This window comes from Spongiactinospora sp. 9N601 (assembly GCF_044326295.1).
Classification (GTDB): Bacteria; Actinomycetota; Actinomycetes; order Streptosporangiales; family Streptosporangiaceae; genus Spongiactinospora; species Spongiactinospora gelatinilytica.
In genome coordinates, this window is sequence record NZ_JBIRBB010000007.1 from 1 (window position 1) to 456,503 (window position 456,503).

A 456,503-nucleotide genomic window follows, 5' to 3' on the forward strand; every position below is an offset into this window, starting at 1 on the left:
CAGGACTGCTCCCGCCCTCCCCGGCGTCTCCCGGTTCGGGCTGTCCTCAGCTTCAGCAGCCAGCTGCGACTGGCCGCAGGTCGGGGTCTTTCACCCCGACCCGGTCTTGCAGCGCCTCGTGGCGCACACACTCATCGATATAGAGGGCTGCGTCGGGGCGGGCGGATGCGGCGAACACCGCTCGGCGGGTGGTGGCATGCCAGGTGTGGGCGAGCAGGATCGAGCCGAACAGCCGGGCGGCGTCATCGCCGAGGATGCCTTTGGGCAGGCGGGCGAGGATGAGACCGCCCTCGTCGAGGAGTTCGCCGATGGGGACGGTGGTGGTTGGGCTGGTGAGGGCGTGCCGGATGAAGGGCCGCAGCAGGACGGCGCGGAGCTTGTTCATGACCGGGCCGATCACGGTGGCCTGGCCGGCTGGGGTGAGGGCTTGGTAGGAGTCCCAGAAGCCGGCCAGGAGTTCGTCGCTCAGCCGGGCGGTGATCCGCGTGCGGTAGGCAGAGTCGGTGAGCAGCTTCGGTACGTCGGCCAGGGTGGCGCGTGGCCCGAGGACTTTGGTGAGGGTCAGGCACGTTGACCGCAGGAGGTCGTCCACGCGTGGTCCCCAGGCTGTGGAAAAGCAGCGGTGGAAGATGGTGACGATGGAATCGACGGCGAAGGCGGGGTTCGGTCCGGCGAGGACGTTGATGACGGGTGGCGGGGCGGCGTCTTGCGGGTCGAAGACGACGGTTGAGCCGATCGCGCGGCTGGGCAGCCGGGCCAGTACGTCGGTGATCAGGTCGCCCTTCGGGTCGATCACCAACGCACCTCGGCCCGCCTCGGCGTCGGCGAGGACCATGTTGGCCAGCAGGGTGGATTTGCCGACGCCGGTGCAGCCGAGTACGTGGACGTGATGGCGGCCGTCCGGGACGGGCATGGCCACGGGCCGTCTGTGGCCGCTGTCGGCGTCGCCCAACACGCGGACGCGCTGGTCGGCCCGGCCGCTCGGTACGGCCGGTGACGGGGCGACAGGGCGCGCCCCGGCGCGGGTGACGCCCGGGGCATCGATGTCCTAGGGCAGGTGGGCGAGCGCGCCCAGTTCGCCGACCGAGAGCAGATATCCGGAGCCGAGCCGCCGCGAGCCCGGCCTGCTGAGGAAGAGCCGGGCGCGGCGCAGGTACTGGTGGCCGGAGGTGTACAAGGCGAAGACGCCGGCCAGGGTGTGCGCCCGGCCGCGCAACCGGGGCACCGCCTCGCCGGTGACCGTGTATCGGACGGCGACTTCGTAGCGGGGCTGGGCGGCCTTGGTGAGGATGGCGCGGACCTGGTCGGCGCGTTCGGGGAACATGCGGGCCAGTTGCCCGGCATGAGTGTGGCCGGACATGGGGGCGAGCTCGTCCAGGGCCTGTCCGAGGAGGCCGGCGGTTCTCGCTCCGCGCAGGGCGGCTGCGGCTCGGTGCGCACGGCGTAGTCGTCTGCCGGTGGTGGGCCGGGCGAGGATCTGCACCAGGGCGTGCTCGCCGGGGCGCAGGCCGGTCATGGCGGCGAGCATCGAACGCACCGGGTCGTTGGGGTGGTCGGTCTTGAGCGGGAAGTGCTCGGGGCGGCCGAGCAGGAGCCGTCCGCTTGACGTGCGTGCTTTGGTGTCCAGCGGGGCGGTCGCTGGGTGGGTGGTGATCGTCGTACCGGGCCAGGCCGCCTGGACGGCCTTCTCCACGGTGCCGGGCGGGACGGTGCCGGGCACCCAGAGCTGGATGCGGACACCTGACTCATCGGCGAGGTACTCCCAGACCAGATGCGGCTGACCAGTGAGCAGCCGTTTCCAGGCCGGGCGCAGGAGTCCCAGGAGGTGGCTCCACAGGACCAGGGCCCCGCTCGGGTCGGTCTGCGGTGGCGGGGCGATCTCGATGAGGCGTGAGCCGGGTTCGAGCCTGCTGTGTCGCACGAGTGCCAGGCCGTGCCGTAGGAGGGCCAGCACGGACAGAACGCAGGTCACGGTCGCGCCGATGTGCCAGCCGTATTGGGCGAGCAGTTCTGGTAGCCGGGAGGGGAGGTCGCTCAGGGCGTCGAGTACTGCTTCGACCTCGCGATCGGTGAGATCGCACAGGAGGCAGGGGGTCACAGCGGATCTGCCTCCTCGTCCTGCTGGGCGGGTTCGAGGTGGGCCAGTTCGGCGGGGTCGCTGGTGATCAGTTCGGTTTCTTCGGGGGATGCGGTGGCGTAGAAGGCGGTACGGCTGGCGGGGCCGGCGATCAGGAGGGCCTCGCCGCGTTCGGCGGTGAGCAGGAACTGCCGTTCGCCTTCGGACAGGTCGAAGGCGTCGCCTACCGCTTTGATGGCTTGTGGCGCTTGGCGCAGGAGGATCTGGCTGGCGGCGTTGGCCACGATGGCCTGCCCGAGTTCGCTGGCCAGCAGGTCGGCGGCGTCCTGGGTGACGACGGCGAGCCCGGCCCAATGTTTCCTGGCCGCTTTGGCCATCCGGAAGAGGAAGCGGGCGCCTTCGGGCTCGCGCATGAGAAGCCACGCTTCATCGACCACGACCAGGCGCTTGCGGCGGTCGCGGGGGTTGGCCACCCGTCGCCAGACGGCGTCCAGGGCCAGCAGTGTGCCGACCGGCTTGATCTCCTCCGGCAGGTCTCGCAGGGAGAAGACGATCAGGTGTCCGGCCGGGCTGGTGGTCGTGGGTCCGTCGAACAGGTGCCGGTAGGAGCCGGACACGTACGGGGCGAGCTGGCGGGCCAGTTCCTCGCCGCCCGGCTGGGCGTGCAGTGCGGTGACCAGGTCGGCGAGCAGCGGGGCGGGACGTGTCCAGGTCGCCGGGTCGGTGCTGATCCCGGCGGCTGCGTAGGTGGCGAGGATGGCTGCGTCCAGTACGGCGCGGTCCTGGGGTGTGATGGATGTGCCGAGCATGGTGGCGATGAGGGTCTGCAGGAAGAGCGCCCGGCGAGCGAGTACGTCATCGGCCGGGCCGTGGCCGGTGGGCAGGTCGAGCGGGTTCCACCGCACGCCGGACGCGCCGAGGCGGAGGTAGGTGCCGCCGACGGCGCGGGCCAGGCGGGCGTACTCGTCTTCGGGGTCGATGACGGCGATCTCGACGCCCTGGTACAGCAGGCGCAGCGTCTCCAGCTTGGTAAAGAAGCTCTTGCCGGCGCCGGAGCGGGCCAGGATGACGGAGTTGTGGTTGTCCTGGGCGAAGCGGTCCCACAGCACGACGCCGGAACCGGAGGCGCTCACGCCGTAGAGGACGGCGGTGTCGCCGACCGGTGTGGCCAGGTCCGGTGAGGTGAAGGGGAAGGCGGCGGCCAGCGCGGTGGTGTCGAAGCTTCGGCGAAGCCGGATGGCGTCGGTGGCCAGCGGCAGGCTGGTGATCCAGCCTTGCAGGGCGCGGAAGGTGGTCGGCTGAGCGTCCAGGAGCAGGGAGGCGGCAAGCGCTTCGACGCGTTCGACCTCGGCCGTCAGCTCCTCGTCGGTGGCGGCGTGGACGGTGAGGTAGAGGCCGGCCTTGAACAGGCGGCCGTGTCCCTGGGCGAGTCCGGCGGCCAGCTCGGTGGCGTCATCGGCGGCGGCCTCGGCGCCGAAGTCTTGCAGGCGGCCGTGTTCGGCGTCGGAGCGGCTGGCCGATTCGAGCCGGGCGAGCTGGCGGCGCAGCCGCATCGCGGCCACGGCCGGTGGGATCGGCTCGATGTGCAGGGACACATCCAGGCGGGCGGGGTAGGTGAGCAGCGGTTCCAGCCAGCCTGCGCCGACATCGCGTGGGTAGCCGACCACGGCGAAGGAGGAGGTGTGGCCGTGGGGGAAGGTGAGGGTGCGCGCTCCGACCTCCACGGCTCCGGCCGCCGGTAGCGTGCTCGGCTCGTGGGCCCGGCCTTTCATGGGTTCTCCCTGGTGGTGACGGGCTCGTGGGGCAGCGCCACGGCGGCGGGATGCCATCCCCCTGGGTCCAGGCACTCTGAGAGCACCTGGTAGGCGGCCTGGGCATCGAGTACGCCGGCGGTGACGCCGAAAGCGGCCAGGTTTCGCGCGATCTCGGTTGCGCGGCGCAGGAGGACCGCCGCCGAGGCGTCGCGCCGCACCGCGCGCCTGCCGGGGGCCTGATGGTCGCGAAGGACGATGAGGACTTGGCGGGCGAGCAGATCCGGGGAGGCGTTGAGCCTGCTGAGGAAGGCCGCGTGCTGGTCGGCGGCGTGGGACAGCGCTGGATGCGGCAGGTCCGCGGCCTTCTCCTCGACGGTGTCGATCAGGCCGCTGAGGTCGATGGGGCGGGTGCGGATGAGGATTTGTATCGGCGCTTCCAAGCTGTTGAGCCAGCGGCCGAACGCGGCGACCAGTCCGGCCTGTTCCGTGGTGGTGCGCAGGTGAAAGGACAGTGTGGAGGTTTCGACCAGTACGGCGACGCCGCCCTCGGCCAGCTCCAAGGCGCCGTCGGTGCGGATGGCGCGTACCGGCAGGCTCAAGGGAGTGGGCAGTCTGCCGCGCAGGCGGCACCAGCTCGGCGGCGGGCTGACGCCTTCCGGTGCGGCTACTAGCCGCTTTGAGGAGTGGGTGAACAGCAGAGCGGCCATGGCGAAGCGGTCCAGGGTGAGTCCGTCTCGGCGGCCGAGGGCGACGGCGAGCCCCACGGCCAGGACGGGTAGCAGTACGGCTGCCAGGACCACGATGGGCAGCAGGTGGTGGAACAGGTAGTAGACGCTGGCGGCGACCGCTCCGGTTGCGGTGATGATGAGGATCTGCCGGAAGGTGAGGCCATAGGCGATCTTGTCGGGGCGGTCGATGTCCGCCGGGATTCGAGCGGTCAAATGCTCTTGATCGCTCATTGGTCGTGCTTCCTCGGGGTGCGGCGGGGCGGTGGGTCGAGGCGGAGCCGGAGCTGGCCGGGGCGGGGCGGTCTTGTTGGCATGCCGGGCAGCCGGTCTTGCACGTAGGGCGGGCGGGGCCGGATCCACGGCCCGGTCGATGGCGGTGGCGTGGGCGGGGCCGGTGGGCGGGGGACCCGGGTGACGGGGAACGGCAACGCCGTCTGACGGCCTTGTCGTGCCTGTGCCGACGGCGTGGGTCGTCGGGCTGCTGGAGGGAGGTCGAGCGGCAGTTGGAGTTGCTGCGGCGCAGCGCCTTGCCGGGGCGGGCCGCCCGAGCGGGTGGGTGGCTTCACTTGGTGTGCTCCTGTGGAGGTGGGCGGCCGCTTTGCTGAAGCCGGTCGTGGGCCTTGGCGTGCGGCACCGCCAGACCGTGGCCCTGCTGCTCTCCTTTGGCGTTTGCCAGGGCCGGGCCGGGTTCTTCTTCTGGCCGCTCTACGGGCCCCGCTGATCGCTCCCAGCGCCTTGTAGACGATCACGGCCTTGATCAGGCGTTTGAGGAGATTGGGCTGGGCCTGCTGCCAGATAGTGCGCGCCACCCAGCCGGGGATTTTGATCAGGACGAAGAGAATGCCGATCAGGATCAGCGCGTCGATGGCCTGGCTGGCGATCGGCTGGGCCAGCAGGGTCTCGGCGGTACCGGCGTCTGGCGGGGGCGGGGTGAAGACGTCGGTGGCCTGGGTCAGGTACACCTTGAAGGCGAGGATCAGCGCCAGCGCCTGCAACACCTGGATCGCCAGGACCCCGGTGAAGCCGCGCCACCACAACCGGGCGATGCCCTCGGTCTGCGGGAGTGCGTGGCACAGCAGCGCGAGCGGGGCCGCGATGATCAGGAACAGCAGCAGCGTGATCCGGACGAACGCGATGAAGGCCAGCACGATCCCCAGCAGTACCGCCACGCCGACCATCAGCACCAAGAACAGCAACGTGCTCTCGGTGTCGGTGATGAGGCCCGCGACCTTGCCCGCGAGCAGATCTCCCGCCCGCCGGCCGTCCACGCCTTGGCCGAGCAACGCTGTCACCAGGTCGTTGGCCAGTTGGACCGCGTACTCGCAGACGGTGAGCGAGAAGTTGACGGCGATGGCGGCGACCACCAGGCGCGGCGCGATCTCCTGGACCGTGGTGGAGGTCTGCACGCTGCCGTAGGACATCACGATCACGCCGCCCGCCAGCACGAACAACCCCAGCAGAGCATTGGCTATCAGCCGGACGTGATCGGACAGCTCCCGCACCCGGGCGAGCATCGACGGCGGAGGCGAGGACAGCAGTACCTGGCCCACCATGACGAACGCCGGATTGATCGTCTCGACGACCAGCCGGGTGAACCAGCCGTTCATCGCCTCCTTGACCTTGCACCCGAAGTCCGTCCACCCGCACCCATCCGGGGCCGCAGGCGCGAGCACATTCCCTTGGGGATCTGGCAGGGGGCTGACCACGGGGCTGGGCGTGGGAGCCGGAGAAGCCGAGGCCGCGGTACCGCCCAAGCCCAGCACCATCACAACGGCCAGAAGAATCCACGCCGCACGGCGCACCACGGCGGCCGTCTGACACCGGGTGGCGGTCACGGCTACGCCCCCACGATCCCCTTGAGGACGCTCACCAGAAGCGGCGCAAGAACGGCCACGCCGTAACCGAGCGCGGCATAACGAAGGGTCTTCTTCGCCGCTTCGACCTCACCGGGGTCGCCTCCCGCCAGGATGTAGCGAACCCCGCCCACGGTGAGGAACAAGGTCGCCAGACCGACCAGCAGACCGACGATGACATTGCGCAGGTTGTCGATCACCTGGCTCAGCGAGGACGGGGCGGCCAGACCCTCGGCAACGATGTATGGACTCGCCCTCGCGACGTGGGCGATACTGATCACGAGGACGAAACCGAGGCCGATCGACGCAGCGGCGATGAGATGGGCCGTGCGCCGACTTCTACGGGAGCGGGCTATCACTGACCACCTTCCCTGAGCATGCGGGGCGTGCCGCGAGCCGAAGCGGGCACGGCGAGCACCTGGGCGATGAGTACTTGGAGAGGCAGCGCGGAGGCGAGACCGGCTGGGGCCGGGTGGGCGTCCTCCTTCGAGCGGCGAAGCGTACGGGCCGGTGGCGACAGGGACCGGTGACCGTGTGCGGCCCCAGCCAAGGCCGGGCCTCCGCGCTACCTCTTCACCTGGGAAAAGACTTGGCCGTCCAGCCGATCTCGGACATCGGCCGGTGCCGAATTTGCTTCCCGCTGACCGGCGAGCAGCTATCGCGCGTGCTCGCCATCGACCGCCTGCTACAGATCGCCGCCGGTCAGGTCACCATCGACGATCGCCTGACGCAGTCGCGCCTCGGCACGCTGACGTCGCTTGAGAACGGTGCAGTACAGCAAACCACGGCGACGGCAGTAGTCGCTGAGCGGAACGTTCTCCAGCCGGGTGACCGCGATGATCTCCGCCGCTTCGGCAGTGATGATTCCTTGTGCGACCGCTTTCGCGAGAAGCAGCTCGGCGTGTCCCGACGGATAGGCGAGCGTGCGCCCTTCGGCCGTCTCTGCGTCGTTGAGCAGGCACGGCCGCTGCAGTACGCCGCTTCGCGCCACGGACCGGCGGGTCAGACGAGACAGCCGCAGCAATGGGTGAGTCCATTGCAGATTGACCTTGGCCAGCGCGTCCATGAAGCCGGTCAGCACCTCGGCCTCGACATCGTCCCGCTCCGCATCCGCCGACCGGCAGATCGATATGGCGAGGCGGCGCAGCATCGGCATGGCCAGCGCCACAGCGGCCACCATCCACGCGCCCCGCCGTACCCGGGCCTGGCCGATCAGATGCCGCCACACCTCATCACGGGTCACCCGCCCGCAGGAGGGGTGAAGCAGGATCGCCCGCAGCTCCCCCAGCGCGATGTCTCTGGCCGGAAGGCCGGCTCCGAGCTGGGCGCCGTCGATGCCGAGCGGCTGCGGCCCCTGCATCAGCAGACGGAACGCGTCTTCGGCTGCATCCAGTGGCCCGCGAGCGTATGGAAAGGATGAGGCGGCACGAGGGGCGTGCGATGTGGGCTGGGACATGACAACTCCCGAATGAAGCGTGGATTCGGACGTTGCTCATGCCGCCATACGTCATGTGCAGGAACCGGGCACTTTCCGGACAGACATTGCTGTGGGTAATGTTTTCGGCAGGCTTAACTCAAAGGTCCCAAGCGCCTTCTGGGATGGTGAAACCTCATTGAGGAGGGTGCCCGGTCGCGTCTTCACCGCCAAGTGGCCCCCGACGTTCGGCGACTGCCCGTAAATGGCTCTCATCTGCAACGATGAGGACCACCATGAGGGGTGAGGTCAAACTTTCCTCAAAGACGATGCCCGCGTGGCCTCGGTCGTGCTTGCTCCGGATTCCGCAATTGGCGGAGAACGCTCCTTTGAGGAAGTAGGAGCGATTCGGCGACGGCTCGTAGCCGACAGTCACCTGTACTGATTTAGGTAATTGGCCACCGCTTCGGCGGCGAGCCGCTGAGCCAGTGCCTGAACATCCGCAGGCGGATCTCGATCATCCACAATGATCACCCGCCCGTCGGGCGCGATATGGGTGACGGTCTTCCAGCCGAGGGCTCGGCCCGCCGCCCGGGCCGCCCGGCGTACCTCGGCCATGTCGCCGATCTCGCCGACTTGTCGATCAGTCAGCACCAACTGGCCGTAGTAGCCACGGTAGGCCGGCCGCAGCGACGCTTCCATCAAAGCCTTGAGGCGATCGACCTTCTTGCCAAACCGGCGCTCGGCGAGCTCGTCATGCCCGGCCACCGCGATCGCCTCCCGAGATCGACCCTTGATCCAACCGAAGAGGTGCCGCTTCTCAGAGTAGAACCACAGACAGCGCAAGGGCGGCCGTTCGCCGATCTCGAAAACGACGGCTGCCGCCGGCCCTGTACGAAGGATGCCCGAAATCGGTACGGCAGCGCCCTGACCTGCATGAACAACGAGCAGCGCATCCGGCCCGGCCGGGAAGAGCGATCACCACGGTTCCACACGGCCGCCGTTCTGCCCGGTTGTCCCATCTCGCATCTCGCGGCAGGTATTTCCGATGGTGACAGGGACCAGGCGGCTCGTGTGATCGGGCCACACCATCATTGAACCCACCCCACCACCACACCCGCGCTCCTCAGCCAAGCAAACCGGACATCGGCGTACAGCGTCATCTGCCGTTGAGCGTCTGGCTCGCCGCCACCGAAACCGAACCCGAACCTGCATGCCGCAATGGCTGCTGCCGGCCGATCAGCGGATTCCTCGCCCGGCACCTGATCACCACCTGCACACGGCTCGGCGGCCTGGTCATCGACATCGACGCAGCCGACCATGCCGTCATCTCCAGCGCCTTGACCACCGGCTGCCGCGCCGTGGCCACCTTCACCGACCCCGCCCGGGCACACCACTCCTGGCAGGCGTTGCAGCGCTTGCATCCCCGCCACGACCTGGAGGTCGCCGACCTGCGCCTCACCCCGACAGACACCACCCACCGGACGCTCACCGATCTGCTCGGCACCGCCGATCTCGTCATCGCCAAACGTCATTGCCGCCAAAGCGAGCAGCCGGAGCTATCTCACCTAGCGGCGCTGGTGAAGCCGGGAGGTCATCTGGTCCTCATCACCGGCCTGCATCGCGCAGGCGGGCACGTCCATGACCCCGCCCCGGACATCATCCACAACGCCCGGCAAGCAGAACTGACCTACCTCCAGCACATCATCGCCCTTCACGTCCCCGTCCGCGGCGGTCGCCTCGAACCACCCCCCGCCTGGCGGGTACCCGCACCAGACCCGGCTACGGCAGGGTGTGCCGGGCTGCCGATCAGCGTCCGGCTGCACACCGATGCCCTGATCTTCCACAAGCCCCGGAGATCACCACAAGCCACCGCTTCCCCAACCGCCGACGCCAGGGAGGAGCCATCGTGATCGAGGTGACCATGTCGGTCTGGGCGACCGGACAGCAGCCCTCCCGGATTCAGAGGCACGGCCGCTACCTGCCCGCCTCGATGAAGCATCCCGCCAAGATGCTCCCCGCGATCGCCGCCCAGGTCATCGCCACCTACACCCGCCCAGGCGATCTCGTCATCGACCCGATGTGCGGCATTGGCACCACACTGGTCGAGGCCGTCCATCAGGATCGGCACGCCGCCGGAGTGGAGCTAGAGGAGCGCTGGGCCCACCTCGCTGTCGCCAACCTCGCCCATGCCCGGCGCAACGGCGCGGGCGGCTTCGGCCGGGTCGTCACCGGAGACGCCCGGCACATCGCGGGGCTCCTACCCGACCTGCACGGCAAGGCGGGCTTGATGCTGACCTCTCCTCCCTATGGTCTGGCCACTCATGGTCATGTCCGTTCCAGCCGTGACAGCGGACAGCCCGGGGTCCGCAAATGGAACCACCACTACACCGACCGGGCCGACCGGGCCAACCTGGCGTACCAGCGGCTCCCGGGACTGCTGGACGGCTTCTCCCGCATCCTCGCGGGCAGTTTCCGGAGCCTGCGCCCCGGCGGCGTGGTCGCGGTCACCGCCCGCCCCTACCGCCACCACGGCGAACTCATCGACCTCCCCGGGCAGATCATCACCCTCGGCCGCCGGGCGGGACTGGAGTTCGCCGACCGGATCGTCTGCCTGCTGTGCGGCCTCGGCGACGGCACGCTGCTCAACCGCGCCTCGTTCTTCCAGCTCCACGAAGCGCGCCGGGGATGGGCCGATGGCCGCCCGATCCACGCCATCGCACACGAAGATCTCCTCGTGTTCCGCAAACCATCAGACGACCCCCCTCCGGCACGACACCCGGCGGATACCACCTACGGCCATCCGGCGCAACGCCGCTCAGCACCGGAAACAGCGACGTCAGCCGATGGACCAGCGGATTTCGCTTGACGGGGCGTACCAAGGTGGGCGTCGATACCGCTCGCCACGGCCCACCCGCCACCACCGAACCCGCCTGTGCACCCACAGCGGGCAACAGCCGGTGCCGGCTGGAAACGGGCCGGGCCAGCGCAACGCACATCATCCCGCCGCCGACGCCCGGACCTTCCCCATGGAGGTGACCCATGACCGCACGACCAACCGGCAGCGAGCCGGACGCCCCCGATGGCGAAGACCGGCATCACATGGCGGAGGCGGAGTATCCCGCCGTGATCAGCGTGGTCGCCGCCGGAAAACTGCTCGGAATGGGCCGCACCAAGGCATACCGGCTGGCCAAAACCGGCCGGTTCCCCTGCCCGGTCCTGCGGATCGGCAGCCGGTACGCGGTGCCGGTACGCGGGGTGCGCGCGCTGCTGGGATACCGCGACACCCACCAGTGCCGCAAGGACCGGAAAGGATGACACCACGGTGGCCAACGGATCCACCTACAAAACCTGCTCCTGCCGCGACGAGACGACCGGCCGCAGACTCGGCAAAACCTGCCCCAAACTCCGCCGAACAGGCGGGGGCGGCCAGCGCTGGAGCAGCACCCACGGGCGCTGGGCCTACCAGCTCGAACTCCCCGCCCACGCCGACGGCCGACGCCGCAACCCACTCCGCCGCAGCGGCTTTCCCACCCTGGAGGACGCCGAAGCCGAACTCGACCACGCCCGCGGACTACTCGCCCTCGATGACGACCCGCACGTGCGGCGGCAGATCACCGAACTCATCCTCACCACCCTCAAAGACACCCGGCACCTGCCACCCATCGAAGAGATACGCCGCAAAGTCCGCACCCGCCAAGACCTCAACCGGCACCTCACCATCGCCGAATGGCTGGAGGAATTCCTCGCCCGTAAGCGCCGCATCGATGCCACCACCCGCCGCGGCTACGCCACCGACATCCGCCTCTACCTCACCCCCTACCTCGGCCACATCCGCCTGGACCGGCTCCGCGTCTCCGACATCGCAGGCATGTTCGACGCCATCGAAGAATTCAACGACACCATCACCCAAGCCCGCGCCAGCGGCGACCCCGAACAACAAGCGAAAGTGCGATACCGCCGCCCCGTCGGTCCCTCCTCCATGCACCGCATCCGCGCCACCCTGCGCCACGCCCTCAACATCGCGATCAAACAAGACCGCCTGCTGGACTTCAACCCCGCCGCCGTGGTCGAACTCCCTGCCGTGACCCGCCCGAAACCCGCCGTGTGGACCGCCGAACGGGTCGCCTGCTGGCAAGCCGACCACACCCGGCGACTGGCCGCCGCCCGGCACCAGCGGCCGATGGGCGGCGTCGATGTGATCGGCGTCTACCTCGCTGGAGATCGGCCCTCCCCCGTCATGGTCTGGACCCCGCAGCAAACCGCGGTCTTCCTCACCCACGCCCGCCGCCACCGGCTGTACGCCCTGTACCGGCTGATCGCCCTACGCGGACTCCGCCGAGGAGAAGCCGCCGGCCTGCGCTGGCGCGAGGTCAACGAGTCGGCCAAGACGATCGGGATCAACTGGCAGATCACCCAACTCGGCTGGCAACCCATCCAAGGCAAACCGAAAACCGACGCCAGCGACCGCACCGTCGCCGTGGACACCCAGACCATGGCCGCCCTCCGCCACCACCACAAGCAGCAGGCCGAAGAACAACTCGCCGCAGGCCAGGACTGGGCCGATAGCGGGTTCGCCTTCACCGACGAACTCGGACGCCCGCTGCACCCCCAACACCTCACCGACCAGTTCTATTGGCTCGCCTACGAGGCGGGACTGCCACCGATCCGCCTTCACGATCTGCGCCACGGAGCCGCATCCATGATGCTCGCCGCCGGAGTCGAACTGAAGATCGTCCAAGAGACCCTCGGCCACGTCTCCTCGACCTTCACCCGCGACACCTACACCAGCGTCTACCCCGACGTCGCAGCCGCAGCCGCCGAGCAAACCGCAGCCCTCATCACCACCCCAGCCCCGCCCATGCAACCGATCCCCGCCGCCCGCACAGGCCGGTTGGAACGGCAGGGCCGTACAGCGCGGCCACGGCGGCTGAAGGTCGCGGGGGACGACACCACAGCCGACATCTGAGCGAGACGGGCCGGAAATGCGCTTGATCAGCAAACGACCGAAGACCCCACGCAGGCATATCGCCCGAAGGGCTCGGCACTCGGCCACCGCCGCCTCAGATACCGGCGCTTAAACGATCATTCATGTGCCCGGTCCGTGCCCGCGAGCAACCGGCGAGCGACCACGGGAGATCAACTGCTGACCGCAAGCCGCCCTCTGGGGAGGAAGCGCTGGTCAGATGGGGTGGGAGTGGTGGGGCGCCAGGGGCTCGAACCCTGAACCTACAGATTAAAAGTCTGCAGCTCTACCATTGAGCTAACGCCCCCTGTGAAGACTACAGAGAGGAACCGTCGTGGGCGACAGGGTTCCTCTGTGAGGATAACTTACCGCACCACCGGCCATAGATCGGGACAGTGGACGGGTTGGGGGGGTTTGGGCTCGCTGGGGGGCCGGGGGCTAGGGGGTGTAGGGCTTGAGGGGGATGGACTCGGCGGTTTTTCTGGCGCCCTTGGCCATGAGGGACTTGCCGGGGAGGTAGGGCATGAGCTTGTAGTTCTGCCGCAGGAACCAGGCCATGGTGCGGCTTTGGGGGACCATGAACTTGCTGACGCCCTGGCCCATCTTCATGCACTTTTCGGCGTATTCGCGCATCTCCTGCTCGTAGGCGCGGAAGGCGGTGCGGTGGTCGCCGCGGGCGGTGGCGAGTTCGCCGGCTAGGACGTAGGCGCCTACGAGGGCGAGGCCGCTGCCCATGCCGGACAGGGGGGACGGGGAGTAGGCGGCGTCGCCGAGGAGGGCGGTGCGGCCGGTGGTCCAGGTGTCCATGTGGACCTGGCCGATGGCGTCGAAGTAGAAGTCCGGGGAATCCCACATGGCCACGAGGAGGGGGTCGCTCTCCCAGCCGTTGCCGCGGAAGGTGTCGGCGAGGATCTGCTTCTGGCGGGCGATGTCGTGGCGGTGGTAGTCGGCGGAGGGGGAGGCGAACCAGAGGACGGCTTTGGCCTCGGTGTTGTGGCGGGAGCTGTAGATGGAGACGAGTTTGCCCGGGGTGCTGTAGGCGAGGGCGGTGTACTGGAGTTTCAGGTGGTTGGGCGTGGTGAAGATCGCGCAGTGCAGGCCCAGGTGCTTGAAGTACCGGGACTCCGGGCCGAAGGCCAGGGAGCGGACCTTGGAGTGGATGCCGTCCGCGCCGATGACCAGGTCGAAGCGGCGGGGCGGGGCGTGTTCGAAGGTGACGTGGACGCCGTCGGCGTCCTCGCGCATGGCGGTGATGGAGTCACCGAAGATGTACTCGGTGTGTTGCGATGTCGCGTCGTACAGGATCCGGGCGAGGTCGCCGCGCAGGATCTCGACGTCGCCGGCGAACAGGTCGGCGGGCAGGCTCGCGAGGCGTTTGCCGGCGCTGTTGACGTACCAGGTCGGGCCCATGCCGGTGCGCGCGGCCTCGACGGCGTCGAGGATGCCCATGCGGCGCAGGACGGTCATGTGGGCCTTGCCGCGGAAGTCGACGGCGTGGCCGCCCTCGCGCAGGGCGGGGGCGCGTTCGACGATGGTCGGGGTGAAGCCGTACCGGTGCAGCCAGTACGCGAGCGCGGGGCCGGCCACGGAGGCGCCGGAGATCAGGACGTTGCGGTTGGTGATCGGTGTCATGTGGATGAGGATGCGCCGGGCCGCTCACCGCGTGCTCACCACATACGCACCACATGCTCACCAACCGCTCACAGGGACTCGCCGAACAATGTGTAGAGCGGGGAGGCCGCGATGACCTGCTCGGATACGCCTGCTTGCAGGAGGGCCCGGGCGCGGCTCATGGCCAGGCCGTGGGCATACGCGTGCTCGTACGGCTGGTCGCCCAGCGCCTGCCGTACGTGTTCGGTGATGGCGGGCGGCTCGGTGGGCGCGGCGCGCAGGGTGACGGCGGCGCCGAGCAGTACGGCGGCGGCGGTCGCGTCGCCCTCGGCGAACGCGACCCCGGCGAGGGCTTCGAGGGGGCGGGCCGTCTCCGGGAACGCGCCCATGCTCACCGCCGTCTCGGCGGCCCGCCGATGGAACTCGCGGGCGGCGGGCAGGTCGCCGCGCAGGTGGGCGATCCGGCCGAGGCCCACGAGGGTACGCGTGTGGTTGCCGACGCTTCGCATGGCGTGCGGGTCGAAGCGGGCGAGGGCGTCGGTGTAGTGGCGTTCGGCCTCGTCGGGGCGGCCTTCGAGCAGCGCGATGTCACCGAGTCCGCGCAGAGCGGCGGCGAGGTAGGTGGCGCTGCCGGCCTGGCGGGCGAGGGCCGCGGCCTGTTCGTAGTCGGCACGCGCGGCGGCGACCCCTTCCACGGCTATGGAGTGGTCGGCTCGGTTGCAGAGGAGGTCGGCGATGTCGTCGGTGGCGCCCAGTTCGCGGGTGAGGAGGAGGGCCTGGTCGGTGAGCTCGATGGCGCGCGGGAGGTGGCCCAGGTTGGCGCAGAGGCCGGCGAGGGCGTCGAGGGCGAGGGAGGTGCCCCATCTGTCGCCTACGGTGCGGAATGCGGTGACTGCGGAGGTGAGCAGGCGTTCGGCGTCCGCGTAGTGGCCGCTGCCGTACTCCGAGTAGCCCCAGATCAGCTCGCCGCCCGCGCGGGCCCAGGGGTCGGTGCTGTGGCGGATGGCGTCGATCAGGGCGAGGGCGGGGCGTGGTTCCATGTCGGCGGCGTAGGTGAGCAGCCACAGGAAGAGCGCGGCCGGGTGTGGGGGGCCCTCGGCGTTGATGAGGACGCGTTCGGCAGCCGCGCGGTGGTCTTCGGCGGTACGTGCTTCGGCGCGCGGCCCGGCGATCAGGACGCAGAGCGCGTACGGGCGGCCCGACTTGGACGCGGCGGCGGGTGAGGTCCGGTCGAGGAGGGCGGTCGCTTCGGGGAGTACGGACGAACGTAGGCCGCGTATCCATAGATATGTGGACATGGCGGCGAGCAGATCGAACGCCACTTCGGCCGCGTCGGCCGCCCTGACCGCGTCAGCCGCCGTGACCGCGTCAGCCGCCGTGACCGCGTCGGCCGCGGTGACCGCGTCGGCCGCCGTGACCGCCCAGCGGAGGGCGGCGCGCAGGTTCTCGTGCTCGGCGGCGAGCGTACGCAGCCAGTCGAGCTGTTCGGCCCGCCGCATCATCGAGTCGGCGGCACGGGCCACGTCCAGCATGTGCAGGGCGTGCGCCTGCCGTACCGCCTCCCCCTCGCCGGCGGCCTCCAGTTGTTCGGCGGCGTATGCCCGGATCGTCTCCAGCATCCGGAACCGACCGCCCGACACCTCCAAAAGCGACTTGTCCGCCAACGACTCCAGGATGGCCTCGGTTTCGGCCGGCGTCCCCGAGCCCGCCACCCGGTGTACCGAATCGGCGGTCGCGCCCCCGGCGAACACGGTGAACCGCCTGGCGATCTCCTGCTCCCGCTCCGGCAGCAGGTCCCAGCTCCACGCCACCACCGTGCGCAGCGTCTGGTGCCGGGCCTCCGCCGTGCGGCTGGCCCACGGCGGCAGCGGGGAGGGCGCGGTCAGGCGGGCGGCGAGCGCGGCGAGGTCGTGGGTGCGCATCCGGGCGGCGGCGAGCTCGATCGCCAGGGGCAGGCCGTCCAGTGCGGCGCAGATCCGGCGTACGACGGGCTCGCCGGCGTCGTCGAGCGCGAAACCCCGCCGTACGGCGGCGGCCCGGTCGGCGAACAGCCGTACGGCGGCGGTGTCGGCGAGCGGACGTACCTGCCACAGGTGCTCGCCCGGAATGCCGAGAGGTTCCCGGCTGGTGGTGATGATCCGCAGCCGGGGGCACGCGGACAGCAGGTGCTCGGCCAGCGCGGCGGCGGCCTCGATGACATGTTCGCAGTTGTCGAGGACGAGCAGCGAGGAGCGATCCGCCAGCGCGGCGACGAGCCGGGCCGCCCCCACCGGAGCCTCGGTGGCCGGTGGGGTCCCCGGCGAGAAGAGGGGGGATTCGCGCAGGCCGTAGGCGGCGGTGATGGCGTGCAGGAGTTCGGTGGCGTCGCGTACCGGGGTGAGGCGGACGAAACACACCTCATCCGGCAATGCGCCGGCCAGTTCGGCGGACAGGCGGGTCTTGCCGACACCGCCCGGCCCGTGCAGCGTGATCAGCCGGGCCGTGCCCGCCAGGGCGCGCAACTCCGCGAGGTCGTCGTCCCTGCCGACGAAACTGGTGAGCGGTGCAGGCGGCCCGACGGCTACAGGGCGATGGCCGTGCAGCAGCCGCTGGTGCAGGGCCGCGAGGTCCGGGGAGGGGTCGGTACCGAGCTCGTCGGCGAGGACGCGCCGGGCGCGCTCGTAGGCGGTCAGCGCCTCGGCGGGCCGCCCGTCGGCTTCGAGGGCGCGCATGAGCAGGCCGTGCAGGCGCTCCCGGAGGGGGTGGCGGCCGGTGAGTTCGCGTAACTCGGCGGTGACCTCGCGGGAGGCGCCGAGCAGCAGGTCGGCCTCGATGCGGTCTTCCAGGGCGGCCAGCCGGTGCTCCTCCAGGCGCTGGGCCGCGGCGGGCTCGGCGTCGGCGGCGTCGGCGAGGGCGGGGCCGCGCCAGAGCTCCAGGGCGGCGCGGAGCAGTGCGGCGGCGTGCCCGGGGTCGCCGTCCAGCAGCGCCCGGCGGCCCTCGGCGGCCAGCCTGCGGAAACGCCCGGCGTCCACGTCGTCGGGGTCGGTGGTGAGGCGGTAGCCGGTGGGGGTCCGCTCGATCGAGGCGCCGGGACCGAGGATCCGGCGCAGCCGGGAGACCTGGGACTGCAACGCGTGCGCCGCCCCGCCCACGCCCGCGTCGTACAGGGCGTCGAGCAGGCGGTCCACCGTGACGGTCTCGCCCGGCGCGGCCAGCAGCAGGGCCAGCAGGGTACGCCGGGCGGGGCCGCCCAGCGGCACCTCGCCGCCGCCGTCCCGCCAGGCCCGTGTCGTCCCCAAGATGCCGTAGCGCACGCACGCCATTCTCCCCTGTCGCGCCGCTGCCGGTAGCGTGTGGCCATGTCCGTGGACATGGGTTTCGAGGACCTGCTGCGCGAGCTGGCGCCGCAGGTGCTCGGTACGCTCATCCGCCGCCACGGGGCCTTCGACGCGTGCGAGGACGCCGTCCAGGAGGCGCTGCTCGCGGCCAGCGTCCAGTGGCCGCAGGAGGGTGTGCCGGACAACGCGCGCGGCTGGCTGATCACCGTCGCGGCGCGGCGGCTCACCGACCAGATCCGCAGCGAGTCGGCGCGCAGGCGGCGGGAGGTCACCGCCGCGACGCAGGTCCCGGCCGACGAGCTGATCGCCCGGCCGCCGGGCGAGGACGACGCGGCGGCCGGCCGGGACGACACCCTGACGCTGCTGTTCATGTGCTGCCACCCGGCGCTGTCGGAGCCGTCGCAGGTGGCGCTGACGCTGCGGGCCGTGGGCGGGCTCACCACCGCGCAGATCGCCCGCGCGTTCATGGTGCCCGAGGCGACCATGGCGCAGCGGATCAGCCGGGCCAAACAGCGGGTCAAGACGGCGGGCGTGCCGTTCGGCATGCCGCCCCCGGGCGAGCTGGACGACCGGCTGCGCGTGGTGCTGCACGTCCTCTACCTGATCTTCAACGAGGGCTACACCGCCTCCTCCGGCCCGGAGTTGCACCGGGCGGAGCTGACCGGGGAGGCGATCCGGCTCACCCGCGCGGTGCGCGGGCTGCTGCCGAAGGCGGGCGAGGTGGCCGGGCTGCTCGCGTTGATGCTGCTCACCGAGGCCCGGCGGCCGGCGCGTACGCTGCCCGACGGCTCACTGGTCCCGCTGGCCGAGCAGGACCGGCGGCTGTGGGACACCGCCCTGATCAAGGAGGGCGTGGAGCTGATCACCGACACGCTGTCCTGGGCGCCGATCGGGAGCTACCAGATCCAGGCGGCCATCGCGGCCGTCCACGACGAGGCCCCGCGCGCCGAGGAGACCGACTGGGGGCAGATCCTGGCGCTGTACCAGTTGCTGGAACGCGTCTCGCCCAATCCGATGGTCACCCTCAACCACGCGGTGACGCTGGCCATGGTCCGCGGTCCCGAGGCCGGGCTCGCCATGCTCGCGGGGCTCGACTCCGACGAGCGGCTGGCGGGCCACCACCGGCTGGCCGCGGTACGCGCACACCTGCTGGAGATGGCGGGCGACGCGGCGGGGGCGCAGGCGGAGTATCAGGAGGCGGCCCGGCGTACGACGAGCCTGCCCGAACGGCGCTACCTGGAGGCCCGCGCCGCCGAACTGAAGACCTGACCGGCTAGAGGTTGTGGCGGGGTGAGACGGGGGCGCGCCAGCCCAGGATGGCCTCGGTCATCCGCACCGCCGCGACCGCCTGCGGCACGTCGTGCACCCGCAGGATGCGCGCGCCCTGGAGCACGCAGACCACGTTGGCCACGATCGTGCCCTCCACCCGCCTGTCCTGGGGGACGTCGAGGGTCTCGCCGATGAAGTCCTTGTTGGAGACGGCGGCCAGGGTCGGGTGGCCGATCGCGGCGATCTCGCTCAGCCGGCGGGTCAGCTCCAGCGAGTGGTAGGTGTTCTTGTTGAGGTCGTGGCCCGGGTCGATGATGATCCGGTCGGGGGCGACCCCGGCGTCGATCGCGTGTCGTACCCGTTCGCGCAGGAAGTGGGCCACCTCGCTCACCACGTCGGTGTACGTCGGGCGGCTGACCTCCGTGCGCGGGCCGCCGATGCTGTGCGTGATCACCACGGCCGCGCCCGCCTCGGCGACGGCCTTGGCCATGGCCGCGTCGCGGATGCCGTTGGTGTCGTTGACCACGTCGGCCCCGGCGGCGAGCGCGGCGCGGGCCACCTCGGCGCGGTGGGTGTCCACCGAGATCACGACGTCGGAGGCGGCGCGCACCACCTCGATGACCGGCGCGACCCGGTCGATCTCCGCCGCGACGCTCAGGTCGTCCTGGTCGGCGCGGAAGGCCAGGCCGCCGATGTCGACCCAGTCCGCGCCGTCGGCGACGGCGCGGCGCGCGGCCTGGACCGCGAGGTCCAGCTCGTACGTACGCCCGCGGTCGTGCATCGAGTTGGGGGTGCGGTTGATGATCGCCATGACGGCGACCTGGCGGGAGAAGTCGAACTCCCTGTGTCCGATCCTCCGCACCGGAGAGATGATCTCCGGCTGGAAGATACTGGTGCCCCCACCGGCCACGGCGCTCGCTTCCCTGGTCTTCTGGCTGACGGTGCTACCGACTGGCAGTGCTGCCGAGGTCGAGCCTAGCGCGCGCGTGGACGGCCACGCCGCCCCTGATCGGACGCGTCCGTGATCGGACGCGGTCAGCGGGCGGCGGCGTCGTTCTCCTGGGTCGCCTCATCGTCGCGCTCATCGTCGTCAGCGCCCGACAGCTCCGCGCGCAGGCGGTCGATGTCCATGCTGTGGGTGCGGTACTTGAGCTGCCGTGCGACCTTCTTCTGCTTTGCCTTGGCTCGGCCTCGTCCCATGGGGCTCCACTCCCTCGCCCTGTCCCGGCATCTCCCTATCAACCTTACTATTTGCGCAAGCAGGAAAGTCACGAGTTAAACAGTGTGACCGAACACTCACCAAGGGCGGGTAGCACCAGGTCAAACGTACCGGAGCGGCCCGGCCCCCTCACAATGCCGAGGTCGGACGGCCCCCGGCCTGGGGTTCGGCGGATTGCGCGGCCCGCGCGGCACGGCGGTCGTCGCGTCTGCGGAGCAGGGCCCACCCGCCGAGCGCGAGCCCGCCGAACGGAATCTCGATGGTGTAGGTCCAAAAGCCGAACAGGATCGCCGCGGCGGCGGCCCCGCCGGCCGGCATCTGGAAGAACAGCAGCGCGGCGGCCACCCCGGCCTCCATGATCCCGGTGCCGCTGGGGGTGATGACGGCCGTCTGGAGCACCCGGGAGAGCGCGAACACCGCGATGGACTCCGCGAGGCCCGGATAGGAGCCGGTGGCGTGCAGGCACTCGACGAGGATCAGCCACTGGAGGACGAGAAAGGCGATCATGCTCAGCGACAGCGCCGGCCAGCGGCCCCGGACCAGGCGGCCGGTGCCCGCGCGGAGCCGTTCGACGGCCGCGGAGATCCCGCCGCGCCCGAGGCGGTGCCGCCACGGCGTCAGCCGGGCCAGGCCGTCGAGCGCGCGGCCGATGATCCGTCCGGCCCGGTCGGAGTACAGGGCGGTGGCGGAGACGGCCACCAGGCCGAGGATGGCGGCGGCCCCGATCCACCCGGCGTTGACGATCGCGGCGTCCAGCCGCTTGCCGGACACCAGCAGCGCCACGATGCCGACGGCGGGCAACGCGAACCGGAACAGCGTGTTCCAGATGCCGCTGACCAGCACCGACACGGTCACCGGGCCGGACGGGAAGCCCCATCCCCTGGTCATCGCGAACGTCACGCCGATGCCCAGCGCCCCGCCGAACGGCAGGACGTTGCTGACCGCGCTCCCGGCCGCGTTGAGCGTCACGCCCTGGAGCAGCGACAGGCCGGGCAGCGACGCGCACAGCACCCCGGCGATGCCGGCCAGGCTGGCCAGCCAGGTGAGCGTCATCAGCGCGATCGCCGGCCACGACACGCCCGCGAACTCCGCGCCGATCTGCGCCCAGGTCAGGCGGGTGCCGGTGAAGGTCTCGACGATCTGCGGCAGGTAGGCGACCAGCGCCGCGGCCAGCCCGAGCGAGGCGAGGGACAGGAAAACCTGGAGCCATCTCCTCTTCATGGCTCTCAGTCTGCCAAGCGCGGGGGTGGGGCGGCCGGTTTGCGGGAATATGCAGGTGCCGTGACGTACGGCGGGGCCAGGTCAAGCGCAGGGGACGTACCGCCGGAGGGAACGCAAAAGTATCCCCGCCGGTCTCATGACGCGGAACCGCCGCGGTGCCTACCATCGGATCCGGGTGATGATCCGCTGGACAAGATCGTGGTTCCCGATTTCCGCGGCATGCAGGCGCTGAACGCCTGGCTCGCCGGGCACGACGCGGGCGTCCTGCTCCAGGGCACCGAGCCCGACGGCCCGGCCCCGCTGACCGACGGAGTGGTGGTCGCACAGCGGCCCGCCCCGGGGAGCGTGGTGCACCGCTGGGACGTGATCACGGTGTGGCTGCGCGACGAGCCCGGCGACGGGGCCGGCGACCGCGAGCCGCGCGAGCCGTCCCCGCCGATCGGAGCGCTCAGCCGGGAGCTTCCGGGGGAGATCCCCGAGTGACCGGCTGCCCGCCCGCCCGGCCGCCTTCCTCATGCCCCGCGCCCTCCTGGTCGGGCACGGGCCCGAGATCCGTCGTGAGGCTCGGTGCGGCGGGGGCGGCGGGCACGTCGGTGACCGTCTCGGCGTCGGTGTGCGGGTGGCGTCGGTTGCGCTTGGTGAACAGGGCGAGGAACTCGTCGAGGCTGTGATCGGCTTCCGCCGGATGGCGGAAGCCCTGGTCTTCGTTGATCGTGTAACGGTTGCGGCGGCCGACCCGGGTGCGTGTGAGGTAGCCCGCGATCACCAGGTCGGAGACGATGGCCTGAGCGGCACGCTCGGTGATCCCGGCGGTGGCGGCCACGTCGCGCAGCCGTACCTCCGGGTCACGGGCGATCTCCACCAGCACGCGGGCATGGTTGGTCAGGAACGTCCAGCGGCCGGCCTTCACACCGTCGTCGGAACCCATGACCATCTCCGCATCATACGATCGTGAACGGCCGGTCAAGCGCACCCCAGCCTAAGGGCGAATCTTTTTTCGTGCATCGGTTGACAGGTGTCCGAGCCGCAGAGCACGCTGAGGGTCTTACCAGACACAGAGGATATGTCCGGCCCGACTGCTGCGAAGGATCGGTGGAATCATGACCAATGCCCTGGTCTCGCAGCCGCGCGCGTCTGGGTGAGCCACATTGCCCGCGCGAGAGGGACCGCCCGTAGGGGGCGGCCCGGTGAGTGCCCGGCGCGTGCTCTTCGACGACGGACGGCTCTGCGTCGTCGCGAACGGCGACGCGGTGAGCGGCGCGCCGGCCCTGGTGCTCAGCGGTGAGATCGATCGGAACAACAGCGATCGGCTCGGCGCGATCCTGGCCGAGGTCCGGGTGACCGCCCGGATGGGGGACGACGTCGTGGTCGTCGATCTCGCCGAGGTGTCGTTCGTGGACCTGTCGGGGCTGCGCGTCCTGGACCTGCTCCCAGGGGTCCGGCAGCAGCGGGCGCTGCGCGTCCTGAACACGCCGCCGTTCGTCCGGCGGCTGCTCGGGCTGCTCGCGCCCGGCGGCTGCGATGAGGGCGGCTGGAGCGGGTAAGCCCATCGTCACCAGGAGGACTACCGGGGGTCGGCCGCGCACGCCCGCAGTTCTTAGACAGTATTGGTACCGGCGCGTCCGTAGTGACCCCCGTGCCATGCCCGAAACATGGTGATATCCCCGACCGACAATAAGGAACGCGACACAAAATGTCCGAGAACGACTTTCCCCTCGTGCAGTTCATGCGCGAGGGCCTGGACCCCGTCGCCGAACTCGCGCGCATCCGTGCCGAGCAGCCGGTCTTCCCGCTCAAGATGCCGGACGGCCAGACCGTCTGGCTGGTGACCCGGTACGAGGACGTGCGCTCCGTGCTCGGTGACACGGCCCGGTTCAGCAACGACTTCGCCAACGTGTCGGGGGCGGTGCAGCAGGAGGACCCGGGCGGCCTGGGCTTTCGCGACCCGCCCGAGCACACCCGGCTGCGCAGGCTGCTCACGCCGGAGTTCACCATGCGGCGGCTGCGCCGGCTGGAGCCGCGCATCGAGGCGATCGTGGCCGAGCACCTGGACGAGATGGAGCGGGAGGGGGGTCCGGTCGACTTCGTGCAGAAGTTCGCGCTGCCGATCCCGTCGCTGGTGGTGGGCGAGCTGCTCGGCGTACCGAAGGCCGACCAGGCCGGATTCGTGAAGCTGGGCGCCGACCGCTTCGACTTCTCCGCCGGGCCCGAGGCGTCGCTGAAGGCGGTCAACGACGCGATGACGTACCTGACCGACCTGGTCGCCAGGGAGCGCTCGAACCCGGGTGACGGGCTGCTCGGCATGCTGCTCCGCGACCACGGCGACGAGCTGGGCGACCGGGAGCTGGCCAGCCTCGCCGACGGCATGCTGACCGGCGGGCACGACACCAGCACCAGCATGTTCGCCCTCGGCACGCTGTGGCTGCTCGGTCACCCCGAGGAGGCCGCCAGGGTGCGCGAGGAGGAGGGCTACATCGTGCAGGTGGTGGAGGAGCTGCTGCGCTACCTCACCGTCGTGCAGGTCGCCTTCCCCAGGTTCGCCAAGGAGGACCTGGTCGTCGGCGGGCAGCCGATCGCCAAGGGCGAGATGGTGCTGTGCTCGCTGGTGGCGGCCAACCGCGACCCGGCGCTGGGCGAGGAGATGGACACGGTACGGCCGGGCCGCGAGGTCGCCTCGCATCTGGCGTTCGGCCACGGCCTGCACCACTGCATCGGCGCGCCGCTCGCCCGGATGGAGATGAAGATCGCCTACCCGGCGCTGCTGCGCCGCTTCCCGGGCCTGCGCCTGGCCGTTCCGGAGTCGGAGATCCCCTACCGCGGGATCTCCATCGTGTACGGCGTGGACGCCCTGCCGGTCATCTGGTGACCTGAACTCAACAGAGGATGATCAGCCGCTGCCGGCGGGGGGCCGCCCCGCCGGAGCGGCCGGTGACGAAGAGCGTCCGCGACGTTCCCTAGAGTCACTCTTTGCCGGGGGTGCCGTCTGCCGTTCCAGGACAGCGGGGAGAAGACCACTATCTCTTCCATCTGTCTGGAGGGCCCAATGAGGGGCTACGGGGTTTGCCGGACAGGGGCCGTGGCGCTCAGCCTGCTGGCCCTCGCCGGGTGCATGTCGGACGCGGACGACGCGGTCAAGGTGGCCGCCGCCAAGAAGGCGGTGAAGGCCGTGTCGCCGCAGGAGGTGCGCAAGGCCCGGCTCGTCGTGGCGGCCAAGGCCAAGGCCAACGAACTGGGGCAGATCCCGGTGCTGATGTACCACCGCGTGGTGGCCAAGCCGGACATCGCCGACGACCGCACCCCCGCGCAGTTCCGCGCGGAGCTGGAGCGGCTGGCCCGGGAGGGCTACGTCCCCATCACCGCCGCCGAGTACGCGACCGGCAAGATCGGCATCCCGGCGGGCAGGCACCCCGTGGTGCTCACCTTCGACGACTCCTCGCCCTCGCAGGTCACCCTGGACGGCATGGGGCAGCCCGCGCCGGACAGCGCGGTGGGCATCCTGCTCGACGTGGCACGCAGGAACCCCGGCTTCCGGCCGGTCGCCACCTTCTACGTGACCCGTGACATGTTCGGCAAGGCCCGGCCCGAGGAGCAGACCCAGATCCTCACCTGGCTGCACGAGCGCGGCTTCGACCTCGGCAACCACACCCGCGACCACCTCAACCTGCGCGGCAAGGCCAAAAAGCAGGTCGAGAAGGAGGTCGCCGCCGGACATCAGGTGATCAGGGGGCGCATCCCGTTCGACCCGGTGACGCTCGCGCTGCCGTACGGGAACCAGCCGAACACCAAGGAGTGGGCGCTGCGCGGCTCGGCCTCGGGCACCCGCTACGAGTACGGCGGGGTGTTCCTGGCCGGGTACACGCCCGCCGCCTCCCCCTTCTCCAAGGACTTCGACCCGCTGGGCATCCCGCGCATCAAGTCGCAGGACAAGAAGGGCGAGTGCCTGCGGTTCTGTTCCACGGCGTGGCTGGACTGGCTCAAGGAGCACCCGGAGGAGCGGTTCACCTCGGACGGCGACATCAGGACCGTCGCCTATCCGAAGTTCAAGGCCGCGTTCGGCGCCAAGAAGTACGCCGCGTACGCGCTGCCCTACTGACCTCTCACGCGCAGTGCCGCCGGCAGGGTGAACCTGATCGTCTCGTGGGTCACCTCGCGTTCGTCGGCGGTGACCCCGCCGAGGCCGTCGAGCGCCGCAACCACCGCGTCCACCAGGTAGGGAGGCGCGGACGCCCCGGCGCTCAGCCCCACCACCCCGGCCCTGGCCAGCCACTCCGGGCGGATGTCGGCCGCGTCGTCGATCAGGTGGCTCGGCGTGTCGTGCCGGCGGGCCAGCTCCACCATCCGCATCGAGTTGGAGGAGTTGGCCGAGCCGACCACCAGGACCACGTCGGACTCCCGCGCGATGGCCGCCACCGCCTGCTGGCGGTTGGTGGTGGCGTAGCAGATGTCGTCGGTGCCCGGCCCGCGCAGCTTGGGGAACCGGTCGCGCAGCACGTCCACCACCTCCTGGGCCTCGTCCACGGCCAGCGTGGTCTGGGTGAGGTAGGAGACCCGGGCGGGATCGGGCACCGACACCCGGGCGGCCTCCGCGGCGTCGGCGACCACGATGGTCTCCCGCGGGGCCTCGCCGTAGGTGCCCTCGACCTCCTCGTGGCCCTCGTGCCCGATCAGCAGCACGGTGTCACCGCGCCCGGCGAACCTGCGGGCCTCCGCGTGGACCTTGGTGACCAGCGGGCAGGTCGCGTCGATCACGTCCAGGCCGCGCCGCGCGGCCTCCTCGCGTACGGCGGGCGACACCCCGTGCGCGGAGAACACTACCGTCGCCCCGTCGGGGACCTCGGCCAGCTCCTCCACGAACACCGCGCCCCGCGCCGCCAGGTCGGCCACCACATGAGCGTTGTGGACGATCTGCTTGCGTACGTAGATCGGGCCGCCCCGGCGGCGCAGCACCTCCGCGACGATCTCGATCGCCCGCTCGACGCCCGCGCAGAACGAGCGCGGCGCGGCCAGCAGCACGATCCGGGGCCGGGCCACCGCCAGGCACGCGCCCAGCGCGTCGCGGGCGGCGGGCCAGCCGGTGAGGTCGCCGCGGGCGGCGGCGACGCCGAGCCCGGCCGGGCCCTTCGAGCCGGACAGCGTGACCGCCAGCGAGTCGAAGCCGGGGTCGCCCTGGTGGCCGAGCGGGCCGCGGACGGTCGGCACGCCGCGGCGGCGCAGCTCACCCTCCACCACGCCGGCCGCCGGGCAGCGGATCGGGGAGCCGCCGGGGACGATCAGCTCGTCGGCTACGAGCACGGTGCCTGGCGCCGGTATGAGGGCCATCGAACCTCCTGGTGCGGTCGGTCAGTGATCTCGTCGGGTGACCAGGCGGGCCAGGCTTTGGAGTTCCGCCGCGGCGCGGGCGGGCGCGCCGGTCTGGGCCCAGTCGAGCTCCCGCATGGCGGTGGCCAGCAGGCCGTCGGCCTCCGCCTGGCTCCACGCCCTGCCCCCGGCCTCGTCCACCAGTTGGGCGGCGCGGGCCAGCTCGGGGTCGGTCAGCGGGTGCGGGGATCGGTACAGGGTGGCCAGCTCCCGGCCCGCGGGCGTGCCCGAGGCCAGCGCGGCCACCACGGGCAGCGACTTCTTGCGGTTGCGCAGGTCGGAGTAGACGGGTTTGCCGGTGACGCCGGGATCGCCCCAGATGCCGAGCAGGTCGTCCACGTGCTGGAAGGCGAGGCCGAGGTGCCTGCCGAACGCGCCGAGGTGCTCGACCCGCTCGTCGGGGGCGCCGCCGTACAGCGCGCCGAGCGCGCACGCGCCGCCGAGCAGCGCGCCGGTCTTGGCGGTGGCCATGGCCTGGCATTCGGACGGCGCGACGTCGTCGCGCCGCTCGAAGGACACGTCGGAGTACTGGCCGTCGATCAGCTCCAGGACGGCGGCGCCGAGGGCCCTGGCCGCCCGGCGCGCGGCCGGGCGGCCCGCCGCGGCCAGGACGTCGAAGGCCAGGGTCATCAGCGCGTCGCCGGCCAGGATCGCCGGGCCGCGGCCGAAGATCGTCCAGGCGGTGGCGCGATGGCGGCGGCTGGTGTCGCCGTCCATCACGTCGTCGTGCAGCAGCGAGAAGTTGTGGGTCAGCTCGACCGCGACCGCCGCGGGCACGGCCTCGGCCGCCTCCCCGCCGACCACCTCGGCGGCCAGCAGGACCAGCGCGGGCCGGATCGCCTTGCCGCCCCCGGCCGCACCGGCCGGACGGCCGCGCTCGTCGAACCAGCCGAAGTGGTAGCCGGCGATGCGCCGGACCGCCTCCGGCAGCGACTCGACGGCCTCGCGCAGGGCCGGGCCGATCAGGGCCCTCCCCCAGGCGAGCACGTCGGCGGCGGGCCGGGGGTGGGTCCTCTCCTCGACTGCGGACATCTCTCGCCTTTCGGTCCTCGCCCGCGGGTCAGCGCGCGATCTCTACGTTCTCCAGTACGCCGAGCGCGTCCGGAACCAGCACCGCCGCCGAGTAGTAGGCGCTCACCAGGTAGGAGGCGACCGCCTGCTCGCCGATCCCCATGAACCGCACGGTGAGCCCCGGCTCGCGCTCGTCGGGCAGCCCCGTCTCGCGTAGGCCGACCACGCCCTCGTCCTTCTCCCCGGTACGCATGACCAGGATGGACGTGGTGCCCTCACGGCTGATCGGGATCTTGTCGGAGGGCAGCACCGGTACGCCGCGCCAGGTGGTGATCCGGGTGCCCTCGAAGTCGATCGACTCGGGGTAGACGCCCACCCGGGTGCATTCCCGGCGGAACGCCGCGATGGCCCGCGGATGGGCCAGGAAGAACCGGGACTTCCTGCGCCGGGCCAGCACCGCGTCCATGTCGGCGGGCGTGGGCGGGCCGGTGCGGGTGTGGACCCGCTGCTTGAGGTCGGCGTTGTGCAGCAGCCCGAACTCGGGATTGTTGATCATCTCGTGCTCTTGGCGCTCGCGCAGCGCCTCGACGGTCAGCCGGAGCTGCTGCTCCAGTTGGTCCATCGGGTCGTTGAACAGGTCGATCACCCGGGTGTGCGCCCGCAGCAGCGTCTGGGCCACGCTGAGCTGGTATTCGCGGGGGGCCAGCTCGTAGTCGACGAACGTGCCGGGCAGCGCCGCCTCGCCGCTGTGCCCGGCCGACAGCGCGATGGCCGCCTCGCCGTGCTTGTCGGTCGGCCGGTCCGGGGCGGCCAGGTGGCGGGCCACGTGGTCGCGCAGCGACTCCGAGCGCTCCTGCTCCGCCGCGAAGGCGGCGCGCGGCAACACCAGCAGGATGCAGCCGGTGACGGCCACGACGCCCTCGTCCCAGGTGGCGTCGGGGCTGGTCAGCGCGGCGTCGCCGAAGTGGTCGCCATCGGCCAGGTGGCCGGTCTCGGCGGGCTCGCCGTACGGCCCGGCCACCGTGCGGCGCAGCTTGCCGTGCGCGACCAGGTACAGGCCCTCCGCGGGCCCCCCGGGCGCGGCGATCTCCGCGCCCGCCGCGTATTCGCGCTGCTCGAACCGGCCGGCCAGCGCGGCCAGCGCGGCGTCGTCGGCCAGCCCGCGCAGCAGCGGCAGCTCGCGCAGCTCGGGCGCGACCACCTGGACGCGCCCGGCGGCCGTGGTGAAGCTGACCCGGCCGTCGCCGACCGTGTAGGTCAGCCGCCGGTTGACCCGGTAGGCGCCGCCCCTGGCCTCGACCCAGGGCAGCATCCGCAACAGCCAGCGCGGAGTGATGCTCTGGGACTGCGGCTCGGTCTTGGTCGTGGTGGCCAGGTTGCGCGCGGCGGCCGTGCCCAGGCTGAGTCGCGCGTCGTCCGGTCGTGCCTCGCGAACCATCAGTGGCCGATCTCGGCGTTGTCCAGGATGCCGAGCGCGTCGGGCACCAGGACGGCCGCCGAGTAGTAAGCGCTGACCAGGTAGGACATGACGGCCTGCTCGTTGATGCCCATGAACCGCACGGACAGGCTCGGCTGGTACTCGTCGGGGATGCCGGTCTGGTGCAGGCCGACGACGCCCTGGTTGTTCTCGCCGGTGCGCATCAGCAGGACCGAGGTGGTGCGGGCCTTGCTGATCGGCAGCTTGTCACAGGGCAGCACCGGCACGCCGCGCCAGGCCGGGACCTTGTGCCCGGCGATGTCGACGCTGTCGGGGTAGACGCCGCGCTTGCTGCACTCGCGGCCGAACGCGGCGATGGCCTGCGGGTGGGCCAGGAAGACCGAGGGCTCCTTCCACACCAGCGCCAGCAGCTCGTCGAAGTCGTCGGGCGTGGGCGGGCCGGTGCGGGTGTGGACCCGCTGCTTGAGGTCGGCGTTGTGCAGCAGGCCGAAGTCGCGGTTGTTGATCATCTCGTGCTCCTGGCGTTCGCGCAGGGCCTCGATGGTCAGCCGGAGCTGCTGCTCGACCTGGTTCATCGGCTGGTTGAACAGGTCGGCGACCCGGGTGTGCACCCGCAGCACGGTCTGCGCCACGCTGAGCTGGTATTCGCGCGGCTCAAGCTCGTAGTCGACGAACGTGCCGGGGAGCACCGGCTCGCCGTCGTGGCCGGACGACAGCTCGATGGCGGACTCGCCGTAGGCGTCCTGGGGCTTGGCGGGGGTGGCCAGGTAGCGCGCGACGTGCTCGCGCAGCCCGTCGGAGGAGTCGATCAGCTCCTGGAGCGCCGATCGCGGCAGCACCAGGACCGTTCCACCGGTGATCGCCTTGATCGAGTAGTCCCAGTCGCCTTCCGGCTCCACGACCTCGCGGTCGCCGAAGTAGTCGCCGTCGGCCAGCACGGCCAGCACGTTGTCCTCGCCGTACTGGCCTTCGCCGATCTTGTTGACCTTGCCGTGCGCGATGATGAACAGCTCCTGGGCGGGGGAGCCGCTGGTCACCAGAGTGTCGCCCACCTCGAAGTTCCGCTGCTCGAACCGGCCGGCGAGGGCGTTGAGCAGCTCGGCGTCGTCGAAGCCGCGCAGCAGGCCCAGCTCGGTCAGCTCGGCCGGGATGACGCGGATGTCGGCGCCGGTGGAGGTGAAGCTGACCCGGCCGTCGCCGACCGCGTAGCTCAGCCGCCGGTTGACCCGGTACGTTCCACCTGACACCTGGACCCATGGGAGCACACGCAGGAGCCACCTTGAGGTGATGCCCTGCATCTGCGGTACGGTCTTGGTCGTGGTCGCCAGGTTACGTGCGGCGGCCGTACTCAGGCTCAACTGCGACGACTCTTCGACGCCTGCGCCGTTCTCCACCGTCTCGGTCACGATGCGCACCACCAATCTCCATCGGGGGGATGGACATAACGGAATTGGTCAGATAGGTTGACCGGACGGAACACTGCAAATAGGGCATATGAGTGCGGCGTCCGCCGCCCGGCCTGTCTGATGTGGGGAAACTCAGGACCACCGGACTACACGCGCATGCGCGCACGGCCCATGGCGAATCTATCGGGTTTTACCATACCGAGGGTGTACAGGGCGAATCCATTGCGGATTCGGCCGGTTTTCGTGGACGCCCACCAGTATGCTTGTGCGCCATTCTGAAGTCAATGAGTCACTAACCGCAACGGGAATTACCGCTTTTCCCGCTTAATTCCGGCTTCATCCGGGGTTGCCATCGAGTCAATATTTGTTGACTCAGAGGGATCAATCGGTCTTTAGCGGCATATGAGGATCTTTGTCGTATTCGCCCATTTTGTCGGCGTTACTGGATGATCCTTCGCGATCGGATGAAGTGGGCGCTTAGCCGGACAGACGGGCACTACCCTGGCCCGCTATGACGTACGGCGCGCCCCACCACCGGCCCCCGCAGCAGAACGCTCCACACCCCCACCACCAGCAGTGGCGTCCGCCCATGGGCCACCCGCCGGTCGTGATCGACGTGGCCGCGGGGGCCAGGCGCAAGGCCGTGATCGGCGGGGCCGTCTCAGGGGTCGTCGGGCTCATCGCGATCGTGTCGGTGTTCACCGGCCAGGTACTCGGCGGGCCGGGGACCTACGTCACGGCCTTCGTCATCGGCCTGGTCTTCCTGCTGATCGGGCTACTGCCCGTGATCGCCTGGGGCAAGCTCACCCGGCCGCGCAAGCTGGTCTTCGACGCGGGCGGCGTGCGCTGGGACGACCCGCGGGGCAAGCCCTGGGCCGTCCCGTGGCACGAACTGTCCGCCGTCGTCATCTCACGGACCAAGCAGCGCAGAGTCCAGACCAGCGACTACATCATGCGCAAGGTCATGGTCCGCCTGGACCTCCATCCCGCCGACCCCGCGTTCCGGGGCCGGCATCCTGAGATGGAGCACCTGTGGGAGTTCCACAGGGTCAAGAACGGCTACCGCCTGCCGCTCGGGTCCGCTCCCGCCTACATCCCGATCATCGAGGGCGCCATGCGGACCTTCGCCCCCGGGCTCTACCAGGGGATCCGCGACGAGGGGTTCGTCATCGGGCTCGTGTGAAGTCGTCGGACTCGTGTGAAGGGTCTGCGGGGCTCACCTGCCGCGGCGGCGCCAGCGGTCCAGCAGGCCGCGGGCCTTCTGCCGGTTGCGCGGGTCGTTGGCCATCCGCTTGGCCTTCTCCACCGTCTCCCGGCCCTTCGGGCTGCTGAAGTATCGGCGGACCTTGTCTACCAGCGATGTCATGGGTCTCCTCCTTGCGTCGCCCTCCCACTACCCTCCGTTCGGCCATCGATGCGCCCGGATGATCTGGTCCAGCTATAGGCCGCGGGTTTGCCCTCTCGTGAGATGGAATCGCCTATACATGAGCAAATAGCCGGATGTCAGGTTTCGGGGGATGAGTGCGGAGAACATGGCTGCCAACGCTCCGCGCGGCGACCGATCCGTTCGTACGCGGATCACGATGACGGTGCTGCCGCGCCTCGGGTTGTTCCTGGTCGTGGCGCTGCCCGCCACCTACCTCGCGGTGCGCGCGGCCCCCTCGCCGCGCGTGGCGCTGCCCGCCGGGCTCGCCGTGCTGGGGGTCGCGGTGCTGGTGGTGGCGGGTTTGGCCGTGTGGCGTGCGGCCGGCCGTACGACCCGGCGGGTGGAGCGGCTCGGTACGGCGCTGCGCGAGGCCACCACCGCCGACCTCGGCCGCAGGATGCCCGTCCCCCCGCGGCCCCGCGACGGTGACGAGGTGGACCGGCTGGCCGCGGCGGTCAACCGGACCCTGGACCGGCTGGAGCGGGCGGTGGAGTACGAGCGGCGGTTCGCCTCGGACGCGTCGCACGAGCTGCGCACGCCGCTGACCGGGCTGCGTACGCGCATCGAGTTCGCGCTGGCCGACCGCGAGGAGAACGACCCCTGGCAGACGCTCAGAGACGTGCTGAAGGACGCCGACCGCATCCAGGCCATCGTGGAGGACCTGCACATGCTGTCCCTCCTGGACTCCGGTCACCGTCCCCGCAGGGATCGCGTGGACCTGTCCGCGCTGACCAGTGCGGTGCTGTCGGCCTCCCCCACGCGGGTGCCGGTGTGCACCGACATCGCGCTCGGCGTGGCCGTCCAGGGCGACCCGTTCCAGCTCAGGGCGCTGGTGACGAACCTGCTGACCAACGCCGAGCGGCACGCGAAAAGCGCGGTGTCGATCACCGTGGCCGCCGGTGAGGACGCGGCCGTGCTGGAAGTGACCGACGACGGCGGCGGCATCGCCCCGGCGGACCGCGAACGGGTCTTCATGCGGTTCACCCGCCTGGACACCGCCCGCAGCCGGGACCAGGGCGGCACCGGGCTGGGCCTGTCCATCGCCAGGGACATCGCCTCGGCCCATGACGGCCAGCTTCGCATCGAGGACCCGGTGAACGGCCAGGGCGCGCGGCTGGTGCTGAGGCTGCCACTGGCGGCGGAGCGCGCGTCCATCACTTCATGAACACTTTAACCGCAAATACCCTCCTTTATCGCCCTCAACAGCGGTAACATGATCACGCTATGTCATCGGGAGACCAGCACGACGCGCTCGGTAGCGGCTACCAACTGCTCGACAAGATCGGCGAAGGGGCCATGGGCGCTGTCTGGCGTGCCGTGGACCGGCGTACCGGTGAGCACGTGGCCGCCAAGCTGCTGCACGGCCGCCTCCTCGACGATCCGGACATCGTCGGGCGTTTCGTCCAGGAACGCAATGTTCTGCTCCGGCTGCGCCACCACGGCATCGTCGCCATCCGCGACTTCGTGATCGAGGGGTCGCGCGTCGCGATCGTGATGGACCTCGTCGAGGGCGCCGACCTCGGCCGCTATCTGCGCGAGCGCGGCACGCTGCCGTCGCCCGAGGCCGTCGGGATCGTCATCGAGCTGGCCGGCGCGCTGGCCGCCGCGCACGCGGCCGGGGTGGTCCACCGGGACGTCAAGCCGGCGAACGTACTGCTCGGCCGCACCGTGATGCTGACCGACTTCGGCGTCGCGCGCATCCTGCAAGGCCCCGCGGCGGCGGCCACCGCCGTGGTGGGCACGCCGATCTACATGGCCCCCGAGGCGATCGAGGGGGCCAGCGCCGCCCCGGCGGCGGATGTGTACGCGCTCGGCATGGTCCTTTACGAGCTGCTGGCCGGACGGGCGCCGTTCGCGGGCGGCAACCACCTGAGCGCGCTGCACAGCGCGTTCAACATGGCCCCCCGGCGGCTGCCGGGGATGGGCGACGAGATCTGGTCGATCATCCAGGACGCCACGGCCAAGGACCCGGCCCGGCGGCCCACGGTGCCCGCGCTGGCCGAGCGGCTGCGCGCGGTGCTGCCGGCCGTACAGGCGACGGGGGCGCTGCCCCGGGTGCATCCGGACGCGCCGCTCGCGATCACGACCGTGCCGGTCGAGCGGGCCGCGCCGGCCGCCCCCGCGCGGCGACGCCGCCGGCGGCGCGTGATCGCCGCGGTGAGCAGCGTCGTGGCGGCCGGGGCGCTGACCCTGGTCGCGGTGCAGTTCGCGAACGCCGGGAGCGGCCCGGCCGATCCGCAGCGCACGCCCGCCGCGGCCGGCCCTACGGCGGCGCCCACCCCGGAACCGTCACTGGCGACCCCCCAGGTGGTGGAGGTCAGCCCGACCGCCAACCCCGAGAAGGCCAGCAAGTCCGGCAAGTCCGGTAGGTTGGCTGAGGAGCACGACCCTTCCTCCGCCCGCCGCCCCGCCACCTCCGACTCCCACGTCACCGCGCCGCCCACCAAGAGCGCCGAGAAGCCCTCCAAGGGCGAGACCTCCCCCAAGCCGACGAAGACCCCCAGCCCGTCACCCGCCAAGCCGTCCTTCATCCACGAGGGCCCGGTGCGCCCCGACGCCATGCGCTGCCGCGAGCCCTGGCTGGTGGTGGCCAAGGCCGGGATCGCGATGCGCCCGTGCATCCGGGTCAAGGACGGCATTCTCGCCGTGATGGGACAGGTGCGCGGTTCCAAGGGCGTCACCGCCGACGCCCACGTCGAGCTGTGGCGGCCGGGCGTCGGCACGATGCTCGGGCCCTACGTCTGCAACGGCCTGCGCTTCACCTACGACGGCCAGATCAAAACCTGCGGCTGGTTCAAGGTGGACCCGCCGGACGGCGCGACCTACCAGGCCAGGCAGCGGTGGCGGCTGTCCGGCAAGGGCGACTTCAGCGGCGGCGCGCAGTCGGCCGGGTTGGCCTGGTAGCGGCTCACGTCACCGCCAGGCGGCGGGTGTAGCGCTCGTCGCGCCACGGTTCGGCGGCGAAGACCTCGGTCAGCGCGGTCGCGGCGTCGTAGACGTCGACGTACCGCAGGTACAGCGGCGCGAACCCGAACCGCAGGATGTCCGGGGCGCGGAAGTCGCCCTGCACGCCGCGTACGGCGAGCGCGCGGATGACCGGGTAGCCGTGCGGATGGCGGAAGGACACCTGGCTGCCGCGCCGCGCGGGCTCGCGCGGGGTGGCCACCCGCAGGTCCGGGTGCGCCTGCTCGGCCAGCTCGATGAACAGCGACGTCAGCGCGAGGCTCTTGGCGCGGACCGCGGCGAGGTCGGCCCGCTCCCAGATCTCCATCGCGGCGTCGAGCGCGGCGAACGACAGGACGTGCGGGGTGCTCACCGCGAATCCTCTGATGCCCTCGGCCGGGCGGAAGGACGGCTCGAAGGCGAACGGCTCGGCGTGGGCGTACCAGCCGGTCAGCGCGTTGCGCGCGGTGCCGTGGTGGCGCGGGTTGACGTACAGGAAGGCGGGGGACCCCGGGCCGCCGTTGAGGTACTTGTAGGTGCAGCCGACCGCGAAGTCCGCGGCCGAGACGTCCACGGGGAACGCGCCGACGCTGTGGCAAACGTCCCACACCATCAGCGCGCCCGCCGCCTGGACCCGCGCGGTCACCTCGGCGACGTCGCGGCGCTCGCCGGTGCTGTAGACCACCTCCGACAGCAGCACCACGGCCACGTCGTCGCCGGCATAGGGCCAGTCGCGTATCTCGTAGCCGTCCAGGAGGGCGGCCAGGCCCTCGGCGATGTAGCGGTCGGTGGGGAACTCCCCGAGGTCGGCGACGACCACCCGGCGGTCCGGGCGCAGCTTGAGCGCGGCGGCGAGCGCCTGGAAGACCGCGATGGAGGTGGTGTTGCCGGCCACCACCTGGCCCGGCCCCACGCCGATCAGCGGCGCGATCCGGTCGCCCATGGCCAGCGGCTGCGCGTACCAGCCGGCGGTGTTCCAGCCGCCGACCAGCTCGCCGCCCCACTCCCGCTCGACCGCCCGCGCGACCCGGGCCGCCGCGCTCTTGGGCGCCGCGCCGAGCGAGTTGCCCGCCAGGTAGATCCGGTCGTCGGGCAGGGTGAACTCGGCGCGGAAACCGGCGAGCGGGTCTGCGGCGTCCAGGGCCTGGCATTCGTCGCGGGACAGGGTCATACGTGTTCCTCCGGTACGCGGGTCACCCGTCAGCCCTTGCCGGGGTGGTAGGCGCCGCAGGCGCCGCAGGTGCGGGCCTTGTCGTCGGCGTAGAACGCCTCGAAGACCGGTGGCAGGTCCACGACGATGTCGCGTACCTGCAACTCCACCTCGTGGACCATGTTCCCGCACTCCTGGCAGTACCACTGGAAGCGCTCCAGCGTGCCCTCCGGCCTGACCTTCTCCACCAGGAAGCCGATCGAACCGGGCTCGGGGCGCTGCGGCGAGTGGGGCAGGCCGCGCGGCAGCAGCCACATCTGACCTTCGCGGATGTGGACGGTGTCGGGGCCCTCCGGTGTGATGACGTTGACGTGCATGTTGCCGCGGACCTGGTAGAACAGCTCCTCGTAGGGGTCCACGTGGTAGTCGGTGCGGGCGTTGGGGCCGCCGACGACCATGACGACCAGGTCGTCCGCGCCCTCGAAGATCACCTTGTTGCCGACCGGCGGTTTGAGCAGGTGGGCGTGCTCGTCGATCCACTTCGTGAAGTCGATGGGCGGGATCATGGGTCCTCCGCTGCGGTATGCCGTAAATCTCGTTTTATCCGGCAAAGTTGGACATATCAACCAGGCCCGGCTCACTCATCGGCGTCCTCCAGCTTCACGGTCACCGTGGAGGGCTCGGAGTAGAAGTCCAGCGAGTGGACGCCGCCCTCCCGGCCGATCCCGGACAGCCGCAGCCCGCCGAACGGCGTGCGCAGGTCACGCAGGAACCAGGTGTTGACCCACACCAGCCCGGCCTGGACGGCGGCGGCCACCCGGTGCGCCCGGGACAGGTCGCGCGTCCACACCGTGGCGGCCAGGCCGTACCGGCTGTCGTTGGCCAGCGCGACCGCCTCGGCCTCGGTGTCGAACGGCGTGATGTGGCACACGGGCCCGAAGATTTCCTCCTGGTTCACCCGCGAACCCTGCGGCAGGCCGGTGAACACGGTGGGCTCGACGTGGTAGCCGCCCTCCGCCCAGGGCGGGACGCCGCCCCCGGCCAGGACCTCCGCGCCCTCGGACGCCGCGAGCCGATAGTAGGACAGCACCTTCTCGCGGTGACCGGCCGAGATCATCGGCATCGGTTCGCGCTCGCGGGACAGCTCCTGGGCGCGCTTGGCCAGCCGCCGGGCGAACTCCTGGAAGATCGGCCGCTCGACGTACAGCCGTTCGGTGCACAGGCAGACCTGGCCGCCGTTGGTGAACACCGAGCGCACCGAGCCCTCGACGGCGGCGTCGAGGCGGGCGTCGGCGAAGATCAGCCCGGCGTTCTTGCCGCCCAGCTCGAAGGAGATCGGCTTGACGCCGCCGGCGACGGTACGCATGATCGCCGATCCGGTACGGCTCTCGCCGGTGAACGTCACGCCGTCCACCCCCGGATGCCCGGCCAGGAACTCCCCCGCCGACCCCGCGCCCAGCCCGTTGACCACGTTGAGCACGCCGGGCGGCAGCCCGGCCTGGGCCGCGATGTCCGCCAGCACGGCGGCCGACCCCGGCGTCAGCTCGGACGGCTTGATCACGACCGTGTTGCCCGCCACCAGCGCCGCCCCGGTCTTCCAGGTGGTCAGCAGGAACGGCAGGTTCCACGGGACGATCACCGCCACCACTCCGAGCGGGCGGCGGATGGTGTAGCTCAGCGTGCCGGGCAGGTGGTAGGCGTTGTCCGGGCGCTGGGCGGCTATGTCGGCGAACACCCGGAAGTTGGCCGCGCCGCGCGGGATGTCCAGTGTGCGGGCCTGTACGGCGTCCTTGCCGGTGTCGGCGACCTCGGCGGCCACCAGGTCGTCGAACCGCGCCTCCATGCCGTCCGCGAGCCGCCGCAGCCACGCCGCGCGCTCGGCCACCGGGAGCGCGGCCCAGCCCGGCTGCGCGCGCCTGGCGGCCGTCACGGCCCGGTCCACGGTCTCCCGGCCGGCCTCGTGGATCCGGCCGATCTCGGCGCCGGTCGCCGGGTCGTGGTTGGCGAAGGTCGTGCCCTCCGCGATCCACTCACCGCCGATGAAATGACCGTTCTGGTATGACATCACCGCCTCCTCGCTCCCTTCGCATCGTCTCTCCCCACGGCCGCGGACGCCAGCGCGTGAACTGTTGGCGATCTACGTGCCGCGTGACATCCTGGGTGATCGTGACGACACGTACGGAACAGGTGACGGTATCCGACGGGGCCTTCGACATGCCGGTGTGGCTGCCGGCGTCCGGACGCGGGCCGGGGATTCTGCTGATCCAGGAGGTCTGGGGGGTCGGTCCCTACATCAGGAAGGTCGGCGAGGACCTCGCCGCGCTCGGCTACGTGGTGGGCGCGCCCGAGTTGTTCTGGCGGCTGCACGAGCACTGGGAGGGCGCCCACGACGACGCGGGCCTGGCGGCCTCGCTCGACCTGGCCTCCCGCTTCGACTTCGAGCGCGGCGTGGACGACAGCGCCGCCGCCCTCGCGCACCTGCGCGGCCTGCCGGAGGTCGCCGGGCGTACCGGGACGTTCGGGATCTGCCTGGGCGGGTCGATCGGCTACATGCTCGGCGCGCGGGGCCTGCCCGACGCCGTGGTGGCGTTCTACGGGTCGGCCATTCCCGACGCCACGGATCTGATGGAATCGGTGCGGGCGCCGCTGCTGTGCGTGTTCGGCGGCTCGGACCCGTACATCCCCAGGGACAAGGTGGCCAGGGTCGAGGAGGCGGCCACCGGGCGGCCCGGAGTCGAAATACGCGTCTACGAGAAGGCCGGGCACGCCTTCCACAACCATCTCGCCCCGCGCTTCCACGACCCGGAGCACGCGCCGCTCGCCTGGGACGCCGCCACGACCTTCCTTTCTCGCCACCTTCCTGTAACCTGACATTTCATTCCCGCAGGTCAGCTCAGGCGCCCGTGGTGTCTCTCTTTACGCGATTGCCACCCGCCGGTGATGGGCACGATCATTACCGGCCAGGACCGTTCCACGGTTACGGACCGAGAAAACCCCCGCAGATCACCACATAGGCACGATTCACTCAAAATCAACTCGGGACCAACCTGCGTATCTGTGCGATCGTGGACAAGACGGGGCAAGTTCTCTGGAGACGCCAAAGCAGTTGGTGACAGAGGGTGATCAAACGTGTCGGAATCCCCGGTGTCCAACGAGCCCCCGATCTATCGGCGCATCGCCGACGGGCTCCGCGCCGCGATCTTGTCCGGTGAACTGCGGGACGGGGACCGGTTGCCGGGCGAGAACGCGCTGATGGCGGAGTACGGCATCGCCCGTGCGACCGCCAGGCAGGCGCTCTCCGTGCTCATCAACGAGGGTCTGGCCGTGCCCAAGCGCGGGTCCGGGGTCTATGTGCGCCGGTTCAAGCCGATCAGGCGGCACGGCTCCCGCCGGCTGGCGCGCGACCAGTGGGGCCGGGGACAGGCCATCTGGGACTCCGACACGCGCGGCCGGCCGTACACGGTCGACGGGCTGCGCGTCGCCAGGGAGCCCGCGCCCGACGACGTGGCCGCGATCCTGGCCGCCTCGGAGGTCTGGGTGCGCAGGCGGCGCTACTCGGTGGACGAGCGGCCGGTACAGCTCGCGACCTCCTACTTCCCCGCCGACCTGGTGGAGGGCACGCCCATCACCCTCCCCGACACCGGCCCCGGCGGCGTCTACGCCAGGCTCGGCGACCTCGGCCAGGCCCCCGCGCACTTCACCGAGGAGGTCCAGGCGCGGATGCCACAGCCGGAGGAGGTGACCGCGCTGGAACTGCCCGCGGGCACGCCGGTGGTGGTCGTCCGCCGCACCGCCTACACGGCGGGAGGGACCGCGGTGGAGGTCAACGTGATGACCTTAGACGCCGCGTCTTATGTACTTCAGTACGACTTCGACGCCTAAGTCAAGGCAAAACGTCAAGCGGCTACGTTGACCTGACCCCTACGATCATTGATTTCTCTAGAGATGTGGCGCACCTTCGTAAGTGCAAGGTCGCAAACCGGGCCCTGGGGAAAGGGTGGACAGATGTCCTTGGACCGGCATCTCGCAGAAATCGCCCGGGAGTACCCCGACTGGACCATCTGGCGCAGCGACGCGGGCCGGTGGTGGGCCACCCGCCACCACCCGCTCTCCCTGCCGGAGCGCGAGGCCGGCCTCGCCATGACCATCGACGCCGACACCCCTGAGGACCTGCGCGAACAGCTCATCGACCAGCGAGAGCGAGCCGACTCCCTGGGGCCGGACCCCTAGCCAGCCCCGTGGAACGCACCGGATCGAGGGGGGCGCTCCACGGGGTCCATGCCGCCCGGTGCCGGAGTCTGCGTCACGCGGCTCCGGCGCCGGGCACCACAAGCGCGGAAGCCTCTGGACCCTATCGGGGGCGGGGGTTTCCGCTCCGGTCCGGCCGCGCCGACGAAGCCGCGGCCCGGACCACGCGGTATCCACGCAGTATCAGCACCATCCGAAAGTGCGCGGCGAGCCCACACCACCCACTGCACCATCGCCCGCGCACCCTGAGCGGGACGACGGCCGCCGGTCAGCCGCGGTCGTGCCGGGAACGGGCGTACGCGTCGTCAGGTATCCCGTCGGCCTCGACGACATCGTGCGCACCGGGCTCCGGCGCTCCGGGGCGGCCGGTCTCCGCGTCGTCGTCCCGCTCCACCTCGCCCGCCGGGCGCAGGGCCTCCTCATCGTCGTCGTCCACGACCACGCGGACGACCTCGGCCTCGAAGCCAGGGGCGGGCTCCAGCGCGTCCTGGGGCTCGGCGAGCTTGCGGACGTCCTGGGTCATGTCGGGGGTGACCTCGGGCGTGACCTCAGACGTGATCTCGGGGACGGCCTCCAGCGCGATCTCAGGCGCGATCTCAGGTGCGGGGAACTGCGGGATCGGCGAAGGCGGGAGTACCTGGGCCTCGTTCACCAGCGGCCCGGCCGCGTTCTCCTGGTGCAGTAGGTCGCCGAGCACCGCGCCGATCTCGGTGAGCCTGCGCACCACCTCGCCGTGGGTGTCGGTCAGGTAGGCGACCCTGCGCCCGGTCTGCTCGTCGAGCGTGGCGGCGCGGTGCTGGGCCGCGGCCAGCGCGGCGTGGGCGTCGGCGCGGGCGGCTTCGAGGGTGGCCTCCGCCTCGGCCCTGGCGGAGTTGAGCGTGCCCTCGGCCTCGGCGCGGGCCGAACCGATGGTCTGCTCCGACTCCTGCCTGGCCGAGGTGAGCAGGCGCTCGGCCTCGGCCTGCGCGGCGCGCACGGTCTGGTCGGCCTCCGCCCTGGCGGTGGACACGGCCTCCTCGGCCTGTGCCTGCGACTGGGCGAGCATCTGCTCGGAGGAGGCGGTGGCCTCGCCGACCCGGCGCTCGGCCTCGGCCTGCGCCGCCGAGAGGATGCTCTCGGACTGCTCGCGCGCGGTGACGACCAGCCGCTCGGACTCGGTGGCGGCCTCCTCGCGCACCCTTGCCGCCTCGGCCTCGGCGTCCTGCTTCTTGGCGGCGGCCTCCTCCTCGCCCAGCTTGAGGATCTGCGCGAGCCGGGGGCTGAGGTCTTCGTAGCTCTGCGGCCCCTCGACCATCCGCCTGCGGGCCTCCGCCAGCTCGATGCGGCCCTGCTCCGCCTGCTCGATCGCCCGCGCCAGCCGCTCCTCCAGATCGCGGATCTGGTTCCGCGTACGGACCATGTAGTCGTGGACCTGGCGGCGGCTGTAGCCGCGCATGACGACCTCGAAGGAGTCGTCCTGCATCAGGTCCGGAATGCTTTCGTGCTGGTTTGTCATGGCATTGCCCTGGGGGTCTACGAGATGAGGAAGGACGACGGCTCAGGCCGATGGTACGGCGGGCTGGACGGCCAGGGCGTCAGGAAACGACTTTCCTGCCTGCGGGCCGAGTCCGCAACCCGAACGCTCCACCTGCTGCGGAAATATCGACTTACTACCATGAATCCATGAATGATCTCCCCTTCATCGCGGCCCTCCCCCCCGACGCGACTCCTGACATCCACCCAGAAGCGTATGTCGCTCCGGGAGCTGTCGTGGTCGGCAGGGTGCGGCTCGGCCGTGCGGCCAACGTCTGGTACGGCTCGGTGCTGCGCGGTGACGACGAGCGAATCGAGGTGGCGGAGGAGTGCAACATCCAGGACCTTTGCTGTCTGCACTCCGATCCTGGGGAGCCCGCCGTGCTGGAGCCGCGGGTGAGCCTCGGGCACCGGGCCATGGTCCACGGGGCGTACGTGGAGACGGGCGCGCTGATCGGGATCGGCGCGATCGTGCTCGGCGGGGCCCGGGTGGGCGCGGGTACGCTGGTCGCGGCCGGGGCGGTGGTCCCGCCGGGCCGTACCGTACCGGCCGGTGTGCTGGTGGCCGGGACACCGGCCAAGGTGATCCGCGAGCTGACCGACGCCGACCGGGCTTCGTTCGCCAAGACGCCCGAGGGGTACATGGCCAAGGCCGAGCTGCACCGCGCCGCGCGGCGCGTATGATCGACGCCCCGCGAGGCGTCTAACATGGCCGCCGTGCGACAGTGGGATGGATTCTCGACCATCGAGGGCGACGTGCGCGCCATGGTCGACGATCCGCGCTGGCCGGGGTTGCCGGCGCAGGCCAAGGCACAGGCCGTCGCCGCGCGCATGCTGGTCACCGCGGACGGCGGGAGATGGCTGTTCGGCACGCACGCGCGGTGGTACCGCCAAGACCCCGTCGATGGGCGCTGGCACCTGTCCGCGCCCCCGCTGGACCAGGCGCTGCGCTCCTCGGCCCACGTGGTGCGGCACACCTCCCCGCTGGCCGCGGACCTGGTGCCGCTCGGGCCCGACTTCTCCTACGAGGAGGGTTCCACTCAGGGCTTCATCGGCCCCGACGTGCCCACCGACATCGTGGAGAAGATCCGTGTGCTGGTCCTGTCCCGCAGGGCCAGGCACGAGGACTTCCCGCTGACCACCGAACCGCTCAGCCGCCTCTTCGCCGGTGACGTCGCCAGCACCGTCGCCGCGGTGTGGGGCACGCTGATGTGGACGGCCTACGCCCCGGCGTTCGACGGCAACGAGGTGCTGCTGTCGATGTTCGGCGAGTTCCTGGGGCGCGCGCTGCCGGGCGATGAGTTCGTCCGGTGGGTGAGCCGGGTCTCCCTGCTCGACCTGGCCGGCCTGTACGCCGAGCGGATCAGGGCCGGGGAGCCCAAGGCAGGGCTGCGCCTCGCGGCGGTGATGGCCAACACCGCCGACGCCGTGCTCGCCGACGACCGCTTCCGGCCGCGCGCCGCGGCGCTGCTCGCCATGCTCCAGCCCGCGCTGCGCCGCCGCGACCTCGACCACGCCGCCGCCCACCAGGGCGACGAGGCCGTACGTCAGGCGTGGCTGGACCGCTGCCCCCCGCTGCTGACCCGCGCGGTGGTCGGCGAGACCTCGCCCGGCGAATACTTCAGGCACTCGATGTACGACCTCGTGCAGGCACTCGGCTACATCGCCAAGCGGCGGCACGATCCGCGGGTCACCGCGGCGGCGCTGCTGGCCGCCGACCTCGCCGCGCTGTCCCCCAAGTCGGCCGCCAAGGTCTACCCGTGGCTGGACCCGGAGATGCGGCACGTCGTCCACACCGTGCTCGCCGACCCCCGGCACACGCTGCGCGAGCAGTGGCCGGACGACGGCGAGCTGCCGCCCTCGCTGCACCCGCCGGACATCGGCAGCGCGGCGGCCCTGCTCGGCACCGCCTACGCCACGGGCCTCGCCTGGTGCGACCTGGCCGGCGTGGAGTCCCCGGCGAGCGGGTTCGCGACGGCCGCGGCGACGGCCCGCCGACTCACGCATCACCTGATCTTCGCCAATGAATCCGGCTTAAACCAATAAGGGGGTAATTTCCGCCTTACCTTCCCTATACCCTCCCAATACCCTCCGGCACGAAGATTCATCGAATTGTGATCTCTGAACCGGAAATGATCCATACCTGGATCGGGACCAGCCGGAAGGAATGGTCCCGATGGGCCATGTCGCCGAAAGGCCCCCAGTCGTAACCTCGTGATGGGTGTGGGCTGCGGAAGGAAGGACGACGCGGTGGGGCACGACGATATGGACCTGCGGGTCCACGACCGTGTCGCGTTGGACGAAATCGCGCTCTACGCCGAGGTGCTCACCGCCGTCGCCATCACGGAGCGACGGCTGACCTTGGAAGAGCTCGACAACGCGCTCGGATTGCGGACTCCGGCGAGCCACTGACGAGTCACTGAGACCATCACATCTGCCTAGTCCCGGCCTTGTCCAGGGCCGGGACTACGTATTTTTCGGGGCGGTGTGCGGACTAGCCTCGTGCCGCAGGGCGGACTAGTCCCGTTTCCCATGATCTGGGCTGTGATGTGAGCTGTTTTCATGACCTGGGCTCACGACTTGACGAGGCGGACCGTCGTTCGCGACTTGACGAGGCGGGCCGTCGCTCACGACTTGACGAGGCGGGCTATCGCCGCGGACGCCTCCTTGACCTTCTGCGACGCCTCAGGGCCGCCGTTGCTGATCGCGTCCGCCACACAGTGGCCGATGTGGTCTTCGAGCAGGCCCAGGGCGACCGCCTGGAGTGCGCGGGTGGCCGCGGAGACCTGGGTGAGCACATCGATGCAGTAGGAGTCTTCCTCGACCATCCGCTGCAGGCCCCGGATCTGCCCCTCGATGCGCCGGAGCCGGGTGAGATACGCCTGCTTGTCCGCGCTGTACCCATGCATGTAACCAAACTACCGGTAAGCGGTATCACCGCAGGGTGGCGAACAGCTCCTCCCACCGCTGCGCCACCACGGGAGCGGCGTACCCGGCGGCGCTCGCCAGCGCGCCCGCGCCGAGCGCCCGGCGGCGCCGTTCGTCGTCGATCAGCGAGAGCAGCGCCGCCGCGTACGCCTCCACGTCGCCCTCGCCCTCCGGCACCAGCAGCCCGTTGCGGCCCGGCGTGACGAACTGCCCCGGCCCACGCGGCCCGTCGAACCCCACCACCGGCACCCCGCACCCCAGCGCCTCGATCACCGTCATGCCGAGCGCCTCGGCCTGCGAGGTGACCGCCACGATGGACGCCTTCGCGAACTCCCCGGTGAGGTCGGGAGTGGTGCCCATGAAGTAGACGTGGTTGTGCAGGCCCAGGGTGGCGACCAGGGCGCGCAGCCGCTTCTCCTCCGAGCCGCCGCCGTACAGGCGCAGCCGCCAGTCGGGGCGCTTGTCGGCCACCACGGCGAACGCGCGCAGCAGCCGGTCATAGCCCTTGACCGGCACCCAGCGCCCGCCCGCGGCCACGATCCGGTTGTCCATCCGCGAACGGGGCCAGGGGGCCGCGGGCAGCGCGTCGGGCACCAGCCGTACGGCGGGGGTGGGGTCCGGGCCTCCGTCGAGTAGCCGCGTCCACTCCTCGGTGGCGGTCTCGGTGGCCGTCACCACGCCGTCCAGCCGCGGATAGAACCGTTTGATCGGAGCCGGGCTCGGCGGCCTGCCCCACTCCCTGGCCAGCTTCAGCACCTCGCGCGGGGCGTGCCTGGCGGCCTGTACGCCGAGCGCCGGCCTGGTGGTGATCAGTACGTCCGCGCGCAGCACACGCAACCTGCGCCACAGCGCGACCTCGGCGCGCATCTCACCGCGCGGGAGCAGGTGGCGCACGCCCGGCCGTACGTCGATCAGCCAGCGCAGCTCCACCCGCGGATCGACCGGGAAGAACGGCCTCTCCCGGTGCCGTTTGACGCTGAGGATCTCCACCTCGTGGCGCTCGGCCAGCTCGGCCGCGAGGTTGACGACGGACCGCACGTCACCGCGCATCCCGTACGCCGAGGGCAGCACCACGCAGATCCTCAAACGCCGACCTCCAGGCGCAGCTCGTCGTCGGCGGTGAAGGCCGGCCGGACGGGCACGCCGTCCACGGTGGCGGCCGGGTAGTGCAGGCGGCGGCGTTTGCCGTCCACGTCGTCGAGCATCGCGCCGAGGCGCAGCGGGCCGGGCACTCCTTCCACCTCTAAGGAGGGCTCCCATTGGCCCGTGGCGGCGCTGGTCGCCTCGACGACGTCGCACAGCGACAGTGCGGCGTGGAACCGGACGCCCTGCACGGTCGCCGCGGCGGTGAGCACCGCATCGGGCGTGCCCTGGTGCAGCGCGAGGCGGGCCTCGTGGCGCGAGTCGTCGTCGGAAAGACCGGTGTAGGCCAGCAGCCCGGTCACCTCGAACCGCCCCTCCCGGAACCACACCGCCCGCACCTCCGCCACCGGCCGCGCCTCGGAGATCTTCAGCGCCAGATTGCCGTTGAGGGTGCGGTAGGCCCGGTAGGCGATGGTCCGCCTGGCCAGCGCGTAGGCGTCGAGATGATCGAGGGAGAAGCCGGGATCGATGCTCTTGAGCCGTACCCGCTGCGCACCCCGCCCGAGGTAGGCGTCCCACCTGCCGGGTTCGAGCCGCAACGCGGCCAGCGACACGGCCAGCGCCGCGTCCCGCACCTCCGGCCCCCACTCCCCCAGCGGCACCCGCCGCTCCTCACCACTGCCCCGGCGGCGTAACACCAGCTCCGCGCCCTGCCCGAGCGGTCGATCCACGGCGAGGCGCAGCGAGAGCACATCGGCCAAGGTGACCTCGGCATCGGTGACCACGACGCGCACCCGCCAGCCCTCCCCCTCGAATTGAGCCACGCGTCTGTGAGGTTACCGTGATTCTTCCGTAATGTGGAGAAGTCGCTTTGTCCAGACTTAACCAGCCTCGCCCAAAGCCTGGCCGGTTAGGGACACAGAACCGGACCCTCCCCCGCGCCGACCGCCGCCGACCGCCGCCGACCGCCGCCGACCGGATCACCGGCCCGCCACGCGCACCACGCGCGCACCACGGCGACCCGATCGGCGCCTCGGGCGAACCGGCCGCCCACGAACGCCACCGCCCGGACGATGGCGACGCACCGCTCCCTGCGCACCCCGCCGGCAGGCACCGCCCGGCCGTCGAGGCATTTCCGTGAATGAGCAGAATATGGATACCGATCGGGCTGTCAGATGGTCATTTAGGCGATGATGATCGAGCTGTTCGGCAAATCGCCGACAGCGCTGCCAAAGCACGGAATGAGAAAGCGGTAACGCAGCTCCCGAGGTATTCAACGAGCTCGTTGAGGAAGCAAATGTTTCGGCTGCCTGAACCCCGGCCTACGGAAAGGTTAATTTCCATGAAGTGAATCGCCGAACAGGCGATCCTGACGACACTGACGTCCGTCGTCGCGGCTGCCGCACTCATCGTCAACGCACCGGCCGCCTTCGCGATCAACCAGGTCAACTGCGGCCGCAGCGACTTCACGGAGATCGAGATCCACTTCGACGGCGGCGGCTATGAGAACAGGTGCTACGCCAATGGCGGTACGGCCGGCCTCCGCGGCGGCGCGTGGTTGCATAAGATCTCGACGGGCAACAACCGCGTCCAGTGGTACGGGGACGGAAGGTGGCAGCCCGATAATCCGATCGGCAAGTGGACGGTATTCCACTTCCCGAACCACCCGAACGGCGTCAGCATAACCGCCATCAGAATCGTCTGACCCACCGGCGATGTCAGGGGCGGCGATCGGGCCCGATCGCCGCCCCGCGCCCTGTTCCCGGTCATTAGTACACCTATAGCGGCAGCGCGCCTGTCCCGTCAGGCCGGTAGCCACCAACTCGGGCCATCCAGGTCCCCGAGCCAGACCCGCTGCCCGGTTCGACCGACCGTCAGCCCGAAGCCCGACTGATGCGGCGAACCCGCGCTCAGCCACACTTCCACAGCCTCTTCAACGGCGTCCCACAGGCGCAACGGTCCGTGCTGACGTACCGTCCAGCCGTTCCCGGCCGGCTCGGTGGTGGCCTGAGAGCCGGTGGCGACATCCAGGAGAAGCACCTCGTCACCGTCGCTGATCAGATCCGCCGACGGCGCGCCGAGCTGCGCCACGAACCTCCCGGTCGAGCCGGTGAGCAGGTTGGGATCGATCCGGCACCTGCGCTCCTCACCCCGGCCGAGATGAAGCACCGTCGGCCTCGGCGGAGGAAGATGCGGACGCGCGGCCATGAACGCGACATCGTGGGAGTCGAAGTGGCCAGAGGCGGTTCCGTCATCGGCGAGGGTGAGGTGCGCCAGTGCCGAGCCTCCCATCCATCCCGACAGGGGCGCGGTGATGGTGCCACCGTCGCGTACCTGCCACATCCACAGAAACGGGATGTACCGCACCGAACAGGTGGCGATCAGCCGGTCGTACTCGGCATTCTTCTCGTACCCCACCAGACCATCACCGATAACGAGGGTGGGGGCATACCCGGCCGTTTCCAACGCCGCGCGGGCGCGAGCCGCCACCTGTGGGTCATATTCGACGCTGGTGATCAGCTCCTCACCCAGCCGCTCACACATGAGCGCGGTGGAGTACCCCGTACCAGTACCGACCTCCAGCACCTTCTCACCGTCGCCGATACCGGCCACTTCGAGCATCTTGACCACCAGACTCGGCATGGTGGAAGACGAGGTAGGCGGCCCGGTCACCCCTCCAGGGGCATCGACGGCGGCGATCCCTGAGACCTGGGTGATCCACGTCTCGTCCTGGTAGACCATCCGCAGCCAGGATTCGCCGGACGTTCTCTGCCTGTGAACCGGGTTCCAGACGGTTCCCCCATCGCCGGTCTCCTTGAGGTAGACGGCATCCCCCACGAACACCTCCCGCGCGACCGCTTCAACAGCGGGCCGCCAGCTCGATCCACGCAGTTCCTCATCGTCAAAGACCCGCGCAGCGAGCTGCCGCCGAAGCACGACAGCGTCCGAAGTCACGTTCTTCCCTTACATCGATGCTGAATGCGATGACGCCATCAAATCTGCGTCCGCCGTACCGGCGCGGGGCTACGGGCGAGGAGGTTCCGGCTGTTCGAGACCCAGCCAGAAGGCCGCTGTAGAGGGCGCGTCCGTACCCAAGGTGGATCCGTCATGTGGTAGCAACTCGGTCGGTGCGAGATATCCATCTCCCTGCTCAAGCCGGATTCGCAGGCAGCGTAGCGGCCGTCCCTCCGCGACATAGCGGCGTACGTCATCGGTGTGCGGCCAGTTCTCGCCTGCGGCCACCCCATACAGCTCCTGGCGTATTTCTTGAATGTCCCGATCGCCGAGGAGTAGGTACCTTGGTCCTGGACCAAGGTTGACGCCCAGCCGACGGCGGGAACGGTGCCGGGTCGCCTGCGGTCGCCGATCGAAGTTGTCCACGTGCAGCCCGATACGCTGATCGATCGAGTGGTCTCTGGTCGTGGTCGTGAGACCTCCACGGCTCAGCACGCACCCGAGGAGTTCGGTCGGCCAGCGGCCGTTGAGCGGGTCGAGCCCCGCCGCCGCGTCCCGCCGGCTGTGCTCGCCTGGGCCGAACAATGGCAACTCGCATCGCACCAGCTCGACAAGGCGGCCGGACTCCGTCGCATCCCGCGCCCGAAACCGATCGGCCTCCTCCCTTGTCAAAGGCTGCCAGTCGTCCACCGGGACTACTGCACCTTCGTCGTAGTCCTCATCCTCATTTCCGCTGGTCTGGCGAACCGTGGCGATCTCACATCGTCCGATCAAGTCGGCGAAGGAATCAGAGATCAAGCGAATGCCCACGCTGTTCCCCCGTTCAATCGAACCGCTAGGCATCCTCGCCGTAGGTGACGTCCAGCTCGGCCGCCAGTGCCTCACCGAGTTGGTGGACCTGCGAGCGCTCGATGGTGACCCCGCTAAGGGAGCTGGTACCGCGGATGGCGGACAGATCCTGGCCACGCAGGTCGCACCCACGCATATGGCCGCCGACGAATTCGGTACGCCGCAGGTCGCAGCCGTCGAACAGGGTGCCGCCGAGGTCCACGCCGGTGAAGGTCGCCTCGTGCAGGGAGCATTCTGTGAAGATCAAACTCCCTGCGGCCCGGCCGCGCTTCGAGGTCGGACGACTGATGAAGGTGGCATAGTCCAGCCGGCATCGTTCGAACAGCACGTCGTCTAGAGTGACATCGTCGAACACGGCTCCGAGGAACTTGCAGTTGGTGAACCTCACCCGAGACAGCTTGCTATCACTCCAGCGCAGCTCGGATAGTTCGCAATCAACGAACTCAATCGAGGCCAACCGCAGGCCGCGAAAAACCACACGCTGTGCCCGGAGGCCGGCAATGCGCCCGGTCGAAAGGGCTACGTCGTTCAGGGAAAGCTGACGCAGGCCGGATCCTGTATAGGCGAACTCGACCAGCTTTCCTTCTTTGCCCACGTCCAGCGAGTTCGTAGGTGTGAGAAATTCCTCCTCTACGGCGGGAAGCAGAACCTGCACACCTCGGATTGTGCTGCATTCCATCGCTTTGTCTCCATTGTAGCTCCAGCGGCCGGTGTCATGGCACCCCACGACGGCACCGGTGACCTGAGCCTACTTCTTGTTCCAGTTATCCCAGCTCGGGCGGTTGTCAAAGGGTCCGGGGCTCTTCTTCCAGTTGTCCCAACTAGGCTGATTGTCGAATCCATCGATCGGAGAAGGACCGCTGGAAGTCAACTCCATCATGACCGGCGCCCGCGAAGCAGCGAGCCGCTCTAGGATCGTCACCCGTTTTCCTCTCGAGTAGCTATGTCGGACAGTGCCGTTACCAGGGCTTGCCGGGAAACACGGCAGTAGTTGGTCTCAGTCCGGTCGAAACGCCCGTGCTCGAAGTACCGGTTGCCTGCCTGGGCACCGCGACACCAGGAGAAGAGGTCGCATGTGGTTTCGCAGCCGTCCAGGCCGTCCAGGAACTCCTGAACATAACGAAGGCGATGGGCATCTTCCAGGATCGCAGGGATGGACTGCCACAGCACGTTGCCGGCCAGGAAGTCGTCGTAAGCCGGGTCGGTGATGCCGGCCAGTTCCGGACTCAGCAGCACCACGTCCCCATTCCAGGCAACTGTGGGGATCGGGTCCAGGAGGTGCTGGTCCCAGTGGGCCTCACGGCCCTCGCGGAGCAGGCGTAGGTAGTGCGCGAGACGCTCGACCTGTCGAATCCGCATCGGATGCCCGTGCTCACGGGACCACATCAGTGTCCGGCACCAGAACTCTTCGGCCTGCCCCCTCGTGACAGACGGCCTCGTCGTGTTGACTCCCTCAAGCTCCTCGATATTGAGCCCCACAGAGCGGGTTCCCAGGGAGGCCAGGAAGTCGAGAACCTCCTCTGGTCTATTGACGGCCTGCGGGCTCACCACCGAGATCACCGAGAAGGGGATGCGGCGCTCCCGAAGAAGGGCGATGCCTCGGGTGATCCGGCCGAAAGCCGACCGCTGCGCGATGTCCACGCGGTCGGAATTCAGCTCTGCGGGACCGTCGATGCTGACGCCTACCTGGATGCCGTAGGCAACGACGAGGTCACACCATTGGGCGTTGATCAAGGTAGCGTTGGTTTGGACACAGTGGCTGACAAGCCCGGCGCGGCGCAGCTCCTCGAACGGCTCCAGCAAGGCCGTGAACTTCCGGGCTCCGAGGGCGAGCGGCTCTCCTCCATGCCAGACGATCTCCAGGGGATGTTCCATATCGGCCATCATTTCCACTGATATGGCGACAGCTCTGGACACCTCCACCGGCATCTCGCTTCTGAGACGGCGATGAGGTAGGTAGCAGTACTGGCAGTCCAGGTTGCACAAAGTGGTCGGCTGAATTATCAAGGCGCGCGGGCGAGATGCGAATCGAAGATCGTAGCGAGCGCGCCCCCCGTGATGTGTCATCGCTTCTCCTGAGGATGCACCACCAGCTAAATGTACCCGGCTGAAAGCCGCCCAACTGGTTAGTGTCCACTACGCCCGATGAGTTCTGTTTCGGAGAAAGCAGGAGGCCCGCCAACCGGGCCCCGCGCCTGAGCGCCTTGCCTGCCATGCCGCCCAGGTGGTCGAAGTCGCGCTCAGGCCGCCAGAACGATCGGTCACATCTGGGCTCGGAATTCGTCGTATGCTCCGCGCCTGGCCTCCAGTACAAAGCGGCTCCAGGAATCTCCTGTGGTGACGATGTGAGAGCGTGGGCCGGCTATCAGGTCACCGATGTGCAGCCTCAGCAGGTCTTCGTACCGCTCCGGTGCGGCAGTGCCGTCCTTTACCGCCGTGAGCCACCTGCTGAACGCTCTGCGCGACATATGAACGCCATGGCTGGTTTCGTCACAGTCGTCCCATATACGCACCCACCCTCCGGTACCGAGCCTGGAGACCTGGACCATCAGCGCCATTAGGCGGCCTCCACCCCTCGGCCCCAGAGAATTGCCCCATTTATCGGTTGTCGCATATCTGTCGACGAGTGTCGTGCAGGCTTCATGATTGTATCCGTCATTCAAAACGTCCAACGAGTGCTGCTAATGTGCCCGAGGTCAGGCGTTCGTGTCCGGCCGAGCCGCGCGACAATTTGGTGATTGTTGGCCGCTCAGCGTGTCACCAGATGTCTGATGCCGTCACCAGCCTGTCGGTCGCCAGGGAAATGGAGCCCCCCATGGCCAAGAAGCCGCACTCCCCTAAGACCCGTTTCGGCGCCGAACTGCGCCGCCGTCGCGAAGAAAAGGGCTGGACCCAGCGGAGCCTCGCGGCCCACTTGGGGTATGGGCATTCGCTAATCGGTCATATCGAGCGAGGTACCCGAAACCCACAGAAGGTGTTCGCCGAGAGGTGCGATGAGGTTTTTGGGCTCGATGGGTATTTTGTTCGACTCTGGCGCCTCATCAACGAGGCCCCGACAGGCCCGCTGTGGTTCGCCAGATGGAAAGACGAGATCGAGCCCGAGGCCGAGGTGCTCCGGACCTGGGATCCCTTGGTGATTCCGGGCCTGCTACAGACAGAGACGTACGCCCGCGCCCTCATTGCGGGCGGTGAGTCACCCGCTCACGAAATCGAAGATCGGGTACGTGCGCGGATGGATCGCAGGGGCGCCTTGGAGCGGGCGAAGCCGCCGGAGCTCTGGGTGTTCCTTGATGAGGGGGTGTTGTACCGCCAGGTCGGCACTCCACAGATCATGATCGAACAACTCGATCACGTACTGGAGGTGATGGCGAGGCCTTGGGTGAGAGTGCAGGTCGTCCCATCAGGCGCGCGCACCTACGCCGGTCTGGCCGGTGGGTTCATCATCGCGGAATCCGATGGTCAGCCTACTGCCGTCTCCATAGAATCGGCCGGACATGGCGAGGTGTCCACAGAGCCAGAGCTGGTGCACCTGATCTGGCGCCGATATGACAGGATACGGACCGAGGCTCTCCGTCCCGATGAGACCGTAGATTTGATCACGAAAGCGCGGGACCAATGGATGCAACAGAACTGAGCAGCGCCGACCTTTCCTCAGCCGTGTGGAAGAAGAGCAACTACTCTGCGGATGGTGGCGGCAACTGCGTCGAGGTCGCCGACAACATCCCCGGAGTCATCGGAGTAAGGGACAGCAAGAATCCCACCGGCCCGGCGCTCCGCTTCACTCCAGACGAATGGCGGACCTTCCTCACAGGCATCAAAAACGGGAAAACCCCCTAGCCAGCACCCTGACAGGCCCCCATCCCCGCGAAGGGTGGGGGCTTCGCTGACCAATGGATGCAGCAGACGTGAGCAGCACCGGCCTTTCCATGGCCGTCTGGAGAAAGAGCCGTAGGTCAAGCGGCGGCGGCGGCAACTGCGTCGAGGTCGCCGACAACATCCCCGGAGTCATCGGAGTAGGGGCAGCAAGGAATCCCACCGACCCGATGCTCTGCCCCACTCCAGACGATTGGCGGGCGTTCATCGCCCACGTCAAGGGGCCCAGGTGCGCTGCTCGTTGATCTCTTCTTTGGCCCACAATGCGTCGTCCAAGTCGATGTGGGCGTGGTTGGCGATGACCGCAAGGGCGTGCAGGACCTCGGCGAGCTCAGCGGCCAGGGCATCGCTCTGCTTGGTTACTTTGCGGGTGCTCACATTGGCACAAACCGCGCCAACGGCGGCGACGAGGTTCACCGCATGTTCGACGAGACCAGAAGCGTCAGCAAGCCGGCCCCTGGACTGACCGGCCGCTTCCTGCAAGGTGGTCAGGGACACGCGCGCGCCGCTCTGCCGATCGGTCACGGCGGCGTCCAGATCGATGCCGGCCCTGTTGGCGATCGCCAGCACGAAAATGAGGGCATCGGCCAGTTCATGACCGAGATCCCGGCTCGTACCGGCCGGGTCGATGAGCAACCCGGCGTGTTTGCGCGCCGCCTTGCACACCTCGCCGGCCTCTTCGCCCAGGTGCAGGCACTGTTCCATCAGGGTGCTGTCATCCAGGTGGCGAGCGCGTTCCATCGCGACGACATATCGCTGAAGTTCCGCCAGTGACGGAGAGTGCCCAGTCGAAAACGGACGCATGGCCGGTCACGCTAGCAGCCACCGTTGGACCGAGGAGCCGGTGCTAGGTACGGCGAGCGGCCCCCGCACACGCGAAACACCGGAAACCAGGACGCAACCGAGCACGGCGAAGCGGTGGTAGGCGGGCCCCGCCGTACAAGAGCCTGGACCAGAACACACAGCACAGCAGAAGCCCCGCTCAGGAGACCGAACGGCGTACCCCGGCTCCCGGGCGGCATGCGCTACGCCGTGGGCAACCGCCAGGCCGGCCCGTCTGGGGCGCCGAGCCAGACGTGCTGGTCGTCGCGGGTGACGGTCATGCCGAACCGCGACCATGGCGGGCTGCCCGCCGCCTGCCAGATCAGGATGGCGTCTTCGACGGCATCCCACAGGCGCAGCGGCCCGCGCTGCGACACCGTCCATCCGCCTGCTGATGCCGGACCGATCCTGGCCTGCGAACCGGTGGCCACATCCAGCAACACGACATGCTCACCGCCGCCGATCAGCTCGGCCGAAGGCGCTGCGAGCTGGGCGACGAACCGCCCGGTCGCGCCCTCCAGCGCACGCGGGTCGATCCGGCTCTCCCGCTCGTCACCGTGGCGCAGGTACAGCGCAGAGGGCCGAAGAGGGGCCTGGTGCTGGCGAGCCGGCATGAAGGCGATGCCGTAAGGGGAGAAATGACCAGATGCCGTCCCGTCGTCGGCCAGGGTGAGGTGCGCCAGCACGGTGCTGTGCATCCAGCCCGCGACGGGCGCGGTGATGGTGCCGCCGTCCTTGACCTGCCACATCCAGTGCATGGGGATGTACCGCACCGCGCAGGTGGCGATCACCCGGTCGTATTCGGCGTTCTTCTCATACCCGAGCAGGCCATCCCCCTGGACGAGGGTGGGAGCGTATCCGGCCTCGGCCAGAGCTGCCGCCGCCCTGGCCGCCACGGCGGGGTCGTACTCGATCGAGGTGACGGCATCTTCGCCGAGCCGGTGGCATATGAGCGCGGTGGAGTAGCCCGTCCCCGTGCCGATCTCCAGAACGGAGTCACCCTCACCGATCCCGGCGATCTCCAGCATCCGCACCACCACGCCGGGCATCGAGGAGGAGCTTGTGGGGCTGCCGGTCATCGGTCCAGGGGCATCGGTGGCGGACACTCCGTCAATCTGCGTCACCCACAACTCGTTGGCATACGCCATCCGAAGCCACTCGTCCGCGCCGACATCGGATCGGCGTACCGGCTCCCACAGGCTGCCCTCGGAGGTGTCCCTGCGGCGGAACACGGCATCTCCGAGAAAGGCGTGCCGCTCGACGCCTTCCACCGCGGCCCGCCATCGAGGGTCGTGCAGGTGGTCCCCGCCGGCCAACGTCTCGGCGAGGCCACGCCGCAACACTGCGGCGAGCGGATCGTTCATCTCGTTCTCTTTTCCAGCAGTCCGGCAATCGAATCGGCCACGGCGGCGGCCTGTTCGGTGATCCAGGCCCACTGCCCATTCGGATTGCAGGAGATCGTGAGCTGACCGTGGTCAGGGCGGCGCGGTAGTTTCGGCTGATGGCGAAGATTTTGGTCACGGGGATGTCGGGCACTGGCAAGTCCACCGCGTTGGAGATGCTGGCAGCCCGGGGCCATCGCGCCGTCGACACGGACAGCGACCGGTGGAGCCACTGGGTGATCCTGCCGGACGGATCCCCTGATTGGGTATGGCGGGAGCCGGCCATCGGCGACCTGCTCGCCAGCCATCGTGAGGGTGCCCTCTTCGTGGCCGGCTGTAAGACCAATCAGGGGCGGTTCTACCCGCAGTTCGACCACATCGTCCTGCTCAGCGCTCCCGCTGAGATCATGCTTGCGCGCATCGCGTCGCGAACGAACAACCCCTTCGGTAAGCGGCCCGAGGAACGTGAGGCCATCCTGTGCGACCTGGCCGACGTGGAGCCGTTGCTCAGGGCCACCTGCACTGTCGAGATCGATGCCGGTGCACCGATCGACAGTGTCGTTGATCAGCTTGAGGAACTGGCGCAAACGACGTTATGACCAGGAGTTGCGTGGAGCGGGCGCTCCAGCCCTGCGCCTTGCCGGTGGTGGTGTGCTTGACGGGCGACGAGCTGGACGCCATCCCAGGCGTTCATGCCGCCCACGGCAGCCACGATTGGGCGATGTGAACCACGCGAGGCCCATGGCACGACTACTGCGCTTGTGATCACAATGATGCCGACAGCGCCATGCTTGGAACAGGATCTGCCCAGAGGAAGTGCGTTCAGGAAAGTTGGACGAATGTGCCTGAGCCCCTGGACGCTGGCGGCACGTCATGCGGCGCCAGTCGGGCTATGGGGACTTGATGGTACTTCGTCACTTGATGCCGTTCATAGATGGAAGCTTTGCCGAGGACCCGTTTGAGCACCGGACCACGCTCCGCATCCTTAGTAAGCAAGGCAACATCGACCGGAACCTCCTGGTCGAAGAGTGCTGCGGCTGTAGCTGTGCGCAGGGCGATCGGAAGTCGAGTCTCGCTCTCAGCAGCGAGCACAATGCAGTCATTGCCATCCCGGAGGTAGCAAACCATCACGATTTCCCCGAGCGGGGCGTCCGGTCCCTTGATGGTGAGACGTGCGCCCGGCATGCCGTGGATCCGATAGAACACCAACCGGCCTCTGGAGACTGTGAACACTACTCGATTGATATAGCCGATGATGGACAGCAGCGCGGTATCGAAAGCGTGACGCACAGCACTCCCTCCGCAGAGCAGCCTGGTCTGTGTTGAGGTCAGTATCTCGGCGAAGTACGCCTACTACACAGGTGGTGGTGAGCATGGGTGGCATACGGCCCGCGTATGGGTCACTCTCATGCACAACGGTAAGGCATGGCCCGGCCTGGATGGCCTGGCCTGGCCTGCCCTGGCCACTTATACAGCCAAAACAACAGACATTCCGCTACGTCTAGCAGTCGGACCGACGGCCAGGATTTGAAGTCCGATATATAGTAGATAGCTAGATGGCCGAGAGGGGAATAACTCCTCTCGGTCTACGGCTTTACATCCGGCCTTTATTTATTCGAGTGGGCGAAGTTGGATCGAGTATATTCGTGATGCAAGGCAGATGATGACTTCCGGGTAGCTGGATCTTGATGCCCATCGCCGCCGCCGGTCGTCCGCGCCCCGCCCTGGGGGGGCACGTCCGGATCCGAGCTCCGGCACCGATGATGGTCAAATAATCGAGGGCCTTGCCAGTCATCCGCACCCCTTAGCAGTGATTGATTCCCGACACGCCCCTTCTGGCCGATGGTGCCATGGTAGGGCCTAAGATCCAAGTCGGGCCGACTAAAAGTCCCTCGAATGCGACGATGGGCGGCCCAGAGGTGCATCAGCCCCGCGAAAAGACCCCACCTGACGTGCTGGGCGGGGTCTTGGCGTGCGTTTTCCGCTGGGGGTGTGTCGCCATCGAATGCGATCAGTCGGTGTCGGCGACGATGGTGTTCTGGCAGGCGGTCAGGCGCCACTGCCCGTCCTCTTTGGCCATGACGAACATTGGCGTGCCCACGTCCTGCGTCCCGTCGAGGTTCCGGTAGACCTGGCGCACTTTCACGGCTGCGACGTCGGGACGGATGAACAGCACGTGTTCGATCTCGAACGTGACCGTCGCGCCCTGCATTCCTCCAGGAAGTACCTGGTGTGTGAAGGTCGAGATCGCATCACGGCCGAAGAGGCGCTTGCCGTGGCCTGTCGTCCAGATCGCGTCAGCCCGGAACAGGGCGATGAATTCGTCTGGGAGTTCGTTGTTCTGGACGTGCTCGACCTTGGCCACCACCTGCTTGATCGCTTCGATTTCGGCCTGGCTCTCCTGGTCTGCAATATTGGCTGTGCTCATAACCATGGACGATAGGATCTCAAGTTAACTTGAGGTCAATAGTTCGATTGTGCTGGGGGATCTTGGTGCGCATTGATGCCCTCAGGCCAGGAGTTCGAGGGCCTCGGGCGCTTCCCGGGCCGTGGGCTGTCGGCCAGGGGCAATTTCTCTGGAACGTCGGCGCACGGCACACAGCAAGCCCTCACGCCGGGCGAAGCCCGGCACTGGGAAAGCGTCCGAGCGTCAGCGAGGGCCAAGCCCTTCGGGCGCGCGGTAGCGCGCAGGCCCGCCGAAGGGGGCGATACCGGAGAGGCGCCACGTACGACGGCGCCGCCAGCTTTGGAAGGCGTCTCGGGTGCGGGGGTACGGCGAGGGCCACGACGCACGCGAAACGCCGGCACAGGGCTCAGGCGAGTACGGCGGGGCGGCGGTAGGAGGGCCTGCCGTACAGGGCCTGGGCAAGGACACACGGCGCGGGAGAAGCACGACGTCGGGCGAAGCCCGACACCAGGAAGGCGTCCGAGCGCAGCGAGGGCCAAGCCCTTCGGGCCTGTGAAGCTCTTACGGGGTGGGGGTGGGTTCGCCCTTGATGGAGCGGATGAGGAGTTGGGCCACGTCCACGACCTCCAGCGACTCCTTGGCCTCGCCCGCGTTCTTCTTCTCGCTGATCGCGTCCCCCAGCATCACCAGGCAGAACGGGCAAGCCGTCGAGACCCGATCCGGATCGGTGGTCAGCGCCTCGTCCACCCGCTCGGTGTTGATGCGCTTGCCGATCCGCTCCTCCATCCACATCCGCGCGCCCCCCGCCCCACAGCAGAACCCCCGGTCCTTGCACCGGTGCATCTCCTGCGTGCGCACCCCCGGCACCTTGGCCATGATGTCGCGCGGCTGGGCGTAGACCTTGTTGTGCCGCCCGAGGAAGCAGGGGTCGTGGTAGGTGATCTTCTCGTCGATCGGGGCGATCGGGGTGAGCTTGCCCTCCTCCACCAGGTGAGCCAGCAACTGGGTGTGGTGGACGACCTCGTACGTGCCGCCGAGCTGCGGGTACTCGTTGGCGAGGGTGTTGAAACAGTGCGGGCAGGTGGCGACGATCTTCTTCACGCCCGCGTCGTTCAGGGTCTCGATGTTCTGCTGGGCGAGCATCGAGAACAGGAACTCCATGCCCAGCCGCCGCGCCGGGTCGCCGGTGCACGCCTCCATCGGCCCCAGCACCGCGAACTTCACCCCCGCGATGTGCAGCAGTTCGGCGACCGCCTTGGTGGTCTTCTTGGCGCGGTCCTCCAGCGCGCCCGCGCAGCCGACCCAGAACAGGTACTCGGCGTCCTCGGGCATCTTGTCCTCGACCAGCGGAACCTCGAAGTCCAGCTCCTCGATCCACTCGGCGCGCTTCATCTCGGACATGCCCCACGGGTTGCCCTTGTTCTCCAGGTTCTTCAGCATCACCCCGGCCTCGGAGGGGAAGCTGGACTCGATCATGACCTGGTAGCGCCGCATGTCCAGGATGTGGTCGATGTGCTCGATGTCCACCGGGCACTGCTCCACGCAGGCCCCGCAGTTGGTGCAGGACCACAGTACGTCGGGGTGGATCACGCCGTCCTCGCCCACCAGCGGCTTGCCCGCCAGCGCGAGTACGTCCTCGGGCAGGTTCTCGCGTTCGGCCTCGCTCGCCATCAGGTAGGGGGCGATCTTGAAGGCGTGGTCGCGCTGGTCGAGGATCAGCATCTTCGGGGAGAGCGGCTTGTCGGTGTTCCAGGCGGGGCACTGGGACTGGCACCGGCCGCACTCGGTGCAGGTGTAGAAGTCCAGGAAGCCCTTCCACGAGGTGTCCTCGATCTTGCCGCGGCCGAACACGTCGGTGTCGGGGTCGGCCTCCTCGAAGTCGAGGAGCTTGCCGCCGCTGCGCATCGGCTGGGCGGCGCCGTTGCCGTCCGGGCGGCGGGAGAACAGCACGTTCAGGGGGGCGGTGAAGATGTGCAGGTGCTTGGAGTTCAGCACGATGACCAGGAAGACCAGCATGACGCCGATGTGCAGCAGCAGGCCGACGTGCTCCAGCGTCTGGTTGGCGCCCGCGCCGAGCGGGCGCAGCAGGGCCGCCGTGGCCTCGGAGACGAACGCGCCGCCCTCGTAGGGGAAGGCGCCGGTGTTGATGGCCGCGCCCCGGTACAGGAACATCGTCCAGATCACGTTGAAGATCATGATCAGCACGAGCCACGCGCCGCCGAGGTGGGAGCCGGAGAAGCGGGAGTCCCGGCCGAGCGTCTTGGGGGAGTTCTTCGCGCGGATGACGGCGAAGGCGGCCAGGCCGAGCAGCGCGGCGGCGGCGATGAAGTCCTGGAGGAAGCCGAGCACCGCCCAGGTGCCGATCAGCGGGATGTGGAAGTCGGGGGTGCCGGTGATCCCGCCCTGGATCAGCGCGCCGTACGCCTCGATGTAGACGGTGAGCAGGATGAAGAACGCCCACATCACGAAGAAGTGCGCGGTGCCGGACGCCGTCCACTTGAGCAGCTTGCGCTGCCCGAAGACCTCCACGAGCTGGGCCTTCAGCTCGGCGCCCGCGTTGTCCCTGGCGTACGCCACCCGCTCGGGCGCCGGTTGGCCGGCCATGGCGAGCCGATAGAGCCACAGTGCGCGACGGGCCGCCAGCGCCACCGCCACGGCGGTCATCACGAGTCCGATGATCGCTACCAGGAGCACCTGGACCTCCCACAACTACCTTGGCTGTCAGCGTAGACCGCCGCACGCCCACAGCGGCGACAGGGCACCAGGCTAGAACAATGCTCGGTGTATTGTGCGGGCGGGGGCACCCCCGTCTGGTCAGTCGCCCGTCAGGTACCGCTGGATGGCAGGTCCGACCAGCTCGGCGACCTCTTCGATACTGGCCGAGGCGAGCGGTTCCAGCCGCACGATGTAGCGCATCATCAGCATCCCGAAGATCTGCGAGAACGCCGCTTCCATCCGCATCGGCGGCACCCCGGCGACCGCCATCACCCGCCCGAGGATGGCCCGGGTGATGAACTCCCTGATCATCGCCAGGGCCTGATCGTTGGTCATCGCGGTGCGCATCAGCGCCAGGATCGGCTCGCGGGCCGCCGGCTCGGCGGTGACCGTCAGGATCTCCTTGACCAGCCGGTACCCCACCTGGTCCCGCGGCCCCTCAAGTACGCGGGTCACCACCTCACCGGGGTCGGCGGGCAGCCGCATCGCCGCGACGAAGACGCCTTCCTTGCTCTCGAAGTAGTGGTGGACGAGAGCCGGGTCCACCGCGGCCTCCCGGGCGATGCCCCGGATGGTGGCCTTGTCGAACCCCTTCTCGGCGAAGATCTTGCTGGCCGCGGCCAGGATCTGGCCGCGGGTGTCGGCGGTGCCCGGCCGCCTGCCGGGACGCCGGCGCGCCGCCGTACCGCTCTCGTGTTCTTGCGCCGTGCCCGCCCGCCCGGCGCCGGACTCGCTCATGCGCCGGCCGTGGACGCCGCGAGGTGCAGGCGGGCGAAGGCCAGCCCCTCGGCGAGGTCGTCCACCCGCTCACTGCGGCTCGCCGCCTTGCGCGTGTTGATCTCCAGCACCACCAGTCCGCCGTAGCCGGTCGTGGCCAGCCGTTCCAGAATCGGCGCGCAGGGCTGGCCGCCCCGGCCGGGCACCAGGTGCTCGTCCTTGTTGGGCGTGCCGACGCCGTCGGCCAGGTGCAGGTGGGCCAGCCGGTCGCCGAGCTTGGCGGCCATCTCCAGGGCGTCGGTCCCGGACACCGCCGTGTGCGACAGGTCGAGCGTCACCTGCGGGAAGTCGTGGTCTACCGGGTTCCAGCTCGGGGCGTAGGGCACGACCTCGTTGCCGCGCGCCCGCAGCGGGAACATGTTCTCCACCGCGAAGGTCACGTCGGTCTCCTCACGCATCCGGGCCAGGCCGGTCTCGAAGTCGCTGGCGTAGTCGCGCTGCCACCGGAACGGCGGGTGTACCACGACGGTGCGCGCACCCAGCCGCTCGGCCGCCTTCTGCGCCCGCACCAGTTTGGCCCATGGGTCGCGGCCCCACACGCGCTGGGTCACCAGAAGACAGGGGGCGTGGACGGCCAGGATCGGAAGCTGGTAGTGATCGACCAGCCGTTCCAGGACGTCGACGTCCTGGCTCACGGGGTCGGCGCCCACCATGATCTCGACGCCGTCGTACCCCAGCCGGGCCGCCAGCTCGAACGCGTCGGGCGTGCGCTCAGGGTAGACCGACGCGGTCGACAGCGCGATCTTGGCACTGGGCACCCGGAGCACGTCACTCACTTCGCGACCTCATTCGGTAGACACCGCATTCGGTTGACACCGCACATAAGCCAGACTAAGCCGGTGCGCCGAACAGTGGCGTCATAGTGTCCGTGGGGCACGTCACTCGGCCGGGAAGCGCGTAAGGTTCGACACCATGGGTCGGATCGCCAAAGGGGCCATTCCCAGCCCTAACATCTGGAACAACCCCCGGACCTACGAGCTGGAGAACCGCGCGGTCGATCCGGAACGCCGGGCCGACGCCGCGTTGGCCGAGATCAGGCCGCTGACCGGCGCGGTCGTGCTCGACATCGGCTGCGGCACCGGGTTTCACCTGCCGTCGTTCGCCGACGTGGCACGCGAGGTGGTGGGGGTCGAGCCGCACGGCGACCTCGCGGCGCTCGCCGTACGGCGCTGCGCGTCGCTGCCCAACGTCAGCGTCCGCGCCGGATCGGCTCAGGCGCTGCCGCTGCCCGACGCGTCGGTGGACGTGGCCGTGGCCCGCTGGGCCTACTTCTTCGGCCCCGGCTGCGAGCCCGGCCTGATCGAGCTGTCCCGCGTCGTACGGCGGGGCGGGGCGGCCTTCGTGATCGACCTGGACGCCACGCGCGGCGCCTTCGGCCGGTGGTTCAGCCGTACCGTGCCGACCTACTCCACCCGCGCCGTGGAGGACTTCTGGACCCGCCAGGGCTGGCAGCGCCGCCCCCTCGACCTGCGGATGGTCTTCGACCGCCGGGCCGACCTGGAGGCGGTGCTGCGGATCGAGTTCACGCCGGAGGTCGCCGACCAGGCCATCGCCGAGACCCCCGGCCTGGAGATCGCCTACCCCAACGTGCTGCGCTGGAAGTGCTACTGAAGTTCGTCGGCCGGTTCGTCGGCCGGTTCGTCGGCCTGTTTGTGGGCCGGATTGTCGGCGCGGCCCGCTAGCCTGCGGTGCATGGCCAAGACTGCGCAAAAGCCCGGCTACCGCTGCGCGGAGTGCGGGTGGCGTGCCACCAAGTGGGTCGGGCGCTGCGGGGAGTGCCAGGCGTGGGGCACCGTCGAGGAGGAGGGCGCCAAGGGCGGGGTCCATGTGGCGACCGCCGGGGCGGTAACCGCGCCCGCCGTGCCGATCGGGCAGGTCAGGGCCGAGATCGCGGCGGCCCGCACCACCGGGGTCGGCGAGCTGGACCGGGTGCTCGGCGGCGGCCTGGTGCCCGGCGCGGTGGTGCTGCTGGCCGGCGAGCCGGGCATCGGCAAGTCCACACTGCTGCTTGAGGCGGCGGCGCGGATCGCCCGCGCCGAGACCGTCCTGTACGTCACCGGCGAGGAGTCCGCGGCCCAGGTCCGGGTGCGCGCCGACCGCATCGGCGCGCTGCAGGACCGCCTCTACCTGGCCGCCGAGACCGACCTGTCGGCGCTGGTCACCCACGTCGAGCAGGTCCGCCCCGACGTGCTGATCGTCGACTCGGTGCAGACCATCGGCTCGGCGCAGTCCACCGGCGTGCCCGGCGGGGTCACCCAGGTGCGCGAGGTGGCGGGCAACCTCGTGCGGCTGGCCAAGGAGCGCGGCATGTCCACCGTGCTCGTCGGCCATGTCACCAAGGACGGCTCCATCGCCGGTCCGCGCGTCCTTGAGCACCTGGTCGACGTGGTGCTGCACTTCGAGGGCGACCGTCACTCCCGGCTCCGGCTGGTCCGCGCGATCAAGAATCGGTTCGGCCCGGTCGATGAGGTCGGCTGCTTCGACCTGCACGAGCGCGGCATCGACGGGCTGACCGACCCGACCGGGCTGTTCGTCTCGCGGCGCGGCGAGCCGGTGCCGGGCACATGTGTCACCGTCACGGTGGAGGGCACCCGCCCGCTGCCCGCCGAGGTCCAGGCGCTGGTGGCGCGTACCGAGGCGCAGCAGCCCAGGCGCACCTCCTCGGGGCTCGACCCGTTCCGGGTCACTATGGTGCTCGCCGTCCTGGAGCGCCGGCTCAACGCCCGGCTGAGCGGCTGCGACGTCTTCACCGCCACGGTCGGCGGCATCCGGCTGGGCGACCCGGCGGTCGATCTGGCGGTGCTGCTCGCGGTCGCCAGCGCGGCCGGTGACAAGCCGCTGCCGGCCGGCATGGTGGTGCTCGGCGAGGTCGGGCTGGCGGGCGAGCTGCGCCCGGTCCGCGACGTGCGCAGGAGGCTGTCGGAGGCGGCCCGGCTGGGATTCTCCCGGGCGCTGGTGCCCGCCGGATCGCTCGACGTCCAGGAGGGCGGCCCGGCGTCGCTGGTGCCGGTGGGCGACCGTACGGCGAGCCTGGCGTCCGGTTTCGACGTCACGGAGGCGGAGCACGTGTGGGACGCGCTCCGGCATGTCACCTGACGTTCCACCGGCCGTGCCACGAGACACGACCGATCTCCTGGCGCGCCGGTAAGCTGGAGTGTGGTAGAGCGCGGCGGGGGTCATGCGTAGGCGGGACCAGCGGGGGTCATGTGGCAACGAACGACAAGGGGATCGACGAGCGGCGAAGAGCCACCCTTGCCGAGGTCGCACCCGGCACCGCGCTGCGCGACGGCCTTGAGCGGGTCCTGCGCGGGCACACCGGGGGCCTGGTGGTGCTCGGCTACGACAGCACGGTCGAGCAGTTGTGCAGCGGCGGCTTCGAGCTGGACATCGACTTCTCCGCCACCCGGCTGCGCGAGCTGGCCAAGATGGACGGCGCGATCGTGCTGCGCGACGACTACAAGATCGTGCGCGCCGCGGTGCACCTGGTGCCCGACCCGTCGATCCCGACCGACGAGGCCGGCACCCGGCACCGCACCGCGCAGCGGGTGGCCAAGCAGACCGGCCGCCCGGTCATCTCGATCAGCAAGTCCATGCGGATCATCGCCCTGTACCTCGACGGCATCCGTTACGTGCTGGAGGAGTCGGCGGTCATCCTGTCCAAGGCCAACCAGGCCCTGGCCACCCTTGAGCGCTACAAGCTCCGGCTCGACGAGGTGTCCGGCACGCTGTCCGCGCTGGAGATCGAGGACCTGGTGACGGTCCGCGACGTCGCGGTGGTCGCGCAGCGGCTGGAGATGGTCCGCAGGATCGCCCGCGAGATCGAGGATTACGTGGTGGAGCTGGGCACCGACGGGCGGCTGCTCACGCTCCAGCTCGACGAGCTGGTGGCCGGGGTCGAGCCCGACCGCGACCTCATCGTCCGCGACTACCTCCCGGCCGGCGGGCGGCGCGTGCGCAAGGTCGCCGACGCGCTGCACGACCTCGACCAGCTCTCCCAGAGCGACCTGCTCGACCTGTCCAAGGTCGCCCAGGTGCTCGGCCACACCGGCGCGGAGGCGCTGGACACCCCGGTCAGCCCGCGCGGCTTCCGGCTGCTGGCCAAGGTGCCGAGGCTGCCGGGCACGGTCGTCGATCGGCTGGTCAACCACTTCGGCGGGCTGCAGAAGCTGCTCGCGGCCAGCATCGACGACCTCCAGTCGGTCGGCGGCGTCGGCGAGGCCAGGGCGCGCAACGTCCGCGAAGGGCTGTCCCGGCTGGCCGAGTCCTCCATTCTGGAACGTTACGTCTGACCTCCGCGTCGATAACCTGCGGTGCGCCGGGTGCCCCGATGGTGAATTGCCGCCATGATCGGCAAATCCATCACCCGGGCCGCCGGTCCTCGGGCACCGTGAGCCTGTGCGACTCATGCGTGATCCCGCGAAACCGGTCCTCACCGCGGCCGGGCTCGTGTTCCTCACCGGGCTGGTGTGGGTGCTCGGGCCCGGCGCGCTGTGGGTGCTGGAGCACATCGACGGCGTCGGAGGGCTGGCCGGCAAGGAACTGGCGGCGGCCATCGACGCCACGCGCGGCCGGGCGCTGACCATGGCCACCGGTACGGCGGCGCTGGTCGCCGTCTACTACACCGCCCGCAACGCCGACACCGCCCGCCGTACGTTCCAGCTCGGCGAGCGCGGCCACGACACCGATCGGTACGGCAAGGCGGCCGAGCAGCTCGGCCACTCCCAGGCCCCGGTGCGGCTGGCCGGCCTGTACGCGCTGGAACGGCTGGCGCAGAACAACCCCGCCCTGCGGCAGACGATCGCGGACGTGATCTGCGCCTACCTCCGGATGCCCTACCACCCGCCCCGGGAGAACGAACGGCTTCGCAGGATCCGCGCCGCGCAGCGCGCCTACCACGCCCGTCTGGCCCGCCGCCCGGCCCCCGCGCAGGGCCGCGACCCGCACGAGGAGCGACAGGTCCGGCTCACCGCCCAGCGCATCCTCGCCGACCACCTGCGCCGTTGCGCATCGCCGCCGCAAGGCCGCCGGGCCCGCGCGGCCACGCCGGCCGACCGCTTCTGGCCCGGCATCCGCCTCGATCTGACCGGGGCCACTCTCATCGACTTCGACTTCCAGGACTGCCGCGCGGCGTCCGCCAGGTTCAGTGACGCGTTGTTCTGGGGCGACGCGGTGTTCCGCGCGGCCCGGTTCGAGCGGGAGGCGGAGTTCGGCGCGGCGGAGTTCACGGGCCGGGCGAGGTTCGGCGGGGCGGAGTTCGGCGGCCGGGCCGGGTTCGGCGACGTGGTGTTCCACGACGACGCGGAGTTCGGCGGGGCCGAGTTCTTGGACAACGCCTGGTTCGGCAAGGCGCGGTTCGGCGGCGACGCGGGGTTCGGCGGGGCCGAGTTCGCCGGGGGCGCGGGGTTCGCCGACGCGGAGTTCGGCGGCCGGGCCGCGTTCGGCGAGGCGAAGTTCGCGGGCCGGGCGGACTTCCAGGACGCGGTGTTCTCGGGGTCGGCCCGGTTCGGCAAGGCCGGGTTCGCGCAGCGCGCGGAGTTCCGCGGGGCGGCGTTCACCGGCCGCACCGACTTCGAGGAGGCGGAGTTCGTGCGCGCGGCGGGGTTCGGGGCGGCGACGTTGCTGAGCGACGCGCGGTTCCAGGTACGGCGGGGCGCGGACCAGGCGGCCACGGACGGCGCGGCGATGACGTACGTCGCCGCGCCCCCGGCGCGGCGCTCGCCGGAGTCCCTGCCGGAGGAGGAGGCCGACCGGGTGTGATTAACCAGGTGGCCAGGTGAGCCGGGAGGGGCAGAATTGATAGTCCGACCTGATTCGCCTGAGGGGAGAGATGGGATGGCATTGGGCAAACCTCTGCATGATCACCATGAGCACGCCGACCACGGCGGGACGATCGACCGTCCGCGCGCCTACGAGATCGTGTCCCGGGCCGGTTTTCTCGGGCGGCGGCGCGAGCTGTTCACCCGGCTGGCGTCCCTGGCCGGGGTCCGTCCCGGGCATCGGGTCCTCGACGTCGGCTGCGGCACCGGCTACCTGAGCCGGATCATCTCGCCGGTCGCCGGGGCCGATGGGCACGTGACCGGCATCGACCCGTCCGTCGCGATGATCGACCACGCCCGCGACCGGGCCCCCGCCAACTGCTCCTACCAGGTGGGCGAGGGCCAGGCGCTCGGCTTCCCGGACGCCTCCTTCGACGTGGTGGTCTCCAGCCTGGCCGTCCACCACATCCCGGCGGACGCCCGCGCCGCCGCCGCGCGGGAGATGTTCCGGGTGCTGCGGCCCGGCGGGCGGGTGCTGATCGCCGAGTCCAGGCCGCCGGCCAATCCGCTGCTGGCCCGGGTCGCCGGGGCGCTGTTCGGCCCGGCCATGCGGCACGACCCGCGCGACCTGCTGGCCGGGCTGCTGCCCGGCGCGGGCTTCACCGTCGAGGACGAAGGCGAGCTGCCGATCATGCTCTACTACGTGCGGGGCGTCCGCCCGGCCTAGCGGAGGTGGAACACCGCCTTGGGCGGGCTTTGCAGGTCATCGGCGTAGACGGCGGCCACGTAGGTGCCGGGGCGCGCCCCCGGTCGGGCCGTACCACAACGGCCGCCCGAGCGGTGCCGGTCCCATTCGACCGGGCGCACGTAGGGGATGCCGCGCTCCAGGCGCTTGATCTCGACGCCGTCGCCGCTGATGCAGTCGGACGTCGACCAGATCCGGTCGGCGCCCGAGGTGATCCTGACCTCCAGGGCGCGCGGCCCGACGTCGGTCTTGCACATGACGTCGCCGGTGTTGACCAGGGTCACCACGAACTTCGGCCGCGTGCCGCCCGGGTATATCTGCTGCTCGCCCTGGAGGTTCAGCACCAGGTCGCTCTTGGCGCACGGGTCGCCGGGGCGGGTGGCGGGGGTGGTCACGGTGTTCGGTGACGGCGTGGGAGCGGGGGTCGGGGAGGTCCGCGGCGTGGGGTCCTTGCGTGCGCCCGGGGTCGCGTACGGCCCCGGGCGCGGGCTGGCCTGGAGCGCCGCCAGCGGGTCCGGGCCGGTGGGCGTGGCCCGCGCGGCCGGCGCGGCCGGCGCGACCGGCGGCCGGTGCGCGTCGGATGTCCTGGAACAGGCCCAGGCCACCACGGCGACGATGATGAGCATGGCGACGAGCAGCGCCATCCTGCGGCGCCAGTAAATCTCGGGATCCACCCCACGGAGATCGTCGCGGAACGCGTCCGGATCCATACACACAGTATGCGGAATCCTTGCCGGTCGGCGACAACCTGGGCGTTGAGCAGGCGTTTCAACGGCAATCCCGCACAACCCGGGCTTCTGGTCCAGGGGGCTGCGCTAGGTTCGACTGGTGGCCGAGTCCAATCCCCTGCGTGAGCCGTTGCTGGACTGGTACGGCACGCACGCCCGCGACCTGCCCTGGCGGCGTGCGGACGCGACCCCCTGGGGCGTCCTGGTCAGCGAGATCATGCTCCAGCAGACGCCGGTGGCCCGCGTGCTGCCGGTCTGGGCGCAGTGGCTGGCCCGCTGGCCCGCCCCGCGCGACCTGGCCGCCGAGCCGCCCGGCGAGGCGGTACGCGCCTGGGGCCGGCTCGGCTACCCGCGCCGCGCCCTCAACCTGCACGCCTGCGCCCGCGCCATCACCGCCGACCACGGCGGCGAGGTGCCCGCCGGCCACGACACGCTGCGCGCGCTGCCCGGCATCGGCGAGTACACCGCCGCCGCCGTGGCCAGCTTCGCCTTCGGCGGCCGGCACCCCGTACTGGACACCAACGTGCGGCGCGTCCTCGCCCGCGCGGTGCGCGGCGAGGAGTACCCGCCGAAGGCCACCACCGCCGCCGAACGCGCCCTCGCCACCCGCCTGCTTCCCACGGTGGACGCCCCCACCTGGGGCGTCGCCGTCATGGAACTGGGCGCGCTGGTCTGCACCGCCCGCGCGCCGCGCTGCGCGGACTGCCCGATCGCCGCGCTGTGCCGGTGGCGGCTCGCCGGCCGCCCGCCGCACGACGGCCCGGCGCGCAAGGGCCAGACCTACGCGGGCACCGACCGCCAGTGCCGGGGCCGGCTGCTCGCCGTACTGCGCGGTTCGCACGACCCGGTGCCCAAGGCCGCCCTGGACGCCGTGTGGTCCGACCCCGTCCAGCGCGAACGCGCCCTCGACGGCCTGGTCCACGACGGCCTGGCCGAGGCCCTCACCGATGGCACCTACCGCCTGCCGCTGGCCGTCATCCCCCAGTGACGAGCGAGCGCTCAGTCCGGCGTGGCGCGGGTGCTCAGGTCGAAGAGCGTCAGCAGTTCGCGGGTGTAGTGGGCGAGGTCGAGGTCCGGCCTGGTCTGGAGCAGGTACGGCAGGCCGTCCAGGCTGCGCTGGATCGTCGCCGCCATGATGAACGGGTCGAAGTCCCGGAACTCGCCGTCGGCCTGCCCCTGGCGGAGAATGCTCTCGACCCGCCCGATCACGACGCGGTCGTCGCCCGGTTCGTAGGAACGCCCGCCGCCCTCCGGCTCGCGGTGGTTCATGAAGATCGTCATCAGCGCCGCCATCTGCGGCCGGTGCTCCGCGACGAACTCGACCACCGCCGCGATGTACGCCCGCAGCCGCGCCCGTGAGTCCGGCAGGCCGGTCATCCGCTCGGCCATGAACCGATCCATCGTGCCGTAGACCTCGGCCACCACGGCGCCCATCAGCTCGGCCTTGCCGGCGAAGTGGTAGGAGATCAGCCGGGTGCTGCTCAGGCCGGCGCGTTCGGCGATGCGCTTGAAGGTGGTCTGGCCGTAGCCCAGCTCGGCGAGCGCGCCGATGGTCGCGGCGACGATCTGCGTCCGCCGTGCCGCCGCGGTGAAGGTGTGCTCGGCCGATGTCATCGCCAGAACGCTAACGGCGGGGCCCTGACCAGCGCAATCCGGGGTCCGCTTGCTTCCAGTTACTCAGCTTAGGTAACTTTTACTCGACTGAGTAACACGGAGGACCTGCCATGCGAGGAGCCCGGCGCGCGGCGCTGACCCTGGTCGTGCTGGCGCCGGTGTGCGCGGAGCTGACCGGCGGCGCGGTGTCGCTGGAGGCGCTGTGGCTGTTGCCGCTGCTGGTGCCGATGTACGGCGCGGGCGTGCTGCTGATCAGGGAGGCGGTCCGCCGCGTCGGCGGCGGCCTGCCGAGCCTGATCCTGCTGGGCCTGGTCTACGAGCTGGCCGAGGACGGCATCGGCCTCCAGGCGCTGTCCAGCCCGAACCTGTACCAGGCGGCCGAGTGGGGGCCACGCGTACTCGGCCTCAACACCGCCTACTGGGAGGCGCAGGCGGGGTACCACGTCGTCTTCAGCGTGCTGATCCCGATCGCCCTGACCGACCTGATCCATCCCGCCAACCGCCACCGCCCCTACCTGCGCCGGGGCGGCCTGATCGGGACGGCGGTCGTCGCCGTGCTCGGCGTGGCGATGGTCCGGGTGCTCATCCCGCCGTACATGGACCCGGGGTACCAGGCCCCGGCGGCGGTCCTGGTCGGGGTCACCGCGCTGGGGTGCGTGCTCGCCGTACTGGCCCTCAAGGTGCTTCCCGGCCGCACGGTCCGCGCCTCGGGGCCGCGGGCGCCACGGCCGTACGTCGCGGGGCTGCTCGCCGCGCTCGCCACCGGAGGGTTCCTGGCCCTGCTGATCCCGTCGGGCACGCCGCCCGCCGTCGGAGAGGGTCTGTGGGTGCTCGTGCCCATGGCGCTGGCCGCCGCGCTGGCCGGTACGGCGGGCGGGCTCGCCGTACGCTGGTCCGCCGCCCGGGACTGGACCGCGACGCACACCATCTGGCTGGCGGGCGGCGCACTGGTGAGTCACACCCTGTTCGGCAGCGTGGTCTTCGCCAGGACCACCCTGGACACTGCGGCCCAGATCGTCTTGGCCGCCGTCACCGTGCTCCTGCTCGGCCTGCTGGCCCGCCGTACGCCCACCCTGCGGCTGGTGCGTTAACCCGCGAGGGAGCCGATGTGCCGGGCGAGGACCCGCCGGGCCCAGGAGGGGTCGGCGGCGTCCCCCTCGTAGATCAGGTGGGCGGCCGGGCCGTCGATGAGCGCGTGCAGGTGGCGCAGCTCCAACTCCGGGCGAGACGGATCCATATCGCCAGAGATATCAGTGCTGTCAACTCTTCATCTTGGACATATCGCCGGTCGTGCTGTGAGGATGCGGTGCCATGACGACAGCACGCTCATTGATCAGCAGTGGCTCGGAGTTCGAGGAGCGGATCGGCTACTCGCGGGCGGTCGTGGTCGATGGATGGGTCCATGTGTCCGGTACGACGGGCTTCGACTACCGCTCGATGACGATCTCCGAGGACGTGGTGGAACAGACGCGGCAGTGCCTGCGCAACATCGAGGAGGCTTTGCGCGAGGCGGGCGGCACGCTCGCCGACACGGTCCGGGTGACGTACATGCTGCCCGAACCCGCCGACTTCGAGCAGTGCTGGCCGACCCTGCGCCGGCACTTCGGCGACATCCGCCCGGCCGCCACCATGATCTCCTGCCGCCTGGCCGACCCCCGGATGCGCATCGAGATCGAGGTCACCGCCCGGCTGGGCAGCGGCGGCGGCCAGCCTACCTGAGGACGATGTCGAGCAGGCCGGGGAAGCGGGCCTCCAGGTCGGCGCGGCGGAGGGTGAGGTAGAGCTTGCGGCCGGCCCGGCGCTGGTGGATCACTCCGCTCTCGCGCAGGGTCCGCCAGTGGTGGGTCATGCTCGACTTGGGCACGTCGGGCCGGATCTCGCCACAGAACCGCTCCTCGCCGGAGGCCAGCGCGCGGGCGACCTCCAGGCGCACCGGGTGCCCCAGGGCGGCGAGCACATCGACCAGTTCGATCTCTTCGGCGGCGGGATGGTGCAGTACGGCCACGGGACAACTGTACGTGATTCTCGTACGACCGGCTTCACGCCTCTTGTCCAACTGTACGAACATCTCGTACTGTCATTCATACGAGATTTCCGTACAGTCGAACGATAGGGGACGCCATGTCCGCGAACGACACCCTCGGCGACGCCGCCCTCGCGCGCTCGCTGCCGGGCACGTTCACCAGCCGGCACGCCGAGGTGAACGGCGTGCGGCTGCACTACGTCGAGGGCGGCGGCGGTGAACCGCTGCTCCTGCTCGGCGGCTGGCCGCAGACGTGGTGGCAGTGGAACAAGGTCATGCCCGCCCTGGCCCGCCGCTACCGGGTGATCGCCGTGGACCTGCGCGGCATGGGCGGCTCCGGCAAGCCCGCCGGCGGCTACGACAAGAAGACGATGGCGGCCGACATCCACGCGCTCGTCCGCCACCTGGGCCTGACGACCGTCAGCATCGCGGGCCACGACATCGGGGCCATGGTCGCCTACGCCTACGCGGCCAACCACCCCGAGGCCACCACCAAGATCGCACTCCTGGACGTCGCCCACCCCGACGAGTCATGGTCCGCCCTGCGCCTGCTCCCCGGGCCCGGCCAGCACGTCGATTCGGTCATCGAGGAGGGCGCGCGTTCCTTCCTGTGGTGGTTCGCCTTCAACCAGGTCCGTGGCCTGCCGGAGAAGCTCCTTGAGGGCCGGCACCGCCTGCTGGGCGACTGGCTGTTCGACCGCCAGGCCGACGACGCGGGCTTCATCGACGAGCGGTCCCGCCAGGTCTACGCGCTCGCGTACTCCACCGCCGACGCCATCCGCGCGGGCAACGGGTGGTACCAGACCTTCAACCGCGACATCGAGGACGAACGGACCTACGGGCGCGTCACCGCCCCGATGCTCGTCCTCGGCGGCGACCGCAGCAACTACGCCAACCTGCGCGACACGATGCCCGCCAAGGGCACCGACGTCCAGGTCATCGAGGTGGCCGACTGCGGCCACTACATCCCCGAGGAACGGCCCCAGGCGGTCATCGACGCCCTGACCGGCTTCCTCGGCTGAACCCAGCGTCTCACAGAGAACAGGAGGCTCGGTAACAACACCCTCCCGTCACGGTAAGTAGTGATGCAATCACACAACGTGCATGATCGGACAGGCAGGTTCCCCCCTACCAAGGAGCGATCATGTACAGAACCATCGTGCGCCGCCTGGCCGTCGGGTTCGTCACCGGCGCCGCGGCCCTGAGCGCGTTCGCGCTGCCCGCCGTCGCCTCGGCGGACCCGTGGGACGAGGGCCCCAGCAGCGACCAGATCGAGCAGGAGGCCCGCACCCGCGGCGAGGGCTGCGTGGACGGCAGTGGCGCCAAGCAGCCCATCGGCGCCACGCGTACCTCGACGCTGAGCCAGGGCTGGCTGGTGAACCAGCGCTGCGGGGCGGGTCTGCTCGGCGGTATCGACTGGATCGACGACCCGTCGAGCGTCCGCCCGGCCTGACCCCCGGGCTGTCCCGTAACGGGCCCTGACCGGCAAGGATCGGGGCCGTAGGCGGGCCAGGAACACTCAAGGGCGGCCGACCGTGGGGGCCGCCCTTGAGTCCTTGGGTCTCGCTCCTGGGTCTCGCTTTTGGGTCTCGCGCCGGGTGGGCGGGTCAGGCGGCGAGCTGGAGGCCCAGCGAGGTGAGGTTGCGGCGGGCCCAGTCGAGCTCCTCGGCGAGGGCGGAAACGAGCGCGCCCGGCCCCTTGGCCCGGACCGGCAGCGTGAGGTCGTGGGTCTCGACCTCGACGTGCGCGGTCCCCGCCACGGTGCCCGACAGCATCGCCCTCAGTGTGTCCTCAAGCACCGAACGGGTGGTCGGCAGCTCGCCCCGCGCCTGCCCAGCGTGGTCGTGGACGTGGTTGAGCTTCACCACCGGGGCTCCCGCCCGGGCCAGCTCGCGCAGCGCCGTACCGGGCTCCTCCGGGCCGCCGGCGAGGTGGCAGGCGTCCAGGCAGACGCCGAGGTGCTTGGAGTCGATGCCGCCGACGCGTTCGAGGGCCTGCTCGGTGGTCTCCAGCACACAGCCCGGCCACGGCTCGAAGCCGACGCGGATGGTCTTGCCGGTCACGCTGTACAGGCCGCGCAGTTCGCGGGAGAGGCGTTCGAGCCGCTGGGAGGCGATGGCGTGCAGGTCGGCCGGCCAGTCACGGCGCCAGCCGATCGGGATGGTGGAGATGCTGCCGAATTCCACGTCGTCCGGCAGCAGGAAGGCGAGGATCTTGGCGAGGGCCATGGTGTAGCGGTAGCGCTCGGGCTTGGCCCAGTCGGGACCGGGCGACTCCTGGTTACGGCCGCCCGTGCCGTTGAGGCTGACGACCTCCAGGCCGCGCTCCTCCAGCGAGCGACGCAGCCGGACCAGCTCGATGCGGTCGGCGATCAGATGGTCGGCCACGCTGGGGGCGAGCCACAGGCCGACGCCCATCCGCTCGACTCCGAGCCGCTTGCGCACGGGCATCGCGTAGCGGGTGAGGTGCGCGATCAGGTTTTCCAGGTCTTCGGCGGGGTGAACACCGGCGTTGTAAGCCAGGTGAACGAGCGTGCCGTCGTCGTGGCGCATGCGCATCCGGTGCCTCCAGCGTGCTACGTGTGTGAAGCGCTTCCCGCCGCCCGTTGTGGGGCCGGGCGGGAATCCCCTCCCTGCCGAATTCGGCTGGTCTGCCCGAGCATGCCCCCCGGAAAGCGGGTTTCGCGTCACCCCTGGAGCCCATTGCGGACTACGCCGCACGGGTGACCCCCGGGGGCCGACGCCACACTATGGGTGGCCACTTGTGAGCCACTGGGAGCAGACTTGGCCGTATTCGCTCTACGCAGTGTAGTACTACATCTGGTGGCGAGATACCGGGGGCCCGGCAAAAGATGCCCCGCAAATGCGAGACCCCGCGTGGCGGATGCCACGCGGGGTCTCGATCGGTCGATCTACCGGCAGCTCAGCGCTGTCCGGCCTCGACGATCGACGCAGCCGAGTCGGGAACCAGCGACGCCGGCGCCTGCTCACCGATGAAGGTGAACTTGGCGTTCTCGCCCTCGCCCTCGATGGCGATCTTGACGATCTGGCCGGGGCGCAGCTCGCCGTACAGGATCTTCTCCGACAGGGTGTCCTCCAGCTCGCGCTGGATGGTCCGCCGCAGCGGCCGGGCGCCCATCACCGGGTCGTAGCCCCGGTCGGCCAGCAACTGCTTGGCCTCCTGGGTCAGCTCCAGACCCATGTCGCGGTCCTTCAGGCGATCGGCGACCTGGTTGAGCATCAGGTCGACGATCTGGATGATCTCCTTCGGGGTGAGCTGGTGGAACACCACCGTGTCATCGACCCGGTTCAGGAACTCCGGCCGGAAGTGCTGCTTCAGCTCCTCCTGCACCTTCGACTTCATCCGGTCGTAGTTGCTCTCCGCGTCGTTGTTACGCGCGAACCCGACCCCGATGCCCTTGGAGATGTCCCGCGTGCCCAGGTTGGTGGTCATGATGATCACCGTGTTCTTGAAGTCGACCACCCGGCCCTGAGCGTCGGTCAGCCGGCCGTCCTCCAGAATCTGCAACAGCGAGTTGAAGATGTCCGGATGCGCCTTCTCGATCTCATCGAACAACACCACCGAGAACGGCTTGCGCCGCACCTTCTCGGTGAGCTGGCCACCCTCCTCATACCCGACATAGCCGGGAGGAGAGCCGAACAGCCGCGAGACCGTGTGCTTCTCCATGAACTCCGACATGTCCAGCATGATCAGCGCGTCCTCATCGCCGAACAGGAACTCCGCCAGCGCCTTGGACAACTCGGTCTTCCCCACACCGGACGGACCGGCGAAGATGAACGACCCACCCGGACGCCGCGGGTCCTTCAACCCGGCGCGCGTCCGCCGGATCGACCGCGACAGGCCCTTGATCGCATCGTCCTGCCCGATGATCCGCTTGTGCAGCTCATCTTCCATCCGCAGCAGCCGCTGGGACTCCTCCTCGGTGAGCTTGAACACCGGGATGCCGGTGGCCGTCGCCAGAACCTCGGCGATCAGCTCCTCGGTGACCTCGGCCACGACGTCCATGTCGCCGGCCTTCCACTCCTTCTCCCGGCGCTCACGCTTGAGCTGGAGCTGCTTTTCCTGGTCGCGCAGCGCGGCGGCCTTCTCGAAGTCCTGCGCGTCGATCGCGGACTCCTTGTCGCGCCGCACATTGGCGATCTTCTCGTCGTACTCCCGCAGGTCGGGCGGCGCGGTCATCCGCCGGATGCGCATCCGCGAACCCGCCTCGTCGATCAGGTCGATCGCCTTGTCCGGCAGGAACCGGTCGCTGATATAGCGGTCGGCGAGCTGGGCGGCGGCCACGAGCGCGCTGTCGGTGATCGACACGCGGTGGTGCGCCTCGTAACGGTCGCGCAGGCCCTTCAGGATCTCGATCGTGTGGCTGAGGCTGGGCTCGGCCACCTGGATCGGCTGGAACCGGCGCTCCAGCGCCGCGTCCTTCTCCAGGTGCTTGCGGTATTCGTCGAGCGTGGTGGCACCGATGGTCTGGAGCTCGCCGCGGGCCAGCATCGGCTTGAGGATGCTGGCGGCGTCGATCGCGCCCTCCGCGGCGCCCGCGCCGACCAGGGTGTGCAGCTCGTCGATGAACAGGATGATGTCACCGCGGGTGCGGATCTCCTTGAGCACCTTCTTCAGGCGCTCCTCGAAGTCACCGCGGTAACGTGACCCGGCCACCAGGGCGCCCAGGTCGAGGGTGTAGAGCTGCTTGTCCTTCAGCGTCTCGGGCACCTCGCCCTTGACGATCTTCTGGGACAGCCCCTCGACCACGGCGGTCTTGCCCACGCCGGGCTCGCCCACCAGGACCGGGTTGTTCTTGGTACGGCGGGACAGCACCTGCATGACCCGCTCGATCTCCTTCTCGCGCCCGATGACCGGGTCGAGCTTGCCCTCGCGGGCGGCCTGGGTCAGGTTGCGGCCGAACTGGTCGAGCACCAACGAGGTCGAGGGCGCGGCCTCCTGCGGGCCGCCGGCCGCGGCCGGCTCCTTGCCCTGGTAGCCGTGCAGCAACTGGATCACCTGCTGGCGCACCCTGTTGAGGTCTGCGCCCAGCTTGACCAGCACCTGCGCGGCGACACCCTCGCCCTCGCGGATCAGCCCGAGCAGGATGTGCTCGGTGCCGATGTAGTTGTGGCCCAGTTGCAAAGCCTCACGGAGCGACAGCTCAAGGACCTTCTTGGCGCGCGGGGTGAACGGAATGTGCCCCGACGGCGCCGACTGGCCCTGGCCGATGATCTCCTCGACCTGCTGGCGCACGCCCTCAAGGCTGATGCCCAGGCTCTCCAGAGCCTTGGCCGCGACGCCCTCACCCTCGTGGATCAGGCCAAGAAGGATGTGCTCAGTGCCGATGTAGTTATGGTTGAGCATCCTGGCCTCTTCTTGGGCCAGCACGACAACCCGCCTCGCGCGGTCGGTGAACCTCTCGAACATCTCGTCGCTCCTCACAGAGCGGTCAGGCGTGCCCGGGAGATCCGGGCTCGTCATCCCGCATGGTAGCCCTGGCTCGGCGAACCTCGCCCTGTTGCCGAAAGAGGTGCCCCAGGGAAGACGTTCCCCAAGAGCAGGGCGTTCACCCTCTATGAAACTACTGACCGGGGGTGAGGTGTTCCCGATACGCCCCAAGCGAACGACTGTTTCGGGCGACTCCGATGATCATGCGCTTATGGCGGTCGCCGGGGTCCTTAGGCGACCGTCATAAGCGCACGCTCCGACAGAGATCCGGCGCGTCCGCGCACGGCGACGCACGTCGCCGTGGCATGCCGTCTCTACTGCAGCTCCGCACCGCCTCTAGTGGGCGGCTTCGTACTGCTCCACCACCGAAGAGGCGATCCGCCCGCGCTCGCTGACCGGAAGACCATGGGCCTTGGCCCAGGCCCGGATCTCCGAGCTCTTCTCACGCGTCATCGCGCGCTGGCTGCCCCGGCCTCCGCGGCGGCGGCCGGTCACCGCAGCCGCCCTGCGCGCACTCTGCACGAAAGGCGACAGCGCGTCCCTCAGCTTCTTGGCGTTCAGGTCGCTGAGGTCAATCTCATACGACGTGCCGTCAATCGCGAAGGCGACCGTCTCATTGGCCTCCCCCCCGTCGAGGTCGTCGATGAGAATCTCCTGGATCTGCTTGGCCATCTAGGGCTTTCCTTTCGCTGGGCATTGTTTCATTCGATGCCAAACATATACCCGTCCGATCGCGGACACAATTCGACTCGGTAAGAGGTTTGCGACCGAGGCCGGGCGTGAGAGGATCAGTTAGGCTCGCGGGCCTCATCGTGCTGGTTTGCACGCCTTGCTGCCGCTTCGGAACGCACGAGCTTCACGATGCCGTAGATGAACGCCGCGCCCACGACGACCGGCGGTAACAAGGCGGACAATACATCCATCATTCGTCCTCACGTCGGGGTCCTGGTCAGATTGGGTACGCCCGCTTTTCTCCCAGGCGTGCCGGTCTGCCACGCTACCGGCCGGACCGGGCCTCCAAGGGGGCTCCTGGGCACGACCTTAGCGCGGCCGTCCGCCGGTGTAGGCCACAGGGGCGACTACCTCCGGCCCTCCTCCCTACCACAGCTTAATGGCTGTCTCTCCAGCCCGCTTACCGGATGGAGTCTGTAAAACGTCTGTGAAAAATCAGGCGGCATGCGCAGATGATCACTATGATCGGCCGCAAACCCCGGTCAGCGCGGCCTTCTGACCACCATCGTGCCCGCGACCTTGTCGTGCAGCCCCTGCTGGGAGGGCTTGTCCACCAGGATGAACAGCCCGACGACGAACAGGAAGACCCCGGCCAGGAGATTGAGCACGGCAATGTCCATCGCCGCCATCGGGCCGGGGAGCATGGCCGCGCGTTTCGCCAGCGCGGCCGTTGTCAGAACACCGCCGCCCGCCGGGATCAGCCTGATCCGCAACACGTGCTTGCCGAGAGTCCGGCCGTACCGGGAATGCAGCACAACGTCATAGACCGCAAAGGCGGCTCCGGAGATCAACCAGGCGATCAGACGGGGAAGCGAGGTATGCGCCCGGGCCCCATCCACGGCCGCCGCGGCGATGACGTCCGCCGGGCCGAAGAGGGCCGAGAACACCGCGAAGAGAATGTAATAGAGCACCACGAACGGGACGGCGTCGATGATGCGCGCGGCCATCCGCTCCCACCATTCGGCGGGAACCGCCGATGGATCATGCGGATCATGCGCGACAGAAGCACTACGGGTGGAGCCGTCCTCTGACGGCATGGCCGTCATGTCCGTCCCGTTGTCCGCTCTTCTGTCCCCGCTCACTTGTGCGATCCTCTGCCGGCACGCATATGGTCACCTGTCCGCGGTCCCAATCCGGGATCGCTTGTTCGCGACGGCGGCACGCGCGGGCACGCCCGCGCCGATGATGGCCTGTCCCGTTTCTGCCCCAATTTTGCGGGTCAAGTCCGTCTTCATCTGGACACTTCACTGAACACGAAATAGGGCCGGTGGGGATCCACCGGCCCTATGGGCGGCCCGGCCGGCCACTGACCGGCCCGGACACCGAACTTCTCGCTCTTGACGCCTACCTGGCCTTGACGACCATGGTCATGGCGAACTTGTCGCTGAGGGTCTGCTGCAGCGGCTTGTCCCAGAACTGCCACAGGACGTTCACCAGGACGCCCAGGCCCAGCAGGTAGCCCAGGAAGGGGACGCCGTAGAGAACGTACGGCCCCCACAGGGAGCCGGCCCGCTTGAGGGCGGTCGTCGAGTCCAGGCCGCCGGAGCCGGTGGCGCCGGACACGGGGACCACACGGATGCCCATGGCCATCTTGCCGACCGTCTGACCGCGCATGCGGGTCATGACGACCTCGTAGACGACGTAGAGCAGTCCCCCGATGACCGAGGTCATGATGCCCGCCAGCAGGAAGCCGCCGCCGAACTCTCCCGTCGTCGGGTTGTAGGAGGTGATCAGGAGGCTGCTCAGGATCAAGCTGAGGATGAAGTTCACGACGCCGAAGATCGCGCCGTCGATCAGCCTCGCCACGAGCCGCTGCCACCACTCGGCCAGCGGGGCCGTCGGCGCCCCGTAGCCGGGCGCGCCCCACGGCTGCTGGCCGTAGGCCTGCTGCTGCGGGTAGCCCTGCTGCTGAGCGTACTGCTGCTGCTCGTAGCCCTGCTGGCCGTACTGCTGGGCGTGACCCTGGTCGTAACCGGACTGCGGGTAACCCTGTTGCTGCCCGTACTGAGCCTGCTGTCCGTAACCCTGTTGCTGCGGGTAGCCCTGCTGCTGGCCGTACTGCTGCTGCTCGTACCCCTGCTGCCCGTACTGCTGCTGGCCGTAACCCTCCTGCTGCCGGCCATAGCCCTGTTGCTGGCCGTAGTCCGGCTGCTGCTGGGCGTACTGCTGCTGCTCGTACTGCTGCTGCCCGCCGTAGCCCTGCTGCTGCTGCGGGTAGCCCTGTTGCTGGCCGTACTGCTGTTGTTCGTAGCCCTGCTGGCCGTACTGCTGCTGCTGCCCGTATCCGGGCTGCTGGCCGTACTGCTGGCCATAGTCCTGGCCGTACTGCTGGCCGTACTGGGGCTGCTGCGGGTTGGATCCGGGGTCGGCCCGGTAGCCGCTCACCATGGTCGCGTCAGGATCGGAAGGCCCGCCCTGACCCTGCTGGTAGTGGCCGTAATCAGGGTTCCCCGACGATCGCGCCGCGTGGTTGCGCTCGGGGTCGTCCTGCGGATACGGCGGTTGTCCCGTGCTCACCGCGTCACCTCGCTTCGACTGCGCATGCGGCGTCGTCAGGCGCACATGCATTGGCTGCTGCACAACGTATCGATATAGGGATCAACAGTCACCTTTCCCCACGGTCAGCCCCTGGGGTCCGCCTCAAGGTGCAGGAGCATTCGCGTGTTGCCCAGTGTGTTGGGCTTGACATGTTCAAGATCGAGAAACTCCGCCACACCCTCGTCGTACGAGTCCAGCAGCTCCGCGTAGACCTCGGGGGCCACCGGTGTGCCGTTGATGGGGCGGAATCCGTGTTCCGCGAAGAAGTTCACTTCAAAGGTCAGACAGAAGACGCGTTCAAGGCCGAGGTCGCGGGCCGTGGCGATGAGCGCGGACACCAGGCGATGGCCGATGCCGTACCCCTTGAACGCGGGATCGACCGCCACCGTGCGGATCTCCGCCAGGTCTTCCCAGAGCACGTGCAGGGCCCCGCACCCCACCACTCTGCCGTTCAGTTCGGCCACCCAGAACTCCTGTACGTCTTCGTACAGGGTCACCGTGGCCTTCTTCAGCAGCCGCAGCCCCGCACCCGAGTAGATGTCGACCAGCCGGCGAATCGCGCGCACGTCAGCGGTTCTCGCCCGCCGGACGATGACCTCACCGCGTGCCCTCTCGTGCCCCTCGCCACGCGTGACAGGCCCGCCGGGCCCCTCCGTGACCTGCTCCATGGAGGTCCAGCGTACGTGCTTCCCCCTTCCCTTTACGGCTCCCCCGTAACTCAGTCCCCGATCGTAACGAGACACGATGAGCGACATGCCGGTCACGGTGAGATTCGTGATGCTTCGACATGTTCCGCCGTACGGCCCGGCCGCCCGACACAAGCCGCGGACCTGCCTAAACACCCACAGACCCAGACAAATCAGCAAATATGATCATCAGAAGTCGTGATCTCGTCGTGATACTTCGGTTGTGAAAGCTCTACAGACTTCGTGGTTCTGGTTGAGCGCGAACCACATGTGCACTAATGTCCAGGCCGATGTCAGCCATCGCTGACCGCCGAATCCCCTGCGGGGAACCGGGGACCCACCACGCCCCTGGGGTGAATCCGAGCCGGCCGTACGGCGGCCCGGTAGGGCTCCTCCGGCCCGAACCCGTCAGCTAACCCGGTAGGCGTCGATGAGAGGAGCTGGTCGGTGACGCGCACGCGCAGCCGTGGCGGAAAGCACGCGGGTGGCAGTGTTCGTTCCGGTTCGGGCGGCGGCGGGCCGCGGCGCAGGGGGCCCCGAGAAAGCGCGGAAACGGCTTCTGAGGGCACGGGGAGCACGGGCAGGCGTACCGGCCTGGCCCGCCTCGCGGTCGTCACGGCCGCGTTCCTGGCGCTGAGCATCGGCACGCCGCTGATGGCGGCGACCGCCGATCCCAAACCCTCGCTGAAGGAGCTGTCGGCTCAGGTCGAGAAGCTGCACGAGGAGATCGGCACGCTGACCGAGCGGTACAACGGCGAGCGGGTCAAGCTGGCGCAGGCCAAGCGGGCCGCGGACCTCGCCAAGAAGACGCTGGCGACCAGTGAGTCCGACCTCGCGGGCAAGCGCCAGAAGGCCCAGCTCCTGGCCCAGAACGCGTACATGAGCGGCGGCCTGGGCCCCGCCATGGCCCTGGGCGCGACCGGCGACGCCGACGCCTTCCTCGACCGCGCCGCCACCACCTACGCGCTCGAACAGCAGCAGGGCGAGCAGGTCGCCCAGGTCACCAAGGCCATGGAGACCGCCGAGCGGGCCCGGGAGAGCGCCAAGGCCCGGACGGCCGAGGTCACCGAGCTGGTCGATGAGATCGAGGGCAAGCGCGACAAGATCAGCAAGCTGGTCGAGCAGGCCGAGAGCGACCTGTTCAAGGAGGCCATGCGGCGCTCCGGCAGTTCGGCGGGCAGCCGGGTCAAGGTCGAGGTGCCCATCCCCGGCGACGGCAAGGCGGCGCAGGCCGCACGGTACGCGCTCACCCAGCAGCTCAAGCCGTACGTCTGGGGCGCCGAGGGCCCCAACGGCTTCGACTGCTCCGGCCTGGTTATGTGGGCATACCAGAAGGTCGGGATCAGCCTGCCGCACTACACCGGCGACCAGTGGACGGCCGGCGCCCATATTCCCCGGGAGGAGCTACGCCCGGGCGACCTCGTGTTCTTCTACAGCGACCTGCATCACGTGGGCATCTACATCGGTGGCGGGATGATGGTGCACGCCCCCCAGACGGGTGACGTCATCCACATCGCCCCCATCGGCAACCGGCCGTATGCCGGGGCCGTGCGGATCGCCGACTGACGCGCTCCTCCGCGGGTCTTACTGGGCGGCCCGAGTGCCGTGTCGTGCGGAGGCGCGGGTGAGGGTCTGCGCCGGGTCTGACGTCGGATACGGGCCCGGTCGGCCGTTTTCGGCCGTGTGCGGTGTTTCCGGCCGACTGTGCGGAGTCCGGCCGGGAAGAGCAGGCGGTGACGTCCGGTCAGTGCGGGACCGGCGGCGCCGCCAGATCAGATGAGTTGACGACGTGCCGCCCAGGCGACCGCCTCGATGGCGGTGGCCACGCCGATGCGGTCGCAGATGCCGCGCAGGCGGCGCCGCACCGTGCGGCCGCTCACATCGAGCCGGCGGCCCACGCGGTCAACCGTGACCCCTTTCGCCAGCTCGGCGAGCAGGAGCAGGTCGTCGTCGCTGAGTCCGATCCCATGCACCTCCGTAGTGTCATCGTCGTGAAGGAAATCCACTCTTGGATAAGCCATCGGAGCCCCCTTCAGCCAACCACGGAACTCGACGATGCCCGGCGTGAGTGTGGTCTGTCTCTCGTCGTCGTCGTGAACGGTAAACGGGATTGAGAAAGGTCGTCAAGCGGCGACGGTCATATGAGTAGCCCACGCTATTGACATAGCGCTCGCTATGTGGAGTACTCACGATATGGGACCGCCTTTACGGTTGACCCGGGCGGCGGCCAAGGCCCGCACTCGTGAGCTGCTACTGGCCGCAGCCGCCCAGGTCTTCGCAGAGCACGGGTACGCCGGGGCCTCGGTGGACGAGATCGCCGCCCAGGCCGGTTACACGATCGGTGCGCTCTACTCGCATTTTTCCGGAAAGGATGAACTTTTCCTCACGTTGTTCGACCTTCATGCCGCAGGTCATCTTCGCGACATCGAGGAAATCATCCGGCAATGTACCGACGATCCAGACTTCGCCGCATTGGGTGACTATCTGGCCACGCTCGCGGACAACGACTCGTGCCGCTGGGCCCTGGAATCGGAGTTTCGCCGTCACGCAATGACACGACCCGAACTCATGGCGCGTCTGGCCGAACGCCGGGCCGCCGGTCAGACGGCGATAGCCGGGCTCATGCCCGGCCGGCGGCCGGGCACGGCCCAGTGCGCCGAGGACGACGCGGCGCTGGTGATCACCCAGTTGGAGGGGCTGATCCTGCAACGCAGGCTGAACCCGGCGTCGGTGCCGCCGGGTCTGTTCGCCGAGGCGCTGCGGCGGTTCTTCCCGCCTCCCACGTGGGCGGGCGCCGCAGCCCTCTGAAGCGCCTTACGAGGTGGGCTTGACCAGCGGGAAGAGGATCGTCTCGCGGATGTTGCGACCGGTGAACGCCATGATCATCCGGTCGATCCCGACGCCCACGCCACCGGTCGGCGGCATTGCATATTCCAGTGAGGTCAGGAAGTCTTCGTCAAGCTGCATGGCCTCCGGGTCACCGCCGGCCGCGAGCAGCGACTGCTCGACGAGCCTGCGCCGCTGCTCCACCGGGTCGATCAGCTCGGAGTAGGCGGTGCCCAGCTCGGTGCCGAAGCCGATGAGGTCCCACTTCTCGGTGAGCAGCGGGTTTTCACGGTGCTGGCGGGTGAGCGGCGAGGTCTCCACCGGGTAGTCCATGACGAAGGTCGGCTGCACGAGCGTGTGCTCGACCAGCGCCTCGAAGATCTCCTGGACCAGCTTGCCCTGGCCCCACTTCGGGTCCCAGTGGATCTCCCGCCGGTCGGCGAGCTTGCGTACCTGCTCCAGCGGCGTCTCCGGGACGACCTCCTCGCCCAGCGCCTCGCTCACCGCGCCGTAGAGGGTGACCCGCGGCCAGCGCTCGCCGCCCAGGTCGATCTCCGCGTCGTCGCGCCGGACCACGGTCGTGCCCAGCGCGGCCACCACCGCCCGCTGGTACATCCGCTGGGTGAGGTCGGCCATGTCGTTGTAGTCAAGGTAGGTGCCGTACGCCTCCAGCATGCTGAACTCGGGGTTGTGCGTGGAGTCGGCGCCCTCGTTGCGGAAGTTGCGGTTGATCTCGAAGACCTTCTCGATGCCGCCGACGACCAGCCGCTTGAGGTACAGCTCGATCGCGATGCGCAGGTAGAGGTCCATGCCGTAGGCGTTGATGTGCGTCTTGAACGGCCGGGCCGTCGCGCCGCCGTGGATCGGCTGGAGCATCGGCGTCTCGACTTCGAGATAGCCCTCGTCGTGCCAGAAGTCGCGTACCGCGCGCACGGTGTCGCTGCGCAGCCGCGCCATCCGGCGGGCGTCGTCGTTGACGATCAGGTCGACGTAGCGCTGACGGACCCGCGCCTCGGGGTCGGTGAGCCCGACGTGCTTCTCCGGCAGCGGGCGCAGGCACTTGGAGGTGATCTGCCAGCGGTCGGCCAGCACGGAAAGCTCGCCGCGCCGCGAGGTGATCACCTCGCCCTCCACGCCCACATGGTCGCCGAGGTCGACGTCGCGCTTCCACGCCGCCAGGGACTCCTCGCCGACCTTGTCCAGCGAGATCATCACCTGGAGGTCGCCGCTGCCGTCGCGCAGCGTGGCGAAGCACAGCTTGCCGCCGACGCGGCTGAGCATGACCCTGCCCGCGACGGCCACCCGCTCGCCGGTCGCGACGTCGGCCCCCAGCCCCTCGTGTTTGGCCTTGAGCTCGGCGTTGGTCGCGGTGCGCGGGAAGCTGACCGGGTAGGGCTCGACGCCTTCGGCACGCAGGCGGTCGAGCTTCTCCCGGCGGACGCGCATCTGCTCGGGCAGGTCCGGGGTCGGGGTAACGTCATCGGTCACAGTCAAAGGTTACCGAGACCCGCGACGCGGTTTCGTCGCTCTGCGCGGTTGCTACTGGGTGTTGCGCTCGTACACGAGCCGCAGTCCGATCAGCGTCAGCCAGGGCTCATGCACGTCCACCGACCGCGCCTCGCCCGAGACCAGCGACGCGTGCCCGCCGGTCGCCACCACCGTGACCTCGTCGGGGTCGTCGCTCAGCTCGGCGGCCATCCGCTCGACGATGCCGTCCACCTGCCCGGCGAAGCCGTAGATGATGCCGGACTGAAGGGCCTCGACGGTGTTCTTGGCGATCACCGCCCGCGGCCGGACCAGCTCGACCTTGTGCAGTTGCGCGCCGGCCGCGGCCAGGGCGTCCACCGAGATCTCGATGCCGGGCGCGGTCACCGCGCCGACGTACTCACCGCGCGAGGACACCGCGTCGAAGGAGGTGGCGGTGCCGAAGTCGACGATGACGCACGGCCCGCCGTACAGGTGGATGGCGGCCAGCGCGTTCACGATGCGGTCGCTGCCGACCTCCTTGGGGTTGTCCATGCGGACCGGCACGCCGGTCCGCACTCCGGGCTCCACGACCACGTTGTTGACGTCGCCGTAGTAGCGGCGGCACATCTCGCGCATCTCGTTCAGCACCGAGGGGACGGTCGAGCAGATCGCGATGCCGTTGACGTCGGCGTTCGCGAGCAGCGGCGACTGCCCGAGCAGTCCTTGCAGGACCACGGCGATCTCGTCGGCGGTACGGCGGGCATCGGTGGCGATCCGCCAATGCTCGATCAGGTCCTCCCCAGAGAAGAGCCCGAGCACCGTATGAGTGTTGCCGACGTCGATCGTGAGCAGCATCAAGCCCCCCGCAGATCCAGTGCGATGTCGAGCGCGGGGGCCGAGTGCGTGAGAGCCCCCACGGAAAGGTAATCGACGCCAGTCTCCGCCACATCACGGGCCGATTCCAAGGTCAATCCGCCACTGGCCTCCAACCGTGCCCGATTTTTCACCAATGTCACGGCCGTCGCGGTGTCCTTGACGCTGAAGTTGTCGAGCAGGATCTCCTCGGCGCCCTCGGCGAGGACCGGTTCGATCTGGTCGATGCGGTCCACCTCCACCTCGATCGGCAGGTCCGGGTACGCCTCGCGCACCGCCCTGAACGCCTCGGCGACACCACCCGCGGCGACCACGTGATTGTCCTTGATCAACGCCGCGGCCGACAAGGACATCCGATGATTGACTCCACCGCCGCAGCGTACGGCGTACTTCTCCAGCGCGCGGAGGCCGGGGAGGGTCTTGCGGCTGTCCCTGATGCACGCCGCCGTACCCTCCACCGCGCGGACCCAGCGGGCGGTCATGGTGGCCACGCCGGACAGGTGGGTCAGGATGTTGAGCGCGGTCCGCTCGGCGGTCAGCAGGTCGCGCGTCGGACCGGTGACGGTCATCAGGACCTCGCCCCTGGACACCCGCTCGCCGTCCTTGACGTGCCGTTCGGCGGTCAGCCGCCCGCCGGACGCGTGCGCGAACAGCCCTTCGGCCACGGCCAGGCCGCTGACCACGCCGTCGGCGCGGGCCACCACGTCGGCGGCGGCCCGCTGACCGGCCGGGATGGTCGCCAGGCTGGTCACGTCGCCCACCTCGGACAGGTCCTCGGCCAGCGCGGTGTCGTACAGGGCGACCACGGCGGCCGGGTCCAGGCCCGCGCCGGCGAGATCGGCCTCGACGTGCTGCGGGAGCGTCGTGCGGGCGCGGTAGGTCATGATGATCCCCTCTTCGGACAGGGTGGCGTCCAGATGTCCCAGCCACCGGGTGTCGTCGCGGTCCGGATGGTCCTCGCGCCAGTGCGAGCCGCGGGTCTCCTCGCGCAGCGCGGCGGCGGCCACCAGCGCGGAGGCCACCGTCAGCAGGTTCGTCGCCTCCCAGGACTCCGTGCGCGGCTCGACCGCCACCGGGGTCCAGCGGGCGTCCCGCAGCGCGCGGGCCGCCTCGGCGAGGCTGTCGCGGCTGCGCAGGACGCTCGCCCCGCGGCTCATGTGGCCCTGCACCCGCGTCCGGGCCCTCGGGTCCACCAGGCCGGTCACGGCGCCCGCACGGGGCACAGGAGGCCCGGGACGGGGGCGCCGGGCGTGGACGTCGCCCGCGATGCGGTCGGCGAAGACCAGTCCTTCCAGCAGCGAGTTGGAGGCCAGCCGGTTGGCGCCGTGGACGCCGGTGCAGGCGACCTCGCCGCACGCGTACAGGCCGGGGACGCTGGTGCGCCCGTACAGGTCGGCGCGTACCCCGCCGCTGGCGTAGTGGGCGGCCGGGACGACCGGGACGAGTTGCGTCACCGGGTCGATGCCGTGCTCCAGGCAGACCGCGTGGATGGTCGGGAAGCGGGTGCGCCACTTGTCGGCGCCGAAGTGCCTGCCGTCCAGGTGTACGTGGTCGGTGCCGGTCTCGCGCATCCGCCGCATGATCGCCTTGGCGACGATGTCGCGCGGCGCGAGGTCGGCGAGTTCGTGGGCGTCCCGCATGAACCTTTCGCCGGTCTTGTCCACCAGGAACGCGCCCTCGCCCCTGACCGCCTCGGAGACCAGCGGCTGCTGACCGGTGGCGTCCTCGCCCAGCCACAGCACCGTGGGATGGAACTGCACGAACTCCAGATCCCTGACCACGGCCCCGGCGCGCAGCGCGAGCGCCACGCCGTCCCCGGTGGAGACGGCGGGGTTGGTGGTGGCCGCGTACACCTGGCCCATGCCGCCGGTGGCCAGCACCACCGCGTTCGCGCGTACCGCGCCGACGCCGTCCCGCGCGCCCTCGCCCATCACGTGCAGGGTGATCCCGCAGGCGTGCCCGTCGGCGTCGGTGAGCAGGTCCAGGACGAGAGCGTGCTCGATGACGTCGATCCGGGTGGCGGCGACGGCCTCGATCAGGGCCCGCTGCACCTCCGCGCCCGTCGCGTCGCCGCCCGCGTGCACGATGCGGTCGCGCCGGTGGCCGCCCTCCCTGGTGAGCTGCAACTCACCGCGCGCGTCACGGTCGAACCTGGCCCCGCGTTCCATCAGCCGCCGCAGCGCGCCCGGCCCCTCGGTCACCAGGGCCCGTACGGCCGGCACGTCGCACAGGCCGACGCCGGCGGTGAGCGTGTCCGTCAGATGCTCGCCAGGCGAGTCGCCCGGGTCGAGCACCGCGGCGATCCCGCCCTGCGCCCAGCGCGTCGAACCGGCCGCCAGGACGTCCTTGGTGACCACCATGACCGAGGCGGCCGGGTCCAGCTCCGCGTAGCGCAGAGCGACGCTCAGCCCCGCGACGCCCGAACCGACGACCACGAGGTCGGCGGAGACCGTCCATCCGGGGTCAGGGGCGGTCAGACGTGCCGGGATGGCTGGGGAGCTCACAGGCCACCTCTTCTCGGCCCGGCTCCTGCTGCCGGGCACATGTGGTGATTCAACCGCTTACGCGGCAAATTTCGTCAACATGACGATAACCGGGGGCCTGTGGTGGTTCATTCCCGGGTATGGGGTCAGTGCCGAGGGATCTCCCTTGGAGCCCTCGTGCCGCTTAGACATCGGAGGAATGTCAGGCGATGCCCATGGGGTGGGGCTCGTCGCCGCGCAGGGTGCCCAGGTCTCCGCCGGGGAGGGCGGCGGCCGGGTCGGTGTCCAGTTGGACGATGCGGTTGTCCCGATCGACATGGACGATCTTGGGTGCGAAGGCGCGCGCCTCCGCGTCCTCCATCTGGCCGTAGGCGATGATGATCACCAGGTCGCCCGGCTGGACCAGGCGGGCGGCGGCCCCGTTGATCCCGATGATCCTCGAGCCGCGCGGCCCGGTGATCGTGTACGTGACCAGCCTGGCGCCGTTGTCGATGTCGACGATGTGCACCTGCTCGCCGGGCAGCAGCCCGGCCGCGTCCATCAGATCCTCGTCGATGGTCACCGAACCCACGTAGTGCAGGTCGGCCTGGGTGACGGTGGCCCTGTGGATCTTGGACGTGAGCATGGTCCTGAGCATGCGCTGACTCCACCCTTCGCTCGGTCGCGCCGCCACGCCGGCGTGCGCGCCGGCCTACAGGCTACTTTCCTGCTCTGGCGAGCGCGCCTCAGGATGCCGTCAGGGTGATGTTGTCGATCAGCCGGGTCGTGCCGACCCGGGCGGCGACCGCGAGCACCGCCTCGCCCTGGTGGTCGCCGGGCACCTCGGTGAAGGTCAGCGGATCGACCAGGGCGAGATAATCCAGCTTGAGCGGGGGTTCGGCGTGGGCGGCGGCGTCCAGTACCTCGCCGGCCGCCCGCTTGATCTCGGCCGGGCCGCGCTGGGCGGCGCCCGCGCGCAGGGCGCGGGAGAGCGCGAGGGCGGTACGGCGGTCGGCCTCGGACAGATAGCGGTTGCGGCTGGACAGGGCCAGGCCGTCGGGCTCGCGCACGGTCTCGCCGCCGGCGATCTCGATCGGCAGGTCCAGGTCGAGGACCATCCTGCGGATGATCGCCAGTTGCTGGGCGTCCTTGCGGCCGAACACCGCGACATCCGGGCGTACCAGGTTGAACAGCTTGTTCACCACGGTGAGCACGCCGTCGAAGTGGCCGGGGCGGAACGTACCTTCGACGATCGCGCCCATCGGCCCGGCGGAGACGGAGACCTGGCGGTCGGGGCGGTACATCGCCTCGGGGGACGGGGCGAAGACGACGTTCACCCCCTCGGCGGCGCATGCGTCCAGGTCTACCTGGAAGGTGCGGGGATAGCGGGAGAAATCCTCATCCGGAGAGAACTGGAGGGGGTTGACGAAAATGCTGACCACCACGTGCTCGGCGTACTGCCTGGCGAGCCTGATCAGCGACCGGTGCCCCTCGTGCAGCGCGCCCATGGTCGGCACCAGCGCCAGCCGTCCGCCCCCCAGCTCGCCGCGCGCGGTGTCCAGCTCCGCGCGGTCGCGCGCGACGATCACGTCCATATGTTGCCTCCCAGCGCGTCCAGCAGGCGCTCGGCCGCCTCCGGTTTGAGCAGCCCCGCCGCGAGCGCCCGGTCGGCGGTCAGCCGGGCCAGCGCGATGTAGGCGTCGGCCGCCTCGGGGGCGGCCAGGATCAGCGCGTCCACGTGCTTGCGTACCGTGCCCGCGTCGCCGCGCACCACCGGGCCGGTGAGGCCCGCGATGCCGAGCCGCAGCACGTTGTCCAGAGCCGCGCCGAGCAGCGGGCCGAGCATCCGGCCCGGGTGCTCCACGCCGATCCGGCCGAGCAGCTCCTGCGACTCGGCGATCAGCGTGACCATGTGGTTGGCCGCCCCGGCGAGCGCCGCGTGGTAGAGCGCGCGGTCCGCGTCGTCGATCCAGACCGGCTCGCCGCTCATCTCGATGACCAGCGCCTCGGCCACCGGGCGCAGTGTGGGCGGCGCGGTGACGCCGAACGAGCAGCCGACCAGGCGGCGCAGGTCGTCGTCCCGGCCGGTGAAGGTCATCACCGGGTGCAGCGCCAGCGGCAGCGCGCCGGCCTGCGCGGCGGGCTCCAGCACACTGAGGCCGTAGGCGCCGCTGGTGTGCGCGAGCAGCTTGCCGTGCAGATCGACCCCGGTCGCCGCGAGCCCGGACACCAGGCCCGGCAGAACGTCGTCCGGTACGGTCAGCAGCACCAGCTCGGAGGCGCGTACGACCTCGTCCGGAGTGACGGGCGAGACGCCCAGCCGCTCCGCGGCCCTGCGCTGTGAGGCGTCGGAGACCCCGCTCGCCGCCACCACGCGATGGCCGGCCGTCACCAAGGCTGCACCGAGCACCGAACCGACCCGTCCGGCGCCGAGAATCCCGACGGCCAGCCGTGCCGGACGATCCCCTGCGTCCATTTCGTCCCGTCCTGTTGAGAATGCCGGACGCCTGCGAGTCCGGACGCCTGCTCCGCTGCCCCACGTCCAGGGTAACGAAAGGAACGGGATGGACTTCGATCGGCACACGACTCAGGTTTTTACCGAAACCTGAGATACCGATAAATCGGAAAGGGAAGGCGAAGTGGGACAAAGCCCTTGAGTTGGGCGCCCCAGAGATGAGGAGGAGGGTCACCGATCGACTCATCGAAACGACGGGCGCCGAGCCCCGCGAAGGGGCCCGGCGCTCGCCTCTGAGCCCATCTGGAGAACGGACTCGCGAAGTTCTGGGTCGCATGGTTGCGATCCATGTGGACGGGACCACCGGCGCGGGGTCCCGTGTACCGGGGCATGGCCTGACGGCCCCGTGGATGGGGACCATCGGCCACTGCCCCGGCCGGACCGGACCGCACATGTCGACGGTCCCTGTGTTGTGGTGGACCGTCCATGTCGGCGATCCGCGTTGTACCGAAGTACCGTTCCGAAGCAACCGGCCCCGGGACAGCGGCCCTTGCCGGGCCTGAACTTCCCGGACGACAGCCGGTGAGCACCGGACCACCCGCGACGAACGGCCCGCGTTGAGCCGGACCGTCCAGCGGTGATCCACCGTGCCCCAGGCCGCCGGGTGACGACGGCCCAGGTAGTGCCGGGACCGCCCGTAACGACGGCCCGCGTAGTAGCCGGACCACCTCAGTGGTGATCCCCCCTCGCTCGCAGGCCACTTGATCGGCGGCCGGTGAGCAAGAGAAACAGCAGGTTATGAGCGACAGACCGCCTGTGGCGACGGTCCGCGTTGACTCGAACCATCCCAGCGGCGATCCGCCGCACCCCCAGGCCGCCGGCAACGACGACCCGGGCACCACCGGACCACCCGAACGGCGATCCGCCACACCCCAGGCCACCGATAACGCCGGCCCGGGTAAGACCGGAACCACCCCAGGCAGCAGCCCATACCGGGCCGAACCACCCGAACGGCGATTCGCCTTACTCCCAGGCCGCCCATCATGACGGCCCAGGTCACACCAGACCACCTTGAACAGTGGCCCACGAGTACGAACCGCCCAACCAGCGGCCCGTACCCACGAACCGCCGGTGACGGCGGCCCGCCTTCTACCGGGCCCGCCGGTGACGGCGACCCCAGGTAGCACCAGAACCACCCTGGGTAGCGGCCTGTGTCAGGCCGAACCACCCGAACGGCGATCCGCTTGACTCCCAGGCCGCCGGCAACGACGGCCCAGGTAGCACCAGACCACTCCGGGTAACGGCCCATGCCGGGCCGAACCACCCTGGAACAGTGATCCGCTCTGCAACCGGACCGCCTGTGCGGACGGTCCGTGTGGCACGTGATCGCTCGGCAGGCGATCCGTTGGTACGGCCACCTCGACGGCGGCCGGCAGGCCCATGACCACGACACGGTGACCCGTGTGCGCGAACCACCGGCACGATGTCCCGTGGCTCGGGATCATCAGCAGGACGATCCGCGGACTCGGGCCACGCGTATGGCGGTCCATGGGCGCCGGACCACCGGCTTGGTGGACCGTGGGCACGGATCGCGCGTGCGGCGATCCGCGGTCCCGGCCGGCCACATATGTGGCGACCGGTCGATCTGAACCTCCCGCCACGTGTGTGGCGGCCGGTCATCTTGGACCGCCGTCAGGCGTCCCGCGATGGGGACCCGCCGTCGATGGCGGTCCGTGAACCGGACCCGTTCACGCGCGGACTTCTACGAACTTCGCACGAACGGGCCGCGATACGGGCCGGTCGACCGGTGCCGCCCGTGGTCGGGCCGGCTCCGGCGAGGCGACCCGTGGTCCGGGCACCCCTTTTCAGGAGGCGGGTTGGTGCGCCCTGCCGTAGGGGGTCAGGACGCGAGGGCACTCGCGAGACGGCGAGTCCGTATCGGATCCGCGGCGTAAGCGCGGATCTCACCGACCCGCATGGGATGCGGGTCCTTGACGAGGGGCCCGCGACGAGGCTGGGCCCGCTGGGCACCCCGGCACGAAGTGCGAGGCGCGAGCGACCGGCCATCCGCCGACTGACCAGCCGCCTTGGTCACCCGGACCGGTCAGTTGTTGACCTTGGCCCCGTTGACGCACTTGCCCTGGGTGGGGTTGAGCACCGGAACCGCGATGACGTTGACCTGGTTGCCGCAGACGTTGATCGGCGCGGTGATCGGCACCTTCAGCTGGTTGCCGCCGAGGATGGACCCGTTGCCGCTGGTGCGGTCGCCGTTGTCGATGGTCGCGTGGGCGGGCGAAGCCATGAACACCACACCCGCGATGCCAGCGGCGATACCCGCCTGCATGAGGACTTTCTTGAGCACTCTGGCTCCCCTTTGTCTAGATGCGTTCTTCTCCGTCTCGCGTGGCGCCTTCGCCAGACGGACCAGTCGATGCCGGGCGGCCGGACCGCGCCCGATGGGGGACCGGGCCGGGACGGCTTTCGCCTCTCGACTGCAGAGCAAGGTTAGCGCAAAGCGACGACAGCGGGTAGCAAACGCGTCACTCAGCGTGTCACGTTAGTGCCATGATCTCCCAGCGAGCGAATGAATACCCCGCCACCAGCGGGGATATAACTTCAGCAGACGTGTGGACCACCTGGCGAGTCGCGATGGAGCGGGCGCTCTACGGCAGGGATGGTTTCTACCTGCGCGAGCGCCCTTCCCGGCATTTCCGTACATCGGTGAACGCCTCTCCGGCCTTCGCCGAGGCCGTCGTGCGCATTCTGACCGACCTGGACGTACGGCTGGGCCACCCGCCCCGCCTTGATCTGGTCGACATCGGCGCCGGCGAGGGCACCCTGGTCGCACAGATCCTCACGCTGGTACACGAACCGCCGCACCACGAACTGGCCGCCCGCCTGCGGCTGACCGGCGTGGACCTGGCCCCCCGTCCCCCCGGCCTGCCCGCCGAGATCGCCTGGTGCGACTCCTGCCCCAAGGCCGTGACCGGCCTGATCATCTGCAACGAATGGCTCGACAACGTGCCGCTCGACGTGGCCGAGGGCACCACGGAAGGCCCGCGCATCGTGCTGGTCGACCCCGCCACCGGCAAGGAGCGGCTCGGCCCGCCCCCCGAGCCCGCCGACCTCGCCTGGCTGGAACGCTGGTGGCCGCTGTCCCCCGGCCGGCGCGCGGAGATCGGCCGGACCAGGGACGAGGCGTGGGCGTCCGTGCTGGGCAGGCTGACACGGGGCCGGGCCATCGCCGTGGATTATGCACACCCTGTGGACAACCGTCCGCCCTGCGGCACGCTCTGTGGATATCGTGACGGCACCCTGGTGCCGCCGATCCCCGACGGCTCCTGCGACATCACCGCCCACGTCGCCCTCGACTCGTGCGCCGCGACCGCCCCCGCCGGCCGTACCGTGACACGCCTCACGACCCAGCGCGAAGCGCTGCGCGCGCTCGGCCTCACCGGCGCGCGCCCACCGATCGAACTGGCCCACACCGCCCCCCGCGAATACCTGCGCGCACTGGCGAGGGCGGGCGAGGAGGCCGAACTGATCGACCCGACAGGTCTGGGTGGTTTTGGATGGCTATGCCATGACATCGGATGATTTACTCGCGATAGTGTGAACGGCGGTACGAGCCATGACGGGATGGAAAGGCCAACCGGTGGAGATCGAGCAGACCGCCCTGCCAGGAATCGGGTTGAAACACGAGTTCACCACCCGATCCGGACGCCGGTTGGGCGTGGTCAGCCACCGCACCGGGCGGCGCGACCTGATCATCTACGACAAGGACGACCCCGACCAAGCCTGCGAAGCGGTCAAGCTCAACGACGAGGAGGCCGACGCGCTCGTCGAACTCCTCGGCGCCCCGCGCATCGTGCAGCGCCTCAACGACCTGCACCGCCAGGTCGAAGGGCTGGTCAGCCTCCAGTACCCCATCCTCGCGGACACGCCGTACGCGGGACGGCCCATGGGCCACGCGCGCGTACGCACCCGCACCGGGGCCTCCATCGTCGCCATAGTTCGCGGCGGCCGGGTCATCGCCAGCCCGACCCCGGACTTCGTGATGGCGGCCGATGACGTCGTGGTGGTCGTGGGCAGCCCGGACAGCACGGCGGCCGTCGCCGAAATCCTGGCCAACGGATAGGTCGGCTGTTGCACACTGCCATACTGTTTCTTGAGCTTGGTGGCATAATCCTCGGTCTCGGCGTGCTCGGCGCTCTCGCGCTGCGAGCCGGGATCTCCCCCATCCCCCTCTACCTGATGGCCGGTCTCGCGTTCGGCCACGGCGGCCTCCTCCCGCTCGCGACCAGCGAGGAGTTCATCTCGGTCGGCGCCGAACTGGGCGTCATCCTGCTGCTGCTCACGCTCGGCCTGGAGTACAACGCCGACGAACTCGTCAGCAGCCTGCGCGGCAACGCCCGCGGCGGCATCGTCGACCTCGTGCTCAACGCCGCCCCGGGCGCCGCGGCGGCGCTGCTGCTCGGCTGGGGCCCGGTCGCCGCCGTCGCCATGGCCGGCGTCACGTACGCGACCTCCTCCGGCATCACCGCCAAGGTACTGTCCGACCTCGGCTGGATCGGTAACCGGGAGACGCCCGTCGTCCTTTCCCTGCTCGTCTTCGAAGACCTCACCATGGCCCTCTACCTGCCGATCCTCACCGCCATCCTGGCGGGCGTGAGCCTGATCGGCGGGGCCGTCACGGTGGCCATCGCGCTCGGCACGGTCAGCGTCGTCCTGCTGGTGGCCCTCAGGTACGGCAAGGCGATCGAGTGGTTCGTGGCCAGCCCGAACTCCGAGGTCCTCCTGCTCAAGGTCTTCGGGCTCACGCTGCTGGTGGCCGGCATCGCCCAGCAGCTCCAGGTCTCCGCGGCCGTGGGCGCGTTCCTGGTCGGCATCGCCCTGTCCGGCGAACTCGCCGAGGACGCCCGCGCCCTGCTCACCCCCATCCGCGACCTGTTCGCCGCGGTCTTCTTCGTCTTCTTCGGCATGCAGACCGACCCCGGCGCGATCCCCCCGGTCGCCGCCCTCGCCGCCGCCCTCGCCGTGGTCAGCCTGATCACCAAGCTGCTGACCGGCGCGTACGCCGCCCGCCGAGCCGGCATCGCCAAGGCCGGCCAGGCCCGTGCGGGCATCGCGATGATCCCCCGCGGAGAGTTCAACATCGTCATCGCCGGCCTCGCCGTCAGCGCAGGCGCCCACCCCGACCTCGGCCCCCTGTCCGCCACCTACGTCCTCATCCTCGCCGCCTTCGGCCCCCTCGCCGCCCGACTCATCCAGCCCCTCATCACCGCCATCGCCAAACGCGCCTGACCAGCGAAGCGGAGATCATCACTCCTGGTCGCCGGTGTAGCGGCCGTGGAGTTCGATGGGGGCGCGGCGGCCGGCCTTGGTGCGGACGCGGATGTTGAGGAGTTCGACGGCCAGGGAGAAGGCCATCGCGAAGTAGATGTAGCCCTTGTCGATGTGCTGGCCGAGGCCCTCGGCGACGAGTACCACGCCGATCAGGATCAGGAATGCCAGGGCGAGCATCTTGATGCTGGGGTGGGCGTCCACGAAGCGGGCGATCGGGCCGGAGGCGACCAGCATGACGATCACGGCGACCACCACGGCGGCGACCATCACGCCGAGTTCGTCGACCATGCCGACCGCGGTGATGACCGAGTCGAGGGAGAAGACGATGTCGAGCACCATGATCTGAAGGATCACGGAGGTGAACGAGGGGGCGACCTTGCCGGCCGCGTGGCCGGACTTGCCCTCCAGGCTGTCGCCGATCTCGAAGGTGCTCTTGGCCAGCAGGAAGAGGCCGCCGAGGAGGAGGATCAGGTCGCGGCCGGATATCTCGTTGCCGAAGACCTCGAACAGCGGCGCGGTCAGCCGTACCACCCAGGACAGGGCGAAGAGCAGGGCCAGGCGGCTGATCAGGGCGGCGGCGATGCCGAGGACGCGGGCCCTGTCGCGTTGCTCGGGGGGTAGTTTCCCGGCCAGGATCGAAATGAAGATGATGTTGTCGATGCCCAGCACGATCTCCAGGCTGACCAGGGTCAAGAACCCGATCCAGACACCCGGGTCGGTCACCCAGTCCATCGGTCCTCCAGCGCTCATGTTCACAAGTTCGCTGGTCGCAACGTGCGGGCCGGGGAGAAAGTTCGGGAACGTGACGAACTCACGGCGAGCCGTTACCTGGTTGCGATCATGGCGGGGCGTTCGGTTATAGTTCCCCTATAGGTCATGAGTGCCAGCGCAAAGCCCCGGCTAGCTGGCCGGCAACCCTCGCGTCCGCGGCGGGGTGCCCCGGGTGAAGACCTGGTCCGGCGCGTGGTGCGCCGGGCAAGCGCGGGCTCCGTCGCCGTCCACGCCAGGGCAGGGGTCCGACGACCCTGAGGAGGCATGGCGTGTCCGTGACCACGACGACCACTACCAGCGACGTGACCAGCGCATCCGGCCGGCTGAGCATCTTCTCGCAACGGCAGCGCTCCGGGTCCGTCCCGCAGGCCGTCGCCCCCGGCGGGCGCCCGCTGCCCGAAGTGCTCGGTTGCGACCTCGAAGTGCCGGTGAAGGGCGGCAGGCTGGTGCCGTACGCGAACCTCGACTACGCGGCGAGCGCCCCCTGTCTGGCCCCGGTGAACGCCGCCGTGGCCGCCGCGCTGCCCGCCTACTCCAGCGTTCACCGCGGGGCGGGCTACGCCTCGCAGCTCACCACCGCGCGCTACGAGCAGGCCAGGCAGACCGTGCGCGGGTTCGTGGGGGCGCGGCCGGGCGACGCCGTCGTGTTCACCAGGAACACCACCGACGCGACCAACCTGCTGGCCCGCTGCCTGCCCACGGGCACGACCGCGGTCGTGTTCGACTCCGAGCACCACGCGTCGCTGCTGCCCTGGCCGCAGGCCGTACGGCTGGCGCCGCCCGCGTTCCCTGGCGCGGCCGTACGGGCCGCGGACGAGGCGCTGGCCGCGATCGAGGGCCCGAAGCTGCTGGTCGTCACCGCCGCCTCCAACGTGACCGGCGAGTTGTGGCCGATCGCGGCGCTGGCGCACATCGCGCACCGGCACGGGGCGCGCATCCTGGTGGACGCCGCGCAACTGGTACCGCACCGGCGGCTCAACCTCACCGCGCTCGACCTGGACTACGTGGCGTTCTCCGGCCACAAGCTGTACGCGCCGTTCGGCGCGGGCGCGCTGGCCGGCCGCCCGGACTGGCTCACGGACGCCGACCCGTACCTCCGCGGCGGCGGCGCGACCCGCTCGGTCACCGCGGAGACCGCCGACTGGAGTGACGACGCCGAGCAGCGGCACGAGGCCGGCACCCCCAACGTGCTGGGCGCCATCGCGCTCGCCGCCGCCTGCGACGCGCTGACCGCCACCGGCTGGCTGCCGCTGGTCCGCGAGGAGGAACGCCTCCTGGCCCGGTTGCGCGCCGCCCTGGCGGGCATCGAGGGGGTCCACGAGCTGTCGCTGTGGGGGCCGGACCACCCGCGGGTCGGGATCGTGTCGTTCGTGCTGGACGGCTGGACGCCGCGCGAGGTGGCCGAGGCGCTGTCGGCGGAGTACGGCATCGGCGTACGCGACGGTAAGTTCTGTGCGCACCCGCTGGTCACGCACCTGCTGGACGGAGTGCCCGGTGGCTGCGCCGATGGCACGTCGGGCGCGGTGCGCGCCTCCATCGGCCTCGGCACGACCAGCGAGCACGTCGACCGGCTGGCCGCCGCCCTGCGGGACCTTGCCACCCGGCGCTGACGTGACAGCATGAAGGCATGCAGGAAGCCATGACCGAACGCATGGTGGGGATCGGCGCGGGAGCCAAGGAGCTGGCGACCGAGGACATGATCCTCAACATCGGCCCGCAGCACCCGTCCACCCACGGGGTGCTGCGGCTGCGCCTGATGCTCGACGGCGAGCGGATCAGTTCGGCCGAGCCGGTCATCGGGTACATGCACCGGGGCGCGGAGAAGCTTTTCGAGGTGCGCGACTACCGGCAGATCATCATGCTGGCCAACCGGCATGACTGGCTGTCGGCGTTCGCCAACGAGCTGGGCGTGGTCCTGGCCGCCGAGCGGATGCTGGGCATGGAGGTGCCGGTCCGGGCGGTGTGGGCGCGCACGCTGCTCGCGGAGCTGAACCGCGCGCTCAACCACCTGATGTTCCTCGGCTCCTACCCGCTGGAGCTGGGCGCGATCACGCCGATGTTCTACGCGTTCCGCGAGCGCGAGCTGATCCAGGCGGTGCTGGAGGAGATCTCCGGCGGGCGGATGCACTACATGTTCAACCGGGTGGGCGGCCTGAAGGAAGACCTGCCCGCGGGGTGGCTGGGCCGGGCCGGGCAGGCCGTCGCCCAGGTGCGCAGCCGCCTGCCCGACATCGAGGGGCTGTTGCTCGGCAACGACATCTTCCTGGCCCGCACCCGCGGCGTGGGGGTGCTCGACCGGCACACGATCATGCAGTACGGCGTGAGCGGCCCGATCGCCCGCGCCTCCGGGGTCGATTTCGACCTGCGCCGCGACGAACCGTACCTGGCGTACGGCGAGCTGCCGGTGAAGGTCGCCACCCGTACGGCCGGCGACTGCCACGCCCGCTTCGAGGTGCTGTTCGAGCAGCTCAGGGTGTCGCTCGACCTGGCCGACGCGTGCCTGGCCCGGCTCGCCGAGCTGCCGCCCGGCCCGATCAACCAGCGGCTGCCCAAGGTGCTGAAGGTCCCCGAGGGCCACACCTACGCCTGGACCGAGAGCCCGCTCGGCATCAACGGCTACTACCTGGTCTCACGCGGCGAGAAGACCCCGTGGCGGCTCAAGCTGCGCTCGGCGTCCTACAACAACGTGCAGGTGCTGCGCGAGATCCTGCCCGGCCACCTGGTGGCGGACATGGTGGCGATCCTGGGCTCGATGTTCTTCGTGGTCGGCGACATCGACAAGTGACCGCGGGCGGTCATCAGCGCTGCTGCTCGTCGGGTTGGCCCTGTTCGTCCTTGGGGATGCGGCAGCAGTACTCCAGGAACAGCGCGGCGCAGACCAGCGCCACGCAGGCCAGCAGCGAGCCGCCGGTCACGTAGAAGTCGCGTAGCGGGATCGCCTGTTCGAGCATCTGCGTGACGTGCAGCACGAACCCGGCGAAGACGCCGCCGAACACCGCCCCGGCGTACGCGGACGCCTTGGCCAGCGCGGCCAGCCGGGCCACGGCCAGCGGCTCCACGGGCTTGGTGCCGGGCCTGCGCCTGATCCGGTTGCGGGTGCCGACGCCGCTGATCAGCTCGCCGGCGGCGAGCAGCAGCACGGTGGGAATCGCCGTCCAGGGGACGGTGGGCAGCATCGAGTAGGAGCGCTGGAGCAGCGCCCAGGTCAGCAGCCCGACGACGACGAAGATGCCGACGAGCGGCAACGGCTTGGTGGGCTTCACCGCTGCCCCTCCCCGCCCGTGCGAGCCACCCCACCGCTCACATCGGCACCTGGAGGGTGCGGTCGGTACGGGGGCGCACACCCTGGTCGGTGACCGCGCCGGCGAGCGCGGCGACCGGACCGTGGCCGGGCAGCTCCCCCGCCGGGTCGGCGATCGCCCAGGGCACCAGCACGAACGCCCGCTCGTGCGCCCGCGGATGCGGCAGGGTCAGCTCGGGGTCGTCGCTCACGTGGTCGCCCGCCACGATCAGGTCGATGTCGAGGGTGCGCGGCCCCCAGCGCTCGGTGCGGCGGCGGCCGAAGGAGTCTTCGACGCTCTGCGCCCGCTCCAGCACCGCGCGCGGCGGCAGCGTGGTCTCGGCGACCACCACGGCGTTGAGGTAGGGGCCCTGGTCGGGCCCGCCCATCGGATCGGTCTCGTACACCGGCGAGACCGCCACGAACGTCAGCCCCGGGGCGTCGAACAACGCGTCGAGCGCGCCCTGGAGGGTGTCGAAGCGGCGCCCCAGGTTGCTGCCCAGTGAGAAGACGACCTTCACGACCGCCTCCTGGTGATGGTGACGACCACGTCGCCGAACGGCACCGGCACCGGGGCGGCCGGTTTGTGCACGCTCACCTGGGCCGCCTCCACCAGCGGCGAGATCGCCAGGCACACGTCGGCCAGGCGCTGCGCCAGCGTCTCGATCAGCGCCACCGGCTCGCCCTCCACGACCTTGGTGAGCCGCACGGCCAGCTCGCCGTAGTCGGCGGTCTTGGCCAGGTCGTCGCCGGCCGCCGCCGGGGCGGTGTCCAGGAACAGCGTGGCGTCCACCACGAACTCCTGCCCGAGCTGCCGCTCGGCCGCGAGGGCGCCGTGGAACCCTCTGGCCCGAAGCCCGGTCAGCGTGATCGTGTCGGTCGAGGTCACCCCGGCTCCTCCTGGTCGTCATCGTCGTCGCCGTGCAGCACCGGGGAGCCGTGGTGCATCCACAGCCGCCAGCCCTCCGGCGTCTTCACGAACGTGTTGCTGGCCACCACCTTGCCCGCGGCGAAGCTGGAGTCGCCCTCGTCGCCGGCCGTCAGGATGTTCTCGGCGCAGGTGAGCACCGCCACATCGCCGAAGACCGCGACGTTGACGTCGGTCAGCACGAACTGGATGTAGGGCGTGTTGGCCATGATCAGCGCCCAGGACCGCAGCACCTCGCCGCGCCCGCTGAGCATCGGCCAGCCGGGGTGGACGCAGCTCACCCGCAGGTCTTCGGTGTCATGGGCCCAGATGTCGGTCATCCGGTCGAGGTCGGCCTCCTCGATGGCGGAGTAGAACTCCTGGTTGGCCGTCTCGACGGCCGCCGTGTCGACGCTCATCTACTCCCTCCACGGGTCCACGCCGCGGCTACGCGGACGGCGTCGGCGTTGGCCGCGACCTGGTGCACGCGCACGCACCACGCACCGTCGCGCGCGGCCAGCGCGGTCACCGCGGCCGTCGCGTCGTCGCTGCGGCCGAACGGGCGCGGCGTGCCGTCGGAATCGGCCAGCAGGCGGCCGAGGAACCGTTTTCGCGAGGCCCCGATGAGCAGCGGGTGGCCCAGCTCGGCGAGGTCGCCGAGGGCGGCCATCAGGGCCCAGTTGTGCTCGGGGCGCTTGGCGAAGCCGAGCCCGGGGTCGATCACGATCTGCTCCTCGGCCACGCCATCGGCCAGTATCAGATCGATCCGCTTGGCCAGCTCCTCACGGACCTCGGTCACCACGTCGGTGTAGACGGCACGGGTGTCCATGTCGTGACTGTGCCCGCGCCAGTGCATCACGACGTACGGGACGCCGGTGTCGGCCACCACGCGGGCCATCTCGGGGTCGGCCAGGCCGCCGCTCACGTCGTTGACCAGCCTGGCTCCGACTTCGACAGCGGCCCGCGCCACCTCGGCGCGCATGGTGTCGACGCTCACCGGGACGCCGTCGGCGGCCAGGGCCCGGATCACCGGCACCACCCTGGCGAGCTCCTCCTCCAGGGAGACCCGGACGGCCCCGGGCCGGGTGGACTCGCCGCCCACGTCGACGATGTCGGCGCCCTGGCGCACCAGCTCGTGGCCGTGCCGGATCGCCACGCCCTCGTCGAACCACTGCCCGCCGTCGGAGAAGGAGTCGGGCGTGACATTGACCACGCCCATGACCAGGCACCGCTCCTCGACGGGCATTCCGGGGACGCTCCTTGTGGTCATGCGGTCAAGCCTAGGTCGTCGCCGTCCCCTGCCGACGCCGCGGGCCCACCTTGTGGATAACGAATCACCCTGTGTGGACAACGCATCGCCACGCCTTGGTAACGGAACGCCACGGAAGGATATCGGATCACGGCCACCGGATCACAGCCTCCACCCGCCGGCCGGCCCGCACCGGCCGCCCGGCGGTCCGATGCCGCGGCCGGCCCCCGGTGCCCGATCAGCGGCCCAGGATGAGCGACATGGCCTCGGCACGGGTCTTGTCGCTGTCACGGAAGCTGCCGCGCACCGCCGAGGTGATCGTCTTGGCACCCGGCTTGCGGACGCCGCGCATCGTCATGCACAGGTGCTCGCACTGGACCACCACGATGACCCCGCGCGGCTCCAGCACCGACATCAGCGCGTCGGCGATCTGCGAGGTCATCCGTTCCTGCACCTGCGGCCTGCGGGCGTAGACGTCGATCAGCCTGGCCAGCTTGGACAGGCCGGTGATCTGCCCCCTGGCGTTGGGGATGTAGCCGACGTGCGCCACCCCGTGGAAGGGCACCAGGTGGTGCTCACAGGTGGAGTAGACCTCGATGTCGCGGACCAGCACCATCTCGTCGTGGTCGGCGTCGAAGACCGTGGTCAGCACGTCTTCGGGCCGCTGCCCCAGCCCGGCGAACTGCTCCGCGTAAGCGCGGGCGACGCGGGCCGGGGTGTCGCGCAGGCCGTCTCGGTCCGGGTCTTCGCCGATCGCGATCAGGATCTCGCGTACGGCGCCCTCGATCCGGGCCGAGTCGACCTTCAGCGGTTCTTCGCGGTAGGCGTCACCCACGCTCAGGCCCCGTCTCGGGGGATCGCGTCCTTGGGTTCTATGCCGGTGCCCGCGGGGAGCGCGCCGTTGCCGTGCAGCTCCTTGCGGGTCAGCACCGGCGGCCGGTCGGACGGCAGGCGCTTGCCGTAGCCCGCGTAGGACGGCCGGTGCTCCCTGACGACGACCGGCGCGAAGATCCCGAGGACCATATCGCGCGAGAGCGTCTCCTTCTCCATCAGCTCGAGCACCAGGTTGTCGAGCACGTCGCGGTACTCGACCAGGATCTCCCACGCCTGGTCGTGCGCCGACTCGATCATCCGGCGGACCTCTTCGTCGATCGTCGAGGCGATCTTCTCGGAGTAGTCGCGCTCGTGGCCCATCTCCCGGCCCAGGAACACCTCGGCGTTGCCGGTGCCGAACTTGCGCGCGCCGAGCTGCTCGCTCATGCCGTACTCGGTGACCATGCGCCTGGCCACCGCGGTGGCCTTCTCGATGTCGTTGGACGCGCCGGTGGTGGGCTCGTGGAAGACGAGTTCCTCGGCCGCGCGCCCGCCGAGCAGCATGGCGAGCTGGTCCATCATCTCCGAGCGGGTGGCGAGGAACTTGTCCTCCATCGGCAGCGTCATCGTGTAGCCGAGCGCCCGCCCGCGGGACAGGATCGTGATCTTGTGCACCGGGTCGGAGTTGGGCAGCGCGTGCGCCACCAGTGCGTGACCGCCTTCGTGATAGGCGATCATCTTCTTTTCCTTGTCCGACATCACGCGGGACTTGCGCTCCGGACCGGCCATGACGCGGTCGATGGACTCCTCAAGGACGTCCATCGTGATGAGCTTCTGGTCGGCGCGGGCGGTGAGCAGCGCGGCCTCGTTGATCACGTTGGCCAGGTCGGCGCCGGTGAAGCCCGGGGTGCGGCGCGCGATCACGTCGAGGTCGACGTCTTCGGCGAACGGCTTGCCCCGGCCGTGTACGCGCAGGATGCCCTTGCGGCCCTCCAGGTCGGGCCGGTCGACGGTGACCTGGCGGTCGAAGCGGCCCGGCCGCAGCAGCGCCGGGTCAAGGATGTCGGGCCGGTTGGTCGCGGCGATCAGGATGACGCCGCCCTTGACGTCGAAGCCGTCCATCTCGACCAGGAGCTGGTTGAGCGTCTGCTCCCGCTCGTCGTGGCCGCCGCCCAGGCCGGCCCCGCGGTGACGGCCCACGGCGTCGATCTCGTCGATGAAGATGATCGCCGGGGCGTTGGCCTTGGCCTGCTCGAACAGGTCACGGACCCGGGAGGCGCCGACGCCGACGAACATTTCGACGAAGTCGGAACCGGAGATCGAGTAGAAAGGCACCCCGGCCTCGCCGGCCACGGCCCTGGCGAGCAGGGTCTTGCCGGTGCCGGGCGGGCCGTACAGCAGCACGCCCTTGGGGATCTTGGCGCCGATCGCCTGGAACTTGGCCGGGGCCTGGAGGAACTCCTTGATCTCCTGGAGCTCCTCGATGGCCTCGTCGGCCCCCGCGACGTCGGCGAACGTGGTCTTGGGGGTGTCCTTGGTGATGAGCTTGGCCTTGGACTTGCCGAAGTTCATCACCCGGGTGCCGCCGCCCTGCATCTGGTTCATGATGAACAGGAAGATCAGCACGATGATGATCAGCGGCAGCAGGCTCACCAACAGGCCGAGCAGGAAGTTCTCGCCCGGTACCTCGACGTTGTAGCCGTTTTGGAGCTTGCCGGCCTTCTCGGCCTGCTTGAGCTGGCCCGCGAGCTGGATGCCCTGGCCGGCCACCCACGACGAGTAGTAGCGCTTGCCGTTGGTCAGGGTGACCTCGATGCGCTGGTCCTTGTCGATGATCTTGGCCTGCTTGACCTGGCCCTCGTCGATGTAGGTCTCGATCTTCGAGGTGTCCGTGCGCTCGAAATTGCCGTCGCTGTTCCACATGGTCGTGACGAGCAGCAGCAGCACGACAATGCCCAGGATCCACAGGAGTGGCCCACGTGTAAATCGCTTGAGATCCATCCGATGCGGAACCCCGACGGGCCCGTCCCTTCCTGACCATGTCCTGGCACCCCGGCATACCTCACCAGGGTCGCGGCATCCCTAACCGCTCCAACTGACTACCCGCAGGCGACTGCGGATCACCATCGGGCAGTCAGAAGGTACACCGGAGCGCCGGGCAGGGTCACTGTCCAGACGGCACCGTCTGCCCTACCAACGTACGTCAGGCATTGCAGTGTTCCCGGCGGGTGTGACGAATGTCAGGCTGTGCGGGCCTTCGCTTCGCCCAGAGCGTATTCGCACCCGCTTCGCATCGGTGATTTCGGCTAGGATTTTTCCGCCGCGCTTTCCGTCCCGCCGCCGTAGACGTGCGGCGCCAGAGTTCCGATGAAGGGGAGGTTCCTGTATCGCTCGGCGTAGTCGAGACCGTAGCCGATCACGAACTCGTTGGGTATGTCGAATCCCACGTATTTCACGTCGATCGGCACCTTGACGGCGTCCGGCTTGCGCACGGCCGCGCAGATCTCCACCGAGGCGGGATTGCGCGAGCGCATGTTGTGGGCCAGCCAGGAGAGCGTCAGGCCGGAGTCGATGATGTCCTCCACCAGCAGGACGTGCCGGCCGGCGATGTCGGTGTCGAGGTCCTTCAGCACCCTGACCACTCCGGAGGACCGGGTGCCCGCCCCGTACGAGGAGACGGCCATCCAGTCCATCTCCACGGGGATGCGCAGCGCCCTGGCGAGGTCGGCCATGATCATGACCGCGCCCTTCAGCACTCCGACGATGAGCAGATCCTTGCCCGCGTAGTCCGCGTCGATCTTCCCGGCGATTTCCTTGATCTTGGCCTGGAGCTCGTCCTCGGAGATGAGGACCCTCTCCAGGTCTTTGCCCATGTCGGCTGCGTCCACCTGGGATGTTCCTTCGCGTCACGGTGTGGCGGCTCGGGGCCCGGATCAACCGGGCTTTCTGGCGAGTATCAGGGTGCCATACCGGCGAACGGCGGCCACGCCCGCGGGGAGGTCGATGCCGCGCTGGCCGCGCCAGTCGGTGAGCAGCCGGTCCACCGCGAGGATGTGCGCCGAGGACACCGATCCCGCGGGCGATCCGGCCGCCACGGCGGCGCGTCTGAGCACTCTGCGGCGTACCGCGCCGGGCAGGCCGGCCAACTCCGCCACCGCCAGCACGATATCGCTATGAGCGAAATCCCCCCGGGCTTCTGGAGTAGTGTCCTGAGCAGCTTCGCGGGCGGCTTTCCGGGCCGACGCGAAAGCGGATTCGGCCCAGGCGTCAAGTGCGTCGGCGTCCTCGCGGCACTGGCGGGCCGTACGGGCCAGGGCCTCGGCCACTCCCGGCCCCAACTCGCCCTCCAGGACCGGCAGCACCCGCTCGCGGACGCGCACCCGGGTGAACCGGGGGTCGGCGTTGTGCGGGTCGTCCCAGGGGTCGAGCCCGAGGGCGGCGCAGGCCGCGCGGGTGGTGGCCCGCGACAGCTCCAGCAGCGGACGCCGGTACAGGCCGGACTCGGCGGACATCCCCGACAGCGAACGCGTGCCGCTCCCCCGCGCGAGCCCCAGGAGCACCGTCTCAGCCTGGTCGTCGCGGGTATGCCCCAGGAGGACTGCGGCGGCCCCCAGGCGCTCTGCGGCCCCTTCCAGGGCCGCGTAGCGGGCATCCCTGGCCGCCGCCTCGGGCCCGCCGGTCCGGCCGACCTCGACCCGCAGCGCCTCCGCCGGGTCCAGGCCGAGCCGGGACGCCAGGCGTACCACCGTGGCGGCCTGGGCCGCCGAACCCTCCTGGAGCCCGTGATCGACGGTCAGCAGACCGGCCGCGAGCCCCGCGCGCGGGGCCTCGAAGCCGGCCGCGGCGGCCAGGGCCAGTGAGTCGGCGCCGCCGCTCGCGGCGACCAGCGCCAGCGAGCCGGACGGAAGCCCGGCCAACGCCGCCCGCACCGCCCGGCGGACGTCCGCCACGGCAGGATGCGGCCCCATCGGCGGTTACCCCTCCCGCGGAGGGCCGTCCCCGTCGCCGTCCACAGATCCGGAAGCGGGCTCGGCGGGGCCGCCGCCCGGGGAGCCGTTGAGGTGCGGGGTCTCCAGGGCCGGGGCGGTGACCACGCGGGCGATCCAGCGCTCCGGGTCGGCGATCTCGGCCTGGGTGGGCAGCGTCGAGGGGCTGCCCCAGACCTTGTTGAAGCCGTCCATCCCGACCCGATCGACCACCGTGCGCACGAACGCCGACCCCTCGGCGTACTGCTTCATCTTCAGGTCGATGCCCAGCAGCCTGCGGACCGTGCGATCGACCCGCGAGCCGCCCTCCCTGCGCTGCTGGAACCTGGTGCGGATCTCCGTCACCGACGGCACGACCGACGGGCCCACCGCGTCCATCACGTAGTCGCCGTGCCCCTCCACCAGGGTCATCACGGCCGTCAGGCGCTCAAGGATCTTCTTCTGCTCGGGCGTCTGGATCGCGTCGATCAGGTTGCCCTCGCCGCCGCGCACCGCGTCGGCGACCGCGTCGGCCGCGGTGCGCAGCCGTTCGAGCAGGGTCGGCAGGTCGAGATCGGAGGCCAGCAGGAACTCGGTCATCTGCGACCGCACGTACTCGCGCAGCCACGGCACCCCGGTGAACTGCACCCGGTGGGTCTCCTCGTGCAGGCACACCCACAGCCGGAAATCGCCCGGATCGACGCCCAGCTCGCGCTCGGCGTTGACGATGTTGGGGGCGACCAGCGTGAGCCGCCCGGTCGGGGCCCGGCCCGACGGGTCGGGCGGCAGGAACAGCTCGTACTGGCCGAGCACCCGGGATGCCAGGAAGGCCAGCACCGCGCCCACCTCGACGCCGGTGATCCGCGAGCCGACCGCGGCCACGATCGCCGGGGGCTGGGTCCGGCCTTCGCCGGACATCCGCTGGGTGAGTGGTTCGAGGACGACGCGGAAGCCCGCGACGTTGGCCTTGATCCAGCCCGGCCGGTCGACGATGGTCGCGGCCTGTGCGGACGCACCTCCGTCGATCCGCGTGAACTCGCGCACGTGGCGCTCGGCCTCGCGGGAGAGCCTGCGCAGGTCGGACACGGCCTGTCGCGCCTCCTCGCGGGTCACCTGCGGGCCAGGGCGCACCAGGCGCGTTCCGGTGGAGACGGCGAGATCCCAGTCGATCACCTGCATACCGTCCACCGTACGTGCTCGCGCGAGCCGCCGCGCGTATGGGATGACGGGTGGCCCGAGAGGGCCGTCAGCAGCCGCATCGGGACACGATCGCGGCGAGCCGGTCGAGCGCCGCCTCCGCCTCGCCCCAGCCGGACCGCACGTCGTCGGCCATGAAGGCGAAGGCGATGAGCCTGCCGTCGATCGTGGTGGCCAGCCCGGCCAGGGTGTTGACGCCGTTGAGGGTGCCGGTCTTGGCCCGTACCAGGCCCGCGCCCGGAATGCTCTCCTTGTCGCCGAACCGGTCGTCCAGGGTGCCGGAGAACGCGGCGATCGGCATGCCGCTCGCCACGGCGTGCAGCCGCGGATTGGCCGGGGAGGCCGCCGCGGTGAGCAGCCTGGCCAGCCCGGAGGGGCTGATCCGGTTCTTGGTGGAAAGGCCGCTGCCGTCGTGGACCTCCACGCCCTTGCCGGCGTTGAGCCGGCCGAGCACCGCGCGTACGGCCTGCGCCGCGCCCGCGAACGACGCGGGCCGCCCCTCCTTGATCGCCACATGCCGGGCGAGCGCCTCGGACAGGTCGTTGTCGCTCATCGTGAGGGCCCGTTCGACCAGCGCGTACATCGGCGCGGACTCCACCCTGGCCAGCTCGGCCGCCTGCCGCCCCGCCCTGACCCGCTTGACGGACGCCGAGGCGGACACGCCGTACTTGGCGAGCAGCTTGACGAAGGCCGTCGCCGCCACCCGCGGCGGGTCGGCGACCCGGGCCCGCAGGTCGGGGCCGCGCCGTCCCTCGTCGATGGCGAGCGCGGTGACCGGCGAGACGTTGCCCTCGGGCACGTAACCGGGCTTCCAGCCGGGCCCGAGGCGCGGCCCGGTGAACAGCGAGTCGTCGTACCCGAGCGTGACCTTGTCCACGCCCTTGGCCTGGAGCGCCTGGGCGGTGCGCTGGGCGAGCTGCGCCAGCGACGCCTGCTTCGGGTAGGGCGGATGCCTGGGCGCCTTGGGCCCGAGCAGTGTCGGGTCACCCCCTCCCACCAGCACGATCGACCCCTTCGCCGAGCCCGTCACGACCCGGGTCGCCAGCCTGGCCTCCGGCCCCATCGAGGCCAGCGCCGCCACCGAGGTGACGATCTTGGTGGTCGAGGCCGGCGTGATGCCGGAGTCGGAGCCGGACCCGTAGAGCACCGTCCCGGTGGCGGTGTCCATCACCGACGCGCCCACGCTGTCACCCAGCGCGGGGTCACCCAGGGCGTCGGCGAGCCTGGCCGCCAAAGTACCCTTGGCGGGGAGAGGACCGTTTCCGCCCGCGGCCAGCACCGGGCCAGCGGTGACAACGGGAACGGGCGGAGGCTCGGCCGGTGGGGCCGGACGTGGCGGGCCCGTCAGCGCGCTCAGGTTGACGTCGTTGGTGATCACATGGATGCCGACGGCGATCACGAAGACCTGGAGCAGGCCGAGGGTGACCACGACCGTCCACCGATCACGCCGCTCCACGCCGCAGGCCCCTCTCCAGACAGTGACGTTTACGAGACATTAACGCCCGTCCGGAGCTCCCGGGAGGGCTGAGCGGAGGAACCGCGGTGGACTTCGACGTTGTCGTTGAGATTCCCAAGGGGCAACGGAACAAGTATGAGGTCGATCACAAGACCGGGCGCATCCGCCTGGACCGGCTGCTCTTCACCTCCACTCAGTACCCCGCCGACTACGGCTTCATCGAGAACACCCTCGGCGAGGACGGCGACCCGCTGGACGCGCTGGTCCTCCTCCAGGAGCCGACCTTCCCCGGTTGCCTGATCCGCTGCCGGGCGGTCGGGATGTTCCGGATGACCGACGAGAAGGGCGGCGATGACAAGGTACTCTGCGTGCCTTCCACGGACCCGCGCATGGAGCACATCAGGGACATCCACCACGTGACGGAGTTCGATCGGCTGGAGATCCAGCACTTCTTCGAGGTCTACAAGGACCTGGAGCCGGGCAAGTCGGTCGAAGGGGCCAACTGGGTGGGCCGGGTGGAGGCCGAGGCCGAGATCCAGAACTCGATCAGGCGCGCGGTGGAGCAGGGCGGCGTGCACTGAGCCCTGCTCATCCGGGGCGGGTGGCGCCGACCAGGTCGTCTCGCCATATCGGGGCGATGCGCACGACGTCGCCGGTCTGCGGCGCGTGGACCATCATGTTCTTGCCGATGTACATCCCCACGTGGTGGATGTCGCCGGGATTGGACGTGATGCGGCCGAAGAACAGCAGGTCGCCCCGGCGCAGTGAGTCGAGCGGGACGTGCGGCCCGGAGGTCCACTGGGTGCCCGTCCAGTGGTCGAGCCGTACGCCCGCCCGCTCCCACGCGCGCATGGTGAGGCCGGAGCAGTCGAAGGTGTCCGGGCCGGCCGCCGCCCAGACGTAGGGCTTGCCGAGCTGGGCGAGCGCCCAGTCGGCGGCCAGGTCACCTCCGATGCTGCCGCCGCTGCCGCTCCCACCTGCGGGGACGGCACCGACGGTGGCCTGGTCGCGCCGCCGCGCCGCGCGCTCCTGCGCGGCGGCCCGCTCGCGGGCCAGCCGGTCGGCCTCGGACCTGGCCTGGTCGAGCCGATCTTGGAAGTCACGGACCTGGCCCTCGATCGCCGCGGTCTGCGCGCGCTGCCGGTCGAGCGCGGCCTGCGCCGCCGTCCGGGCCGCCTCCGCCCTGGCGGCGGCCTCCTGGCGCTCGGTGTAGGCCGTGGACGCCTGGGCGCGCAGGATGGTGGCGACCTCCTGCGCGTCGCGCATCCGCTTGAGCACTTCGGCGCGCCCGCCGCTCAGGTGGTGCAGCACGCTGGCCTGGTGCAGGTAGCCCGGCATGCCCCCGTTGCCGCCCGCGGCGACCACGGCGGCCATCGGGCGGGTCAGATCGACCCCGCCGTAGCTCTGCGCGGCCAGCGCGGCGACGTCGGCGCGGGCCTGGGCGAGGTGGGCGCCTGCGGCGCGCTGCCGTTCGGCCGCGGCCAGGTGGGCGCGCTCGGCCGCGGCCAGCCGTACCCGCTCGCCGTTGTACGCCTCGACCGCCCGCTCGGCCGCCGCGCTCAGCTCGCCCAGCCTGGCCCTGGCGTCGGCCAGGCCCGCGGCGGCCGTGCTCAGCCGCTGCTCCCGCACGTCAACGGCGCGCCGGGCCTCGGCCACGTCGCCCGCGGACGGGTCGGGCCGCGCGGTGGCGGGGGCCGCCCCGGCCGCCGTCAGAGACGTCAGGACCGTCAGCGTCGTCAGCGTCGTCAGGACCGGCGTGAGACGCCGGACACCGCGGACAGGCCGTGAAGTGGTGCCGGCCGAGTGCATGCTTCCCCCTTTCACCAGGGCTCACAACATGCACTTACTTCCCCCATGTAACTCTCTGCACACCTATGTCACGGAGGGTGTCGGCTCCGGGCTGGTCGGCTCGGACGTCGGCGTCGGTTCGGGGGGCTCGGTGGTCTCCGGCGCGGTCGGGCTGGACGGCGGTGTGGGGGACGGCGGGCGGGTCGGCCTGCGGGTGGGTCGCGGGCGCGGGCGCTGCTCGTAGCGGGGGTGGTCGGGCCGCATGGTGAGCGGCGGCTCGGTCGTGGGGGCGGGCGGGCGGACGGGCGATGGGCGCGGCCTTCGCGGGGGTTTCGCCGTCGGGCTCTCGCGTGGCGGTGAGAACGGCGTCGGTTCGGCTCCCAGCGGGTGCAGCGTGGCGTCGTAGGAGGGCGCGAACGGCACGAACGGCGGCTCGCCGGTGACCGGCTCGGGGAAGGCCGGCTCGGGGAAGGCCGGCTCGCGTACCGGACCCACCGCGCCCGGCCCTCCGGGCTCACCGGGATCGGCCCACCCGCCGCCGGACGGGGCCGCCCGGGAGGCGTTGGCCGCGGCCTGCCTGCCGGGCGCCTCGCCCGCGAACCCGAACGCGTAGACCACCGCGATCAGCGTGGCCACCGCCGCAACCGCCCCGGCAGCCGCGACAGGAAGCCGGCGACCCCCTTTGATGCCCCTGGCCGGGAAGCCGCGCGCGTCGAGCATGCCCACCCGCCGCGCCACATATCGCCGGTAGGGCAGCAGGCCGGGGTCGGTGAAGCAGGTCAGCACCCGCACCCGCAGCGTCTCCGGCAGCGGCGTGGCGGGCAGCAGGTCGAACACCTTGGCCGCGGAGATCTGCCTGGCCCGGTGCGGCCCGCAGGCGTCGCACCGGGCGATGTGGCCCACCAGGCGCTCACGCGTCTGCGGGGTCAGCTCGCCCGCGAACCCGGCCAGGATGCGCGCCCGCCGCGGGCAGTCGGAGGGGCCCTTGCGGGCCAGGTACTCGGCGGTCACGGCGTCGCGCAGCCGCCCGAGCGCGGCCTCGTGCGCCTCGCGTACCGAACCCGCCGCCATCCCGGTGACCTCGGCGATCTCCTCCATGCCCAGCCCGCGCCCGGTGGCCAGGCCGAGCACCCGGCGATCGGCGGCCGGCAGGCTCCACGTGGCGTGCCAGGCGATGACGCTCAGCTCGGCCCCGGGGGCGGGCGCGCGGGCGGCCGGCGGCGGGTCCGGCGCGGTGGCCGGGCCGCCGTGGCCGGTCTGGAGCGCGCGCCGGTCGCACTCCACCCTGGCCAGCGCGAGCAGCCACAACCGCAGCCGCGCGGGATCGCTGAGCACGTGAATGTTGGCCTCGGCCGCGATCAGTGTGTCGCGCAGGGCGACCTGCGCGCCATCCGGACTCCCCAGGACGAAAATACAGAATCGGTAGATGTCCTCGGCATAGGTGTCGTAGAGCACGGCGAGGGCGCCCGGATCGCGGGCGCGCAGGGCTTCCACCAGGACGCGTTCGCTCATGTGACGGATGGTAAACGTATTGTAACTGCTTGTTCTACCGATTCAGCGAGGCTGGTCGCGATCCCCGCGAGATTCCGGTAAATAACGTGGATAACGTGGATGACGCCGATTTCCCGGTTTACGGAATATCGGCGGAAAAGCTATGGCCGTCCCGCCGTTCCGGGCATTTCCTGCCTGCCGCGGTCTTTCTCGAAGGGCGGCGTCGTCGGCCTGCTGGTGTGCATCGGCACCGCCCCGCCCGCCGCCAGCTCCTCGTACGGCCGGCTCGTTGTCCCCCAGGTGCGCGCCACGACCTCGGCCCTGGCCACCCCCGCGGGCGGCTTGTCCACGGTGAGGATGAACCTCGGCTTGCCGTCGGAGCGCACGTCGTCCACGAACGTGCTCGCCCCGCCCAGCAGCTTGCCCGCCTGGTCGCGCAGCAGCGCGGTGACCACCAGGCTGCTCGCGGCCAGCCGGTACGGGTTGCCCACCCGCCCGGTCACCAGGTAGGAGCCGTTCTTCTGCCGCCGCTGGAACACGTCGGTGACCGGAAACGCCCGGAAGGCCGAGGTGATCCGCCCGGCCGGCTTCCACTGCGCGGGCCGGTAGGTGAGGTGGACCTTCACCGGGCGCTGCGCCGCGATGGCCTGCCCGCTGAAGGCCAGCGTGCCCGCCGGGGGCACCGCGTCGAGCGGTTGTTCCATCCGCACGACCTCGGCGCCCCGGTCGTCGCTCGCCACGATCGTGGCCACCACCTGCTCGCCGAAGTGCCAGGGGTTCTGGTTGCCGAGCACGGCGGCCCAGTTCACCACGTAGCCGTCGGCGCTCTTGGCGATCGAGGACGCCTGCTCCCGCACCGTGAGCGGCTTCAGCCGCCGCTCCGGCCGCTCCTCACCCGCGCACGCGGAGAGGGACGCCAGGGCCAGGCACCCGGCGACGATGAAAACACCACTACGCTGCGTCACCATACGGTCATAACCCGCGAGCCGGACCGGGCTCCCGGCGACACGCGGCGCGGCTACGAACTCTTTGCGCGGGCTCTTCACCCGGGCTCTTCGCGCGGGCTCTTCGCCCGTCCCCTCAGCGCTGCCGGACGACCCGCCCCTCGTCCCACACCGGCTCGGCGGCCTCGTAGACCCGGCCGTCGGCCCCGAAGATCAGGAACCGGTCGAAGTCGGCGGCGAACCATCGGTCGTGGGTGACCGCGACCACCGTGCCGTCGAACGCGTCCAGCCCCTCCTGCAACGCCTCCGCGCTGGCCAGGTCGAGGTTGTCGGTCGGCTCGTCGAGCAGCAGCAGCGTCGCCCCGGACAGCTCCAGCAGCAGGATCTGCAACCGCGCCTGCTGCCCGCCGGACAGCGTCTCGAAGCGCTGGTCGCCCACGTCACCGGCCAGCTCGTACCGGGACAGCGCCTTCATCGCCTCGTTCCTGAGCCTGGCGTGCTCGGACATGACGATCTCGCAGGGCGTGCGGCCGACCAGCTCGGGCCGGGCGTGCGTCTGCGCGAAGTGGCCCGGTACGACCCGCGCGCCGAGCTTGGCCAGCCCGGTGTGCCGGACCGGCTCGCCGCCGAGCAGCCGCAGGAAGTGGGACTTGCCCGACCCGTTGGAACCGAGCACCGCGACCCGCTCGCCGTACCAGATCTCCAGGTCGAACGGCCGCATCAGGCCGGTCAGCTCCAGCTCCTCGCACACGACCGCCCGCTTGCCGGTACGCCCGCCGCGCAGCCGCATGCTGATCAACTGGTCGCGCGGCGGCACCTCGGGCGGCCCCGCCTCCTCGAACCGGCGCAGCCGGGTCTGCGCGGCGTGGTAGGCCGGGGCCATGCCGTCGTTGTAGCTCGCCTTCTGCTTGAGCATGACGACCAGCCGCTTCAGCTTGGCGTGCTCTTCGTCCCAGCGCCTGCGCAGCTCCTCCAGGCGCTCGTTGCGCTCCCGCCGGGCCTCGGCGTATCCGGCGAACCCGCCGCCGTGGACCCAGACGTTGCCCGCCTCGACGGTGATGATGCGGTCCACCGCGTTGGCCAGCAACTGACGGTCGTGGCTGACCATCAGCACGGTCTTCGGCGTCTCCCGCAGCGCCTGCTCCAGCCACAGCTTGCCGGGCACGTCGAGGTAGTTGTCCGGCTCGTCGAGCAGCAGCACCTGGTCGGGCCCGCGCAGCAGCGCCTCCAGCACCAGCCGTTTCTGCTCGCCCCCGGACAGCGTGTTGACCTCGCGGTACTTCACCCTGTCGTACGGCACGCCGAGCGCCGCCACCGTGCAGGTGTCCCAGAGCACCTCGATGTCGTAGCCGCCCGCGTCGGTGTAGTCGGTGATCGCCTGCGCGTAGCGCAACTGGGCCTTCTCGTCGTCGCGCTCCATCATCACCAGCTCGGCGGCGGCGAGCCGGTCGGCCGCCTCCCGCACGCGTGGCGGCGCGACGCTCAGCAGCAGGTCATGGACGGTGCGGCCGTCGCGGATGCTGCCGATGAACTGCCGCATCACGCCCAGCCCGCCGGAACCGGCCACGCTGCCCTCAAGCGGCTGGAGGTCGCCCGCGACCAGCCGGACCAGCGTCGTCTTGCCCGCGCCGTTGGGCCCGACCAGCGCGGCCTTGACCCCCTCGCCGACCCGGAAGGAGACGTCGTTGAGCAGTGGCCGCCCGTCGGGCAGGACATACGTCAGGTGCCCGACCTCGACGTGCGACACGGTACCGCCCCTTTGCTCTTGCGCCTTCCCCGCAGGCTACCCCTGGGCTCGCCGGGGGGCATTCCAATTTTCCGGGGGGATGTTGTGGTTGACCCGGAAGAGGTTCGCCGGGTCGTAGACGCCCTTCAGGTCCACGAGCCGCCGGTACGTCTCCGGGTCGTACGCATCGCGCGCGTCCCCCGCCGTGTCGGGTCCGTTGAACAGGTTGATCAGCGCGCGCCCGGTCCCCCAGGGCCGCATCGCCGCCATCAGCGCGCGGGCCGGGCCCACCGGACCCGGTATGACCGTGGTGAGGGCGTGTGCCGCGTCGCGGTGCCCGGTCGCGCTCGGCACCGCCCCGGTACGGCCGAGCGCCCCGCCGAGCTGCCGCAGTTCGACGACCACCGGCCCGGTGTCGCCTCTGGTGTCGCCTCCGGTGTGGGCGACGATCGTGTCCACGGCCTCGGCGGGCAGTTCGCGGAGCATCATGGGGTGGTCCTGGGTCCGCACCGGCCCGGCCGGCTCGTCGAAGATCGCGCCGACCTCCGTGTACGGCCGGACGCCGAGCGCGCCCATGACCGGCGGGCCGAGCTCGGCCGGCGGGTGGGTCTCCGGTCCAGTGTGGACGACGCGCAGGTGGACGAAGGCCCGTCCGCGCAGGTGATCGGGGATGCTCGCCAGGCCGGGGAACCGGACCAGCGCCACGGACGAGTTGGTCTCCTCCGGGAGGTCCTGCGTCCATTCGCGCCAGGCGTGCAGGATCTCGCCGGCGCGGTCGCCCGGGTAGTAGAGCCCGCCGCCGTACACATGGGTGAGCGGGACCAGGCCGATCTCCAGGGCGGTGACGACCCCGAAGTTGCCCTTGCCGCCGCGCAGCGCCCAGAACAGGTCCTCGTGGGTGTCCGGGGTCGCGGTGAGCGCCCGGCCGTCCGCCGTGACGACGTCGATCGACCGCACATGGTCCACGGCCCAGCCGTACGTGCGCCCGAGCACCGGCAGGCCGCCGCCCAGGGTGTAGGAGACCGCGCCCACGCCGGGGGACGTGCCGTTCAGCGGGGCCAGGCCGTACTTGGCGGCCCGCTCGACGACCCGGCCCCAGCGGACCCCCGCCTCGATCCGCGCGGTGCGGGTGGTGGGGTCGATCCGCACGCCGTCCATGCGCCGGGTGCTCAGCAGCACGCCCCCGTCGGCGGGCACGACGGGTCCGTGGCCGGTGGCCTGGACGGCGATCGGCAGGTCGCGGGCGGCGGCGTGCAGTACGGCCTGCCGTACGTCTTCGGGGGTCTCGGCGGCCACGATCACGGCGGGGCGGTGATCGACGATCCGGTTGAATCCCTCGCGTTCGGTGTCATATCCATCCTGCCCGGGCAGCAGTACCGGGCCTTGGGCGTCGATGAGTGGCATGCGGCCAGTCGATCGTGAACGGGACGGCCGAACCAGACGCACTTGCCCCGTACAGTCATCACAAGCCGTGATAAATGGGGGAACATTGGAGCTTCGGCAGCTCGCGTACTTCGTCATGGTCGCCGAAACCGGCGGATTCGGGCGGGCGGCCGAACGCCTCGGCATCGTGCAGCCCGCCGTCAGCCAGCAGGTGGCCCGGCTGGAGCGGGACCTCGGCATCCGCCTGTTCGACCGCACGACCAGGCACGTACGGCTGACCGAGGCCGGCGAACGGCTGCTCGGCGAGGCCCGCGCGGCGCTGGCGGCGGCCGACCGGGTCAGGGCCGTCGCCGCCGGGCTGGCCGAGGACGCCGAGGCCACGCTGCGCCTCGGCACCGGCAAGGCCCCCGCCGACCGGCTGTACCCCGCGCTCGAAGCGCTGGCCGCCGCCATGCCCCGGCTGCGCGTCCGCCTGGTCAAGATCGGCGTCCCGGAACGGCTGGCCGGCGTACGCGCGGGCGACCTGGACGCGGCCACCGTCCGCATCGTCGACGAGGCCAAGGGGCTGGAACTGCTCCCGATCTGGTCGGACCCGCTGCTCGCGGCACTGCCCGCCGACCACCCGCTCGCCGCCGAACCTGTGTTACGCCTGCCCTGGCTCGGCGACCTGCCGCTACGGCTGGCCGCCCGGAAGGACGATCCGGCCTTCCACGACTTCGTCAGGGCCGCGTGCCGGGCGGCGGGCATCGATCCCCCGCCGGGCCCGCGCTTCGTCAACCTGCCCGACACGCTGCTCGGCATCGCCTCGTGCCCGCCGTCCTGGACGGTCTTCTACGCCGGCACCGAACCGCCTCCCGCGCGTACCGTCGTCTATCGCCCGCTGGACGGCGTGTGGGTCACCACGTACCTCGCCGTCCGGCCGGGGCCGCCCTCCGCGCAGGTGCGCCATCTGCTCGACGCCTGCGCGAAGGTCGCTTCCCCGCGGGGGCGGGCGGGCTAGACTCGTCGCGGTGGAGCCCGGCCGGTCGGTCCGCACCCGGCGGCTCACGGACTCCGGCAGCCACCACCCGGCGCGGCGCCGGCCTGGGCCGGATCGGCGCTCCGACGGTCACGTTCCGCGCACGACCCGCCACGGCGGGTCTCGTCCACGGCAAGCAAGGACAGCAATGCCGATGCCCGTCAACGAGCACCTCCGCAGCGTGTGGACGCCCCGGGAGCGCGCGTTCTTCGTTGATTCGGGAGAGGGCACCAAGAGTTCAGGACATTTCACGATCTGGCGGCCGGGGTCGGCCAGTGAGCGGTTTCTCCTGATCGCCCTGGTGGTGGGCGCGCTGGCGGTCGGGCCGCTGTCGGCGGCGTTCGGGCCGATGTGGGCGCCACTGGTACTCCTCGCGCCGATCATCCTGTTCGGCGGCCTGCGGCTGCGCCCGCCCGGCCTGGTGGTACTGCTGGCCGCCGCCGCGATCTCCGTCGTCCACGGCACGGTCGCGACCGGGCTCCACGTCGTACCGCTGCTGGTGATCGCCGTGGTCGTGCTGCTCGCCGTACGGCTGGCCAGCTACCGCGACAACGTCGGCATCCGCGGCATGCGCGGCGGACGCCTACTGGCCGACCTGCGCGACCGGCTCAAGACGATCAACCGCATCGCCCCCCTGCCGCGCGGCTGGGGCTGCAAGGCCGTCACCCGGCAGGCTCCCGGTTCGCTGTTCTCCGCCGACCTGACCCTCTCCCACCAGGCCGGTGACCGTCTGGAGGTCGCCCTGGTGGACGTCTCCGGCAAGGGCACCGACGCCGCGAGCCGGGCCCTGATGATCGCCGGAGCCCTCGGCGGCCTGCTCGGCACCGTACCCGCCGAACGCTTCCTGGCCGCCTCCAACGCCTACCTGCTCGACCAGCCCGAACTTGAGGGCATCGTCACCGCCCTGCACCTCAGCCTCGACCTGTCCACCGGCGGCTACACGATCCGCTGCGCGGGCCACCCCCCGGCCGCCCGCCTGGCCCCCGGCAGCGGCACCTGGCACCTCAGCGACGCCCACGGCATCGCACTCGGCGTCACCGACGACGCCGAGTGGGTCCCCGAAAAGGGGTCACTGGCCAAGGGCGACGCGCTCATGCTCTTCACCGACGGCATGTGGGACCCGCGCCTCGGCCCGGACAGCGGCGTTGACCGCCTGCTCGGCGAGGCCGAATCCCTGGTCACCAAGGGGTACAAGGAGGCGGGCAACCTCGCCAAGAGCCTCGCGGGCAAACGCGACGACTGCGCCCTGGTCCTCATCTGGCGCACCTGACCACACCGTTCACCAAGATTTCCGGACAGGTGAGCTGGATCGCCGCCGGAGGCAGGCTTTACCATCCGCCTGAAGGGGGTGATCACATGACGCTCTGGAGAGCCGCCATCATGGCCGCGGGAGTCCTGCTCCTCGCCGGATGCGCCATCGACGAACAGATCTTCGTCTCCAACATCACCGACAGCCACGGACGGGTGTGCACCTTCGTCTACACCTCCACCGAGGGCGAGGGCTGGGGCTCCGGCCGAGACATCGACGTCAGCCAACTCGACTGCGAATACGCCCCACCCGGCCGCTCCCCCGGCCCCCCAACCACCGTCCCCATGGCCCCACCCCCCTAACCCACCCCCACAACACCCCCTGAGGCCTCCCACCACATTTTCCGGTGGAGCGCAGCGCCCAGCGCACAACATCCCCACCCGCGCCAAAAGCACCCATCCCCCTGAAACCCGAGCCGCCGTCGTGCGCCGGAACCACCCCTACCCACGCGGAAAGCACGGCCATGCCCACCTCCAGCGAGGCACGGCGCTGAATGATCCGCGCTTACACAGCTCTCGGACTCCATCCCCCAAGCTCCACCGTTCACCGAACACCACCGGGACACCGCACCCCAGCCCGATCACAGCCCCGCCGTGGTAACCACCCCCGCCCGTACGGGGAGCACCTGCGGATGTTGCCGCCCGATGTCGCGGAGCCGGGACCATCCCCGCACGTGCGGGGAGCACGAATCAACTGCGCGCTAGTGAGGGTCGCCTTACGGACCATCCCCGCGCGTGCGGGGAGCACAGCGCTGGGGTTGATGGCATGGCCGTGTGGGCGGGACCATCCCCGCGCGTGCGGGGAGCACGCCGGTGTGATCGCTGATGATGTGCTGGTCGCCGGACCATCCCCGCGCGTGCGGGGAGCACCGGCTGACTCGCCGTATGGAGGCGGCGGTGGAGGGACCATCCCCGCGCGTGCGGGGAGCACCCTGATGCTGACGGGAAGGAGTAGCCGGGCGTCGGACCATCCCCGCGCGTGCGGGGAGCACACCCGCCCTCCGACCACAGAGGAATCCGAAGGGGGACCATCCCCGCGCGTGCGGGGAGCACCATGATGACGCCGCCGACAGTCTCGTCTCCCGGGGACCATCCCCGCGCGTGCGGGGAGCACCCACGACGGAAAGGTGGCGAAGTCGTGAGCGGGGGACCATCCCCGCGCGTGCGGGGAGCACACCGTGGTCGTCGTGGTCGTCGTGGTCGTCGTGACCGTGACCGGACCATCCCCGCGCGTGCGGGGAGCACCGGACGGCGGTGTAGGTCTGCCCGTCCCGGTGCGGACCATCCCCGCGCGTGCGGGGAGCACGCTGCTGGCCGAGCTGAACGGGGGTGCCCGTGGGGACCATCCCCGCGCGTGCGGGGAGCACGCGAGACCCAGCTCCCAGCCCAAGCCTCGGGGAGGACCATCCCCGCGCGTGCGGGGAGCACACTTGCTGACCTGTGGGTTTTCCTGGCACTGGCGGCGATTTCCTTTAGTTCGAATACGACAACCTCGCTGGCTTCCTCAGAGCAGTGCGACTCGGCGAGGACGGCCCTTCTTCGACTATTGGGGATGCAGTTGGAAACACAGGAACGATATCTCGCAAGGGCGTACAGGCCGGGTGGCTTGCCTGGAGTTGGCGAAGGTTCGCGGTCTCAAGGTCATGTGGGATGGATGGGGCCTACGGGTCTTGGCCTTGGTCGTGGTTGGTGGCTGTGGTGGGTTGGGGTGGGTGTCGGTGTGGTGGTGGCGGTAGCGCCGGGCGGAGCCCGGCTTTAGGAATGCAGGCCGAGCGAAGCGAGGGCGATTGTGCGCGGTAGCCGCGTGCTGGGGCGACGCGCGGTAGCGCGGCGCTGGGAAGGTACAGGCCGAGCGGAGCGAGGTCCATTGGGTGCGCGGAGCGCGGTTCCTCGGGCGGAGCGCGACTCATGCGCGCGGAGGGCGGTCCCTCGGGCGGAGCCCGGCCTATGCGCGCGGAGCGTGCCGTCCCTGCCGTAGGCGGGGGTAGCGCCCGGAGGGCGGTGGGGGGTGCTGGTGGGGAACGGCGAGGAAGCCTTCAATGGCGCGCAGGGGTGGGAAGGGCCACTTTTAGCTGGTGCTGGGAACGGTGGGGGACCACGGCGTACGCGACGGCCGGGCACGCGGGCGGTACTGGGCGGCGGCGGTGAGAGGGATGGCGGCCGTACAGGTAGGGCGGCGCTGGGCAGGACCATGAGGAGCGCGACCGCGAGTGGAGCAAGCCGCAGGCGGGCGGTGCCTGGAAAGGGTGGTGCTGTAGCGGGGCGTTCGGGTGGATGGGTGGGGCAGGGTCGTGGATCTCCGGCGTGCCGACCCCCCACCGGCTTCACGACGCATGCCGACCCCCGGTACGGACGTCGGGCTGCCGACGTCCGGACCGGGGGTTTGCCTGGATGGTCTGCTTCAGTCCTGGGTGAGGAAGGCGGAGATCGCGTCGCGGCCCGTGTGTCCCGGTTCCATCACCTGGACGAGGTGCGGGGTGTTGGGGACCACGACCAGCTTGCCCTGTGGGGCGCGGGCGGCGACCTCTTGGGCCCACTCGACCGGGGTGGAGAGGTCGCGGTCGCCGGCCAGCAGCAGTGTTGGCACCGGGATGCGGGACCAGGCCGGCGGCTGGCTGCCGGGCCGTGACGCCGGCCAGTGCAGGCACCGCTGGACGAAGCCCAGCCCGGCCGCGGTCGCGCGGTCGAACGGGTAGGTCTCGTGGGGGCGCAGGCGCTCGATGCGGCGCTCCAGCGCCGCTTGCCGCCGGTGCGGGGCGGTGGACGAGTCGCCCCAGGGCTGGCGGGCGTCCGCGCAGTGCGTCGCGATCTGAAGCCCCCAACTGAACATCTCGTACGGCTGCGGCTGCGCCGCCGCCAGGTCGGCCAGCATCCGGTCGAGGTCGGCCGGGTCGCCCGCCCGCGCCTTATGCATCGCGTGGATCACGCCCGAGTAGGTCGGGTCGAGGAACCCGGCCACCACCGTCAGGTCGAGCAGCCGCACGCCGTCGCCGCGCTGACGGACCAGCCAGGCCAGGTCTTCCGTGGGATCCCAGGTGCAGCCCTTGACCTGCGCGCACGCCTCGCGCAGCACCCGGCGGTGCGCCCGCATCGAAACCAGGCCGAGCGCGTCGTCGTGCTCGGGGTCGGCGAACGGGATGACGGAGTCGAGCACCATCTTCCGCACGTTGGCGGGCCTGGCGAACGCGTAGTGGGCGGCGGTGCGCGAGCCGTACGACAGGCCGTTGAGCGTCATCTGCCGGACGCCCAGTGCCCGCCTGAGCAGCTCCAGGTCAGCGATGGTGTCGTCGGTGCGGTAGAACGCCCGCTCGGACCCGATGATCTGGCTGCACTCCCGGATGGCGGCCGGCGTCGCGGGGGCGACGTCAGATGTGACGCTCTCGGCCTGGAGCGCAGGGCACTTGAGGGCATTTGCCCCGGTGCCGCGCAGGTCGATGGTGACCCAGCGGTAGTCGGCGGCCACCTCGGGGAGCCTGTCGGCGAGCGCGGTGACGAACGGCACGGACGGCTGCCCGGGCCCTCCGGTCAGAAGCAACAGCACGCCCTTGGGCGCGTCGGCGTTGTCGCCGGTGGCGACCTGGAGCTTCAGCTCACCCGGGGTCTTGCCGCTGTGGTCGAGCGGGACGGTGAGCGTGGAGCAGGTGAACCCCGGGGCGTCGGCACATGTGTGCGGGTCGGTCAGCGCGGGCTTCGCGGACGTCGTGGACGCCGCGTGCGCGGGCGCGGTGGCCAGCACGGGCAGCGTGGGCAGTGCCGGCAGTGCGATCACCGTCGTCAGCGCGACGATCAGCGCGATTAACGGCGCGCGGAAGCGGGTGGGGCTCATCTGTGCTCGTCCTCTCCTTGATTGCTAAAACAAGCTTGTACGTAAAAAGTTCGTTTGTCAATAGGGTAAAACGAGTGGAGCGCGGGCGGCGGGCCGTACAGACTGAGGGCATGGAGACGCGATCCGGCCAGGCCGGTGATCCGGTCACGGAGGCGCTGTACAGAGCGGCCGTGCACGGCGACGCCGAGGCCGTGCGCGCGCTGCTGGCCGAGGGCGCAGACCCCGACCTGGAGCATGACGAGGAGGGGCTGCCCCTGTGCGCCGCCGCGTCCTGGGGCCACCTGGCGGCGGTGCTGGCGCTGCTGGCCGGGGGCGCAGACCCCGACCTGCGCGAAGATGTCGCGCGCAACCCGATGACGGCCCTGCACTGGGCGGCTGCCAAGGGCAACCTGGAGACCGTGACCGCGCTGCTCGCGCACGGGGCCGATCCCAACATTCCTGGCGGCGCCGGCAATACCGCGCTGTGGCATGCCGCCGGGCACGGCGCCGCCGAGGTGGTCCGCGTACTGCTCGCGCACGGCGCCGACCCGGCCGCCCCCGGCGCGAGCGGCGTCACCCCGCTCGAACAGGCCCGCTACTGGGCCGTTCGCGACATCGAGACGGAGTTGCGCCGCGAGGCCGAGTCCATCGCCGGGCCCGGGACGACGGTCGCCGTCCGCCGCGAGCCTGATCGTGTCGTGGCCGAGACCCGCGACGGTGATGGCGAACTCCGCTCCGAGCGGTACCTTTTCACAGGCCACGCCGAGATCGTCCGCCTGCTGGAGGCCGCCCTGCGGCACCCGTGAGCACGGCCATCCGGCTCGGGCTCGGGCTCGGCACCAAGTGACTGTGAACGTCAGGCCGGCCTGGACGCCGATGTCGTCGCTGTGGGCCGCGCCCAGAACGGCGTCCAGCAGTCCAGCAGTCCAGGGAGCCGGGTTTTCCAGGTCTCCAGGACGCAAGTGACCGCCGAATACGCGCAACTCGCTCGCGCCTATCGAACACCCGGCGGCGATCCGAAGCAGGCTCAGCGACAGCGCCCGCCGTCCATCGGCACGACTGACGAAGCACCGACATCATCCGGCGCAGGCCGATGGCGATCTTGTTGAGCGCCACCGCCGTCCCGTACGCCCCCGGCGCCCACCGCCCCGGACGTACACCCAACCGTCCGACCCCAAGCTTGTAACTACACCAACCAGTCGGTACAGTTACGCAGGTGAGACCGAGTTCGAGAACAACGATCCTGGAAGCCGCCCAGCGGATCGCCGGGCGCAGCGGCATCGGCAGCCTCACCCTCGACGCCGCCGCGCACGAGGCGGGCCTGAGCAAGGGCGGCCTGATCTACCACTTCGCCAGCAAGGAGCAACTGATGCTCGCCGTGGTCGAGCACGTCACCGCGAGCTGGGAGGAGCGGATGCTGGCCCAACTGGGCAAACCCCTTGGTGAGGCGAGCACGGCCGAGCGGGTCCGGGCGTACACGCTCGTGGTGAGCGGCGCGGCCACCAGCCGGGCCGACCTGGCGATCTTCGTCGACTCCGTGTACGACGAGGCCCTGATGAGGCCGTGGCAGGCCATGCTGCGCCGCTGGCTGGGCACCCCCACCGCCACGGACGCCCGCTCCGTGGACCTCGCGGTCGCCCGCCTCGCCGTCGACGGCCTGTGGCTGGCCGACGCGAGCGACACCGCCGGCTACGACGCGGAGACGCGCGCCGCGATCATCGCCAGGATCGACCGGCTGGCCACCGGAGAGGAGGACCAGGAGTGAACAAGTGGGTGATGCTCGTGGCCGCCATCGCCCTGGAGGTCGTCGCTACGCTCTCGCTGCGCGCGATGGAGGGTTTCGCGCACCCGTGGTGGCTGGTGAGCGTGGTGGCCGGCTACCTGGGTGCCTTCATCCTGGTCGCCCAGGTACTCAAGATCGGCATGCCGGTCGGAGTGGCCTACGGGATCTGGGCGGCCAGCGGTGTCGCGCTGACCGCGGTCGCCGGGGCCGTCATCTTCGGTGACGCGCTGACCTGGGCGATCGGGCTGGGCATCCTGCTGATCATCGGCGGCGTACTGCTGGTCGAACTCGGCGCGCAGCGCGCCGAACGCGAGCACGAACGCGAACACGAGCACGAGCACGAGCACGAACGCGAGCCGCACGGCGCGGCGAGGTTCGCGGAAGGCGGCGGATCATGACCTGGCTGCTGCTCATCGGCGCCATCGCGACAGAGACCGTCGCGACCCTCTCGATGAAGGCCTCCGAGGGCTTCACGAAGAAGGTCTGGATCGCCCCCGTCCTGATCGGCTACGTAGTCGCGTTCACCCTGCTCGGCGCGGTACTCGCACAGGGCATGTCCGTGGGCGTCGCCTACGGCATCTGGGCGGCGAGCGGCGTCGCGCTGACCGCCGTCCTCGGACGCCTCATCTTCCGCGACCCGCTGACCTGGCTGATGGCGGCCGGCATCGCGCTCATCATCGGCGGCGTGCTCGTGGTCGAACTCGGCGCGCAGGGAGCGTCGCACTGATAGCACCCAGGCCCCGAAAGGAGAGATCATGACCACGGTCATCGCCGACCCTCGATTCCCGAAGGCCCGGTTCACCGAGCCTTCCCCCAGCGGATTCCTGTACCTCGGCATCGAGGCGAGCCCGCTCGGCCGCGGGCCGTTCCCCGGCAAAAGCCCCAGACGGGAACAGGAGATCGCCCGGCTGTCCGGCCTGGCCGCCCGCCTGGAGGAGCACCCCGACGTACGGACGATCACCCTCTACCGCGCGGTGCTCGCGCCGCCGATCCCCGGCCGGCCGGGCAGCGACCTCGCCATGCTGATCGAGACCACCTCGCCGGATCACATCGCGGGCGTACGGGAGGCCGAGCCGTACCGGCAGATCGGCGCGGCCCTTGAAATGCCCGCGCGCAACGTCAGGAAGATCGGCGAGACCGACCCCGGCCGGCGCGGCAGCACGTTCCTGTTCAACCACTTCACCGGCCCCGACCCGGAGACCGCGGTCGCCGTGTGGGAGACGCTGACCGGCTGGTTCACCGGCAACACCGGGATCGACAACTCGACCGCGCTCACGCCGCTGGACGACGGCCCCTTCGCGGTGGTCAACTTCGTGCGGCTGCCGACCGGGCCGCGGAGGTTCCTGCTCAGGCAGTTCACCAAGCGGTCGTTCGGCTCGTTCGTGCGGGCCCGGCTGCGCGAGTACGGCATGACCTCCATGCCGATCTTCCACATCCCTGTGTGAGGAGGAGGATGAACGTGCTGGAGACGATACGACAGACCGCCCGGGTCGCAGGTCACGCCGGGCGGACGTGGATGCACGGCCATGTCCGCGACGACCCGTTCAGCCTGCTGATGATGGGCGCGGGCCGGCGCGATCCGTACACCTGCTATCGGCGGCTGCGCACGCAGGGTCCGCTGTCGCGCAGTACGTCCGGGGTGTGGGCGGTGACCGGGCACCGGCTGTGCGACCGGGTGCTCCGCGATCGGCGGTTCGGCGTACGAATCGCCCCTTACCGGCGCGACGACTCCGAACCGCTCGCGTACCGGCCCGGGGCCGAGGCCGACTTCTCGCTGCTGTCCCTCGACCCACCGGACCACGGACGGGTCCGCAGGCTCGCGGCCCCCGCGTTCAGCCCGAAGATGATGGCCCGGTACCGGCCCGGCATCGAGCGGATCACCGGCGAACTGCTGGACCGGGCGGCGGGCCGCGGCCGGTTCGACCTGATGGCCGAGGTGGCCGCGCCGCTGCCGATCGCGGTGATCTCCGAACTTCTCGGCATCCCGGACGAGCACGCCGGGCCGTTCCGGGAGTACGGGGCCGTCGTCGCGGGGTCGCTGGACGGCGTACCGTCGCTCAGGACCGCCCGCGCGCTCGGCCCCGCGACCCGCGCACTGGAAGAACTGTTCGCCGACCTGCTCCGGCAACGCGCCGCGCGCCCCTGCGAGGACGTGCTGAGCAGGCTCGCCGCCGACCTCGGCGCGGAGCGGATCTCCCCGCGCGAAGTGCTCGGCCTGTGCCGCATCCTGCTCATCGCCGGGTTCGAGACGACCGTCAACCTCATCGGGAACGGCATGCTGGCGCTGCTCGACCATCCCGCCCAGTGGGCGCTGCTCCGGGCGAATCCTGAGCTGGCGGGCCAGGTGGTCGAGGAGGTACTGCGGTACGACTCACCGGTCCAGGCCACCCTCCGGTACGCCCAGGAGGACCTGTACCTGGCCGGACGCCGGATCGCCGCCCGGGACCCGGTGTACGTGCTGATCGGCGCGACCGGACGCGACCCTTCCGTGTTCACCGACCCCGACCGCTTCGACATCATGCGGACGTCCGGCCCGGACCACCTCGCCTTCGGCTCCGGCCCGCACTACTGCCTCGGGGCGCCGCTCGCCCGGCTCGAAGGGGAGATCTTCTTCAGGACGGTGGTGGCGCGCCTGCCCGGTCTGGTACGCGCGGGCGAGCCGGAGCACCGGGCCACGATGGCGGTACGCGGCCTCGCCCGGCTCCCGGTACGGCCCGGCTGACCTCGCTCTTCGGGCGACCCGATTGCGGCATATGTCCGGCGGCTGTACCGTCGCCCGGCGACGATCTAGACCGTTCGGACGATCACCGGAGCTGATGTGGACGCCACGACCCGGCGCGTTCCCCGATTACCGAGCGGCGCGCTGCGCGCGACCGCGGTCGCCGCCTCGACCGGGCCGATCCTGGTCCGGGTGTTCGTCGCCGGACCGGCGGACGTCAATCCCATGCTCTGCCGGGCGCCGTGGGCCGCCACGGCGATGCTCGCGGGCGATCTGGGGACGTTCCTCTCCCTGATCGAACTGCTCGTGCCGGTGTCCGTTTTCGCGCTCGCGGCGCGCGCGTCCCGCCGTACGACGGCGACGGCCATCGTGATCTTGTGCGCCGCACTCGCGCTGCGCGTGACGACGGCTTTCGTCTCCCCGCCGCTGTCGGCCAATGTCCCGCTTTGGGTGCCGATCGCCTGCTACGCCGTCGCCGTACTCGCCCTGCTGCCCCACGCGACCCGGCCCGGGTCCTCGGCCCCATGGCGTACCGGAACCCTGTTCTGGACCTTGGCCGGCCTCGCCGCCACCTGGACGACCGTCCGCTGGCTGGTCCCGCTGGGCGCGCCGTCGTCTTTCGGGTGGTTCGCGTACACACCGCTCAGCGAGGCACCATCCACGGGGTTCTTCCCCTACGCCCCCTGGGGCAGCGCCGCCTGGACCTGCAAGGTGGACGCCGACGGCCTTCCGGTCGCCCTCATCGTCGTGGGTGCCCTGACCACGGCCCTGGTACGGCGGGCCCGATGGCCCGTCGCCCTGACGATCACCGCCGCGTTGGTGGTGGTCGCCGTGACAGGCCGGACGACACCGTTCCTCACCGAGACGGAACCCTCCGCCGCGATCATCCACTGGCACCTCCTCGTGGCGGCGGCCCTCGTCCTCCTGGCGGCCTTCCGCGACAGGAGATGATCACTTAGATCGCACGGCCGGAGGGCCGCCGAGCGGCGGCCCTCCGGTGGACTTCGCGCTGATCACTTACCGGGCGTCTTACTTACCGGGCGTCGTCTTCTCCCACTCGCCGCCGGGTTCGACGTCCCGAGTGATTTCGATCGACCCGTCGGCGTTCTTCTTGATGGCGATCTGGTCGGGCAGCTCTCCCGGGGAGTCGCCCACATCGGTCACCTTCTCGAAGGGGACGGCGGGCTCGGATGAAGCGTAGGCGGACGTGATGGCCGGGATCGCGATGCCGGCGGCGACGGCGACGAGCACGGAGGCGGCCAGGGTGGCACGGTTGGTGAACTTCATTTCAACGACCTCTTCTCTTTGGGCCTTCTCTACGGGCCTTCGTTATGGGCCGCGGCCGGTTCCCGCGGCGCCGGAAATGACTATGGCTGATGGGCGCTGAAGGGAAACTGAAGCTCTTCAGCCTCCCTTCAGAATCGCTGTGGCACCGTAGGCGATATGCGGATACTCATCGTCGAGGACGACCTGAGGCTGGCCGGGCTGATCAAGCGCGGCCTGGAGGCCGAGGGCTTCGACACCGAGCTCGCCCATGACGGACACACCGGACTCCGGCAGGCCAGGCAGGGGAATCACGACGCGATCATGCTGGATGTGATGCTGCCCGGCCTGTCGGGGCACGCCGTATGCAGACAACTCCGCCACGATCGGCTCGACACCCCGATCCTCATGCTCACCGCCAGGGACGGAGAGTACGACGAGGCCGACGGCCTGGACGAGGGCGCCGATGACTACATGACCAAGCCGTTCTCCTATGTGGTCCTCGCGGCCCGGCTACGCGCCCTGATACGTCGCGGCGGACGGGCCAGACCGAAGATTCTCCGGCTGGGCGAGGTGACGGTCGATCTGACGGCGGCCCGCTGCCTGCGCGCGGGCCGGGAGATCACGTTGACGGCCAAGGAGTTCGCCATTCTGGAATACCTGGCCGGCCGATCCGGTGAGGCCGTTTCCAAGCGCGACATTCTCGATCAGGTCTGGGACATCGCCTTTGAAGGCGAGCCGAACATCGTCGAGGTCTATATCAGCAGCATTCGCCGCAAGATCGGACGCATGGCGATCGAAACGGTCCGCGGGGTCGGCTACCGCCTCGCGGATCAGCGGCCATGAGCATGCGCTCACGCCTGGTCCTGATCGCTTCGGCCACGGTCACGGTCGCGCTGGTCGCCGCGGCCGTGGTGCTGTTCGTGATAGTACGCGCGACGTTGCTCTCGGAGGCGGGGACGCAGGCGCGGCTGATGGCCGAAAACGTCGCCGCCCAATTCGAACTCGGCGAATCGATCCGGATCACCAGGGCCGTGCACATCAGCCTGCCCGGCTGGCCGATCCCCGTCCCCAGCGGAAACGTCCTGTACCGCACCGCCACCACCCCGCAAGGGGTAACGGTCACCGTCACGGCCCCGCTGGACGACATCCAGCGCAGGCTGATCACTCTCGGCTGGATACTGGTCCTGACGGTCTGCGCGCTGTCGACACTGGTGGCGGCGGTGCTGTGGACGACGATCGGGCGCGCACTACAGCCGGTGGAGCGGATCCGGGCGACCGTCGCCGACATCACCAGCCGTGACCTCAGCCAGCGGGTCCCCGAACCCACCGCCCGCGACGAGATCGGCCGGCTGGCCATCACGATGAACTCCACGCTCGATCGGCTGGATCGGGCGCTGCGGCAACAGCGCAGCTTCGCCGCCGACGCCTCACACGAACTGCGCAGCCCGCTCGCGGCGCTACGTACCGAACTGGAACTCGCCCTCAACGACCCCGGCGACCCCGACTGGCGCGCCGCCATGCGGGAGGCCCTACAGGACGCCGAACGGCTGGAGCGACTGGCGGCCGACCTCCTCCTGCTCGCCCGCACGGACGCCGAAGAGCCCACCAGGCACGCGCCGGTCGAACTGTCGGCACTGGTCGCCAAACAGAGCGCCCGCCGGGCCATGGTCCGCACCCGATTGGTTCCGGCCGTCGTCCACGGTAACGCCGGCCACCTGGAGCGGTTGGTGACCAACCTGCTGGACAACGCCGAACAACACGCCCGGACTCAGATCACCGTGTCGCTCACCGCGGACCAGGGCCAGGACCAGGGCCAGGGCCAGGGCCAGGTGGTACTGCGGGTCGCCGACGACGGGCCGGGCATCCCGGAGAACGACAGAGAGCGGATTTTCGAACGTTTCACCCGCTTGGACAATGCGCGAAACAGGGAAACGGGCGGAGCCGGGCTGGGCCTGGCCATCGCCAAGGCCATCGCCATCAGCCACAACGGCACTCTGCGGGTAACCGACGGGCGGCCTGGCGCCTGTTTCATCCTTCAGCTCCCTCAAGGGGAGAAGGGGAGATGCGATGAATGACGTGTGCGCCCGGTCCCCCATTACGTGATCACAGTACTTGCCTAAGCTACGTCCTATGCGGATCGAGCGGCTCGACCATCTGGTACTGACCGTCGCTGACATCGACGTCACCGTTGACTTCTACACTCGCGTACTCGGCATGAAGGCGGTGACGTTCGGCGAGGGCCGTACCGCCCTGACCTTCGGGCTCGCCAAGATCAACCTGCACGAGGCCGGCCACGAGTTCGAGCCGAAGGCCGACCAGCCGACGCCCGGCAGCGCCGACCTGTGCCTCATCAGCACGGACCCGTTGGACCAAGTGATCGATGAACTGGCCGAGCACGGCGTCCCGATAGAGGAGGGCCCGGTCGAACGGACCGGCGCGATCGGCCAGATCCAGAGCGTCTACTTCCGCGACCCCGACCGCAACCTGATCGAGGTGAGCACCTACCGCCGCTGATGCCTTTCCCCGCTCACTCCTGATGCTGGCGGCGCACCATCTCGTTGATCCAGATGGGCGCGAAGGGAGAGGTGCAGCCGGGGGAAGTCGGGTAGTCCTTGAGTACTTCCAGGCGCTCACCGATGGCGATCGCCCGGGCGCGGTGCTCGGCGTGCTCGATCCCGATCTGGGCCAGGCAGTGGTTCATCGCCCACTGAAGGCGATCCGGGGCGGCCCTCATCTCCGTCTCGATCACGTCGAGCAATTCCGTGAGGTGAAGGCCCTCGGGCTTCTTCGCCACGCGCTCGGTGGTCAGCGCCCAGCCGGCACTCGCGACCACCGGATCCGGATCGGCGGACCAGGCCAGGCGCAACTCTTCGGCGTGCGGGTTCTTCTTCACGACGTAGTTCACGAGCCAGTCGTGAACTTTGGGGGTACGCGCCTCGCGCAACATGACGTCCAGCTCGGCCCCCTCGAACGCCCTCGGGCGGCAGATCAGCAACGCCAGCAGCCTCGCCGCCGTGTCCCCCGTCGCCCACAGCCGGCGCGCGAGCTCCTGCTGCGTCTTCAGCCGCTTCGCGAGCGCGCGCAGCTTGCCGAGGTTGACGCCGTGATCGTCACCATGCTTCTCGTTGACCTCACGGATCTTCGGGTCCTCAAGCCCGGCCAGCTCGGCCATCACTTCGGCCACCGCGCTCTCGGCCGGCGTCGTCTGGGTCACCGCAGTCTCCTGTCCCTTCTCGGAGGGATTCAGCCTACGACGGGACTCGGCACTGATCCCTGCCTGCGCTCCCATCGGGGGCCGGGATTGGTTCAGCCGATGCCGAACGGCGAGCGACCACGACACACGCGAAACCCGGACACCTGGGCACGGCTGACGGTGGTGAGCGGCGAGCAGGGGGGCATGCCGTACGTCTCAAAGCACCGCCAGACCTGCATCGCGCTCAAGCCATACGCCCCTGCCGGGTGGGCGGGGGCTCCCACTTACACCACTCGGCGGAACGCCGTCGGACCAGTTCATCCCCACGGGCGTGGGGAGCGCCCTTTGTGAACAGCCAGGATAGGGCCGCCCTGCGGTGTTGTGATGTCGGGGTTTGTCGGTGATCCACACTTTTTCGGGGATGCCATTGAGGTGTTTCACCGTTTTGGTTGGTCGGTAAGAGTGTGACGGCTCGGCCGGTGGTGGCAGCGTCGGGCGGAGCCCGGCATGAGTAAGGACAGACCGAGCGGAGCGAGGCCATTCATGACCACTGTCGCGCGGGCGCAGTAAGGTGGCGCGGTCCTCACGAGTACGAGCGCGCGCCGGGGTCAGTTCTTGAGGGCGTCCTTGGGGACGGGCTTGTCCTCGGCCAGGGCGTTGAACATGCGCAGGGCCTTGGCCCGGTCCCACTGGATGACGGAGCCCACCCCCGGCAGGGTCGGGGTCGAGCCGACCGGCACGCTGGTGGTGATCGGTCCGTCGCCCATCGCCAGCCCCAGCGACAGCAGGTCGGACGCGCCCGTCCCGTTGTCCACGAGCACCGAGTCGGCCGCGCTCGACGCCAGCGGCAGCGACGTGAACGGGTTGAGGAGCACCCCCGGACTGGCCGCCTTCTTCACGACCGCGCCGAAGAGCTGGCGCTGCCGCTGTGTGCGGTCCAGGTCGGGCAGGGCGCCGGTGGCGCGCGTGCGGACGTACCCGAGCGCGGTGCCGCCGTCGAGGACCTGGACGCCCTTCTTCAGGTTGATCCCGGCCTTCGGGTCCTTGATGTTCTGCTTGACGTTGATCTCGACCCCGCCGATCGCGTCCACGATCCCCACGAACCCGGCGAAACCGATCTCCATGTAGTTGTCGATGTGGACGCCGGTCGCCTCCTCCACCGTCCGGACAAGAAGCTTGCCCTTGCCGAACGCGTATGCGGCGTTGAGCTTGTTCCGGCCCTTGCCGGGGATCTGCACGTAAGAGTCGCGGGGCAGGCTGACCAGGGTGGGCCGCCCGCCGCTCGCCGGGATGTGCAGCAGCATCATGGTGTCGGTGCGCTGCCCGGCCGCGCGGCCGGTGGCGAGCTTCCTGCGCTGGTCGGCGGTGAGCCCCTTACGGCTGTCGGAGCCGACCAGCAGCCAGTTCTCGCCGGGGGTGTCGGCGATCCTGCCCTCGTAGTCGTCGAGTACGCCGTCGATCGCGACCAGCCGCCCGTTGATCCAGAAGTAGCCGGCGATCGCGCCCACCAGGAGCACCACCAGCAGCACGGCGAGGCTGATCAGCGCGATCCGCAGCGGCCGGCGCGGCGATCTCGGCGTACTGGGCTTGGACGGCCCAGACGGCCCAGACGGCCCGGACGGGGACCCGCCGCCGCCATCACCGCGTCGCCGCAGCGGGCGCACCGGGCTCTTACCGGAACGTTCCTTGCCGTACACACGCGATGTACTGGCCCGCGAAGAGTCCCCAGAAGCGCCCGGAGCCCCAGGAGCCCCAGGAGCCCCAGGAGCCCCTGAAGGCCCCGGAGCGGGCTCGCCACCCTGTACCGGGTAGGCGGGGTCGGCGCGCCTCGGCTCAGGCGTCCGCATGACCCTGGTGCGGTCGTCGTCGGGCCGCCGCCCGCTGTCCGGCCACTCAGCCACGTGTCGCTCTCCGCCCGTAGTCCTGCTCGATCCACGACCACCCGCATGGCCACGCACAGCCGGGCATGGTCGCCACTTCGACGCTACGCCGCGACCACCGCCCGCGCTGCGCCATGTCCAAGGTTTTCCCATGGAAAAGTACTCAGACCGCAATGATCGCGCCAATCGAACCTCCGATCGCCACGTGGAAACATCCAGCCCCTGCCTGTTCGTTACCTTTAGCAACGACTGACCATGTCACTGAGCGAGAGGACGACAGTGTCCAGTCCGGACTCGTGGAGTACCAGCCCGTGCCACGGCACGGGTTCCACTGACCACACTCCCCGCGCGAGACGCCACCAGAACCAAACCCAGCAGAGGCGCCCCCGGTGACCATCGCACTGGGCCTGCTGGCCCTTGTTCTTCTCACTGTCGCGACGGGTTACTTCGTCGCCCAGGAGTTCGCCTTCGTCGCCGCCGACCGGGCCGTCCTGCGGGAGCAGGCCGCGGCGGGCGATGCCGCCGCCGGTCGCGCCGTCAAGGTCACCGAGCGGCTCTCCTTCATGCTGTCCGGGGCCCAGCTCGGCATCACCGTGACCGCGCTGCTGGTCAGCTTCCTCGCCGAGCCGGCCGTCGCCGACGCGGTACGTCCGCTGCTGGGGTCCGCCGACCTGCCGCCCGCGGCCATCACCGGCATCGCGGTCGCGATCGGCGTCTCCGTCGCGACCATCGTGCAGATGGTGCTCGGCGAGCTGGCCCCGAAGAACCTCGGGATCGCCCGGCCGGAGCCGGTGGCCAAGTTCCTGGCCCGCTCGACGCTGGTGTATCTGGCGGTCGCCGGCCCGGTGATCAGGCTGTTCGACTCCTCGGCGACCCGCCTGCTGCGCAGGGTCGGGGTCGAGCCGATCGAGGAGGTCGAGCACGGCGCCACGCCGGAGGAGCTGTCGCGGATCATCTCCGAGTCCAGCGCGTCGGGTGAGCTTCCCGCGCCGCTGTCGGAGCTGCTTGAGCGCGCTCTGGAGTTCGGCGACCACACCGCCGAGGACGTGATGGTGCCGCGCCCCCGGGTCGTACTGCTGCGCGCCGAACGACCGGCGTCCGACCTCCTGGAGGCGCTCCGCGTGTCCGGACATTCCCGTTATCCGGTGCTGGACCAGAACGACGTGGTCGGTGTGACCGGCGTCCGGGAGCTGCTGGCCGCGGGCCCGGACACCGACCGGACCATCCGCGAGATCATGCGGCCCGCGCTGCTCATCCCGGCGTCACTGCCGCTGCCCGCCGTACTGGACCGGATGCGCGCCGCGGGCGACGACATGGCCTGCGTGATCGACGAGTACGGCGGCCTGGCCGGCGTCGTCACCGTCGAGGACCTGGCCGAGGAGCTGGTCGGCGAGCTGATCGACGAGAACGACCCCGCCCCGCCCGGCCCGGTACGCCGGGCCGACGGCACCTGGGACCTCCCGGGCACGCTCCGCCTGGACGAGATCGAGCGCGCCACCGGCCTGGCGCTGCCGCAGAGCGACGACTACGAGACCGTCGCGGGCCTGGTACTGGCCCGGCTCGGCCGTATGTCGGAGCAGGGCGACAGCACCGTGGTCACGCTGACCACCGACAGCGATCCGTTCGCCGAGGGCGGCGACGACGCCACCGAGCAGTGGGCCGAGCTTCGGGTGCTGTCGGTGCACCGGCGGGTCCCCGAGTGGGTACGGCTGACGCCCGCGGTGCCCGCGGACACGGCGGGAGCGTCCCGATGAGCATCGTTCCCGCGCTCCTGGTGGGCATCCTGCTGCTGGTGGGCAACGCGTTCTTCGTGGCGGCCGAGTTCGCCTTCGTGTCGGCGCGCAGGCACCGGCTGGAGCAGAACGCGGCCGGCGGCGGCAAGGTGGTGCGCGTCGCCGCGCGCGCGGCGGCCAGGGGCGGGCGGCAGCTCTCCCTGATGCTGGCCGCGGCGCAGCTCGGCATCACGCTGTGCACGCTGGGGCTGGGCATGGTCACCGAGCCCGCGATTCACCACGCCCTCGAACCGCTCTTCGCGGCGCTGGGGCTGCCGTCCTCGGCGCAGGTGGCGGTGTCGTTCGGCATCGCGCTGGTGGTCATCACGTTCCTGCACATGGTGGTGGGCGAGATGGCGCCGAAGTCGTGGGCGCTGACCCACCCGGAGGCCGCGGTGCTGGCGCTGGCGCTGCCGTTCCGGGGGTTCACCTGGCTGGTACGGCCGATCATCCGGCTGCTCAACGGCGCCACCAACCTGCTCCTGCGCATGTTCGGCGTCCACCCGCGCGATGAGCTGGCCACCACCCGCACGCCGCACCAGCTCGCGATGCTGGTCGGCGAGTCCGGCCGGATGGGGCTGCTGGACCGGGCCGAGCACGACCTGCTGACCAGCGCGCTGCGGGTCCAGCAGCAGCCGATCGCCCGGCTGGCCCGTCCCATCGCGGAGGCCACCGCCGTTCCGGCGGGGGCCGACGACGAGCGGGTGCGCGGCGTCGCGGCGCGCAGCGGCCACGTCCGGCTACTGGTCAACTCCGGCGCGCCGGACGACGTGGTGGGCGTACTTCACGTACGCGACACGCTGACGCGGCCCGGCAACCGGGCCGCCGACCTCGCCAGGCCGATGCCCCGGGTCGAGCAGTCGGCGACCATCCCGCAGGCCCTGACGGTCCTCCAGGAGGCCCACGCGCACCTGGGACTGGTCACCGACGCCGACGGCAGGGTGACCGGCATGGTGAGCCTCACGGACGTACTCAGGGAGCTGCTGGACACCTCGGCCGCCACGCCACGCTGATCGTGACGTTTCACTCCTGGCGTAACGAAGCCCTCGCCACCTCGAAGTTCCCTGTGAAGAATGCAAGCGTTCCGAAAGCGAGCGACAAGGTTGACGAGGTAGAAAAGTCATAGAAGCTTCATGTCTTCACCGATGCCCCGGACACCGGTCCGGGGCATCGTCCCTCGCTCTACCCCCGACCCCCAAGCCGGCCCCCCAAGCACCACCAGCACCAAGAGCACCGACCATGACCGTCGGACCGCCCCCGACACGCGAACGGCACTCTCCATGACAGCGCGCACCGAACCCCACGGCGGGTCCTCCCCCCGCCGAACATCGCCGTCCCCTGAAGTGGTCTTCAAAAAGGCCCAGGAAACACCGATGGCCGCTGCCATGCGGCAAGCGGCCAGAAGGAGTTTTAAGGAGATCAGAGTGGGCGAGGAGGGATTTGAACCCTCACGTCCTTTCGGACACACGGACCTGAACCGTGCGCGTCTGCCGTTCCGCCACCCGCCCTCGTGGGTGCTCAGAAACAGTAGCACGGAACCGACGGTGCGACTGAACCCGGATACGATCCCTCTAGACGCGAGCGGAGCGGCTCGGTGCCCGGCGACGGGCAGTTGAGCGGCTGCGACCAGATGCATGGAGGAAGGGAGGTACCCGGTGGGAGTCCTTCAGCGCTTCGAGCGCCGGCTCGAAGGATTGGTTGAGGGAGCCTTTGCGCGGGCGTTCAAGTCCGACCTTCAGCCGGTCGAGGTCGCCAGCGCAGTGCAGCGGGAGATGGATGAGCGCGCCGCGATCGTCGCCCAGGGACGCACCCTCGTCCCGAACGACTTCGTCGTGGAGCTGTCCGTCAGCGACAGCGAGCGCATGGAGGTCTATGCCGACAGCATCGGCCACGAGCTCGCCAACCTGGCCCGGGAGTACGCCAAGGAACAGGGCTACTCCTTCGTCGGGCCGGTCCGGGTCCGTTTCGAGACCGCCGACGATCTGGCGGTCGGCCTGTTCCGCATCCGCTCCGGTGTGATCAGGGGCGCGACCGTCGAACAGGACGAGATCCGGCGGCCGGTGAGCGACCTTCCACCGGCGCGTTCACACGCCTTCGCCGGACGACCGCGGCTGCTCGTGTCCACCCAGGACGACCCGCAGGGGCAGCGGTCCTTCGAGCTGACCACACCGGTGACGCTGCTCGGCAGGGGCACCGACTGCGATCTGCGGCTGGTCGATCCGGGGGTCTCTCGCCACCATGCGGAGCTACGGGTCGAGGGGCAGCAGGTCGCGCTCGTCGATCTAGGTTCCACCAATGGCACCTTCGTCAACGGCCAGGCGGTGCGCAGGGTGGAGTTGCAAAACGGCACGCGCGTCACGCTCGGCCGTACGACTCTGGTGTTCCGACGCGATTAAGGGTAGACAAACGGTCCATGTCCGAGCTCACGCTGCTGCTGATCCGGCTCGCGTTTCTCGCGGTGCTGTGGTTCTTTGTGATCGCCGCGGTCGGCGTGATCCGGACAGACCTGTTCGGGCCACGTACGGCTACGGCGCCCAAGGCGGCGAAGGCGGCCAAGCCGCACAAGCCGGTCGCCAAACCCAGGAAGGGGGAGCCACGGCAGATGGTCGTCACCGGTGGCCCGTTGCAGGGCACCATCATCACCCTCTCGGAAACGCCGATCACGATCGGCCGGGCGAATGACGCCACGCTGGTGCTCAGCGACGACTACGCTTCCAGCCGGCACGCCCGCCTCTTCCCCCAGGACGGTCAGTGGATCGTGGAAGATCTCGGTTCGACCAACGGCACGTACCTCGACCGCTCTAAAGTCACCCGTCCGACTCCGGTGCCGCTCGGTGTTCCGATCCGCATCGGCAAGACCGTCATCGAATTGCGCAAATGACCATCGCACTCCGCTACGCCGCCCGCTCGGACGTCGGCCTCCTCCGCGAAGGCAACGAGGACTCGGCCTACGCCAGCGGTCGCCTGCTCGCCGTCGCGGACGGCATGGGCGGGCACGCTCACGGTGAGGTGGCCAGTTCGGTCGCCATCGCCGCCATGGCCGCCCTTGAGAAGGACACTCACGGGGGCGATCTGCTCAGCGCCATCGAGGCCGCGGTACGCGACGCCAATCGCAAGCTGCACGAGATGGTCGGCCGGGACCCGAGTCTGAAGGGCATGGGCACCACGCTCACCGCGATGCTCTGGAACGGCACGCAGGTCGCCCTGGTCCACGTCGGCGACTCCCGTGCCTACCTGCTGAGACGCGGCGAGCTGTACCAGATCACCCACGACCACACCCTGGTGCAGTCGCTGGTGGACGACGGCCGGATCACGCCTGAGGAGGCCGCCACGCACCCGCAGCGGTCCATCCTGCTGCGCGCGCTGGACGGCAGCGGCGAGGTCGATCCCGACCTCACCCTGCGCGAGGCGCAGGTCGACGACCGCTACCTGCTGTGCTCCGACGGCCTGTCCGGGGTGGTCAGCGCGGAGACCATGCACAACACGCTGACCACGGTCGACGAGCCGGAGGAGGCGGTCAGGGTCCTCATCGACCTGGCCAACCGCGGCGGCGGCCCGGACAACATCACCTGCGTGGTCGCCGACGTCATCGAGGTCGAGGACGACACGATCGTGGCGGGCGACGCCGCCATCGTGGGCGCGGCCGGGGCGACCAGGGTGCGCACCCAGCCGCACGAGGTCCCCGGCGGGCAGGCCACGATAACCGCGCCGCAGCCGGTCATCACCGACGAAGACCTGGAAATGCCGATGGGCGAGGCGGTGCCGACGCGCCGCAAGCGGGTCTGGCCGCTGCTCGCGGGCGTTTTCACGGTGGCCGCCGTCCTGGTTCTGGGCGGCGGCTACGTCGGCTGGAGATGGACTCAGGACCAGTTCTTCATCGGCGCGAGCGGCGGCGAGATCGTCGTCTACCGCGGCGTCGACGCCGAGCTGGGCCCGCTGCGGTTCTTCAAGGTGGAGAAGGGCACCGGGCAGTCGGTGGCCACGCTCGACGCGTTCCACCAGGGGCAGATCCGCAACGGCATCCCGGTGGCCACCCTCGATGAGGGCCTGAAGAGAGTGGCCGAGCTGCGTGCCCCGGTGTCCACCCAAAAGCCCGAGTCCACGCCGCAGCCCGAAGACCCGCAGCAGCCGGAGGACAAGACCAGCACCGCCCCGCCCCACTCGGTGTCCGAGCCGCCCCCCGACGCCCGCACCCGGTCCACTTCCCAATCGACGAGGTCGCCCTAGTTGAGTTCGGTCCATCGAGCAGTGATCGGAGCGCCGCCGTGGCGGTGACCACGAGCGGTTCCGCCGTCCCGATGCCGGCCAAGCGGCGCGGGGCACAGCTCGCCATGCTCGCCTTCGCCGTCGCGATCGTGATGAGCGCGTACGCGAGCGTGGGGCTGGCGGTGGACGGCCGCATCCCGGCCGGGATGCTCACGTACGGGCTGGGGCTCGGCGGGCTGGTGCTCGCCGCCTACCTGGTGCTGGCCAAGTTCGCCCCGTGGGCCGATCCGCTGATCCTGCCGCTGGTGACGCTGGTCAACGGCATCGGCCTGGTGATGATCTACCGGATCGAGACCGGCGGCTCCAAGCTCGCCTCGGCGAGCACCCAGCTTCTGTGGACCGGCGTCGGCATCGTCATGTTCTCGGTCACGCTGATCGTGCTGCGCGACCATCGCGCGCTCCAGCGGATGACCTACACCGCCGGTTTCGCGGGCCTGCTCCTGCTGATCTCGCCGTTGATCCCCGGCCTCGGTCAGACGCTCAACGGCGCCCGCATCTGGATCAGCCTGGGCTTCGCCAACCTCCAGCCCTCGGAGTTCGCCAAGCTGGCCCTCGTCGTCTTCTTCGCGGGCTACCTGGTGGCCAAGCGCGACGTCCTGGCGCTGGCCGGACGCCGGCTGCTGTTCATCGACCTGCCGCGCGCCCGCGACCTCGGCCCGGTGCTCATCACGTGGGCGGTCAGCCTGGGCGTGCTGGTGCTCCAGCGCGACCTCGGGTCCTCGCTGCTGCTGTTCGGCACGTTCATCGCGATGCTCTACATCGCGACGCAGCGCACCTCGTGGGTGCTGATCGGCATCCTGCTGTTCGTCGGCGGGGCGATGCTCGCCGGGCTGCTGTTCGACCACGTCGCCGCCCGGTTCGAGGTCTACCTCAACCCCGAGGACCCGGAGCTGTTCTACAAGGTCGGCGGCAGCGCGCAGCTCATGGAGGGGCTGTTCGCGCTGGGCACCGGGGGCGTCCTCGGCACCGGGCTCGGGCAGGGTCACCCGCAGCTCATCCCGCTGTCGTTCTCCGACTTCATCTTCGCCGCGACCGGCGAGGAGCTGGGCCTGACCGGGCTGATGGCGTTGCTGCTGGTCTACGCGCTGATCGTGGAGCGCGGGCTCCGCACCTCGCTGGCGGCCCGCGACCCGTTCTCCAAGCTGCTGGCGGGCGGCCTATCGTTCATCCTGGCCTGGCAGGTCTTCATCATCGTTGGCGGCGTCACCAACCTGATCCCGCTGACCGGCCTGGTCACGCCGTTCATGTCACAGGGCGGGTCGGCACTGCTGGCCAACTGGATCCTGATCGCGCTGCTGGTGCGGATGTCCGACTCGGCCCGCCGGCCGCCGCCGCAGGCGATCCAGGACGAAGGGATGACGCAGGTGTTCCAGCGATGAACGGACCGCTCAAGCGCGCGTCGATCGCCTGTCTGCTGATGTTCGGCCTGCTCATGGTCAACATCAACTACCTACAGGCCGTGCGCGCGGACCAGCTTCGCGAAGATCCCCGCAACAACCGCAACTTCTACGCCCGCTACGAGGTCGAGCGGGGCCGGATCACCGCGGGCAACGAGGTGCTGGCCGAGTCGGTGGAAAAACCCGACTCCGACTTCCGCTTCCAGCGCAAGTACCCGCACGGCCCGCTCTACGCGCACGTCACGGGGTTCTTCTCGCCGGAGAGCGAGTCGGCGATCGAGCGCTCCCGCGACTCGCTGCTCGACGGCAGCGACCCCTCGCTGCTGGTCCGGCGCAGCATCGACCTGTTCACCAACAAGGCGACCAAGGGCGCCAACGTCGACCTCACCATCGTGCCCAAGGCGCAGGAGGCCGGGTACGAGGCGCTGCGCAGGAGCGGCAAGCGCGGCGCGGTCGTGGCCATCGCCCCCAAGACGGGGGCGATCCTCGCCATGGTCTCGGTGCCGACCTACGACCCGAACGAGCTGTCCGGCACCAACAAGGGCGACGTCTTCGGCCGGTACGCCGAGCTGGACAAGAACAAGAACAAGCCCCTGATCAACCGGGTCATCGACCGCACCTACCCGCCGGGCTCGACGTTCAAGGCGCTCACCATGGCCGCCTACCTGGAAGAAGACCCGAGCCGCGGCCCCTCCACCATGGTGGAGGCCCCGCAACTGCTCGACCTGCCCAACACCAGCGCCGACCTGCCCAACTACGGCGGCTCGGCGTGCGGCGCGGGCCGGGTGACGCTCCAGTTCGCGCTCGAACGTTCCTGCAACACGCCGTTCGGCGCGATGGGCATGGAGCTGGGGTACGACAAGATGCTGGAACAGGCGAAGAAGTTCGGCATCGGCGGCGAGCCCCTGGAGATCCCGATGGGCGTGGCCGGCAGCGGCATCGGCCCCAAGGAGGACGCCGCGGCCCTGGCCCAGGCGTCCATCGGCCAGCGCAGCAACCAGATGACGCCGCTGCAGATGGCCATGATCGCGGCCGGGATCGCCAACGACGGCAAGGTCATGAAGCCGTACCTGATCAACAAGATCGCCGACGCGGAGGGCGGCGAGGTGGAGACCGCCAAGCCCGAGGAGCTGACCACGGCGATCAGCCCGGAGGCGGCGGACAAGCTCCAGCAGATGATGGTCAGCGTGGTGAACAACGGCACGGCCACCGCGGCGCGCATCCCCGGCGTGGAGGTCGGCGGCAAGACCGGCACCGCGGAGACCGCGGAGGGCCAGGCCCCGCACGCGTGGTTCATCTCCTTCGCCGACGTCAAGGACCCTGAGGTCGCCGTAGCGGTCCTGGTCGAGTCGGGCAGCGCGGGCACCGACGCCTCCGGCGGCCACACCGCCGCGCCGATCGCCAAGGCGGTCATGGAGGCGGTGCTGGATCGATGACCTCGCGGGGCCTCAAGCTCGGCAATCGCTACCACCTGGTGAGCCGTATCGCCACCGGGGGGATGGGCGAGGTCTGGCGGGCCCGTGACGAGCTGCTCGAGCGCGAGGTGGCGATCAAGCTGCTCCGCCGGCACGTCGCCGCCGACCCGGCCTTCCGGCAGCGGTTCCGTACCGAGGCCCGGATCACCGCCGGGCTGTCCGACCCCGGCATCGCCCAGGTCTACGACTACGGCGAGCACGCCGACGTCGCCTATCTGGTGATGGAGCTGGTCCACGGCGAGCCGCTGGCGGCGATCCTGAGCCGCAACCCGCGGCTGAGCGCCGACGTGGTGCTGGACGTGATCCACCAGTCGGCGCGGGCGCTGGCCACGGCGCACGCGTCCGGGATCATCCACCGCGACATCAAGCCGGGCAACCTGCTGGTCACCCAGGCCGGGGTGATCAAGATCACCGACTTCGGCATCGCCAGGGCCATGGAGGCGGCCCCGATGACGCAGACCGGCACGGTGCTCGGTACCGCCCAGTACGTCAGCCCGGAGCAGGCGTCCGGGGCGACGCTCACGCCCGCCACCGACCTCTACTCGCTCGGCGTGGTCGCCTACGAGTGCCTGGCGGGCCGCCCGCCGTTCGTCGCCGACACGCATGTCGGGATCGCCCTCCAGCACCTGAACGACCCGCCGCCCCCGCTGCCCGGCGACGTGCCCGCCCCGGTGCGCGCGCTGGTGCTGGCGATGCTCGCCAAAGATCCGGGCAGCCGCCCGGCGAACAGCGGCGAGGCCGCCGACCGCGCCTACGCGCTGCGCGAGTCGCTGTCGCTGCCCTCCTCGGGCGAGACCGACCTGAGCCGCCTCACCGACCCGGCGGGCTGGCGGGTACGACCGGGCGACGACTCCGGCGCCACGTTCGTCGAGCGCGGCACTCCGGGCGAGCCCGGACTGTATGACGCGTCACGGATTCCGGGCATGCCGAAAGGCGCGCCCGGCACGTCCGTAACTTCGGGGCAGACCACGGCCGCGGCGCCAGGTCCGGCCGCATCCGGCCACGGATCGGCCCGGCGGCGGCGCCGCCGTACGACGGTGCTGGTCGCGACGGCCGGCTGCGCGGCGGTGGTCGGGTTCGGCGGCCTGGCCCTCGCCCAGCTCCCGCCGCAGAAACCACAGGTCGGAGTGGACGGCGAAGAAGAGCCGACCCCACTGGTGGACAACACCGAATCGGCGAAATCCAAATCGCCGGACAAGACACGGCCCGCGACTCGAACGCGGACCGCCGCGCCACCGGTAAAGTCGTCGCGGCCGACACCAACTCCGTCGGTTAGCGTAAGCTCATCGGCTACGCCTACGCGTAAGCCGTCTCCTAAGCCGACGCCCACCCCGACTCCGACCCCAACGCCCACAGAGACCCCCACCACTCCCACCATGACGCCGACTGACACTCCCGACCCGGGTGAGACCAACCCACAGAACGGGCAGACGTAATGCGATATGGGGTCGATGATGGACACAGACGGCCTCTCGGCGCGCCGCACCCGATGATGAACGGTAAGGGACAGTGCAGGAAATGACTCAGCCTCGGCTACTCGGTGGTCGCTACGAGCTCGACGGCATCGTCGGGCGCGGCGGCATGGCCGAGGTATACCGCGCCAGGGACATCCGACTGGACCGAATAGTAGCGATCAAAACGCTCCGTTCCGACCTCGCCAGGGACCACACGTTCCAGGCCAGGTTCCGGCGGGAGGCTCAGTCGGCCGCTTCACTGAACCATCCGTCGATCATCGCCGTCTACGACACCGGTGAAGACATGATGGAAAGCACGCCAGTGCCGTACATCGTGATGGAGTACGTCGACGGGCGGACGCTGCGCGACCTGCTGCGCGCCGACCGGCGGCTGCTGCCCGAGCGGGCGGCGGAGCTGGTGGACGGCATCCTGAGGGCGCTCGACTACAGCCACCGGGGTGGCATCGTACACCGCGACATCAAGCCGGCCAACGTGATGATCACCGGGGCCGGCGACGTCAAGGTGATGGACTTCGGCATCGCCAGGGCGATGGCCGACTCGGCCTCCACGATGACGCAGACCGCGCAGGTGATCGGCACCGCCCAGTACCTCTCGCCGGAGCAGGCCAGGGGCGAGCGGGTCGACGCGCGCAGCGACATCTACTCGACCGGCTGTGTGCTGTACGAGCTGCTGACCGGGCAGCCGCCGTTCACCGGCGACTCCCCCGTGGCGATCGCCTACCAGCACGTCAGGGAAGAGCCGATCCCGCCGTCGCAGATCGACCCGGAGATTCCGCAGTGGGCCGACGCGGTCGTGCTCAAGGCGATGGCCAAGGACCCTGCGCACCGCTACCAGAGCGCCGGCGAGATGCGGGCCGACATCCAGCGCGCGATGTCCGGCATGCCGGTCGACGCGCCGCCGCAGACGATGGCGATGACCGGCGGCAACTACGGCAACGGCACGCGGACGATGGTCGCTCCCGGCGGCGGGCCCGCGACCCAGCGCACCGGCGCGATCCCCGACTACGAGTACGCCGAGGAGCCCACCCGCACCGGCGGGCGCAGGCGGGCCGCACCGCCCTCCCGCGGCGGCAAGGCGCTCCGCACGACGCTGTGGATCGTGATCCCGCTGCTGGTCATCGGGGCGTTCATCGGCATCGGCTACACGTTCCTCAGCTCGCCGGGTGACAACGGCACGGCGAAGCCGGTCGCGATCCCCGACGTCACCAACCAGCAGGCGACGGCGGCGGCCAAGACGCTGACCGACGCCGGGCTGAAGGTGGTCCAGGTCTCGGAGTACAACAGCGACGTCGAGAAGGACGCGGTGATCGGTACCGATCCCGCGGCCGGCACCGAGGTCCCGCCGCAGAGCGAAGTGAAGCTGAAGGTCTCCAAGGGCAAGAAGCAGGTCGTGGTCCCGGACGTCCTCGGGCAGTCGCCCGAGGACGCGAAGGCCGCGCTGGAGGCCGAGGGCTTCACGGTGTCGATGAGCACCAAGCCGGTCAGCCGCACGCCCAACCAGGTCTTCCAGACCGATCCCAAGGCGGGCGAGAAGGCCGACGAGGGCTCGACCGTCAAGATCTTCGTGCCGCGCGACCGGGTCGAGGTGCCCGACGTCACCCAGTACACGCAAGGCGACGCGACAAAGGCGCTGCGGCAGGCCGGCTTCAAGGTCAAGGTGACCATGCAGGCCAGCCCTGACGTCCCCGAGGGCAATGTGATCAGCACCAGCCCGCCGGCGGGGACCCCGCTCAACCCCGGCACCACCGTCACGATCCTGGTGTCCAGCGGTCCTGAGCAGACGCAGCCCACCGAGGAGCCGACCGACGACTTCCCGACCGACCTGCCGACCACCGAGCCCACCCCTGAGGAAGAGGAAGATCCCTTCCCCGAGCAGGGTGAGCCGCAAGGTGACGGTGGGTTCTGAGCCCCTGGCTCGTCAAAAGGGCCCTGCCTGTGCCGTCCGGCACAGGCAGGGCCCTTTTCGTATACCGGAGCACAAAAGAGGCCCCCGCCGCTCGGGGGCAACGGCGGGGGCCTCACTGGTTAGTCGTTCTGGGGCCGTCCCGCGTTACACGTCGCGGACAGCCAGTTGCCCAACATGCGGTGACCGTATTCCGAAAGGACGGATTCAGGATGAAACTGCACGCCTTCGACGGCCGCCGAGCGGTGCCGAAGTCCCATGATCTCGCCGTCCTCGGCGACCGCGGTCACGCGTAGCTCCGCGGGCAGCGTCTGGGCGTGTACGGCCAGCGAGTGGTAGCGGGTCATGGTGACCGGCGACGGGATGCCGGCGAACACGCTCTCGCCGTCGTGCGTGACCTCGCTGGTACGGCCGTGCATGAGGGTGCCCGCGCGGCCCACCGTGCCCCCGTAGGCGACGGCGATGGCCTGGTGCCCCAGACAGACCCCCAGCAGCGGTACGCCCGCCTCCTCGCAGCGCCGGACCAGCGGGACGCTCACCCCGGCGGCCTCCGGCGTGCCCGGGCCCGGGCTGATCAGCACGCCGTCGAAGCCCGCCGCCGCGTCGTCCACGGTCACCGCGTCCCTGGCGCGGACGTCGCAGTCGGCCCCCAGCTCGCGCAGGTACTGCACGATGTTGTGGACGAAACTGTCGTGGTTGTCCACTATGAGCACCCGGGGAATCGCCATGTCATGTCTCCGCCGACTATCCTTACACCGGTCTGCACCGGTCTTCGCTTGCCAGCGATTACGCTAGCCAACGAAAGCACTGAGGGTGTTCATCAGCCCTCACAGAACGCCCACCTCAGGAGATGTCCCGTGGCCAAGCCCAAGACGACGCGCAAGAAGGCGGTCTACACGCCGCCTGCCAAGGCCCAGACGGTCAAGGTCAGCCCCCGCTGGCTGGCACCGACGATGGTGGTCGCCTGGATCATCGGGATCTTGTGGATCGCGGTCTATTATGTCGCGCCCAGCACGCCGTTCATCGGCCCGCTCGGAAACTGGAACCTGCTGATCGGGTTTGTGTTCATCATCTTCGGTGTGGTTCTCTCCACCCGCTGGCGTTAGACCTTTCCACAGTTTTATCCACAGCCTGGGGAAGGCGCCGGGCGGCGGGGCGATTTGCCCTGATTCGCCGCCTGGCTTCGGCATGCCGTCGCTTCGTTTTCAGAATGCGTTCAGTGTGGCGTACGGCGGGAGCAGTACGACCGTGAGGATCAGCGCGACCACGATCACGCCGACGGCGGCCCACTGCACGAGGTCGCGGTTCTTCGCCGGGGCGTAGGCGAACGCGGCGGCCAGCAGGCCGCCGGTGACCAGGCCGCCCAGGTGGCCCTGCCAGCTGATGACGCTGGACAGGAACAACGTGAGCGCCACGTTGATGACGATCAGCCACACCACGCCGCGCGGGTCGTACCCCAGGCGCTTGCTGACCACGAACAGCGCGCCGAACAACCCGTAGATCGCGCCGGACGCGCCGACCGTGACCTCGCCGAGCAGGTAGACCGCGACCGAACCGCCGAGGGCCGACACCAGGTAGAGCGCGGCGAAGCGGGCACTTCCGAGCCGTCGCTCCAACTCGGGACCGATGGCGTAGAGCGCCCACATGTTGAACAGGATGTGCGTGATGCCGAGCGTGCCCTGGGTGAGCGGAAAGTGCAGGAAGGCCGCGGTGATCATCCGGTACCACTCGCCGGAGGCGTAGACGTGGTACGGGCTCAGCGCGTAGTCATTGGTGAAGCCCGGGATGAAGGTCTGGAGGGCGTAGGCGACCACGTTGATGGCGATCAGGGCGTAGGCCACCCTCGGCACGGTGACGGCCCGGCCGCCGAAGACGGCCTTGGCCTGGCGTGTCGTCCTGTTGCCGCCGCGGACGCACTCGACGCACTGGTGCCCGACCGCGGCCTCGCGCATGCAGTCGGGGCAGATGGGGCGCTCACAGCGCTGACACCTGACGTAGGTCTCGCGGTCCGGATGGCGGTAACACATCGGAACCGCCGCGCCCGGCTGGCCGGGCTCGGTCGGCGGGACGGGTGGCTGGGTGGTCATCGCGTACTCAAGGCCCCTTCGCCCATGCGCTGCTTCAGTGCCACCCTAATCACCTTCCGCCGATGCCGCGTCCACTCTTCTTCCGGCCGCCGGCCGGATGCGCGAGGCGGCGGTCCCAGGGGCGGGACCGCCGCCTCGTACGCGCGGGCTCTGTTCCCGCGGGCCCGGCCTTGCCGTGCCGGACGCGCTAGCCGCGCTCGATCGTGACCTCTTCGAGCACGACGTCCTGGACCGGGCGGTCGTTCCGGCCGGTCTCCACACGGCTGATCCGGTCCACCACGTCGGAGCCCTCGGTGACCTCACCGAAGATCGTGTGCTTGCCGTTGAGGTGCGGCTGCGGGCCGACGGTGATGAAGATCTGCGAGCCGTTCGTGCCCTTGCCCATGCGCTTGCCGGCGTTGGCCATGGCCAGCAGGTAGGGACGGTTGAAGTAGAGGTCCGGGTGGATCTCGTCGTCGAAGGTGTACCCGGGCCCGCCGATGCCCTGGCCGAGCGGGTCGCCGCCCTGGATCATGAATCCGGGGATGATGCGGTGGAAGACCGTGCCGTCGTACAGCTTGTTCTTGGTCTTCTCGCCGGTCTCGGGGTGCGTCCATTCCCGCGTGCCCTCGGCCAGCTCGACGAAGTTGCGGACCGTCTTGGGCGCGTGGTCGGGGAAGAGCGTGACCTTGAACGTCCCCTGGTTGGTACGCAACGTTGCGATGAGTTTGTCAGCCATGCGGAGGCTGCCCCCTTTTGCTACGCCTGCCGGACAGGCGGTATTTGTCGTAGTTTCCTGACGGCGGCCCCAAAGGCCAACCGGCATCCTCTCACGGACGGCCATGATTGAGCCGCTTCGGCAGGGGAAGGGGTGCCGACGGGGCCCCAACGCAGGGGAGGTTGACGTGTCCCTGAGAGGAAAGAAGCGCCACGTCATGGCCACTGGGCCGCAGACGTGGCAGGGCTGGATGAAGGCCCGCGCCATACGTGCCCGCGAGCAGGTCGGCCCGATGGCCGACAACGCCCGCGACATCGCCGCCAGCCGGATCGTGGATGCCAGAACGTGGGCAGCCCCCAGGCTAGACCAGGCGGCCCACTCGGTCGAGGACCAAATCGCCCCCAGGGTCAGCGCGATCCTGAGCGAGGCGGCCAAGCGGGTCGATCCCAAGCCCGCGAGATCCCGCCGTCCACTGCTGCTCCTGGTCTTCGGGCTGGCCCTGGGCGCGGCCGGCTACATGATGTACCGCAAGAACGCCCAGCAGTGGTCCGACGCCATGCGGGAGAGCGCGGCCGACGCCACCCAATGGGCGGGCGACAAGGCCGAACAGGCGGGCGAAAAGATCGCCGACAAGGCCGACGCCGCCAGCCGCAGCGCCGACCAACGAGCCGAGGACATCTCCAAGAAACTGTCCTGACCATCCGACAACCGGGCCCCAACCCCCGGCCTGAGCCAGGAACGGCCTAGGCTCGGCCACCGGTCCCGCGGCCAGCAGGCGAAGGGACTTCATCCCAACGCAGGCCCATCGCCATCCTCACCAACAAAGAGGGTGGCGCGGGGCATTCTGGGCGACGCCCCCGCCCCGCCTCCGGACCGGCAATCCCGCACACGCACACGGCCATCCTCACCAGGAGACGGCCCCATACGAGCCCACCTCTCCCGTCGCTCGGGCCGAAGGCTGACCTCGCGGCGGAGAGAATGGCAGGGAACGACCTAGGCAGGACTGCCGGCCCCCGAGCCGATACACGAAAAGACTCATCCCGCGCACCCTCACGACCATCCCCACCAGCACGCAGATCCGCGCGGGCCGGAGGTTGACCTCGCCGGCGCGGCCGGCCTGCACGGGACGATCTAGACGGGCCATCCCGCGCAGCCTCGCGGCCGTCCATACCTAGGAGGGTCCGCGCGGGCCAGTCCCAGACAAGGCCGCCGCTCCGGGCCGGAAATTCACTCCGGCCCTGGCGGCACCGATCCCCAGGCCGCTAAGCGATGTGGCTCATTCCGGTGCAGACGCGTCGTCACCCTCGGTGGTGGGGAGGGTGGCCAGGAGGCCGGCGTTGAGGGGGCCGGTCCAGGACAGGTCGCCGGACCGTATGCGGGTCAGTACGTCGTGTACCCAGGCCAGTTCGGCGGCGCGGAGAGCGCGTTCGCACTCAAGTTCAAGCAGCAGGATGCGGGGCAGGCCGCTCGCCTCCTGGGCGGCCAGGTGCGCGTCCAGGCCGGCGACGGCGCCTTCCAGGGCTCCTGTACGGGTACGCAGGGCGTGTTCCGCGTCCTCCGGGTGCAGCGCGCCCATCAGTGAGACGGCGGCCGTGAGGGTGCGCATGTCGTCGTGCGGCTGCTCCAGCAGCCGCCGCAGCCGGGTGGACAGTTCGGCCTGTCCCTCCGAGGTGATGCGGTAGACGGTCCGCTCCGGGCGGCGGCCCTCTCTGATGGTCTCGACCGGCACGATCAGCTCGCCCTCGGCCAGCCGGTCCACCGCGTGGTACAGGCTGCGCGGCAGGCCACGAACGAAGTCCTTGTGCGTGTCGATGATGAAGCGGTGCAGCTCATAGGGATGGGAGGGCTTGACCGAGAGCAGCGCGAGCACGGTGAGCCCCACCAGGTCGGGCCCCGCCTTCCGCCCTGCCATCACATCCCTCCTTATTGCGCCTCGCACCATACAGCCGCGAGCGTACAAGACCCACCCACCGAACCACGGCCCAAGCCCCAGAATGGCCGCTGACACGGCCGGAGGGCTGCTGGGGCACGGGCGGGCGGCGGGTTGGAGTGGCGGCCACACGCTCGGCGCAACACCGCCGCGCTCATGGACCGACCGCACGGCCCGGCGGGCAGGGGGTGATCGGCCTGCCGTTCGTTTTGGGGGGTAGCGGTGACGCTGGTTAGTTGGGGCCGGGGCTGGGGGTTCAAGAACCAGAGAAGATCAAGATATGCGAACGGAGATCCGGTAGAACGGGGGATCTTCTACCACCATCCGTTCCACACTGGATCTCCGTTGAGTGCTGTGGTGAATCGTCAAGTCCGGACGGCCGCGGGGTGCTCGCGCCAGGGCGTCTGGGGGAGCTGACGCAGCGGGTGTCGTTCGAGATGGTCGATGTGGTGCTGGCTGAGATGGGGTCGTGGGCGGCGGTTGTGTGATCTGCCCTCGCGGGTGGTGGAGCCCCTGACCGACCGGAATCGGGGTTAGCGGGGGGTGAAGTGGGGGGTCCAGGTTTCGGTGGGTTCGGCTTCGCGGTAGTCGGTGAGGGGTTGGACGGTGGTGCCGTCGGTGCTGACCAGGACGAGGCGGCTGCGGGAGGGCTCTTCGCATCCGGTGGGGCCGTCGATTTCGCAGGCCCAGGCCACCAGGTGGTCGTTGTCGGCCCAGGCGGACAGCTCGATGACCATGTGGCCCTTGGCCGCGCGGATCGGGGTGACCTTGCCGGTGGCGATGTCCTGGACTCCTGTCCAGGCGCGGTCTTCGGAGGCGTTGACGGCCAGGCGGTGGCCGTCTGGGGAGCGGCCGGCCGGTTGGTTGGTGGTGTGCTTGGGCTTGGCCGCCGAGCGGCCCTGGAGGTCGAAGTAGGTGCGTTCGCTCTCGAAGCCGGTGATGTCCCAAAGGACGGTGCCGTCGGCGGACCAGTGCAGGTCGGCGCCCCGCCCATGGCCGGACGTGTCAGCGGACATCGGGACGAACCGGGACTCGCCCGTCTCCGGATCGAGGAGCACGAAGCCGGTACGGCGGGCCGTGGACCCCTTCCCCGACTCGTCGGCGTCGGGGTCGGAATCGTAGACCGTCAGCAGCAGCCGCTTGCCGTCGGGCGACCACTTGACCGCACTCGGCCGCTGGTCCAGGTCGAGCCAGCGCACACTGCTGCCGGAGCGGTCGGTGACGCCGACCCGGCGCGCGCCGAACTTCTCCAGCACCGCGACCTGACCGCCGCCCGGCGCGACGTCGAGGTAGGTCCACGCGGTCTTGCGGTAGCGCCCCCGCGCGTCGTCGTAGAGGAACCAGGTCGAGCGGACCTCGGTCCGGCCGGCGGTGGCCTTCCGGGGGGAGGAGACGTCGTACGCGAACATGGCCACGCCCTGCGCCGCGATCAGGCGGCCCTCCGGGGGCTCGACGTCGGGGTCGGCGCTCACCGCGAGGTCGCGGGCCTGGCCGGGTGAGGCCGAGGGCTGCCCGGCGACCACCGTGACCGGGTCGGACGGCGAGCCGCCGCCCGCGAGCGCGCCGGGCATCACGACCGCCGCGGCGACGGCCGCGGCGACCGCTCCCGCGAGCGCCATGACCGTGCCCCGGCGCCGCCGGGAACGCCGGCGTATGGCCCGGCCCGCCAGGTCGGGCGGAATCTTCGACTCCTCCGACCACTCGCGCAGGACCTCCTTCAGAACGTCTTCGACGGTCATGCGGTCGCCTCCCCGAAGATCGTGTAGGGGTCGTCGAAGGCCCGCAGCTCCGGCGAGAGCTCGCGGAGCCGGGCCAGGGCGCGGTGCGAGGTGCTGCGGACCGTGCCGACCGAACAGCCGAGCTGCGCCGCCACCGTGGACTCCGGAAGGTCTTCGAAGTATCGGAGCACCAGCATGGTCCGCTGCCGGGGGGTGAGCCGGGCCAGCGCCCGCCGGACGACGATCTTCAGCTCGGCGGTGTGCGCCTCGTCCGGCCCGGACACCTCGGGCGGCTCGGCGACGGCCATCTCGTTGCGCCGCCAGGCCAGCCGCCACCAGGAGACCTGCTGGCGGTACATCGCCTGCCGGACGTATGCCTCGGGGGACTCGATGGACCGCCACTTCGTGAAGGTGCGGGCCAGCGCCGACTGCAGCAGATCTTCCGCCGCGTGCTGGTCACCGCCCGCGAGCAGGTAGGCCACGCGCATGAGGGCAGGCGAGCGCGCGGTCACGAACTCGCGGAACGCCCTCTCGGCGTCGTCGTCCACAGTCAACCTCCACAGTGCGGTACGCCCTTTTAGACGCGACGGCGAGCCCGCCGCTATGCGACCCGCTCCAAAGAATTTTCAAAGACCGGCCCCACCCCCAAAGCGCCCGAAGCGCCCCGGAACGCCCGCCACCCCGGCAAAACGCGTTGCCGCCGCGAGCGGCCCTGAATACCGTCTGTTGGACGAGGTTACGCGGCCCGGAGACCTCCTCGCGGTCCTCCGGCGGCGCCACGCAAGGCGCACCTGATCGGGAGGTTCCATGCACAGCCGAAAGGTCATCCCCACCGCTCCACTCCCCGCCCCCACCGGCTGACAGCACCGGCAAGCACCGGCAAGCACCCACAGGGGCTCCCGGGAGGGAGCGGTCTTCCGTTCATCCGGACCGTTCTTCTCCAGCGAGGAGTCCTCTTTTGCGTGCGCGCGATCGTGCCCGGCAGGCCGGCACGGCCAAACTGGGCGCTGATTTCCACAAGCTGTGGACAGCTTCCGCGATCTCCAACCTCGGCGACGGCGTCGGCTCGGTGGCGGGCCCCCTGCTCGTCGCCTCGCTGACCGCCGATCCCGCCCTGGTGGCCGGGGCGGCATTCGCCGGGCAGGTGCCCTGGCTGCTGTTCTCCCTGCTCAGCGGCGTCTATGTGGACCGCGTCGACCGGCAACGGCTGATCGTCGTGGTCAACCTGCTGCGCGGGGCCGTGATGTCCGGCCTGGCGCTGTCCATCGCCTTCGACGCGGTGACCATTCCGCTGGTCTACGCGGCGTTCTTCCTGCTCGGCACCGGTGAGACGCTGGCGGACACGGCCTCCCAGGCCCGGCTGCCCGCCGTCGTCCCGGACGAGTTGCTGCCCCGGGCCAACGCCCGGCTCGGTGCCACGTTCACGGTGGTCAACCAGTTCGCGGCCAAGCCGCTCGGCGCGTGGCTGTTCGTGGCCGGGGCCGCGCTCGCGTTCGGCGTCAACGCCCTGACCTTCGTGGCCTCGGCGCTGATCGTCGCGGCGATGCGGCCCGTCCCCCGCCCGGCAGCGGAACCGAAGTCAGAGCCAGAACCAGAGCCAGAGCCGAAGCGCTCCGCCGTACGGCACGACATCGCCGAAGGCGTCCGCGCGCTGTGGGCCCACGGCCTGCTGCGCACGCTGGCGCTGTGCCTGGGCGCGATGAACATCGTGTTCTGCGCCGCCTTCGCGATCTTCGTGCTGTACGCGCGAGACCGCCTCGGCCTGTCCGAACTCGGGTACGGCACGCTGCTGACCACGTTCGCCGTCGGCGGCCTGATCGGTTCGTCGGTCGCGGGCCGCCTCGCGGCCAGGTACGGCGCCGCCGCCCTGCTCCGCGCCGGGCTCATCGTCGAGTGCGTCACCCACCTGACGCTCGCCCTGACCACGAGCCCCTGGACGGCGGGCGCGATCCTGATCGTCTTCGGCGTCCACACCATGGTCTGGAACGTGGTGGTGAACACCGTACGTCAGCGTGCCGTCCCCGACCGGCTCCAGGGCCGGGTGGTCGGCGTCTATTCGCTGATGGACCTGGGCGGGGCCGCGCTGGGTTCGCTGCTCGGCGGCCTGTTCGCCCGGACCCTCGGCCTGACCGCGCCCTTCTGGATCGCCTTCGGGTGCATGGTCGCGGTCACCGCCGCCGCCTGGCGGCCGTTCCGGGCGGCGACGACCGTCACGCGCCCCGCTCCGAGAACACCTCCACCAGCCTGCTGAACGCGTCGCCGCCGTGCCCCGCGTCGATGGCCCGCTGCGCGCTCGCCTTGATCGCGCGGACCACGCTGACGTCGATCCCCCTCTCCTCGCCCGCGTGGATGATGTGGTCGAGCGTGGCGACATTGGAGGTGATGGCGGACCCTTCCGAGGGGTGGTGACGGGAGTCCACCGGCCCGACGGCGGTGTCGATCATGAGCGGGACCAGGTCGCCGATCCCCTTGGCGAACGGCGCGAAGTCCCCGGCCGTGATGTTCTCGGCCCGGGCCAGCGCGAACGCGTGCATCAGGCCCGTCATGGTCGTCCAGAACAGGTCGAGCAGCGCCAGGTCGTAGGCCGCCGCCCGGCCGGGGTCCGTCCCCAGGTGGGTGGCGGTGCCGCCGAGGACGTCCAGGACGGGCTTGTGGGCCTGGTACAGGTCGGCGGGCCCGCTGTAGAGCAGGACGGCGGCCGGCCCGCCGATGGTCGTCGTGGGCGTCATGATCGCACCGTCGAGATAGTCGATGCCGTGCGCCGCCGCCCACGCGGCCGACCGCCGCGCCCGCCCCGGCGTGTCGGCGGTGAGCTGGACCAGCGTGCGGCCCTTCAGCTCGCCCGCGATCGGGTCCAGTACGGCGTGCGCGGCGTCGTAGTCGAGCAGGCAGACGATCACGAGCGGGCTCGCCGCCACCGCCTCCGCGGGCGTCGCGGCGAGTACCGCGCCCCGCGCGACGAGGTCGTCCGCCTTGCCCGGCGTACGGTTCCACACCGTCGTCGGATGGCCCGCCGCGACGTAAGCCCCGGCCAGCGCCTGCCCCATCGGCCCCAGCCCGATGATCGTGACGGGCGCGCGGTCACCAGTGGCCATGTCGAGTTCCCCCTGATCAATGCGGATAAGGATGTCCCTGCTCAGGCTGCCGCCATGGTCCCTCATTGACAAGTACCGACAAATTAGTCAGATACCCACCTTCTTGTAAGTACCGGTGACGTCCGAATGCGGACAGCGCGCCAACCCCGGGGGCAGCGAGAACGTCAAGCTGTCGTCGGCTGAGTCACCACCCGCACCACCTCAGCCACCACCGCAACCGCAAGAACCTGGCCGCCGGAATCCCACCGCTTGGAGACATTCGGTGAACCCATCCGAGCACTCCCGCCCGCCTCGCCTCACCACCGGGCTGCTCATCGCCTTCCTGGTCCTCGGCGTCGTGGGCTTCGTCGTCGTGGCGGTGCTGTACTGGCGCGCCGCGTCGGACCCCGCGGATTCGGCCCCACCGCCGCAGCCCGCGCCCACCACACCGCAGACGGCCCGTTCAGCGACGGACGGACTTGCGGTAGGCGTCCAGTACGTCCTGCCGTAGCAGGTGGCCGAAGCCCGCGCGTTCCAGGCGCAGGCCGAGCGCCGCCACGTCCGTGCCGAGGGCCGCGGCCGTGTCCCGCAGGTTCCAGTCGTGCGCGGCCAGCCTGGTGAGCAGGTGGCCGCGCCTGACCTGCGCCTCCGACAGCCGGAACGTCTTCAGATAGGCCAGACGCCCGGCCTCGTCGGTGATCGTCTCGCCGATGTGGTTCTCCCGCTGCCGCTCGAACGCGGGCAGGAACCGCCGCAGGGTGTACGGGCCGAGCCGGTACACGGTCGTGGCCATCACCGGCCCGGACGTCAGCCCGGCGGCCATCACCGTGTCATGGAACCCGGTCCACTCCCGCTCCAGCCGTACGGCCTGCGCGCGCAGATCCGCCACCGACGACACCGCGCGCTCGTCGATCGCCACGCCGAAGTCGGGCGCGGAGTGGAAGAGCGCGTACTCGTAGATCAGCTCGCCGTACAGGTCGCGGATCAGCGTGGGGTGCAGCGCCCGGTAGTCCTCGGGGTGCGGTACCACGAACGCGGCGGCCGGCGTGTCCGCCACGTACAGCAGCAGGCCGCACTGCCCGGGATGGAACTCGAAGACCCGTAGCGCGTCGTCCAGCCCGCGGATCTGCCCGCCCGTGTACGCCTCCTCCGCGCGCGGCGAGAGGCCGCGGCTCAGAGCGCGCCGAGAGTACTCCTCCCAGGCGATCACCGGGCCGCCGAAGTGCAGCGCCAGGTAGCCCTCCAGAGCCAGGTGCAGCGGCAGGAAGCGCAGCCGGTTCTTGTCCTCCCTGCGGACCATCCGCCGCCACGTCCTGATGGCCAGGTGCTCCTGGGCGGGGCCCAGCGAGGTGCCGTAGGAGGCGGCGGGGGACCCGTCGCGGGTCCAGGACGCCACGAAAGCGTGCGGGACGTACGCGATATAGCTGGACTTGTCCGGCAGGCCGACGATGGACGGCTCGTCACCGAGCACCGTGGCGTCCAGCCGCAGATCCTCGATCGGCTCCTCGCGCACGAGCGGCACCAGCCGTACCGCGCCCCAGGTCTGCGCGGGCCGCGCGACCAGCCCGGCCAGGTCGATCCCGGTCATCGCCGCACCGCCGCCGCCCGGTCGGCCAGGTACGCGCGCAGTTCCGCGGGCCCGGTACGGCCGAGCGCGAACGCCGCCAGCTCCACCAGCGCCGGAAGGTCCTCCGCGTCGCGGATGCCCACCGTCGGCACGGTCGGCGACAGGCGGCGCACCTCGAAGCGCTCGGCGTCGTAGACCGGGTTCAGGTGGGTGATGGCGACCTCCCCGGACGGGTCCAGCCTGCGCCGCCACACCCGCAGCACCTCGGCGGCGAGGCCGGGCGGCGCGTTGTCCCAGCCGTCCGACACGATGATCAGCCGGTCCGGGCGGTCGTCGAGGGCGTCGATGATCCGCAGGCCCAGCGGCGTCGGCCCGGCCGGACGCGCCAGGATCGGGTCGGCGCGTCCGCTGAGCCACCGCGCCCGGTACTCGCCCGCGAGCGCTTCCAGCAGGAAGTGGCAGGCGAGCGCGACCGCGAGCGGACGGCGGCGCTGCACCGGCGAGCCGTACGACGAGAAGCTGTCGTCCAGCACGGCCGTCAGCCGCCCCCACGTACCGCGCCGGGCACCCGCCGTACGGGCCGCCGAGGCGCGCAACGCGCCGGTCAGCTCCGCGCGCCGCTCCACCCGGGTCGGCACGGGCAGCGCGAGCACGTAGGAGGCCAGCCGTACCAGCGGCATCGCCGCCAGGTCGGCCGCGGTGTCCACGCCGCCGCGCGCCGCCGACTCGGTCAGCCGCAGCCGTTCCAGCCGGGTCATCCGGGGGGCGATCCGATCGAGAAAGACCTCCCGCGCGATCCCGCGCCGCGCCGCGAACCCCTCGGCGACGGTGTACGGCAGGTCGTAGAGCGCCTGCGTCTCGTAGTGCGCGCGCCTCCACTTCTCCAGGATCGGCGTCTCGAACCGGGTACGGCGGGCGGGCGCGAACAGGAAGTCGCCCAGCTCGCCCGGCGGCCGGAAGTGCGCGTGCCGCATCGCGGCCTTCAGCGCGGTGCGGTACTTGACGGCGTCGAACGCGAGGTCGGGCCGCGCGGCCAGCCAGTCGCGGATGACCGCGCGGGTGCGGCGGTTGTTGGTGCCGTCCCTGCGAATGTCCCGGAAGAGCCGGTACGCGCGCGGCGGGCTCATCCGGGCGAGCCGCCAGGCGATCAGGCCGCCGTCGCCGCCCCGCTCGCGCAGCACGGTACGGATGATCAGCGCGGCGTTGTGGTCGTTGATGTCCAGCGCGAGCGTGGCGGCGTAGAGGTCGGGATAGTTGCCGTGGATGTAGCGGTGCAGGAAGTCGAGGGACAGCCGCTGGGCGTGCCGTCCGTCGCGGAACTCGCGCCGGCCGGTCGCGCTGATCGCCGCGTTGGCGAACAGCAGTACGTCCTCGGACTCGATCAGGTCCGCGAAGGTCTCGTCCATCGGCTCCCCCAAGGGTGGGGATCGGCCGGGGAATGAGGGAGCGAACAGCGAAATCATCGTTGCAGAGACGGGTTCCGGAAGTCGCACCGGAGTCCCGCGGCCGATCTGAATTGCGACCATAGCAGGGCTATTCCGGCATTACGCACCGATTTTCGGGGCGGGTGCAGGGGTCGTGTCAGGGTCCATGTACGTGGATTCCCTGATACCCGTGACCTGCGTGAGGTGACACAGTGAAGTCGCTTGACAACTCAGCGTCCACAGATGGGGGCATCATGAACGTCCGCAGAACGCTGCTCGGTTCGGTCATCCTCGGCGCGGCCCTGCTCCTGCCGGCCGGCGCCGCGGGGGCGGCGCAGGCCGCCGAGCTCACCGCGGCCAAGCCGGTGGCGTCCGTCGCCGCCGCCAAGGCGTGCAAGAAGGAGTGCAAGGAAGGCTTCCGGGTCGGCTACCGCGACGGCTACGCCGACTGCCTGGCCAACACCGACCGCAACCCGCGTAACCGGCGCGGCTTCGGCGACTGGGTGCGCGGCTACGAACTGGGCTACGAGCGCGGCTTCCACGCCTGCTGAGCCCGGCTGAGCACCGGGGGCGTGGGCCGCGCCAGGCACCAGCCACGCCCCCGTGCTCAGAATCAGCGGCTCGAAACCAAGCTCAAAGCCAAGCTCAGAACAGGGTCAGCGGCTCGATCGGCTCGGTGTCCGGCAGCGGCTCCAGCTCGGGCACGCGCGCCCGCACCTCGTCGTGGAAACGGCGGGCGAGCGGCAGCGACTCGGTGTTGTCGGGGGTGTGGATGAACACGGTCGGGCTGCGCCCCTCGCGCAACCACGCGGTCACCGTTTCCACCCAGTGCTTCCAGCCCTGTACCGTCAGGTCGCTGTCGTCCCTGCCGAGGTAGCGGACGATGGGCCGGCCGGTCAGCGCCCGCGACCGGCGCGGCACGCGCGGCTTCTTCGACCACGCGTCCCGCTCGGCGTCGCTGGTCGGCCGGTCGCCGAACAGGGCGACGGTGTCGAAGGGCACCCACTCGGCCCCGACCCCGGCCAGCACGCTCTCCAGCGCCCGCGCGGCGCGCTCGTCCTCGAAGAAGACGCGGTGGCGGACCTCGACGGCGTAGTTGAGGTCGCGGGGCGCCCCGCGCAGGAAGGCGGCCAGCACGCCGAGGTCGGACGGGCCGAAGGACGGGGGCAGTTGCACCCAGTACGCGTGCGCCCGCGGACCGAGCGGCTCCATTGTGTCCAGGAAGACGCGCAACTCCTCGTCCACGCCGGTCAGGCAGCGCACGTGGGTGATCGTCTTGGGCAGCTTCACGATGAACCGGAAATCCTCGCCGGTCTGCGCCGCCCACGACCGGACGGTGTCCTTCGCCGGGGTGGCGTAGAACGTGGTGTTCCCCTCCACCGCGTTGCACCAGGTCGCGTACGCCCGCAGCCGCTCCCCCTGCGCCAGCGGATGCGGAAGGTACCGCCCCCGCCAGGGCGCATGACTCCACATCGCGCAGCCCACATGAAGACGCATACTCCGACGCTATCCGCTGTTCACCCGCTATGCGGAAGAATAAGGAGATGGACGATCTCACTCCGGTGCGGGAGGTGGCCGAGCGGTTCGGGGTGCCGATCTCGACGTTGCACTACTGGGAGCGGCGCGGCCTGCTGACGCCGCACCGGCGGTCGGGGCGGCGGCATTTCGACACGGAGCAGTTGTACCGGGTCGCGCTGATCAAGCTGCTGCGGGAGACCGGGCTGATGTCCATCGAGGAGATCGACGCCCTGCTGCACCGAAGCGGCACGGACACCTGGCAGGAGACCGTCCACGGCCGGATCGCGACCCTCGACGCCCACCTCACCCGCCTCCAGGCCGCCCACGGCTACCTCACCCACCTCCTCACCTGCCGCCACGGCGACGCCCTCGAAACATGCCCCGCCTTCCGCTCCACCGTCCCCCTCCCCCTCTGATGCTTGAACATCCTGCGCACCGACAAGAACGCAAAGAGCTGGCAAACTAGGCCCTCACCGAATAGGGAAGGGGCCACGCGGCGCTGGGTAAGCCTGGGATGGAACCTACGTCGCGAAGGTCACGGCTTTCAGCTGTACTGTCCTTGCCAGAACGTGTGTACGCCCCTCCCTTGGGAGCACCCCGCTCAACTGCGTCCAAAAGATTCAGTTGACCCCCGGTCTTCGGCCACTGCGGCTGCGTACCGGGGGTCGCCGAACACGGTGGGACGACTCGCCAGAACATTCATCTGTGGATGAGCCGCCGACGCCGGCACAGTGCCGAATTCCCATTTCCCAAGCCCGGGGAAATGGCGTGAATCAGCCCACTCAGAATGAAATTGCCGATATCGACTCCGCACTGAATTGCGGCTTCCACCATAGGGCGGCCGTGCCCGCGGAGCACCGGCTCTGACCCGTCACCGGGAGCGGGGCATGCGGGGCATGGTCAGGGTCGCGGTGAGGGCGGCGGAGATCAGGAAGGCCGCGGAGATGAGGAAGGCGATGGTGTGGCCCCGGGCGAGGGCGGCCGGGGCGGCCGGGCCCAGGGGGTGGGGGTGGGTCGTGGCCCAGCCGGAGGCGATGGCGGCGGAGGTCGTGCCGAGTACGGCGAGGCCGATGGCGCCGCTGGTCTGGCGGACGGTGTTCAGCAGGCCCGCGGCCAGGCCGTTCTGTGCGGTGGGCACGCCGCTGGTGGCGGCCACGGTGATCGGGGTGAAGGCCGCCGCCGTACCGAACCCGAACACCCCGCCCGACACCACGACCGTCAGCACGTAGGACCCGTCCACGCCGAGGAACGCCGCCACGCCCAGCGCGCCCGCCGCGCCGATCAGACAGCATCCGACGGTCGCGCGGCGCGCGCCGAACCGCAGCGTGAGCCGTCCCGCGGCCTGGGCCCCGGCGAACATCGCGACCCCGACCGGCAGGTAGCCGAGCCCGGCGCGCAGCGGCGACCAGCCGTGGACGTCCTGGAGGTACAGCGACAGCAGGATCGGGCTGGCGAAGAACCCCAGCCCGAGCAGGAACATCACCGCGTTGCCGCTGCTCACCGCGCGCAGCCGGAAGATGCCGAGGGACAGCAGCGGCTCGCGGGCCCACCACGCCTGGTGGACCACGAAGATCGCCAGCAGCGCGAGCCCGCCGCCCAGAACGGCCTGGCCGCGGGCCTGCGTCACCCCATACGACACGCCGGTCAGCGCGGTGGTGGCCAGTACCGCGCCGACGAGGTCCAGCCGGGGACGGCGGCCGGGCGCGTCGTGCCGGGGCAGCCCGCGCGCCGCGCCCACCAGGCCGGCCACCCCGATCGGGACCGTCACGAAGAACACCCACCGCCAGCCCGCCCACTGGGTCAGCACCCCGCCGACCACCGGCCCGGCCGCCGCGCCGATCGCCCCGACCGCGCTCCACGCGCCCAGCACCCGGGCCCGCCTCGCGGGGTCGGTGAAGGTCGCGGTCAGCAGGGACAGCGTCACCGGCCCCAGCAGCGCCGCGCCGAGCCCCTGCGCCGCCCGCGCGGCCAGCAGCGTCTCCGGCCCGCCGGCCAGCCCGCCGACCACCCGCGCCACGGTGAAGATCGTCATCCCGGTCAGCCACATCGCCCGCTGCCCGAACACGTCCGCGCACCGGCCGCCGAGCAGCAGGAACCCGGCGAAGGCCAGGGTGTAGGCGTTGACCACCCACGGCAGCGTGGCGGTGGAGAACCCGAGCGAGGCGCGGATGCCGGGCAGCGCCACGGACACGATCGTGGCGTCCAGGATGACGACGAACGACCCGGCGCAGGCCAGCGCCATCACCAGCCGCTCGCGCCGCCGTACGCCGATCCCCGTCAAGGTCACGTTCCCCCCAGTCGCACAAGGCTGAACGCCACCCTCACAACTCAACCCGAGTTGAGCACAAGCCCCTGTGACCAAGGTCTCCGAGTCAGGCGCCCTCCCGTACCGCGCACATCGGACGAGTCCTGCGCTGGTAGGACAGCGCAGCGGCGGCGCGTCAGGCCCGCCGCCCGTGCCCACATGCTGCCAGCCCTTGTACCGGCGTCCCCGGGCGAGCTAGTGTGACCGTTGACTGGATTTCGTAATTGGTCAAAGGACGGCACGGGATGGATGAGCGAGCGGACCGGATTCTCGACGCGGCACGCGGCCTGATCCTGCGCCTGGGCTACCGCAAGGTCACGGTCGAGGACATCGCCGCCGCGGCCGACGTCGGCAAGGGCACGGTCTACCTGCACTGGCGTACCAAGCACGAGTTGTACGAGGCGCTGCTGCTGCGCGAGGCCATCTGGCTGATCGAGGACCTGATCGCGATGCTGCGCCGCGATCCGGCCACCGTCCGGCCGAGCACCTTCGCCCGCGAGTCCTACCTGGCGACCGTGCGCAGGCCGCTGCTGTTCGCGCTGTTCACCGGCGACGTGGAGTACCTGGGCAAGCTCGCCCGCCACCCGCTGCGCAGCCACGACCTGCTGGCCTCCGATCGGTTCTTCGCGGTTGTGGACCGGTTCGGGCTGACCCGCCAGGACATTCCGCACAGAGAGCAGACGGTGAGCGCCGTGTCGGCGTCCTTCTACCTGCTGGACGCCATCAGTCCGGACACCTCGGCGCTCACGCCGGAGGACAAGGCCGACGCCCTGGCGTTCACCATGCGCAACGCCTTCGAGCCCGCGGGCGAGCCCGACCCCGACGCGCTCGCCGCCGCGGCGGCGGAGTACATCGCCATTTTCGAAGAGCTCATCCCGCCCTACCGCAAGTGGATCTACGACTGAGGAGAGCGATGGACCACATCAGCGAGCGGTACGCGTTCCCGCAGGACAAGTGGTGGCTGCACGGCCGCAGGCCGGAGGCGCCGGTGGTGCTGGAGGCCGACACCGGGGTGTGCCACGTCTACGGTTATCCCGAGCTTCAGGAGGTGTTCGCCGACCCGGCGACGTACTCCTCCGACATCACGCGCATCATGCCCAAAACCGGCGACACCATCTCGTTGGAGGGCTTCCTCACCCAGATGGACCCCCCGGAGCACGGCAAGCTGCGCAAGCTCGCCAGCCACGCCTTCACCCCAAGGGTGATCGCCGGCCTCGAACCGGCGATCACCACCCTCACCGGCGAACTGCTCGACGCCGCGGCCGGCCGGTCCCGCTGGGAGCTGGTCTCCGAACTCGCCTACCCCCTCCCCGTCATCGTCATCGCCGACCTGCTGGGAGTGCCCGCGGGCGACCGCTCGCTGTTCAAGAAGTGGGCGGACGCGATGTTCGAGACCGACCAGAAGATCTCGCTGGCCGAGGAGGACCTGCGACCGGACGACGGCGGGGCGTCGCTCCAGGCGTGGCACGAGCTGACCGCCTACCTGGCCGGGCACACCGCCGAGCGCAGGCACGACCCGCGCGCCGACCTGCTCACCAAGCTGGTCGAGGCCGAGGTGGACGGCGAGCGCCTGCCCGACGAGCAGGTGGTCAACTTCGCGATGATACTGCTGCTCGCCGGGCACATCACCACGACCATGCTGCTCGGCAACACGGTGCTGCTGCTGGACGCCCATCCGCAGCTCCAGGCCCGGGTGCGCGCGGACCGTTCGCTGGTCCCCGCGGTGATCGAGGAGTCCCTGCGGTACCTCACGCCGTTCGCCGGACTGACCCGGATCACCAACCGGGAGGCGGTGCTCGGCGGCGTCACCATCCCGGCCGACCAGTTCATGATGGTCTGGCCCGGTCCGGCCAACCGCGACCCCCGGCAGTTCCCCGACCCGGACGTCTTCGACCCCTTCCGCGACTCCAACGCGCACGTCGCCTTCGGCCGCGGCATCCACTTCTGCATGGGCGCGCCCCTGGCCCGCCTGGAAGGCCGCGTGGCGCTGAACCTGCTGCTCGACCGCTTCCCGGAACTGCGCGTCGATCCGGACGACAGCCCGGAGTTCCTGATCGCTCCCACCATGACGGGCCTGCGGAAACTCCCCATGGCCTGACCCGGGCTGACGTGTCCGGAAGACGTTCTTCAGGTCAGAAGACGTTCTTCAGGTCAGAAGACGTTCTTCAGGTCAGAAGACGTTCTTCAGGAACGGCAGGAGCGCCGCCGCCGCACGTTCCGGGTGGTCCGACATCGGGTAGTGGCCCGCGCCGTCGATCACGACGGCCTGGCCGCGTAGCAGCGACGCCTGGGTCCGGGCCTCCGCCGCCGGGTCGGGGAAGTCGGGGTCCTTGGCGCCCATCAGGACCAGGACTGGGCAGCGGACCTCGGAGAGCACGTGTTCGGCGTCCGGTCCGCGGTTGAGGAGCATGGCGCGCATGGCCTCGTGCCGCTTGCGGTCGCGCAGCATGGCGACCAGCTTGGCGCGGTGCGCCGCCAGGTCGGCGGGCTTGGCCGTGGGGTGGGCGACCTTGTAGTACAGGCTCCACAGCCGCGGCGAGGCGGCGATCAGCCGGACGAGCGCGCGGAGGGCCGCGTTGAGCGGGATGGCCCGGATGAACCCGTCGATCGGGACGATCCCGGCCACCCGCTCGGGCGCGTCGGTCGCGGCGCGGACGATGGCGCCGCCGGAGTAGGAGTTGCCGAGCAGGACCGCGCCGGGCGCGTCCAGCGCCTCCAGCAGGGCGACGATGTCGCGGCCCACCGCGGCCTGGGAGTAGTCGTCCCATCCGGCCGACGACTCCCCGTGGCCGCGCAGGTCCATGGTCACCACCCGGTACCCCGCCTCGACCAGCAGCGGGCGCAGCAGCCGGTACGCCTCGCGGGTGTCGCCCAGGCCGGGCAGGCACACGACGAGCGGCCCTTCGCCGGCGGAGTCGTAGGCCAGCCGGCCGCCCGGTACGTCGATGAACATGTCCCGACCTTCCCTAGCTGAGGACGTCGACGGCGAGACCCGCCACGAGCAGGAGTGACATGACGACGCCCGAGACCACCGCGCGCCAGGTGTCGGTGGCGCGTTGCCGTACCGAACGGAAGTACAGGACCGCGCCGGCCACCAGCAGGACTCCCTCGATCACGGCCGTGGCCCACGGGGTCTGCCACAGCCCGAGGCCGAGCAGTGGCAGGTCACCGGCGTTGCCGGGGAGCAACGGCAGGTCGGCCCGGTGGACCAGCAGGTCCAGCGGCCAGTGGCTGAACACCACCGCGCCGAGCACCAGCCCCGGCCTGCGGCCCCAGCGCCACGCGGCGACGCCGCCGTACAGGGCGGACAGCAGCAGCGCGCCGAGCAGCGAGTGGGTGTACTGCGCGTCGATCAGCGCCTCGCCGTAGGTGCCGGGGGCGACGGCCTGGAAGGACTCGATGCCGCCCGCCAGGTACAGGCCGATGAAGATGACGTCGAGGAACTGCGTCGCGAGCATCAGCGACCACAGCGGTACGCGGGGTTCGGCGGCCTTGACCACGGCGGCCACCCCGAAGTGTCCGACGAACATCAGCGGCCCTCCCCCGGCTTACGGGTGGCCCAGTGGTCGAGCCAGCCGCACAGGCCCACGAACAGCAGTAAGAAGATCAGTGCATCCACCGGTCACTCCTTCGATCGCCCGGTGGTCCAACGGTAGGCAGCGGGCGCGCCCATGCGGTATCAGACAATTGACTGGCGAATCATCTGAAAACGTTAGATTCCGATGATGCTGCGGGGCAGAGAACGCGAACAGGCACAGATCGAGACGCTGATCGAGCACGCCAAGGACGGCCGGAGCGGCAGTCTGGTCATCCGGGGCGAACCGGGGATGGGCAAGTCCGCGCTGCTGGAGCACGCCGCCCGCGCCGCGCGGGAGCGGGGCCTGCGCGAGTTGCGCGGCACCGGAATCGAGACCGAGGCCGAACTCCCCTTCGCGGCGCTGCACCTGCTGCTGCGCCCGGCCCTCGACCGGATCGGCGGCCTGCCCGCGCCGCAGGCCAGGGCGCTCGCGGGGGCGTTCGGCCTGGCGGACCCGGACCCGGCCGCCGAAGACCGCTTCCTGATCGGCCTGGCCGCCCTGTCCCTGCTCACCGAACTGGCCGAGGACGGCCCGCTGCTCTGCCTGATCGACGACGCCCAGTGGATGGACCGCTCGTCGGCCGGGGCGCTGCTGTTCGCGTCCCGGCGGCTGCACTCGGAGGGGATCGCTGTGCTGTTCGCGGCCAGGGAGGGGTTCGACTCACCCGGTGTGCCGGAACTGCGGATCGAGGGCCTGGACCGGCGCCCCGCCGTCGAACTGCTGCGCGACCGCACCCCCGGGCTGGGGCCCGCCGCCCGGGAGCGGGTCCTCGCCGCGAGCTGCGGCAACCCGCTGGCGCTGATCGAACTCCCCCGGATGGCCGACGTGTTGCGCGATGGCCTGCACAATGACGGGGAGCCGCTGCCGCTGCCCCGCCGCATCCAGGAGGCGTACGAGGCGCGCATCGCCGTACTGCCGCCGGGCACCCAGACCCTGCTGCTGATCGCGGCCCTCGACGACGCCGGGGACATCGGCGTCGTGGTCCGCGCGGCCGAGAGCCTGGGGGCGGGCGCGGGCGCGCTGGGCCCGGCCGAGCGGGCGGGGTTCCTGTCCACGGCGGGCGGGCGGCTGTCCTTCGGACATCCGCTGATGCGTACCGCGGCGGCCCGGCGGGCGGCCTACGACCAGCGCGTCGCCGTACACCGGGCGCTGGCGGACGCGCTCGACGGCGAGCAGGACGCCGACCGCCGCGCCTGGCACCTTGCCGCCGCCGTACCGGGCCGGGACGAGACGATCGCCGCCGCGCTGGAGGGGGCGGCGGGCCGGGCCCGCGAACGCGGCGGCCACGCGGCGGCGTCCGCCGCTCTGGAACGGGCCGCGCGGCTCACCCCCGGCCTGGCCGAACGCGCCCGGCGGCTGGCGCTCGCGGCCGAGTCCGCCGCCGACGCCGGAGCCCTGGAACACGCACAGGTGCTGGCCGACCAGGCGCGGCGGCTGTGCGACGACCCGCAGACCCGGGCCAGGCTGGCGGGCCTGCGCGGCCGGATCGCGTTCGACCGGGGCGCGGTACACGACGCGCACCGCATCCTGCTCGACGGGGCCGCCTCGATCGCGGACCTGAACCGCGCGGGCGCGGCGCTCCTCCTGCTGGACGCGGTCCGCAACGCCTGGTACCTCAGCGACCCCACCGCCCTGGCCGAGGCCGAGGCCCGGCTCGGCGCCCTGCCGCTGACTCCGCAGGACGGGCTGGACGGGTTCACCCGCGCGGCCCGTGCGATGGCCGACTTCCTGGCCGGCGACCTGGAGCGGGCGCTGCCGCCGTTCCGCGAACTGATCGCGGTGGCGATGGCGATCCCGTCCGGCGGGGCGGCGCTGCGGATCAGCATCTGCTCACTGGCCGGCATCTCCGGCGACTTCGACAACGGCCTCGCCATCGCCCAGTCGGTGATCGAGGAGTGCCGGGGGGACGGCCTGATCGGGCTGTTGCCGCTGGCCCAGGCGGTGCTGGCGATCCACCAGATGTACCTGGGACGGTTCCGCGACGCCGTCACCACCTCCGCGGAAGGACGGCGGCTGGCCACCGACATCGGCCAGACCCACCGCGTCGCGCACTTCGAGAGCGTCATGGCCATGGCCGCCGCCGTCCGGGGCGCCGAGGACGAGTGCCGCGAACTGGCCGAACGCACGATCGCGCACGTCGGCCTGCACCCGGTGATGACGATCGTGGGCTGGGCGGAGTGGGCGCTCGGGCTGCTGGACCTCGGGCTGGGCCGGTTCGAGGTGGCGCTGGAACGGTTCGACGCCGCCGCCCGGGGGCCGCTGCGGCACCAGATCATGCCGATCTACTTCGCCCCGGACCAGATCGAGGCCGCCGTACGGCTGGGCCTGCCGGACCGGGCCGCCGGGGCGCTGGCCCGGTTCGAGCCCTGGGCGACGGCCGCCCGGCACCCGTGGGCCGAGGCCGTACTGCACCGCTGCCACGCCCTGCTGGCCGGCGACGACGCCACGACGGAACGGCACTGGCGGCTCGCCACCGACGCGCACGCCGACGCCAACCGGCCCTTCGAGCGGGCCCGTACCGACCTGCTCTACGGCGAGTGGCTGCGCCGCGCCCGCCGCAAGAACGAGGCCCGCACCCGGCTGCGCGGCGCCCTGGAGACCTTCGACCGCGCCGGCGCCGACCCGTGGTCCGAACGCGCCCGGGCCGAACTCCGCGCCGCCGGCGAAACCGTCACCGCCGGCGCCCCCGACCTGATCGCCCTCCTCTCCCCCCAGGAACTCCAGGTCGCCCGCCTGGCCGCCACCGGCGCCACCAACCGCGAAATCGCCGCCCAGCTCTTCATCAGCCCCAAAACCGTCAGCCACCACCTCTACCGCGCCTTCCCCAAACTCGGCGTCGCCACCCGCACCGAACTCGCCCGCCTCGACCTCCTCTGACCCACCCGCCGGGGCATGGGGTTAGGGTGCGCGGCGTAGGGGTCGTAGTGGAGCGGGGGAGAGATGAAGATCACTGTTGTGGCCGCCACGGGCGGGGTGGGGCGGCATGTGCTCGGGCAGGCGATCGAGGCCGGGCATGATGTGACGGCGGTCGTGCGGAATCCGGCGAAGCTGGATCGGGAGGTCCGGCATGTGACGGCCGATCTGGGGCGGCCGGACGCGGCGGCGTTGGAGGCCGCAGTGGCGGGGGCCGACGCGGTGCTGTCCGGGCTTGGCGCGGCGCCCGGGCAGGAGGGGGTCGCGTGGCGGGGGACGCAGGCGATCGTGGACGCCATGCGGGCACAGGGCACGCGGCGGATCGTGGCGATCAGCGCCGCGCCGGTCGCCGGCGTGTCGGCCCCCGGCCGGCCGGTACCGCGGCACGCGCCCGGTGAGGGGCCGTTCATGCGGTACGTCCTCACCCCGTTGCTCAGGGCCAGCCTGCGTCAGGAGTACGCCGACCTCGCCCGGATGGAGGCCGTGCTGGCCGGAAGCGGCCTGGACTGGACCGTCGTACGCCCGCCGCAGCTCACCGACAAGCCCGCCACGCACGCCTACCGGACCGCGCTCGGCGCGAACCTGCCGCGCGGGCTGAAAATCTCCCGCGCGGACCTGGCGCACGCCATGCTCGGCATGCTGACCGACCAGAGCACGATCAAGCAGTACGTCGCCGTCGCGTACTGATCCACTCGATCCGCACCGGTGCGACACGCCGGTTGGAGGGAGATCGTCACGAGCGTCCGGCTTCGTGATCAGACCGCCGCCCACCAGATCCTGATTTCCCTGTTCTCGTGCTCCCACTCGACATACTTTGAATCCCAGCACTGACCCGGGGAGACGAAGAACTGAAGTGACAAGGGAACACGAACGGACCGTCCTTTCGCGGATGCCCGCGCCGCAGGCGCACGGCGGCGCGGCGGCGGAGCGCGGGGAGCGCACGCTGTGGCGGGGCGGCCGGATACACGCGCCGGACGGCGGCAGCGCGATGCTCACCGAGGGCGAAAGAATCGTGTGGGTCGGCGACGACACCGGTGACGTGTCCGCCGCGCGCGTGGTGGAGCTGGACGGCGCGTGGGTCACCCCCGCCTTCGTGGACGCGCACGTCCACGCGACCTCCACCGGCCTGGCGCTGTCCGGCCTGGATCTGACCGGGTGCCCGAGCCGGGCCGAGGCCCTCGCGCGCCTCGCCGCGCACGCCGCCGGGCAGCCGCACGGCACGATCCTGGGCGGCGGCTGGGACGACTCGCTGTGGCCGGAACGACGCCCGCTCACCGCGGCCGACCTGGACGCGGCAGCCCCCGGCCGGATGATCTACCTGGCCCGCACCGACCACCACTCGGGGGCGGTGTCCTCGCCGCTGCTCGCCGCCGACCCCGAGGTCCGCGGCGACGCGGGCTACGACGAGAGCGGCCTGCTCCGCCAGGCCGCGCACGAGCGGCTGCGCGCCCTCGCGCACGCCTCGCTGACATCCGCGCAGCGCCGCGACGCCCAGCGGCTGACCCGCGCCCGCGCCGCCGAGCTGGGCGTCGGCTGCCTGCACGAGCTGGCCGGCCCGGTGCTGTCCAGCGAGGACGACCTGGCGAGCATGCTGGAGCTGGGCCGTACCGAGCCCGGTCCCGATGTGGTCGGCTACTGGGGCGAGCTGGGCGGCACGGCGACCGCCGCCCGGCACGGCTGCGCCGGGGCGGCGGGCGACCTGTTCCTGGACGGCTCGCTGGGGTCGCGTACGGCGGCGCTCAGCCGGCCGTACGCCGACCGTCCCGGCGACACCGGCGCCCTCTACCACGGCGTCGAGGCCGTCGCCGCGCACATCGTGGACTGCGCGCGGGCCGGGTTGCAGGCCGGGTTCCACGTGATCGGCGACGCGGCCGTGCGCACCGCCGTGGAGGGCTTCGAGGCCGCCGCCCAGGAGGTCGGCCTGGAGGTCATCCGCGCCGGGCGGCACCGGCTGGAACACGTCGAGATGATCGACGCGGGCCTGATCGCGCACATGGCCCATCTGGGCGTGTGGGCGAGCGTGCAGCCCGCGTTCGACGCCTGCTGGGGTGGGGTGCACGGCATGTACGGCGAGCGGGTCGGCGCGGAGCGCGCGGCGGCGATGAACCCGTTCGCCTCCCTGGCCGAGGCGGGCGTCGGCGTGGCCTTCGGCAGCGACTCCCCGGTGACGCCGATCGACCCGTGGGCGGGCGTGCTCGCCGCGGTCCGGCATCACACCCCCGCGCACCGGATGACCCCCGCCGCCGCGCTGGCGGCGCACACGGTGAACGGCTGGCGCGCGGGGCGGATGGACGACTGCGGGGTGCTGGCCGCCGGGATGCTCGCGACGTTCGCGGTCTGGGACGCGGCGGCGCCGATGGCCGACCTGGTGGACGGCAAGCCGGACGATGGTTCGGTGAGCGCGCCGGTGTGCGTCCGCACGGTGGTACGCGGGGCGACGGTCTATCAGCGCTCCTGACCGGCCCCGTCCCATTGTCATGCTCGCGATCGACATCACCTTCACAAGTGACCAGGAAGTCACATATGAGTCCGAGAGTGGTTCCCGACGAAGAACCGATCTGGCGCGCGCTCGCCGACCCCACGCGGCGGGCGATCCTCGATGTGCTGCGCGGCGGCGCGCGCAGCACCGGGGCGCTGGCGGCGGTCTTTCCCACGACGCGGTTCGCCGTGATGAAGCATCTGGGCGTACTGGCCGACGCCGGTCTGATCACCATCGAGCGGCGTGGCCGGGAACGGCTCAACCACCTCAACCCCGTCCCGCTGCGGGTGGCGTACGAGCGCTGGGTCCGGCCGCTGGCCGGCATGACGGCGCACCCGGGGGAGACGGCCGGGGCAGTGGAAGGACCGGAGCCGAGCATGGGAGCGCGTGTGGAGTACGGGCTGGACGTCCGGGCCGAGCACACCGTCAAGGCCGGGGCCGAGCGCACCTGGGGCGCGCTGCTCGACCTCGCGGACTGGTGGCCGCGCACCTGGCCGGAGGGCGAACGGCTGGCCTTCGAGCCGCGCCTCGGCGGCCGGCTGGGCACCACCGCCGAAGGGCGCACGCTCGATGACGGGCCGGGCACCCTGTGGGGCGTGGTGAGCGCGTTGAGTCCGGGCCGCGAGCTGGTGCTGGACGGGTCGATGGGCGTACGCGGGCCGGTGGCCGGGCAGTGGCGGATGATCCTCACCCCGGACGGTGAGACGACGAGCGTCACCGTCGAGCACCGGGTGATCGGCGAGATCGACGAGGACACCCGGGCGGGCTTCGCCCTCGCCTGGCCCGGCACGCTGGCCGCGCTGGACTCCTACCTATCCGGCCTATCCAGGCTATCGGGCCGCAACGATAACCAACCGGTATTTCCCGAACGCAACTACGGGGCTTGACAAATCAGGTGCGGCGAGGAGAGCACGCCTTCTCGCCGCCCGCCGTTTCATGACGTGAGCTTGGCGCGCGTCCCCCCGGGAGAACGACCCTCCGGACGGAAGAACGGCCTGTCCCGCGCAGGAGAACGGCAGGCGAACACTCGGCACGGCCCGGCCGTGGCCCCGGCCCCCGGTGCGCGGCGGCCTCCCGCCGGCGATGCGCTCACGGCAGGACAGGTTTGGGGCGGACAGTGCGCGCCGGGAGTGAAAGTGCTGGTCAGATGGGCACTTCGGGGTTTCGGCTAGCCGATACCCGGCTTTCGGAATATTTATATTCCTGCCACAGTAGATGACTTATTCATCGGTTTCCTTACCTTCCCAAGAGATAACCGTCAGTCTAATATCTAGTTTTATGTCTCGGTGTGCACAGGATTTCTATGGCACGCGCGCGCGGCAGCCACGTCGGCATGCCGCCATGCCCGGACATTGCCCTGACCGCGAGCCGTGGAACGTTACCCGGCGCGGTCCGGCCCCGGTCATTTCCGATAGACGCGCAATACAAGGGGTTGCCATCTCGGAGAGCCGCGACGCCTGACGTCCAAGACACAGGAGGCACGACGATGGGAACCTCCCGCGCGACGACGATCACCGTGGCCGTCGCGATCGGTGTGTTCGGCGTGGGCGCCGGGGTGGGCAGCGTCATCGCCGGCCGTACGGCGGGCGACGGCGGGATCAAGCTGGCGGCGGGCACGTACCATCTGGACGAGCAGGAGGACCCGGGGCTGACCTTCGAGCCGTCCGACCCGGAGCCGTCCGTGCTGCCCGAGTCGTCTGAAACGGCCGGGGACTCGGCCCAGGATCCGGCTGAGCGTTCGGAGGCCCCGGGGCCGTCCGAAAAGCGCCGCCGAAACGGCTTACGGGTCTGCCTGACCACCACGACCGACGGGCGGGTGATCGCCGCCAGACCCGGCGGCGAGGGCGGCCAAGGCGGCCGGAGCGGGAGGGCCGACGACGGCTGCACGCCGCTGCCGGTCGTGGTGGACGCGGCGGCGGAGCGGTTACGACCGGGCAACTCCACCCCCGTACCGCTGCCCAGCCCGATCGCGACGCCCTCGGGCGGGGACTGCTCGCCGAAGCGCGCGCCCAACGGGGTGATGCTGACTCCGGCGGTCCCGGACTCCAGGTCCGCCGCCTCGCCCCGGGCCACCCCCTGCCCGACCACCAAGCCCACCCGTACGCCGACCCGGAAGCCCACGGCGACCCCGACCCGGAAACCGACCGCGACGCCCACCCGGAAACCGACCGCCACACCCACGCGGAAGCCCACGGCGACCCCCACGCGGAAACCGACGGCGACCCCGACGCGGACGCCCACCAGGAAGCCGACCGCCACGCCGACCCGCACGCGGACCGTCGTGCCGACCCTGACGGTGCGCCCCACCCGGCCCCCGCGCCCGACCGTGACCGTGACCCTGACGCCCACCACGTCCCCCACGGGCACGCCGACGCCGTGCGCGGCGCCGTTCCCCGTGGTGACCTTCGACGCGGAAGGCCAGGAGCCGCCCTACGAGTACGAGTACGAGGACGACTACGAATACGACGACCCGTCCCAGCCGTCGCCGACCATCACCGTGACGGTGACCCCCAGCCCCAGTTCCGGCTCCACCGCGACCCCGAGCGCCACGCCGAGTCCCACGCCGACGCGCTGCCGCCCGACCCCCACCAAGAAACCGACGGCCACCCCGACGCGCACCCGTACCGCGACGCCGTCGCCGTCCGCCGACGAGACGTTCCCGGACTCGGTGCCGCCGAACCCCGGCCCCAAGGACCCCTTCGTCCAGCGGCTCGACCCCGAAGACCTGCCCGTGCTGCGGGACCCCGCGCTGATGCGGCGGGCCTATGAGGCGCTCGGCCTGGACGGGTCGATGAAGTACACCGACGAGAACGGTTTCTGGGACCTCACGATCGCCCCGCCCGGCACCCCGACCTGCCGCGAATACCCCGAGGAGGACACGCGGGCACGAATCCGGCATGACTCGTGCAGCCTGCCGGCGTTCGTCCGCTGGCTGCTGGTCGAGCCGGAGGCCGGCGAGGTGAGCAACTGGACGAAGTTCACCGGCCTGACCGAACGCGACCTGACCGTCGTGGTCCAGGACCCGGAGTCCGAGCAGGGCGACTCGCCGCCCGGCGACGACCCCGCGCCCGAACCCGCCCCGGCCCCCGACCTCACCGGGCCCGATCTCAACGCACCCGCCCCCGACCAGGTCGAGCGAGGCCCGACCGGATCCGGCGGGTCATGAGCACGCCGACCGGCGCGGGCAGGGTGGCCCTCGGTCCAGGCCCGTCGTGGGTACGCGATCACGGTGCCCACCTGCTCGACTATGCCGGGCACCACCTCGACGCAGGGCGCGCGGTGACAGCGGTGATCACCACGCTGACGATCTGCCTGACCAGGGCCGAGCCGTACAAGGACCCGGCGGCCCGCCAGAGCGGCGTGTCGGCGCGCGGCAGGCTGCTGGCCGTACTCCGCAAGGCGTGCATGTACGGCGGGCCCGGGGCGAGCGGCGCGGACCACGCGGGTCAAATCAAAAGGTATGAGTCGGGCGGTGCGCCGGGCATGCCGGACGGGCGGCTGGTCGAACGCGCCTGGACGCTCGCCGACCCGCTCGGCACCGAGGCGCTGCGCCTGATGTACCGACACGAACTGGGCGCGGACGACCTGGCGCACGTACTCGGCGTGCCCGCGACGGAGATCACCAAGGTCGCCACCCGCACCCAGGACATGATCGAGACCCTGGTCAGCGGCCTGGACGCGCTCGCCCACGGCCGGGCCGCCTGCCCGGCGCTCGCGCCGCTGGCCGACGCGTTGTTCCCCGGAGGGCTGTTCGGCGACTCCTACGACGCGCCGTCCATCATGCAGGGGCCGCGCAGCCCTGAGGAGTTCAACGAGGCGCGGATGACCCTGGTCACGCACATGATGACGTGCCCGGTGTGCAAGCGGCCGATCAACATCCGCTACACGGTGCCGCAGATGATCTGCCATCCGCCGGTGCCACCGCTCCCGGCCGGTACCAGGCAGCGCATCCTGGACTCCCTGCCGCTCCCGCCGGAGCCGCTGACCATGCCGATCTCGACGGCCGCGCCGCTGCCCGCCCCGGTCGCCCCGGTCGCCGAAACAGCCGAACGCGAGGAGCCCACCGCCGAAGAGCCGGCCCGGCCCGACGAATCCCCCGCGGAACAGACCGTCCAGTTCGACCCACAGCCCGAGCCGGACACCACTGAGCCGGACACCACTGAGCCGGAAATGACCGAGCCGGAAACGACTGTGCCGGACACCACCCAGCCCGGCCTGACCTCACCGCCCGCCTCCGGCCTGCCCGCCACAGGCGCGTCCGCGCTGGACACCCCCCTGTACGACGCCCTGCGCTCCCAGGCGTGGGCACGCGGCGTGCTGGCCAGGACCGGTACGGCCGACGAGGAGAAGCAGGCCGCCGCCGGCAAGCAGCAGCCCAGCCCCGAGCCCCCGAAGCGCCCCGAGCGGGAGATCCCGCCGCTGCCCACCGCCCCGATGCGCGCGGTCCGCGGCCCCAAACCCCCCAAGTCCGCCAAGCGCCCCAAGACCACCAAGTCCCCGCATCCCCCGCTGATGCTGCACGCCCCCGTGGCCGCCGATCCCGAGGCCACCATGCCGGGGACGGGCTTGGGGCCGGGCGCGGGCTTCGGTACCGGGACGGGCAAGGGCCAGCACCGGACGGGCGCGCGCAACGAGCCCCCCGGCCTGACCATCTTCGGGCAGAAGACCGCCGGGCTGCGCACCCGCCCCCGCGTCCCCACCACCATGATCAAGCTGTCGATCATCCTGGTCGCCGGCGCGGCCGGAGTGATCTTCGGGATGAGCCTGCTCACCCCTGGCGGGACCGCCACCCAGCAGAACGCGGCCACCCAGATCACCACCGACCCCGGCCTCGGCGCCAGCACCGCCCCCGTACCCCCGGCGACACCGGAAACAGCGCCGGAGACAGCCCCCGCGACACCGCCGGAGAAGGCCCCGACAACGGTCCCCACGAGCACCGCCACGGCGGCCGTCCCCACCGTGGAGTCCCGCGCCGACGGCGGCTCCCGGCTGGCCGCGCGGCTCACCGTGCCGCGCTCGGTGGCCCTGGACGACTACGGCCGCGGCAGCATCGCGATCTCCCTCTCCCGTGGCCGCGCCGTCAAGTGGGAGGTGACCGCGCCCGGCCTGCTGGCCACTCCGTCCAGCGGCACCCTGCGGGCAGGCCAGCGGGCGGTGATCTCGCTGCGCGCGCTGCGCGTCCGCAACTGGTGCGGCGCGGCCACGCCGATGACCGCTCCGCTGACCGTCCAGGGAGACGACGACTCGATCACCACCCCGGTGCGGTGGCGCACCTGCTGACCGGCGCGGCCCGCCCGCCCCCGCACCCCCACAGACCTCCGAACCGGTAAGACTCCGCGAAAGGACGCGACATGACGGAGCCCTCCCCCCCGATCCGCTCGGCCAAATCCGCGGCCGCATCGCAGGAACCGATCCCCGAGTCCGTGCCGCTCACCGCCGAGCACCTGCTCACCAACCGGCAGCCGGAACCGGCCGGCGGGTGGCGGCGGATTCTGTGGAGGTTGTCCGGCGGGCGGATCAACCCCGCGGAGTCGGCGGCCGAGCTGGAGCGTCGTACGCTGATCGGGCAGGCGCAGATCCCGGTGGCCAGCGGCCACCACCGGATCGCGGTGATGAGCCTGAAGGGCGGGGTCGGCAAGACCACGACCACCGCCGCGCTCGGCAACACGCTGGCCTCGCTGCGCGGCGACCGGGTGATCGCCATCGACGCCAACCCGGACCGGGGCACGCTCGGCCTCAAGGTCAAGTCCGAGACCGCCGCGACCATCCGGACCTTCCTCGCCGAGGCCCCGCACATCGCCCGCTACGCCGACGCCCGCGCGTTCACCTCGCAGTCGGCGGCCCGGCTGGAGGTGCTGGCCTCCGACGCCGACCCGGCGGTCAGCGAGGCGTTCAACGCCGAGGACTACCGTACGGTCACCAAGCTGATCGAGCGCTACTACTCGATCTGCATCACCGACTGCGGCACCGGCCTGCTGCACGGCGCGATGGGCGCGACCCTCGAACTCGCCGACCAGGTCGTACTGGTCACCATGGTCGCGGTGGACGGCGCCAGTTCGGCGGCGGCCACGCTCGACTGGCTGACCGCGCACGGGCACGCCGACCTGGTCAAGAACGCGATCGTGGTGCTGAACGCGGTGGAGCGCAAGACCGACGTGGACATCGAGTTGCTGGAGCGCCACTTCACCTCACGCTGCCGCGCGGTGATCCGCGTGCCGTACGACCCGCACCTGAAGGAGGGCGCGGAGGTCGATCTGGTACGGCTGCGCCCGGCGACCAGAGCCGCGTACCTGCGTCTGTCGGCAGCGGTGGGACTGGGCTTCTCCAAGGCGAGCCGGGGCCATTAGTGAAGATCTCCGAAGATCCGGTACTGGACTGGGGGCTGGGGCCGCCCCGGCACACGCTGCGCTGGGTGCTCATCGCCCTGGTCGCGGCCGTGGCGGCGGGGGTCGTGGTGTGGCTCCTGTTCCGGTCCGACGGGGCCCCTACCCAGGCGGCGACGGCACGGACCGAGCCGGTGGGCATCACGCTGGCGAAGCCGTCCGGGTACCACGGCGAGGGCGGTTACCCGATCGGCTTCCCCAAGACCGAACTCGGCGCGGCCTCGGCCGCCGCCGCCGCGCTGGAGGCGGCCTGGACCCTCGACCCGGACCAGGCCGAGCAGGCCGCGGTCCTGTACGCGCCGCCGGACCAGCAGGAGGCCGCCCGAGCCGGGGCGGCGGCGGTGGTACGCGACTGGCGCAAGACGCTCGGGCTGCCCGAGGAGGGCGAACTGCCGCCCGGCGCGGGCCTGCGCACCACGACGATCGGCGTTCAGTGGCGTTCGCGCGCCGCGGACCAGGTGGAGGTCTCCGTGCTGGTACAGGTGACCGCCACGAAGGACGCCGGGGTGGACACCCCGGCCTACTCAAGCCCCTATGCCATGAGTCTGCTCATGGCCTGGCGGCCGGACGCACGCGGCGGGGCCCGCGGTGACTGGGTCAACATCCCTGATCCGCAGCAGGTCGTCGTGCCGAAGGTCGCCGCCCCCGGCACCCCCGAGTTCCGCGCGGCGGGCTGGAAGCCCATCGCCGGAACCCAATGAACCGCACTGAATCCGCAGATCGAGGAGGACGCTATATGGCCCAACGCAGTCCCTCAAAGCGCGTCACCCTGGTCTCCGGGCTCGTCCTGACCGGGCTTTCGGCGACCACGGGCGCGGTGATCACCCATCCGTGGGTCGCCATGGCGCAGCCGGTACCGGAGGCCGCGGCCTCCTTGATACCGGGCGAACCTCCGCCGAACGACCCGATCGACGTGGAGAAGATGCCGCCGCCGATCGAGGAGCGCAGGCCCGAGCCGAAGCCGGAGCCCAAACCCAAGCCGGAACCAGAGCCCGAACCCGAGCCCGAAGCGACCGACGACGGCGAGCCCGCCCCGGAGGAGACGCCGGAGGAGGCCGCGCCCGACCCGGACGCCACGCCCGAGCGCAAGGCCCCCCGGCAGCGGCAGCAGCCGAACCCGCAGCCCAAGCCGGAGCAGACCGAGAACGACAAGCCGGACCCGGACAAGGACAAGGACAAGGACAAGGAGCCGGTCCCGTCGGTGTCGGCCCAGCCCAACCCGGGCCCGACGCAGCAGCCCACCAAGAAGCCGGACCGCGACCCCAAGCCGGACCCCACCAAGCCCGGCAAGCCCACCGACAAGCCCAAGCCCACCGACAAGCCGCGGCCGACGGACAAGCCCAAGCCCACCCAGAAGCCCACGCAGGAACCGCCCAAGGAGCCGGCCAAGCCGCCCGCCAAGGAGCCGACGAAGGCCCCGACGAAGCCCCCGACGAAGGAGCCGGCAAAGCCCCCGGCCCCCCGGCCGTCGCCGACGGGTGAGGTGGGCGACGCGCCGCCCGTCAAGCAGCCGGACTCACGGCAGCTCGCGGCCCCGCAGCAGAAGAACCGGCAGACCAGGCCGGTGCTCCCGCTGCCGCCGCTGGCCAAGCCGGCCCGCCCGCAGGGCGCGTGCGTGCCGTTCAAGGACGCGAACTGCTGGAGCCTCGCGCCCTGGCGCGGCCGTACCACCAACGGGACCGACCAGGGCGGCTCGTCCGGCCTGGGCGACTCGTCCGGTTCGCCGCTGGCCCTGCCCAAGCAGCAGGCCGAGGCCGCGAACGCGCCGCGCTGGGCGTTCGCTCCCCCGCTCGCGGCACCCGCCGCCCGGTCCGGTGACGGATCGCGGGGCACGTCCGCATCCAACGGCACCGCGTCGGCCCCGGTGCCGCCGCGCCCGGCCGGGTGCTGGACGTTCAGCATCTCCTCGCAGTGCGCCCGCACCCAGGACCCGCCGTCGTGATCGCCGGTACGGTGCTGCGGGCCGCCTTCGCCGGCCTGGCGGTCACCCTCGTCCTGGGCGGCCTCCCGGCCGCCCGGGGCGACACCTCCGTACGGCGGGCGGACTGCACCGCCACCCCGGAGGGCGCGAACCCCGACTGGGGCGCGCCCATCTGGTGCGAGGACTTCGAGTCCCAGCTCGACCGCGAGAACTGGTTCATCTACGACTCGGCGGGCCACGCGGGCAAGGGCCGGCGTTCCCCGGGCCAGGCGTTCATCGGGGACGGCGCGCTCTACCTGTACGGCACCGCCAAGGGCACCACGGCGGGGCTCGCCACCCGCTACGTCCAGTCCCACGGCCGCTGGGAGGCCAGAATCCGGCTCTATGCGGGCGCGGGTTCCTACCATCCAGTGGCGCTGCTGTGGCCGCAGCAGGGCGGTGGCGGGGTGGACAGCGCGACCGGCGAGGAGATCGCCTTCCTGGAGGTCATCGACGACCCGGAACGGCAGCGCCCGAACCTGTTCATGAAGACCCCTGATGGCGGCAAGGAGGGCGTCAGCGGCGAACTCGACATGACCGCCTACCACACGTACGCGGTCGAGAACACGCCCAACGGCGTGGTCGGGTACATCGACGGCCAGGAGTGGTTCCGCTCCGCCAACTCCACGCAGAGCCCGATGGCGGCCTGCCTCCAGCTCGACTGGTTCCCCGACGGCAAGGACCGCGGCGACGCCTGGATGGAGGTGGACTGGCTGCGCATCTACCCCATGCAGGAATCCCAGTGATCCCTGTCATCGAGGAAGTTCTTGTAAGGCCGCGACCGGAAACCGGCCGCGGCCTTCTGTTGTCACGAGGCGATAACGGCATCCCGGCATAAGTGGATAAAAAATGGACTGTCGTCTGGATACCGGCCGAATTACGCTGCGATCAGCGGCAGGGTGATCGCGAACACTCCGACCGCCGGCGATGCCCGACAGAACGCCCCGGCGACCCACTTCCAGCGCGGAGCCCGTCGCTACCCTACCCATTCCCGGCATGCTCTGCGCCCGTGCCCGCTTCATGGGCCGGCGCCTGGGCGATTCCCCCGTCGTCATCGTCAGTCCAGAACCACGCTGTCATAACGCGTTACCCGGGAAGGGACAAATGTCTCGATTATTAGGACGATGGCGACGCCGAGCGGCCGACCTACTGGCCTTGACGCTGGTCGCCGGACTGCTCGTCATCGTACCGACCGCGCCGTCCGCCCAGGCGGCCATCGCACAGGTCGCGATGACCTGGAACGTGCAGTTTAACGGGGACAACGCACGCAAGGTGCCCGGTCTGATGCGTGACAACAATGTCGCCGTCGCCGCCCTCCAGGAAGTGCGCGATGAGAAGTTCCTGGGCCTCACTCCCACGAATCACGACGTGCCCTACCTCAAGCCGGACGGAACGACCTCGACCCCGCAGCGATGGCGGGTCGAGCAGTACACGCTTCCCGGCAACGGCGGAACCGCCTTTGTGATCCGGACCCACAGCAGCGATCGAAGTCTCGCGATCGTCACCACCTTGGACGTCGCCGACGTGGCCACGGACGTACACGTCGTCAGTATACGGAATGACCGGAAAGGCAGAACGGCATTTCCCGCCCTGGGGGTGAAGGTGGACAATGCCTGGTACTACTCCATCCACGCCACCTCGCAACCGAAACGCGCCAACAACAACGCGAACCTGCTGGTCGAGGACATCTCCACCCTGCACGAGCAGCCCAACTTCACCGGCGACTGGGCCGCGATGGGCGACTGGAACAGATACCCCACCGAAGATGGGAGCGCCTGGCGGACAGCGACGAAAGGCCTCAGTGGTGACGCGCTGACCAACTTTTCATCAAGCCAGCAGGCATTGAGCGTCGACATGGACCTCGGTCCCGGCGAGCGCATCATTTCGCAAGGCGCGATGACCTACAAGGGCGGAGCCCAACTCGATTACATGGTGGCCAAGGGCGCGGGTACGGACTACCAGGCCCGTCGATCGAACTCGATGAACGGCTCCGATCACTATCCGGTCTTCTTCGGCCCGGCCACTAACAATTCCGGCACCTGCGTGGGCAACCCGGCACCGGCCCCGGCGTCGGCGAACGCGGTGCGGGCAGCCGCCGAGGAGGCCTGTCCCATCGGCAACGTGCCGACCATGGCCGTCTCGATGGGGGACAGCTACATCTCCGGCGAGGCAGGGCGCTGGCAGGGCAATGCCAACACCTCCTCGGGGGGTGATTCCTGGGGCACCGACCGGGCCGCCGACGGCAAACAGGTCTATGAGAAGAACGGCGACGGCAGCGACGCCTGTCATCGCTCGGACGTCGCGGAGATCAAGGGCATTCCCTCCGGAATACCGAAAGAACGCAGGTTCAACATCGCATGCTCGGGCGCCGAGACCAAGCACCTGCTCTCGGAGTCCTTCAAGGGAGAGAAACCGCAGATCGAGCAGCTCACCGACCTCGCCGAGGAGTTCGAGGCGGACACGATCGTGGTGTCCATCGGCGGCAACGACCTCGGGTTCTCCGGCATCGTGGAGGACTGCGTGTGGGCCTTCATGGAGGCCCGGGGGGCCTGTCGTGACGGGGTCGATTCGAAGCTGAAGGGCCGGCTCGGCGGTGTGCGCCAGGCCGTCTCCAACGTCCTGGCCGCCATTCGCGACACCATGGCCGAGTCCGGACAGGACGAGACCAGCTACCGGCTCATCGTCCAGTCCTACCCGTCCCCATTGCCCCCCGTCGAGGAGATGCGGTATCCGGGCGACCACTATGACCGGTACACCAAGGGCGGTTGCCCCTTCTACGACGAAGATGTGAAGTGGACGCGCGACACGGCCATCAAAGAGATCGGAGACATGCTGCAGGGGGCGGCCAATGACGCGGGCGCGTTCTTCCTCGACCTGAAGGACGCGTTCGGCGATCACGAGCTGTGCTCGAAGTTCGTCCGGCAGGCGAGGTCCGACGAATCGCTGGAAAATCCGATGCCACCGGGGGTGGCAGAGTATGTCCGGTTCGTCAACGGCCTCACGACGCCGGGCGACAAGGCGGAGTCCATCCACCCGAACGCGTTCGGCCAGAGACACCTCAGCGACTGCCTCGGGTCCGCCCTCTACTGGATGGCGAACGCAGATGCGAAACGCTTCTCGTGCCCCAAGCCGGAGAGGGTGAGGTTCCGCGTACAGGGTCTAGGGTCGTCCACCACCTGGGGTCAGGGCAGTTCACACGGTAATGGCTACCGGGACGTCGCCGACCGGGGGTTTCAGCTCCTCTTTGAAGACTCGCCGGCGAGTTCCGCGACCGTGGGCAAGAGGGACGCCAAGGCCGCCTTGGGGCCCAACGACTCCACCCCGTTGGTGGACTGGGTCGGCTCGGTGAAGGTCGGCAACATGGCCGACCGGGACGTGGAGGGGTGGCGGGGATTTCGGATCCACGAGATCGCCGGCAAGGCGGAGTGCTCCGTCAGGACCTACCAGCCCAACGTCATCACGTTGATCGCCGGCGGCAACGACGTCACCCAGAACTACGAGATGGGCGGCGCCATCGGGCGGCTTGAGTCATTGATCGAACAGATCAGCCGCGACGCCCCCGGCACCACCGTGCTGGTGGCCGGAATCCAGCACTACCACGACGCCGCCACCGACGAGCGCGGCGAGGCGTACACCGCCCAGATCCCCGGCCTGGTGGACCGGCTGGTGGGGCGCGGCCTGCGGGTGGTGTACACCGACATCACCCGGCTGGGTGACGCCGACATCGGCTCTGACGGCGTCCACCCCAACGACCAGGGTTATGCGAAGATCGGCGAGGCGTTCGTCGAGGCTGCGGCGAAGGCGTTGGACCGAGGGTGGATCCGGCGGCCCAATCCCCCGGCGCCGGATGCCGGCTCCAACCCCTGTGGGTCCAGGGACGACGGCGGAGGCGATCCGGAACAGGATCCGGCCGATCTGGGCCAGTACTGGGAGGGCCGCGGCGTCATCCAGCCCGAGGGGCGTCCCGGCGCGGTCAAGCTGTGGATGGCGGACATCAACCGGGACCGCAAGGCCGAGCAGATCGTGGTCAAGAAGGACGGTTCCTTCGACTTCTACTGGAACGACGGCCCCGACGGGAATGGCTGGAAGCCGTTCACGGTGGGCAAACACCCCTTCAAACCGCACGCCGGAGCGGACGGCGACAAGCTGCTCTTCCCCGACCTGGACGGCGACGGGCACCCCGACTGCGCCTTCGTCCAATCGGACGGCACCCTGACGGTCTACCGGTGGGACTGGTCCAAACCGATGGGCGAACGCATGTGCGCCGTCCCCTTCGTGGGCGACCCGCATGTCTACAACGACGGCAAAACAGGAGGCAAGCTGACACCCCCGGCGGGCGTGAAAGTCCGCTTCGCCGACGTCACCGGCGGCGGCCGGGACGACTTCCTGATCATGAGACCGGACGGCACCACCACCGCGTGGTTCAACGAGGACTTCAAGACCGACCGGACCATGCCGTACCTGGACTGGCAGCCGCTCAACCGGGTCGCCACAAGCCGCGGTGAGCCCAGCGAGATCAGGAACGCCGACCTCAACGGCGACAACCGCGACGACCGGATCCTGGTCACCCCCGGCGGTGGGGCCCGGGCCTGGATCAACGAAGGCCCCCGGGGAGGATTCAGCCGCTACCGCGACATCGGCAAGATCGCCGAGGACTCCGGCATCCCCCGCTACGACGTCCACTTCCCCGACATCGACGGCGACGGCAAGGCCGACTTCGCCCGCATCACCTCCAACGGCAGGATCTCCGCCTGGCTCAACAAGCTGCCCGACAATTACTTCGACAGCTTCCACGGGCCGGGTCGGCCGGTGCATGAGCCGCGCAAGCTGGGCCCGAGCTGGGAGCCGCTCGGCCTCATCCAGCCCGACGTGCGCTCCGGCGCGGTCAAGCTCTGGTGGGCGGACATCAACCGGGACCGCAAGGACGAGCAGGTGGTGGTCAAGGCGGACGGTTCCTTCCAGTTCTACTGGAACAACGGTCCTTCCGGACAAGACTGGAAGCCGTTCACCGAAGGCGAGCACCCTTTCCGGCCGCATGCCGGCGCCGACGGTGACAAGCTGCGGTTCCCCGACCTGGACGGCGACGGGCACCCCGACTGCGCCTTCGTCGAAACGGACGGCACCATGAAGGTCTACCGGTGGGACTGGTCCAAACCGATGGGCGAACGCATGTGCGCCATCCCCTACGACGGCGACGCCAACGTCTACAACGAGGGCAAAACAGGAGGCAAGCTGGCACCTCCGCCAGGGTCGAAGGTTCGCTTCGCGGATATCACCAACAGAGGCCGGGACGATTATCTGATCATCCGGCCGGACGGCACCACCACCGTCTGGATCAACCAGAACTTCCAGAACAACGGCGAGCTGGCCTGGTTCGAGCCCATGCGCGTCTTTGCTGACAACGGCGAGAACCGCGAGATCAGGCACGCCGACATCAACGGCGACAAGCTTGACGACCGGATCCTGGTCACCCCCGGCGGCGGCGCCAGAGCCTGGATCAGCGAGCGCGAGGGACTCTTCGCCCGCTTCCGTGACATCGGCAAGATCGCCGAGGACTCCGGCACCTCCCGCTTCGATGTCCACTTCCCGGACATCAACGGCGACGGCAAGGCCGACTTCGTCCGCATGACCTCCAACGGCCAGGTCACCGCCTGGCTCAACAAGCTCCCCGCCGACTACTTCCGCACCTTCCACCCCTGATCCATAACCGAATCGGCCCTCGGTGCGCTTCGCACCGAGGGCCGAGGCGTCCTTGTGAAGGGCCGATCAGACGGGGTCGCCGCCGTTGTTGATCCATGCCTGGACGCTGCCCGTGCGCAGGTCCCAGATCAGGTAGTCGTCGCGCTGGTCGCCGTCGATGTCGGCGAAGGCCAGGCCCTGGCCCTGCGCGATCCCGACACCCGAGGCGATCTGCCCGCGCGCCACCCAGCCGGGCCTGCCGTCCTGGTCGCCGCCGCGGTTCAGCCAGGCGGTCGCGGCCCCACTGGGGTACTTGGTCACCACGTAGTCGTCGCGGGTGTCGCAGTCCACGTTGGCGAAGCGGAGCCCGTCGCCCGGCTTGAGGACGCCGGAGGCGATCTGCCCGCGCGCCACCCAGCCCGGCTTGCCGTCCCGGTCGCCGCCGATGTTGGTCCAGGCGCTGACCGCGCCGGTGTTGACGTTGGTCACGACCAGGTAGTCGTCCCGCCCGTCGCCGTTGATGTCGGCGAACACGGGCCCGGACTCGCCCGCGACTCCGGAGGCGATCTGCCCGCGCGCCACCCAGCCCGGCCTGCCGTCCCGGTCGCCGCCCGCGTTCATCCAGGCGCGCACGGCCTTCGTCCTGGCGTTGACCACCAGGTAGTCGTCCCGTTTGTCACCGTCGATGTCGGCGAAGTCGATCACCTCCTCACCGCTGTGCCCGACTCCGGAGGCGATCTGCCCGCGCGCCACCCAACCCGGCCTGCCGTCGCGGTCGCCGCCCGCGTTCATCCACGCCCGTACCACGCCGGTCTTGTCGTTGACCACCAGGTAGTCGTCCCGCCGGTCACCGTCGATGTCGGCGAAGGTGATCCGTTCGTCCGCGCCGTACGCGACGCCGGAGGCGATCTGCCCGCGCGGGGTCCAGCGCTTCTGGGCGTCGCTGCACAGCGGCGTGCCGGGTGAGTCGCTGATCCAGCCCTTGGCCGCCGCCCGGAGCAGGGCCTTGTGGAAGGCGTCGGCCATCTTGCGGTATCCGTTGTCGTTCGGGTGCAGGGAGTCCACGAGGTCGCCGGGCGTCATCTTGCTCATGTCGGCCAGCGCGATCATCCGGCCCATCCCGACGCGTTTCTGGACGATCGCGGGGATCTCCTTGTTGAAGGCGTCGATCCTGTCCTGGACCCTGGGATCCTTGGAGGGCACCAGGTTGGCCACCACGATCAGCGCCGTCGGGGCGTCCTCGAAGACCTGGTCGACCAGGACCTTCAGCGCGTCCGGCGCCGATCGCGCGTCGCCGCGGTCCATGTCGTTGGTACCGGCGTGGACCAGCACGACGTTGGGCCGCCACAGCGGGACCGCGGTGTCGGCCGCGTGCGCGATCTGGCTGATCATCGCGCCGGAATGGCCCTCGTTGTCGGGGTCGGGCAGCCGCCCGGACCGCATCGAGCCGACGAAGTCGATGCTCTTGGTCTTGCCGTCGAGCTTGTTCCACAGGTCGGCGCGGTAGCTGGACTCGGTGGAACTGCCGATGCCGTAGGTGATGGAGTCGCCCAGCGGCATGACCCGCAGATCCCGCTTCTTCAGCTCCTCCGCCCCCTTCCTCTCCTCTTCCCTTTCCTCGTCGTCATCGTCGTCGGGCGGCGTGTTCGGATCCGGCATCCCGGACGGCAGCTCGTGCTTGTCGACGTCGAAGTCGAAGGGCAGGTCGAGATAGACGGGCGCGTTGCGCGGCGGCTCGATCTTGTGCTTGTGGGCCTTCCTCAGGTCGCCGGGGAACGCGCTGTCCTTCAGCGCGAACGTGGCCGCGCCCCAGCCGTGCGCGGACAGCCTGTCGCGCAGTGCGGTGGAGGGGTAGCCGTTCCAGCTCACCAGGTCCGGCAGAAGCCAGCGGCCCCAGTGGTTCTCCGGCTTCTCGTTCAGGCGGCCCAGGCGGAACGCGTGCGTCTCCCCCTTGTCCTTATGGTAAACGATCTTGGGGTGGGTGCCGTCCAGGAACTCGACCTGATCGGCCGGCCGGGCGTCGTAGTAGCCGTGGGCGGACGGCCCGACGTACTTGACCTCGCCGTCCTTGACCCAGACCGCGATGTGCTCCCAGTCGTGCCGGTGCCCGCTCTCGGCCCCCGCGGCCTTCTGGTCCTTCTGGAAGTACAGTCCGTACAGGTGGACGCACCACCCGCTGGTGTTGCAGCGGGACCGCGCGTACATGTTGACGTTCGTCAGGTCCGACTCGTCATGACACGCGCCGTCCAGGGCGCCGGAGGGCTTGAGCCCCGGGTTCAGCGTGCCGTCGGGTCCGATGGCCACCGACGGGTAGCAGCCGTCGCCGTCGTAGTCCATCGCGGGCTGGAACTTCAGTTGCGCCGCGCTCGCGTTCGCCGGAAGCTTGGGCGGCGGTGGCTCGGCGTGGGCGGGCGTGGCCACGGCGATCACGATCCCCAAACCGGCGATCAGGCTCGCGATCAGGCTCGCGCATAATGATCTTCTCAATTGTCACTCCCCAGGATGGCGTCCCCGGTACCGCGCCGTTCGGCGGACCGGGTTCTCATTCGCGCGCATCCTCTGTCACCCCATCGGCCCGTACCAGACCGATTCGGTGCCCATGTTCAGTCCACTTTCTGCTCCGGCTTCTGCTCGGCGGGGCGGGAAGTGCCGTTCGGCGACGGGTGCGGGAGGAAACCGCCGAACCGGCGGCCGTGGTACACCAGCGGGCGGCTTTCCGGATCGACCGAAACGTCCATCACCAAACCCACCAGCAGAATGTGGTCGCCGATCTCGGTCGCGGCGTCCAGCGAGCAGATCAGCCGCGCGGAGACGTCGTCCAGCAGCGGTATTCCGCGCGGCCCGAGGTGCCACCTGGTGGGCGCGGCGAAACGGTCCACCCCCTTGCGGGAGAACCGCGCGGCCAGCTCGCTCTGCCCGCCCGCGAGGATGTTGGCCGCGAAATGCGCAGACGAACTCAGTCCCGGCGCGCTGGCGGACCCGCGGTCGATGTAGAAGGACACCAAGGGAGGGCTCAGGCTGGCGGAGGTGAACGTGGTCACCGTGAGGCCCAAGGGCACGCCGTCCGACTCGGCGGTGATCACGACCACGCCCGCGGCGTGCAACTGGAGCGCACCCCGGAACGCCTCGCCATCGATCGCGCGCGCCGCAACCTCTTTCATCTCGCCCTCCCAATGGGTCCGATTTCCCACCCACCGTAAGCCGCGATCGTCGAGGTACTCCAGACCGCGCCCACCAAGCAGGCGTAGCGGCGAACGACCACCGGATTATTCCGTCACCCCCCGGGGGGAGAATTCACCCGCGCGGCGCCATTACCCCGGTTGACACCACTCCTGCCCCGGGCATAGCATCGATATCAGTGAGCTTTCGCGCACACAGCGTCACACCCCGCGACCCGCACAACGACAGCGACTGCGTTACCTCCGCGACAGGCGAGGAGACATGTCGAAAGACTCGTTGGCCAGGTCACCACAAATTCCACCCCCGGAAACCCCGGCACGCGTGACGAATTCCCGAAATCAGTTATCCGGAATAATCGGCGAGCGTTTTTCCGAGCCGCGCCGGCTGCCGATCGCCGCGCTGCGCGCGGCCGACTCGCCGCGCAGCGGCGGAGAGGACGCCGAGCACGTCCGGCTGCTCGCCGACCAGGACGCGCCGCTGCCCCCCATCGTGGTCCACCGGCCGACCATGCGGGTGATCGACGGCATGCACCGGCTCAGGGCCGCCGCGCTGCGCGGCGAGCGGGAGATCGAGGCGGTGTTCTTCGACGGGCCGCAGGAAGACGTGTTCGTCCTTTCCGTCGGCCTGAACTCCGCGCACGGCCTGCCGCTCGGCCAGGCCGACCGCAACGCCGCCGCGGCGCGGATCATCACGACCCACTGGCACTGGTCGGACCGGGCCATCGCCTCGGTGGCGGGCATCTCCGCCAAGACCGTGGCCGCGCTGCGGCGCCGTTCGACCGGGGAAGTTCCACACTCGAACGGCCGGGTGGGCCGGGACGGCAGGGTCCGGGCGGTCGATCCGGGCGCGGGGCGCAGGAGGGCGGGCGCGGTGCTCGCCGAGCGGCCCGGGGCCTCGCTGCGCGAGATCGCCGCCAGGGCCGGGATCTCGCTGTCCACCGCCAAGGACGTACGCGAACGGGTGCGCAACGGCCAGGACCCGCTGCCGCCCCGCCAGCGCGGCGCGCCCCGGGCCGCCCCCACCCGCGCCCACGCCCCCCGGGAGCCGGTACGCGACGAGATCGACGCCGAGCTGCGGCCGATCGTCCAGACCCTCAAACGCGACCCCGCGCTGCGGCAGAGCGAGATGGGGCGGCGGGTGCTCACCCTGCTGGACGTACACGCGCTGGAGTCGGCCGAATGGGACAAACTCGCGGCCAACGTGCCGACGCACTGCGCGACCACGGTGGCCGACGCGGCCCGCAAGTGCGCCGCCTCCCTCCAGAACTTCGCCTCGGAGCTGGAACGCCGCGACGCCCCGCGCTGAGCCAGGATCACCCCCGGCCCGGGGAGACGAAGCCGCTCTCGTAGGCGAGCACCACCGCCTGGACCCGATCGCGCAGCCCCAGTTTGGCCAGGATGCGCCCGACATGGGTCTTGACCGTCTCCTCGGCCAGGGTGAGCCTGGCCGCGATCTCCGCGTTGGACAGCCCGCGGGCGATCAGGGCGAACACGTCGATCTCCCGGGGCGTCAGCGCGTCCAGCGGCGACGTGGCGGGCGGCAGGGCGGGCTCCTGGAACAGGTACCGCTCGATGAGCCGGCGGGTCACCGTGGGGGCCAGCAGCGCCTCCCCCGCCACCACCACCCGGACCGCCTGCACGAGGTCGTCCGCGCGGGCGTCCTTGAGCAGGAAGCCGCTCGCGCCCGCGCGCAGCGCCTCGAACACGTAGTCGTCCAGGTCGAAGGTGGTCAGGATGATCACCCGGGGCGGCACCTCCCCGTGCAGCAGCGCCCGCGCCGCCTGGAGGCCGTCCATGACCGGCATGCGGACGTCCAGCAGCACGACGTCGGGCCGCTCCCTGCGGCAGACCTCGATCGCGGTCTCGCCGTCGCCCGCGTGCCCGACCACCGACATGTCGGGCTGCCGGTCCAGCAGCGCCCCGAACCCTTCGCGGACCATGGCCTGGTCGTCGGCGATGACCACGCGGATCATCCGGCCGCCTCCCGCACCGGCAGGGTGGCCTTGACCACGAACCCGCCGCCGTCCACCGGCCCCGCGTGCAGCGTGCCACCGAGCAACTGCGCGCGTTCGCGGATGCCGCGCAGGCCCAGCGCCGAGCCGTCCAGCCTGGGCACGCGTCCCGGCAGGCGCGGCGGCGGGCCGTTGGCGACCTCGACGTACACGTCGCCGCCGCGGCGCTCCACCCGGGTGCGGACCGGGGCCCCGGGCGCGTGCCGTACGACGTTGCTCCACGCCTCCTGCACGATCCGGTAGACCACCAGGGAGTGGACCGGCGGCAGCGCGCCCGCCGAGTCGTCGATGTCGATCTCCACGGGCGAGCCGGTGCGGCGTACCGAGACCGCCAGCTCGCCCAGCTCCGCGAGGCCCGGCTGGGGGGTCAGCTCGGCGGCGGTGTTCTCGTCGCGCAGCGCGCCGAGCAGCCGGCGCATCTCGCTCAGGCACATCCGGGCGCCCTTGGCCAGCGACTCGAACTCCGCCGCGACGCGCGGCGCGAGACCGTCGATCCGGTAGGGGGCGGTCTCGGCCTGCACCGCGACGATCGACATGTGGTGGGCCACGACGTCGTGCAGCTCGCGGGCGATCCGGGCGCGCTCGGACAGCAGCGCGTGCGCCCGCCGGTGCTGGGCGAGGTCGGACTCGGTACGGCCGCGCGCCGCCATCAGCCCGCCGAACAGCGCCGCGACCCCGATGAGCAGGACCACGCCGGCCGGATTCAGCTCCGTCCGCAGGGCCAGGAACGCCGTCATCGTGACGCCCGTGACGGCCAGCACCGGGCCCGGCGGGCGGGTCAGCCCGACGCGGTAGAGGACCAGCGGGCCGACGAGGTTCGCCGTGGCGCTGAGCCGTCCTGGGGCCAGCTCCAGCGCCTGTTCCAGCAGGCAGCAGGCCAGAAAGGTGGTGATCAGCACCGTCCAGGCGCCCAGCGGGTAGGACCGGCGCAGCGCCAGCGGGGCGGCCTGGCCGGCGGCCAGCGCCACCGAGGTGACGAACACCAGGGAGGCCGGGAAGACCGTGAACGACAGCGCGTCCCGCGCGTAGGTGTAGGCGGTGATGGTGAGCGCCACCGCGCACAACTCGTTGGCGTGGACGACGGCCCACGCGCACGCGCCGCGAAGACCTGGACGCCGCGCGGCGGGCGGCTGGTCCGCCGATAACAGGACGCGCACCACGGCCGGCATGCCCCGGGCCAGTGTCCTCGACATCGGCATCTCCTCCTGTCAAGACCTTCTGACATCCCGATTGTCACGCAAAAAGCGGCCCCGGCGGGCGCGGTCGGCAAATCCGAACGGTTGTCCCGGCGGGGCCCTATTGCTAAGTTCCAAAACGAGCGGTGACTCCTGGTACCCGCGGATGGCTCCAAATGAACCGCATCGCCGCCGGGAGCGGGAAATCCCATTTCGCCGTGCCGCCTTTCGTGTGCCACGTTCTGCTCGATCGCGCACCGGAAAGGCAATGGTCCTAACGTTCCCCGCCATTTGAGCAGAGGAGGTGAAAGCGATGAAGGAGAACATGGAGGTCGAGTTCATCGGCACGCTCGACGAGCTCACGATGGGTCCGGTTGGTCCGACTCAGGACACCATTATCGGTGACTACGACTCGCTGTGATCGGCCCGCCCTCCGGAAATGACCGGAGGACAAGCTGAACGGTGAATCACGGCGTGGGCGCGCCTTTCCGGCGCGTCCACGCCGCTGCCCGTCTACCCGTTCCAGAGGTGATCATGTCGCTTGCGCTGCCCCGATCCGTTCATTCCCGGCGACGTGCCGAGACCCTTCGCGCGCTGCGGAAGTTCCTCGTCGCCGACCGGCCGGTCCCCCGGCGCATCCGCGTCACGGACGCCGAGATCGTCCGCGCCGCGCCCTCCTACCTGCGGGTCGGCGAGAGATTCCGGCGCGGCGGGCTGGCGGAGGCGTTGCCGGCGATGCCCGCCCTCCCTCCGGACCGCGACCCCCGCGCGGGCGAGAGCGAGGAGGTGGTGTTCGCCGCGCGGTCGGCCGCCTGGCGGCTGCACGGCCTCGGCCGGACGCTCACCGGAACGCCGCTGTGCCTGCACGAATCGCTCGCGCTGTGCGCGGGCCTGCGGGTGCTCGGCTTCCAGGCCCATGTCGCGATCGGCTACCCGGTGATCGAGAAGCTGGACGACCCCGACGAACTGCACGCCTGGACCGTCATCGGCGAGCGTGCCATCACCGACCAGGCGGACGCGGGCCGGCCGATGCAGTTCGCCGAACTGCTCAGGCTGCCGAGGACGGTGGGTGCGCCGTGATCGTCTCGTCGTTCGCCATGCGGGGCAGCGTGCCCGTGCCGTACTCCGGCGGGGGCGAGCTGACACAGGGGCCGTTGCACGACGACACCGGTCCGCTGGCCGTCGAGCGGCCGGCAGGCCGTACCGCGATGGCCGGTTGGATCGGCCACGCGCCGGGCCGCGACGGCTCGCCGCTCGGCCGCCTCCAGCGGGCCATCGACCAGGAGGGCGACCGCGCGGTACGGCGGTTGCGCGGTGACTTCGCGCTCGCTCACCTGGGCGAGGGGGAGCTGAGCCTCTACCGGGGGCTGAGCGCCATGGTCCCGCTGTTCTGGACGCTCCGCGACGGGGCGCTGTCGTGGTCCACCGACCCACTCGACCTGCTGCCCGGCCGTGCGCCCGGCCTCGGCGACGTCGAACTCGGCCTGGTCCCGATGCTCATCGCCGAACGCGGCTTCCCGCACGAGCGCTCCTGGTTCCGCGGCGTCCACCGGCTGCCCGCCGGGCACCGGCTGCGGCTGTCCGGGCAGCGGCCCGTGGTGTCGGCGTTCGACGACTTCCGCCTCGGCCAGGAGCCGCCCGCGAGCCTGGAAGACGCCGCGGACGGCCTGCGCGACCGGCTCTCGGCGGCCTGCGAACGCGTGCTCGCCGGCGCGGACAGCGCCGTGCTGATGCTCAGCGGCGGCACCGACTCGGCCGTGGTGGCCTGCGAGGCCGCCCGCCACTGCGCCGACGTGCTGGGCTTCCACTTCACCCTTTCCGGGTTCCCCGGCTTCGCCCAGGACGCCGAGTCGGCGCGGGAGGTGGCCGCGCACAGCGGGATCGCCTTCCAGGAGTACGACATGGGACGGCACACCGTGCCCGGCGGCGACTACCTCAAGGGCCCCGACGACCGTTCGCTGCCGCGTACGCACGTACCGCTGCCCGCCTACGCCGTCACCGCCGCCGAGGCCCATGCCAGGGGCGCGCGGTTCGTGCTGACCGGGCTCATGTCCGACCAGGTGTTCATGCACGACTGGCACCGGGGGCTGTGGGACAGCCTGGGCTGGTCCACGCTGAACCCGCTGGCCGCCGGGCGGCCGGTGTGGCAGGTGCTGGGCGAGACGCTGTCCTCGTCGTTCTCCTCGGGGCCGGTGGCGTTCCTGCGCGGCCTGGTCAGTGGCGACCCGGCCGCCGCGCTGCCCAACCCGGAGATCCTTTACCACCACGTCGGCCTGACCAGGGCGGCGCAGGAGCGGATCGCCGACTCGGTGGGCGAGTCCGCGCGGCTGATCCGGCGGCAGGAGGAGGAGTTCCACGGTGCGGGAGTACGGCGGCGGCGTCCGTCCGGCACCGCACAACTCTTCGTCAAGGAGGCGGTGAACTTCCCGCACGTCCACACCGGCTACCTGAACGACCTGCGTCCGCGCGAGACCTTCCTGTTCACGCCGTTCGCCGACCGGGACGTGGTGGAGTACCTGGCGGCGGTGCCGCCGGAGTACAAGCTGGCCGTGGGGCACGGCGCGCACGTGGACAAGTTCCTGCTGCGGCACGCGTACGCGGGGCGGGGCATCCCGCACCGGGTCGCGGTCCGCATGCGGCAGGCCAGGATCGACGCCATCCCGGCCACCTACGCCCACCACAACGCGGCGCTCGCGGCCAAGCTGCTGGGCCAGGACTCGATGCTCGTCGAGCACGGCATCGTCGAACCCGGCTTCGCCGACCGCCTCGACCCGCGGACCGTCCACCGGATGGGCGAGCCCCTGGCCCGCCTGTGCGTCATCGAGCAATGGTTGCGAGGTTTCGTGCGATGAACGTCCGCCTGGCCGATGGGATCGTGTTCGGCACGCTGCCGTTCTGCGGCGTACTGGTCGACACGACCACGTTCCGCGTGGTCCGCGTCTCGGCCCGGGCCGGCACGGCCCTGGCCCGCCTCCTCGACGGCGACGCCGCCCCCGACCCCTTCACCGACGACCTCGCCGCCCGGCTCACCACCGCCGGCCTCCTCCGCCCCGCCCCCGGTGATGGATCCGCGTAGTGCGGTGACGGACGCGGCGGCGCGTAGTGCCGCCTGGGTGACGGGCCGCCTCGGGCGGCTCGTGCCGGCCGGCGCGGAGGGCGCGGCGGATGCGGCGGCCAGGCGGCTCACCGAACTCGCCCTGGTGGAACACCAGCTCGCCCGCCGGGCCCCGGCCCGGTTCCCCCGGCTGTCCCGGTCGCTGGACGCCCACCTGGACACCTGGCGGGCGGTGCTGACCGAGCGGACCCGCGCCGCCTCCTTCGCCCGCGCGGCCAGGGCCAGGCCGGCGGAGGCGGTCCACCGGGTCCAGCCGTACCTGTGGCTGCGGGCGGGCGGCCACCGTTCCGCCGAGGGCGAGGAACTGCTGGGCGCGCTGATCGCGGGCGGCGCGCGGCCCCGCTCCCCCGGCCAGACGTACGCGCTGTGGCGGGCCGGCTGCCTGCGGCGGGCCCCCGACTGGGCGGGCCTGTGGCGGTCCTGGGTGCTCGGCCTCGCCGGGCGTACCGCGACGGCCGACGGGCCGGCCGTCTACGACGCCACCCACGCGATCTTCTACGGCACCGACTTCGGCTTCGCCCGTCCCGGCCTGACCCCGGCCGAGCTGTCCGCCAGCCGCGTGATCGTCGGCGAGCTGCTGCGCCGCTGCCTGGCCCTGCACGCCTGGGACGCCGTCCTGGAACTGGCGCTGTGCGCGCACCTGCTGGGCGAGCCGTTCGAGCGGTGCGCCAGGGCGTTGCGCGAGGTCGAGACGGTACGGCACACCGACGGCTCGATCCCGTCCAGCCGCGCCTACGAACCGGGCGGCCCGCCCGCCCCCGACGCCCTGCGCCTCTCCCGCATCTGCCACGCCACCCTCGTCCACACCTTGACCTGCGTCACCCTCGCGACCGCGGAAGAAAAGGGAGGAATCCCATGGGCCGCCCCGCTCACGACGACCTGAAAGCGGCCTTCTTGACCGCGACGGCGTTGGCGGCGGATCGGGCGCTCGCGCCCGGGCGGCGGACGCTGGCCCCCGGACAGGCCGTGACCAGCGAGGACGCGCTTTCCTTCCGCACCGCGGCGGCGGCCCTGGCCTGGCTGGACGCGAACTACGAGGAACTGCTGCGCGTGATCGTACGGGCCGCCGAGTCCGGCCCCTCCGTCCACGCCTGGCAGCTCACCTGGGCCCTGACCACGTACTTCGCCGAGCGGCAACACTGGCACGACTGGCTGTGGACGACCGAGCTGGCCATCCCCCAGGCCCGGGCCCTCGGCGACGACGACGCCGAACGGCGGCTGCTGCGCAACCTGTGCCGCTGCCAGCTCAGGCTCGGCCACCACGAGGACGCCATCAAGTCGGCGTCCGCCGCGCTGGAGTCGTTCGCCACCGCCGGCGACCGGTACGGCCTGGCCCACACCCACTTGTCCCTGAGCTATGCCCTGGAACGCCTGGACCGGCTCCCCGAGGCCACCGCCCACGCCCGGACCTCCCTGACGGCGTTCGAGCGGGCGGAAGACGACGACGGACGCGCGAGCGCGCTCACCTCGCTGGCCCGGCTGTGCGCGCTGCGCGGCGAGCCGCGCGACGCCCTCGCCCACGCGAGCGCCGCCATCACCCTGTTCGAGGCGCTGAACAACCCCCAGGGCGCGGCGGCCGGGCACCACACCTGCGGCAGGGCCTCCGCCGACCTGGGCCGGCACGAGGACGCCGTCGCGCACTACCGGCGGGCCATCGAGGTCATCGAGGCCGCGGGCGGCAACGCCTACTACCGTTCGCTGGCCCTGCGCCGGATCGCCGCCTCCCGCCGCCACCTCGGCGACCTGCCCGCGGCCGGGTACGCGCTGCGCGAGGCGCACCGCCTGCTGTCCGGCCTCGGTCACCCCGAGGCCGCCGAGGTCGCCGCCGAACTCACCCACCTGAACGACAACGACACCGACAACCAGGACGAATCATGGCCGTCATCGACACCATCACCGAACTCAAGCCCCGCCTAGCCGAACGCGTCGCCCAAGCCGAGAGCCAGGCCGACATCCCCGCCGCGACGATCAAGGACCTGGTCGAGTCCCGGCTGTTCGACATGCTGAAACCGGCCGCCTTCGGCGGGTTGGAGTCCCACCCGCGCGACTTCTACGAGTGCGTCAGGGAACTCGGCGGCGTCTGCGGTTCGACCGCGTGGGTCAGCGCGGTGCTCGGCGTACACCCGTGGCAGCTCGCCCTGTTCCCGCCGCAGGCCCAGCACGACGTGTGGGACGGCGACGGCGACGCGCTGATGGCCTCCTCCTACGCCCCCACCGGCACGGTCACCCCCGCCGAGGGCGGATATCGCCTGTCCGGCCGGTGGAGTTTCTGTTCGGGCGTCCGGCACTGCCAGTGGGTACTGCTCGGCGGTTCGACACGCGACGAGGACGGCAAGCAGACCGACCGGCTGACGTTCCTGCTGCCCGCCGCCGACTACTCGGTGGAGAACGTCTGGGACGCCGTCGGCCTGCGCGGCACCGGCAGCGACGACGTCGTGGTCGAGGACGCGTACGTCCCCGCGCACCGGACCCTGAGCTGGCGGGAACTGTCGGAGGCACGCGGGCCGGGCCAGGAGCTGAACGCCTCGCCGCTGTATCGGCTGCCCTTCCCGGCGATCCTCAGCACCACGATCTCCACGCCGCTGCTCGGCATCGCGCAGGGCGGCTACCAGGCCCATGTCGCGATGATGCGCAAGCGGGTCAGGGTCTCCTACGGCGGGCAGCGGGTCGCGCTGGACCCGTTCGCGCACATCCGCGTGGCCCGCGCGGCCAGCGAGATCGACGCGGGCTGGCTCCAGCTCATGCGCAACATCGACGAGGCGTACCTGCTGGCCGAGGCGGGCCGGCCGATCCCGATGGACCTGCGCAGGCGGCTCCGCCGCGACCAGGTGCGGGCCACCGAGCGCGCGGTCTACGCGATGGAGCTGCTGTTCGAGAACTCCGGCGGCCGGTCGCTGCGCAGCGGCAACGCCATCGAGCGCGCCTGGCGCGACGTACACGCGGGCCGCGCGCACGCGGCCAACGACCCCGAGCGGGCCTTCGTGCTGTTCGGGACCGGGGAGTTCCGGCTCGACGTCACCGACCCGATGCTGTGAGGCGGCAGGCATGATGGACCCGCACCAGGCCACCGAGCTGGCCGCGGCGCTGATCGCGGTGGCCGACGGCGACCCCGTGGCGCTCACCGGCACCATCGAGCGGGCCGGGGCCGGGGAGGTCGCCGCGCTGCTCACTGACGAGATCGCCTTCCGCTGCGGCGCGCCCGCCCACGGGCACGAGGTCGCGCTGCGGCTGGACCTGCTGCACGAGGGCAAGCGGTGGAGCCGGGTGCTGCGCTGCGTGCCGTACCGGGGGGTGGTGGCCGAGCCCGCCGGGGCGGTACCGGTGGCGGCGACCCTCACCGCGCGGCTGGACGAGACCGCTCGCGGCCTGTTCGGCCCGGGGGCCGAGCGCCGCGCGGGGTGGTGCGAGGTCGCGATCGACGAGGCCGCCTGGCCCGAGATCATCGCGGCGGACGGCATCGCGCCGCACGAGCTGAAGTCCGCGGTACGGCGGGCGGTGGACACCGTGCTCGCCACCCGCACCCGCCGCCCTGACCTGGAGGAACTCACGGTCGCCACGGACTGCGACAAGTGGGGACTGGTCCACTGGTTCGCGCCCCACTACGACCTCCACTTCCGCGGGCTGCGCGAGCGCGCGGTGCGGGTGCTGGAGATCGGCATCGGCGGCTACGACGACCCGGACGCGGGCGGCGAGTCGCTGCGGGTGTGGCGGCGGTACTTCGGCCGGGGCCTGATCTTCGGCCTGGACGTCGCGGCCAAGGGCGGGCTGGACGCGCCCCGGCTCACCACGCTCGTCGGCTCGCAGGCCGACCGGGGGCGGCTGCGCGCGCTGGCGGCCAGGTACGGGCCGTTCGACGTGGTCATCGACGACGGCAGCCATGTCGGCGAGCACGTGCTGACCGCGTTCGAGGAGCTGTTTCCGCATGTGCGGGCCGGTGGCTGCTACGCCATCGAGGACCTGTGGTCGTCCTACTGCCCGGGGTACGGCAGCGACGAGACCGACCCGGGCGCGCCCGGTACGTCCGTGGCGCTGCTCAAGAGCCTCATCGACCGGATTCACCACGGCGAATGGGGCGACGGGGATGAGGATACCGTGGGGGTGGGTACGGCGGGGCTGCACGTCTATCACAACCTCGCGGTGATCGAGAAGGGCGTCAACACGGAGATCGCCATCGCGCCCCGTATCCGTCGCGCGGCCCGCGGTTCTAGCGGCTGAGGGGGCGGCGGAAGGCGCGGAAGGCCGCCAGCATGGCCGCCACGCCGAGCGGCGCGGTGGCGGCCAGCCCGACGACCAGTGACGCCGCCGAGCCACCGCCGATGGTGCCGATGGTCAGGTCCCGCGCGGCGTCGATCGCGTACGTGACCGGGTTCAGCGTGGCGACCGCCCGGAGCCAGCCGGGCAGCTTCTCCACCGGGACGAACGCGCTGGACGCGAACATCAGCGGATATGTCACCACGAACGCGATGCCGGTCAGCACCTCCAGGCTGCGCAGCCACGCGGCGATCAACAGAAAGACCCAGATCAGCGACCAGATGACGGCGAGCGCGAGCACCAGGGCCCCGGCCATCCCGGCCACGCCCCCGGACGGTACGAACCCGAACAGCACCGCCCCGCACGCCAGCAGGACCAGCAGTTGCAGCGCGGCCCGCGTCAGATCCGTCGCCGCCCTGGCCACCAGCACCAGGCGCAGGTTCACCGGCAGCGACCGCAGCCGTGCCGTCATGCCCGTGCCCATCTCCCTGACCAGCACGATCCCGGCGTGCTGGGCGGCCCCGATGCCGGTGGTGACCAGCAGCGCGGGCATCAGGTAGTCCAGGTACCGGACCCCGCCGGGCAGTACGCCGGGCCCCGCGATGCTGCCGAAGATCTGCCCGAACAGCGTCAGCATGACCAGCGGCTGCACCAGGTTGAGCACGACCGCCCTGCGGTCGGCGAAGGCGTGCCGGAGCTGGCGCGCGGTGAGCAGCCGGAGCTGGGTGAACGCCCCCGGGTGCGACCACTGCTCCACCTGGGCGACCGCTGTCATACCCGGCTCTCCTCTCGTCGGGTGAGTGCGAGGTAGACGTCGTCCAGGGTGGGTTCGGTGAGGTTCAGTTCGGTGATGTCGGTGCCGTCCAGCAGGCGGACCACCGCGGGCACGTCGGCGGCGGCGGCCATCGGCACGGTCACCGTACGGCGGGCGGGGTCGGGCACCGGGGCGTACCCGCCCGCCCGCAGCGCCGCCGCGGCGGTGGCGACGTCCTCCGGCCCGGCCAGGGTGACGTGCGCGCATCGGTCGCCGACGGCGGCCTTGAGCCGCGCCGCCGTCCCCGAGGCGACCACCCGGCCGGACGCCAGCACCACGATGTGGTCGGCGAGCCGGTCGGCCTCCTCCAGGTACTGGGTGGTGAGCAGCACGGTCGTGCCCTCCGCGGCCAGCCGGCCGATGGTCTCCCACAGCGACATCCGGCCCGCCGGGTCCAGGCCGGTGGTCGGTTCGTCCAGGAACAGCACGGCCGGGCGGCCGACGACGCCGACCGCGAGGTCGAGCCGCCGGCGCATGCCGCCCGAATAGGTGCGTACCGGGCGTTCCGCCGCCTCGCGCAGGCCGAACAGCCGGATCAGCTCCGCGGCCCGCTCCCGGGCCCGCCGCCGGTCCGCGCCCAGCAGTCTGGCCACGAACTCCAGGTTCGCCGGCCCGCTGAGCGCCTGATCGACCGCCGTGTCCTGCCTGATCAGCCCGATCCGGCGGCGGACGCGCGCGGCGTGCCGTACGACGTCCAGGCCCGCCACCTCGGCCCGGCCGCCGCTCGGGGGCAGCAGCGTGGCCAGGATGTCGACGAGCGTGGTCTTGCCCGCGCCGTTGTGTCCGAGCAGCGCGAGCACCGACCCCGCGGCGACCTCCATGTCGACCCCGTCCAGCGCGGAGACCTCGCCGAACCGCCTGGTCAAGGCGATTGTTCTGATCGCGGGCGCACTCATCACGCTCCCTCGCGAAAACAAATCGACCCACGACACATTACCGGCCAGGCCCGGAAACGGGCAGTGGCGTAGCTCCGCAGAGCCACCGCGAGAAGCGGGTGGCGCGTTCGAGCCAGCCGATTCATCCCGCTTGTGGGGGACGACGCGGAGCGGCGCGGGCGGTTATTTTCTGGTGGTGCGGAGAGGGTGTGAAGGAGGGTATCGGCATGCCTTCGTCGAAGGAGGGATCGGATAATTCAGGACCACGCCAGGGCGTCCCTGAGCTTTTCGAGGTGAAGGCCGCCGCGGTGAGCCTGGGCGTGCGTTCGCTGGCCCGGTTCACGCCGTGGCTGGAAAGCGAACTGCTCGGTGTGCGAAGCCTTACCGGACCGGGCGGCACCTGCGTTGACGTGGGCGCGGCGGCCGGTCTCTACACGGCCGAACTCGCCCGTGCGGTCGGCCCCGGCGGCGTGGTGCACAGCGTGGAGCCGCTTGTCTTCGCGCATGCCGTGCCCTCCCGGCTCCTCGGCCTGCGCGACCACCCGAATGTCGTCAGGCACGCGCTGGCCCTCGGCGAAACGGAGGGCAAATCGGTGATGAGCGTGCCGATACGGAATGGCAGAATGGTCACCGGACGTTCATTCGTCGTTTCCGGCGCATTCGGGCTCGGCCAGAATCGCGAGTTCGACGAGCATATCGAGGTCGTGGTGGCGATGCGCACGCTCGACGGGTTGTGCGAAAGCGCCGGCATCGGCCAGGTGGATTTCATGAAGATCGATGTGGAAGGCCGGGAGCTTCAGGTTCTGAAAGGCGGCGCCGCCCTCATCGAACGCTGCGCCCCCGCGCTGCTCCTTGAGGTCGAGCAGCGCCACCTGTCCCGCTACGGCACCCACACCGGCGACCTGCTGTCCTGGCTCGCCGACCACGGCTACACCATGCGCGCCTGGCGCAACGGCACCTGGCAGAAGGTGCCCGACCTGTCCCCGGCCCACCGCAACTACCTGTTCACCGCCAAGGACCCGGCCGGCCGCTGAAGGCTCTGAAGGCGCTGAAGGCTCGTCCGGGTCCTTGGACACAGGGGCACAGGAGCACAGGAGCACAGGAGCACAGGTCAGAAGTCGAAGCGGTCCAGCTCGGCCGTTCCGGCGTCCTTCTTGTAGGAGAGCAGGTAGGGCTCGCCGTACAGCTCGAACGGGGCGAGGGTGGTCCAGCCGGTCGTCCAGCCCTGCTGCCAGACGCCGCTCCAGGAGCCGTCCTTGTGGAACTTGCTCAGGTCCGCCTCACCCGAGCCGTTCTTGTAGGACAGCAGGTAATACTCACCGTCCGCCCGGAACGGGACGACGTTCGTCCAGCCGGTCGTCCAGCTCTGCTTCCACACATTGCTGTAGGAGCCGTCCTTGCCGAATTTGTCAAGGCTGGCCTCGCCCGTCCCGCTCTTGTAGGAGAGCAGGTAATACTCGCCGTACAGCTCGAAGGGGGCGAGCGTCGTCCAGCCCGTGGACCACCCGTGCCGCCACACATTGGCGTAGGAGCCGTCCTTACCGAACTTGTCCAGGCTCGCCTCGCCCGAGCCGTTCTTATAGGACAGCAGGTAATACTCACCGTACAGCTCGAACGGGGTAAGTGTCGTCCAGCCGGTGGTCCAGGTGTGCTGCCATACGCCGCTGTAGGACCCGTCCCTACTCCACTTGCTCAGGTCCGCATTTCCCGCCCCGGACTTGTAGGAGAGCAGGTAGTACTCGCCGTACAGCTCGAAGGGGGCGAGCGTCGACCAGCCCGTCGTCCACCCCGCCTGCCACACCCCGTCGTACTCGCCGTCCTTGCGGAACTTACTGAGATCGGCGCTTCCCGCCCCGCTCTTGTACGACAGCAGATAATATCCGCCGTACAGTTTGAAGGGTGCGAGCGTCGTCCAGCCCGCCGTCCATTCTTTACGCCATATCCGCGTTAACCCCATGCTCAGAGTTTCACTTGGGCCCCGATCTCCGTCAACCCCGCTCTCAGCATTCGGTATGAATCGCCCAGCACCGGCGGAGGCGGATCTGATTCGTATCATGCGAAAAAGCAGGCCACCAGGTGAGAATATTGTCGATTTCTTATCAGGCTGCCGGGTATTGACAGGCCGGGGCGGCGATGGCAACCACTGAACCCTTTTCAACCGGCTGCTTGCACCAGGTCAGGGGCGCCTCCGTCGAACTCGGGGCGGGCCTGATAGCCCGGCAGGACGCCTGGTCATGCGGATACGGCATCTCGCTTACCGCCCCTGACCAGGGAACTTGAGGATGAAAAGGCTCACTGTGCCTATGCCTATGCCTATGCCTGCGCCCGTGCCTCGATCGCCTGCTGGACGGCGGCCAGGAGGCCGGCGGCGCGAGCGTCCGGCACACCTTCCTGGATGTGGTTCATGACGTACCCGAAGGCGAGCCCCGTCGCCGGGTCGGCGAAGCCGAGCGACCCGCCGTACCCGCCGAACCCGAAGGCGGCCGGGCTGTGCCAGAACAGGCCGGGCATCGGCAGGCCGAACCCGGTGGCGATCCGGACCGGCGTACGCAGGATCTCGTCCTTGCCGCTGACCTGGAGGGACGTCGCCGCCGCCAGGGTCTCGGGGGTGAGGATGCGGTGCCCGTCCACCTCGCCGATCAGCGCCGCGTAGCAGCGGGCCAGGGCGCGGGCGGTGCAGATGCCGTTGGTGGCGGGGAACTCGGCCCGCTGCTCGGCGGGGTCGTCGTGGTTCAGCATGGGCGTGACCACGGACATGGCGCGCATGCTCAGCGATGCCGGGTCCGTGAAGGCCGCGATCATCTCGCGGGCCGCCTCCGGGACGGAGTCCAGGTCGATCGCGGCCTGCCCGCCGGGGGCGGGCGGCGGCACGACGATCCGGGCGACCCGGTGTTGTTCCGATTCGGGCAGCCCGATCCACAGGTCCAGGCCGAGCGGGGCGGCGATCTCCTCGGCGAGGAAGGCGCCGATGCTGCGCCCGCTCACCCGGCGCACGACCTCGCCGACCAGCCAGCCGTACGTGTGCGCGTGGTACCCGTGCGCGGTGCCCGGCTCCCAGACCGGGCGCTGCGCGGCCAGCGCGTTCACCATCGGTTCCCAGGTCAGCGCCTGCGCCGGGGTGATCGGCCGGTCGATCACCGGCAGCCCGGCCTGATGGGTGAGCAGCCACCGGACCGGGATGCGCTCCTTGCCGTTCGCCGCGAACTCCGGCCAGTACTTCGCCACCGGCGCGTCGAGATCGAGTTCGCCGCGCTGCGCCAGCAGGTGCGCGCAGGCGGCCGTGACCCCCTTGGTGGTGGAGAACACGACCGCGAGGGTGTCGCGCTCCCAGCGGCGGCCGGTACCGGGATCGGCCACGCCGCCCCAAAGGTCCACGACCTTCTCGCCGTGCAGGTAGACGCCGACGGCGGCGCCGATCTCCTGTCCGCCGGCCAGATTGGCCGCGAACGCCTCCCGCACTATCTCAAATCCCGGTGCGGTCTCTCCGCCGATTTCGGGCATGCGTCATCGCCTTCGGTTCTGGTACTGAAATGAGTGCTCTATGAGTGCTACCTGCGCCAGTGGTCGATCAGCCAGGCACAGATCTCCGGCTCGGTCATTTCCGGGAACTCTTCGGTGAACGTGACCAGCGCGCGGATGGCCTCATCACGCTCCAGGCCGCGTTCTGCCGCCGCCCGGAGGTATTCCTGGCGCGCGGCGGTGGGACGGCCGCCGCCCGTACCGCGTCCGGGCAGGCCGTTGCGCCACTGGACGATCTCGCCCAGCCGCGCGGGCCGCCAGCCGGGCGCGCCGTCCACCTCGACGTCGGGCTCGGGGAACGGGTGGCTCGAATCGCCCGGATAGCGCGAGCGCCATTTGTGCACCGCATGCCGGCTCACCCCGAGCGCGTCGGCGATCCCGAGCACGCCGAGGTAGGACTCGGCCATGATGCACCTTTCTTTCGTCGTCTTCGGTAGAGACGATGTTAGCCACCGCCTCAGAACATCGTCAACAACGTGGACAAGCTTTTCGGAGGGGGTCGCCATAGCCGCCGGTTATGGGGCGATCGTGGGGTAGGCGGGACCGTCGCCCGGTGTCATCGTGAGTGCGTCCGTACGCACATTCGGCGCCAACGGAGGTACCTGACATGCGAGTTCTCCGCAATGTGGCCACGATCGCGGCCTTGGTGCTCAGCCTGGGCCTCACCACCACGACCGCCGACGCGGCGACGGCCGACCCCGCCGCCGCCCACCTCGGAATCTCGCTCACCCCCACTTCGGGCACCGTCTCGCCGGGCGGCTCGACCAAGACGATCCTGCGCTCCGACGAGCCGGTGGACCTCATCACCGTCTCCGGCGCCCCGCCCGGGGTGACGATGGGCCTGTCCGGCCCCGACCCCATCTACGTTGTGTTCTACGCCTCGCCCTCAGCCGCGGCGGGCGTGTACGTGATCACCTTCCGCGCGAACGGCTCCTCCGCCGACTACCACCTGACCATCGCCACCGGCGACGACCGACCCGCTGAGTAGCATGGTGGCGCTTTCCCCCCGGCCACCGACAGAACGGACGAGCCCGTGACCGAAGCCCCCGACGACGGCCACCAGGCGAGCGCGGCGCGCATCTATAACGTGTTACTCGGCGGCGACACCAACTTCGCCGCCGATCGCGCCGCCGCCACGCTGCTGGAGTCCAAGTACCCCACCGTCCGTCAGGCGGCGGTCGCCAACCGGGCGTTCGGGCTGCGCGCCGTACGGCACGCGGCGGAGGACGGGGTGGACCAGTTCCTGGACATCGGGTGCGGGCTGCCGCTCACCCCCAACACCCACGAGGTCGCCCGCCGGTCCCGGCCCGCCGCGCGCGTCGTCTACGTCGACAACGACCCGCACGTCATCGCGCATGGCAATGAGTCGCTGCGCGGCGAGGGGGTGGCGACCGTACCCGGTGATCTCCGCGACCCGGCCGCCGTTCTCGACCACCCGCAGGTCCGAGACCTGCTGGACTTCGGCCGTCCGGTGGCGATCCTGGCCGTGGCGGTCATGCACTTCATCGGTCGGGACGACGACCCCTTGCGGATCGTCGCGACCCTGCGCGACGCGTGCGCCCCCGGGTCGTGGTTCGTACTCACGCACGCCTGTACCGACACCATGCCCGCCGACGAGGTCACCACCGGCACGTCCGTCTACCGGCGGACCGCCACCCCGGTCACCGCCCGTACCCGGCAGGAGATCGAGAAGCTGTTCACCGGCTTCGAGCTGCTGCCGCCCGGCCTGGTCAGCCCCGCCCTCTGGCGCCCTGAGCCGGGCGCGGCCGGCGGCCCCGCGCCCACCGAATCCCTCGCCGGAGCCGGAGTGCTCGCCCCCTGACCGAGGTCAGCTACGCAGAGACTCCAGCATTCGGGTCAGCGCGGCCATGGTGTCGGCGAGGTCGCGTGGGCGGTCTTGTGGCTCGCCGGGCCGGGCGAGCCACAGTACGGCTTCGTTCATCGCGCCGGACAGCAGGTGGGTGAGGGGTTCGACGCGCTGGAAGGCGATGGTGCCGTCGTCGATGAGCGCCTGTAGGACCTCCGCCAGGTGCCGCGCGGAGGCCGCCTCGTCCATCGCCCGCCACTCGCTCCACCCCAGTACGGCCGGGCCGTCCACCAGCATGATCTGCTGGACCTCCGGATCCGAACCGGCGGCCAGGAAGGCCCGGCACCCCGCCGTCAATTGCTCCCACGGGTCGTCGTGCCGCTCCGCCGCCGCCGCGACCCGCGCGGCCACCTCCTGCTGAACCTGTTCCAGGACGGCGCGGAACAGCCCCGCCTTGCCGTCGAAGTGGTGGTAGAGCGCGCCCTTGGTCACCCCGGCGGCGGCGACGATCTCGGCCAGCCCGACCGCGCCGTACCCGCGTCCGGCGAAGAGCCGCCTTGCCTCGGTGACCAGCGTGCGGACGGTCTGCTCGCGCTGGTGTGCCCGGCTCGTGGGTCCCATGATCGCCTGCCTGCCGCTCCAGTTGACATACCGGTGGTATGTTTCTACGGTAGCGTCACATACCGACGGTATGTGAACTGCCTTCAGGGGGACGAATCATGCGGCTGACCGGCTTCTATCCAGTGATCTGCACGCGCGCCATCACGGAGTCACGCGACTTCTACACGGGCCTGTTCGGCTTCGAGCCGACCTTCGAGGCGGACTGGTACGTGAGCCTGCGCCGCCCCGGCGACCCCGCCTACGAGCTGGCGCTGCTCGACCACACCCACCCCACGATCCCCGAGGGACACCGGCGGCCGGCGCAGGGCCTGCTGCTGAACTTCGAGGTCGTGGATGTGGACGCCGAATGGGAACGCCTGGTCATCGGCGCGGGCCTGGAACCCAAACTGCCGCTGCGCAGCGAGGACTTCGGCCAGCGGCATTTCATCGTCGCCGACCCCGATGGCGTGCTCATCGACGTCATCACGCCGATCCCACCCTCGGCCGAATTCGCGGCGCAGTACGCCTGATCGCCTGGCCTTCTTCAGCAGGTCCTCTTCAGCAGGTCCTCTTCAGCAGGTCCTCTTCAGCGGGATCGAAGGCGAACCGGCAGCCGTACCGGGCCTCGGACCGTCAGGCTCGACTTCCACTCCAATTCCTCCGGGCGGACGGCGAGCGCCATTTCGGGAAACGCCCGGATCAGCCCGCCGATGGCGATCCGCCCTTCCAACCGGGCCAGGCCGGCACCGACGCAGTAATGAACGCCGTGCCCGAAACCCAGGTGGGCGCTGTCGGCACGCTGGAGGTCGAGCCGGTCGGGGTCGGCGAACGCGTCCGGGTCACGATTGGCGGCGGCCAGGGCGACGAGCACCGGCTGCCCCGCGGGAATCACGGTATCGGCGATCCGCACCGGCTCCAGCGTGAACCGCCAGGTGGAGAACTCGGTGGCGCTGTCATAACGCAGCAGTTCCTCAATGGCGGTCTCCAGAAGCTCGGGCCGGCCGCGCAGCAATGACAGTTGCCCGGGGTTTCGCATGAGCGCGAGCATTCCGTTGCCGACCAGGTTGATCGTGGTCTCATAGCCCGCCACGAGCAGTAGGAAGATCATCGGGATGACCTCGTCCCGGGTCAGCTCGCCATCCGGGTCCGCCAGCGCACTGATCACATCGTCACCGGGCGCCGCGGCCTTCTCCTCGACGATGCCGGTGATGTACTCCAGCAGCTTGCCCATGGCCGCGACGCGCGCTTCACCACCGGTCCCGCGAGAGATCACGACATCATCGCACCACCGCCCGAAGTCCGCGCGATGCGCGGCCGGAATGCCGAGCATTTCGCAGATCACCGTGGCCTGCATGGGCGCGGCGAACCGCTCGATCAGATCAACCTCATCGGCCGTGGCCATCCGCCCCAGCAGCGTTTCCACGGTCTCCTCGATGACACCGCCGAGTTTCGCCGCCAGCCTGCGCCGCTGAAAGAACCCGGAAACGACGCCCCGCAACCGAGTGTGCTCAGGCGGATCGAACGTCAGCAGATGCGCCCCCAATCCCGAACGATCCTCAAGCGGCTTCCCCCGCCCTGCCTCTCGCCAGTCGGAAGGCGCATGGCCGGGGTCCTTGCTGAAACGGGGGTCGGAAAGCACCAGCCGCGCATCCGCATAGCGGGTGATGAGCCAGGCATAGAGGCCGTTGCGGAGCCGCACGAAATGAACGGGCCGCGAACGACGCAACTCAGCGTAGAAACCATAGGGATCCGCCACGAACTCCGGACCGGAAGGCAACGACTCCCCAAACCCAGAACCCACGGACGACACCTCCCCAGGGACGGGATTTGCAGGCAGGACCTCGTCGGTGGACAACCCACTCTCCCCTCACCTCTGCGGCAGTACCCCTCTCGACCTCATGTTCCCTCTCGGGCGGCCACCACCCCAACCCCCTCCCCCCAGATACCGCGTGCGGGGTGAGTGGGCTCTGCCGTACAGGCTCGGTACCCCGGCCTGGGAGACCGGCCACGCGGACGCACAGCACAAAAGGGATGGAACCGTTTCGGGGGTTGGTGGCAACAACGGATGACCTGATGCAGAGCCGAAAGGCGCACAATGAGTGAGAGCGGCCGGGTGGAGGGCGATGACGCGTTCCTCATCGAGCAGTCCCGGCGCGAACCTGAGGCGTTCGCGGAGATCTTCCGGCGGCACGCGCCCGACATAGCCCGCTATGTCAGGCGCAGGCTCGGCACCGAAGCCGCTGACGACGTCGTCGGGGAGACCTTCCTGACCGCGTTCCGCCAGCGCGGCGGCTACGACCTGGCCCGGCCGAACGCGCGGCCATGGCTGTACGGCATCGCCTCCAACCTGATCGGCCGGTACGTGCGCACGGAGGTCCAGCAGTTGCGCATCCTCGAAGGCACCGGCACCGATCCGGTGCAGGCGTCGTTCACCGAACGCAGCGACGAACGGCTGAGCGCCATGGCCTCCCGCCGTCGCCTGGCCGGGGCGCTGGCCGCGCTGCCACGCGGCCACCGGGACGCGTTGCTGCTGGTCGCCTGGGCCGACCTCAGTTACCCCGAGGTCGCCGAGGCGCTGCGCATCCGGGTCGGCACGGTACGCTCCCGCGTCAACCGGGCGCGCACCAAGCTCAAAAAGGAACTCGGCGAGGTCAACCCCCTGGCCATGATCAGCGAGGAGCCCGGTCTGTGAACGAGACGAATGAGATCAACGAGCTTGCCCGCTTCCGTGCGGAAATCCCCCGCCCCGAACTCGCCGACCTGCGCGAGCAGGAACGACTCCTGCATGCCGCAATGAACGATCCCGCACCGACCGGCCGTAGAAGGCCCCTCCCTCGCCTGCTGATCGGCGCGACGGTCACCGCCGCGATGGCCGCCGCCGTCGTCGCCGGGCTCACCCTGCTCCAGGACCGCGCCGGCACCGCGACCTCCTACGCGAACGCCGCCATCGACATCCGGCTGAACGGCGACGAGTACATGGCCACGATCAAGGACCCGTTCGCCGACCACACCCAGTACTCCGAGGGCTTCAAGGCCCTGGGGCTCGAAGTCGGCCTGCAACTGGTCCCCGTCTCCCCGAGCCGGGTGGGCGACATCGTCCGGTACGGATTCTCTGGCACCACCGAGGCGGACAAACTGGGCGGCGGCCTGTCCCCCGAGGGCTGCGCCCCCGGCACCCCCGGCTGCGCGCTGACCGTGACGGTCTCCAAGGGCTTCAGCGGCAAAGGCACCGTCTATGTCGGCCGTTCGGCCAGGCCCGGCGAGCGATACGGGGCCCACGCGGCGGCCGAGGCGAAGGGCGAGATGCTGGAGGGTTACGACCCGGTCGAGCGTACGGCGGGCGAGGTGGCCGCCGAGGCGCGGCGGCGGGGCCTGGTCGTGGAGTACCAGATCATCAGGCCCTCCGAGCAGGGCGGCTTCTCGGTGGACCCGAACGACCGCGCGACCGACGTACGCGACCACTGGATCGTGTGGGCGGCGGAGTCGGCACGGGAGGGGACGGTCCGGCTGCTGGTGTCGGAGAAGCGGGTGGCCAAGAACCCGGTCCACGGGAACTGACGTCGCCCTCAACCGACATCCGCCTCCGCGTCGATGAACCAGACACCGTCGCGGAGGACCGTTTCACCGAAGGTGAGCCGGAGCGGGGTTCGGAAGATCGGGCCGCCGGTGACCACCGTGTGATATTCACCGTTCTCGCCGGCGATGTCCACACCCGCATCCGTGAAAAGCCCGAGCATTTCCGCGTCGATGACCCTGCCGAGAATTTCGGGCGGCAGAAGTCCGTCACGGACGGCGACGACGGCCGCCTGGAATCCGCTGTCGAGGAGTTCACGCATCAGGGTCGGGCGTTCGGTCTGCCACAGCGGCAGATGGGCCGTCGCGCCCGCCCGAGCACATACGGAAAGCTCCCATTCCCGATGGCTTTCCGTGTCGATGTCACCGAACACCCCACGGCCGATCCCGCCCGCCACCACACTCCGCACCTCGGCGCAGAACTTGTTCTCATAATCGTCCCAGGTGGTGGCCACGAACCGGATGGGCACGCCGATCGCCGCCGCCTGCCGGGCCAGCACCTCCCGGCGCAGGCCGTGCGAGCGGGAACGCAGCCCCGTTTCGGTCATCATCGTGACCATCACCCCGGGAACGCCACCGTGCCGTACCGCGCGGTGAAAAGCCAGCGCGGAGTCCTTTCCGCCGCTCCACGAGCAGAAGAACGGAGAACCCGCGAGTTCCGGTTCCATGAGATACCCCCGATTCCCAGGATTATCGTGAGTGCCGATGGGGCAGTAACCGGCTACCCCGATCCTCTTCAGCGTCGAACGATGGGAAAAGGCCGTGGCGGTGAACCGAGCCGTTCCTCCGACGATCCGTTCTCAGCAGGAGCTTATCGAGCGGGGTGTCTCGTTCCCGGCCCCGCCGCTCGCCGCGACCGCCCTGCCGATCTCCGCCGACGGCGTCACCTACGAAATGGCCCAGCAGCTCACCTGGCTCGACGCCGACCACTTCGTGGTGGGCCGCTGGGACGGTTCGATGAGCATCTTCAAGTTCGTCGAGTCTGCCGTGTCCGGCCCGCTGATCAGCGAGTCCGTGACCAGCCCGGCCTTCCAGGGCGTACGGATGCTCGCCCGGCTGCCCCGCCGGTCGTTCGCCAGCTCCAACGACGAAGATTCCATCGCCCTGTGGTACGCGGGCGACGACGGCTGGCCCGACCTCCGCCCGGGCGGCACCTACGGCTACGACCCGGCCCTCGGCGTCGCCACCGGCGCCCGCGCGGTCCAGGCCGGGACGAGCACCCTGGTCGTCGGCCACACCTCGGGCCACCTGTCCATCTGGGCCCACGACCCGATCCGGCGGCGACTGCGCTTTCTGCGAGCCGTGGACGTACGCAATCCCGACCCGGTCAACCCGTGGGGCCTGCACGACGTGCATTCCATCGCGGTCGTCTCGGACTCGCCTGCCAAAGCCCGCGTGCTGGCGGGCTCCGAAGACGGTTACGTGTCGATCGTCGAAGTACCCTCGGGCCACGTTCTCTCGCAGGCGGTCTTCAATCCACAGGCCCAGCGCGGCATCAACAGCGTCTCGGTGGCCGGCGACTCACTGCTGGTCGCCAACTGCTCGGTCGGCCCCGACGACTACAACCTGTGGTACTACACGATCGACCCCGCGACCTGGCAGATCGCCCTTCGCGGAAAGGCCAACCTGATCGTCGACACCCACCGCCCCCAGGCTTTCAACTTCGCCACCGTCTGGGGCGCGTATTCGGGCGGCCCCTGCTGGTTCGCCTCCACCGAGGAAGGCGCCCTCTGGATGGGCACCGCCGCTCCCGCCTCCGGCATCGACATCATCGGTTATCAGGAGGTCACCAGCCCCCTCGGCTCGACCCTGGGCTATGCCCCCGACCCCGGCCGCCTGGTAATGGTCGCCTACGACCTCTACGAGTACACGACCGGCGCGTAAGTCGCTTATGGGGCCGAGTCAGAGCCGTGCATGGCCTTGTAAATGCAACACACACCAAAAGACTTCTGGCGAGGAGGACCCGACCTTGGCGGACGCCCGCCCTGCGGAGCGCTTCAGCTTCGTATAGATCATCGACGTCTTGGAGCAGTACGGCTTCCGCAGGCCGACTGAACAGAAGCCGCGGAACGTAGCAACGGCCGAACGATACCTCCTTCAGGAAGGGAACGGCCCAGGGCTCTGTATCGTCCGCCGGGCATCGCAGATGGTGTTCAAGGCATTCTCAACACGCAGCCGTAGCAAACGCTGATGCACACAGAATGGCCGGGGAAGTTCCCGGCCCTTCTGATGCCTCAGCTCAACTCGACGTAGCAGCGAACATCAACGTCAAAATGGATCACGGCTGCTATTGCAGAAGCTCTGTTGTCCGCCGCTGGTTCCAACTGCTAAGTGAGCCCGCGGACTTCGGGATGCGGCCTGGATCGATCGACGCTTGACGCCCCCATAACCGACCTTCATGCTCGGGTGTGCAAGCCGGAGCACACTCAGAGCATGGGAGCCCCTCATGGCGCTACGGTTCGTGGGCATCGACCCGAACACCGACGGTAACAACTGCCCATCCGTGTGGGTGGACGAGCGCGACGGCAGCATCGTGATCCAGGGATGGGAAGTGACCGCCAAGGACGACCTGGCGGAGGTCGCCGCCCGCAGCCCCATCCCCGACAATGAGAAGGTCGTCCGCGTCCCTCGGCGCATGGCGAGACTTCTGATGGAGGCATGTAGTGGGTCCGCTTATGACCTTTGAGGAGATGCTTGCCAGCGCATCCCATTCGGCTGTTCACCTCGAAATGCGGGATGCGTACGTACCAGACGACCCATCCTTCATCGCCTGGCAGGGGGGCCCTTCGTACGACCGCACCCAGCGCGAACGGGACTGGCACCAGCTCATTGGGGAAGCGCGGGCCCGCGGAGTGCAGGTTCGGCGAGCCCGGGTCGTCTCGGAGCCGGTAACGGACTACATCCGCTTCGAGCACTCCGTAACCGACTCGATGAACATCGCGGCCGGTGAGCAAGTCAGATGGCTCCCGCGGCGGAAGGCTTCAGATCTTCTTCTGCCCGGTAATGATCTGTGGGTGTTCGATGAACACCTGGTCAGGTTCGGTCTCTTCGCCGGAGACGGTCGTTACCTGGGTGAGGAGCTGATCCGCGACCCGAACGTGATCAAGCAGTGCTTGGCCGCGTTCGAGGCTGTTTGGGAGCGTGCTATCGAGCACCAGGAGTATCGGCTCGTCTGACCGCTTGCCATGCGTACTTCGCCGTCTTCAAGCGCCCAAGAGGCACGTAAGGTCATCGCCCAGCGTCTACGCGAGATCCGCCTCGACGCAGACAACATGACCGCCCGGGCCCTCGCGAAGGCCGCGAACTGGCATGAGTCGAAGGTATCCAAGATCGAGCATGGGCGCACCGTTCCGTCTGAAGGCGACATCCGTCAGTGGTGTCGTATCTGCGGTGCCGAGGATCAAGTAACTGAGCTGGTCACAGCCTCGCGCGCTGCTGACCTGATGTACGTGGAGTGGAAGCGACTTCAACGCACTGGCCTCAGGCAGCTCCAGGTTACGAAGATCCGGATGTACGAGCATGTGCGACACTTCCGTGTCTACTGCTCCAACGTAATCCCAGGGCTCTTCCAGACGCCAGCCTACGCGGAGGCGTTGCTGACCTCCATCGCCGAGTTCAGAGCAGCACCGAACGACGTGTCCGCAGCGGTTACGGCCAGGCTGGAACGAACACGCTTTCTCCATGAGGGCAATCACCGCTTCGCGGCCCTGATCGAAGAGTGGGTCTTGAGAAGCCGGATCGGCGATGCCGAGGTCATGGCCGGCCAGCTAGGTCATCTGCTGGCGATCATGACCTTGCCGTCCGTATCCCTGGGCATCATCCCCCAGCGAGCAGGCCGCCACCTCTGGCCTATTGAAGCATTCAACATCTTCGATGACTCCTTGGTCCAGGTGGAGTTGCTCACAGCGGAGATCAACGTAAGCCAGCCTGGAGAGATCGCCCAATACGTTGCCGGCTTCAACCGGTTGTCGCGGATGGCCGTTTATGGCCCAGCCGCGCGGCAGCTCATCGCTGGCGTGCTGACTGAACTCTCCTAGCGGAGCAAGTTCAAGCACACTTGTTGAGGCTGGGAATTCGGGACTCCTACCGTCGGGGCATGGCCCACGGCGCTCCCGAGATCCCGCACTACTTCGTAGACCCGCACATACCGAACGTCGCCCGTGTCTACGACTCCTTCCTCGACGGTAAGGACAACCTTCCGGCCGACCGCGAGGTCGCCGAAGCCGTGTTGCGCGCGGCTCCCGAGATCCGGGATCGCGCTGCACAACCGGCGATTCCTGGCGCGGGCTGTGCGGTACCTCGTGAGCCAGTGCGGAGTGTCACAGTTCCTCGACATCGGCTGCGGCCTTCCCACACAGCAGAACGTTCACGAGGTCGCCCACGCCGCGAACCCGGAGGCCAAGGTCGTCTACGTGGACCACGACCCCGTCGTGATCACCAATGGAATGCCCTGCTGGCGACCAACCCGAACACGGTCATGCTCCTCGGGGATCTGAAGAAGACCGAACTGGTCCTGAACAATGCGGCCGAAACGCTCGACTTCACCCGGCCCATCGCGTTGATGCTCGTGGCGATACTTCACTTCTTCCCGGACTCGATCGGCGTTCACGACATGGTGTGGCGTCTCATAGACGCTCTCTCGACCGGCTCCTTTCTGACGATGTCTCACGTTCCGCACCAAGGAGCAGATCGAAGAGTTCTTCCGGGGTACGAACATCCTTTACGGGCTGTCTCCGGTCAACCACATTCCCCCTGACGAACTGACTCTCCACGGGCGGGACTTAGGAAATGACAAGCCGATGGCCGGGTTGGCCGGGATCGGATACAAGTGGTGGTGACCGTCATGTGCGATGTGGAGAGCCTGTTATGGCCCCTGCAGATTGGGCCGTTTTCGGGGACGCCGCTTTTCGGCGGATAAACAGAAACCTGGTCGCGGTAACGACCGGGACCTTTGGGACGTCTACCTGAGGCCACCACGCGTATGAAAAGCGGGAGGCCGACCACATAACCGCGAACTGGCGGAAAACGGTCACAAGGAGTGATGACGAGCGTGCGAACTGGCCATGCGCAGACTCCAGCCGAAAGGCTGAAGGTCCTTCTTCAGACCGCCGTACCCGAACTGGCCTATACCCACGAGGCCGCTTCGGAACTGGAGTGCCTTCTGATCGAGCCCAGCCGCTTGCGTGCCCACTTGCAACACCTCCTCGGCCGATCGGTCGCTCAGATCCATGTCACCGGCCCGTTGGACCGACGTTTGATATTCCTCCAGCACCAGGGCGCCGCCTGGCTGGTCGCAGACCTGTCCGGAGAGCCCCACAACAGCCGGATCTGGCCCGCGTGGACGATCGGTCACCTGGAGCTGGAGAGCCCGGACAACTGGCTGTCGCAGGCTGAGCTGGACGACCATGCCGCGTACCGACTCGCGCGCCCTCGCACGCTGCTGGCAGCGCTCTACCATCCCGAGTACTTCCCACTACCACGCTTCCCTCTGGGGATCAGTGCCCTGGCACGGGCGGCCCGCTCCACCCTGCTGGGCGAGGTCAGCCTGACCGACATGCAGTTGAGTGTCACACTGTCCGACCTCAAGCGGGCGGTCATCGACGTCCCGCCGGACATGCTCGGCATCTCAGCCACCTTCGGGCAGCACGACCTCATGGCGGAACTTCTGGACACGGTGTACGGCCTGCCAAACCCGCCCCTGGTCATCGCCGGGGGTAGCCTCACGGCCCGCAACGAGGCGCTCCTACTCAACCGGTATGGAGACTTGCTGGTCGCCCGAGGAGCCGGAGAGCCGACCATCGCCGATCTCCTAGCCCACTGGCATGGCGACCTGGCCCAAGATCAAGTCCGCGGAATCGGCTTCAACGGTGCGGCCCGAGGAGCCGGGACCATGACCATCGGCCGACACCGCACCGCCAAGCCGACCAGCCGCACGCAGGACGACATCCTTCCCGAGTTGGACCTGTTGCCCGCTACCTTCGAGCACCATGGGGTGGCCCAGCTCGAAGCCTCGCGCGGCTGCACCAATTTCTGTTCGTTCTGTCCGCGCGGCCACAAGGGGCAATGGTCCGGGGCAGAACCGGCCCTGTTCCCCCAGATTCTTCAGCAGATGGGATATGTCTTCGGCCGCTACCCAGGTATCTCCCGAACCCTGTATCTCGTGGATGAGGAGTTCGTCGGGCGAGGGGCGGACGCCGTCCCACGCGCGCTGGAGATGGCGAACACCCTGCACCACGCAGGCTTCCAGTGGGAGACGAGCTGTCGCATCGATCAGGTGGTTCGCCTTGACCATGACCGCGCCTGGCACGAAGAACGCGCCGCGATGTGGCGAACCCTGGTCGAGCGGGGACTTCGCCGCTGTCTGTTCGGGGTGGAATCCGGCGTGGACTCGATCCTCGCCCGTTTCAACAAGGAGACCACCGGCGAACAGAACGTCCTGGCGATCCGCACGCTTTCGGCCCTGGGCGTGCCCACCCGCTTCACGTACATCACCTTCGACCAACTCATGACCTTCGAAGAGCTGAAAGCCACCTACACCTTTCAGGGCCGCACAGACCTCCTGCTGAAGCCGTCTCCGCGCTTCTCACCCGAGCAGATCGTCGAGGGCGTCCGCGATCCGGAGTTCGTGGCCGACATCGCCACCGGCAGGCCATTCCACAGCGGCATCTCCTACATGCTGGTCTCGATGGAGTGCCTGATCGGCGCGGCCTACACCAGACAGGTCCAGGCCGCTGGCCTGACGGGTGCCATCCAGCCGTCGATGGGCCGGCAGGCCGCGAGATTCGCCGACCTGCGCATCGGTGTGTGCAGCGAGTGGGCGCAACTTTGGGTGGACCGCAATTTCGCCCTGGACTACACGTTCAAGTCGCTGGAAAAGACCCTGGACGGTCGCGCCAGGCCGTACGGCAGGCCCGCACAGTCATGAAGGAGGCCGCCTACACCGTGTTCGGACACATGATCCGCGCCATTGAGGACACCCCGGCGACCCTGCCGGGCGCCGAGTTGCTGACCACGCGTCTGCACCGAGCCCTGGACGCCGAGATCGGCGCACTCAGCGCGTGCATGGGGCCGGTGGTCGAGCAGGTCTCCCGTGCTTTGCCGCTGGAGAGCGCGCGCCTCCTGGAGCAGGAGCACCGGCGGTGGGCGGACACGACCGGATGGCGACTCATCAACGCCGCAGACCCGTGCGGAACATGATGGGAGCGCACAGCATGCAGTACCGCCACCTTCCGGGACTCGCCCGGGACGTCTCCGCCATAGGCGCCGGCTGTTGGACGATCGGGGGCCTGGCCAGCAACCGCGGGGTGCCCATCGGCTGGGCGGGCGTAGCCCCTGACGAGGCGTACGCGGCGCTGACCCGCGCCTTTGAGCAGGGCGTGACCCTGTTCGACACGGCCGACGTCTATGGCCTGGGCCGATCAGAGCGTCTCCTGGGTCGGTTGCTGGCCCAGGTGGACAGGGGCCAGGTTGTCGTTTCAAGCAAGGTCGGCTACTTCGCGGGTACCGCACGACACCCGTACCAGGAGCGGCAGATCTTGCACCAGTTCGAGACCACCCGCGAGAACCTCGGCACCGAGTATCTGGACGTTTACTTCCTGCACAGCGCTGATTTCGGTCCGTCCGACTGCTACCTGACGACAGCGGTGGACACCCTACGCCGTCTTCGGGCAGAGGGACTGATCCGGGCCATCGGCATGAGGGCACCCCACGAGTTCGCCGAGGAATGGGCGACCCACTCGGGTCATCCGCAAGCGACTGAGACGGCCAGGTTTCTGAAGTTGTTCGCATTCATACAGCCCGACGTGGTGACCACACGCCACAACCTGCTGAGCCCTGCGTACACGCCCGGAGAGACCGACATCTTCGCCTTTACCCGCAAGCATGCGGTAGGCGTGCTGATGAAGCAGGTCCTCGGCCAAGGGCTCCTCCTGGGGGCCTACAGCCCGGACACGCCGCCCTCCTTCCCACCTGGCGACCACCGCCATGGGGACGCCCGATTCGCCGGCCCAGCCGTGCAAGCCATTCACGACGGCTTGGCAGCCCTCGGCGGACGATTCGGCCAGCGGCCCGCCGACCTGGCGCGCGTCGCCCTGCACTTCGCCCTCCAGGCGGACCCGAACGCAGTGGCGCTGGTCGGCTTCCGCAACCCCGAGCAGATCATCGGCAGCGTCGAAGCACTCGGGCGACCCCTGAGCCTCGCGGACATTGACGAGATCCGCCACCTCACCGAGCCTCTTCGCGCCATGCTGGCCAAACTCCCCTCCCCAACCGCACACAACCGATAGGAGCAAGCTCATGAAGTACGTCGAGGTCGAGCAGAAGTTCCAGCTCCTCAGCCAGCCGGACGACCTTAAGGCCACGCTCGCCAAGCGCGGGGCCAAAGCCGGACAACCCACCCGCCAGGTGGACACCTACTTCAACGCCCCGCACCGTGATTTCCTCGGCGGGGAGGTCGTCTCCGAATGGCTGCGCATCCGGGAGGAGGAGGGGCACGCTTCCCTGAACTTCAAGCGGTGGTACCCGCTGGAGGCCATGATCAAGACCCACTGCGACGAGTACGAGAGCGTCGTCTCCGACGCCGAGGCCGTCCGACGCACCCTCGCGGCCTTGGACTTCACCGAGATGACGGTCGTGGACAAGACCCGCGAAGAGTGGCTCCTGGACGAAATCGCCCTGGCCTTCGACAGCGTGGCCGGTCTCGGTGACTTCGTCGAGTTCGAGTTCAAGGGCGAGGCCGAGAATGCCGACGAGGCCAACGCCGCGATCACCGCATTCATCGACGGACTCGACATCCAGCTCGGCGATCGGATCAACGCCGGCTATCCCCACATGACCTTGGGCCTCCCCCCGGCGAGCTGAACGCGGCCAAGGCGCAGGACACTCCCCGGGCGACACCGCACGCGCGAAGCGCGGGCCTGGAGAACAGGCCGAGCGTCAGCGAGGTCCAATGCGCGCGGAGCGCGGCCCCTCGGGCGAAGCCCGTCCCCATGCGCGCGGTAGCGCGCAATGAGGCGACGCGCGGCAGCGCGGCGCCGGAAAGTACAGGCCGAGCGGAGCGAGGTCCAACAGGTGCGCGAAGCGCGGCTCTTCGGGCGGAGCCCGGCCTCTGCGCGCGGGGCGCGGCCCTCTCGGGCGAAGCCCGTACAACGCGCGGAGCGCGGCCCTCTCGGGCGGAGCCCGGCCCCTCGCGCGGAGCGTGGCTCTTTGGGCGGAGCCCGTACAACGCGCGGAGCGGGGCTGGCCGCCGGAGGCGGGACGGGGTGGGGGGTGTGTCAGAGTGGTCGGGTCGTTCGTGTGGATGGAAGGGGCGGGTATGACCGGGGGCATCGTCACCGTCCTGGGCGAGAACGTCGCCGACACCTTCGCCGACCCCGCCCAAGGCCCCACCGGCACGGACGGTGAGCTGATGCTGCGGGTGCTCCCCGGTGGCAGTCCCGCCAACACCGCCGTCGCGCTGGCCCGCCTCGGCACCCGCACCCGGTTCCTGGGCCGATTCTCCAACGACGTGTTCGCCAGGGCGTTCCGGGACCGGCTGACCTCCTCGGGGGTCAAGCTGACCGGCAGCGTGCGAGCCGCCGAGCCCAGTACGCTCGCCGTCGCCACCCTCGACGAGCGCGGCGGCGCGGCGTACTCCTTCCACGCCGACGGCACCGCCGACTGGCAGTGGACCGCCGAGGAGTTGCCCGCGCACGCCCTGGACGAGGCGGTGTGCCTGCACACCGGTTCGATCGCGCTGGGCCGCCCGCCCGGCGGGCGGGTGATCGAGGAGTTCGCCGAGGCGGCCCGGTGGCGGGCGACGATCTCGATCGACCCGAACGTCCGGCTGCCCCTCGTCACCCTGGACGGCCTGCGCGACCGGCTCCCGTACTGGTGCGCCCTCGCCGACGTGCTGAAACTGAGCGACGACGATCTCGCCATGCTCTACCCCGGCTGGACGATCGAGCGGGCCTGCGACGAGTGGCACGCGGCCGGGGCCGACCTGGTGGTGGTGACCAGGGGCGCGGAGGGTGCGGTGGCGTCGCTGCGCGGGGAGCGGGTGGCGGTGCCGGGGTTCCGGGTCGCGGTGGTGGACACGGTGGGGGCGGGCGACGCGTTCACGGCCGGGTTGCTGCACTGGCTGAACGAGGAGCGGCTGCTCGGCGGCCGGCTGACCGGGCTGGAGATCGGCCAGGTACGCGAGGCGGTCGGCTTCGCGGCCCGGGTGGCCGCGCTGACCTGCTCGGTCGCCGGGGCGAACCCGCCCTGGGCCGACGTGCTCCCTTCCTCCTGACATCCATCACGACTCCGACAGGTCACGGCTGAGTTCGTCGGTGACCAGCAGGTCCGCCCGCACCCGCCCGGACCGGTACGCCGCCCGCCCCACCATGTGCGCCGCCACCGGAGCCGTCATCAACTGGAAGATGGCGACCAGCAGCAGGATCCCGATGTCCAGCGGCGCCTCCGCCCGCAGCCCGATCGCGAGCAGGGTCGCCATCAGCCCGATGACCTGCGGTTTGGCCCCAGTGTGCAGCCGTGCCAGGGTGTCGGGGAAGCGCAGCAGCCCCACCCCGGCCGTCAGCGAGAACAGCGCGCCGAGCAGCAACAGCACCGCCACCAGTACGTCCAGCACGACGCTCACTCGCTGTTCCTGCGCACCGCGAAGCGGGCCACCGACACCGACCCGACGAACCCCACGATGGAGACCACCAGCAGGATCGGCAGCGTGGCGGTGTAACGGTGGTAGGCCGCCTCCAGCCCGATCCCGACCACGGTCACCGCGATCAGCACGTCCAGCGCCAGCGCCCGGTCCAGCCGGCTGGGGCCGGTGATCAGCCGGATCAACGCCAGCAGCCCGGCCAGGCCGAGCATGGTGGTGCACACCCCCACGACCACGGTCACAGGACTTCCCTTCTGTCGTCCGCCGTACCGATCGCCCGGATGACCCGCTTCTCCAGGTCGAGCGCGTCCTGTCGTGCCTTGTCCAGGCCGCCCTGTTCGTCCACGCCGAGGACGTGTACGTACAGCGTCTGCCTGGACCTCCTGACCTCCACGACCAGGCTGCCGGGCAGCGCGGACAGCGCCAGCGCGGTGAACACCATGGTCAGGTCGCTGTGGGTGCGCAGCGCCACCGCGATCACCGCGTTGACCGGCGGCGGGCCCGGGCGCAGGGCCTGCCAGGCGACCCGGGTGCCGGACCGGGCCATGTCGAGCGCGAACCAGCCGAGCAGCCGCAGGCAGCCGCCGATCCGGATACGCGCGCCCGCGCCGACGTGCGGCAGCCGGGACAGCGCGGCCACCAGCAGGCCGACGGCCAGGCCGGACAGCGCGTTGGCGGCCGAGAGGTTGCCCCACAGCAGGATCCAGATGACGGCCATGCCAACGACCGGCGCAACGACCCTCATGGCAGTACCGCCGTCAGGTAGGCGCGGCGGTCGAGGAGTTCGGTGGCGGCGCGGTCGATGTAGCCGGCCATCGGGCCGGCCGCGACCGTGAACGCGGTCGCGAAGACGATCAGCGCCGCCGCCGTACCCACCATGGTGCCGGGGGCGGTGGTGGCCACGATGCCGGTGCCGCTGAGCCCGCGCCGGCCCTCGATGATCTGGCCGCGTTCCGGGAGTTTGCCCCGGTCGCCCCAGAACGCACGGTTCCACAGGTGGCACATCGTGTAGAGCGTGAGCAGGCTGGTCAGCAACGCGACCCCGACCAGCGCGTACGCCGGCCAGGTGCCCTCCTGGACCCCCGCCCGCAACAGCCACAGCTTGCCGAGGAACCCCGACAGCGGCGGTATGCCGGAGAGGTTCATCGCCGGGATGAAGAACAGCACGGCCACCAGCGGCGACACCCGCGCGAGCCCGCCGAGCCGGTCCATCGAGGTGCTGCCGCCGCGCCGTTCCACCAGCCCGGCGACCAGGAACAGCGTGGTCTGCACGGTGATGTGGTGGGCCACGTAGAAGATCGCCCCGGCGATCCCGGCCCGGGAGGCCAGCGCGATGCCGAACACCATGTAGCCGATGTGGCTGACCAGCGTGAAGGACAGCGTCCGTTTGATGTCGGTCTGCGAGACCGCGCCCAGGATGCCGACCAGCATCGTGCAGGCCGCCGCGACCAGCAGGAGTTCGGTCAGCGCCTCGCCGGGGAACAGCAGCGTCTGCACGCGGATGATCGCGTACACGCCGACCTTGGTGAGCAGCCCGGCGAACACGGCGGTGATCGGCGCGGGGGTGGTCGGGTAGCTGTCCGGCAGCCAGGCCGACAGCGGGAAGACCGCCGCCTTGATCCCGAAGGCCACCAGCAGGGTCAGTTGGAGCACCAGCCGGACGTCGGGCGGCAGGTCCGCGAGCCGTACGGCGAGCTGGGCCAGGGTGAGCGTGCCGGTCGCCGCGTAGCACAGCGCGACCCCGATCAGGAGGATCACCGAGGACAGGATGCCGACCACCACGTAGGTCATGCCGGCCCGCACCCGGGCCGGGGTCCCGCCCAGGGTGATCAGCACGTAGCTGGCGGTCAGCAGCATCTCGAAGGCGACGTAGAGGTTGAACAGGTCGCCGGCCATGAAGGCGTCGGCGACCCCGGCCAGCAGGACCAGGAACGACGGGTGGAAGATCGCCAGCGGGGTGCTCTCGTCGTTGTCGGACGCGCCCTGGCCGATCGCGTAGATCAGCACGCACAGCGTGATCACGCCGGAGACCAGCAGGATCAGCGCCGCCAGCCGGTCCACGACCAGCATCACCGCGATGGGGGCGGGCCAGCCGCCGGGGTGCATGGTCTGCGGGCCGTAGCGGTCGGTCTGGTGGACGAGTACGGCGGCGATCACCACGACGGCCGCGAGCACGGCGACGCTGATGCCGCGCTGCACGCGTACCAGCCGCTGCGCGAGCGCCAGCCGCAGCCCCGCCGCCAGCAGCGGCAACACCACCGGCAGCGGCACCAGCACGTTGTTCACGGCCCACCCCCGAACAACAGCTCGTTGCTCACAGCCCGCCCCCGAACACCGGCACGCTGCTCACGCCCCACTCTCGAACACCCGGCACATGGTTCATGGCGAGTCCTCGCCCATCGTGGTGTCCATGCCGCCCTCGGGGTCGTCGGCGGCCATCTGGCGTTCCCACTCCTCGCGCATCCGCCGCCGCAGTTCCCTGCGCTCCCGCCGTACCGTGCCGCGCAGCCCGAGCCGCGCCCGCAGCCCCGCCCGGAACCCCTCCTCCGCGTGGATGCGGCGCATCCGCTCGACCTCCTCGCGGACCCGGTGCCTGGCCAGCTCGCGTTCCACCCGGGCGATGACCCTGCGGTCCTCCTCGTCGTCGCGTACCTCGTCATCGCCGGTCAGCCGCATGGCCCGATGCGCGAGGGACAGCAGGAACGCGGTGAGCGCCAGCGTGATCACGATCGCGGTCAGGATCATCACCTGCGGCAGCGGGTCGCTGATGCCCTCCGAGCCGAACAGCCCCCGGATCGGCGGCCGGCCGGTGACCCCGCCGGACAGCAGGATGAACAGGTTGGCCCCGTTGCCGATCAGCACCACGCCGAGCACGATCCTGGTGAGGCTGCGTTCCAGCAGCAGGTAGATCCCGCTGCCGGCCAGTGTCGCCACGGTGGCGAGGACCAGCAGGTCCGGGCCGCTCACGCGGTGATCACCTCCTCGCCCTCCTCCTCGACCTGCCGGTCCAGTTCGTCGCCCATGGCCCGCAGTACGTCGAGCACCACGCCGATGACCACCAGGTAGACCCCGATGTCGAAGGCGAGCGAGGTGACCAGGTGGATCTCGCCGAGCACCGGCACCCGCCAGTGCAGCACCGTCTCGTGCAGCACGCTGCCGGTGAGCGCGAGCCCGGCCAGCCCGGCCACGGCCATCACCCCGAGGCCCGCGCCCTGGCACACGCCGGGGCCGATCGGCATGGCCTCGGCGAGTTCGTAGCGGCCCCCGGCCAGGTAGCGAACGGTCAGCGCGAGCCCGGCCACCAGCCCGGCGGCGAACCCTCCGCCGGGCGTGCCGTGCCCGCTGAACAGCAGGTAGATCGACAGCACCAGCATCGGATGGAAGATCAGCCGGGCGACCACCTCGAACATGATCGACCGGCGTTCGGGGGACAGCGTCTCGCTGCCGCGCAGCCAGGTCGTGGCCGCCGCGTCCTCCGGCGGCTCGCCGAAGGAGCGCAGGCCGGGCAGCGACCAGGTGCCGCCGGGGGCCTCGACCGTCCTCGGCAGCCTGGGCCGGCGGCGCACGAAGATCAGCCCGGTCACCCCGGCCGCCGCGATGAGCAGCACCGAACTCTCCCCCATGGTGTCCCAGGCGCGCAGGTCCACCAGGGCGATGTTGACGATGTTCGTGCCCCCGGCCTCACGGGCGGCCTGCGGGTAGGCGGCGGAGATCGGAGGCCAGGCGCGGGCGTTGATGGCGACGTACCCCATCGCGGCGACCAGCAGGCCGGCCGCCACGCCGAGCGCCGCGTTGACCCGGCGCATGCCGACGTACTGGCGTTCCACGAACCGGGGCGGCAGCCGGCGCAGTACCAGCACGAACGCCACCAGCGTCACCGTCTCGGTGAGGAACTGCGTCAGCCCCAGGTCGGGCGCGCCGTGCAGGACGAACATGGTGGCCGTGCCGGTGCCGGTCACCGCCGCGCACAGCACCGCGGGCATCCGCCAGGACTGGAGGGTGGTGGCGAACGCGGCCAGGCACACCAGCCCGGCCACGACGATCTCCGCGGGGACGTACCAGACCCGCGCCGCCCCGGGCCAGGGCACCCCCGACACCAGCGCCGCGCCGGGCAGCACCAGCAGCGCGAACAGGATGTAACGCAGGTAGACCGGCAGCGAGCCGCGCTGGGTGAACCGGGTGGCCTGGTCGGCGGCGAAGTCCAGGCCGCGCATGATCAGCCGGAAGGTGCGCTCGGCGTCGATCGGCGGGTGCAGCCGGTCCTGCACACGGGCCACGAAGAACCGGGCCAGGAACAGCGCGACCCCCACGGCCAGCACCACGGCGGACAGCAGCAGCGGCACGGTGAAGCCGTGCCACAGCGCCAGCGGCTCGTCCGCCGGTCCGGCCGGATAGGCCATGCCGTACCCGGCCAGCCATCCGTCGATGACCGGCGCGAGCGGCCCGAGCAGCAGGCTCACCACCGCGAGCAGTACGACGGGCCCGGCGAGTACCGTCCCCGGAGGGTGTACCGCGACGGGCCGGACGCCCTTGTCCGCGAACGCGCCCCACACGAACCGCACGCTGTAGGCGACGGTGAGCGCCGACCCCGCCGCCAGTACCGCGAGCACCGGCGGATCGGCCAGGAAGGCCGCGAACGCCGCCTCCTTGCCGACGAACCCCGCCAGCGGCGGCACCCCGGCCATCGAGGCCGTCAGCAGCACCGCCGCCGCGCAGGTGATCGGCATGGACCGCCCCACGCCGCTGAGTTTGCGCAGGTCGCGGGTGCCGGTGGCGTGGTCCACGATGCCGACGACCATGAACAGCCCGGCCTTGAACACCGCGTGCGCGATCAGCAGGTACGCCCCGGCCTGGGCGGCGGCCCGGCCGCCCGCGCCGAGCAGTGCCGTCAGGAACCCGAGCTGGCTGACCGTCCCGAAGGCCAGCAGCAGCTTCAGGTCGTGCTTGCGCAGCGCCCGCCAGGCGCCCACCAGCATGGTGGCCCCGCCGAAGACCAGTACGACCGGCCGCCAGACCGGATCGGCGGCGAACGCCGGGGCCAGCCGGGCCACCAGGTAGACCCCGGCCTTGACCATGGCCGCCGCGTGCAGGTAGGCGCTGACCGGGGTGGGCGCGGCCATCGCGCCGGGCAGCCAGAAGTGGAACGGCACCAGCGCCGACTTGCTCAGCGCGCCCACCAGGATCAGCGCCAGGGCGACCGGCACGGCCGGGCCCGCGGGCGGCGCGGCCAGGATCTCCGAGATCCGGAACGTGCCCGCGCGCAGCCCCAGCAGGACCAGCCCGCCGAGCATGGTGAGCCCGCCCGCCGCGGTGACCACGATGGCGGTGAGCGCGGCCCGCCTGCTGGTGCGGTCCTCGGCGTCGTAGCCGATCAGCAGGTAGGAGAAGACGGTGGTGAGCTCCCAGAAGACGTAGAGCAGGATGAGGTCGTCGGCCAGTACGAGGCCGAGCATCGCCCCGGCGAACGCGGTGAACTCCCCCGCGAAGGCGGGCAGCCCCGGCCCGCCCGGGGTGAAGTAGCGCCCGCAGTAAACCAGGATCAGCGCGCCGATGCCCGCGACGATCAGGGTCATCACCAGGGCGAGGGTGTCCATCCGGAAGGCGAGCTGGACCTGTAGCCGGGGCACCCACGGCACGACCTGCTCGTGCGGCACGGGCACCGCGAGCGCCCACAGAGTGACGGCGGCGGGCACCAGCGCGACCAGCCAGAACGCCCGCAGCCCCAGGGTGCGCAGCGCGGTGGGCGCGAGCACGGCGGCGGCGAAGAAGGCGGCCACGGCAAGCAGCATCCGCTCAGTTCACCTACGCCCCCGCGCCCGGAACAGAACCGATCAGCCGCCTCCCCCGCGAAACGGCCGAACCCGGCGATCGTAACCGCAGGTCCCGGCCCTTTCAGCTCAGGCTCGCCGACCCAGCGCGACGGAGGCGGTACGCAACAGAGTCGTGGGATCGGTTTCCGGGGCGTCGCGAATGACGGCCACGTCGAGTCCGGCGTCGGCGAGTCCGCGCAGGTGGCGGGCCGCGTCGCCGAAGGTCCCCGCCGCGGTGAAGACGTCGAGCAGGGCGTCGTCCACCAGGTCGGTGCGGGGCGCGCCGGAGCGCCAGCCGGCCCGGAAGGCGGCGCAGCGCTCCGGGTCGAGCCCGGCGATCCGGGTGATCTCGTGGTCGCCGTGCACGCCCAGGTAGGTGGCGACCCCGGCGCGGGCGCGGTCGCGGGCGGCGGCCGGGTCGGCGTCGTCCACCGATAGCCCGACATATGCCGAAAGCTCCAGCTCGGCGCCGACGCGCTCGCGTACCGAGGCCACGTACGGCGCCGACGACAGGATCGACAGCAGCAGCCCGTCGGCCCGCTCCGCCGCCATGGCCAGCGCCCGCGGCCCCTTGACGCCGAGGACGATCGGCGGGCGGGTGCGCGGCGGGGTGAAGGCCAGCCCGGCCTCCACCCGGAAGTGCTCGCCGTGGTGGCGCACCGGCTCGCCGGTCATCAGCGCGCGGACCAGCTCCACCGACTCGGTCAGCCGCCCGATCGGCCGGTCGAACGGGATGCCGAGCTGGTCGCTCATCCAGCGCGGATTGCTCGCGCCGAGCCCGAGCACCGCCCGGCCCTCGCTCACCTCGTCCAGCGCGGCCAGCTCCATGGCGATCAGGGCGGGGTGCCGGGTCCAGGGGTTGATCACGCCGATCCCGATCCGCACCCGCCCGGTGACCGCCGCGATGGCCCCGGCCAGCGCGAACGCGCCGCGCTCGCAGTAGTCCTCGGTGATCCACACGGTGTCGCAACCGGCCTGCTCGGCGGCTCGCGCGACCCGTACGGCGTCGCCCGCCGTACGGTGACCGGAGATCGAGAACGCGAGCCTCACCCGAGTGCCCGGTCCATCGCGTCGGGGGTCGGTTCCACGACCTGTACCGGACGCAGCCCGGCGGCGGTGGCCCCGACGTCCTTGAGCCCGGTGGACGAGCCGATCAGCACCACGTCGGAGCCCGCCGGGACGCGCCCGGCCAGTTCCTCCAGCGCGGCGAACGTGGTGATCGAGGACGCCTCCAGGTACAGCCCGGCCTCCCGGCCGAACCGGCGCTGGGCATCCATGATGCGGTCGTTGTCCGGCACGCCGACGGTCAGCCCGTCGGTGGCGCGCAGCGCCGCGAGGCCCTGGTAGGTGCCGAACGGCGAAGCCGTCGAGAACGCCACCGACGGCGTGACCGGCACCGGCCCGGCCACGTCCGCGCCCTTGGCCAGCGCGTCGCCGTACGGGCCGAACGGCTCGGCGGCCACCAGCCGGGGCAGCCGGTCGGTCACCCCGAGGGCCACCAGGTCGGCGAACCCGCGCCAGATCCCGGCCAGCCCGTCGCCGTAGGACACCGGCACCACCACGTAGTCCGGCACCCGGCCGAGCTGCGCGGCGATCTCGTAGGCGATGGTCTTGTAGCCGTCCACGCCGTACCCGAGGGAGCCGGCCGGCGGGCTCGCGTGCCCGGACAGCGGCAGCCAGCCGCGTTCTTCGATCAGGCGGCGCATCAGCACCCACCGGTCGGTGTGGCGTTCCAGCGCCACCACCCCGGCCCCGTAGACCTGCATGAGCGTCTTCATCGTGTCCGGCACGGAGGCGACGGTCAGCACCACGCAACGCAGTCCGGCGCGGGCCGCGTAGGCGGCCACGGCCGCCCCGTGGTTGCCGGTGCTGGCCACCACCACCGCGGGCGCGCCCAGCTCGGCGGCCTTGGTCACCGCGACCGCGGCCAGCCGGTCCTTGTAGGACCAGGTCGGATTGCGGGTCTCGTCCTTCAGGTGGACGGACGCCAGGCCCAGCCGCTCGGCGGTCCGGGGGAGAGCGACGAGGGGAGTGCCGCCCTCCCCCAGACTCACCGCGGGGGTTTCCTGGGAAAGCGGAAGGAGCGCCCGGTACCGGAACAGCCCCGGCTGGCCGTCATCGACGGGCAGCGCCCCGATGGCCGGGAGCTCGTAGTCGGGCAGCACGTTGGCCGGTACGCCGTCGCGCTCGCACGCCGGGCAGCCACGGCCCATCAGCGCGACGCTCGGGTCGGGGTAGGCGGTGCCGCAGCGCAGGCATGTCAGCCGGCCCAGGTAACGGACGTCGCTCATGCCGCCACCACCGGAAGCGCGCGCGGGGAGCGGGTGAACCGCTCGACCCCGCCCGAGGTGACGACCAGGGCGTCTTCCACCATCATGCCGCCCCACCCCAGCTCATAGTACGGCGTCTCGAAACAGAACGTCATGCCGGTGACCAGCGGCGTCGCGGCCCCGGGGGCGATGATCGGCGGCTCGTACACCGCGGTGCCGATGCCGTGGCCGCAGTGCTGGCGGCGGTAGGGATCGACGCCGCCCCGGCGCACCGCGCGCATGGCCACCTCGAAGACCTCCTCGGCGGGCACTCCGGGACGGGCCAGGGCGAGCTGTTCATCCAGTCCGGCCAGGATCGCGGCGTAGCGGCGGGCCTGCCGTTCGCCGGGCTCGCCGAGTACGGCGGTGCGCCCGATGTCCGACCAGTAGCCCTGGTAGACGCATCCGACGTCGAACCGGGCCAGCTCGCCCGGCCGCCAGCGCCGCCCGGTCGGTTGCGCGTCGGCCAGCGCGGTACGCGGGCCGGTGGTCGCCACCAGGAACCGCGGCTCGGCCCCGCCCGCGACCATGGTGGCCGCGACGACCGCCGCGAGTTCGCGTTCGGTGACGCCGGGCCCGGCGGCGGCCAGCGCCGCAGCCACGGCGGACTCGGCCAGCCGGGCGGCGTACCGCAGCAGTTCGACCTCGCCGGGCAGCTTCACCCCGCGCACCTCGGCGATCCAGGCGGTCGCGTCCACGGCCGGGACGTCGAGCAGGCCCTCCTCCGGAGCCTCCACCGCGTACTTCAGCCGGGGCCCCACCGCGCCCACGGCGGTGGCGAGCGCCGCGGCGAGCCCCGGGTGCCGGTCGGCGGCCAGCGCCAGGGGGGAACCCGCCGCCGACTCGAAGTAGAACCGGCCGTAGGGGATCAGCCTGTCCTCCGGGACTCCGAGGTCGGCGGCGGGAGCGGTGTCGGCGGCCGGGCAGACCAGCCACAGGTCGTCGCCGGTGACCACGGCGGCCATCCGGTGCGCGCGGAACAGCGGCGTGGCCACGGCCCGGTAGCCGGTGGCGTAGAACACGCTCTCCGCGCTGGTCAGCACCACCGCGTCGAACGGGGCCGCGGCCAGCGCGGCGCGCAGCCGGGCCAGCCGCTCGGCGGCGAGCCGGCGTTCGTCGATGTCCGGGATCTCCAGGGGGGAGTCGATCAGAGCCTCCTTCACATGATCACCTCACTGAACTCCGTCATGGCGTCCAGCGTCTCTTCCACCGTGTTGGCCGCGAACAGCAGCCCGGCCAGCGTGTTCACCCCGGCCGCGCGATACTCCTCGATCCGCTCGGCCACGCTCTGCGGCGTGCCGATCAGGTTGCGCGCGGCGAGGTCGGCCACGCCCTGGTCCTTCAGCGTCGTCTTGGACAGCGACACCATGTGCGTGTGGAGCTGCGAGGCCCGGAACTTCCGCCACGCCTCCTCCTGGGTGGGCGCGACGCACACCGCGACCTGGAGGGCCACCTCGAAGCCGGCGGGCAGCGGGCCGCGTCCGGCCGCCTCGGCCTGGGCCCGGATCTCGGCGAGCCCCTTGGCGGCCTCCTGCGGGGTCAGGCAGGCGGGCAGCCAGCCGTCGGCGTACAGGGCGGCGCGGGTCTTGGAGCCGGGCGCGTTGCCGCCGGACAGGATCGGCAGCCGGGCGACCGGCTTGGGGTAGGACTCGACGTCCTCGAAGTTCACCCAGCGGCCCCGGAAGCTGGCCCGGCGTTCGGTGAACAGCGCGGTCAGCGCCCGCAGGGCCTCGGCCGCGTGCTGGCCCCGGTTGATCGGCACGCCGGGGTTCATCGCGGTGAACTCCTCCCGGTACGCGCCGATCCCGACGCCGAGCACCGCCCGGCCGCCGGACAGCCGGTCCAGGGTGGCGGCCTGTTTGGCGGCCACCACCGGGTTGCGGAACGGCAGCACCATGATCGCGGTGGCCAGCCTGATCCGCCGGGTGAGCGCGGCGACGTAGCTGAGGTAGGCGAACGGGTCGTAGTAACGCGGCGGTTCGGTGAACTCCGCGCGGACGTACGCCTGGGTGGTGACGTGGTCGTTGCCCCACACGGAGTCGAAGCCGAGCCGTTCGGCCTCGACGGCCAGCCGTACGGCCTGCTCGGCGTCGGCGTACGGGACCGGGTACATCAGCCCCTCGGTGCCGGTCGGCACCCCGAGCCCGAATCTCATGACTTCCCTCTCTGAACGGCGGGCGCCGCCTGGCCGCGCGTGGCGGCCTGCACCGCCAGGCCGAGTACGGCATAGCAGACGAACCCGTACACCAGCCCCTCGATCGCGTCCGCCAGCAGCACGTTCGTGAACTTGGACAGCACCGCCGCGATCAGCCACGCCGCCAGCGCCTCCACCCGGATGGCGGGCGCGGAGGCCAGCAGCTCGCGGCCCGTGCCGCGGCGGGCCAGCACCCAGAAGTGCGCGATCATCACGCCCGCGAACGGCGGCGCCACCAGCGCGATGACGTTGAGGAACGTCAGGAACGAGTCGGCCAGCCCGGCGAACGCCACGGCCACCGCGATCACGATGGCCACCACGTTCCACACCGGCTTGCGGATCGGCAGGCGCAGGGAGTTGGACGCGTTGGTGAAGGCCAGCGAGGCGGAGTAGAGGTTGTTGTCGGCGGTGTTCCACAGCGCCAGCACCAGCATCACCGCGGCCGGGGCGAGCAGCCCGAGACCCTGCATGACCAGCACGAAGTTGCTGTTGCCGACCTTCATCGCGGACACGGTGGCGATCGTCTCGAACACCCCCGCGCCGACCACGAACCCGCAGAAGCTGGAGATCAGCACGTCCCGCGGCCGGGTGGCGTAGCGGGAGACGTCGCCGATCAGGGCCGCGCCGGTGACCCAGGTGGCGATGACCGCGCCCACGGCGGTGGCGAACCCGATCGGCACCGCCGGGACGTACGCGAACACGTCGCCGAACCCGCCGTCGCCACCGCCGATCTTGACCAGCGCGACCAGCGCGATGGCGATCTCGATCGGCACCGCGATGGCGGAGAACCTGGCCAGGCCCTTGATGCCGAAGATCGACGTGGAGGTGATGGCGACCGCGAACAGCAGCACGAATGCCCACGAGGGGACCGCCGGGATCAGCTTGTTGACCGCGCCGCCCCAGGTGTCCATCAGCACGCCGATGAAGCCCATCGCGATGACCCCGAGCAGCAGCGAGACCAGCACCGCGCCGTGCCGTCCGAAGACCGCGCGGGCGGCCAGGTAGCTGGACAGGCCGGTGCGGTACCCGACCAGCCCGACCAGGGCCGAGACGGCCACCAGGACGAGGTTGCCGACCACGATCGCGGCCATTCCCTCGCCGAAACTCGTACCTCCGCCGACGACGCCGCCCACCAGGAAGCTGCTGACGCTGATGTTCCAGCCGATCTGCACGATGATCATCTGGGTCAGCGACTTGCGCCGTTCCCGCGGAACGGGTTCCAGGGCGTGGTCGTCGAGGTCGGTGGCGAGCCGGTGGCGGCCCGCCGCCTCTTCGCTCATGGGCGGTCCTTTCGCTGGGGGCCTGTGATAATCCATAGTCAGATAGTGCCTGGCGACCCCACTACGTGGACCGACGTGAATCTGGTAAGGGGGCGTTTGTGGATCTGACACAACGGGCCCAGGTGCTCCACCAGCAGGCCGACGAGATCGCCGCGACGCTCGTGTCCGCCGTGTGGGGCCATCTGCCCGGCTACGACGACGCCCGGATGGACGTCGAGGACCTGTCGAACGTGGTCGCGCTCAACGTCCGGGCGCTGCTCACCGCCGTGGCCGCGCGCCGCCTGCCGCGCGGCGAGGAGCTGGCCCCGGCGGCGGCCCTCGGCCAGCGCCGGGCCATCCAGGGCGTGCCGGTGGAGGGCGTGGTCGCCTCCTGGCACGCGGCCGAACGTGAGCTGCTGGAACGCTTCGCGGCGGCCGGCCCGCCGCTCGACACCGTGGGCCTGATCGACCTGTCGCACCGGCTGGCCTCGGCCACCGACACGCTGGCCGAGGCGTCCATCGACGCCTACCGGACCACCCGCACCGAGTCGGCGGGCCACCTGGACCAGATCGCCACCGACCTGGTCTCCCGGCTGGCCGGCGGCGAACCGCTGGACCCCGCCGACGTCGAGGAACGCGCCCGCCTGGTCGGGGTGCCCGCCCAGGTGCCGCACCGGGCGGCGGCGATCGGGCTGCCCCCGAACGCCGGGGCGCTGGCCCTCACCCGCGCCCAGCGGATCATCCTGGACGCGGTGACGCCCCGGCTGCGCAGCCGGCTGCTGGTCGGGGCCCGGGGCTCCACGCTGCTGCTGGTACTGGCCGACTCGCCGGGCATCGCCGACGCGTTCGCCCGCGCGGCCACCCGCCCGGGGGTGCCGGAGGGCCTGGTCATCGGCCTGGGCGAGCCGCGTCCCCGGCTGGGCGAGGCGGGCGGGTCGTGCCGGGAGGCGGTGTCGGCGCTGGAGGCGGGCCTGCGGATGCGGGCCGACCGGGTGGTCGTGCCGTTCGAGCGGGTGGTGCCCGAGGTGCTGCTGCTCGGCAACCCGCTGGACGCCCGGCTGCTGGCCGACACCATCCTGCGTCCGCTGCGGCCCAGCCCGGCGCTGATCGAGACGCTGCGGGTGTTCCTGACGGCCGGGCTGTCCACGCGGGTCACCGCGCAGCGGCTGTCCATCCACGAGAACACCGTCAGCTACCGCATTCGCCGCATTCTCACCCTGCTCGGCGCGGGTTCGGCCGCCGACCTGGTGCGCCCGGACATCCTGCTCGCGCTGCGCGCCGAGGAGTTGCTGCCGTACGACGCTCCGCGCGTCACACCCGGCTGAGCAGGTCGTCGGTCAGCGCACGCAGCCGTTCGGCGGCGGCGGGGTCGAAGGCGGGGCCGTCCATGGCGATCCGCTCGCCCTGCGCGTAGGCGCCGATCTTGTCGGCGGGCGGGTCGGTGAGCAGCGCCAGGATCGGCAGGACGGCCTCGTCCACCGGCCGGGCGCTCTCGCGCATCCGCTCGATCGCGGCCGTGGTCTCGGCGTCGTACTCCCCGGAGAAGCTGGTCGCCACGCCGCCCGGGTTGACCAGCGCGTATCGGGTACGGCCCGGCCGGGTGCCGTGGGCGACGCCGAGCAGGTCGTTGAGCCTGCTGCCCTGCAAGATCGCGGTCATCAGGGCGTAGCCGCCGCGGAGCTGGAGATCGTCCCAGTGGATCTCGCCCGCGTCCACCCCCGGCGCGCACACGTTGATCACGACGGGCCGTGCGGCCCGCTCCAGCGGTACGGCGAGGGCGTCGGCGAGCACGCGGCGGCTCAGGTAGTACAGCGCGAACGTGTTCTCCAGCCCTTCGGCCGTCTCCAGCCGGGCACTGCGCCCGTGCTGCGCGCACAGCACCAGGCCGTCGATCACCGGGAACCGCTCGGCGATCTCGGCGGCCACCCGCCGGGTCTCGCCGACCAGGCTGAGATCGGCCCGCAGGAACACCGCGTCGCCCGCGCCGAGCAGGCTCTCCCCGCGTTCGGCGTTGCGGCCCACGACCACCACGGTGTCGCCCGCGCGCAGCCTGGCCAGGGCCACGGCCCGCGCGATGCCGTCGGTGCCGGTCACGACGTAGGTGCTCATTCGCACTCCTCGTTAAGTCATCGAACGCTGACATCGGCGAACGTACGGGATCGGCCGCTACCATGTCAACGGCCGATGACCGAAGGGACGGCCAATGGGGGAAGGGCGCAGACGCGACCGGGGGGCCACGCGGGCCGCGCTGCTGGGCGCGGCGCGGGTCCGCTTCGCCCGCGAGGGGTACGAGGCGGCGAGCGTCAGGGACATCGCCCGCGACGCCGGGGTGGACGCCACCCTGATCTTCCGCTACTTCGGCTCCAAACAGGGCCTGTTCGACGAGGTCGCCAAGGCGGGCGGCCAGGAGGGCGCGGCCCTGCTCGACGGCCCCGCGAGCGCCCTGCCCGACCTGCTGCTGCGCTCGGTGGTGTCCCAGGAATGGCACCAGACCGGCGGCGAGCACCCGTTCGTGGCGATGCTGCGTTCCTCCGCCCACGAGCCCGCGCACCGGCGGATGCAGGAGCAGATCTGCGGCGGCTTCATGAAAAGCCTGGAAGAACTGGTCGAGGGCCCCGACCCCGCGCTGCGCGCGGAGCTGCTCGGGGCCCTCGTCCTCGGCATCAGCGTGGCCCGGTCGGTGGTCCGCTCCCCCGCCCTCGCCGACGCCTCCTACGACCAGATCGAGCCGTACTACCGGCGGCTCGCCGAAGCCCTCCTGGGCCCCGGGGATCGCGAGCGGTCAGCGCAGACCGGCGAAGAAGGCGCGGACGTCGCCGGCCAGTAGCGCAGGGACCTGGTGGGCGGCGTAGTGGCCGCCCTGGTCGTAGGTGTTCCAGGCGGCGATGCGCGCGTGGTCGCGCTCGGCGAACCTGCGGATCGACTTGAAGTCGTCGCCGAACCGCGCGAGGCCGATCGGCACGGTCGTCGGCCCGGTGGGCGGCGTGGCCTTGGCGTCCTCGTAATAGAAGCGCATCGAGGACGCCGTGGTGCCGCACAGCCAGTGCATCGCGATGTTGGCCAGCGCGAAGTCCAGGTCCACGTCCTCGCCGAGGAGCTGGCCGAACCAGCCCGCCACGCCCGCCGGGGAGTCGGCCATGGCGTGCGCGAGGGTCTGCGGCTGCTGCGCCTGAAGCTGGTTGAAGGCCCCCATGTTCTCCCAGAACCACTGAAGGTGCGCGATGGCCGCCTGCTCGTCCTCGGTCAGGTCGGCCAGCTCGGCGGGGTCGCCGGAGGGGAAGGAGAAGATCTGCGTGACGTGGACGCCCGCCACCCGGTCCGGGGCGATCCGGCCCAGCTCCGGGGACACGAACGAGCCGCCGTCGTTGCCGACCGCGCCGTACCGCTCGTAGCCGAGCCTGGCCATCAGCTCCGCCCAGGCGGCGGCGACGCGGTAGCGGTTCCAGCCGCGCTCGGTGGTCGGGCCGGACGGGCCGAAGCCCGGGATGGACGGGATGACCAGGTGGAACGCCGTGGCCGGGTCGCCGCCGTGCGCCCGGGGGTCGGTGAGCGGGCCGATCACGTCCAGGTACTCCACGATCGTGCCGGGCCAGCCGTGCGTCAGGACCAGCGGGAAGGCGTCCGGCTCGGGCGAGCGTACGTGCAGGAAGTGGACGTCGTGACCGTCGATCTCGGTGGTGAACTGCGGGTGGGCGTTGATCCGGGCCTCCAGCGCCCGCCAGTCGAACCCGTCGCGCCACCGCTCGACCAGCGCGCGGACGCGGCTCACCGGCACGCCGTAGTCGCCGCCGGCGCCGGGAAGCTCCTCGGCGAAGCGGGTGCGGTCCAGCCGCGCCTGGAGGTCGTCGAGGTCGGCCTGCGGGATGTCGAGACGGAACGGCTTGATCACAGGAACTCCCTGGGCTTCTGGAACGGAACGTTCTGCTCTTAGTCTAGCAGAACGGAATGATTCGTTCTACTGCTACCCTGGGATGTATGAACGTACCCATGAGCGGGCGCCGGGCGCAGGCGGCGCGCAACGACGAGGTGATCCTCCAATCCGCCCGGGCCGTCTTCGTCGCCGACCCGAGCGCCCCCATCGCGGCGGTCGCCGAGCACGCCGGAGTGGGCATCAGTGCCCTCTACCGGCGATACCCCTCAAAGGAGGAGCTGCTTCGCAGGCTCTGCCTGGACGGGCTGAAGCGCTACAACGCCGAGGCCGAGGCCGCGCTCGCCGCGCTCACCGGCGGCGGCGACCCGTGGACCGCGTTCGAGGGGTTCCTTCGCGGGCTGACCGACGCCGACACCCACTCCCTGACCCAGAACCTGGCCGGCACGTTCACGCCCACCGACGACCACATGCGCGAGAGCGCCCGCGCCGAGGAGCTGAACACGGCGCTGTTCGACGCGGTCAAAGAGGCCGGGGTGATCCGCCCGGACATCGAGCTGAACGACCTGACCATGCTGCTCGAACAGCAGACCGCGATCAAGATCGGTTCGCCCGAGCGGATCTCCGAGCTGCGGCACCGCTACCTCACGCTCACGCTCGACGCGCTGCGCGCCGGCCCCGCCCGGGCCACGCCGCTGCCGGGCAGCGCGCCCACCGCGCGGGAGCTGGGCGAGCGCTGGATCCCCCGGCACAAGTCGTAGCCCTCGTGGGTCTTACCCTGGACCTCGGAACGGCCCCGGATATGATCGGCCGGTGGCCGAGACGCACGATCTGGTGCTCCGTGGCGGGCGAGTCCTCGATCCGGAGACGAATTTCGACGCCGTGGCCGACGTCGGCGTGACGGGAGACGTCATCACCGGCGTCTCCACGACGCCCCTGCACGGCCGGCGCACGCTCGACGTACCCGGCCTCGCCGTTGCGCCCGGCTGGATCGACATGCACAGCCACGCCCAGACGCTGGCCGGGCACCGGCTCCAGGCCCTCGACGGCGTCACCACCGCCCTTGAGCTGGAGGCCGGCGCCACCCCGGTGGCCGAGGCGTACAACGAGGCCACCGCCGAGGGCCGCCCGCTCAACTTCGGCTTCGCCGCCTCCTGGACCCAGGCCAGGATGGCGGTCATCGGCGGCATGCCGCCCGGCGGCGGCATCGGCTCGACGCTCGGCCGCATCGGCGACCCGCGCTGGCAGGCCCCCGCCACCGGCCGCGCGCTTGAGGAGATCCTGGCACTGCTCGGCGGCGAGCTGGCCAACGGCGCGCTCGGCGTCGGCATCCTGATGGGCTACGCGCCCGGCGTGGCCCACGAGGAGTACGCGGCGGTGGCCGGGCTGGCCGCGGCGGCGGGCGTACCGACCTACACGCACAGCCGTGACCTGGTCGAACGCGTGCCCGACATCCTCATCGACGGGGCCGAGGAGCTGACCAGGGTGGCCGCCGAGACCGGCGCGCACATGCACTACTGCCACGTCAACAGCACCTCCACCCGGCAGATCGACCGGGTGCTCGGCCTGGTGGAGAAGGTCCGCGCGGAGGGCGCGCGGGTGTCCACCGAGGCGTACCCGTACGGCGCGGGCATGACCGGGATCGGCGCGTCGTTCCTGGCCCCCGAGCGGCTGGCCGAATGGGGCATGACGCCCGCTTCCATCGTCTACACGCCGACCGGGGAACGCGTGGCCGACGCCGCCCGGCTGGCCAGGCTGCGCGCCGACGATCCCGGCGGGCTGGCCATCATCCACACCCTGGACGAACGGCTGCCCGCCGACCGGATCTTCCTGGACCGGGCGCTGCTCGCCGGAAGCACCGTGATCGGTTCCGACGCGATGCCGCTGACCTGGACCTCCGGCGTCCCCGACCCCTACGCCTGGCCGCTGCCCAAGGACGCGGTGACCCACCCGCGTACGGCGGGCACGTTCTCCAAGGTGCTGCGCCACTACGTACGCGAGACCGGGGCGCTCTCGCTGCTGGAGGCGGTCTCCCGGGCCAGCACGCTGCCCGCTCAGGTGCTCGGCGAGTCGGTGCCCGCGCTGCGCCGCAAGGGGCGCGTCCAGGCCGGCTGTGACGCCGACCTGGTGGTCTTCGACCCGGCCACGGTCACCGACCGGTCCACCTACGAGGACAGCACGCGGCCCTCGGCCGGTTACGCGCATGTGTTCGTCGCGGGCGAGGCCGTGGTGAGCGACGGCGAACTCGTGCTGTCGGCGCTGCCCGGACGTCCGATCCGCCGGTGAGATCGGCGATCCGGTAGACGAACGTTTAGACTCCGGTTAGCGAACTTTAGAACGGTTGGCGAAGCTTCAGAAGACGACGCGGGAGGTCGCGGTGAGTCATCCGCCTCCCGGGAGCTATCCGTGGATCCCGGCGCAGCCGCCGCCGGAGCCGCCGCGCCGCGAGATGCCCAGGCACCTGGCCATCGCCCTGGTGGTCATCGGGGTCATCCTGGCCGTGCTGTCGGTCGCGGGGGCGCTGGCCATCGTTTACACGGGCGGCATCACGCAGACGACTCCCACGCCGGTGGCCACGGCGGAGTCCGATGTGGGGGAGGAGTTCGTGCCGTCCGATCCGGGGGTGTCCGATCCGTCGCAGCCTGCGGTGGGACAGGTCGCGGTGCCCGATCTTTCCGGGATGGACGGGGCCACGGCGCGAGCCACGGTGACGCGGTTGGGGTTCACGTCCGTCACGGCGCGGGGCACGGACGGGAAAGAGGTCGCCCAGGAGAGTCAGTGGCGGGTGGTCGCGCAGTCACCGGCCGCGGGGCAGCAGGCCACCACGGACACGGCGATCGTGCTGATCCTCGCCGGCAACGAACAGCAACCGCCCGCGCAAGAACAGCAGCAGCAGCGGCCTTCCGGGCAGAACCCTTCCCAGAACCAGCAGCCTGTGAATCCGCAGCCGTTGGGTCAGGGGCCTTCGGATCAGCGGTCTTCGGATCAGCGGCCTTCGGACCAGCGGCCTTCGGACCAGCAGCCGCAGTCCGCGCCGGTCGGGTTGCGTACCGAGTCCCACCCCCGATACGCCTCCTGCGAGGAGGCCAACGCCCACGGATACGGCAACTACCGCAAGGGCGAGCACCCGGAGTACAAGTGGTATGTTGATCGCGATGGCGACGGCGTGGTCTGCGCGTTCTGACGCCGGGGTTCGGTCCTTCAGTCCTTCGGGCGCACGAACAGCTCCAGATGCGAGCAGCGGGTGCAGCGGAACGCATCGATGATCCAGCGCGGCTTGCCCATCCGCCGCGCCCCGCCGAAAAGCCCGCGTTCCAGCGGACCGGCGATCCACCGCCCGTATCCCTGGGACGCCTCCCCGCTGTCCTCGATGAAGCCGGGCTCCAGATCGGCGCCATCGCACTGGGTGCATCGCATGCGCTTTACTCTGACAGGTTCCGGCGTCTCCGACGAGAGGGACGATTCTGACCTGCCCGGGGCAGGCGGGATCACGACCCGGCGGGCGGCGCGGAGTGGCGCGCCCGTCACATGCATGATGGCGGCCCGCCCGGGCAGGGTCAGGAACGCCCTTCACGGGGCGGCAGGTGGGTGTCGAGCCAGTCGAGTTCGGCGAGCAGGCGGTCGGGTGGACCGGCGAGGGAGGGATCGCCAAGGGTGAAGTCGAGGACATCTCGGGTGGCCTGGTAGCGGGTGGCCGCGAGGAGCCGGGTGCGGACCACTGGGTCGTATGCCGCGCCGGCCTCGATCACGGTGGTACGGGCCAGGTCGGCGAGGTGGGCGGCGAGGGTGTACGCGCGGCGGAAGTCGCGCCGCCGTACCGGGGAGCACAGCCAGCGCACCGAACCGGCCACGGCGCCCGGACCACGCCTGCTCACCAGGCCCCGCAGGACGCCTGCCAGCGCGCCGGGCAGCGCCGCCTCCCCGGCCCGCCGGTGGCACTCGCTCTCCAGCGCGGCCAGCCGGTCGACCCGGGCGCGCAGGCGGACCAGCAGCAGCCGCGCGAACATCTCGGTGAGCTCCTGGTGGCGGCTGATCAGGCGGGGCTCCCAGGTGGTGCCGCGTTCGACGGTCGGCACGTCAGGCCGACCGCCGACGACCATCTCATGGGCGCTGACGGTACAGGCGTAGGTCAAGGCGAGAGAGACGTCGCGAGCGCGTTTCTTCGGCTGAACCTTCATGATCGTACATGTGGGTGAATGCTGCGTACAAGGACGATATTCATGGCCCTCCTGAGGGATATGCTGCGCGGATGGCCGTCATGGCGGGGTAGCCGGGTACCTCAAGTATCTCAGGTGTTGGACGACTGTGCAGGCGACACCCCTCTCAAAGCACCGCAAACGCCCGCGGCACACCGTCGGCCTAAGGGCCGGTCGCCGGGGTAAATGCGCAGGTACACGGCCTGAAAAGGGGAACGGTATGCGCGCCATAACGGTAAAAACCAGCCAGCCCGGGTCACTCCGGGTCGAAGAGGTTCCCGACCCGGTGCCGCACGAGGGCGACCTGCTGGTGCGCGGGCTCGCGCTGGGCATCTGCGGCACCGACCGGGAGATCGTCAACGGCGAGTACGGCTGGCCGCCGGAGGGCGCGGACCGGCTCATCCTCGGTCACGAATCCCTCGGCCAGGTCATCCAGGCCCCCGAGGGCTCCGATTTCGCCGAGGGCGACCTCGTGGTGGGCGTGGTCCGCCGCCCCGACCCGGTGCCGTGCCCCGCCTGTGCGCGCGGTGAGTTCGACATGTGCCGTAACGGGCGTTACGTGGAGCGCGGGATCAAGCAGATCCACGGCTTCGGCAGCGAGTTGTGGACCGTGGAGGCCGACTACGCGGTCAAGCTGGACCCGGCGCTGGCGCGGGTCGGGGTGCTCATGGAGCCCGCCACCGTCCTCGCCAAGGCGTGGGACCAGATCGAGCGGATCGGCGCGCGGGCCTGGTACGGGCCCAGATGCGTACTGGTCACCGGGGCCGGGCCGATCGGCCTGCTGGCCGCCATGATGGGCCGGCAGCGCGGGCTCGAAGTGCATGTGCTCGACCTGGCCGAGAAGGGGATCAAGCCCGCGCTCACCGCCGAACTGGACGCGACCTACCACACTGGGACGATCGCGGACGCGGTCGGCGAGGCCAAGCCGGACATCATCATCGAGGCCACCGGCGTGGGGCGGCTGGTCTTCGACGCGATGGCGAACACGGCGGCGGCCGGGATCGTCTGCCTGACGGGCGTGTCCGCCACCGGCCGCCCGCTCCAGGTGGACGCCGGGTCGATCAACCGGGACATCGTGCTGGAGAACGACGTGGTGTTCGGCTCGGTCAACGCCAACCTGCACCACTACCGGCTCGCCGCCGAATCGCTCGCCAAGGCCGACCACGGCTGGCTGGAGCGGATGATCACCCGCCGGATTCCGCTGGAGCAGGCCCAGGAGGCGATGGCCCCCGGGCCCGGCGACGTCAAGGTGGTAATCGATCTGACCGCGTGAGTTCGGGGGTGGCGCTGCGCCGTGCCGGTCCTGGATGCAGGATTGGTCGAGTAAAGCCAGTGATCGGGCGAATAGATCGAGTAGTCGGTCGAGTGACACGGCGACAGAGCGAAACGGCAAGGAGCCGATATGGCGGACAAGGCAGTCATCGGAGTGACCGGCCTCGCGGTCATGGGCCGCAACCTGGCCCGTAACCTCGCCAGGCACGGGCACGTGGTGGCGCTGCACAACCGGACCGTGGCCCGGACGAAGGCGCTGGTCGAGGAGTTCGGGCACGAGGGCGAGTTCGTGCCCGCCGAGACGGCGGAGGAGTTCGTCGCCTCCCTGGAACGCCCGCGCAGGCTGGTCATCATGGTCAAGGCGGGCGCGCCGACCGACGCGGTGATCGAGGAGTTCGCCCCGCTGCTCGAACCGGGCGACATGATCGTGGACGGCGGCAACGCGCACTTCGCCGACACCCGCAGGCGCGAGGCGGCACTGCGTGAGCGCGGCCTGCACTTCGTCGGGGCGGGCATCTCCGGCGGCGAAGAGGGCGCGCTGAACGGCCCGAGCATCATGCCCGGCGGTTCCGCCGAGTCCTACCAGGCGCTCGGGCCGCTGCTGGAGAGCATCGCCGCCACGGTGGACGGCACACCGTGCTGCGTCCATGTGGGCCCGGACGGCGCGGGCCATTTCGTGAAGATGGTCCACAACGGCATCGAGTACGCCGACATGCAGCTCATCGCGGAGGCGTACGACCTGCTCAGGCAGGGGGCCGGGCTGGCGCCGGCGGAGATCGCCGAAGTCTTCAGGTCGTGGAACTCAGGGCGGCTCGACTCCTACCTGATCGAGATCACTGCGGAAGTGCTCGCGCACACCGACGCGAGGACCGGCAAGCCGTTCGTGGACGTCATCCTCGACCAGGCCGAGCAGAAGGGCACCGGCCGCTGGACCGTACAGACCGCGCTCGACCTGGGCGTACCGGTCAGCGGCATCGCCGAGGCGGTCTTCGCACGGTCGGTGTCGGGGCACGCCGAGCTGCGGCAGGCGGGCCACGGGCTGCCGGGACCGCGCGCCGTACCGGGGGACGTGTCACCGGACGACGTGGAGAAGGCGCTGTACGCGTCCAAGATCATCGCTTATGCGCAGGGGTTCAACCAGATCCAGGCGGCCGGCGCGGAGTACGGCTGGGAGATCGACCCCGGCGCGATGGCGACGATCTGGCGGGGCGGCTGCATCATCCGCGCCAAGTTCCTCGACCGCATCCGGGGCGCCTACGAGTCCGACCCCGAGCGCCCGACGCTCCTGACCGACGACCACTTCACCCACGCCCTCGGCGACGCCCAGGACGCCTGGCGCGGCGTGGTCGCCACCTCGGCCCGCCTCGGTATCCCGGCCCCAGGCTTCGCCTCAGCCCTCGCCTACTACGACGCCCTCCGCGCCGACCGCCTCCCGGCCGCCCTCACCCAGGCCCAACGCGACTTCTTCGGCGCCCACACCTACCGCCGGGTGGACACCGAAGGCTCCTTCCACACCCGCTGGGAGTCCGGCCGCACCGAAGAACCCACCAATTGATTCACGTGAAACATCCCGCGCCCCCTTCGACCTAGCCCAGCCCACCCGGCCGGGTCGGGGCGGGGCGGACGGGTCGGGTCGCGGAGCCCGGTCGGCTCTCCTACGGACCGGTCGGGTCGGGCGAATGGTACGCCTCGCCCGCCCCGACCAGTCCGCGTAGAAGGGCTCGCCCAGGTCGCGGACATCCGGGCGGGCCGCCCAGATCGGAATCGACCGCATCGGGCGACTCGCACCGGCACATGGATCGCGGGCACAAGCCAGGTCGGATCGCCTGTTGGCCCGGGACGCACGCCAGAGGCGGGCGACCCAGTGCGCTCTCCGGCACCGCCCCCATGGATCGCGGGCAGGTAGGTCGGACGACTTCCACCGCCCGGAGGGACAGTGAGACCGGCGGCCCGAAGGGCTCGCCAACATCCAATAGAAGCCCGCATCAAGCGGGGGCAGACGACTCGCACGCCCCGGACGGAAGGCGGGACCGGGCGGACCGAAGAGCTCGCCCGCATCGGAGGGGACCGGACGGACCGGGCGGACCGAAGAGCTCGCCCGCATCGGAGGGGACCGGACGGACCGGGCGGACCGAAGAGCTCGCCCGCATCGGGTGGGCCGAGGCGGGTTATGTGGATCGGACGGCAGGGGGATGACCGGGCTTCTCCGGCTGACCTGCCGTTATTCAAACGATCTACGCTCGCGCGATCTTTACCCGGCGTATGCCAACGTCAGCGGAGAAAACAGCGGTTCTGTGATGGGCTTTCTCCTCTGAGGTCGGATGCGAAGGGCGGCGGCTGATCGCGAGGGGGCGGCGGCTTATGCGGAACGGGCGCGTCGGCAGGCACAGTGCCGCGAGTAAGGGGTTCGGTGCGGGCAAGGGGTTCGCGCTCACCGCCGGGTCCGCCGTCCTCTGGGGGCTGGCGCATCTCGTGGCCTGGCGTGGGCGTACCGGGCTGGGGCTGATGGCCGCACAGGCGGCGGTGGTGATCGCGGCCGTCGTACTGGTCACCGGACACCGGGCCCGGCTGCTCACGCTGGCCGTGCAGCCCGGCTGGCTGACCGGCCTGGCCGCCGCGCTGGTCGCCGTGGCGCTGGCCTGGGTGTCGGTGATCGTGTGCTCGTGGCGGCTGGTACGGCCCGCCGACGAACCGGCCGGGCCGCTGATGACCGCCATGGTCGGCCTGCTGTGCCTGGTCGTGGCGACGCCCACCCTGTTGCTGGCCCGGCTCGCGTACGTGTCCAGCGACCTGGTGACCAGCGTGTTCGCCCCGGGCGAGCGCAGCGGCCCGGACGCGTGGGCCGGTCGCCGCCGGCTGAACATCCTGCTGCTCGGCGCGGACTCCGCCACCGGCCGGTACGGAGTGCGCACCGACAGCGTCACGCTCGCGACCATCGACACCGTGACCGGCCGTAGCGTGCTGTTCGGCCTGCCCCGCAACCTGCAACGCGTCCCCATGCCGCCCGGCCCGGCCAGGGCCCGCTTCCCGTGGGGCTTCAGCGGCACACCCCCGCACACCCCCGGGCTGCTCAACGAGATCTACCAGTACGCCGAGGAACACCCCGAGATCGTCCCCGGCGCGCCGCACGGCCGGTACGGCGCCACCCTGCTCAAGGAGACGGTGAGCGGCGTGCTCGGCCTGCCCGTGGACCATTACGTGATCATCGATATGCGGGGGTTCGCGCAGCTCATCGATGCGATCGGCGGCGTGACCGTCACGGTCAAGGACCCGATCGTGTACGGCAGGCGGAACGAAGGGCACATCCCGGCGGGCACCCGCCGCCTGTCCGGCGAGGCGGCGTTGTGGTTCGGCCGCTCGCGTACCGACAGCAGCGACTATGTGCGCATGTCACGGCAGAAGTGCCTGCTCAACGCGGTCGTCCGGCAGGCCGACCCGGCCACGCTGCTGCGCAGTTTCGACGGGCTGGCCCATGCCGCGAAGCGGGCGGTGGCGACCGACATCCCGCAGTCGCTGCTGCCCGCGCTGATCGATCTGTCGGCGAAGGTCAAGGACGCGCCGATGAGCAGCGTGCAGTTCGTTCCGCCGTTGATCGACACGGCCTATCCCGACTACGCCCTGATCCGCCGCAAGGTCGCCCAGTCGGTGGCCGCCCTCGACCGCCCACCGGTCACCCCCACTCACTCACCGTCCGGGCGATCCGCCCCACCGCTCGAACCCGGCGCCCCCGCCCAGCCGTCGCTGGAAGCAAGCGACCCACCATGGCCATCACCTGAGCCCCGCGTCCCCTCAGCCGGGTTGGACCGCACCTCAAGCGGCCTACTCCGCCCCTGGCCGATGGAAGCGGCTGCCCCACCGTGGCCATCGCCCGAGCACCAGCCCCCTACAGCGGACCGGGTCCGCATCTCAAACGGCCTACTCCAATCCTGGCCGATGGAAGCGGCTGCCCCGCCGGCACCGGGGCCCCGCGCCCCTTCGGCGGGGCTGGGTCGCATCTCAAGCGGCCTACTCCAGCCTTGGCCGATGGAAGCAGGTGACCCGCCGGCACCTGGGCCCCGCGCCCCCTCGGCCGGGTTGGGCCGCGCGTCGAGCGGCCTACTCCGGACCTGGACCGGGCCGGGGGATCCTGTCCCGCCGCCATACGGGCCGGATGATCCGGACCGTCCCGCGCTAGGGCCCGGCGAACCGACCGCCGCCCCTGGGCGGGGACGGCCGAAGGTCACCCGCCCGCCGTACGGGCCGGGCGAGCCGACGACCGGCCCAGGCCGTACGCCGAGGGACCGCGACCGGGCGCAGGCCGGGCCACCGCGTGGACCGGGCGATCCCACCGCCGAACCGGGCCGCGCGCCGAAAGATCGGACCGGATCAGGCGATCCCAGCCGGCCATCGGCCAAGCGGACCTGGTCTCCGGTCGAACCGAGCAGCCCCGCCCACCCGCCGCGCGAAGAAACCGATCGCGACGACCGTGCCCGGCCATCGGTCGGTCCCACCACCCCATCGCCGCATCCGAACCGCCAGAACCGCCAGAACCGCCAGAACCGTCCGAGAGGTGGGATGCAAACCCCCACAGCGAGCCCGGACACGCCCTCGGAAAAGGCAAACGATTCGTACTCCCGGCCGCACCCGGTGTACCCCGCCGACCCCGACCCCGGCCCCGGCCCGAATACGGACTCCCTTGACATCGCCTGTCAATGAACCCTTGCCGCCCCTTCCATGATCATATACGATCTTGTATAAATTGATTACCGGCAGTCCCTGAACTGCAAGGAGTCGAGATGCCCCCCACCAAAATCACTCTCGACCGAGAACACCGCCGTGTCGTACTCGCCGCAATGGTCGGCACGACGATCGAGTGGTACGACTTCTTCATCTACGCGATCAGCGCCGGACTCGTCTTCGCCACCCAATTCTTCGGCGGCGCCGGAAAAAACGCCCTTCTCGTATCCTTCGCGACGATCGGCATCAGCTTCTTCTTCCGCCCGCTCGGCGCCGTCATCGCCGGTCACCTGGGCGACCGGATCGGCCGCCGGGCCATGCTCATCTTCACGCTGCTCCTGATGGGCGTCTCCACGGCGCTGATGGGCCTGGTGCCCTCGTCCGACGCGATCGGCGTCGGCGCGCCCATCCTGCTGGTCCTGCTGCGCATCATGCAGGGACTCTCCGCGGGCGGTGAGTGGGGCGGCGCGGCACTCCTCGCGGTCGAGCACGCCCCCGCCGACCGGCGCGGCCTGTACGGCGCGTTCCCGCAGATCGGGGTGCCCATCGGACTCCTGCTCGCGAACGGCGTCCTGGCCGCCACCGCCGCGATCACCGGCCCGGACCGGTTCCTCGCCTGGGGCTGGCGCATCCCCTTCCTGCTCAGCGTCGTGCTGATCGTGTTCGGTATGTACATCAGGACCCGGGTGGCGGAAAGCCCGGTGTTCGAGGAGGTCAAGAAGACCCGGACACAGTCCAACGTCCCGCTCGTCCCGCTGTTCAAGCATCATTGGGCCCTGGTCATCGTCGGTGCACTGCTGTTCGCCGCCAACAACGCCGTCGGCTACATGACCACCGGCGGGTACATCCAGTCGTACGCGGTCAAGACCCTGCACCTCGACCGCACGACCGTGCTGGCCGCCGTGATGATCTCCGCGGTGGGCTGGCTGGTGAGCACCCTGCTCGGCGGGTGGCTCGCCGACCGGTACGGCCGGCTGCCCGTCTACCGGATCGGCTTCGTCGTCCAGTTGGCCTGGATGTTCCCGTTCTTCGCGCTGATCAACACGGCGAACCTCGCCCTGGTGATCGTCGCCCTCATCCTGTTCACCGTCGGCCTCGGCCTGACCTACGGCCCCCAGCCCGCGCTGTACGCCGAGATGTACCCCACCCGCGTCCGCTACAGCGGGGCCGCCATCTCGTACGCCATCGGCGCGATCCTCGGCGGCGCCTTCGCCCCCACCATCGCCGAGGCCCTCCAGACCCGCACCGGCACCGTCTACGCCGTCGCCGTCTACCTCGCCACCGTCACCTTGATCGGCCTCATCGCCACATTCCTGGTCAAAGACCACCCCGGCACCCCACTCACCGAACCCCTCACCCCCAAACCCCTGGCCGAAGACCGCCCCTGAAGCAACACTCTTCTGTACGGTTTGGGGGTGGAGCTGCTGCATGGGGCCACCGAGGTGAGCATCAGCGAGGCCGACCTGCGCGATCTGGCTCTGGTGCTCGCCCGTTCGGTCACCGATACCGGAGGGCGGGTCTCGCTGGATGCCGTGCTCACCGCGTTCGGGCTCGCGCGGGAGTCGCCGGCCACGCCCCCAGGCGGTCGATCTGTGGGCCGACCACCGCTCGAAACGAGATCCGCTTCCTTAGGTGAGCGCTTCGTGGCCGGTGGGGCGGAGGGCGCGTAGGGCGGTGTCGGGCTGGTCGGCGAAGAAGCGGATCACTCTGGCCTCGGCCTGGGCGCCCAGGGGGCGGGTCACGGTGATGGGTTCGGCGAGTTCGACGGTCATGTTGGTCTGGGACGACACGGCCACGCCGAGCCTTCCGTCGGCCAGGCCGATCATGCCCTTCTCGTTGAGGTTGCGGGACGACCGGACCGAGGTGATCAGTTCCCTGGGGATGCGCAGATCGAAGTACACGCCGTAGCGGATGCGCAGCTCGGTGGGGGTGATCACGTGCGGGCGGGTGACGCAGGCGGCGGCGAACATCAGCCCGTACAGGATGCCGTAGATGTCCAGCACCAGCACCGCGATCCGCAGTCCGGTCGGCACGTCGAGCGCGGACAGCAGTACGTCCAGCGCGACCGTCTCGATGACCAGCGCGAACAGCATGATCAGCGTCATCGTGGCCTGCTCTCGGGAGTATGACACGGCGACGCCGCCCGGGGGCACGCCGTGCCGGCGGCGGGCGAGCCAGATGCCCAGGCCGGCCACGCCCCGCAGTTCGATCATCAGCAACCGGCGGACCTGCACGGGCACCAGCGTGGCGAAGGTCGCGGCGAGCGCGGCCCGACGTACCGTGCCACGCCGCCGTTCGGCCCGGTAGAGGCGGACGACGGTCGTGACCTCCAGAACCAGCGCCAGTACGACGGCCACCTCGGCCGCCACCAGCAGCGGCGCCGGCAGGCGCACCCCGGCGACGAGCAGGATGAACAGCAGCAGTTCCCCCGGAATCACCAGGAACATCACGGCACGCGCGGCTTTGATCATCGGACCCTCTCCTGCTCCTGCGACTCGCCTGACCTCGTGTCGATGCTCATTAGAAACGTTGACGTCGCGTCAAGGTCAAGTCGCGCCCGTGCCGGTGTCCGGGTCTTATCGGGTGAGGTGCCGGCCGCCCGCCACGGCGATGATCTCCCCGTTGGCGTGGCCGTTCGCGTCGGAGCCAAGGTAGGCGGTGAGGTCGGCCACGTCCTGCGGGGTGCAGATGCGGCCGGTGGGGGTCTTCTCGGACTCGGCGTCCACCAGCTTCTGGCCGAAGCCGGGATGGGTCAGCGCGCGCTCGGTGAGCGTGAATCCGGGGCGTACGACGTTGGTCAAAATTCCGTGCCGGGCCTCGCGCAGCGCGAACACCCGGGCGGCGGCCTCGATCGCGGACTTGCCCGCCGGATAACCGGCGAACGCCGGTACCGGCTGGTCCACCACGTCCGACGAGATCAGCACGACGCGCCCCCAGCCCCGGGAGCGCATCCCCGGGAACACTGCCTCGGCCAGCCGTACCGTGCCCGCGACGTTCACGGTGAGCGCACGGACCAGCGAGTCCCAGGTCTCCTGCCGATCCGGCCAGGCCACCGCGTTGCCGACCAGGACGTCGATGCCGCCGAGCCCGGCCTCGACGGTGGCCACGGCCTCGGCCATCGAGCCAGGGTCGCCCTGGTCGACGCGTACGCCGAGTGCGGTGCCGCCCGCCTCGCCGATCGCGCCGACGACCTGGTCGGCCCGGTCCGGCCGGGAGTGCCAGCCGACGGCGACCTTGGCCCCCTCGGCGGCGAAGGCGGTCGCGACGGCCGCGCCGATGTCACCGGAACCGCCGGTGACCAGTACCACACGATCCCGCAGACGAAGGTCCATCGGTCCCTCCACAGAGATAGATAGCCGACTAACTAATAGCCGACTATACATCGATAGGGTGGGCGGCATGGAGTTCGCCGAGGTCGCCAGGATCAACCGCGCACTGAACAAGGCGGCCAAGCTCTACCGGGCCGCCAAGGCGCGCAAACTGGCCGCCCTCGGCCTGCACCCCGGCCAGGACGTGCTGCTGTGGGTGCTCGCCGAGGCCGGCGACGGGATGACGGTCTCCGAACTGGCCGCCCGCCTGGGCATCGAGCCGCCCACCGCCACCCGCAGCCTGGCCCGCATGGACAAATCCGAACTGTTCCGCCGCGTCCCGGTCCCTACCGACCGGCGGCAGGTCCGCGTGGTGATGACCGAACGCGGCCGGGACCTGATCCCCGCCATCGAACGCGCCTGGGCCGAGCTTGCCGAAGAAACCCTCGGCCACCTGCCCAAGGAGACCCGGGCGCTGGTGATCGCGGCCCTGGAGGAGGCCAACGACCACCTCCGCCACATCGTCGGCGACGCGGCCGAGGCCGTCCTCGCCGAGGGCTGAGCCGAGGGCTGAACTGCCGGCGAGGATGGCCGGGCCGTTGTTCTGTTATGGATAATTCGTCTTTTGGTGGCCCGACGGCCGGCAGACCCTCCAGATCGCGCAGGTCGATCGCTTAGGAAAACGCCGGATGCGCGGCCATCGGTCACCACTCCATCAAATGGCGTACTGCCCTTGGCAGCCGCCCATGACCTCAGATTCCTGGTGCCGATGGCCGACCACTGGACGGCCGCACATCGTACTCACCCGCCTTGACATGCGCGACGAACGACTCCCAATCGGCCACACCGAACACCAGTGCCCCACCGGCGCGGTTCTTGGAGTCACGCACGGCGAACGCCCGCCGCGCGCCCGCCGCCGCCACCGCATCCCCGTTCGGGAGAGCGGCGACTTCAACGCAGTTGGTGTGTCCGTTACTACGACTGCTCTTGCGCCAGACGGCGTTCGAGAGATCGGCATTGTGCATGGTCGTCTGCTACCTCACTGTTCGCATTTCTCCGGAAAGTGATCGGTTGAGTGCCGTGCCCGATTCTTACGGAACCCCATCTGGTAGCGCTGGATTTCATCTGATTTGTCCAGATGTGGCAGTCTCCCGAAAAACTCTGGACACGCCCTCATGCCGTCTTTCCCGTGCAGTGCGAACTCCCGGCAAACCCCTGGCCCAGCGTGAACACGGACCAGGGGTCGCGGGTGGTCGGAGACGGACCGAAACTCGGCCCGCGGCTCAGTCCGCGGCTCAGTCCGCGGCTCAGTCCGCGCGGTGGAACTCCGCCAGCCTGGCGGCCTCCGGCGAACCACTGGTCGCCTCGTACCAGTGCGGGTAGGTGACGTAGACCAGTTCGGTCGGCTCCTCGGTCCGGTAGACCACCTTCGCCCCGGCGCGCAGGTAGATGACCTCCCCCGGCCCGGCGCTGACCGGCCCGTTCTCACCGTCCACGATGAACCGGCCCTTGGTCACGATCAGGGCCTCGTCGTAGGTGACGGTCCAGGGGTTGCTCTCGGCTCCGTCGTAGCGCGCGTAGCCGACCGACATCTTCACATCGTTGGAGCCGTCGAGCACGTCCCCAAGGAAGATCTTCTGCTCGCCCCGCTGCCACCAGACATCAGGCGAGCCGACCGTGAACTTCTCGACCGCGTCGTTCTTCGCTGCCATGACTGCTTCCCCTCGAATCGGAATGTGTTCCGTTTGGTGTAACCGGAACCTGTTCCGGATGTATTCCCACTCTCTGGGAGGAATCCCGTAGGGTCCGGGTGTGAAGGTGCTGATCTCTGTCGACATGGAGGGCATCTCGGGGATCGTGCATCCCACCGAGACCAATCCAGGGGGATACGACTACGAGCGCGGCCGGGCCTTGACGACGGCCGAGGCGAACAGCGTGATCGCCGGGGTGCTGGACGCCGAACCCACCGCCGACGTCCTGGTCGCCGACGCGCACGGACCGTTCCGCAACATCCTTCCGGAGCAGCTCGACCGGCGGGCACACCTGGTCCGTGGCAAGCCGCGCCCACTGGGCATGCTGGCCGGGCTCGACGAGCACACCGACGCCGCCATGCTCATCGGTTACCACGCCCGAGCCAGTGGCGGGCCGGGGTTGCTGGCGCACACGATGAACGACGACATCCTGGACGTACGCGTGGCCGGGCGTTCCATGGGCGAGATCGGTCTCAACGCCGCCATGGCCGGGCATATGGGCGTCCCGGTCGTACTGCTCAGCGGCGACGACGCGGCCGGGGCCGAGCTGCACGAGCTGGTTCCTTCGGCCGTCGCCGTCGCGGTCAAACACTCCCTCGGACAGGCCGCCGCCGTCACCCTGCACCCCGAAGAGGCCCGCGAGCGGCTACGCCAGGCCGCCGCCGACGCCATCGCGCGGCGAGCGCAGATTCCACCGCTGACCATTTCAGGACCGTTCGACGTCGAGGTCGATCTGCACAACCCGCTCACGGCCGATCTGGCAACGCTGGTGCCAGGCGTCTCACGAGCCGCCGGCGGACGTACGGTCGCCTTCACCACCGCGGACTTCGCCGACGCCTACCGGCTGCTCCTGCTATTCGGACAGCTCGTCACGATCAAACCAGGCTGATCAGTACCCTCAGGCCCCTCAGGCCCCTCAGGTCAGCCCGTGGTCTCGTCGCCGGTCAGGCCGACCTGGCCGCCGACGTCGTCGCCGTGTGCCGCGTCCAGAACGGCGTTCAGGAGGCCGGGGAAGCGGGTCTCCAGGTCCGCGCGGCGCAGTTCGACGAAGCAGCGGGTGCCTTCCTGGCGGGTCCGGGTGATTCCGGCGTCGCGTAGCACGCGGAGGTGATGGCTGAGGGTCGACTTGGCGACCGGGGCGCGCAACTCGCCCCAGCCACGCTCGCGGCCGTCGGCGAGCACCCGCACCAATCCGACGCGGATCGGGTCGCTGAGCGCCCCCATCACCTGCATGAGACCCACCTCGCCCAGGTCCGGATGCCGCGCCTGTCTCATGACGACCATGGTAGCTTGTTCGATGTTCTACGAACAGCGAACGAAGTGAGCGATATGTCCGTCCAGCAGCACGGCGCTTTCACCGGTACGGTCGTCATCGTCACGGGTGCCGGATCGGGCATCGGCCGCGCCGCCGCCCGCGCCTTCGCCCGCGCCGGAGCCCACGTCCTCGGCGTCGGACGCCGCCCGGACGCCCTGGCGGAGACCGCCACCGGCCATCCCGGCATCGTCACCCTCCCGGCCGATCTGTCCGCCCCGGGGGCGCCGCAGCAGGTGATCGACGCCGCCATCAGCCGGTGGGCACGCCTGGACGTACTGGTCAACAACGCGGGCGCCACCAGGCGCATGCCGCTGGCCGAGACCACCGCCGAGGGCATCACCGGCCTGTTCGACGTCAACGTCGTCGCCCCCAGCCTGCTGGCCGGGGCCGCCCTGCCGTACCTGCGCCAGACCAGGGGCTCGATCGTCAACATCTCCAGCACCTACGGCCACCGGCCCCTGCCGGGCAGCGCCCACTATGCCGCCACCAAGGCCGCTCTGGAACAGCTCACCCGCAGTTGGGCGGTCGAGCTGGCCCCCGACGGCATCCGGGTCAACGCCCTGGCCCCCGGCCCGACCGAAAGCGAGGCCCTGGCCGCGGCCGGACTACCCGAGGCGACCATCCAACAGATCAAGCAGGACGAGGCCGCCCGCATTCCCCTCGGCCGCCGCGGCGAACCCGACGAGGTGTCCACCTGGATCCTCCACCTGGCCGACCCGGCCACCACCTGGCTCACCGGCCAGGTCCTCACCATCGACGGCGGCCTCGAACTCACCTGACGCTAGTTCCGGTAGAGCATGAGGACGTCGAACAGGGGTGCGTGCGGCATGCCGGGGCGTAGCTCGGCGGCCTTGGTCCAGCCCCATTTCAGGTAGGCGCGGTACGCCCTTTCGTTCACCGGCTGGACGAGGAGTGTGGCACGCGGCTCAGGACGCGCGGAGAGTAGTTCGTCATGGAGGGCACGGGCAAGGCCACGACCTGTCCGTGGCTTCCGGACCATGATCTCGGACAGGGCGAATGTCCTGCGCCCGTCTTCATGGGTGAACCCGGGCTCCGGCTCATACTCCAACCCACGCCACCACGCGGCTCCTGAGCGTTCGTCCAGCGACCATCCCCACGCCTGCCCCACCGGTTCGCCGTCGATATAGGCCACGACAAGGTCGAACCCGGATTTGGCGGCATAAAGGTCGAAGCGCCGCATGGCCTCGTCCTCTGCGGTGAAAGGGTCTCCCTGGGCGATCCGGTCCGCGTAGGCGTCACGGTGGATCAAGGCCACCTGGTCGCGTATGCGCCTGGCGGCTGCGGCATCGTAACGGCGAAAGGTCGGCTCGGTCATATCCGGCTCCCAGGGTCAGGTGCCGAGAAGGAACGAGCCGCCTGGTCGAAGCGCACGCAGAACTCCTCGGCGGCGAGCTGTTCGGCGGCGGCCCTTACCGGTTGCAACTCGTTCAGCGTGCGCCGGGAGGTCACGCGTACGCCCAGGTCGGGCAGGATGGACAGGCCCTCATTGATCGCCTGCGCCCGATCTCCACATTGCAACAGCGCGCTGGAAAGACGAGCCCGGTAATAGGCGCGGTTACGAGGTGAGCACCGCACATCACTCACGACCGCCGAGTAGAGATCGACCGACCGCGCCGGGGAGCCCAGATCCATGTATCCCATCGCCTCATACCCGTTGATCTCCGATTCGGTCACGAACTGGGTCCACAATGCGTCATCAGGATGGCCGCCCCGCTGGAGTTCGTCCCTCGCCTGGGCGATGTTCCGGCGGAAGGCCGCCTCGTTACCAAGGCGGACGTACGCGAGAGCCTGCCGTAGCTTGATGAGCGCGTGCAGGCGCGGGGATCTCTCATGGCGGGCGAGGTACGAGGCGCGGTCGGCGAAACGCAGCGCCTCGCGTGCCATCCCGGCCTTGCCGCTCACCCTGGCGAGGAACGAGCTCTGCATGGCCATGTTCAGGTAGACATGGACAGAGGTCCCGGCATCATCGGCACCGTCCGCCAACAGGCCGGCTTCGCGATACAGCATCCGCGCGGTCTTCTGGTCTCCGTTGTCATAAGCCAGCCAGCCACAGAGTGTGCCAAGGTCCGAGGTGACCATAAGGAGCTGATGGCCGACATTGTCCGTGTAGTCGCTATCGTCGATGATCCGGCGCGCGCGAGAGAACAGTCGCACCGCCTGTGGCAGCACCGCACCGCCACCGAGATCCTGATCCTGTCTGCCCAAGCCGTCCAGGCAGGCACGTAGGTATCTGACATGCGCCGCGTCGGCACGGTCGGGCACCTGGATCAGGTCCAGGCCACTGGCCGTCACCAGGCCGAGCAGCGAACCGGTGAAACTACGCCGATCCACCCCTGCCAACTCCTCATCCGCCTCGAAAGTACGAGATTCTCCGCTAAATGGAGACAATCCCAGGGTGCCACTTTCGGTGCCGAGCACAACAGGCAGAAGCACCTTACGTGGAATGTCACATGCGTCGGCGAACCGTACCAGCTCGCGTATGTCGTACAGAGTATCCCGGTCGCCCGTTTCGATCATGCTGATGGTGCTTTGGGATAGGCCGACGATGTTTCCGAGGTCAAGCTGACTCAATCCGGTCGCGGCCCGAAGGATCGTCACGAATGTGCCCAGCTCGTGGTTGGCGAGGGCGCGACGCATCGGAAGCGAGTCCCATAGCCACTCCGGAGCGTTGACGCCGGCCGACTTCAACGCTCGGGTACAGGGGGCACATAGGGAATTATGGTTATAGCGGTTCAGCAGGGTCGATTTGCATGCTGGACACAGCCGCTCACTCCGAGGCATTTATCCTCTTTCGCGCGCACGTCGCTCACAGTAAGTGGTCCCCCGAAACACGATAGCGCCCTCGGTGTTATCGAACCATTACTCTCTGCGATAGCGCCTCGTCACTTGCCTCTCGCAACGTCTCATCGCGGGCCCTTTCGCATGCGAGCACGCTATCGCTACGCATCCGACACGGACGATCACCGATAGTGAGCCGGAAGGTGCAAGCCTCATGCAAAGCAGCCATTATGGCCCCTCGGCAGGTGGCCGATGAGCGCGTTCATGCTCGGTACCCACCTGGTCCGCCCCACATCCCCCGCCGAGAAGACCGCGCACCGGCTGAAAGCCGTGCTTGCCGCCTTACATGCGATCCACGCGGACCTGGTCAATGATCAAGGGCGAGTGCGGTTGTCGCTGTGCCCCGGCCTGGTCGCGGTCGTACAGGACGACGGGATCTGGTGGCACAGCCCACGCATGCTGCATCCCGGCATCCCACTGTACGTCCACCGCTGCACGGTGGGCGGCGCGGCCGAGGCCCTGGCCGGCGACTACGCCCTGTTGAACCCGCCCGGCAAGGAGCCGCCCAATGCGGTTGCCAACTGACGGGTTCCTGCTCGGCTGCACCGCACGCCCCCTGCTGATGGTCTGGGAGGTCCAGGCGGGGGAGCGTACCGCAGGCGGGGTCACCGACGACCAGGTCGCCGCCGAGACCGCCATGTTCGACGCCCTACGCACCCACCCCACCGGCCGGGGCCGGATCCGGTACGCCCGCCTGTCGTTCATCGGCATCGGCTACGTCTACGGCCCGACCCTGCTCACCGCGCACCGGATGAACGGCGTCACGATGATCATCGCGGGAGATGCCGGAGACGCCGGAGACGCCTGGGGCGGCATCCCATGAGCGGGCACGGCGGCGTGGCGCGGGCTTGGGGCGCCGCCGTGCCGGACGGCGGGCCGCCGGGGGCCCGCCCGGCGCGGGCAGGGTTCGCTCCCTGCCCGCGCCACCCAGCCCACCTGAGACGCGCGGCGGCCGTTCCACACCTTCCCTAGGCCGTACCGCGCCCTGCGGGCGGGCGGCGTACCCCACAACGCCGCCCGCCCGCACCCTTTGATGGCCATTTCTTCCGGACCCAAAATGGCCATCTTCGCAGGTCAGCCGGCATTCGCGAGCATGCTGTTCGCATTTGCGCAGCCCTTCTCCGCTGGTCAAAAGTGGAATCCATGAGAATCCTGATGACCGGGGCGACCGGAAACGTGGGCCGGCTCGTGGTCGACCGCCTCGTCCGCATGGGGGTCACCGTACGAGCCCTGAGCAGAGACCCCGCCCGCGCCCACGCCCACGCCCACGCTCGCCTCGCCGAGGACGTCGAAGTGGTCGAAGGCGACCTCGCCCGGCCGCGGAGCATGGCCCCGGCGCTGAAGGGGGTGGACAGCATGTACCTCTTCCCGCACGCCGCGACCGCGCCCCAGGTGGTGGCGCTGGCCAGGGAGGCTGGGGTGCGCCGCATCGTCGTACTGTCCTCCGGCGCGGTCACCACCGGCTACGACACCGATTTCCACCTGCCGGTGGAGCGCGCGGTGGAGTCCTCCGGGCTGGAATGGACGCACGTACGGCCGGGCGAGTTCATGCTGAACAAGCTGTGGCTGTGGGGACCGTCCATCCGAGCCGAGCGCATCGTACGCGAGCCACTGCCCGACGCGGCCTGGTACCCCGTGCATGAGCAGGACATCGCCGACGTGGCCACGGCCGCACTGATCGAGGACGGGCACCAGGGCGCGGCCTACACCCTCAACGGACCCGAGCTGATCACCAGGCGCGCCCAGGCGGCGGCCATTGCCGCCGCGATCGGAACCGAAATACGCCTGGAGGTGGTCACTCCGGCACAGGCCCGGGAACTGTACCTGGCCCAGGGCGGTTTCGCGGCGGACAACGCCGACTTCCTGACCGGCTTCAAGGACTACTCGGGCGCGGACGCCGACCCCTCGTTGAAGCAGGAATTCGATCTCGCCATGCTGGGGCCGATGTCCACAGCCGAGGAGATCACGGGCAGGCCGGCACGTACGTTCGCCGAATGGGCACACGACCACGCGCGCGACTTCCTGGCCGGGGTTCCGTCAGCAGGCTTCTAGGATCTGACGATGCGACTCGACCTGATCACGATCGTCGTGGACGACTATGACCCGGCCATTGAGTTCTTCACCAGCGTCCTGGGATTCGACCTGGTCGAGGACTCTCCGGCGACGACCAACGACGGGCGCCCGAAACGCTGGGTCGTCGTACGGCCACCGGGCGCCCAGACCGGCATCCTCCTCGCCCGCGCGGACGGCCCACACCAAACGGCCGTCGTCGGAACCCAGGTCGCGGGCCGTGTGGGGTTCTTTCTACAGGTAGAGGACTTCGATACCGCTCACGAACGCATGGTTTCTGCGGGCGTCGAGTTCGTCAGGCCACCTCGCGTGGAGCCTTATGGGCGCGTCGCGGTGTTCGTCGACATTGCAGGCAACCGCTGGGACCTGCTCGGTCCTGCTTGACCGCTATGTGGGGCCGGCGGCTTCTCGCGCAGCCCCTCGGCCAGTGCCTGCGCGTCGCCCATGCCGCGCGCCCAGCGGCGTATGCCCGTACATCCCGCGTGAGCTTCATCGAGAAGAAGTGCAATCTCAACCCGGTTCACCGGGCCCCGGCGATCTGACGTGCCCAACCTTAAGCCGGCCAGCTCCATATCCTGCGGAACAGTTCTGGGCCCGGGGGCCGGTCCTGGCCTGTGGTGGGACTCCGGCCGCCTGGCGTTACACCTCATCTGCCGCGCCAAGCCTCACCGTCGCCCCAGCCGGCCGTTTCGTCAGTCATAGAAGCGGCGCGTCGCCAAAACGGCCACCTCGTTATTCACCCTCAAGGCTACGCAGGAGCTTATACATCCCAGACGAGGGATTGTCGTGCGGGAAGGTCGTACCATTTTGCTCGTGCCAGACGTCAAGGCGCGCAGCATGTCGTGCCGCCGCCTTCCTGAGAGGCATATAGGCTGCGGCGTCGATACTTTTCCCCGGTCGGCCGTCCAGTGAGCGTGAACGGCTTTCGGCGGTGCCTGTGTCCATAAATGCGCTACAGTTCTGGTGGTGTAAGATCAGCCATACCTCGAAGCATGGGGTTAGATATTGCGAGATTAATCCCGTTCGCTCTCGCGATATCGATTGCTTGAGCTAGGTTTGGATGATTTTTCGGCCACTCAACATCGAAGAGGCACCAATACTCATCGATCTCAGGATCGTCTTTGTGCGCCACCGCCTTTCTGGTCAGGGTAAGCGGGACGCCCTGCTCGGGGTGGATCTGTATGCTTAACGCAGTATTTTCGGCTATATGCGGAAGCTTCTTTAGGCCGTTTATGTAGTCGGGCTCCGAGCTTCGACCCTCACAAAAGACCATTACGGTGCGAAGTTCGGGCCGCTTTTCGGGGATTCTTTTTAGTGGCCTTCCGCCTCTTTGCCGCCTACTCGAAGCCATCAGCCGATCAACCCAAGGGCTCGCAGTAGAGCAGTCTGATCCACTTGCGGCAAGGCGCCGAACCTGCCATGAAGATATGCATTCTCAAGGTTCTGTGATTTACGCACACGCTCTCCGGCGAAATCTGCCAGTGCACCGAGGCGAGTAGAGCCATCGGCCCGCTTTTCAGTTAGCCAGACCTCGTCCCTGTTCAGATAGTTCAGAAGGCTGGTGTCATGCGACGTGAAGATAAGTTGAGCGCCGCGAGGATTGGTTGCTGGGCTATGAAAAATGCTCAGCAATTCCGCCGACAGGGTTGGGTGCAGGCTCGCATCCAGCTCGTCAAAGAGGACGGCCGAACCGAGTCGTAGCGCAGTGAGTACAGGACCGATCAAAGCGAACCATGTTCTCGTCCCTTCCGACTCGGCATTCAAATCGAACGGTGCGCTCTCCTCTGATGTCTTATGGAGTAGCCGAACTCTGCGAACAGTGCGCACCTCCGAGTCAGAGTAGTTGACCTCTTGGTTATCTATGATCACGTCTTCGATGCCAAGGTCAGCTAGGCGCAGAAGCGCCAATGCTTGCTGGCGAGTTCCAATCACTCTGTCACCAAGGTCGCTATCACCAAAGAGGGAGAGCTGGTTGCTTGTCTCTTCGAACCAACGAGATGTAGAGCGCGAAAACGAGCCTCTCAATCCACTCAAAGGACCTGATCGGCGCCTGTTCACATGGCCAAGGTTTTGTATACTTAGGAGTGCTCGCGTAAATTCCGACACCAACGGCTCGTCGAACCGTCGGGCAATTGAGAGCGCCAGCGCCCTGTGCGTCATAAGCTCACGGGTTCCGGATAGAGCACCCAGTCCCCTCTGTAGCTTTAGCTCCGATCCTTCTCGCTCAAATATCCGCCTCCGCTTTTTCTCTGGATAATGAAAAAGGCCCTCGTATATCACATGCTCGCGATCTACTTCGAGCACATACTCAAAGCGGACGCCACGGATAGCCAGCTCAATGCTGAACTCACTCGTCGAGACAGGTCCCTCGCCGAAGGCAAACGGTTCGGTTGGTATTACATCATCCCAAACGCGTAGAGAATGTTGCACGGCATCGCATAGCCAAGAGAGCGCAGCTATAACGTTCGACTTGCCGGAGGCGTTTGGCCCGTACACCGCCGCAAGTGGCAGAAGGCTCTCCCCGAGCAGCGGTGCCGGACGTGCCTCTTCGCGATCTCGATCGATCGCGACCATCGACAGTTCGACCGGCTCCCGGATGGAGCGATAGTTCGTGGCTCCGAATCTGATCAACATGATCTCACCCTACCCTGCACTCTCGCCGCCGATACAGGGGCCATACCGTAGACATGAGACGAAATTGTGGCTTTGAGTGCAGTATGCCCGCATGCACAGCCCACTCGACGCGCCTTCACGATCATGTGCGGCGTGCCCTCGATCGAGTACTCGCTCGTCTGCGGGAATAGCCCTCTGAGGGCTTCACGGCTTGCACTTGACGTAAACGTCAACTCCTAACGTTGTCGCCATGACCATTGCTGTGCCTACCGCCCATCGTGAGGTGCGTCTCGCCGCCCGTCCGGAAGGGACGTTCAGGACCGATCACCTCCGGGTCGTCAAGGCTCCCGTTCCGGAGTACGGCCCCGGCCAAGTGCTTGTCCGCAATCGGATGATGAGCGTCACCGCCGTGATGCGCACACTCATGGATGGCGACATCGGTTTGCCCATGCCGGCGTACGAGCCAGGTCAGACCTTGTGGGGACCGGCCATCGGCGAAGTGATCGCTTCGGCGGACGCTGACTTGAGTCCTGGCGATCTTGTCGTACACAACCATGGCTGGCGAGAGTACGCCGCCGCCGGCGCGGCTGAGGTGCGGCGCGCTGACGTCGACTCGCTGCCTGACCTGGGTGCGCACCTGTCTCAGGGGTTGACTGCATGGCTCGGCGTTGTGCGGGCTGCCGAGGTGCGGGGTGGGGATACGGTGTTCGTCACCGGTGCTGCGGGCGGTGTCGGTTCACTTGCAGGACAGTTCGCTCGGCTGCGTGGGGCCACGCGGGTGATTGGCAGCACCGGTTCCCGGCGCAAGGGTGAGTACTTGGTCGGGCAACTGGGGTACGACGCCGTGGTCATCCGGGGTGAGGGCGGCACTATCGAGGATCAATTGCGCGCGGCGGCCCCGGATGGCATCGACGTGGTCTTCGACAACGTCGGCGGCGAACAACTACTTGCCGCTCTAGCGGTTGCCAAACGCGGCGCTCGCGTCGCGCTCGTAGGCACGATGTCCAGCCAGACATCGGGTGGCTTCAGTGCTCCGGTCGAGATCGACACGGGTGCACTCATCGTGCGGGGGATCACACTGCGCGGCATCGCGGGCAGCGACCACCTCGACGCCATTCCCCAAGCGATGCGGGAGTTCGGTCGTGGGCTCCGCGACAAGACGCTTGTCTTCCCCCATACGCGTCTGTCAGGCATCGATCAGGCACCTCGTGCGTTGTGCGAGTTGCTTGAAGGGCGCCATATCGGTGCGGTGCTTGTGGAGTTGTAAGTCCAAGGGAGAACCAGGAATGCGGATCGGCGAAGCCTCGGCAGCGGCAGGGCTTACCCCGAGAGCGCTCCGCTTCTACGAAGAGCGAGGGCTGCTCGCGGCGCGGCGCACGACATCGGGCCATCGTGAGTACGACGAGGAGGACGTTCGCCGGCTACGGACTGTAAGGGAGTTGCTGGCAGCAGGCCTGACGATCAGTGATGTCCAGGCCGTGGTCGAAGGCCTGGACATGCCGCTCAAGCAACCGGGCGATTGCCCGATCGTCGACATCACCAACCGACGGCTGGCCGAGCTCGACAAACGCATCGAGCGGCTGACCGAACTGCGCCGTCGTCTTGCCAACGCGCTCACCGACCGATTCGACAAACAGTTCCTTGGACCTGACCAGGCGGTCGCAATGCGACGCCGACTGAGTCCGTGTGAACGCCAGGTAGGCGATGAGTTCACGGTGACGTGAGCGGCTCGGCTTCGTAGGCAGAGGCGACCCCCGCGACGGCGGTATGCATTATTGAAGGAAGCCTCTGCCTAAGTCGTGAGTGAGCCTTTTTCATCCTCGGGTGGTCTCGCAGTTTTGGAGTACCGCGATGGCCTTGCACAGGTGTACTGCGATGGCCTTGCTGGGGCTGCATCGGAGCTTGCGGAGGATGGCCCAGCTTTTGAGCTGGGCGTTGGCCCGCTCTCCCGGACCTCATCGACGGGCCTGTGCCCGGTTGGCCTGCTTCTGCGTCTCCGGCTTGTCCTTGCCCCGGTACGGCGTGACCACCACACCGCCGGCTTCGCGATTCGGCGAGGACGACCCTTTCTAGAACTGTGGGGATGCGGCTGGAAGCACGGGAACGATATCTCGTAAGGGTGTACGGACTGAGTGGTTTGTCTGAAGTTGGTGAAGGTTCATGGTCATCGGGGCCGTGTGGGATGAGGTGCCTGGAGGTCTCGGTCGTGGTTGGTGGCTGTGGTGGGTCGAGGCGGGTATCGGTGTGCCGGTGGCGGTAGCGCCGGGCGGAGCCCGGCTTTAGGAAGACAGGCCGAGCGTCAGCGAGGTCCAATGCCCGCGGAGCGCGACCCCCGGGCGAAGCCCGGGCCTGAAGAGCAGGGCGAGCGTCAGCGAGGTCAATTCCGCGCGAAGCGCGGGCCCTCGGCGAAGCCCATTCAACGTGCGGAGCACGGCCCTCTTGGGCGGAGCCGTCTAACGCGCGGAGCGCGGGCCGCGGGCCTTTGGGCGGAGCCCGTCTAACGCGCGGAGCGCGGCTCTTCGGGCGGAGCCCGATCCCTGCGCGAGAGCGCGGCCCGGGAAAGCAGGCCGAGCGTCAGCGAGGTCCAATGCGCGCGGAGCGCGGACCCTTGGGCGAAGCCCGCCCAACACGCGGAGCGTGACCCCCGCGCGGAGCGCGACTCTTCGGGCGGAGCCCGACCCCCTGCGCGCGGAGCGCGCAGGGGGTCGGAGCCCGGGTGGGAGGCTGGCCGAGCGTTAGCGAGGTCTGCTGGAGGCGCGGCGGTCGTCGCCTCTGTGTGAAGAATCGCTGGTCAGATGATCAGAGCTGCAGGTCGACGCGCCCTGCCGACTACGGCAACTTCCTTCACCTTGGTGGCATTCCGCGCAGTAAGGCGGCGGCTTGGAACGACCTATGCCGCATATCCCAGCAGAACGGTGCGGCTCGACGAAGAGATCGGGCGATGGGGACGACAGAGCGGCGGCGGCGTGGCATGATTCGTTCAGCCAGTCATAGGAATGGTTTTCATAACCGTATCGGAATCGGGGTGTGAGCAGGCGTGCGTGTTGCATTCGTCGGCAAGGGCGGTAGCGGCAAGACGACCATGTCAGCGCTGTTCACGAGGTACATCGCGGCTCGTGGCGCGCCCGTGGTCGCGATCGACGCGGACATCAACCAGCACCTCGGCATGGTGCTCGGCGTGGAGCAGACCCCCACGCCCATGGGCGCCCACCTCGCGGAGATCAAGGAGTATCTGCGGGGCGACAACCCGCGCATCAGCTCCACCGAGGCGATGGTGAAGACGACGCCGCCCGGCCGGGGTTCCCGGTTGCTCAAGATCTCCGAGGCGACCGACCCGATCCACCAGCGCTTCTCGGTCACCACCCCGGAAGGGCCCGGCCTCATGGTCACCGGTCCCTTCGACGAGGACGACCTCGGCGTGGCCTGCTACCACTCCAAGACCGGGGCCGTCGAGCTGTACCTCAACCACCTCGTGGACGGCCCCGGCGAATACGTCGTCGTGGACATGACCGCCGGGGCCGAGTCCTTCGCGTCGGGGATGTTCACCCGGTTCGACATGACGTTCCTGGTGGCCGAGCCGACCCGCCAGGGGGTCGGCGTCTACCGGCAGTACCGCGACTACTCGGCCGAGTTCGACGTGCCGATCGCGGTCGTGGGCAACAAGGTCCAGGGCCCGGAGGACGTCGAGTTCCTCAAGGGGCACGTCGGCGATGACCTGCTGGTCTGGTTCGAGCACAGCAGGGCCGTGCGGGCGCTGGAGCAGGGCCGGCCGTTCGGGCTCGATGACCTGGAGCCGGCCAACACCGCCGCGCTCGCCGTACTGCTGAGCCACCTCGACGCCCAGCAGAAGGACTGGGAGAAGTTCGGCAGGCAGGCCGTGGAGTTCCACCTGCGCAACGCGGCGGCCTGGGCCAGCCGGGCCGCGGGCGAGGACCTGGCGGGGCAGGTCGATCCGGCGTTCGTGTTCGGGCCGCCGAAGCCGCAGGCCCAGCCGGTACCGGCGCCATCCGCGAGCACGGACGCCAAGCCGGTACACGCGAGTGTCGCCCCGTAGCCACCTAGAGCAGATAAATCCCCCCATCTAGCGTCGAAATCAGTCCCTTCCGGAAGGAGACCCAGCATGTCGCTGACCGTTCCCAACGATCTACTCGACCAGGCGGTGGCAGGAGAGATCGACGACGCGGCGTTCGTCGGCTGCGTCCGCGACTCGCTCCCCTACGCATGGTCCCTGATCAGCGGGCTGGTCGAAGAGCGCGACCGCTCCGGCGCCGCGTTCGCCGACAACCAGACGCCCCCGCCCGACGAGGCGGCCCGTGGCCAGTTGCTGCGCTGCCTGGCCAGCGACGCCATGCGCGGGGCACTGGAGCGCCACTTCGGGGTACGGCTGGCCTTCCAGAACTGCCACCGTGTCGCCGTGTTCGACCCGACCGCCACCGAGGCCCTGCGCGACTTCGTCACCCCAAGGGCCCAGATCCTCAACCAGAAGCCCGAGCTGGTGGACTGCTAGCGGCCCGCGCGTACCCGAGGTAGCACCTCGGCTCCGAGGCGGGTGATGTTCTGGAGGGTGCGGGCGGGTCCGCCCGCACCCTCCACCATGTAGATCAGGTGCCGCAGGCCGGTACGGCGGAGCGTGGCGAGCGTGGTCTCGACGCAGTGGTCCGGCGAGCCGACGGGGTGGATACGACACAACATGTCGACATAAGCCGAAATATCCTGCTCCCGCTTCGGCCGCCCGTCCACCGTCACGTAGCCCGCCAGCCCGGGCCCCAGCCACGACGGCATCACGGCGGCCAGCTCCCGCCGGGCCTCCTCCGTCGTGTCGGCCACATGCCCGACCACCGCCGCCACATGATCAACGCGATCCGACACTCTCGCGTACTCCGCGAGCATCGCGGCCTTCTCCTCGTCGTCCATGTGCATCCCGAGCAGCATCGGCAGCCCGCGCTCGGCCGCGAGCGCCAGGGTCCCGCTCGACGTACACGCCACCACCGGACGCAGCTCCGCGCACCCCGGCGGCATCATCGGCACCTCGCGAAACCGGAAGAACTCCCCGTCGGCCGCCACCTTCGCAGACCCGAGGGCCGCGCACAGCAGGTCCAGCGACTCGGGGAACCCCCGCTCGAAGCGTTCGATCCCGGTACCGAACACCTCCAGGTCCATCCACGGACCGCCGCGCCCCACCCCCAGCACGAACCGCCCGCCCGACGCGTGGTGCAACACCGCCGCCTGCTCGGCCAGCGCCACCGGGTGCTGGGTGGACAGCACGCTCACCGCCGTGCCCACCCGGATGCGGGACGTACGACCGAGCGCCACCCCCGCCAGCGTGACCGCCGACGGACACACCCCGTACGACATGAAATGGTGCTCGGCGATCCACGCGTCATCGAACCCGGCCGCCTCGGCGGCGGCGATCGCCTCGACGGTGTCGGCCAGCACGTCACCCGCCGCCGCGCCCGGGAACTGGGCGGCCGTCAGAAAAACCCCGGCACGGAAGTCGTTCATCGGCGATCACATGGCGAACAGGTCGAGTTGGCCTTCGGACACGGCAGGGTCGCGGTGCTTCTTCAGGTGCCGCCAGCGCGGCAGGTCGTCGAGGTAGGACCAGGAGAGCCGGTGGTGCGGAGTGGGCCCCAGTTCGGCCAGGGCCGCCTGGTGCGCCGGTGACGGATAACCCGCGTTGTCGGCGAAACCGTACTCCGGAAATCCCAGCTCCGCCATATACCCGTCCCGGCGAACCTTGGCCAGCACCGAGGCCGCCGCCACGGAGATCGACGCCTGATCCCCCTTGACCTCGCACCGGACCGGCCACGGGGAGCCGATGTAGTCGTGCTTGCCGTCCAGGATCACCACGTCAGGACGGTACGGCAGCGCGTCGAGCGCCCGCCTGGCCGCCCGCCGCAGCGCCTCGGTCATGCCCAGTTCGTCGATCTCGGCGGCGCTCGCCTCACCGTGGCCGATGCCCGCCGCCCACTCCTGGACCTCGGCCGCGACGGCCGTACGGCGGGCGGCGGTGAGCAGTTTGGAGTCGGTGAGGCCGCTCGGCGGGTCGGACAGATCGGTCACCACCGCGCACACCGACACCGGACCGGCCCACGCTCCCCTGCCGACCTCGTCGATCCCGGCGACCAGCCGGGTCCGCCCGCCCAGCAGTGTCCGCTCGATGGCATAGGAAGGGTTCACGCCGCGAAACGCTACCGCGGGCGCCACGCCCGTACGGTGTCAACGGGCCGCCAGGCGCAGCGGTTCGAGGTCGGCCGCGAGGACGCGGGCCGCCACGTGCATCGCCCGCAGCGTCACCGACACCGAAGGCCGGTTGACGCTGGAGGCACGCGCGATGGCCAGCACCTCCCGCCCCGGCGGGTCGCCGGGGAACTCCCGCACCACGATGCCGCGCACGCCCGAGGCCAGCGCCAGCGCGGGCACGGCCGCGATCCCGATGCCCTTGGCGACGAGCCCGAGTATCGTCCCCAGCCCCTCGAACTCCCACGGCACCGGCAGCGCGCCTCCCACGTCGGCCAGCATCCGATCGACCGCCAGCCGGGACGGTTCGCCGTCGGGGGTGGCCATCCACGGTTCGTCGCGCAGCTCGGCGAGCACGACCGGCCGGTCCGGGTCGGCCATCGGGTGCTTGCGCGGCACCACCAGCACCAGTGGGTCGCGCAGCAGCGGGAACGCCCGGAGCTGGTCGGCCGAGCGCTCCCGGTCCCGGCCGTACCAGTCGTCCACCAGGGCGATGTCCACCTCGCCGGACTCGACCTCGCGCATGCCCCGCCCGGAGCGGGCCTGCCGCATCCGCAGCGTCAGGGCGGCGTGCCTGCGCAGCGAGCGGGCGAGCGCGGGGGCGAAGGCGACGGCGGCGGTGGGGAACGCCGTGATCAGTACGCGCCCGGAGGGCGTGGCGGCGTGCGCGGACAGGTCGGATTCGGCGGCCTCGACCATGGACAGGATGCGCTCGGCGTGCTCGACCAGCCGCCGCCCGGCGTCGGTCAGCTCGGCGCTGCGCGCGGTGCGGTCGATCAGTGCGGTGCCGGCCTCGCGTTCCAGCGCCGCGAGCTGCTGGGACACCGCTGACGGACTGTAGCCGAGCGAGGCCGCCGTGGCGGCGATGCTGCCCCGCCGGGCGAACTCGCAGATCAGCGCTAACCTTCGGAAATCAAGCATCAGCCTTCCTTACGCCTACCCTCCGAAAGCCTCGCTTGTTCTTACGCCTATGTCCAGCCACGCTGGAAAGGTGTCGGTTAACGACCTTGGAGGCACCCCTTGAACGTCACGTTGTCCGCGACCTTGGCGGCGAACGAAGACATCGACCGAAGACGGCGTGCCGGGGAGCGGGTCATCAACCTCGCCTTCGGCGAGGCCGGTCTGCCCGTTCACCCGGCCCTCCAGCGGCGGCTGATCGCGGCGTCGGAGCGCAACGGCTACGGCCCCGTGGCCGGCGCGCCCGACCTGCGTGTGGCGGCGGCCGGATATTGGGAGCGCCGCGGCCTGGCCACCGACCCCGACCTGGTGGTCTGCGGCCCCGGGAGCAAGCCTCTGCTGTACGGCCTGCAACTGGCGATCGGCGGTGACATCGTCCTGCCGATGCCGAGCTGGGTCAGCTACGCCGCCCAGGCCGACCTCGCCGGGGCCCGGTCGCTGCTGGTGCCCACGCCTCCCGGCGAGGGCGGCGCGCCCGACCCGGACCTGGTCCGCTCCGCCGTACTCCACGCGCGGGGGCAGGGCCGCGAGGTGAGTTCGCTGCTGGTGACCCTGCCGGACAACCCGACCGGCACGCTCGCCCGCCCGCAGACCATCCGCCGCCTGGTGGAGCTGGCCCGCGAACTCGACCTCGTCATCATCTCCGACGAGATCTACCGCGACCTCGTCCACGACCCGGCCGCCGACTACCTGAGCCCGGCCGACATCGCCCCGGAGCGCACGGTGATCACCACCGGGCTGAGCAAGAGCCTGGCGCTCGGCGGCTGGCGGATCGGCGTGGCCAGGCTCCCCGACGCGGGCTACGCGCTGCGCGAGCGGATGCTCGCGGTGGCCAGCGAGATCTGGTCCAGCCCGGCGGCGCCGGTCCAGCAGGCCGCGGCGTATGCGTTCACCGAGCCCGACGAGCTGGTCGAACGGGTGACCGACAGCCGGCGGCTGCACGGCGCGGTGCTGGGCGCGGTGTGGACGCGCTTCGCCGAGGCGGGCGCGAAGGTCGCCGAGCCGCAGGGCGGCTTCTACTGCTACCCCGACCTGACCCACCTGCGCGACCGGCTGGGCGTGGCGACGGTGCAGGAGTTCTGTGCGCTGCTGCTCGACCGGCACGGCCTCGGCGTACTGCCCGGCCACGCCTTCGGCGACGACCCGGGCGCGCTGCGGGTCCGGGTGGCCACCAGCCTCCTGTACGGCGAGACCACCGAGCAACGGCTGGCCGCGCTGCGCTCCTCCGACCCGGTGGCCCTGCCGTGGATCGCCGCCGCGCTCGACCACCTGAGCGAGAGCCTGCGCGCGCTGCCCGCCGGGCCGCAACAGCAGGTGTCCCGCACCCGGATCGGCCCCTCCCTCATTCCGGCCGCCGCCGCGAACTGACCGAACGCGCGAAAGGCCCCGCCCAGATGGTCCGGGCGGGGCTCCTCGATGTTCGGGTTACAGGTCTTCGTCGGCCTCGAAGATGTAGTCCCAGCGACCGCAGTACTTCTTCTTCTCCTGCTCGGAGTGCCAGTAGCAGACGCGCACCTGCACGCTGTCCACCTCGTGGCCGGAGTAGTGGAAGCTCCGGTAACCGGACGAGCCGCACTTCTGGACCGAGCGGGTCCACTCGTCGCCGTCCTCGTTTTCGAACTTGACCTGCGCGTACCCGCAGAGGTACCAGGGCGAGTTCTTGTCGTAGAGCCGGCCGGACACGCGGACCCTGCCGTCCTCGTCGGCCCAGACGTCGCCGCGGGCCTTGGCTCGCGAGCCGTCGTACCACTTGGAGTAGTTGTAGCCCCAGGAATCCTCGAAGTCGGCGGCGATCGTGGCCGCCGCGGGCGCGGTGGCGGAGGCCGAGGCGGCGGAGGCCGGCAGTGCGATCGCCAGCGCGGTGGCGGTGACGGCGGCCAGGCCGAGCAGGTTGCGGGTCGTGCGACGCATGGTTGTGCTCCTGTACTGAGGACGAGTACCTTGCCCCGTTTCCGGGGCGATGGGTCATTGGTAACCCCGCCCGCCTGCACCGCGCTTACACGGCGTTGACACCTGCCTGCAAAGCGCTATCGCCGGGTTGACGGCGGCTTGCAAGCCCGACCGCTAAGGTGAGCGGGCAAGAACATGAGCGGGCGGCACCAGGGCGACACAGAAAACAGGGCGACACAGAAAAGGGGCCCGCACCCCCATGCGGGCCCCGCCGAATATGTCGGGCACGTACGAGGTCATGGCCGCCCCCGTGATAGGGGCCATGGCCTCTGCGCGTGAACACAGCGTCACCCACCCCGCTCAACAGCAGATCAACAGCGGATCAACGGCGAGTGACAGCGGTGCCATGGCGCACGAGCGCCTTTGGCGCGGCGGCGCAAGGTTCTATCATTTGGGCCGTAAAACTTCCCATTAGCGGCGGGGACGTGCGAAATGGCTGTTCAAGGCACAGAAGCCGGGCTGCGCTTCGCCGTACTGGGTCCGGTGCGGGCATGGCGGGACGATGACGAGCTGGATCTGGGCACTCCGCTCCAGCGTTCCATCCTGGCGATGCTCCTGCTCAGGGAGGGTCGTGCGGTCACCCCCACGGAGATGATCGACGCGGTCTGGGGCCAGGACGCGCCGCCCCGGGCGCTGGGCGCGCTGCGGACGTACGTGTCGCGGCTGCGTGCCGTACTGGAGCCGGACCGCTCGCCGCGCAGCCGCCCCGACCTGCTCACCTCGGTCGGCAAGGGCTACGCGCTGCGGCTGCCCGAGGGCACGCTGGACCTCACCGTCTTCGAGCGGCACATCGCCCAGGCCGACACCGCGCGGCGGGCCGGGCGCGTCGAGGAGGCCGCCACGCTGCTGCGCGGGGCGCTCGCGCTGTCCGGCGGGGAGGCGCTGGCCGGGGCCGTCGGCCCGTACGCCGAGCACCAGCGCGAACGGCTGGCCGAGCGCCGGATGCTCGCCATCGAGGCGCTGATGGACCTGGACCTCCAGCTCGGCCGGCACGACCAGGTGGTCTCCGAGCTGATCGTGCTCACCGCCGACCACCCGCTGCGCGAACGGCTGCGCGCCCAGCTCATGCTGGCCTACTACCGCTGCGGGCGGCAGGCCGACGCGCTGGCGGTGTTCACCGAGACCCGCCATGCGCTGATCGAGGAGCTGGGCGTGGACCCCGGCCCCGAGCTGACCGCCCTGCACCAGCGCATCCTGGCCGCCGACCCGACGCTGGCCGTACCGGACGAGCCGCAGGCCGCCGTACGACCCGCCGAACAGCACCCGGCCGGCGGCGACCTGGACCCCCCGGAGGCCGATGAGGAGGAACTGCCCCGACCAGCCCAGCTTCCCGCCGCGGTCAGCGACTTCACCGGCCGCCGCGAGGTGGTGGCCCGGCTGCGCGCCCTGCTCGCCGAGGCCGCGCGCGACGACCGGCAGGAGGGCGGGATGGCGGTCGCGGCGATCTGCGGCATCGGCGGCGTCGGCAAGACCGCGCTGGCCGTGCATGTGGCGCACGCCGCGGGCGATCTGTTCCCCGACGGGCAGCTTTATGTGGACATGCGCGGCCACGGTACCGAGCAGACCACGCCGCACTCGGCGCTGGCCGCGTTCCTGCGCGCGCTCGGCATGCCGCCGGACATCATCCCCGAACGCACCGCCGAACGCTCCGCACTGTACCGCTCGCTGCTGGCCGAACGCCGGATGCTGGTGCTGCTGGACAACGCGCGCAGCACCGAGCAGGTCAGCCCGCTGCTGCCGGGCGCGCCCGGCTGCGCCGCGATCGTGACCAGCCGGACCAAGCTCGCCGACCTGCCCGCCGCCCGGCTCATCGACCTGGACGTACTGGAACCGACCGAGGCGCTTTCGCTGTTCGGCGCGGTCGCCGGGACCGAACGGGTGGCCGCCGAGCGGGCCGCGGCGATGGACGTGGTGGCCGCCTGCGGGTTCCTGCCGCTGGCGGTGCGGATCGTGGCGGCCCGGCTGGCCGCCCGCCCGTCCTGGACGGTGGCCTCGCTGGTGCCCCGGCTGGCCGACGAGCGCCGCCGCCTGGACGAGCTGAAGGTCGGCACGCTGGCGGTGGACGCGACCTTCGCGCTCGGCTACAACCAGCTCGATCCCGCCCAGGCGCGGGCCTTCCGGCTGTTGTCGCTGCCCACCGGCCCGGACATCTCCTCCTCGGCCGCCGCCGCGCTGCTGGACCGCGCCCCCGTCGAGGCCGAGGACCTGCTGGAGTCGCTGGTGGACGCCAGCCTGCTGGAGGCCCCGGCCCCCGGCCGCTACCGCTTCCACGACCTGCTGCGGCTGTTCGCCCGCCGGGAGGCGGAGGACTCCGAGCACCCCGAGGCGCGCGAGCAGGCCCTCGCCCGGTTGCTGGACTTCTACCTGGCCACCGCCAAGGAGGCGCACCGGCTGGGGTACGAGGGCAGCCGCGTGTCCGACGGGTTCGCGGTGTCCGGCAGCGGGCGGGCGTTCGGCAGCGCCGACGAGGCCGTGGCGTGGCTGACGGTGGAGGCCGACGCGCTGTTCGCGGTGATCGCGCAGGCCGCCGACACGCCGGGGCGGTCCATCCTGCCCGCCGCCGACCTGCTGCTGGCGATCGAACCGCTGCTGGAGTCCGGTACGCACGGCCGGGAGCTGGAACGGCACGCCCGCCAGGTGATCGCCGCGGCCGGGCGGGACGGCGACCGGCACAGCGAGGTGCGCGCCCGGTACATCCTGGGGCGGGTGCTGTTCGGCATGGACCGGCTGCGCGACGCCGAGGAGCAGTTCGCCGCCGCACTGGACCTGGCGGAGGCGAGCGGTGAGCGGATCGTGCTCGGCGAGACGCTGAACGCGCTGGCGGTGGTGGCCGGCCGGCAGCGCCGCCACCACGAGGCGCTGGCGCACTTCGACGCGGCCATGCGGGTCTACCGGGACATGGACGCCCCCGCGGGCGAGGCCCTGGTGCTCAGCTACTCGGTACGCGACCACCTCGGACTCGGCCGCGCCGACGACGCCATCGCCGCCGCCGAACGCGGACTGGCGATCTTCACCGAGATAGGCAGCGGCGCGGGCACCGCGCGGGCCCGCTACCACCTGGGGATCGTGCTGTCCAAGGTCGGGCGGCTGAACGAGGCCGTGCACCATCATGCCGAGTGCCTCGCCTTCTTCCGGGCCAGTAACCAGCACGTGTGGGAGCAGCGGGTCTGTTGCCGGCTGGCGGAGACGTTCATCGCGGCCGGCCGGTTCTCGGACGCGGTACGGCATGCCGAGCAGGCCCTGACGGTGAGCCGCCAGATCGGCCACCCGTACGGCGAGGCGCTGTCACTGGCCGTCCTCGGCCGGGCCCTCGCCGAACTCCGCGACACAGGGCGCAGCCGGGAATGCCTGCGCCGGGCGTACGACATCTTCGCCCGGCTCGGCACCCCCGAGGCCGGTGACCTGCGCATCCTGCTCGAACGCACCCAGGTCGACCAGGTCGGTACCTGAGCCGCCCGAATCGGTGAGCGCGCAGTCCAGCCCGGCGAACAGGTCGTCGTCGAGACGTGTCATCCGCACATGGTTGATCACGTTGGCCGTCCTCGTCTGCCAGGCAAGGGAAGAAAGCGGCCCGACCGGCCACCTTGCCGCCGCACGACGCTAGGGGGCCCGGATTACCGGATGCGCCGTGCGACGGTCAGCCGCCTCACTCTGGCGACCGGCCGGACCTGAGCACGTCCCTCGAACCCCCCAAGGTCCGTGCTCATGGCGAAAAGGCTCCCCAGTGGGAGTCAACATCCGATCAACGCTGAATGAAACGGCGGGTCAGAGCGTGAGGAAGCCCTCCGCGAGCAACATCCGGACCGGCTCGGGGACGCCGTTCGCGGGCTCGGTCCCGGTGAGTTCGGCGATCGCCGCGAGCAGCGGCCCGAGCGGCAGGTCACCGTCGCACACCCCGGCAAGCGCCGCCTCGGCCGTGCCCACCTGGGCGGTACGGCGCAGCCCGCGCGTCTGCCTGAGCAGGATGCGCGCCGGGTCCTCGGCTCCCGGCGGGCCGATCCGCTCCTCCACGACGCCTTCGGCGAGCCGGAGCCGGGCGGCCAGCAGGTCGTCGTCGCCCGCCCGGTGCGAGGCGGCGATCGAGGCGAGCACGTCGTCCACGTAGCCGCCGACCGGGAGTTCCACCCGCTGGGTCAGTTCTTCGACGCGTACCACGGGGTCGTCCGCGCCCGAGGCGTGCAGGGTGATCCAGCCGAACCCGACGCCCGTGGCGTTCAGCGCGGCCAGCCGGTCCAGCCAGGCGTCATAGCGCCGCCGGTAGCCCGCGCCGCCGTGCTCGGCGGAGTCGCGCAGCCACAGCTCGACGTACTCGGCCACGTCCTGGACGTCGCGCTGGACGGCCCAGCCGTCGCAGCCGGTCTCGGCCAGCCAGCCGCCGACGCGGTCCCGCCAGTCCTCGCCCTTGACGTGGAGCCAGTTGGCCAGCAGGTGGCAGCGTCCGCCGGGGGCGAGGTGGCGCGGGGCCCGCCGTACCAGGTCACGGCAGAAGGAGTCGGCGCCCTCCCCGTGACGGTCGGATCGGTAGACCAGCCCGTCGTCCGGGGCGATCACGAACGGCGGGTTGGACACCACCAGGTCGAACCGCTCGCCCGCGACCGGCTCGAACATCGGGCCCTGCCGGGCCTCGACGCCCTCGGTGATGCCGGACAGCCGCCAGCTCAGCCGGGCCAGCGCGAGCGCGCGCGGGTTGACGTCGGTCGCGACGATCCGCTCGGCCCGCCCGGCCAGGTGGAGCACCTGGACGCCGCAGCCGGTGCCGAGGTCCAGCGCGCGCCCGGCGGGGCGGGTGGAGGCGAGCTGGGCGAGGTTCGCCGACGCGCCGCCCGCGCCGACGACGTGATCGGGCCGCAGCGGCGGGTCGCCCGGCCGTACCTTGCGGTCCGACACGACGTGGCCGCCGGTCTCCCACGGTTGCAGATGTACGGCGGCGCGGACGCCGTCCGGGGTCGCGGTCAGCAGCCCGGCCGCGCCCAGATCCGCCCACAGCCCGCCGGCGACGGGCAGCGCCGCCTCCGGGACCGGCACGCCGAGCCACCACAGCCGGATCAGCGCGGCCAGCGGGTCGGTGTCGCGGGTGGCCCGCAGCGCCGGGACGACCTCCTCGCGGGCGAGCGCGGCGGCGGCCGTGTCGCCGAGCCGGGCGCGTACGCCGTCGAGGGTGTAGCCCGATTCGGTCAGCAGCTCACGCAACCCGACGATCTGGTCATCGGCTATATTCACCGGCATTCACCCTCATTCCCTACCAGTACCGCGCACCTTCCCGTTACTGACCTGCAAGCGGACGGCAAGGACGCCGAGGTACCTATGGTGCGGTAAACCCTGCTCATCCGTACGACCCCTGGAGGCGGATCCCCGATGTTGATCCCCTGCATGGCCTGCGACTCCCGGTTCCTTCCCGACGAGTACTTCCGCGCCTGCCACAACTACCAGCGCGGAACGGATTCCGTCGCATGGACCTGCCCACACTGCGGAAACCAGGACGACCTTCGCATTCTGCCGGGTGAGCTGGGATTCGGAGCCACCGGCCGCGGCCGGTTCGACGTCCATGACCGCGTACGCGTGCCCGGCCTGCGCCGCCGCCGCCAGGACCTGCGGCTGGACATCTCCCTGGACCAGAAGGTCTGGCGGGTGCCGACCGCCACGCGGCGGCCCGGCGAGGCGCGCTGCTTCTTCTGAGTCTTGCGAGTGCTTCTGAATCTCGCGAGGGGCGCCTCAGGGCGTCTGGCGCAGGCTGTGCCAGGCCGCCGCGCTCAGCGCGGCGATCTCCTCCGGCGTCGGCTGGTGGGCGCCCGCGAACCACAGGCGGCATATCTCCTGGGCGGGCCCCAGCCACAGCACGTAGCACATCGTGGTCGGCACCGGCTGGAGCAGCCCCGCCCGCATGTGCGGACGCCACCACTCCGAGACCTTGCGGAAGAACGCGCGCCGGGCCTCGCCCACCTCCGCGCCCCCCGGCTCCTCGCGGCGCGGCGGACGCTCGCTGATCAGCACGCGGGCGCGCTCGGGGTACTCGCCGCACCAGGCCATGTGGAAGGCGACGATCGCCTCGATGCCGGCCCTGGCCTCCTCGTGGCGGGTCAGCTCGGCGAGGAACGCCTCCTGGTACATCGTCTGGATCTCGGCGTAGAGCACGCCGTAGACGTGTTCCTTGCTGGCGAAGTGGTGGTAGAAGCTGCCGACGCTGACCCCGCTCTCCTCGCGCAGGCTGGCCAGTGTGGTGGCAGACACGCCGTCCTGGCTGAACCGGCGCAGCGCGCCGTCGATGATCCGGGTACGGCCGTCGCGTCCGCTCTTGACACTCTTCACGTGGTCAATGGTGGGGGAGCGGAACGTGCTCCGCAAACGCCGTCGCGTCCTGGCTGACCTGCGGGCGGAGCGGCCCGGCTCGGGGGAGCGCCCCTATGGACGGAGCAAGGGGTCCGGCGCCTACCCTGAAGTGGTGTACCGGTTCCTGCTGACCCCTCGATGGCTCGTGCTGCACGTGGTGGTGCTGCTGGTCATCCCGGCTTTCGTGTTCCTGGGGCGGTGGCAGTTCGGCCGGTACGAGGAGCGTTCCGGGGACAGCGAGCGGATCACCGCCAGCCTGCACGCGCCCGCCGTACCGCTCGCGCGGCTGGCCCCGCCGGGCGCGCCTTCCGTACGGCCGGCCGACGAATATCGCGCCGTCGAGGCGTCCGGCACCTACGACGCCGGGCACGGGCTGCTGGTCCGCCGCCGCCCGCAGAACGGCATGACCGGCTACTACGTGCTCACGCCGCTGATCACCTCGCCCGGACAGGCCGTGATCGTGAACCGGGGGTGGGTGCCCGCGGGCGCGACCGCCGACACCCCGCCGCAGGTGCCTCCGCCGCCCACCGGGCAGGTCACCGTGACCGGACGACTGCGACTCGCCGAGAACGAGGAGAGCGCGGGCATCCGCGACCGGCGGGGGCTGCCGCCCGGGCAGGTGCTGCTGATCGACACGACGGCGATCGGCGCGGGCCTGCCGTACAAGATCGTCGGCGGGTACGTCGAGCTGACCGCGCAGCGTCCGGCCCCGGCAGGGGCCCCCGAGCCCGTCCCCGAACCCGACGTCGCCAGTGGCGGGGGGCTCAACCTCGCGTACGGCGTGCAGTGGTGGCTGTTCATCGCCATCGCGGTCGGCGGCTGGATCTTCCTCATCCGCCGCGAGGCCGCCGACATCAAGGCCGGTACCACCGAGACGGACTCCGCGAACACGGACGAAGAGCGCCAAGAGGAACCGCTGCCCGCCGCCGAACGGCCGGGCTGACCCTCCGCGAAGAACGCGATACAGACAGCCGCGCGTGGCGCGGGCGCGAGCGTGGGTCCGGAGAATTCAGCGGAGCGTCCCGGCCGCGCCACGCCGGGTTATTCCGGCCGCCCGGAGGGGCGAATTCCCGCCCTCGCCGGCGAGTATCGGCAGCCCGCGGTGCAGGAACGGATACCAACCGGAGACCTCCCAGCTTGTTCTGTGTGATGCCCGCGTCATACGGTTTCCCATGTGACTTCGCCGCTGCTACCCGACCCCGAGCCCAGGCGGCGCGACTATGTGATCGTCTCGGCCGACGATCACCTCATCGAGCCGCCCGAGATGTTCGAGGACAGGTTGCCCGAAAAATACGCCGACCTGGCGCCCAAGGTCGTGGAGACCGAAGCGGGCCACCAGGTGTGGCGGTACGGCGGAGCCACCTACCCCTGCGCCGGGCTCGACGTCGGCGCGGGCCTGCCCCGCGAGCAGTGGACGATGGAACCGGTGCGGTTCGAGCACATGCGGCCGGGCTGCCACGACATCGAGGCGCGGATCCAGGACATGGACCGCGCGGGGATCTGGGCCGCGCTGTGCTTCCCCGGCATGCTCGCCGGGCAGGCCGGCATGGTCTTCTCCAAGACCCGCGACCAGGATCTCGGCCTCGCCGTGCTGCGGGCCTGGAACGACTGGCACGTAGACGTCTGGGCGGGCACCTATCCCGAGCGGATCATCGCCCTGCAACTGCCCTGGCTGTCCGACCCCGAGGTGGCCGCCAAGGAGATCCGCGCCAACGCCGCGCGCGGCTTCAAGGCCGTGGCCTTCCCCGAGTTCCCCACCCGGGTGCGGCTGCCGTCCATCCACTCCGGCCACTGGGACCCGCTGTTCGCGGCCTGCGAGGAGACCGGCACGGTGGTGTGCCTGCACGCCGGTTCCGCCTCCTGGTCCCCGGTCCCCTCCCCCGACACCCCGATCGAGGCGATCACCACGCTGATGCCCACCAGCGCGATGTTCGCCTGCGCCGACTGGCTGTGGTCGGGGGTGCCGCTGCGGTTCCCCGCGCTGCGCATCCTGATCGTGGAGGGCGGGGTGGGCTGGCTGCCGATGCTCGCCGAACGGGCCGACTACGCGCTCGACCACCCGGTGGCGGGCGAGGCGTCCTGGGAGGGCGGCCTGAAGCCCAGCGAGGTGCTGCGCCGCAACTTCTACTTCGGCACGCTCAACGACCACGCGCTGTCCGGCGTACGTCTGGCGGTCGGCCTGGATCACGTACTGCTGGAGAGCGGCTACCCGCACTCCGACTCGACCTGGCCGGACACCCAGCGCGCGGTCGCCCGCAACCTCGGCACCCTGCCGCCGGCCGACATCGCCAGAGTCGCGTACGGCAACGCCGCCCGGCTGTTCGGGCACCCGCTGCCTTCGCGGGCCTGGCTGCGGATGGAGGAGCTCTGAGGAGCTCTAGGTGCCCTGGGGGGTCGTGATCCGATCGACGGGCACGCCGTGCTGCGGCATGCGCTCCCACTCGACGAACCGCCCGCTCTCGCCGAGCAGCGAGCCGACCAGCCACAGGAAGACCCCGAAGTCGTCGACCACGCCGATCAGCGGCATGAGATCGGGCAGGATGTCGATCGGGGAGACCATATAGAGCACGCCGAGGCCCATCAGGGCCAGCTTGCTCTTGGCCATGCCGGGGTACGTGCCCCGGGTCACCCCCTTGACCAGCCGGGGCACCGCCCGCAGCCTGGTCAGCAACCCTGCCGATCCGGTCCGGCCCATCTGCCGATACGCCCGGACTAACGCCGCGCCGCGCGCCACCTTCACCATCATGCACCTCCGCTGGGTCCCCGGCGAACTACCCTGTCCTCTCTTGACATAACGAGCTTCCTGGCACTCCAGGTTCCTGCTATAGGGGTCACCGGGAGTCCATATCAACGAATTGCCGGGAAGCGCGGGCATCGCGTTATGTGGTGTGTTACAAACACACCGTGACCACCCCTCGGCGTACCCCGCCCATCCCCCGGGCCGACGACGGCGTCGCACTGCACGCGCCCCAGGCGATCTCCCCCGCGGCCCACCCCTACGGTCGCAGCCGCGCAAAGTTCCCCGCCGGTCGCCACCTCGGCACCCTCACCAGCGCCGTGGTGACCGCGGGCCTGCTCGCCTCAGCCGCTTCAGGCCCCGCCATAGCGGCACCAACGGACCACGTGGCCCTCGTCTCGGCCGGTTCGAGGGCCGCAGTCGCGGTGCCGGAGGGGCGGGGTGAAGCGGTGGTGGCGCGGCAGACGGGCAAGCCGCTGCTGCCCGATCTCGATCTCGACCTTGATCTGAACCTCAAGCTCAAGCTTGATCTTCACCTCGATCACCTGCATCCGCACCAGCCGCCGCGCAAGCCGGATCCAGAGCCGTCGCCGCCACCGCCGCCGCGCGTGTCCGAGCCCGGCGAACCGCCGCAGCCTCCCGAACCGCCGCAGCCGTCACAACCACCAGAGCCGCCAGAGCCGCCGGAGCCATCAGACCCCCCGAAGCCGCCAGAGCCGCCGAAACCCCCCAAGCCGCCCAAGCCGCCCAAGCCCTCAACGCGCCCCCCAAGGCCCGTACCACCGCCCGTGGAACGGGTCCTCGCACCCCTCCCGCCACCGGTGGTACGCCCCACCCCCAAGCCGCGTCCCACCCCCAAGACCACCCCACGGCCCACCGCGAGCTACCGCGCCCAGACCTCCATCCTGGACAAGTACACCGAGCGGCGGGCCGGGATCGACCGGAAGATCGTGATCGTGTTCTTCACCGTCATCGTGGTCGCCACCGTCGTAGCCGGCGCCGGCAGCGCCGCCCGCCGCCGCGGCTGACCCCAAGCCAGACCAGGAGGCCGAGCATCCCCGACTCCCCCGCCGCCGGAACCGCACAGGCGGGGCCTGACGGCCCGAGGGCCAGAACCGAGTCAGAGAGCCGGCCTGAGCCGCCCGAAGGAGCCGGGACAGCCCGAGAGCCGAGCAGCCCGACCGCCATGTGGGCCGAAGCCGAGACAAGCGGGAGCCGAGCGGCCCGATAGGCCAAAGCCAGGTCTGGACGGGCGGGAGCCGAGCCCCAGGGGGTCGGCCTGAGGGAGCCGAGGTCAGGATGGGGCGCTGGGGGGCGAGTAACCCCGACTCTCCGGGGCCGGAGCCGTGCCAGGCGTGGAACCAGTGGCTCCGTAGAGCAGAGCCGATGGTCGGTGGGGTGCGCGGTTTGGCCCTTCGGTGGGTGGTGTTACTGCTGGGGGGCGGTTGCGTCGGTTGGGAAGATGCCCTCGGTGACCAGCTTTTCCAGGGTTTCGCGCATCCACTCGGACTCGTTCAGGTGTGGGAACGGCTCGCCTGTCGGTACCTCGACGCCCAGGAAGCGGCACAGCGGCTCCCAGCCCTCCCGTACATCGAACACCAGCAGCCGCTCCGCGGGGAGGCTTGCCTTGACCGTCTCGATGTGGCGGTCGAATGCCGCCACCGCCGCGCTCTCCTCCGGCAGCTCCATGTTGGCGAAGTGGACGCCGAGCGCCTCCTGGGAGATGCGGTCGGTCACCGGGCGGAGGCGTTCCATCCGGGTGAACATCTCCTTGGCCGCCGGGGGCAGGGCGTCCGGGAGCGCGCGGCCGGGGCCGACGGCGATCAGGGCCTGCATGCTGCGGTACCAGCGGTGCGGGTCGCGGACGGTGAGGACGACCTTGGCGTCGGGGTACGCGGCGGCCTGCTCGCGCCAGAAGTGGCTGGCCGGCCAGTCGGTGGCGGACCGGTATCCGGCGAAGACCTTGTCCCAGTCCAGGGGCTCGCCGGAGCCAGCGGGCAGCCAGCGCTCGATGTGGTCGGGCTTACTGAGGATCTCGAACATGTGGTAGCAGGGGCCGAACCCGAGCCGTTCCAGCGCGACCTTCAGCGAGCGGGTCCCGGTACGCGGGAAACCGGCGCCGATCACTTGCAACATGTGACTCTCCTCTGCCTCGGGACGGTTTCCCGTCCCACTCGGTGGGGAATTCAACACATGTTTAGTTTATTTGCCGCGCCCGGAGGTCCCGGATTCGCCCCCTTGGTCGTCGTGTCGACGAGATCAGCTCTGGGGCGGCGCCAGTTGCCGGTCGATGCGGTCGAACTGCTGCACGGCCACCTCGAACGCGGTCGGCTCCACCGCGTTGAAGCCGCTGTAGGGGTGGCTGCTGAGCTGCACGAACACCACGCCCACGACCACCACCGTGACCCGGATCGCGTCACTCACCACGGTGGGGAAGGTCGGCCGGATGCCGAGCGTCCAGGGCAGCGCGATCACCAGTGCGCCGGACAGTGCCATCGAGATCATGAAGATGTCCTCCAGCCGGGTCGCCGCGTCATCGGCGCGCAGGGCGCGGGCGTGGCTCAGGTCGGCGGCCCGGTTCAGGGCCTCCTGGCGGAGGTTTTCGTGCGCCGGCTCGGCCGGGCGCAGCCGGTGCAGACCCGCGCGCAGCTCGTCGAGCGTACGGCCGGGCAGCGGGGACAGCGTGTCGTTGCTCATCATCGGCCAGTCGAGGGTGATCGACTGGTTGGTGTACTGCCTGATCTGCACCTTGAGCGGGGCTGCCTCCGGGATGGGGGCCAGCGTCCAGTACAGCTCGGTCAGGGTCTCGCTCTCGGCCGCGGAGTCGGCTTCGGCGGCGGTGATCGCGTCCTTGCACAGCACCACCGCGTACGCCAGGACCAGCAGATAGACGGCGAGCGCGATGTTGGCGGCGAAGTCGACCGCGCTGAACCGCTGCTCCTGATACTCCTGGCCCTTCTTGCGCAGGACGACGATGGCCAGAACTAAGAGGACGAACGCCGCCGACGCGGCGATGCTGACCCAGCCCATGGGGGGACCTCCAAGCGCGCACCAATGGTGATGCTACCGAGGGTAATCGCATGAGTACGCGATTTCACGGGTTTCGGGGAGGTCGGTGGGACTCAGGTGCGGAGCTCGTGTACGGCGGCCAGGAAGTCCCTGGTGACACCCCGCAAACCCGGCAAATGCGACAGCCCCACCAGCCTGACCACCAAGGGCACCGTCCGCTCGATCAGCCGGTAGGTACGGGCGCATTCGGGCGAATTGTCATGCACCCAGAAGAGCACCACTCCCATGGACAGCAGCCACAGCAGCTCGGGCAGTTCGGCGCGCAACTCCTTGTCCATCCGGTCCGTCGAACCCTCCACCACCTTCCGGTAGATGGCGATGGACGCCTCCCGGGACGGGCTGGAATCCGCGCTGAACGGGCTGAGCGGATTGCTCGGCTCCGCCGCGTGCTTGAAGAACTTGACCGCGAACTCGTGGTACGGCTCCGACACCCGCACCCACGCCCGCAGTACGCCCGTCAGCCGCGCCTCCAGTGTCCGCTCCCCGGCCAGGACCTCCTGGCAGGCCGCCTCGTGCTTCTCCTGGGCGCGGTCGTAGTACGCCTGGATCAGCGCCTCCTTGGAGGCGAAGTAGTAGTAGGCGTTTCCCACAGAAATGCCCGCCTCCGCGGCGATGGCACGCATTGTGGTGGCCTCGTAACCCCGTTCTTGGAAGAGGCGCAGCGCCGTCTCGACGATGAGCTTGCGGGTCGATTCCGAACCCCGGTTCCGTTGGGTGGGTTCAACCACGTTTGTCACTGTACGTCCCGTCCCCCTGCTCGGTCATGAACCCTAACGGTGATCGCCACCACACCGCAAAGACTCTCCGCGCCCAGGTCTCACCCCGCCGGAAACGTGGGATTGATCCTCCTCGGAAGGGCAATCCGCGAAAAGGGATCAACATGGGGACCAGTCCCTGCAAACGGGGGCCCGTGCGGTTCGCCGCGTGCGTGTTGCTCGCCGTACAGACTTCCATCATCGCGCTCACCGCGGCGGAAGCCGACACGGCACACGCCCGCGTCGCGCTCGACGCCGGCTCTCCGGCAGACACGGCCGGCACGGACGGCACGGCCGGCACGGACGGCGCGAACGACACCGGCGGCACGCGTGCCGCCGAGGCGCTGCCGGACGTACACGGGCGGGCGCACGAGATCACGTTCTATCTCGCGCGGGTGCTGCCCACGGACGTCGCCTACCGGTCCGTGACACCGACCGTCCAGCACGACGCCCAGGCCGTCCAGGACCGCGGCGAGGCCGTGTCCAAGCGCAAGCGCGCCCGCGCCGCCGTACGGCTCGGCCACCACAAGGCCATGCGGCGGGTCAAGCGGTCCGGGATCAGGTGGCACTCGTCCGGTGGGTGTACCAACCGCGAGGTGCGGACCTGCACCTCGCTCGCGTCCGTGCGGGCCGGGACCATCTCGGCGGTGATCGCGCTGAAGCGCCGCAGCCAGTGCCCGATCAAGATCACCGGTGGCACCGAGGCCGGGCACGCGCCCGGTGCCTACAGCCACGGCAACGGGTACAAGCTGGACATCACGCTCAACGCCTGCGTGGACCACTTCATCACCCACAACTACCCGCTCTACAGCGTGCGCGGCGACGGGGCCCGGCTCTACCGCGGGCCCGGCGGCGACGTGTACGCCAGGGAGGGCGATCACTGGGACATCCTGTTCCGGTGACCGCCTCCCCGGCATCGGGACCGCGCGGTCAGCCGGCCAGCTCGGCCGCCACCAGCTCGGCGATCTCCGCGGTGTTGAGCGCCGCGCCCTTGCGCAGGTTGTCACCGCAGACGAACATTTCGAGCGTGTTCGGGAAGTCGAGCGCCTGGCGGATGCGCCCGACGTAGGTCGGGTCGGTGCCCACCACGTCGGCGGGCGTCGGGTAGATCCCGGCCCCCGGGTCGTCGAGCACCACGACGGTCGGCGCGGCCGACAGCACGTCTCTGGCCTCGGCGACCGTGACCGGCTCGGCGAACGTCGCGTGGACCGCGACCGAGTGGGTGGTGATCACCGGCACGCGCACGCAGGTGGCGGAGACCTTGAGGTCGGGAATCCCGAGGATCTTGCGGGACTCGTTACGGACCTTCAGCTCCTCCGACGCCCAGCCGTCCTCCTTGAGCGAACCCGCCCACGGCACCACGTTGAAGGCGATCGGCGCGGGGAACGGCGAATCGGCCAGATCGGGCACCGTCTTGCGTACGTCGCCCGCGACCGTGCCGATGGTCCGGTCACCGGCCAGCGCGGCGACCTCGTCGTACAGCCGCTCCGCGCCGGCCGCGCCCGCGCCCGACACGGCCTGGTAGGAGGCCGCGACCAGCTCACGCAGGCCGTACCGGCCGTGCAGCGTGCCGAGCACGGCCATCATCGACAGCGTGGTGCAGTTGGGGTTGGCGATGATGTTCTTCGGCCGCTCGCGTACGGCCTCGGCGTTGCACTCGGGGACGACCAGCGGCACCTGCGGGTCCATCCGGAACGCGCCGGAGTTGTCCACGGCGACCGCGCCGCGGGCGGCGGCCACCGGCGCCCACTCCTCGGACACCTCGTCGGGCACGTCGAACATCGCCACGTCCACGCCGTCGAACGCCTCGGGGGACAGCGCCCGCACCACGACGTCTTCGCCGCGCACGCGCAGCACCTTGCCCGCCGAACGCGGCGAGGCGATCAGCCGGATCTCGCCCCACACGTCGGGGCGGCCGGACAGGATGTCCAGCATGACGGTGCCGACCGCGCCGGTCGCGCCGACCACGGCCAAAGTGGGCTTGCTCATCGTCCGGTACCTCCGTAAACCACCGCTTCAACCTGGTCGGCGTCGAGATCGAAGGCGCGGTGCGCCGCGCTGACCGCCGCGTCGACCTCGTCCTGTCCGACGATCACGGAGATCCGGATCTCCGAGGTCGAGATCATCTCGATGTTGACCCCCGCGTCGGCGAGCGCCGCGAAGAACGTCGCCGTCACGCCGGGGTGGGAGCGCATGCCCGCGCCGATCAGCGACACCTTGCCGATCTGGTCGTCGAAGAGCAGCGACTCGAACCCGATCTGGTCCTGGGCCCGCTTGAGCGTGGTCAGCGCCGTCGGGCCGTCGGTGGCCGGGAGCGTGAAGGAGATGTCGGTACGGCCGGTCGCGGCGGCGGACACGTTCTGCACGATCATGTCGATGTTGATCTCCGCGGCGGCGAGGATCTTGAAGATGGCCGCGGCCTCTCCCACCTTGTCGGGCACCCCGACAACGGTGACCTTCGCCTCGCTCCGGTCGTGCGCCACGCCGGAGATGATCGGCTGCTCCATCTCGCTTCCTTCGCTGGTGCTGGTACTGGTGCTGTTGCTGGTACTGGTGCCGGTGCCGGCTTCGGGCCGCCTGGAGGTCACCCAGGTGCCCTCCCGCTGGCTGAACGAGCTCCTGACGTGAATGGGGAGCTCGAACCTGCGCGCGTACTCCACGCAGCGCAGATGCAGGACCTTGGCCCCGCAGGCGGCCATCTCCATCATCTCCTCATAGGAGATGCGCGGAATCCGCCGAGCCGCCGCGACGATGCGGGGGTCGGCCGTGAAGATCCCGTCCACGTCGGTGTAGATCTCGCAGACGTCGGCGTCGAGCGAGGCGGCGAGCGCCACCGCCGTGGTGTCGGAGCCGCCGCGGCCGAGCGTGGTGATGTCCTTGGTGTCCTGGGACACGCCCTGGAACCCCGCCACGATCGCGATCTGGCCGACGTCCACGGCCTCCTTGATGCGGCTGGGCGTCACGTCGATGATGCGGGCCTTGCCGTGCTTGGAATCGGTGATCACGCCTGCCTGCGAGCCGGTGAAGGACCGCGCCTCGTGCCCGAGGTTGGCGATGGCCATCGCCAGCAGCGCCATGGAGATGCGCTCGCCCGAGGTGAGCAGCATGTCCAGCTCGCGCCCCGGCGGCAGCGGGGAGACCTGCTGGGCGAGGTCGAGAAGCTCGTCGGTGGTGTCGCCCATCGCGGAGACCACCACGACGACCTCGTTGCCGGCTTTTTTCGTCGTGACGATCCGCTGCGCGACCCGCTTGATGCTGGCCGCGTCGGCGACAGACGAACCACCGTACTTCTGCACAACGAGCGCCACTGTAAGTCTCCCGAAGGACGTAGGGGCTGTGGAGCTCACAGTTTACGGTGCGCACGGCATGCCGCTTCTGGCCAGCCCACCATATGGGACGGCCGGGCGGCGACCTCCGCTACGACCCGGTGCGCTCCTCCACCACGTCGAGCCTGGTGTGCGCGACCAGGGCCTGAAGCGCCCGCATCGCCGCGCCCGCGTGGTTGCCCCAGGTGTTGAAGTAGCTGTACTGCCACCACCACAGGGCCTCCAGGGGACGGCCGGCGCGGTGGTGACGCAGCCCGTGGTACAGGTCGGCGGCCACCGCGGTCAGGTCGTCGGAGAGGCGGTAGGCGGTGACCCCGGTGTCCTTGTAGGGGTCGAAGACCTCGGCGTAGACGTCGACCTCGCCGAACCGCTCGGCCAGCGCCGCGCGGACCTCGTCAAGGTCGGGGTCCTCGCTCATCGGGGGCTCCCAGTTGCCGGACAGGATCACGTCCTGGCTCGCCCCGAGCTGCGCCCCGGCCAGGCTCACCTGAGCGACCTCCATCAGCAGCAGCGCCAGCGTCGCGTCGCCGCCCTCGCCGCCGGCCAGCCGGCTCAGGCCGTCCAGGTAGTTCTCCGCGTGCCCGGCCACGGTCTCGGCGAGCTCACTCCACTCGGCAGACATGTCAGACATCAAGGAGCCTCCGCCCTTCGAAAGCGCGGCCCAAGGTGACCTCGTCCGCGTACTCCAGATCGCCGCCCACCGGCAGGCCGCTGGCCAGCCGGGTGACCCGTACGCCCATCGGCTTCACCAGGCGGGCGAGGTAGGTCGCGGTCGCCTCCCCTTCGAGGTTGGGGTCGGTGGCGATGATGAGTTCGGTGACCTGGCCGTCGGCCAGGCGCGTCATCAGCTCGCGGATGCGAAGGTCGTCGGGGCCGACGCCGTCGATGGGACTGATCGCCCCGCCGAGCACGTGGTACCGTCCGCGGAACTCGCGGGTCTTCTCGATCGCCACGACGTCCTTGGGCTCTTCGACGACGCAGATCACGTGGAGGTCGCGGCGCGCGTCGCGGCAGATCCGGCACTCCTCCTCGGAGGCGACGTTGCCGCACACCCGGCAGAAGCGGACCTTGTCCTTGACTTCGAGCAGCGCGTGCGCCAGCCGTTTGACGTCGGCCGGATCGGCCGCCAGCAGATGGAACGCGATCCGCTGCGCGCTCTTGGGACCGACGCCGGGCAGCAGGCCCAGCTCGTCGATCAGGTTCTGGACGACCCCTTCGTACATCGTCTAGAACCCTGGAAGCTGCCCGAAGCCGCCGCCGCCGAGGCCCTGAGCGAGCGGGCCGAGCTTCTGCCGCTGCAACTCGGACGCCGCGCGCACGGCGTCGCGGACCGCGGCGATGACCAGGTCGGCGATCGTATCGACCGTCTCCTGGGCGTCGTCGGCGTCCACGACCTCCGGCTTGATCTTCAGCTCCTGCAGCTCGCCGGCGCCGTTGACCGTCGCCACGACCAGCCCGCCGCCCGCCGAGCCCTCGACCCGTGCGTCGTTCAGCTCCTGCTGGGCGCTCGCGATCTGCTGCTGCATGAGCTGGGCCTGCTCCATGAGCTGCTGCAGGTTGACATCACCTGGGTTCACCGTCGTGCGCTCCTCGTGGCCTTCGCGTGGTGGGGTTCGTGCCGTCGCCACGAGCCTACGGTGTTTGGACGGGACGGCGCACCGGCGGCGGCCTGTGTTCCCTTTCAGGACCGCTTCCGGGCCGCCTTCGAGCCGTCTCCTGGCCGTCCCCAGGCCGTCTTCGGACCGTCACCGGGCCGTTCTCAGGCCGTCGCTGGGCCGTTCCTGGGCTGTTCGGCGGGCCGCCGACCGGGCCCCGGCGCGTCTCGGGACGCCCGGGGCCCGACCGCCACATCCGCCGGGAATGGCCGCACCAGGCGGCTGCCGTCAGTGAAGCTAGCGAGGGCCGGGTTGCGTACGCGTTGCGCCCGCAGTTTCACTTTCCGTGTCTGGGATTGGCCGAATCGGTTGCGCGGGCGTGCCGAAAACCCTGATGCTCGCCGATGAAACGACTACTGGGGGTGGTCTATGCGTGACAGGCGCGTGCCCGCGGTACCCGCCGCGGTGGCGCTGAATCTGGACGAGTACGCTGGCCGGCTCCGTGACTGGCACGAGGCGGCCGTCTCCGGCCATCCAGGCGACCCGATCACGCAGCGCGACGAGCCCGCCTCGCCGTACGGCGAGGCGGACGTACAGCACGGCGAAACCGACCGGAACCATGACGAGCCACCCGGGGCACCCGACGGACCGCGCCGGGTCATCGCCGCGTCCTGGCGGCGTTCCCTCAGCGCGGGCATCGATCCCGAACGGCTGTGCTCCTACCCCGGCTACGAGACGGACGACATCGGCGACGCACGGCGCTCACACCCCATCGGGCCGCACCTGCCGATGCTCGCCTCGACGCTGCTGCGCACGGTCTACAGCACCGGCATGATCATGACCGTGGCCGACGCCGACGGCCGCGTACTGTGGCGCGACGGCAGCAACCAGGCGCTCGCGCTGGGCGAGAGCGTCGGGCTGTGCGACGGCTTCGTCTGGGCAGAATCGGCCGTCGGCACGAACGGCATCGGCACCGCGCTGGCCGCGGGCCGGCCGGTCCACGTCTATCCCGCCGAGCACCTGGTCAAGGCGCTCCAGGAGTGGTCGTGCTCCGGTTCGCCGATCAGCGACCCCGACACCGGCGAGATCGTCGGCTGCGTCAACGTCAGCGGTACGCCCGACCACCTGCACCCCGCGACGGTCGCGCTGGTCCACGCCGCGGCCAAGCTGACCGAGAGCCACCTCGCGCTCGACCTGCGCGAACGCGACGCCCGCCTGCTGGCCCAGCACGAGGACCGCGCCCACACCTCCCGCGCCACCGGGCAGAGCGCGCTGGTCACCGCCACGGGCCGGGTCCTCGCGGGCGAACTCCCCGGCGTCCCCGGCGCCGCCGGCCTCGCCGCCGTCACCGGCGTCACGGGCCATCCGGTCGACCGGATCGCACTCCCCCGCAACGGCGACACCGTACTGCTCCGCGACGGCACCGTCGGCCTGATCGAACCCTTCGGCAACGGCTATCTGGTCTATCCCACCCAGCAGGTGTCGGCCACCGTGCTCACCCTGTGCTTCCTGGGCGCCGACCACCCCACGGCCCACCTGGACGGCGTGTCCGTCCACCTCTCCCAGCGGCACGCCGAGATCCTCGCCCTGCTGGCGCTCAACCCGGGCGGCATGACGGCCGACCAGCTCTCCTTCCAGCTATATGGAGACCTGGGCAAGCCGGTGACCATCCGGGCGGAGATGCACCGGCTGCGCGACCAGCTCGGCACGGCGGTGGCGGGCAAGCCGTACCGGCTGACGTGCGAGGTCACCGCCGACTTCCTCGAAGTACAGCGGCTGCTCGCGGGCCACGACCCGGCGGCCCTCGCCCAGGCGTACCGCGGGCCGCTGCTGCCACGGTCGGAGTCGCCCGCCATCCGCCGGACCCGCGACGAACTGGAGGGCCAGGTACGCGCCCGGCTGCTCCAGGACGGCTCGGCCGACGCGCTGTGGCACTACGCCCAGACCCAGTACGGCCGAGACGACCCGCACGTACTCGAACGCCTCACGATCCTGCTCCCCCCAGGCGACCACCGCGCCGCCGTGGCCCGCATCCGCCTGTCCGCCGACGACTGACTCCCCCGCCCCTACCCCGGACCGAACGCGAGGCCCATGGCATTCGGCCGTGCCTAGGGAAGCCGTGCCTAGGGAAAGGGAACGTTCAAACCGGACATCGCGCACGTCGGCCACTCCGCGGGACGTAGTGCGGAGCGATGGTCAGGCGTGGTCGATTTCCTCGATGATCCGGCCGCCGAGTTCGCGCTGGATGAGCGCCATGCCGGACAGTTCGTCCACGTCGGCGTCCGCGTCGTTCTCCGGATCGACCTCGTCGTTGATCGAGCCGTTGGACGCCGTCGCCTGCCGTACCGGGACGGCGTCGGGCCAGGAGGCGGCACCCCCGCCCCCGCCCTGCCTGGAGCGGGACTGGACGGCCTGCTGGGCCGCCTGCGCGGCCGTACGAGCGGCGGCGATGCCCGCGCTCGGCGCGGGCGGCGAGCCGGGGTCGTCGGGGGGCGGCGCGTCGGGCCAGGTTTCGTCGGTGGTGGGCACGGGCCGCGCCTGCGCCGGTGCGGCCGAACCGCCCGAACCGCCCGAACCGCTCGGCGGGGCGCTCTGGCCATTCTGGCCGTTCTGACCGTTCTGGCCGCTCTGACCGCCGGGACGGCCGGCGTGGGCCTGCGCGTCGCCTCCCCGGCCCTGTGCGCCTCCCTGAGGGCCGTGTGAGCCTCCGGGGGGCGGCGATTGCGGACCGCTCGGTTGCGGCCCCGCATGGGGCCCTCGTGAGCCGCCGCCGGGCCGCGAGGGCGAGCCGCCGCTCCCGGCCCCGAACGGTGTGCCCGGCCCGCCGCCGGAACCCGTGACGGCTTCCACCCGCCACGTCCCGCCCAGTACGTCGCCGAGCGCCGCGGCCACCACCGTGTCCTTGCCGCCGCCCACGAAGTTCTTCATCGCGCCGACCTGCGCGAAACCGAGCGTGACGACGTTGCCCTCGACGCCGACCACCTGGGCGTTGGTGTTGACGTTGGCCCAGACGACGATGCTGCGGCGCTTCAGCGCGCCCAGCACGGCGGGCCACGCCTGCCGTAGGTCACCGCTACCACCGGCGGGTGCGGGCGCGGGAGCCGAAGGCGGAGCGGGGCTCGCCGTACCGGCGGCCGGCTCCGCGGGCGCCGCACCGGGACGCACCGCGGCGGGCCACCCGTCATCTCCGACCGGGCGCTCCTCCGCCGGGGCCTTCTCCTCGGCCCGCGCGACAGGCGCCTGCTCCGGAGCGGCCGGTTCAGGCGCGGCCGGCGCAGGAGCCTGTACCGGCGCCTGCGCCGCTCTCTGTACCGGCGCCTGCACGGGTGCCTGCACGGGTGCCTGTACGGGTGCCTGTACGGGCCCCGTACCGGGGCCAGAGCGCTCCAGCCGTTCCAGGCGGGCCAGCAGCGCGGCCTCCCCCTGCTGCGCGGACGGCAGCAGCACACGCGCGCACATCAGCTCAAGCAGCAACCGGGGCGAGGTGGCCCCGCGCATCTCGGTCAGCCCCGCGTTGAACACCTCGGCCGCCCGGGTCAACTCGCCCGGCCCCATCGAGGCGGCCTGCTCGCGCAGCCGTTCCAGCTCGTCGGCCGGCCGGTCGAGCAGCCCGCTGCCCGCCGCCTCCGGCACATTCGCCAGGATCACCAGGTCGCGGAAGCGCTCCAGCAGGTCGGCCGCGAACCGCCGCGGGTCGTGCCCGCCCTCGATCACCCGGTTGACGGTGTGGAAGACCCCGGCCCCGTCACCGGCCGCGAACGCGTGGACCACCTCGTCGAGCAGGTCGCCGTCGGTGTAGCCGAGCAGTGAGGCGGCCCGCGCGTACGTGATGCCGTCGTCATCGGCCCCGGCCATGAGCTGGTCGAGCACGGAGAGCGAGTCACGCGCGGAACCCGCGCCCGCGCGCACCACCAGCGGCAGCGCCTGCGGCTCGAACGGCACGCCCTCGCTGGTCAGGATCTCCTCCAGCAGCGCGCGGAGGGTCGTGGGGGGCATGAGCCTGAAGGGATAGTGGTGGGTGCGCGACTTGATCGTGCCGATGACCTTCTCCGGCTCGGTCGTCGCGAACACGAACTTCAGGTGCGGCGGCGGCTCCTCGACGAGCTTGAGCAGCGCGTTGAAACCCTCGCGGGTCACCATGTGCGCCTCGTCGATGATGTAGATCTTGAACCGCGCGGCCACGGGCGCGAAGAACGCCCGTTCGCGCAGGTCGCGCGCGTCGTCCACACCTCCGTGCGACGCGGCGTCGATCTCGATGACGTCGAGGTGCCCGGGCCCGGTGGGGGCCAGCGCCACGCACGACTCGCACTCCCCGCAGGGATCGGGCGTCGGACCCTTCGCGCAGTTGAGGGATCGCGCCAGAATGCGCGCACTGGACGTCTTGCCGCACCCGCGCGGCCCGCTGAACAGGTAGGCGTGATTGATCCGCCCGCTCCGCAGCGCCTGCCGCAGCGGATCGGTCACATGCTCCTGGCCCTTGACCTCAGCGAACGTCCCGGGCCGGTACTTGCGGTACAGCGCGAGGCTCATGCGGGTCCCCTCCAGCTAAAGAGACCCCCCGCACACCCGCCAGAGCCCGCTTATCCTTGCTGCCTTCCGGCCCTGGGGAGGTTCACAGGATGACGCCGCGCGAGGGGTCCACCGACAGTCTAGCCATGCCCACGAGTACTCGGGGCACGGAATCCCGGTCCCCTTCACCCGCGAGTTCCGGTAAGCTGCTCAACGGAGGATTCGCCTAGTTGGCCTAGGGCGCACGCTTGGAAAGCGTGTTGGGGGCAACCCCTCACGAGTTCGAATCTCGTATCCTCCGCTCCTGGTTGAGACAGGTAACGCCAGAGGGGCCGGTAGATCCAACCGGCCCCTCTCGCATGTCACCGCCTCGGCGGCGCGGCGAGCGATCTTTGGGCCGCGCCCCTCAAGCCACCCTCGTCGGCTCCTGCGAGCGACCGGAGACGTCCAATTTCTCCCGGTCGTTAAATGGGTGTGGCATGCTGTGTACTGCCCGGGTATGCGCAGGCGATAGCGGTTTTGCTAGCGACAGAGGCAAAAGTTGCTGACAAGGCAGCGCCAGTGGGCCTTCAATAAAGCTGGTAAACGGATATGCCGGAGTCCAGGCTGGGAGAGTCCAGTGGATCCCACAGGTCCTGACCCCATCAAGTCGGTCCCGCACCGCCAGAATGAGCGGACGGGCCTCCCCGGAAAAGGCGGAGTTCCCGAGGAATCCCGCCCCGATGGCCCTCCTGCCAAAAGCAGGCGGCGCAACTCCTGGCCCCGGTTCTTGGGCCGGAACACAGGTGAGCGTGCAGGAGTCATCGCCGCGATCACCGGCGTGCTGGCGCTCGCGGTGGGCGTGTTGGCATGGCTGCTCCCCCAGGGTGATGGCAAGAGCAGCGATGTGCCAGAGCAATATCTCGGCACTTGGAGAGGGCAGGTCACAATGACCCTTCCCGACCCCGCTCGGGAGGGAACAGGGACGGGAATTGACGAGCTGACGATTGAGCAGGGCGGTATCGGCGACACGATCGCAGATCAACGCGCCATCGACTGGGGTCAGGCGAATAGCTGCTCACGTAGCTGGCAGCTCGCCGAGGTCAACGGCGACCACCTCATTTTGAAGGCCGGCAACACCGGCGCCCCGGCCAACGCGCCACCGGGACAGGCATGCCTCGCGGATCTGACAATGAGTGTCCGGCTGACCGATCAGGCAAGAATCGCGATCCAAGCGAACTACAACATCCTCGGAACGGCCACGGGGGCGTTCAGCGGTTCTCTGACACGACAGCGCTGAACGTGACCGGGCGAGCGGGGTACGTCCCCACAGCGAACCTTCCACGTGGGAAGTTCGGCTGCGTCATGCCGACCGTCCCGTCGCCGACTTGCTAGCGCCGCCTTGCCCATGGGGCTGGAACCGGGTGATCGTCCCTGCGTGTGCCAGGATCGGGGGATGGGGGCGAAGACTGAGCGGCGGGTGGATACCGGGCGGTTGCGGCGGCTCAGGGTGGCCAAGGATGTCATGGATACGGAGTGGGCCGGGCCGTTGGATCTCGATGTGGTGGCGGCCAGGGCGGGGTATTCGCGCTACCACTTCGTGCGGTGTTTCAAGGAGGCGTACGGGGAGACGCCCGGGCAGTACCTCAGCAGGCGCAGGATCGAGCGGGCGCAGGATCTGTTGCGATCGGCCAATCTGACGATCACCGAGATCTGTGTGCTGGTCGGGTTCAGCAGCCTCGGGACGTTCTGCACCCGGTTCAAGCAGGTCACCGGCGTGACGCCGGGTGAGTTCAGGGTCAGGGAGCGGGCGCGGGAGCAGCCGGCCATTCCGGGGTGTTTCGTGTTGCTCTGGGCGGGTGGGTTCGCCCAGCCGGGCCGGGCTCGGGACTGAGCAACTTTCGAGAAGGCGTACGGCGGAGCGGGTGCCTAGCGTGGGATGAGGCACGCAATCGCACGAAACAGCACGTCAGGACGCTGCGAAAGGAGCCCGGAAATGATCAAGGGCCTGGGAATATCCACCGTGTGGGTGCTCGACCAGGATTCGGCGAAGGAGTTCTTCACCGACAAGCTCGGCCTGGAGGTCCGGACCGACATGACGCTCGGCGAGGGCGGGATGCGGTGGATCACGGTCGGTACCAAGGACCAGCCCGAACTACAGATCGCGCTGATGGCGATCGGCACGTCCGCGCAGGATCCGGAGTCCGGGGAGCACCTTAGGGGGCTGGTGGCCAAGGGGGTGCTGGGCGCGGGGGCGTTCACCACCGACGACTGCGAGGGCGACTACCAGCGGCTGTCCGCGAAGGGGGTCACGTTCTTGCAGGAGCCGCAGAAGCGGCCGTACGGCATCGAGGCCATTTTCCGTGACGACTCGGGCAACTGGTTCAGCCTCACCCAGCCGTTCGCCGAACTCGACGAGAGCGCGGACTGGGAGTAGATCCCGACATAACGGGGCATCTCACCATAAGTGGTCAATCAACCACTTCAGGTGAGCAACGGGGGAAGCATGCCGGAACACCGCATACCATCGCGGCATCGCAGCGGAACGGCGTTCCGGCTGCTCACCCTCGCCCTCGGCACGTGCATGGCGGTCGCCGCGTGCCCGAGTCCGATCCGGGGCGACGACCCGCCCGGTGCGGACGGCGCGGGCGGACGGCAACCGGCGCCGCTCCCGACCGAGCTGCCCACTGCGCTGCCCACTGGGGCGGGCGAGTGCGAGAAGACCGCCGCCCGGCCCGAGGACTGCCGGATCGCCCGGATGGTGCGGAGCATCGAGAGCTACTGGACCGGCTACTTCCAGCGGCGCGGCGGCCGGGCGTACCGGCCCGCGCGGGCGGTGCTGTTCGAGCGGCGGGTCCGCAGCCCGTGCGGTGTCGCGACCGGGTCCGTGGGACCGTTCTACTGTCCGCGCAACGAGCGGGTGTACCTGTACCGGACCTTCTTCGACACCCTCGAACGCGACTTCGCCGCCGCCGGTGGCGCGCTCGCCCAGGCGTACGTGATCGCGCACGAATACGGTCACCACGCGCAGAACCTGCTCGGCGAGATGGGGAGTTCGAGCGAGGGTTCGCTGGGCGAGGAGCTTCAGGCCGACTGCTACGGCGGGGTGTGGGCGAAGTACGCGGTCAACACGAGGTTCTTTCCCCGGCCGTTCACCGAGGCGGACATCAGGAGATCGTTCGAGTCGGCGGAACAGGTCGGGCGGAAGACCATCGACCTGGACCCGCGCGGCGAATCCGACTCTGAATGGTCATCGCGCCCCGATCGCGGATCATTCGACGAACGCAGACAGTGGTTCACAACCGGCTACGAAAGCGGCGATCCGGCCCGCTGCGCGGTCCCCGGCAGACGCGCCTGACCAGGGCAGGTGACGGTTGTCTCATTGGTACCGAATGTGCACCGAATGCGCAGCGAACGCGCGTCCACCACCCGGTGATCTCGCTCATCTCATAAACTACGTAGGGTGATCTTCAAGCTGGTCGGCGACGGACGTCCTTATCCCGAACACGGTCTCTCCAATCGCGATTGGGCCCAGATACCCCCGCGGCAGGTCCGGCTCGACTCTTTGATCACCACGAAGGCCGTGCTGGACCTTCACTCGCTGCTGGCCAAGGACTCCACGTTCTACGGCGACCTGTTCCCGCACGTGGTCCAGTGGCAGGGCGAGTTCTACCTTGAGGACGGCCTGCACCGCGCCCTCCGCGCGGCCCTGCACCAGCGGTCGGTGCTGCACGCCCGCGTACTCGAACTCACCGACCCCGGCTGAGCCCCGCACCCCATGAACGATCCGTCAGCGAAACGGCCCCGGGTGCTCGTCAGCCGCCCGCTGCCGACCGACCCGGCCGTCCGCGGCTCCCGGTCGCTGTTCCTGAGCCAGGCCGCCGAGCAGGGCATTCGCGCAGACCGGCGGATGCTGTACGTCGGCCCCGAGCCCGCCGGCCGCAACGTGGCCGAGTGCCTCCGGGTCGCCCCGGGCGATGAGGTGATCGCGCGGCGCAAGCTGATGCTCGCCAACGACGTTCCGGTACGGATCGCCACCAGCTACTTCCGGGCCGACCTGTTCGCCGGCACCCGCATCGCCCAGCCCGGCTTCGTGCTGCCCACCCTCCAGGCCGCGCTGGAGGCCCTCGGCCACCGCTTCGGCCGGGCGGAGGAAGTGCTGACCGCCCGGCGCCCGACCGCTTTCGAGGCCGAGACGCTCGACCTCGACCCGGGCGAGTGGGTGGTCCAGGTGGTCCGCACCGGCTACGGCACGGACGGCACGCCGGTCCACACCCTTGAGACGATCTGCGCGGCCGACCGGCACGTGTTCCCCGTCCGGCAGGTCACCGGGGCCGACGAGTTCTGACCCGGCGAAAGCTGATCCGGCGCGCCGGGGACCGGGGCGCGTGGGGCGAGGGCTCCGGGCTACCAACTCGGAGCGCCTCGCCCAGGCAGAGGGCTCCGCGAAGAGTCACCTGCACCGCAGCGACGATACCGCCTGGCCGTTCTGGCGTGCGCTTCTCTGTGTAATCAAACGATAGCCGGGACGGGTTTTACCGACTCCTGGGGTGAGCGGAGTACCAAGCGGCTGTGCCGATAAGGGGTGCGCTGCCCACACAAGGGCAGTAGAGTCACTCGTGTCACGGACGCTCCGTAACGGGACTACTACCACCCGTCACATAACGGACGTTGCCGACATCGCTCCGCGAAGCTCTTAATTCACCCAAGCCCAAGTGAGGGAACATTGGAGATCCTGCATCCCCTTCTCGCGGCCGGGGTCATCCTCGCCGTGCTCGCCGTCGCGTACTACGCCATCCGGCGCGTCTCCGACGTCGCCCCCGCGCGGATCGCCGGCGTACTGCTCGCACTCGCCACGCTGATCGGCGCGATCCCCCTGCTCATCAAGGTCCTGACGCCCTGACATGACCCGGGCCCGGCGACGCCGGGCCCGGTCTCACCGTCTCTCACGCCTCACGGCTGGATCACCTCGCATCGCCACCCTTCGAGGGTGCCGTTCCACGGGAAGACGTGACCGCAGTGGTACAGGCCCGCGTCCGTACCCGAACGGATCTTGACATCGACGTCGACATAGCCGAAGCCGCTGCAACTTCCGCCCCACAGCTCGTAGTAGCCCTCCTCCGTCTCCGCCGTGAGCCCGCCGAACCAGCAGTCGTGCAAGTCGGCGGCGTACGCGGGCGGGGCGGTGAGGAGCGTACCGGCCATCGCCGCCGCGCCGACCGCCAGGGCCGGTACCGATCTCGTGATCTTCACGGCGCTCCTTCCTCGGGGCCGCTTGGACCAGGTAGGACCACCGCAAACGGTAGTCAGCGCACCGGCGAACGCCCAGAGGCGTCTGTCACCGGTTCGTTGTGAGATCCTCAGCCCCCTCGTGCTACTTTCGGGGTCGCCGTGCGTCACTGCGACCTGAGGAGGTGAGACCGATCAACACTGTCACCGGTCGGGCCTCCCTCCCTCGCATGGCCTAGGGAGCCCGCAGAAGGCATCCCGAAAGGCGTGAACGCCATGCGCTTCCCCTCTCAGACGTCGTCCGGCGGCGTCTCCGAACGGCTCTTCACCCTCGGCGAGATCCCCGGCGTGCTGTGGACCCCGCAAGACGCCACCGGCCCTCGCCCCCTGATCCTGATCGGCCACGGCGGCGGGCAGCACAAGAAGGCCCCCGGCGTCCTGGCTCGCGCCCACCGCTTCGTGACCGAGTGCGGCTTCGCGGCCGTGGCGGTGGACGTGCCCAACCATGGCGACCGGCCGAAGCAGGAGGAGTACCAGCGGATCGCGACCGAGATCCAGGTCCGCGCGCAGGCCGGGGACGATCGGGCTCCGCTGATCGCCGAGTTCCAGGCGCTCGTGGCCCGCCAGACCGTCCCGGAGTGGCAGGCGGTGCTGGACGCGGTCCAGGCGCTTGAGTACGTCGGCGCCGGCCCGGTGGGCTACTGGGGCGTGTCGCTGGGCTGCGGCCTCGGCGTCCCGTTCGTCGCCGCCGAACCCCGCGTCCGCGCGGCCGTCCTCGGCCTGGGCGGCGCCCAGGCGTCGGCGAAGGCCGCCACGCGGATCACCGTCCCGGTGGAGTTCCTGCTCCAGTGGGACGACGAGCGAGTGCCGAGGTCGCAGGGCCTGGCGCTGTTCGACGCCCTGTCCTCGGCCGAGAAGACCCTGCACGCCAACCCCGGCAAGCACGGCGACCTGCCGGCGTTCGAGCTGGACAGCACGCTCCGGTTCTTCGCCAGACACCTGCGCTGAGGCCGCCCGCGGGCCGCCCGCGCCAAGCAGAAAGCCCGTCCCCCCCGGAAAGGGGGACGGGCTTCGGTGTGGCGGTGGAGGTGGGATTTGAACCCACGGTAGGTTGCCCTACACACGCTTTCGAGGCGTGCGCCCTCGGCCACTAGGCGACTCCACCGTCGAGCAGCCTACCGGAAAACGACCGGTGGACGTTACCTGCGGGTGGCGAAGAAGTCGCTGAGCACGGCGGCGCATTCGTCGGCGAGGACGCCCAGGACGACCTCGGGACGGTGGTTGAGTCTGCGGTCGCGCAGGACGTCCCAGAGGGAGCCGGCCGCGCCGGCCTTCTCGTCCGTCGCGCCGTACACGACGCGGGCCACCCTGGAGAGGACGGCGGCGCCCGCGCACATCGTGCAGGGCTCCAGGGTGACGACGAGGGTGCAGCCGGAAAGGCGCCAGTCGGCGCGCTCGCGGGCCGCCGTGCGGAGGGCCAGGATCTCGGCGTGCGCGGTGGGGTCGTGGGCCGCCTCGCGGGCGTTGCCGACCGCGGCGATCACCGCGCCGGCCGGGTCGAGCACGACCGCGCCCACCGGGACCTCACCGGCCTGCGCGGCGCGGCGGGCCTCGGCGAGGGCCAGGCGCATCGGCTCCTCGAAGGCGGTGTCCATCAGCTCGCGGATACGGCCGAGGTCACCGCAGGCGGTCCAGTTCGTCGGCGAAGGAGAGGCGTTCGGCGATCACCGAGAGGGTGTCCGCCGGGAGCACGCCCTCCTCCATGCTCAGCTCCAGCAGCTCCTCCGCGCTCACCCCGAGGTCGCTGAGCAGCTCGAAGTCGCCCGCGGGGCGCACCCCCAGGTCGCTGGACTCCTTGTCCGGGGCGACTCCGGCCAGCTCGGTGAACAGCTCGCCGAGCGCGTCGGTCACGCCCGCCTTGTCGTCGGAGATGAACGCCCGCGGCTCCTCGTCGCCCTGGTACCGGGCGATCGCGAACCATTCGTCCTCGACCTCCACGCAGAGCAGCGCGATCTCGTCGCCGCTCACGTCGAGATGCTCCTGTACCGCGTCACTGAGATCATCCACGATCTCGGCGTCCCGCAGATCCACCTCGGCCCCGTTCCAGCCGTCCCCGGTCTGGACGAAGGCGGCGGCGAACAGGCTGCTGCCAATGGGTCTGGAGGGCATGTACTTGCTCCTGGATCAGCCGAACACCGAGTCGAGGGCGCGTTCGAACGGCTCGGAGAACCCCAGCCGCGTCGCGATGCTGGACAGCACCTCGTCCGGGAGCAGCTCGAAGTCGCCGGACAGCGCGCCCAGCTCCATCTCGTCCAGGCCGAGGTCGGCGAAGATCGACAGATCGCCGGCCGGGAGCGCGATCTCCTCGTCCTGGAGGATCGCGTCCAGCTCGGCCTCGTCCGGCACCGGTACGTCGAGGTAGTCCAGGGCCTGACGAGCGAGCGGCCAGTCCCACGACGCGGTGATGTCGGACAGGAAAAGGTCCACCCGGTCACCGAACACCCTTAATGCCACGAAGAACTCATCCCCCACGGCGACCAGGCCAATCGTGCCGCTCATGCTCGGCTGCTGGCGAAGGGCGTGGATGAGCCCCCGCAGGTCGGAGGTCAACGCCACCGGCAGCATCCCGGCTTCCCAGTGGTCGTCCTCCCGATATACCACGATGGCGAAGTCGAGCACATCTTCGTCTGTCATCGTCACCCCACCGACGTGGTCACTTGCCATGGTCAATCGTCCCAGAAGGCACCCGTCGCCGTGGGGATCTCCGACCAAATTGTGATCCAAAAGGCGATGACGGCCGGGTCCCGTAGTCGGTCCGCGCCCCAGCGACTACGGTTGACGCCCATGGAGACACTGGTCGTCGACCACCCCCTGGTCGCGCACAAGCTCACCGCGCTGCGGGATGTGCGCACCGACTCGCCGGCCTTCCGGCGGCTCGCCGACGAACTGGTCACCCTACTCGCCTACGAGGCCACCCGAGACGTGCGGATCACCCATGTGACGGTCGAGACGCCGGTCTCCCCGGCCCAGGGCGTACGCCTGGCCCGGCCCGCGCCGCTCGTCGTACCGATCCTGCGGGCCGGCCTCGGCATGCTCGAAGGGATGACCCGGCTGCTGTCCACCGCCGAGGTCGGGTTCCTCGGCATGATCCGCGACGAGGGCACGCTGACGGCGCAGACCTACGCCACCCGGCTGCCGGAGAGCCTGGCCGGCCGCCAGTGTTACGTGCTGGACCCGATGCTCGCCACCGGAGGCACGCTGACCGCCGCGATCGAGCTGCTGTTCGAGCGCGGCGCGGCCGACGTCACGGCGATCTGCCTGCTGGCCGCGCCGGAGGGCCTGGCCCGGGTGAAGGCCGCCTTCGCCGGCACCGGCCGGCCGGTGCGCGTGGTGACGGCCGCGGTGGACGACCGCCTCGACGTCAAGGGCTACATCGTGCCCGGGCTCGGCGACGCCGGAGACCGCCTGTACGGCATCGCCTGAAACCACGGGCTCGACCACGCCGTAGCCCAGTGCGCCGGTTGGTCAAATCCGCGCAATCCCCTGACGCCATTGTCATCCTCAGTTACATACTGTTGTCGTATGGGTACGTCGAGTGACGAAGGCATCTCTGCCGTGTCCCGTCCGAAACGACAGACACGCATCGGGGAGAACGATGAGCGAGCTGATCCGCCGGACCTCGGCGGCCACGGAAGCGGCGGCATGAGCCGGCCCGACGACGCCGACACCCCTCCCTATGTCGACGTCGAGGCCGCGCTCCGCGACGAGTTCGCCGGCGTACACGCGCCTGCGACCGTCACCCGCTGCATCGAGGCCGCGCACTACGGGGCCCTTGAGGTCGCCGGTGGTGCGCACCGGGGTCTGGTGGAACGGATCGCGCGCAAGCACCTTGAGGTTCTCGCCCTGGTCGCCGCCGAAGGCGGCTGGCCACCGATGGCCGAGGGGGCCCGGGCAACGCGGCGCCGCCGCGGATAACCCGGGACTGTCATGGTTAAGGACGCTTTACCCCAGCAACAGCCTGGGTAATGTATACGGCGGGTGCAGTGGGCCGAGCGGTAACGGGAGACGACAGTGCAGGTCAAGAAGGTTCTACAGTACACAGGGATCGCCTTCGTGGCGTTCTACCTGCTGTCCAGGCCGGGTGATGCGGCGTCAGCCGTGCGGGGCGCGATGAACTCCGTGTTCACCGCCGCCGACTCACTGGCGCAGTTTGTGACGCAACTGTCATGAGACTTGTGACCCACGGGGACTCTGCTCCGTCGTCGGTCAACCGCTACCTGCTCCCCCACGAAAACCAAGTCATCATGGTCAGGCGGCACCCCGCCATCCTGCTTCGCCCGGTCGCCGAGGTCTTCGGTGGCCTGATTCTGGCCGGGCTGCTCAGCAGGTGGTTCGGCGGGAGTGCCGGCGGTCAGGCCCTTGTCGTCGTCTGGTGGGCCTGGTTGCTGTTGTTGATCCGCTTCGTATGGAAGGTCGCGGAGTGGTCGGTCGACTACTTCGTGGTGACCTCCCAGCGGATGCTGCTCACGTACGGCCTCATCACCCGTAAAGTGGCGATGATGCCACTGGGCAAGGTGACCGACATGAGCTTCCAGCGTTCGGTGCTGGGGCGGATGCTCGGCTACGGAGAGTTCGTCCTGGAGTCGGCCGGTCAAGATCAGGCTCTCTCGACGGTCAACTACCTTCCGTATCCGGAGACCCTCTACCTAGAGGTGTGCCAGATGCTCTTCCCGGGCTCCGACCCGGCCGATGATTAGTGCCTGATCGTCCTTTGTTCCCGTGTGTGAACGATCGTTCACACACGGGATTCTTCACGTGGGGTTACCCATTTCCTCGCCTTTATGCAATCATGACGAGAACATTGACCATTACCCCGCCCTGAGAGATCAGATGCCGAGTCAGGGATCCATTGGTGACCGCGTCCGAGGATTGCGGCTGAGCAGGCGGATGTCCCAGGCCCAACTGGCCGGGCCCGACCTCTCCGACAGTTACGTCTCTCTCATCGAGTCGGGTAAGCGTACCCCGACTCCCGTGGTAGCCCGGCTCCTGGCCGAACGACTCGGTTGCACCACCGAGTTCCTGTTGCACGGCATCGAGCCGCGGCAGCGGATCGACACGGAGTTGGGGCTGCGCCACGCCGAGCTGGAGCTCCAGCACGGCGATCCGGCAGTGGCAGCCGACCGGTTCGGCGAGATCATCAAGGCGGCCGGCGAAGAGAACGCCATGCTTGCGGCGCATGCCCGGTTCGGGCGGGCGCGTGCGCTCAAGTCGCAGGGCAAGCTGGGACCGGCCGTGGAAGCCTTCGAGAGGTTACGGCGTGAGGCGGCGGCGCACCCCGAGCGCCTGGCCGACCTTCCGCTCACCATCGCGCTGAGCCGCTGCTATCAGCGCGCCGGAGACACCCTCCGGGCTCGTGACCTGGCCGGACACGCCCTCCGCCAGGTCTCGCGGCTCGGGGTCACGCACGGCGAGATCGCCGTTGACCTGGCCTCCGTGCTGGTGGAGGCCGGAGCCGTACACGGCCAGCAGAACGGCACGCTGTCCTACGTGCGGCAGGTCCTCGCCGACAACGACATCCCCAGGGCGATCGACCGCGAGCAGGAGGTGCGCGCGCTGTGGCGGGCCAGTGTCACCGCCGCGCAGGGGGACGACTCCGCGCTCGCCGTACGACTCGCCGACGACGCCATCTCCACCGGCAGGCCCGCGCGGATGGCCCTGCGGCTGGCCAAGATCGCCATGGAGTGGTCGCGGCTGGTCATCGGCCCGGTCGGCGAGAGCCGTCCGGGCGAGGCGCGCGAGCACGCCACCGCCGCGATGCGGATCTTCACGGCGTTCCCCGCGCACGTTGACGAGCGCGCGACCAGCATGGTCGTGCTCGCTCACGTCCATCTCGCGAGCGGGGAGTACGGCGAGGCCGCGCGCCTCGCGGGCTCCGCTCTCGAACTACTCGATGGTTCCACCACGCCCACCGCGGCGACCGCGCACCTGGTGCTCGCGGAGATCGCGATGGCCTCCGGGCAGGGCGGCGACCCGGCCGCAAGCCTGAGCAACGCGCGTAACCTGCTGGAAAGCGCGCCTGCGGGGGAGGTCGACCGGCGACACGCCCGCGCGTGGCGGGAGCTGGGCGATCTTTACGGCAGAGCGGGCTTCGAAGACGATCAAGCCGGCGCTTATCATAGAGCGCTCCAAGCGGTCGGAGTGCGTTCCGCGCTCACCGGCCTGGCCATCGACTCGGTGCTCACCGTCTGATCGACTCCCGAGGTCAGCCGGGCGGGCGTCCCGGCTGACCCGGCCCCCCTCTCGCGGGTCCACCGTCTCGCGTCTGGAATAATCGGTGGTCTACCGGTCATCGACTCATGGGATGACTGGTTTCCCCGGAGGAGGCGGGACTGTGAGTCTGCGTACGGCACAGCGGGCTTCCCTGGTGGACCAGGTGATCGACCAGCTCAAGGAGCAGATCGTCACCGGTTCCTGGGCGTTGCACGCCAAGATTCCCACCGAGACCGCGCTCGCCGAGCAACTCGGCGTCGGTCGTAACACCGTGCGTGAAGCCGTGCGTGCGCTCACCCACGCGGGCCTGCTCGACTGCCGTCAGGGCGACGGCACCTACGTGCGCGCCACCAGCGAGCTTTCCGGCGCCATGCTGCGCCGGCTGCGCCAGGCCGAGCAACTGGAGATCCTGGAGGTCCGCCGCGCGCTGGAGATCGAGGCGGCCCGGCTGGCCGCGACCCGGCGCACCGAGGGCGACATCCTGCTGATCGAGGAGGCCCTGGCGGTCCGCGAGCGGGCCTGGGAGAACGGCGAGCCCACCGCGTTCGTGGAGTCGGACCTGGAGTTTCACATGGCGGTCGTCCGGGCCACCCACAACCAGGTGCTGCTCGACCTGTACGAGGACTTCACGGCCGCGCTGCGGGCCAGCATCACCGCCGCGGGCACCTCTCCCAACAGCTCCTACATCCCGCACGACGCCATCGCCAGGGCCATCGCGGCCGGTGACGCCGCCGCCGCAGAGCGCGCCGGGCACGCCTGCATGGAACACATCCTGATCGCCCTCACCGACGGAGAGTAGGGACGCCGGGCAGCCGTCCCAGCGGCCCGCCTGGCGGTTAAACACCACTCATTTCACGTCAGTCACGAATGACTAACTCATTCACTCGGCAAGTAAACCGATCTTTATTTCGCGCGTCGGAGCCTTCATCGAATGCCATTCGGTAATCACCCGAGGCGCAGCGACATTACCAGGTAACGGAAGTCAGGGTCGGCGTCACCGGGCACACCGGAGATGAGGGCGGGTCGCGTTGCGGACTCCATGTTGAGCCGCACCAGCTCGCCCTCCACCCCGCCGAGCCCGTCGAGCAGCCAGTGCGACTGGAAGGCGATCTCCAGATCGTCGCCGGTCAGGTGGCATTCGACCGCCTCGGCCCCGCGGCCGATGTCACCCGCGCCGGCCTGGATCAGCACGCGGCCCTGGGAGAAGGAGAGCCGGACGGCGGTGTTACGCTCCGCGACCAGCGCGACCCGCTTGATCGCCTCGATGAACGGCGCGACTCGCAGATCGGCGCGCACGGACCACGCGCCGGCCAGCCGCGAGCGGTAGTCGATGAACTGCTCGTCCAGCAGCCGGACCGTGGTGGCCCGCCCCACGCTCTCGAACCCGGCCACCCCGTCGCCCAGCGCGAACGCGACCTCGCCGCCGCGCAGCGACCTGGCCACATCGACCAGCACCCGGGCCGGGACCATGGCCGCCGCGGCGAAGCCGGGCCGCTCCGGCCGCCAGTCGTATTCACGGGCGGCGATCCGGTAGCGGTCGGTCGCGGCCATCGTGACCTTGTCGTCGGCGAAGTCGAAGCGGATGCCGGTCAGCATCGGCAGCGTCTCGTCCCGGCTGGCCGCCGGGGCCACCTGGGCGATCGCCGCCGCGAACACGCCGCCGCCCACCGCGCCCACCCGCTCGGGCATCGGCGGCAGTGCCGGGAAGTCTTCGACCGGCATGGTGAGCAGCGCGAACTCGGCGCTGCCGCAGGTCAGCACCGCCTCGACGCCGGACGTGGCGACCTCGACCGGCTCGTCGGGCAGGCTCTTGCTGATCTCGGCCAGGATCTTGCCGGGGATCAGCACCCGCCCGGGCTCGGCGACCTCGGCCTCGACCGAGCACCGCGCCGAGACCTCGTAGTCGAACGCCGACAGCACCAGCTCCTCGCCGGCCTCCAGCAGGATGCCGGTGAGCACGGGCACCACCGGCCGGGCGGGCAGCACCCGGGCGGTCCACGCCACGGCCTCGGCCAGGACATCGCGGTTCACCCGGAACTTCACCTTGGTCCACCTTTCGCCCCGCCAGAACTTCCTCTGGACACCCCCTGAAAGGTAACCCCTTCCCCCGACAGAAGGCAGGAGTCAACGGCGGAACCCAGGTCAGGGCTGGGCGTTGAGGTAGGCCAGCACGGCGAGGACCCTGCGGTTGTCGTCGTCGGAGGGCGCGAGGTCGAACTTGGCGAAGATGCTCGCCGTGTGCTTGCCGACCGCGCTCTCGCTCAGGAACAGCCGCTGGGCGATGGCCGCGTTGGAGCGTCCCTCGGCCATCAGCGCGAGGACCTCCCGCTCGCGCGGGGTGAGCCGGCCCAGCGGGGCGCTGCGCGCGTTGCTGGCCAGCAGCTTGGCGATGACCTCGGGGTCCATCGCGGTACCGCCGCCCGCCACGCGGCGCAGCGCGTCCACGAACTGCGCGGCGTCGAACACCCGGTCCTTCAGCAGATATCCCACCGAACCGGACCCGTCGGCCAGCAGTTCGCGGGCGTAGAGCTGCTCGACGTGCTGGGACAGGACGAGCACCGGCAGCCCGGGGACGCGGCGGCGGGCCTCCAGAGCGGCCTGTAGTCCCTCGTCGGTGAACGTCGGCGGCAGGCGTACGTCCACGATGGCCACGTCGGGAGGGTCGCCGGTGAGGGCCTTCAGCAGCTCGGGGCCGGTCTCGACGGCGGCCACGACGTCCAGGCCGTGCGCGCGGAGCAGGTGCACCAGCCCTTCCCGCAGCAGGTACAGGTCTTCGGCAATGGCGACTCTCACTCGACGAACTCCGCCTGCGGTGTCATCGGCCGCCTGGCCGCTCTGACGTTCTGGACATTCAGCACCATACCTACAGCGAACAGCCCGATCCCCACCAGAACCATGGTGATCATGACCTGCCACTCCCGCCCGGCCAGTCCCAGCCAGCCGATCCACACGACGTCCGGCCCGTACGCCAGCGCGTACACCATGGACACCACCCCCAGCGGGAACAGCGGCAGCGAGAACACCGACAGGCACACCTGGGCCAGCCAGCGCCGCCACCGGGGCGGCCCGCCCGGGTCCACCGGCGCGGCCGGCCCCGGCTCCCCCGGCCCGGCCGGAACGCTCACCGTGGCCGTCGTCGGGCCGCCCCGCGGGCTGTCCAGCGCGAGCGTGCCGTCGAAGGCCGCGATCCGCCGCCGGATGCCGCGCAGGCCGCTGCCCTTGGCCGGGTCGGCCCCGCCGCGCCCGTCGTCGGTGACGGCCACGGTCAGCCCGGCGTCGTCGTGGCTCAGCGCGACGGTGGCGCGGGCCGCCCCGCTGTGCCGGGCCGCGTTGGTCAGCAGTTCGCTGACCGCGAAGTAGACCGCGGACTCGATCGGGGCCGGTACGCCTTCCGGCAGGTCGCCGTCGAGCCGCACGTCGAGCGGGCTGTCCACGGCCAGCGCGCGCAGCGCCCCGGGCAGGCCGCGTTCGGCCAGCACGGGCGGCCGGATGCCGCGTACCAGCCGGCGCAGCTCGGCCAGCGTCGCCGCCGACGCCTCGCGGGCCTTGGCGATCAGCGCCTCGGCGGCGGCCGGGTCGGAGTCCAGCAGGTGATCGGCCGCGCCCAGCGTCATGCCGATGGCGACCAGCCGGGCCTGCGCCCCGTCGTGCAGGTCGCGCTCGATCCCGCGCAGTTGCGCGGCCTGGGAGTCGACCGTCTCGGTACGGGACTCGGCCAGGTGCCGCACCCGGCGCGCCAGGCGGGACCGCTCGGTGGGCCCCAGCAGCACGCGCAGCCACAGGCCGTGCAGCCGCAGCACCCAGGGGGCGGCCAGCACGCCGAGCGCGACCGGCCCGGCGACCGCGAGGAGGGCCAGGGGCGAGGCGCCGAGCCCGTACGCCAGCACCGGCCCGCACCCCGCCAGCCCGTACGGCAGCAGCGCGAGCAGCGCCCCGCCGAACGCGTAGGACACCACCCAGGCCATGTCCCGCCAGGTCGCCGGGTCGCGCAGCAGCCAGTTCATCCACCGGTTGAAGTCGGGGACCCTGGGGGTGCGGTAGAGGTTGCGCCCGTCGCGGTACCAGCCGTCCGGCTGGCGTACGGCGGGCGGCGGCTTCGGCAGGTACGGCGGCGCGATCTCCACGCCCGACCAGTCGCGGGCGAGCCTGCGGGCCAGCGCGGCCCACACCCGGGTGAGCCGGACGGCCGGCAGGAGCAGGAAGGCCAGCAGCCCGGTGGCGGTCGCCAGCAGCATCACCAGGAGCAGGGCCGCCACCAGTACGTGCACGACGCCCACCGCGCCCAGCCCGAGGCAGCGGGCCAGCGCGAGCGGGTAGTCACGGGGCCGCCATAGCACCCGGGAGACGCGCCGCACGCTCACCGCCTCCGATACGTGTAGGGCGGGGCGCACGAGTCGATGCCGTACTCACGCGAGTGCAGCAGCGGAAGCGCCGTGGCCATGCCGTACAGGAACGTGCCAAGCATGATCATCAGCCCGATGAACGGCCACTGCATCGGCTCGGGCAGGTAAAGGGCCAGGAACCAGCTACGGTTCTCCGGATTGACGATCTTGTTGACGCCCGCCACGAACCCCTGCGGGAACAGCGGCAGCCACCCCAGCGACCAGCCCAGGACCACCGGAATGCTCTTGCTGAGCGGCATCTTCGGATGCGTGCCCTCGGTGGTGTGGGCGAGCGCCTGCGGCAGCTCGATGGTGATCATGGGTGGGCCCACGCCCTCCCGGCCCACCGCGACCACGCCGTCGAAGACGCCGACCCGCCGTTCGATCCCGGCCAGCACGGCGGGCGCGGGCGCGCCCACCCCGGTCAGCGTGATCCGCAGCGCCATGCCGCGCGGGCTGACGTCGATCTCCACGCGTTCGGCGCGCTCGTCCCGCGCCGCCTCGGCCAGCAGCTCGCTGACCGCGAAGTAGGCCGCGGCCTCGACCGGGGCGGTGGGCCGCACCTGGAGGTCCACCACGACGTCCACGTTGAGCGGGCTGTCCAGGGCCAGGGCGCGCACGGCGTCGCCGAGGCCGCGTTCGGCCAGGACCGGCGGATGGATGCCGCGTACCAGGCCGCGGATCTCGGCCAGCGCCGCCGCCGACTCCGACCGCGCCTGCCCGAGCAGCGTGCGGGCCGCCCCGGGATCGGCCCTGACCAGGTCGTGCGCTGCCCCGAGGGTCATGCCCACCGCGACCAGCCTGGCCTGCGCCCCGTCGTGCAGTTCGCGTTCGATCCTGCGCAGCTCGGCGTTTTGGGCGTCGAGCGCGTCGCTGCGGCTCCTGGCCAGCCGGCCCATGTCCCGGGCGATCCGGGCGCGCGGGGTGGAACCGAGCAGCCAGGAGCACCACACCGCGTGCGTGCGCAGCAGTACCGGCGCGAGCATGAAGGCGCCCAGCGTCATCACCAGCCCGGCCGGTACGGCGAACACCGCCGGCCAGGGCACCGGCGTGACCCACGGCACGGCCACCGCCAGGCCGTACCCGGCCAGCGACAGCGGCAGCAGGCCCACGACCGCCGCGACCACGCTGTCGGAGGCGATCCACAGCATGTCCCGCCAGGTCGCCGGGTCGCCGAGCAGCCACTTGTAGCGCTGGTTGAAGGCGGGCACCCGCGGGGTCTTGTAGAGCACCCGGTCCGAGCGGTACCACCCCTCGGCGTCGGGCACCGGCGGCGGGGGCGGCGGCTCGTACGGCTCGGGGATCTCGACCCCGGACCACGCCAGCGCCCTGCGCCGGGCCAGGGCCGTGATCCGCCGGTGGGTCCGCACCAGCGGGGCGAAGATGAAGGCCATGCCCTGGCCCACCGCGAGCACCAGGGCGACGATCGTCCCCACGCTCATCAGGGCCTGGAGGACCGCGCCGGCCAGCAGGAGCGTGGTCCGCGCGAACGCGCGAGCGTGTCTCGCCACCACTCCCGCCACCACGCCGCCTCCTTCATCGGGGTCCTTATAGTTTCGGTTACGACCGCTTGGCGCGCTATTGGCCCCAGGCCCCGGAGCACGGTGTACCTAGCCACACCCCCGGTCGGCGTCCAGCCCGATTCCGCCGCGCCGCCCGTGTTCCTAGCGTCGTCGGTATGGCGATCATCGATGTCAGCGACCTGCGAAAGTCCTACGGGGGGCGGGCGGTCGTGGACGGCGTCTCCTTCTCCGTCGAGGAGGGCGAGATCTTCGGCGTCCTCGGGCCCAACGGCGCGGGCAAGACCACCACGGTCGAGTGCCTGGCCGGGCTGCGCACCCCCGACGGGGGCCACATCCGCGTGGCCGGGCTGGATCCCCGCAGCGACAAGACCGCGCTCAAGCAGCGCCTCGGCGTGCAGTTGCAGAGCGCGGTACTGCCCGACAAGCTCAAGGTCGGCGAGGCGCTCGACCTTTACGCGTCCTTCTACGACCACCCCGCCGACTGGGTCTCCCTGATGGACCGGGTGGGCCTCGGCGGCAAGCGGAACACGCCGTTCGCCAAGCTGTCCGGCGGCCAGAAGCAGCGCCTGTCCATCGCCCTGGCGCTGGTCGGCGACCCGCGCGTGGCCGTACTCGACGAGCTGACCACCGGCCTGGACCCGCAGGCGCGGCGGGACACCTGGGAGCTGATCGAGGAGGTTCGGGCGTCCGGGGTGACGATCGTGCTGGTCACGCACTTCATGGAGGAGGCCGAACGGCTGTGCGACCGGCTCGCCGTGATCGACTCCGGCCGGGTCGTCACCGTGGACACGCCCGCCGGGCTGGTCGCCAGGGTCGGCGAGGGCCAGCGGATCACGTTCCGGATCGCGGACGGCGACGACGGCGGCGCGGTGGAGACCGCGCTCAAGGAACTGCCGGAGGTGACCGGGGTGACCCGGTCGGGCAACCGGTTCGCGGTCTCGGGGGCCGATTCGCAGGACGGTTCGGCGAGTCTGGTACTCGCGGTCGGCACCACGCTCGCCGCGCGCCGGGTCGCCCCGCTGGACCTGCGAATCGACCGCGCCACGCTGGACGACGCCTTCCTCGCCCTGACCGGCAAGCCGATCGACTCCTGAAGGGACCCGCCATGCGCAAGATCCTTGCCGTAGAGACCAGACTGCTGCTCCGCGAGCCGGCGGGGCTGATCTTCGCGATTCTGCTGCCGATCGGCCTGCTGCTGATCTTGGGCAGCCTGCCGACCTTCCGCACGCCCGACCCGAAGCTGGGCGGCATGCGGATCATCGACAACCACTTCCCGGCGATGATGACCGCGCTCGCCGTGGTGACGCTCGCGTTCGTGTTCGTGCCGGGCGCGCTGGCGCTCTACCGGGAGAAGGGCATCCTGCGCCGGATGTCCACCACCCCGGTCCATCCGGGGAAACTGCTGGCGGCGCAACTGGTGCTCAACGGGGCGACGGCGGTCGTCGCCGTGCTGCTGATGATCGTGGCGGGCAGGCTCGTCCACGACGTGCCGATCCCGAAGAACGTCGCCGGGTTCGCGCTCTCGTTCGTGCTCGGCGTCGCCTCGCTGTTCGCCATCGGGCTGATCATCGCGGCGGTGGTCGGGGCGAAGGCGGCGCCGGCGGTCGGCAACGTGCTGATGTTCCCGCTGCTGTTCGTCAGCGGCATGTGGATGCCCAGGGAGGTGATGCCGGAGGCGCTGCAGCGGATCGGCGACTTCCTGCCGGTGGCCCCGTTCGGGCAGGCGCTGCGGGACACCTGGGCGGGCGGCTCGCCGCAGGTGCTGAACCTGGTCGTGATGGCGGTGACGCTGCTGGTGGCGGGCGTGGTGGCGGTGCGGATCTTCCGGTGGGAGTGACCTCGGGGCGGGCGGGCTCAATAGGCTGTGGGGCATGCTCACCCTGGCTCACATCAGCGACACCCATATCGGCGGCTCCGAACACAGCGTGCGACGGACTGAGGCGGTGGTGCGACATCTCGCCGAACTACCCGAGCCCATCGACGCCGTGGTCGCGACCGGCGACATCGCCGACCACGGCGCCGCCGACGAGTACGAGACCGCCCGTGAGCTGCTGGCGCGGCTGCCGTACCCGACGATCGTGTGCCCGGGCAACCACGACTCGCGCGCCGAGTTCCGCAAGGTGCTGCTCGGCGCGAGCGACGGCCCGGGCGACGGCGGGGACGCCCCGGTGAACCAGGTGCTGCACCTGCCGGAGGCGACCATCGCGCTGTGCGACTCCACCATCCCCGGGCGTCCCGAGGGCTACCTGGACGACGCCACGCTGAGCTGGCTGGACGGCGTGCTGGAGTCCGCCGACCGGCCCGTGTTCGTGGGGATGCACCACCAGCCGGTGCCGCTCGGCATCCCGTACGTGGACGAGATCATGCTCCGCGAGCCGGAACGGCTCGCCCAGGTGCTACTGCGGCGCAGCCGCACGGTGGCGGCGCTGCTGATCGGCCACGCGCACACGGCGGCCAGCGCCAACTTCGCCGGGCTGCCGGTACGCGTGGCCGCGGGCGTCAGCTCGACGCTCATGCTGCCCGCCGAGAACACCCAGCGCGTGGCGATCGACTACGACCAGCCGCCCGGGTTGTCCTTCCACCTGTTCGAGCCGGACGGCGGCTGGCTCGTCACGCACTCACGGGTCGTCGCGGCGTAGCCGTGAACGCCGCGTAGACCGCGTCCAGGCCCATCGCCGCACGCACCTCCCTGACGGTCCGCACGACCACCTCACGAGTGCGCTCGGTGCCCTCCACGATGAGCCGTTCGACCAGGCCCGGTTCGCTCTCGAACCGGGCGCGGCGCTCCCGCATCGGGTCCAGGAACGCGTTGATCGCGTCGGCGAGTTCGGTCTTGACCTCCACGTCGCCGACGCGGCCCGTCCGGTAGCGCTCTTTGAGGTCGGCGACCTCGGCGGTGTCGCGGTTGAACGCGTCGTGGTAGACGAACACCGGGTTGCCCTCCACGGTGCCCGGGATGTCGGCCCTGACGCGTTTGGGGTCGGTGTACATCCCGCGGACCTTGCGGCGCACCTCGTCCGGCGAGTCGGACAGGTAGATCGCGTTGCCGAGGCTCTTGCTCATCTTGGCCTGCCCGTCGGTGCCGACCAGGGACGAGACGTCGGCCGAGATCAGCTCGGGCACCGGGAACGTCTCGCCGTACAGGTGGTTGAACCGGCGGGCGATCTCCCTGGCGATCTCGACGTGCGCGGCGTTGTCCTTGCCGACCGGTACGGCGTGCGCCTTCACGCACAGGATGTCGGCCGCCTGGAGCACCGGATAGCCGAGCAGGCCGTAGGGCATCTCCTCCTTGCCCGCGTCCCTGGCCATCTCCTTCAGGCTCGGGACGCGCTCCAGCCTGGGCACCGTGACGAGGTTCTGGAACAGCGTGTTCAGCTCCATGACCTCCGGGATCGCCGACTGGAGGTAGAAGACCGCGAGGTCCGGCTCCAGGCCGGCGGCCAGGGAGTCCAGGACCATGTCCCGCGCGTTGCCCGCCGATCTCGCGATGTCCTCGCGGGTGTTCTTGGTGGTGAGCATGTGCAGGTCGGCGATGATGAAGTAGCTCTGGTAGGAGTGCTGGAGCGCGCGGCGGTTGGCGATGCTGCCGACGTAGTGGCCCAGGTGCAGCCGCCCGGTCGGCCGGTCGCCGGTCGCCGGTGAGCATCCTGGGTGGCGCGGTGGTGGTCATTCGGCTTCTCCTCGATGTTTCGCGGCCTACGGAACGGCCCCGAAAACGAGGAGGGCCGCCCGGAGGACGGCCCGATTTCGTGCGCACATCAGGTGACCGCCCTAAGACGGCCACCACCAGCTCGATGTGCGGATCATGCGGTCGACTTTACCCGACCGGCGGCCCTGATCGGCTCACCGACCTCGTGCATGTGCCGCAGCGCCTTGGCGTAGGACCGGATCAGCCCGCACTCCTGGTAGTCGATGCCGAGTTCGGCGCAGTAGTCGCGGACGATCGGCTGCGCCCTGCGCAGGTTGGGCGACGGCATGCCGGGGAACAGATGGTGCTCGATCTGGTAGTTGAGCCCGCCGAGCGCGATGTCGACGAACCGGCCTCCGGTGACGTTGCGGGAGGTGAGCACCTGGCGGCGGAGGAAGTCCAGCCGCTCCTCGCCGCGCAGTGTGGGCATCCCCTTGTGGTTGGGCGCGAACGTGCAGCCCAGGTAGACCCCGAACACCGCCTGGTGCACGACCAGGAAGACCAGCGCCTGCGGCAGCGGCAGCGCCAGCAGCACCGCGCCGACCCCCAGCACCACGTGCCCGATCAGCAGGGCGGCCTCGATCCCGCGCCGCTTCATGAAGGGCCGGGACAGCGCCCGGAAGCTGGACACGTGGAGGTTCAGGCCCTCCAGCGTGAGCAGCGGGAAGAACAGGAACGCCTGCCTGCGCCCGATGAACCTGGCCAGGCCGCCGCTGGCCTCCGCCTGCTCCTTGGACCAGAGCAGCACATCCGGCGAGACGTCGGGGTCGAGGTCCTCGTGGTTGGGGTTGGCGTGGTGCCGGTTGTGCTTGTCGTTCCACCAGCCGTAGCTCATGCCGATGAGCAGGTTGCCGACGATCAGGCCGGTCACCTCGGTCGCCCGCCGGGTCCGGAAGACCTGCTTGTGCGCGAGGTCGTGGGCCACCAGCGCGGTCTGCGCGAAGATCACCGCGAGCAGTACGGCCAGGCCGATGGCCAGCGGCCAGGACTCCCCGATGAGGAAGACCGCCGCCCAGCCGGCCGCGTACAGGAATCCGACGATGCCGAATCTGACGACGTAGTAGCCGGGGCGCCTGTCCAGCAGCCCGGCCTCCGCCATCCGGCGGGACAGCCGGGCGAAGTCACTACCTCGCCCGCTCACCGAGCGATCGGGGGGATCGACCATGGTTGAGCCGGTCACGGGTTCTCCTCACCTGTTCATGGACGATGACATAGCGAAACTTTGCCGGACATCGGCCCGCTATGCCGGTACCAGCGCCGGTACAAGTTTGGAAAGCTTGCGTTCAGGAGCGAAATCCCGTGCGCACCCCGGCTCACGGTGGTGCCTGCCTTACCGCCAACCAGGTCATCAGTGTGCTATAGCCGCTTGTCAGGCGATTCGCGACTAAGGACGTCAAGCACCCGCCGCCACATCAGCACCGCCGAGTCGGCGGAGTAGCCGGGCAGGTCGGGGTCGGCGAACAGGTGGGCATCGCCCGGGTAGACGAAGCGCTCGAAGCCCTCGCCGACGTCCGTGCGCAGTTCGGCGATCTCCTTCTCCTCCACGAACGGGTCGCCTTCGGTGTAGTGGACCTGGACCGGTACGCCCGAGGGCCACCCGCCGTCGGTCACCTCGCGGACCGGCACCCCGCTGTGGAAGAGCAGCGCGCCCCTGGCCATGGGATGGGTCGCGGCCAGGAACTGCGCGCCGAGCGCGCCCAGTGAGAAGCCCGCGAACACGACCGGGCGGACGACGCCTTCGCCGATCTCCTTCCAGCGCCGGAACAGCTCGGGATAGGTCACGGCGTCGCGCTTGCGCAGCCCGGCGTCCAGCTCGTCGAAGACCTCGCCGTCATAATAGTCAGGGGCGTGAATGATATGACCGGCATCGCGAAGAATGCCGGCCGCGACCTCCACTCCGCGCCGCAGGCCCAGCGCGGAGTGCAGGAGAACGATTTCGGCCATGCGAACGTGTGTACCATCCCCGTAGGCTGGGCGACCAGGGCTAATGCGGGGCCATGTCCACAAAACGACTGTAGTGCCCCTGGAAGGCGACCGTGACCGTCGCGGTGGGGCCGTTACGGTGCTTGGCCACGATCAGGTCGGCCTCGCCCGCGCGGGGCGACTCGCGTTCGTAGGCGTCTTCGCGGTGCAGCAGGATCACCATGTCGGCGTCCTGCTCGATGCTGTTGTGGACGGCGACGCCGTCGGCCACGAAGTTGTGGGTGCCGAGCACCGTGGCGTCGTAGACCTCCTGCTCGCCCAGCGGCTCGATGGCGGCCACCTCGTCCCAGAAGACGTCGTTGACCGCCACCACGTCGAGGTCGGCCGCGTCCAGGACGGTGGCGATCCCGCCCATGCCGCGGTCGTGCCGCAGGGCGCTGCCGACCCGCCGCCACACCTCGCCGGACACCTCGGCCTCGGTCTCCGCCGCGCGCAGCCTGCCGGCGACCTCGCCGCCGCCGAGGCCCAGCGCGTCGAGCAGGCGGAGCTGGTCGGCGGGGGCCTGGACGCTCAGCCGATGGCCGCCGGGCACCGCCTCGATGTGCGCGGGCACGTTGAACCGGAGCAGCAGCCGGGCGAGGTCGTCGATCACCCGGCGCTCCGCCGGGCCGTACGTGACGCGGCCCTCCGTGTCGTCCCACCAGATCTGCCCGCCGGTTGTCCACAGCCTGTGGACAAAGCTGGCGAGCCGGGATTTGGGCAGCGCGAACACGCCCTCATCCGGCTCGGTGATCTCGTCGATCGGCCCGTCCGCGCACCGCCGCGGGGCCGGGACGTGCCGGGGCACGGCCAGGCGGACGCCCGGTGCCAGCTCGCCGAGCGGACGCCAGCCGTCGTGGGTCAGGAACGGGTGGTTGGCCGTGGCCTCCACCTCCCGGCCCGACCGCAGCCGCAGCCGGTAGACCGGCTTGACCCCGCTCGGGAACACATGGGTCATCGTGCGCGGGACCAGCCGGAGGCGTTCGTCCAGCGACCAGACCGGGATGTCGCGCTCGCCGCGGGCGAGCAACTCGCCGAGCGAGACCTCGGCCCCGGTGTCGGCGCGCAGCACCCGCGTGGCGGCGGTCAGGCAGCCGGACTCACGCAGGTCGCTCACCTGGGGACGCTTGTCGGTGCGCTGCTCGGGACCACGGTTGAGCTGGGAGATCGCGATCACCGGCACCTCCAGCTCCTTGGCCAGCAGCTTGAGCGCACGGGAGATCTCCGAGACCTCCTGCTGGCGGCTTTCCACCTTCTTCGGCGAGCTCATCAGCTGGAGGTAGTCGACGATCACGAAGCGCAGGTCGTGGCGCTGCTTGAGCCGCCGGCACTTGGCGCGGATCTCCATCATCGACATGTTCGGGGAGTCGTCGATGAACAGTGGCGCCTCGGCGACCTCGCCCATCCGCTTGGCGAGCTTGGCCCAGTCCTCGTCGTTCATCGAGCCGGAACGCATGTTCTGGAGGCCGACCCGGGCCTCGGCGGACAGCAGGCGCATGGTGATCTCGTTGCGGGACATCTCCAGCGAGAAGACCACGGTGGTCATCTGGTGCCTGATCGCGGCGGACCTGGCGAAGTCGAGGCCGAGCGTGGAGTTGTGCGTCGGCACCCAGCCGGGGCCGGCCAGGTAGAGGTGGTCGGGGGCGTCGACCTGCACGCAGCGGACCGGCACCGGCGCGGTCGGGCGTACGGCCAGCACCCGGCGGACCGGCCGCTCCGGGAGACGCTGCCCGGCGAGCTTGCGGGTGAGCCGGAAGACCTTGCCGGCCGGGGTGAAGGCGACGATGTGCCGGTCGCCGTGGCGGGCCGGCGGGGCGGGGGCGTGGCCGAGGCTCAGGATCAGCTCCCCGACATCGCCGGCCAGGCCGGGCCCGGGGACGGCCAGACGCACCTCCCCGGTGGGGGTGACATCGCCACGCGCGTCCAGGAACCCGGCCAGGAGCTCTCTTCGCTGCTCCTCGTCGGCCCGCAGGTAGCCGGGCGGGACCCGGCCCGCCTCGGCCCGCGCGAGGCGGCTGCCGAGCTCGTAGGGCGGCTCTGGGAGGTCGCGGGCGGGAGCCTGGAAGGGGCGGGCCGCCGCGATGGCGGCGCCCGCCGCCAGCTCCGCCGTGGTCGTGATGGTCGTCCCGCCGGGGGACTCGATGGGCCACTGGTGCTCGGCGTCGGCCACCAGGACCGTGCCGTCGTCGAACTCGACCTCGTGGCACGGCCGGTCGCGCATGACCTCGGTCGCCGCGATGACCCTGACCGGGCGGCCGTCCGCGCCGATCAGGAGGTCGCCAGGGGACACCTCGCCCATGGTCGTCCATCCGGTGGGCGTGGGCAGCGGGGTGTCCAGGGCGAGCGCCTTGCCGATGGCCGGGCGGGCGGCGACCACGATCATCTGCCCCGGGTGCAGGCCGTTGGTCAGCGCGTCGAGGTCTTGGAACCCGGTCGGGACGCCGATCAACTGGCCGCCCCGGCTGCTGATCGCCTCGATCTCGTCGAGTGCGCCGGGCATGATGTCGGAAAGCGGCAGATAATCTTCGGAGGTGCGCCGCTCGGTGACCCGGTAGATCTCCGCCTGGGCCCGGTCGACCAGGTCGTCGACCTCTTCGTTCTGGCCGCCGTAGCCGTAGGAGACGATGCGCGTGCCCGCCTCGATGAGCCGGCGCAGGATGGCCTGCTCGCGCACGATCTTGGCGTAGTAGCCCGCGTTGGCGGCCGTGGGCACCACGGCGGTGAGGGTGTGGATGTACGCGCCGCCGCCGACCCGGCCCAGCTCGCCGCGCTTCTGCAGCTCGTCCATGATCATCACCGCGTCGGCCGGATCGCCCCGGCCGTACAGGTCGGTGATGACGTCGAAGACGATCTGGTGGGCGGGGCGGTAGAAGTCGTCGGCGCGGATCACCTCGATCACGTCGGCGATGGCGTCCTTGGACAGCAGCATGCCGCCGAGCACGGACTGCTCGGCCTCGATGTTGTGCGGCGGGGTGCGCTCGAACCCGGCCCCGAAAGCCGGCGATGACTCGGCCTCCACGACGCACCCCCTCAGTTGGAGCTGTCGGCCCACCCCCGTTTTAGTCGACCGGTGAGACAGTTTCGCCGCTGCGCCGGGGAGACGGCAACGCGGCCTGTGGACAACCCTGTGGTTAACGTGTGGCTAACGTGTGCACTTCTTCCCCAGAGGTGGGGACGCCCTGTGGACGAGCCTGGGGATAACTCATCCACAGGTTGCGGAAACGCCCGCCTAGCTGGGGAAACTTCATCCACCCCCTGTGGAGGAAAGAAAGTCGGCGCGACACGCGGGGGTCGCCCTAGATCATTCGACCGTAATGAACAATATTGAGCCATGCCCCTTACGCCCCCATCTGCCCACTCTTCTGGAGACTCCAGACGCCCCGGGAGAAGGCACGACCGGGAGATCTTCCGCCTCGCGCTGCCCGCCTTCGGCGCGCTGGTCGCCGAACCGCTGTTCCTCCTCGCCGACCACGCCATCGTGGGACGGCTCGGCACCACCGCGCTCGGCGCGCTCGGCGTGGCCGGCGCGGCGCTGACCACGCTGGTGAACCTGTGCGTGTTCCTCGCCTACGGCACCACGGCGGCGGTCGCCAGGCAGGCCGGGGCGGGCGATCTGCGGCGCGGCGTCAAGCTGGGCGTGGACGGGCTGTGGCTGGCCGCCGCGATCGGGCTCGTGGTGATCGCGGCGGCCTGGCCGCTCGCGCCGATGATCGTGGACCTGTTCGGGGCCTCCCCCGCGCTGGCCGCCGACGCGGTCACCTACCTGCGGATCAGCCTGTTCGGCACCCCGGCGATGCTGATCGTGCTGGCGGGCACCGGCGTGCTGCGCGGCCTGGCCGACACCGTCACGCCGCTCGTCGTGTCGATCGGCTCGTTCACGCTCAACGCGCTGCTCAACGTGTGGTTCGTGCTCGGGCTGGGGTTCGGCATCGCCGGGTCGGCGTGGGGGACGGTGCTGGCGCAGATCCTCGGCGCGGTCGTTTACGTCGCCGTCGTGGTACGGGGAGCGCGCGGGCACGGGGCGTCGCTGCGGCCGGATCTCGCGGGCATCAGGGCCGCGGGGACGGCGGGCGTCGCGCTGGTCATCCGCACCGCGAGCATGCGCGTGGCGCTGATCGCCGCGACCGTGGCGGCCACCCGGATGGGGGACGCCCAGATCGCCGCGCACGCCATCGCGAGCCAGGTCTGGACCCTGCTCGCCTTCGTCCTGGACGCCATCGCGATCGCCGGGCAGGCGATCACCGGCCGCTCCCTCGGGGCCGGGGACGTGCCCGCCACCAGGGCGGCCACCCGGCGGATGGTCTTCTGGGGCATCTGGTGCGGCGTGGCCTGCGGGGTGGCGGTGCTCGCGGCACGGCCGTTCGTGCCCGGGCTCTTCGACGCGGACCCGGCGGTGGCGGCGGCCCTGCTGGCCGCGCTGTGGCCGGTCGCGCTGCTCCAGCCGATCGCCGGGGTGGTGTTCGTCCTGGACGGCGTGCTGATCGGCGCGGGCGACCGGCGCTACCTGGCCTGGGCGAGCGTGTGGACGACGCTCGCGTACCTGCCCGCCGTGCTGCTCGTGGTCGTCGCGGGCGGCGGGCTCGCGGCGCTGTGGGCGGTGCTCGGCGTGTGGATGCTGGCCCGGCTCGTCACTCTCGGCAGTCGGGCGTACGGCACAGCGTGGCTGGTCACGGGCGCGTGATCGGCCAGTGTCCATGAATTGACGACGACGTGATGCCGATCCCCTTGTAGCGGGCGAACGGTTCAGGAGATGGTGGAGCATCCGGCCTATGGGGCAAGGCCGCCAAAACTCAACCAAACTCCACGAAACTTCCTGTCGAGGCAGCAGTCAGAGCCGCAGCGCCGGGTCGGGCCGTCGAGTGCGGACGAGTCGCCGTTGTACGTCGTGGTACGTCCCCCGATCCGCCCCGGCGGGCCGGGGAGGGAGGGACGGCCGTCCGGTCGTGTCGCCTGCCGGTATGCCACCGATCCGGTGGCGGGCTCGGCCGTGCCCGTGAAATTGGTTGAGGATGGTTCCACCGTGTCCCTAGACCGGCCCCTAGACCGCTCCACGTCGATCTTCCGTCGCCTCCCGGCGGATGAGGCATCGGGCCTACGAACCACCGCGCGCCACGAACTGGCCCGCGTCTACAAGAGCAGGGACCTGGTGGTCCTGGGCCTGGGCGTGATGATCGGCGCGGGCATATTCAGCATTGCCGGGCGGCAGGCGGCCACCGTGGCCGGGCCTGGGGTGATCCTCTCTTTCCTGATCGCCGGCATCGCCATGCTGCTCGCGGCCCTGTGCTACGCGGAGCTTTCGTCCACCCTCCCGGTGTCCGGCAGCGCCTACACCTACACCTTCGTGATCTTCGGGGAGGTGTGGGCATGGATCATCGGCTGGTCGCTGATCCTGGAGATGCAACTCGCCATCTCGGTCGTGGCGCGGGCGTGGTCCATCTACTTCGCCCAGACCCTCACCGACCTGGGCGTGACGTTCCCCGGCTGGCTCGCGGGGATGGTCGGCAAGCCGGAGGGCTTCGACCTCCCGATGCTGCTGATCATCTGCCTGCTGGCCCTGATCGTGTCCGCGGGGGCCAGGATCGGCCTGCGCGCGCTCTACATCATCGTCAGCGCCAAGCTGCTGGCCATCGGCGCGATCATCGTGGTGGGAGCGCTCCACTTCGACCAGGCCAACATCGACGGCAAGATCCCCGTGCCGCCCGGCCCGGCCGCGCAGAGCGCCGACCTGCTGCACACGACGATCATCGGCACGGCGTTCGGCGAACTGGGGTCGTTCGGCTGGTTCGGCATCTTCGCAGCCGCCCCGGCCATCGCCTTCGCCTACATCGGCTGGGACATCGTGGCCACCGCGGCGGAGGAGACCAACGACGCCGCCCGGTCCATCCCCACCGGCGTCATCCGCGGGCTGGTGCTGGCCACCGTGCTGTTCATCAGCGTCGCGGTGGTCATGGTGGGCATGGTCCCCTACGACCAGATCGACCAGGGGGCGCCGCTCGCCAACGCCTTCCGGCACGTCGGCGAGGGCACGATGGCGCACGTCGTCAACCTCGGCGCGGTACTCGGCCTCACGTCGGTGATCCTGGTGCTGCTCGTCGGGCTCACCCGGGTCGTGTTCTCGATGGCCAGGGACGGGCTGCTGCCGCGCGGCCTGGCCACGATCAACCGGCGCTACCGCTCGCCCTCGCGGCTGACGCTGATCATCGGCGCGGTCGCCATCGTGCTGGGCGAGACCGTACCGGTCCTCACCCTCGAACCGCTGGTGGTCATGGGGACGGTGTTCGCCTTCACGTTCGTGGCGGCGGGAGTGATCGTGATGCGCCGCTCGATGCCGGACCTGCCGCGCGGGTTCCGGGTGCCGTGGTCGCCGGTGGTGCCCGCGCTGGCCGTACTGGCCTCGGTCTGGCTGCTGATGAACCTCCAGGTGGTGACCTGGCTGTACTTCGCGGCCTGGATGGCGTTCGGGCTGATCGTCTACCTGCTCTACAGCCGCTCCAACAGCATCCTCGACCCTCGCTCGCGCCACTTCGGCCAGGGCCGCCACCGCCGTTGACCTGGTTACGCCCGCTCTGCGGGGTGCGTCCAGTCCTTGGGCGCACCCCGTTTCGCGTACGGGGCCGTTCGCCGTGGCAACCGGGCGACGAGGCGGAGTTCAAGCCTTGACCATCCAGGTTGGATCATGCAAACTCCATTCCGCTGGCGCACAACTGTTCGCCAGTCGAACAGAGGTATGAAGCGTGATGACTTCTCACCACACGCCCCGCGGCCGGCCCGTCGCCGCGCCGCCCGACCCCGATCCCACCCCGCCCGGCCTGCGGCTTCCGCCGCTGAGCTGCGACGCGCACTGTCACATATTCGGTCCGGGCGACCTCTTCCCCTACGCCGAGGACCGCGCCTACGACCCGCCGGACGTGTCCGAGGCCGACCTGCGGGCCCGGCACGATCTCCTCGGCCTGGAACGTGCCCTGATCGTGCAGTCGGCCGCGCACGGCACCGACCACGCCGCGCTGCTCGACGCGCTGCGCAACGGCGGCGGACGCTACCGGGGCGTGGCCCTGCTGACCCCGGACACCCCGCCCCACCAGGTGGCCGAACTGCACGAGGCGGGCGTGCGCGGGGTGCGCCTTCAGTTCCTGCCGCACCTCGGGGCCGCCCCGGCGCCCGAGGCGATCCGCGCGGTGGCCGGCCTGGTCCGCCCGTACGGCTGGCACGTCGCCTTCCACGTCGCGGGTGACGCGGTCATCGAGCTGGCCGACACGATCCGCGGCATCGGCCTGCCCGCCGTGATCGACCACATGGCCCGCGTCGATCTGCGCGCCGGGCTCGACGGCCCGCAGGTGACCGCGCTGCGGCACCTGCTCGGCTCGGGCGGGGTGTGGGTGAAGCTGAGCGCCCCGGAGCGGATCAGCCGTACCGGCCCGCCGTACGAGGACGCGATCGGGCTGGCCCGGCTGCTGGCCGCCGACGCGCCGGAGCGCGTCCTGTGGGGCACCGACTTCCCGCACCCCAACGTGCCGCGGATGCCCGACGACGGGCTGCTGGTGGACCTGATCGAGCGGATCGCGCCGGAGGAGAAGGCCCGCCGCCTGATGCTGGTGGACAACCCCGCCGCGCTGCTGGACTTCCCCGGGGAGGCGCGATGACGACCTCGCTCCCGGCCCGCGGGACGGTCTTCACCAGGGCCCCCGAACCGTCCGCCGAGCTGCGCGCGATCTGACCGTCGAACCCGGGGAGTTCGTGAGCATCGTCGGGCCCAGCGGCTGCGGCAAGAGCACGATCCTGAAGATGATCGCCGGGCTGCTGCGGCCCAGCGCGGGCAGCGTACGGGTCTGGGGCGAGGAGGTCACCGGCCCGCGCCGGGAGATCGGCATCGCGCTCCAGGACGCGACGCCGCTGCCCTAGCGGGACGTGGTCTCCAACTGCCTGCTGCCGGCGGAGCTGCACGGCAAGGTCACCGACGAGGCCCGCGAGCGGGGCGCCGGGCTGCTGGAACGGGCCGGGCTCGCCGGGTTCGAGACGCGGCGGCCCAAGGAGCTGGCCGGCGGGATGCGCCAGCGGGTGGCGATCTGCCGGGCGCCGGCCGAGTGGCCAGCGCTGGGCCTGACCTCGGCCGAGGTGATCAGGGCGGCCACGTCCCGCCCGGCCGCCGCGCTCGGCCTGGCCAAAGGGGCCGGGCGGTCGCAGGTCGGCGGGGTGGCGGCTGTGGCGGTGCTGGCGTGGGAGGAGAGCGCGTTCGCGTACGGCGACGCCGAGGGCGCGCGCCGCGAGACCGGCCGCAGGTGGCGGCCGGTGCCCACGATCAGGGCCGGACGACTCCACCGGATCGGTCCTTGCGAATGCGGCAAGGCGGCTCGCGGGTGAGGGCGTGCGGCGGGAAGGATTCCTGAAACGGACAGCCCCGCACGATGGAGGATCGATGTCACAGCTCGCCACGGTCATGGGGGCCGCCCATCGCGTCCTACCGTCGCCCGCCGGCCGTACCCACCTGGTGGAGATGGGCTCCGGGCCGCTGGTGCTGCTGGTGCACGGGTTCCCCGAGTTCTGGTACTCGTGGCGGTACCAGTTGCCCGCGCTGGCCCGGGCCGGGTACCGCGCGGTCGCCATCGACGTGCGCGGCTACGGGCGGTCGGCCAAGCCGGAGGATGTGGCCGCGTACCGGATGCTCGACCTGATCGAGGACAACGTCGCCGTGGTGCGCGCGCTGGGCGAGGAGACCGCGGTGATCGTCGGCCACGACTGGGGCTCGGCCATCGCGGCCAACTCCGCCCTGGTCAGGCCGGACGTCTTCCGCGCGGTCGGAATGCTGAGCGTGCCGTACGCACCGCGCGGCGGCCCGCGGCCCAGCGAGATCTTCGCGCGGATGGGCCCGGATCGGTTCTACATCGACTATTTCCAGGAACGCGGCCGGGCCGAGGCCGAGATCGAGCCGGACGTGCGCGGCTGGCTGGCCGGCATCTACGCCGCGCTGTCCGGTGACACCATGCCGCCCGCGGACGCCCCCGACCCGCACTTCGTGTCGCCGGGCGGGCGGCTGCGCGACCGTTTCCCGGCCGGGCGGCGGCCCGCCTGGCTCGACGAGGACGATCTCGACGTCTACGCGGCGGAGTTCGAGCGGACCGGGCTGCGCGGGGCGCTTGACCGGTACCGCAACATGGACCGGGACTGGGCGGACCTCGCCGCGTTCGACGGAGCCCCCATCACCCAGCCGTCGCTGTTCGCCGGCGGCGCGCTGGACGCCTCCACGACCTGGCTGATGAACGCCATCGAGGCGTACCCGGTCACTCTTCCCGGCCTGGCCGGCTCGCACATCCTGGACGGCTGCGGCCACTGGATCCAGCAGGAGCGGCCGGATCGGATCAACGAGCTGCTGCTCGGCTGGCTGGCCGATCTGTCATAACGGTCATCTCTGTCATAACTGGCATCCGACTGACGTCTGGTCTGCCGGTCAAATTTCGGTTAGAGAACTTATATCGGTTCCTCCTAGTCTCATGCTGAGACGCTGATTCTGTTCGGCAATGGGACGTTCTGTCGTCGTGCACCACAACCGCACGTGAAAGGAAGTCACATGAAGCTGAAGTTCGCCACAGGGGCGCTCGTCGCGACCGGAGTCCTCCTGCTGGCCGCCAACCCCGCCGCGGCGGCGACCGGGAAGCTGGAGCTGCACAACGCGGACTTCGCCATCCTCTACACCGACCCGCCGAAGGGCTGTCACGGCGGCCCCGGCGAGGGCACGACCGTGTCCAACCGGACCGACAGCCGGGTCCTGCTGTTCCCTGACGAACGCTGCCTGTCCAGGGTCTACTGGCCGGTGGAGCCCGGCGAGGTGGTCCGGGACCGTAACGTCGGCAGTGTCCAGGTCTTGCACTGACAGGTGCCTCGGGGCGGGCGCCGGGCGACACTGTATGATCCCCGGCGACCCGCCCTGTGAAAGGAGCACGGCCGCGTGAGCCCGTATCTCGACGTCCCGGTCCTGCCGGGATCGCTCGTCCGGCTTGAGCCGCTGTCCCCGGGCCACGCCCCCGACCTGGCGAAGGCCGCGGAAGAGGACCGCTCCTCCTACGCGTTCACGATGGTCCCCCGGGCCGCCGAGATCGACGACTTCCTGGCCGCGCACGCCGCCCGCGGGGCGGCAGGGCTCACGCCGTTCGCCCAGGTCCGCGTTTCGGACGGGATGGCGGTGGGCTGCACCTCGTACTGCACGCCGCGCCACTGGCCGGACCGTTCCGACCTGTGCGCGCTGGAGATCGGCTGGACCTGGCTTTCCGGATCGGCCCAGGGCACCGGCATCAACGTGGAGGCCAAGCTCCTCCTGCTCACCTATGCCTTCGAGACGCTGGACCTCGCCCGCGTGGACCTCAAGACCGACGCCCGGAACCAGCGCTCCCGCCGGGCGATCGAGCGCCTCGGCGCGCGGTTCGAGGGCGTACTGCGCCAGTGGTCGCCGTCCTGGGCCCCCGGCGAGGCGGGCCTGCTCCGCGACTCCGCCATGTTCTCGGTGGTCGCCGCCGAGTGGCCGGAGGTGAAGGCGGGCCTGCGCGCCCGCCTCGCCGGGGCGTAGCGCGACGCCGTCATCGCAGGGTGGCCCGCCGCAGCGCGGGGAACGCGGCGGCCACGGCGAGCGTGGCCGCCACGCAGACCAGTCCGCCGATGACCACCGCCTGACGGGCTCCGGTGAACTCCGCCAGGAACCCGACGGCGGCGTTGCCCAGCGCGGGCGAGACCGTCGCCTGCACCATCCATATGCTGCTGACGCGTCCGCGCAGGTCATCGGGGGTGTCCCGCTGGAGGAGCGCCGAGCGCAGGGTCTCGGAGAGCAGGTCCCCGAGCCCGGCCAGCGCGAGCAGCAGCAGCGCCAGCGGCAAGAACGTGGTCAGGCCGAAGCCGGTCAGCGCCAGGCCCCACAGCAGTACGGCGGCGATCAGCGCGTGCCCGCCCGCGCGGCCGGTCCACCCGCTGGTGAGCGCCCCTGCGACGGCCCCGAGGGCGGGCGCGGCGTACAGCAGGCCGGTCACGGCCGGACTGCCGAACTGCTGGTCGGCCAGCACCGGGTACAGCGCCTGCGGCATCGTGAAGATCACCGCTGCGGCGTCGATGAGGAACAGCCCCAGAATGAGCCGCCGGCCGCGGATGAAGCGCAGCGCGCCGGACATCCCCTCCCGGGGCTTCACGGTCCCGCCCCCGGTGGGTGGCAGGGGTTTGACGAACCACAGCACGATGGAGAAGATCAGGAACCCGGCGGCGTCCACGAGGTAGCAGGCGGCCAGGCCGGGCCCGGCGATGAGCGCGCCGCCGAGCGCGGGCCCGACCAGCGCGGCGATCTGCGCCGAGGCCGCCGTCAGCGCCCCCGCCGCGGCCAGCTTGGCGGTACCGGCCAGCGCCGGGATCGCCGCCAGCATCGCCGGGCCGCCGAGCCCGGCGAACAGGCCGGTCAGCCCGGTCGCCAGGTAGATCACCCACAGCCGTGGCTCGGGCAGCAGCGCGTTGCCGGCCATCGCCGCGGCCACGAACGCCAGCGGCAGCCGGGTGACCAGCATCAGCCGGCGCCGATCGAACCGGTCGGCGAGCACGCCCCCGGCCAGCAGCCCCGCCACCATCGGCACCGCCCTGGCCAGGCTGACCAGTCCGATCTGGCCCGGCGAGGCGGTCACGTCATAGACCTGTACGGCGACGGCGACGCTGGTCATCAGCGTGCCGACCAGCGCGCCGAGGAAGCCGAAGTAGATCAGGCGGAAGTCGCGGCTCTCCCGCAACGGGCTGAGGTCCATGGCGAGACCGGACAGGGACATGGCGGCTCCAGGCAGGCGGAACTTTTCTCCCGGCTACCGTGCCGTATGATTCCGATTAAAGTCAACATGTGTGAAGTTCTAGCCGTACTGATCCTTCGGGGAGGGATTGATAGCCTCACAGGGCCATGAGCAGCAGCCACACCCGGCGCCGGCCGACCCACCGCAAGGGCAGGCCCACCCTCACCCGCGAGTCCGTGGGGCGTGCCGCGCTCGACTTCCTCGGCCGGTACGGCCCGGCCGAGCTGACCATGCGCTCGCTCGCCGCCGAACTCGGCGTGTCGCCCCGCGCGCTCTACAACTACGTCGAAGACCGGCACGACCTGATCACAGTGGCCGCCGAGATCTTCGAGTCCGACTGGCGCTCCCCCCGGCTCGACCCCGAGCGGTGGCGGGACGGCCTGCGGGCGTTCTGCCGGGAGCTTCGGGCCCACTACCGCCGCCATCCCGGCATGACCACGCTCGCGTACAGCGAGAACATCACCATGGCCCGCCACCCGGTCATGCTGCGCAACGTGGACGCGCTGATCGGCCTGTTCGCCCAGATCGGCCTGCCCCTCCAGGACGCCTACCGGGCCTGCATGGAGACGATCAGGCTGGTCGCCGGCTTCGTCGAACTACAGGACTCCCTGCACGACCGTCCCCCCGCCCACGTCGCCCCCGGCGACCTGGACCGGCTCCCACCCCCCTGGCTGCGAGGTTCCCCCGAGGACCTGCCGTACCTGACCCAGGCCGGCGCCCTCGAACCCGACTCCCCGGACACCCTGTTCGACTTCGCCGTGGACATCCTGGTGTCGGGGATCGCCGCCCGCCTTCCGGGGTAACGTGATCGAATGAACGAGCAGCCGTACCTGGAGCCCGCGCAGTGGTACGCGTCACTGCCCGTCTTCTACGCCTCGGCGTGCGTGCTGTTCACCGACGAGCAGGATCGCGTACTGCTGGTCAAGCCGAACTACCGGCCACACTGGGCGATCCCGGGCGGCACCCTCGAAAGCGGAGAACTCCCGCACCAGTGCGCCGAACGCGAGGTGGGCGAAGAACTCGGGCTCCACCCGAGGGTGCGTGACCTGCTGGTCATCGACTGGATGCTCCCCAGCGGGGACCGCCCGAAAAGTATGATCAACTTCGTCTTCGACGGCGGCACCGTCACCGACCCCGCCCAGATCACCCTCCAGGAGTCCGAACTCGACGACTTCGGCTTCTTCCCCTGGCCCGAGGCCGCCGCCCTCATGCCGGACAACACGGCCCCCCGCATCCCCGCCGCCCGCCGAGCCCGCCAGGCCGCCCGCCCCGTCTACCTGCCCCTGGGGTGAGCAGTGGTCAGACCGGAGCACCACCGAAGCCGATCTCGTTCCCGTCAGGGTCGCGGTAGGTGACCTTGCGCACGCCGTTGGAATAGGTCTCCCGGTTCACCGGCTCGATCCCCCGCTCGGCGATCCCCGCCACCCGGGCGTCGAGATCGCCGACAAAGATCGTGTGCATCGCATGCCCGGCATGCTCGGGCAGCTTCTCGACGTACACATACCGATGCTCCGCCAACTCCCACACGGCCTCGACATCATTCGGCAAGAACGCGGGCGGACCACCCAACAGCCGTTCGTACCACTCCAGGGCAGCCCCGTAGTCGACCACCGGAATCCCTGCGAACAAATCAAGTGCCATGCGCCGATTCTAAGAAGTTCGCTGCCTTTCACCTCACCACGCTCGTCAGCAAATGGCCGGTTCGACGCCGGTGGCGGCGCCTGCGCCTCAGGGCAGGATCTTGCTCAGGAACGCCCTGGTCTCCGGGTGGCGGGGCTCGGTGAAGATGACCTCTGGGGGGCCGTGTTCGAGGAGGACGCCGTTGTGCAGGAAGCCGACCGTGTCCGCGATCTCCCGGGCGAAGGTCATTTCGTGCGTCGCCAGGACCATGGTCATCCCCCCTTCCTTCAGTTCCCTGACGACATTGAGCACCTCGCTCACCAGCGTCGGGTCCAGCGCCGAGGTGATCTCGTCCAGCAGCATCAGGCGGGGCCCCGGGGCCAGCGCCCGGATGATGGCCACCCGCTGCTGCTGCCCCCCGGACAGCCGGTCCGGGTAGGCCCCCGCCTTGTCCGCGAGGCCGAAGCGGGCCAGGAGTTCCCGGGCGCGGGCCTCCGCCTGGGCCCGGCCCACCCGGTGGACCTTCCGCGGCGCGAGGCAGATGTTCTCCAGCACCGTCATGTGCGGAAACAGGTTGTACGACTGAAAGACCATCCCGATCCGCTTGCGCACGTCGTCCGGGTCGGCGCGGACGGCGGTGATCTCCTCGCCGTCGAGGTAGATGGCGCCGTCGTCCACGGTCTCCAGCAGGTTGACGCATCGCAGCAGCGTGGACTTGCCCGAACCCGACGCGCCGATCAGGCACACCACCTGGTGTGACTCGACCGTCAGATCGACGCCGCGCAGCACGCTGTGGTCGCCGTAGTGCTTCCAGACGCCCTCGACGCCGAGCAGCGCGGTCATGCGCCGCGCCGCCTTCTGGCACGTGCCGCGAGGAGGTCGGTGAAGCGGGCCATCGGGATGGTGAGCAGGATGAACATCAGGGCGGCCACCAGGTAGGGCGTGTAGTTGAAGTCGCGTCCCGCGTAGATCTGGGCCTGCCGGATGGCCTCGATGACGCCGATCGTGGAGGCGAGGCCGGTGTCCTTCTGCAGCGACACGAAGTCGTTGAGCAGCGGCGGCACCACCCGGCGTACGGCCTGCGGGAGTACGACGTACCGCATCGCCTGGCCGTGGGACAGCCCGAGCGAGCGGGCCGCCGCCTGCTGGCTCGGGTGGACGGTCTCGATGCCGGCCCGGAAGACCTCGGCGACGTAGGCGCTGTAGGACAGGGTGAGCGCGATGACGGCGAGCGTGATCTCGTCCTTCGGCACGCCCTGGAGCTCCAGCGCCGGCAGGCCGAACCCGATGAGCAGGATGATCAGCAGCGTCGGTACGCCTCTGAACACGTCCACGTAGATCACGGCCAGCGCGCGGAGCGGGAAGAAGATGGGGGCGCTGAGCTGGCGTATCATCGCGATCAGCAGTCCGGTCAGCAGGATCAGCGGCTCGGCGATGAGGAAGATCTTGACGTTGTTCCAGAAACCGGCGAGTACGTCGGGCAACGCGGCGGCGAACACCTCACCGTCGAAAAAGGTCTCCCGCACCCGCTCCCAGCCGGGCGCGTTGGTGACCACCAGCGCGACCAGCACCAGGAACACGAACGTGGAAGCGGTCGCGACCGACCCCGACCGCAGCGCACGCCGCCGCCGCTGACGTTCCCGCTCGATCTGCCGGCGACTCTTCACCCACCCCCGCGGACGACCGCCCCCAGCAGCACCACTCCCTTTGTCCCCTGAGCCGCCGCCCGTGCCGCTCCACCCCTCGCCCGCGACCCCCAAGCGGTCAGCCCGAGCGTCGCGCCCGTCCCCCTGGTCATCCCAGCCGCTGTCCTTGGCACCCCGGCTGTCACCCTCGGTACCCCGGTCGTCCGGCTCGGCGTCCCAGTCCTCGCCTTCAGAGCCCGAGCCGCCGCCTGTGGCGCCCCGGGCCTCGCCCTCGGCTCTCCAGTCGTCACGCGCGGACTCCCGGCCGTCGCCCTCTCCCTCGCCCCTCGAACCCGAGCCGCCGCCGTCGGCCTCCGGGCCGCTGGCCTCGATGCTCTGGTCGGCGGGTCCGGAGTCCTGGCCGTGGTCCTTGGATTCCGGGGCGGTCATGACAGGTCGGGTGCGCCCACCGCGGAGCCCAGCCACTGGTTTTCGATCTTGTCCAGGGCGCCCGATTCGCGGAGTTTGCCGATGACCTGGTCCACGCACCCGACCAGCGGGCTTCCCTTCTCGAAGACCAGCCCGAACTCCTCAGGAGTCGCCCCGCCCGTCCCGAACTGCCCGACGATCTTGCTGTTCTCCACCTGTGCCGCCGTCACGTAGAACGCCGTGGGCAGGTCCACCACGATGGCTTCGACCTGCTTGTTCTTCAGCGCGTTCACCGCGTCCACCTGCTGGCTGTAGACCTTGGGCTCGGCGGCCGGCTTGATCACGTCCTGTACGGCCTGAAGAGACGTCGTCCCCACCTGGACCCCGATGACCGCGTCCCGCAGCGCCGCGATGTCCTTGGCCTCGGCGATCTTCGAGCCCTCCACCGCCACCACGGCCTGCTTGACCGTGTAGTAGCCCTTGCTGAAGTCGACCACCTTGGCCCGCTGCGGCGTGATCGACACCTGGTTGACGTCGAAGTCGAACTTCTTCGCCCCCGGCGCGAACGCCGAGTCGAAGGGAACGGTGACCCACTCGACCTCGCTCTTGGCGAACCCCAGCCCCTCGGCCACCGCGTACGTCACCGCGCTCTCGAAGCCCTGCCCGTTGGCCGGATCGTCGTCCTTGAACCACGGGTCGTAGGCGGGCTTGTCGGTGCCGACGGTCAGCTTGCCCGGCGTCTTCAGGGTCGGCGCGTCCTTGGCGCACGACGCCGACGGGCTCGCCCCGCCGCCGGAACCCGTCGCCGTGGCCTGGGTCCGGTCGACCGGCGCGCACGCCACAGCGCACGCCACCGCAGCCGTCGTCAGCGCGCCGAGCGCGAACGGCATGGGGGAACGACGGACCATGACGGCCTCCGGGGGAATTGTCCTGTGCGAACGTCCAAGAGTCTAGACTCAGCGACCCCGCGTCCAGCGGTCTGGGTCCAGTAAACCCGCTATCCCGATCGGTAAGCTCCCGATCATCCCCGGCTCTCCCGTACCGTGACCACGTCCCCAGGTCCGAGCCCCAGGTCCAGAGCGGCCGACCCCTGGTTCACCGCCACGCCGAGCCACCCCGAGGAGTCCCCGTAGCAGAGCAGGTGCCCCCGCGGCACCGCGCCGAAGGTGTGCTGGAACGGCATGGTGACCGTCCGGGTCTCGCCGGAGTCGTCGGTCCAGCCGACCTCCAGCCGCGCGCCGTACTCGTCGCCGAGCCCGAACGCCTCGTCCAGGTGCCCCCGCTCGCCGCCGAGGATCAGGCTGCCGAACTCGTCGATGTAGAGCACCGGCACGACCATCTCCCCCGCCGAGACCCGCGGCGCGGGGATGTCCAGCCGGACCAGTTCGTCGGGGGGAAGTTCGGCGCCCAGTGAGGGGAGTTCGACGCCGAGCGCGATGTGCGCCGCGGCGGGGGCGAAGATGTCCCTGCCGTGGAAGGTGCTGGACACGCTGGGCAGCCGGTAGTCGGGATTGTCCAGCCGGTACACCGCCTCGATGCCGCCGAGCGGTTCGCACACCGGGACGAGCAGCCCGTTGTCCGGCCCCACGAGCACGTCACCGCGGGCGGTCTCCACCGCGATCGGCCGCCGCGGGGTGCCGACCCCCGGGTCCACGATGCCGACGTGCACCCCCACCGGCAGGTACGGCAGCGCGCGCCGGAGCAGCATCGCGCCCTCGACGATCTGGTACTTGGTGATCTCGTCGCTGAGCACCAGCACGGTCGCCCCGGGCGCGAGAGAGTGGACGACTCCGGCGCAGGTGGCCGTGGAGGCCGCCCCGAAGTCGGTGGAGAGGCTGACGAACACAGGGCGAGCATACGAGGCGGCCGGAAAGCGCGAAGGCCCTCCCCCACGCCGGGGAAGGGCCTTGGCCTAATGATGTATCCGGGAAGGCACGCCGTCAGCCGGCGACCACCTCGATGTCGAGGGCGGCGGACACCTCGGGGTGCAGCCGCACGGACACCCGGTGCGAGCCGGTGCTCTTGATCGTGTTGGTGATCTCGATGCGCCGGCGGTCGAGGTCGGGGCCGCCCGCCGACTTGACGGCGTCGGCGACGTCACCGGTGGTGATCGAACCGAACAGGCGGCCGGACTCGCCGGCCCGCGTCTTCAGCGTCACGCGCAGCGACTTGAGCCGCGCGGCGACCTCCTGGGCGGTGCCGAGGTCGCGGATCTCCCGGGTGGACCGCGCCTTCTTGATCGTGGCGATCTGCTTCTCGCCACCACGCGTCCACTTGATCGCGTAGCCGCGCGGCAGCAGGTAGTTGCGCCCGTAGCCGTCCTTGACCGTGACGACGTCACCGGGAGCGCCGAGGCCGGAAACCTCGCTGGTGAGAATGAGCTTCATCGGTCTGGACCTCCTTAGCGAGCGGTGCTCGTGTAGGGCAGCAGGGCCATCTCACGGGCGTTCTTGATCGCGGTCGCCACGTCGCGCTGGTGCTGGGTGCAGTTGCCCGTCACCCGGCGGGCACGGATCTTGCCGCGGTCGGAGATGAACTTCCGCAGCAGCGCCGTGTCCTTGTAGTCGACGTAGGAGATCTTGTCGTGGCAGAACAGGCAAACCTTCTTCTTCGGCTTGCGCAATGCCGGCTTGGCCATCGTGGTGCTCCTCTCAGAGCCCCGCCGCGAGGGCGGGAATGGTCATCGGATTGGTTGGTAAGGGGGTGCCGAGGGCTAGAAGGGGGGCTCGTCGGTGAAGTCGCCGCCACCCTGGCCGCCGCCGAAGCCGCCGCCCTGGTTGCCGCCACCGTAACCGCCGCCACCGCCCTGGTTGCCACCGCCGAAGCCGCCGCCACCACCGCCACTGGGCGCTGCGGGGCTGGCCGTGGCCCACGGGTCTTCGGCGGGGCCGCCGCCGAAGCCGCCGCCGCCGCCCTGCCGGGAGGTGCGGTTGACCTTGGCGGTCGCGTTACGCAGAGACGGGCCGACCTCGTCGACCTCGACCTCGTAGACGGTGCGCTTCTCGCCTTCCTTCGTCTCATAGGACCGCTGGCGCAGCCGGCCCTGGACGATGACCCGCATTCCGCGCTGGAGGCTCTCCGCGACGTTCTCCGCCGCCTGCCGCCAGGTGTTGCAGGTCAGGAAGAGCGCCTCGCCGTCCTTCCACTCGTTGGACTGCTTGTCGAGGAAGCGCGGGGTGGACGCGATGCGGAACTTCGCCACAGCCGTCCCCGTGGGGGTGAAGCGCAGTTCGGGGTCGTCGACCAGGTTGCCGACGATAGTGATCTGGGTGTCGCCTGCCATGGCTCGAGTTGCCTTCCTGCTGCACGGCTTCGCTTCGGGTGTAGCCCCAGCGTACGGCGGGCGACCGACAAAAACCGGTGAACCGCCAGGGGGCCGGGAGAGCCTAGTGCGCGTCCGGGCGCAGGACCTTCGTCCGCAGGATGCCCTCGTTGAGGTTCATCTGACGGTCGAGCTCCTTGACCGTGGCGGGCTCCGCGGTCAGGTCGATCACCGCGTAGATGCCCTCGGGCTTCTTGCTGATGTCGTAGGACAGCCGGCGACGGCCCCAGACATCGACCTTCTCCACGGTGCCACCGTCGTTGCGGACCACCGCGAGGAACTGGTCGAGGGACGGGGTCACGGTACGCTCGTCCAGCGACGGGTCGAGGATGACCATCACTTCGTATCGACGCATGCGGCTTCGAGCCTCCTTCGGACTGTTGCGGTCACGACACGGTGCCGTGACAGGAGGACGCTGGCGCTTCGCGCCGGGGACGCTTCCAGCGCGCCTCCGGCGGGCCGGTGGCGGTGCTGATGACAGCACGCCCGGCACACGCAGCCGTACCAGGCTACCAGCAGCGATGACGTGCCCGGCGCACGATCGCCACGTTTCCGCAGCCCGGCTCGGGGATTGCACCGGCCCCGGCGCGGGAACGCTCGATACCGAAGGATTGCCTAGAGGGGGTGGCCTCGATGCCCCATCTGCTCAGCCCGTCGAAGAGCAGGCCGTTCCGGCTCACACTGAACACCGACGGGGCCAGTCATCCGATCGAGAACACGCTGAGCGTGGCGACCCTCGTGTGCGGGCTCGTGGCCTTCGTCACGGGCTTCATCCCCGAGGCGCACATCCTGGCGTCCTGGGTGGGCGCGCTCGGCTTCGGCGGCGGCCTGTACTCCCAGTACGTCTCCGCGACCACGGCCGAGCGGTCGGTCAACATCGTCGGCATCGTGGCGGCGTTCGTGGGCGTCTCGCTCGGTATCTACCACGGCGGCTTCGTCCCCTGACCCCGCCTGTGACCAGCGCGGTCATCCGATCTTCAGATCGACCCCGAGCAGGACGAGGAACCACAGGAAGATCGCCAGCAGCGCCTCGGCCAGTTCCCGCAGGAACGCGGGCGTGATGTAGTCGTAGACCCATGCGACATACAGGCCGACCAGAATGTAGATGAGCCCGATCAGGCTGATGCCTCTCCGGTAGAGCGCCACCTTTGGTCTCCTTGAGGGTGGGGGGAACTCGCGCTGGCGACTGCCCCGCCGTACCGCCGCGAAACCCTGCCGTGAAACCCTGCCGCCGAACCCCGTCGGGAAACACGGGACGGCCGATCACAGGTGTCGGCTACGCTCGGTTTCATGGTGCGAATCGGTGCGCATGTCGATCAGGAGGACCCTGCCGCCGTGGCCGCGGCGGTCGACGCCGAGGTGGTGCAGTTCTTCCTCGGCGACCCCCAGAGCTACAAGGCCCCGCAGGTGCCGGAGAAGGCCGCCGGCCTGGCCGGCTCCGGGCTCGACGTCTACGTCCACGCGCCTTACGTGATCAACGTGGCCAGCCGCAACAACCGCATCCGCATCCCCAGCCGCAAGCTGCTGACCCAGCATCTGCAGGCGGCGGCCGACATCGGGGCCAAGGGCCTGATCGTGCACGGCGGCCACCTGAACAAGAGCGACGATCCCCAGGACGGGTTCGACAACTGGCGCAAGGTCTTCGAGCGGATGGACTGCCCGATCCCGGTGCTGATCGAGAACACCGCGGGCGGCGACAACGCGATGGCCCGCAAGCTCGACCGGATCGCCCGGCTGTGGGAGGCGCTCGACGGCTTCGACGTCGGGTTCTGCCTGGACACCTGCCACGCGCACGCGGGCGGTGAGGAGCTGCTGGGCCTGGTCGAGCGGGTCAAGGCGATCACCGGCAGGATCGACCTGATCCACTGCAACGACTCACGCGACGCGTTCGGCTCGGGCGCCGACCGGCACGCCAACCTGGGCGCGGGCCGGATCGACCCGGAGGCCCTGCTCGCGGTCTGCCGCGCGGCGGGCGCGCCCATCGTCGTGGAGACCCCCGGTGCCGGACAGGCCGAGGACATCGCCTTCCTGCGCAAGAACCTTTGATCCACAGCACTTTATCCACAGGTGGATTAGTCCACAGCCTGTGGATAACTTATCTGGATTACTGTGGCCCGAAAGTGGGTAAGCCCGCGTTTCCGCCGGTCAGCCCGCCCAGCCGCCCTTCAGGAAGGTCAGCGTGTTGAGCACCATCAGCGGCCCCGCCACCAGCGCGTAGAAGACGAGCAGGCCCGGCCGCAGCGGTTCGGCCCAGCCGTCCCCAGGGTCCTTTCGCGGGGTGGCGGCCCGGGCCAGCGCCAGCCACAGCGGCCACCACAGCAGCGCCGAGCGCGGGATGGACAGGTAGTACGCCGAGCACACCAGCGCGCCCACCTGGAGTCCGACGTAGGTGAGTTCGCTCCACCTGCGCCGGACCAGCAGCCAGAGCGTGAACGCCACGCCGATCACCGCTCCGGCGATCTCCATCCGGAACGCCCAGGCGAACTGCCCGTCCCCCGCCGCCGACGCCCACGTCGTGGCCCACGCCTCCCACGGCATGACCAGGCTGCGGCCCCAGCCCGCCTCCTGGGCGTGGTTCCAGGCCAGCCAGTCGCCGGTCCTGCCGTACTGGTAGGCCGAGTACAGCGCGAGCGGCACGAACGGCGCGAGCAGCCAGGCGATGCTCTGCCGGTACGGCGAGCCGTCGCCGCGCGAGGCCCGCCACGGCCCGGTGAAGTACTCCACGATCAGCGCCAGCGCCAGGAACAGCCCGGTGATCCGCACGCACGACGCGCCCGCGCCGAGCAGCCCGGCGGCCGGCCAGTTCCCGCGCCGCGCGGCCAGCCACGCCGGGATGCCGAAGGCCAGGAACAACGCCTCGCTGTACCCCGCGAACAGGAACACGGCGGTGGGGCAGAGCAACAGCATGAGCAGGGCCCGCCAGCCGGTGCCCTCGGCCCCCTCGTGGTCGCCCAGCCGTACCAGCGCGACCGCCGCCACGCCCCCGGCGACCAGCGAGATCAGGATGCCGGTCAGCGTCCAATCGGACACGATCAGATGGACCAGCCGCAACATGAGCGGCATGCCGGGAAAGAACGCGGGAAGTCCGGCGTCGTTGGGTTTGCCGGGTTCGCCGCCGTAGCCGTACTCGGCGATGACGATCAGCAGGTTGGCGTCCCAGGCCCGCCAGCGCTCCAGCAGGGGCTTGGCCTCCCCCGCGAAGGCCATCCCGCCGGCCATCACGGTGAGCAGGACGATGCCCAGCCGTGAACCGATCCACAGCGTGAGGGCCTGGTAGAAGGTCGTCTCACCAGGCCCAGGGGGCGGTGCCTCCGAAGGTTCGACGGTGGGTGGGGCTGAGCCGGCCAGCGACACGCTACGCGGTCCGCAGGCCGATTCCGGTGCCCGTCAGCCGCAACCTGTCGGGAGCGCCGTCGAACACGCCACCTGAGGGATCGTCCACGCCGCCCTGCCGTACCAGGTCGTGTTCGGGGCGCATGATGTCGCGCACCACGAAGGCCATCATGATCACGATGGTCAGCGCGCGGCCCCACACGGCGGTGAAGTAGGTGTCGGCGGTGATGCCCAGATGCGCGTTACCGTCCTGGAGACCGACGAGGTAGAGCCAGATGGCGAAGAAGTACCAGATCTCGGCGACCTGCCAGAGGGCCAGCGGCTTCCAGTTGGGCCGGGCCAGCACCGCGAACGGCACCAGCCACACCACGAACTGCGGCGACCACACCTTGTTCGTCAGCATGAACGCGGCCAGCGTGAGGAAGCACAACTGCGCCAGCCGGGGCCTGGTCGGGGCGGTCAGGGCCAGCGCGGCGATCAGCAGGCAGATCAGCGCCAGCGAGGCGATGCCCATGATGCTCAGGCGTTCGGGGTCGCCCAGGACCGGCCAGCCGCGCTGCTGGAAGAAGAACCACAGCGACCCCCAGTCCGCGCCGCGCTCCTGGCTGAAGACGTAGAAGCGGCTCCAGCCGTCGAAGGCGAAGATCATCACCGGCACGTTGACGACCAGCCACGCGCCCGCCGTCGCGGCCATCGTGCGCAGGAACGGCCGCCACTCGAACGTCCGCAGCGTCAGCAGGAGCAGCGCGCCGATGAACATCAGCGGATAGAACTTGGTGGCGATGGCCAGCCCGAGCAGCACCCCTGAGAGCACCTGCCGGCGCTGGGACCAGGCCAGCAGCGCGCCGAGGGACAGCACGCCCGCGGCGAGGTCCCAGTTGATGTAGGCGCCGAGGATCACCCCGGGCGCGACGGCGTACCACAGCGCGTCCCAGCGGCGGTCCGGGCCGGCCAGCCTGGCCATCATCAGCACGCCGCCCACCAGGCAGGCGGCCATCAGCAGCACGGTGAGGTCGTAGAAGGTCGCCGCCCGGGACGCCCCGTCGGCCACGACCGAGGTGACCCGCGCCACCAGGTCCATCACCCAGCCGAGCACGACCGGGTACTCGACGTGGTCCGCGAAGTCCTTCACCTCCGCGAAGTAGGGGACCTTGCCGTCGGCCAGGCCGCGGCCGAAGTACAGGGGGTAGATGTCGGTGTAGCAGAAGTTCGTGAACTGGAGGGTGCCGTCGTTCCACGCGCCGCCGAAGCGGCACGGCCACTTCCAGAGGTACGCGAGCAGCGCGCCGAGCGTGGCGAACATCGCGAGCGGGAGGTACGGCAGCGCCCGCGCCCCCAGCACGGTGACCGCCCCGGCGTCCTTCAGCCCCGGCCCGTCCACCGGCCCACGCTCCGCAGCGGAATCGGGCTCGGTCCCACGCTCGGCGGCAGGCTCACGCCCAAGCTCGCCGGCGGGCTCAGGCCCATGCGCGGCGGCGGGCTCGGGCTCACGCTCATGCGCGGCGGCGGGTTCGGGCTCGCGCTCGTCCTCGATGCTCATGCGATGTCCGCCGGCCCGCTCATCGATCGCCACCGGAGCGACCACTCGGCCCTGTGCTCGGCATCATCTGCCCGGACGGCGGCCGGTCCCGCTCGCCGGGTCCGCCGCCGCCGCCGTCGCGGGCGCTGCCCGACTCCTCCGGCGTCTGCGCGTTGGCGTCGCAGAACAGGTCGTTCTCGGCGCAGCCCGAGTCGTCGGGGTAGCCGTCCTCCTGCGGCGGGTCCTGCGGCATCTGGTCCTCCTCGGCCGGCGGCCAGCCGTCCTCGCCGGTCGGGTCGTCCGGCTCCATGGACTCCTCGGGGTCGGGCGTCGGCGTCGGCGGCGGAACCGGGGCCATGTTGTCCGGCGTGCCGATGTTGGCCCGCGGCGGGAACTGCTCGATCTCGGCGTCCTTCAGGGCCTCGGCCATGAAGTCGTGCCAGATCTGCGTCGGAACGCCGCCACCGCCGATCGCGCCGGGCAGCGGCTCCTCCACCATCACGTAGTTCTTCTTCCGCTTGTTCAGCGGCCTGCCGGTCTTGGGGTTGTACGCCAGCCTCTTGCCGGTCTTGGCGTCGGCCGGCACCTCCCGGTACATCCCGACGGCGGCGGAGAGCTGCGGGGCGTACCCGACGAACCACGCGTCCTTGGACTCGTTGTTCGTGCCCGTCTTGCCGGCGACCGGGCGCGCACCCAGGTTGGCCGCCGAGCCGGTGCCTCCCAGGACGACCCGGGTCATCGCGTACGTGGCGTCGGCCGCGGCCTCGGCGGAGATGACGTCGAGGCTCTTGAGCCGCTCCTTGAACACCAGGCGGTTGCCGCCCGTGTCGCGGTCGCGCTGCTTGACCTCCACCACGGTGTGCCAGTCGAAGTGCTTGCCGCCGTTGGCGAAGATGCCATAGCCGTTGGCCTGCTCCACGGCGGTGACCGTGGCGCTGCCGATGGTGGTGGCGTAGCTGTGGTTCTTGATCGCCCAGTCCACGGAGTTCTCCTTGAGCGTGGCCTTGGCCCGCTCCCCGACCCCGGCCTTCTTGGCGATCTCGGCGACGGCGTCCAGACCGACCTTCTCGCCCATCTGCACGAACACCGTGTTCACCGACTGGGCGGTGGCCTTCACCAGATCGATCGTGCCGAAGGACTGGCGGCCGGCGTTGTGGATCGCGCTGGTCCCTTCCGCCTTGTAGGGGGACTTGCCGCTGATCAGGCTGCTCAGCGCGCGGTCGCTGTTCAGCCAGGCCGCGAGCACGTAGGGCTTGAACGCGGACGCCGCCTGCTTGGCGGCGTCGAACGCGCGGTTGTTGTAGTCGCGCAGGAAGTCACGCCCGCTGTAGAAGCCGGCCACCCGGCCGTTCCTCGGGTCGACCGCGGCGAGGCTGGTGTGGACGGTGGCGTCGAACGCCTGGCTCCGCGACTCCACCGCGCGCTTGGCCGCGGTCATCACGGCCGGATCGAACGACGTCTTGATGATGTAGCCGCCGCCCTGCAGCTCGTCCTTGGTGATGCCGTAGTCCTTCTCCAGCTCGCGCTGCACGATGTTGAGCATGTAGCCCTCGGCACCCGAGTACTCCTCCGCGATGCGCCGCTTCTTGGGCTTGGGGAACTTCAGGTTCGCGACCTGGGCGGCGTACGCAGGATCGACCTTGGGAATCTGGCCGCGCACGTACTCGAACCGCTCCATTGTGGCCGCGTACTTGCCCTGCGACTCGTACCTGTCGAAGTCGCCGGGGCGCTGGATGCGGCCGGCCAGGTACATGCCCTCGGCGATGGTGAGGTCCTTGACGCCCTTGCGGAAGAAGTCGCGGGCGGCGGCCTCGATGCCGTAGGTGTTGCGGCCGAAGGGGATCGTGTTCAGGTAGTACTCAAGGATCTTGTCCTTGTCCCATTCGCGGTCCAGCTTGATCGCGACGAAGATCTCCTTGATCTTCCGCTTGATCGCGACCTCCCGGCTCAGGCCCTCGAAGTAGTTGCGGGCCATCTGCTGGGTGATCGTCGAACCGCCCTGGAGCTGCTGCCCGGTCACGGTCATCCACACCGAGCGGGCGATGCTGGGGATGCTGATCCCGACGTCCTGGCGGAACGTGTCGTTCTCCGCCGCGATCACCGCGTCCTGGACGTGCTTGGGAACGTCGCTGATCTTGACGATCGTGCGCTTGGTGCCGATCTTGGCGAACGTCTTCCCGCTGGCGTACTGGAAGACGCTGCCCTGGGCCACCGCGGACTCCTGGTAGTCCTTCTCGGTGGGCAGCGTGGTGTTGGCGTACGCGATCGCGATCATGCCGAACACGCCGGCCGCGATCACCGCGCTGCCGGCCATCAGGATCTTCCAGCTCGGGATGAACCGCTTCCAGCTCTTCTTGCCCGGCTCGTCGCCGGAGGAGCGCCGTCGCCCGCGTCCGTCGTCGTCGCCGCCCCGGCCGCCACCACCACCGCGCCCGCGACCGCCCCGGCCGGGGCCGCGTGGTCCTTCGGGCCGGTCCGGGCCCACCGACCGGCTGCGCCCCGTACGCGACAGCCTGGTGTCGCCGTCCTCGGGGGGGCCGCCTCGCGGTCCGCCGGGACCGCCTCGGCCCCCGGGCCCCTCAGGCCGGCCGGGACCTCCCGGCCCACCGGTCCTGCGGGGAGGCTGCGGCGGTCCGCCCTGGCCGGCCGCAGCCGCCGCCATCATCGCCTGGGTGTCCTCGAACTCGGCCTCGGCCCTGCGGCCCGCGCGCTGGGCCGGCTGCTGCCCGGTACGGCCGGGCGGCGGAGCCTGACGGCGCCGGCCCCCGGGCTCCTGACCCCCGCCTTGCCCGCCAGGCTCGCGCGCCGGCGGCTGAGCGGCCGGGCCGTTACGTGGTGCGGGTGCGCTCGCCTGGGCGGTACGGTGGCGACGTCCCTGGCGAGCCGACGGCGACGGGGCCCCGTGGGGGGCGGGCCCTCCGGTCGGCTCCGGGCCATAGCTGCTGTAACTCACGCGCGTCCTCGTTCAGTCAGGCGATGTGGGTGTGGCGACGGCCAGCGACAGGCGGTGGGCGTCACCCGGCATTCTCGGCTCAGGACTCGGTCGGCGGATCACCATTTCCGAGGACGAACGAGACCGCCAGATGATTCCAAGCACAACCTTGGCAGACCTCTACCACGTACACGCGGAATTCACGGTATTCGCGTGCCATCTCGGCCAGGTCTGACGTGCTCTTTACCCGGCCTACCGAGCGGCCCAGTTCGTCGCCGTACACGTAGGTCACATGGGTCACGTTCTGCCGTTCGCACACCGGGCAGGGCCGGTCGGTCGCCTCCCCGTGGAACCGTGCGGCCCGCAGCAGATAGGGATGTGCGTCACAAACGTCGTCGAAAGACGTGCGGCCCGTGCGTAACGAGCGAACCGTCGCTCGCTTCGCAAGGCCGTAGTCAACGACCGCTCGCTGTGACCACATGTGCGCCAGACTACGGCTTTTTCCCGATTGCTCCCAACCTCTTGGGGCAGGAGTGAAGGTCACCCCTGGTCGTCCCCTGGTCGCCACCCTGGTCGTTGCGGGGTATGCCGTGGCGACGTATCCTTCAGATGTATCGGTTCGATACATCGATGCGAGAGGTGGTGGGTTCCGTGGTCGGCGGCCGAAGCAACGTCTTGGAGCTCGCCGTTCTCGGGTCGTTGCACGAAACCCCACTGCACGGCTATGAGCTGCGGAAACGGCTGAACGCGCTGCTCGGCATGTTCCGTGCGTTCTCCTACGGCTCGCTCTATCCCTGCCTGCGCTCGCTGCTCAACGACGGGCTGATCGCAGAGGAGGAGCCCGCCCCGGCCGAGCCGGTCGCGCCGCTCGCCGGCCGCCGTTCCAAGATCGTTTACAAGCTGACGGCGGAGGGCAAGGAGCGGCTCCAAGACCTGCTGACGCAGTCCGGGCCGTCCTCCTGGGAAGACGAGAGCTTCGGGGTCCACTTCGCGTTCTTCCGGCACACGCAGGCCGAAGTACGCCTGCGCATCCTCGAAGGCCGCAGGAGCCGGCTGGAGGAGCGGCTGGAGGGCGTCCGCAACGCGCTCGCCCGCACGCGAGAGCGGCTGGACGCCTACACGCTGGAGCTTCAGCGACACGGCCTGGAGTCCGTCGAGCGCGAGGTGCGCTGGCTCAACGAGCTGATCGCCACCGAACGGCGCGGCGGGCCGGGCGGCACGGAGTCGAGCACCCCGGGGCGGGCCGTACACCACGAAACCGGACACGAGACCGGACGGGAGACCACGGGCGGCCCGGCGGCCAACGCGGGGACTGACGCCGATGAAGGCCCGGCAAGGGCCACGGATACAGATCATTGAGTAAGGGAGCGAGTGCCATGGGTTCGGTGCGCGTAGCGATTGTCGGAGTCGGCAACTGCGCCGCGTCGCTGGTGCAAGGCGTGCATTACTACAAGGACGCCGACCCGGCCAGCCGGGTACCGGGCCTTATGCATGTGCGATTCGGCGACTACCACGTAAGCGACGTCGAGTTCGTCGCCGCCTTCGACGTCGATGCCAAGAAGGTCGGGCGTGACCTCTCGGAGGCCATCGTGGCCAGCGAGAACAACACGGTGAAGATCTGCGATGTGCCGCCCACCGGCGTCACCGTGCAGCGCGGTCCGACCTACGACGGTCTCGGCGAGTTCTACCGGGAGATCATCGACGAGTCCGACGAGAAGCCCGTCGACGTGGTCAAGGTGCTGCGCGACAACAAGGTCGACGTCCTGGTGTCCTACCTGCCGGTGGGCTCGGAGGAGGCCGACCGCTTCTATGCGCAGTGCGCGATCGACGCCAAGGTGGCGTTCGTCAACGCGCTGCCGGTGTTCATCGCCTCCGACCCCGAGTGGGCCGCCAAGTTCACCGAGGCGGGCGTGCCGATCATCGGCGACGACATCAAGTCCCAGGTCGGCGCGACGATCACGCACCGGGTGATGGCCAAGCTGTTCGAAGACCGCGGGGTCGAGCTGCTGCGCACCTACCAGCTCAACTTCGGCGGCAACATGGACTTCATGAACATGCTGGAGCGCAGCCGCCTCCAGTCCAAGAAGATCTCCAAGACCCGGTCGGTGACCTCGCAGATCCCGCGCGAGATGGGCAAGGGAGACGTCCACATCGGCCCGTCCGACCACGTGCCGTGGCTCGATGACCGCAAGTGGGCCTACGTCAGGCTGGAGGGCAGGTCGTTCGGCGACACTCCGCTCAACCTGGAGTACAAGCTGGAGGTCTGGGACTCCCCCAACTCCGCGGGCATCATCATCGACGCGATCCGCGCCGCCAAGATCGGCCTGGACCGCGGCATCGGCGGCCCGCTGCTGTCGCCGGCGTCCTACTTCATGAAGTCGCCGCCGGAACAGTACTCCGACGACGTCGCCCGCGACGCCGTGGAGAAGTTCATCCGCGGCGAGGTCGAGCGCTGACCGTTGTTCCTGAGAGAGCCCTCCTCGGAGGGCTCTCTTTCATGTCAGGGCCGGGCGGCGGCGGGCAGCGCGGCCGGGTCGGCGGGGGCCCAGGCCAGCGGGTCGTCGCCCAGCGCCTTCAGCAGCGGCACCTGCTCCCGGCACCAGGGTGAGATCGTGATCCGCCCGCTCATAACGTCGTCGGCGAACCGCGGCCACGGCATCCACTCCACCTCCCCGACCTCCTCGGGGTTGGGCACCGCCTCGGCCGCCACGATCACCCGGTAGACCGGGCACAGCTCGTGCTCGACGATGCCGTTGTCCATCACCGCCCGGTAGGAGAAGGCGGGCAGCATGAGGTCCACCCGCTCGACGTCGAGCCCCAGTTCGTAGGACAGCCGGCGGGTGACCGCCGCGTCCAGCGGCTCGCCGGGCATCGGGTGGCCGCAGCAACTGTTCGTCCAGGCGTCCGGCCAGGTGACCTTGTGGGCGGCCCTCCTGGACAGCAGCACCCGCCCGGCGCGATCGAAGACGTAGCTGGAAAAGGCCAGGTGGAGCGGTGTGTCCGGGCCATGTACCGACGCCTTCGGCGCGATACCGGTCGCGTTGCCCTCGCGATCCACCAACACAACCAGTTCATCGGTCATCACGCGTTTGAGAGTACGTGATCACCTGAGGGACCCCTCCCCTAGGGGGACTACGGGGTTGTCCCGGATGTGGGCCGTCCCTCGGCAACGTAGGCTGGCTTGGTGTCCTTCGCCTCCGATCTGCGGGCCGTCCTTGTAGAACGGGACTTCAGGCGCCTCTTCGCCACCCGCCTGGTGTCGCAGTTCTCCGACGGGATCTTCCAGTTCGGGGTCGCCGGCTACGCGTTCTTCAGCCCCGAACAGCAGACCAACGCCGTCCAGATCGCCACGGGCCTCGCCGTACTCCTCCTGCCCTACTCCGTGCTCGGCCCGTTCGCCGGGGTCTTCATCGACCGGTGGTCCCGGCGGCAGATCCTGGTGATCGGCCCGATCATCCGCTGCGTCCTGCTGCTCCTGGCCGCCACGCTGGTCGCCACGGGCGCGCCCGACGCGTGGTTCTACGTCGTGGCGCTCGGCGTGCTCGCCGTCAACCGGTTCTTCCTGGCCGCGCTCGGGGCCTCGCTCCCGCACGTGGTGTCCAGGGACAAGCTGATGATGGCCAACGCCGTCACCCCGACGTCCGGCACGGTGGTGACCTTCGTCGGCGCGGGCGCGGGCTACCTGCTGCGGCTGGTCTTCGGGTCCGGGCACCCCGGCACCGCGCTGCTGCTGGTGATCTCGGGGGTGGCCTTCGCGCTGGCCGCGGGGATCGCGGCCACCATGGCCAGGGGGCTGCTCGGCCCGGCGTACGACCCCGACCGACCGCAGACCCGCGAGGCGCTGCGCAACGTGGTGCGCGGCCTGATCGACGGCCTGCGGCACGTGGCCCACCACCGCGCCGCCGCCGCCGCGCTCGGCGCGATGTCCACCCACCGGTTCGTGTACGGCATGTGCACCGCGATGCTGATCATGCTGTACCGGTACCACTTCACCGTCAACGATCCCGACAAGGCGCTCGCCGGGGTGGCCCTCGTCCTCGGCGCCTCCGGCGTCGGCTACTTCGGGGCCGCGCTGATCACGCCGTGGGCCACCGAGCGGTTCGGCATCACCAACTGGGTGCCGATGGTCCTCACCGCCGCGGGCGTACTCGGCTTCGCGGTGGTCGCCCCCTTCCAGGAGTGGGGCATGCCGGTCGCCGGCTTCGTGCTCGGCATCGCCGGGCAGAGCGTGAAGATCTGCGCCGACACCGTCGTGCAGCGCGACATCGCCGACGCCTACCTGGGCCGCGTCTTCTCGCTCTACGACATGCTCTTCAACGGCATGTACGTGCTGGCCGCCGCCTTCGCCGCGGCCCTGCTCCCGGCGAACGGCAAGTCCTACCTGGTGCTCGGCCTCATCGCGGCGGGCTACGTGCTCGGCGCCCTGGTCTACCGGATGGTCACGCCGACCGGCGACAACCCCAAGCGGAAGATCCCGCAGAGCGCCTGAGCGAGGGGCGGGTCAGGACACCGCGTTGTCCTTGGCCCACTCCAGCAGGGCGGCGGTGGCCGCCTCCTTGCCGATCATGCCCTGGTCCAGCCGCATCTCCAGCAGGAACTTGTACGCCCTGCCCACCAGCGGCCCCGGCGCGATGCCGAGCACCTGCTGGATCTCGTTGCCGTCCAGCTCCGGGCGGATCTTGGCCAGCTCCTCCTCATCGGCCAGCCGGGCGATCCGCTCCTCCAGGTGGTCGTAGGTGCGGGCCAGCGCCTGCGCCTTGCGCTTGTTGCGGGTCGTGCAGTCGGCCCTGGTCAGCTTGTGCAGCCGGTCCAGCAGGTGCCCGGCGTCGCGTACGTAGCGGCGCACCGCGCTGTCGGTCCACTCGCCGGTGCCGTACCCGTGGAACCTCAGGTGCAGCTCCACCAGCCGGGAGACGTCGGCCACGACGTCCTTGGGGAACTTCAGCGCGATCAGCCGCTTCTTGGTGAGCTGCGCGCCGACCACCTCGTGGTGGTGGAAGGACACCCGCCCCCCCGGCTCGTGCCGGCGGGTCTTGGGCTTGCCGATGTCGTGCAGCAGCGCCGCCCAGCGCAGCACCCGGTCACAGCCGCCGTCGCCCTCCAGCGCGATGGCCTGTTCCAGCACGATCAGGGTGTGCTCGTAGACGTCCTTGTGCCGGTGGTGCTCGTCGATCTCCAGGCGCAGCCGGGGCAGCTCGGGCAGTACGTGGGCGGCCAGGCCGGAGTCGACCAGCAGCTCAAGGCCGCGGCGCGGGTGGGCGCCGCAGATCAGCTTGTCCAGCTCGGCCTGGATGCGCTCGGCGGAGACGATCTCGATCCGCTCGACCATGCCGCGCATCGCGGCGAAGGTGGCCGGGTGGACGTCGAAGCCGAGCTGGGAGGCGAAGCGGGCGGCGCGCAGCATCCGCAGCGGGTCGTCGTCGAAGGACCGCTCGGGCGGGCCCGGTGTGCGGAGCATCTTGGCCGCGAGGTCGGCGAGCCCGCCGTACGGGTCGGCGAAGGTGTGCTCGGGCAGGCGTACCGCCATCGCGTTGACCGCGAAGTCGCGGCGGGCGAGGTCGTCGTCGAGGCTGTCGCCGTACATGACCTCGGGCTTGCGCGACTGCGGGTCATAGGACTCGCTGCGGTAGGTGGTGATCTCCAGTTGCCGGCCGCCCTTGCGCACGCCGACGGTGCCGAAGTCGATGCCGATCGTCCACACCGCGTCGGCCCAGTCGCGGACGATTTCGAGGACCTGTTCCGGCCGGGCGTCGGTGGTCAGGTCGAGGTCGTTGCCGACCCGGCCGAGGAAGACGTCGCGTACCGGGCCGCCGACGAGGGCCAGCTCGTGCCCGCGCGCCGCGAACAGCTCGCCCAGCTCGTCGGCCACGGGCGGGATGCGGCGGAGCAGCGCGTCGAGGCCGCGCTGCTGGCCGGCGGTCAGATTCGATTCGGACAAGCTGGGTAGGTCCTTCGGTTACGGAGGATGTTCCCCCGGGCCATTGCTGGTGTCACTCGCGGGAGATACACCGTCGGCGATCACCACAATACGGTCGACCTGCGGACCGTAGGGGGTCGGGCCACGAGGCAAGGAGCGCAGAGATGAAGGACGCCCTCGCGATCCACCGCTGGCTCCTCGCACACCAGGTCCATCATGAGATCGTACGCCTTCCGCGAGCCCTGACGTGCGCCGGTGAGCTTCCCGAGATCATGCATGCGGACGCGGCCCATTGCCTTGAGGTCACGGTCTTCGAGGTGGACACGCGGGTCGGCCTCGATCCCGTCGCGGTGCTGTCGTCCGTCGCCACGCCGCCCCGGCCCGCGATGGTGGGCACCCTGCTCGGGGCGCGCAAGGTGTCGCCCGCCCCGGCGTTCATCGTCAACTCCGCCACCCGCTACGCCGCCGGGCTGGTGTGCCCGCTGCTGCTGCCCGACGACCTCGCGCTGCTGATCGACGAACGCCTCCACCGCGAGCTGCCCGGAGACACATTGGTGCACACCCCGACCGGTGAGCGGCGCACCGCGCTGTCGCTGCGCGCCCGCGATCTGCTGGCGCTGGCCGGCGGCAAACGGCTCGATCTGGCCGCGCGCGGCCGGTCGTCCCTGTCACACGGGCACCGTGCGTCGCATTCGTTGCCGCGCTGAGCGCGCCGGGGCGAACCGACGTTCGCCGGAGACGGTGGGACGACGGTGGAAAAGGGTTCATTGAGTCGGTCTCAACGTCCGTCTCGACCCGATCCGGCCGCGCAAAGGCCATAGCATTGCGGCGTGCGCCGTACACCGACCCGGGCAGGCACGTGATCGTCAAGGCTCTGCTCACCACCGTCACCGCCGCGCTGCTGGCCGTACCAGCGGCGGCGGCGTCCTCGGTGTCCACGGCGTCCGCCGTGTCCGTACGGCAGGCGCCGCCGCTCGTGATCGAGTCGATCTCCCCGGACACCCCGCGCGAGCGGAACCAGGAGATCAAGATCTCGGGCACCTACACCAACACCACCGGCGCGCCGCAGGCCGGTCTGCGGATCCAGCTCCGCTACTCCGGCCAGCCGTTCGCCGGGCGCAGCGAGATGGAGTCCTACGCCGAGGGCCTGATGACCTGGCGGGACCGGGGGTCCATCACGCGCTTCACCCAGGTCCCGGTGCTCGCGGCGGGCGCGAAGCAGCAGTGGGAGTTCAGTGTGACCCCCGCCATCATCGAGATGTGGCGGTTCGGGGTCTACCCGCTGGCGGTGGAGGTGCTCGGCCCGAACCAGGAGACGGTGGCGATCCAGCGCACGTTCGTGGTGTACGCGCCGAAGGACGAGCGGGTCGCCCGCACCCGCCTGGCGATGGTGCTGCCGGTGCTGGACCAGCGCCCGCGCCGGAGCGTGGACCAGACGTTCCTCAACGACGACCTGCGCGGCGCGCTGGCGGAGGGCGGGCGGCTGGCCGACATGCTCGCGCTGGTACGCGGCTCGGCCACCGCCAAGGGCGTGAGCTGGCTGGTCGATCCGGCGCTGCTGGACGACGTCAACGCGATGGCCCGCGACTACACGGTCGACACCGGCGACGAACGCAAGCAGCGCCCCGCCGAGCCCGCCGCCGCCCCCTGGCTGGCCGCGATGCGTACCGCGCTGACCAAGGCGAGCGTGTTCGCCACCCCGTACGCGGACCCTGACGTGGCGGCGCTGGTCCACCGCGGGCTGGACGGCGTGACCCGCGGCGCGCTCGCCACGGGCGCGGAGGTCGCGCAGTCGATGTTCGGCCGGGCGGTGCCCAGCGACCTCAACTGGCCGGTGTCCGGCGCGCTCGACCTCGACGCACTGGACGAGCTGGCGGTGGGCGGGGTCAAGACCGTCCTGCTCGACCAGGGCAACCTCCCGGCCGCGCCGTCCGCCACGACCACCCCCGACGCGGCGGCCACGATCTCGTCCGTGAACGGGCCGATCACCGCGCTGGTGGCCGACCAGACGCTGAGCGAGATCCTCTCCTCCGACGTGGCCCTGCCCGGCGCCGGCCTGCTGGCCAAGCAGCGCTTCCTGGCCGAGACCGCGATGATCACCGCCGAGGCCCCGCAGACGGGCCGGACCGTCGTGGCCGCGCCGTCCCGGCAGTGGCATCCCGACCCGGCGTTCGTCAGCGGACTGCTCGGCCGTACCGCCAAGCTGCCCTGGCTCAGCCCGGTGTCGATCACCTCGATCAAGCCCACCGCCCCGCAGGCGGCGCGCGTCGGGCTGACCTACACCGACGAAGACCGCCGCGAGGAGCTGGGCAAGGGCTACCTGTCCTCGGTGCGCAGGACCGAACGCCAGGCCCAGCTCACCGCCGACGTCACCGACGACGCCAACGACCGGCACGGGTTCGAGCGTCCGTTGCTGCGGCTGGCGTCCTCGGCGTGGCGCGGCAAGACCGGCGATGCGCGCACCGCCGTCGAGCACATCGACGAGGCGGTGTCCGACCAGATCGAAGAGGTCGCGATCACCGGCACCGAGCAGCCCCGCACGCTGGCCGGGGACAACGGCGTGGTGCCGATCAGCGTCCACAACTCACTGAACAAAACGGTCGCGTTGCGCATCGACGTCAAGTCGACCAATCCGCGGCAACTGGAGATCAAGGACTTCTCGCGGGCGATCCAGATCTCCCCGCGGGGCAGCCAGACCGTGCAGGTGCCGCTGACCTCGCACGTCAGCGGTGAGACGACGGTCACCGTGCAGCTTCGCACGGAGTCCGGCAAGCGGTACGGCCCGCCGATCGAGCTGACCGTGCGCACCACCGGCTATGCCGGGATCGCGCTGGTGATCGTGGGCGGCGCGCTGTCGGTCATGCTGGCGGCGGTGGCGCTGCGGATGATGCGCCGGCGCCGGGCCGGGCGGCGGCGGGCCCCTGCGGGGTCGGCTCAGCCGGCTCCCGCTCGATCGGCTCCCGCACAGCCGGCTTCCCAATCCGCTTCCCAATCCGCTTCTCAATCGGCCGAGCAGACGGCCGACGTGACGAAGCCGGTCGCGCGGCCCCCGGCGTCCCCACTGCCCGAGGGCACGGAAGAGCGCGCCGAGCGGGTCAGCGGCCGGCGCCCAGGACCCCCCGCGTGACACCGAACCTGGAGGAACGTGACCGATGAGCAGGTTGTTGCGCGCGGGCGCGATCATGGCCGCGGGCACGATGGTGTCGCGCGTCACCGGCTTCCTGCGTACGGCGGTGCTGGCCGCGGCGATCGGCACCGCCGCCCTCGGCGACGCGTACAACGTGGCCTACACGATCCCGCTCATCCTGTTCGAGCTGCTCATCGGCGGGGTGCTGAGCAGCGTGATCGTGCCGATGGTGGTCCGCGCGCGGCGTAACGACCCGGACGGCGGCACCGCTTACGAACAGCGGCTGATGACGTTCGCCATCCTGCTGCTCGGCGTGGCCGCGGTGGTGTCCGTGCTGCTCGCCCCGCTGATCGTGGACCTCTACACCGACGACTGGACCGGCGCCAAGCGGGAGGCCGCGATCACGCTGGCCAGGTTCATCCTGCCGCAGATCGCGTTCTTCGGGATCGGCGCGCTGGCCGGGGCGATCCTCAACGCCCGTGACCGGTTCGCCGCGCCGATGTGGGCGCCGGTGCTGAACAACCTGGTCATGATCGTGGTCGGCCTGCTGTACCTGGTGGTGAGCGGCGCCGGATCGTCCGTGGAGGCGGCGACGGCCTCCGACCTGGCGCTGCTCGGCATCGGCACCACGGCGGGCATCGTCGTGCAGTGCCTCGCCCTGGTGATCTCGCTGCACCGGGCGGGGTTCCGGTTCCGGCCGCGGTTCGGGGTGCGGGGCGTCGGGCTCGGCGAGATGGGCCGGACGGCGGCCTGGACGTTCGCGTACGTCGGCATCATGCAGTTCGGCTTCTGGGTCACCACCAAGCTCGCCACCGGCGCGGGCGACCGGGTGCCCGGCGCGGGAAACTCCGCCTACGCCTACGCCTACCAGCTCTTCCAGTTGCCCTACGGGGTGATCGCGGTCTCGGTGATCACCGCGATGCTGCCCAGGATGAGCCGGTCGGTCGCCGACGGGCAGCTCGGCCAGGTGCGCGAGGAGTTCGCCTCGGGGGTGCGGCTGGTCTGCTCGGTGATCATCCCGGCCGGGCTGCTGCTGATGGTGCTCGGTCCGGCGGTGGCCGTGGTGATCTTCGGGCACGGCAACATGACGATCTCGAACGCGATCTACATCGGCAACGTGCTCCAGATCTTCGGGCTGGCGCTGGTGCCGTTCTCGATCTTCCAGTTGCTGCTGCGGGTGTTCTACAGCTTCGGCGACACGCGTACGCCCGCGTTCCTGGCGGCCGGCAACGTGGCGGTCAACGCGCTGCTCAGCCTGGTCTCCTACGTGGTGCTCCCAGATCGCTATATCGTCATGGGGCTGGCCTGCTCGTACACCGTCTCCTACATGACCGGTGCCGGGTTCGCCTGGGTGCGGGCCAGCCGCAAGGTCGGCGGCCTGGACGGCAGGCGGGTGGCCGGCGCGCTGACCAGGATGTACCTGGTGGCGCTGCCGACGGCGGGCCTGGCCCTGGCCGTCCTTTGGGGCGGCGAGCGCTGGGCCGGGCTGACCACGGTCAGCTCCCTGGTGATCCTGGCGGCCGGGGGCGGGCTCGGCATGCTGCTGTACTTCGTGGTCGCGCACCGGGCGCGCATCCCCGAGGTGGGTTCCCTCGTTGGACTTGTCGCAGGACGGGTAGGTCGTTGATGAGGAAGTCGGGTTTCCGGTGAACCCGGCGGCACCCCTCGCACGTCTTGTTCAGGGGGCCTGAGGCACGTGGGGCCGATGGTTTCCGAAGGAACACGAAAGAAACGGGTACCGCACTACGATGGTGCCCGATAAGCGCGGAATGGAAGCAGGAGGGGCGTGGGCGCATCCAACCGGCATTGCAGGACGTACGGCGATATGCCGGCTTTGATCCCTGCCTTGCCCGTGTGGTACTGCCATGGTGATTTGCCCGCTTTGTCAGCGGCTCTGTCGGCAAGGTCGTCCCATGGCGGCATTCTCGCGATTCCTGCGCGTTCCGGGCGCCCCCTGTGGCCCGCTCCTCGCGCCACGACCTCCGACGGACTGGTGAACGCCGCATGAGCGCGCCCGCAGTAGAGCCCGGCACCAAGCTGGCGGAGCGGTTCCGCGTCGAAGATCGCGTCGCCGAGCAGGACGGCGCCATCCTGTGGAAGGCGATCGACGAAGTACTGGCGCGGCCGGTCGCGGTCCACACCTTCAGCGACTCCTATGCCCGCACGAGCGAGGTCGTGATGGCGGCGCGGGCGGCGAGCCGGCTGTCCGACCCCCGGCTGACCCAGGTCTTCGACGCCGCCGAGGAAGAACAGCTCTCCTACGTGGTCAGCGAGTGGGTCACCGGCGAGACCCTGGCCGACCTGCTGGCCGCCGGCCCCCTCGAACCCGAGCGGGCCGCCGCGCTGGTCGCCGAGGCGGCCGAGGCCCTGGCCCACGCCCACGAGGCCGGGCTCGCCCACCTGTGCCTGCGTCCGTCCAAGCTGATCTGGACCTCCGGCAGCACGGTGAAGGTCCTCGGCGTCGGCATCGACGCCGCGCTCGGCGACCTGAGCAGCGACGACCCGGCGGGCGACGACGCCGCCGGGCTGGGCCGGCTGCTCTACGCCGGCCTCACCGGACACTGGCCGGGCCCGAGCGACGGCCCGGTCGGGCTGCCGCCCGCACCCACCACGCCCGACGGCCAGATCTGCACGCCCCGCCAGGTCACCGCGGGCATCCCCGGCTACCTCGACGGCATCACCGTCAGGGCCGCCCTGCCCGCGGCGCTGCGCGGCCAGGAGCCGCTGGTCAGCCCGGCCGACGTCGCCGAAGCGCTGGGCAGCGTCCCCCGTCCCTCCCCGGTGCCGATCGCGACACTGCCGCCGTCCGTACACCTGGGCCCGCGGGGCGGCAACGACGACATCCGGTTCGAGATGTCGCAACCCATGCCCCGGACCATGTCCCGGCCCATGGACCCGGTACGCCAGCACCCGCACGGCCCCCCGACCATGCCCCCCAGCATGCCCGGTCCGCACCAGCGCCGGCCCCAGCGGCCCGCCATGGTCAACCGGGCGATCATGACCGTGGTGGTGCTCGTGGTGATGGCGGTCGTCGGCATCGGGGCCTGGACCCTCGGACGCAGCATCGCCGGGCCGACCGCCTCGAAGGCGGAGCCCACGGTGAGCGCCACCCCGACCGCCAAACCGACGCCGGTCAAGGCGTCCAGCGCCAAGGACTTCGACCCCAAGGGCACCGACGGAGGGGAGAACCCCGAGTACACTCGCAACGCGATCGACGACAAGTCCGGCACCGAGTGGCACACCGACACCTACAACACCGCCGAGTTCGGGCGGCTGAAGGACGGCGTCGGCCTGATGCTCGACATGGGCAAGTCGGTCAAGGTCTCCGAGGTGACCGTCACCTTCGCCAAGGCGTCCGGCGCAAAGGCCGAGATCAGGGTGGGCGACTCCCCCGACCTGGACGCGCTCAAGACGGTGGCCAAGCAGAGCAACGCCTCGGGCAAGACCACGTTCAAGCCCACCGAGGCCGCAAGCGGCCAGTACGTTTTGATCTGGTTTACGCGTCTTCCGGCCGACCAAGGCAGGTTTCGTGGCACCATCTATGACGTAGTGGTCTACTCCCCCGGATCGGCATAGCAGGACTCTCCTTGTGAATTCCCCACCCGAGAACCCATCAGAGGCAGATCAGAACCCCCGGCCAGAACGATCCGACGCCGAGCTTCTGACCAGCCACATCAACGGGGACCCGCACGCCTTCAGCGAGATCGTCAAGCGGCACCGAGACCGGATGTGGGCGGTCGCCCTGCGTACCCTCGGCGACCCCGACGAGGCGGCCGACGCCGTACAGGACGCCTTCGTGTCGGCGTACCGCAAGGCGGAGAGCTTCCGCGGCGAGGCGGCGGTCACCACCTGGCTGCACCGCATCGTGGTCAACGCCTGCCTTGACCGGATGCGCCGCAAGTCGGTCCGCCCGGTCGCCGACGACGAGCTGATCGAGGCCGCCGAGCGCGACACGCCGATACCCGACCACACCGGCGAGCGCGAGGTCTCCATGGAGGTCACCGCCGCCCTGCGGGTGCTGCCCACCGACCAGCGTGCCGCGCTGGTGCTCGTCGACATGATGGGCTACTCGGTGGAGGACGCCGCGCAGGTGCTTCAGGTGCCGAGCGGTACGGTGAAGAGCCGATGCGCGCGGGGCCGCGCGAAACTTGCCCCAATTCTTTCGCATCTGCGGAACCGATCAGACCTGTCTCGCGTCTCATCCGCGAAGGGAGTAGAACTTCGTGACGGGTGACACGCACTACGACCTGGAGATCCTTGCCGAGTTGGCAGAGGGTCTCCTTGATGACGCCGAAGCCCGGCCGGTCCGCGCACACCTGGCGGTGTGCGACCCCTGTGGGGAGCGACTGGCCGATCTCGCGGCGGTGCGAGAAGTGCTCGCGGCCACTCCGACACCGGCCATGCCGATGGGGGTCGCGCTACGGATAGACCAGGCGCTGGCCGCCGAGGCCGGGCGTACCGGACGGGTGGCGGCTGCCGTCGCCGACTCCCCCGACTGGGACCGGCTCATGGCCGACGCCCCGTGGGAGACCGCATCCGGGCCCTCGCGGGAGCCTGTGCCCTCGCAGGAGCCTTCGCGGGAGCCGGAGCCGGTACGACTGGGCGTCGTCGCCGACGACGGCACAGTGGTCCCGGCCAAGCGGCGGACACGGCCGACCAGACGCCGCAGATGGGCCATTCCGGTCACGGCAGCGGCGGCCGTGGCGGCGATCGCCGGTTCGGCGGCGCTGTCCACCGGGCTGCTGACCGCTTCCGGAGACGGCCGGCCGGCGCCGGTGGCCTCGGCACCGCTCGCGTTGCCGCCACCGGCCAGCGTCGAGCCGAGCCAGGCGCCGCGGCTGGCCTACAAGATCTCCGACAGCGAATTCAACTACAGCAACCGCGCGCTGCGCGAGCCGCTCGGCGACTACTTCGCCCCGACCCGCATCTGGCTCACCGCCGACTCGGTCGACGACAAGCTGATGCGCTGCATCGGACGGGTGTCGAAGCAGGTCGGCAAGGACCCCTTCCAGGTAGACCAGGGCTACTACGAGGGCCAGGAGGCATCGCTGATGCTCTTCCGGAAGAACAGCGCGTCCAACCAGGTCCAGGTACGCGTCCTCGACCCCGAATGCAAGAACCTCCGCAAACCCGCCCTCGGCAAGTGGGACTGACCCCACTCCGATGACCTTGAAAGAGCCCGCCCCGGCGGGCTCTTTCGCATTCCGGCCCCGGGTGATGTCGCGGCCCGTCGCCAGGCTCTACCTTGATGGGTGAGCAGACACTTCGATGTCCGGTGACCAGGCGGGAATCACAGCCCCCTAGGATCTGTTGACGCGACTGGCAACAGCGACGAAAGGCACAGAGCGTGAGCGACGTCCGTAATGTGATCATCATCGGTTCGGGGCCGGCCGGTTACACAGCGGCGATCTACTCCGCGCGTGCCGACCTACGCCCCCTGGTCTTCGAGGGCTCGGTGACCGCGGGCGGAGCACTCATGAACACCACCGACGTGGAGAACTTCCCCGGTTATCCCGACGGCATCATGGGCCCGGACCTGATGGACAACCTGCGCAAGCAGGCCGAGCGCTTCGGCGCCGAGCTGGTCGCCGACGATGTCGTCGAGGTCGACCTGGCCGCCGACCCGAAGGTCGTCAAGACCGTCACGGACACGTACCACGCCAAGGCGGTCATCCTGGCCATGGGTTCGAGCTACCGCGAGCTGGGTCTGCCCAACGAGAAGCGGCTGTCCGGGCACGGTGTCTCATGGTGCGCCACCTGCGACGGGTTCTTCTTCCGCGACCAGGACATCGTGGTGGTCGGCGGCGGCGACTCGGCCATGGAGGAGGCGACCTTCCTCACCAGGTTCGCGCGTTCGGTGACGATCGTCCACCGGCGTTCGGAGCTGCGGGCCAGCAAGATCATGCAGGACCGCGCCTTCAGCAACGAGAAGATCCGCTTCCAGTGGGACTCCGAGGTCGAGGAGATCGTCGGCGACGACCGCGTCTCGGCCGTGCGCGTCCGCAACCTCAAGACCGGCGAGACCACCGAGCTGCCCGCGACCGGCGTGTTCGTGGCCATCGGCCACGACCCGCGCAACGAGCTCGTCAAGGGTCAGATCACGCTCGACGACGAGGGTTACATCAAGGTCCAGTCCCCGGGCACGGGCACCAATCTGGAGGGCGTCTTCGCCTGTGGCGACGTCGTCGACCACATCTACCGTCAAGCGATCACCGCCGCGGGCACCGGGTGCCAGGCGTCCCTCGACGCCGAGCGCTGGCTCACCCTTCAGGAAAGCTAAGGAGAGGTTCGATCATGGGCACCATCAAGAGCGTCACCGACGCGACCTTCGAGGCGGAAGTTCTCAAGAACGACAAGCTCGTGCTCGTGGACTTCTGGGCCGAATGGTGCGGGCCCTGCCGGCAGGTCGCGCCGATCCTCCAGGAGATCGCCAATGAGCAGGCCGACAAGCTGACGGTGGTCAAGCTCAACATCGACGAGAACCCGGCGGTTCCCCGCGATTACGGTGTACTCCAGATCCCCACACTGAACGTCTATAAGGACGGAGAGGTTGTGAAGCAGATAATCGGCGCCAAGCCGAAGGCCATGCTGCTTCGCGAGCTTGAGGGCATCCTCTAGAGCTCAACCCCACGGGGCTCTGGCAGTGCCCCCTGCGGCCAGGCGTCGCGGCGCCTGCCGTACCACCGCTCTTCTGAGCGGCACCCACATGATCCGGCGGCTCCCTCGTCCGCAGCTCACCACTCCGGGCGAGGGAGCCGCCGCGTGTGCGGGGGTTTGCGGGCTTTCGGGCAGCTCGTGTACCGATGGCCCATAACGCCCCTGAGAAGCGTCAGACGGGCCGCAGGGCGCGCTCTGGGCTCATGGACCCCAGCAGGCGCTCCAGTGCCACCTCGACGTCCTCACGCCACGAGACCGCGGTCTTCAGCTCCAGCCGGAGCCGCGGAAACCGTAGATGCGGACGAACCGTCTTGAACCCCACCGCCAGGAGGTAGTCGGCGGGCAGTACGCACCCCGGCTCCTCCCACTTCAGGTCGCCGAACGCCTCGATGGCCTTGACCCCCCGCCGGGTCAGGTCCTTGGCCACCCCCTGGACCAGCATCCGGCCCAGCCCGCCCCCCGAGAACTCGGCGATGATCTGGGCGGTCATCAGCAGCACGGCATCGGAGCTCACCGGCGACGTGGGGAACGCCACAGAACGCGGCACGTAGAGCGGCGGCGCGTACAGCACGAACCCGGCCGGCACCCCGTCCACATAGGCGATCTTGCCGCAGCTTCCCCACTCCAGCAGCGTCGCCGAGATCCAGGCTTCCTTCTCCAGCCCCGCGTCGCCGACCTCGTTCGCCCGCTCGCCACTGACCGGGTCGAGCTCCCAGAACACGCATCGACGGCACCGGCGCGGAAGATCGTCAAGGTTGTCCAACGTGACGTTGACGAGGCGACGCGACAACTGGTGGCCCCTATCCTGACGAGAGTCTTGGTGGAAAACCGCATCAATACGGCGTCCCCGACTGGCATCGTAGCTCAGTGGGGGTGGCATCCCGTGGATCACCGATCCGAGGTCGGTGATACGGCTCCCCCCGATAGGCCGTCACAAAAGGTGACGTACTCTGGTTTTCTCCGGCACTTCGACCGAGGAGGTGGACCGTGACAGAGGATACGGATCACGGTCAGACCAGCGCGCCCCAAGGGTCGCGCATCGACGCCTACGTCGATCGGTACGCAGCACGAGCTACCGGGATGGTCGCCTCTGAGATCCGAGCTCTCTTCGCCGTCGCGTCGAGGCCCGAGGTGGTCTCGCTCGCCGGCGGCATGCCGTACGTCACGGCTCTTCCCCTCGACTTGATCGGCGAGCTGATCGCCGACCTCGTGGCCCGGCGCGGTTCGACCGCGCTGCAGTACGGCTCAGGCCAGGGAGACCCGCACCTGCGCGAGCAGATGTGCGAGGTCATGCGGCTTGAGGGCATCGAGGCGGACCCGAGCGACGTAGTGGTCACCGTCGGTTCACAGCAAGCACTCGATCTGCTCACCCGGATCTTCATCGACCCCGGCGACGTGGTGCTCGCCGAGGGCCCGTCCTACGTGGGCGCCCTCGGCACCTTCGCCGCCTACCAGGCGGACGTCGTCCACGTCGCGATGGACGACGACGGCCTCAACCCGGCCGCGCTGGCCGAGGCGATCGAGACGCTGGCCCGCCAGGGACGGCGTATCAAGTTCCTCTACACGGTCCCGAACTTCCAGAACCCGGCCGGCGTCACCCTCAGCATGGCGCGGCGGCGCGAAGTGCTCGACGTCTGCCACCGCGCGGGCGTGCTCGTGATCGAGGACAACCCGTACGGCCTGCTCGGCTTCGACGGCGACCCGCTGCGGGCGCTGCGCGCCGACGACGCGGACGGCGTGATCTATCTGGGATCGTTCTCCAAGACGCTGGCACCGGGGTTCCGGGTGGGGTGGGCGCTCGCGCCGCACGCCGTACGGGACAAGCTGGTGCTCGCGATGGAGTCCGCGGTGCTCTCGCACTCCTCGTTCGCGCAGCTCGCGGTCGGGCAGTATCTCGCCACCCAGCCGTGGCGCGAGCAGATCAAGTCCTTCCGCGAGCTGTATCGCGAACGCCGGGACACGATGCTGAGCGCGCTTGAGCAGCTCATGCCCGCCGGATGCTCCTGGACCCGCCCTGCCGGCGGGTTCTTCGTCTGGATGACCCTGCCCGAAGGGCTCGACTCCAAGGCGATCCTGCCCCGCGCGGTCGCCGAGCGGGTCGCGTTCGTACCGGGCACCGGCTTCTACGCCGACGGACAGGGCGCCGGGCACATGCGGCTGTCCTACTGCTATCCGGAACCGGAACGCATCAGGGAGGGCGTCCGCCGCCTGGCCGGCGTGATCGAGCAGGAGACGCTCCTGCACGAGACCTTCGGCACCGGCACCACTCCCGGCCGCGCCGGGGTCCACACGCCGGGCCCCGACCTCGCCTGACCCGTAATCCGTACGGCCGGCCACCCCGGTGGCCGGCCGTACGCCGTTTCAGATACCCGGCCGAGCGAGGGCTCTTGTCGACATCCGCTCACAACCCGACCCACTTTGGCCTGACTTGACCACAGACGCACCTCCCCCCTCCACCTGGCCGCAGGCGTTGGGCTAACCTGTCCTGCATCCGCTGGCAGGTTCGCGACGCCGGCGCGCGCATCATCTGCCCGTGCGGCACCGACCGTGCCGCGACGCTTTCTCCGGAGCCTCGGTTCGAGACTCCACGCTGGAGGGACCTATGAGCGATCTCGGCCACGTGCTGGTTCTCGCCGGCGGGCTGTCGTACGAGCGCGAGGTCTCCCTGAAGTCCGGACGCCGGGTCAGCGAGGTCCTGCGAGCCGGAGGCATCGACGTCGAGACCCGCGACACCGACGCCTCGCTCATCCCCTCCGTGCTCGCCGACCCGCCCGACGCCGCCTTCGTCACCCTGCACGGGGGCTCCGGCGAGGACGGCGCCATCCGATCGGTCCTGGAACTCCTCAACGTGCCGTACGTCGGCGCCGGCCCCGAGGCATGCCGCATCGCCTTCGACAAGCCCAGCGCGAAGGCGATCATCAAGGCGACCGGACTCAGCACCCCCGATTCGGTGACCCTCCCCAAGGAGACCTTCCACGACCTCGGTGCCACTGCCATGCTGGAGCGCATCATCGACCGCCTGGGCCTGCCGCTCTTCGTCAAGCCCGCCCGTGGCGGCTCCGCCCTCGGAGCCTCACTCGTCCGTACCGCCGAGGAGCTCCCCGCCGCGATGGTCGGCTGCTTCGCCTACGGCGACACCGCCCTGATCGAGCGCTACGTCTCCGGCGTGGAGATCGCCATCTCAGTCGTCGACCACGGCGACGGCCCCAAGGCACTCCCCCCAGTAGAGATCGTCCCGGACGCCGGCGTCTACGACTACGCCGCCCGCTACACGGCCGGCCACACCGAGTTCTTCGCCCCGGCCCGCCTCTCCCCCGCCGCCACCGCCGCCTGCGCCGAGATGGCCGTCACCGCCCACACCGCCCTACGCCTCCGCGACCTCTCCCGCACCGACCTCATCGTGGACTCCGACGGCCACCCCCACTTCCTCGAAGTCAACGTGGCCCCCGGCATGACAGAGACATCCCTCTTCCCCATGTCCGTCGAAGCCTCCGGCCAAGACCTCGGAACCCTCTGCCGCACCCTCCTCGAATCCGCCGCCTCCCGCCCCCGATGTTCCACGTGAAACATCGGGGACTTACCAACCAAGCAAGCCCTCAAAGCTCCCCTACAGCGGACCACTTCAGCGATAACAATCACCTGCGTGCGCCACATACCCACGCGCACCCCTGCGCCCTCACCCCGCCGCCTCCCCATCCCCCGCACAGGCTGGTGCGTACCGCCCACATCACCACCCAAGACCTGCCCTGAACTTCGCCCCGACCGGGCTACTCATCAGGTGAACCCCAGCCGCTCCCACCCTCGACGTACGCCAGGCCTTGACGACTATCGAGGGGACCCCCCGATCCCACCGCTCCCCGTCGGCCTCGGCCGACATCAACGCCTCGGCCATGGTCTTCACCATGGAGCGCAACATGTCGGGGTCATCGGTCTGTAGTTGCTGCGCGAGCCACTGCGGGGTGGGCACACTGCTGTCTGCGGCCATCGTCGTTCTCCTTCGATCTTGATGTGAGCATTCGAAGGATCACGCGATGGCCGACTTCATGTCGTGCCGCCACGCTTGTGACCTGGTCAAACTCGTACACCACTTCCGTGGACGCAACCTCCCCGCGGCCCACCAGGCGGCCCCTATCTAATGCTCTAACCGCATTGGCCGGGTCAAGCTGTACTTCAACCCTGAATTACGCATCCTGGCCCAACCCGATCGGGACCCACGGGCCACTACGACAGCTCGCCATCACCAACTCCAATCGCCCAGCCACACCATGCATGCCCGAGCCCGGCGCACCTGCCCTCGCGGCTCAACGCCATGAGTGCGGGCACGCCCGCAGCGAGAAGGGCACCCGCGGGATGACGGCCTCTCCCCCTGCGGCCTGACCTACCGCGCAGCTCGCAACGCCGACGCGATCTGGACGACATCCAGATCGACGACGACCTCCTCCGTCTCCCACACGCCACGCGAGGAGATCGCCAGGCCGATCAAGGCCAGCTCAGCAGCATCATCACGCAGCTCGCGCTCTTCGCGACTCTCCTCACCGACCTCAGCCAGTTCCTCACGCTCCCAGGCAGCGACCGCCAACTCAGCCACAGAGCGCGGCAACCGCACGGCAACCCGGCTCATCTGAGGATCGAGATGAGCCCCGACCACCGCCAGCACAGCCCGATCCTGCCGGTACCTCACGTACTGCTCGCGTTCTTCCACAAGCCGAAGATACTCAGGCCTGAACGAGGCACCGGGTCCAAAGCCGGCGAACGTACGCGATCAGCGCACTACAGAGGTTGAAGACCAGGGTTCATTGGGGCCTTTGGTGGCGACCAAGCCTGCGTGAGCAAAGAAGGCGTCCGACAGGCTGGATCGGTACTGCACCCGCTTGGGCCGGGTGTGGACTATCGCGGCGAGCTGATCAAGGGTGGCCGGGACCAGGTTGCCCAGGCTGCGTTTGAGGTGGGACCACACCCCCTCGGCCGGATTGAGCTCGGGCGCATAAGAGGACAGCTAGAACACGGCCGACCAGGGACGAGAGTCGATCAGGCGGCGCATCAACACATCCCAATGGGCGATCAGGTTGTCCCAGATGAGCACGATCGGCCCGCCGAGCTGCCGATGGGCAGCACCGAGCAGGCGAGCATAGTCGGCCTCGCGAAAGCCCTTCTCCCCGCGTCGGCCCCGATACCACCGCATACGGTGGATCAGCCGGGTGCGATGCCCAGGACTGCGGCATAACAGGTCGACTATCGAGACGCGCCCGGAGCCTTTGCCAGTGACGGTGATGACCGGGGTGGACCCCCAGCGGGACCAGGTACGGGCCTTCGGCGGCCTGGGCGAGTGACCTGCCTCGTCCTCGAAGCAGATCCACGCGCCCTGGTCTCGATGCCAGCGCTCGCCGCACCGTGTTCCGGGAGATCTCCAGCCGCCGGACGATGGCCTTGACCAGCATCCCTTCGGCCCGCCATCAATATCCCGTCTTCCGGCCGATCCCCACAATCCGACACGCCTCGACTGTGCCCACGCCGTCCAGGTTCAACTGCCAGTACTGCGACTCCAGATCGAGCCGCCCCTTCTTGCCTCGCCTTGCCACCAGCCCCCCTTAATGATCATGGATGTTTGCGGCAAGTACTAGAACCCGTCAGCCTGTAGGGGGTCAGTTTTCAGGAAGCGGCGATAGTACCCCCACTGTGGCCCTCGCACCGCCGCCAAGAGCCCTCCCCCGGCCGGGAAGTTCCTCTAGAGCTGGCTCGGCCTAGGACTGCACGGCGGCTACATCGGTTGCCAACGTCGGCCCCTGCGCCCCTCAGCGCACTTTTCGCGCCGCCCACCACCCTGCGGCAAACCGCCCTACCGGCCACCCCATCACCCGATCCAGGCTTACGGCCTCCCCTCTGGGCCTTGGACACATACTCAAGACGAACGAGGGTCGATCTCAGCCTCAGAAGAGCCAGACGGCGGCCCGGCCCAAGCATCGACCACACGTCCCAGATCCTGCACAGCCCACCGACCCCGAGGACAACCCTCACGATGTTTCACGTGAAACATCGTGGCGTGAGGCAGGAGTACCTATCGCAATGCGGGCTTATGGGTCGTCATGAGCACCACTGGCTACGGTTACAAGCTAGGTGAGATACCCCGAGCGAGGCCGGGGACTCGGCCGACCCACAGGTTACGTCCACCGAAGTGACGTACGGGTTTGGCCACGTCACAAGCGCGACTCCGGTGCATGAGAACGGCCATCGCAGTTCAAGATCGAAGGAGACCAGCGATCGTCGGGGACAGCAGCGTGCCCGGCAGCGAGCGGCCCGTACAGCAACTCCAGGCCTACGACCCTGAGCTTCCGCACCTCACATGACCGAGCCGTTGATGTCGGCCGGGCCGGCACCCTGTGCGGCGGCCCCTTACGGCGAATGCAGCACTGAGCAGACCAACCGACGCAACGGCCACCACACCCGAGCGGGACGCCCGCGCTGGCATCATCGACCTGACACTCCCCAACCCGCGAGCCAGCCCCCACAGTAGGGCCCGCCCTGTAGACCAGGTGATCGATGAGGCAGCAGGCGGTCCGGGGTACGCCAAGCCACCTCGACGGCTCGAAACTCGGTTGCGGCCCGTACCCGGTTGACCCATGCTGGCGACCATGCTGATCAGAGAGGCGACCCCGCACGACTGGCCCAGGATGTGGGCATTCATGGAGGGCATCGTGCGGGCCGGTGAGACGTTCTCATGGGATCGGGACACCCCCGAATCCCTCGCCAGACAGATGTGGTTCCCAAAGCCACCAGGCCGCACCTTCGTCGCCGTAGAAGCGGATGGAGCCATCCTGGGCACCGCCAACAGCGTCCGTAACCACCGTGGCGGCGCTGCGCACATCTCCAGCGCGAGCTTCATGGTCGATCCGACCCACTCCGGCCAGGGAGTCGGCCGGGCCCTCGGCGAGCATGTCCTGGACCAGGCACGTAAGGACGGCTTTCGAGCGATGCAGTTCAACGCCGTCGTGGAGACCAACACCAGAGCGGTCGCACTGTGGAGGTCACTCGGCTTCGCAGTGATGACCACCCTCCCCGAGGGCTTCCACCATCCGATTCACGGCTACGTCGGACTGCACATCATGTACCAGCAGCTCTGAGTCACCTCGCACGTAGGGCCAGTCCATCTTCCGGCCCTCGCTGATCCAGACATGCATTGCGGGAAGCGGTCTTCAGATCACCTGATAGTGAGCCCTTTTCATCCCCAAGTCCCTGGTCAGGGGCGGTAAGCAAGATGCCGTACCCGCATGACCAGGCGTCCTGCCGGGCTATCAGGCCCGCCCCGAACTCGACGGAGGCACCCCTGACCTGGTGCAAGCAGCCGGTTGAAAAGGGTTCAGCGGCCGACACGGATCGAGGCGACATCGAAGGTGTCGTCGTAAATGACCTGACGCTTGTCGGTCGATAGGACCACCACAGGCTGGAGCTTGTTCACGCACCAACAGCGACACCGTCCTGATCGAGTGCCGGATCTCCGATGTAGAGATCGCCATCTTGGTTGTCGCGTGGTGATGGCCTCAGGGCACTCCCCCTGTGGAGCGGCATAAGGCACGGGTGCCAAGGCCTGTTTCGTGGATCAAGGGTTGATCTGACCTTCGATCCGGCCTTTCCTCAAAGCATGGGCAGGCGCTTCGAGCTGACCGATGACGAATGGGACGTGATCGCGCCGCTGTTACCGCCGATGTCTCCTCAGCCTCGCGGCCGCCGACACGATCACCGGCAGGCCCTGAAGAGGATCGTCTGGCGGGGTACGGACCGGCGCGCCCTGGCGGGACACGCCCGAGCGCTACGGCCCCTGGCAGACCCGGTACAAACGGTTCGCCCGCTGAGACACCGACAGCGCCTGAGCCAGGATCGAGCAACACCTGCAGATCCCCACCGATACGGCCACCACTCTGCACCACGACGCACAGATCGACTCCAGCATGGTGCAGACCCACCAGCACGCGGCGGTCGCGCCAAAAGCGGCTGCCCGCTGGAGGCATGCGGCGCGGCCACAAACGCTCACGCACTCACGAGGCGGGCTGACCACGAAGACCCACACGATTACCGACAGGCGGAGCCGCAACCTGGCCACCCGTCGTGTCCCCGGGCCAAGACGCCGGCCCCCGGCAACTCCCATCCTGCTCGGCCGCATCCGTATCCCCAGCTCGGCGGAATCACCCGGCCGTACAGCCTGACCGGCGACAATGCCTACAACTCGGCGCTGCTACACCGCCGCCACATCCAGGCCACCATCACCCAGCCGCATGACCAGGCCGCCCACCGACGTGCCAAAGTCCGATGCGGTGGCAGGCCACCCGCTATCGATCGCACCCGCTACCAATGGCACAACCAGATCAAACACCTGATCAACCAGCGCAAGCAGTACCGTGCCCTGCACACCCGCTAGCGGGCCGCGATCCCTATCGCCAGCATCATGATCTGGTTACGCGCCCGACCGGACCGGACCCGCCCCTGATCCAGGAAACACCCCTACCGGTCACCTACCTGGAACCCGGCAAATCGTCCTCACCAACCACGCCACACACCAGAACCAGTTCCGCCCCCAGACCAGATCCCGAGACCCATGGAGTTCCTAACGCAATGAGGCCAATCGGCCAGGCGTCTCCAGCAGGTCATTCCCGAGCCGTAGCCGAGTTCCTGCGGGACGTGCTCCCAGGCGATCCCGGTGTGCAGCACGAACAGGATGCTCTGCAAAGCCAGTCGGTCATCGAGCCGCTTGCGGTCGGGGTGACGGAACCGCCGCCGGTGTTCGGGCGGCAGCGGTTTGATCAACGCCCACAACTCGTCGCTGACTTCCCACGGCCTTCGGCTTGGCCACCCGCACTCCTCCGGCTACAGCGACAGGTCAAACCACAACAGAGATCATTCTGTTAGGAGCTCTTAGCCCGTCGCTCCAACAGCTCAGGGGCAGCCCGCCACGCGCCGCCAGAGTCACATCCAAGTTCGGCCCTTTGCCCCCGGGCAGCGGCAACGTCAGCGGCAAGCGTTGAGCGGGCTTCCGGCTCTGGAGGCACGCCTCGGGATCGAACCTCGTCGCCTGGCTAGATTCGCCCCGCGTGCTGTGGTGCGATCTCGTCGCCGTAGCCTAGCGACGTGGCGATCGGATCCGTTTATCCCAAGAGCTTCGCCAGCGACAACCACGCTGGCGTTCACCCCGATGTGCTGGCGGCGATCTCCGAGGCGAATGTCGGCGATGCCCCTGCCTATGGGGACGACCGGTGGACCCACGACTTCGAGGAACGGGTCAAGGATGCGTTCGGAGGCGATGCGGTCGGGTTTCCCGTCCTCAACGGGGCCGGGGCGAACATGGTGGGTCTGGCCGAGATGGTGGGGCGTTATGACGCCATCATCTGCCCCGACACCGCTCACATCGTCACCCATGAAACCGGGGCGAGTGAACGCCTGCTGGGAGTCAAGCTGCTCACCGTGCCCACCGAAGACGGCAAGCTCGTTGCCGGCGACATCGAGGCCCGCCTCGGTGCCGTAGGGATGGCACATGAGCCGCAGCCGCGGGTGGTGTCGATCTCAGAAGTGAGCGAGCTCGGCACCTGCTACAGCCCCGACGAGATCGCCGCACTCGCGGAGGTGGCGCACGGCAACGGCCTCCTGCTTCATATGGACGGTGCCAGGCTGGCCAACGCCGCCGCCTATCTCGGTTGCTCGCTCCAGGCGATCACCACGGACGTCGGCGTGGACATCGTGAGCTTCGGGGGAACCAAGAACGGAGCACTGGCGGCCGAAGCAGTGGTGGTACTGCAACCGTCGCTCGCCACCGGGATCCCCTTCCTCCAGCGGCAGTCTCTGCAGTTGGCGTCAAAGACCCGATTCATCTCAGTACAGCTTTCCACGCTGCTCTCCGACGACCTGTGGCGAACGAATGCCGCCCACGCGAACGCGATGTCCCGCCGCCTGGTCGACGGAGTCGCCGATGTCCCAGGGATCAGCATCCACTACCCGGTGCAGTCCAACGCGGTCTTCGCAGCACTGCCAGAGGACGCGATCACATCGCTACAGGAACAGTTCGCCTTCCACGTCTGGAACACCTCCGAGGGCGTCGTTCGGTGGATGACCGCCTTTGACACAACCCCCGACCACGTGGATGACTTCCTGGCGGCCATCCGCAAGGCCATGAGCGTCTGACACCGAGCCCTATGTTCCACGTGAAACAACGAACACCTAGCAGCCGCCTGCTCCCCTAGCGACCCGAAGCAGGCGTCAAACCATCTCATTTGATGTCTCGATGCGCGCAGGAAAGGCTTCACCCTGCCCCGAAGAGAACGCGGGCCCGCTTGGCAGCAGATTGGAAGTCGCGCAGCCCTCAGCCCTGCAAACGGTCACGGGGCAGAGGGATTACGCCTCCTCTTGGGAGGTCGCCGAGGACGGCCGCCACCTGGAAAGGGCACTGTTCGTGGCGGCCAGGTCAAAGGCCGCCGGGTCGAAGCTACCGGCTGATGTCAGACCAAGCCACCGCAGCCTTTCCCTGTGCTCGTCATGGTTGGGATCGGCGATGATCTCCAGCAGGTAGCCATACCCCCAAGCGCCACCACAGTCTTCGGGTGGACAAGCGCGTCGTCCGGCAAGGCAGCGCGGGTAGGCGATATCGGGTGCGGCCGGGGCGACGGCTTGAACCTGAATGGTGTGTTTCCAGTTGTCGCCGAAGTCATAGGTGTATTGAAATCGGTCTCCCACTGCGGGCACGACCTCGTGGAGAAGTACGGCCGATGCGTCGGCTATATTCAGCTCAGGATCGGTGATGCCATGCCGGCCCAACGGGCTTTCGAAGACCCACATATGGTAGTCCTCCCAGCCGAACGCGACCTGCACCACCTCATGCAGGCCGCGCAGCGTGATAGCCGAGGGAACCTCCAACCGCCGCCAGATCGGTGGCCGGATCCCATCCAGGGAGACCTTGATCCGATGGATCATCGCGCCATCCGAGGTGTGTCGGGAGACCATGACAGCATCTTGCCGGATCGCTTACCAGGCCATACAAGCAACAGCAGAACCGATCTTTCGATCCTGGTGATCGCTAGGCCGGCCCACCCAACATATCTGGATACATCAGGACGCCCAGCAGGCCGAGGCTTTGCATTCCACGGTCGTCCCTCCCAACGAGAGGCCGGAACGATCGCCGCGCCTGACGACTGCCGCGCCAACCACCGCGGCACCCACCCACTGCGAGCGCACCAAAGCCGCTGACCCTATCCCCGAAGGAACGTTACGAGGGCCCGTTTTACCGACCGCATACCCGGCACTAGCTTGATCTTTAACCTGTGCGTCGAGGACGTGGGTTCGCCGATTTCTTCGTCGCCGACTTCCGGGCCGGGGTCTTCCTGGTGGTGAGACCTGTAGCGGTGTAGACGTCGTGGCGTGGAGCGGGTTGGCTGTTGCGGCGCCCTGATGGCCGTCCCGGTCCTGGCCGGGAAGGTTTCGGTGCCTGGGCTGGACTGAGCGTCTTGGCGCGCAGGTGCCGAAACCCTCGACGAACGCGAGCGGGTGACAGACGCTGCGGGGATGCAGGCTCCCCCCAAGGACGGCGTAGGTCGGCGGCCAAGGGACGGGCCAGCCGGAGTTGGGTGTAGACGGCCAGGATCAGCCAGGTCCAACGATCAGCTGCCCGCGGATCGCGGATCTTGGGACAGGTCCAGCCGAGGGTCTGCTTGAGCAGGCGGAAGGTGTGCTCGATGTCGAAGCGGCGCAGGAACGCCTGCCACATCCGGTCCACCTCGACCGCGGTGGCGTCCACCTGGGACCACCACAGCCACACCGGCTTCGGAATCGCCCCGCTGGGCAGATGGTCCACCTCCAGACGGATCACAGTGCCCTCGATCATCGGCAGCTCAGCCGAATCTGCCCAGGCCGCACGGCGGGTCAACCGCGGGTGCAGCCGATCCCAAGCCCAGGCGGCGGCGCGCCCGTACAAGAGGGTCTCAGCCTCGGTGGCCACGTCAGGCTCGCCCCAACTGCCCCGGTCACCGAAGACGAACTCGCCCCCATGACGCGGCGGCCGACCATTGGTCCCCGGCACCCGCGCCGGGGCCGCCCGGCGCAGCACCCGATCCGAACGCATCCTGGCCAGGATCTGGATGGGCAGATCACGCAACAACCATGCCAAGCGCGGCCCGTCATAACCCGCATCGGCCACGATCAGGATGTCGGGGTCACCGCACTGCCAATGCCCGGCCGCCATGAGCCGCTCGACCACCTCGCGCAGCTGGGCGGCGGTCACCACGGCCAGATCATCCCCCGGCGCCAGCCGAAGCGCATCCAGCGGCGCCGTCCACGAGCTGCGGCCCGTCTCCAACGCCACCACGAACGAGTACGGCCAGCCCGGGATCATGATGTGCTGGCCCTTGCCCCGCCCATAGGTGTGGCACAAGATCCGCTCCGGCGAGGTGTGCGCGTCCGGCCGCAACCAGCACGTCACATCCACCGCCAGCACCAACCGCCCGTCTGCCGCTCTGGGCAGGGACACTGTGCTCAACGCCCGACGCAGCCGCCCCACGTCGAGCCGGCCCCGATCCAACGCCGCATACAGCGACCCATGACCTCGACGGTGCTCACCGACCAGGGACAACTCCACCAGCGAACGCACGGGTCCATCGCTGCATAACACCGCCTCGGCCAGCTCGAACATCGCATCGGCCCGCGCGGTCAGACAGCCGTAGAACTCAGCCCGGAATCGCGTCAGCTCCCCCCATGCATCAACCGGACATAGATCAGGCACACTAGTCACCACGACAGCCCTTGGTTATGGATCTTCTTCCCTCGACAAGAAGAATGATCACCCAAGGGCTGTCTTGTTGAGAAATCTGGCGCGGCTTCACCAGCCACCAAGGTTAAAGATCAAGCTAGAGGGTGTCCGAAAAGTCATGATCGGCATGCGCCGAGCCGATGCAGAATCAACAGGCAGGCAGCCGCGTAGATCACGCTCTCCGAGGTGGGTGATCAGGTACTCGTAGTCCCGCGACAGCCTTCGATAACGGCCCAGCCAGGCATACGTTCGCTCCACTACCCAACGCCGCGGAACCACCGCGACCCTCGGGACCTCACGAGGCGGTGCGCCCTTCTTTGCCCAGGTAGAGCACATGCCGCCATCGCGGCGCACTACGATCTGCACGCTCACCCCGAGCTCCTCCCGGGCCGCAGCCGATGAAACGCTCGCCGCGGTATCCCTGATCAGCCCACAGATGTCGAAAACGAGGAAAGCCACCGATGTCCGGGACAGCACCACCATCGCGCCCTCCCGATCACCGGCGCTGGTAGGACTGACGCAGGCGCCCAGCAAAAGCCCCAACCTGTCGACAAGCAGATGTCGCTTGACACCCAGTACGTTCTTCGCTCCGTCGTAGCCGTGCAGCCCGCCGCGTTCGGTACCGCGTACGCTCTGGGTGTCGATCACTCCGGCGCTCGGTGTGGGATCACACCCGTGCCGAATCCGTTCGCGCTCACGCACGCACCGCCAGGACCTGCTCCCAGCGGCCCTCATCACGCCGCGCGCGCCAGTAGTGATACACCGTCTGCCAGGGCGGCAGGTCATGGGGCAATAATCGCCAGGCGCAGCCAGTACGCGATTGCAAGATCGGACGGCCACCGCTTTTCGGCGCAGGGATCAACGGCTCCAGTAGAGCCCATTCTGAGTCGGTCAGATCGGTGGGGTAGGCACATCGATGCTGAGACATGGGGCCTCCCACCTCAGCACCTCACACCATCCCAGCCAGCCGACCAGCCCCTCGAAGGACAGCTTTTCAGACACCCTCTACAGAATTTGAAAGGCCAGGGTTCATCACAGGCCCTGGCGATGACTAAGCCTGCGTGAGTGAAGAAGGCGTCCTGAAGGCTGGATCGGCGCTGCATCCGCCTGAGCCGGGTACGGATCAAAGCGGCGAGCTGATCGAGGGTGGCGGGGGCCAGGTTGCCCAGGCTGCGTTTGAGGTGGGAGCACACACCCTCGGCCGGGTTGAGTTCGGGCGCGTAAGAGGGCAGGTAGAACACGGCCGGCCAGGGGCGGGAGTCGATCAGGCGGCGCATCGGCGCATCCCGGTGGGTCATCAGGTTGTCCCAGATGAGCACGATCGGCCCGCCCAACTGCTGATGGGCGGCATCCAGCAGGCGGGCGTGGTCGGCCTCGCGAAAGCCCTTCTCCCCGCGGCGGCCTCGATACCGCCGCATACGGTAGATCAACCGGGTGCGATGTCCGGGTCTGAGGCATAACAGCCCGGCTATCGAAACGCGTCCGGAGCCCTTGCCGGTGACGGTGATGACCGGGGTGCATCCCCGGCGGGACCAGGTACGGGCCTTGGGCGGCCTCAGCGATTGGCCTGCCTCGTCTTCGAAGCAGATCCACGCCTCCTGGTCCCGGGCCGTCTTTCCACGCTCGGCCAGGTCTCCTTGATCCAGGTGGCGATGGCCTCCTCGTCCCGTTCGACCGCCCGGCGCCGGGGGCACCTGCGGGCTCCAGCCGAGCCGGTGCAGCAGGTAGGAGGTGCCGCGCAGGGTGTAGGACACCTGGAACAACCGGTCGATCAGCACGGTCACCCGCGCCAGCGTCCAGCGCTGGTCCTCGGCCCACCCGCAGGCGGCCGGACCGGCGTCCAAGGCATCCTCCAGACGCCCTGCCTGCTGCTCGTTCAAGCGGCAGGACAGCCGCCGGCGCCTTTGGACCGTAGCGCTTCCAGTCCGCCGGACAGCCAGGCTCGACGCCAGGCGTAGGCGGACTTACGCGACACTCTCAGCCGTCCGGCGACGTGCGAGGGCGCAACGCCCGCGGCGAATAACTCCCCGGCGTGCATGCGCACCTGCTCGCGCTTGGCTCTGGCGGCCGGGGTCAGGCCACCACCATCTGGATACCGCATACCACCGGCATACTCACCGACCGGCAGAAAAGCATGCAACTACGCCGATACACCTCAACTCTTCAACCTCTGTAGCGGACCCGGGGGTGGGACACCAGCGCTGGCGCTATCGACCTGGCCGCGCCCAAGCTGCGGGCCGGTTCGTACTATCCGGACTGGCTGTTGGAACGCCGCCGCCGCGCTGAACAGGCCCCGATCAGTGTCGTGGCCACCAGCTCCGATTTCGGCCGCACCGAGCCAGCGGGCCGGGGCAGTGGAGGATCAGTGTGGGCCGCCACACCAGATCGCCACGCTCCCCCAGCCGCCCGCGGCAGGGTGCGCAAGTTCGGCTGCGGCCTCCCTGGCAGTGCCACCGCCGCAGCATGGTTCAGGGGTGGTGTGTTGCGGCAGTCCCGAGATGCGCGGCCCGCCGCTACCCGGGCGCTTTGCGGAGCCGATCGGCTGGCCGACTCCGTGCGAGTTGCTTGTGGGCTTTCGATGGCGTCACTTGATCGGGAGGCCTTGGTCCCACCGGCTGACCAATAGGTAACGCCGGAAAGCCCCTTGAGGCGAAGCGAGGATGGATCAGCGATGTCAGCGGGTGTGTTTCACGTGAAACACGTGCAAAGTGGATCAGTCGTCAGTGCGGATGGACTTCACGGCGTCGGGGGCCATGGTGTCGATGATGCGTTCAAGGTCGTCGATGGTGGCGAACTCCACCACGATTCGCCCCTTGCGGGTGCCGAGATCGACCTTCACTTTGGTCTCGAAGTGATCTGAGAGACGTTCGGCGAGGTCGCGGAGTCCAGGTGTGGGTGTCTTCTTCTGGGGTTGCTGGCGGGGAACGGGGGCGGAGGTGGCGTCACCGAAGGCGACGATTTCTTCTACTGATCGCACGGATAGGCCCTCGGCCACGATCCGGCGGGCCAGGTGGTCCTGTGCGGCGGGGTCGGTGAGGGTGAGCAGGGCCTTAGCATGGCCGGCGCTGATCAGGCCGGCGGCCACCCGCTTCTGGACCTCCGGGGAGAGATTGAGCAGGCGCAGTGTGTTGGTGATGTGCGAGCGGGAGCGGCCGACCCGCTGGGCGAGCTGTTCGTGGGTGGCGCCGAAGTCGTCGAGGAGCTGCTGGTAGGCGGCCGCTTCTTCGAGTGGGTTGAGCTGCTCGCGCTGCAGGTTCTCGATGAGGGCGTCACGGAGAAGATCGTCGTCCTGGGTCTTGCGGACGATCGCCGGGATCTCGGTCAGGCCGGCGTGCTTGAAGGCACGCCATCGCCGCTCCCCCATGATGAGCTCGAACTTACCGAAAGGGGCGGGCCGGACCACGATCGGCTGGAGCAGCCCGACCTCGGTGATCGAGGCGGCCAGTTCCCTCAGGGCGTCCTCGTCGAAGATCGTGCGTGGTTGGCGGGGATTGCGTTCGATCGCATCGACCGGAATCTCCTGGAAGTAGGCACCTGGTACCGGTGCCGGGCCTGGGGTGTCGATCCCGCCGTGTCCCGGCGGGGATACGACCGCGACGGCCCCGGCCGGTACTTCGACCGGGGAACCGCCCGCCGGGCCGTCCACGACAGGGCCGGTCGGGATGAGTGCCCCAAGCCCTTTGCCCAGTCCGCGTCGCTGCTGCGCCACTACAACTCCCTCATCCGCCCGCCCACCAACGGGCCGCCCATTCCTGCGAGGTTACCGCTGCGCCAGCCGGGCTCACGACGAGACGCGTGCCCCACTTTCGCCTATGCCTGTATGGCGGCGGCGCGGTACGCGATCTCGCGTGCCGCGTCCATGTACGCCATCGCACCGCTCGACCCTGGGTCGTACGTCATGACCGACTGGCCGTAGCTGGGTGCCTCTGATACCCGCACGCTTCGAGGGATGACCGTGTTCAGCACGGTATCGCCGAAGTGTGACCGGACCTCGTCCGCGACCTGCGACGCCAGGCGGGTCCGCCCGTCGTACATCGTCAGCACGATCGTGGAGAGGATGAGGTCCGGGTTGAGATGGGCCCGCACCAGGTCGACGTTGCGCAGCAACTGCCCGAGCCCTTCGAGCGCGTAGTATTCGCACTGGATCGGGATCAGCAGCTCGCGCGTGGCGACCAGGGCGTTCACCGTCAGCAGCCCGAGGGACGGCGGGCAGTCGATCAGGATGTAGTCGAGCTCGATGGCGTCGAAGGCGGCAATGGCACGGCGCAGCCTGGCTTCACGGGCGACCAGTGAGACGAGCTCGATTTCGGCCCCCGCGAGGTCGATCGTGGCGGGGGCGCAGTAGAGGCCCGGCATTTCCGGGACCTCCTTGACGATCTCGGACAGCGGGCGGTCGCCCACCAGCACCTGGTAGACGTCAGGGACGTCGCCACGGTGCTCGACGGACAGCGCGGTGGACGCGTTGCCCTGCGGGTCGAGGTCGATCACCAGAACGCGCTGGCCGTGCATGGAGAGAGCAGCGGCGAGGTTGACCGACGTGGTGGTCTTGCCCACCCCGCCCTTCTGGTTGGCCACGGTGATGATCCGTCGCTCTTTGGGGCGCGGCCAGTCGCCGTTTGAGGGCCTGGAAGCCGTGGCTGCGGGCGCTGCCGCCGCCGTCTGGGTCGTCGGTGTCGTCTGGGGGGCCGATGTTTCACGTGAAACCACTGAGCTGAGTGCCTCTCGTACCAGCGGCGAGTCGCCGGAGCTAAGCGGAGTGTCGGTCACCGTCGTCCTTTCGACCGGCCGGGCAGCGGCAGGAGGATCCGGCGCGGACGACCTTCCCCCGGAACCTTCCCTTAGGGAGAGCGGCCAGCCCAGACCGGAACGATGCCCGGACTCCGCGGCATCGCCGCCGCTCGCCGGCCAGCCAAGGCCACTAGCCGTACGGGCCACGACGTCACCTCTTCCGTCTGCGCCGAGGGTCGCGCCGACCTCGCCCGGGCGGACGGCCGGCGACCACCCGGACGAGAGTTGCAGGCGGCTCGACCTTACCGTGCCCGACCGCGACAAGCTCGGCCCTCTCGGCCCCGCATGCACGTAATTGCGATTCGGCCTCGGCCAGTTCGGCCGCGGCACGCTCCCCCTTCATCGCGAGCAACTCGCCCCCTTGGTGCAGCAGGGGCATGGACCAGGTCAACAGCCGCTCCAACGGGGCGACGGCACGGGCGACCGCGACCTCGAAGGACCGTTCCCCGGCCAGCTCCTCGGCGCGGGCGCGGAGCACTTCGATATTGCCGAGCTTCAGCTCGGCGACGCACTCCTCCAGGAAGACGACCCTGCGCAGCAGTGGCTCCAGCAGCGTCACCGAGATGTCCGGCCGTACGATCGCCAGCACCACGCCGGGCAGCCCGGCACCGGAACCAATGTCCACGACGTGCACGTCACGGGGGATGGCCTCGGCGACGACGGCGCAGTTCAGCAGGTGGCGATCCCACAACCGATCGACCTCCCGCGGCCCGAGCAGCCCGCGCACCACGGCGGGGCCGGCGAGCATTCGGGCGTATGCCTCGGCCAGGGGCCATGCGTCATCGGCGAACACCTCACGGGCCACGGGGGGAGGAAGGGGCGCGTCAGCGCTCATGGTCACTCCCCATCCGCATGCCGCCGCTCCAACGGGCTCGCACTGCTGCCCTCCCCTTCACTTCCCGGACGGCCATGCGCCTCGTACACCCGCCCACGACTCGCGTCAGGTGACGGTCCGACTTCCGCCGGCATTTGCTCGACCCGATGACCATATCCAGCTTTCGTCCACGCCACTGACGGCACGCCGCTGCCTGTGGATAACTCGGCCGCCGCACGCGGAAAAGTCTCCATCTAGGCTAACGGTCCAGATCGATCAACAAACCCGGGCGATCGCCGCATCCCGCCTGTGGACAGAGGGCAGCCGCGAGATGGACTGGGGATCACGGTCTTCGGGCGGTCATGGTTCGCTCGCCATGGTGACGGCCTGTCCACCTGTTCAGGTGGTGACTGAGGAGGCCGCCGCCATGCCTGGGGGCCAGGGCCGGATGTCAGGCGGGCGGCATAGCAGTACCTATAGATGGGGCCGGGGTGTCGGTTGCGCGGCTCGTCCCCATTGGGGCCCTTCACAGGGGGCGTGCAGTGCTTTGGGAGGTGCTCGCCGTACATGGATCTGCGATCGGATGCGAGGCAGGAACGTCGGCGGGCCGGAGACCGGATCTCCAGGGCGAGCGGCTGAACCGACATATCGTTTCCGCCGAGCCGGTGGTCATGCCGGTGGTCTGATGGCCGCCTACCCGCAGTGCCCGAGGGGCCGGCGGCCGGGCGAGCCCAAGTCCCGCATGATCGCGGTGATCCGGCCGGCTGTTGGGGAGTCGCCGCGCGTGCTGATCCAGGCCGACGCGGGTGACACCGGCCGCGATGTCGAGGCAGTCGGATGTCACCTGCGGGCGACGACCTGGAGATCGCCTTCAGCCGTACTGATCGCTCGGCGGGCCCGGTTTGGGAAGGGCGAGTCGGTACGGCCGCCTCGGTGGTGGGACCAACGTACGTGACGGTGCGGCCGAACACGACTCCGTACGGCTGGGCTCGCGGGAGAGATCCGCGCTGCGGCCGGGTACCGCGACTAACAGGCTGGAACGCAGGACGGAGGTAGCGGTAGGAGTCCGCACTGGCTGTACCGGGCGGGACAGCATGGTGCGGCGATGCCCGACCGGACACCGCGTCCTATGGCTGACGCGACGGGGAGATCTACACTGCGCGCCGGCCGTACCCACCCTCAGCAGTGGTGAGCAACCGAATGCCACGCCGTATGACTGGATGCGTAGGACAGAGGCGGCGGTAAGCGATCTACCACGACCGGCCGTACCGCCCTACGGCCGCACCTTACGGCCGGATCGCAGGACAGAGGCGACGGTAGGAGATTCACATCGCACCCGACCAAGCATCGAAGCGCACAGCAATACCGCGAGGGAGATCCATACCACGGTCGCTCGTACCCGCCTTTAGCGATGGTGATCAGCAACGCGGCAGCGCGGCCGAGTCCGCGCCTTACGGCCGGATCGCAGGACAGAGGCGACGGTAGGAGATTCACACCGCGCCCGACCAAGCATCGGAGCGCACGGCAATACGGCGAGGGAGATCCACTCGACGGCCGGCCTTCCGCCCTACGGCGGTGGGACCAGCGACGCGGCCGAATGCCGGACCTTACGGCCGGATCGCAGGACTGAGGTAGCGGTAGGAAATCCGCACTGGCTGGATCGGGTGGGGCAGTGGGGGCGGTCGAGTGGCGAAGCGTACGGCTGGGTGCGCTGGTGGGAGCCGCGCTGCGGTCGGCTTAGCGCTCTCGGCGTGAGTGTGGCGGAACACAGCCGGGGAGATTGACGCTGCGGTGGCCCTGCCGGGCTCAGGGTGCGGGTGTACGGCGATGGGCTGGTGGATGTTCGCAGGCGAGGTGGGGTGGGCCGCCGTAAGTGGGGTCCGCGCCGGGGCCGGGGCCCCGGGCGTGGTCCGTGGGGTTGGATCAGGCGGGCATGACGACGACGAAGCGGTTGGGCTCCTCGCCCTCGGACTCGCTGCGCAGGCCGGCCGCCGCGACCGCGTCGTGCACGATCTTGCGCTCGAACGGGGTCATCGGCTGGAGCGGCTTGGGCTCGCCGCTGCGTTTGACGTCGTCGGCGATCTTGACGCCGAGCTTGGTCAGCTCCGCCCTGCGGCGTTCGCGAAAGCCGCCCACATCGAGCATCAGCCGGGAGCGTTCCCCTGTCTGGCGGTGTACGGCGAGCCGGGTCAGCTCCTGAAGAGCCTCAAGGACCTCCCCGTGCTTGCCGGTCAGGTCGCCCCCCTTGACCTCCACCACCGATACGACGGCCCGATCGCCTTCGACGTCCATGTCGATATCGCCGTCGATGTCGGCGATATCCAGCAGTCCTTCGATGTAGTCGGCGGCGATCTCGCCTTCCTGCTCAAGCGCCACGAGATCCGGAGCGGTCGCGGTGGGGGTTCGCGCCGTCTCCTGTTCGGCCTCGGCCTCGGTCACGTCCGGCATCTCCTTTGTGGTGTCGGGTCGCGAAACGGACCCGGCCTGCTGCTACGACTTCTTGGTGCCCGTGCGCTTGCTGCGCGCCTGCCGGGTGGGCTGGTTGCGCACCACCTTGGGCTGAGGCGGCTCCGGCGGCGCGTCCTGCTCGGCCTCGGCCGTGGCCTTGGGTTTGCGCAGCTTGCTCAGCAGGCTCGGCTTGGGCTCCGGCTCGATCAGCCTGCCCTTGTCGTCGTACGTGGGCATGGGGTTGCGGCTGTAGAACCAGTGCTGCTGACCCAGCGTCCACACGTTGGTGGTGACCCAGTAGAGGATCAGACCGAGGGGGAAGTTCAGGCTGAAGACGGCGAACAGCGGCGAGATGTACATCAGGATCTTCTGCTGCTGCACCATCGGGTTGTTCGGCATCTGCAGCATCGACCGCTGCACGCTCTGCCGTACCGTCAGGAAGGTCGTCAGCGAGCTGATCGCGACGAAGAGCACCAGGACGATCTTGCTGATCACCGGGTCGGCGTTGAGCTTGACGAGGTCCGCGCTAGTGGTCCAGAACGTCGCGGGGATCGGCGCGCCGAAGATGTGCGCGTTTCTGGCGCTCTGCACCAGCTCGGTGGTCATGCCGAACTTCGTCTGGCCCTGGGCCATCGCGTTCAGCACGGTGAACATCGAGATGAAGATCGGGAACTGCGCGACGAGCGGCAGACAGCCGCCGAGCGGGTTGGCCCCGCCCTCCTGGTAGACGCGCATGACCTCTTGGTTCATGCGCTGCTTGTCGTTCTTGTACTTCTCGCGCAGCTTCTGAACCCGCGGAGCCAGCTCCTGCATCTTCCGCGACGAGCGCATCTGCTTGAGGAACAGCGGGAAGATCAGCAGCCGCATCGCCACGGTCAGCGTGATGATGGTGAGCGCCCAGGTGAGGCCGCTGTCGGCCGGGAGGAAGCTGCTGTATCCCGTGTGGATCCAGGTGATGACGGTCGCGACGGCCTCGTAGAGCCAATTCAGCCAGGACAGCTCCACCGAACTAGCTCCCTTGCTTTTCGTGGGGTCGGATCGGGCGGGAAGGCACGGGGTCGACGCCTCCAGGATGGAAGGGGTGGCAACGCCCGATTCGCCGGATCGTCAGCCATGAGCCGCGCAGCGCGCCGTGCACCGCGACCGCCTCAAGGCCGTACGCACTGCACGAGGGATAGAACCGGCAACGCGGGCCGAGCAGTGGCGAAACGAAGGCACGGTAGAACCGGATCGGACCCATCAGGATCCGGGCGGCGGGGCTCGCCGCGGCGGCCTGCTCCGCCGTGATCACGCCCGTCGCCGCCTGCGCCATGACGCTCGGTCGGTCGCTCATCGATGTCCATCCGTCCGGGCCTGTGGGGCAGGCCCTCGCCGCCTGAGTAAACGATCCAGCGCGGCGTCGAGTTCGGCGGCGAGGTGCTCGATCCGCGCGGACGCGGCCGGTGGATTGGCGCGTACCACCAGCAGGCTACCTTGCGGGAGCCGATGCAGACGGTCTCGCATCAAGTGTCGCAACCGGCGCTTCACCTTGTTCCGGACGACCGCTCCCCCTACCGCGCGGCTCACCACGAACCCCACCAAAGGCGGACTATCGCCATCAGGCTCCACGTCAGCCCGCGTCTTCAGGTGCGCGACCAACGTAGGGCGCCCCGCGCGACTCCCCCGGCGCACGGCCGCCGCGAACTCCTCGCCACGGCGCATGCGTGATCGGGACGGCAGCACGATCAGACCTCCGGCAGGTACGGCAGTCGCCCACCGGGGAGTCCGCCCGGCGGGCGACAGGACACGCTTACCTGGCCCGGCGAGCGCGTCAGACCGCGAGCCGGTCGCGGCCCTTGCGACGGCGGGCGGCCAGGATCGCGCGACCCGCGCGGGTGCGCATGCGAAGCCGGAAGCCGTGGGTCTTCGCGCGACGGCGGTTGTTCGGCTGGTAAGTACGCTTGCTCACGACTGGACTCCAGGCTTCGGAAACGCGCCTCGCCGACGGGCGTAGACGCCTGACACACACATGGTCTGGTCGCCGGCATGGCTACGGGCATGACAAAGACCGCCGCGCATGGGCCGACCGTCGTACGTTACGGGCACGGCACGCTCCAGGTCAAACCGAACGCCCGGCCCCGCGGCGAACCGTGCCCCCGGGCCGCCGGCCGGAATGTCGTGGCCAGCGGTTATCCACTAATCCACAGGCACGTTTTCCACTGGGGCCACGCCATCCACAGCATGTGCACCCAGCCTCGTCTCTGCTGCCACTAGGCTGTGGACAACGTCTTGAACACAGATGTGGACACGGCTACCACCGGTCCTCGGGATCTCCCTTCCGTGCTGCCCGGACGCTGCCCGAACGCGGCCCGGCGGCCACTCGAAGGCGACCAGCGGGCTGTGCATACATTGTGGATTCCCTGTGGATCTCCGGTGGAGGACCTGCCATCGGCAGGCTGTGGACACAGGGGAGCGCGCCGGGTCGCCCGCACTGAGGCGTCCGGCACCGTTGTGGATAACACACCGGTGTGGACGGACCGATCGCGGGGGCCCTGGCTGGAAGGGAGTGGAGCCGAGACCATGGACGGTGTCGATCTCGACACGGTGTGGCGCCGTGCGCTGGGCAGCATTCTCGACGGCGACGTGCCCGTCCACTACCGCGCCTGGCTCTCCATCACACGCCCTCTCGGCCTGGTCAACGACACCCTGCTGCTGGCCACCCCGAACGAGTTCGGCAAGGACGTGCTGGAGAGCAAGCTGCGCCCGCTGATCGCGCACGCGCTCTCCCAGGAGTTCGGCCGGCCGATGCGGGTCGCGGTCACGGTGGATCCGTCGGCGGCCGACTCCGACGACGAAGGGGCGCGCTCCGGCGACTATCCGCAGGGGCGGCAGCAGAGTTATCCCCAGGCCGGTGGACCACCGCACGGCTATGGACAACCCACGGATTCCCAGCACAGGCAGGGTCTGGAAGGTCAGCCCCGGTACTCGGGCGCGCCCGCCCATCCACAGTTGTCCACAGATTTTCCACAGCACCGGCCACAGGATCAGCCGGGCCGTCCACAGCCTCCGGCCCCTTATCGGGACGAGGCCGCCCAGCCGTTCCGCCCGCCCTCGGGCGAACCGCAACGGACCGAACCACCCCGCGGCGACGGCCGGTCGGATGCCGGCTACGGCGCCGGCCAGCCGTACGGCGAGGCCCACGACCAGCAGCGTGACCAGCAGAGATACGGCGAACCAGGCCCCTCCTTCGACGGCCAGAGCCGGTTCGACTTGCCCGCGTCCTTCGGTGAGCAGGCGCTGCCGTACACCGGAGAGCAGCGCCCCTACCCGGGCGACCAGCTCCCGTACACCGCCGAGCAGCAGCCCCCGCCCGAGCAGGACCGGCCGCAGAGCCATCCACAGGGCGGACGCGCACAGCCTCTTCCACAGGCTTCACCGCCGCAGCACCGCTGGGAGAACCGCGGAACGCGCAGCGGCGAACCGGCCCGGCTGAACCCCAAGTACACCTTCGAGACCTTCGTCATCGGCTCCAGCAACCGGTTCGCGCACGCCGCGGCCGTCGCGGTCGCCGAGGCCCCGGCCAAGGCGTACAACCCGCTGTTCATCTACGGTGACTCCGGCCTGGGGAAAACCCACCTGCTGCACGCGATCGGCCACTACGCGCAGAGCCTGTACGACGGCGCCCGGGTGCGGTACGTGAGCTCGGAGGAGTTCACCAACGACTTCATCAACTCGATCCGCGACCACAAGGCCGACGGCTTCCGCAGCCGCTACCGGGCCGTGGACATCCTGCTCGTGGACGACATCCAGTTCCTGGAGGGCAAGGAGCAGACCCAGGAGGAGTTCTTCCACACCTTCAACACCCTCCACAACGCCAACAAGCAGATCGTCATCTCCAGCGACCGCGCGCCCAAGCAGCTCGTCACACTGGAGGACCGGCTGCGCAACCGCTTCGAGTGGGGCCTGATCACCGACGTCCAGCCGCCCGAGCTGGAGACGCGCATCGCGATCCTGCGTAAGAAGGCCATCCAGGAGGGCCTGGCCGCGCCCGGCGACGTGCTGGAGTACATCGCGTCCCGGATATCCACGAACATCCGGGAGCTGGAGGGCGCGCTGATCCGGGTCACCGCGTTCGCCAGCCTGAACCGGCAGTCGGTGGACCTCCAGCTCGCCGAGGTCGTGCTGAAGGACCTGATCACCGAGGACTCCAGCCCGGAGATCACGGTGGCCACGATCATGGCGCAGACCGCCGCGTACTTCGGGATCTCGATCGACGACCTGTGCGGCGGGTCGCGCTCGCGGGTGCTGGTGACGGCCCGGCAGATCGCGATGTACCTGTGCCGCGAACTCACCGACATGTCACTACCCAAGATCGGCCAGCAGTTCGGCGGGCGCGACCACACGACCGTCATGCACGCGGACCGGAAGATCCGCTCGCTAATGGCCGAGCGCCGGTCGATCTACAACCAGGTCAACGAGCTGACCGGCCGGATCAAACAGCAGTCCCGTGATGCCTGACCGCTTCCTGTACCACACGATCCCCGGTACCGGCGCACACCATACACAGCCTGTGGATAACGCTGTGGATCAGTCGCGAATGCCCTACTTGGCCGGTGGGACAGGGGGTTTGGGCGTCGGCCCGGCCCGATCGGCGGCCGGAGCCTCACTTCCCGCCCTGGGGATAACTCTGGGGACATCCTGGGGAAAGGTTGTGGACGACTCGTGGACAACCTGGGGATGGCCTGTGAACGGGTTGGCAACGAGAGCGCAAACCGGACACCTACCCAGTGGAAAACCCGTGGAAACCTTGTGGATAGCCAGTGGACAGAGACCCCGTCGCCTGGGGATGGCCTGTGCACAGTGGCCCGTCATCCCCAACCGAACAAGTTTCCAACAGGCTTCACCCACAGGGTCGGTGGATGAAAATCCCCGGGCTGAGCTGCGGAAACCACCGTTGCCCACAGTATCCACAGCCCCTAAGAAGATGACCAGCTATCTCTCCCTCCAAGAAACTCAAAACCCATAGAAGGGTTCCGGCCCGACCCCGGTGCGGGTCAGGCGAGACTTGGACCCACACCCGCGGCGAGACGAGACGCCGCGCCCGCATCAAGATCACCGAGATCACCGAGACTCACGAGACCAACGAGAGCCGATACCCACAGGAGGCGGATCCACCGTGATGTTCAGGGTCGACCGAGACGTACTCGCCGAGGCGGTCGCATGGACGGCACGCAGCCTTCCGGCACGCCCATCTGTGCCGGTCCTCGCCGGCATGCGCCTTGAGGTCACCGAAGACCAGCAGTTGAAGCTCTCCGGCTTCGACTACGAGGTGTCCGCGGAGGTGACCCTCGACCTGCAGACGGGCGAGCCGGGCGTGGTACTGGTCTCCGGCCGGCTGCTCGCCGAGATCACCCGGGCCCTTCCCGCACAGCCTGTGGATTTCGTCGTCGATGGGGCCAAGGCGGTGGTGACCTGCGGCAGTGCCCGGTTCACCCTGCTGACCATGCCTGTGGAGGACTACCCGTCGCTGCCCGCCATGCCGCCCGCGGCCGGGCGCGTGGGCAGTGACGTGTTCGCGTCCGCGGTGGGCCAGGTGGCCGTCGCCGCGGGCCGGGACGACACCCTGCCGATGCTCACCGGTGTCCGGATGGAGATCGACGGCGACACGGTCACGCTGGCCGCCACCGACCGGTACCGCCTGGCCGTACGCGAGCTGAAGTGGCAGCCCGACCAGCCCGAGTTCAGCGCGATCGCGATGATCCCCGGCAAGACCCTCGCCGACACCGCCAAGTCGCTCACGACCGGCGCCGAGGTGGAGATCGCGCTCAGCTCCGCGGGCGGCACCGGCGAAGGCATGATCGGCTTTTCCAGCGGGGGACGGCGTACCACGACCCGCCTGCTCGACCCGGAGTTCCCCAAGTACCGCTCGCTGCTGCCGACGGAGTTCTCCGCGCACGCGGACCTCGCCACCGGCCCGTTCGTCGAGGCCGTCAAGCGCGTGGCGCTGGTCGCCGAGCGCAACACCCCGGTACGGCTGGCGTTCCGCGGCGGCGAGGTCGTCCTGGAGGCCGGCAGCGGCGACGAGGCCCAGGCCGTCGAGGCGCTGCCCGCCGAACTGCACGGCGACGAGATCAACATCGCCTTCAACCACCAGTTCCTGCTGGAGGGGCTCGGCGCGATCGATTCCGACGTGGCCCGGCTCTCGTTCACCACGTCCACCAAGCCGGCCATCCTCACTGGCGGCAAGCCCGAGGGCGACGACAGCGCGCCCGACTACCGCTACCTGATCATGCCCATCCGCCTGTCCGGCTGACCCCACGCCCCGAACCCCCCAACCCGCGGCAGGCCCCGGTACGCCCGGCGCGAAGCGTCATCCGGCGGACGCTAGGCTTGTCCACGGCCGTGCCGGACTCGATTCGGCGCGGCGCTCGCGGGTATGCGGGGCGTGGATTTCGGCGGATGCAAAGCCAGTGGATCAGCCGCGATACCGACGTGAATCTGGACGTAAACCCTTCAAGGGGGTGCTCGTATGCAGATCGGCATGGTCGGCCTCGGCCGTATGGGCGGCAACATGGCCGAGCGGCTGCGCCGCGGCGGCCACGAGGTCGTGGGCTATGACCGCGATCCCGCGATCAGTGACGTGGAGAGCCTCAAGGAGCTCGTGGAGCGGCTGAGGACGCCACGGGCGGTGTGGGTCATGGTCCCGGCGGGTGAGCCGACCCGGGCCACCGTGGAGGCGCTGGCGGGCCTGCTGGCCCCTGGCGACATCGTGATCGACGGCGGCAACTCCCACTATGTGGACGACCGCAGGCACGGCGACGAGCTGGCCGCGAAGGGCATCGGCTTCGTCGACGTGGGCGTCAGCGGCGGCGTGTGGGGGCTGGACAACGGCTACGCGCTGATGACCGGCGGCGACGAGGCGCACATCCGCGCGCTCTCCCCCGTCTTCGGCACCCTGAAGCCGGCCGAGGGCGGGTTCGTCCACGCGGGCAAGATCGGTGCCGGGCACTTCGCGAAGATGGTCCACAACGGCATCGAGTACGGCATGATGCAGGCCTTCGCCGAGGGCTGGGAGCTGCTGGAGGCCGCCGACGTCGTCGATGACGTCGAGGGCACGTTCAGGAGCTGGCGGCAGGGCACCGTGATCCGCTCCTGGCTGCTCGATCTGATGGTCCGGGCGCTGGACGAGGACCCCGACCTGTCCGAGCTCCGTGGCTACGCTCAGGACTCCGGAGAGGGCCGCTGGACGGTCCAGGCCGCGATCGAGCACGCCGTACCGCTCCCGGTGATCACCGCGGCGCTCTACGCGCGGTTCAGGTCCCGTCAGTCCGACTCCCCCGCCATGAAGGTCATCGCGGCGCTGCGCAGCCAGTTCGGCGGGCACGCCGTCTCCTCGGCGGCGGGCTCCGAGGGCCTGGGGGCCGACTCCCCCGGCGCCGACGTCGCGCCCCCCGCCTGAGCCTGGAGCGGCCAACCGGAAGGCCAGGCCGGATAACTCCGACATACCGGACGACACGGGTGTGACGACGGTGAGCCCTGTGGCCCAGTAGCCTTCCTGAGTGCATGTCGCCCACCTGTCGCTGACCGACTTCCGGTCCTACCCGTCCGTCGAGCTGGAGCTCCAGCCCGGCGTGACCGCGTTCGTGGGGCCCAACGGGCAGGGCAAGACCAACCTGGTCGAGGCGATCGGCTACGTCGCGACGCAGTCCAGCCACCGGGTGGCCGCCGACGCCCCCCTCGTGCGCCACGGCGCGGGCCGGGCCATCGTGCGGGCCTCCGTCGTCAAGGACGACCGCAGGGCCCTGGTCGAGCTGGAGATCAACCCCGGGCGGGCCAACCGCGCCCGGCTGAACCGCGCCCCCCTCTCCCGCGCCCGCGACGCCCTGGGCCTGCTGCGGACCGTCCTGTTCGCCCCGGAAGACCTGGCTCTGGTCAAGGGCGACCCGTCGGAACGGCGGCGCTTCCTCGACGACCTGCTCGTCGCGCGGGCCCCGAGGTTCGCGGGCGTGCGCGCCGACTACGACCGGGTGCTCAAACAGCGCGGTGCGCTGCTGCGCACCGCGATGACCACCCGTCAGGGCGGCAGGCGCGGGAGCCGTACCGGCCATACCGTGGTACGGCGGGCCGAGGACGAGGCCGGCTTCGCCTCGATGGGCGCGGGCGACGTACTGAGCACGCTCGACGTCTGGGACGCCCACCTGGCCCGCCACGGAGCCGAACTCCTGGGTGCCCGGCTGGACCTGGTGGAGGCGCTGCGACCGCTGGTGGCGCGGGCCTACGCGGCGCTGGCCCCCGGCTCGGTGGCCGTCGTGATGTCCTACCGCGGCACGCACTTGTCCACAGGCGAGGACGACCTGGGGACGACCGACCGCGCCGTACTGACCGAACGGCTGCGCGCCCGGCTCCTTGAGGTCCGCGACGCCGAGGTGGAACGCGGCGTCACCCTGGTCGGCCCGCACCGCGATGACCTCCTGCTGGGCCTGGGCGACCTGCCCGCCCGCGGATACGCCAGCCACGGCGAGTCGTGGTCGTTCGCGCTCGCCCTCCGGCTGGCCGCCTACGAGCTGCTGCGGGCCGACGGCTCCGACCCGGTGCTGATCCTCGACGACGTCTTCGCCGAACTCGACGCTCAGCGCCGGCGGCGTCTGGCCGAGACCGTGCGCGACGCGGAGCAGGTGCTCGTCACCGCGGCCGTGCCAGAAGACGTGCCGACCGAACTGTCCGGCTTCCGGTACCAAGTCGCGGAGGGAAGTGTGTCGCATGGCGACTGAGTTCACATCCCCTGACCCGATCGACCCCAAGCGGATCGCCGCCCGCGGCGCGGCGATGGCCAGGGAGAAGCTGGCCCAGGCCAAGGCCGACGCGGAAAGGCGGGGCCGGCTCCCGCGCCGCGAGCCGCGGCGCAAACGCGCGGGGGCGCGCAGGGACGCGAGCGATCCCCAGCTCTTCGGCACGGCGATCCGCGAGCTGCTGGCCTACCGGGGGTGGGAGCAGGAGATCGCCGTCGGCGGGGTCTTCGGGCGCTGGCGCGACATCGTGGGCGTGGATCTGGCGGCGCACACCAGGCCGGAGAGCTTCACCGACGGCGAGGTCGTGGTCTCGGCGGACTCCACCGCCTGGGCCACGCAGGTGCGGCTGCTGGCGACGACGCTGGTCAAACGGCTGAACGAGGAACTGGGCGAGGGCACCGTCCGCCGGGTGAAGGTCCAGGGGCCGCAGCGCGGGCCACGCCCGAGAGGCGGCCTGCGGGTCACCGGGAGCCGCGGCCCGGGCGACACGTACGGCTGAGCCCGGCGCGACACAACCGGCCGGGTCAAGGCGATCTCGCGCGCCCGCCGTACCGCATCGCCGCGCGCCCCGCCGTACTCCGTCGCGAACACCCGCGCGCGGACCCCCACAATCCCGGCTGGATGGGCCAGCTCGCTCTCTACGGCGACGACCCCCTTTCCAGTAGGGGGATGCTTGAGAGAGGGGTGAACGCCCGACAGGGCCATCACAGCCGCCGTCAATGCCACATCACGCGCTCGCGCCCGGTAGAATGAAAAATGATTCCGGACACGTCCGCTTGCGCGTCACCCCGGCATGCACGGCCGCTTCCCCTGGGTGAACGCATCGGGGCACTCACATCGGTGACGGGCACGGCAGGGAGCACGCATTCACGGTGCTTCCCGCGCCGCGTGTCCGCGGCAGGAGGATTTGCACTTGTCCTACGACGCTAGCTCAATCACCGTACTCGAAGGGCTGGAGGCGGTCAGAAAGCGCCCCGGCATGTACATCGGCTCCACCGGGGAGCGCGGGCTTCACCACCTTGTGCAAGAGGTGGTCGACAACGCCGTCGACGAAGCCCTCGCGGGTTGCTGTGACAACATCGAGGTCACCCTGCTCCCCGACAACGGTGTGCGCGTGGTCGACAACGGTCGTGGCATTCCCGTCGGCATCGTCGAGGCCGAGGGCAGACCGGCGGTCGAGGTCGTGCTGACCGTCCTGCACGCGGGCGGGAAGTTCGACAGCAAGTCCTATGCGGTCTCCGGCGGCCTGCACGGCGTCGGCGTCTCCGTGGTCAACGCGCTCTCCACCCGCCTTGAGGTGGAGATCCGCACCGAGGGCCATTACTGGCGGCAGTCCTACGAACACTCCCGGCCCACCGCCCCGCTGGCCAAGGGCGAGCAGACGGACGAGACCGGCACCTCGATCACCTTCTGGGCCGACGATGAGATCTTCGAGACCACGACATGGAACTTCGAGACTCTGGCGCGCCGCTTCCAGGAGATGGCCTTCCTGAACAAGGGCCTGACGATCAGCCTGCGCGACGAGCGGGCCGACCATGTCAACGGCGAACCACACGTGGTGACCTACTACTACGAGGGCGGCATCTCCGACTTCGTCTCCCACATCAACTCGAAGAAGGAGCCGGTCCACAACTCGGTCATCGACTTCGAGTCGCAGGCCGACGGCATCTCCGTCGAGATCGCCATGCAGTGGAACAGCAGCTATACCGAGTCGGTCTACACCTTCGCCAACACGATCAACACCGCCGAGGGCGGCACCCATGAGGAGGGCTTCCGCGCCGCGCTGACGTCGATCGTCAACCGCTACGCGCGCGAGCAGCGGTTCCTCAAGGAGGGCAAGGACGACAACCTCGCCGGCGAGGACATCCGCGAGGGCCTCACCGCGATCATCTCGGTCAAGCTCGCCGATCCGCAGTTCGAGGGCCAGACCAAGACCAAGCTGGGCAACACCGAGGCCAAGTCGTTCGTCCAGAAAGCGTGCAACGATCACCTTCGCGACTGGTTCGAACGCAACCCCGGCGAGGCCAAGGAGATCATCAGCAAGTCCCTCCAGGCGTCCCGGGCCCGGATCGCCGCGCGCCAGGCGCGCGACCTGACCCGGCGCAAGTCGCTGCTGGAGTCGGGCTCCGGCCTGCCCGGCAAGCTGGCCGACTGCCAGTGGAGCGAGCCCGACAAGTGCGAGCTGTTCATCGTCGAGGGCGACTCGGCGGGCGGCTCGGCCAAGGGCGGCCGAGACTCCCGTTTTCAGGCGATCCTGCCGATCCGCGGCAAGATCCTCAACGTGGAGAAGGCCCGGATCGACAAGGTCCTCCAGAACAACGAGGTCCAGGCGCTGATCACCGCGCTGGGCACCGGCGTGCACGACGAGTTCGACATCTCCAAGCTGCGCTATCACAAGATCATCCTGATGGCCGACGCCGACGTCGACGGTCAGCACATCAACACGCTGCTGCTCACGCTGCTGTTCCGGTTCATGCGCCCGCTGATCGAGGCCGGGCACGTCTACCTCTCCCAGCCGCCGCTCTACAAGATCAAGTGGGACCGCCGCGGCGACGACGCCTCCTACGCCTACTCCGACCGGGAGCGCGACGCGATCATCGAGGCCGGCGTGGCAGCGGGCAAGCAGGACCCGCGCCCCCGCGACAACGTGCAGCGGTTCAAGGGCCTCGGTGAGATGAACGCCGCCCAGCTCTGGGACACCACGATGAACCCGGACACCCGCCTGCTGCTCCAGGTGACACTCGACGACGCGGCCCAGGCCGACGAGCTGTTCAGCGTCCTGATGGGCGAAGACGTCGAGGCCCGCCGCGACTTCATCATCCGCAACGCACGTGACGTCCGCTTCCTCGACGTCTAAGCCGACTTACGTTGTGAGAAAAGGAATCCTGATCCCGTGACGGAAGTGAACACCACTCCTCCGGCCGACCGCATCGAGCCGGTCGACATCCAGTCCGAGATGCAGCGCAGCTACATGGACTACGCGATGTCGGTCATCGTCTCGCGGGCGCTGCCGGACGTGCGTGACGGTCTCAAGCCGGTGCACCGGCGCGTCCTGTACGCGATGTACGACGGCGGCTACCGGCCTGACCGCGGCTACTTCAAGTGCTCCAGGGTCGTCGGCGACGTGATGGGCTCCTATCACCCGCACGGCGACACCTCGATCTACGACGCGCTGGTACGGCTGGCCCAGCCCTGGTCGCTGCGCTATCCCCTGGTCGACGGCCAGGGCAACTTCGGGTCTCCGGGCAACGACCCGGCGGCGGCCATGCGGTACACCGAGGCCAAGCTGGCCCCGATCGCGATGGAGCTGCTGCGCGACATCGACAAGGAGACCGTCGACTTCCAGTCCAACTACGACGGGCGCTCCCAGGAGCCGGCGGTCCTGCCCTCCCGCTTCCCCAACCTGCTGGTCAACGGCTCGGGCGGGATCGCGGTCGGGATGGCCACCAACATCCCGCCGCACAACCTGCGCGAGGTCGCCGAGGCGGTCAAGTGGGCCCTCCACCACCCCGACGCCACCGACGAGGAGCTGCTGGACGCCTCGGTGGCCCTGGTCAAGGGCCCCGACTTCCCGACCGGCGCGCTGATCGTCGGCCGCCGGGGCATCGAGGAGGCGTACCGCACCGGCCGCGGGTCGATCACCATGCGGGCCATCGTCGAGTTCGAGGAAGACGCCAAGGGCCGCCAGTGCCTGGTCGTCACCGAGCTGCCGTACCAGGTCAACCCGGACAACCTGGCCCTCAAGATCGCTCAGTTGGTGCGCGAGGGCAAGGTCAGCGGGATCGCCGACGTACGCGACGAGAGCTCCGCCCGGGTCGGCCGGCGCCTGGTCATCGTGCTCAAGCGCGACGCCGTGGCCAAGGTCGTCCTGAACAACCTCTACAAGCACACCCAGCTCCAGGACACCTTCGGCGCCAACATGCTGGCCCTGGTCGACGGCGTGCCGCGCACGCTGCGGCTCGACCAGTTCGTCCGCTACTACGTGGCCCACCAGGTCGAGGTCATCGTCCGGCGGACCCGCTACCTGCTGCGCAAGGCCGAGGAGCGGGCGCACATCCTGCGCGGCCTGCTGCGCGCCCTGGACCGCATGGACGAGGTCATCGCCCTCATCCGGTCCTCGGAGTCGGCCGCGGTGGCCCAGCAGGGCCTGATGGCGCTGCTGCAGATCGACGAGGTCCAGGCGCAGGCCATCCTGGACATGCAGCTCCGCAAGCTCGCCGCCCTGGAGCGCCAGCAGATCCAGGACGAGTACGACACCCTGATGGCCCACATCGCCGACTACAACGACATCCTCGGCTCCGAGGCCCGGCAGCGGCAGATCGTCGGCGACGAGCTGACGGAGATCGCGGGCAAGTACGGCGACGAGCGCAAGACGGAGATCATCGCCTACGACGGCGACATGTCCATGGAAGACCTCATCGCCGAGGAGGTCATGGTCGTCACGATCACCCGCGGCGGATACGCCAAGCGCAGCCGTACCGACCTGTACCGCGCGCAGAAGCGCGGCGGCAAGGGGGTGCGTGGGGCGCAGCTCCGCCAGGACGACATCGTCGACCACTTCTTCGTCACCACGACCCACCACTGGCTGCTGTTCTTCACCAACAAGGGCCGGGTCTACCGGGTCAAGGCGTACGAGCTTCCCGACGCCGCCCGCGACGCCCGCGGCCAGCACCTGGCCAACCTGCTGGCGATGCAGCCGGACGAGGTGGTCATGGAGGTCCTCGACCTGCGCGACTACAACGTGGCCCCGTACCTGGTGCTGGCCACCCGCAGCGGCCTGGTGAAGAAGACCAGGCTGGCGGAGTACGACTCGCCGCGCTCCGGTGGCCTGATCGCGATCAACCTGCGCGATGACGACGAGGTCATCGCCGCCCGGCTGGTCTCGGAGAGCGATGACCTGCTGCTGGTCTCCCGCAACGCGCAGTCGATCAGGTTCACCGCCTCCGACGACGCGCTGCGTCCGATGGGCAGGGCGACCAGCGGTGTGATCGGTATGAGATTTGTCGGCGGAGATGAGCTTTTGTCGATGAATGTGGTCGGAGACGGCGATGATGTGTTAATCGCCACGGAGGGCGGGTATGCCAAGCGCACCCCCGCTGATCAGTATCCGATACAAGGACGAGGCGGCAAGGGAGTGCTGACCGCGAAGATCGTCAGTGCTCGTGGCAAGCTGGTCGGTGCCGTCATGGTCAGCCCCGAGGACGAGGTCTTCGCCATCACGTCCGCAGGGGGAGTGATCCGGACGAGCGCCGCGGAGATCAAGCAGTCTGGCCGTCAGACCATGGGAGTGCGGTTGATGAACCTCGCAGAGGGCGACAGCGTGGTGGCCCTTGCCCGGAACGCTGAGTCGCTGGAGACGGTGGAGACTGTGGAAGAAGCGGTTGCCGGAGGAGGAGAGTAACCCATGAACGCCCAGGCGAAACCCGGCGGGGGCGCAGGGCCGGCACAGGGGCCGGGAGGCCCTGGCCAGCCTGCGGGTTCTTCGGGCACTGGCGGAAACTCTGGCGGAAATTCGCAGCGGAGGCCCCCGGCCGCTGCTTCAGGACCGCGCAACCAGGTGACGGAGAAAATGGACAAGACCACCGACAACGACATCATCGAGGTGGTGGACTCCCCATCCCCCGGTTCCAAAGGGCCGGTCGGCGGGCCCAACGCCGGCAAAGGCCCCGGCCCCGGTGCCAAGGGACCGGGCGGCGGCCCAGGCGGGCCTGGCGGCCACGGCGGGCCCGGTGGACCTGGTGGACCTGGCGGACCTGGTGGCGCGCCGGGCTCCAAGAGCCCCAACGGCCCCATGGGCGGCCCGATGGGCCCGGGCGGCCACGGCGGGCCGGGCTCTCCGGTCAAGTCACCGCCGCCCAACGCCGCGCCGGGCGGCGGCCGTCCGCCCGGGCCGGCCGTACCACCGTCCGCCGGCTCCCAGGACGGCTCCCGCGACTCGCGCGGCAGCCTGAGCGAACCGCTCCTGACCACCACCACGAGCAGGAAGCAGGGCGGCAAGCAATCCGGAAACGCCCGCGCCCCGCGCAAGGCCCACCTGGTCCTGCGCCGCGTCGAGCCGTGGTCCGCCATGAAGTTCAGCTTCGTGGTGTCCCTGGTCTGCTTCGTCATCCTGTTCGTCGCGGTCGCCGTCCTGTACGGCGTGCTGAGCGCGGTCGGCGTCTTCGACTCCATCGTCGACACCGTCAACCAGCTCACCAACCCGGACGGCAAGGCCACCAACGCCATCGACGCCTCCGCATGGTTCGACCCGGTCCGCATCCTCGGCTTCACCGCCCTGGTCGGCGCGATCAACGTCGTCCTGATCACCGCCCTGGCCACCCTCGGCGCGGTCATCTACAACCTCGCCTCCGACGTCGTGGGCGGCGTGGAGGTCACCTTCAGCGAGGCCGAATAAACCCACCCCCCCCCCCCCCGTCCCCGCGAGGCCCCACCCTCGCGGGGACGACGGCCCACCCACCCCTTGCGACACGGTAAGCTTTTCCCCGTTGGCAACCGGTTCGCTCCGCCCACTTGGATGCGATACGCTCAATGCCACACTCTGCGGGGCTATAGCTCAGACGGTTAGAGCGCTTCCCTGATAAGGAAGAGGTCCCAGGTTCAAGTCCTGGTAGCCCCACCACGTTTCCCCAGTTCAGAGGCTAGATCCCAAGATCGTGGATCTGGCCTCTTGATCGTTTGTTAGCCATTTGTTAGTGGGACTGGACCTGATCAGGTGACAGAGATCACACCAGATCGACACCAGGCGAGACTGCGGGCGGCGGGCCCTCGCGGCTGATTGAACAGCAGAAGGCGAGCTTATGGCGGTTTGGGCGTTCGTACCTGTAGGTGTGTGTTCGTGAGTGCGCTGATGGCTGGGGGCAGTCTGTGGTGAGTACTGCACTGGCTGCAACATGCCTGTTGCCGACCACGGCTGGTGGTCGGCAACAGGATGAGGGGGTGTTCGGGCCGGTCAGTCCCGCGAGAGGTTCACATCAAGGACCCTGAGCAGGTCCGGGGTGGATACGCGGTACAGATCACCGACACGAACGATGTGAACCGGGAATTCACCCTTGCGTGCGAGTTCATAAGCCTTGGTACGGCCTATTCCGAGTGCGCTGGCCGCAGTCATCAGATCGATCGTGGGTGGCAGGCTCAGCAAATCTTTGACTCTCATTTCCTTCATGAGGTACCTGCCGGGGCAGTCGCCTGCTCGGTGTGACCGGACCTTGAGCCATCTGGAGTGGGCCAATCCGGAGGAGCGGTCCTGATTTCCCACAAGGTCCGCTGGATGCCATCAGCGGCGGTTGCTCGTGGGCGAGTGGTGACGCGGCGATAGCCGGCGGCGTGGAGGCTGGTCCCAGGTTCGCGGGCGCGGGTGTAGGTGATCAGGCGGCGGTAGCCCATGGCGCGGGCGGCTCGCCAGGCCGCGCCCAGCAGGGCCGAGCAGGCATTCGGTGTGCCGTCGGTGGCCAGGCGGGTGACTTCGGCGGTGAAGCCGTCGTCGAAGTCGCGGGCGAAGGGGCGGCCGATGATGGCCACGCCCACCAGCGTGGTGTCGGGTGTGGTGACGCCGATGGCGAACATGGCGCCGGGCGGCGGGCCGAGGTGGCGGTGCTGCCAGGCGACGAACGCGCGGGCGGTGCGGATGGCCGTCGGGACGATGACCAGGCGCTGCCGGACGACCGGGTGGGCCTCAGCGGCGTGGCGGCCGGGTGCAGATGGTGAGTTCACGGGCGGTGCGGGGCGTTCCTCAGATGGATTCCAGTTGAGGCCGCGGCACTGGCAAACCACTGGCAGGTTCCTCGATATGGGCTTTGACCTGCGGAAACGACATTGGTGGCGGCGGGCTGGGCGCTTCGGTTTCCGCCAGAGGGTTGCCTGAGCGGGCCTCTAGACCGGATGGCGAGCAACCGAAGTTTCCTCGCGCCGGGGAGTCACCGATGCAATCCGAGACCCACCAGCCCGCCCGCCGGCACCTCACGTTGGACGCCGTCGAGCATCTCTTCCAGCTTCTTTGCGAGCAGCCGCACTGCTTGATGATCGACGGGACGCTCGCGCCCGATCTCCCGCAGCGGCCGATCCCGTTGAACGAGCTGCGCAGCATGCTGCGGCATCCCCTGCTGAGCGGCGCGACCCGTGATGCGGTGTGGCGGGAGTTGGTCAGCCGTGCTCGTACTGGGGGCCCGTTGTGGCAGGCCGCCATCACCGGGATCGCGTTGCCTACCCTGCGCGCGATCGCCGGCCGGATCGCCGACGAGATCACCGCCGGGAGGCGGGTACCGGATGTGGCGGTCATCGATCACGAGGTACTGACCCGCTTCCTTGACGCGGTCCGTACTACCGACCTTGACCAGCCCAACCTGCGTTTCCGCTTGTGCGCGCAGGCGCGGCAGGCTCAGGAACGGTTTCGTACCGGCGCGCGGGCGATCGCCCCCCTCGACGCGACATCCATGAACTCCGCGCGGAGCCGGATCACCTCAGATATCGCATCCGACTCCGACCTTGAGAAAGGAGGCAGGGGCGTCACCTCCGGCTCCGCGCGGCCCCTCTTTCCCCCACCCCGACCAGCCCCGGCAAGAGCGGCAGCACCCTCGCGACGGCCGCAGGACGCCCCGCCGCTGACCGGTAGGGCCGCCACCCCGCCTGCCGAAACGGCAACGCCCGGCAGGCGGTGGCAGCGGCGGCTACGGAACGCCGTGGTGGTCGTGGCAATCGTTGCCGTGGTCGTTGCCACACTGGCAACCGTCGCGTTCGGGATGATCGCCAACCCACCGCCCTCCCCGCCGACCCGCCCGGAAGATCTCGGCAGGGTCTTCGACAACACGCGAACCTGGCTGGTCGGCCTGCTCGCGGCCCTGGCCACACTGATGCTCACCGTCGGCGGGGTGCGGTACCTGATCGCGGGTGGCGATCCGGGAGAGGTACACAAGGCCAAGGCGGCACTGAAGGCGAGCGCGTTCGGTTACACGCTGGCCGTATTGGCGCCGCTGCTGGTGAACGTCCTGCGGCATCTGGTGAGCGGGTGATGGCGGCCCCTTGGCCGGGCGCCTTCCGGCCTGTTGCCATCGTTGCCGTCCCGGTTGCCGCAACCGTTGCCGCACCGGCACTGGCCGTGATCGCCATTGCCGGGCCCGCTGCCGCCGCACCGACGCCGGCACCCACCCCCAGCCCCACTTCTCCTCCGGCTCCGCCGTTCGGGCTGGACCTGGGCGGCTGGGTGAACGGACAGATCAACAACTGGTTCGCCCAGCTCGTCGCTATGGCGATCCGCCCCCTGCTGAGTGCCCTGGCCGAGACCCTGCTGGCCACACCGGACATCGAGGGACAGCCGCGGATCCACGATCTGTGGCAGGCGAGCGCGGTCATGGCCAATAGCGGGTTCGTGGTCCTGGTGATCGCCGCCGGGGTGTTGGTCATGGGCCATGGCACGGTACAGACCCGGTACGCGATCAAAGAGGTACTGCCGCGCCTGGTCGTGGCGTTCGGGGCCGCGAACTTCAGCCTGTTCTTCACGATCGAAGCCGTCCGGCTGGCCAACGGCGTCTCGCTCGCACTGCTCGGCCAGGACTTCGACGCGACACGCGCGGCCAACGCCATCCGGACGATGATCCTGCCCTACAACGACGGCGAGATCTTCTACGTCCTGCTCGCCCTGGTCGCGGTCATCCTGCTGATCCTTCTACTGATCACCTTTATGTTCCGCATCGCCATGACGATCCTGCTGGTCATCGTCGCGCCTCTCGCGCTGGCCTGCCTGGCCCTGCCGCACACCGACGGGGCGGCCCGGCTGTGGGGCCGGGCGTTCACCGGTCTGCTGCTCATCCAGATCGGCCAGTCCATGACCCTGGTGGCTGCGGTGCGGATCTTCTTCAACCAGGACGGCCGTCAGATCGTCGGGCTGACACTCCACGGCCAGCTCTACAACCTGCTGATCGCCCTGTGCCTGTTGATCATCTTGGTGCGCATCCCCGGCTGGGTGTCGCGTACGGTCTTCACCCACCGTGGCCGCGGTTCGACGATCGCCCGGATCGTCAAGTACGCCATCGCCTACCGGCTCGCCTCGCCGATCCTGAACGCGCTGCACCTCGGGCGAGGCCGCAGCGGCAAGAAGACGGCAGCGGCCACTGCCATGACAGGTCGGGCCTTGCCGGTGATGGCAGGACCGGCAGGAGCGGCAACCGGTTTTGCCGGCACCGCTGCCGCCGCGGCACGGGGTGGCAGCGGGCCGTTCAAGCACGCCCCGGTCGGTGCCCGCCGTCCGCCGCAGCAATGGGCCCCGACCCCGATCAAGCACGCGCCGACCGGGCCGCCGATGCCGGGGAAGTACCGGCCCACTCCCAACCCTCCCGGCCCGGTCCCCGCGACCACCCCCGTCTACGGCTACCCGCGCGAGACCTACTACGCCAGAGGCCCGGCCGGACTCGGGCAGATGTACCACCTCCGCAACCAGAGCGTGGCCACCCCGCCCAAGGCAACCGGCGGCACCCAGGTCCGTCCGATCGTCGCGCCCGGCGCGCCGATTCCCGGCACGCCCGAGTGGCCGGAGAACCGCGGCGAGCCCCGCGCCGCAAGCCGCCCGCCCGCCGCAAGGGCGGTGACAAGCGATGAACGACATCGTCCGCATCCCCGCCGACGTCGAGGCCCCAGACAAGATCATCGGAGGCTTCACCGCGCGTCAGATCATCATCTTCGGCGGCACCGGCGCCCTGCTGTACGGCGGCTACCTGCTCCTGGCCGACCACGTCCCGCCGCTGGCCCTGGCCGTCCTCGCCGTGCCCATCGCGGTCGCGGGCATCGTGCTGGCCATCGGGCGGCACGACGGTATCTCCCTGGACCGCTACGTCCTCGCCGCCCTGCGCCACCGACGCGCCGCCAAGCACATGACCCGATCCGCCGCCCCAGCCCCACCCACCTGGATAGCTGCTCGCCCGGGGCCATCACCGTCCCCGCTGCGGCTGCCCGCCCGTGGCGTCACCGAGCACGGCCTGATCGACCTGGGCCCGGACGGCGTCGCCGCCGTGGCCGAGGTCTCCACCGTCAACTTCGCGCTGCGTACGGCCGAGGAGCAGGACGCGCTCGTGTCCGCCTTCGCCCGGTGGCTCAACGCGCTGTCCGGCCAGGTCCAGGTCCTGGTACGCGCCGAGCGCATCGATCTGTCGGCCGCCATCGCCGACCTGCGCAACTCCGCTCCCGCCCTGCCCCACCCGGCACTCTCACACGCCGCCGCCGAGCACGCCGCCTTCCTCACTGACCTGTCGGCCCGGCATGACCTGCTGCGCCGCCAGGTCCTGCTCATCGTCCGCGAACCCGCCGCAGGCCCGCACGGCAGTACGGCCCTGCGCCGGCTGGACGAGGCCGCACGCGTACTGTCGGCCGGCGGACTGGTGGTCCGGCCGCTCCCGGCCACCGCCGTCCATGCCCTGCTGACCTCCTGCTTCGACCCCACCGCACCACCACTGCCCGACGGCGACGACGTGATCGGAGGCTCCCGGTGACCATCCACTTCGGCCCTGACTCGATCGAGGTCCAGCCCCGAAGGTTGCACGTCACCGACGGTGTCTGCGCCACCCTCGCGATCACCGGCTACCCCCGTGAGGTCGCCCCCGGATGGCTGGAACCCTTGCTCACCTACCCCGGCCGCCTGGACGTCTCCCTGCACATCGAGCCGGTGCCCTCGCTCATCGCCTCAGACCGGTTGCGCAAGCAGTTCGCCCGCCTGGAGTCCGGGCTGCGCAGCGACCACCAGCACGGACGCCTCCTGGACCCTGGTACCGAAGCCGCCGCCGAAGACGCCCAGGACCTCGCCGCCCGCATCGCCCGCGGTCAGGCCAAACTGTTCCGCGCCTCGATCTACCTGACCGTGCACGCCACCACGCCACAAGCCCTTGATGAGGCATGCGCCCAGGTACGTGCCCTGGCCGCATCCCTCCTCCTGGATGCCCGGCCGCTCACCTACCGGCAACTCCAACGCTGGATCAGCTCCCTCCCCCTCGCCTACGACAACCTCGACCTGCGGCGCAGCTTCGACACCCCCGCCTTGGCCGCCGCCTTCCCCTTCACCTCACCCGACCTGACCACCGAACCCGGCCCCACCGCCGTCCTGTACGGAGTCAACCTGTCCTCGGCGTCCCTGGTCGCCTGGGACCGCTTCGCCCAGGCCAACCACAACTCCGTCATCCTGGCCAGCAGCGGCAGCGGAAAGTCCTACCTAGCCAAGCTGGAGGCCCTGCGCTCCCTGTACCAAGGGGTCGAAGTCGCCGTCATCGACCCCGAAGACGAGTACGCCCGCCTCGCCGAAACCGTCGGCGGCGCCTACCTCCACTTCGGCGCCCCCGACGTCCGGCTCAACCCTTTCGACCTGCCGCCTCGCAGTGGCCCCGGCGACGATCCGCTCACCCGCCGCGCCCTGTTCCTGCACACCTTGGTCGCGGTCATGCTCGGCGAACCGCTGCCCAACACCGCCAAGGCCGCCCTCGACCGCGCCATTCTGGCCACCTATCGAAACGCCGGCATCACCGTCGAACCGAACACTTGGCAGCGCCGCCCACCGCTCATGCGCGATCTGGCCACCGCACTCGCCGCCGACCCCGACCCGCACGCGCAGCAGCTCGCCGCCGGGCTCGCCCCGTACGTCACCGGGAGTCACCGCCGCCTGTTCGACGGCCAGACCACCACCCACCCCGACTCCCACCTGATCGTCTTCTCGCTGCGCGACCTGCCCGACGAACTCAAGCCGGTCGGCACCCTGCTCACCCTGGACGCCGTCTGGCGACGCGTGTCCGACCCGGCCGACCGCCGCCCCCGCCTGGTCGTCGTCGATGAGGCGTGGCTGCTGATGCGCGAACCCGAAGGCGCGAAATTCCTGCTCAAGATGGCCAAAGCCGCCCGTAAACATTGGGCCGGCCTGTCAGTGATCACTCAGGACGCCGCCGACCTTCTCGGCTCCGACATCGGCCAAGCGGTGATCGGTAACTCCACCACCCAGATCCTGCTCCGCCAAGCTCCGCAGGCCATCGACACCGTCACCGACGCCTTCCAGCTCTCCGATGGAGAACGTCAGCTCCTGCTGTCCGCCGAACGCGGGATGGGCCTGCTCGCAGCCGGACGGCAACGCGTCGCCTTCCAGGTGATCAGCAGCGCCTGGGAGCACGACACCGTCACCAGCGACCCCGCAGAACTCGCCGAACTCACCACCAACCCGAATTTCGATCCTGAGGAGGACATATGATCATCCGCCCCGTCGCCACCGCCCTGCTGGCCGCCCAGCTCACGCTCTGCGTTGCCTGCGGCCAGGCCAAAGAAACTCACGCCACCGTCCAACCCCGCCAGCAGCTCACCCAGACCGAAGCCCGCCGCATCCACCACGCCTACCAGCAGGCGTACCTTCGCGCCCTCCACGCCGGCGGACGAGGAATGGAGCATGCCGAAGCCGGCCTGGCCCTGAAGCTCACCCGCACGCAGTTCCGCCTCGCCGCCAAGACCAACGACCCCATCTCACCCCCGCCCCCGATCAGCGAGGCCCGCTACACCATCCCCCGCCCCCAACCAGGCCGCGCCCGATGGTTCCTCGCCACGATCACCTACACCGGAGCCACCGCCCGCACCCACCTTATCTTCGAGGAGACCACCGCAGGATGGCGGGTCGTGGCCGCGTCCCGTACGGACAGGCAGGTGCCACAGCCACACCTGGACGCCCAGGGCCAGGCCACCGCCCTGGACGCAGGCACCCGAACCGGCCTGATCGCCGACCCGCTCCAGGTCGCCCATGCCCACGGCTGGTCGGTCGCCAGCGCCCACCGCGCCAAGCAGGCACGGACCCTACTCGCCCCCGGCGAGCACACCACGCAGGCCGCCCGCGCCGTACTCGCCGACCGTGCCGTCCTACGCGGCCAGTGGTGGTTCCGCCACGCCGCCCGCGTCCTGCCGCCCATCTACGCGTTGCGCACCGCCGATGGCGGCGCGCTGGCCTGGTACGGCCTACACGACCGCCAGCGCTTCCTGCCCGCGACCGCCTCCCCCGCGCCGATCCGTTTCGCCAAGACTGAGCTGGCCCGCCGCGCGTACTACGCCCGCCGCGTCTCGATCGACCGCGCCGGATGGTTCCTCGCCGCCATCCCTCCGGCGGGCAGCCGGGCCAAGGCCGACATCATCGGCGCCTGGTCCCTCACCACCGCCGTGGACGGCGCCTGACATGAGCCACCTTCTCGCCTTCACCGTCGCCGCCGCCGTCCCCCTCACCCACGCGACCGTCCAGCGCCTACGCCACCGCCGCCTCACCCGAGACGCCCGCTGCGTCGAGATCCTCGCCCCACCGGTCGCCGACATGCCCGCCGCCGAAACGCTGTGGGCCAACTTCATCGGCCTGCTCCACCCAGCCTGGAAACGCCTGCTGCTCGGCCAGCCGCACCTCGCCTTCGAGTACCTCTTCGGCATCAACGGCGTCCGCATCCGGATCTGGGTGCCGGGCGTGATCCCACAACACCTGGTGGAACGCGCCGTCGAGGCCGCCTGGCCGTCCTGCCGTACCCGACCGGCCGACGCCACCCCGCCCGTCCCGCTCACCGGCCGCGCGATCGGCGGCAGCTTTCTGCCCGCCCGCGGGGAACGGCTGCCGATCCGGCACGGCCACAGCATCGACCCGCTCCGCGCCCTGCTCGGCGCGGCAACCGGCATGCCACAGTGGCAACACGCTGCCGTCCAGATCCTGGCCCGCCCTGCCACCGGCAGGCGCCTTTCCGGCCTGCCGCTCCTGGTCCGACCGGTACGCGCCGTACTCGACCTCATCACTCCCGGCCACGGCTATCACCCGACCCCCGACCGAGTGGCCAGGCTGGAGGAGTCCGCCGAAGCCCGAGCCATCCGCGACAAGGCGCAACGACCCCGCTACGAAGTCGCCATCCGCTACGCCGTACAAGCCAACGACCCACGCTCCGCCCGGGACGCACTCACCGGCCGCGCCCACGCCCTCGCATCGGCGTTCGCCCTCTACAACGGGCACAACCGCCTGCAACGCCACCGCCTGCCCGCCCCGGCCCGCCGACTCGCCGACCGCCGACTCGGCCGCGGCTTCCTCCTCTCCCTCCCCGAACTCGCGGCGCTCGCCCACCTCCCACTCGACCCCGCCGTACCCGGGCTGACCCGCGCGGGCGCCAACAGCGTCCCGCCGACACCGGCCATCCCGGTGACCGGCAAGATCCTGGGCGTCTCCGACGTCGGCCACGAACGCCCCGTCGCGCTACGCGTCGCCGACTCCTGCCACCACGTCCACGTCCTCGGCCCCAACGGAACCGGCAAATCCACCCTCCTCGCCCAGATGATCCTCTCCGACATCCAGGCCGGGCGCGGCACCGTGGTCATCGAAGCCAAAGGCGACCTAGTCCGCGACCTCCTCGGACTCATCCCGCCCGAGCACGCCGCCAAGGTCGTCCTCATCGACCCCGACGACCGCCACCCCCGCCCCTCCCTCAACGCCCTCGGCGGCCCGTCCACAGACGCCGACATGACCGTGGACAACCTCGTCGGCATCTTCCACACCATCTACAGCGACTACTGGGGCCCGCGTACCGACGACATCCTGCGCGGCTGCGCGCTCACCCTGGCCCGCACCGGCGGCACCCTCGCCGACATCCCCGACCTGCTCACCGACCCGGCCCGCCGCCAACGCGCCACCGCCACCCTGGGCGACCCGATCCTGCGCGGCTTCTGGAACTGGTACGACAGCCTGTCTGAACAATCCCAGGCCAACGTCACCGCCCCGATCATGAACAAACTGCGGGCCTTCCTGCTCCGCCCGTTCGTCCGCGACATCCTCGGCTCGGCCACCTCCACCTTCGACCTGGCCGACGTACTCGACGGCGGCATCCTGCTGGTCCGCCTGCCCAAGGGCGTCCTCGGGGACGACACCGCACGCCTGCTCGGCTCGGTCATCCTCGCCCAGGTGTGGCAGGCCGCCGCCCGCCGCGCCAAACTCGGCCGCCCACGCGGCCACGCCGCGCTCTACTGCGACGAGGCGCACAACTTTCTCACCCTCCCGCACGCGCTGAGCGACATGCTCGCCGAGGCCCGCGCCTACCGCGTGTCACTCGTACTGGCCCACCAGCACCTCGCCCAGCTACCACGCCACCTGCGCCAGGCCATCTCCTCCGACGCCCGCAACAAGATCTACTTCTCGCTGTCGCCGGAGGACGCCCGCGAGGCCGAACGGCACTTCATCCCGCACCTGTCCGCCCATGACCTGGCCAACCTGGACGCCTTCCAGGCCGCCGCCCGCCTGGTCGTCCGCTCAGCCGAAGCCCCGCCCTTCACCCTGCGGACCCGCCCCCTGCCCGAACCCGCCCCCAACGTCGCCGCTCAGGTCCGCGCCGCAGCAGCCCACGCCCACGGCCGCCAAACCGCCATCCCCGTACCCAACGATCCACGAACCCACTGAAAAGGAGCACCACCCATGACCCAGTCCCGCTTCACGCCCGCCGTCCTGGCCGCGCTCGCCGTACGTCTCACGCCCCGCGACCGCAAGATCCTGCGCGCCGTCTGGGACCACCGCGTCCTGACCTCACCCCAGATCACCCAGCTCTTCTTCGACACCGACACCGCCACCCGCAAGCGGCTGCTCACCCTGCACCACATGGGCGTACTCGAACGCTTCCGCCCCAACCTCCCCGTCGGCGCCGGAGCCGCCCCCTACCACTACGTCATCGGCGCGGCCGGAGCCGCCGTCCTGGCCTCCGAAGATGGCATCGAGTTCGCCACCCTCGGCTACCGCCGCGACCGCGCCCTCGGCATCGCCCACAACCAACGCCTCACCCACCTGGTCGGCGTCAACGACTTCCACGCCACCCTCGCCGCCTTCGCCCGCCGCCACGAAAACGCCCGTCTGGTCACCTGGTGGCCCGAACACCGCTGCACCGCCCAATGGGGCCAGACCGTACGCCCCGACGGCTACGCACGCTGGCACGAAGACGGCCACACCCTGGACTTCTTCCTCGAACACGACACCGGCACCGAACCCCTGGACCGTGTCGCCGCCAAACTCGACGGCTACGCCCTCCTCGCCCAGCGCACCGCCATCGTCACGCCCGTCCTGTTCTCCGTCCACAGCGACCGCCGCGAAGCCAACCTCCGCACCCGCCTCCTCCAGCACCCGGCCGCCCAAACCGTCCCCATCGCCACCACCTCCCGCACCGGCGGCCTGATCAACGACGGCCCCGCCGGCCAACGCTGGCTCCCCCTGCACACCCCCAACCCCCGCCTCCGCCTGGCCACCCTCGCCACCCACTGGCCCCACCTCGGCCCGCGCGAACTCCCGGCCCAGGCCACCGAATGATCGGGCTCACAACGGCCGTAGCAACCGGCACCGGCCTGGTCATCGGTATCGTCCTGCTCGCCGCAGCAACCGGCGGCGCCCACCAAGCCGTCACCTCCACCTGCACCCACCCCAGCGGCCCAGGTCTGAGCCTCGGGCAGGTGGCCAACGCCCTCAGCGCCCGCCACAAGACCGCGGCCGTGTCCCTGTGCAGCCGCCAATCTCCCAACGCGCAGGCCGACCCCGCTTCGAACCAAGGGGCAATAGCAACTCGCGCTGCCCTGACGATGCTCGGCGTTCCCTACTCCTGGGGCGGCGGGGGACCGGAAGGTCCCAGTTTCGGCATCGGCCGCGGTGCACGAATCCGGGGCTTCGACTGCTCCGGCCTCACCGAGTACGCCTGGGCACAAGCAGGCGTCCGAATCGGCACCACCACCTACGAACAGTGGCGAGCGGGCTCACACGTAGCCAAGAGCCAGATCTCCCCTGGCGACCTGATCTTCTACGAGACCGACCCAGCCCGGCCCGGCCCCGATCACGTGGGCCTGGCCATGTCGGCCACCCACATGGTGAACGCCCCGCACACAGGAGCCGTCGTCCGCATAGACCCCATCGAGCGCGTGGGTTACATGGCGGCGGTTCGCCCATAGCGTTCGATAAAACAATCCTTCGTTGTGATGTAAGTCACACTAATCCGGGCCGCGGACCCAGACGCATCATCTGACCAGTCTTCATGCGGTCAGTGTCGGCCACCTCGTGACTACACGCATTGGGAAAGACACTTTCCCGGCATTGACCGATTCCCTGATATGGCTCACATTCCAGGTGATTCATTCTTTGGCCTGTTGTTGGCGCGTGTAGCTGTGCGCCAGTTTGTCATTGGACGGGGTACCGAATGCGTTTTCGTCGTGCGCGAATATGGCTGGTGGTAATGGTGGCCGGATTATCGGCCCTGCTGATTATCTCTGGAATAGGCGCACCGGAACCGCTGGTGCGGTCTGCGTCGGCTGCCGGTCCAACCCCTGAGCCGTCCGTGGACGGTAAGGCGATTCCGGCGAAGAAGACCACCAAGGGTGCCGAGGAATCTCAGCCCAAGGTCAAGCGGCGCGAACCGGTGTGGCCCAAGGCGGGCAGTGCCGAAGTCGGCCTTTCAGGCAGGGCCTTGGCCGAGGCCGATGGCCTTCCCGTCAAGGTGGCCGCCGCAAAGGGCAGCGACGTCACCCGGGTGAAGGTGGAGACGCTTCCCGCCGAAGCGGTGCGCAAGCTCGGCGGTGTCGGTATCGCCGCCCGGCTGGTACGCGCCGATGGCAGGCAGGCGGCCGGGAAGGTACGCGCCGAGTTCTCCTATGCGGGGTTCCGGGACGCCTACGGCGGGCAGTTCGCCGGGCGTCTGCAGGTGCTGCGGCTGCCCGCGTGTGTACTGCAAAGCCCCCGGCCACGCGGATGCATCACCCGGCCGACGCCGATCAAGGCGCACAACGACCTCAAGAACGCAACACTCGTCGCCGACGTCGAGACAAGCGCGGCCGACCCCGCCCAGGCCGAGCCTAAGCCTCCGGCGACGGGGGGCAAGGACCGTAAGGCCGCCGCCGCCAAGGCCGCGGAGGCCGCGTTGGCCACGCAGCTCGCCGCCGGGTCGGTGTACGTCCTTGCGGCGGGTATGACCGGCCCGGACGGCAACTGGGGAGCCACCGACCTGAAGCCGTCGGGCACCTGGCAGGCCGGTACCTCCGGCGGCGGGTTCGATTACGGCGTGCCGCTGCCCGAGCCGCCCTCGCCCGCTGAGAGTGGCCCGGATCTGTCGTTGCAGTACAGCGCCTCGTCGGTGGACGGGCAGGGCAAGTGGACCAACAACCAGGCCGGTGTGGTCGGTGCCGGTTGGGATCTGAGTGCGGGGTTCATCGAGCGTCGCTTCCGGCGCTGTGACGTGGACAACTTCTACCACCCCGAGACCGCCGACCTGATCTGGATCGCCACCGAGCCGAACGGAATCGCCGGCAAGGCTCTGTGCTGGGAGTCGCCGGATGAGAACGACGGCGACAGTACGACCAACGACAAGTCGCAGTCGGAACTGGTGTTGAGCGCGGGGGGCCGGTCCGCGCAGATCGTGAAGGACCGTACCTCGGGCAAGTACAAGACGGTTCCGGACTTCGGGTGGAGGATCGAGCAGGTCAGCGGCGGGGCGGACGGTCAGCCGTACTGGCGGCTCACCGACGAGAAGGGACAGGACTGGCGGTTCGGGTACACCGCCGACGCGCAGTGGCAGGTGCCCTATGTCGGCAATGAGCCCGGTGAACCCTGCTTCGACCGGTACGAGAATGACGCCATCCCGCCGACCTGCAACGGGGTGTGGCGGTGGAACCTGGACCGGGAGGTCGACCGCAACGAGAACGTGACCGACTACTCCTATGTCGAGGAGACCAACTACTTCTGCCTGCCCTCGTGCCTGCACGAGACCTACCGGGTGCTGCCCTACAACCAGGGCGGTCATCTCGCCGAGGTGACCTGGGGTCACAACACCCAGGTGACGGGCAGCGTGCCGACCGCGCGGATGACGTTCAGTACCTCCAGCAGGGGCGGTGTGGACGAGCCGACCGACCTGGACTGCCCGCTGCCGATCGACTGTGGGAACAGTGCGATCGCGTTCTACTCCAGCCGCAAACTTGATTCGATATCCAGTGAGGCGCGCCACCCGGACACCGGTGAGTGGGACCCGGTGCGCCGCTTGGTCCTCAGCCACGACTGGATCTATCAGCGCACCGACTTCGGCCCGCCGTACGACCCGGTGCTGTGGCTGGACACGGTGCACGAGGTCGGCGTCGCCGGGGAACAGCAGATCACCCTGCCACCACATGACTTCGACGCGGTGATGCTGGCCGGGAAGATGGACTACGACACCACCTCGGACTGGACCGACCTGCTGTCGTGGCGGATGGTGCCCAGGATCGCGGCGATCGGCAACGGAATGGGCGGCCGTATCGAGGTCACCTACGGCCAAGCGGACCCATGTGGCGGCGGCAAGGGCCGCGACGGTTCTGATTACCTGCCTGATAAAACCGGTGACTGCTACCAGGTCGACTATGGCAGCGACCCCGACTCGGGATACGAGAGCTGGGCACGGTTCTACAAGCAGCTCGCGGTCAAGATTGTCGAGCGGGACATGGTGGCCGGATCGCCGGACATGGTCTACAACTACGAGTTCATCGGCTCGCCGTGGTGGACCAACCGGGTGCAGTTCGCTCAGCCGAACCAGGCGCCCACCGGCTCCGACTGGCGCGGCTACGGACAGGTACGGACCATCGAGGGCTCGGGCACGGACCCGTCCGGGTACAGCGTGTCCACCCGCACCTTCCTGCGCGGCACCGGTCAGGCCGTCCCCCACTTCGAGGGCGGCACGGTCACCGATGTGGCGGCCCTGCAGGGAGTGGTTCTGCAGGAGCAGGAATGGAAGATGACCTCGCTCAGCCCACGTGCCTATACCGAGGTCGATTCCACCCGTTATGAGTACACCGTCCAGTCCACCGGCAACGGCCCCGGCACCATGGATCCGGCCTTCGTTCTGACCACTCGTGAGCGGTCGCGGGAGAAGGTCACCGGCGGGGGCTGGCGGTACACCGACAAGCGCACCGCCTATAACGCCGACGGCCTGCCGAACAAGGTCAACGAGTACGGCCAGGACGGCACCGCCGCCGACAACACCTGCACCTCCACCACCTACGCCCGCAACGGCGACCCAGGGCAATGGCTGCTCGAGTTCCCCTCGGTGACCGAGGTACGCGCGGGTGACGACTGCACCTCCGGCACGATGATCGGCAAGAAGGTCGTTCTGTACGACCAGGGCAGCGATCCGGCGACCAACAAGCCGACCGATGGCAACGCCACCGAGGTGCGCTCCTATGCCAGCGCTGGCGCGATCTCGACCGCCAAGACCACCTTCGACGACTACGGCAGGCCGCTGACCACCACCGACGCACTGGGCAAGGTCACCACGACCTCCTACTCACCGGCCGTGGGGTGGCCCGCCAACGGGATCACCGTCACCAATCCGCTCGGCCACACTCGGACCGTCCGTGCCTCGCACCGACATGGAGCGCCGACCAGGGTGACGGACGCGAACGCGAAGGTCTCGGAGTTCGACTACGACGCCCTCGGGCGCACCACGGCGTTATGGAGCCCGGGTCAGTCCCGTAGCGGTGGTACACCCACAGCGACGGTCGTCTTCGACATTCCTTGGGAGGGGTGGGGGCAGCCAACGGGACCGACAAGGACGAGTGTGCGGCGCCTGATGACCGGAATAGGGGAAAGTGCGAAATGGGTTACGACTCACTCTTATGAAGATGGCTTCGGCCGCACTCGTGAGCTCCAGACCGCATCGCCCGCTGGCGGCCGGATCGTGTCGATCACCGGATATGACAACCGCGGGCTGGTCACTACGTCATCCGATCCACTGTACAACGAGGACGACGCCGGGTCGGGCTTGCTGAATCCGGAACCGACCGCCGTACCACAGTGGACCAAAAAGCTCTATGACGACCAAGAACGCGAGACGGCTTCGATCTCCTACCATCTCGGTACTGAGTTGCGCCGTACCACGACGGTTTACCCAGGAATGGAACGGACAGAGATCATCCCTCCAGCGGGTGGCAAGAACGCAACAATCACCGACGTTTTCGGCCAGACAGTCAAAGACGAAGAGTGGATCGATTCGACGACCCACTACGACACCACCTACGCATACGACCTCAACGGTAATCTGACGAGGATGACAGACGCCAAGGGTAACGTTCGTACGGCCAATTACGACTGGCTGGGGCGTCGTGTCGCCGCCACTGATCCGGATTCGGGTTCTGCTGTCTTTGTTTACGACGCCGCAGGCAGAGTTACTTGGAGCACCAACGGCAAGGGCCAGAAGATCTCCAACACATACGATGCTCTGGGTCGGAAAACGGCACAGTGGGCCGGGGAAACGGGTACCGGCTCGAAGCTCGCCGAGTGGAGCTTCGATATTCCGGAGAAGGGGCACCCGGCTGCATACATCCGATACGTGAACGGTCAGCCGTACACGCAGACCATCACTGCGTATGATCACGAATACCGTACCGTCGGCACTACAGTAAGTATTCCGGCCAGCGAAGGAGCACTAGCCGGTCAGTATGTTTTCACCTCCGAGTACGACGTACTTGGCAACCTGCGCGAGCAGGGCATGCCGGCGGTTGGTGGACTCCCGGCGGAGAGGCTTCGCTTCTCCTATACCGATGAGGGTCTGGCCAGCGGCCTGACTTCTGATTTTGCAGGCGGATTCACATACTTGAGAGACAGCACCTTTACTTCGACTGGCAAGTTGGCGTCTCGCTCCCTCGGTGAGAACGGCCACATCAAGCGGACGCTACTCCGTGATCCGGCGACCGAGTGGTTGAGCCGCGTCACCACACAGACCAAGGCCGACACCGCCCTACCGAGAACCGTGCAGGACGACGTGTTCAGCTATGACGTACGCGGCAATATCACGCGGATCCTGGATGCGTCATCCGCGGTCCCGGGCACAGTCGGGCAATCAGAGTGCTTTGCCTACGACGGCCTGCAACGCCTGGCATCGGCGTACACGACCACCGCCTCCTCCTGCACTGGTCAGACCGACGGGCAGGGCCTCGATCCTTACGATCTCTCGTACACCTACGACATGGTCGGCAACATCACCACCGTCCGGGATGGCGACCAGACCGCCACGTACACATATCCCACCTCAGGCCCGACGGCGATCCGCCCCAACGCCGTCACATCCATTACTCGCCCCAGTGGCACGGACACCTACAGCTACGATGCTGCGGGACAGCTCGTCGGCAGGAATGTAGCCGGAGAGCAAGGTTCATTCGAATGGGATGAACTAGGTCAGCTTGCCGCAGCGACTGTGGGCGGCGAACCAAGCTCTATGGTGTACGACGCCACCGGGGAACGTCTGATACGCCGCGAGGACGGTGTTACCACCCTCTATCTCGGCGCGATGGAAATTGAGCTATCCGCAGGGTCGGTGACCGCTAAACGCTACTATTCCACTGCCAACGAGACAATGGTGGCCATGCGCAATACCGACGGCCTTACCTGGATGCTCGCCGGCCTCCAGGGCAGCCAGCAGCTTGCCGTCGATGCCACCACCGGCCAGGTCGATAGAGAACGATACCGACCTTTTGGCCAGCGTCGCGGCCAAGATGATCTGACGCTCACTGATCGTGGCTTCCTGGGAAAGACCGAAGACAAAAGTACAGGGCTTTCGTACCTTTCGGCACGCTATTACGATCCAGCGATAGCCCGGTTCATCAGTACCGACCCTCTCCTTGATCTCCGCAAACCCGAACTGGCCAACCCCTACTCATACGCCGGTAACAACCCCATCGGCCAATCTGATCCATCCGGTCTGCGAGTCGACACAGGTAACCGTGACTCCGATCGCACCTTCTATAAAAAATATAAGCCCAGTGGTCAGAAGAAGACGAAGTGGGAACGGCGCCTAGAGAAAAAACACAAAAAGGCGGTGAAGGAACAGGAGCGTAAGATGCGCTCCCGGAGTGAGGCCCTCAACCGCTTCCTTAAGAAGGATCGGGAACAGCACAAGGATGCCCATCGCGCCTGGGATCGTGTGAATGGCTGCGACGAGCCGCCCTGCGCCAATGGGTACGCCTACAGTTCAGGAATCTTAGGTGAAGGCGATGGCGTCGTCCAGGACATTATTCTGAGGAGCAGGAAGGCTAAACTACCTAATCGTTATCGTCGCAAGGACTCCGATTCTTGCAACAGTTTCACAGCAGGCACCTTAGTGTTGATGGCCGATGGCTCAAAACGAGCCATACAGATGGTCAAGGTCGGCGACAAGGTGGCGGCAACCGACCCGAAAAACGGAAAGGTCATATCTAGGGTGGTCATAGCGACCACTACTAGTGAAAGCACCAGAGACTTCGTCGGAATAGTGGTCGTCGCCGACGGGCACGAGGGCAAGCCGGCACCGATCTCCGCAACGAAGGACCACCTTTTCTGGGCACCAGAACTCGCCGCATGGCTGTCGGCGGCACAGTTGACTAAAGGTCATGCACTGCTCGCCGACTCGGGTGAGCTGATGCGGATCGCCGCAGCGACATCGACGAGGCAGCGCCAGCGTGTATACAATCTTACGGTCAGCGGTACCCCCAGTTATTACGTCTTCAGTGGACAAAACGCGTTTCTCGTCCATAACGACGATACATGTGTAGAGATTGATGATGCTCATATACAGCTCAATCACACGCCCGAGGGGATGTTCCAGGATCCAAGCAAGACGGAGTGGCTCCCCGAGACAACGAAGAAGTCGCGTGAAAATATAATCAAAGATGTCCTAAGGCGTGGACGTGAGGTAAAGGACACTGAGAACAGAGATGGCGGCGTCAAGGAGTTCTCCTATCAGGAACCCATTGGGAGAGATCGTAGGACGCGGGGGGATCTATATACGATGCGGGTGTACTATAGCGTAGGTCCGAATGGTGTCTACTTCGTGCGAAATGCGTTCCCTGTAAAGCGATGAAATCGATCGAAATCACTTTCAGAACCGATGCGCTCTACTCGTCCACGGGTAAGGAGAACTGGAGTGACCTCCGGTTCATCAGCCTAGACGAGCTGTCCTGGTACTACTTTCTCGGGCGGTTCAGCATCGTCGTGCACGGCGTCGAGGTCGGTCCCGACTGGGGCTGGAACCCGCTGCTCCACCTCGTCAGAGGAATGAGCACCGTTCTGGCGGCAGTCGAGACCAACGGAGAAGCAAGGTTCGGCTTCACCGAGAATGACGAGCGACTAATATTCCGCCAGACCGGTAGCGACCTGACGATATCGTCTACGTTCAGTCCGAGGACGGTCGTTTGTGCGCTGGCCGAATTTGTCCAGGCGTACGAACTATTCGCCCGCAATGCGATGTCGCGAGTGCTTGAAGGATATCCTTCTCTCCAGGAGAATCCCGAAGTGCTCGTACTGGCAAGACGGCACGGAATCACCCTCCCGCCAAGGCGACTCGAAGCGGGCTGGGACGATGTACCCGTGCCCCGTGTGGACGAGGTCGTCGCTCGGATAGACAGAATCGTGACCGCGGTTGCCGATGAGATCGGCGATCGGCCCGCGCTGGGAGAGTTTTTGGAGATCGTCGGCAGAGCAGTACCCGATTTCGGCGCTCACCTGGACGAAGCGATCGAGTTGCCACTGACGTTTACAGCGATACTGCGCGGAGGTCTGCCGTACGAGTCGGATCAGGCATCGCGGGCAGGTCGGCTGAGTGCTGCAGTGCTGGACGAAGCGAGCGGTCTCATGGCGTTCATCGGGCAGTCGGCGTACTCCGCAACCGGCACGGCTGTGCCACCCCCCGCGTTCGCCGCGCACCTAATGGCGGCGTTGGCAGCATCGGACATCGCTTTCGCGGATGTGCGTGGCGGCGAGGTACTACGATTGAATGTCGCTTTTGGGCTTCGCGGTAGAATGCGGAAGGTCGGTGACGTCCTTGCGATTCCTTCCGAGTTCGGCGGCTACCATATGGCTGTGATCGTGGCCCGTAATCGCTTTGGCATGGCGCTTGGGTTGTTTCGGGGTACCGTAAGCACGCCGGAGGTCGAGAGAATCGATCGCGGGGCTGTATGGCGGCACCCCGTCTATGTTGATCCTGAAGAAGTCGCTACATGGTTCTGGAAGTACGCCGGGCACGAGCGGTCACTACTGGACCTTTTTCCAAGCGATCCGGAGATTTTTCATTCGGCGAGCATGTCCGTGTCTCCCTCCTCGGCTACAGGGTTCGGCGTGGCTGAAGCTGTTGACGGAAGCCTTCGGACAATCGGAGAAGAGGAAGCGCGGAAGGCCGGCCTTGTGGACGGTAGTTATCTGCAGAAGTATCTTGCTGTAGAGCTTGAGGCACTCCTGGAGGAAGCGGTGGAGTAGGTGCGCGGGTTACCGATCCTGTTGCATCGGGCACCCTGCGGCCAGCTCAGAACTCCTATCAGAGTGATCACTTGTCGCCAGCAGATGATCGCGGCGGCAGGTGAGATGAAGCCCTCGTGGATGTCGTCACGGATCTCCCAGCGGATGTCCAGGCGGCGAACCCAGTGCGGCGGCACGATGGTCTGCTCGATCACTCGTGGACGCCCAGGCCGAAGCCGCGTTCGGTACATGGCCGCGAGGACAGGCTTGACCCCGGTGGCCCAGACCACCCGCTGGCACTTGTCCGAGTAGCTGCGGCATGTTGCCATCCCGCCGGCTCCCTGAGAACCGGTCGCGCCCGTCTCCAGGCAACCAAGCTCAAGCAAGCCCCAAGGCCCGCCAGAGCGCATGGTGAACTCGCGACACTCGGGACTCCCGGGTGCGATTGCCTCTCCGCCCCTGGTTATCGGTCTCGTAGCCGCTGCTCGACGGCGTTGCCGCTGAGGCCGATTGCCCGGCCGATGCTCGGGCGGCTCGCCCCGTCGGCCAGCAGCTCCCGCGCGATGGCCGCCCACTCCTCCGGCGTGGCGGCGGCCTGGAGGCGCGTGGCCTCTTGGTGGGTGAGTTCGCGACCCCGGCGGGCATCGATGTCGGCAGCACTCGTCACCCCGGCTCCCCGCCGGTGATTGAGCAGCTCCACCACGTCGCCCGTGCGGTAGAGGGTGCGGGCTCCCTGGGTGCGGTGGTCCGCGTGCGCGTCGAACATCGGCCGGTACTGAGAGAGCGTCTTGCCGTCGATACCGAGCAGCCGGGCGATCGCACCCAGGGTACGCATCTCGTTCGGATCGCCGGGGATCTCATAGCGGCGGCGCGGTCGGGCGCGAGCCTTCTCCCATTCGGCGAGCCAGACCTCCAGGGCCTGGCGGTCGTACACCGGTTCGCCGGGCCCGGGGATGCCCGGCCGACGGCGGCGGCCGACCGGGCGTGGGAAGTCTCGTGCCGGCCGCCAGCGTATGGCGATGTGCTCGGGCGTGCGGCCGATCTCCTTCGCCCATTCTGCGAGGGTGATCGTGTCGCCCCCTTGGTCGTCATCCCTGGTCATGTCCACCATCTTCCACCTGAAGGGCCCGGCGGCGACTGCTCTGTTCACTGGCGGGGCGGGCGATCTCGTAGCCGGTGCCTGGTGCGCGGTGTCCTATCGGTTCGGGGTCGATGAGTTGGCGGGTCGGTAGGGTTGAAGGCGTTCCTTCCTCGTGGGGTGGAACGTCGGCGGCCGGTGTGTGCGAGCGGGCGTTGCCCGTATCACCGGCCGCCACTGACTGCCACCCGGGCGGCGGTGTGGCAGTCAGTGAGGCTTCAGGCCTATTGGCCAAAGGGGGACGTGGGCGGCCTGATGCTCGGCTCTTCCCGTTCGTGCGGCAGGCGACGGGGTTTGAGAGCAGTGTCTTGAGCTGAGGTTTTACCTTCACTCTTCCGGCGGCTCTGGTGGGCTTGCATCAAGGTGGGCGAGTGTGGCCAAGACTGACCGGAAGGGTGTCGATGGCCCGTCGTAGCGGGTCAGCTCGGCGGCTATGACTCCGGTCTCGGTATCGACGATGGTCCAGGTGCCGGCGCGGCGCGGCTCTCCGGGCCGGTCACGGGTCAGCTCGTCGAGGCGAGCCTCGGCGAGGCTCATCGTGTCCGCCGTACCGAGGACCCGCCCGGCCGGATCGCGAATCTCGTACATGGTGCTCCTCTTCCGGGGGGCGGTGCGCTCGTGCGTCCCCTTCAGGATGACGGGTCGCGCGGGGCGGCGACGTCCGGAGCGTTGTTCTGTGGATAACTTCAGGGGCGGCCCCGCGGGCTGCCCCCGAAGTTGCCGTCCCTGCTATCGCCGGGCGCGGCCTCTCTTCCGGTTGAACACCGCGTTCGCTGCGGCAGCGGCTTCTCGCCAGGTCGCCACCTGCCGGTCGTATGCTTCCCGATCGTCGGCCACGATGGTCAGCGGCCCGACCGCTATGGCCAGTTCCCCGCACTGGCTGCGGGAGTGGAGGTAGTTGCGGGCGAACACCTCCACCGATTGCTTGCCTTGCAGCCCGATGGTGATGTGGCTGGTGTGCCGGTTGATCACCGTATAACCTGCGGCGCGCCGCGCGCCGAACACCCGCTCCGCCTGACCGCCCGCGTTGCGCCAGACGGTCATCATGGTCCAGGCGGCCTGCTCATCCCAGAGGATCACGATGGCCCCGGGGAGGTAGACGTCCACCTGGTCGCGGCGGGGGACCACGCGGGTCTCCGCCGCGCCGGTCAGGCGGAGGGTCACGCCGGGGAGGTAATGCATGGTCCGCGGGGCTGGGGCGGTCTTGGTGGCCTTCATAGGACTCCTTCTTGTTGTGGGGTGGTGGCGGGTGTGCGTCCCGCATGTTAACTAACTACAGTATACCCGTATAGCTGCTTAGGAAGCCGGAGAACATCGCCTGAGCTGGATCTTTATCTAGCCTTGAGCTGTCACGCCGACCCCCGACACCCAGGGTCTTGAGCCCCTATCCTGGGGAGCGGCCTCCAACTCCGCCCTTGCTTTCGACGGCCGGGTTTGGAAGGGGGTCAGGAGCCGACTCCCTTGGGAGTCGGCTCCGTACCTTCACCGAGTTCGGTAAGGAAGGCTTGGAGCAGCGTGTAGCCCGGCGACGCCGGGGTAGGCCGGATGCCGATCTGGAACATCTCCGGCTCCTCGAACACCGGATCGCCGTTCGGGCGGCGAGCGTATGCGACACGCCCGTAGTCCACACCGGCGCCCCGATCGAAGCTCATCCAGGTGATGGCCTCCTGCTCGCCTTCCCGCAGCGGATGGTTCGACACGGCGCGCACTGAGACCGAGTCCGGCGGCGTGAACACCCACACCTGAGGAACGGCCAGCACCCAGCGGATCGCAGCGATCTCGCGGGCCTTGATCGCGGCACGGCGTTCGAAGGCAACAGCGCTGGAGACGTCGAGCGAATGGTCATAGTCGCTGAGCACCAGCGTGCGCGTTCCTTGAAGGGCCACGATCGTGGGCAAAGTCCGGCACACGATGCACCTCTCCAACCGCTGTACTACATCGAACAGGAGTTCGGCCGTCATCTCATTCATTCATGCCCCTCGTTCCCCCGGTCGAGTGTCCCGCAGATCACACCTGGTCGCTGGCAGCAACGACACTGCGGCATCTGCCGTACTGAGGAAACTATGGAGTTCACCTGGTCAGTCTCGGACGCAGGCCGGGTAACGGTCGCCGGCCCGACACCTCCTGTACTGCTCGGGCGAGACTTCCACCCTCTCGCCTCTCCCGGTGATCAGCCAGTACCGCGCGGGCACATACCGCGTTGTGCGGACGCATCCGTCAGCCTGCCGACCCGCGATCTGTCTACCCCCACACTCCAGCCCCTTTGAGTGGACCTTGGGCTGCACCCGTTTGGCGACGATGGGGCGTTGCGGTGCGGCCATGCACGCGACGGTAGGCGCCAGTACGCCGATCAGGCACATAACTCTGATGATCTTTGGTGACAGTGTCATCGTGGAATCCTTTGGAGTGGTGAGCCGTTGTGGTGTTCACCGGTGGTGTCGGCGTGGTTGGCCAGGGTCACGCCGGACATGGCTCGCCGTCCGTACCGCGCTGTGGATTGTGGCCAGAAAGTATCCGGACGGTGGCGGACGTCTTGGCAGGACGCATTCTCATCAAATCGAGAATGTGGTTAGGGGCGTTGTTTCTGCTCACATATAAATACGGCTGGCAAGCAGGCCCGATCGTCTATCGGCTGGCCCGATCTTGCCAGGAATCAGACTGCTTGAAGAACTGGCTTACCGAGGAACCGGCATGGCATAAGAATGGCCCCAGGGCGACAGCCCTGGGGCCAACGGTGCGTCTGGTCAGTCGCCCGCGCTTTCCGTCCCTCCGTAAATCATCGTGTCCCTGGCGTCATCCAGGCGCGCCGACAGATCGGACCACTCTGCTCTCGCTGCGTCGCGCACTTTGATGACGTTCCAGCGAGAGCCGTACGAACCGCCGTACATCTCCTGTGCGACCGACGCCAGCACACCGGCCCGCCCGAGATCCTCCGCCTGTGAGGCGAACTTGTATACGCGCGCCAGTACCGGGAAGTCACGACCGTCGCCGTAGGCGGTCTGGAAGATCGCTTCGCTGTTCTGAGCTACAGCCGACGCGACGACGGCCCGGGTGAGGGTTTCGGCCTGCGGTGGCGTGCTCACGGGCTGGTCACCCTGAGTGCCGTTGTTCTGTGCTGTGGTGAGGTCAGCCCGGTAGCCGTTCCGGGCGGCGGCGTCGCGGACCGCCCATCGCTTGAGAGTGGTCCGCGTGACGATCATTTCGCCACCGTCGCGTCGGACATAGATCCATGCTGGATCGTCCGGCGTACTGGTCGGCGCGACCTGGCACTTGGTCGTGATGTCGCGCAAACGCTGTGCGAACATGAGCACCGCATCTTGAGTGACGTCGTCCGAAACGTCGTCGGTACCGTAGGGTGCGTGACCGTCGCGTACTACGGTCGCGCTTCCGTCCATCCGCTTCCGGGAACGCGCGGCGTCCACCGTGCGGCAGTATCCACGCGCGAGGTCTCGAATCTCCTTCCAGTCGTCTGGTGTTACCCGCGCGATGTCCTCTGATGTGAGGGTCGCCCCCGGGACACTGGTCGGGACGTACCTGCCGGGAATTTCGTTCGCCATAGTCGGCTCCGATCTCCTATGACACGCGTTTCGCGTGCCACCCTTGCTTTCGACAATCCAATTCAATCGCGAAGGGAGGAGAGAGGCAATTGCATTCGGTGGAGTGTCGGCTACTGATCTGCGAAACGTGGCGTTACCGGCTCGGCTGTACGGATATTCGTGCCTCAATACAGAAAAGTGACTAGTAAATCCTGGGTTGGTTGTGAGGGATGTATTTGTTCGTTGGAATCGGCTTGTGGCTGCGCCCCCGCCCATTAACATAGGTGGCACCGACGCCTACGAGTCGGGGTTGGTACCGCACCCCTCATCGCCCCCTCTACCAGCACCAACGCGCCCGCCAAGGCGTCGCGCTCAAGACTGACCGGCGCACACGCTGACGCTCGCCCCGCCCGGTGTGCGGCGACTGGAGGCACATGGTTCTCGCGTCCTCTAGTGCGAGTGGGCGCTCTCCTGGCAGATGGCCCACTGGGGTGTAACCATGTCTGCCGGATCAGCTATCGACGAGGCCAGGCGGTGGCTGAGCCACGCGTCGCGCCCGGAATTGGGCCAGAGTCGGATCGAGACCCCACCCTACCCATATACAATTCGCAATCAAGCGATTCCGCTCCGTATCGAGACGTGGTGAGAGCGGGCCGAGGGCCAAGGGGGGTGTAGAGACCTCAGATGCCTGGCATCAGGTGGCGGCGGACATCCCACGCACAACGCATCGCCGAAGGCGCGACAGGCAACCAGATCAGCGGCGGGACGGTGAACGGTCCCGTCGTCCAGGGCCGCGATGTCACCGTGCATATGCGCACGCCCGCGCCGCCGGTGATGTCGCGGACGCTGATCCGGGACACACCGACGTTCACGGGCCGCGACGGCGAACTACGGACGCTGGTCGACGCGGTGACGCGAATGGAGGCTGGGCGGTCGGTGTTGGTCTGCACCATCAACGGCATGCCAGGGGTGGGCAAGACCGCGCTGGCCGTGCATGCCGCCCACCGGCTGACCGACCGGTTCCCCGACGGGCAGTTGTTCATCACCCTGGACGCCCACGCCGATGGCCCCTCTCACGCCGACCCGACCTCCGTGCTGGAGGATCTGCTGCTGGGACTCGGTGTCGAGCCGCGGATGATCCCGGCCGGGTTGCAGGCCCGTGCCGCCCTGTGGCGGGACCGTCTGGCCGGCAGGCGGGTGCTCGTGGTGCTGGACAACGTGGCCTCTGAGAGCCAGATCGAGCCACTGCTGCCGGCCACCGCGGGTTCGTTGGCGCTGGTGACCAGCCGGGCGCAACTGGCGGTGCCCGGCGCGATCCCGATCAAAGTGGACCGGTTGTCTCCAGCGGAAGGGGCGTCGCTGTTCGTTCGCGAGGCAGCCCGCCCGGTCTCCCACGATGACCAGGAGGCGGTGCACGAGCTGGTGGATTCGTGCGGAGGACTCCCGCTGGCCATCGCCATCATGGCCGCCCGCTATACCCACCACACAACCTGGACCCTGGCCCACCTGGTCGTGCAGATGCGCGAACATGAGCCGATGCGGCACTTGAGGCACGGTGATCGCAGTGTTCAGGTCGCGTTCGAGGTGTCCTACCGCGACCTGCCCCCGCGCCGGCAGCGCGTCCTGCGCATGCTGGGCCTGTACCCGGGCGGCGACTTCGACGCCTACGCCATCGCCGCCCTGGCCGAGCTGCCCCTGCCCGCCGCCCGCGCGGAGCTGGACAGCCTGACCACCGCGTCATTGCTGATCGAGACCGGTCCCGGCCGCTACCACCTGCACGATCTGCTGCGGGCCTACACCCGCGACCTCGCCGCGACCGCCTGCGACACCACCGGACGGTCCGCCCGCACCGCCGCGGAACGCCTGCTCGGCTACTACACCCACACCGCCCACGCGGCCGGACGGCACTACCGGCGCTTCGCCGCACCCGACCGCCTCCCCGCCCACTCCACGCCCGCCGCCGTCCCGCCGATGACCTGCCGCGAGCGGGCGGGCGTCTGGCTGGAGACCGAACACGGCAACCTGCTCGCCGCGATCCGTGCCTGGGCCGACGTCCATCACCCCCATGCCGTGGCCCTTTCCACCGCTATCGCCGGTTTTCTGCTCACCCGGGGCCATTGGGACCAGGCCGCCGCCTTGCACAGCAAGGTACTGGCCGCCGCCGACCGCTGGGCCGACCAGCACGGCCGGGCCACCGCGCTCACCAACCTCGGCCATGTGCACCAACGGCGAGGCGAGTACGACCAGGCCGCCGACCACTACCGTCAGGCCCTCGCCCTCTACACCGAGCTCGACGACCTGCACGGCCAGGCCCACACCTTCACCGGGCTCGGCCTGGTGTACGGCCCGCAGGGGGAGTACACGCAGGCGGCCGGCCATCTTCAAAGAGCCCTCGCCCTGTACACCGCCCTGGGCGAGACGCACGGTCAAGCCCAGATCCTCATCAACCTCGGCAATGTCCAGAACGGTTGGGGTGACCACCAGCAGGCCGCCGACCACTACCGGCGGGCCCTCGCCCTGTACAACGAGCTCGACGACGTGCACGGCCAGGGCACCGCGCTCACCAACCTCGGCCATGTGCGCCAACGGCAGGGCGACTACGACCAGGCAGTTCACCACCACACACGGGCGTTGGAACTGTTCGCTGATCTCGGCGATCCGCACGGTCAGGGCATCGCGCTCACCAACCTCGGCCTGGTGTGCCAGCGCCGATGTGAGTATGAGCAGGCCGCCGAGTACCACCGACGGGCGTTGGAATGGTTCACCGAGGTGGGCGATCAGGATGGGATCGTCCAGGTACATAACTACATGGGCGAACTCCTCGCCGCGACCACCTCGGGGGAGCAGTCCTACGTTCGCTTTCAGCAGGCTTTGAAGCTGGCCCGTGCCATTGGGGCAGCGAGGGAGGAGGCGCGGGCGCTGGAAGGCATCGGCCGCTGCCACCTCCGCGAGGCCCCACCCGGCGACGCCGCTGCCGTCCTGCGTCAGGCTCTCACCATTTACCGGCGCCTCGGCACCCCTGATGCCCAGCGGATCGAGAACGCGTTGCGCGACCGCCCCCGAACCCCGGCGACTTGACCCCGCAAGGTGATGTGGCTCATACGGTGGCAGATCCGGGGTGCTCGGCAACGTGACTAACACCTGGTCAGGAGCGGGCCTACGGGGAACGCCGCCTGCCCTGGGGAGCGCTCCTGGTTGTAGTGGTTGCCAGCAGTTCTTCGGTCTCTGACGTTGGTTCGACCTGGAGGCCGTGGAGGTGGGCGCGGAGTAGTTGGCCTGTATGGCGGGCCTGGGCGGGGCGGCCGAGGTTGTGGAGGAGGCGGATCAGGTGGCACCAGGTTTCTTCCGCGTCTGGGTCGATGTCGCGGGCTCGTTCGAGGGCGTCCACAGCGCGTTCGGGGTCGTCTGCCTGGCAGAGCGAGGCGAACTGGGTGAGTACATCGACCTGCGCCAGGGTGAGCGGGTATTTCTCGTCCAGGACCCAATCCTCGTGGATACCGGTGGCCAGTTCGCCGCCGCAGAGGGAAGCCGCTTGGGCGAGCGCGTCGCGTCGGGTGTCGGGGGTCGTGCGGGCGGTCTTGGCCGCCTCTTGGAAGTCCCAGAGGTCGTAGCTGATCTTGGCAGAGTCGATGCGGTAGGTTTCGTCGTCCATGGCCTGGATGAAGGGCTCGCCTGTCAGGCCGGTGGCCTTCTCCAGGGCGTCGCGGAGGTGGCGGAGGAGGCTGTGGAACTCGTGGCCGAGTTGCTTGCCCGGCCACAGGGCCTCGCCGATCGCTTCCTTGGTGGCTCCCTGTGGGTGGAGGGCGAAGTAGACGAGAAGCAATAGCTTCAGCCCTCGGATGCGTAGTGGCTGGTCATGGCCTTTTACCCAGACGGCGGGCTTGCCCAGGACGCGTACGCGGATCGGTGTGGCGTGCTCCCAGGGGATCGCCGTTGCGGTCGGTGCGGGGGTGTCGGGGGCGTTGTCCACAGGCTGTGCATCGGCGAGGTTGCGCAGGGCGTCCACGAGATCGGCGGCCGGTAGGTGAACGAGGGAGGCGTTGTGCAGTGGCCGGGCGTACGGTCCTTCTGCGGTGGTCGCCCGGTGGTCGGGGCCGATGTGGCAGGTGGAGGTCCAGGTTCCAAGCAGCAGTGCGCCGAGTCCGTACTGCGCACCGGCTGTCACAAGCGATTGGAGGCGTGCTGCCGTGTCGTCTTCGATCGTGCCGATGAGCAGGACGTTCGGCAGGAGTTCGCCGGGGTCGCGTTGGCGTAGTTCGTCGATGTCGGCGGCGTCGCGTTCTGCGAGGATGCGTCCTCGGGTGAAGTGGATCTCCTCCAACCGGTCGGCTGGTGAATCGACGAGGGTGACGCCTGGCAGGCGGTTGGCGAGCGCGTCCAGGCCGTCTCGGTCGAGTTCGACGATGGCCGCGGCGTCGGCGGTCGTGATGATGATCTCCAGGCGGAAGTTGCCGGCCTGGTGGAGGAGGTCGAGCAGCAGAGCGCGGACCACGTCCAGCGATCCCGGTCCGGTGAGTCCGAGGCTGAGTCCGCCCAGTGGTACCGCGGCAGCCGTACCGTCGTCGTGAGTACCGATCACCAAGCGGTCCGGGGCTTCGATCGACGACATCTGCCGGATGAGATCGCCGTTCGAGGGCACTGATACGCCCTGATCACGGAAGGGCTGGAAGAAGGCGCTGCGAGCGGCTTGGACGACGGCGGGAGGGCGAACCGGGTCATCAGATCGCCGCCGGCGGCGGCGGTGGAACTGAGCGGCGGCGTAAGCAGCGCAGACGCCGCTTGCCGCCGACAGAGCGATCACGGCGCCGGAGGGCACGTTGATCGTCACGACGAGCCGCCCTCCGAGGTCTTCCGTCTGTGCCTTGGCGGGAACCGGCTGTGCTGCGCTGGGCTGGGCCTCGGGGATGAGGGCCACCGAGCGGGTGTGGTCCAGGGTGATCGCCTCTGGGCGGAGTTCGGGCAGTCGGAGCTTCCAGCCTGGGTGGATGTGTTCAGGGTCGGTGAACATCTGCCCATCGACCTGGCGGCGATGGGCATTTAGCTTCCAGATCTTCCGCCAGCTCCGCGACTCCCCCAGCTCGTGCTTGGCGATCGACCAGAGGCTGTCCCCCTTCTTGACCACATGGGTTCGCGGATCCACATGCTGTGGAGCGTCCACGACGGGCCGTCCGGGCGTACTGAACGAGGCCGCCTCCGCCTCGATGGGCAGCATGGCGAAACTCAGCGAACCGATCAATCCGGCCGCGATGCCTTGCAACGGCCCGAGCATCGGCACGTGGATCTCCACACCACGGACCGCCGCAGCCGCCTCGACCACCAACGCCGCCGTGAATGCTCCCCACAGCAGCCACAGCGGACAGGCAAGTGCCTTGAGCAGTACTTCCTCCGAGATCGGATTCATCAGGAACGCCTCGATGTCCCCGCCCGTGGGAATCGCGCGAGGCAGTGGCCAGCCCGCGAAACGGACCAGCATCACCGGTATGCCGACCTCCACCCCGATGAGCAAGGCACAAACGGCCAGAACCCGACCAACGACAACAAGGAACCTGATCACCTGATGACCCCCGTCACCCCACGCTGGGCCACGGCCGTGGCCCTCCCCGTAACCCGAATCGACCCCAGCCCCGCCAGCCCAAGGATCTGCGTCGGCTGGACCGCCTGCACGGTCACCGTCACCGTGTCGCCGACGACCTCCACGGCCGCGGTGTCCGGGGTGGCGGCGATGTAGGAGAGAGCGGCGGTACGTGCCCGGGTGGCGTCCAGCCGTACCGTGGCATCGCGCCGGTACGCCGCCAGGTCGAGCTGCTGGGCGCCGGAGCGCGCTGCCTCCTGGGCCTCGTTCAGGGCACGTACCCGTGCACCGAGCGCGAGCCCGCCGTCCACGACCAGCCCGCAGAGCAGGAAGAGCGCCCCGATGATGGCCACCACGAAGCCGGTCAGTTCGACCTCCAGTAATCGATCGGCGCGGAGAACGACGCCGTAAGCGCCGAACTCCCGGGCAGCCGGACGAGCGCCACATCCGACAGCTTCACCGTGCAGGTCACCGACACCGTGACCGTTCCGCCTGGCCGGAAAGAGGCCAGCCCGACGCTCACCCTCCGATCGGCACATGTCACACGCTCGGCCCCCAACGCCATTTCCGTTACCTTCCGCGCCGCCGACTCGGCGGCGGCTGGAGTACGGGCGATCGACGCGGCCCGCGCTGCTTGGTGGGCCGCGTTGTTGACCTCCAGCCGTGCCGTCACGAGCCGGCCCACGGCAACCGCGAACAGCGCGAGCACGATCAGCAGCGTCGTCAGCAGGAGGACTTCCGCGGTGACAGACCCTCGATCGTCACGCATCACCGGTCGCCCCGGAAGCGTTCCACCGGCCCGTACGCGACGGTCGTCGCCGGAAGCCGCAAGAACGGCACGACGGCCGGCGCCACCCCCGAGACCTGAACGCGTGCGGCCTCCGCCGTACGGGACACCGACACCTGCGGCGACCGCAGCACCGAGCCGCCCAGCCGCGACAGCAGGGAAGACGCCTCGGCCCGCCCCGCCCCCGCGCTTCCGCCATGCGCCCGCGCGACCGCCAGCGCCTCGGCCGCCGCCACCTCGGTGACGTGTACGGCGTGCTGCCACATCCCGAACTGGACCACCAGCAAGATGAGCAGCATCACGAACGGAAAGACCACCACCAGCTCGGCCGTGGCCGAGCCCCGATCGTTCACCGCAGGTCGAGCGAGTTGGCCTTGGCGAGCAGCTTGGACATCAGCACCGCGCCGACGGCGACCGCGATGGCCACCAGGATCGCGACGACGACCACGGTTTCCGTCGTATAGCCCCCGTCCGGCCGCTGCCTGGCGATCTCCCGGCACCTTCGCACCCTCTCCCCGCAGGCGACAAAGACCATCAACGCGATTCGGGCCATGGCCCTCCCCCTCGTTCAGAACCCGGTCAGCACTGCGGCGATGGCCGGGTACCCCGTGAAGATCAGAAATCCGACGAACAGCCCCACCGTGGCGACGCTCATCCGCTCGGTGGCCGCCTGCGCTTCCGTTTCGATCGCGGCGAGCTGGTGGGTGCGGATCGAGTTCGCCTTGGCGATCAGCGACGCGCGTACCCGCGCCCCTTCGGTACCGGCCAGGGCGACGGAGGCGGCCAGCTCGGACAGTTCGCGGATGCCGTACTCCTCGCCGATCTGCCCCAGCGCCGACCAGGGCGTGCGACGGGCGGAGGTCGCCGCCACGAGCGTGCTGCGAAGCCGGACGAACGCCCAGCCACCGCCCTGTTCTGCGGCATCGGCCAGCGCGCCGTCCACGCCCCGCCCACCAGCCAGCGACACGACGACCAGATCCAGAAAGGCCGAAAGGGCGTGCCGGAACTCGGCCCGGCGCCTGGCCGCCTCCGACCGGAGTGCCAGATCGGGTACGAAGAATCCGAGCGCGCCAAGCAGAAGCATGTACCAGACCGGCACCTGCCAGGGCATCGGCACACCCGCTAGAGCCAGAACCGCGTACACGGCGGGACCGAGCAGCGCGAAGACCAAGGTCGCGACACCCTTCTCGGCGAGGTGCCGGACCATGCTCTTGCCGCAAACGGCCAGGTCACTGGAGGGGGCCTGTGGCATGCCACGGGCGGCCAGCAGGCGCGTCCGGCTCTGGGGGAGGCTGTGGCGGAGCCGGGCCAGCTCTAGGGCCAGCGGCCGGCGGGACGGCCAGAGGCCCGAGACGATCAACATCACCCCGAGGCCGATCCCCGCTCCGAGCAGCAGCGACGCCGCCATCAGGTCTCCGCCCGGCTGAGGATGCGCGGCGGCTCGTGGATCCGGCCCAGCCGGTGGATGAGTACGAACGATCCGGCGAACGCCACGCCCACCAGGAGCAGTACCGCCTGACCGGTCGCGTTGTCGTAGGGGGCGAGGAAGTCGCGGTTGAGGAGTACCAGGCCGCCCGCCATGAGCATGGTGACCGCGATGACCGTACGTACCGAGGAGCGGGTCCGTGCCCGCGCGGCGGCGACCCGGAGCCGCATCACCGCGTGGGCCCGCGCCACCTCTGCGAGCCGTCCGAGCAGCTCGCCCAAATGCCCGGCCTGCCGGGTAGAGGCCATCACCAGCGTGGAACACACCAGGTCGGCGGTCGGGTCGGCGAGTTCGTCGGCGAGCTGCTTCAACGCCTGGGCCAGCCGTTCACCGCGATCGACGCGCGCCGCGGCCTCGGTGACCTCGCGCCGGATGGCCTCGGGCACGATCGGAGCCGTACTCATGATCGCCTGGTGCAGTCCGGCGGACGCGGCGAGGGTGTCCCGCAGCATCTCCGCCCAGGTCGCCACCGCTTCGATCTTCTCGACGCGGCGGGCATGGTCCCGGTCAGGGCCAAGAGCCTGCGGCAGGAACCAGGCACCCAGCCCGGCCAGGAACGCCCCGACCGGCCACCGGGTGAGCGCTCCGACGAGTACGCCGGCCCCTGCGCAGGCCGCGAGCCTGACCAGCAGTTTCGGATGCAGTGTGGGCCTTGGCCGCGCTTCGATCGGACGGCCCTGGAAGCCGGAGACCATGAGCAGCGCGCCAAGCCCGAGCCCGGCGCCGGCGAGTGCGGAGAGCATGGCCAGGGCGCTGATCACGACAGCAGCCACCCTTCGACGTCCAGTCCGGCGGCCTCCAGGTCGTCGAGCGTCTCGGTCCGGAGCGGGTTGGTGCGTACGGCACGCCGGTCGAGTCCCGGCGCGTAGACCTCGTTGGAGATCACGTTGATGCCTTCGCAGCCCACGACCTCCCGGACACTGGAGATCGCCCGCCTACCGTCCCTGGTGACCGCCATGTACACGACGAAGTGCAGAGCCTCTGAGACCAGCAGGGCGCTCGCTTCGGCCGACAGGCGTTCGGGTGCCTGGGCGGCGAAGGAGGCCAGCCGGGAGAACGCGCCCTGGCTCGAACTCGCGTGCAGCGTGCACAGCGACCCGTCGTTGCCCTGCGTCATCGCGTTGAGCATCGGAATGCACTCATCGCCCTTGACCTCGCCGACGATGACGCGGCTCGGTGACATGCCGAGGGCCGTACGGACCAGGCCCGACAGCGTGACCGCGCCCAGGCCCTCGATGTTGGCCCGCCGGGCCTGTAGAGCCAGGACGTTGGCGTGCGTGGAGCGGTCGCGATCAAGGCCCAGCTCGAACTGCTCCTCGACCGTGATGATCCGCTCATGCCGGGGCACTGCGGAGGCCATCGCCCGCGCGAGAGTGGTCTTGCCGCTGCCGGTGGCTCCGACGATCACGATGTTCTTGCGGGCCGCGACCGCGGCGGCCAGAAATGCCTGCATGGGGCGGTCGAAGGTGCCGGTACGGCGGAGTTCGTCCAGTGTGGCGGTGGGAAAGCGGTGCCGGCGGATGGACACGGCGGGGTGCCGGGAGACGGCCATCGTGGCGACAAGCCGGGAGCCGTCGGGCAACTCCATCTCCAGGGTCGGCGACCCGGGATCGAAGCGGCGTTCGCCGACGCCGAGGAGCGCGGCGGCGGTGCGGACGAGTTCGGTCAGTTCCTCATCTGAGGAGGCCACAGGGCCGACCTCGCGCTCGGTGCCGTCGGCGTAGCGGACGTGGACGTCGTCGTAGGCGTTGGCGTTGATGTTCTCGACCAGCGGGTCGTCCAGGTACTGCTGGAAGCCGCCCAGCCCGAACAGCGCGTTGTCGACGGCCCGGGCGACCTGGGCTTCCCCGGTCGGGTCGAGCGGTGGCCGTCCCGAATCGAGTGCCCACCGTCCGTGGGCGTCGAGCGCTTCGGTTATCAGAGCTTGGCCGAACTTCCGCCGCTCCTGCGGCGACATGGGCGCCCGGCCGATCTCCTCGTCGGCGCGGGCACGCTCGGCGATCCGGTCGGCGACCTCGCCGCGGATCTTGCTGATGAGGTCCTGCACGGGCCCGCTCCATGAGGGTCGCGGCTAGCTCGGCGGCAGCGCGGGTCAGGCGGGTACGGTGTCGCCGTCCTTCCAGGAGCGCCCGCGCCGCCGGATCATGACGGACGTGGGCGGTGACCGGCAGGCCGAGGGCGGCCGTGATTTCTCCTGGCGGGTACGGTCCGCGTCCCATCAGGATCAGTTCGGCATGCGGTACGGCTTCCTCCAGCCCTTCGAGGTGGACCAGGTCCGGCATCCGAGGTCGCGTCAGTACCAGAAGCCGGTCCGTTAGGGCGGCGAACTCTCTGGACGGGCCGGTGAGCCGCCCTAGATCGGCCACGATCGGCGTGTGCGCGGGCACCTCCTTGAGCACTTCGGGCAGGGCCGGGGCCAGCGCACTCAGTACCGCGCTCGCGCGATCGGACCGGGCGGGTGCGGCGATCACTGCGACACCGGCCGGCAGCATCTGAGCGTTGCGGCCGAGCACGTCCAGGCCACGGTTCCGCCGTACTTCAGCCGCCAACGAAACCAGGCCAGGATCGGGCGGGAGCCGGAGAAGGCTCGCCAGGTCGCCGCCGGACGCATCCAGTTCGAGGAGCGTCGCATGTGCGGCCAGGGCGAGCGCGTACGCGAGCGTCGTCACCCCTGGAGCGCCTGACATCGAAGCCACACCGATCATGGTCAAGGCGCCACCTGCATCAAGGTCGTCAGTCCCTGCGCGGCCGGGGCGGCGACCAGGCGCGCTTGGGCGTGCGGGAGCAGCAGCGTGACCACCGCGGGGTTCTGTGGCTCCGTGGGACGATCGATCTTGGTCACGACGGCGGTGACGGAGACGGGCGCCGTCCGCTGCGAGTCGGTTGCGTCGGAGACCGTGGAAACGGCGACGCGGTCTCCTGGTCCGATGTCAGGTGGGTACTGGCCCGGCTTGACCGCGACGCCGATCAGCGCTTGGCCTGGCTGCGGATACGTGGGGCTGCCGAGGTTGCCCTCAGTGAGAAGGGCACCGGCCACCATAGGGACCCGCAGCCGCCTTCCCACGACCTCCTGCACTCGATCGGCCTGGACGAACCGTACGCCTGGCCCCACGGTCACATTGACCGTGCTGAGGTCGTGCCGGCTCAGTGTGTGGCCGACAGGAAGGTCGGACTGAACGGCCAACGCGGACGCGGACACCTCGGCCCGCATGGTGAATGTGGTGGAAGCGAAGGCGCATCCCATCACCACAAGCCCGCCGAGCAGAACGCGTCCGGCGCCAGGGCGCGTGATGAACGGAAGCGGCTTGGGCTTCACCGGTTTGAGCGCCGACTTGACCACGATTCCCCCGTTCAGGACGCCGTTATGATCGCTTGGCTCTCGGCCACGCGGAAGCTGGTGGTTGAGGCGGTGGTCAGCGGCGGCAGAGTGCCGTCTTCCCTGGCGGTGGACCAGGTGACCGCCCATGTGATCGTCGCGGTGACGCGATAGCGCCCTCCCGGAACCGTCGCGCTGGACTCCTGGTAGCTGTGGCCGCAGGTCGGTGAGGCCTGGTTGGGATCGTGACGACCGGGCTGGAACCGCGTTCCGGGGCCTCGGCAGGTGACGGTGCGGCCGTCACCCATGTCCCACGAGATCGTGGTCGGCGTAGCTGTCGCCGTAGCCGTGATGCCGTCGGCGTCGGCGGCTGCGCTGTGGGGCTGCCAGGTCGCAGGCCAGACCGATAGCCAGATAGGGAGGCGTACGAGTTGGGGTACGTCCTGCTTGGGCGACGAGACGATCTTCGGCCGCGGAAGCTTCAGACGGTCGCGGGCCATCAGCGCCACCATCACTGGGGTGACTTGCCCATCCGCCGGGTCACGCTCGGGCGCGCCGCCATCCCTGACCAACAGTCCCGGCTGGCCGGGGCACTGGATCATCGACCATCGGCCGCTGTCGAACGCCCCCGGTGGCGGCTCTGCGGGCACGGTGGTGCAACGCGGCTTCTCCGCCTGGGGAGCAGGCTTGCCACCACTGTTTCCAGCAGACCGGCCGTTCCACCAGCGCCGGGCTTCTGTAACGCAACCGGGACCGCCACTCCCACCACATTGAATGAAGGCCGCGCCCCCACCGTCGCCGTCGGTCGGCGTCAGGCTGAATAGGGTTGTGACAATTCCGCCAACAGCTAGTAGTTTCAGCACGTGCCCACCTCATCCAGGAGGTAGGAACTCACGTACCATGAGCCCTCACGCCGAACGAGTAGCGCCGTAGCCTTGTGACGGCCTCCCGCTTCAGCCTCTTTGGCTTGTTTGCCGCTTTTAGCATGAGGGCCGAAGTGAGAGTCATCGACACAGTCGGCGATGGTTGCTGAATTTTCGGTGAATTCGGTCACCTGTGGGTGCAGGAGCGGCTTACCTTTGAGAATCTGTCCCTTTTGACTTGCTACGTAGAGCCCGTGTCGGAGGACCACTTCGGCGTCGCCGATGGCATGGTCGCCGAGAACAGAAGCCTCCCAGTCGGCGGTACGGCCTGCATCCTGAAAGTCCAGCCACATGCCGCGGTATGCAGTCAGAACAGCTTGCTTCGCCGCAGCCAGAGTGTCGGTCGGCACGGGCGAGTGAGAGGTGTCTGGCGCTTCGGAGCGCGAGGCGGACGACTGGCACGCAGTCAGTCCGGCAAGCAGCAGAGCTGCAACCGGCCAGTAGAAGGCATGGCCCCGCCACATGACATGTCCTCGCCTTGAAACAGAGCAATCGCTTGGAGTAGTCAGCGTAATATGGAAAGTCTTCAGAGCAAAAAGGAGCCAAGGGCTCGTGTAGGTAAGTGGCTTTTACCATACCGAAATGACATTTCTAGCTACCACCCACCCTCTTGATTACAGTTTGGGCATTCTGGCGTGATTCGTCAGGCTTGCATCTACGGACACGTGACACAATTGAAGTTTACGTAGACCGCCGAACTATATGTCATGCGCGATGAGGTGCCCTTGTCGTGAAGCCGAGGACTGCGCGTCAACGGAGGCGGATTCGAGGGTTCGCGCGAGTGGCCGCCCGCTGAACATGCGGTAGCCAGGCGGTCGGACTTGGATGCCGCCCTTGCCCGATCAGCTTCACGACCCCCCGCTCTGTGGACGACGCGAACGTTCGCAACCGAGACGGCACTCCCGCCCCCGCTCCATGGAGCGATCTCGGAGGCGAGCGGGCCTCCCGGCTCGGGTTTGGGACCACCCCCTGTGAGGTTGACCACAGCCGCAGCGCCACAGCCAGCGTCCGTGACCTAAACGTGATCACGTACTCAGCCGCCAGACTGGCTCGACAGCGACCTGTCGGCTGACCTGCCATGATCGCCGCTATGAGTGCCTCGATTTCGCCCGATCGCCTGCGGTCGGTGATCGATAAGTCACCTTGACCATATTGACCGAACGCTATTGCTGATCGATATTCCGGTTGATCGTTCATATTTCCACCATCTTGGCGGGCGACAGCCGGGCGGCGCGTCGCAGGTTTCATCGGCATCTGGAGGCTGCGGCGTGCTCTATTCACGCGTGCGTGTCTGGCTCATCGGTGTTCTTGTGACCACCGTCGCACTCGCCGGGATGATCGTGGTGAACACCGTCCCGGACTTATCCGGCGGCGCCGGCTCGGAGAAGTCGGTGGATGGCCGTGAGATCGAGAAGGTCGCCGACACCATCGGCGCAGAAGACGTCCCGCCGCCGAGCCAGGCCAAAGCGGCCCCGGCGTGGCCGAAGCCGGGGGCCGGTGAGGTGCCCGTTACCGAGCGGCGGACGCCGGTGCCGGGTACGCCGGTCACCGTCACCCGGAACGGGCAGGGCGGGCAGAGCGCCCCGGCCAAGGTCCGGGTGCAGACCCTCGGCGCGGATGTCGCCAAGCGGCTCGGCGGTATCGGGGTTGCGGTACGGCTGGCCCGCAGTGACGCTCAGACCGGGCCGGGCCAGGTGCGGCTGGGCCTGGATTACTCCGGATTTCGTGACGCGCTACCAGCCGGTGCGGCCTACCGGTTGACCATGAAGGCGCTGCCCGCCTGTGCGCTCGATGCGAGCTGCAAGAAGGCCGACTACGCCGGGCAAGCAGGCCGGGCCACGAACGTGACCGGGGTACGCAACGACGTCGCCCACGGCCGTATCGAGGCGACCGTCGAAACGAACGAGTCGGTGTACGTGCTGGACACTGCGGCGGCGGCCGAGGATCCCGGATCGGGTACCGGCAACTTCGCCGCGACCGACCTCAAGCCGGCAGGCACCTGGCAGGCGGGCGATTCCGGCGGCGGGTTCTCCTACTCCTACCCGATCACGGTACCGCCGTCGGTGAACGGCGCCGGCCCGGAACTGGCGTTGTCGTACTCCTCCACGGCGATCGACGGCCTGACCAACTACACCAACAACCAGGCGTCGGTGGCCGGGATGGGCTGGGACGTGGGGGCCGGCTACATCGAGCAGCGGTTCCGGCCGTGCGCGGATGACTCCTTCGAGACCCGCAAGGGTGATCAGCGGGACTGGAAGGACTTGTGCTGGGAGTCCCCGGATGAGAACGACGACGACCCGGCGACCACCGACTACACCACTTCCCACCTGGTGCTCTCCTTGGAGGGCAAGTCCACCACGATCGTCAAGGACAAGAGCACCGGCGGCTACAAGACCGCCGAGGACTTCGGCTGGAAGATCGAACGGCTGACCTCCAGCGTGACCCAGCAGCCGTTCTGGCTGGTCACCACGATGGAGGGGAACGCCTACCGGTTCGGTTACCGCCGGGATGCGATGTGGCAGACGCCGTACTTCGGCGACGACGCCGGGGAGCCGTGCCGGGACAAGTACCCCTCCGAGCGCTGCTACGCCCCCTGGCGGTGGAACCTGGACCAGGAGCTGGACACCAACGGCAACCTCGTGGACTACCGCTACCACCGCGAGGAGAACTGGTACTGCATGGTCCACGTCGCCCTGTGCAATCTCGGCCCGGGCGATCCGGCATCCCGGCGGCTGGCCTATGACCGGGGCGGTTACCTGCAACAGGTGGAATACGGCCACAACAAGCAGATCACCGGGACCACCCCGATCGCGAAGGTCACCTTCAACACGGTGGACCGAGGCACCCCGCCCTCCTCAGGCATGCCGTGGGACGATGACACCCCCACCGACCTGGACTGCGCACCCCCGGCTCCAGGCGAGTTCGTCACCTGCGATGACCAGGGCCCGGCGTTCTTCACCTCCAAGCGACTGAACACCATCGTCACCTCCACCGCCAACGCCTCCGGCGGATGGGACGAGGTGACGCGGCTGGAACTGGGCTACAAGTGGGTCTACACCCAGATCCTGGACCCGCTGCCGCCTGGAATGCCGGTGCTGTGGCTGGACACGATCCGCCCGGTCGGCCTGGCCGGCAGCGGCCCGGACATTCCGCTGCCGCCGGTGGACTTCGAGGCCACCTTGCTGGACAACCGGGCCGACTACAACGGCGAGAACAAGACCCGGCTGCGGTTCCCCCGCATCTCCGCCGTGTACAACGGGCTGGGCGGGCGCACCGACGTCTCCTACGGCCAGGCCAATCCCTGCCCTGTCCCCTCCGGCTACCCCAGCTCAGGCTGGGACACCAATGCTCGCGACTGCTACATGTCCACGCTGGGGACCTACTACGACGAGGGCGGCATCGCCCGCACCTCCCGCGCGGTGTACCTGAAGTGGCTGACCACCCAGGTCATCGACAAAGACCTGGTCGGCGGCTCACCGGACGTCGTCACCCGCTACCAGTACGTGGGCACCCCTGCCTGGGCGAAGCCGTTCAACTACCTCGAAACAGAAACCACTCACGGGACGTTCTGCGACCTGCCCCCCGACCAGATCTGCAAGCGGCTGAACGAGGACTGGGACGATTTCCGCGGGTACGGCACGGTACGCACCATCACCGGCAGCGGTGATGACCCCGACGACTACAGCGTCACCAGCTCGACGTACTTCCGCGGCATGTACGACGACCCGCGCGCCGACGGCACCCCCAAGTACGCCACGGTCACCGACTTCGACGGCAACGCCTTCAACGACCTGCGTGTCCTGGCCGGCCGGACCCTTCAGGAACAGACCCTCCGCGCGACCACCATGACCACCAACGCCCCGGCCGCTGCCGAGCCCGCTCCCATCGCGGCACCGGCGGCTGGCGGGCCGATCGCCAAGGTCGCCGCCGCCGTGGCCGCCCCCGCCCGCCACCTGCTGGGCGCCCTGACCGAAGCCAGCAGAGGTGCCCTGGCCTGCACCTATCCGGCCTGGGTCGACTTCGCGTTCTACGCCAAGGGCGCGCGAGTCACGTGGAAGGACCACCATTGGGAGGCGACCGCCTCCACCATCATCGAGCCCGGCCGCGACGGCACCTGGAAAGACCTCGGTCTCTGCTCCGGCGGCAGCACCCCCACCCCGACCATCACCCCCACGCCGACCGTCACCCCGACCATCCCACCCGGCAACGGCCCCGGCCCCAGCGGTTTTGAAGAGGTCAGCTCGACCCGGTACGAGTACGTCCGCACCTCCACCGGTACCGGCCCGGGCATCCACGACCCGCTGCGGATCAGCACCAGCCGCGAGGTCACCCGTGAGGAGATTTCGACCGGCTGGCGCTACACCGACCAGCGCACCAGCTACGACTCCTACGGCCTGCCCACGAAGGTCAACGACTACGGCGACACTTCCACGGCTTCCGACAACACCTGCCAGACGACCACCTACGCCCGCAACACCGCCAAATGGGTCATCAATGTCCCGGCAGGCGAAGAACGCCGCGCTGGCGACGACTGCGCCTCGGGCGAACTCCTGGGCAAGACCCTCATCTTGTACGACGGTGCCACCGATCCAGCGTCCAACACCCCGACCCGTGGCAACCCGACCCAGAGCCGTGCCTACAGCAGCGCCTCGGTCTACAGCACGACGAAAGCCGCGTTCGACGGATACGGCCGTCCCACTTCAGCGACCGATCCGCTGGGCAAGGTGACCACGACCGCCTACAGCCCCGCGACCGGCTGGCCGACGGGTGGCATCACCGTCACCAACCCTCTCGGCCACACCAGCACATCGTGGCCGTCGGCGGCGCACGGTCAGGCGAGCGGTATTCGCGACGCCAATAGCAAAGACATCCAGGTCGATTACGACGCCGCCGGCCGGACCACACAGTTGTGGACACCGTTACAGCCGCGCAGCGGAGGCACTCCCGCCGCGAAGGTCAGCTATTCGATCCCCTTTGACGGCTCGCTGGGGCAGCCCACCACATCAGTACGCACGGCGATGAGCACCCTGCAGTCGGGGAGCGGCACCGGTGCCGTCTGGCTGACCCAGTACAACTACCTGGATGGTCAGGGGCGGCCTCGCGAACAGCAGTCCGCTTCCCCTGCCGGTGGGCGCATGGTGAGCGTCACCACCTACAACGGGCGAGGTCAGGAGGACGCGGTCTCCGAAGCCGCGCACAATACCCAGGCGCCCGGATCGGGGCTGCTCAACCCCGCCCTGGGCGCCCTACCGCGATGGTCTCGCACCGTCTATGACGGCGTAGGGCGGCCCACGGCGAACATCGACTACACCGGCTCGCGCGAGTTGCGTCGTACCGCGACCCGCTACTTCGGCGACCGGCACGAGGTCCAGCCGCCCACTGGTGGTAAGAGCGTCTATCACACCGACGCCATCGACCAGGTCGTAAAGATCGAAGAATGGGCGGACGCGGCCACCCACCACGACACCGCCTACGGCTATGACCGCAATGGCAAGCTGACCTCGATGACGGACGCCAATGGAAACGTCCGCATTTTCCGGTTCGACCTGCTCGGACGGCGCACTCACTCCCAGGACCCCGATGCCGGGGACTCCCAGCAGCACTACGACGAGGCCGGGCGTGTGGCCTGGTCGGTGGACGGTAACGGCACCAAGGTCTCCTACCGCTACGACGACATCGGCCGCCTCCGCAGCCGGTGGGCTGGCGAACCGGACACCGGCACCAAGCTCACCGAGTGGATTTACGACACCCTGGCCAAGGGCGAACTGACCTCCGCCACCCGCTTCGCCGACGGACGCGCCTACATCGACAAGGTCACCGGGTATGACCCGATGGGCCGCCCCACCGGATCAACGCTGGTCATCCCGGCCGAAGAAGGGGCGCTGGCCGGGGAGTACACGTTCACCGCCGCCTACAACGCCGCCGGCGACGTCGAGCGGGTCGGCATGCCCGCCGCGGGTGGACTGCCCGCTGAGACCGTCACCTCCACGTTCACCGCCCTCGGGCTGGCCAAGGGCCTCACCTCCGATTTCGGCGGCGGATACACCTACGTCAAGGACACCGCCTACACGGCGACCGCCCGGATGAGCGAGCGCTTGTACGGCGCGCGCGGGCAGGTCAAACGCGGCCTGCAGTGGAATGAGGAAACCGGCTGGCTGAGCCGGGTGACGACCACCGCCAAAGCGGACACCACTACACCTCGCACCGCACAAGACGACCGGCTAACCTACGACATCTCCGGCGAGATCACCCGAATACTGGACGCGGCCTCTGCCGTTCCCGGTGTGACCGAGGGCCAGGCGGAGTGCTTCGCCTACGATGGCCGTCATCAGCTGTCGGCAGCATGGACCACCACCGCGTCCTCATGCGCCGGTGGCGCTGATCAGCAGGGCGTCGACCCATACGACCAGCGCTTCACCTATGACCCGGTCGGTAATCTGGCGAGCAAGACCGACGCAGGTCAGGCCGCCACCTACCGCTACCCGGCACCCGGCCCCGATGCCACCCGCCCCAACGCGGTCACCTCCATCGAACGGCCTGGCGGCACCGACACCTACACCTATGACGACGCGGGCCAACTGACCTCGCGCACGCAGGACGGCAAGACCGGCACCTTCCAGTGGAACGAGCTCGGCGAGCTGGCCAAGGCCACCATCGACGGCCAGGACACCTCGATGGTCTACGACGCCGACGGCGAACGACTGATCCGCCGGACCCCGGACGGAAAGACCACGCTGTACCTGGGGTCGATGGAACTCGAACTGTCCGGCGGACAGGTCACCGCCAAGCGCTACTACACCACCTCCGACGACGCCACGGTCGCCATGCGCTCGACCGGCGGAGGCGTCACCTGGCTGGCCGCCGGCCTGCACGGCAGCCAGCAGATCGGCATCGACGAGACCACCGGGACGGTGAGCCGGGAACGCTACCTGCCCTTCGGCCAGCGCCGTGGCATCGATGACCTCCCGTTCACCGACCGAGGCTTCCTCGGGAAGATCGAGGACGAGTCCACCGGCCTGGACTATCTGTCGGCACGCTACTACGACCCGTCCATCGGCAAGTTCGTCTCCACTGATCCATTGCTGGAGATGAGTACCCCGTCCTGGGCCAACCCCTACAGCTATGCGGGCAACAATCCCATCGGCCTGTCCGACCCCGGAGGCTTGTCCCCCTGCAACAGCCGGGACTCCGATTACAAAACCTGTTTGCAAGACCAGTGCGCCAAGAAACACGGCAGGGTCAAGTGCGCCGAAAAGAACCTGAGTCAGGTGAAAAAGCGGCGAGACATCTACTGGGATTCGTTCATGGACGCCCTGTTCGAGCTGGGCAAACTCGCCGCTGATGAACTGGGCATCACCGACGGCATCGCATGCTTGGCCAAAAAGGATCTTGCCGCCTGTGGGAAGACTGCGCTGAACATCCTGGGGAGCCTGGCGGGCGGCATCGCCGGCAAGCTGGTGGCCAAGTACGGCCTGCCCTGGAAATGGAAGAAACTCGCCAATGTGGTGGCCAAGGTCGGCCACCTCATCGACAAGGCTTACCAAGGATACAAATCGTGGGGCAGAGCAGGCGACGAGCTGAAAGCAGCCGAGAACGCTCTGGCGGCTGCGAAGAAGGCCTGCAAGAACAGCTTCGTGGCAGGCACCAAGGTGCTGATGGCCGACGGCACACACAAACCCATCGAACAAGTCAAGGTCGGCGACAAGGTCCTCGCGGCCGACCCGGAAACCGGGAAGACACACGCCCAGCCCGTCACCGCCATCATCACCGGAACTGGAATCAAGCACCTCGTACAGATCACGGTCGACACCGACGGGAACAGAGGCGGTGTCACCGGCGACCTTATCGCGACCATCGATCACCCCTTCTGGCTCCCCGACCTGCGTACGTGGAGTGACGCGGGCACACTCCAGTCCGGAGCCTGGCTACAGACTTCGGCGGGAACCTGGATCCAGGTCGGCGCAGTTGACACGTGGATCGCGTACCAGCAGGTCTACAACCTGGCTGTCGCCGGAACGCACACATATCATATTGCTGCGGGTGGGACGGGCGTCCTGGTTCACAACTGTGGAGTCACCATCCCGAAGGGGCGGTGGGATCACATATGGGATCGCCATGTCAATCCTTCCAAGTACAAGCATAAAAGCAAGTTTAGCACCACCAATAAAAGCAAATTGGAACGCATGATCATGCGCGCCTTGAATGGAAATACGAAAGATGGAGCTTACACACACGATTTCGGACATAAGATCGGCACAGGACCAAACGGAGAGAAGGCTACCAAAATAAAGGTAGTAATCAGAAAGGGGAAGGTCATAACTGCTTATCCGGTGGCGGACTGATGGTATAGTGACACAATGATTGAGCTGGACTTCGATCTGTCGGTGGATCACGGCGGAGATGTGCACGCGCTTAGCCTGGCTTCAGTTGATGATATGGCACTAACCGGCGACGTCTTCTGGATCAGAGTGCTGTTCCGAGTGAACGGGAAGGTGATGGAAGATGGCTGGATGCCCTTAGTGGAGCTTGTAAGGGCACTAGTCTGCCTTATGGAGAAATGTCAAGAAAGAGGGGTAGCCGAATATGAGTTCAGAGAGGGTTCGTATAGATTTTCCTTCAGAGAGTCCGATGGCTGGGTGCATGTTAGCGCTCCTCGCTTCCAGAGCGAAACATCTGTGGCCGCGATATCTATGTGGACAGCGATACCGCAATTTGCGCTTAGGGCACTCCGGGAGCTTGCCGCCAAATATCCAGAGCTAGCCCACAATCAGAAATACCAAAACCTCTACCGTAAGGCTACTTCTTTCGCCGATCACCATCCGCCGCCCCCGGTCATCCACTTTGACGTCAGGCGGCCGCCGGAGTATCAGAATGTTTTCAATGCGATGTCAACCGAGAAGATTGCTGCACAGATAGGAGCTTTTGTATGGAGCTATGGAGGGTTGGGCGAAGTGTTTCGTACACCGATCCGTCTCATCGTCCATCTTTCGACGGACTGGATACTTGATGAAACAGTCGACCTGCGCAGCAACCATCCTACGTTGGAGTTCATGGTAGATGGTGGACATGGAGATTACTCAGTTGCGGCGCAAGAGAGGATGCTATGGAAGCTTGGAACGCAGGCATTGTCTGCGACGATGCGGGCCTTTGATATAAACAGCCATCCTGTTCTTAAAGATCTTTAATTCGTGATGTCGAGTGGGCCGGTATTGAAGTGTTCAAGGCCAGGCCGGTTCCGGCGAGGCACCCGTCGACCAGGTTCGGCCGTGGACCACCCATGTACCGCGCTCGATGACCCAAATGAGCTGGGGAAGCCGACTGCGGCGTTCCAAGACAGAAACCACTTGCCCATGGTCGTTATCGGGCGAAACGGGCGGAAACACCGATGAGCCGACGCGCAGACCGACCCGGCTGGCACGCCTGTGCCGGGCGTAGGCCCAGGCAGTCGTGCATGTTGCAGCAGGTTGGTGTGTGATCGCCGCGAGGGTGAGCCAGGCGGCGTTGGCGGCAAACTTGTCCGAGGGCGGGTGTGCAGGCAGACGTTGATCAGGTCGACGCTGAGCTGTTCCTGCCCCGCATGATCGCGATCCTGGGCGTCGGCTTGGAGCAACGTGTACGGGCTGTCGGTGAGGATCGGGTAGTAACGCATGACGGTAAACGGCTCATTCTGGCCAGCCGCGACCCGCTCATCCATCGCCGTATCCGGTGCGCGATCAGTCGGACGATGACGGCCTTTCCATCGTGCTGGTGAAGGCGGTGCAGGAGGTCTCGGCGGCCTCGGAGTTGGAGATACAGCCGCCAGCCTACGCGACTGCATAAAACTTCTAGGAATAAGCTCTTATGGCACTATCCATTTTGCAGTATATGTGTATAAAGAATTCTCTAAGGCCGTCATTCTCCATGAAAGCTTGACCCTCATGAAGAGCATCGCGGAATCGATCGAGAATACGCAAAGAGGAAATTTCCGTCGACAGGTTTACGGCAGTGGAGGCTGCGGTGCAGGCGGCCTCGGGCTCTTTGAGGGCGAGGTAGGCGCGGCTGAGGCCGAGGTGGTCGAAGATCTTGCTGCGTAGTCGTTCTGGAGGGCGTGATGCGGCGGCGCGGGACAGGTGTTCTGCTGCTGCGGCGGCGTGCTCGGCGTGGTGGGTGGTGTGGGCAAGGAAGAGATAGACCTCGCCAAGGGTGCTGTCCAGTTCTGTTTCGTCTAGGTGGGAAGTGAAGCTTTCTTTGTGGTCGGATGGGCTGGTTTCGGTGAAGATCTCAAGCGAACGGTTGATGGCCTGCAACGTGGGTCTTTCGCGGCCGAGCATGGCGTTGAAGCGGGCTTCCAGCGCATATAGCTCGGAGCGGATGCGTGGGGTGGCCGTCTCGCGGGAGCCGTACGTTGCGAGGGTGACGAGTTCCAGGGCCGGGGCGGGGTGGCCGATGTATCCGTAGACCCGGGCGAGGCACTGGAGAAGGTGGGCGGCGAGGTTACGGTCGCCGCCTTCTTTGGCGGCCTGGGTGGCGAGTACGAGGTACCGGATGGCCTCATCAGTGGCGCCGATGTCGTGGCTCATCCAGCCGGCTACTCCGCAGAGGTCGGCGAGGGCCGCCATCAGCGCTCGTCCGACGGGTTCGGAGTAGGTGCTGTGATGGGCGAGGCTGTTTGCCCAGGCCACCTGGCCGACCACTGCGGTGCGCAGGAGTCCGCCGCCGTAGGCGTTGTCGAGTTTCTTGAAGATGTCGGTGGTCGCTTGGATCTTCTCGACGTCGTTCATGCCGATGGAGCCGACCGCTTCGACGGCGTTCGGCAAGGGGGACGGGGTTGCGTGTGCCCAGGCTTGGAGGTGCTGGAGGAGGGCGTCGGGTGTGATGTTGTACTCCACTCCCTGGTTTGAGGCCGCGCCCTGGCGGAGCAGGTCCATTCGGGTGATGTGGGCAAGGGACTTCGTCGTGGGCTCTGTGCCCCAGGTGAGCTGATCGGCAGGCTGGCGGCAGATGCCGAGATCGGCTGGGGTGACCCGGCTGCCGGTGCGTTCGGAGAAGATCTGGGCCAGGAGGTCCGGTACCGGATCCCGGGGGACTTCGCCGTCTACCAGCCAGCGTCGGACGCGGCTGCCGTCCGGGCAGACGTTGGCGTGGCCTGCGGCGCGTGCCAGGCGGGTGATCTCTGTGGCCAGGCCCTGCTTGGAGTATCCCGACAGGTCGAACCAGTGGTGCAGGGCGCGGTTCGGCTGGGTGACGCGGCGGTCATCGGGCATCGTGGTCCGCCTCCACGAGGGTCAGTTGGCGGGGGATGGGTGGCGTGGCCGCCATGGGGAGGGCGAACGCGACCGCCTTTCCCAGGGTTGCGCTGGTGCAGAGTCTCGTTCGGTAGGCGTAGCAGCGGCCGTTGGAGAGCCGGTGGGCGATGAGGAGCCCTCGGCCGACCTCGGGGATGAGGGGGATGTCCAGCGTCGGGAGCGTGTCGCGTGCCGCTGCGCGCAGGTTCGCCAAGAGCGCTGGTACGTCGCCGAGGTTGGGGTCGCTGTCGACGATCTCGCACCAGAGGGGTCTTTCCACGACGGTGCCGATGCGGATCTCCAGGGGGCCACGGCCGTGCAGCTCGGCGTTAGTGGCCAGTTCGGCGACGACGAGTTCGGCGTCGGCGATCTGGTCGTCTTCGACGGCGGCCTGAGCGAGGGTCTCCCGCAGGAGGTGGCGGGCGCGGTGGGCGGCGTCGCCCTTTGGCAACGTACGCACGATGACCTTGGAGCAAGGGACAACGCTCGCCGCCGTCGTATGCCAGGACCGCCACCACGGGGTGGATGTCCCGGAGGCAACGTCGTGCGTTGGGCGGGGGAGGTTGATCATGTGCCTGACCTGCGCATTCAGGAGAACAGGAGGTGTGCTCCTGCCCAGCTAAGTCCGCGCGGCAAGGCGTGGGAAGCGATCAGATCGGGTGCACTTTCCAGCAGGGGATGCACAAAGGGTTCACTCGGCCGCCGCTATACCCGTAAGCGCTATACATCTGGCGCGATTAAGTGGTTACTCTCAGTCAAATCCCTTGGTGTGCTGAATGTGGCTGTTTCCTGAGCGAGGGGCGGACGATGCCGAGCAACCCCAACGATGACCTTGCCGCCGCCATGGACGAGGCCGGGATCTCCAACAAGGCTCTGGCCAGAGAGGTACGCCGGCTCGGTGCGGAGCGCGGCCTGGCCGTCTCGTGTACGCATGTGGACGTGGCGCGGTGGCTGTCCGGGATGCGGCCTCGGGGAGCCAAACCGGAGCTGATCGCCTCCGTTCTCACGCAGCGCCTTGGCCGGCCGCTGACTCTTCCGGAGATCGGCATGGACCCCCGGAAGGGCCCGCCACTGACCCTTGGCCTTGCCTTCTCCGGGCAGCAGGCTGCCACGGTACGGACGTCCCGCATCCTCTGGGAGGAGGATCTGCGGCAAGAGGACTTTCTCTGGCACGGCACGGTGTCGGCCGCGATGCTCGTTCCGCCGATGGCGCGCTTGTTGGTGGCGCCGCCGCATGAGCCGCTCAGCCGTACCGGACGGACGCTGAAAGTCAGCCGTCACGATGTCGATGCCGTACGGGCCACGGCGCGCATGTTCGAGGAACTCGACCACAGGTACGGCGGGGGCCACGCCCGGCGCGCGGCCGTGCAGTACCTGCGTAGCGAGGTCGCTCCGCTGCTCCACGGCAACTACACCGACCAGATCAGGCGGGAGCTGTTCGCGGAGACCGCGCGGTTCACGTACAAGACCGGGGCCATGGCCTACGACATCGGCTTGCACGGACTGGCCCGCCGGTACTTCGTGCAGGCGTTGAGCCTCGCCCACGCGTCAGGGGATCGAGCGCTCGGCGGCAAGGTGCTGGCCGTGATGAGCCACCAGGCCAACTTCCTCGGGGAGTACGGCGAGGCCGTGGACTTCGCCCGCGCCGCGAAGCTGGGCGCGAAGGGCCAGGCCACGCCGACCGTGCATGCGATGTATTGCGTGATGGAGGCCCGCGGGCTCGCCAGTCTCGGCGACCGGCGGGCGTGTCTGAGAGCGCTTCGGGAGGCGGAAGGCGCGTTCGCGAAAGCGGGGACGATGGAGGAGCCGGAATGGATCGGCTATTTCGATGAGGCGGAGTTCCATGATGAGTTCGGGCACTGTTTCGCCGCTTTGCGGCAGAGCAGCGATGCGACCCGGCATGCGCGCATGGCGCTCGAATCCTCCAGCGACGCCTATCCGCGGAGCCGGACCTTCTGCCGCATGACCATGGCGGGCGCGTATCTCGCGCCCCAGCGTCCGTCGCAGCGGGACGTGGAGCAGGCCTGTGCCGTGGCGTCGCAGGCGCTCGCGTTGGTGGACCGGCTGAAGTCACATCGGGTGCGTGAGTACGTCCGTACGTTCGACCGCAGGCTCGACTCCTATGCCACGCTGGCACCGGTGGTCGCCTTTCGCCAGCAACTGCGAGAAATGGCGCTAAGTGCCGGGTGACCAGCGGCGCGGCAGTGCGGGGTCGCGCAGGGTGGCGATGCGGTGGAGTGCTTCGGGGATGAGGCGGGGTTCGCGGCCGGTACGGGAGGCCAGCCAGGTGGTCATGCGGAGTTCGCGGATCTGCGCGAGGACCGGGAAGCCGCTCCATTCGGTCACGTCCAGGCCGTAGGCGTGGGCGAAGGCGGTGTAGGTCGCGTCGTCGTACCAGCCCACCCGGCGGTAGACGGCGGGCACGGTGAGGTCCCATTCGGGATGCCCGGTGCTGAAGCGCTCCAGGTCCAGCAGCATGACCTGGCCGTCGGCGGCGCGGACGATGTTCTTGCGGTGAGCGTCACCGTGGATTACGGCGGGCGGCAGCGCGAAGTTCAGGGAGGCGTGGGCGTTCTGTAGTTCGGTGAGCCGGGTCCTGAGGAAGGCGCGTTCTATTGGGCTGATTCCGGTGGCTTTGTCGATGTGCGAATGCTGGCGGGCGAAAGGGTCGTAGGGGGTCAGGAGTCCGTCGTCCGGGCACGGGAGTGCGTGCAGCCGCTTCAGCAGGGTGCCCATCTCGGCGGTGGACGCCTGCTGCGGCTTGGGAATCTCCTCCCAGAATGTCACCACCCGGCCGCGGTGGATCAACGGCTGGTCCCCGCACGCGGCCACGCGTACGGCGGGGAAGTCCTGCTTCGCCAGCCAGGCCGCCACTCCGAGTTCGCGCCGTACGCTGGGCAGCGCGTCGGTACTCCAGGCGATCCGCGCGACGATTCCTTCGAGCGGCAGCCTCCATACGGCGTTGTCGCCGATCGGGCCGAGGAGTTCGGCTCCGCGCGCATCGAGCCCGGCATCCGCGCAGACCTGCTGGAGGACGTCGAGTGCGATGTCCGCGGTGAAGGACGTTTCGCTGTCCATGATCACCCCGCTGCCGGCTCGGTCACCTGCTTGCGAGCATAACCGGGGGGAAGGTCAGCGTTGCCAGGCCATGATCGGTGATTCTGCCGGAAGCGGGGCCGGGCGCAGGCCGTACCGGGACGCCAGCTCGGTGAACTGGGTGAGGGTCAGCGGCCGGTGGAAGCCCTTGCCGGTCACGCCGCGCGGTACGGCGAGGTTCTCGCACACCAGCACCTGCGTGGTTCGCATCAGCGGGCCGATCGCTGCGTCGATGTCGGGCAGGTGGTCGACGGTGTCGATGATCCATACGGCGTCGAAGGGCGGGAGGGTATGGATGTTGTCGGGGGCCACCACGTTGATCGCGTGGCGTGATCTGTGGCGGAGGAAGGCCGTAGATGGGGAGTCGTAATCGCATCCGGTGACCTGGAATCCGGCGTCCAGGAGGGGCAGGGTGTCGTTGCCGATGCCGCAGCCGAAGTCCAGGACGGTCCGTACACCGAGTTGGTGGAGCAGCGGGATTCCGGCGGCGCAGTAGTCCGGGCGGTGGCCGCTGGCCTGCCAGATCACCAGGTTGTAGAGGTAGGCGGTGCTGTGGCGGAAGAAGTCGCCGATGTCCTCCCCCGGTGATCTGGCACGCCATTCGCGGGCCAGTACTTCGGAGGAGTCGAGGAAGGGGGTGAACGAGGTGCCTAAGAAGGCTCGCAGGTCGGCGTAGAGGGGGGTGGTGGCGGCGATGTTCCATCGGTAGCGGTTCCATGCGCGGCGGCAGGGGGCGCAACCGCGCAGGTGGTCGCGGGTGGTGTCGCAGCCCTCGCGCAGGTAGGTGGCGAATCGGGCACGGGCGTGGGTGCATTCTGGGGGGTTCAGCCGCACCAGCGGGTCACCTCGTCCAATGCCTGGGCTGGTGGTGTGTTCCGCCGGTCCAGGATATGGAAGCGGACCTGGTCCTCCGCAGCGAGGCAGGTGAAGAGGTGGTCGGCAAGGTGGTGCAGCCGCAGTTCCTCATGAGTGTGGGGGCGGCCGTCGCGGGCCTCGGCTCGGGCGAGCGCGGCCGGTACGTCATCCGTGATCAGCAGGACGCGATCGGGTAAGGGGCGCCAGGCGGCGGCGAGTTCGATGAGCATTCGCGCATGGGTCAGCGCCAGATTTGGATCGTCGGGGTGGCGGAGTACGGCTTGGTAGACCGCTACGGCATGGACGCTGCGGCCTTCCAGTACGTCATGGCCACGCTGTAAGTGGGGCAGGGCTGTTTCGTAGGCGTGCATCTGGACGGCGAGCAGCAGTAACGTCTCGCTCGCCGGAAGGCCGCTACGGAGGAAGCGGTCGCCGGTCGCCGCGAGTTCGGTCACGATGCGGCTGCCGAGATCGGGCCGTCCCAGGCGCTGTGAAAAGTCGTCCAGAACGAGTGGTGCCCGCGAACCCAGTCGGGCGACGGCGCGGGTGGTCAGGAAGGTTTTGCCGGTGCCGCTGAGACCTTCGATGGCCAGCAAGCGCCCTGGACGGTCAGGGGGCGAACAGAGATTCCTGCTCTCCCTTGGCGGCTTCACGCTCCTCCTCCAGCAGCTTTGGCGTGATCTCGGCGTGCGAAAGGTCGTGTCCGCCGGCCAGCAGGCGCTCGAATACGGCGAGAGTCGCGAGGACGTCGGGCAGCGCGCGGTGCCGGTCGGCGGGTGCAGGGATGTCCAGGTGGCGGAGCAGGTCGTCCAGGCGGTGTCGGGGCAGGCCGGGGTAGGCGGCGCGGGCCAGTCGTACGGTGTCCAGCAAGGGGGTACGGGCGAGGACCGGGCAGGCGGTGCGCCAGTCGTACAGCAGGCCGGCCTCGTAGGGGGCGTTGTGGGCCACGAGGAGGTAAGGGGGCTGGCGCAGGCGGCCATCGAGGGCGGCCAGTACGGTCGCGGCCGGTTCGGCGTCGGCGAGCATGTCCGGGGTGATGCCGGTCTGGGCGATGTCGTAGCGGGTGAGGCTGATGCCGTCCGGCGGTTGGATCAGTGAGGTGAACCGGCCGGTTTCGGTCAGGGAGCCGTCGCGGTAGCGTGCGGCGCAGGCCGCCACCTCGATGGGATGGGGCCGCCGGCCTGCCGGTGTGACCGTCTCGAAGTCAATGACGACGAACGTCGGCTCGGTCAGTTCCACGAGCTGGCCTCCCTGGTGATGGTGTGGGCAAGGTGCCGGATGCGGTCGTCGTCATCCTGCTCGCTGAGTACCACGGCCAGGGTGTGATCCAGGAACTTTGCTGCTTGTGGGCATCGCGCGGGCCTGAAGGCGGCCATGGCCGGGAGCCGATCGGCGGATATGACGCCATAGGTACCGATGCTGTTAGGTACGCCCGCTTCGGTCAGGTGGGCGCAGAAGTCGCGCGGCCGGGGGAGATCGAGGTGGAACAGTGCGCTGTAGCCGTTCCAGTTCTCGTGGGGTGGCGGGTGCATCGGCCGGACTCTGGGCGTGCCTTCGACAAGGTTCATGAGGAGCGTCGCCTGGGCTCTGCGCCGGGCGAGTTTGGCGGGGAACTGCTGTAGCGCCCGCCGGGCCTGGGCCGCTATGAGCTCGGGCATCCGGTAGTTGTGGCCGAAGCGGGGGCCGGCGCGTGGATGATCGACGGGGAGGTGGGTGCGGAAGCGGCGGGCCTGTTCTGCGAGGTCGGCGTCGTGGGTGAGCAGGTACCCGCCTTCGCCGGCGCTGAGGATCTTGCCATCCTTCAGGGAGAAGCAGCCGGCGTCGCCGTGGCTTCCTGCGGGCCGGTTCGCGTATTCGCTGCCTTGGGCCTGGCAGGCGTCCTCGATCAGACGGAGGCCGTGAGCTGCTGCGAAGTCGGCCAGTCTCGGCAGGTCTGTGCAGCGGCCGGCCAGGTGTACGGCCATGACGGCACGGGTGGCGGGGGTGATCTGGTGGCCGGTTCCGTCGATCAGTACCGGCCGGGCCCCGGTGTACGTGATCGCGGCCACGGGCATAGGTACGCTCGCGGCAGGTACCAGGACCTCGTCGCCGGGGCCGATTCCGGCGGCGACGAGGGCGGTGTGCAGCGCCGCCGTACCGGAGGAGACCGCGACCGCGTACGGCACGCCGAACGCCTCCGCCAGCTCGGCCTCCAGTTCGCGCACATGAGACTGGGTCACGCGGCACGCTCCAGCGGTACGCCGTCCATCAGCGGCCACATGTTCACGCAGTCGCGGGAGAACAGCGCGCACGAGGCTCCGCAGCCACGCGGCTCAGGGAAGATCTCGGTAGCGCTGTGGCCTTTGATGGTCTTCCAGTGGCTTTCGGGGGTCGCCGCGATACGCAGGTACGAAGGGCAGTCCCAAACCGTGCCGTCGGGCTGGATGAAGTGCAGGGTGTGGCCGCCGAAGCAGTTCTGGACGGTCGCCGTGGCGTGTGAGATCGAGGCGATGACCTGTGCGGGGAAACCCGGGTGCGGCAGCGTGAGCGGGAGGCTGTAGAGCTCCGCGAATGCCTCCCGGATCGCGGGGATGTCGCTCACCCGCAGGGACAGCTCTTTGTGCAGAGGGTGTGTGGCGTCCAAGGCGACCGGTTGTGGCACGTAGTAGTCGCAGCCGAGGTCGGCGGCCAGCCGCGCCACCTGGACGACCTGCGGGATATTGCACCTTGTAATGACGCTGTAGACGCCGATGCGAAGGCGTGGGGTCGCGTGGCGGGCGGCGCGGATGCCGTTGATCACCTGGGGCCATCCGTCCGCGCCGTTGCGGGCAGGCCGCCAGCGGTCGTTGTAGGCGGGGTCGGTCGAGTCCAGCGAAACGGAGATGGCGTCGATGCCGAGCGAGACCAGCCCAGTGAGGATCTCTTCCCGGCCGAGCGGTATGCCGTTGGTACACACCACGACCTCGATGCCCGCCTCTTTGAGGATCTTCAGGAGGTCGAGGATCGGGGGCCAGATCAGCGGTTCACCGCCTGCGACGTACACCCGGCCGACCGGCGATCGGTCGAGCGTGCGGGCGAAGGCGAACACCTCGTCGGCCTTCAGGTCGTCTCGGGAGAGGTGGGAGAGCTGTCCCACAGGGCGGGCCGGCTGACCTCGGTGCTCTTCGATGGTGCCGAAGTAGCAGTACCGGCAGCCCAGGTTGCAGGGTGATCGCAAGGACCACAGCAGGGTGATCGGCTTTCTCATGGATGCTCCTGGCAGGCGTTCAGCAGGGCTTGGACCGCTTGCTGCTCGTTGAGTTCGCGCCGGTCGATGATGGTGTAGTGCTGGAGAAGCCGCTGGTAGAGCCTGTTCGCCTGGCGCATCAGCGACCGTTCGGAGGGGGTGGGGGACCTGCCCTCGCGGGCGTTCCATCGGGCGAGGCAGGTCCGGTCGTCATCTACGACGAGTACGGTCCTGTCGGGCGGAGGCCGCCATTGCGCGGCCATCGCCCGCAGGCGAAGGGCCAGCTCAAGGGCGCGGTCGTCATCTCCGTTGGAGAGGATCGCCGTCTGGTAGACGGCGATGGTGTCCACGCCGCGGTCTTCGAGGATCGTCACGGCACTGTCCCCATAGGCTCGTCTGGCCAGCTCGAAGCGCCGTGCGGCCAGGCCGAGCAGGGTGAACGTCTCGGCGAGCGGGAAGCCGGTACGCAGGAAACGATCTCCGCCGAGGGCGGCCATCAGTCGTTCGGTGAGCGGATCGGCGGCGCAGTCCGGCAACTCGGCCAGCCGGACGACATCGGGGACCTGGGCGATGAGGTGGCTCTTGCCGACACCGTTGACGCCCTCCACGGTCACCCACCTCATGGCCCGGCCCCAAGTGCAGATACCAGGCGGGGGTCTTGGAGGAAGCGCCCGCGCAAGGACCGGGTCAGCGTCCGAGTGCCTTGGGCGCGGGTGCCGCGCATGCTCATGCACAGGTGATGGCCAGCGGCCACGACGGCGATATCGTCGCTGCCGGTGATCTTCTGGAGTTCGTCGGCGACCTGCTCGACAATCCGCTCCTGGATTTGCAGGCGTCTCGCGGCCAGTTCGGTGACGCGTATGAGCTTGGACAGTCCGAGTACCGCGCCTGCGGGGAGGTAGGCGATGTTCACGAGTAAGTGAATGGGGAGGAGGTGGTGTTCGCAGAGGGACCAGGTCGAGATCCCGCTGACCTGAACGAACTGCTCACCGGCCGGCTCGTGGCGAAACGTGGTGTCGATCCGGCCGGGCCGGTAGTTGAGGAAGTCGCGCCAGAAGGCGGCGGCGCGCCGGGGAGTGTCGCGGAGCCCTTCGCGGTCTGGGTCCTCTCCGATCGCGATCAGCAGTTCGCGGTAAAGGGCCTGGATGCGGACCTCGTCCATGGTCATGCTGTCACCGCCGTGACGTGCCCGTGCTGCTCCAAGATCGTTCGGGCCGCCGGCCCGTGGCGCATGAGCAGATCGACGGCCGCGACCGCGAGGCCGTCGGGCGGGTTGTAGGTGGCGACTTCTACGGTGATGCCTGCTTCGGCGAGTACGGCGTGGTCGAGGTACCGCATGGCGCCGGTGCCGACGCGCAGCACGTTCCGTCCCAGGCAGCGGGCCAGGTCGGCGAGCATGTGCGTGCCCGAGCCCTCTGGGGCGATCGATGAGGAGCGGACGCAGTGCACCTTGATGCCGAACCCGTCGAGCAGGACGTCCAAGACCGCTTGGTTGACTTCGGTGAGGCGTTCCCACTGACGCTCGTACACCGCTCGTAGCGGGTAGTCGGCGAAGTAGGTCGCCCTGCCGTACGCGCAGGTCAGAGCACGCCAGTGGGCGGCGGCCCAGGCCGTACCGGCCACGCGCACGTCGCAGATGCGCTGTCCGAAGCGGTGCAGGACCGGAACCGTCAGACGCTGTGGCAAGCCGCCGCTGCCACGGATCAGGTTGCGGTGCTGGCGACCCCGCTCGGCGAACTGCACGTGGTCGAGCAGGACGAGCGTGTCCACGTCGAGCAGCCGCGACAGGTAGCCGGGCCACGGCAGGTACGCGGGCTGGTGCGCGACCAGCACCTCGGAGCGCGCCATCGTCATTAGAACCCCATCCGGTACGGCACGAAGCTCTCGGCCAGTTCGGTGCCGATCGCCGCGCCTGAGGTCATGTCGAAGGCGTGGATCCGGTCGAGGTTGCGGGGGTGGCAGTGTCGGCGAAGCTGGGAGACGTAGCAGTTCAGGGCCTTTTCCTTGCGTGGCCACGCCGCGGTGGTGTCCACGTGGACGACGCCTTCACGGGCGGTCCACGCTCGGTCCTCCGGCCCGGTGTACCCCAGCACGATCCTCGGCACGGGACCGCATGTTCCTCGGGGGTGGGCGGCGGCCAGCGCCGCCTGGTGTACGGCGATGTGGTCCTGGTGGAACGTCCCGTCGGCGGGGATCAGGAGTGCGGTGGGCCTGAGCGCGTGCAGGGAGAGTGAGTGATCGAGTTCGATGAGGGTCACCAGGTCGCGCGGGCAGGAGCCCGGGTGGCGCGCCCGTGCGCCGGTCCATGCGACGTCGCGCTTGGCGACGCCGAGCGCGTCGCAGGCCGTGTCGAACTCGTCGAGCCGGTCCGCCGCGTTGCCTGTGGCGACGGCCGGGCAGGCGACGGCCAGGACGTGCACCGGGATTCCGCATTCGGCGAGTCGGGCGATCGTGCCGCCGGCCCCGAGGGTCTCGTCATCGGGGTGGGGCGCGATGACGAGTACGTGGTCAGCGGGTGTGAGTCCGAACGGCGGCATTCGGGGCCTCCTGTCCGTGGGCCAGCAGGGTGGCGACGGCCTGTTCGGGCCGGAGGTTGCGTACGCGCTCGGGTGCCACACGGGCGGCGGCGTGATAGCGGTGCGGGTCTTCGAGGAAGTGGGCGAGTTGGTCCCAAAGGGCGCGGTAGCCCTGTTGCAGGGGGACGAGTGGGCCCGCCGCTCCAATCAGGTACGGCAGGTTGCCCAGCGAGAACCCGGCGACCGGGGTGCCGACGCTGAGCGCTTCCGCGGCCGTATTGCAGAAGGTCTCCGGCTCATAACTGGAGATCACCGTGGCGCACGCGCCGGCCAGGAAGCCCGGTACGGCCCGCCACGGCATCGCGGGCAGCAGCCGTACCACCTCCGGCCGCGCTCTGGCGGCCCGCTGGCAGGCCTCGATGACGTCGGACTGCATGCCCTGCCAGTACTCGAAGCCCGCCTCGGCCAGGACGATCTCCACTGGGCGTGTCCAGGTGTCGGGGAGCGCTTGGAGGAGTTCGGCCAGGCCCTTGTACGGCTCGGCTCGCGAGACGATCCGGACCGGGGCGCGGCGGCGCAGCAGTTCGCGCTCGGGGGCGGGGACGGGGCGGACCGGGCTGAGCAGCGCGTTCGGGATCAGGCGCCAGGTGCGGGTGTCCAGTCCCGCGGCCGTGGCCTCGCGCAGGAGGTAGTCGCTGATCGGGCACACCAGGTCGGCGGCGGCGATGGCGTCCTCGAAAAGGTCGTCCTTACGGATCTTGTGAACCATCAGCACCGAGCGGACATCATCCGGGGCCGCGCCGAGGTACCCGAGGCCCCAGAGCGCATCGATCCAGCAGACCACCTCGACTTCGCGTTCGCGCAGGATGCGGTGGAGTTCGGTGACGACCGGGGCGGGGTGGTCGAGCGCCTCCCGGATGTGCTTGCCCATGATCGGGCGGGGTAGGACGAGTGAGCGTAGCGGGATGATGTCCGGACTTTTGGCGGGATGGCCGGGGATCGTGGCGGTCAGGACGAGCGGCTGGTGACCGAGCCGACGGCAGCCTTCCATCAGGGCGGCCACGCTGCGTTCTATCCCGGCCGGCTCGCCGGGGGCGTAGGTGAGCAGGCAGAAGGCGATGACGCTCATGGTCCGCTCCTCGTTCGGATGCGATGGGGATACGGCAGGGGGCGTGGCGACACGTCGGGCGGCGCGGTCTCCCAGGGGAAGACGGTCCAGTCGGCGACGTCCCAGACCCAGGCGTCGGGGTGGTGGGCGGCTCCGACGTTGCGGCACAGGGTGGCGGTGCGGGTGCTGGGCACGGCCAGCAGGGCTGTGACCGTGGCCAAGGTTGCGCCGGATCCGCATATGTCATCGACTAGGAGGATTCGTGCTGTTGGGTCGATGGTGGGGGTATCTGTGACGGTGACGTGTCCGGTGGCGGGGGATTCGATCGTGTCGTCGGGGTTGTGGCGGGCCATGATGAACGTGGCGGGGATCTGGAGGCGGGCGGCGAGGTGATGCGCGAGCCGTACGCCGCCTCGGGCGATGCCGACGAGCAGGGTTGGAGCGTTCCGGCGTTCGTGCTCGGCGAGCAGTGCTACTGCTGCCTCGAAGCGCTCGTTGCTCAAGGACCAGATCCGCTTGTGCTGGTAGATGCGTTTGGTGATCACGGCCAGCCCCAGGCGTCCAGGACCGCTGCCACCTTGGGCCATTCGCGGACGGGGTCGTTGATCTCGATGGTGTTCGGCAGGTCGGGGAGCGCGTCGCGGTAGCGAGGCTCCAGGAGGAGCAGTACGCGCGATGCTGGCCGACCGGCCAAGGTGACGACGGTTGCTGGCCGTAGCTCGGCGGCTCGTCTGGGGGTGAGTCGCAGGTCGTAGGGAGCGACGGGCGTGTCGGCCGGGATCAGGCCATGCAACGCGGACAGGATGAGCACGCGGTCGCGGTACGCCGGGCTGCTCGGGATCCTGGCGCGGAGCTGCGGGAAGCACCATCCCTGGTACAGCTCCAGGGCGGGGACGGGCTGGGTGGTGTCGAGTTTGCGGCGCGAGCAGCCGACGATGATCAGCTCGCTGCGCGGGTCAGCGGCCACGTGCGGCCTCCCACAGCAGGACCTGGAGGCGGAGGGAGAGGTTCCAGCCGCGGGCGATGACCTGGTCGGCGAACTGCCGGGCACGGTCGAGCACGACCTTGATGGTCGTGCCCTCAGGCATCACCCAAATCGACGCCAACGCGTACTGTTCTTCCAGCTCAGCGACCTCGGCCAAGTCCGCGGGCTCGGTTGCGACGAACTTGAAGATCGCGTTGCCGGTGTTGGCCAGCACGGTCAGCGCGGCGGGCACGATCCGGTGATCTTCTGCGAGACCGGCGGTGCTGAGCTTCGGGGAGACGTTGAACTGTACGCCGTCGCGGACCAAGCCCAGCGCGGGAGCGATCGTGCCATTCGTCTCGATCTCCACCCGCCTGCCATCAGCGAGCAGCACGTCCAAGAGTGGAACCAGGCGGTCCTGCTGAAGCAGCGGCTCCCCACCCGTGATCACAACCAGCCGTGGCGAATTCCGGCCGACCCACTCCGCCAGTTCCGCGACCGATTGCCAACGAGCCTCGTGACGGGGGTCGTACCGGTCCCAGTCCCAGGTGTAAGGGGTGTCGCAGTAGCTGCAGCGCAGGTTGCAGCGCGACAGCCGGATGAACATCGCCTGCCGACCGCAGCTCGGCCCCTCCCCCTGAAGTGTCGGCCCGAAGGTCTCGGCCACCAGCAACCGCGCCGCGGTCATCACGGTTCCACCCGGTACTCGGCCCAACTTGTCGCCGTCTCCGCCACCCGGACCGCGACCAGGCGTCCGGGCAGGCCGGGCTGGAGGTTGTCCAGGAACCAGCAGGCCAGATGCATCGCGAGGTTCTCGGAGGTCGGCTCGACATCGAGCACGTCGTTGAGGAGCTGGTGATCGAACGTCGCCTGGAGGTACTTGCCCAGCGGCGCCAGCTCCCCGAAGTCGGTCACGAACCCGGGAGCCGTCAGCCGCTCCGCGGCCAGCCGTACCTCGACCTGGTACGAGTGCCCGTGCACTCGCCCACACGGATGCCCCTTCGGCAGGCCACCAATCCGATGCGCGGCCTCGAACCGAAACCGCTTTGCGATCTCGAACGTGCCCATCGTCTCAGTGCCCCCCGCCCGCATACCCGGTCGGATCGGGCACCCCGGCCAGCTCAAACGCCTCCCGTCGCTCGACGCAGGTACCGCACCTTCCGCAGTGCAGCAGCTCGCCCCGGTAGCACGACCAGGTCAGGTCATACGGCACGCCCAACGCGGCCCCATGGCCGACGATCTCGCCCTTGCTCCACGTCACGAACGGCGCCATCACCCGCACTGTGTTCGCCGTGGCAGCCTGAGCGATCCGGTCCGCCAACTCGACGAAGTCCGGTCGGCAGTCGGGATAGACGGGGTGATCGCCGGCATGCACCCCAAGCGCTACCTGGCCGCAGCCATGCGCGGATGCGATCCCGACGGCGATGGCGGCCAGGATGGCGTTGCGGTTGGGAACGATGGTCGCCTGCATCGTGGCGTCGGTGTAGTGACCATCAGGCATGTCAACCGACCCATCGGTGAGCGCCGAGCCGCCCAGCAGCCGACCGAGGACGCTCAGGTCCACCACGTCGTGCGTCACCCGCAGAGCGGTCGCCACCAGGGCGGCGGCCTGAAGCTCACGCCGATGCCGCTGCCCGTAGTCGAACGAGACCATACGAATCCGGCGGCCCTCGTCCCGCAGGTGATAGGCCAAAACCGTACTGTCCAGCCCGCCGGAAGCGAGGACAACGGTGTCTGCCTGGTCCTTGCTCATGGCGCTCCTCCCAGTGATCTTCCCGGGGCCACCAGAGCAGACCGCCCTGGCAGACAGGGTGGACGGGACCAGTCCGTTCAATCGCGCAGAGCAAGCTCACCACCGCCCCCACCAGCGAAGAAACCCAGCGCACCCAAGCGAACACCCGGCGCACACCCAGGCGCACCCACGGCGCCCAACAACGCTCAGAAGGCGAAGCGCTTGTTGCCGCAGGAGGTTTGCCAATTCCTTCACGGCATGAAACAGCTCATGCACCTGGCAACCTCCCACGGGCGTGGGGAAGACAGCGCCAGCCGCTCCCCCGCGATCATGCGGTACGACTCACCCCCACGGGCGTGGGGAAGACACGTTGCGCG

430 protein-coding genes, 5 tRNA genes, 1 other RNA gene, 6 pseudogenes, 2 CRISPR repeat arrays and 2 riboswitches (1 of these 446 running past the window's edge) are annotated in these 456,503 nt (G+C 69.7%); of the genes and pseudogenes, 205 read left to right on the top strand and 237 right to left on the bottom strand.

Features of this window, described 5'->3' with window-relative positions; translation table 11 throughout:
• Positions 1–52: 52 nt before the first annotated feature.
• The 8 genes from ACH34R_RS17375 to ACH34R_RS17410 form a co-directional block, all read right to left on the bottom strand.
• Positions 53–919: a type IV secretory system conjugative DNA transfer family protein gene (locus tag ACH34R_RS17375; RefSeq protein ID WP_397562466.1), complete on the bottom strand. Its 867-nt coding sequence runs from the start codon at positions 917–919 to the stop codon at positions 53–55.
• 129 nt (positions 920–1,048) lie between these two features.
• Positions 1,049–2,098: a hypothetical protein gene (locus ACH34R_RS17380; protein WP_397562467.1), complete on the bottom strand. Its 1,050-nt coding sequence runs from the start codon at positions 2,096–2,098 to the stop codon at positions 1,049–1,051.
• Entirely contained in the window at positions 2,095–3,849 is a 1,755-nt protein-coding gene (locus ACH34R_RS17385; RefSeq protein WP_397562468.1) for a VirB4 family type IV secretion system protein, read from the bottom strand. The genes ACH34R_RS17380 and ACH34R_RS17385 overlap by 4 nt, the downstream gene beginning before the upstream one ends.
• Positions 3,846–4,790 (bottom strand): PrgI family protein, encoded by a 945-nt coding sequence (locus ACH34R_RS17390; protein ID WP_397562469.1) that lies wholly within the window; start codon positions 4,788–4,790, stop codon positions 3,846–3,848. The genes ACH34R_RS17385 and ACH34R_RS17390 overlap by 4 nt, the downstream gene beginning before the upstream one ends.
• Entirely contained in the window at positions 4,787–6,166 is a 1,380-nt protein-coding gene (locus ACH34R_RS17395) for a hypothetical protein (RefSeq protein WP_397562470.1), read from the bottom strand. Before ACH34R_RS17395 ends, ACH34R_RS17390 begins: the two co-directional genes overlap by 4 nt.
• Before the next feature lie 230 nt (positions 6,167–6,396).
• Positions 6,397–6,771, bottom strand: a complete 375-nt coding sequence (locus ACH34R_RS17400; protein WP_397562471.1) for a pilin — start codon at positions 6,769–6,771, stop codon at positions 6,397–6,399.
• 326 nt (positions 6,772–7,097) lie between these two features.
• On the bottom strand, positions 7,098–7,772 hold the full coding sequence (locus tag ACH34R_RS17405; RefSeq protein ID WP_397562472.1) for a hypothetical protein: 675 nt from the start codon (positions 7,770–7,772) through the stop codon (positions 7,098–7,100).
• A 486-nt stretch (positions 7,773–8,258) separates the two neighbouring features.
• Positions 8,259–8,594 (bottom strand): hypothetical protein, encoded by a 336-nt coding sequence (locus ACH34R_RS17410; RefSeq protein WP_397562473.1) that lies wholly within the window; start codon positions 8,592–8,594, stop codon positions 8,259–8,261.
• A 401-nt stretch (positions 8,595–8,995) separates the two neighbouring features.
• Here ACH34R_RS17410 and ACH34R_RS17415 point away from each other — a divergent pair, with 401 nt between their 5' ends.
• From ACH34R_RS17415 to xerC, 4 genes are all read left to right on the top strand, one after another.
• Positions 8,996–9,739: a hypothetical protein gene (locus tag ACH34R_RS17415; RefSeq protein ID WP_397562474.1), complete on the top strand. Its 744-nt coding sequence runs from the start codon at positions 8,996–8,998 to the stop codon at positions 9,737–9,739.
• The gene (locus ACH34R_RS17420) at positions 9,736–10,695 is read left to right on the top strand and encodes a TRM11 family SAM-dependent methyltransferase (RefSeq protein WP_397562475.1); all 960 of its coding nucleotides are present in this window, start codon (positions 9,736–9,738) and stop codon (positions 10,693–10,695) included. Before ACH34R_RS17415 ends, ACH34R_RS17420 begins: the two co-directional genes overlap by 4 nt.
• Positions 10,696–10,868: 173 nt before the next feature.
• Positions 10,869–11,144, top strand: a complete 276-nt coding sequence (locus ACH34R_RS17425) for a helix-turn-helix transcriptional regulator (protein ID WP_397562476.1) — start codon at positions 10,869–10,871, stop codon at positions 11,142–11,144.
• Positions 11,145–11,151: 7 nt separating this feature from the next.
• Complete coding sequence (xerC, locus tag ACH34R_RS17430) at positions 11,152–12,795, top strand: tyrosine recombinase XerC (RefSeq protein WP_397562477.1); 1,644 nt, start codon at positions 11,152–11,154, stop codon at positions 12,793–12,795.
• A 229-nt stretch (positions 12,796–13,024) separates the two neighbouring features.
• Here the strand turns inward: xerC and ACH34R_RS17435 are convergent.
• From ACH34R_RS17435 to ACH34R_RS17445, 3 genes are all read right to left on the bottom strand, one after another.
• Positions 13,025–13,099 (bottom strand) — tRNA-Lys (locus tag ACH34R_RS17435).
• A gap of 131 nt (positions 13,100–13,230) precedes the next feature.
• Positions 13,231–14,424, bottom strand: coding sequence for an FAD-dependent monooxygenase (locus tag ACH34R_RS17440; RefSeq protein ID WP_397562478.1), 1,194 nt, complete (start codon positions 14,422–14,424; stop codon positions 13,231–13,233).
• 68 nt (positions 14,425–14,492) lie between these two features.
• A complete protein-coding gene (locus ACH34R_RS17445; RefSeq protein ID WP_397562479.1) occupies positions 14,493–17,696 on the bottom strand; it encodes a BTAD domain-containing putative transcriptional regulator in 3,204 nt (1,067 codons plus the stop codon).
• Between the two features lie 45 nt (positions 17,697–17,741).
• Here ACH34R_RS17445 and ACH34R_RS17450 point away from each other — a divergent pair, with 45 nt between their 5' ends.
• Positions 17,742–18,989: an RNA polymerase sigma factor gene (locus tag ACH34R_RS17450; protein ID WP_397562480.1), complete on the top strand. Its 1,248-nt coding sequence runs from the start codon at positions 17,742–17,744 to the stop codon at positions 18,987–18,989.
• 4 nt (positions 18,990–18,993) lie between these two features.
• On the opposite strand, the gene folP (ACH34R_RS17455) is transcribed toward ACH34R_RS17450, so the two are convergent.
• The 3 genes from folP (ACH34R_RS17455) to ACH34R_RS17465 all read right to left on the bottom strand — a co-directional run bounded on the left by folP (ACH34R_RS17455) (position 18,994) and on the right by ACH34R_RS17465 (position 21,429).
• Positions 18,994–19,851, bottom strand: coding sequence for a dihydropteroate synthase (gene folP, locus ACH34R_RS17455; protein WP_397562481.1), 858 nt, complete (start codon positions 19,849–19,851; stop codon positions 18,994–18,996).
• A 173-nt stretch (positions 19,852–20,024) separates the two neighbouring features.
• Complete coding sequence (locus ACH34R_RS17460; RefSeq protein ID WP_111168536.1) at positions 20,025–20,189, bottom strand: DUF3073 family protein; 165 nt, start codon at positions 20,187–20,189, stop codon at positions 20,025–20,027.
• Between the two features lie 148 nt (positions 20,190–20,337).
• Complete coding sequence (locus ACH34R_RS17465; protein WP_397562482.1) at positions 20,338–21,429, bottom strand: lysylphosphatidylglycerol synthase domain-containing protein; 1,092 nt, start codon at positions 21,427–21,429, stop codon at positions 20,338–20,340.
• Between the two features lie 198 nt (positions 21,430–21,627).
• Between ACH34R_RS17465 and ACH34R_RS17470 the strand changes: the two genes are divergently transcribed.
• Positions 21,628–21,912: a PASTA domain-containing protein gene (locus ACH34R_RS17470; RefSeq protein WP_397562483.1), complete on the top strand. Its 285-nt coding sequence runs from the start codon at positions 21,628–21,630 to the stop codon at positions 21,910–21,912.
• On the opposite strand, the gene ACH34R_RS17475 is transcribed toward ACH34R_RS17470, so the two are convergent.
• Positions 21,878–22,363 (bottom strand): helix-turn-helix transcriptional regulator, encoded by a 486-nt coding sequence (locus ACH34R_RS17475; protein ID WP_397562484.1) that lies wholly within the window; start codon positions 22,361–22,363, stop codon positions 21,878–21,880. The genes ACH34R_RS17470 and ACH34R_RS17475 overlap by 35 nt on opposite strands.
• Positions 22,364–22,616: 253 nt before the next feature.
• On the opposite strand from ACH34R_RS17475, the gene ACH34R_RS17480 reads away from it, so the two are divergent.
• From ACH34R_RS17480 to ACH34R_RS17490, 3 genes are all read left to right on the top strand, one after another.
• Entirely contained in the window at positions 22,617–22,973 is a 357-nt protein-coding gene (locus ACH34R_RS17480; RefSeq protein WP_397562485.1) for an STAS domain-containing protein, read from the top strand.
• 149 nt (positions 22,974–23,122) lie between these two features.
• Complete coding sequence (locus tag ACH34R_RS17485; protein ID WP_397562486.1) at positions 23,123–24,295, top strand: cytochrome P450; 1,173 nt, start codon at positions 23,123–23,125, stop codon at positions 24,293–24,295.
• Between the two features lie 177 nt (positions 24,296–24,472).
• The gene (locus tag ACH34R_RS17490) at positions 24,473–25,522 is read left to right on the top strand and encodes a polysaccharide deacetylase family protein (protein WP_397562487.1); all 1,050 of its coding nucleotides are present in this window, start codon (positions 24,473–24,475) and stop codon (positions 25,520–25,522) included.
• On the opposite strand, the gene ispH is transcribed toward ACH34R_RS17490, so the two are convergent.
• From ispH to ACH34R_RS17510, 4 genes are read right to left on the bottom strand one after another with little or no spacing between them, the layout of a single operon-like run.
• A complete protein-coding gene (gene ispH, locus ACH34R_RS17495) occupies positions 25,516–26,748 on the bottom strand; it encodes a 4-hydroxy-3-methylbut-2-enyl diphosphate reductase (protein ID WP_397562488.1) in 1,233 nt (410 codons plus the stop codon). The two genes, ACH34R_RS17490 and ispH, sit on opposite strands and share 7 nt — an antisense overlap.
• A gap of 21 nt (positions 26,749–26,769) precedes the next feature.
• Positions 26,770–27,819, bottom strand: coding sequence for a family 2 encapsulin nanocompartment cargo protein polyprenyl transferase (locus tag ACH34R_RS17500; protein ID WP_397562489.1), 1,050 nt, complete (start codon positions 27,817–27,819; stop codon positions 26,770–26,772).
• 28 nt (positions 27,820–27,847) lie between these two features.
• Positions 27,848–29,236: a family 2B encapsulin nanocompartment shell protein gene (locus tag ACH34R_RS17505; RefSeq protein WP_397562490.1), complete on the bottom strand. Its 1,389-nt coding sequence runs from the start codon at positions 29,234–29,236 to the stop codon at positions 27,848–27,850.
• Entirely contained in the window at positions 29,236–30,642 is a 1,407-nt protein-coding gene (locus ACH34R_RS17510) for a family 2B encapsulin nanocompartment shell protein (protein WP_397562916.1), read from the bottom strand. Before ACH34R_RS17510 ends, ACH34R_RS17505 begins: the two co-directional genes overlap by 1 nt.
• 511 nt (positions 30,643–31,153) lie before the next feature.
• Here ACH34R_RS17510 and ACH34R_RS17515 point away from each other — a divergent pair.
• Positions 31,154–31,825 (top strand): hypothetical protein, encoded by a 672-nt coding sequence (locus ACH34R_RS17515; protein WP_397562491.1) that lies wholly within the window; start codon positions 31,154–31,156, stop codon positions 31,823–31,825.
• Positions 31,826–31,858: 33 nt separating this feature from the next.
• On the opposite strand, the gene ACH34R_RS17520 is transcribed toward ACH34R_RS17515, so the two are convergent.
• Entirely contained in the window at positions 31,859–32,008 is a 150-nt protein-coding gene (locus ACH34R_RS17520; RefSeq protein ID WP_397562492.1) for a hypothetical protein, read from the bottom strand.
• Between the two features lie 166 nt (positions 32,009–32,174).
• Here ACH34R_RS17520 and ACH34R_RS17525 point away from each other — a divergent pair, with 166 nt between their 5' ends.
• Complete coding sequence (locus tag ACH34R_RS17525) at positions 32,175–33,233, top strand: sensor histidine kinase (protein WP_397562493.1); 1,059 nt, start codon at positions 32,175–32,177, stop codon at positions 33,231–33,233.
• A 59-nt stretch (positions 33,234–33,292) separates the two neighbouring features.
• Positions 33,293–34,972, top strand: a complete 1,680-nt coding sequence (locus tag ACH34R_RS17530) for a serine/threonine-protein kinase (protein ID WP_397562494.1) — start codon at positions 33,293–33,295, stop codon at positions 34,970–34,972.
• Positions 34,973–34,976: 4 nt separating this feature from the next.
• Here ACH34R_RS17530 and ACH34R_RS17535 read toward each other — a convergent pair whose 3' ends face one another.
• The 3 genes from ACH34R_RS17535 to ACH34R_RS17545 form a co-directional block, all read right to left on the bottom strand.
• Complete coding sequence (locus ACH34R_RS17535) at positions 34,977–36,182, bottom strand: kynureninase (RefSeq protein ID WP_397562495.1); 1,206 nt, start codon at positions 36,180–36,182, stop codon at positions 34,977–34,979.
• A 29-nt stretch (positions 36,183–36,211) separates the two neighbouring features.
• Positions 36,212–36,727, bottom strand: a complete 516-nt coding sequence (locus tag ACH34R_RS17540) for a 3-hydroxyanthranilate 3,4-dioxygenase (RefSeq protein WP_397562496.1) — start codon at positions 36,725–36,727, stop codon at positions 36,212–36,214.
• 71 nt (positions 36,728–36,798) lie between these two features.
• The gene (locus tag ACH34R_RS17545) at positions 36,799–38,226 is read right to left on the bottom strand and encodes an aldehyde dehydrogenase family protein (RefSeq protein ID WP_397562497.1); all 1,428 of its coding nucleotides are present in this window, start codon (positions 38,224–38,226) and stop codon (positions 36,799–36,801) included.
• Positions 38,227–38,327: 101 nt separating this feature from the next.
• Between ACH34R_RS17545 and ACH34R_RS17550 the strand changes: the two genes are divergently transcribed.
• The 3 genes from ACH34R_RS17550 (at position 38,328) to ACH34R_RS17560 (ending at position 40,391) form a co-directional block, all read left to right on the top strand.
• Entirely contained in the window at positions 38,328–39,032 is a 705-nt protein-coding gene (locus tag ACH34R_RS17550) for a dienelactone hydrolase family protein (protein WP_397562498.1), read from the top strand.
• Positions 39,033–39,290: 258 nt separating this feature from the next.
• A complete protein-coding gene (locus ACH34R_RS17555) occupies positions 39,291–40,043 on the top strand; it encodes a GntR family transcriptional regulator (RefSeq protein ID WP_397562499.1) in 753 nt (250 codons plus the stop codon).
• Positions 40,044–40,166: 123 nt separating this feature from the next.
• On the top strand, positions 40,167–40,391 hold the full coding sequence (locus ACH34R_RS17560; protein WP_397562500.1) for a hypothetical protein: 225 nt from the start codon (positions 40,167–40,169) through the stop codon (positions 40,389–40,391).
• Between the two features lie 286 nt (positions 40,392–40,677).
• On the opposite strand, the gene ACH34R_RS17565 is transcribed toward ACH34R_RS17560, so the two are convergent.
• Positions 40,678–41,904 (bottom strand): hypothetical protein, encoded by a 1,227-nt coding sequence (locus tag ACH34R_RS17565; RefSeq protein WP_397562501.1) that lies wholly within the window; start codon positions 41,902–41,904, stop codon positions 40,678–40,680.
• 167 nt (positions 41,905–42,071) lie between these two features.
• Here ACH34R_RS17565 and ACH34R_RS17570 point away from each other — a divergent pair, with 167 nt between their 5' ends.
• From ACH34R_RS17570 to ACH34R_RS17580, 3 genes are all read left to right on the top strand, one after another.
• Positions 42,072–42,605 (top strand): gamma carbonic anhydrase family protein, encoded by a 534-nt coding sequence (locus tag ACH34R_RS17570; protein WP_397562502.1) that lies wholly within the window; start codon positions 42,072–42,074, stop codon positions 42,603–42,605.
• A gap of 24 nt (positions 42,606–42,629) precedes the next feature.
• The gene (locus tag ACH34R_RS17575; RefSeq protein WP_397562503.1) at positions 42,630–43,967 is read left to right on the top strand and encodes a hypothetical protein; all 1,338 of its coding nucleotides are present in this window, start codon (positions 42,630–42,632) and stop codon (positions 43,965–43,967) included.
• A 204-nt stretch (positions 43,968–44,171) separates the two neighbouring features.
• A complete protein-coding gene (locus tag ACH34R_RS17580; protein WP_397562504.1) occupies positions 44,172–44,333 on the top strand; it encodes a hypothetical protein in 162 nt (53 codons plus the stop codon).
• Positions 44,334–44,548: 215 nt separating this feature from the next.
• On the opposite strand, the gene ACH34R_RS17585 is transcribed toward ACH34R_RS17580, so the two are convergent.
• The 9 genes from ACH34R_RS17585 to amcB all read right to left on the bottom strand — a co-directional run bounded on the left by ACH34R_RS17585 (position 44,549) and on the right by amcB (position 51,803).
• The gene (locus ACH34R_RS17585) at positions 44,549–44,830 is read right to left on the bottom strand and encodes a metal-sensitive transcriptional regulator (RefSeq protein WP_111170783.1); all 282 of its coding nucleotides are present in this window, start codon (positions 44,828–44,830) and stop codon (positions 44,549–44,551) included.
• A gap of 25 nt (positions 44,831–44,855) precedes the next feature.
• On the bottom strand, positions 44,856–45,935 hold the full coding sequence (locus tag ACH34R_RS17590) for a glycosyltransferase (protein ID WP_397562505.1): 1,080 nt from the start codon (positions 45,933–45,935) through the stop codon (positions 44,856–44,858).
• On the bottom strand, positions 45,932–46,756 hold the full coding sequence (locus ACH34R_RS17595; RefSeq protein WP_397562506.1) for a hypothetical protein: 825 nt from the start codon (positions 46,754–46,756) through the stop codon (positions 45,932–45,934). The genes ACH34R_RS17590 and ACH34R_RS17595 overlap by 4 nt, the downstream gene beginning before the upstream one ends.
• Before the next feature lie 355 nt (positions 46,757–47,111).
• Positions 47,112–47,402 carry a hypothetical protein gene (locus ACH34R_RS17600; RefSeq protein ID WP_397562507.1) on the bottom strand — a complete coding sequence of 97 codons (291 nt, stop codon included), beginning with the start codon at positions 47,400–47,402 and terminating at the stop codon, positions 47,112–47,114.
• Between the two features lie 333 nt (positions 47,403–47,735).
• The gene (gene tgmC, locus ACH34R_RS17605; protein ID WP_397562508.1) at positions 47,736–48,887 is read right to left on the bottom strand and encodes an ATP-grasp peptide maturase system methyltransferase; all 1,152 of its coding nucleotides are present in this window, start codon (positions 48,885–48,887) and stop codon (positions 47,736–47,738) included.
• 69 nt (positions 48,888–48,956) lie between these two features.
• Positions 48,957–49,697: a hypothetical protein gene (locus ACH34R_RS17610; RefSeq protein ID WP_397562509.1), complete on the bottom strand. Its 741-nt coding sequence runs from the start codon at positions 49,695–49,697 to the stop codon at positions 48,957–48,959.
• A gap of 25 nt (positions 49,698–49,722) precedes the next feature.
• Positions 49,723–50,391, bottom strand: coding sequence for a pentapeptide repeat-containing protein (locus ACH34R_RS17615; RefSeq protein WP_397562510.1), 669 nt, complete (start codon positions 50,389–50,391; stop codon positions 49,723–49,725).
• 93 nt (positions 50,392–50,484) lie between these two features.
• A complete protein-coding gene (gene amcA, locus ACH34R_RS17620) occupies positions 50,485–50,658 on the bottom strand; it encodes a multiple cyclophane-containing RiPP AmcA (RefSeq protein ID WP_397562511.1) in 174 nt (57 codons plus the stop codon).
• On the bottom strand, positions 50,655–51,803 hold the full coding sequence (amcB, locus tag ACH34R_RS17625) for a cyclophane-forming radical SAM peptide maturase AmcB (protein ID WP_397562512.1): 1,149 nt from the start codon (positions 51,801–51,803) through the stop codon (positions 50,655–50,657). The genes amcA and amcB overlap by 4 nt, the downstream gene beginning before the upstream one ends.
• Before the next feature lie 697 nt (positions 51,804–52,500).
• Here amcB and ACH34R_RS17630 point away from each other — a divergent pair.
• The 3 genes from ACH34R_RS17630 to ACH34R_RS17640 all read left to right on the top strand — a co-directional run bounded on the left by ACH34R_RS17630 (position 52,501) and on the right by ACH34R_RS17640 (position 53,854).
• Entirely contained in the window at positions 52,501–53,370 is an 870-nt protein-coding gene (locus ACH34R_RS17630) for a Scr1 family TA system antitoxin-like transcriptional regulator (RefSeq protein WP_397562513.1), read from the top strand.
• Complete coding sequence (locus ACH34R_RS17635; RefSeq protein WP_397562514.1) at positions 53,352–53,573, top strand: DUF397 domain-containing protein; 222 nt, start codon at positions 53,352–53,354, stop codon at positions 53,571–53,573. Before ACH34R_RS17630 ends, ACH34R_RS17635 begins: the two co-directional genes overlap by 19 nt.
• 89 nt (positions 53,574–53,662) lie before the next feature.
• Positions 53,663–53,854 carry a DUF397 domain-containing protein gene (locus ACH34R_RS17640; RefSeq protein WP_397562917.1) on the top strand — a complete coding sequence of 64 codons (192 nt, stop codon included), beginning with the start codon at positions 53,663–53,665 and terminating at the stop codon, positions 53,852–53,854.
• On the opposite strand, the gene ACH34R_RS17645 is transcribed toward ACH34R_RS17640, so the two are convergent.
• Together ACH34R_RS17645 and tgmC (ACH34R_RS17650) are read right to left on the bottom strand one after the other, a co-directional pair.
• On the bottom strand, positions 53,826–54,413 hold the full coding sequence (locus tag ACH34R_RS17645) for a hypothetical protein (protein WP_397562515.1): 588 nt from the start codon (positions 54,411–54,413) through the stop codon (positions 53,826–53,828). The two genes, ACH34R_RS17640 and ACH34R_RS17645, sit on opposite strands and share 29 nt — an antisense overlap.
• Positions 54,414–54,634: 221 nt before the next feature.
• Positions 54,635–55,795, bottom strand: coding sequence for an ATP-grasp peptide maturase system methyltransferase (gene tgmC / locus ACH34R_RS17650; RefSeq protein ID WP_397562516.1), 1,161 nt, complete (start codon positions 55,793–55,795; stop codon positions 54,635–54,637).
• 137 nt (positions 55,796–55,932) lie between these two features.
• On the opposite strand from tgmC (ACH34R_RS17650), the gene ACH34R_RS17655 reads away from it, so the two are divergent.
• Positions 55,933–56,412, top strand: coding sequence for an AAA family ATPase (locus tag ACH34R_RS17655; RefSeq protein WP_397562517.1), 480 nt, complete (start codon positions 55,933–55,935; stop codon positions 56,410–56,412).
• Positions 56,413–56,635: 223 nt separating this feature from the next.
• Here the strand turns inward: ACH34R_RS17655 and ACH34R_RS17660 are convergent, their stop codons facing one another.
• From ACH34R_RS17660 to ACH34R_RS17680, 5 genes are all read right to left on the bottom strand, one after another.
• Positions 56,636–57,103: a hypothetical protein gene (locus ACH34R_RS17660; RefSeq protein ID WP_397562518.1), complete on the bottom strand. Its 468-nt coding sequence runs from the start codon at positions 57,101–57,103 to the stop codon at positions 56,636–56,638.
• 721 nt (positions 57,104–57,824) lie between these two features.
• Complete coding sequence (locus tag ACH34R_RS17665; RefSeq protein WP_397562519.1) at positions 57,825–58,241, bottom strand: SgcJ/EcaC family oxidoreductase; 417 nt, start codon at positions 58,239–58,241, stop codon at positions 57,825–57,827.
• A gap of 540 nt (positions 58,242–58,781) precedes the next feature.
• A complete protein-coding gene (locus ACH34R_RS17670) occupies positions 58,782–60,914 on the bottom strand; it encodes a (Fe-S)-binding protein (RefSeq protein WP_397562520.1) in 2,133 nt (710 codons plus the stop codon).
• 120 nt (positions 60,915–61,034) lie between these two features.
• Positions 61,035–61,673, bottom strand: a complete 639-nt coding sequence (locus ACH34R_RS17675) for a TetR family transcriptional regulator (protein WP_397562521.1) — start codon at positions 61,671–61,673, stop codon at positions 61,035–61,037.
• Entirely contained in the window at positions 61,670–62,488 is an 819-nt protein-coding gene (locus ACH34R_RS17680; RefSeq protein WP_397562522.1) for a sugar phosphate isomerase/epimerase family protein, read from the bottom strand. Before ACH34R_RS17680 ends, ACH34R_RS17675 begins: the two co-directional genes overlap by 4 nt.
• 136 nt (positions 62,489–62,624) lie before the next feature.
• On the opposite strand from ACH34R_RS17680, the gene ACH34R_RS17685 reads away from it, so the two are divergent.
• From ACH34R_RS17685 to ACH34R_RS17705, 5 genes are all read left to right on the top strand, one after another.
• On the top strand, positions 62,625–63,323 hold the full coding sequence (locus tag ACH34R_RS17685) for a class I SAM-dependent methyltransferase (protein WP_397562523.1): 699 nt from the start codon (positions 62,625–62,627) through the stop codon (positions 63,321–63,323).
• Between the two features lie 81 nt (positions 63,324–63,404).
• Positions 63,405–64,808 (top strand): DNA repair protein RadA, encoded by a 1,404-nt coding sequence (gene radA, locus ACH34R_RS17690; protein ID WP_397562524.1) that lies wholly within the window; start codon positions 63,405–63,407, stop codon positions 64,806–64,808.
• A 110-nt stretch (positions 64,809–64,918) separates the two neighbouring features.
• Positions 64,919–66,001, top strand: coding sequence for a DNA integrity scanning diadenylate cyclase DisA (disA, locus tag ACH34R_RS17695; protein ID WP_397562525.1), 1,083 nt, complete (start codon positions 64,919–64,921; stop codon positions 65,999–66,001).
• Positions 66,002–66,116: 115 nt separating this feature from the next.
• Positions 66,117–67,469, top strand: coding sequence for a pentapeptide repeat-containing protein (locus ACH34R_RS17700; RefSeq protein ID WP_397562526.1), 1,353 nt, complete (start codon positions 66,117–66,119; stop codon positions 67,467–67,469).
• 75 nt (positions 67,470–67,544) lie between these two features.
• The gene (locus ACH34R_RS17705) at positions 67,545–68,195 is read left to right on the top strand and encodes a class I SAM-dependent methyltransferase (RefSeq protein ID WP_397562527.1); all 651 of its coding nucleotides are present in this window, start codon (positions 67,545–67,547) and stop codon (positions 68,193–68,195) included.
• On the opposite strand, the gene ACH34R_RS17710 is transcribed toward ACH34R_RS17705, so the two are convergent.
• Positions 68,192–68,923 carry a hypothetical protein gene (locus tag ACH34R_RS17710; protein WP_397562528.1) on the bottom strand — a complete coding sequence of 244 codons (732 nt, stop codon included), beginning with the start codon at positions 68,921–68,923 and terminating at the stop codon, positions 68,192–68,194. The genes ACH34R_RS17705 and ACH34R_RS17710 overlap by 4 nt on opposite strands.
• A 118-nt stretch (positions 68,924–69,041) precedes the next feature.
• Between ACH34R_RS17710 and ACH34R_RS17715 the strand changes: the two genes are divergently transcribed.
• On the top strand, positions 69,042–69,929 hold the full coding sequence (locus tag ACH34R_RS17715) for an A/G-specific adenine glycosylase (RefSeq protein WP_397562529.1): 888 nt from the start codon (positions 69,042–69,044) through the stop codon (positions 69,927–69,929).
• An 11-nt stretch (positions 69,930–69,940) separates the two neighbouring features.
• Here ACH34R_RS17715 and ACH34R_RS17720 read toward each other — a convergent pair whose 3' ends face one another.
• Positions 69,941–70,555, bottom strand: a complete 615-nt coding sequence (locus ACH34R_RS17720; RefSeq protein ID WP_397562530.1) for a TetR/AcrR family transcriptional regulator — start codon at positions 70,553–70,555, stop codon at positions 69,941–69,943.
• 110 nt (positions 70,556–70,665) lie between these two features.
• Here ACH34R_RS17720 and ACH34R_RS17725 point away from each other — a divergent pair, with 110 nt between their 5' ends.
• The gene (locus tag ACH34R_RS17725; protein WP_397562531.1) at positions 70,666–71,646 is read left to right on the top strand and encodes a hypothetical protein; all 981 of its coding nucleotides are present in this window, start codon (positions 70,666–70,668) and stop codon (positions 71,644–71,646) included.
• On the opposite strand, the gene ACH34R_RS17730 is transcribed toward ACH34R_RS17725, so the two are convergent.
• Positions 71,643–71,792 (bottom strand): hypothetical protein, encoded by a 150-nt coding sequence (locus ACH34R_RS17730; protein ID WP_397562532.1) that lies wholly within the window; start codon positions 71,790–71,792, stop codon positions 71,643–71,645. The two genes, ACH34R_RS17725 and ACH34R_RS17730, sit on opposite strands and share 4 nt — an antisense overlap.
• A 74-nt stretch (positions 71,793–71,866) precedes the next feature.
• Here ACH34R_RS17730 and ACH34R_RS17735 point away from each other — a divergent pair, with 74 nt between their 5' ends.
• Positions 71,867–72,274: a RidA family protein gene (locus ACH34R_RS17735; RefSeq protein WP_397562533.1), complete on the top strand. Its 408-nt coding sequence runs from the start codon at positions 71,867–71,869 to the stop codon at positions 72,272–72,274.
• Here the strand turns inward: ACH34R_RS17735 and ACH34R_RS17740 are convergent.
• Positions 72,267–72,560, bottom strand: a complete 294-nt coding sequence (locus ACH34R_RS17740; protein ID WP_397562534.1) for an ArsR/SmtB family transcription factor — start codon at positions 72,558–72,560, stop codon at positions 72,267–72,269. The two genes, ACH34R_RS17735 and ACH34R_RS17740, sit on opposite strands and share 8 nt — an antisense overlap.
• A 116-nt stretch (positions 72,561–72,676) precedes the next feature.
• On the opposite strand from ACH34R_RS17740, the gene ACH34R_RS17745 reads away from it, so the two are divergent.
• Positions 72,677–73,600 (top strand): alpha/beta fold hydrolase, encoded by a 924-nt coding sequence (locus tag ACH34R_RS17745; protein WP_397562535.1) that lies wholly within the window; start codon positions 72,677–72,679, stop codon positions 73,598–73,600.
• A gap of 122 nt (positions 73,601–73,722) precedes the next feature.
• Positions 73,723–74,031: a hypothetical protein gene (locus tag ACH34R_RS17750; protein WP_397562536.1), complete on the top strand. Its 309-nt coding sequence runs from the start codon at positions 73,723–73,725 to the stop codon at positions 74,029–74,031.
• Positions 74,032–74,185: 154 nt separating this feature from the next.
• Here the strand turns inward: ACH34R_RS17750 and ACH34R_RS17755 are convergent, their stop codons facing one another.
• The 7 genes from ACH34R_RS17755 to ACH34R_RS17785 form a co-directional block, all read right to left on the bottom strand.
• Entirely contained in the window at positions 74,186–75,136 is a 951-nt protein-coding gene (locus ACH34R_RS17755; protein ID WP_397562537.1) for a TIM barrel protein, read from the bottom strand.
• Positions 75,137–75,500: 364 nt separating this feature from the next.
• Positions 75,501–78,008 (bottom strand): ATP-dependent Clp protease ATP-binding subunit, encoded by a 2,508-nt coding sequence (locus tag ACH34R_RS17760; protein ID WP_397562538.1) that lies wholly within the window; start codon positions 78,006–78,008, stop codon positions 75,501–75,503.
• Between the two features lie 357 nt (positions 78,009–78,365).
• Positions 78,366–78,701 carry an Lsr2 family protein gene (locus ACH34R_RS17765; protein ID WP_111165000.1) on the bottom strand — a complete coding sequence of 112 codons (336 nt, stop codon included), beginning with the start codon at positions 78,699–78,701 and terminating at the stop codon, positions 78,366–78,368.
• Positions 78,702–78,817: 116 nt separating this feature from the next.
• On the bottom strand, positions 78,818–78,955 hold the full coding sequence (locus ACH34R_RS17770; RefSeq protein WP_158557795.1) for a hypothetical protein: 138 nt from the start codon (positions 78,953–78,955) through the stop codon (positions 78,818–78,820).
• Positions 78,956–79,243: 288 nt separating this feature from the next.
• Positions 79,244–79,807 carry an RDD family protein gene (locus tag ACH34R_RS17775; protein ID WP_397562539.1) on the bottom strand — a complete coding sequence of 188 codons (564 nt, stop codon included), beginning with the start codon at positions 79,805–79,807 and terminating at the stop codon, positions 79,244–79,246.
• A 298-nt stretch (positions 79,808–80,105) separates the two neighbouring features.
• Positions 80,106–81,278 (bottom strand): RDD family protein, encoded by a 1,173-nt coding sequence (locus ACH34R_RS17780; protein WP_397562540.1) that lies wholly within the window; start codon positions 81,276–81,278, stop codon positions 80,106–80,108.
• Positions 81,279–81,382: 104 nt separating this feature from the next.
• Positions 81,383–81,892 (bottom strand): amino-acid N-acetyltransferase, encoded by a 510-nt coding sequence (locus ACH34R_RS17785; RefSeq protein ID WP_397562918.1) that lies wholly within the window; start codon positions 81,890–81,892, stop codon positions 81,383–81,385.
• A gap of 391 nt (positions 81,893–82,283) precedes the next feature.
• A riboswitch (cyclic di-AMP (ydaO/yuaA leader) is annotated at positions 82,284–82,427 on the top strand.
• A 5-nt stretch (positions 82,428–82,432) separates the two neighbouring features.
• Between ACH34R_RS17785 and ACH34R_RS17790 the strand changes: the two genes are divergently transcribed.
• On the top strand, positions 82,433–83,551 hold the full coding sequence (locus tag ACH34R_RS17790) for an NlpC/P60 family protein (protein WP_397562541.1): 1,119 nt from the start codon (positions 82,433–82,435) through the stop codon (positions 83,549–83,551).
• Positions 83,552–83,757: 206 nt separating this feature from the next.
• Here the strand turns inward: ACH34R_RS17790 and ACH34R_RS17795 are convergent, their stop codons facing one another.
• Positions 83,758–83,958, bottom strand: coding sequence for a LuxR C-terminal-related transcriptional regulator (locus ACH34R_RS17795; protein WP_158557798.1), 201 nt, complete (start codon positions 83,956–83,958; stop codon positions 83,758–83,760).
• Between the two features lie 220 nt (positions 83,959–84,178).
• Between ACH34R_RS17795 and ACH34R_RS17800 the strand changes: the two genes are divergently transcribed.
• A complete protein-coding gene (locus ACH34R_RS17800; RefSeq protein ID WP_397562919.1) occupies positions 84,179–84,793 on the top strand; it encodes a TetR/AcrR family transcriptional regulator in 615 nt (204 codons plus the stop codon).
• A gap of 6 nt (positions 84,794–84,799) precedes the next feature.
• Here the strand turns inward: ACH34R_RS17800 and lysX are convergent, their stop codons facing one another.
• The 7 genes from lysX to ACH34R_RS17835 form a co-directional block, all read right to left on the bottom strand.
• Positions 84,800–86,299 carry a bifunctional lysylphosphatidylglycerol synthetase/lysine--tRNA ligase LysX gene (lysX, locus tag ACH34R_RS17805; protein WP_397562542.1) on the bottom strand — a complete coding sequence of 500 codons (1,500 nt, stop codon included), beginning with the start codon at positions 86,297–86,299 and terminating at the stop codon, positions 84,800–84,802.
• Between the two features lie 51 nt (positions 86,300–86,350).
• Positions 86,351–87,133: a type III pantothenate kinase gene (locus ACH34R_RS17810; protein ID WP_111165008.1), complete on the bottom strand. Its 783-nt coding sequence runs from the start codon at positions 87,131–87,133 to the stop codon at positions 86,351–86,353.
• Positions 87,133–89,655 (bottom strand): L-aspartate oxidase, encoded by a 2,523-nt coding sequence (locus ACH34R_RS17815; RefSeq protein ID WP_397562543.1) that lies wholly within the window; start codon positions 89,653–89,655, stop codon positions 87,133–87,135. The genes ACH34R_RS17810 and ACH34R_RS17815 overlap by 1 nt, the downstream gene beginning before the upstream one ends.
• 181 nt (positions 89,656–89,836) lie before the next feature.
• The gene (gene panD / locus ACH34R_RS17820; protein ID WP_397562544.1) at positions 89,837–90,271 is read right to left on the bottom strand and encodes an aspartate 1-decarboxylase; all 435 of its coding nucleotides are present in this window, start codon (positions 90,269–90,271) and stop codon (positions 89,837–89,839) included.
• Positions 90,272–90,359: 88 nt separating this feature from the next.
• The gene (gene panC, locus ACH34R_RS17825; RefSeq protein ID WP_397562545.1) at positions 90,360–91,208 is read right to left on the bottom strand and encodes a pantoate--beta-alanine ligase; all 849 of its coding nucleotides are present in this window, start codon (positions 91,206–91,208) and stop codon (positions 90,360–90,362) included.
• Positions 91,199–92,089, bottom strand: a complete 891-nt coding sequence (locus ACH34R_RS17830) for a Rossmann-like and DUF2520 domain-containing protein (protein WP_397562546.1) — start codon at positions 92,087–92,089, stop codon at positions 91,199–91,201. Before ACH34R_RS17830 ends, panC begins: the two co-directional genes overlap by 10 nt.
• A 2,083-nt stretch (positions 92,090–94,172) precedes the next feature.
• Positions 94,173–94,430 carry a chaplin gene (locus tag ACH34R_RS17835; RefSeq protein ID WP_233506891.1) on the bottom strand — a complete coding sequence of 86 codons (258 nt, stop codon included), beginning with the start codon at positions 94,428–94,430 and terminating at the stop codon, positions 94,173–94,175.
• Positions 94,431–94,633: 203 nt separating this feature from the next.
• Here ACH34R_RS17835 and ACH34R_RS17840 point away from each other — a divergent pair, with 203 nt between their 5' ends.
• Genes ACH34R_RS17840 through ACH34R_RS17850 form a run of 3 tightly spaced genes read left to right on the top strand, consistent with a single transcriptional unit; the run spans position 94,634 to position 97,372 of the window.
• A complete protein-coding gene (locus ACH34R_RS17840) occupies positions 94,634–95,665 on the top strand; it encodes an SAM-dependent methyltransferase (RefSeq protein ID WP_397562547.1) in 1,032 nt (343 codons plus the stop codon).
• Positions 95,666–95,723: 58 nt separating this feature from the next.
• On the top strand, positions 95,724–96,206 hold the full coding sequence (locus tag ACH34R_RS17845; protein ID WP_397562548.1) for a cation:proton antiporter regulatory subunit: 483 nt from the start codon (positions 95,724–95,726) through the stop codon (positions 96,204–96,206).
• Between the two features lie 8 nt (positions 96,207–96,214).
• Positions 96,215–97,372: a cation:proton antiporter gene (locus ACH34R_RS17850; protein WP_397562549.1), complete on the top strand. Its 1,158-nt coding sequence runs from the start codon at positions 96,215–96,217 to the stop codon at positions 97,370–97,372.
• An 18-nt stretch (positions 97,373–97,390) separates the two neighbouring features.
• On the opposite strand, the gene ACH34R_RS17855 is transcribed toward ACH34R_RS17850, so the two are convergent.
• On the bottom strand, positions 97,391–98,164 hold the full coding sequence (locus ACH34R_RS17855; RefSeq protein WP_397562550.1) for a TerC family protein: 774 nt from the start codon (positions 98,162–98,164) through the stop codon (positions 97,391–97,393).
• A 122-nt stretch (positions 98,165–98,286) separates the two neighbouring features.
• Positions 98,287–98,402: riboswitch (SAM riboswitch) on the top strand.
• A gap of 106 nt (positions 98,403–98,508) precedes the next feature.
• Between ACH34R_RS17855 and ACH34R_RS17860 the strand changes: the two genes are divergently transcribed.
• Positions 98,509–99,795, top strand: a complete 1,287-nt coding sequence (locus ACH34R_RS17860; RefSeq protein WP_397562920.1) for an aminotransferase class V-fold PLP-dependent enzyme — start codon at positions 98,509–98,511, stop codon at positions 99,793–99,795.
• A 17-nt stretch (positions 99,796–99,812) separates the two neighbouring features.
• Entirely contained in the window at positions 99,813–100,970 is a 1,158-nt protein-coding gene (locus ACH34R_RS17865; RefSeq protein WP_397562551.1) for an NADH-quinone oxidoreductase subunit D, read from the top strand.
• Between the two features lie 13 nt (positions 100,971–100,983).
• On the opposite strand, the gene ACH34R_RS17870 is transcribed toward ACH34R_RS17865, so the two are convergent.
• The 11 genes from ACH34R_RS17870 to dacB all read right to left on the bottom strand — a co-directional run bounded on the left by ACH34R_RS17870 (position 100,984) and on the right by dacB (position 111,052).
• A complete protein-coding gene (locus ACH34R_RS17870; RefSeq protein WP_397562552.1) occupies positions 100,984–101,448 on the bottom strand; it encodes a DUF3180 domain-containing protein in 465 nt (154 codons plus the stop codon).
• 37 nt (positions 101,449–101,485) lie between these two features.
• Positions 101,486–101,986, bottom strand: a complete 501-nt coding sequence (gene folK, locus ACH34R_RS17875) for a 2-amino-4-hydroxy-6-hydroxymethyldihydropteridine diphosphokinase (protein WP_397562553.1) — start codon at positions 101,984–101,986, stop codon at positions 101,486–101,488.
• Positions 101,983–102,354 carry a dihydroneopterin aldolase gene (gene folB, locus ACH34R_RS17880; RefSeq protein ID WP_397562554.1) on the bottom strand — a complete coding sequence of 124 codons (372 nt, stop codon included), beginning with the start codon at positions 102,352–102,354 and terminating at the stop codon, positions 101,983–101,985. The genes folK and folB overlap by 4 nt, the downstream gene beginning before the upstream one ends.
• Positions 102,351–102,791: a nuclear transport factor 2 family protein gene (locus ACH34R_RS17885; RefSeq protein ID WP_111168994.1), complete on the bottom strand. Its 441-nt coding sequence runs from the start codon at positions 102,789–102,791 to the stop codon at positions 102,351–102,353. Before ACH34R_RS17885 ends, folB begins: the two co-directional genes overlap by 4 nt.
• Positions 102,788–103,642, bottom strand: a complete 855-nt coding sequence (gene folP, locus ACH34R_RS17890; protein ID WP_397562555.1) for a dihydropteroate synthase — start codon at positions 103,640–103,642, stop codon at positions 102,788–102,790. Before folP (ACH34R_RS17890) ends, ACH34R_RS17885 begins: the two co-directional genes overlap by 4 nt.
• Before the next feature lie 217 nt (positions 103,643–103,859).
• Positions 103,860–104,456: a GTP cyclohydrolase I FolE gene (folE, locus tag ACH34R_RS17895; RefSeq protein ID WP_111168993.1), complete on the bottom strand. Its 597-nt coding sequence runs from the start codon at positions 104,454–104,456 to the stop codon at positions 103,860–103,862.
• Between the two features lie 2 nt (positions 104,457–104,458).
• The gene (ftsH, locus tag ACH34R_RS17900; protein ID WP_397562556.1) at positions 104,459–106,435 is read right to left on the bottom strand and encodes an ATP-dependent zinc metalloprotease FtsH; all 1,977 of its coding nucleotides are present in this window, start codon (positions 106,433–106,435) and stop codon (positions 104,459–104,461) included.
• A gap of 305 nt (positions 106,436–106,740) precedes the next feature.
• Positions 106,741–107,322: a hypoxanthine phosphoribosyltransferase gene (gene hpt / locus ACH34R_RS17905; protein WP_111168991.1), complete on the bottom strand. Its 582-nt coding sequence runs from the start codon at positions 107,320–107,322 to the stop codon at positions 106,741–106,743.
• 45 nt (positions 107,323–107,367) lie between these two features.
• Positions 107,368–108,402 carry a tRNA lysidine(34) synthetase TilS gene (tilS, locus tag ACH34R_RS17910; protein WP_397562557.1) on the bottom strand — a complete coding sequence of 345 codons (1,035 nt, stop codon included), beginning with the start codon at positions 108,400–108,402 and terminating at the stop codon, positions 107,368–107,370.
• Between the two features lie 6 nt (positions 108,403–108,408).
• Entirely contained in the window at positions 108,409–109,578 is a 1,170-nt protein-coding gene (locus tag ACH34R_RS17915; RefSeq protein ID WP_397562558.1) for a zinc-dependent metalloprotease, read from the bottom strand.
• A gap of 67 nt (positions 109,579–109,645) precedes the next feature.
• Positions 109,646–111,052, bottom strand: coding sequence for a D-alanyl-D-alanine carboxypeptidase/D-alanyl-D-alanine-endopeptidase (gene dacB, locus ACH34R_RS17920; protein WP_397562559.1), 1,407 nt, complete (start codon positions 111,050–111,052; stop codon positions 109,646–109,648).
• 86 nt (positions 111,053–111,138) lie between these two features.
• Here dacB and ACH34R_RS17925 point away from each other — a divergent pair, with 86 nt between their 5' ends.
• Entirely contained in the window at positions 111,139–111,633 is a 495-nt protein-coding gene (locus tag ACH34R_RS17925) for an inorganic diphosphatase (RefSeq protein ID WP_199537068.1), read from the top strand.
• Positions 111,634–111,640: 7 nt separating this feature from the next.
• Here the strand turns inward: ACH34R_RS17925 and ACH34R_RS17930 are convergent, their stop codons facing one another.
• From ACH34R_RS17930 to ACH34R_RS17950, 5 genes are all read right to left on the bottom strand, one after another.
• Positions 111,641–112,861, bottom strand: a complete 1,221-nt coding sequence (locus tag ACH34R_RS17930) for a C40 family peptidase (RefSeq protein WP_397562560.1) — start codon at positions 112,859–112,861, stop codon at positions 111,641–111,643.
• A gap of 63 nt (positions 112,862–112,924) precedes the next feature.
• The gene (locus tag ACH34R_RS17935; protein ID WP_397562561.1) at positions 112,925–114,352 is read right to left on the bottom strand and encodes a hypothetical protein; all 1,428 of its coding nucleotides are present in this window, start codon (positions 114,350–114,352) and stop codon (positions 112,925–112,927) included.
• Between the two features lie 140 nt (positions 114,353–114,492).
• Positions 114,493–115,296, bottom strand: a complete 804-nt coding sequence (locus ACH34R_RS17940; RefSeq protein WP_397562562.1) for a hypothetical protein — start codon at positions 115,294–115,296, stop codon at positions 114,493–114,495.
• A gap of 115 nt (positions 115,297–115,411) precedes the next feature.
• Positions 115,412–117,022, bottom strand: coding sequence for an ABC-F family ATP-binding cassette domain-containing protein (locus ACH34R_RS17945; protein WP_397562563.1), 1,611 nt, complete (start codon positions 117,020–117,022; stop codon positions 115,412–115,414).
• 36 nt (positions 117,023–117,058) lie between these two features.
• Positions 117,059–118,405: an FAD-binding protein gene (locus ACH34R_RS17950; RefSeq protein ID WP_397562564.1), complete on the bottom strand. Its 1,347-nt coding sequence runs from the start codon at positions 118,403–118,405 to the stop codon at positions 117,059–117,061.
• An 85-nt stretch (positions 118,406–118,490) separates the two neighbouring features.
• Here ACH34R_RS17950 and ACH34R_RS17955 point away from each other — a divergent pair, with 85 nt between their 5' ends.
• From ACH34R_RS17955 to ACH34R_RS17965, 3 genes are all read left to right on the top strand, one after another.
• Complete coding sequence (locus ACH34R_RS17955) at positions 118,491–119,384, top strand: LysR family transcriptional regulator (protein WP_397562565.1); 894 nt, start codon at positions 118,491–118,493, stop codon at positions 119,382–119,384.
• 172 nt (positions 119,385–119,556) lie between these two features.
• Complete coding sequence (locus ACH34R_RS17960; RefSeq protein WP_397562566.1) at positions 119,557–120,672, top strand: PP2C family protein-serine/threonine phosphatase; 1,116 nt, start codon at positions 119,557–119,559, stop codon at positions 120,670–120,672.
• Positions 120,673–120,758: 86 nt separating this feature from the next.
• Positions 120,759–121,013, top strand: a complete 255-nt coding sequence (locus tag ACH34R_RS17965) for a hypothetical protein (RefSeq protein ID WP_397562567.1) — start codon at positions 120,759–120,761, stop codon at positions 121,011–121,013.
• Between the two features lie 295 nt (positions 121,014–121,308).
• Positions 121,309–122,138: direct repeats of the CRISPR family, unit length 28 nt; unit sequence GGACCATCCCCGCGCGTGCGGGGAGCAC.
• Between the two features lie 973 nt (positions 122,139–123,111).
• Here the strand turns inward: ACH34R_RS17965 and ACH34R_RS17970 are convergent.
• Entirely contained in the window at positions 123,112–124,536 is a 1,425-nt protein-coding gene (locus tag ACH34R_RS17970) for an alpha/beta hydrolase (RefSeq protein ID WP_397562568.1), read from the bottom strand.
• Between the two features lie 110 nt (positions 124,537–124,646).
• Here ACH34R_RS17970 and ACH34R_RS17975 point away from each other — a divergent pair, with 110 nt between their 5' ends.
• The 7 genes from ACH34R_RS17975 (at position 124,647) to ACH34R_RS18005 (ending at position 129,968) form a co-directional block, all read left to right on the top strand.
• On the top strand, positions 124,647–125,321 hold the full coding sequence (locus tag ACH34R_RS17975; protein WP_397562569.1) for an ankyrin repeat domain-containing protein: 675 nt from the start codon (positions 124,647–124,649) through the stop codon (positions 125,319–125,321).
• A 410-nt stretch (positions 125,322–125,731) separates the two neighbouring features.
• A complete protein-coding gene (locus tag ACH34R_RS17980; protein WP_397562570.1) occupies positions 125,732–126,280 on the top strand; it encodes a TetR/AcrR family transcriptional regulator in 549 nt (182 codons plus the stop codon).
• The gene (locus tag ACH34R_RS17985; RefSeq protein ID WP_397562571.1) at positions 126,277–126,696 is read left to right on the top strand and encodes a DMT family transporter; all 420 of its coding nucleotides are present in this window, start codon (positions 126,277–126,279) and stop codon (positions 126,694–126,696) included. Before ACH34R_RS17980 ends, ACH34R_RS17985 begins: the two co-directional genes overlap by 4 nt.
• Positions 126,693–127,025, top strand: a complete 333-nt coding sequence (locus ACH34R_RS17990; RefSeq protein WP_397562572.1) for a DMT family transporter — start codon at positions 126,693–126,695, stop codon at positions 127,023–127,025. The genes ACH34R_RS17985 and ACH34R_RS17990 overlap by 4 nt, the downstream gene beginning before the upstream one ends.
• Before the next feature lie 28 nt (positions 127,026–127,053).
• Positions 127,054–127,743, top strand: coding sequence for a hypothetical protein (locus tag ACH34R_RS17995; RefSeq protein WP_397562573.1), 690 nt, complete (start codon positions 127,054–127,056; stop codon positions 127,741–127,743).
• 8 nt (positions 127,744–127,751) lie between these two features.
• Positions 127,752–129,020, top strand: a complete 1,269-nt coding sequence (locus tag ACH34R_RS18000; protein WP_397562574.1) for a cytochrome P450 — start codon at positions 127,752–127,754, stop codon at positions 129,018–129,020.
• A 96-nt stretch (positions 129,021–129,116) separates the two neighbouring features.
• Positions 129,117–129,968, top strand: coding sequence for a hypothetical protein (locus ACH34R_RS18005; RefSeq protein ID WP_397562575.1), 852 nt, complete (start codon positions 129,117–129,119; stop codon positions 129,966–129,968).
• A gap of 78 nt (positions 129,969–130,046) precedes the next feature.
• On the opposite strand, the gene ACH34R_RS18010 is transcribed toward ACH34R_RS18005, so the two are convergent.
• A complete protein-coding gene (locus ACH34R_RS18010; protein ID WP_397562576.1) occupies positions 130,047–130,304 on the bottom strand; it encodes a hypothetical protein in 258 nt (85 codons plus the stop codon).
• Positions 130,305–130,460: 156 nt separating this feature from the next.
• Here ACH34R_RS18010 and ACH34R_RS18015 point away from each other — a divergent pair, with 156 nt between their 5' ends.
• Genes ACH34R_RS18015 through ACH34R_RS18025 form a run of 3 tightly spaced genes read left to right on the top strand, consistent with a single transcriptional unit; the run spans position 130,461 to position 132,797 of the window.
• Positions 130,461–131,126, top strand: coding sequence for a response regulator transcription factor (locus tag ACH34R_RS18015; protein WP_397562577.1), 666 nt, complete (start codon positions 130,461–130,463; stop codon positions 131,124–131,126).
• Positions 131,123–132,358, top strand: a complete 1,236-nt coding sequence (locus ACH34R_RS18020; protein ID WP_397562578.1) for a sensor histidine kinase — start codon at positions 131,123–131,125, stop codon at positions 132,356–132,358. Before ACH34R_RS18015 ends, ACH34R_RS18020 begins: the two co-directional genes overlap by 4 nt.
• A 55-nt stretch (positions 132,359–132,413) precedes the next feature.
• Entirely contained in the window at positions 132,414–132,797 is a 384-nt protein-coding gene (locus ACH34R_RS18025; protein ID WP_397562579.1) for a VOC family protein, read from the top strand.
• 13 nt (positions 132,798–132,810) lie between these two features.
• Here the strand turns inward: ACH34R_RS18025 and ACH34R_RS18030 are convergent, their stop codons facing one another.
• The gene (locus ACH34R_RS18030) at positions 132,811–133,455 is read right to left on the bottom strand and encodes a DNA alkylation repair protein (RefSeq protein ID WP_397562921.1); all 645 of its coding nucleotides are present in this window, start codon (positions 133,453–133,455) and stop codon (positions 132,811–132,813) included.
• A 629-nt stretch (positions 133,456–134,084) separates the two neighbouring features.
• Positions 134,085–135,173: an LCP family protein gene (locus ACH34R_RS18035; RefSeq protein ID WP_397562580.1), complete on the bottom strand. Its 1,089-nt coding sequence runs from the start codon at positions 135,171–135,173 to the stop codon at positions 134,085–134,087.
• Between the two features lie 572 nt (positions 135,174–135,745).
• Between ACH34R_RS18035 and ACH34R_RS18040 the strand changes: the two genes are divergently transcribed.
• Together ACH34R_RS18040 and ACH34R_RS18045 are read left to right on the top strand one after the other, a co-directional pair.
• Positions 135,746–137,110 carry a hemolysin family protein gene (locus tag ACH34R_RS18040; protein ID WP_397562581.1) on the top strand — a complete coding sequence of 455 codons (1,365 nt, stop codon included), beginning with the start codon at positions 135,746–135,748 and terminating at the stop codon, positions 137,108–137,110.
• A complete protein-coding gene (locus ACH34R_RS18045; protein ID WP_397562582.1) occupies positions 137,107–138,141 on the top strand; it encodes a hemolysin family protein in 1,035 nt (344 codons plus the stop codon). Before ACH34R_RS18040 ends, ACH34R_RS18045 begins: the two co-directional genes overlap by 4 nt.
• Before the next feature lie 412 nt (positions 138,142–138,553).
• On the opposite strand, the gene ACH34R_RS18050 is transcribed toward ACH34R_RS18045, so the two are convergent.
• Positions 138,554–138,636: transfer RNA gene (locus ACH34R_RS18050), tRNA-Leu, on the bottom strand.
• 147 nt (positions 138,637–138,783) lie between these two features.
• Between ACH34R_RS18050 and ACH34R_RS18055 the strand changes: the two genes are divergently transcribed.
• The 7 genes from ACH34R_RS18055 to pknB all read left to right on the top strand — a co-directional run bounded on the left by ACH34R_RS18055 (position 138,784) and on the right by pknB (position 147,647).
• The gene (locus ACH34R_RS18055; protein WP_111168510.1) at positions 138,784–139,524 is read left to right on the top strand and encodes a DUF3662 and FHA domain-containing protein; all 741 of its coding nucleotides are present in this window, start codon (positions 138,784–138,786) and stop codon (positions 139,522–139,524) included.
• Between the two features lie 17 nt (positions 139,525–139,541).
• A complete protein-coding gene (locus ACH34R_RS18060) occupies positions 139,542–140,009 on the top strand; it encodes an FHA domain-containing protein (RefSeq protein WP_111168509.1) in 468 nt (155 codons plus the stop codon).
• Positions 140,006–141,355, top strand: coding sequence for a Stp1/IreP family PP2C-type Ser/Thr phosphatase (locus tag ACH34R_RS18065; RefSeq protein WP_397562583.1), 1,350 nt, complete (start codon positions 140,006–140,008; stop codon positions 141,353–141,355). Before ACH34R_RS18060 ends, ACH34R_RS18065 begins: the two co-directional genes overlap by 4 nt.
• A 71-nt stretch (positions 141,356–141,426) precedes the next feature.
• Positions 141,427–142,773: an FtsW/RodA/SpoVE family cell cycle protein gene (locus ACH34R_RS18070; RefSeq protein ID WP_397562922.1), complete on the top strand. Its 1,347-nt coding sequence runs from the start codon at positions 141,427–141,429 to the stop codon at positions 142,771–142,773.
• Positions 142,770–144,227, top strand: a complete 1,458-nt coding sequence (locus ACH34R_RS18075; protein ID WP_397562584.1) for a peptidoglycan D,D-transpeptidase FtsI family protein — start codon at positions 142,770–142,772, stop codon at positions 144,225–144,227. Before ACH34R_RS18070 ends, ACH34R_RS18075 begins: the two co-directional genes overlap by 4 nt.
• Entirely contained in the window at positions 144,224–145,702 is a 1,479-nt protein-coding gene (locus ACH34R_RS18080; RefSeq protein WP_397562585.1) for a serine/threonine-protein kinase, read from the top strand. The genes ACH34R_RS18075 and ACH34R_RS18080 overlap by 4 nt, the downstream gene beginning before the upstream one ends.
• An 82-nt stretch (positions 145,703–145,784) precedes the next feature.
• Positions 145,785–147,647 (top strand): Stk1 family PASTA domain-containing Ser/Thr kinase, encoded by a 1,863-nt coding sequence (pknB, locus tag ACH34R_RS18085; protein WP_397562586.1) that lies wholly within the window; start codon positions 145,785–145,787, stop codon positions 147,645–147,647.
• Between the two features lie 119 nt (positions 147,648–147,766).
• On the opposite strand, the gene ACH34R_RS18090 is transcribed toward pknB, so the two are convergent.
• Positions 147,767–148,372 (bottom strand): anthranilate synthase component II, encoded by a 606-nt coding sequence (locus ACH34R_RS18090; RefSeq protein ID WP_397562587.1) that lies wholly within the window; start codon positions 148,370–148,372, stop codon positions 147,767–147,769.
• Between the two features lie 129 nt (positions 148,373–148,501).
• Here ACH34R_RS18090 and ACH34R_RS18095 point away from each other — a divergent pair, with 129 nt between their 5' ends.
• On the top strand, positions 148,502–148,750 hold the full coding sequence (locus ACH34R_RS18095; RefSeq protein ID WP_233508420.1) for a cell division protein CrgA: 249 nt from the start codon (positions 148,502–148,504) through the stop codon (positions 148,748–148,750).
• Positions 148,751–148,849: 99 nt separating this feature from the next.
• Here the strand turns inward: ACH34R_RS18095 and ACH34R_RS18100 are convergent, their stop codons facing one another.
• Both ACH34R_RS18100 and ACH34R_RS18105 read right to left on the bottom strand, forming a co-directional pair.
• A complete protein-coding gene (locus tag ACH34R_RS18100; protein ID WP_397562588.1) occupies positions 148,850–149,731 on the bottom strand; it encodes a rhomboid family intramembrane serine protease in 882 nt (293 codons plus the stop codon).
• Positions 149,732–149,918: 187 nt separating this feature from the next.
• Entirely contained in the window at positions 149,919–150,449 is a 531-nt protein-coding gene (locus ACH34R_RS18105; protein ID WP_397562589.1) for a peptidylprolyl isomerase, read from the bottom strand.
• Between the two features lie 166 nt (positions 150,450–150,615).
• Here ACH34R_RS18105 and ACH34R_RS18110 point away from each other — a divergent pair, with 166 nt between their 5' ends.
• On the top strand, positions 150,616–151,125 hold the full coding sequence (locus ACH34R_RS18110; protein WP_397562590.1) for a hypothetical protein: 510 nt from the start codon (positions 150,616–150,618) through the stop codon (positions 151,123–151,125).
• A gap of 579 nt (positions 151,126–151,704) precedes the next feature.
• On the opposite strand, the gene ACH34R_RS18115 is transcribed toward ACH34R_RS18110, so the two are convergent.
• The 3 genes from ACH34R_RS18115 to ACH34R_RS18125 all read right to left on the bottom strand — a co-directional run bounded on the left by ACH34R_RS18115 (position 151,705) and on the right by ACH34R_RS18125 (position 154,624).
• On the bottom strand, positions 151,705–152,340 hold the full coding sequence (locus ACH34R_RS18115) for a PadR family transcriptional regulator (protein ID WP_397562591.1): 636 nt from the start codon (positions 152,338–152,340) through the stop codon (positions 151,705–151,707).
• A 551-nt stretch (positions 152,341–152,891) separates the two neighbouring features.
• Positions 152,892–154,097: a hypothetical protein gene (locus tag ACH34R_RS18120; RefSeq protein WP_397562592.1), complete on the bottom strand. Its 1,206-nt coding sequence runs from the start codon at positions 154,095–154,097 to the stop codon at positions 152,892–152,894.
• Positions 154,094–154,624, bottom strand: coding sequence for a SigE family RNA polymerase sigma factor (locus ACH34R_RS18125; RefSeq protein WP_397562593.1), 531 nt, complete (start codon positions 154,622–154,624; stop codon positions 154,094–154,096). Before ACH34R_RS18125 ends, ACH34R_RS18120 begins: the two co-directional genes overlap by 4 nt.
• A gap of 410 nt (positions 154,625–155,034) precedes the next feature.
• Between ACH34R_RS18125 and ACH34R_RS18130 the strand changes: the two genes are divergently transcribed.
• The gene (locus ACH34R_RS18130) at positions 155,035–156,327 is read left to right on the top strand and encodes an MFS transporter (protein WP_397562594.1); all 1,293 of its coding nucleotides are present in this window, start codon (positions 155,035–155,037) and stop codon (positions 156,325–156,327) included.
• On the opposite strand, the gene ACH34R_RS18135 is transcribed toward ACH34R_RS18130, so the two are convergent.
• Positions 156,287–157,171 carry an NAD(P)-dependent oxidoreductase gene (locus ACH34R_RS18135; protein WP_397562595.1) on the bottom strand — a complete coding sequence of 295 codons (885 nt, stop codon included), beginning with the start codon at positions 157,169–157,171 and terminating at the stop codon, positions 156,287–156,289. The two genes, ACH34R_RS18130 and ACH34R_RS18135, sit on opposite strands and share 41 nt — an antisense overlap.
• A 262-nt stretch (positions 157,172–157,433) precedes the next feature.
• Between ACH34R_RS18135 and ACH34R_RS18140 the strand changes: the two genes are divergently transcribed.
• Entirely contained in the window at positions 157,434–157,661 is a 228-nt protein-coding gene (locus ACH34R_RS18140; RefSeq protein WP_397562596.1) for a hypothetical protein, read from the top strand.
• Here ACH34R_RS18140 and ACH34R_RS18145 read toward each other — a convergent pair.
• Together ACH34R_RS18145 and ACH34R_RS18150 are read right to left on the bottom strand one after the other, a co-directional pair.
• Positions 157,614–158,738, bottom strand: a complete 1,125-nt coding sequence (locus ACH34R_RS18145; RefSeq protein ID WP_397562597.1) for an ARPP-2 domain-containing protein — start codon at positions 158,736–158,738, stop codon at positions 157,614–157,616. The genes ACH34R_RS18140 and ACH34R_RS18145 overlap by 48 nt on opposite strands.
• Positions 158,735–160,123, bottom strand: a complete 1,389-nt coding sequence (locus ACH34R_RS18150) for a hypothetical protein (protein ID WP_397562598.1) — start codon at positions 160,121–160,123, stop codon at positions 158,735–158,737. The genes ACH34R_RS18145 and ACH34R_RS18150 overlap by 4 nt, the downstream gene beginning before the upstream one ends.
• A gap of 272 nt (positions 160,124–160,395) precedes the next feature.
• Here ACH34R_RS18150 and ACH34R_RS18155 point away from each other — a divergent pair, with 272 nt between their 5' ends.
• Positions 160,396–160,692 (top strand): hypothetical protein, encoded by a 297-nt coding sequence (locus tag ACH34R_RS18155; RefSeq protein ID WP_397562599.1) that lies wholly within the window; start codon positions 160,396–160,398, stop codon positions 160,690–160,692.
• A 94-nt stretch (positions 160,693–160,786) separates the two neighbouring features.
• On the opposite strand, the gene ACH34R_RS18160 is transcribed toward ACH34R_RS18155, so the two are convergent.
• Positions 160,787–161,638, bottom strand: coding sequence for a DUF72 domain-containing protein (locus ACH34R_RS18160; RefSeq protein WP_397562600.1), 852 nt, complete (start codon positions 161,636–161,638; stop codon positions 160,787–160,789).
• Positions 161,639–161,685: 47 nt separating this feature from the next.
• Here ACH34R_RS18160 and ACH34R_RS18165 point away from each other — a divergent pair, with 47 nt between their 5' ends.
• Positions 161,686–162,075: a MerR family transcriptional regulator gene (locus ACH34R_RS18165; RefSeq protein WP_397562601.1), complete on the top strand. Its 390-nt coding sequence runs from the start codon at positions 161,686–161,688 to the stop codon at positions 162,073–162,075.
• A 455-nt stretch (positions 162,076–162,530) separates the two neighbouring features.
• Here ACH34R_RS18165 and ACH34R_RS18170 read toward each other — a convergent pair whose 3' ends face one another.
• Positions 162,531–163,946: an MFS transporter gene (locus ACH34R_RS18170; RefSeq protein ID WP_397562602.1), complete on the bottom strand. Its 1,416-nt coding sequence runs from the start codon at positions 163,944–163,946 to the stop codon at positions 162,531–162,533.
• Positions 163,947–164,209: 263 nt separating this feature from the next.
• On the opposite strand from ACH34R_RS18170, the gene ACH34R_RS18175 reads away from it, so the two are divergent.
• The gene (locus tag ACH34R_RS18175; RefSeq protein ID WP_397562603.1) at positions 164,210–164,869 is read left to right on the top strand and encodes a TetR/AcrR family transcriptional regulator; all 660 of its coding nucleotides are present in this window, start codon (positions 164,210–164,212) and stop codon (positions 164,867–164,869) included.
• 8 nt (positions 164,870–164,877) lie between these two features.
• Positions 164,878–166,062, top strand: coding sequence for a cytochrome P450 (locus ACH34R_RS18180; RefSeq protein WP_397562604.1), 1,185 nt, complete (start codon positions 164,878–164,880; stop codon positions 166,060–166,062).
• 72 nt (positions 166,063–166,134) lie between these two features.
• On the opposite strand, the gene ACH34R_RS18185 is transcribed toward ACH34R_RS18180, so the two are convergent.
• Both ACH34R_RS18185 and ACH34R_RS18190 read right to left on the bottom strand, forming a co-directional pair.
• Positions 166,135–166,917 carry an alpha/beta fold hydrolase gene (locus tag ACH34R_RS18185; protein WP_397562605.1) on the bottom strand — a complete coding sequence of 261 codons (783 nt, stop codon included), beginning with the start codon at positions 166,915–166,917 and terminating at the stop codon, positions 166,135–166,137.
• A gap of 13 nt (positions 166,918–166,930) precedes the next feature.
• Complete coding sequence (locus tag ACH34R_RS18190) at positions 166,931–167,494, bottom strand: permease (RefSeq protein ID WP_397562606.1); 564 nt, start codon at positions 167,492–167,494, stop codon at positions 166,931–166,933.
• Between the two features lie 195 nt (positions 167,495–167,689).
• Between ACH34R_RS18190 and ACH34R_RS18195 the strand changes: the two genes are divergently transcribed.
• The 11 genes from ACH34R_RS18195 to ACH34R_RS18245 all read left to right on the top strand — a co-directional run bounded on the left by ACH34R_RS18195 (position 167,690) and on the right by ACH34R_RS18245 (position 186,977).
• Positions 167,690–170,419 carry an AAA family ATPase gene (locus ACH34R_RS18195; RefSeq protein ID WP_397562607.1) on the top strand — a complete coding sequence of 910 codons (2,730 nt, stop codon included), beginning with the start codon at positions 167,690–167,692 and terminating at the stop codon, positions 170,417–170,419.
• Between the two features lie 63 nt (positions 170,420–170,482).
• Positions 170,483–171,142, top strand: coding sequence for an NAD(P)-dependent oxidoreductase (locus ACH34R_RS18200; RefSeq protein ID WP_397562608.1), 660 nt, complete (start codon positions 170,483–170,485; stop codon positions 171,140–171,142).
• 166 nt (positions 171,143–171,308) lie between these two features.
• Positions 171,309–172,913: an amidohydrolase gene (locus tag ACH34R_RS18205; protein WP_397562609.1), complete on the top strand. Its 1,605-nt coding sequence runs from the start codon at positions 171,309–171,311 to the stop codon at positions 172,911–172,913.
• A 65-nt stretch (positions 172,914–172,978) separates the two neighbouring features.
• Complete coding sequence (locus tag ACH34R_RS18210; RefSeq protein ID WP_397562610.1) at positions 172,979–173,821, top strand: helix-turn-helix domain-containing protein; 843 nt, start codon at positions 172,979–172,981, stop codon at positions 173,819–173,821.
• A gap of 599 nt (positions 173,822–174,420) precedes the next feature.
• Entirely contained in the window at positions 174,421–176,100 is a 1,680-nt protein-coding gene (locus ACH34R_RS18215) for a hypothetical protein (protein ID WP_397562611.1), read from the top strand.
• Positions 176,097–178,214 (top strand): hypothetical protein, encoded by a 2,118-nt coding sequence (locus ACH34R_RS18220; protein ID WP_397562612.1) that lies wholly within the window; start codon positions 176,097–176,099, stop codon positions 178,212–178,214. Before ACH34R_RS18215 ends, ACH34R_RS18220 begins: the two co-directional genes overlap by 4 nt.
• A gap of 71 nt (positions 178,215–178,285) precedes the next feature.
• Entirely contained in the window at positions 178,286–179,281 is a 996-nt protein-coding gene (locus tag ACH34R_RS18225) for a MinD/ParA family protein (RefSeq protein ID WP_111172061.1), read from the top strand.
• Positions 179,281–180,018 carry a hypothetical protein gene (locus ACH34R_RS18230; RefSeq protein ID WP_397562613.1) on the top strand — a complete coding sequence of 246 codons (738 nt, stop codon included), beginning with the start codon at positions 179,281–179,283 and terminating at the stop codon, positions 180,016–180,018. The genes ACH34R_RS18225 and ACH34R_RS18230 overlap by 1 nt, the downstream gene beginning before the upstream one ends.
• A 35-nt stretch (positions 180,019–180,053) precedes the next feature.
• On the top strand, positions 180,054–181,259 hold the full coding sequence (locus tag ACH34R_RS18235; RefSeq protein ID WP_397562614.1) for a hypothetical protein: 1,206 nt from the start codon (positions 180,054–180,056) through the stop codon (positions 181,257–181,259).
• Entirely contained in the window at positions 181,256–182,023 is a 768-nt protein-coding gene (locus ACH34R_RS18240) for a glycoside hydrolase family 16 protein (protein WP_397562615.1), read from the top strand. Before ACH34R_RS18235 ends, ACH34R_RS18240 begins: the two co-directional genes overlap by 4 nt.
• A gap of 250 nt (positions 182,024–182,273) precedes the next feature.
• Positions 182,274–186,977 (top strand): FG-GAP-like repeat-containing protein, encoded by a 4,704-nt coding sequence (locus ACH34R_RS18245; protein ID WP_397562616.1) that lies wholly within the window; start codon positions 182,274–182,276, stop codon positions 186,975–186,977.
• 66 nt (positions 186,978–187,043) lie between these two features.
• Here the strand turns inward: ACH34R_RS18245 and ACH34R_RS18250 are convergent, their stop codons facing one another.
• A complete protein-coding gene (locus tag ACH34R_RS18250; RefSeq protein WP_397562617.1) occupies positions 187,044–189,443 on the bottom strand; it encodes an NPP1 family protein in 2,400 nt (799 codons plus the stop codon).
• Between the two features lie 116 nt (positions 189,444–189,559).
• Complete coding sequence (locus tag ACH34R_RS18255) at positions 189,560–190,117, bottom strand: flavin reductase family protein (RefSeq protein WP_397562618.1); 558 nt, start codon at positions 190,115–190,117, stop codon at positions 189,560–189,562.
• 340 nt (positions 190,118–190,457) lie between these two features.
• Between ACH34R_RS18255 and ACH34R_RS18260 the strand changes: the two genes are divergently transcribed.
• Positions 190,458–191,441 carry a ParB/RepB/Spo0J family partition protein gene (locus ACH34R_RS18260; RefSeq protein WP_397562619.1) on the top strand — a complete coding sequence of 328 codons (984 nt, stop codon included), beginning with the start codon at positions 190,458–190,460 and terminating at the stop codon, positions 191,439–191,441.
• 7 nt (positions 191,442–191,448) lie between these two features.
• On the opposite strand, the gene ACH34R_RS18265 is transcribed toward ACH34R_RS18260, so the two are convergent.
• Together ACH34R_RS18265 and ACH34R_RS18270 are read right to left on the bottom strand one after the other, a co-directional pair.
• The gene (locus ACH34R_RS18265; protein WP_397562620.1) at positions 191,449–192,108 is read right to left on the bottom strand and encodes a response regulator; all 660 of its coding nucleotides are present in this window, start codon (positions 192,106–192,108) and stop codon (positions 191,449–191,451) included.
• Entirely contained in the window at positions 192,105–193,340 is a 1,236-nt protein-coding gene (locus tag ACH34R_RS18270; RefSeq protein ID WP_397562621.1) for a sensor histidine kinase, read from the bottom strand. Before ACH34R_RS18270 ends, ACH34R_RS18265 begins: the two co-directional genes overlap by 4 nt.
• Positions 193,341–193,856: 516 nt before the next feature.
• Between ACH34R_RS18270 and ACH34R_RS18275 the strand changes: the two genes are divergently transcribed.
• Genes ACH34R_RS18275 through ACH34R_RS18305 form a run of 7 tightly spaced genes read left to right on the top strand, consistent with a single transcriptional unit; the run spans position 193,857 to position 200,652 of the window.
• Positions 193,857–194,402 (top strand): lasso peptide biosynthesis protein, encoded by a 546-nt coding sequence (locus tag ACH34R_RS18275; protein WP_111171477.1) that lies wholly within the window; start codon positions 193,857–193,859, stop codon positions 194,400–194,402.
• The gene (locus ACH34R_RS18280; RefSeq protein ID WP_397562622.1) at positions 194,399–196,174 is read left to right on the top strand and encodes an asparagine synthase-related protein; all 1,776 of its coding nucleotides are present in this window, start codon (positions 194,399–194,401) and stop codon (positions 196,172–196,174) included. Before ACH34R_RS18275 ends, ACH34R_RS18280 begins: the two co-directional genes overlap by 4 nt.
• Positions 196,171–196,398, top strand: coding sequence for an actinodefensin-associated protein B (gene adfB, locus ACH34R_RS18285; protein ID WP_397562623.1), 228 nt, complete (start codon positions 196,171–196,173; stop codon positions 196,396–196,398). Before ACH34R_RS18280 ends, adfB begins: the two co-directional genes overlap by 4 nt.
• 4 nt (positions 196,399–196,402) lie before the next feature.
• Positions 196,403–197,320, top strand: a complete 918-nt coding sequence (locus ACH34R_RS18290; RefSeq protein ID WP_397562624.1) for a DUF6895 family protein — start codon at positions 196,403–196,405, stop codon at positions 197,318–197,320.
• Entirely contained in the window at positions 197,293–198,354 is a 1,062-nt protein-coding gene (locus ACH34R_RS18295) for a tetratricopeptide repeat protein (protein WP_397562625.1), read from the top strand. The genes ACH34R_RS18290 and ACH34R_RS18295 overlap by 28 nt, the downstream gene beginning before the upstream one ends.
• On the top strand, positions 198,312–199,472 hold the full coding sequence (gene hsaA, locus ACH34R_RS18300; protein WP_397562626.1) for a 3-hydroxy-9,10-secoandrosta-1,3,5(10)-triene-9,17-dione monooxygenase oxygenase subunit: 1,161 nt from the start codon (positions 198,312–198,314) through the stop codon (positions 199,470–199,472). Before ACH34R_RS18295 ends, hsaA begins: the two co-directional genes overlap by 43 nt.
• A gap of 10 nt (positions 199,473–199,482) precedes the next feature.
• Entirely contained in the window at positions 199,483–200,652 is a 1,170-nt protein-coding gene (locus ACH34R_RS18305; protein WP_397562627.1) for a hypothetical protein, read from the top strand.
• Here the strand turns inward: ACH34R_RS18305 and ACH34R_RS18310 are convergent.
• Positions 200,642–201,463 (bottom strand): ABC transporter permease, encoded by an 822-nt coding sequence (locus ACH34R_RS18310; RefSeq protein WP_397562628.1) that lies wholly within the window; start codon positions 201,461–201,463, stop codon positions 200,642–200,644. The genes ACH34R_RS18305 and ACH34R_RS18310 overlap by 11 nt on opposite strands.
• Positions 201,460–202,398, bottom strand: a complete 939-nt coding sequence (locus tag ACH34R_RS18315; RefSeq protein ID WP_397562629.1) for an ABC transporter ATP-binding protein — start codon at positions 202,396–202,398, stop codon at positions 201,460–201,462. Before ACH34R_RS18315 ends, ACH34R_RS18310 begins: the two co-directional genes overlap by 4 nt.
• A gap of 188 nt (positions 202,399–202,586) precedes the next feature.
• On the opposite strand from ACH34R_RS18315, the gene ACH34R_RS18320 reads away from it, so the two are divergent.
• On the top strand, positions 202,587–203,411 hold the full coding sequence (locus ACH34R_RS18320; RefSeq protein ID WP_397562630.1) for an FkbM family methyltransferase: 825 nt from the start codon (positions 202,587–202,589) through the stop codon (positions 203,409–203,411).
• 77 nt (positions 203,412–203,488) lie between these two features.
• Here ACH34R_RS18320 and ACH34R_RS18325 read toward each other — a convergent pair whose 3' ends face one another.
• From ACH34R_RS18325 to ACH34R_RS18335, 3 genes are all read right to left on the bottom strand, one after another.
• Positions 203,489–204,334 carry a hypothetical protein gene (locus ACH34R_RS18325; protein ID WP_397562631.1) on the bottom strand — a complete coding sequence of 282 codons (846 nt, stop codon included), beginning with the start codon at positions 204,332–204,334 and terminating at the stop codon, positions 203,489–203,491.
• Between the two features lie 356 nt (positions 204,335–204,690).
• Complete coding sequence (locus ACH34R_RS18330; protein ID WP_397562632.1) at positions 204,691–205,878, bottom strand: serine hydrolase domain-containing protein; 1,188 nt, start codon at positions 205,876–205,878, stop codon at positions 204,691–204,693.
• Between the two features lie 47 nt (positions 205,879–205,925).
• Entirely contained in the window at positions 205,926–206,303 is a 378-nt protein-coding gene (locus ACH34R_RS18335; RefSeq protein ID WP_397562633.1) for a hypothetical protein, read from the bottom strand.
• Between the two features lie 200 nt (positions 206,304–206,503).
• Between ACH34R_RS18335 and ACH34R_RS18340 the strand changes: the two genes are divergently transcribed.
• Together ACH34R_RS18340 and ACH34R_RS18345 are read left to right on the top strand one after the other, a co-directional pair.
• Positions 206,504–206,884: a hypothetical protein gene (locus ACH34R_RS18340; RefSeq protein WP_397562634.1), complete on the top strand. Its 381-nt coding sequence runs from the start codon at positions 206,504–206,506 to the stop codon at positions 206,882–206,884.
• Positions 206,885–206,929: 45 nt separating this feature from the next.
• Positions 206,930–207,718 (top strand): SAM-dependent methyltransferase, encoded by a 789-nt coding sequence (locus tag ACH34R_RS18345; RefSeq protein WP_397562635.1) that lies wholly within the window; start codon positions 206,930–206,932, stop codon positions 207,716–207,718.
• 6 nt (positions 207,719–207,724) lie between these two features.
• Here the strand turns inward: ACH34R_RS18345 and ACH34R_RS18350 are convergent, their stop codons facing one another.
• Positions 207,725–208,324, bottom strand: coding sequence for a TetR/AcrR family transcriptional regulator (locus ACH34R_RS18350; RefSeq protein ID WP_397562636.1), 600 nt, complete (start codon positions 208,322–208,324; stop codon positions 207,725–207,727).
• Between the two features lie 98 nt (positions 208,325–208,422).
• Between ACH34R_RS18350 and ACH34R_RS18355 the strand changes: the two genes are divergently transcribed.
• Positions 208,423–208,833 carry a VOC family protein gene (locus ACH34R_RS18355; protein WP_397562637.1) on the top strand — a complete coding sequence of 137 codons (411 nt, stop codon included), beginning with the start codon at positions 208,423–208,425 and terminating at the stop codon, positions 208,831–208,833.
• Between the two features lie 56 nt (positions 208,834–208,889).
• Here the strand turns inward: ACH34R_RS18355 and ACH34R_RS18360 are convergent, their stop codons facing one another.
• Entirely contained in the window at positions 208,890–210,158 is a 1,269-nt protein-coding gene (locus tag ACH34R_RS18360; RefSeq protein WP_397562638.1) for a cytochrome P450, read from the bottom strand.
• Positions 210,159–210,398: 240 nt separating this feature from the next.
• Here ACH34R_RS18360 and ACH34R_RS18365 point away from each other — a divergent pair, with 240 nt between their 5' ends.
• Together ACH34R_RS18365 and ACH34R_RS18370 are read left to right on the top strand one after the other, a co-directional pair.
• Entirely contained in the window at positions 210,399–210,995 is a 597-nt protein-coding gene (locus ACH34R_RS18365) for an RNA polymerase sigma factor (RefSeq protein ID WP_397562639.1), read from the top strand.
• Complete coding sequence (locus ACH34R_RS18370) at positions 210,992–211,861, top strand: hypothetical protein (RefSeq protein WP_397562640.1); 870 nt, start codon at positions 210,992–210,994, stop codon at positions 211,859–211,861. Before ACH34R_RS18365 ends, ACH34R_RS18370 begins: the two co-directional genes overlap by 4 nt.
• Before the next feature lie 8 nt (positions 211,862–211,869).
• Here ACH34R_RS18370 and ACH34R_RS18375 read toward each other — a convergent pair whose 3' ends face one another.
• Positions 211,870–212,544 (bottom strand): hypothetical protein, encoded by a 675-nt coding sequence (locus ACH34R_RS18375; protein WP_397562641.1) that lies wholly within the window; start codon positions 212,542–212,544, stop codon positions 211,870–211,872.
• Positions 212,545–212,638: 94 nt separating this feature from the next.
• Here ACH34R_RS18375 and ACH34R_RS18380 point away from each other — a divergent pair, with 94 nt between their 5' ends.
• From ACH34R_RS18380 to ACH34R_RS18425, 10 genes and pseudogenes are all read left to right on the top strand, one after another.
• On the top strand, positions 212,639–213,760 hold the full coding sequence (locus ACH34R_RS18380) for a hypothetical protein (protein ID WP_397562642.1): 1,122 nt from the start codon (positions 212,639–212,641) through the stop codon (positions 213,758–213,760).
• Between the two features lie 562 nt (positions 213,761–214,322).
• Positions 214,323–214,562 (top strand): hypothetical protein, encoded by a 240-nt coding sequence (locus ACH34R_RS18385; RefSeq protein ID WP_397562643.1) that lies wholly within the window; start codon positions 214,323–214,325, stop codon positions 214,560–214,562.
• The gene (locus ACH34R_RS18390) at positions 214,552–215,052 is read left to right on the top strand and encodes a DUF6879 family protein (RefSeq protein WP_397562644.1); all 501 of its coding nucleotides are present in this window, start codon (positions 214,552–214,554) and stop codon (positions 215,050–215,052) included. The genes ACH34R_RS18385 and ACH34R_RS18390 overlap by 11 nt, the downstream gene beginning before the upstream one ends.
• Before the next feature lie 9 nt (positions 215,053–215,061).
• Entirely contained in the window at positions 215,062–215,913 is an 852-nt protein-coding gene (locus ACH34R_RS18395) for a helix-turn-helix domain-containing protein (RefSeq protein WP_397562645.1), read from the top strand.
• 59 nt (positions 215,914–215,972) lie between these two features.
• Positions 215,973–216,632: pseudogene (locus ACH34R_RS18400) on the top strand (SAM-dependent methyltransferase).
• A 285-nt stretch (positions 216,633–216,917) separates the two neighbouring features.
• Positions 216,918–218,801, top strand: coding sequence for a B12-binding domain-containing radical SAM protein (locus ACH34R_RS18405; RefSeq protein ID WP_397562646.1), 1,884 nt, complete (start codon positions 216,918–216,920; stop codon positions 218,799–218,801).
• Positions 218,802–218,818: 17 nt separating this feature from the next.
• Positions 218,819–219,073 carry a hypothetical protein gene (locus tag ACH34R_RS18410; RefSeq protein ID WP_397562647.1) on the top strand — a complete coding sequence of 85 codons (255 nt, stop codon included), beginning with the start codon at positions 218,819–218,821 and terminating at the stop codon, positions 219,071–219,073.
• 14 nt (positions 219,074–219,087) lie between these two features.
• Positions 219,088–220,161 carry an aldo/keto reductase gene (locus ACH34R_RS18415; protein WP_397562648.1) on the top strand — a complete coding sequence of 358 codons (1,074 nt, stop codon included), beginning with the start codon at positions 219,088–219,090 and terminating at the stop codon, positions 220,159–220,161.
• 10 nt (positions 220,162–220,171) lie between these two features.
• Entirely contained in the window at positions 220,172–220,735 is a 564-nt protein-coding gene (gene cyaB / locus ACH34R_RS18420) for a class IV adenylate cyclase (protein ID WP_397562649.1), read from the top strand.
• A 454-nt stretch (positions 220,736–221,189) separates the two neighbouring features.
• Positions 221,190–222,146, top strand: coding sequence for a carbohydrate kinase (locus ACH34R_RS18425; RefSeq protein WP_397562650.1), 957 nt, complete (start codon positions 221,190–221,192; stop codon positions 222,144–222,146).
• A 6-nt stretch (positions 222,147–222,152) separates the two neighbouring features.
• On the opposite strand, the gene mnhG is transcribed toward ACH34R_RS18425, so the two are convergent.
• The 11 genes from mnhG to ACH34R_RS18480 all read right to left on the bottom strand — a co-directional run bounded on the left by mnhG (position 222,153) and on the right by ACH34R_RS18480 (position 234,105).
• Positions 222,153–222,494, bottom strand: a complete 342-nt coding sequence (gene mnhG / locus ACH34R_RS18430; protein WP_397562651.1) for a monovalent cation/H(+) antiporter subunit G — start codon at positions 222,492–222,494, stop codon at positions 222,153–222,155.
• Positions 222,491–222,754 (bottom strand): monovalent cation/H+ antiporter complex subunit F, encoded by a 264-nt coding sequence (locus tag ACH34R_RS18435; RefSeq protein ID WP_397562652.1) that lies wholly within the window; start codon positions 222,752–222,754, stop codon positions 222,491–222,493. The genes mnhG and ACH34R_RS18435 overlap by 4 nt, the downstream gene beginning before the upstream one ends.
• Positions 222,751–223,230, bottom strand: a complete 480-nt coding sequence (locus ACH34R_RS18440) for a Na+/H+ antiporter subunit E (protein WP_397562653.1) — start codon at positions 223,228–223,230, stop codon at positions 222,751–222,753. The genes ACH34R_RS18435 and ACH34R_RS18440 overlap by 4 nt, the downstream gene beginning before the upstream one ends.
• A gap of 23 nt (positions 223,231–223,253) precedes the next feature.
• Positions 223,254–224,798, bottom strand: a complete 1,545-nt coding sequence (locus tag ACH34R_RS18445) for a Na+/H+ antiporter subunit D (protein ID WP_397562654.1) — start codon at positions 224,796–224,798, stop codon at positions 223,254–223,256.
• 93 nt (positions 224,799–224,891) lie between these two features.
• Positions 224,892–225,479: a Na(+)/H(+) antiporter subunit C gene (locus ACH34R_RS18450; protein WP_397562655.1), complete on the bottom strand. Its 588-nt coding sequence runs from the start codon at positions 225,477–225,479 to the stop codon at positions 224,892–224,894.
• Positions 225,476–228,301 carry a Na+/H+ antiporter subunit A gene (locus ACH34R_RS18455; RefSeq protein WP_397562656.1) on the bottom strand — a complete coding sequence of 942 codons (2,826 nt, stop codon included), beginning with the start codon at positions 228,299–228,301 and terminating at the stop codon, positions 225,476–225,478. The genes ACH34R_RS18450 and ACH34R_RS18455 overlap by 4 nt, the downstream gene beginning before the upstream one ends.
• A gap of 108 nt (positions 228,302–228,409) precedes the next feature.
• A complete protein-coding gene (locus ACH34R_RS18460; RefSeq protein WP_397562657.1) occupies positions 228,410–229,372 on the bottom strand; it encodes an LLM class flavin-dependent oxidoreductase in 963 nt (320 codons plus the stop codon).
• Positions 229,369–230,613, bottom strand: a complete 1,245-nt coding sequence (locus ACH34R_RS18465) for a pyridoxal-phosphate dependent enzyme (protein WP_397562658.1) — start codon at positions 230,611–230,613, stop codon at positions 229,369–229,371. The genes ACH34R_RS18460 and ACH34R_RS18465 overlap by 4 nt, the downstream gene beginning before the upstream one ends.
• Positions 230,610–231,794 (bottom strand): M24 family metallopeptidase, encoded by a 1,185-nt coding sequence (locus tag ACH34R_RS18470; protein WP_397562659.1) that lies wholly within the window; start codon positions 231,792–231,794, stop codon positions 230,610–230,612. The genes ACH34R_RS18465 and ACH34R_RS18470 overlap by 4 nt, the downstream gene beginning before the upstream one ends.
• Complete coding sequence (locus ACH34R_RS18475) at positions 231,791–232,786, bottom strand: LLM class flavin-dependent oxidoreductase (RefSeq protein WP_397562660.1); 996 nt, start codon at positions 232,784–232,786, stop codon at positions 231,791–231,793. Before ACH34R_RS18475 ends, ACH34R_RS18470 begins: the two co-directional genes overlap by 4 nt.
• Positions 232,783–234,105: a cytosine permease gene (locus ACH34R_RS18480; RefSeq protein WP_397562662.1), complete on the bottom strand. Its 1,323-nt coding sequence runs from the start codon at positions 234,103–234,105 to the stop codon at positions 232,783–232,785. The genes ACH34R_RS18475 and ACH34R_RS18480 overlap by 4 nt, the downstream gene beginning before the upstream one ends.
• Before the next feature lie 98 nt (positions 234,106–234,203).
• On the opposite strand from ACH34R_RS18480, the gene ACH34R_RS18485 reads away from it, so the two are divergent.
• Positions 234,204–235,409 (top strand): PucR family transcriptional regulator, encoded by a 1,206-nt coding sequence (locus ACH34R_RS18485; RefSeq protein ID WP_397562663.1) that lies wholly within the window; start codon positions 234,204–234,206, stop codon positions 235,407–235,409.
• On the opposite strand, the gene ACH34R_RS18490 is transcribed toward ACH34R_RS18485, so the two are convergent.
• On the bottom strand, positions 235,396–236,193 hold the full coding sequence (locus ACH34R_RS18490) for an SDR family NAD(P)-dependent oxidoreductase (RefSeq protein WP_397562665.1): 798 nt from the start codon (positions 236,191–236,193) through the stop codon (positions 235,396–235,398). The two genes, ACH34R_RS18485 and ACH34R_RS18490, sit on opposite strands and share 14 nt — an antisense overlap.
• Before the next feature lie 94 nt (positions 236,194–236,287).
• Here ACH34R_RS18490 and ACH34R_RS18495 point away from each other — a divergent pair, with 94 nt between their 5' ends.
• Positions 236,288–236,911, top strand: a complete 624-nt coding sequence (locus tag ACH34R_RS18495) for a TetR/AcrR family transcriptional regulator (RefSeq protein WP_397562667.1) — start codon at positions 236,288–236,290, stop codon at positions 236,909–236,911.
• Here ACH34R_RS18495 and ACH34R_RS18500 read toward each other — a convergent pair.
• Positions 236,867–237,973: an alpha/beta fold hydrolase gene (locus ACH34R_RS18500; protein ID WP_397562669.1), complete on the bottom strand. Its 1,107-nt coding sequence runs from the start codon at positions 237,971–237,973 to the stop codon at positions 236,867–236,869. The genes ACH34R_RS18495 and ACH34R_RS18500 overlap by 45 nt on opposite strands.
• Before the next feature lie 86 nt (positions 237,974–238,059).
• Here ACH34R_RS18500 and ACH34R_RS18505 point away from each other — a divergent pair, with 86 nt between their 5' ends.
• From ACH34R_RS18505 to ACH34R_RS18515, 3 genes are all read left to right on the top strand, one after another.
• A complete protein-coding gene (locus tag ACH34R_RS18505) occupies positions 238,060–238,713 on the top strand; it encodes a TetR/AcrR family transcriptional regulator (protein ID WP_397562671.1) in 654 nt (217 codons plus the stop codon).
• Positions 238,714–238,765: 52 nt separating this feature from the next.
• Positions 238,766–240,238 carry an amidohydrolase family protein gene (locus ACH34R_RS18510; protein WP_397562672.1) on the top strand — a complete coding sequence of 491 codons (1,473 nt, stop codon included), beginning with the start codon at positions 238,766–238,768 and terminating at the stop codon, positions 240,236–240,238.
• A gap of 91 nt (positions 240,239–240,329) precedes the next feature.
• Entirely contained in the window at positions 240,330–241,136 is an 807-nt protein-coding gene (locus ACH34R_RS18515) for an excalibur calcium-binding domain-containing protein (RefSeq protein WP_397562674.1), read from the top strand.
• Positions 241,137–241,153: 17 nt separating this feature from the next.
• Here the strand turns inward: ACH34R_RS18515 and ACH34R_RS18520 are convergent, their stop codons facing one another.
• Both ACH34R_RS18520 and ACH34R_RS18525 read right to left on the bottom strand, forming a co-directional pair.
• Positions 241,154–241,369, bottom strand: a complete 216-nt coding sequence (locus ACH34R_RS18520; protein WP_397562675.1) for a hypothetical protein — start codon at positions 241,367–241,369, stop codon at positions 241,154–241,156.
• Positions 241,370–241,509: 140 nt separating this feature from the next.
• On the bottom strand, positions 241,510–242,130 hold the full coding sequence (locus ACH34R_RS18525; protein ID WP_397562677.1) for a hypothetical protein: 621 nt from the start codon (positions 242,128–242,130) through the stop codon (positions 241,510–241,512).
• Between the two features lie 238 nt (positions 242,131–242,368).
• Here ACH34R_RS18525 and ACH34R_RS18530 point away from each other — a divergent pair, with 238 nt between their 5' ends.
• From ACH34R_RS18530 to ACH34R_RS18550, 5 genes are all read left to right on the top strand, one after another.
• Entirely contained in the window at positions 242,369–243,421 is a 1,053-nt protein-coding gene (locus ACH34R_RS18530; protein WP_397562679.1) for a glucose 1-dehydrogenase, read from the top strand.
• A 129-nt stretch (positions 243,422–243,550) separates the two neighbouring features.
• Positions 243,551–244,975 carry an NADP-dependent phosphogluconate dehydrogenase gene (gene gndA / locus ACH34R_RS18535; protein ID WP_397562681.1) on the top strand — a complete coding sequence of 475 codons (1,425 nt, stop codon included), beginning with the start codon at positions 243,551–243,553 and terminating at the stop codon, positions 244,973–244,975.
• An 806-nt stretch (positions 244,976–245,781) separates the two neighbouring features.
• The gene (locus ACH34R_RS18540; RefSeq protein ID WP_397562682.1) at positions 245,782–248,115 is read left to right on the top strand and encodes an LCP family protein; all 2,334 of its coding nucleotides are present in this window, start codon (positions 245,782–245,784) and stop codon (positions 248,113–248,115) included.
• Between the two features lie 80 nt (positions 248,116–248,195).
• Positions 248,196–249,524: an MFS transporter gene (locus ACH34R_RS18545; RefSeq protein WP_397562683.1), complete on the top strand. Its 1,329-nt coding sequence runs from the start codon at positions 248,196–248,198 to the stop codon at positions 249,522–249,524.
• A gap of 27 nt (positions 249,525–249,551) precedes the next feature.
• Positions 249,552–249,806, top strand: coding sequence for a hypothetical protein (locus ACH34R_RS18550; protein ID WP_397562684.1), 255 nt, complete (start codon positions 249,552–249,554; stop codon positions 249,804–249,806).
• Here ACH34R_RS18550 and ACH34R_RS18555 read toward each other — a convergent pair.
• Complete coding sequence (locus ACH34R_RS18555) at positions 249,765–250,607, bottom strand: hypothetical protein (RefSeq protein WP_397562685.1); 843 nt, start codon at positions 250,605–250,607, stop codon at positions 249,765–249,767. The two genes, ACH34R_RS18550 and ACH34R_RS18555, sit on opposite strands and share 42 nt — an antisense overlap.
• Positions 250,608–250,712: 105 nt before the next feature.
• A complete protein-coding gene (locus ACH34R_RS18560; RefSeq protein WP_397562686.1) occupies positions 250,713–251,468 on the bottom strand; it encodes an SDR family NAD(P)-dependent oxidoreductase in 756 nt (251 codons plus the stop codon).
• 67 nt (positions 251,469–251,535) lie between these two features.
• Between ACH34R_RS18560 and ACH34R_RS18565 the strand changes: the two genes are divergently transcribed.
• Entirely contained in the window at positions 251,536–252,006 is a 471-nt protein-coding gene (locus ACH34R_RS18565; protein ID WP_397562687.1) for a MarR family winged helix-turn-helix transcriptional regulator, read from the top strand.
• Positions 252,007–252,196: 190 nt separating this feature from the next.
• Here ACH34R_RS18565 and ACH34R_RS18570 read toward each other — a convergent pair whose 3' ends face one another.
• Both ACH34R_RS18570 and ACH34R_RS18575 read right to left on the bottom strand, forming a co-directional pair.
• Entirely contained in the window at positions 252,197–252,469 is a 273-nt protein-coding gene (locus ACH34R_RS18570) for a DUF397 domain-containing protein (protein ID WP_397562688.1), read from the bottom strand.
• A 282-nt stretch (positions 252,470–252,751) separates the two neighbouring features.
• On the bottom strand, positions 252,752–253,156 hold the full coding sequence (locus tag ACH34R_RS18575; protein ID WP_111167007.1) for a cupin: 405 nt from the start codon (positions 253,154–253,156) through the stop codon (positions 252,752–252,754).
• A gap of 100 nt (positions 253,157–253,256) precedes the next feature.
• Here ACH34R_RS18575 and ACH34R_RS18580 point away from each other — a divergent pair, with 100 nt between their 5' ends.
• Positions 253,257–254,084 carry a M55 family metallopeptidase gene (locus ACH34R_RS18580; RefSeq protein WP_397562690.1) on the top strand — a complete coding sequence of 276 codons (828 nt, stop codon included), beginning with the start codon at positions 253,257–253,259 and terminating at the stop codon, positions 254,082–254,084.
• 32 nt (positions 254,085–254,116) lie between these two features.
• On the opposite strand, the gene ACH34R_RS18585 is transcribed toward ACH34R_RS18580, so the two are convergent.
• The gene (locus ACH34R_RS18585; protein WP_397562691.1) at positions 254,117–254,470 is read right to left on the bottom strand and encodes an ArsR/SmtB family transcription factor; all 354 of its coding nucleotides are present in this window, start codon (positions 254,468–254,470) and stop codon (positions 254,117–254,119) included.
• 54 nt (positions 254,471–254,524) lie between these two features.
• On the opposite strand from ACH34R_RS18585, the gene ACH34R_RS18590 reads away from it, so the two are divergent.
• Positions 254,525–255,289, top strand: a complete 765-nt coding sequence (locus tag ACH34R_RS18590; RefSeq protein ID WP_397562693.1) for an SDR family NAD(P)-dependent oxidoreductase — start codon at positions 254,525–254,527, stop codon at positions 255,287–255,289.
• Between the two features lie 2 nt (positions 255,290–255,291).
• Here ACH34R_RS18590 and ACH34R_RS18595 read toward each other — a convergent pair whose 3' ends face one another.
• Together ACH34R_RS18595 and ACH34R_RS18600 are read right to left on the bottom strand one after the other, a co-directional pair.
• The gene (locus tag ACH34R_RS18595; protein WP_397562695.1) at positions 255,292–255,846 is read right to left on the bottom strand and encodes a GNAT family N-acetyltransferase; all 555 of its coding nucleotides are present in this window, start codon (positions 255,844–255,846) and stop codon (positions 255,292–255,294) included.
• The gene (locus ACH34R_RS18600; protein ID WP_397562696.1) at positions 255,843–257,168 is read right to left on the bottom strand and encodes a helix-turn-helix domain-containing protein; all 1,326 of its coding nucleotides are present in this window, start codon (positions 257,166–257,168) and stop codon (positions 255,843–255,845) included. The genes ACH34R_RS18595 and ACH34R_RS18600 overlap by 4 nt, the downstream gene beginning before the upstream one ends.
• A 393-nt stretch (positions 257,169–257,561) precedes the next feature.
• On the opposite strand from ACH34R_RS18600, the gene ACH34R_RS18605 reads away from it, so the two are divergent.
• From ACH34R_RS18605 to ACH34R_RS18620, 4 genes are all read left to right on the top strand, one after another.
• Positions 257,562–257,894 (top strand): hypothetical protein, encoded by a 333-nt coding sequence (locus tag ACH34R_RS18605; protein ID WP_397562697.1) that lies wholly within the window; start codon positions 257,562–257,564, stop codon positions 257,892–257,894.
• Entirely contained in the window at positions 257,878–258,192 is a 315-nt protein-coding gene (locus tag ACH34R_RS18610; RefSeq protein WP_397562698.1) for a hypothetical protein, read from the top strand. The genes ACH34R_RS18605 and ACH34R_RS18610 overlap by 17 nt, the downstream gene beginning before the upstream one ends.
• A gap of 320 nt (positions 258,193–258,512) precedes the next feature.
• Positions 258,513–259,421, top strand: coding sequence for an SDR family oxidoreductase (locus tag ACH34R_RS18615; RefSeq protein ID WP_397562700.1), 909 nt, complete (start codon positions 258,513–258,515; stop codon positions 259,419–259,421).
• Between the two features lie 9 nt (positions 259,422–259,430).
• Complete coding sequence (locus tag ACH34R_RS18620; RefSeq protein WP_397562702.1) at positions 259,431–259,823, top strand: VOC family protein; 393 nt, start codon at positions 259,431–259,433, stop codon at positions 259,821–259,823.
• A 348-nt stretch (positions 259,824–260,171) separates the two neighbouring features.
• On the opposite strand, the gene ACH34R_RS18625 is transcribed toward ACH34R_RS18620, so the two are convergent.
• From ACH34R_RS18625 to ACH34R_RS18635, 3 genes are read right to left on the bottom strand one after another with little or no spacing between them, the layout of a single operon-like run.
• A complete protein-coding gene (locus ACH34R_RS18625; RefSeq protein ID WP_397562923.1) occupies positions 260,172–260,477 on the bottom strand; it encodes an RloB domain-containing protein in 306 nt (101 codons plus the stop codon).
• Positions 260,392–260,790 (bottom strand): RloB family protein, encoded by a 399-nt coding sequence (locus ACH34R_RS18630; protein WP_397562703.1) that lies wholly within the window; start codon positions 260,788–260,790, stop codon positions 260,392–260,394. The genes ACH34R_RS18625 and ACH34R_RS18630 overlap by 86 nt, the downstream gene beginning before the upstream one ends.
• Complete coding sequence (locus tag ACH34R_RS18635; RefSeq protein ID WP_397562704.1) at positions 260,790–262,073, bottom strand: ATP/GTP-binding protein; 1,284 nt, start codon at positions 262,071–262,073, stop codon at positions 260,790–260,792. The genes ACH34R_RS18630 and ACH34R_RS18635 overlap by 1 nt, the downstream gene beginning before the upstream one ends.
• Positions 262,074–262,302: 229 nt before the next feature.
• On the opposite strand from ACH34R_RS18635, the gene ACH34R_RS18640 reads away from it, so the two are divergent.
• Together ACH34R_RS18640 and ACH34R_RS18645 are read left to right on the top strand one after the other, a co-directional pair.
• A complete protein-coding gene (locus ACH34R_RS18640; protein ID WP_397562705.1) occupies positions 262,303–263,319 on the top strand; it encodes an MDR family NADP-dependent oxidoreductase in 1,017 nt (338 codons plus the stop codon).
• Positions 263,320–263,338: 19 nt separating this feature from the next.
• Positions 263,339–263,776, top strand: coding sequence for a MerR family transcriptional regulator (locus tag ACH34R_RS18645; RefSeq protein ID WP_397562707.1), 438 nt, complete (start codon positions 263,339–263,341; stop codon positions 263,774–263,776).
• A 90-nt stretch (positions 263,777–263,866) separates the two neighbouring features.
• Here ACH34R_RS18645 and ACH34R_RS18650 read toward each other — a convergent pair.
• Positions 263,867–264,082: pseudogene (locus ACH34R_RS18650) on the bottom strand (IS5/IS1182 family transposase); the annotation flags it as partial.
• A 1,007-nt stretch (positions 264,083–265,089) separates the two neighbouring features.
• Between ACH34R_RS18650 and ACH34R_RS18655 the strand changes: the two are divergent.
• Both ACH34R_RS18655 and ACH34R_RS18660 read left to right on the top strand, forming a co-directional pair.
• Positions 265,090–266,106, top strand: coding sequence for an ATP-binding protein (locus ACH34R_RS18655; protein WP_111166998.1), 1,017 nt, complete (start codon positions 265,090–265,092; stop codon positions 266,104–266,106).
• Positions 266,107–266,172: 66 nt separating this feature from the next.
• Positions 266,173–266,559, top strand: coding sequence for an SCO5389 family protein (locus tag ACH34R_RS18660; RefSeq protein ID WP_111166997.1), 387 nt, complete (start codon positions 266,173–266,175; stop codon positions 266,557–266,559).
• Here ACH34R_RS18660 and ACH34R_RS18665 read toward each other — a convergent pair.
• From ACH34R_RS18665 to ACH34R_RS18675, 3 genes are read right to left on the bottom strand one after another with little or no spacing between them, the layout of a single operon-like run.
• Positions 266,556–267,554 carry an LLM class flavin-dependent oxidoreductase gene (locus tag ACH34R_RS18665; protein WP_397562708.1) on the bottom strand — a complete coding sequence of 333 codons (999 nt, stop codon included), beginning with the start codon at positions 267,552–267,554 and terminating at the stop codon, positions 266,556–266,558. The two genes, ACH34R_RS18660 and ACH34R_RS18665, sit on opposite strands and share 4 nt — an antisense overlap.
• Before the next feature lie 6 nt (positions 267,555–267,560).
• On the bottom strand, positions 267,561–268,232 hold the full coding sequence (locus tag ACH34R_RS18670; RefSeq protein ID WP_397562709.1) for a ribonuclease HII: 672 nt from the start codon (positions 268,230–268,232) through the stop codon (positions 267,561–267,563).
• Positions 268,233–268,271: 39 nt separating this feature from the next.
• Positions 268,272–269,213 (bottom strand): LysR family transcriptional regulator, encoded by a 942-nt coding sequence (locus ACH34R_RS18675; protein WP_397562711.1) that lies wholly within the window; start codon positions 269,211–269,213, stop codon positions 268,272–268,274.
• Positions 269,214–269,312: 99 nt separating this feature from the next.
• On the opposite strand from ACH34R_RS18675, the gene ACH34R_RS18680 reads away from it, so the two are divergent.
• Entirely contained in the window at positions 269,313–270,617 is a 1,305-nt protein-coding gene (locus ACH34R_RS18680; RefSeq protein ID WP_397562712.1) for a pyridoxal phosphate-dependent aminotransferase, read from the top strand.
• 57 nt (positions 270,618–270,674) lie between these two features.
• Here ACH34R_RS18680 and ACH34R_RS18685 read toward each other — a convergent pair whose 3' ends face one another.
• Positions 270,675–271,160, bottom strand: a complete 486-nt coding sequence (locus ACH34R_RS18685) for a hypothetical protein (RefSeq protein WP_397562713.1) — start codon at positions 271,158–271,160, stop codon at positions 270,675–270,677.
• A 471-nt stretch (positions 271,161–271,631) separates the two neighbouring features.
• Here ACH34R_RS18685 and ACH34R_RS18690 point away from each other — a divergent pair, with 471 nt between their 5' ends.
• Positions 271,632–274,649 carry an AfsR/SARP family transcriptional regulator gene (locus ACH34R_RS18690; RefSeq protein ID WP_397562714.1) on the top strand — a complete coding sequence of 1,006 codons (3,018 nt, stop codon included), beginning with the start codon at positions 271,632–271,634 and terminating at the stop codon, positions 274,647–274,649.
• 315 nt (positions 274,650–274,964) lie between these two features.
• On the opposite strand, the gene ACH34R_RS18695 is transcribed toward ACH34R_RS18690, so the two are convergent.
• Positions 274,965–276,425, bottom strand: a complete 1,461-nt coding sequence (locus ACH34R_RS18695) for a methyltransferase (protein ID WP_397562715.1) — start codon at positions 276,423–276,425, stop codon at positions 274,965–274,967.
• Positions 276,426–276,554: 129 nt separating this feature from the next.
• Here ACH34R_RS18695 and ACH34R_RS18700 point away from each other — a divergent pair, with 129 nt between their 5' ends.
• A complete protein-coding gene (locus ACH34R_RS18700; RefSeq protein ID WP_111166989.1) occupies positions 276,555–276,875 on the top strand; it encodes a hypothetical protein in 321 nt (106 codons plus the stop codon).
• Between the two features lie 36 nt (positions 276,876–276,911).
• Here the strand turns inward: ACH34R_RS18700 and ACH34R_RS18705 are convergent, their stop codons facing one another.
• Positions 276,912–277,505: a TetR/AcrR family transcriptional regulator gene (locus ACH34R_RS18705; RefSeq protein WP_111166988.1), complete on the bottom strand. Its 594-nt coding sequence runs from the start codon at positions 277,503–277,505 to the stop codon at positions 276,912–276,914.
• A 25-nt stretch (positions 277,506–277,530) separates the two neighbouring features.
• Between ACH34R_RS18705 and ACH34R_RS18710 the strand changes: the two genes are divergently transcribed.
• The gene (locus ACH34R_RS18710; RefSeq protein WP_397562716.1) at positions 277,531–278,469 is read left to right on the top strand and encodes an SURF1 family protein; all 939 of its coding nucleotides are present in this window, start codon (positions 277,531–277,533) and stop codon (positions 278,467–278,469) included.
• A 231-nt stretch (positions 278,470–278,700) separates the two neighbouring features.
• Positions 278,701–279,897 carry an amidohydrolase family protein gene (locus ACH34R_RS18715; protein WP_111166986.1) on the top strand — a complete coding sequence of 399 codons (1,197 nt, stop codon included), beginning with the start codon at positions 278,701–278,703 and terminating at the stop codon, positions 279,895–279,897.
• A 6-nt stretch (positions 279,898–279,903) separates the two neighbouring features.
• Here the strand turns inward: ACH34R_RS18715 and ACH34R_RS18720 are convergent, their stop codons facing one another.
• Together ACH34R_RS18720 and ACH34R_RS18725 are read right to left on the bottom strand one after the other, a co-directional pair.
• Positions 279,904–280,272: a YkvA family protein gene (locus tag ACH34R_RS18720; RefSeq protein WP_397562717.1), complete on the bottom strand. Its 369-nt coding sequence runs from the start codon at positions 280,270–280,272 to the stop codon at positions 279,904–279,906.
• A 344-nt stretch (positions 280,273–280,616) separates the two neighbouring features.
• Positions 280,617–280,814, bottom strand: a complete 198-nt coding sequence (locus tag ACH34R_RS18725; RefSeq protein ID WP_397562719.1) for a hypothetical protein — start codon at positions 280,812–280,814, stop codon at positions 280,617–280,619.
• Between the two features lie 237 nt (positions 280,815–281,051).
• On the opposite strand from ACH34R_RS18725, the gene ACH34R_RS18730 reads away from it, so the two are divergent.
• Positions 281,052–281,291 (top strand): hypothetical protein, encoded by a 240-nt coding sequence (locus ACH34R_RS18730; RefSeq protein ID WP_397562720.1) that lies wholly within the window; start codon positions 281,052–281,054, stop codon positions 281,289–281,291.
• 400 nt (positions 281,292–281,691) lie between these two features.
• Here ACH34R_RS18730 and ACH34R_RS18735 read toward each other — a convergent pair whose 3' ends face one another.
• From ACH34R_RS18735 to ACH34R_RS18745, 3 genes are all read right to left on the bottom strand, one after another.
• The gene (locus ACH34R_RS18735) at positions 281,692–282,399 is read right to left on the bottom strand and encodes a sulfotransferase family protein (protein ID WP_397562721.1); all 708 of its coding nucleotides are present in this window, start codon (positions 282,397–282,399) and stop codon (positions 281,692–281,694) included.
• 123 nt (positions 282,400–282,522) lie between these two features.
• Complete coding sequence (locus ACH34R_RS18740) at positions 282,523–283,293, bottom strand: hypothetical protein (RefSeq protein ID WP_397562722.1); 771 nt, start codon at positions 283,291–283,293, stop codon at positions 282,523–282,525.
• A gap of 92 nt (positions 283,294–283,385) precedes the next feature.
• Positions 283,386–284,060 carry a TetR/AcrR family transcriptional regulator gene (locus ACH34R_RS18745; protein WP_397562723.1) on the bottom strand — a complete coding sequence of 225 codons (675 nt, stop codon included), beginning with the start codon at positions 284,058–284,060 and terminating at the stop codon, positions 283,386–283,388.
• Positions 284,061–284,212: 152 nt separating this feature from the next.
• Between ACH34R_RS18745 and ACH34R_RS18750 the strand changes: the two genes are divergently transcribed.
• On the top strand, positions 284,213–284,989 hold the full coding sequence (locus ACH34R_RS18750; protein WP_397562725.1) for a hypothetical protein: 777 nt from the start codon (positions 284,213–284,215) through the stop codon (positions 284,987–284,989).
• Between the two features lie 28 nt (positions 284,990–285,017).
• On the opposite strand, the gene ACH34R_RS18755 is transcribed toward ACH34R_RS18750, so the two are convergent.
• The 5 genes from ACH34R_RS18755 to ACH34R_RS18775 form a co-directional block, all read right to left on the bottom strand.
• The gene (locus ACH34R_RS18755) at positions 285,018–286,076 is read right to left on the bottom strand and encodes an aspartate-semialdehyde dehydrogenase (RefSeq protein ID WP_397562727.1); all 1,059 of its coding nucleotides are present in this window, start codon (positions 286,074–286,076) and stop codon (positions 285,018–285,020) included.
• Positions 286,073–287,395, bottom strand: coding sequence for an aspartate kinase (locus ACH34R_RS18760; protein ID WP_397562729.1), 1,323 nt, complete (start codon positions 287,393–287,395; stop codon positions 286,073–286,075). The genes ACH34R_RS18755 and ACH34R_RS18760 overlap by 4 nt, the downstream gene beginning before the upstream one ends.
• A gap of 109 nt (positions 287,396–287,504) precedes the next feature.
• Positions 287,505–288,044, bottom strand: coding sequence for a DUF5063 domain-containing protein (locus ACH34R_RS18765; protein WP_306461853.1), 540 nt, complete (start codon positions 288,042–288,044; stop codon positions 287,505–287,507).
• Positions 288,037–288,636 carry a recombination mediator RecR gene (gene recR / locus ACH34R_RS18770; protein ID WP_113984934.1) on the bottom strand — a complete coding sequence of 200 codons (600 nt, stop codon included), beginning with the start codon at positions 288,634–288,636 and terminating at the stop codon, positions 288,037–288,039. Before recR ends, ACH34R_RS18765 begins: the two co-directional genes overlap by 8 nt.
• A gap of 3 nt (positions 288,637–288,639) precedes the next feature.
• A complete protein-coding gene (locus ACH34R_RS18775) occupies positions 288,640–288,990 on the bottom strand; it encodes a YbaB/EbfC family nucleoid-associated protein (protein ID WP_199565594.1) in 351 nt (116 codons plus the stop codon).
• Positions 288,991–289,437: 447 nt separating this feature from the next.
• Here ACH34R_RS18775 and ACH34R_RS18780 point away from each other — a divergent pair, with 447 nt between their 5' ends.
• Entirely contained in the window at positions 289,438–291,063 is a 1,626-nt protein-coding gene (locus tag ACH34R_RS18780; RefSeq protein WP_397562731.1) for a GAF domain-containing protein, read from the top strand.
• A 141-nt stretch (positions 291,064–291,204) separates the two neighbouring features.
• On the opposite strand, the gene ACH34R_RS18785 is transcribed toward ACH34R_RS18780, so the two are convergent.
• Both ACH34R_RS18785 and ffs read right to left on the bottom strand, forming a co-directional pair.
• Positions 291,205–293,538: a DNA polymerase III subunit gamma and tau gene (locus ACH34R_RS18785; RefSeq protein ID WP_397562732.1), complete on the bottom strand. Its 2,334-nt coding sequence runs from the start codon at positions 293,536–293,538 to the stop codon at positions 291,205–291,207.
• 16 nt (positions 293,539–293,554) lie between these two features.
• Positions 293,555–293,650: signal recognition particle sRNA small type (gene ffs / locus ACH34R_RS18790), an RNA gene on the bottom strand.
• 82 nt (positions 293,651–293,732) lie between these two features.
• Here ffs and ACH34R_RS18795 point away from each other — a divergent pair.
• The 8 genes from ACH34R_RS18795 to ACH34R_RS18830 all read left to right on the top strand — a co-directional run bounded on the left by ACH34R_RS18795 (position 293,733) and on the right by ACH34R_RS18830 (position 298,399).
• A tRNA-Ser gene (locus tag ACH34R_RS18795) sits at positions 293,733–293,818 on the top strand.
• Positions 293,819–294,337: 519 nt separating this feature from the next.
• A complete protein-coding gene (locus ACH34R_RS18800; protein ID WP_397562733.1) occupies positions 294,338–294,796 on the top strand; it encodes a hypothetical protein in 459 nt (152 codons plus the stop codon).
• Positions 294,797–295,021: 225 nt separating this feature from the next.
• On the top strand, positions 295,022–295,390 hold the full coding sequence (locus tag ACH34R_RS18805; protein ID WP_397562735.1) for a helix-turn-helix transcriptional regulator: 369 nt from the start codon (positions 295,022–295,024) through the stop codon (positions 295,388–295,390).
• Positions 295,391–295,492: 102 nt separating this feature from the next.
• Positions 295,493–295,933, top strand: coding sequence for a VOC family protein (locus ACH34R_RS18810; RefSeq protein ID WP_397562736.1), 441 nt, complete (start codon positions 295,493–295,495; stop codon positions 295,931–295,933).
• A 69-nt stretch (positions 295,934–296,002) separates the two neighbouring features.
• Positions 296,003–296,854 (top strand): neutral zinc metallopeptidase, encoded by an 852-nt coding sequence (locus ACH34R_RS18815; protein WP_397562737.1) that lies wholly within the window; start codon positions 296,003–296,005, stop codon positions 296,852–296,854.
• A 105-nt stretch (positions 296,855–296,959) separates the two neighbouring features.
• Positions 296,960–297,262, top strand: a complete 303-nt coding sequence (locus ACH34R_RS18820; protein ID WP_111166967.1) for a type II toxin-antitoxin system VapB family antitoxin — start codon at positions 296,960–296,962, stop codon at positions 297,260–297,262.
• 12 nt (positions 297,263–297,274) lie between these two features.
• A complete protein-coding gene (locus ACH34R_RS18825) occupies positions 297,275–297,844 on the top strand; it encodes a GntR family transcriptional regulator (RefSeq protein WP_397562739.1) in 570 nt (189 codons plus the stop codon).
• A gap of 378 nt (positions 297,845–298,222) precedes the next feature.
• Positions 298,223–298,399, top strand: a complete 177-nt coding sequence (locus tag ACH34R_RS18830) for a hypothetical protein (protein ID WP_158557984.1) — start codon at positions 298,223–298,225, stop codon at positions 298,397–298,399.
• A gap of 50 nt (positions 298,400–298,449) precedes the next feature.
• Here ACH34R_RS18830 and ACH34R_RS18835 read toward each other — a convergent pair whose 3' ends face one another.
• Positions 298,450–298,749 carry a hypothetical protein gene (locus ACH34R_RS18835; RefSeq protein WP_397562740.1) on the bottom strand — a complete coding sequence of 100 codons (300 nt, stop codon included), beginning with the start codon at positions 298,747–298,749 and terminating at the stop codon, positions 298,450–298,452.
• A 252-nt stretch (positions 298,750–299,001) separates the two neighbouring features.
• On the opposite strand from ACH34R_RS18835, the gene ACH34R_RS18840 reads away from it, so the two are divergent.
• Positions 299,002–299,733, top strand: coding sequence for a dienelactone hydrolase family protein (locus ACH34R_RS18840; protein ID WP_397562741.1), 732 nt, complete (start codon positions 299,002–299,004; stop codon positions 299,731–299,733).
• Positions 299,734–299,802: 69 nt separating this feature from the next.
• On the opposite strand, the gene ACH34R_RS18845 is transcribed toward ACH34R_RS18840, so the two are convergent.
• From ACH34R_RS18845 to ACH34R_RS18860, 4 genes are all read right to left on the bottom strand, one after another.
• Positions 299,803–299,890: transfer RNA gene (locus tag ACH34R_RS18845), tRNA-Ser, on the bottom strand.
• 34 nt (positions 299,891–299,924) lie between these two features.
• Entirely contained in the window at positions 299,925–300,380 is a 456-nt protein-coding gene (tadA, locus tag ACH34R_RS18850; RefSeq protein ID WP_397562742.1) for a tRNA adenosine(34) deaminase TadA, read from the bottom strand.
• 22 nt (positions 300,381–300,402) lie between these two features.
• Entirely contained in the window at positions 300,403–300,894 is a 492-nt protein-coding gene (locus tag ACH34R_RS18855) for a tRNA adenosine deaminase-associated protein (protein WP_397562743.1), read from the bottom strand.
• 15 nt (positions 300,895–300,909) lie between these two features.
• Positions 300,910–301,419 (bottom strand): tRNA adenosine deaminase-associated protein, encoded by a 510-nt coding sequence (locus ACH34R_RS18860; RefSeq protein WP_111166979.1) that lies wholly within the window; start codon positions 301,417–301,419, stop codon positions 300,910–300,912.
• A gap of 150 nt (positions 301,420–301,569) precedes the next feature.
• Here ACH34R_RS18860 and upp point away from each other — a divergent pair, with 150 nt between their 5' ends.
• The 6 genes from upp to ACH34R_RS18890 all read left to right on the top strand — a co-directional run bounded on the left by upp (position 301,570) and on the right by ACH34R_RS18890 (position 305,794).
• Positions 301,570–302,208, top strand: a complete 639-nt coding sequence (upp, locus tag ACH34R_RS18865; protein WP_397562744.1) for a uracil phosphoribosyltransferase — start codon at positions 301,570–301,572, stop codon at positions 302,206–302,208.
• Between the two features lie 219 nt (positions 302,209–302,427).
• The gene (locus ACH34R_RS18870; RefSeq protein ID WP_111166962.1) at positions 302,428–302,700 is read left to right on the top strand and encodes a hypothetical protein; all 273 of its coding nucleotides are present in this window, start codon (positions 302,428–302,430) and stop codon (positions 302,698–302,700) included.
• A 96-nt stretch (positions 302,701–302,796) separates the two neighbouring features.
• The gene (locus ACH34R_RS18875) at positions 302,797–302,955 is read left to right on the top strand and encodes a hypothetical protein (protein WP_199536849.1); all 159 of its coding nucleotides are present in this window, start codon (positions 302,797–302,799) and stop codon (positions 302,953–302,955) included.
• Entirely contained in the window at positions 302,952–303,482 is a 531-nt protein-coding gene (locus tag ACH34R_RS18880) for a PH domain-containing protein (protein ID WP_111166961.1), read from the top strand. Before ACH34R_RS18875 ends, ACH34R_RS18880 begins: the two co-directional genes overlap by 4 nt.
• A gap of 133 nt (positions 303,483–303,615) precedes the next feature.
• Positions 303,616–304,974 carry a helix-turn-helix domain-containing protein gene (locus ACH34R_RS18885; protein WP_397562745.1) on the top strand — a complete coding sequence of 453 codons (1,359 nt, stop codon included), beginning with the start codon at positions 303,616–303,618 and terminating at the stop codon, positions 304,972–304,974.
• A 142-nt stretch (positions 304,975–305,116) separates the two neighbouring features.
• On the top strand, positions 305,117–305,794 hold the full coding sequence (locus tag ACH34R_RS18890; RefSeq protein ID WP_397562747.1) for a FadR/GntR family transcriptional regulator: 678 nt from the start codon (positions 305,117–305,119) through the stop codon (positions 305,792–305,794).
• Positions 305,795–305,940: 146 nt separating this feature from the next.
• On the opposite strand, the gene dnaN (ACH34R_RS18895) is transcribed toward ACH34R_RS18890, so the two are convergent.
• The 4 genes from dnaN (ACH34R_RS18895) to ACH34R_RS18910 all read right to left on the bottom strand — a co-directional run bounded on the left by dnaN (ACH34R_RS18895) (position 305,941) and on the right by ACH34R_RS18910 (position 310,903).
• A complete protein-coding gene (gene dnaN, locus ACH34R_RS18895; RefSeq protein WP_397562748.1) occupies positions 305,941–307,038 on the bottom strand; it encodes a DNA polymerase III subunit beta in 1,098 nt (365 codons plus the stop codon).
• A gap of 99 nt (positions 307,039–307,137) precedes the next feature.
• Positions 307,138–307,788 (bottom strand): response regulator, encoded by a 651-nt coding sequence (locus ACH34R_RS18900; protein ID WP_397562749.1) that lies wholly within the window; start codon positions 307,786–307,788, stop codon positions 307,138–307,140.
• Complete coding sequence (locus tag ACH34R_RS18905; protein WP_397562750.1) at positions 307,785–309,356, bottom strand: sensor histidine kinase; 1,572 nt, start codon at positions 309,354–309,356, stop codon at positions 307,785–307,787. The genes ACH34R_RS18900 and ACH34R_RS18905 overlap by 4 nt, the downstream gene beginning before the upstream one ends.
• Positions 309,353–310,903, bottom strand: coding sequence for a sensor histidine kinase (locus ACH34R_RS18910; protein WP_397562752.1), 1,551 nt, complete (start codon positions 310,901–310,903; stop codon positions 309,353–309,355). The genes ACH34R_RS18905 and ACH34R_RS18910 overlap by 4 nt, the downstream gene beginning before the upstream one ends.
• 152 nt (positions 310,904–311,055) lie before the next feature.
• Between ACH34R_RS18910 and ACH34R_RS18915 the strand changes: the two genes are divergently transcribed.
• Genes ACH34R_RS18915 through ACH34R_RS18925 form a run of 3 tightly spaced genes read left to right on the top strand, consistent with a single transcriptional unit; the run spans position 311,056 to position 313,539 of the window.
• Entirely contained in the window at positions 311,056–311,994 is a 939-nt protein-coding gene (locus tag ACH34R_RS18915; RefSeq protein WP_397562753.1) for an ABC transporter ATP-binding protein, read from the top strand.
• A gap of 11 nt (positions 311,995–312,005) precedes the next feature.
• A complete protein-coding gene (locus ACH34R_RS18920) occupies positions 312,006–312,737 on the top strand; it encodes an ABC transporter permease (RefSeq protein WP_397562754.1) in 732 nt (243 codons plus the stop codon).
• A 34-nt stretch (positions 312,738–312,771) separates the two neighbouring features.
• Positions 312,772–313,539: a metallophosphoesterase gene (locus ACH34R_RS18925; RefSeq protein ID WP_397562755.1), complete on the top strand. Its 768-nt coding sequence runs from the start codon at positions 312,772–312,774 to the stop codon at positions 313,537–313,539.
• On the opposite strand, the pseudogene trpS reads toward ACH34R_RS18925, so the two are convergent.
• The 4 genes and pseudogenes from trpS to dnaB form a co-directional block, all read right to left on the bottom strand.
• Positions 313,511–314,521: pseudogene (gene trpS / locus ACH34R_RS18930) on the bottom strand (tryptophan--tRNA ligase); the annotation flags it as partial. The gene ACH34R_RS18925 and the pseudogene trpS sit on opposite strands and share 29 nt — an antisense overlap.
• A 182-nt stretch (positions 314,522–314,703) precedes the next feature.
• A complete protein-coding gene (locus ACH34R_RS18935) occupies positions 314,704–315,768 on the bottom strand; it encodes a fatty acid desaturase family protein (RefSeq protein WP_397562757.1) in 1,065 nt (354 codons plus the stop codon).
• Between the two features lie 176 nt (positions 315,769–315,944).
• Positions 315,945–316,532, bottom strand: a complete 588-nt coding sequence (locus tag ACH34R_RS18940) for a dienelactone hydrolase family protein (protein WP_397562758.1) — start codon at positions 316,530–316,532, stop codon at positions 315,945–315,947.
• A 40-nt stretch (positions 316,533–316,572) separates the two neighbouring features.
• Entirely contained in the window at positions 316,573–319,569 is a 2,997-nt protein-coding gene (gene dnaB / locus ACH34R_RS18945) for a replicative DNA helicase (RefSeq protein ID WP_397562760.1), read from the bottom strand.
• Between the two features lie 312 nt (positions 319,570–319,881).
• Here dnaB and ACH34R_RS18950 point away from each other — a divergent pair, with 312 nt between their 5' ends.
• From ACH34R_RS18950 to ACH34R_RS18985, 8 genes are all read left to right on the top strand, one after another.
• Positions 319,882–321,231 (top strand): MATE family efflux transporter, encoded by a 1,350-nt coding sequence (locus tag ACH34R_RS18950; RefSeq protein WP_397562761.1) that lies wholly within the window; start codon positions 319,882–319,884, stop codon positions 321,229–321,231.
• A gap of 339 nt (positions 321,232–321,570) precedes the next feature.
• On the top strand, positions 321,571–323,100 hold the full coding sequence (locus ACH34R_RS18955) for an amino acid permease (protein ID WP_397562763.1): 1,530 nt from the start codon (positions 321,571–321,573) through the stop codon (positions 323,098–323,100).
• 187 nt (positions 323,101–323,287) lie between these two features.
• Positions 323,288–324,190, top strand: coding sequence for an amidohydrolase family protein (locus ACH34R_RS18960; protein WP_397562924.1), 903 nt, complete (start codon positions 323,288–323,290; stop codon positions 324,188–324,190).
• Positions 324,191–324,284: 94 nt separating this feature from the next.
• Positions 324,285–324,449 (top strand): ATP-binding cassette domain-containing protein, encoded by a 165-nt coding sequence (locus ACH34R_RS18965; RefSeq protein ID WP_397562764.1) that lies wholly within the window; start codon positions 324,285–324,287, stop codon positions 324,447–324,449.
• A 6-nt stretch (positions 324,450–324,455) separates the two neighbouring features.
• Complete coding sequence (locus ACH34R_RS18970; RefSeq protein ID WP_397562765.1) at positions 324,456–324,908, top strand: hypothetical protein; 453 nt, start codon at positions 324,456–324,458, stop codon at positions 324,906–324,908.
• Positions 324,909–324,963: 55 nt separating this feature from the next.
• Positions 324,964–325,944, top strand: a complete 981-nt coding sequence (locus ACH34R_RS18975) for an alpha/beta fold hydrolase (RefSeq protein ID WP_397562766.1) — start codon at positions 324,964–324,966, stop codon at positions 325,942–325,944.
• A 168-nt stretch (positions 325,945–326,112) separates the two neighbouring features.
• Positions 326,113–326,415, top strand: coding sequence for a hypothetical protein (locus tag ACH34R_RS18980; RefSeq protein WP_397562768.1), 303 nt, complete (start codon positions 326,113–326,115; stop codon positions 326,413–326,415).
• 75 nt (positions 326,416–326,490) lie between these two features.
• Complete coding sequence (locus ACH34R_RS18985) at positions 326,491–327,105, top strand: GNAT family N-acetyltransferase (protein ID WP_397562769.1); 615 nt, start codon at positions 326,491–326,493, stop codon at positions 327,103–327,105.
• Between the two features lie 10 nt (positions 327,106–327,115).
• On the opposite strand, the gene ACH34R_RS18990 is transcribed toward ACH34R_RS18985, so the two are convergent.
• On the bottom strand, positions 327,116–328,333 hold the full coding sequence (locus ACH34R_RS18990; protein ID WP_397562770.1) for an MFS transporter: 1,218 nt from the start codon (positions 328,331–328,333) through the stop codon (positions 327,116–327,118).
• Positions 328,334–328,458: 125 nt separating this feature from the next.
• Here ACH34R_RS18990 and ACH34R_RS18995 point away from each other — a divergent pair, with 125 nt between their 5' ends.
• Both ACH34R_RS18995 and ACH34R_RS19000 read left to right on the top strand, forming a co-directional pair.
• Complete coding sequence (locus ACH34R_RS18995; RefSeq protein ID WP_397562772.1) at positions 328,459–329,154, top strand: TetR/AcrR family transcriptional regulator; 696 nt, start codon at positions 328,459–328,461, stop codon at positions 329,152–329,154.
• 9 nt (positions 329,155–329,163) lie between these two features.
• Positions 329,164–329,643, top strand: coding sequence for an NUDIX domain-containing protein (locus tag ACH34R_RS19000; RefSeq protein WP_397562773.1), 480 nt, complete (start codon positions 329,164–329,166; stop codon positions 329,641–329,643).
• Between the two features lie 7 nt (positions 329,644–329,650).
• Here ACH34R_RS19000 and ACH34R_RS19005 read toward each other — a convergent pair whose 3' ends face one another.
• The 9 genes from ACH34R_RS19005 to rpsF all read right to left on the bottom strand — a co-directional run bounded on the left by ACH34R_RS19005 (position 329,651) and on the right by rpsF (position 335,702).
• Positions 329,651–329,992, bottom strand: a complete 342-nt coding sequence (locus ACH34R_RS19005) for a VOC family protein (RefSeq protein ID WP_397562774.1) — start codon at positions 329,990–329,992, stop codon at positions 329,651–329,653.
• Positions 329,993–330,079: 87 nt separating this feature from the next.
• Complete coding sequence (locus ACH34R_RS19010) at positions 330,080–330,814, bottom strand: amino acid ABC transporter ATP-binding protein (RefSeq protein ID WP_397562775.1); 735 nt, start codon at positions 330,812–330,814, stop codon at positions 330,080–330,082.
• Entirely contained in the window at positions 330,811–332,046 is a 1,236-nt protein-coding gene (locus ACH34R_RS19015; RefSeq protein ID WP_397562776.1) for an amino acid ABC transporter permease, read from the bottom strand. The genes ACH34R_RS19010 and ACH34R_RS19015 overlap by 4 nt, the downstream gene beginning before the upstream one ends.
• A complete protein-coding gene (locus ACH34R_RS19020; RefSeq protein ID WP_397562777.1) occupies positions 332,043–332,933 on the bottom strand; it encodes an ABC transporter substrate-binding protein in 891 nt (296 codons plus the stop codon). Before ACH34R_RS19020 ends, ACH34R_RS19015 begins: the two co-directional genes overlap by 4 nt.
• A 113-nt stretch (positions 332,934–333,046) precedes the next feature.
• Positions 333,047–333,871, bottom strand: a complete 825-nt coding sequence (locus tag ACH34R_RS19025) for an S-adenosyl-l-methionine hydroxide adenosyltransferase family protein (RefSeq protein ID WP_397562778.1) — start codon at positions 333,869–333,871, stop codon at positions 333,047–333,049.
• Between the two features lie 94 nt (positions 333,872–333,965).
• Positions 333,966–334,412 carry a 50S ribosomal protein L9 gene (rplI, locus tag ACH34R_RS19030; protein WP_111167116.1) on the bottom strand — a complete coding sequence of 149 codons (447 nt, stop codon included), beginning with the start codon at positions 334,410–334,412 and terminating at the stop codon, positions 333,966–333,968.
• 14 nt (positions 334,413–334,426) lie between these two features.
• A complete protein-coding gene (gene rpsR, locus ACH34R_RS19035; RefSeq protein WP_061256131.1) occupies positions 334,427–334,663 on the bottom strand; it encodes a 30S ribosomal protein S18 in 237 nt (78 codons plus the stop codon).
• Between the two features lie 75 nt (positions 334,664–334,738).
• On the bottom strand, positions 334,739–335,308 hold the full coding sequence (locus ACH34R_RS19040; RefSeq protein ID WP_397562779.1) for a single-stranded DNA-binding protein: 570 nt from the start codon (positions 335,306–335,308) through the stop codon (positions 334,739–334,741).
• Between the two features lie 103 nt (positions 335,309–335,411).
• A complete protein-coding gene (gene rpsF, locus ACH34R_RS19045; RefSeq protein ID WP_397562780.1) occupies positions 335,412–335,702 on the bottom strand; it encodes a 30S ribosomal protein S6 in 291 nt (96 codons plus the stop codon).
• A 278-nt stretch (positions 335,703–335,980) separates the two neighbouring features.
• On the opposite strand from rpsF, the gene ACH34R_RS19050 reads away from it, so the two are divergent.
• Complete coding sequence (locus tag ACH34R_RS19050) at positions 335,981–336,292, top strand: hypothetical protein (RefSeq protein WP_397562781.1); 312 nt, start codon at positions 335,981–335,983, stop codon at positions 336,290–336,292.
• A 21-nt stretch (positions 336,293–336,313) separates the two neighbouring features.
• Here the strand turns inward: ACH34R_RS19050 and ACH34R_RS19055 are convergent, their stop codons facing one another.
• Positions 336,314–336,493, bottom strand: a complete 180-nt coding sequence (locus ACH34R_RS19055) for a hypothetical protein (RefSeq protein ID WP_111167119.1) — start codon at positions 336,491–336,493, stop codon at positions 336,314–336,316.
• Between the two features lie 144 nt (positions 336,494–336,637).
• Between ACH34R_RS19055 and ACH34R_RS19060 the strand changes: the two genes are divergently transcribed.
• On the top strand, positions 336,638–337,393 hold the full coding sequence (locus tag ACH34R_RS19060) for a deoxyribonuclease IV (RefSeq protein WP_397562782.1): 756 nt from the start codon (positions 336,638–336,640) through the stop codon (positions 337,391–337,393).
• Positions 337,394–337,492: 99 nt separating this feature from the next.
• Here the strand turns inward: ACH34R_RS19060 and ACH34R_RS19065 are convergent, their stop codons facing one another.
• The 4 genes from ACH34R_RS19065 to ACH34R_RS19080 all read right to left on the bottom strand — a co-directional run bounded on the left by ACH34R_RS19065 (position 337,493) and on the right by ACH34R_RS19080 (position 343,612).
• Entirely contained in the window at positions 337,493–338,701 is a 1,209-nt protein-coding gene (locus ACH34R_RS19065) for a mannosyltransferase family protein (RefSeq protein ID WP_397562783.1), read from the bottom strand.
• Position 338,702: 1 nt separating this feature from the next.
• On the bottom strand, positions 338,703–340,220 hold the full coding sequence (locus ACH34R_RS19070; protein WP_397562784.1) for a glycosyltransferase 87 family protein: 1,518 nt from the start codon (positions 340,218–340,220) through the stop codon (positions 338,703–338,705).
• A 19-nt stretch (positions 340,221–340,239) separates the two neighbouring features.
• Positions 340,240–342,684: a transglycosylase domain-containing protein gene (locus ACH34R_RS19075; protein ID WP_397562785.1), complete on the bottom strand. Its 2,445-nt coding sequence runs from the start codon at positions 342,682–342,684 to the stop codon at positions 340,240–340,242.
• 547 nt (positions 342,685–343,231) lie between these two features.
• Positions 343,232–343,612, bottom strand: coding sequence for a DUF5318 family protein (locus tag ACH34R_RS19080; protein ID WP_397562786.1), 381 nt, complete (start codon positions 343,610–343,612; stop codon positions 343,232–343,234).
• Positions 343,613–343,761: 149 nt separating this feature from the next.
• Here ACH34R_RS19080 and ACH34R_RS19085 point away from each other — a divergent pair, with 149 nt between their 5' ends.
• Together ACH34R_RS19085 and ACH34R_RS19090 are read left to right on the top strand one after the other, a co-directional pair.
• On the top strand, positions 343,762–344,490 hold the full coding sequence (locus tag ACH34R_RS19085; RefSeq protein WP_397562787.1) for a helix-turn-helix transcriptional regulator: 729 nt from the start codon (positions 343,762–343,764) through the stop codon (positions 344,488–344,490).
• Positions 344,491–344,507: 17 nt separating this feature from the next.
• Entirely contained in the window at positions 344,508–345,587 is a 1,080-nt protein-coding gene (locus ACH34R_RS19090; RefSeq protein WP_397562788.1) for an inositol-3-phosphate synthase, read from the top strand.
• Positions 345,588–345,631: 44 nt separating this feature from the next.
• Here ACH34R_RS19090 and idi read toward each other — a convergent pair whose 3' ends face one another.
• The gene (gene idi, locus ACH34R_RS19095) at positions 345,632–346,213 is read right to left on the bottom strand and encodes an isopentenyl-diphosphate Delta-isomerase (protein ID WP_397562789.1); all 582 of its coding nucleotides are present in this window, start codon (positions 346,211–346,213) and stop codon (positions 345,632–345,634) included.
• Between the two features lie 102 nt (positions 346,214–346,315).
• On the opposite strand from idi, the gene ACH34R_RS19100 reads away from it, so the two are divergent.
• The gene (locus ACH34R_RS19100) at positions 346,316–347,620 is read left to right on the top strand and encodes an MFS transporter (protein WP_397562790.1); all 1,305 of its coding nucleotides are present in this window, start codon (positions 346,316–346,318) and stop codon (positions 347,618–347,620) included.
• A 12-nt stretch (positions 347,621–347,632) separates the two neighbouring features.
• Here the strand turns inward: ACH34R_RS19100 and ACH34R_RS19105 are convergent, their stop codons facing one another.
• Positions 347,633–349,069, bottom strand: coding sequence for a CCA tRNA nucleotidyltransferase (locus ACH34R_RS19105; RefSeq protein WP_397562791.1), 1,437 nt, complete (start codon positions 349,067–349,069; stop codon positions 347,633–347,635).
• A gap of 143 nt (positions 349,070–349,212) precedes the next feature.
• On the opposite strand from ACH34R_RS19105, the gene ACH34R_RS19110 reads away from it, so the two are divergent.
• The 8 genes from ACH34R_RS19110 (at position 349,213) to trxA (ending at position 358,793) form a co-directional block, all read left to right on the top strand.
• The gene (locus tag ACH34R_RS19110; protein WP_397562792.1) at positions 349,213–349,755 is read left to right on the top strand and encodes a YbaK/EbsC family protein; all 543 of its coding nucleotides are present in this window, start codon (positions 349,213–349,215) and stop codon (positions 349,753–349,755) included.
• A gap of 116 nt (positions 349,756–349,871) precedes the next feature.
• Positions 349,872–352,175: a DUF6049 family protein gene (locus ACH34R_RS19115; protein WP_397562793.1), complete on the top strand. Its 2,304-nt coding sequence runs from the start codon at positions 349,872–349,874 to the stop codon at positions 352,173–352,175.
• Positions 352,176–352,200: 25 nt separating this feature from the next.
• On the top strand, positions 352,201–353,802 hold the full coding sequence (gene murJ / locus ACH34R_RS19120) for a murein biosynthesis integral membrane protein MurJ (RefSeq protein WP_397562794.1): 1,602 nt from the start codon (positions 352,201–352,203) through the stop codon (positions 353,800–353,802).
• Between the two features lie 377 nt (positions 353,803–354,179).
• A complete protein-coding gene (locus ACH34R_RS19125) occupies positions 354,180–355,751 on the top strand; it encodes a serine/threonine protein kinase (protein ID WP_397562795.1) in 1,572 nt (523 codons plus the stop codon).
• 13 nt (positions 355,752–355,764) lie between these two features.
• Positions 355,765–356,409 carry an RNA polymerase sigma factor SigM gene (gene sigM, locus ACH34R_RS19130; protein WP_397562796.1) on the top strand — a complete coding sequence of 215 codons (645 nt, stop codon included), beginning with the start codon at positions 355,765–355,767 and terminating at the stop codon, positions 356,407–356,409.
• Positions 356,399–357,328, top strand: a complete 930-nt coding sequence (locus tag ACH34R_RS19135) for an anti-sigma factor family protein (RefSeq protein WP_397562797.1) — start codon at positions 356,399–356,401, stop codon at positions 357,326–357,328. The genes sigM and ACH34R_RS19135 overlap by 11 nt, the downstream gene beginning before the upstream one ends.
• 194 nt (positions 357,329–357,522) lie before the next feature.
• A complete protein-coding gene (gene trxB / locus ACH34R_RS19140; RefSeq protein ID WP_397562798.1) occupies positions 357,523–358,455 on the top strand; it encodes a thioredoxin-disulfide reductase in 933 nt (310 codons plus the stop codon).
• 11 nt (positions 358,456–358,466) lie between these two features.
• On the top strand, positions 358,467–358,793 hold the full coding sequence (gene trxA / locus ACH34R_RS19145) for a thioredoxin (RefSeq protein WP_199537481.1): 327 nt from the start codon (positions 358,467–358,469) through the stop codon (positions 358,791–358,793).
• Positions 358,794–359,004: 211 nt separating this feature from the next.
• On the opposite strand, the gene ACH34R_RS19150 is transcribed toward trxA, so the two are convergent.
• Positions 359,005–359,622, bottom strand: coding sequence for a GNAT family N-acetyltransferase (locus tag ACH34R_RS19150; RefSeq protein WP_397562799.1), 618 nt, complete (start codon positions 359,620–359,622; stop codon positions 359,005–359,007).
• Positions 359,623–359,912: 290 nt separating this feature from the next.
• Between ACH34R_RS19150 and ACH34R_RS19155 the strand changes: the two genes are divergently transcribed.
• A complete protein-coding gene (locus ACH34R_RS19155) occupies positions 359,913–361,145 on the top strand; it encodes a PLP-dependent aminotransferase family protein (protein ID WP_397562925.1) in 1,233 nt (410 codons plus the stop codon).
• A 289-nt stretch (positions 361,146–361,434) separates the two neighbouring features.
• The gene (locus ACH34R_RS19160; protein WP_397562800.1) at positions 361,435–362,397 is read left to right on the top strand and encodes a D-alanine--D-alanine ligase; all 963 of its coding nucleotides are present in this window, start codon (positions 361,435–361,437) and stop codon (positions 362,395–362,397) included.
• A 162-nt stretch (positions 362,398–362,559) separates the two neighbouring features.
• On the opposite strand, the gene ACH34R_RS19165 is transcribed toward ACH34R_RS19160, so the two are convergent.
• The 3 genes from ACH34R_RS19165 to ACH34R_RS19175 form a co-directional block, all read right to left on the bottom strand.
• A complete protein-coding gene (locus ACH34R_RS19165; RefSeq protein WP_397562801.1) occupies positions 362,560–362,817 on the bottom strand; it encodes a hypothetical protein in 258 nt (85 codons plus the stop codon).
• 393 nt (positions 362,818–363,210) lie between these two features.
• The gene (locus ACH34R_RS19170) at positions 363,211–363,534 is read right to left on the bottom strand and encodes a hypothetical protein (protein WP_397562802.1); all 324 of its coding nucleotides are present in this window, start codon (positions 363,532–363,534) and stop codon (positions 363,211–363,213) included.
• 294 nt (positions 363,535–363,828) lie between these two features.
• The gene (locus tag ACH34R_RS19175) at positions 363,829–364,014 is read right to left on the bottom strand and encodes a hypothetical protein (protein ID WP_397562803.1); all 186 of its coding nucleotides are present in this window, start codon (positions 364,012–364,014) and stop codon (positions 363,829–363,831) included.
• Between the two features lie 1,447 nt (positions 364,015–365,461).
• Here ACH34R_RS19175 and ACH34R_RS19180 point away from each other — a divergent pair.
• Entirely contained in the window at positions 365,462–365,950 is a 489-nt protein-coding gene (locus ACH34R_RS19180) for a GNAT family N-acetyltransferase (RefSeq protein ID WP_397562804.1), read from the top strand.
• Positions 365,951–366,610: 660 nt separating this feature from the next.
• Positions 366,611–366,679: pseudogene (locus tag ACH34R_RS19185) on the top strand (hypothetical protein); the annotation flags it as partial.
• Positions 366,680–367,059: 380 nt separating this feature from the next.
• Here ACH34R_RS19185 and ACH34R_RS19190 read toward each other — a convergent pair.
• Positions 367,060–367,233 carry a hypothetical protein gene (locus tag ACH34R_RS19190; protein ID WP_397562805.1) on the bottom strand — a complete coding sequence of 58 codons (174 nt, stop codon included), beginning with the start codon at positions 367,231–367,233 and terminating at the stop codon, positions 367,060–367,062.
• 209 nt (positions 367,234–367,442) lie between these two features.
• Positions 367,443–367,637 (bottom strand): annotated as a pseudogene (locus ACH34R_RS19195) (transposase); the annotation flags it as partial.
• Between the two features lie 312 nt (positions 367,638–367,949).
• Here ACH34R_RS19195 and ACH34R_RS19200 point away from each other — a divergent pair.
• Positions 367,950–368,996 carry a threonine aldolase family protein gene (locus tag ACH34R_RS19200; RefSeq protein WP_397562806.1) on the top strand — a complete coding sequence of 349 codons (1,047 nt, stop codon included), beginning with the start codon at positions 367,950–367,952 and terminating at the stop codon, positions 368,994–368,996.
• A 210-nt stretch (positions 368,997–369,206) separates the two neighbouring features.
• Here the strand turns inward: ACH34R_RS19200 and ACH34R_RS19205 are convergent, their stop codons facing one another.
• From ACH34R_RS19205 to ACH34R_RS19230, 6 genes are all read right to left on the bottom strand, one after another.
• Positions 369,207–369,812 (bottom strand): plasmid pRiA4b ORF-3 family protein, encoded by a 606-nt coding sequence (locus tag ACH34R_RS19205; RefSeq protein WP_397562807.1) that lies wholly within the window; start codon positions 369,810–369,812, stop codon positions 369,207–369,209.
• Between the two features lie 310 nt (positions 369,813–370,122).
• Complete coding sequence (locus ACH34R_RS19210; protein WP_397562808.1) at positions 370,123–371,595, bottom strand: NF041680 family putative transposase; 1,473 nt, start codon at positions 371,593–371,595, stop codon at positions 370,123–370,125.
• A gap of 84 nt (positions 371,596–371,679) precedes the next feature.
• Positions 371,680–372,258, bottom strand: a complete 579-nt coding sequence (locus ACH34R_RS19215; protein ID WP_397562809.1) for a transposase — start codon at positions 372,256–372,258, stop codon at positions 371,680–371,682.
• A gap of 46 nt (positions 372,259–372,304) precedes the next feature.
• Positions 372,305–372,538 (bottom strand): transposase, encoded by a 234-nt coding sequence (locus ACH34R_RS19220; RefSeq protein WP_397562810.1) that lies wholly within the window; start codon positions 372,536–372,538, stop codon positions 372,305–372,307.
• Between the two features lie 13 nt (positions 372,539–372,551).
• On the bottom strand, positions 372,552–373,490 hold the full coding sequence (locus ACH34R_RS19225; RefSeq protein WP_397562811.1) for an IS630 family transposase: 939 nt from the start codon (positions 373,488–373,490) through the stop codon (positions 372,552–372,554).
• Complete coding sequence (locus ACH34R_RS19230) at positions 373,487–373,711, bottom strand: helix-turn-helix domain-containing protein (RefSeq protein ID WP_397562812.1); 225 nt, start codon at positions 373,709–373,711, stop codon at positions 373,487–373,489. Before ACH34R_RS19230 ends, ACH34R_RS19225 begins: the two co-directional genes overlap by 4 nt.
• A 75-nt stretch (positions 373,712–373,786) precedes the next feature.
• On the opposite strand from ACH34R_RS19230, the pseudogene ACH34R_RS19235 reads away from it, so the two are divergent.
• Positions 373,787–373,924: pseudogene (locus tag ACH34R_RS19235) on the top strand (transposase); the annotation flags it as partial.
• 399 nt (positions 373,925–374,323) lie between these two features.
• Here ACH34R_RS19235 and ACH34R_RS19240 read toward each other — a convergent pair.
• The 8 genes from ACH34R_RS19240 to rpmH all read right to left on the bottom strand — a co-directional run bounded on the left by ACH34R_RS19240 (position 374,324) and on the right by rpmH (position 381,608).
• Complete coding sequence (locus ACH34R_RS19240; protein WP_397562813.1) at positions 374,324–375,319, bottom strand: ParB/RepB/Spo0J family partition protein; 996 nt, start codon at positions 375,317–375,319, stop codon at positions 374,324–374,326.
• 101 nt (positions 375,320–375,420) lie between these two features.
• Positions 375,421–376,341, bottom strand: a complete 921-nt coding sequence (locus tag ACH34R_RS19245; protein ID WP_111169115.1) for a ParA family protein — start codon at positions 376,339–376,341, stop codon at positions 375,421–375,423.
• Positions 376,342–376,549: 208 nt separating this feature from the next.
• Positions 376,550–377,233, bottom strand: a complete 684-nt coding sequence (gene rsmG, locus ACH34R_RS19250; protein ID WP_397562814.1) for a 16S rRNA (guanine(527)-N(7))-methyltransferase RsmG — start codon at positions 377,231–377,233, stop codon at positions 376,550–376,552.
• Between the two features lie 1,902 nt (positions 377,234–379,135).
• Entirely contained in the window at positions 379,136–379,660 is a 525-nt protein-coding gene (locus ACH34R_RS19255) for a protein jag (RefSeq protein ID WP_397562815.1), read from the bottom strand.
• 42 nt (positions 379,661–379,702) lie between these two features.
• Positions 379,703–380,665 carry a membrane protein insertase YidC gene (gene yidC, locus ACH34R_RS19260; RefSeq protein WP_397562816.1) on the bottom strand — a complete coding sequence of 321 codons (963 nt, stop codon included), beginning with the start codon at positions 380,663–380,665 and terminating at the stop codon, positions 379,703–379,705.
• Positions 380,666–380,669: 4 nt separating this feature from the next.
• Positions 380,670–380,972 (bottom strand): membrane protein insertion efficiency factor YidD, encoded by a 303-nt coding sequence (gene yidD, locus ACH34R_RS19265; protein ID WP_111169113.1) that lies wholly within the window; start codon positions 380,970–380,972, stop codon positions 380,670–380,672.
• A 17-nt stretch (positions 380,973–380,989) separates the two neighbouring features.
• Positions 380,990–381,361 (bottom strand): ribonuclease P protein component, encoded by a 372-nt coding sequence (rnpA, locus tag ACH34R_RS19270; RefSeq protein WP_397562926.1) that lies wholly within the window; start codon positions 381,359–381,361, stop codon positions 380,990–380,992.
• Between the two features lie 109 nt (positions 381,362–381,470).
• Positions 381,471–381,608: a 50S ribosomal protein L34 gene (gene rpmH, locus ACH34R_RS19275; RefSeq protein WP_111169104.1), complete on the bottom strand. Its 138-nt coding sequence runs from the start codon at positions 381,606–381,608 to the stop codon at positions 381,471–381,473.
• A 611-nt stretch (positions 381,609–382,219) separates the two neighbouring features.
• Here rpmH and dnaA point away from each other — a divergent pair.
• The 9 genes from dnaA to ACH34R_RS19320 all read left to right on the top strand — a co-directional run bounded on the left by dnaA (position 382,220) and on the right by ACH34R_RS19320 (position 395,047).
• Positions 382,220–384,157: a chromosomal replication initiator protein DnaA gene (gene dnaA / locus ACH34R_RS19280; RefSeq protein ID WP_397562817.1), complete on the top strand. Its 1,938-nt coding sequence runs from the start codon at positions 382,220–382,222 to the stop codon at positions 384,155–384,157.
• 658 nt (positions 384,158–384,815) lie between these two features.
• On the top strand, positions 384,816–385,952 hold the full coding sequence (dnaN, locus tag ACH34R_RS19285; RefSeq protein WP_397562818.1) for a DNA polymerase III subunit beta: 1,137 nt from the start codon (positions 384,816–384,818) through the stop codon (positions 385,950–385,952).
• A 216-nt stretch (positions 385,953–386,168) separates the two neighbouring features.
• A complete protein-coding gene (gene gnd, locus ACH34R_RS19290; protein ID WP_397562819.1) occupies positions 386,169–387,098 on the top strand; it encodes a phosphogluconate dehydrogenase (NAD(+)-dependent, decarboxylating) in 930 nt (309 codons plus the stop codon).
• A 100-nt stretch (positions 387,099–387,198) separates the two neighbouring features.
• Complete coding sequence (recF, locus tag ACH34R_RS19295; RefSeq protein ID WP_397562820.1) at positions 387,199–388,410, top strand: DNA replication/repair protein RecF; 1,212 nt, start codon at positions 387,199–387,201, stop codon at positions 388,408–388,410.
• The gene (locus ACH34R_RS19300) at positions 388,400–388,927 is read left to right on the top strand and encodes a DUF721 domain-containing protein (protein WP_397562821.1); all 528 of its coding nucleotides are present in this window, start codon (positions 388,400–388,402) and stop codon (positions 388,925–388,927) included. Before recF ends, ACH34R_RS19300 begins: the two co-directional genes overlap by 11 nt.
• 414 nt (positions 388,928–389,341) lie before the next feature.
• Positions 389,342–391,285: a DNA topoisomerase (ATP-hydrolyzing) subunit B gene (gyrB, locus tag ACH34R_RS19305; RefSeq protein WP_397562822.1), complete on the top strand. Its 1,944-nt coding sequence runs from the start codon at positions 389,342–389,344 to the stop codon at positions 391,283–391,285.
• 36 nt (positions 391,286–391,321) lie between these two features.
• A complete protein-coding gene (gene gyrA / locus ACH34R_RS19310) occupies positions 391,322–393,829 on the top strand; it encodes a DNA gyrase subunit A (RefSeq protein WP_397562823.1) in 2,508 nt (835 codons plus the stop codon).
• A gap of 168 nt (positions 393,830–393,997) precedes the next feature.
• Positions 393,998–394,822: a DUF3566 domain-containing protein gene (locus ACH34R_RS19315; protein ID WP_397562824.1), complete on the top strand. Its 825-nt coding sequence runs from the start codon at positions 393,998–394,000 to the stop codon at positions 394,820–394,822.
• A 148-nt stretch (positions 394,823–394,970) separates the two neighbouring features.
• Positions 394,971–395,047: transfer RNA gene (locus tag ACH34R_RS19320), tRNA-Ile, on the top strand.
• Between the two features lie 330 nt (positions 395,048–395,377).
• On the opposite strand, the gene ACH34R_RS19325 is transcribed toward ACH34R_RS19320, so the two are convergent.
• Together ACH34R_RS19325 and ACH34R_RS19330 are read right to left on the bottom strand one after the other, a co-directional pair.
• Positions 395,378–395,581, bottom strand: coding sequence for a DNA-binding protein (locus ACH34R_RS19325; protein WP_397562825.1), 204 nt, complete (start codon positions 395,579–395,581; stop codon positions 395,378–395,380).
• A gap of 5 nt (positions 395,582–395,586) precedes the next feature.
• Positions 395,587–396,138 (bottom strand): XF1762 family protein, encoded by a 552-nt coding sequence (locus ACH34R_RS19330; protein ID WP_397562826.1) that lies wholly within the window; start codon positions 396,136–396,138, stop codon positions 395,587–395,589.
• Between the two features lie 251 nt (positions 396,139–396,389).
• Between ACH34R_RS19330 and ACH34R_RS19335 the strand changes: the two genes are divergently transcribed.
• Positions 396,390–397,433: a hypothetical protein gene (locus ACH34R_RS19335; RefSeq protein ID WP_397562827.1), complete on the top strand. Its 1,044-nt coding sequence runs from the start codon at positions 396,390–396,392 to the stop codon at positions 397,431–397,433.
• A 653-nt stretch (positions 397,434–398,086) separates the two neighbouring features.
• On the opposite strand, the gene ACH34R_RS19340 is transcribed toward ACH34R_RS19335, so the two are convergent.
• Positions 398,087–398,491 (bottom strand): hypothetical protein, encoded by a 405-nt coding sequence (locus ACH34R_RS19340; protein ID WP_397562828.1) that lies wholly within the window; start codon positions 398,489–398,491, stop codon positions 398,087–398,089.
• 520 nt (positions 398,492–399,011) lie between these two features.
• Here ACH34R_RS19340 and ACH34R_RS19345 point away from each other — a divergent pair.
• The 8 genes from ACH34R_RS19345 (at position 399,012) to ACH34R_RS19380 (ending at position 414,649) form a co-directional block, all read left to right on the top strand.
• Positions 399,012–399,902: a PrgI family protein gene (locus ACH34R_RS19345; RefSeq protein ID WP_397562829.1), complete on the top strand. Its 891-nt coding sequence runs from the start codon at positions 399,012–399,014 to the stop codon at positions 399,900–399,902.
• Positions 399,899–401,635, top strand: a complete 1,737-nt coding sequence (locus ACH34R_RS19350; RefSeq protein WP_397562830.1) for a VirB4 family type IV secretion system protein — start codon at positions 399,899–399,901, stop codon at positions 401,633–401,635. The genes ACH34R_RS19345 and ACH34R_RS19350 overlap by 4 nt, the downstream gene beginning before the upstream one ends.
• The gene (locus tag ACH34R_RS19355) at positions 401,632–402,597 is read left to right on the top strand and encodes a hypothetical protein (protein ID WP_397562831.1); all 966 of its coding nucleotides are present in this window, start codon (positions 401,632–401,634) and stop codon (positions 402,595–402,597) included. The genes ACH34R_RS19350 and ACH34R_RS19355 overlap by 4 nt, the downstream gene beginning before the upstream one ends.
• A 1-nt stretch (position 402,598) precedes the next feature.
• Entirely contained in the window at positions 402,599–404,836 is a 2,238-nt protein-coding gene (locus tag ACH34R_RS19360) for a type IV secretory system conjugative DNA transfer family protein (RefSeq protein WP_397562832.1), read from the top strand.
• Positions 404,837–404,851: 15 nt separating this feature from the next.
• The gene (locus ACH34R_RS19365; protein ID WP_397562833.1) at positions 404,852–405,730 is read left to right on the top strand and encodes a replication-relaxation family protein; all 879 of its coding nucleotides are present in this window, start codon (positions 404,852–404,854) and stop codon (positions 405,728–405,730) included.
• Positions 405,727–406,359, top strand: coding sequence for a C40 family peptidase (locus tag ACH34R_RS19370; RefSeq protein WP_397562834.1), 633 nt, complete (start codon positions 405,727–405,729; stop codon positions 406,357–406,359). Before ACH34R_RS19365 ends, ACH34R_RS19370 begins: the two co-directional genes overlap by 4 nt.
• Before the next feature lie 383 nt (positions 406,360–406,742).
• A complete protein-coding gene (locus tag ACH34R_RS19375) occupies positions 406,743–413,258 on the top strand; it encodes an RHS repeat-associated core domain-containing protein (RefSeq protein WP_397562835.1) in 6,516 nt (2,171 codons plus the stop codon).
• Positions 413,255–414,649, top strand: coding sequence for a hypothetical protein (locus tag ACH34R_RS19380; protein WP_397562836.1), 1,395 nt, complete (start codon positions 413,255–413,257; stop codon positions 414,647–414,649). The genes ACH34R_RS19375 and ACH34R_RS19380 overlap by 4 nt, the downstream gene beginning before the upstream one ends.
• Positions 414,650–415,091: 442 nt before the next feature.
• On the opposite strand, the gene ACH34R_RS19385 is transcribed toward ACH34R_RS19380, so the two are convergent.
• The 5 genes from ACH34R_RS19385 to ACH34R_RS19405 form a co-directional block, all read right to left on the bottom strand.
• On the bottom strand, positions 415,092–415,730 hold the full coding sequence (locus ACH34R_RS19385) for a hypothetical protein (protein ID WP_397562837.1): 639 nt from the start codon (positions 415,728–415,730) through the stop codon (positions 415,092–415,094).
• A 363-nt stretch (positions 415,731–416,093) separates the two neighbouring features.
• On the bottom strand, positions 416,094–416,354 hold the full coding sequence (locus ACH34R_RS19390) for a hypothetical protein (RefSeq protein WP_397562838.1): 261 nt from the start codon (positions 416,352–416,354) through the stop codon (positions 416,094–416,096).
• A gap of 141 nt (positions 416,355–416,495) precedes the next feature.
• Positions 416,496–416,984: a hypothetical protein gene (locus ACH34R_RS19395; RefSeq protein WP_397562839.1), complete on the bottom strand. Its 489-nt coding sequence runs from the start codon at positions 416,982–416,984 to the stop codon at positions 416,496–416,498.
• A 227-nt stretch (positions 416,985–417,211) separates the two neighbouring features.
• Positions 417,212–417,736 carry a hypothetical protein gene (locus ACH34R_RS19400; protein WP_397562840.1) on the bottom strand — a complete coding sequence of 175 codons (525 nt, stop codon included), beginning with the start codon at positions 417,734–417,736 and terminating at the stop codon, positions 417,212–417,214.
• 774 nt (positions 417,737–418,510) lie between these two features.
• Complete coding sequence (locus ACH34R_RS19405; RefSeq protein ID WP_397562841.1) at positions 418,511–419,188, bottom strand: hypothetical protein; 678 nt, start codon at positions 419,186–419,188, stop codon at positions 418,511–418,513.
• Between the two features lie 798 nt (positions 419,189–419,986).
• On the opposite strand from ACH34R_RS19405, the gene ACH34R_RS19410 reads away from it, so the two are divergent.
• Positions 419,987–422,380 (top strand): ATP-binding protein, encoded by a 2,394-nt coding sequence (locus tag ACH34R_RS19410; RefSeq protein ID WP_397562842.1) that lies wholly within the window; start codon positions 419,987–419,989, stop codon positions 422,378–422,380.
• Between the two features lie 79 nt (positions 422,381–422,459).
• Here the strand turns inward: ACH34R_RS19410 and ACH34R_RS19415 are convergent, their stop codons facing one another.
• From ACH34R_RS19415 to ACH34R_RS19450, 8 genes are read right to left on the bottom strand one after another with little or no spacing between them, the layout of a single operon-like run.
• Positions 422,460–424,856, bottom strand: a complete 2,397-nt coding sequence (locus ACH34R_RS19415; RefSeq protein WP_397562843.1) for a BTAD domain-containing putative transcriptional regulator — start codon at positions 424,854–424,856, stop codon at positions 422,460–422,462.
• Entirely contained in the window at positions 424,853–425,230 is a 378-nt protein-coding gene (locus ACH34R_RS19420) for a hypothetical protein (protein ID WP_397562844.1), read from the bottom strand. Before ACH34R_RS19420 ends, ACH34R_RS19415 begins: the two co-directional genes overlap by 4 nt.
• Before the next feature lie 8 nt (positions 425,231–425,238).
• Positions 425,239–425,643: a TadE/TadG family type IV pilus assembly protein gene (locus ACH34R_RS19425; protein ID WP_397562845.1), complete on the bottom strand. Its 405-nt coding sequence runs from the start codon at positions 425,641–425,643 to the stop codon at positions 425,239–425,241.
• Positions 425,643–426,014, bottom strand: coding sequence for a TadE family protein (locus tag ACH34R_RS19430; RefSeq protein WP_397562846.1), 372 nt, complete (start codon positions 426,012–426,014; stop codon positions 425,643–425,645). Before ACH34R_RS19430 ends, ACH34R_RS19425 begins: the two co-directional genes overlap by 1 nt.
• The gene (locus tag ACH34R_RS19435) at positions 426,011–426,214 is read right to left on the bottom strand and encodes a hypothetical protein (protein ID WP_397562847.1); all 204 of its coding nucleotides are present in this window, start codon (positions 426,212–426,214) and stop codon (positions 426,011–426,013) included. The genes ACH34R_RS19430 and ACH34R_RS19435 overlap by 4 nt, the downstream gene beginning before the upstream one ends.
• Before the next feature lie 15 nt (positions 426,215–426,229).
• On the bottom strand, positions 426,230–427,069 hold the full coding sequence (locus ACH34R_RS19440) for a type II secretion system F family protein (protein WP_397562848.1): 840 nt from the start codon (positions 427,067–427,069) through the stop codon (positions 426,230–426,232).
• Positions 427,069–427,920 (bottom strand): type II secretion system F family protein, encoded by an 852-nt coding sequence (locus ACH34R_RS19445; RefSeq protein WP_397562849.1) that lies wholly within the window; start codon positions 427,918–427,920, stop codon positions 427,069–427,071. The genes ACH34R_RS19440 and ACH34R_RS19445 overlap by 1 nt, the downstream gene beginning before the upstream one ends.
• Positions 427,905–429,194, bottom strand: a complete 1,290-nt coding sequence (locus ACH34R_RS19450) for a CpaF family protein (RefSeq protein WP_397562850.1) — start codon at positions 429,192–429,194, stop codon at positions 427,905–427,907. Before ACH34R_RS19450 ends, ACH34R_RS19445 begins: the two co-directional genes overlap by 16 nt.
• A 58-nt stretch (positions 429,195–429,252) precedes the next feature.
• Between ACH34R_RS19450 and ACH34R_RS19455 the strand changes: the two genes are divergently transcribed.
• Positions 429,253–429,465, top strand: a complete 213-nt coding sequence (locus ACH34R_RS19455; RefSeq protein ID WP_397562851.1) for a hypothetical protein — start codon at positions 429,253–429,255, stop codon at positions 429,463–429,465.
• A 57-nt stretch (positions 429,466–429,522) separates the two neighbouring features.
• The gene (locus tag ACH34R_RS19460; protein WP_397562852.1) at positions 429,523–429,831 is read left to right on the top strand and encodes a hypothetical protein; all 309 of its coding nucleotides are present in this window, start codon (positions 429,523–429,525) and stop codon (positions 429,829–429,831) included.
• 23 nt (positions 429,832–429,854) lie between these two features.
• Here the strand turns inward: ACH34R_RS19460 and ACH34R_RS19465 are convergent, their stop codons facing one another.
• The 3 genes from ACH34R_RS19465 to ACH34R_RS19475 are packed head-to-tail and all read right to left on the bottom strand — an operon-like array spanning position 429,855 to position 431,736.
• Positions 429,855–430,487, bottom strand: a complete 633-nt coding sequence (locus ACH34R_RS19465) for an SAF domain-containing protein (protein WP_397562853.1) — start codon at positions 430,485–430,487, stop codon at positions 429,855–429,857.
• Between the two features lie 11 nt (positions 430,488–430,498).
• Positions 430,499–431,326: a hypothetical protein gene (locus ACH34R_RS19470; RefSeq protein ID WP_397562854.1), complete on the bottom strand. Its 828-nt coding sequence runs from the start codon at positions 431,324–431,326 to the stop codon at positions 430,499–430,501.
• On the bottom strand, positions 431,320–431,736 hold the full coding sequence (locus ACH34R_RS19475) for a hypothetical protein (protein WP_397562855.1): 417 nt from the start codon (positions 431,734–431,736) through the stop codon (positions 431,320–431,322). Before ACH34R_RS19475 ends, ACH34R_RS19470 begins: the two co-directional genes overlap by 7 nt.
• 960 nt (positions 431,737–432,696) lie before the next feature.
• Here ACH34R_RS19475 and ACH34R_RS19480 point away from each other — a divergent pair.
• Together ACH34R_RS19480 and ACH34R_RS19485 are read left to right on the top strand one after the other, a co-directional pair.
• Complete coding sequence (locus ACH34R_RS19480; RefSeq protein ID WP_397562856.1) at positions 432,697–439,728, top strand: RHS repeat-associated core domain-containing protein; 7,032 nt, start codon at positions 432,697–432,699, stop codon at positions 439,726–439,728.
• Positions 439,729–439,743: 15 nt separating this feature from the next.
• The gene (locus tag ACH34R_RS19485) at positions 439,744–440,571 is read left to right on the top strand and encodes a hypothetical protein (RefSeq protein ID WP_397562857.1); all 828 of its coding nucleotides are present in this window, start codon (positions 439,744–439,746) and stop codon (positions 440,569–440,571) included.
• A 639-nt stretch (positions 440,572–441,210) separates the two neighbouring features.
• Here the strand turns inward: ACH34R_RS19485 and ACH34R_RS19490 are convergent.
• Complete coding sequence (locus tag ACH34R_RS19490; protein WP_397562858.1) at positions 441,211–442,629, bottom strand: hypothetical protein; 1,419 nt, start codon at positions 442,627–442,629, stop codon at positions 441,211–441,213.
• On the bottom strand, positions 442,619–443,110 hold the full coding sequence (locus ACH34R_RS19495; protein ID WP_397562859.1) for an ATP-binding protein: 492 nt from the start codon (positions 443,108–443,110) through the stop codon (positions 442,619–442,621). Before ACH34R_RS19495 ends, ACH34R_RS19490 begins: the two co-directional genes overlap by 11 nt.
• Positions 443,111–443,457: 347 nt before the next feature.
• Here ACH34R_RS19495 and ACH34R_RS19500 point away from each other — a divergent pair, with 347 nt between their 5' ends.
• Positions 443,458–444,840, top strand: coding sequence for a hypothetical protein (locus ACH34R_RS19500; RefSeq protein ID WP_397562860.1), 1,383 nt, complete (start codon positions 443,458–443,460; stop codon positions 444,838–444,840).
• Here ACH34R_RS19500 and ACH34R_RS19505 read toward each other — a convergent pair.
• The 16 genes from ACH34R_RS19505 to queC are packed head-to-tail and all read right to left on the bottom strand — an operon-like array spanning position 444,826 to position 456,147.
• Complete coding sequence (locus ACH34R_RS19505) at positions 444,826–445,728, bottom strand: phosphotransferase enzyme family protein (protein ID WP_397562861.1); 903 nt, start codon at positions 445,726–445,728, stop codon at positions 444,826–444,828. The two genes, ACH34R_RS19500 and ACH34R_RS19505, sit on opposite strands and share 15 nt — an antisense overlap.
• 54 nt (positions 445,729–445,782) lie before the next feature.
• Positions 445,783–446,580, bottom strand: coding sequence for a class I SAM-dependent methyltransferase (locus tag ACH34R_RS19510; RefSeq protein WP_397562862.1), 798 nt, complete (start codon positions 446,578–446,580; stop codon positions 445,783–445,785).
• On the bottom strand, positions 446,571–447,197 hold the full coding sequence (locus tag ACH34R_RS19515; protein WP_397562863.1) for a thymidylate kinase: 627 nt from the start codon (positions 447,195–447,197) through the stop codon (positions 446,571–446,573). Before ACH34R_RS19515 ends, ACH34R_RS19510 begins: the two co-directional genes overlap by 10 nt.
• 13 nt (positions 447,198–447,210) lie before the next feature.
• On the bottom strand, positions 447,211–447,840 hold the full coding sequence (locus ACH34R_RS19520; RefSeq protein WP_397562864.1) for a PolC-type DNA polymerase III: 630 nt from the start codon (positions 447,838–447,840) through the stop codon (positions 447,211–447,213).
• Complete coding sequence (locus tag ACH34R_RS19525; protein ID WP_397562865.1) at positions 447,831–448,820, bottom strand: DegT/DnrJ/EryC1/StrS family aminotransferase; 990 nt, start codon at positions 448,818–448,820, stop codon at positions 447,831–447,833. The genes ACH34R_RS19520 and ACH34R_RS19525 overlap by 10 nt, the downstream gene beginning before the upstream one ends.
• On the bottom strand, positions 448,817–449,827 hold the full coding sequence (locus ACH34R_RS19530; protein ID WP_397562866.1) for a radical SAM protein: 1,011 nt from the start codon (positions 449,825–449,827) through the stop codon (positions 448,817–448,819). Before ACH34R_RS19530 ends, ACH34R_RS19525 begins: the two co-directional genes overlap by 4 nt.
• On the bottom strand, positions 449,824–450,429 hold the full coding sequence (locus ACH34R_RS19535; RefSeq protein WP_397562867.1) for a hypothetical protein: 606 nt from the start codon (positions 450,427–450,429) through the stop codon (positions 449,824–449,826). Before ACH34R_RS19535 ends, ACH34R_RS19530 begins: the two co-directional genes overlap by 4 nt.
• On the bottom strand, positions 450,426–450,968 hold the full coding sequence (folE, locus tag ACH34R_RS19540; protein ID WP_397562868.1) for a GTP cyclohydrolase I: 543 nt from the start codon (positions 450,966–450,968) through the stop codon (positions 450,426–450,428). Before folE (ACH34R_RS19540) ends, ACH34R_RS19535 begins: the two co-directional genes overlap by 4 nt.
• Before the next feature lie 2 nt (positions 450,969–450,970).
• Entirely contained in the window at positions 450,971–451,660 is a 690-nt protein-coding gene (locus tag ACH34R_RS19545) for a WbqC family protein (RefSeq protein ID WP_397562869.1), read from the bottom strand.
• Positions 451,660–452,343, bottom strand: a complete 684-nt coding sequence (locus ACH34R_RS19550; RefSeq protein WP_397562870.1) for a PIG-L deacetylase family protein — start codon at positions 452,341–452,343, stop codon at positions 451,660–451,662. Before ACH34R_RS19550 ends, ACH34R_RS19545 begins: the two co-directional genes overlap by 1 nt.
• Positions 452,315–453,451, bottom strand: coding sequence for a glycosyltransferase family 4 protein (locus ACH34R_RS19555; RefSeq protein WP_397562871.1), 1,137 nt, complete (start codon positions 453,449–453,451; stop codon positions 452,315–452,317). Before ACH34R_RS19555 ends, ACH34R_RS19550 begins: the two co-directional genes overlap by 29 nt.
• Entirely contained in the window at positions 453,448–453,975 is a 528-nt protein-coding gene (locus tag ACH34R_RS19560; RefSeq protein WP_397562872.1) for a phosphoribosyltransferase, read from the bottom strand. Before ACH34R_RS19560 ends, ACH34R_RS19555 begins: the two co-directional genes overlap by 4 nt.
• Complete coding sequence (locus ACH34R_RS19565) at positions 453,972–454,397, bottom strand: DUF6884 domain-containing protein (protein ID WP_397562873.1); 426 nt, start codon at positions 454,395–454,397, stop codon at positions 453,972–453,974. Before ACH34R_RS19565 ends, ACH34R_RS19560 begins: the two co-directional genes overlap by 4 nt.
• On the bottom strand, positions 454,387–455,082 hold the full coding sequence (locus ACH34R_RS19570; RefSeq protein WP_397562874.1) for a 7-carboxy-7-deazaguanine synthase QueE: 696 nt from the start codon (positions 455,080–455,082) through the stop codon (positions 454,387–454,389). Before ACH34R_RS19570 ends, ACH34R_RS19565 begins: the two co-directional genes overlap by 11 nt.
• Complete coding sequence (locus tag ACH34R_RS19575; RefSeq protein WP_397562875.1) at positions 455,082–455,486, bottom strand: 6-pyruvoyl trahydropterin synthase family protein; 405 nt, start codon at positions 455,484–455,486, stop codon at positions 455,082–455,084. The genes ACH34R_RS19570 and ACH34R_RS19575 overlap by 1 nt, the downstream gene beginning before the upstream one ends.
• A complete protein-coding gene (queC, locus tag ACH34R_RS19580) occupies positions 455,467–456,147 on the bottom strand; it encodes a 7-cyano-7-deazaguanine synthase QueC (protein ID WP_397562876.1) in 681 nt (226 codons plus the stop codon). The genes ACH34R_RS19575 and queC overlap by 20 nt, the downstream gene beginning before the upstream one ends.
• 256 nt (positions 456,148–456,403) lie before the next feature.
• A CRISPR array of direct repeats spans positions 456,404–456,503; the repeat unit is 29 nt; it runs 1,881 nt beyond the window's last position.

Bases quoted from the DNA above. Each gene is read 5' to 3' on its own strand.
- ACH34R_RS18575 (WP_111167007.1), bottom strand. From the start codon at position 253,156: ATGGCAGCGAAGAACGACGCGGTCGAGAAGTTCACGGTCGGCTCGCCT.
- ACH34R_RS17500 (WP_397562489.1), bottom strand. From the start codon at position 27,819: ATGTCCGCAGTCGAGGAGAGGACCCACCCCCGGCCCGCCGCCGACGTG.
- folP (WP_397562555.1), bottom strand. From the start codon at position 103,642: ATGACCACAAGGAGCGTCCCCGGAATGCCCGTCGAGGAGCGGTGCCTG.
- ACH34R_RS17830 (WP_397562546.1), bottom strand. From the start codon at position 92,089: ATGGACGCAGGGGATCGTCCGGCACGGCTGGCCGTCGGGATTCTCGGC.
- ACH34R_RS19205 (WP_397562807.1), bottom strand. From the start codon at position 369,812: ATGGTCTCCCGACACACCTCGGATGGCGCGATGATCCATCGGATCAAG.
- ACH34R_RS19230 (WP_397562812.1), bottom strand. From the start codon at position 373,711: ATGCGGTATCCAGATGGTGGTGGCCTGACCCCGGCCGCCAGAGCCAAG.
- ACH34R_RS17425 (WP_397562476.1), top strand. From the start codon at position 10,869: ATGACCGCACGACCAACCGGCAGCGAGCCGGACGCCCCCGATGGCGAA.
- ACH34R_RS18940 (WP_397562758.1), bottom strand. From the start codon at position 316,532: ATGGCCGAAATCGTTCTCCTGCACTCCGCGCTGGGCCTGCGGCGCGGA.
- ACH34R_RS18840 (WP_397562741.1), top strand. From the start codon at position 299,002: ATGCGCTTCCCCTCTCAGACGTCGTCCGGCGGCGTCTCCGAACGGCTC.
- tadA (WP_397562742.1), bottom strand. From the start codon at position 300,380: ATGGACACCGCCTTCGAGGAGCCGATGCGCCTGGCCCTCGCCGAGGCC.
- ACH34R_RS18585 (WP_397562691.1), bottom strand. From the start codon at position 254,470: ATGAGACAGGCGCGGCATCCGGACCTGGGCGAGGTGGGTCTCATGCAG.
- ACH34R_RS18980 (WP_397562768.1), top strand. From the start codon at position 326,113: ATGAAGCTGAAGTTCGCCACAGGGGCGCTCGTCGCGACCGGAGTCCTC.
- ACH34R_RS18780 (WP_397562731.1), top strand. From the start codon at position 289,438: ATGCGTGACAGGCGCGTGCCCGCGGTACCCGCCGCGGTGGCGCTGAAT.
- ACH34R_RS17975 (WP_397562569.1), top strand. From the start codon at position 124,647: ATGGAGACGCGATCCGGCCAGGCCGGTGATCCGGTCACGGAGGCGCTG.
- ACH34R_RS19010 (WP_397562775.1), bottom strand. From the start codon at position 330,814: ATGACCGCGCTGCTCGGCGTCGAGGGCGTCTGGAAGCACTACGGCGAC.
- upp (WP_397562744.1), top strand. From the start codon at position 301,570: ATGGAGACACTGGTCGTCGACCACCCCCTGGTCGCGCACAAGCTCACC.
- ACH34R_RS18880 (WP_111166961.1), top strand. From the start codon at position 302,952: ATGAGACTTGTGACCCACGGGGACTCTGCTCCGTCGTCGGTCAACCGC.
- ACH34R_RS18735 (WP_397562721.1), bottom strand. From the start codon at position 282,399: ATGTTGCAAGTGATCGGCGCCGGTTTCCCGCGTACCGGGACCCGCTCG.
- ACH34R_RS18920 (WP_397562754.1), top strand. From the start codon at position 312,006: ATGCGCAAGATCCTTGCCGTAGAGACCAGACTGCTGCTCCGCGAGCCG.
- ACH34R_RS17755 (WP_397562537.1), bottom strand. From the start codon at position 75,136: ATGCGCATGCGCCACGACGACGGCACGCTCGTTCACCTGGCTTACAAC.
- ACH34R_RS17765 (WP_111165000.1), bottom strand. From the start codon at position 78,701: ATGGCCAAGCAGATCCAGGAGATTCTCATCGACGACCTCGACGGGGGG.
- rplI (WP_111167116.1), bottom strand. From the start codon at position 334,412: ATGAAGCTCATTCTCACCAGCGAGGTTTCCGGCCTCGGCGCTCCCGGT.
- ACH34R_RS18665 (WP_397562708.1), bottom strand. From the start codon at position 267,554: ATGAACGACTTCCGTGCCGGGGTTTTTCTGACGGCCGCCCAGTTCCCG.
- murJ (WP_397562794.1), top strand. From the start codon at position 352,201: ATGAGCAGGTTGTTGCGCGCGGGCGCGATCATGGCCGCGGGCACGATG.
- ACH34R_RS19385 (WP_397562837.1), bottom strand. From the start codon at position 415,730: ATGACCAGGGATGACGACCAAGGGGGCGACACGATCACCCTCGCAGAA.
- ACH34R_RS18785 (WP_397562732.1), bottom strand. From the start codon at position 293,538: ATGAGCCTCGCGCTGTACCGCAAGTACCGGCCCGGGACGTTCGCTGAG.
- ACH34R_RS19255 (WP_397562815.1), bottom strand. From the start codon at position 379,660: ATGCCGGACGTGACCGAGGCCGAGGCCGAACAGGAGACGGCGCGAACC.
- ACH34R_RS18070 (WP_397562922.1), top strand. From the start codon at position 141,427: ATGCCGGCCAAGCGGCGCGGGGCACAGCTCGCCATGCTCGCCTTCGCC.
- ACH34R_RS18545 (WP_397562683.1), top strand. From the start codon at position 248,196: ATGCCCCCCACCAAAATCACTCTCGACCGAGAACACCGCCGTGTCGTA.
- ACH34R_RS18395 (WP_397562645.1), top strand. From the start codon at position 215,062: ATGCGTACTTCGCCGTCTTCAAGCGCCCAAGAGGCACGTAAGGTCATC.
- rpsF (WP_397562780.1), bottom strand. From the start codon at position 335,702: ATGCGTCGATACGAAGTGATGGTCATCCTCGACCCGTCGCTGGACGAG.
- ACH34R_RS17390 (WP_397562469.1), bottom strand. From the start codon at position 4,790: ATGAGCGATCAAGAGCATTTGACCGCTCGAATCCCGGCGGACATCGAC.
- ACH34R_RS18065 (WP_397562583.1), top strand. From the start codon at position 140,006: ATGACCATCGCACTCCGCTACGCCGCCCGCTCGGACGTCGGCCTCCTC.
- ACH34R_RS17450 (WP_397562480.1), top strand. From the start codon at position 17,742: ATGTCCGTGGACATGGGTTTCGAGGACCTGCTGCGCGAGCTGGCGCCG.
- ACH34R_RS18375 (WP_397562641.1), bottom strand. From the start codon at position 212,544: ATGGAACCGGAACTCGCGGGTTCTCCGTTCTTCTGCTCGTGGAGCGGC.
- ACH34R_RS18415 (WP_397562648.1), top strand. From the start codon at position 219,088: ATGCAGTACCGCCACCTTCCGGGACTCGCCCGGGACGTCTCCGCCATA.
- ACH34R_RS17635 (WP_397562514.1), top strand. From the start codon at position 53,352: ATGGATGCAACAGAACTGAGCAGCGCCGACCTTTCCTCAGCCGTGTGG.
- idi (WP_397562789.1), bottom strand. From the start codon at position 346,213: ATGACCGATGAACTGGTTGTGTTGGTGGATCGCGAGGGCAACGCGACC.
- panC (WP_397562545.1), bottom strand. From the start codon at position 91,208: ATGGACGTGATCGTCGCGCGCGACCGCGCGGAGCTGGACACCGCGCGC.
- ACH34R_RS18105 (WP_397562589.1), bottom strand. From the start codon at position 150,449: ATGGCTGACAAACTCATCGCAACGTTGCGTACCAACCAGGGGACGTTC.
- ACH34R_RS18740 (WP_397562722.1), bottom strand. From the start codon at position 283,293: ATGGGCTGGGTCAGCATCGCCGCGTCGGCGGCGTTCGTCCTCTTAGTT.
- ACH34R_RS17520 (WP_397562492.1), bottom strand. From the start codon at position 32,008: ATGACATCGCTGGTAGACAAGGTCCGCCGATACTTCAGCAGCCCGAAG.
- ACH34R_RS17560 (WP_397562500.1), top strand. From the start codon at position 40,167: ATGTCCTTGGACCGGCATCTCGCAGAAATCGCCCGGGAGTACCCCGAC.
- rsmG (WP_397562814.1), bottom strand. From the start codon at position 377,233: ATGAGCGCTGACGCGCCCCTTCCTCCCCCCGTGGCCCGTGAGGTGTTC.
- ACH34R_RS19220 (WP_397562810.1), bottom strand. From the start codon at position 372,538: ATGTCTCAGCATCGATGTGCCTACCCCACCGATCTGACCGACTCAGAA.
- ACH34R_RS18045 (WP_397562582.1), top strand. From the start codon at position 137,107: ATGAGCATCGTTCCCGCGCTCCTGGTGGGCATCCTGCTGCTGGTGGGC.
- ACH34R_RS18975 (WP_397562766.1), top strand. From the start codon at position 324,964: ATGTCACAGCTCGCCACGGTCATGGGGGCCGCCCATCGCGTCCTACCG.
- ACH34R_RS18465 (WP_397562658.1), bottom strand. From the start codon at position 230,613: ATGAGCGACGTCCGTTACCTGGGCCGGCTGACATGCCTGCGCTGCGGC.
- ACH34R_RS17840 (WP_397562547.1), top strand. From the start codon at position 94,634: ATGATCTCCCAGCGAGCGAATGAATACCCCGCCACCAGCGGGGATATA.
- ACH34R_RS18425 (WP_397562650.1), top strand. From the start codon at position 221,190: ATGACCGGGGGCATCGTCACCGTCCTGGGCGAGAACGTCGCCGACACC.
- ACH34R_RS18675 (WP_397562711.1), bottom strand. From the start codon at position 269,213: ATGCTTGATTTCCGAAGGTTAGCGCTGATCTGCGAGTTCGCCCGGCGG.
- ACH34R_RS18555 (WP_397562685.1), bottom strand. From the start codon at position 250,607: ATGATCAAAGCCGCGCGTGCCGTGATGTTCCTGGTGATTCCGGGGGAA.
- ACH34R_RS17930 (WP_397562560.1), bottom strand. From the start codon at position 112,861: ATGCACTCGGCCGGCACCACTTCACGGCCTGTCCGCGGTGTCCGGCGT.
- ACH34R_RS19555 (WP_397562871.1), bottom strand. From the start codon at position 453,451: ATGAGCGTCATCGCCTTCTGCCTGCTCACCTACGCCCCCGGCGAGCCG.
- ACH34R_RS18885 (WP_397562745.1), top strand. From the start codon at position 303,616: ATGCCGAGTCAGGGATCCATTGGTGACCGCGTCCGAGGATTGCGGCTG.
- ACH34R_RS17810 (WP_111165008.1), bottom strand. From the start codon at position 87,133: ATGCTGCTCACGATCGACGTCGGCAACACTCATACGGTGCTCGGGCTC.
- ACH34R_RS18755 (WP_397562727.1), bottom strand. From the start codon at position 286,076: ATGAGCAAGCCCACTTTGGCCGTGGTCGGCGCGACCGGCGCGGTCGGC.
- ACH34R_RS18305 (WP_397562627.1), top strand. From the start codon at position 199,483: ATGATGGACCCGCACCAGGCCACCGAGCTGGCCGCGGCGCTGATCGCG.
- ACH34R_RS17385 (WP_397562468.1), bottom strand. From the start codon at position 3,849: ATGAAAGGCCGGGCCCACGAGCCGAGCACGCTACCGGCGGCCGGAGCC.
- ACH34R_RS18220 (WP_397562612.1), top strand. From the start codon at position 176,097: ATGAGCACGCCGACCGGCGCGGGCAGGGTGGCCCTCGGTCCAGGCCCG.
- rpsR (WP_061256131.1), bottom strand. From the start codon at position 334,663: ATGGCCAAGCCGGCATTGCGCAAGCCGAAGAAGAAGGTTTGCCTGTTC.
- ACH34R_RS19155 (WP_397562925.1), top strand. From the start codon at position 359,913: ATGGTCGCCTCTGAGATCCGAGCTCTCTTCGCCGTCGCGTCGAGGCCC.
- ACH34R_RS18475 (WP_397562660.1), bottom strand. From the start codon at position 232,786: ATGAGATTCGGGCTCGGGGTGCCGACCGGCACCGAGGGGCTGATGTAC.
- ACH34R_RS18685 (WP_397562713.1), bottom strand. From the start codon at position 271,160: ATGCGTCGCACGACCCGCAACCTGCTCGGCCTGGCCGCCGTCACCGCC.
- ACH34R_RS18525 (WP_397562677.1), bottom strand. From the start codon at position 242,130: ATGAAGGTTCAGCCGAAGAAACGCGCTCGCGACGTCTCTCTCGCCTTG.
- ACH34R_RS18990 (WP_397562770.1), bottom strand. From the start codon at position 328,333: ATGTCCCTGTCCGGTCTCGCCATGGACCTCAGCCCGTTGCGGGAGAGC.
- ACH34R_RS18335 (WP_397562633.1), bottom strand. From the start codon at position 206,303: ATGGCCGAGTCCTACCTCGGCGTGCTCGGGATCGCCGACGCGCTCGGG.
- ACH34R_RS18265 (WP_397562620.1), bottom strand. From the start codon at position 192,108: ATGATCCGCGTGGTCATCGCCGACGACCAGGCCATGGTCCGCGAAGGG.
- ACH34R_RS19435 (WP_397562847.1), bottom strand. From the start codon at position 426,214: ATGGCCCGAATCGCGTTGATGGTCTTTGTCGCCTGCGGGGAGAGGGTG.
- ACH34R_RS18615 (WP_397562700.1), top strand. From the start codon at position 258,513: ATGAGAATCCTGATGACCGGGGCGACCGGAAACGTGGGCCGGCTCGTG.
- ACH34R_RS18270 (WP_397562621.1), bottom strand. From the start codon at position 193,340: ATGTCGAGGACACTGGCCCGGGGCATGCCGGCCGTGGTGCGCGTCCTG.
- ACH34R_RS19370 (WP_397562834.1), top strand. From the start codon at position 405,727: ATGATCGGGCTCACAACGGCCGTAGCAACCGGCACCGGCCTGGTCATC.
- ACH34R_RS17535 (WP_397562495.1), bottom strand. From the start codon at position 36,182: ATGACCCTGTCCCGCGACGAATGCCAGGCCCTGGACGCCGCAGACCCG.
- yidD (WP_111169113.1), bottom strand. From the start codon at position 380,972: ATGGCGCAGGCGGCGACGGGCGTGATCACGGCGGAGCAGGCCGCCGCG.
- ACH34R_RS18145 (WP_397562597.1), bottom strand. From the start codon at position 158,738: ATGACCGGGATCGACCTGGCCGGGCTGGTCGCGCGGCCCGCGCAGACC.
- ACH34R_RS17700 (WP_397562526.1), top strand. From the start codon at position 66,117: ATGCGTGATCCCGCGAAACCGGTCCTCACCGCGGCCGGGCTCGTGTTC.
- ACH34R_RS17395 (WP_397562470.1), bottom strand. From the start codon at position 6,166: ATGAACGGCTGGTTCACCCGGCTGGTCGTCGAGACGATCAATCCGGCG.
- ACH34R_RS18530 (WP_397562679.1), top strand. From the start codon at position 242,369: ATGCGCGCCATAACGGTAAAAACCAGCCAGCCCGGGTCACTCCGGGTC.
- ACH34R_RS17465 (WP_397562482.1), bottom strand. From the start codon at position 21,429: ATGAAGAGGAGATGGCTCCAGGTTTTCCTGTCCCTCGCCTCGCTCGGG.
- ACH34R_RS18075 (WP_397562584.1), top strand. From the start codon at position 142,770: ATGAACGGACCGCTCAAGCGCGCGTCGATCGCCTGTCTGCTGATGTTC.
- ACH34R_RS17515 (WP_397562491.1), top strand. From the start codon at position 31,154: ATGACGTACGGCGCGCCCCACCACCGGCCCCCGCAGCAGAACGCTCCA.
- ACH34R_RS18155 (WP_397562599.1), top strand. From the start codon at position 160,396: ATGAACGTCCGCAGAACGCTGCTCGGTTCGGTCATCCTCGGCGCGGCC.
- ACH34R_RS19360 (WP_397562832.1), top strand. From the start codon at position 402,599: ATGAGCCACCTTCTCGCCTTCACCGTCGCCGCCGCCGTCCCCCTCACC.
- ACH34R_RS18405 (WP_397562646.1), top strand. From the start codon at position 216,918: ATGACGAGCGTGCGAACTGGCCATGCGCAGACTCCAGCCGAAAGGCTG.
- ACH34R_RS18325 (WP_397562631.1), bottom strand. From the start codon at position 204,334: ATGGGGTTAACGCGGATATGGCGTAAAGAATGGACGGCGGGCTGGACG.
- ACH34R_RS19575 (WP_397562875.1), bottom strand. From the start codon at position 455,486: ATGCGGGCGGGGGGCACTGAGACGATGGGCACGTTCGAGATCGCAAAG.
- ACH34R_RS18640 (WP_397562705.1), top strand. From the start codon at position 262,303: ATGACCATTGCTGTGCCTACCGCCCATCGTGAGGTGCGTCTCGCCGCC.
- ACH34R_RS18620 (WP_397562702.1), top strand. From the start codon at position 259,431: ATGCGACTCGACCTGATCACGATCGTCGTGGACGACTATGACCCGGCC.
- ACH34R_RS18255 (WP_397562618.1), bottom strand. From the start codon at position 190,117: ATGAAAGAGGTTGCGGCGCGCGCGATCGATGGCGAGGCGTTCCGGGGT.
- ACH34R_RS17990 (WP_397562572.1), top strand. From the start codon at position 126,693: ATGACCTGGCTGCTGCTCATCGGCGCCATCGCGACAGAGACCGTCGCG.
- ACH34R_RS19535 (WP_397562867.1), bottom strand. From the start codon at position 450,429: ATGAGGTGGGTGACCGTGGAGGGCGTCAACGGTGTCGGCAAGAGCCAC.
- ACH34R_RS18480 (WP_397562662.1), bottom strand. From the start codon at position 234,105: ATGAGCGAAGAGGCGGCGGGCCGCCACCGGCTCGCCACCGACCTCGAC.
- ACH34R_RS18635 (WP_397562704.1), bottom strand. From the start codon at position 262,073: ATGTTGATCAGATTCGGAGCCACGAACTATCGCTCCATCCGGGAGCCG.
- ACH34R_RS17735 (WP_397562533.1), top strand. From the start codon at position 71,867: ATGACGACAGCACGCTCATTGATCAGCAGTGGCTCGGAGTTCGAGGAG.
- ACH34R_RS17745 (WP_397562535.1), top strand. From the start codon at position 72,677: ATGTCCGCGAACGACACCCTCGGCGACGCCGCCCTCGCGCGCTCGCTG.
- ACH34R_RS19485 (WP_397562857.1), top strand. From the start codon at position 439,744: ATGATTGAGCTGGACTTCGATCTGTCGGTGGATCACGGCGGAGATGTG.
- ACH34R_RS18995 (WP_397562772.1), top strand. From the start codon at position 328,459: ATGAGCAGCAGCCACACCCGGCGCCGGCCGACCCACCGCAAGGGCAGG.
- ACH34R_RS17585 (WP_111170783.1), bottom strand. From the start codon at position 44,830: ATGCATGGGTACAGCGCGGACAAGCAGGCGTATCTCACCCGGCTCCGG.
- ACH34R_RS17965 (WP_397562567.1), top strand. From the start codon at position 120,759: ATGACGCTCTGGAGAGCCGCCATCATGGCCGCGGGAGTCCTGCTCCTC.
- ACH34R_RS19355 (WP_397562831.1), top strand. From the start codon at position 401,632: ATGATCATCCGCCCCGTCGCCACCGCCCTGCTGGCCGCCCAGCTCACG.
- ACH34R_RS19050 (WP_397562781.1), top strand. From the start codon at position 335,981: ATGCCCCATCTGCTCAGCCCGTCGAAGAGCAGGCCGTTCCGGCTCACA.
- ACH34R_RS19180 (WP_397562804.1), top strand. From the start codon at position 365,462: ATGCTGATCAGAGAGGCGACCCCGCACGACTGGCCCAGGATGTGGGCA.
- tgmC (WP_397562516.1), bottom strand. From the start codon at position 55,795: ATGAACGATCCGCTCGCCGCAGTGTTGCGGCGTGGCCTCGCCGAGACG.
- ACH34R_RS18030 (WP_397562921.1), bottom strand. From the start codon at position 133,455: ATGGCCGAGCTGGCCGGGCTTGAGGACCCGAAGATCCGTGAGGTCAAC.
- dnaA (WP_397562817.1), top strand. From the start codon at position 382,220: ATGGACGGTGTCGATCTCGACACGGTGTGGCGCCGTGCGCTGGGCAGC.
- ACH34R_RS17485 (WP_397562486.1), top strand. From the start codon at position 23,123: ATGTCCGAGAACGACTTTCCCCTCGTGCAGTTCATGCGCGAGGGCCTG.
- ACH34R_RS19505 (WP_397562861.1), bottom strand. From the start codon at position 445,728: ATGGACAGCGAAACGTCCTTCACCGCGGACATCGCACTCGACGTCCTC.
- ACH34R_RS19425 (WP_397562845.1), bottom strand. From the start codon at position 425,643: ATGCGTGACGATCGAGGGTCTGTCACCGCGGAAGTCCTCCTGCTGACG.
- ACH34R_RS18570 (WP_397562688.1), bottom strand. From the start codon at position 252,469: ATGCACAATGCCGATCTCTCGAACGCCGTCTGGCGCAAGAGCAGTCGT.
- ACH34R_RS17545 (WP_397562497.1), bottom strand. From the start codon at position 38,226: ATGTCATACCAGAACGGTCATTTCATCGGCGGTGAGTGGATCGCGGAG.
- ACH34R_RS18090 (WP_397562587.1), bottom strand. From the start codon at position 148,372: ATGGCGATTCCCCGGGTGCTCATAGTGGACAACCACGACAGTTTCGTC.
- ACH34R_RS18560 (WP_397562686.1), bottom strand. From the start codon at position 251,468: ATGGACCTTCGTCTGCGGGATCGTGTGGTACTGGTCACCGGCGGTTCC.
- ACH34R_RS17970 (WP_397562568.1), bottom strand. From the start codon at position 124,536: ATGAGCCCCACCCGCTTCCGCGCGCCGTTAATCGCGCTGATCGTCGCG.
- ACH34R_RS18725 (WP_397562719.1), bottom strand. From the start codon at position 280,814: ATGCAGGTGATCGAGGTGAAGATCAAGCTTGAGCTTGAGGTTCAGATC.
- ACH34R_RS19440 (WP_397562848.1), bottom strand. From the start codon at position 427,069: ATGGCGGCGTCGCTGCTGCTCGGAGCGGGGATCGGCCTCGGGGTGATG.
- ACH34R_RS19015 (WP_397562776.1), bottom strand. From the start codon at position 332,046: ATGACCGCCCCGGAATCCAAGGACCACGGCCAGGACTCCGGACCCGCC.
- ACH34R_RS19325 (WP_397562825.1), bottom strand. From the start codon at position 395,581: ATGAGAGTCAAAGATTTGCTGAGCCTGCCACCCACGATCGATCTGATG.
- ACH34R_RS17705 (WP_397562527.1), top strand. From the start codon at position 67,545: ATGGCATTGGGCAAACCTCTGCATGATCACCATGAGCACGCCGACCAC.
- ACH34R_RS17960 (WP_397562566.1), top strand. From the start codon at position 119,557: ATGCCCGTCAACGAGCACCTCCGCAGCGTGTGGACGCCCCGGGAGCGC.
- ACH34R_RS17530 (WP_397562494.1), top strand. From the start codon at position 33,293: ATGTCATCGGGAGACCAGCACGACGCGCTCGGTAGCGGCTACCAACTG.
- ACH34R_RS18630 (WP_397562703.1), bottom strand. From the start codon at position 260,790: ATGGCTTCGAGTAGGCGGCAAAGAGGCGGAAGGCCACTAAAAAGAATC.
- folE (WP_397562868.1), bottom strand. From the start codon at position 450,968: ATGGACGAGGTCCGCATCCAGGCCCTTTACCGCGAACTGCTGATCGCG.
- ACH34R_RS18765 (WP_306461853.1), bottom strand. From the start codon at position 288,044: ATGTCTGACATGTCTGCCGAGTGGAGTGAGCTCGCCGAGACCGTGGCC.
- ACH34R_RS18490 (WP_397562665.1), bottom strand. From the start codon at position 236,193: ATGAGCACCTACGTCGTGACCGGCACCGACGGCATCGCGCGGGCCGTG.
- ACH34R_RS19000 (WP_397562773.1), top strand. From the start codon at position 329,164: ATGAACGAGCAGCCGTACCTGGAGCCCGCGCAGTGGTACGCGTCACTG.
- rnpA (WP_397562926.1), bottom strand. From the start codon at position 381,361: ATGCGCCGTGGCGAGGAGTTCGCGGCGGCCGTGCGCCGGGGGAGTCGC.
- ACH34R_RS19550 (WP_397562870.1), bottom strand. From the start codon at position 452,343: ATGCCGCCGTTCGGACTCACACCCGCTGACCACGTACTCGTCATCGCG.
- ACH34R_RS18025 (WP_397562579.1), top strand. From the start codon at position 132,414: ATGCGGATCGAGCGGCTCGACCATCTGGTACTGACCGTCGCTGACATC.
- ACH34R_RS18215 (WP_397562611.1), top strand. From the start codon at position 174,421: ATGGGAACCTCCCGCGCGACGACGATCACCGTGGCCGTCGCGATCGGT.
- ACH34R_RS18355 (WP_397562637.1), top strand. From the start codon at position 208,423: ATGCGGCTGACCGGCTTCTATCCAGTGATCTGCACGCGCGCCATCACG.
- ACH34R_RS18855 (WP_397562743.1), bottom strand. From the start codon at position 300,894: ATGCCCTCCAGACCCATTGGCAGCAGCCTGTTCGCCGCCGCCTTCGTC.
- ACH34R_RS19040 (WP_397562779.1), bottom strand. From the start codon at position 335,308: ATGGCAGGCGACACCCAGATCACTATCGTCGGCAACCTGGTCGACGAC.
- ACH34R_RS19365 (WP_397562833.1), top strand. From the start codon at position 404,852: ATGACCCAGTCCCGCTTCACGCCCGCCGTCCTGGCCGCGCTCGCCGTA.
- adfB (WP_397562623.1), top strand. From the start codon at position 196,171: ATGAACGTCCGCCTGGCCGATGGGATCGTGTTCGGCACGCTGCCGTTC.
- ACH34R_RS19175 (WP_397562803.1), bottom strand. From the start codon at position 364,014: ATGCGGTGGTATCGGGGCCGACGCGGGGAGAAGGGCTTTCGCGAGGCC.
- ACH34R_RS18350 (WP_397562636.1), bottom strand. From the start codon at position 208,324: ATGGGACCCACGAGCCGGGCACACCAGCGCGAGCAGACCGTCCGCACG.
- ACH34R_RS18185 (WP_397562605.1), bottom strand. From the start codon at position 166,917: ATGTTCATCGACGTACCGGGCGGCCGGCTGGCCTACGACTCCGCCGGC.
- ACH34R_RS19080 (WP_397562786.1), bottom strand. From the start codon at position 343,612: ATGTGGTCACAGCGAGCGGTCGTTGACTACGGCCTTGCGAAGCGAGCG.
- ACH34R_RS17525 (WP_397562493.1), top strand. From the start codon at position 32,175: ATGGCTGCCAACGCTCCGCGCGGCGACCGATCCGTTCGTACGCGGATC.
- ACH34R_RS18200 (WP_397562608.1), top strand. From the start codon at position 170,483: ATGAAGATCACTGTTGTGGCCGCCACGGGCGGGGTGGGGCGGCATGTG.
- ACH34R_RS18695 (WP_397562715.1), bottom strand. From the start codon at position 276,425: ATGCCGGTGAATATAGCCGATGACCAGATCGTCGGGTTGCGTGAGCTG.
- ACH34R_RS18225 (WP_111172061.1), top strand. From the start codon at position 178,286: ATGACGGAGCCCTCCCCCCCGATCCGCTCGGCCAAATCCGCGGCCGCA.
- ACH34R_RS17675 (WP_397562521.1), bottom strand. From the start codon at position 61,673: ATGAGCGAGTCCGGCGCCGGGCGGGCGGGCACGGCGCAAGAACACGAG.
- ACH34R_RS18600 (WP_397562696.1), bottom strand. From the start codon at position 257,168: ATGCGTCGCGCCCTCGCCAACCACGAGCTGGGCACATTCGTGACGATC.
- ACH34R_RS18915 (WP_397562753.1), top strand. From the start codon at position 311,056: ATGGCGATCATCGATGTCAGCGACCTGCGAAAGTCCTACGGGGGGCGG.
- ACH34R_RS18645 (WP_397562707.1), top strand. From the start codon at position 263,339: ATGCGGATCGGCGAAGCCTCGGCAGCGGCAGGGCTTACCCCGAGAGCG.
- ACH34R_RS19300 (WP_397562821.1), top strand. From the start codon at position 388,400: ATGGCGACTGAGTTCACATCCCCTGACCCGATCGACCCCAAGCGGATC.
- ACH34R_RS17995 (WP_397562573.1), top strand. From the start codon at position 127,054: ATGACCACGGTCATCGCCGACCCTCGATTCCCGAAGGCCCGGTTCACC.
- ACH34R_RS19020 (WP_397562777.1), bottom strand. From the start codon at position 332,933: ATGGTCCGTCGTTCCCCCATGCCGTTCGCGCTCGGCGCGCTGACGACG.
- ACH34R_RS18060 (WP_111168509.1), top strand. From the start codon at position 139,542: ATGTCCGAGCTCACGCTGCTGCTGATCCGGCTCGCGTTTCTCGCGGTG.
- ACH34R_RS17725 (WP_397562531.1), top strand. From the start codon at position 70,666: ATGCGAGGAGCCCGGCGCGCGGCGCTGACCCTGGTCGTGCTGGCGCCG.
- ACH34R_RS18100 (WP_397562588.1), bottom strand. From the start codon at position 149,731: ATGACCACCCAGCCACCCGTCCCGCCGACCGAGCCCGGCCAGCCGGGC.
- amcB (WP_397562512.1), bottom strand. From the start codon at position 51,803: ATGACACATCACGGGGGGCGCGCTCGCTACGATCTTCGATTCGCATCT.
- ACH34R_RS19165 (WP_397562801.1), bottom strand. From the start codon at position 362,817: ATGGCCGCAGACAGCAGTGTGCCCACCCCGCAGTGGCTCGCGCAGCAA.
- ACH34R_RS18160 (WP_397562600.1), bottom strand. From the start codon at position 161,638: ATGCGTCTTCATGTGGGCTGCGCGATGTGGAGTCATGCGCCCTGGCGG.
- ACH34R_RS18340 (WP_397562634.1), top strand. From the start codon at position 206,504: ATGCGAGTTCTCCGCAATGTGGCCACGATCGCGGCCTTGGTGCTCAGC.
- ACH34R_RS17540 (WP_397562496.1), bottom strand. From the start codon at position 36,727: ATGATCCCGCCCATCGACTTCACGAAGTGGATCGACGAGCACGCCCAC.
- ACH34R_RS19395 (WP_397562839.1), bottom strand. From the start codon at position 416,984: ATGAAGGCCACCAAGACCGCCCCAGCCCCGCGGACCATGCATTACCTC.
- ACH34R_RS18805 (WP_397562735.1), top strand. From the start codon at position 295,022: ATGGATACGGAGTGGGCCGGGCCGTTGGATCTCGATGTGGTGGCGGCC.
- ACH34R_RS17665 (WP_397562519.1), bottom strand. From the start codon at position 58,241: ATGAGCACAGCCAATATTGCAGACCAGGAGAGCCAGGCCGAAATCGAA.
- ACH34R_RS17640 (WP_397562917.1), top strand. From the start codon at position 53,663: ATGGCCGTCTGGAGAAAGAGCCGTAGGTCAAGCGGCGGCGGCGGCAAC.
- ACH34R_RS17730 (WP_397562532.1), bottom strand. From the start codon at position 71,792: ATGGATCCGTCTCGCCCGGAGTTGGAGCTGCGCCACCTGCACGCGCTC.
- ACH34R_RS18690 (WP_397562714.1), top strand. From the start codon at position 271,632: ATGGCTGTTCAAGGCACAGAAGCCGGGCTGCGCTTCGCCGTACTGGGT.
- ACH34R_RS19315 (WP_397562824.1), top strand. From the start codon at position 393,998: ATGGACAAGACCACCGACAACGACATCATCGAGGTGGTGGACTCCCCA.
- ACH34R_RS19125 (WP_397562795.1), top strand. From the start codon at position 354,180: ATGAGCGCGCCCGCAGTAGAGCCCGGCACCAAGCTGGCGGAGCGGTTC.
- ACH34R_RS17915 (WP_397562558.1), bottom strand. From the start codon at position 109,578: ATGCAGGTGATCGACTGGGATCTCGCCGTCTCCACCGGAACGCGCCTG.
- gnd (WP_397562819.1), top strand. From the start codon at position 386,169: ATGCAGATCGGCATGGTCGGCCTCGGCCGTATGGGCGGCAACATGGCC.
- ACH34R_RS18020 (WP_397562578.1), top strand. From the start codon at position 131,123: ATGAGCATGCGCTCACGCCTGGTCCTGATCGCTTCGGCCACGGTCACG.
- ACH34R_RS17685 (WP_397562523.1), top strand. From the start codon at position 62,625: ATGGGTCGGATCGCCAAAGGGGCCATTCCCAGCCCTAACATCTGGAAC.
- ACH34R_RS18235 (WP_397562614.1), top strand. From the start codon at position 180,054: ATGGCCCAACGCAGTCCCTCAAAGCGCGTCACCCTGGTCTCCGGGCTC.
- ACH34R_RS18015 (WP_397562577.1), top strand. From the start codon at position 130,461: ATGCGGATACTCATCGTCGAGGACGACCTGAGGCTGGCCGGGCTGATC.
- ACH34R_RS19160 (WP_397562800.1), top strand. From the start codon at position 361,435: ATGAGCGATCTCGGCCACGTGCTGGTTCTCGCCGGCGGGCTGTCGTAC.
- hsaA (WP_397562626.1), top strand. From the start codon at position 198,312: ATGGCCGTCATCGACACCATCACCGAACTCAAGCCCCGCCTAGCCGAA.
- ACH34R_RS18810 (WP_397562736.1), top strand. From the start codon at position 295,493: ATGATCAAGGGCCTGGGAATATCCACCGTGTGGGTGCTCGACCAGGAT.
- ACH34R_RS19070 (WP_397562784.1), bottom strand. From the start codon at position 340,220: ATGAGCATCGAGGACGAGCGCGAGCCCGAACCCGCCGCCGCGCATGAG.
- ACH34R_RS18595 (WP_397562695.1), bottom strand. From the start codon at position 255,846: ATGACCGAGCCGACCTTTCGCCGTTACGATGCCGCAGCCGCCAGGCGC.
- ACH34R_RS17460 (WP_111168536.1), bottom strand. From the start codon at position 20,189: ATGGGACGAGGCCGAGCCAAGGCAAAGCAGAAGAAGGTCGCACGGCAG.
- ACH34R_RS18720 (WP_397562717.1), bottom strand. From the start codon at position 280,272: ATGATGGTGAAGGTGGCGCGCGGCGCGGCGTTAGTCCGGGCGTATCGG.
- ACH34R_RS19500 (WP_397562860.1), top strand. From the start codon at position 443,458: ATGCCGAGCAACCCCAACGATGACCTTGCCGCCGCCATGGACGAGGCC.
- ACH34R_RS18310 (WP_397562628.1), bottom strand. From the start codon at position 201,463: ATGACAGCGGTCGCCCAGGTGGAGCAGTGGTCGCACCCGGGGGCGTTC.
- ACH34R_RS17770 (WP_158557795.1), bottom strand. From the start codon at position 78,955: ATGATGGATGTATTGTCCGCCTTGTTACCGCCGGTCGTCGTGGGCGCG.
- ACH34R_RS19390 (WP_397562838.1), bottom strand. From the start codon at position 416,354: ATGTACGAGATTCGCGATCCGGCCGGGCGGGTCCTCGGTACGGCGGAC.
- ACH34R_RS17720 (WP_397562530.1), bottom strand. From the start codon at position 70,555: ATGACATCGGCCGAGCACACCTTCACCGCGGCGGCACGGCGGACGCAG.
- ACH34R_RS17775 (WP_397562539.1), bottom strand. From the start codon at position 79,807: ATGACGGCCATGCCGTCAGAGGACGGCTCCACCCGTAGTGCTTCTGTC.
- ACH34R_RS18860 (WP_111166979.1), bottom strand. From the start codon at position 301,419: ATGACAGACGAAGATGTGCTCGACTTCGCCATCGTGGTATATCGGGAG.
- ACH34R_RS17950 (WP_397562564.1), bottom strand. From the start codon at position 118,405: ATGCCACTCATCGACGCCCAAGGCCCGGTACTGCTGCCCGGGCAGGAT.
- ACH34R_RS19345 (WP_397562829.1), top strand. From the start codon at position 399,012: ATGAACGACATCGTCCGCATCCCCGCCGACGTCGAGGCCCCAGACAAG.
- ACH34R_RS18150 (WP_397562598.1), bottom strand. From the start codon at position 160,123: ATGGACGAGACCTTCGCGGACCTGATCGAGTCCGAGGACGTACTGCTG.
- ACH34R_RS17750 (WP_397562536.1), top strand. From the start codon at position 73,723: ATGTACAGAACCATCGTGCGCCGCCTGGCCGTCGGGTTCGTCACCGGC.
- panD (WP_397562544.1), bottom strand. From the start codon at position 90,271: ATGCTCAGGACCATGCTCACGTCCAAGATCCACAGGGCCACCGTCACC.
- ACH34R_RS18275 (WP_111171477.1), top strand. From the start codon at position 193,857: ATGTCGCTTGCGCTGCCCCGATCCGTTCATTCCCGGCGACGTGCCGAG.
- radA (WP_397562524.1), top strand. From the start codon at position 63,405: ATGGCCAAGACTGCGCAAAAGCCCGGCTACCGCTGCGCGGAGTGCGGG.
- ACH34R_RS18115 (WP_397562591.1), bottom strand. From the start codon at position 152,340: ATGGCAGGGCGGAAGGCGGGGCCCGACCTGGTGGGGCTCACCGTGCTC.
- ispH (WP_397562488.1), bottom strand. From the start codon at position 26,748: ATGGCCCTCATACCGGCGCCAGGCACCGTGCTCGTAGCCGACGAGCTG.
- ACH34R_RS17655 (WP_397562517.1), top strand. From the start codon at position 55,933: ATGGCGAAGATTTTGGTCACGGGGATGTCGGGCACTGGCAAGTCCACC.
- ACH34R_RS18295 (WP_397562625.1), top strand. From the start codon at position 197,293: ATGGGCCGCCCCGCTCACGACGACCTGAAAGCGGCCTTCTTGACCGCG.
- ACH34R_RS18590 (WP_397562693.1), top strand. From the start codon at position 254,525: ATGTCCGTCCAGCAGCACGGCGCTTTCACCGGTACGGTCGTCATCGTC.
- pknB (WP_397562586.1), top strand. From the start codon at position 145,785: ATGACTCAGCCTCGGCTACTCGGTGGTCGCTACGAGCTCGACGGCATC.
- ACH34R_RS19570 (WP_397562874.1), bottom strand. From the start codon at position 455,082: ATGACCGCGGCGCGGTTGCTGGTGGCCGAGACCTTCGGGCCGACACTT.
- ACH34R_RS19005 (WP_397562774.1), bottom strand. From the start codon at position 329,992: ATGGCACTTGATTTGTTCGCAGGGATTCCGGTGGTCGACTACGGGGCT.
- ACH34R_RS18505 (WP_397562671.1), top strand. From the start codon at position 238,060: ATGAACGTACCCATGAGCGGGCGCCGGGCGCAGGCGGCGCGCAACGAC.
- ACH34R_RS17800 (WP_397562919.1), top strand. From the start codon at position 84,179: ATGGGACCGCCTTTACGGTTGACCCGGGCGGCGGCCAAGGCCCGCACT.
- ACH34R_RS17855 (WP_397562550.1), bottom strand. From the start codon at position 98,164: ATGAGCGCTGGAGGACCGATGGACTGGGTGACCGACCCGGGTGTCTGG.
- queC (WP_397562876.1), bottom strand. From the start codon at position 456,147: ATGAGCAAGGACCAGGCAGACACCGTTGTCCTCGCTTCCGGCGGGCTG.
- ACH34R_RS17630 (WP_397562513.1), top strand. From the start codon at position 52,501: ATGTCTGATGCCGTCACCAGCCTGTCGGTCGCCAGGGAAATGGAGCCC.
- ACH34R_RS18135 (WP_397562595.1), bottom strand. From the start codon at position 157,171: ATGGCCACTGGTGACCGCGCGCCCGTCACGATCATCGGGCTGGGGCCG.
- ACH34R_RS17865 (WP_397562551.1), top strand. From the start codon at position 99,813: ATGCAGGAAGCCATGACCGAACGCATGGTGGGGATCGGCGCGGGAGCC.
- ACH34R_RS19490 (WP_397562858.1), bottom strand. From the start codon at position 442,629: ATGCCCGATGACCGCCGCGTCACCCAGCCGAACCGCGCCCTGCACCAC.
- ACH34R_RS17760 (WP_397562538.1), bottom strand. From the start codon at position 78,008: ATGTTCGAGAGGTTCACCGACCGCGCGAGGCGGGTTGTCGTGCTGGCC.
- ACH34R_RS19530 (WP_397562866.1), bottom strand. From the start codon at position 449,827: ATGAGAAAGCCGATCACCCTGCTGTGGTCCTTGCGATCACCCTGCAAC.
- ACH34R_RS18120 (WP_397562592.1), bottom strand. From the start codon at position 154,097: ATGACCGTCGAAGACGTTCTGAAGGAGGTCCTGCGCGAGTGGTCGGAG.
- cyaB (WP_397562649.1), top strand. From the start codon at position 220,172: ATGAAGTACGTCGAGGTCGAGCAGAAGTTCCAGCTCCTCAGCCAGCCG.
- ACH34R_RS18455 (WP_397562656.1), bottom strand. From the start codon at position 228,301: ATGCTGCTTGCCGTGGCCGCCTTCTTCGCCGCCGCCGTGCTCGCGCCC.
- ACH34R_RS19410 (WP_397562842.1), top strand. From the start codon at position 419,987: ATGCCTGGCATCAGGTGGCGGCGGACATCCCACGCACAACGCATCGCC.
- ACH34R_RS18660 (WP_111166997.1), top strand. From the start codon at position 266,173: ATGTCGCTGACCGTTCCCAACGATCTACTCGACCAGGCGGTGGCAGGA.
- ACH34R_RS18080 (WP_397562585.1), top strand. From the start codon at position 144,224: ATGACCTCGCGGGGCCTCAAGCTCGGCAATCGCTACCACCTGGTGAGC.
- ACH34R_RS18950 (WP_397562761.1), top strand. From the start codon at position 319,882: ATGCCCCTTACGCCCCCATCTGCCCACTCTTCTGGAGACTCCAGACGC.
- ACH34R_RS17565 (WP_397562501.1), bottom strand. From the start codon at position 41,904: ATGACAAACCAGCACGAAAGCATTCCGGACCTGATGCAGGACGACTCC.
- ftsH (WP_397562556.1), bottom strand. From the start codon at position 106,435: ATGGATCTCAAGCGATTTACACGTGGGCCACTCCTGTGGATCCTGGGC.
- ACH34R_RS19545 (WP_397562869.1), bottom strand. From the start codon at position 451,660: ATGACGATGGCGCGCTCCGAGGTGCTGGTCGCGCACCAGCCCGCGTAC.
- ACH34R_RS18825 (WP_397562739.1), top strand. From the start codon at position 297,275: ATGAACGATCCGTCAGCGAAACGGCCCCGGGTGCTCGTCAGCCGCCCG.
- gndA (WP_397562681.1), top strand. From the start codon at position 243,551: ATGGCGGACAAGGCAGTCATCGGAGTGACCGGCCTCGCGGTCATGGGC.
- ACH34R_RS18365 (WP_397562639.1), top strand. From the start codon at position 210,399: ATGAGTGAGAGCGGCCGGGTGGAGGGCGATGACGCGTTCCTCATCGAG.
- recR (WP_113984934.1), bottom strand. From the start codon at position 288,636: ATGTACGAAGGGGTCGTCCAGAACCTGATCGACGAGCTGGGCCTGCTG.
- ACH34R_RS17645 (WP_397562515.1), bottom strand. From the start codon at position 54,413: ATGCGTCCGTTTTCGACTGGGCACTCTCCGTCACTGGCGGAACTTCAG.
- ACH34R_RS18190 (WP_397562606.1), bottom strand. From the start codon at position 167,494: ATGTTCGTCGGACACTTCGGGGTGGCCGCCGTGGTCAAGGCCGCCGAA.
- ACH34R_RS18315 (WP_397562629.1), bottom strand. From the start codon at position 202,398: ATGAGTGCGCCCGCGATCAGAACAATCGCCTTGACCAGGCGGTTCGGC.
- ACH34R_RS18540 (WP_397562682.1), top strand. From the start codon at position 245,782: ATGCGGAACGGGCGCGTCGGCAGGCACAGTGCCGCGAGTAAGGGGTTC.
- ACH34R_RS18000 (WP_397562574.1), top strand. From the start codon at position 127,752: ATGAACGTGCTGGAGACGATACGACAGACCGCCCGGGTCGCAGGTCAC.
- ACH34R_RS17935 (WP_397562561.1), bottom strand. From the start codon at position 114,352: ATGAGCGAACGCGTCCTGGTGGAAGCCCTGCGCGCCCGCGATCCGGGC.
- ACH34R_RS18610 (WP_397562698.1), top strand. From the start codon at position 257,878: ATGCGGTTGCCAACTGACGGGTTCCTGCTCGGCTGCACCGCACGCCCC.
- ACH34R_RS18180 (WP_397562604.1), top strand. From the start codon at position 164,878: ATGGACCACATCAGCGAGCGGTACGCGTTCCCGCAGGACAAGTGGTGG.
- ACH34R_RS18815 (WP_397562737.1), top strand. From the start codon at position 296,003: ATGCCGGAACACCGCATACCATCGCGGCATCGCAGCGGAACGGCGTTC.
- ACH34R_RS18245 (WP_397562616.1), top strand. From the start codon at position 182,274: ATGCTCTGCGCCCGTGCCCGCTTCATGGGCCGGCGCCTGGGCGATTCC.
- ACH34R_RS17490 (WP_397562487.1), top strand. From the start codon at position 24,473: ATGAGGGGCTACGGGGTTTGCCGGACAGGGGCCGTGGCGCTCAGCCTG.
- ACH34R_RS17505 (WP_397562490.1), bottom strand. From the start codon at position 29,236: ATGGTTCGCGAGGCACGACCGGACGACGCGCGACTCAGCCTGGGCACG.
- ACH34R_RS18210 (WP_397562610.1), top strand. From the start codon at position 172,979: ATGAGTCCGAGAGTGGTTCCCGACGAAGAACCGATCTGGCGCGCGCTC.
- ACH34R_RS18750 (WP_397562725.1), top strand. From the start codon at position 284,213: ATGGGGACCAGTCCCTGCAAACGGGGGCCCGTGCGGTTCGCCGCGTGC.
- ACH34R_RS18925 (WP_397562755.1), top strand. From the start codon at position 312,772: ATGCTCACCCTGGCTCACATCAGCGACACCCATATCGGCGGCTCCGAA.
- ACH34R_RS18165 (WP_397562601.1), top strand. From the start codon at position 161,686: ATGGACGATCTCACTCCGGTGCGGGAGGTGGCCGAGCGGTTCGGGGTG.
- ACH34R_RS19085 (WP_397562787.1), top strand. From the start codon at position 343,762: ATGCGAGAGGTGGTGGGTTCCGTGGTCGGCGGCCGAAGCAACGTCTTG.
- ACH34R_RS19110 (WP_397562792.1), top strand. From the start codon at position 349,213: ATGAAGGACGCCCTCGCGATCCACCGCTGGCTCCTCGCACACCAGGTC.
- ACH34R_RS18175 (WP_397562603.1), top strand. From the start codon at position 164,210: ATGGATGAGCGAGCGGACCGGATTCTCGACGCGGCACGCGGCCTGATC.
- ACH34R_RS17570 (WP_397562502.1), top strand. From the start codon at position 42,072: ATGAATGATCTCCCCTTCATCGCGGCCCTCCCCCCCGACGCGACTCCT.
- ACH34R_RS18870 (WP_111166962.1), top strand. From the start codon at position 302,428: ATGAGCCGGCCCGACGACGCCGACACCCCTCCCTATGTCGACGTCGAG.
- ACH34R_RS17575 (WP_397562503.1), top strand. From the start codon at position 42,630: ATGGCCGCCGTGCGACAGTGGGATGGATTCTCGACCATCGAGGGCGAC.
- ACH34R_RS18010 (WP_397562576.1), bottom strand. From the start codon at position 130,304: ATGAAGTTCACCAACCGTGCCACCCTGGCCGCCTCCGTGCTCGTCGCC.
- ACH34R_RS18390 (WP_397562644.1), top strand. From the start codon at position 214,552: ATGACCTTTGAGGAGATGCTTGCCAGCGCATCCCATTCGGCTGTTCAC.
- ACH34R_RS17405 (WP_397562472.1), bottom strand. From the start codon at position 7,772: ATGCAGGGGCCGCAGCCGCTCGGCATCGACGGCGCCCAGCTCGGAGCC.
- ACH34R_RS17885 (WP_111168994.1), bottom strand. From the start codon at position 102,791: ATGAGCGTCGACACGGCGGCCGTCGAGACGGCCAACCAGGAGTTCTAC.
- tilS (WP_397562557.1), bottom strand. From the start codon at position 108,402: ATGGGGCCGCATCCTGCCGTGGCGGACGTCCGCCGGGCGGTGCGGGCG.
- ACH34R_RS18495 (WP_397562667.1), top strand. From the start codon at position 236,288: ATGGGGGAAGGGCGCAGACGCGACCGGGGGGCCACGCGGGCCGCGCTG.
- ACH34R_RS19380 (WP_397562836.1), top strand. From the start codon at position 413,255: ATGAAATCGATCGAAATCACTTTCAGAACCGATGCGCTCTACTCGTCC.
- ACH34R_RS18520 (WP_397562675.1), bottom strand. From the start codon at position 241,369: ATGCGATGCACCCAGTGCGATGGCGCCGATCTGGAGCCCGGCTTCATC.
- ACH34R_RS17475 (WP_397562484.1), bottom strand. From the start codon at position 22,363: ATGGTCATGGGTTCCGACGACGGTGTGAAGGCCGGCCGCTGGACGTTC.
- ACH34R_RS17440 (WP_397562478.1), bottom strand. From the start codon at position 14,424: ATGACACCGATCACCAACCGCAACGTCCTGATCTCCGGCGCCTCCGTG.
- ACH34R_RS18440 (WP_397562653.1), bottom strand. From the start codon at position 223,230: ATGGCCGTCATCTGGATCCTGCTGTGGGGCAACCTCTCGGCCGCCAAC.
- ACH34R_RS18330 (WP_397562632.1), bottom strand. From the start codon at position 205,878: ATGCCCGAAATCGGCGGAGAGACCGCACCGGGATTTGAGATAGTGCGG.
- ACH34R_RS18700 (WP_111166989.1), top strand. From the start codon at position 276,555: ATGTTGATCCCCTGCATGGCCTGCGACTCCCGGTTCCTTCCCGACGAG.
- ACH34R_RS18385 (WP_397562643.1), top strand. From the start codon at position 214,323: ATGGCGCTACGGTTCGTGGGCATCGACCCGAACACCGACGGTAACAAC.
- ACH34R_RS19400 (WP_397562840.1), bottom strand. From the start codon at position 417,736: ATGAATGAGATGACGGCCGAACTCCTGTTCGATGTAGTACAGCGGTTG.
- ACH34R_RS18605 (WP_397562697.1), top strand. From the start codon at position 257,562: ATGAGCGCGTTCATGCTCGGTACCCACCTGGTCCGCCCCACATCCCCC.
- ACH34R_RS17710 (WP_397562528.1), bottom strand. From the start codon at position 68,923: ATGGATCCGGACGCGTTCCGCGACGATCTCCGTGGGGTGGATCCCGAG.
- ACH34R_RS18565 (WP_397562687.1), top strand. From the start codon at position 251,536: ATGGAGTTCGCCGAGGTCGCCAGGATCAACCGCGCACTGAACAAGGCG.
- ACH34R_RS19060 (WP_397562782.1), top strand. From the start codon at position 336,638: ATGGTGCGAATCGGTGCGCATGTCGATCAGGAGGACCCTGCCGCCGTG.
- ACH34R_RS18195 (WP_397562607.1), top strand. From the start codon at position 167,690: ATGCTGCGGGGCAGAGAACGCGAACAGGCACAGATCGAGACGCTGATC.
- ACH34R_RS19090 (WP_397562788.1), top strand. From the start codon at position 344,508: ATGGGTTCGGTGCGCGTAGCGATTGTCGGAGTCGGCAACTGCGCCGCG.
- ACH34R_RS18960 (WP_397562924.1), top strand. From the start codon at position 323,288: ATGACTTCTCACCACACGCCCCGCGGCCGGCCCGTCGCCGCGCCGCCC.